Consider the following 453,362-nt stretch of genomic DNA (forward strand, 5'->3'; position numbering starts at 1 on the left):
GTGTTTTGTGCGCAAGCTCGACATCCTCGCTTTGGGCGACCAAGCTGCATTCCATGTAGGCATCAACGTCGCACGCCTGCGCATGTTGGCGATCGCACTATCGACATTGCTTACAGCCGCAGCAGTCTCCTTCGCTGGGTTGATCGGGTTCGTAGGACTCGTCGTCCCACATATCGTGCGCACTGCGGTCGGCCCGTCCAATACGGTGCTTGTCCCGGCTTCTGCACTCGGTGGCGCGCTTTTGATCGGTGCTGGCGATATCCTCTCCCGCACAATCATTCCATTCGCTGACCTGCCAATCGGTATTTTCACAGCGCTGATTGGCGGGCCGACCTTCTTCTTCCTGCTGCGGCAGATGATGCGAAAGGGCCATGCACAATGACAGTTACCGCTTCACATGTCACAGTCCATAGACAGGGGCGCGAAATACTCCACGATGTCAGCATGTCCGCGCAGAGTGGAGAGGTCACCGGCCTCATCGGCCCCAACGGAGCTGGCAAGTCTACATTGCTCGCTGCGCTCTCCGGCGATACATCCCTCTCGAGCGGAAGCGTCCAGCTTGTAGGTCAGGATGTATCTGGGTGCACCGCTCATCAACTCGCTCGGACGCGTGCCGTCATGCTTCAGGATGTCAGTGTCGCCTTTTCGTTCTTGGTGCGCGACGTCGTCGAGATGGGGCGCCATCCGTGGGGCACTCAGCCTGACGACGCCACCATCGTCAACCAAGCGCTCGCCGCGACGGGCATCACGCACCTCCAGGAACGAGAGATGTTCACGCTTTCCGGTGGTGAGCGCGCCCGTGTGGCCTTTGCCAGAGTCTTGGCACAGCGAACACCTGTGGTGTTTCTCGACGAACCAACTGCCGCGATGGACGTGCGCTTCCAAGAGCAGACGATGGGCGTCGCCCGCACCTTGGCACGTGATGGCGCGACCGTGATCGTCGTGCTCCACGATCTTCAGCTTGCTGCGCGGTACTGCGACCACGTGGTGTGCTTGAAGCAGGGGGCTGTTGCGGCAGCGGGGCCGGTGGCCGAGGTGTACCAGGACCACATTCTGAGCGAGATCTACGACTGGCCTATTACGGTCCTGCACGACGGAAATCGTGTTTTCATCGCGCCTCATGAGGCAAACTGCTCCCCTATGACAGGTGCGACCTAGCCCCATTACCCCCGGCCGTTGACCAAACCCCAACCAATATTTAAGGTTAGCCTAACCTCACCATTCGGTGTGGTTGCGATTACTCATGAAAGGACGTACATGTCTCGCTCCACCACTCTGGCAACCCTCACCGCTGCCTTCCTTGCTTCTACTGCCCTCGTCGCGCCGAGCGCATTCGCGGAAGCCCCAACGCTCGAGTCCGGGCACGCAAACTGGAACATCAAGGGATCATTCCTGAGCTACATCCAGAAGCCGTTTGCCGCAGCAACCATCACGGCGTCCGATGGGGCAGAAAAGGTACTTGACGCGAGCAAGCTGGTTGACTTCGCCTTGCCAGTAAATGCAAAGGAGTCCAAGCTCACGGCAACTGGCGAAGGGGTCATAGACCTCGACGGCGCTATCAGTATCAACGCACACCACGGTGCGATGGATATCCAGCTGTCTGATTTCAAGGTCGTCATCGAAGGGGCTAAAGGGTTCCTCCAGGCAGACTATGTCCGCAAGGGCGCTATGCCCGGTGCAGAGACCACCACGTTGACCGGCGACGATAAGCGCATCGTCGAGTTCGACGTCCAACAGCCGCTGAAGGCTAACAAGAACAACCAATTCGCTGCGACCTTCACCCCGACCAAACTGACAGAGGACGGCTCCGCGATCTTCGATAAGCAGTACAAGGCCGGTGAGCCTTTCGCGGATTCCAAGGTAGCCCTTGCACTGAAATTCAAGGATGCTCCCGCACAGACGACGCCCACTCCCACGCCGGAAGGATCAAGCCTTGGAACCGGCGCGATCGTCGGAATCGTGCTTGCCGCAATCGCGGCCCTCGGTGGCCTTGCATTTGCAGCGAGCCAGCCAGGTTTCCAGGCGATGCTCGGGAAGCTCGTATGAGCGCCGTCGATAACGTCGGCGGACACATCACCACGGTGATCACTTCACTCATGGCGATCGCTGGCGTCGTAATGACCGTCGCCGCACTCGCCCAGGGCGCAGGGACGATTCTCGGGATCCAGCTACCAACGATTCCTTGATATACAGAGATATACAGACCGCAAAACAAGAAACCCAGCCACCTCATGGTATGGCTGGGTTTCTCCATTTGGGCAACACACCAAACTAGGAGTTCTTCTTGCCCTTCTTCTTTTTCTTGCTGCTCACCTTGGAGAGTTCCAGCTTTGCAGCAGCATCGGGCACGTAACGGAACTCGTCGCGCGGAGGTCGCTCGTAGTCAATAATCTCTGGGCGTTCAGGGATCTCTGGCAGATCAGGGTCAATGTGCTCGTAGGGGATCGTCGACAAGAGGTGAGAAATCACATTGATGCGCGAGCGCTTCTTATCCTCCGACTCAACCGTGTACCACGGCGCCGCAGGAATATCCGTGTGGATAAACATCTCATCCTTGGCTCGGGAGTAGTCCTCCCACTTTGTAATGGACTCGAGGTCCATTGGCGAGAGCTTCCACTGGCGCAGCGGGTCTTCCCGGCGGGATTGGAATCGCTTGTACTGCTCTTCATCCGATACAGAGAACCAGTACTTACGCAGCATGATGCCGTCCTCAACGAGGAGGCGTTCAAAGATCGGTGTCTGGTGTAGGAACCGACGGTATTCCTCCGTGGTGCAGAACCCCATCACGCGCTCAACGCCGGCGCGGTTGTACCAGGACCTGTCGAAGATGACGATCTCGCCTGCGGCGGGGAGCTTTTCGACGTAGCGCTGGAAGTACCACTGCGTCTGCTCGCGCTCAGTTGGCTTCGGCAGCGCCTCAATACGGCAGGTGCGCGGGTTCAGGTACTGGGTGATGCGCTTAATTGCGGAGCCTTTGCCTGCCGCGTCGCGCCCCTCCATCACGATGACAACACGCGCTCCGGTCTTGACGACCCACTGCTGCATTGCCACCAACTCAGCTTGAAGGCGTACGAGTTCTTTCTCGTACGCCTTCTTGGAAAGTTTCGGGGGCTTGGTGGAATTCTTCTCTTCACTCATAGGTACTAACCGTACCCATAAAGCGGGGAGAAATTAAGCCGATTCGGCTAGTCCACCTTGAATTCAGCCATGGTATCCCACTCGGTCTTACCCTCGATCAGGGTATTGATGATGGTCGGGGTTTCCTTCAGAATCTTCGGGAACAGCTCCTGGGCGGCGCGGAAATGATCGGAGTTCACGTGCGCTTCCGCGGCATCGTCGTGGAATGCCTCGATGAGCAGGTATTCGTTCTTATCCTCTTCACTGCGGTACCAGTCAAAGAAGATGCAGCCCGGCTCTGCGCGGGTTGCGTTGGTGAATTCCTCTACCTCTTGACGAAATGTCTCGACGTATTCTGGCAGTGGCTTGTAACGAACGTTGATCAAAATCATGCCACCACCCTACGCATATCTCGCATTGTTGTCAGCCGACGCTTTTGGCTACGAAGCTGCTCAGTTAATTGTTCAACAATAGATGCGTTATACTCGTAACAGTTGTCGGCCGATGGTTCTATTTACCATTGCTGACTAGCTTAAATAAATAGTTCTACACTTACGGATGCCATGCTTGCTCAAAACGTTGCCTCTGAGGTCCGCCGCGCGATTTCGCGTGGTGAGTTCTCCCCAGGCCAGAAGCTCAACGAGGTTGCCCTCGCTGAGCGTTTCGAGGTATCCAGAAATACCCTCCGCGAAGCATTTGCAATGCTTACGTCAGAAGGTCTTTGTGAGCGCATTCCGAACCGTGGCGTATTCCTCGCCACTCCTTCCCCGGACTTCGTCACTGACACCTACCGTGCGCGCGCCGCAATCGAGCCTGCGGCTCTCCTTTGGGGCGAAGAGCTCGATGTTGACCGTCTCGAAAAACTCAACACTGAAGCCCGCGAGGCAATCGCTCAGGACGACGATGACCTGCTGACGGCCGTGAACCAGGCTTTCCACCACGTGGTGCTCTCCGCAATGGGCTCGAAGACCCTCGGCGACACCATGGACCAGCTTGACGCGTTCATGCGCTTGGCAACGCTTCCGATTATTCAGCAGCAGCCGTCGTTTAACCGCCAGTTCATCTCCGTCAACGAGCACATTGTGGAGCTGCTGCGCAAAGAAAAGCGCCACGAGGCTTCCGACTACCTGCAGGAAGCACTCCTCGAGCAGGGTCGTATTGTGAACGACCTGATCGAGAAGATCAATAACGGGTACCCGATTTAGTGCTCGAGCTGCTCCCCAAGCTCAAGCCACTCCATCTCTAGCTCATCGCGGCCATCGTTGGTGCGCTGCAATTCCTGCGTCTTCGCGCCGATCGCTTCGAAATCCGGCGCGTCTTCACCCGACATGTCGGCAATCTGCGCTTCCAACTCCTTGGCACGTGTTTCCGCCGTCGCGATCTTGCGCTCAAGCGCTTTCATCCGCTTCCGGATCTCACGTTCTTCCTGCGATGACAGCCGCGGTTCCTCCACGGGGGCAGCTTTTTCGGAGTTTTCGGTCTTCTCCCCCAAATCGAGTGGACCCGTTTGGGTGTCCATGGCAGCTCGCTGCTCGAGGTACTGCGTGATCCCTCCGGGTAGGTTGCTCAGCGTGCCGTCGCCGAACAGTGCGTAGGTAGAGTCCGCGATGCGTTCAATCAGATAGCGGTCGTGCGAAATCACGACGAGCGTTCCTGGCCAGCCATCGAGTAAGTCTTCGAGTTCCTGCAGCGTATCGATGTCGAGGTCGTTGGTGGGCTCGTCGAGAAGCAATACGTTGGGCTCACTCATCAGCACACGCGTCAGTTGGAGCCGACGACGCTCACCGCCGGAGAGGTCCCCAACAGGTGTGCGCTGGCGCTTCGGGCTGAACCCGAGGCGCTCCGCGAGCTGTGAGGCCGAAACCTCTTTCTTGCCCAACGTGATGTAGTGCGCGACATCCTCCACAGAGTCGAGCACCGTCCTCGTTGGGTCGAGGTCGTCGAGTTCCTGTCGCAGCCACCCAATCCGTGTGGTCAGGCCTTCGATGCGCTTGCCGGCAGCAAGCGGGTAGTCACCGGCAAGCGTCCGCAGCAACGTCGTCTTTCCGGAACCGTTGACACCAACAAGGCCGATGCGCTCGCCCGGCGCGAGCCGCCACGTGAGGTGGTCGACGAGCGTGCGCCCGTCAGGAGCGTCGATACGGGCGTCCTCAAACTCGATGACGACGTTGCCCTGGCGTTGCTTGGAAAACGCCATCAGCTCGACCTTGTCGCGTGGTGGCGGGACATTCGCGATGAGAGCTTCGGCTGCTTCGATGCGGTAGCGCGGTTTTGACGTGCGTGCGGGGGCGCCTCGGCGCAGCCACGCGAGCTCTTTGCGCGCCAAGTTCTGACGACGCTGCTCGATGGCGTCGGCCTGGCGGGCACGCTCGGCGCGGGCGAACGTCCAGTCATTGTAGCCACCCTCGTAGACGTCGACGGTGCCGTCGTGGACCTCCCAGGTCAGCGTAGCGACGGTATCGAGGAACCAGCGGTCGTGCGTAACCACCACGACTGCGAGTTTGCGCTGCATGAGGTGGGATGCCAGCCACTGCACACCCTCGACATCAAGGTGGTTCGTCGGCTCGTCAAGCACGACGAGATCTAAGTCCTGCACAAGGGCCGCGGCGAGGCTCACGCGGCGCCGCTCACCACCAGAAAGCTCCCCGACCGGGGTGTCCAGCCCGAGGGCAGCCACGCCTGTTCCTTGGAGAACCTCTCGCACCTTGCTATTCGACGCCCACTCGTACGTCTCGAGACCCAAGGGTTTGACGACGACGTCGCCGACGGTGGCGTCGTCGTGAATTTCGAAGCGTTGTGTCACCACCGCCATGCGTAGGTCAGAGTTGTGCGACACGCGCCCGCTGTCCGGGGCTTCGATGCCGGTGAGCACCTCAAGCAACGTTGTTTTCCCGCCGCCGTTGACGCCCACGATGCCGATGCGATCGCCGGTCTGGATTCCGAGGGAGACACCGTCGAGCAGTGTTTTTAAGCCCCAGGTTTTGGATACGTTTTCGAGGTTGATCAGGTTCGCCATAGCAAACCCATCGTAGCCTACGCCTCGAGTTGCGCCCCCGCAGACGGGCCGGAAGTACAGAACACCTCGACGCCCTCGACGCTGTCACGCAGCACCGTTTCGAGGGTCCGCGCGGCTTCTTCGTCGAAGCACAGTGCGGCGATCGTCGGCCCGGACCCGGAAACGATCGCTCGGGCTACAAGTTCAGTTTCGGATTCGATGCGTGTGATCAGGGCTGCGATGCGTGGGCGCATCGCCACCGCTGCAGCTTCCAAATCGTTGTGCAGGTGCTTCGCTAGCTCGCGCGGGTCGCCCGTCACGAGTGCCTGCGACAGCGCGGCCGTGTCCAAATGCGGTACGAGCGCCGGGTTGTCGTGGCGCAGATCATCGAGCGTTTCGAAGGCCTTGCCCGTCGAAATCCCAATCTTCGGGTTGCAAAACACCCACCAGTACGTGCCACGTCCGAGGACCTCAACGAGGGCGTCGCCACGCCCGGTGCCAAGCGCTGTGTGGCCGTGGAGTGCGAACGGCACGTCCGCTCCCAGCCCGGCTGCAAGGTCGTAGAGATCTTCTTCGCTGAGCCGCTCACCGCAGTACCGCTCCACGTAGGCGTTCGCCGCGACGAGCCCAGCCGCGGCATCTGCGGAACCGCCCGCCATCCCGCCTGCCACAAACACATGCTTGTCGACGACCAGCTTCGCCTTCGGCAACGACAATCCTTGCACGCCACTGCGGGCCCGGACGGCGTCGACGACGGCATCAACCGCACGCCACGTCAGGTTTCGAGGCGTATCGATATCCTCGTCTGGTACGTCCACGTGGAAGTGCGTCTGCATCCCAACGACCACGGAGCCAGATTCGACGCATGCCGACTCATCCTCGACGACGATGCGAACTCGCTCGCGGCGCTCGACGGCCTGGAAAACCGTTACCAACTCGTGGTAGCCGTCGGCACGCGCGTTGCCGACGCCGAGGTGTAGGTTCACTTTGCCGGGCGCTGATGCAACAAACTCCCGCGTGTTGCCGCTCATCGGGCCTCCCCTAGCCTGACAAAGTCCTCCACTCCAAGCTTCTCGCCACGCAGTCCAGGATCGATGCCGACCTCACGCAGGGCTGCCTCGGCCTCCACGGGGGAACCGTACACCGATGCGAGCGTTGAACGCAGCGTCTTGCGGCGTTGGGCGAAGGCGGCGTCGATAAGTGGGAAAACCTTGTCGCGCACGCTGCGGTCGCGCCCCGGATCGACGTCGATGCGAACAAGCCCGGACTCGATATTCGGAGCCGGCCAGAAGACGTGCTTGCCGATGGTCCCTGCCTGCGAGACCTCGCCATAGAACGCTGCTTTTACGCTAGGAACGCCGTAAATCTTCGTGCCTGGCTTCGCTGCGAGACGATCTGCCACCTCCTTCTGCACCATCACGAGCACGCGGCGAATGGAGGGGAACTCCGCAAGCAGGTGCAACAACACCGGCACAGAAACGTTGTACGGCAGGTTCGCAACGAGGGCCGTTGGCTCCCCGGGAACATCACGCTGCGTAGTCTTCAGTGCATCCATGTGCACGATATCCAGCTTGCTCGCGGCCGAAGGTGCGCGAAGCTCCACGGTTTTACCCAGCTGCTGTGCCAGCCTGTCATCGATCTCAAGCGCTGTCACGTGCGCTGCCTCATCGAGCAGGCCAAGCGTCAGTGACCCGAGACCAGGACCGACCTCGACCACGCGGTCGTCTGGGGAAAGCTCCGCTGCGGCAACGATACGCCGCACGGTATTCGGGTCGTGCACGAAGTTCTGCCCCAGCCGTTTCGTTGGGGTGACACCTAGTGCAGCCGCAAGCTCACGGATTTCTACCGGGCCAAGCAGTTGGGTTTCGCTCATACCTGACGAGGTTAGCGCAACCCCATCCGTGCGGTACATGCAGGCCACGCACCCCACCCCTGGGATGCCTGCGTTTTCTGGGCGATTGCGATCTGCTGCTCGCGGGTCGCCTGGTCAGCGGTCGGCGCGTACTGGGTGCCGCCGTACGCTGCCCACGTCGACGCAGAAAATTGCAAGCCGCCGTGGTAGCCATTACCCGTGTTGATGGACCAGTTGCCGCCAGACTCACACTGCGCCAACGTGTCCCATACCGAACCAGCTGCTACTGCGGGAGCATTCGCCGACTCCTTGGTACCGCGTCGCACCTTCGCCGCCTTCGGCGCACGAACCTCGCGCTCACCTGCAATGCCCTCGGATTCAACCTTGCCATTGACCAGAACGGTCTCGTGGAGAATTTCCTTCTCCCCGTCCTTGCCTTCCTCCAGCACCTCTTCGTTGCCGGTTTCCAGCTCTTCATCATCGACGTACTCAACCGGTGCCTCGATTGGCAGGACCTCAGCACGCTTCACCACGTTGACGCGGTCGAGCACGATCTCCATGTTCGGGTACACCGCGGCATCAAGCGGGTGGTTCAAACGATCATCGGAGTCGAAGGTGATGCCACGGTCCGCGAGGAGCTCGCCTACGGTTTTCTTCGCAACCGACGCGTAGGTCACGTTCCCGCCGTCATTGATCGCGATGATCTTCGGGGTGGTCACGTCGACATTGAGGCCGTCGACAAGCTTGGTGTCCTTGTCCAGGTCCGACGAGGAAGCCGGGGACACACCCACCTCGTCCATGACTTCCCCAACAGTCAGCGCTGTCGAGGTGATTTCCTTTGCCACCCCGTCGACGACGACGGCGACTGGCTTCGCAGTACGAACGGTCACGGTATCGCCGTTCGACAGCTTCTCAGCAGGCGCCGGGTACACAACGTCACTGTCCTTGACCTCAACGCCCGCAGCCTGCAACGCACCCGCGACGTCACCCGAGAAGGTCTTCAGCGAGGTCGCCTCACCGTTGACGTCCACTGTGACGTCCTTCTGCGCGGCGAGCGCCGTGGTGGTACCGGCTGCAATGACAACACCTGCGAGTGCCCCGACGGCGATTCGCTTCGTTGCGGTGTTGTTGTGCTGGATACGCGAGCCCATAAAGCGTCATTCCCCTTCGTCACGAAATAATACTTCGATAACAATACGGTAACTTCTACCGTTTTACCAGCACATGTTTGCACACCATGGTGGACACGTTCACTCGCGCCACGCGATTCACACCACTCACAGCCGACCTGGGACAACGCTTACTTGCGCCCAGTGTGTTCCCGGACACGTGCACAGCATCATCCCAGACCATAGACGCGATCGAAGGTAGCGGATACCTCGCTCGCCAGCGTCTCGACGTCCACTCCCCGAGCTTGCGCAACCACGTGTGCCGTATGCCCAATCAGCGATGGCTCATTGCGCGAACCTCGAAACGGCTCCGGGGTCATATACGGCGCATCGGTTTCGATGAGCAGCTGGCCCACCGGCGCCAGAGCCGCCGCCTCCCGCAGCTCCTCATTGCGTTTAAACGTAACGTTGCCGGCAAAGGAGAGCACATAGCCACGCTCAATCGCCTCCCGCGCCACGTCAAGGGGCGAGGAGAAGCAGTGCAAAATCACATGCTCCGGTTTCGGCGTATCCGCGAGAATCCGCATCATGTCCGCATCCCCCTCACGGTTATGGATCATCAATGCCTTGCCGGAGTCCACGGCGAGCTGAATGTGCCAACGAAACGCCTCTTCTTGCGTGGCAAGGTCAGCGGTGTTCTCGGCGTCGTGGCGGATCCAATACGTATCGATGCCTGTCTCCCCCACCGCAACACACCGAGCGTCCGAGGCCATCTGCGTGAGCCGTTCCCGCGTCGCGTCGTCGAGCTCGGCGGCTCGCGTCGGATGGATCGCGCACGCTGCGAACACGCCCTCATGCATGTGCGCGGCAGCAAGCGCCTGCTCTGCTTCCGCGAGCCCATCGCCCACGGTGCATACCCGCTCCACACCGGCGCTCAACGCACGCTCCATAATCGCATCGATATCCGCCTGCGTGGTGGCTCCGGTAGAGGCCAGGTGGGTGTGGGCGTCGATAAGCCCTGGTATAGGGGCTGCTGGTACTGGTGTCGGGCGAGGTTTCTTTTTGCTCATACGATAGAGCCTATGACATTCCACGCGATTGACGCACAGACCCAAACCAGCATCGACAACGCACTCGCCGAGGCAGCGGCGCAGGGGCTCAATGGCCCTGCACGAGTAATCATCGAGCGGTTCGAAGGGTTACTCGAGGATTTCCTTGCACTTCCCCGCGACGCACAACGCAGCTACCCGCGCGGCGACACAGCCCGTATCGTCGGCACCGCCCTCGGCGACGCATTCGTCCGCGACTACGGATTTACCTGGAAACTCCTGAAAGATGACTACGGCACGGACCTCGTCGTCGTCCGCGATGCCGACACCAACTCCCCCAAATACACCGCCCCCATCATGGTTGTCGACGCCCGCTTCGACGACGACGCAACCGGCAAACTCACCACGTTCCTGGAGCAGTTCCTCAGCGGCTTGCAACACTAAGCTCGTCGTCAATAACGACGTGACGCGCCGCCACGATGCCAACAGCCCCCATGACCAACGCCATGATGACTAACGCGATCAGGATCGGCTGGAACTCCCCGATCCGCCCATAGGCCACGCCAATGAGCAGCGGCCCCGTTGCCGCGAGCACGTACCCGACCGGCTGCACAAAACCCGACAGCCGTGCAGTGACTAGCGGGTCGCGTGTGCGCGCCGGGATCAGTGCGATTGCTAGCGGGAAGCAGCACCCGCCGAAGCCCAGGAGGAAGCTCCAGCCCAGCGGTGATGCTGCCGGTGCGAAGTACAAACCGAGATACCCAGTGGCCGTCGAGAGCGCAAACAGCACCACCAGCGGCGTCAGCGTCCGCGCGCGAGAGATGACCGTCGGCAGCACAAGCCCACCAACCATGCCTACCGCGCCAAGCAGCCCCAGTCCCGTGGCTGCGGTGGAAGGGGCAACCCCGGCGTCAATGAAAATGGCGGGCAACCACCCCATCTGGATATACGCGCTGGTTGACTGCAACCCGAAGAAGAGCATCAAGGCCACCGCAGTGAGCGACTTCCACACCGGCGCTTCTGGCGTAGCAACCGCGCCGTCCTGCGGGGTCGAAGCCTTGCTCCCGGGGATGTCCCTCCCGAATTTGAAGAGCACAAATACCCAAACCGCCAGCTGCACGACAGCCGTCACCGCCCACAGGCCGAGTGCCGACTGCCACGAGGGTGTCACCAACGCGCTGAGCGGGCCAGCCGCCGACGATAAGCCCAGGGTTACGGAGTACACCGTAGTCAGGGCGACGATGTAGCGCCCACCGTGCTGCTTGATCCACGCAGGCAGCAACACGTTCATAAGTGCGATGGCGCCGGCCGCGCCCACCGTCGCGAGTAAGAACATCGCGATATCGGGTGCGAAGGGGCGCAAGCCCAAGCCCGCGGTCAGCAACCCCGCAGCGCCCAGAATGACGGGGGTGAGGCCAAACCGCCGCGCAATCGGTACCGCACAGATACCGACCAGGAAGAAGAGCGTGCCGGGGATCGCCGTGATGACGCCACCGACCCATGCCGGGGCGTCATAGTATGCGATGACCTGGTCAAGTACAGACCCGACGGAGGCAATGCCCGCACGCAAATTCAGTGAGGCACTAATGACAGCGACGAAAAGTACAAGAGCAAACACTCGAAGCACTCTAGCGCTGCCGCAGCGTTACTGCACAGGCGCCCACTCCGGGCCGGTCTCCCCGAGCTCCGGATCGAGCTTCGCCACCAGTGGCTTCGGCTTCGACAGTGCCACGCCGGGCTCCATTGGCACGCGCTTCCATGTCGCCTGCTGCTCGGAGTAGTCGCCGGTGATGGTGAGGTAGGTCTGGCCGCGCTCCGGCAGGCCGACGCCGACGAGATCGTAGTCAGCGTCATCGCGAACCTCAACGATGGACGGCTCTGCCGCCCACACACCAGTCCGGCCGAGGGTCTCGTGTACCTTCTGCGCCGTGTGCGGCAGGAACGGGGTCAGCATCGCATTGCAGTCGCTGACCACCTGCAGTGCGGTCCACAGGACCGTCGCCAGACGAGTGCGCTGTTCCGGATCCTTCGCGAGCTTCCACGGCTCCTGGTCCGCGATGTACGCGTTGGTCTCCCCGACCACGTGCATGATCTTGGTGATCGCGCTCTTAAAGTGAGCCTCGGCCAAGTCCTTGCCTGCGGAAACAAACGTGGATTCCGCCAATTCAAGGATTTTCTCGTCCACTTCGGCGAGCTCTCCTGGTTCTGGAACCTCGCCGAAGTTCTTGTGCGCCATCGACACAGTGCGGTTGACCAGGTTGCCCCAGCCATTCGCCAGCTCGTTGTTCACGCGACGCACGAACTCGTCCCAGGTGAAGTCCGTGTCGTTGTTCTCCGGTCCGGCCACCGCAATGAAGTAGCGCAACGGGTCCGCACCGAACTCTTTCAGGAAGTCCTTGACATAGATGACTACGCCCTTCGAAGACGAGAACTTCGAACCGGACATGGTCAGGAACTCCGAGGACACAACCTCAGTCGGAAGATTCAGGGTGCCCAGCTCGTGTTCTTGCCCACCATGCGAGCCCTTGCCCGCGTAGCCGAGCAGCTCCGCTGGCCAGATCTGTGAGTGGAACGTGATGTTGTCCTTGCCCATGAAGTAGTAGCTCGCCGTTTCTGGGTCCTGCCAGAACGTCTTCCACGCATCCGGGTTGCCGCTTCGCTCCGCCCACTCAATCGAGGCAGACAAGTAGCCGACCACCGCGTCAAACCAAACATAGAGCTTCTTCGACGGGTTGTCCTGCCAGTCCTCGACCGGGATAGGGATGCCCCAGTCGATGTCACGCGTCATTGCGCGCGGACGCATGTCCTCCAAGAGGTTCAACGAGAACTTCAGCACGTTCGGGCGCCACTTCTCACGGGTGCTCAGCCACGTCTTCAACGCGTCGTGCAGCGCCGGGAGATCCAGCATGAAGTGCTCGGTCTCAACAAACTTCGGCGTCTCGCCGTTGATCTTGGAGACAGGGTTGATCAGGTCTGCTGGGTCGAGCTGGTTACCGCAGGTATCGCACTGGTCACCACGAGCGTCAGTCGCGCCGCAGATTGGGCAGGTGCCCTCAATGTAGCGGTCCGGCAGCGTACGGCCATTCGAAGGAGAGATCGCGCCCTGCGTCGTCTCCTTGATCATGTAACCGTTGGCGTACAGTCCCTTAAACAGCTGCTGCACCACGGCATAGTGGTTACGAGTCGACGTGCGAGTAAACAGGTCGTAGGACAGACCCAAACCGGCCAAGTCGTGCACGATCTGTTCGTTGTAGCGGTCTGCGAGCTCCTTGACGCTCACGCCTTCCTTGTCCGCCTGCACCAACAGCGGGGTCCCGTGTTCGTCGGTGCCGGAGACCATCAGGACGTTGTTGCCAGCCATACGCTGATAGCGCGCAAACACGTCAGAAGGTACCCCGAAACCAGCTACGTGGCCGATGTGGCGGGGGCCGTTCGCATATGGCCACGCAACGCACACAAGGATATTTTTTTGAGTCTTCGCAGAAGTCATGCCCTTAAGCATAAGTTATGGCCCCGACACAACCCATGTTTCGGGTCATATCGGGGCCATGAGCGGTATTCACCGCAGGATGTCAGAGCTTAGTTACGCGGACGCAACATGCGCTTGACCTGCTCCTTCTTCCTATCAAGCTCGAGCTGGTCGCGGTGCATACGGCGTTCAATAGCCAACTGGCGGTTGAAGCGATCCTGTTCCTTCTTGTCCAGGTAAATAGTGTCGTTGGACACGTCCTTCACAATCGCGAACATCAGCAAGATCAGGATGAGCAAGAACGGGGTTGCCGCAACAATCGTCACAGACTGCAGCGCGCCCAGTGCGTCAGAGCCGCCAGCGATCAGCAGCGTCAGGCCAACGAACGCGGTGCCAAGGCCCCAGACAGCTGCGATCCATGGGTTCGCATCCGATTTACCGTTCTGCGACATAGACGCCATCACGGTCGAAGCCGAGTCAGCCGAGGTGATGAAGAACGTACCCAGCAGGATCACCGCGAAAATACCAATGTAGAAGCCACCAGGCAGCTGGTGCAGCAGGTTGAAGAGCTGCTCTTCCGAGGTACCCTCGCCGTAAATGGAACGACCGTCCTGCTCGAACTTGATCGCAGTGCCGCCAAAGATGGCGAACCAGACGGTGGACAGGCCTGCTGGAATCAGCATGACGCCAAGGCAGAACTCGCGAATCGTGCGGCCACGGGAAATTCGTGCCAGGAAGGTGCCAACGAATGGTGACCAGGAGATCCACCATGCCCAGTAGAAGATGGTCCAACCGGACAGGAAGTCTCCTGCTTCACCGTTCTGGTTCTCAGCGGTACGGCCAGCCATCTCAAAAAACTGGGACAGGTATGCGCCGACGCCCGTCGGCAAGAAGTTCAGGGTGCTGACGGTTGGGCCGAAGACGAACACGAAAATAGCCAGCAACGCAGCAATCGCCATATTGAAGTTCGACAGCCACTGGATTCCCTTGCCGACGCCCGACATCGCGGACAGCAGGAATGCAAGAGTCAGGACGGACACGATGCCGACCGTCAGCTTCGTCGACGGCGAATCCACAAAGCCGGAAGCGTTCAGGCCCGAGCTAATCTGCATCGCGCCCAAGCCCAGCGAACATGCGGTACCGAAAATCGTTGCAAAAATTGCAAAACCATCAATGAGCTTGCCCCAGAAACCGTTCACGCCCTTTTCACCAATCAGCGGGATGAAGGCGCTAGAGAGCAGTTGCTTGCGGCCGAGGCGGAACGTCGAGTACGCGATCGCAAGGCCCAAGATCGCGTAAATCGCCCATGGGTGCAGGCTCCAGTGGAACATTGTCTGCGCGAGCGCAGTGCCCACTTCGTGTGGCTGGTGGCCAGGGACACCATCGCGGTACATCGCCAGCGGCTCAGACGCACCGTAGAACATCAGACCAATGCCCATGCCTGCCGCGAACATCATCGCAATCCATGACGACGTTCTAAACTCCGGTTGTTCGTCCGACTTGCCCAGGCGGATCGTACCGAAGTTCGAAAACGCGATTACCAAGACAAAGAACACAAAAATCGTGCCGAAGAGCACGAACGCCCAGCCAAGGTTGTTAATCACCCAGCTGAAGGACGTATCAGCAAAGCTCGAGAAACTATCTGTTGCTAACAGGCCCCAAGCGACGACGGCCGCCACCACGACGAGAAGCGGAACAACGATGCTCCAGTCAATCTTCGCGTTCTCGTCCTCCGCAGCAAGCTCAACCTGCTCCTCTGCGTCGACCGATTCTTTACGCTCCCCGCGCCGCTCTGCAACGATGAGCTCGGCAAGCTCGCTCGTCGCAGACGGTGCGGCAATTTCGGTTTCATCGGAATTTATCTGTTCAGTACTCCGAGTTTCTGCATCAGGATCATGCGGATCCTGGGTCAGGTCTCCCTGAGACATGAAAAATTCTCCTCAATTCCATAGAAAATAAGAAAGCTTTAGCAGGTTAACTGAATTCGGCTGCTATATCTAATCCAATTCGTCCACGTAGTGCCCATTTTCAGCCAAAAAGTCTGACTATTCCGCGCTGCGAGCTTCCTGAGCGAGGTCATATAATTCGCCCGATTTCACCCCGTGCTGCTTCGCGATAGTCTTCACTGCATCCTTCATCCGCATACCCCCGCTTACCAGCTCTAAGACGAGTTCCACAAGGTCTTCGGGCTCCGCTGTTGCGGCGTCACCGCCCTCGATGACAACGGTGACTTCTCCCCTCACTCCGTCCTTGGCCCACTCGGCGAGTTCACCAAGTGTCGCGCGCTTTACTTCTTCGTACGTTTTTGTCAGTTCGCGGCACACCGCTGCACGTCGATCGCGGCCGAGGACCGAAGCGGCGTCGGCAAGCGTCTGTGCCAGTCGGTGCGGTGATTCGAAGAAGCACACGGCGCGCGGTTGGTGCACAAGCTCCTTGAGCCAGGCTTCCCGCGCGCCTGCCTTGCGTGGAGCAAAGCCATCGAAGATGAAGTGCCCTACATGCAGGCCCGAGAGCGCAAGCGCCGTCGTGACAGCAGAGGGACCAGGCAGGCAAGTCACAGGGACTCCGGCGTCGTGTGCCGCTGCAACGAGTGAGAGGCCGGGGTCGGACACGATCGGCATGCCGGCGTCCGTCACCACGAGCACAACGCCATTGCGGGCAGCCGCGAGCAACTCGTCCCGCCGCTGCTCTTCGTTGTGGTCGAAGTTTGAGATGATCTTCCCACGCGGTTCCACCCCCAAGGCTGCCGCTAGCGCGCGGGTGCGCCGCGTATCCTCCGCCGCAATCACGTCTGCGTTCGCGAGTGCGTGCTGAAGCCGCTGCGAGGCGTCATCAATATTGCCGAGCGGCGTAGCGGCCAGCACTACCCCACGTGTTGGAAACTGGTGTTGCAACGTCGCTTGAGTGTCTGCACTATCCATGCGATAGATACTAGGTGCAGCTACAGATAATGCGGCGAACACAGTAGTATCCATTCACGTGAATACCAATGCGCCCATCAATACCGTCCAGAGTGAAGCGTCGCCAACGCCCGCGTTGATGAAGCCTGGCAGGCCCCAGCCGGGAGCACCAGTCAGTGTGCCATGGCATCGCAGGGACACCGTGACGCTGGCGGTACTGACGGTCCTCGCGCTGTTCACGCGCTTCCTCGGGCTGGTGCAGCCGACGTCTTCTGGCACCCCGGTCTTCGACGAGAAGCACTACGTGCCGCAGGGCTGGGACATGGTGCGCAGCTCCTTTAACCCAGTGCTGGGCGGCATCGAGTCCAACCCCGGCTATGGGCTGGTGGTGCACCCGCCGTTGGGCAAGCAGCTCCTCGCGCTTGGTGAAACCATCTTCGGCTACACCCCGATGGGTTGGCGCATCATGACGGCGCTCTTTGGTACCGCAGTCATCGTGTTCACGTTCCTGCTCGCTCGCCGCGTGAGCCAGTCGACGTCGATCGCAGCCATCGCAGGCGTCATCGCGCTTTTCGACGGCGTGCTGCTGGTCGCAGCCAAATTTGGCATGCTAGACATCTTCCAGGTGCTGTTCATCGTCGCCGCCGCGTGGACGCTCGCAGGTGACATGCGTCAGGTGCACCAGCGTTGGCACGACGCCTGGCTGTCAGGTGCTGTGCAGTCCTCGGGTCCGTACGGGCCGCGCCTCGGGTTCCGCTGGTGGCGTTTCGCAACCGGTGTGTTGCTCGGACTGGCACTCGGTGTGAAGTGGTCGGGGCTGTACTACATCGCGTTCTACGGCCTAATGTCTGCGTTTTGGGATCTGTGGCTGCGAAAGCGTTATGGCGTCGAGAAGCCACTGGCTGGCGCACTGGTGCGCGACGTGCCCTCTGCACTCGCCTCGATCGTGCTGTTGCCCGCACTCCTCTATATCTGGTCGTGGCGCGCATGGTTCGCCTCTGAGACTTCTGTGTACCGCCACTCCCTGGCGGACGGCACGATCGCAGGATCCGACTGGCCATGGCTGGCCAACCTGCCGGATGCCGCTGCTGGATGGCTGTACTACCACTTCTCCGTGCTTGAGTTCCACGGCTCCCTCACGAGCTCTAGCGGGCACTCGCACCCATGGGACTCCAAGCCGTGGGCGTGGCTCGTCGCAGCACGCCCGATCCTCTACTACTCCTCCACCGACATCGAGTGCGGCGACGGCAACACCTGCCGCGAAATGATTTCGCTGTTCGGCACCCCGGCGATCTGGTGGCTCACCATCCCCGCGTTGCTGTGGGCAGCGTGGGTCTGGATTACCCGACGCGACTTCCGCGTCATCGTGCCAGTCATCGGCTTCGCCGCAGGCTTCCTGCCGTGGCTTGCGGCGTTCGACCGTCAGATGTACTTCTTCTACGCCACCGCGCTCATTCCGTTTACCGCAGTGCTGCTCGCGCTGGCGCTCGGAAACATCGCGAAGAAAGGCACGCTACGGGAACCTAAGTGGCTGGTGAAGCTGACCGGCGCCCCGATTCGCACCGGCCAAATCACCGTGATTGTCTACCTCGCCGTTGTGGCGGCAAGCTTCGTCTACTGGGGTCCGATCCTGTACGGCCTTCGAGTCACCGACGGCTACTACGAGTCCCTCATGTGGTTCCCGAGCTGGAAATAGTTCGCTAGAGGCCGGTCGGGTCTGCGTTGAGCAAGTGCCACGCGCGGCGCATGGCCACGCCTTTGTCCGCGATCCACGTCCAGGCGAGCGCCAACAACGCGATTCCCGGAGCGATGACCGTCATCGGTGCCACTGCTCCGATACGCTGCACAGCATCAAGCACCGCAAACCCAAGGGTAAACGTGAACATCGTCCCCACGATCAACACGATGCCGGGAATCTGGGCCGGTTTCCAGGACGCGAGCCCCAACGACAAACCCACGCCGAAGCGGACCGCAACCCCCATCAGCGTGGCTGCGGCGACTTCGGGAGTCTGCGCCAACACCTCGCCCACACCGACGACCCCAACGATGGCCCACACAATCCAGCACACGGCAATCGCACACAGCGCGGCCCTGCCAATCATCACGTTGACTTGGCGGCGCTGCATCATCGCGTGCCACGGGTCGTTGACCCCGGCGAGGATCGCATCAGCGAGGTCGCTCGGAGGAGCCACATTGCCGTCAACCTCTGCAAAGCGCACCGTCTGCGACAAGGAAAGCGCCTGCTCCCAAAACGCGGCGCACTCCTCGCACTGCGCCAGGTGGGCATCCACGATGGCGTCGTCAAGCGATGGTTGCTCCCCGTCGAGCCGCGCGGACAGGCAGGCCTGAATCTCGTCATGGCTAATCACGTGTGAGCACCCCGTCCAAGCTTGCGCGCCCCGGCCCGAACACGATGACCACGAACAACGCCGCGGCGAGCACCATCGTGTACTCAATACCGCCATCGGCAACGAAGAAACCGTTGCTCAAATGCACGAAGTAGGTTGCCGCCAGCGCCAACAATGCAAGCACCGACGCGACGATCGTCGTCAGCAAGCCAATGACGAGGAACGCTCCCCCAACCAGCTCAACGAATCCCGCGAGGTACGCCGACAGCGTCGGCTGAGGCACCCCAATCGCCGCAAAGTCCTCCGCAGTGCGCCGCATTCCCAGCTCAAACCAGCGCTGGTACCCACGCGCAACAAACACGATCCCGAGCACCGCGCGGATGACTAAGAGCGCAAAATCTCGAACTGCTGGCCTGTTCATGCACACTAGAGTACTCAAGGAACCGAACCAGACAGAAAAACGTCAAACTACGTATGGATAAAGAAACGAAGCAACAATTCCCAATCATCGGCGACGACGGACTCAGCCGCCCACCCTGGGCCGCACACGATTCGCTCCTGCGCCACTACTACGACACCGAATGGGGCATGCCCATCCGCGACGAAGCCGGAATGTTCGAGCGCCTCTGCCTCGAGGGGTTCCAAGTCGGATTGTCGTGGAAGCTCATTCTGCAAAAGCGCGACGCCCTACGCGAAGCCTTCCACGGGTTCGACCCCGACGTCCTCGCACGGATGGACTCAATCGAGCACCTTCTTGACGACGCCTCCCTGATTCGCAATCGGCGCAAACTCCAGGCGGTGCTCACCAACGCGGCCGCCACCCGCGAGTTGCGGGAATCCGGCACGGATCTTGCAACCTCTATCTGGTCCTACCAGCCAGAAACCACACCTACACCCCGCACGATGGAGGAGGTTCCAACCCAGTCTGAGGAGTCACGCCGCCTCGCGCGCGACCTGAAGAAGCGTGGCTTCACCTTCGTCGGCCCCGTCACGATGTACGCGCTCATGGAATCGACCGGCATCATCGACACGAATCTGATCGGCACGCACCGGCGAGGAGCCTCCGGGGTGTGGAGCTAGTCGTCATCCATCTCTGCGAAGGCTTCCTCCACCGAGTCGTACTCCTCGCGGGACGCCTCCCAGACTTCCTTCGCAGCTGAGAAGTTCACCGCTGCGATGATGGCGCCAACGATGATGTCGAACCAGGCAGTGGACCACACGAACGTCAGCAACCCGGCCGCAATGATGAGCAGGTTCGCCAGTGCGTCGTTGCGCGCCGCCAGCCACGCCCCCGTCGCCAACGACGACCCCTGGTCCCGCAGCCTCAGCAGAATCACCGCGCACACGACATTCACCACGAGCGCACCAACCGCGACCCCCGTAAGGCCCTCCGGCGATGGCGGCTCCGGGTCCAGCACCTTCGCAACAACGGTCACCACCGCCGCGACCGCAGGAATCAGAATCAACGCCGCCAACACACTGCCCGCCGTACGACGCCGCGATGCCGGCCAAGCGACCGCGAAGAACACCAGGAAGTTAATCGCTGTATCCTCCAGGAAGTCCGCCGAGTCCGCAAACAACGACGCCGACCCAATCGAGACAGCCGCCACAAACTCAACGAAGAAGTACGCCAAGTTCAGCAGCGCAACCACCAGTACTGCTCGGCGGATCCGTTCTGTAGCCACGAGGTTCTCCTTTTCTTCGGCTGTCTTGCGTGTAGCACTCCTGTAGCACTCTAGCGACGTTGGTTGCTCTGTTCTAAACGTTCCTGAACGTTGGCTGGGCACCGCAATCCACTAGCCCAATCATGCGACCTGGGCTTTTGCCAGCCCGCTTGCCGAAAAACCGGGTTAAGCGACAAAATGTGTGCTTTTTTGGATATGGATTCCAGGTCCTGCCTGGGCCTACGGCGGGACAGTGCTCGTTGAATCGGGATTCCCTGCCGTAGACCGGAAGGTCCACCACTTCAGGCGTTGGATGTGCTATGACAGCAGACTGTTAAACCAGCTGCATGCCAACTCAACACAGAAAGAGAAAACACAACAGGCCCCTATGCACGGCATGCGAGCACACCGCCACAAAAATGGGCACCACATCCAGCGGAAAACAGCGATGGCGCTGCACAGACTGCGGGCACACCTTCACCAACCCCAACACAGCCAAGACCAGCGCATATCGGTTTGCCATCTTCATTGACTGGATCACCAACCAGCATCCGCTCGACGCTGTCGCTGCTGCGCACAACGTCTCCAGACGCACACTCATCCGCTGGTTCACCTACTTTTGGTTCATCATCGTCCCGTGCAAACCGGACCCGTACCGCGTCTACGACCAGCTCTTTATTGACGGCACCTACTTCCACAAAAAATGCCTGCTTGTCGCTGCAACCAGCGAGCACGTCGTCGCCTGGCACTGGTGCACACGAGAAACCGCCTACGACTACGCCAAACTCTTCGACATGATCGCCGAACCCCTCGTCGTGACCACAGACGGCTCCGGTGGCGCTCACAAAGCCATCAAACAATGCTGGCCAAACGCCTCCATTCAACGCTGCCTCGTCCACGTACGCCGCGACACCATCAAAGACACCACACGCCAACCCACAATCACCGCACACAAAGCACTCCTTCGCCTCGGCAACCAGCTGACCCACATCACCACCCGTGACCAGGCAATCACCTGGGTACTTCGCCTCAACCGCTTCCAGGACCTCTACGGTGACTGGCTCAAACAACGCACCTACCGCAACCAAGTCGCCCCAGAAGAGATCCCAAAACGTATCCGCGACAACCAGCAATGGTGGTACACCCATCCCAGAGCCCGCAGAGCCTACCGCCGATTCGAGCGTCTCTACCAACAAGGCCACCTCTTCGTCTGGCTCAACCCACCACACCGCACCACGACCACGCTGAAGACCACCACAAACAGCCTGGAAGGCGGCATAAACGCACAACTAAAACACCTCGCCCGAGCCCACCGCGGCACATTTGACGAACACCAGCGAATCATCATGGACTGGTGGCTCTACCTACACACCCAACACCACGATGACCCGCTGGCGCTAGCAATCGAGCAAGACTTCGGCCACGCAGGCTACGCACACGCCCGCCAGGCACACATGCGTGAACGCGACCAAGCCAACTCACCCGACGGCCGACCGAAAGTCTACGACACCGGCATCGACACCGACTTCAACCCCTCCTGGGCCATCCGACACGGCTGGGCAGGACGCTCATAACCCCAGCACAACACCCCACAACCCACCCATCCCAACCCCTGAAAAGCACACATTTTGTCACTTAAGTCGACACGCCGAGAAAAGCACACATTTTGTCGCTTAACCCGAAAAACCCGGAATTTGGAGCCAGCACAAACACAACAAAACCCCAGGCCACCAACGACCTGGGGTTTTACGGAACTGTGGAGCTAAGGGGAATCGAACCCCTGACCTTCGCATTGCGAACGCGACGCTCTACCAACTGAGCTATAGCCCCTCGCTGGAGAAGACGTTACTCCTCTTCTCCGCTGATGCTAAATCGTCCGGTTACCCAGGCGATTTAGCTCGCCCGTGGGGCACGGTTGTCATCCTCGCCGTATGGGTAGTGGGGGGAATCCGTGTGGTCCTCGAAGATTGCGGAGGATGCTTCGGGGAGGTCGGTGAAGTCGGGGTGGGCGTCGTCAAGGTCGAGGGCTACGGATTCTCCGTATCGACGCGGCCACTCCTGCCTGGGGTGCGTCGAATCTGCAGTGGCGACGCCGAGGCGCGCGCGACGCAGCTGGCGCATGCGTCGGCGATGCAGCGCGCGCTCCTGACGGACGACGCTGCGCAGCACAACCATGAACCAGGCGGTCAGGGCGACGGAGGCCGCAGGCAGGATCCATGTCCAGCCGCCTGCCACGAACGCGATCACAAACGTAACCACGCAGGCGATGATGAGGCCCAGGAAGGTGCGCTGGCGGCGCATGAAGCGGTCTTCGCGTGCACGGCGTGCACGGTCTGGGTCCCAGCCGCCACGGCCACGGCGGGCCTCGGCGAACGCGAGATCTTCGTCGGTGACGGCGACCTCTTCATCTGAAACGTCCTGGTCGTCCTCGGTTTCCTCAGCAGTGAGCTCTTCGGCGTCCATCTCTGCCGTCACGCCAGTGTCGTATCCGAAGTCCGCTGCAGAGTAGTACGAGTCTGGAATGCTTTCGACCTCTGCTGTCGAGGCCTCCGAATTCTCCGCAGCCTCGAGCTCTACCGCATCGGCGTCGTCTGAAGCGTCGTCCACTACATCGACGGACTCAGTCTCAGCCTCAGCGGGCTCCGCTTCAACCGCCTCGTCCTCGACTGGCTCCGCTTCGATGACCTCTCCCTCAATAACGTTTGAGTCGGTATCTTCTTCGGAGACAGCGTCTTCTTGGTTCTTCGAGAAGAAGTTTCGGATAACCGCGCTGTCGTCGATGAGCACTTCGCTGGCAGCTGGCTCGTGTTCGACGGCTTCGACGAGTTCCACGTCCGCAGCGTCTTCGTCGTGCAGGTGCACGTCCGCGGCGGTCACGCGTGGGCGGCGACGAACCTCCATGGGTTCCGTACCACCGGTATGCAGGACCCTCGTCTCGTCGTACCCTTCGCCGGAGCGGCGAATTGGTTTGTTGTTGCCAAATACGAGTGGTGCCAGCACGATGACCCACACGACGATCATCAAGATAATGATCAAGCTCGGGCTACCCATACAGCGAAGCCACCTTCCTAAAACTACCCTCGAAACTGACCTTTAACGGTAGCGAGCAATCCGCTCTTCCGGCCCGAGCCACGCCGGGGCCGCGTCATCGAATTCGGCCGGAACGCCGCAGCCTGTCTACGGCCGTGGTCGGGTAGTCATCTTCGGTCATTGCGACGAAGTAGTGGTCGCGCCAGCGGCCGTCGATATGAATGTTTCCCCGCATGAATCCTTCTTCGCGGAAACCCACGGTCTGCAGGACGTGGCCGCTGGCCGGGTTGTCTGGAAGGTACGTCGCAGTCACGCGGTGCAGGCCCACCCGCGCAAAGGCGTGGTCAACGCCCAAGGCGCACGCGGCCGTCGCGACGCCGCGCCCTTGATACTGTCTGTGCACCCAGTAGCCGATCCAGCACTCGTCGACGGTTCCGCGCTGAATGCCGCCGAGGGTCAGTTGGCCGGCAAAGTGGCCGTCGACCTCTATCACCATCGGTACGACGGTGCCATCTGCAGCCATTTCTTTGAGCATCGTCCACTGCCCCGCCCAAGCGCTCTTGGTGTGAGCAGCTTCCCATGTGGAATGGATCGTTGGTTCTACCGGCTGCAACCACTGCTGGTCGAGCAGGCGGGTACGGCACCATTCCCCGCCATCCTGCAAGCGCAGGGGCCGCAACGTGACGGTTTCTCCACTCGGAAGTCTGACGAACGGGGTGCGTTCGGGCCAACCAGGTGTGGGTCCGTGCAGCCAAGTTCCAATCCTTCGCAGCAGGCCCAACGTCTATCCCCGCTGCTGGAGGAATTCGACGTCCACCACGTCGCCTGGGCGGATCTCCGCGGTGGACTCCGGCAGGCGAATCATGGCGTTGGCTTCCGCGAAGCCTGCGAAGAGGTGGGAGGTTTCGCCACCGGCACCGCCGAGGCCTTCGACTAAGTAGTCGCCGGTCTCCGTGTCCCGCATGAGGCGCGCGCGAATGTAACCACGCCGCCCCGGCTGCGAGGTAATTGCCCGCATCGAGCGTGCGCGAACCACCGGGCGCTGCCAAGACTGCTTGCCCAGCGCTTGGCGGATTGCCGGTCGCACGATGGTTTCGGCGATCACGAGCGCGGCCGTCGGATTGGACGGCAGCAAGAAGACCGGCACATGTTCCTCACCCAGCGTGCCGAAACCCTGGACGGACCCGGGGTGCATGGCCACTCGAGTGGTGTCGATTTCCCCGAGGTCATGCAGCACTTCTTGGAGTGTCTGCGCGCCTGAACCACCAACAGCGCCGGTGATCACGATCATCTCGCTGCGCCCAATGTAGCCAGCCAGGGTTTCCCGCATCTTCCGCGGCTCAGCGTTCATGATGCCGACACGGTGTACATCTGCACCCGCTTCCTCGGCGGCAGCGGAAACGACGTAGGAGGCGACGTCGATAACTTGGCCCAAGCCTGGCTCTCGTTCGATGTCAACGAGTTCCATGCCGAAACTCAGCACGGTGACCCTCGGCCGGGGATACACCAGTACTTTTGTGCGCCCAGCAGCGGCTAGCAGCCCAATTTGTGCAGGTCCGAGGACCGTGCGGGGGCGCACTGCGATGTCGCCTGGCTGGATATCAGCCCCCGGCTTGCGTACGAACTCGCCACTTGCAACTGGGCGTTGCGGCGTAACCCGCTTGGTGCCCCGGTCGCTCCATTCCAGTGGCAACACGGCGTCGGCAAGTGTAGGAAGCGGGGCACCTGTTGCAACCCGCACCGCTTGGCGTGGCTGCAGGCGCAACGGCTTCTGGGAACCGGCGGGAACCTCCCCCACCACAGGTAGAGCACGATCGGCGTTGGTGCGTGGGCGCGAATCGCGCTCCGGCTCGCCGTCTTCTTCCGCCTGGCGCGGCTTCACCCGCAGGCCTGCGGATCCCCCGACGTCGACCGCGCGGACGGCGTAGCCGTCGATGGCTGCTTGCGAAAAGCCGGGCAACGCGCGTGTCGCTACGACTTCCTCGGCGCACATCAGCCCCAGCGCGTCGTCGATCCCCACTCGGATCGGCTCGGGGGTCCGGATTGCGTCGCCAATTATGGCAAGCTGCTCATCAACACCGCGCATCAGCCACGCCTCTTTCTACGCCTTCGTTAGCGTTGTTCATCACCCGTGAGTTCGGGGTGTTCGGCCTCAAAGTCGTTCATGATCTGCTTGAGTGCCGTGTACAGTGCAGGTCCGTACTTCGGGTCGTGCAAACCAAAGTCCACATTAGCGGGAATGTAGCCGCCCGGGTTGCCCAAATCGTGGCGCTTGCCGTGGTGCACCACGATGTGCACTGGATGACCTTCCTGGATCATCAGCTCGATCGCATCGGTCAGTTGCAGCTCCCCGCCCTTGCCCGGCGTGATGCGACGCAGCGCATCAAAAATTGCCCGGTCAAGCAGGTAGCGTCCGGTGGCCACGAGCGTCGACGGCGCGTCTTCCACGGCCGGCTTTTCCACCATGCCCTTCACGCGCTTGACCTCGACGCCCTCAATAGTCTCGTCGACGTCTTCGACATCAAACACGCCGTAGTTAAAGACTTCCTCCGGCGTCACGTTGAACGCACACAGCACGGAGCCGCCGAGCTTCTCGCGGGTGCGCACCATTTTCTCCATCACGCCGGTGGGAAGCACAAGGTCATCTGGCAGCATGACGGCGACAACGTCCTCGTTTTCGTCGAGGGCAGATTCCGCGCAGCTCACCGCGTGGCCAAGGCCCAACGGCTTCTCCTGCGTCACGGCGACTGCATTAATAAGGTCCGCGGCGCGGGCGACCTTCTTCACCTGGTCGTCTTTCCCGCGCGCCGCGAGGGTCTCGCGCAGCAGCTCGAACTCGCCGAAGTGGCGCATGATTTCTTCTTTTGCCGGAGCTGTCACGATCACCAATCGGCGAGCGCCGAGCTCTGCCGCTTCCTCGGCAATCAGCTCGATACCGGGTGTATCCACCACGGGCAGGAGTTCCTTAGGAACAGTCTTCGTAGCTGGCAAAAACCGTGTACCCATGCCAGCTGCCGGCACCACGACGGTCTTCACGCCACGCGACGCAGGCTGCTGGGAGGTTTCTTCATTAGACTTCCGCATAAAGATCTACTTTACCTCTGTATGGCCCGACTATCGTTTCCGACTCGTGAGGAGGCTCCCCCACTTGCACACCAAGCAAACTATCCGCGAAGCACACACTACTTTTCGACGCCACCTCGCCAGCAAACCAGACGAAAAGCGTCAACGCGACGCCAGCATCCTCCAGCACACGCTCAAGGCTCTCGATCACTTCGGCGCCGTGGGCAGTGAAATCAGCGCCTACCACCCGCTGCGCACGGAACCCGCTGCCGCTGACTACCCGCTGCAGCTCGCCCAACACGCAAGAACGGTGTGGCTGCCGATTTCGCTTCCTGGCGGTGTGCTGCAATGGGCCGCGTGCACCGAAGAACAGCAGCCGGGCGCGCTTGGCATCGCGGAGCCAGTCGGTTCCCGGTTCTCCAGCGAGGTGCTCAAAGGTTGCGCTGCGCTGGTGATCCCGGCGCTCGCTGTGGACCGAAGCGGGCAACGTTTGGGTAAGGGCGCCGGCTATTACGACCGGGCGCTTGAGCAGGTCCGCGACCACCGCATCCCTATTGTTGCGGTGGTGTTTGACGAAGAGGTCGTCGACACGCTGCCAGCGCAACCTCACGATGTGCCCGTCGATGCAATCGTGACAGACCGCGGATTTTTCCCACTCTAGGGAACCTTCCGGGCCACACCCGCGTCTAAAGACGCATGAAGCCCGCCTCATTCCTTCGCGACCTCCGCATGCCCGGCTACCACCGCACCGTCACAGTGCGCCGCACGATCGCCGTCGTGTTACTGCTGGTAGCAGGCGCAAGCATACTTTTCGACGCCCGCTCCGCCGACCCACCCGCTGTTGTCTTCGCCCGCGACGTTGAGGCCGGCACAGTGCTCACCACGGCGGACGTGGAGCTTCGCAGGCTGCCGCCCTCTGTTGTTCCCGCGAACGCCTTGGGCAGTACAGACCTCGCCGTCGGACAGGTCCTCGCGGCTGGTGCATCCGCGAACGAAGTAGTTACCAACACCCGTCTTGTCGGACCGGACCTTAAAGCTTCGCTGATCGAAAGCGATGACGACCCGCACGACTTCACCATGGTTCCGGTCACGCTCGCGGAACCGGAACTCATCCCGATGCTGCATCACGGCGCCGGCGTAGACGTGGTCGCGCCAGGCCCGCGAGTTATTGCGCGTGGCGGAAGGGTGGTCACGACGAACGAGGAGGGGTCAATCCTGGTACTGCTGCGCAGTGTCGATGCAGCCAACGTTGCGGCCGCATCACTGACGGACCCGTTAACAGTTGTATTGACCACACGATAGTTTGTTGCCTATAGTTTTTAGGTCCAAATCCAAACCTTACAAAGGAGACCCTAATGCTTGAGGGCTTTAAGAACTTTATTCTGCGCGGCAACGTTATTGACCTCGCAGTCGGTGTTGTTATTGGTGCTGCGTTCACCGCAGTTGTTACCGCTTTCTCCGACAACATCATCAACCCGCTGATCGCTTCCGTCGGTGGCGCTGATTACTCCGGCCTTGGCTTCCACATCATTTCCGGCAACGACGCAACTTTCCTCGACTTCGGCGCGCTGATCACTGCAGCGATTAACTTCCTGCTGATCGCGGCAGTCGTCTACTTCGTGATCGTCGCTCCGATGAACAAGCTCGACGAGATGCAGAAGCATAAGCGCGGCATCCAGCCAGACGCCCCGGCTCCGACCGAGACCGAGCTGCTCACCGAAATCCGCGACCTGCTCTCCGAGAAGCCCGCGCAGCAGTAGTACTGCTATTCTCCGTAATGGGGTGGTCGCTCGTACTCATAAAAGGCTTTGCCTGTGAGTTCTGGCTCGCCGTCGCCGTCGATATCGACGCTGCGCCCGGCATCATAGCCCGTCCGCCCAGAAGCCGCGTCACCAAATAGTTGCGTGCGTTCAGGACTACGGTCGTACTCTGCTTCCGACCGTCGCTCCACGCGCCTCCGCTGGTGGCGCGGCTTTTTCATGCTCGCCATCGTTCCTGATTACGCCTGTACGGAGTAGGTATTCAGCTCGCCGATCAGGTGCTGGACTAGTGGTGCGATCGTCGATACGCCGTCGCGTATCGCTTGGCGGCTTGCGGCGAGGTTTACCACGACGGTCGAACCAGAGACGCCACACACACCGCGCGACGTGCAGGCATCCACCGCTCCACACGCCTGGCCCGACGAACGAACCGCCTGCGCTACACCGGGCACGTTCTTGTCGATCACGGCCTTCGTCGCCTCTGGCGCCGTATCACGTGGCCCGACGCCAGTGCCACCGACGGTCAGCACCAGGTCAACCCCACCAACGACACCGGTTTCGATCGCTTTGCGGATCTCCGCCTCGCTCGAATTGACGTGCACCACCGCGTCAACGGTAAACCCGAACTCGCTGAGCAACTCGACGAGCATGTCACCCGTGGTATCCCCTTCTGAGCTGTATCGGCGGTCCCCAACCAGCACTGCGATGGCCGCAGGAGGCGTCGGAGTCTGCTCGGCGAGCTCTGCGGCCTTCAGCGATGCTTCGTCGGGCTCCCCAACCGTGTCAAGCAATACTTCTGTCGTTGGCATGCCAGGTCTCCTGTCGTGTCGTTGCGAAATCGCACAGTTTCATTTTCATTGTTTGCTTCAAAACTTACCCGTTGCTCAGGGTTACATCTACGGAATGAGGAGCTTCTTCTCCCTCCCGCAAGACTTCAAGCTGAACGACCTGCCCGAAGTCCTTCGACCGCGTCGCCGCAATCAACGCATCCGCTGAGTCAATCAGCCGACCGTCCAGCTTGGTAATCACATCACCTTCTCGGATACCGGCCTTTTCTGCTGGACTACCAGGCTCAACTCCGGCGACCACGGCGCCGTCGATACGAGTGCCGCGAATCGAAACGCGGACGCCCAACATCGGCTGCGACGCCTTGCCGGTTTCAATGAGCTGCTGCGCGACACGCTTGGCAAAATTCGACGGAATCGCGAACCCGAGACCAATCGAGCCCGACGACTGCTCGCCACCAAAGCCGCCCGCCGAGAGCGAAGCAATAGCCGAGTTCATCCCGATCAGGTGCCCCTGCATATCCACGAGCGGACCACCCGAGTTACCAGGGTTAATCGCAGCGTCTGTCTGCAGCCCGTCCATCAACGAGCTCTCCCCACCGCCCTGGGCCGCACGCACCGGGCGGTTCTTCGCCGAGATGATGCCACTGGTTACCGTCGCCGAGAGCCCAAGTGGAGAACCAACTGCGACAACCTGCTGGCCAACCTTCAGCTCGTCCGAGTTGCCGAAGTCAAGCACAGGGAGATTTTCGACGCCATCAACCTTCAGCACGCCAATATCAGTGTTGACGTCCGACGCTACAAACGTAGCCGAGTGCTTCGAGCCGTCGTTGAACACCACCTGAATCTCGGACCGTTCGGTCGCCGCAGCGCCGATCACGTGGTGGTTCGTCAAAATGTAGCCGTCGGAGGAAATAATCGACCCCGACCCTTCCGCGATACCATTCGGCGTCGCCACAGTGATGGATACAACCGAAGGCAGCACTGCGGCCGCAACCTGCTCAACGGAGCCATCAGGCGCAGTCTCTGGCGATGCGAGGCTCGGGTTCTCAAGTGCGTTGTAGTGCTGCTGTTCGCCGTTATCGTTCGCAGCGACGACTGCGTACCCGGCGCCGGCGCCGGCCAACAGCGAAAGCACTACGGAGCACGCCACTGTAGCCGCCCCCAGCCCACGCCGCTGCTTTTGCTGCGGTGCAGACTGCACGAATGCGGTTTCCGGGAAGGCCTCCTGTGGATAGGAGGCCTCGTACGGGTTTTGTTGTGGCGTATTTGATTGTGGTGAATACGGGTTCGTCATGTGCAGTAGTATGCACGACGCCACTGTGGTAGCACTAAAAAGTAAACTCGTTCTCTCGCAATGTTTCCTGAATGTTCACTGTGTTAGCTGAGCTGGGATTTGTTCGGCAATCGCGGAATTTCGATGCTTTCTTCTTCCAGATAAAAATCCTCATCAGCATCCGGAGCCTTCCCCGGGAAGACCACACGGAAGCGCGCCCCGTGGTCATCCGACTCCTCCACGAAGATCCGGGCACCATGCCGGTCCATCACCTGCTTGACGATCGCAAGCCCCAAGCCCGAACCCGGCATCGAACGCGACTCTGCCGAACGGTAGAAGCGCTCAAAAACCCGCTCGCGCTCCTCCGGAGCAATGCCCGGGCCGGAATCGTCGACAACCAACACTGCGTACTTCTTCGCTGCCTTCAACGAAATCCTTACCGTTCCGCCTTCTGGCGACCACTTGGCCGCGTTGTCGATCAGGTTTAGCGGAGCGCGGCCCATCGCGAACCGATCACCCATAATCAGCCACGGGTCAGCGTTGAACTGGAACGTAACGTCAGGCCGACGACGCTCAACACGGCGCACGGCCTCCTCCAGGATCACATCCAGGCGGATCTCCTCAAACTCAACGTTCGAGGAATCCTCCCGCGCGAGATCCACCAGGTCTCCGATAAGCGTCGACATTTCTGTCATCTGCGCCAGCACATCCCGCTCAAGATCGGCGCGGTCCTCCGCACTAATCTGATCCTGTCGATCAGCGGAGTACATCATCATGAGCAGCTCAATGTTGGTGCGCATGGAAGTCAGCGGCGTTTTCAGCTCGTGGCCGGCGTCGGCAACAAGCTGTGCCTGCCTGGTGCGCGAATCCTGCAGCGAAGCCATCATGTCATTAAACGCGTTCGTAATACGCGCCATCTCATCATGGCCCTGCACCGGAAGCGGCTTCAGCTCCTTCGTCCTGGTCACTTCCTTCAGCGCAAGGTGCAATTTACGCAGCGGGCGCATACCGGAACTCGAAACCAGGAACGCCACCAGCGTCGACACTATCCAGCCCAAGCTGAGCAGCACCAACAGCGCCGCGGCAATACTGCGCTGCAGCTGACGCGTCGGGTCGACCGCCTTCGACAGGGCCACGACTGTTCCATCATCCAGCCTTGTAACCAGCACACGGTTACCGTGCAGGGTGCGTGCGGAGACGTCCGCTCCGTAGTTCATTCGAGCAAAGTCCCCACCCACGGGAATTTCATCTCCCACGAACCGGTTCGACTCCGCGCGTGAAGCCGTGGCGAGGATGTGAGGGTTGCGGCGTCGAAAAGTCTCGACCTCAGCCGCCAGCTCCTCATCGCTGGACATTTCCTGCGAGTCGTACGCGAGCATCGCGCCCTGCGTGCGCAGATCGTTGTCCATCATGCCGATAATCGACGTCGACGACGCCCAGTAGCTCACCGATGCCGTGACCAAAATCGTAAGGGCCACGAGCACGCCTGTCAGCACCGCAAGCTGCTGGCGAAGCGTCATCTCCGACCCGAGGTACGCACCACGAATATAGGTATCGAACAGGATCGTCGGCAGGTTCGGACGCGGGGGTTCCAGATCCTGCTCGGCTGCCGACACTTGGCGATCCACCCCCTCAAGGGACATGCCCGTAGTGCGCTCAAAGTGATCCGCCGACTGGCGCAAAATCACAGTGCAGTCTCCCGAAGCACGTAGCCAACCCCACGGACCGTATGGATCAGGCGAGGCTCCCCGCCCGCCTCAGTTTTCTTACGGAGGTACCCGATGTAGACCTCCAAGGCGTTGCCGGACGTCGGGAAGTCGTATCCCCACACCTCTTCAAGAATCTGCTGGCGCGACAGCACCTTGCGCGGGTTCTCAATCAAAACGAGAAGGAGCGCGAACTCGGTACGGGTCAAGGAAATAGCGCGGTCGCCGCGGAAGACGTCGCGGGTATCGGTCTCTACAGACAAGTCCTCAAACTCGTACTTTGTTTTCGGAGCAGACTGCGACTGGATGGCGTCTGCCTGAGCGCGGCGCAGCAGCGAGCGTACGCGTGCCAACAGCTCCTCAAGCGCGAAAGGCTTCGGCAGATAGTCATCAGCGCCGGCATCCAAGCCCGCTACACGGTCCGCGACTCCATCTCGCGCTGTCAGCATCAACACAGGACGGTCGTATCCCGAGGAGCGCAATGTGCGGCACACGTCGAGCCCATCGATCTTCGGCATCATCACGTCCAGAATCGTCAGATCGGGCTGTTCGTCACGGATGACATCGAGCGCCTCCTCGCCGTCGGAAGCAAGCAGTACATCATACCCGTTGAAGCGAAGGGAACGCCGCAGGGATTCACGAACGGCTTGCTCATCATCGGCAACAAGAATCTTCATACGCCTATTATTGCCTATCTGAGAGACTTTTAACACCGGACTGTCAGATACATGAAAAAGCCGGGCCTGCTGGGCCCGGCGAACGCTTATAGTAAGGCGCTTTTAGAACTGCTCGACGTCAATCAAGCCAGCCTGTGCAGCCTTGAGCAGACGACGTGGGATACGTACTTCCTGGCCGTCAACCTTCGCGGTGATCAGCGGCGCATTGTCAGCCTTCCACTGCGAACGACGCATACGGGTGTTCGCGCGGGACTTCTTAAACTTAGGGGTTGCCATTGTTGTTTCTCCTTACGCCCTATTTTGCGGTCTTCTTCTTGCGGCGAGCCATACCGCCGAAGCGCTGGTTGAACTTCTCAACGCGGCCAGCGGTGTCCATGAGACGCTGTGCGCCGGTCCAGAACGGGTGGGACTCAGCGGTCACATCAACGACGATGAGCGGGTACTCGTTGCCGTCTTCCCAGGTATCGGTGCGGTCGGAGGTCTTGGTGGAGCGCGTCAGGAACTTGTGGCCCGTGTTCGCGTCCTGGAAGATTACCGGGTGGTAATCCGGATGGATATCCTTCTTCATATGTGAGTTCGTCTCCCTCAGGATTGATACTTCAGGTCGGTTCCCCACTTGGGGATCGTGCCTGAGTTGGGTGCGAATGATTCATGTCCGCCCAGCTGTTCACTGGACAACTTTGCACATATTACAGGGTGAATCCGGTTTTACATAATCAAGTTCCGCCAACGCCACCGACAAACAACCGGTAGGTGTGCGAAATAGAATTATGCATTTCCTTGCTGGACGTGTATTGTTGACTCTCGCTGTTGTCGAAGTACACGTATACGCCTACGTCAACCGATTACTCAGATACTTTGTCGCGGACCCTCACTCCGCATTCCGTATCTAACTTTTCAGTGATCAGTGCGTGGGCGGCAGAAGAGAAAGAAGTCAACCCATGTCGGCACATTGCCAGGTCACGGGACGGAAGCCACAGTTCGGCAAGACCGTCTCCCACTCGCACCGCCGCCACTCGCGTCGTTGGAACCCCAACGTACAGAAGCGCCGGTTCTACCTGCCCTCCGAGGGCCGTACCATCACTCTGACCGTTTCCACGAAGGGTCTGAAGGTCATCGACCGCGACGGAATTGAGTCCGTCGTCGCTAAGATCCGTGCACGAGGTGAGAAGATCTAATGGCACGCAACGATATTCGCCCGATCATCAAGCTGAAGAGCACTGCGGGCACAGGTTTCACCTATGTAACCCGTAAGAACAAGCGCAACAACCCAGATCGCATCTCCCTAAAGAAGTACGATCCGGTTGTTCGCAAGCACGTCGAATTCCGCGAGGAGCGATAAGTTATGGCTAAAAAGTCCAAGATCGCCAAGAACGAAAAGCGCAAGGAGATCGTCGCTCGCTACGCTGAGCGTCGTAACGAGCTGAAGGCAATCATCCGCAACCCGGAGACCTCTGACGAGGACCGTCTGGACGCTCAGTTTGAGCTGAACCGCCAGCCTCGCGACGCCTCCCCTGTTCGCGTGCGCAACCGCGACTCCCGCGATGGTCGCCCACGTGGTTACCTCCGTAAGTTCGGTATTTCCCGTGTCCGTATGCGCGAGATGGCTCACCGCGGTGAGCTGCCTGGCGTCCGTAAGTCTTCGTGGTAAGGAGGATGACCAATGAAGCGCAATAATAACCATCGCAAGGCGCGCATGGAGCAGTCCCGCCGCCCGAAGAAGAACCCGTTGAAGGCCAAGGGCATCGAGAAGGTCGACTACAAGGACCTCGACACCCTTCGTCTGTTCATCTCTGATCGTCACAAGATCCGTTCCCGCCGTGTTACCGGTCTTTCCCCACAGCAGCAGCGTGAAGTTGCTACTGCGGTGAAGAACGCACGCGAGATGGCTCTTCTGCCGTTCACCAGCCGCTAAAGTTCGGTTGACGATAACAGCGTAGAGTCTTTCGACGAACTCCCGCCCCCTGGTTTCCAGGCGCGGGAGTTTTTTCATGCCCTGTTGAAGCTGACGCACGGCACGACAAAAGGCCCCCACGACCGTGGGGGCCTTCGGTATGTCTCGGGTTAGGCGATACTAGTGCGCAAAGTGGCGCGTACCGGTCACGTACATTGCGACGCCAGCGTCTTCTGCGGCCTTAATGACTTCCTCGTCGCGGATGGAACCACCAGGCTGCACGACGGCACGCACTCCGGCGTCCGCGAGGATCTGGAATCCATCTGCGAAAGGGAAGAACGCGTCGGAGGCGGCGACGGCACCGTTGGTACGGTTGCGGCCTTCGTCGAGCGAGTTAGCGCGGTCGACGGCCAGCTTCGCCGAATCGACGCGGTTGACCTGCCCCATGCCGATGCCGACGGTAGCGCCGTCGTGCGCAACGAGGATTGCGTTCGACTTCACGCAGCGTACTGCACGCCACGCGAACACGAGGTCCGACATGGTTGCGTCGTCGACGGCTTCGCCTGCCACTAGCTTCCAGTTTTCTGGGTTATCGCCCTCGGCCTGGAACGCGTCGCGCTCCTGGAGAAGGAAGCCGCCGGAGATCTGCTTGATCTCTTCGGTGTCTTGGCCTGGCTCCACTTCGAGGATGCGAAGGTTCTTCTTAGTCTGCAGCAGCTCGAGCGCATCCGGCGCGTAGGAAGGCGCGATGATGACCTCGGTAAAGATTGGCTTGACCTGCTCGGCAAGCTCGAGCGTGACCTCGCGGTTCGTCGCAATGACGCCGCCGTACGCAGATACAGGGTCGCAGGCGTGCGCCTTTCGGTGCGCGTCAGCGATGGACACCCCAGATACTGCGACGCCACACGGGTTGGCGTGCTTGATGATTGCGACGCACGGTTCTTCGTGGTCCCAGGCTGCGCGCCACGCGGCGTCGGCATCCTGGTAGTTGTTGTAGCTCATTTCCTTGCCGCCGTACTGAGTGGCGTCGGCAAGGCCCCAGCCCTCGTTGATGACGCTTGCCGCCTGGTGCGGGTTCTCACCGTAGCGCAGCGCACCGTCCTCGTCGTCGCCGAGCTGCTCCGCAAACCAGTCTGCAACGGCGGCGTCGTACTCTGCGGTGTGCGCGAACGCCGCAGCCGCCAGTTCGCGGCGCTGCTCGAGGGTGAATCCACCCTGCTCAACTGCTTCTTGCGCCAGCTGGTACTGGTCCGGGGAGGTCAGGATCGCCACTGATGGGTGGTTCTTCGCTGCTGCGCGGACCATGGAAGGACCGCCGATGTCGATCTGCTCGACGCATTCATCGAACTCCGCGCCGGACGCAACCGTTTCCTCGAATGGGTACAGGTTGACCACAACGAGCTCGAACGGTGCAACTCCGAGTTCCTCGAGCTGTTGCTTGTGGCTGTCCTTGCGGAGGTCTGCCAGGATACCTGCGTGCACGTGTGGATGCAGCGTCTTCACGCGGCCTTCAAGTACCTCTGGAAATCCGGTGACTTCCGATACTTCGGTGACGGGCACACCGCTTGCGGCGATCTTTTTAGCAGTCGAACCAGTAGAGACAATTTCCACACCGGCCGAGTGGAGCGCCTTGGCAAGCGGCTCAAGATCGGTCTTGTCGTACACGCTCACGAGCGCTCGACGAATAGGTGTGCGTTCGTTGTTCATTCGAAAGTGACCTTTCCTTCATGTATCGAAGCAGTAGCTAGTAGCTCAGTAACCTGACGGCGCTCTTCTTGCTTAATCCGTTCGTGCAGCGAGGACTCCGTATCCCCTGGCTGCACCAGCACGGGGCGCTGCGCAATGATGCGGCCTGTGTCCATCCCGTCGTCGACAAAGTGGACGGTGCAGCCGGTGACCTTGACGCCGTAAGCGAGGGCGTCGCGCACCGCGTGCGCTCCTGGGAAAGCAGGCAAGAGCGAAGGGTGAGTGTTAATTGTTTTACCTTCGTAGACATCCAAGAATGGGCGCCCCAAAATGCGCATAAACCCTGCGGAAACAACAAGGTCCGGGCTGCAACTAGAGACGGTTTCCGCAAGGTGGGCATTCCACGCGTCACGGTCCTTTTCCATTTCCACGATTGCAGTCGGGATGCCTGCGTTCTTCGCCCTCTCGACTGCCGGACACACTTGGTCCGCAACAACTAGGTCAACACGGTATGCACAAGGGTGGGCGTCCTGGTAGTCCATAATCGCCCGCAAGAGCGTTCCAGTACCAGAAACAAGGACGGCCACAGATAAAGCTTTATCAGCACTCACGGTTCATCAGTGTAGTCATTCTTCTTCCGCGTGTGAGCGGTTCAAGAAAGTTCGCACAAAGCGCACAAGCCACACCAATCCGCCCACGCCGACGGTCCATATAAAGAGGAAAAGCACTGCGGAAGCTAGGTCAGCGCCAACGACGCCGTACGCCCCCGCGTGCCCACGCGCGAGTAGGAGGCAGACGGCGAACATCGCTGCACTCCACGAGCCAATGGCGGCGACTTCTACCATCGTTGACGTCCGCCGCACGAAGAACGCGCACAGGATGGTCACGGGCACGGCGAGGAGGACGGCTGCCCACGGCGCGACTGTCGCAGGGATTGCCGCGAAGAGTGGGAACGGGGGTAAGGGGACGGAGAGGACGTCAAAAAGCGACACTTCCCCTCTGCCGACGTGGAAGGAACCGCCGAGAAGCACTGCGAGCGTGCCCACGACAGCATTCGGAAGGTACAAGATGCTCAGGAGGAGCAGCATGATGGCGCTCCCCCACCCGGAGTTGGGGTATGCCGCGTAGGCTTCGCCAATGCTCTGGTAGCGCGCGGCGAGCACGAGGAGCAGCACAAGTCCGCTCCCCGCGCATAGAAAGAGGAGAAGCAGGCTCGCAGCGCGGGCCGTATCGACGGCCACCACCGGCACACGGACCGTGGTGGCGAGGGCCTGCCAAAGCACATGCCGAATACCAAAGAGGAAGCCGATGAGATGGATGCAAGGCGGTAGCACTAGCGCTTGCCATGCGGGTGGTGGTTCTATCGCGAAGACTGCGGAGGCGTCAGTCACCATGAACAGCGCCATCGCGCTTGCAAGCAGCGGCAGCACAATCACCAGGCCAGCGATCACCGCGAGATCCAAGATGCTGACCTGCTTCGCGGTTGCGGCACGTACTCGCCACGCCATGAGGGCGGCGATCCCAATGGCTGGAAGCAGCGGCACCTGAGACAAGTACACGCCGTCGATCGTGAGGGATACTCCGTGAAGGGCAAACCATGTTTGCCCGATTGCGGCGGGCAGGTACGCAGTCTTCCATCCACCAATCAGGAGCGTCGCGGCGCAGACTGCAACGATGCCAAGGATGACATCGAGCGTCGGGATACCTATATAAGGGAGGTACGTCCGAATACGCGTCTTCCAGGTGCGCTCCTCCGGCGGAACGGTGTCGGCATCAGGCTTTCTTTTCGACGCCCACTTCGCACCGCGCCGTGCATTACTCAGGAAACCGCGACCGCTGCCCCGCGAGGAGCGGTCCACCGGTGATGATTGAGGTCTTGTTTTCTTCGACATTGCGCCTTATATTGCCATTGGTTGACCGTTTTCTGCCGTTCGACACTACCGCATTCCACTCACTGCCTGGCGTTTTAGGCGATGTAACGTAATACGCAAAGAAAACGATTAAGAAATACTCAGGTTATAGCTTGCCTTAGCGCATTCGATTCATTACAGTTACCTCTCGTAGATAACAGGAAGGTTACAAACGTTACAGTTCTGTAACCAACGGGAAGTCTAAAGAGGGTCCATGCTCCACTCAACGAAATCAGCTGGCAAGCACGGCAAGCAGTCCCCTAACAAGGGTCGCGTCGCAATGGTTGCCGTTGCCACTGGCGCCGTCTCCACCGCCGGACTCTCTGGCGCTGCCGCAGCTGCGCTTCAGGGCGATGGCACCCAGCAAGCTGACAGCTACACCCTCGCCGCAGACACCGACCAGCTCACGGCACTGACCGATGAGGCTGCGCCACAGATCCTCGCTATCGCGGAATACAAGCCGGTTGAGAACCTTGCGGATCAGCTCGTGAAGGCAGTCGCACATTCCGAGGAGGTCGCACGCGCCGATGAAGCCGCTCGCGCACCGCTGGTTGTGAAGCCAGCTGAGGGCGTGTTCACCTCCGGATTTGGCCCTCGCTGGGGTTCCTTCCACTCTGGCGTCGACATCGCCAACGTGAATGGCACCCCAATCCTGGCCGTCATGGACGGCACCGTCATCGACTCCGGCCCGGCACAGGGCTACGGCAACTGGATCCGCATCCGACACGAGGATGGCTCTGTCTCCGTATATGGCCACATGGATTCCCTCTACGCTTCCGTCGGTCAGGTTGTGCACGCCGGAGAACTCATCGCAGGTATGGGTAGCCAGGGCTTCTCCACCGGCTCACACCTGCACTTCGAGATCCACCCAGATGGCAACACTCCTGTTGACCCGGCGACGTGGCTCGCAGAGCGTGGCATTCAGCTCTAAATCCAAAACTTCAGACCGCTGTGGCTCATATATGAGTCACAGCGGTTTTTTCTTTTTCGACACGGCGAGTGGGGGGACCGAACACTACCCCCACCCTCAATCACATTGGCAACATTGTTCCCATTAATCACATCTATCACAGGCGCGCAGCCTGCTGATTTCCAGAACCGCCGAACCCGTTCGAACATACTTTTCCCTCTCTACCTGCAGTTACGCGTTGCCAAGCCTCCGGCCGGTGACTAAGTTTTGTCGCTGTATGTGGCTACAACGTGGCCGCCCGGATATTTGTAGAAAAGGTTGCTTCTCCGTATGAATCGCACAGTACTTTCGGCACTTGCCGTCGCGACTGCGTCCATGCTCACTCTCACCGCTTCCCCTGCGAACGCTGTAGGTCTCACGCTGAACGGCGCTCCGATTGACCACAATCAGGCCGTGAAGGCTGTTGCGCAAGCAGCAGACACGATTCTGGATAGCGGTGCAACCCTGCGCGTCGGAGAGTACTCACTCGTGTACGACCCGCGCGTCATTCAGGAAAACCTCGGTCTCTCCTTCCAGCAGGAAGGCGCGAACGGTGGCGTCCGCTACCAGCGTGGCCGCACCGCCGATGGCCGCACGGTCGTCACCCCGGCAACGGGGACGTTTACGTCCGGGTTCGGCCCACGCTGGGGCACAGTCCACCAGGGAATCGACATCGCGAACAACCTCGGCTCCCCGATCTACGCCGTGATGGATGGCACCGTCATCAACGCCGGCCCGGCCCAGGGCTTCGGCAACTGGGTCGTGATCAAGCACGACGGCGGCGAGGTCTCCGTTTACGGCCACATGGCGGTCTACAACGTCAGCGTCGGCCAACGCGTGACGGCCGGCCAGCAGATCGCGCAGATCGGCAACGAAGGCTTCTCCACCGGGCCGCACCTCCACTTCGAGATCCACCCAGATGGCGTGACACCAGTAGACCCTGTGCCGTGGTTCGCGCAGGCAGGTATCCGCATCCAGTAGTTAGAGCTTCTCCATCGGGACGCCGCCGATCAGCATCAGGCGGACTGTCCCGGAGGAACCAAAGTCAATCGTCACGGTTTCTCGCACTCCCGCACCATCAACGGCCAGTACGGTACCCAGCCCGTATTTTGCATGGTTGACCCGGTCCCCGACCGCCAGCTGCAGGTCCTTGTTCACCTTGGTCCTGCTGCTACCGCCGCGCGACTGCGACCGCCCAAACCCGTTGCTGCGGCTCCGGCCACCAGTTGACCACGGTGAATGCGAAGAGCCCGAAGAATACGTGGGCTCCTCACGCTTCCAATCGATGAGTTCCTGCGGAATCTCCCCAAGGAATCGGCTCGCCGGGTTTGTCACCGGGCTCCCCCATGAGGACCGCACCATCGCGCGCGTCAGGTAAAGGCGCTTGCGCGCACGGGTGATGCCGACATACGCCAGGCGACGCTCTTCGGCGAGCTCCGCCGGATCCCCCAAGGCGCGCAGGTGCGGGAACTGCCCGTCTTCCCACCCAGTCACAAACACGACGGGGAACTCAAGACCCTTTGCGGTGTGCAGCGTCATCAACGTGACTACGCCCTGATCATTCTCAGGAAGCTGATCGGCGTCAGCGACGAGCGCCACCTTCTCCAGGAAGGCTTGTAGGGTTCCTGGCAGCGGTTCACCCTCGTCGAAGATCTCCGAAATTTCCTCGTCGCTGAGGTACGCCAGCTGCAGTGCAGACTCCGAGGAATACTCGCGCGCGACGGACACCAACTCGTTTAGGTTGTCCAAGCGCGTCGCGTCCTGTGGGTCGTTCGACTGCTCCAACTGCGCTTTGTACCCGGTGACGTCCAGAATCGTGGAGACCAGCTCCCCGAGGTCAGCGTTACTCGCCCCTTCCTGCTGGTCCGCTGTCATTTCCTCGCGCAATTCATCCATCATGGTGACAAAACCATTGATGGCGTTCTTCGCGCGCGTACCCAGTGCGTCAATGCCGCCATCTGCCGCAACCCGCAGCGCTTGGCCGAAGCTCACCGAGTAGGTCTGCGCGTACAGCGCCACCGTGGACTGCGCCTTATCCCCGATGGCACGCTTTGGCTCGTTAATAATCCTGCGCAGGCTGACCGTGTCGTCCGGGTTTTCTAGCGCCTTGAGGTAGGCCACGATATCGCGAACCTCTTTGCGCTCATAGAAGCGCGTGCCGCCTACCACCTTGTACGGGATCCCGGTGCGAATGAAGATGTCTTCCAACGCACGCGATGCATTGTTGGTGCGGTACATGATCGCGATGTCGGAGTAGGGCACTCCACTGTCTGTGAGCCGGTCGATCTCGCCAGCGATAAACCGAGCCTCGTCGTGCTCGTTGTCCGCGACGTAGCCGACGATCTGGTCGCCGGTGCCGTGGTCCGTCCACAGCTTCTTCGGGCGCCGACCGGTGTTCTGGGAAATCACCGCGTTGGCAGCGTCCAAGATGGTTTGCGTCGAGCGGTAGTTCTGCTCCAGCACGATGGTGGTTGCGTCGGGGTAGTCGCGCTCAAACTCCTCGATGTTGCGGATCGTCGCGCCACGGAACGCGTAAATCGACTGGTCGGAGTCGCCAACTACGGCAAGCTCAGAAGCCTCAGGCCCCTTGCCCACCAGGGTGTGGATGAGTTCGTACTGCGCATGGTTCGTGTCCTGGTACTCGTCCACGAGTACGTGGCGGAAGCGGCGTCGATAATAATCCGCAACCTGCGGGTGCTCCTTAAAAATCCGCACGACCTCCCCGATGAGGTCGTCGAAGTCGACAGCGTTCGCGGCGCGCAGGCGGCGCTGATACTCAACAAACACCTTGGCCACAGTGGAATCGAATGGGTTGTGGGTGCGCTGCGCGTCGTCGGCCGCCTGCTGTTCGTCGATGAGCTCGTTCTTGAGGTTCGAGATCGCATTCGCGAGCACCCGGGGTGAAAACTTCTTCAGGTCGAGATTGTTCTCTTTGGCAATCATCGAGAGCAGTCGGCGAGAATCGTCGGCGTCATAGATACTGAAGTTCGTGTTCAGGCCAGGAACGAGCTGGGCCTGCTGGCGAAGGATCCGCACGCAGATCGAGTGAAAGGTTGCCACCCACATCCGCTCGGTCTGCGGCCCGATCAGCGCCGCGACGCGCTCCTTCATCTCCGCGGCGGCCTTGTTGGTAAATGTGATCGCCAGGACCTGCCAGGGCGCGACGCCTCGTTCCTGCAGTAGGAATGCGATACGCCTGGTCAGCACTGCGGTTTTGCCGGACCCAGCGCCCGCGACAATCAGAAGAGGCGAGCCGCTGTGGCGCACGGCGGCTTCCTGTTGGGGGTTGAGTCCTAGCGTCAGATCATTCATGTCACACACCCTAACTCACACCCCGGACACAACCGCTGGAGCAGTGGCATAATGAGCAACCATGAGTGACTTCGAAATCCGCATGCCGTCCGGGACGGACGATCCGCTCTCCGATGCGGAGATCCAGCAGTACCGCAAAGAGATTGACCGCCTCGACCGTGTGATTTTGGACGCGATTAAGCGTCGCACCAAGGTGTCGAAGGCGATCGGCAAGACGCGGATGGGGTCGGGCGGCACAAAGCTTGTGCACACCCGCGAGGTCGCGATCATTAACCAATTCCGCGATGAGCTTGGGGAGGAAGGCCCGGCGCTGGCAAATATCTTGCTGCGCCTGGGACGCGGAAAGCTGGGCTAGCCCCAACAACGCACTCCCCAACTTTCGTAGTACCATATCAAGGCAGACAACCATCCGTTTCAAGGAGGAACTATGTCCGATATCACCGCCACGCCAGCCTGGTCTAACTTGGAGAAGCTCCACGCCTCCAAGGCTGATACGACCCTGCGCGAGCTCTTCGACCGCGACGCAGACCGCGCGAAGAAGCTCACCTTCGACGCAGCAGGGCTGCACGTTGACCTTTCCAAGCAGCTTATCGACGCCGACGTCGTCGATGCGCTCGTCTCCCTCGCAGAAACCGCACAGCTTCGCACCAAGATCGACGCGATGTTCGCGGGCGAGCACATCAACGACACCGAGGACCGCGCGGTGCTGCACACGGCGCTGCGCCTTCCGGTAGAGGCCAACCTTGAGGTCGACGGCCAAGACGTGGCGGCGGACGTGCATGAGGTGCTGGGCCGGATGCGTGACTTCGCATCGGCGCTTCGCTCCGGCGAATGGCTGGGCCACACCGGACACACCATTAAGAAGATCGTCAACATTGGTATTGGTGGTTCGGACCTGGGACCTGCGATGGCAACCAAGGCACTGCGCGCCTACGCAACCGCGGGCATTACCGCAGAGTTCGTCTCCAACGTCGACCCGGCGGACATCGCCGCAGTCCTCGACCGTTGCAACCCTGAAGAGACGCTGTTCGTCATCGCATCGAAGACGTTCACCACCCAGGAGACCCTGACCAACGCACACGTGGCGAAGCGCTGGCTCATCGAACAGTTCAACGGCGACGCCTCCGCTGTGGCGAAGCACTTCGTCGCAGTGTCTACGAACGCGGAAAAGGTCGCCGAGTTCGGCATCGATACCGCGAACATGTTCCCGTTCTGGAACTGGGTCGGTGGCCGCTACTCCATGGACTCCGCGATTGGCCTGAGCCTGATGGCCGTCATCGGACCGATGGACTTCATGCGCATGCTCGAGGGCTTCCACGCCATGGATGAGCACTTCCGCACCACCGAGTTCTCCCAGAACGTGCCGGTGCTGATGGGCCTGCTCAACGTCTGGTACCGCAACTTCTACAACGCCGAGACGCACGCCGTCCTGCCGTACTCCGAGGACCTTTCTCGCTTCCCTGCCTACCTGCAGCAGCTGACCATGGAGTCCAACGGCAAGTCCGTGCGCCACGACGGCACCGCAGTGACCTACAACACCGGCGAGATTTTCTGGGGCGAGCCAGGCACGAACGGCCAGCACGCATTCTTCCAGCTGCTGCACCAGGGCACCTCGCTCGTGCCGGCGGACTTCATCGGCTTCGCCACCCCGAAGGAAGACTTCCCGACCATGACCGGCGAAGGCTCCATGCACGACCTGCTGATGGGCAACTTCTTCGCACAGACGAAGGTGCTCGCGTTCGGCAAGGACCAGGCCGCCATCGAGGCCGAGGGTGTCGACGCCACGCTGGCCCCGCACAAGGTCATGCCAGGCAACCGTCCGACCACGACCATCCTGGCCGAGGAGCTGACCCCGTTCACGCTCGGTGCACTCATCGCGCTCTACGAGCACATCGTGTTCACCGAAGGTGTGATTTGGGACATCAACTCGTTTGACCAGTGGGGCGTCGAGCTCGGCAAGCAGCAGGCAAACGACCTGGCCAAGGCAGTCGCGGGCGAAGAAACTCCAGCAACCGGCGATGCTTCCACCGACGCACTGATTGGCTGGTACCGCGAAAACCGTCGCTAGCGCTTGGTGCATCACTCCTTAGTAGGGCAAGATAGGCAGTTGTTTTACCTACAACTAAGGAGTGAACGTGCAAGCCATCATCGACTGGATCGTCAACCTGATGGAGCTTCTCGGCGCCCCCGGCGTCGGGATAGCGATTTTCTTGGAGAACGTCTTCCCACCGATCCCCTCCGAGGTAGTGCTGCCGCTGGCCGGCTTCACGGTCGCGCAGGGCTCGCTGAGCTACCTGGCGGTGTTCATCTGGTCGGTGATGGGGTCCGTCGCGGGCGCGTTTTTCCTTTACGGCCTCGGTGCCTGGCTGGGCGCCGAACGCCTGCGCGCGATCGCTGACTGGATGTGGTTGGTGAAGGCGTCGGACGTCGATAAGTCCCTCGAGTGGTTTGATAAGCACGGCCGATCCTCAGTCTTCTTCGGCCGCCTGATTCCGGGGGTGCGCTCCCTCATCTCGATTCCTGCAGGCCTGGACCGCATGAACCTCGCGATGTTCGCCCTGTGGACCGGGCTCGGCTCCGCAATCTGGAACGCAATCCTGATCACGCTCGGCATGTACCTCGGCGAAAGCTGGGAGACGGTCTCCCATTACGTGGATACGTACTCGACCGTGGTCTACGTCCTGCTGATCCTGATCATGCTCGGCTTCCTGGCGTACTTCATTCGCCGCTCCATGAAGGAGAAGGCGGCTGGCACTGAGGGCACCACCAAATAACTCGTTCTAAGTCGCCCGCTCCCCCGAGGAATCCTTTCTCGATGAGCGTGCCACACCGCCGACACGGCTTGTTGTTCCTTCCAAATACGTAGCTGGTCTCCCCGGCGCGTTTGATCCCCGTGGTCACTCGCACCGGGGAGTCTTTGTTTGCCCACATGAGGCGCCGCGCGATCGCCACATGCTTTTCGACGTCCACCTCCCCCACCTTGCGTGCCGGATGCGTACCAGCGATGAAGTGAATTTCTGCGCGGTACTCATTGCCGATGCCCGCGACGAAACGCTGGTTGAGCAGCGCGCGCCCCATTTCGAGGTGCGGGTGCTCACTGATCCTGCGCACGACCTCTTCCTGGTCGAAGTCGCGTGCCAGCATGTCCGGGCCCAGGTAGCCCATCCGCTGCGGGTACTCGCGCGCGGGGAACACATCGACGAGGCCCAGCGAGTGTCCGACGAGCTCGATATCAGGCTTCGGCGCGTCCGCGAGGCGCAGCACCACCCGGGCGGTGTGGCCGGGCTTGCGCCAGCGGGTGCCCGCACGATGGATCGCCCATGTGCCTTCCATCTTGAGGTGCGTGTGTAGCACTTGTGATTCGTGGCCTTCGCGGGAAAACTCCATGAAGAGGTGCTTGCCGTAGGGCCAGACGCGCTCGCAGGTCATGCCGGTGAAATCGACGGTGGCGAAGCGCGGCACGCGAACACTCGTGGCAGTGACTTCACGGTGTTGCATCCACTGCAGGCGCTTCGACAGCTGATAGACGGAATCCCCTTCAGGCATAGTGGTATCCATGTTCCGCTTCTTACAAAACCTTTTCAACTACGGCCCCACGCCGGAGGAGTCGCTCGTCGGGTTCTTCCCCGACATGGATGCCGCCACCGAGTGGGCGCGGGGTGTGCTGGCAGAGACCGGCACCGACCCCGAAGCCGAGTTTGTTCGCGCCGTGAAAGACGTGCGCGTGGCGAACCCGCGCATCGGCCTGGCCGCGGCAGCACACCTGGTCAAGCAACTGCTTTAGAATCTTTGTTCGAATCTCATTTTTTCAAGTCCGACACGTCTGTATAGTCGCCCTTAGCTACTTGAAGGAGGGGACATGAACGACGTGACCAAGCTCGTTGACCAGGTCATTAACGGCCTGACGCAGCTACGCATGCTTTTCGACGACCCCTCCTCCCTCCGCCTTTCCGCCATCGCCGAAGACATCGCACGCCTCGAACACGCGATGGACAAGAAGGCCTACATCGATGCCGCCTTCGCGCAGGTCTGCGCTATCGCCGACGCCGGCAAACTCGTCGGCGCCAACTACCCGGATACCTACCTCATGGAGAAGTTGGGCATCTCCAAGGGTGAGGCATATAACCGGCTCGCGCGCGCCAAGGCGATGTTCGCTCCGGTGACGGAGCCGGACCGTGGCGGCCTGCTCGATGTGGAGGAGGCGGAGCGGCGTCGTAAAGACCAGGTCCAAGCTCGCCGCCACGCCGACGCGGTTCCCGCGGCCAAGCAGGACATCATCCGGCGCGAGACCGACAGGCTGCTCAAGGCCGCCGAGGGCGAGCACATGAGCATTTACGCCCACGCCATGGAGGAAGCGAAGACCCGAGACGAGCAGGACCTGCGCCTCACGGTCAAGCGCCTCGTGGATAAGGCGAACCGGCCACACGCGAAGAAGAACCCCAACGCGGGCTTTGAGAAGCGCGAGGCCACCCTGGGCAAGGAGAACTCCGACGGCACCTACCACGTGCGCCTGGACATGACAGCAGGCGACTACGCCCTCTACAAAGCGCTGACCGACAAGGGGCTTGCGCCAAACTCCAATATCCCGCCCGATCGCCAGCAGGACCGCGATCCTCGCACCCGTGGCCAGCGCCGCTACGACCAGTTCATGGCCATCATGCGCCAATACGAGCACGGCGAGCAGGCCACTCACGGTGGCGCCGCCTCCGTGGTGGTCTCAGTGACTCTCGACGACCTCGCCGACGCCGACGCCACCACACTGTTCCAAACCAACGTCGGCGTGGAGCTGGACGCCTTCGAACTCGTGCGCCTCGGCATGGATGGCACGTCTGACTTCCTGCTCACCGTCGACGGAATCACCGGCGTGCCGCTGCACCTAGGCAGGTCCAAGCGGCTCGCCTCTGTTGGGCAACGCATCGCCATGTTTGCTATCCAGGGCGTGTGCTCCTGGGCCGGCTGCACCACCGCAATGAGCGAGTGCGAAGCCCACCACATCATTTCCTGGCTGCGCCACGGCGGCACCGACATCACCAACCTCACCGGCCTGTGCCCCACCCACCACCGGTGCAACAACGACCACCGGGACGGCTCCTTCAACAAGGGCTACATGGACTACGACTCCACCACCGGCACCGCGTTGTTGGTCAAGGCCGACGGCACCCGCCACACCAACACCTCGGACCCCGCCATGCACTCGGCGGTGAATCGGATCCGGAACAAACGGGCGATGCGGGCAGGGCCACCGGGGACTACTCACCGGCCGGTGCCTCGCGTGATACTGCGACCCTAAACCCAGCCGAAACACTAATCGTCGAAGGAGAGCCCGTCCAGATCCCCTAGGGCCTCCGTCATGCTGCGCCCGCGCCGCTTCGGAGGCGCGGCCTGCTTGCCTCCGATTCTTACGCCCTTGTGCGTCACCGCCACGCCAAGATCGCGGAGCCGGAACGCGGGCTCGCCGTTGACGGTTTCGACGTTGAGCGGGCGCATCCTCCCGGCGGCGACGGCATCCGATAGTGCGTCGATGACAAGTGGTAGCGGATCTTCGATGCCTTCCGGGAAGGTCTCGAAGAAGGTGGTGAGCTTCTTGCCGCCACGGGTGATGTGGGCCGCCAACAGCCCGTCCACGAGCACCACCATCGCGCCTGCCGATCTGGTCGGGCCGGTCACGGGCCACGGCAGCGCGGCCCCGTAGGGGTTGGCCGGGTCGGTGGCGGCGAGCACGTACACCTTTGGCTCACGCGCACCCGATGGCCAACCGGCGACGTCGTCGCTGTCCTGCTGGCCACGCAGCCGATCAATCGTCGCAGGGGTGGAGAACTGCGCTGCGCCAAGCCCCTCGATGAGGTAGCCGCGCAGCGCCTTGCCGGAGTCCTCGAACCCGGAGAGCACCTTGTACGCCAACGCGAAGCCGCCGATGACATTCTCTGCGACGACGGCGCCCTTGGTCACCACCCCGTAGCGGTCCAGCCATGCCTCCCCAAGCGCGAGCGAGCGCCGGGTCGGGTCGGTGTCGGGCTGCGGGGTTGCCGCCCACCTCCCCACCATGTCGGGCGGGGCGGTTTGCGTAAACGAGGTCCTCCCGGAACGGATGCGGGAGCGGGACGGTCTACGCTTCGCGCGGTGCGCGGCCTTACCGCCGGCGAGGCGTGCGCGCAGCGGCGCGAAGGAATCCGGTGAAACGTGGCCGGCCTCGACGAGGTCCCACATGGATTCGCGTAGCTCCTCAGAAGTCGTCACTGGCGTGAGCAGGTCGCTGAACAGGTAGCCGCCACCTGCTGCGAGCGTATCCATGATGTGCTGCTGCGTGAGCGACAGCAACGGCGGGTCGACTTGCGGCAAGAGCTGCGCGGCGTAGTCACTCGGCAGCAGCATGATCCACGGATCGTTCGCCCCCGCCGACCCGGCGCCCACAATGATAACCTCGCCGGAGGCAGTCAGCTCGTCCAGCATGATCGGCGAGTAGTCCCCCACCCGCGACGGCAAGATGTGGGACTCCCACGCAGAGGCCGGCAGCCGCACGCCCGCGAGCTGCTCGATGACGGAGTACACCCCGTCGGCGCCGCGTAAGGGAGGCACCGTTCCCGCCGCGGCGACGTTCAACCACGCCGGCAGGAAACGCCCGTACGCCGACGCCGATACCGGCCGGGCCTGCGCCCGCGCGACCGCCAAGGAGCGGGAGCGGATCACGCGCAGGACCTCGTGCGCGACGTATTCCTGGTCGTCAACGCCTTGGCGGAAGCGCCCCTCGATGACGGAGTTGGCGTCGACAAGCGGTTGGAGCACCGCGTAGGCAGCGCCGAGCGCGAGCCCGAAGGCGTCGGCAAGCGCGCGCAGCGTGAAAGGGCCGCGGGTGCGCACCCAGCGGCGCACGAGCTGCGCGAGCGCATCGGGGATGGTGGCCACCTGTGCTGCCACCCCAGGCGGAACCGGCACGCCAAGGCCGTCGCGCAGCAGCGGTGCGTCGAGCACCTGCGCAACGTGTTCCCTGCCGCCGATGCGCACCCGCATCACGCGTGGCCCGAGCGACGCCTCCACCCCCGCGAGCGGCACCGAGGTGTACACCGCGAGCTCGTCCACAGGCACCGGGCCGATCAGGCGCAGGGTGTCGGCGAACTGCTCCGGTGTCTCGGCGCGGCCGACCCGGCGCAGCGACGCGTCCACCTCGGCGATCACCTCCGCGTCCAACAGCTCGCGCAGCTCCACGGTGCCCAACAGTTTGGCTAGCAGTGACGGGTCCAGCGCGAGTGCCGCCGCCCGCTTCTCCGCGAGCGGAGTGTCGCCCTCGTACATGAACGCGCCCGTGTAGTTGAACAGCAGCGAGGAGGCGAACGGGCTCGGCTGCTGCGTGGTCACCTCCGCGATGCGGACCCGGCGCGTCTGCAGGTCACGGATGACTTCTTGCAGGGCGGGCAGGTCGTAGACGTCCTGGAGGCACTCGCGCACCGTTTCCAGGATGATCGGAAACGACGGGTAATTCCGGGCCACATCCAACAACTGCTCGGCGCGCTGGCGCTGCTGCCACAGGGGCGCGCGCTTGCCGGGGTTGCGGCGCGGCAGCAGCAGGGCGCGGGCGGCGCACTCGCGGAACCGGGAGGCGAACAGAGCGGAGTTTCCCACCTGCTCGGTGACGATGTCGGTGATCTCGTCGGCGTCGAATTGGAACAGGGCCCCGGAGGGTTCGTGGTCGCCTTGGGGCAGGCGCAGAACGATGCCGTCGTCGCCGGCCACGGCCTGGGCGTCCATCCCGGTCTCCTGCGCGATCCGCCACCCGGCGGCCAGCGCCCACGCGGCGTTCACACCCTTGCCGAACGGCGTGTGCAGCACCACGCGCCAGTCCCCGAGCTCGTCGGTGAAGCGCTCGAGCACCAGCGTCGTCTCGTCCGGCAGCACGCCGGTGGCTTCCTCTTGCTCCTCAAGGTAGGCCCGCAGATTATCGCGTGCGTACGCATCGAGCGAGTTATCGACGCCCGCTCCGCCTCGCACCTCCCTCCTGAACGCGCCGAGCGCCTTGCCGAGTTCGTACGGGCGCCCGACGCCCTCCCCCGACCAGAACGGCAGCCTGCCGGTATGTCCTGGCGCGGGCGAGACCTGCACTTGGTCGCGCGTGATGTTTTCGATGCGCCAGCTCGTCGCCCCGAGCGTGAACACGTCGCCGACGCGGGACTCGTAAACCATTTCCTCGTCGAGCTCACCGACGCGGCGCGGCGCCCCGCCTTCGGCCTCGGAGCCGACGAGGAACACGCCGAACATGCCACGGTCCGGGATGGTGCCGGCGTTGGTGACCGCGACGCGCTGCGCGCCCTGCAACGCCTTGAGCACGGTGCCGTCGAGCCAGGCACGCGGCTTGAGCTCCGCGAAGTCCGTTGATGGGTACACCCCGGTGACCAGGTCGATGACGGCGTTAAAGACATCCCGGTCGAGTGACCGGTAGGGCCAGGCGCGGGTGACGGTCTCATACCAGTCATCGAGCTCGAGGTCCTCGACTGCCACCGCGGCCACCGTCTGCTGGGCGAGCACGTCCAGCGGGGAACGTGGCGTGCGCAGCTCCTCGATGAGCCCGTCGCGCATCCGCGGCACGGTCACGGCCGTTTGCACCAGGTCGGAGCGGTGCTTCGGATAGAACGAGCCGTGCGAGATCGCGCCCACCGTGTGCCCGGCGCGCCCGACGCGCTGCAGCCCGGAGGCGACCGACGGCGGCGACTCCACCTGGATCACCAGCTCCACCGCACCCATATCGATGCCGAGTTCCAGCGAGGACGTCGACACGACCGCTTTGAGCGTGCCCTCTTTCAGCATCGTTTCCGTCGTGGCCCGCTCGTCTTTGGACACGCTGCCGTGGTGCGCCCGCGCGATCACGGGCGCCGCCTCCCCCGCGAGGTCGACCCCTTTGCCCAGCTGTGCAGGGGGGCGTCGAGTAGCGGGGCTGAGCGCTTCGGGGTCGTGCTCCTTGGCCCACAGCTCGTTGAGCTGGCTGGTGAGCCGCTCCGCCGTGCGTCGCGAGTTCACGAACACGATCGTCGAGCGGTGCGCCATGACCTCCTGGTACACCGATTCCGCGATGTGCGGCCAAATCGACTTCGGCGCCGGCGGCATCAGCGCCGCGGTCTCCCCGTCGAGGTCCAGCGCGTCGTCGACGATGGCGTCCCCAATTGTCGACGCCTCCTCCGGCACCGGCAGGTCACTCATGTCAGCCACCGGCACCCGCACCGCGAGGTCCCAGCGCTTCTCCCCCGGTGGCTGGATGATCGTCGTGCGCGGACCGAGGAAGTCCGCCACGGCCTCCAGCGGGCGCACCGTCGCAGACAACCCGATGCGTTGAAAGTCCCCAGCGATGCGCCCGAGCCGCTCCAGCGACAGCGCCAGGTGCACGCCCCGCTTCGTGCCCGCGAGCGCGTGAATCTCGTCCACGATCACGGTGTCTACGGTCCGCAGGATGCCCGAGGCCTTCGAGGTCAGCATCAAATACAGCGACTCAGGCGTGGTGATCAGGATGTCCGGCGGCTTGCGCACCTGGCGAGACCGCTCCGCTTGCGAGGTATCACCCGAGCGCACCGCCACCGAAACATCCGGTATGTCCAGCCCCATGCGCTGCGCCACGCGCCCAATCCCGCCGAGCGGGGCCCGCAAATTGTTTTCGACGTCCACACCAAGGGCCTTCAGCGGCGAGATATATAAGGTGCGCACCCCGCCGTGGCTGCTGGCGTTCGCCCCATCGATTGGCAGGGCCTGTTGCCCGTCGCGCTCCACGAGCGAATTCAACGACCACAAAAAGGCCGCTAACGTCTTACCGGAACCGGTAGGCGCTACCACCAGGGCGTTGCCGCCGTCGGAAATCGTGGCCCACGCCTGCTCCTGCACTGGCGTTGGCGCCTCGAATACTTCTTCAAACCAGGTCGCCACCTGCGGTTTGAAGCGTTCGAGGATTCCTTTGGCCATGCCCGCCAGAATACAGATAGTGCAGGCAGGCGAAAAGAAATGGTTCCTTTGGCTGGTTTCGCGCTAAAGTCGAAGCCATGACTGCTCAGTATTCAGACTCTCGGCTGACAAACTTAATCGCGCAAGGCACCGGCGAGATCCTCAAGGGTATTCGCGGTGTTGGCCTTCTCCGTGGACGTGAACTTGGAGAAGCCGGCGACGACCTGGCACAGAACTGGATCGCGCGCGTGCTTGAGCAGCACCGCCCGGGCGATGCATTTTTGTCCGAAGAGGCAGCCGATGACCACTCTCGACTCAGCAACAACCGCGTCTGGATCGTTGACCCACTCGACGGCACGAAGGAGTTCGCAACCGGCCGCCAGGACTGGGCCGTGCACATCGCGCTCGTCGAAGACGGCGTCCCTACTCACGCGGCAGTGGGGCTGCCGGACCTCGGCGTCGTATTCAAGTCTTCCGACGTGCGCCACGTCTCGGGGCCGTTCGCGAAGAAGATCGCTATGTCACGCAACCGCCCGCCGGCGATCGCTCCGTTCGTTGCCGATGCCCTCGGCTTCGAAACCAGCCCGGTCGGCTCCGCAGGCGCGAAGGCAATGCACGTCCTGCTCGGTGACTTCGACGCCTACGTACACGCCGGCGGCCAGTACGAGTGGGACCAGGCAGCACCAGTTGGTGTGTCCATGGCTGCGGGCCTGCACTGCTCGCGCCTCGACGGCTCGCCGCTGAAGTACAACAACAAGGACACCTACATCCCAGACCTGCTCATCTGCCGTCCGGAGCTTGCCGACGACATCCTGGAAGCCTGCGCGAAGTACTACGACGAGCACGGCTCCTTCGAAGGGGTCGTCGCGAAGTGAGCCTGGTGACTCCGTACGAAGACCTCCTGCGCGACGTCCTGGAAAACGGCACCGATAAGGGCGACCGCACCGGCACCGGCACGCGAAGCGTCTTCGGCCGCCAGCTGCGCTACGACCTTTCCGAGTCCTTCCCCCTGCTGACCACCAAGAAGGTGTACTTCAAGGGCGTCGTGGGCGAGCTGCTGTGGTTCCTCCGCGGCGACTCCAACGTGACCTGGCTGCAGGAACACGGCGTGCGCATCTGGAACGAGTGGGCCGACGAAAATGGCGAGCTCGGCCCTGTCTACGGCGTGCAGTGGCGTTCCTGGCCCACCCCCGATGGGCAGCACGTCGACCAGATTTCACGGGCGCTCGAGCTTTTGAAGGACGACCCCAATTCGCGCCGCAACCTGGTGTCCGCGTGGAACGTCTCCGAGCTCGAGCACATGGCGCTGCTGCCGTGTCACCTGCTGTTCCAGCTGTATGTAGCTGACGGCAAGCTGAGCCTGCAGGTGTACCAGCGCTCCGCCGACATGTTCCTGGGCGTGCCGTTTAACATCGCCTCCTACGCGCTGCTCGCGCACATGTTTGCACAGCAGGCAGGTCTCGAGGTCGGCGAACTCATCTGGACCGGCGGCGACTGCCACATTTACAACAATCACTTCGACCAGGTGCGCGAGCAGCTCTCCCGCGAGCCTCGCCCCTACCCGCAGCTCAAGCTGCGGAAGGCAGAGTCGCTCTTTGACTACGACTTCTCCGACATCGAAGTCGTCGGCTACGACCCGCACCCGACGATCAAAGCGCAGGTGTCCGTCTAATGCTGGGCGCGATCTGGGCCGAAAGCATCGACGGCATCATCGGCGACGGCGTGGGCATGCCCTGGCACCTGCCTGAGGACCTGCGCCACTTCAAGGAGATCACGCTGGGCCACCCGATCATCATGGGGCGCAAGACTTGGGACCACCTCCCCATCAAGCCGCTGCCGGGCAGGACAAACCATGTGTTGTCCTCGCGCGAGCCCGGCGAGTGGTCCGACGGCGCCTTCGTGTCCCGCGACATCCCAGATTTGAAGACGTCCGCCTGGATCATCGGCGGTGGCCAGATTTACGAAGCAACCATCGACGAAGTAGACGTCATTGAACGCACGATCGTCGATGTCCACGTCGCAGACAAGCTCGGAGCGTCCGCCGTCCGCGCACCCCGCGTCACCGATGACTTCGCTATTGTTTCTGATGGACCGTGGCAAACCTCCGCCAATGGCACCCGTTTCAAGTACCAACGCCTCGAAAGGTTAGGCCCGAAATCATGACCACTCCCGAAACCTCTTCCCACGTCACCATCTTCGCAACCGATTGGTGCCCGTTCTGCAAGAAGCTTCGCGAGCGCCTCGACCGTACCGAAACCCCCTACGACGTCGTTGACGTCGAAGCCGAAGGCGCCGAGGACGCCGCCGCATGGGTCGAGTCCGTCAACGACGGCAACCGCGTCGTCCCCACCGTCCTCTACTCTGACGGCACGCACGCGACCAACCCTGCCGCGTCCGCAGTCCGCGCGAAGCTGCGCGAACTGACGGGCGAAGAGGCCTAACACCCGGGCAAATAGCGATGCCGTCGCGGGCGCCCGCGACTTTGGCATCACTTCTGTCCTGCGGTACTGTTAGTCGAGTTGCCCCAGTAGCTCAGGGGATAGAGCACGGCTCTCCTAAAGCCGGTGTCGGAGGTTCGAATCCTCTCTGGGGCGCAAAACACCCCCGCGGCCTGCGCAAATAGGCTGCGGGGGTTTCGCATTTCTGCAAAGAACGCGAATGCACTAACTTATCTGCCCTCTTTGCGCAAGATTTGGCCGGCCCAGGAACTCCTTGACCACGGTCATCATGTCCGACTTCTTCATGTCCGGCAGGTAACAGTGAATGACTGCCAGCGAGATATTGGCGAGTGACATTTCGTCTTCGTACAGCAGGTACCAGCCTTGGTGCGTCGGGTGGAATTTGTGCTTCGAGGCAGCGAGTGAGCGGAAGCCGTAGAGTGGCTCGATCGTCGCACCGGCCTTATCCAGGATGATTTCTACGAGTGATTCCGGCGCATCCGTTCGAGCCAGCGGCGCTCCGGAGAGGGAGACCCATCCAAGTCCTTGCTCGGCAGCGATGCGGGTGCTTTCCGCGAGAAGGAATTCGATGGCTGGCCGGAACCCGTTCGCGTCGCGGCGCATGAAGTCAAGGGTGTAGCCGACGAGGGCGCCGCCCTCGTAGACGGGCAGCCAGCTTGTTACTGCGTGCAGGCTGCCGTCGTCGCCCACTGCGAGGAGGAGTTTGGTGTCCGGGTCGCGGAGCTCGTCGAGCCCTCCCAGGGTGAAGCCCATTTCTGGAAGCGCTTTATCCGCGACCCATTGTTCTGAGAGCGCGACGATGCGCTCACGCATTTCCACTGGGCTTTCGGCCCAGCTCGTCCACACGGCGCGCACGCCTTCTTTCGCCGCACGGTTGCGCGCGGTTCGGATGTTCTGGAACTTCTTGCCTTTGAACTCGATGTTGTCCGTCAACAACATGGATTCTTCGGCGACGTGGATGCGTCGGAAGTCGGGGCGAGCAAAGGTGCCAGGCACTGAGTACCACGCGACTCTCCAGCCTTGACGTGCGGCAAACTCTTCAAACGCAGTGGCAACGGCTTCTTCCGTCATCGTGCCGCAGTGCACGGGACTTCCGACCGTGACAGCGACGTTGTAGGAGACGCGGTACGCGACGACGCCTTCTCCGTCGCCGGAGTCCGTCCCGCAGAAAAAGTAGCGGTTTCTTTCCCACAGCCCCATCCACGCGAGGTGGTCACCGGACCCATGGACCAGAATCTCCCGGGCTCGCTGGCGGTCCTGCGCGTGTGCTTCGGACGGCGGCGCGGACAGTACCTCAAACAGTGCAATCAGCGCGGTAATCCAGAATATGATTCCCACCCATTCGTAGAAGATCCACGCCACGGAGCTGATGGGGAACGCATGCGTTGGAGCCAGCACAGCTACCACGGGTGGGAGGTACCTGTTCGGCAGCTCAGCAAGCAGCGCGCTTATCGACGCTCCTCCGAGGATGCCGTCTCGCACAACCCAGGCTCCGCAGGTCCACAGTGCTGCGGTTGCTAACCACGTCCCTCCTATGATCGCCGCGCCACGGTACCAGTTGGACGGAACCGTGAACCGGCGGCGAGTGGCAATGAGGACTGCAATGGTGACCAGCCACGGGAGAACTACCAGTATTGTGTTCACAGCGGTAGAGCCGTCTGCTCCCCCACCGATTGTTTGCCAGCAGATCACCGCAATGGATCCAACGCTGACGAGGATGGCTGCCCACCATGCCAGTTTCCTGCCATGCACGAGCCCCAGCGCAAGGATGGCTGACAAAACGATAGGCAGGGCATTCATCAGCAAGGGACCGAGGCCATGTTGACTGTTTACCGCCATCGCTTCCGCGCAGGCGACGGATGTAGCGTCAGCGCACCGCTGGGCTACTAAATGCCCTGCGACTGTCGGCTCCCACATCAGCTTGCTCGCTCCTGCGAAAGGCCCCTGTGCAGCGGGGTTGATCGCCGTGATAACTGGCCCGATTGCAACACTGAGAAACAGGGCAGCCACCAGGACCCGTGATTCACGCAGCGACATTCTGCGTGGGGTACCAGTGTCCGTGACAAGGACGCCCGCGACGGCCCCTGCGACAATGGCGACAAGTGCAACGACGCCTGAGAGTGAGCCGTCGTAGAGCACAAGGGTCGCCATCATCGCAAGCATCACGAGGCGGAGGCGGCGTCGCCACAGCACGCCCATGAAGGCAGTGGCGAATGCGGCGGGCCCGAAGATCCACGCGACCGGAGACACAAAGGTCTCGTTGGCAAGGTCTGGGCCCCACAGGTTAAAGCCTGCTCGCTCGATGGCACTACCGATGATGAAGCCGAAAGGAAGCGCTACAAACTCGGAAGCCGTCGCCACAACCGCGAAGCGAGCAGAGCCAAGTCGCACCTCGGCTGGAACTGCGAATAGCAGCGCTGCGACAGTGGCCAGGATGAGCCCGACGAGGTTACCTGCGGTCAGCCCTGCGGTGGCCCAGTGCCAAAGGTCGGGATCAACGGGAAGGCGCAATCCGAAAGCCTCCCGCGGGGCCGCACCCGACAATACGCAGGCTAAATACGCAGCCCAAGCGATACTCAAGAGGCCGAGCGTGACTGGAACTTTCCTCAAACAGGTGCTGATCAAGTGTTTCATTGAATTCCTCCGCGTTGAGCAACGAAGTCAATGTCTTGGCGCAACGCCACTCGCCACACTTCGAAGCTGTGCCCACCTGGCAGCGAGCGAAATGTGGTGCTCATTCCGGCTTTCTTCGCGAGCTCGTTTTGGTGCGGAAGCGCTGCCATAGCCTCTTGGTCACGCTTGCCGGCGGCAAACCTGCCAGCGATTCCCTTGTAGGTCACAGTCCCGATTGCCTCCTGAAGGAGCGTTTCCGGGTTCACGGATTGGAACGCGGCCTCGTCGCCGCCGAACAGCACGTCGACGGTCCGTTGGTGCCCGCCTAGGTTCGGTTCGGCCTCACCCGAATAGTCGAGGAACGTCCCGTAGGCCGTGGGATCGTTGGTAATCACTTGGAGTGCGCACGTGCCGCCGTAGCTTAACCCACCGATTGCCCACGTGCGTTGGTCTTCTTTCACACGGAAATTGTCCTTGACCAGCTGTGGAATTTGCTGGGCCAGGTAGGTTTGGATTTGCAGATCCGGGCCGTCCACGCACCCGGGATTCCCCGTGGTTGTTCCTGTGCCGTCCGCGCTGACGACAATGGGGGCTACGCCGTCGTGTGCAACTTGGTAGTCGTCGAGCGTCTGTTGCGCCCCGCCTTCGTCAAACCACCGGATTGGGCTGCCGGGGCTTCCCGCGAGCAGCACGAGGACCGGTAGGTGCTCGCCATGCCAGTAGGCGGGCGGAACGTACACAATTGCATCGCGCAGCGGTGGGGCAGGCAGGGTCACTAGGGCGCCCACTTCCCTGCCGTCGAGGGTCGGGGCGGTCGTCGTTTCGCGGAACTGATCCAAATTCATGGACACGGTGACCGGGACCGGGCGGAAGGACCCGAGGGTCGGGTACTGCTCATAAACAAGGTTGACCGCGAGGTACGCCAGCATCAAAGGAATCACTGCGAGCGGGGCGAGGCGCCACCGCCACCGCGGCGCCAAGAAGATGGTCGCCACCACGAACACGGCAGCTGCACAGCTGGCGTAGATGTGCCACGGAATTGCATCCGGGAACGGCTTCGGCCACACCGTGAGCAACAGGTACGCCGCTGCGAGCAGCGCTGCCGCGATTGCGAGTGCAATGCGCCGGTGCTGACGGCCGTACCACAACGCGACAACCACGGAAGCAGCTAAAGAGAGGTAGATCGCCCAGGTCGCGCCTGTGCTGACCACGGATAACGAACGGATTGCATCCACGGCGAGTAGTTTAAGACGCTATGGCGTTGCTTTCCTACGTGCCACGGATACTTCCATCCCCTTCAACAGCGAACTCCCAGACAACAGGCCGCATCGTTGTGGCCCTCCATGGCACTGGCTCCTCCCCTTTTGTCTTCCGCCGCCTTGCACACGCACTGGAAAAACATGGGATTGGGTTGATTGCGCCTGGCTACGGCCATCGGGCAACGGCAGGTATCGACGCCTCGTCCCAAGAGATTGCGGCGTTCCTCGACAGCCTGGCTGCGCAGCAGGTCGATGTTGTGGGGCACTCGTATGGCGCGCTGATCGGGCTGAGGGCTGTTCAGCTGAGCGCAATCGCCGCGCGCTGCGGCACGATCGTGGGCCTCGGAGCCTCGTGGCGTGGCACGCACGGCATTGCGCGTCTGTTTCCGCCTGGACTTGTTCGGGCAGTGGTTGGCGACGCGTTCGTCGAATTGGAGCATTTCCGGGAGGAGCCAGTGGCCCCTTCCGGTACCGAAATCGTCTCCATCGTTTCGGATGCTGACCGCATTGTTCCAGCGTGGTCGTCACGGTGGGGAGACGTGATCGAGGTGTCTGGTGTATCGCATGCGGCGCTGGCGTTGCGGACGAATGAGATCCTGGCGGCGCTCGGGGTATGCCCTTCCGGCACCGACTGAACAGCAACAACCCTACATTGTTGATACGTCACCAATAATCACCTACACTCGCACCTGCAATCATTTTTGATGACACGTCAACGACAGTAGGAATCATGTCTCAGCTCACCGGTACATACAAGCTCGACCCGGCACACTCCTCCATCGGCTTCACCGTCCGCCACGCGATGGTGACGAAGGTCCGCGGCGAGTTTACCGACCACGACGCCACCATCACGCTCACCGACGATCTGGCAGCAAGCACGGCACAGGGCACGGTCCGGACCGCGAGCGTCGATACCCGAAACGAGGACCGCGACGCACACGTGCGCGGCGAGGACTTCTTCGATGTGGAGAAGCACCCGGAAATGACGTTTACCTCCACGGCATTCAACGTAGATAATGCCGGCAACGGCACCGTCACGGGTGATCTGACCATCAAGGGCACCACGAAGCCAGTCACGTTCGAGGTTGAGACCTTCGGCGTCGAGGGGGACCCGTTCGGTAACACGCGCATCGGGTTCGAGGCCAGCACGTCAATTAACCGCACCGATTTCGGCATCGATTTCCAGGCCCCGCTCAACTCGGGCGGCATGCTCGTGAGTGAGAAGGTCGCCATTGAAATTGAGGGCTCCGCGATCAAGCAGAGCGCCTAGTCTCTGCCGTACCATCGAGGCATGAGTGCTTCGAAGATCCCAACCATGTCGGTCCCCGTACAGGACTCCCGCGGGCCGTACGTCCTCGGCATCGACGTCGGCTCTACCGCGAGCCGCGGCGGCCTTTACGACGCCACCGGCCGCCCCGTCAAGGGCGCGAAGCAGCGCGTTGCGCACGCGTTTACTACCACCGCTGACGGCGCGAGCACCATCGACGCCGACCAGGTCGTCGCCGAGGTCCGCAAGGTTATCGACGACACCGTCGCGTTCGCCGCAGCGCATGACCTGCGCATTGAGGCCGTCTGCATGGACTCGTTCGCCTCGAGCCTCCTCCTTGTCGACGCCCACGGCGACGCCCTGACCCCGCTGTACACCTACGCCGATTCGCAATCCCGCGACTACGTCGAGCAGCTCCGCAACACAATCGACGAGGCCGAGTACCACCAGCGCACCGGCGTGCGCCTCCACACGAGTTACCACCCGGCGCGCCTCGCCTGGGCAAAGGAGCAGCTGCCCGAGTTTGCGCGCGCAGCCACGATCATGACGATCGGCGAGTACGTGTACCACAAGCTCGCGGGCATCCATGGCCTGGCCGTCTCTACCGCGGCGTGGTCGGGCGTCGCCAATGCGCACACGGGGAAGCTCGACACCGAGATTCTCGACGCCATCGACATCCCGCACGACATGATCCAGCCGCTGCGCTTCCCCGACGAACCCGACTACCCGGATGACACCGCGTGGCCCGCGCTCAATGGGGTTGCGTGGTTCCACTGCATCCCAGACGGCTGGCCGTCCAATGTCGGCCCCGGCGCGACCGGCCCCGACACTATCGCGGTAGCCGCGGCGACCTCCGGCGCGATGCGCGTCATACTCCCGGAGGTGCCAGCTCGCATCCCAGAGGGACTGTGGTGCTACCGCATCGCACGAGACAAGGCCATCTTGGGCGGCGCGCTCAACGACGTCGGGCGTGCCGTCACCTGGCTCGAGGAAACCATCCAGCCGGTGGCCCCGGATGAGATCGCCGCGGTGCTGTCTGCCGGCCCAGAGCGCGCCCCGCTAGTGCTGCCGTTCTTTACCGGCGAGCGCTCCACCGGCTGGGCCGCGAGCGCGCAAGCGCAGCTCTTGGGCGTCACCGCGGCAACTACACCGGCTGATTTGTGGCGGGGCGTGTTTGAAGGCATCGCGATGTCGTATCTTCGCGTCTACGAGCAGCTCAAGGAGGCAGGCGCACTCCCCGAGCGCGTGGTCGCCTCCGGGCGCGTCACGGCCGACCACCCGGCGTGGCTGTCGGTGCTCGCCGATGCGCTTGGTTGCGACGTCGTCCCCCTGGAGATGAAGCGCGCCACCCTGCGCGGTACCGTGCTCATCGCGCTGGAAGACATCGCCCCTGAAGTAAAGAGAGCGACCCCGCCGTTCGGCCAAGGACACCGCAACGTGGATGCACACGCCGAGTACTTCAGGGAGCTCCGCGACCGCTTCGAGGCTGCGTACCGCACGTTAGTTGTACAGTAGCTCTACAATCAGTCTGATTGTCTCAGTACTGTTCTCACAAGGGAGCTTCGTTGGCACGCCACGCAACCCAGTCATCGCCATCCCCGCTGCGCACGGCACGCGGCGCGCTCGTAGCGTTCCTCGCGATTGCGGGCATCGCCACGGTAGTGGGCCTCGCCCTACTGTGGCCGGGCGGCAAGCAGCCAGAGGTCCTGCCCGGGTTTGAGCAGACCCAGACGTCAACGGCGGAAACCGTCAAGGCAACCGTCATTGAGCACTCGGTGGCTCCCTGTGGTGGCGTCGCAACGCCGAACCACCCTGAGTGCGACTTCCTGCGCGTCGAGCTCAAGTCCGGAGGCACCACCACGATCGAGACAGCGCAGCAGCCGGGCACCCCGGAGCTTTCGGTCGGCGACCGCGTGGTGCTCTCGGTGCACCACAGCCCCGAGACTTCGTACTCCTTCCTTGACATGGATCGCTCGATACCGCTTGGGCTGTGGCTCGCACTCACGCTGCTGGTCGTCGTCGTGGTTGGGGCATGGCGCGGGGTGCGCGCGATTTTCGGCCTACTGTGCACCTTGCTCGTCATCTTCGGCTTCCTGGTCCCCGGGCTGCTGCTCGGCTACAGCCCCGTAGGGCTTTCCCTGGTGACAGGGGCGGCGGTGCTCTTCCCTGTCATCTTTGTTGTGCACGGCAGGAATTGGAAGTCCGCGTCAGCCCTGGCTGGCACCCTGACCGCGCTGGGGCTCGCGGCACTCGCCGCGCACCTCGCCATCGATACGACGCAGCTGCGCGGCCTTGCCGACGAAAACAACCTCCTCATCCACATGTACCTCCCCCAGGTGCAAGTGCCAGGCATCATGCTCGCCGGATTCATCATCGGCGCCCTCGGCGTGCTCACCGACGTCACCATTGCGCAGGCTTCAACGGTGCAGGAGCTGTATGAGACTTCGCCCGACGCCCGGCCCCGCACCGTGTTCACCTCCGCGATGAAGGTCGGCCACGACCACATTGCGTCGATGGTCTACACCCTGGTCCTGGCGTATATGGGCGCTGCCCTCCCCCTGTCGATGCTGCTCCAGGTCGCCGACCGGCCGCTGACCCAGGTGCTCACCTCCGACGTGGTGGCCACCGAGATCATGCGTTCGAGTATCGGCGCGATCGCGTTGGTCCTGGCAGTGCCGATCACCACGGCGATTGCCGCGTGGACAATCCGCGCTCCCCAACCCCAACAGTAATGTTGCTAGAGTTACGGGTGTGACTACTTTTAATCGACGCCGCTTCCTTCAAACCACCGCACTCGCTCTCGCGGGCGCAACCCTTGGCTCCACCGCGCAAGCCCACGCCCAGGGCCGCATCCTCGGCACCGTGATCGACTACGCGGGCGGGGTTCCGTCCGGTCGCGCAGTAAAGGCCGCCGGGCACCTCGGCGCTGTCCGCTACGTGTCGGAGCGCCGCCCCGGCGCGAACTGGATGCTGGGCAAGCCCGTCACGCTGGGCGAAACACAGGACTTCGCCGCGAACGACCTCGCCACGGCGTCCGTCTACCAGTTCGGCCGTGCCGAGACCGCCGACTGGCTCGGCGGCGCCGCTGCTGCCGCCCGCCACGCACCGGAGGCGATGCGCCTCCACGCCTCCGCCGGCGGCCCAACCGGCCGCCCGATCTACATCTCGATCGACGACAACCCCTCGCGTTCCCAGTACCTGAACCAGATCCGCCCCTACCTCCGGGCGTTCTCCGCGGCGCTGACGCTTGGCGGCTACCAGACCGGTGTATACGGAAACATCAACGTGATCCAGTGGTGCATCGAGGACGGCATCGGCTCGTTCTTCTGGCAGCACGACTGGGGCTCCGGCGGCAAACTGCACCCGCGCGCAAACATCCACCAGAAAGCAAAGTGGACCGGAGTGATCGACGGCGTCACGGTGGACATCAACAACGTCTACAGCGCCGATTGGGGCCAGTGGACCCCTGGGCGACGTGGCCCCGGCTTCACCCTTGGCGACCTGGGCAGCTCCCAGCTTTCATCACGCTTTGATTGGCGCGCGCTGCTGCCGAAGTAGCGTCACGCAAAGTAGCGTCACCAGGACATGGCAAAACCCCGGTGCACAGAGCGTAAAGGCTCGCCGCACCGGGGTCCTTGCGTTTGTGCTAGCTAGGGTCTCCCGGGAACTCGCGCGGGTCATTCGACATCCGCTCGCCGCTCAACGCGTCGAGCGCTGCGATATCTTCCTGCGAAAGCTCGACCTCGACCGCCCCGAGATTCTCCTCGAGGCGAACTGGATTCGCCGTCTTCGGCACAACCGAGCATCCCAGGCTCATCACGTACGCGAGCGCAATCTGCGCCGGGGTCCGGCCATGCTTCTCGGCGAGGCGAGTAAACACCGGATCGTCAAGGTTCGCGCCTCGCGCGAGCGGCGCCCACGCCTCGGTGACAATCCCCTTTTCCTGGTGGTAGGCGCGCAGCTCCTGCTGAGTAAACCCTGCGTGCAGCTCCACCTGGTTGAGCACTGGCGCGACGCCGGTGTGCGCGATGATCTCATCGAGCACCTCTTCATAGAAGTTCGCCACGCCTACCGACTGCAACCGGCCCATGCCCTGCAGCTGCACCAAAGATTCGTACGCTTGCACGAAGGTCCCGTGCTGCGGCCACGGCCAGTGCACGAGGAAGAGATCGATAAACTCGAGCCCCATCCGCTGCAGCGACTCCTCGTAGGCTTCCGCTGCACGAGTCTGGTCATCGTTCCATAGCTTCGAGGTGATGAATAGCTCTTCGCGAGTCACATCACCGGCCGCAATCGCGTCGGCGACCGCGCGCCCAACCTGCTCCTCATTGCCGTAAAAGGAGGCAGTGTCGATGTGGCGGTAGCCCAACTCAATAGCTCGCCGCACGATGTTGACGCAGTCTTCACCTTGCAGCTTGTAAGTGCCCAGACCTAGCAGCGGAAAATCATAACCGTCGTTGAGTGTTGTCACTGGAATGCGCATATCGAATCCTTAGCGCGCGTCAAGCAGGTCGATAATGAACACCAGCGTCAGGCCGGAGAGCGGGTGGCCGCCACCAGCAGGGCCGTACGCCTTCTCCGGCGGAATCGTCAGCTTGCGGCGACCGCCAACCTTCATCCCCGGGATGCCCTCTTGCCAACCCGCGATGAGGCCAGCCAACGGGAACTCCGCGGCCTCGCCGCGGTCCCACGAAGAGTCGAACTCTTCACCGGTTGCATAGTCAACACCCAGGTAGTGCACCTGCACATAACCGCCTGCTACAGCTTCGGCTCCGTCGCCGACTACGAGATCCTCGATGACAAGGTCCGTTGGGGCAGGTGCTTCAGGTACCTCAATCGTGGGCTTTTCCATACGTGAATACTCCTTGCGTCGTTCATTCATGGCGAAACCGCCGGGTACATATCCCCAAAGTATAAAGGAAGATACGTACCCGGCGGTGAACGCTAGAGATTATCGCTGGTCACGCGGCACAAAGTCGCGCTTCGTGTAGCCGGTGTAGATCTGGCGTGGACGGTTGATCTTGGAGTTCATCGCCAGCTGCTCGCGGTACTGTGCGATCCAGCCCGGGAGACGGCCGATGGCGAAGAGCACGGTGAAGAAGTCCGTCGGGAAGCCCATCGCGCGGTAGATCAGACCGGTGTAGAAGTCTACGTTCGGGTAGAGCTTGCGCGAGATGAAGTAGTCGTCCTTCAGCGCGATCTCCTCGAGCTTCATCGCCAGGTCCAGGAGCTCGTCGCCACCGAGGTGCTCCAGCACCTCGTGTGCGGTCTCCTTGACGATCGCTGCGCGTGGGTCGTAGTTCTTGTACACGCGGTGGCCGAAGCCCATCAGGCGGACGCCCTTTTCCTTGTTCTTCACGCGGTTCATGAAGTCGGTGGCGTCGCCGCCGTGGTTGTCCTTAATGTCCTCGAGCATCTCGAGCACAGCCTGGTTTGCACCACCGTGCAGCGGGCCTGCCAGCGCGTTGATGCCGCCTGCAATGGAGACGAACATGTTCGCCTGCGCGGAAGCAATCATGCGGACCGTGGAGGTGGAGCAGTTCTGCTCGTGGTCTGCGTGCAGAATCAGCAGCTTGTCCAGAGCCTTCACCAGGATCGGGTCGACCTCGTACGGCTCGGTTGGGTAGCCGAACATCATGCGGAGGAAGTTCTCGCGTGCGTTCAGCGAGTTGTCTGGGTACATGTACGGCTTACCGCGGGATGCACGGTATGCGTACGCCGCCAGCATCGGCACCTTCGCCATCAGGCGAACGGTTGCCTTGTCCAGCTGCTCCTCGTCGAGCGGATCCAGCTGGTCCTGGTAGTAAGCAGAAAGAATGTTCACGGACGACGCCAGCACCGCCATTGGGTGTGCGTTGCGCGGGAAGACGTTGAACGCGGCCTTGAAGTCTTCGTCGAGAAGCGTGTGGTGACGAATCTCGGAGTTGAACTTCTTGTACTCATCCGTCGTTGGAAGCTCGCCATTGATGAGGAGGTACGACACCTCGTTGAACGTTGCATTCTGCGCCAGTTCAGCGATGTCGTAGCCGCGGTAACGCAGAATGCCGTTGGCGCCATCGATGTAGGTGATCTTCGACTCGGTCGAGCCAGTGGACACGTAGCCCGGATCGAAGGTGACAAGCCCAGTCTCCCCGAGGAGGTTGCCTAGCACCACTCCGTCGTTGCCCTCGGTGGCGGACTTGATGTCCATTTCGAATTCGCCACCTGGGTAGTGAAGTACAGCTTTGTCTTGACCTTCAGAAGCCATAGCAAACCTTTCTCAGAAGTTTCGGAAACCCTATTCCTTGCGGGATGCAAGGAGGTTGCAATTTACTCCCGCAATGCTAGCAAAAAATGTGACTCGCCCGACACAACTCAATAAATCTATTGACCACCACACCCCCATTTGTTCGATTTTCAAGCATCCGGAAAAGAGCTGGCGAAAGGCGCCCCGGGCGCGTCGTTGGGTAATAAGATGCAGTGAGACGCGAGTGGCGTCGTCAAGTTTCTCTACCCCCTGTTACAGGAAAGGCTGTCATGCAAACATTTCCGGTTCTTCCCCCAGCTCTGCTTCCTAGCGATGGGCGTTTTGGCTGCGGCCCTTCAAAGGTTCGCCCGGAGCAGCTAGAGGCTATCGCGAAGGGCGCGGACATCATTGGTACCTCTCACCGCCAGCCAGCTGTGAAGAATCTTGTGGGTGAGGTCCGCCAAGGTTTGCACGACTTCTTCAGCCTTCCGGAAGGCTACGAAATCGTGTTTTCGCTCGGAGGCGCGACCGCCTTTTGGGACGCCGCTACCTTCGGCCTCATCGAGACGAAGTCTGCACACCTGACGTTCGGTGAGTTTTCTGGAAAGTTTGCGAAGGCCTCGGCCGCCGCACCATGGCTGGCTGATCCGCAGATCGTGGACTCCGCACCCGGCACCGCACCTTCGCCGCACGAGCTCGACGGCGCTGACGCCGACGTCGTTGCGTGGGCACACAACGAGACTTCCACCGGCGCGATGGTCCCAGTTCGCCGCCCGGACACCGATGCACTCGTAGTTATCGACGCTACCTCCGGCGCCGGCGGCCTCCCCGTCAATGTGCACGAGGCGGACGTCTACTACTTCTCGCCACAGAAGTGCTTCGCTTCTGACGGCGGCATGTGGTTCGCCGTGATGAGCCCAGCCGCCCTGGAGCGCATTGAAAAGATCCAGGCGTCTGGCCGCTTCATCCCCGCGTTCCTGAACTTGCAGACGGCCGTCGATAACTCACGGAAGAACCAGACGTACAACACCCCGGCAATCAGCCCTCTGTTGATGCTGGCGGAGCAGGTTCGTTGGATGAACGAGCTCGGCGGGTTGGATGCGATGGTTGCTCGCACGACGGCTTCGTCCTCCCTGCTGTACAAGTGGGCTGACAACCACGAGTTTGCAACACCGTTCGTCGAGGACCCTGCTGCCCGTTCCAAGGTCGTCGGTACGATCGATTTCGACGAGCGCATCGACGCAGCTGAGCTGGCTAAGGCGCTTCGCCAGAATGGTTACCTGGATACGGAGCCGTACCGCAAGCTTGGCCGCAACCAGTTGCGCATCGGTCTGTTCCCTGCAATCAAGTCCGAGGACGTCAAGCATCTGACCAAGTCTATTGACTATCTGATCGAACAGGGCGTGGGCCAGAAGTAGTCCAGAACAAATGGGCTAAGCTGGTGGAGGTATTTGTCAGCGGAAAGGAGCCACATGCGCGAGTTGTACCTCATGGATGAGGAGTCCACGGAGACGTTCTTCGTCCTCCGAGATGACGAGGGCATCCGTTACCAGCTCGCGCGTTCCGAGATGCAGGCCGTGGCTGAGGAGGAATCCATCAAGCCTGAGCTTGAGGTTGCACCGGACGCGCAGGAACCATCCGCTGACGCTGACAATGCACTCGGTGACGAGCACTCCGAGGACGCAGCGGAGACAGCCTCCGAGGAGAAGCCCCGCAGCCTGCCGGAACCGGACCCGCTGTACTCCACCCCGCTTTCGATGCGCCCGAACCAGATCCAGGCGCGCATCCGCTCCGGCACCCAGCCGTCCGAGTTGGCTGAGGAGATGGGGGTGGCTGAAAGCCGGATCGACCCGTACGCCCACCCGGTGCTCCTGGAGCGCTCGCAGGTTGCCGAGGCCGCAAAGCAGTCGCACCCGATGCGCGAGGACGGCCCAGCGAAGCTGACGCTGTTCGAAATCCTCGCCACCGCATTCGCTGCCCGCGGGCATTCGCTTAGCGACGCCACCTGGGACGCAACCCGTGAGCCCGGCGATGACTGGGTGGTGCATGTCCGGTGGCAGGCAGGCTTAAGCGAAAACGAGGCCTTGTGGTCCTTCCACCGCCAGATGGGTTCCGCACCGACGACGGAGGCGCGAAACTCCATCGCTGCAGACCTCACAGACCCGGATTTTGTGCAGCCAGTTCGTTCACTCACGGCTATCGATCAAGACGTCGATGAGGGCGAAGACGCCACCGATGCCCCCGCTGCTTCGGACGAGGATGCAATCGCGACCGGTGACTTCTTGCAGCACCCGGATGAGGCACCGCAGCCGCAGAAGAGGCGTCGAAAAGCTGTAACTCCGCACTGGGAAGATGTCCTGTTGGGGGTCCGAACAAACACGAAGCGGCCGCGAAAGTAGGGCCCCGCTATGTCTCATAACGCCGTGGTTACCTGCTGGTTTGTCAACGTCGCACACCCGGAGGACGTGCTCGAGGGCGAGCCGAAGGCGGACCGTGGGTTCGGCCGAAAGCTGCTCGCACAGGTTAACCCGGCGTGGCCTATTACCCCGATTGGCCAGTTCCCGCTGAATCGTTCCTCGGTTCCTGGTGTGGACGAGTATTACATCGCGGGGTACCCGGGAGTTGCGGTTGTCCGTTTCTTTGTCACGGACGCCGAGCGCATCAGCGAAACCGCCAAGGCGCTGCGCACCGCACTGCCTAGCGCTGACACCTACGTCTACGCGGAAGGCACCGATTCGGACTACGCGGCGATCGCCCACTACCAGGGTGAGACGTTGCGCCGCGCGTTCTCTGCCACCCGCGACCACGTCTTCGAGGACGTCGGCTTGCCGGACCCGTTCGAGGCCCCGTACTGGGCCGGGGAAACCGCACCCCAGCTCGGCGGCATTTCGCTACCGTTCGAGCCGCCAGCGCTGATGCGCGAGGCTGAGCGCGCGTGGTTGGGTATCGAGGTCGGCGAGGACGGTCCGGATGTGCACATCATCGGCTACGCGGTGGATGGCCGCCCGGAGCCGAAAGTCGAGGCTCCTGCCCCACGCACCAAGACTGTCAACGAGGTGGCGGCGAAGTTCGCCGAGCAGACCAACACGTACGACGACTACGAGCAGCACGACGAAGAGGCAGAGCGTGACGAGTTTTCCGAGCTTGCCGACGCCTCCGTCGCAGCAGCAAAGCGCGTTGGCCGCGGGCTACGTCGCCGCGCCCGCGACCTAAAGGCTACGATTGCGGAGAAAATCCGCCACGCAGACCGCGGCTGATGAGGTCACGCTGGCGCTCGTAGAACGCAATCGCCGCAGCCGTGGCCACGTTGAGTGAATCCGTTCCGGGCGCCATGGGGATTTTCGCGCGCACATCGGTCGCGCGCATTGCGTGCTGCGTGAGCCCAGGGCCTTCCCCACCGACGAGAAATGCCACCTTCTCGTGATCGTTAAATGCCTCTGAGAGGTACACGGCATCGTCCGCAGGGGTCAGTGACACCAGCCACCAGCCCTGTTCCTGCAGCTGTGCGAGCTCGCGCTGCCACGTGGTTGGGGTGCCGCCAAAGTGCGCAAACGGGGTGCGAAGCACATGGCCCATCGATACGCGGACGCTGCGCCGGTAGAGCGGGTCGGCGGTGGCGGCACCGAACAGCACGCCATCAACGCCCATGCCGGCGGCGTTGCGGAAGATGGAACCGATGTTCTCGTGGTCCCCTACTCCCTCAAGAATTACCAGGGTGCGGGCATCTGCCACGACGTCTTCGACGCTCAGCGGTTCGGGTTTATCCGCGGAGACTAACAGCCCACGGTGCATGTCGTAGCCGGCGACCTCCCCCATCACTGCGCGGCTGATCTCGTAGACCGGTATTCCTTCCGCTTCGAGGCGCTCGCCGTACTGCTCCAAAAAAGATTGGAGGCGGCCACCGAAGCCGAACACCGCGCGGACAGGAAAGCGGGACTCCACAAGGCGTCCCGCAACAAGAGGCCCCTCCGCAAACACCAGGCCTTTCTCGCGGTCTGAGTGCTTCAGGTCGCGGATATCGTCAAGCCGGGGGTCGGAGGGGTCGTCGATAACTATGCTCACGCTTTACGAGATTAGCGACATCAACGGTCCTTGTGCGAAATAGATCAGGAACAGCGCAGAAATCAGCCACATGATCCAGTGAATGTCCTTGCGCTTGCCAGCGAAGAGCGCCATCACGGTAAACGCGATGAAGCCGACGCCGATGCCGTTGGCAATCGAGTAGGTCAGCGGCATCATGATGATGGTTAAGAAGGCCGGGAAGGCAACGTCGAAACGGGTCCAGTCGATGTTGCTGACCTGCATCATCATCAGCGCGCCAACCACGACGAGGACCGGTGCGGCGGCCTCGATTGGGACGATTTCGTACAGCGGGGTGAGGAACATCGCCAGCAGGAACAGGATGCCGGTGACCACGTTTGCGAGGCCGGTGCGGGCGCCGTCAGCAATGCCGGCGGACGAGTCCACGAACACCGTGTTCGAGGAACCAGAGAACGCGCCACCGACTACTGCGCCGAAGCCTTCAACAACGAGGGCTTTCTTCATGCCTGGCAGGTTGTCGTTCTCGTCGGTCAGGCCGGCCTGGCGGCCGAGCGCCGTCATGGTGCCCATTGCGTCGAAGAAGTTCGCCAACACGAGGGTGAAGACCAGGAGGCTGGCGGCGACGACACCGACCTCAACGAAGGCACCAACCATGTCGATTTTGCCCACGAGGGACAGATCCGGGATGCCACCCAAGGAATCCGGAAGCGCAGGGACCGCGAGCGACCAGCCGTGGTCATTCTCAGCGGACGAGCCTGCACCGACGAAGGACTCCACAATCATCGAGATGATCGTCGTCGCGACGATGCCGATGAACAGCCCACCCGGAATGTTCCGGATCACCATGAAGCCACAGATGAGCAGGCCGATGACAAACACAGCCGTCGGCCACGAGGCGATCGAACCACCGAAGCCCAGCTGCACCGGGACAGTGGTGTGTGCCTCGTCAGGGATGCGGCGCACGAACCCGGCGTCCACCAGGCCGATCATCGCGATGAACATGCCGATGCCGACACTCATTGCCACCTTCATCGAGTTCGGGATGGCCTCAAAGACGGCGGTACGGAACCCGGAAATCGCAAGAATGCAGATGATAATACCGTCAATCACGATGAGGCCCATGGCCTCTGGCCAGGTCAGGCCCTGTTGCCCAACGAGTGTCACTGCAACGAGTGTGTTCAGGCCAAGGCCCGCAGCGATACCAAACGGGTATTTAGCAATAACGCCGAACAAGATACACATCACACCGGCGGCAAGGGCCGTCACCGCAGCTACCTGCGGGATACCAAGCACGACACCTTCGCGGTCGGGGCTCGTGCCCAGGATCAGAGGATTCAGGAGCACGATGTACGCCATCGCAAAGAAGGTCACGATACCGGCGCGGATTTCGCGGCCGACGCTCGAGCCTCGCTCACTGATATGGAAGAATTTATCAAGCCCGCTAGCGGGCTGCTTCGTTGAAGATTCGCTTGGAATACTCACTGCGAAGATCCCCTTTAGTTCGTTGAGGAAGTTATGAAAGAGAGCAAAGTTGTTGCATGCATCGGCTGAAATCTATCTGCCAAAAGCCTGCAATAGACTTTTACCTTAGTGCACACACTTCCTAATAATCTCGACTTGGAGCCCAAAGTGGATGTATTCAGCTTTGTCATTTCGCAAGGCATGGTTGCAGATGCGGATCTGCTCACTTCGAAGCTTCGCGGCTGCGGCATCTCGCACTCGGAGTTTGAACGCCTCCGCGTTACGGTCAGCCAGGTTATGGGCCCTCGCAAAGCAGTCGTCCACGTCAGGGGAGACCATGTGTCCTTGACGCTTCGCCCGGCGCCTGCGCCCTCCACGGAGATCACCATGTTCGCGGAGCCAATCCGGGATCAGCGCGCGCAGCCGAACAGGCACGGGCCGGACCTCGGGTGGCAGTTGCACGCATCGGCAACGCTGGGCACCAACGACGGATTGCTTGCCGACGCCAGCGGCCGCATCATCTCCGCACTCCTCCAACCACTGATCACATTTCCAAGCGCCACGCAGGCGGTCTTCTCCGGGCACCCTGCTACCGCGGGGTCATACGCGCTGGAGGGGGTTGTGCGTGTGTTGGAGGAGGCGGGCGTCGAAACGCATGAGGCGCACGACGGCTTCTCACGCTTCGATCTGATGCACCAGGAGACGTGGGCCGTCGATGCTGTGCAGGGTGCCCGGCTTGTCGAGCAATGGCAGGAGTATGGCACACCCAAGCCTGGCCCCCGAATGATTTCGCGCGGTTTACTGCCGACGCACCGCGAGATCAATGAAACCCGGCGGCTGCGGGCATCACTGCTCTAGCGGGTTACTTCCCGTCGTGGCGCGGCGCCTTGGTATCTGCGTGGGCACCGCAGCCGTAGGATGCAGCGACGATGCGGCCATCAGCTGAGTATTCGTTGGTGCACACTCCGAAGTTCTCCCCCACTGGGTGCTCCATTGGAATGTAGAACGCGCAGGTCCGGCAGTGCAGCGTTGCCTGCTCGGCGAACGCAGAATTAGGGCCAAACTTGCCCTTCCGCCACCGCGTCTTCGCCGCATTGAGGCCTTCTTGCGTGAGGTAGTGGTCAGTTTCCCTGCCTGGGAACGTCACTGCATCCTTTGCAAAGGAGTCTGTGGTCAGGCGCTCGTCGTCAGGCGCTGGCTCCATGATGTCGCCGGGGCCGAGGTCGCCGGGGCGAAGACGCTCGGAGTACGGCACCCAGTCCGGCGCCTGCAGCGCGTCGCGAGCCGGCATGAGCGCGACCTCGTTGACGGTCACCCATGTTGAGCCCGTGGCACACGCGACGACCGCGTTCCATTCCCACCCGTTGTAGCCAGGCACGCTCGCTTCGAAGCGGTGCGTGGCCACGTTGCTCGAGAGCCCAGCGACACCGATGTGCGCGCCGACCTCGCCTTCCGCGATCTCGAGGATGGCCTCTCGCGCGACCTCAATTGCTTTGTCGCTCAGCAGTGGTGAAGAGTTCTTGTTCTGAGACACGCTCTCCATTATGGCCCATTTCTGGGGAAATGCTGCATGATGGACGTATGCGTGTTCACTCCCGACGGTTTTGGTCCATCCTGATGTGTCCTTTGGTGCTGCTCACCGTGAGTGGTTGCGATGAAGCTGCCACCGAGGTGGAGCAGCTGAAACCCGAAATCGTACAACGCTACGACTACGACCCTGCCCTGTTCACCCAGGGCCTCGAAGTCGATGAGGACGGCACGCTCCTCGTCAGTACCGGCCAATATGGAGCGTCCGGCATGTATCGGCTCACGACAGAAGGCGACGTGTTGGGCGAGGTTGCCTTGCCGGACGTGTTCTTCGGCGAAGGCATGACCCGCGTCGGAGATTCGGTTTGGCAGCTGACGTGGCAGGAGGGCACCGCGTTTCGCCGCGATGCAGCGTCCCTAGCAACTGTCGATACCGCCCACTACGACGGCGAAGGGTGGGGGCTGTGCGCCACCGATGATGCACTTATTTTCTCCGACGGTTCCGCCGAGCTGCGCCGCATGGACCCGGACACGCTCGCCGAGCTTGCGCGGTTCGAAGTCACCGACCAAGGCAAACCCGTCGAGGGTCTCAACGAGTTGGAGTGCGTCGGCGACGACGTCTACGCAAACATCTTCACAACCACCGACATCGTGCGTATCGACGCCACCTCCGGCCACGTCACGGCCAGGATCGATGCGTCGTCTCTTCCCAACAACGCCGACGAAGACATAAACAATGTGCTCAACGGGATCGCGCATATCCCTGGCACCGACGAGTTTTACCTCACCGGCAAGCGTTGGCCTGACCTCTACCGCGTCCGGCTGGTCCCGTCCCAGTAGAATTTCGCTCATGACTGCTTCCCGCCGTGCTTCCTCTCGCCTTGCACTCCAACTCGGTGCGACGGTTCTCGCCGTCGCTATCCTGCTCGCTGGGGTGTACGCGTTCATGAACTGGCAGCGCTCGCAGCCAGGTCTTCCCGTAGAAGACCTTCGGATTCACGTCACTGCATCCGACGGCGAGCACGAGATCGCCCCTTACACGCTCTGCCCCCTCGATGAGCAATGTGACGGCGGTGAGCCACCGGCACTCACACGTGATGGCTCCGACGAACTCACATTCCGCATCGACCCAGATATCGCTGCGGGCAGCTGGCGCCTCCTCCTCATTTACGACGACCCCTCCGCCAACGAAGAGCGCCTCCACCAGGCTGGCGAGACCACCGAAGAGACCGCTCCTGCCGTCAAAGAAGGCGGGGCAAAACTCCTCGTTGCTGAAGTCTCGACGCTGGCCGTAAAAAATGACGACCACGGGGAAGAAATCCCGGTGGTCGCCACATGGTCGGTCGCGTTTGAATAACGCTTAGGCGTCAAGCTCCTTCGCCACTGCGCGCAGGATGCCCGCAACCTGTCGAGCCTCTTTGCGTTCAGGGTAGCGCCCAGCCGTCAACGCCGGTTGCACGTCGGACTCGATGAGCGTCATCACATCGGCAAGCATGCTTCCGAGTTCTTCTGGCTTCCTACGGTGCACGGGGCGACGCTTCGGCGTCTCCAAGATGGCGACGCGCAGCGCCTGCGGGCCCTTTCGGCCTGCGGCAAAGTCGAACTCGATGCGCTGTCCAGGCACAAGCTCATCCACACCATCCGGGAGCACCGACTTAGAAATAAATACGTCGTCGTCTCCAGGGTTGGATGCGAAGCCGAAGCCCTTGTCGGCGTCGAACCACTTCACCTTTCCAATTGGCATTAGTCTTCGTTCCTTCTCTGTTCTCTATGCAGACTCAGCAGTGGCTATCCATCATAGTCGTATCGCCCGTTCGAGCCCCAACACGAAAGAAAGTGCCACAAATCACACTCGCGCCAATTTTGCTCATGAACAGGCCAAACGGCCCTACCAGTCTCCCCGCGTCCGCGACACCGACCCCAAAAAGTGCCCGGAGCGTGACTAAATCGTTATAAAGCGTTAGGCTGTCCCGCAGCAAGAAAACGAGGCACGCTGAGTTCTGTTCGCCTCGCACAATTACACAAACAACAGAAGCGGAGGACCCAACCTTCGGAAACTCCCTCCCGGAGATTCCTTGGGGTGAAGTTGCTACTGCAACCGGGCACCTCAGCCCGAACCCGACAGCTTACTTCGCAAGCGACAACAAGAGAGGACATCGTATTTTCATGGGACGCCATTCCAAGCAGACCACTTCCCTGACCAAGAAGGCACTCGCCGGCGCAGCTGCAACCGCGGCGTTCGCTGGACTGATGGCCCCAGAAGCCACGGCAGCGCCTGACTCCGACTGGGACCGTCTCGCACAGTGCGAGTCCGGCGGCAACTGGGCAATCAACACCGGCAACGGCTACCACGGCGGCCTGCAGTTCTCCGCGTCCACCTGGCAGGCATTCGGTGGCGGCCAGTTCGCTCCAACCGCGAACCTGGCAACCCGTGAGCAGCAGATCATCGTTGCAGAGCGCACCCTGGCACAGCAGGGTTGGGGCGCATGGCCTGCATGCTCCGCTCGCCTTGGACTGAACTCCGCTGCGACAAATCGCGACGCACAGGCTGTCTCACCGGCACCTGCTCCTGCACGCGCTGCCGTTGCATCCCCGGACGCAGCCCAGCGCCAGGCAGAGAACCCAGTTGACGCCCTGTACCGTCAGCTCGGCAGCTCCCTGAGCAACTATGGTTTCGCAATTCCGGCGCACATCCAGCAGTCCTACGCTGCGAACCGCGCGAACTACGATGCGTTCTACAGCCAGAACGCTGCACTGATCAACGCTGTTCGCTCGGGCGATCTCGCCGCTATCGGCGCAGCACTGCTGAACCGCTAAGCACTCAATAGAACGTGCCCGCCACAGAAAGCTTGTGGCGGGCACGTTTGTTTTGCTTTATGAAAGGGGCATAGGGACTGGCCAGCCCACTCTTTCAGGGCTGGCCGAAAGGTTGAACACTTAGCGGTTGATTCGCGTCGTTGGGTGGACGTACCCGATTTCTTCCGCTGGGAGTGGGAGCACGAGCTCGTCCCCAAACGGGCTAGATGCACCGGTAAGCTGCGAGGACAGCTCGGTGACAGGCGAACCATTACCAGGGGTGTTGGTGGGCCACGCCGGGTTCGCGCGACCGATCTTCTCTACGTCTTTAGCCATGCGTACTATTCTTTCACGCCTGGACAAAAATCGCACGTACACTAGCCAACGCTATGACTACGTTCCAGGAAGTGCTCCGCACGATGCGCCCCGAACAACTCCGGGAGCTCATTTATCTCAGGCCAGACGCCTTTTACCCCACCCCGCCATCCTGGGGTTCGCTGGGGACGCGGCTGTCGCTGGCTGGGTCTGCAGCACGAGCGTTACGCCGTCTCAACGCTGCCGAGTTGCGGCTTCTGGAAGCGCTCGGGGACGTCGGCGCCGAGCTCTCTCCCGTCGACACCAACAGTGTCCCAGCAGCGCGTGTTCCCGGGGCCGCCGAGCGTCTCCGTGCGATGGCGCTCATCTATGGCCCGGACGCCGCCATACAGGTCGCACCAGGGGCACTTTCCGCGCTGCCGTCGGGCTGGCGCCTCGGGGACCAGGCCCCACCGAACCTCGACGGGCTGCTGGAAGGACTCAGCGCCCGCGAGCGCTCAGTGCTGGATACGCTAGCGGCGTCAGGTTCCGTCGGCACGACGAGGGCCGCCACGGCGGACGCGGATCCCACGACGCCAGTTGCAACACTCATTGCGAAAGGGCTGCTCATCCGCGTCGACGCCACAACGGTCCGCCTACCGCGCCCCGTCCGCGACGTCCTACGTGGCCTGCCACCGCGCGAGTTCCCCGAGCACGCCCCTGCCGTCAACGATCCAGATCAGCCGACGATCGACCGCAACGCGACTGGCGCGGGCCTCGACGCGGTGCGCAAGCTCCGCCAGCTGCTGCTCCTGTTACTTGAGTCCCCGGTCGCACTGAACAAGGACGGCTCCCTGGGAGTCCGCGCACATGCGGGGTTAACGCAGGCCCTCGGTTTCGACCCTGCGCTCCTCATTACCACGGGCGAATCCGCCGGCCTTCTCGGCCGCGGAAGCACCGACGAGGCCGACGTACTCGCGGCCACCCACGACGCTCTTTCCTGGTTGGACGCCACGCTCGCCGACCAGTGGGCTATCCTCCTCGCCGGCTGGCTCGCCTCGCCCTGGCGCACCGACAAGACGCCGGAGCACCGCCTCCTTTCGGAGCCCACCCACAACCCCGACGTCAGGCACGCCCGGAGGCGCATCGTCGAGTACGCGGGCCCCGACCAAGAGGCCCGATTACTGTTCCACGTACCGCTCATGGCAGCGAATTTCTCGCCCCAACTTATCGAAACCACCATCGCCGAAGCCGCATTCATCGGCGCGATTGGCGGCGTGGGGAGCTCGCCGTCGACACCGCTGCTGGCACTCCTCAACGACGGCGACGTCGTCGAGGCCACGAAGCAGCTCGTCCCCGCGGAGGTCTCGCAGCTCATCGCGCAGGGCGACATGACACTGCTCGCCCCGGGGCCGCTCGATGCGGCGACCGCCGCCGTCGTCGAAGATATCGCCGACCTTGAATCGCCGGGCCTTGCCAGCATGTGGCGCATCAGCGACGCCTCCCTGAAGCGCGCCCTCGACCGTGGGCACGACGCCGACTCACTGCACACATGGTTGAAACAGCACATCATGGGCGAGGTTCCGCAGGCCATCACCTTCCTTATCGATGATCTCTCCCGCACCCACGGCGCAATCCGCGCCGGCAGCGCGCTGAGCTACATCCGCTGCGCCGACCCTGCCCTCCTCGCCGTGGCGGCCGAGCACGCCGATCTACGGATCCTGGCGCCGACCGTCGCCTTCAGCCCGCTTCCGCTGCCACGCTTGCTCCACGAGTTGCAAGCCGCGGGCCTGCAGCCAACCGCCGAAGACGACCACGGCGCCTCCATCACGCTTGCGGAGGAACCAACACTGGTGCGAGCAACACCGTCCTCGCTTCCCCGAACCGCCTCTCTGAGCGAAGGGGACGTCGATAAGATTGTTGCGGCCCTCAACTCAGATACAAGCCAACCTTCCGGGGTCAGCGAAACGTCAACGACTGATATGCTTCGTGCAGCAGCCCGCGCCCGTCGCCGCGTCAAGGTTGAGTACGCGGACTCGCAGGGCGCGCAGCACACCCTAACGGTCATCCCGTTGACGGTGAGTGTCGGCGTCATTGATGCGCAGGACACGGCCACGCAGCGCGTGATCCGCATACCACTGCGGCGCGTCACCACTGTGACGCTGGTGTAGAAAGAAAGGTCCAACAATGACGTTTGGGGACGGCCCACTGATCGTGCAGTCCGATAAAACCGTACTGCTTGAAATCGCGCACCCGGACGCGGCGAAAGCTCGCGCAGCGCTTTCCCCATTCGCTGAACTCGAGCGCGCCCCCGAGCACGTCCATACCTACCGCATCACCCCACTTGCCCTGTGGAATGCCCGCGCCACCGGCTTCGACGCCGAGACCGCAATCGATGTCCTCGAGCGCTATTCCCGGTTCCCCGTCCCCCAGTCGCTCCTCATCGACATTGCGGAGACGATGGCGCGCTACGGGCGCGTCAGCCTACTCAACGATCCACAACGCGGGCTCATCCTCACCACGGAAGAGCCCCCAATCCTGGATGAGATTACGCGCAACAAGAACATCATCCCGTTTCTTGGCCAGCGCTTCGACGCGCACACGGTAGGCGTACACCCGTCCGCGCGCGGGCGCATCAAACAAGAACTGATCAAGACGGGCTGGCCGGTGGCGGACCACGCCGGATACGTCGACGGCGAATCCCACCCAATCGCGCTCGACTTTGACGGTTGGGAACTTCGCGACTACCAACAGTACGCCACCCAAGCATTCTGGGAGGGCGGCTCAGGCGTGGTGGTCCTGCCGTGCGGTGCGGGCAAAACCATCGTCGGCGCCGCCGCGATGGCGCAGGCAGAGACGACCACGCTCATCCTCGTAACCAACACGGTCGCTGGCCGGCAGTGGCGCGATGAGCTGCTGCGCCGCACCACGCTCACCCCGGAAGAAATCGGCGAGTACTCCGGCGAAAAGAAGGAGATACGCCCGGTCACCATCGCGACCTACCAGGTCGTCACCCGGAAGACAAAAGGCGAATACCGCGCCCTCGAGCTTTTCGACACCACCGACTGGGGCCTCATCATCTACGACGAAGTCCACCTCCTCCCCGCCCCCGTCTTCCGCATGGCAGCCGACCTCCAGTCCCGCCGCCGTCTCGGCCTGACCGCAACGCTCATCCGCGAGGACGGCCGCGAAGACGACGTCTTCTCCCTCATCGGCCCCAAGCGTTACGACGCCCCCTGGAAAGAACTCGAAATGGCAGGCTTCATCGCCACCGCCGAATGCATCGAGGTCCGCACCACGCTCACGGAAAAAGAGCGCCTCAGCTATGCGACGGCCTCCGCACGCGAGCGCTACCGCCTGGCCGCCACCGCATCAGCCAAACTCTCGACGGTCAAGGACATTCTCGCCCACCACGAGGGCGAACCGACGCTCATCATCGGGGCTTACGTGGACCACCTGCGCACCATTGCGCAGCAGATCGACGCCCCTCTCATCGACGGCCGCACCAGCACCAAAGCCCGCGAAGAAGCCTTCGAGCGCTTCCGCCAGGGCGAGCTCCGCACCCTCGTCGTATCGAAGGTGGCGAACTTCTCCATCGACCTACCCCAGGCAGCCGTGGGAATCCAGGTCTCAGGCACGTTCGGTTCCCGCCAAGAAGAGGCCCAGCGCCTCGGCCGACTCCTTCGACCCAAGCCCGATAGCAGCGAAGTTCTGTTCTACACCGTGGTCACCCGAGACACCCTCGACGCCGAGTATGCCATGCACCGCCAACGCTTCCTCGCCGAACAGGGCTACGCTTATCGCATCATGGATGCCTCAGACCTCAAACGCGGCCTATAGACTGTGGCCTATGACTGAACAACCATTCCGCTTCAACGTCGACGAAGAATACGCCAAAGAACACAACGAACTTATTCGAAATACCAAGAACCTCGTTACCTCAAGCATCGCTCTGTTCGTCGCCTGCCTCATCGCGGGCGTCATAGTCTGGTTCCTCGTCGACCCGACTTCCCCCTGGCGCCTACTCGGATCCCTCTCTCTTATCTTTTTCGGCACCATCATGCTGATCGTCGGTCTTGCTATTCCTCGAGCGGTTCCACGTACCCAAGCAATTTACGACGCCAACCCCCTCTCTCCCGCTGTCATCACCGATGACAAGGGCACCACAGTTACCCTCACCGCGTTAGTAAACACAGCCGTTGACCAGCAGTCCCCTGCCGAGTGGGCGCTCACCTCAACTGTGGTGCAACGGATCCCCGGCGTCACTCCTAAGGTTGGCGCTGCAGTTCCGTGCGTCGCTGTGGGAGGCCAGCGCACATCCCGCGACAAGGCACACTGGGCAACGATTACTCCGATGCCAATCGCGTGGGGCACCCCTTCAGAGGAAGTTATCAAACAAGCCACGGACTATATCCCCGACGATCAGTGGCGCGCCCTCAAGCAAGCTATCCGCGACGAGGATCTAGTCAAGCAGTCTAGAAACGAGCTCATAGCTCTTTAGGCCGACATCCTCGCCTCAGCGTACGCCCCAGGGAATGCTCAAGCCCTGGGGCGTATTGCTTGCACCATGCCTCAGCCATTGAGGCCAGGTAGCCTGAGAGGCCTAACACTTTGAACGGAGATTCCAAGATGAACGATGCTTTTCCCCTTCGCACCCCTCGCCTTATCCTCACTCCTCCCACGGACCAAGATATAGACGCCATTTTTAGGATCCACGCCGACGCCCGCACCTATCAACACCGTCCCGACCTCGCGATGAAAAACCGCAAAGAGGCAGAGGAGTTGGCAAGCACATGGCAAGAAAACTGGGATGAACAGGGTCTTGGCTACTACGTAGTGTCCACGCTTGACGGAACAACCATCGGGTTTACTGGAGTACGCCACAGTGAGGAAGCCGGTGAACAGGTACTCAACCTATATTACCGATTCGCCCCTGAATCTCAGGGCCAGGGATACGCAAAGGAGGCTGCATCTGCGGCGATTGCCAATGCACAGGAACGTTTCCCGCAGCTTCCAGTCATCGCTATCATCGACCCCACTAATGAGGCATCGATCGGTTTAGCATTGAGGCTCGGATTCCAGCACGTCCATGGTGCGGGTGTACCGAACGATTACGAGGTCTACCGCCTCTCCTGAATTCTGGGCTCAACGCGGCGGGGTTCTCGATACGAGCTTCTCTGTATACGCCCTGTTTGTTTGTTTGTTGTGGGTGCACAAAAAAGAGTGTGGTGGGTACCACCACCCCCCACAACGGGAACAGTGACACCCACCACACACAGGAAAATGAAGTTATAGGCCGGCGGTAACCTACTCTCCCACACCCTCCCAGGTGCAGTACCATCAGCGCGGGCGGGCTTAGCTAACCGGGTTCGGAAAGGGACCGGGCGTTTCCCCGCCGCCATCAACCACCGACACGACCAAAATCGTGCCAACACAATACTGTTGATAACAACGACAATATTCACATATCAGCACAGGCATGTCATGCCAGACACTGCACAGTGGACGCAAACACTTAACTCTTCTTCGCGGAAGAACACTCATTAATTTGACCATAAACAACACCAACATGTGTGTGCTTTGTTTTAGTCTCGGTGTAATTAGTACCAGTCACCTTACACACCTCACAGTGCTACCAGATCCGGCCTATCAACCCCATCATCTCTAGGGAACCTCAAACGAAACCTCATCTCAAAACAGGCTTCCCGCTTAGATGCTTTCAGCGGTTATCCCTCCCGTACGTAGCCAACCAGCCCTGCTCCTGGCGGAACAACTGGCACACCAGAGGTACGTCCGTCCCGGTCCTCTCGTACTAGGGACAGCCTTCTTCAAGTTTCAACGCGCGCGGCGGATAGAGACCGAACTGTCTCACGACGTTCTGAACCCAGCTCGCGTGCCGCTTTAATGGGCGAACAGCCCAACCCTTGGGACCTACTCCAGCCCCAGGATGCGACGAGCCGACATCGAGGTGCCAAACCATCCCGTCGATATGGACTCTTGGGGAAGATCAGCCTGTTATCCCCGGGGTACCTTTTATCCGTTGAGCGACACCACATCCACAAGTAGGTGCCGGATCACTAGTCCCGACTTTCGTCCCTGCTCGACTTGTAAGTCTCACAGTCAAGCTCCCTTGTGCACTTACACTCACCACCTGATTGCCAACCAGGCTGAGGGAACCTTTGGGCGCCTCCGTTACATTTTGGGAGGCAACCGCCCCAGTTAAACTACCCACCAGGCACTGTCCCCAACCCAGATCATGGGCCAAGGTTAGACATCCACTACGGTCAGAGTGGTATTTCAACAACGACTCCACAATCACTAGCGTGACCACTTCACAGTCTCCCACCTATCCTACACAAACCGCACCGAATACCAATACCAAGCTATAGTGAAGGTCCCGGGGTCTTTTCGTCCTGCCGCGCGAAACGAGCATCTTTACTCGTACTGCAATTTCACCGGGCCTGTGGTTGAGACAGCAGGGGAGTCGTTACGCCATTCGTGCAGGTCGGAACTTACCCGACAAGGAATTTCGCTACCTTAGGATGGTTATAGTTACCACCGCCGTTTACTGGGGCTTAAATTCTCCGCTTCGGACTTACGTCCTAACAGGTCCTCTTAACCTTCCAGCACCGGGCAGGCGTCAGTCCGTATACATCAACTTAACCGTCTTCGCACGGACCTGTGTTTTTGATAAACAGTCGCTCCCCTCTATTCTCTGCGACCCCCACCAGCAACACACCGAAAAAGGCATGCAACCAGCAAGGGCCCCCCTTCTCCCGAAGTTACGGGGGCAATTTGCCGAATTCCTTAACCACAGTTCACCCGACCGCTTTAGTATTCTCTACCTGACCACCTGTGTCGGTTTCGGGTACGGGCCATACACACACATCGCTAGAGGCTTTTCTCGACAGCAAAGGATCACCACCATCACCCAACAATTGGGCTACGCATCACGCCTCACACAAAATATCGACCGCATTTCACAAGTCGACGTGCCACACGCTTACACCAAGATATCCAACACTTGGCGCGGCTACCTGACTGCGTCACCCCATCACTGAACTACCACGGATCAGGCCCCACGCATCACCAACAACCACACACCCAAAAGGATGCGCATGTTGCCAGTTCAGGGTGGTTAGTATCACCGCTTCACTCTTTGTCGCATGCATACGGGTACGGGAATATCAACCCGTTGACCATCGACTACGCCTGTCGGCCTCGCCTTAGGACCCGACTCACCCTGGGAAGACGAACTTGACCCAGGAACCCTTAGTCATCCAGCGGATACGATTCTCACGTATCTCTCGTTACTCATGCCTGCATTCTCACTCGCACACAGTCCACCACCCCTTACAGTATGGCTTCACCCCATGCACGACGCTCCCCTACCCATAGTAAAAACTATGCCGCGGCTTCGGCGGTGTACTTGAGCCCCACTACATTGTCGGCGCAGAACCACTCGACCAGTGAGCTATTACGCACTCTTTCAAGGATGGCTGCTTCTAAGCCAACCTCCTGGCTGTCTTCGCGATCCCACATCCTTTTCCACTTAGTACACCCTTAGGGGCCTTAACCGGCGATCTGGGCTGTTTCCCTCTCGACTATGAAGCTTATCCCCCACAGTCTCACTGCTATAGAACACTTAACCGGCATTCGGAGTTTGGCTGATGTTGCTAAGATGATAGTCCCGCTCAACCAACCAGTAGCTCTACCTCCGGCAAACTACTATAACGCTGCACCTAAATGCATTTCGGGGAGAACCAGCTATCACGGAGTTTGATTGGCCTTTCACCCCTACCCACAACTCATCCCCTCAGTTTTCAACCTAAGTGGGTTCGCGCCTCCACAACCTCTTACAGCTGCTTCACACTGGCCATGGGTAGATCACCCCGCTTCGGGTCCAGGACATGCCACTAAACAACACCCAATTAGGATTCGCTTTCGCTACGACTACCCCACACGGGTTAACCTCGCGACATGCCGCTGACTCGCAGGCTCATTCTTCAAAAGGCACGCCATCACACACACGCGGTGCTCTGACGGATTGTAAGCGCACGGTTTCAGGAACTCTTTCACTCCCCTCCCGGGGTACTTTTCACCATTCCCTCACGGTACTATCCACTATCGGTCACACTTAGTATTTAGGCTTACCGGGTGGTCCCGGCAGATTCACAGCAGATTCCACGAGCCCACTGCTACTCGGGCAAACAATCACCACAACACGACACGCCTTCACGTACAGGGGCTCTCACCCTCTCCGGCACACCATCCCAGGTGACTTCCGCTAACACGCCGCATCATGAGGGTACATGGCAGCATACCCACAATCATCGCCCACAACACCACACGCGCAACCCCTGCCAGGTATCACACACGCATGGTTTAGCCTCATCCACGTTCGCTCGCCACTACTAGCAGAATCACAATTGTTTTCTTCTCCTACGGGTACTGAGATGTTTCACTTCCCCGCGTAACCCCCACACAGACTATACATTCATCTGCAGGTAACACTCCATAACAAGTGCCAGGTTTCCCCATTCGGACATCCTCGGATCAACGCTTTGTTGGCAACTCCCCGAGGCATAACGCAGCCTCACACGTCCTTCATCGGCTAAGCATGCCAAGGCATCCACCGTACGCCCTTGTAACAAAACAAAAACACACAACAAACAAACAACAAACAACCACCACACACAAACAGCATGACAATCACTTGTTGTTAGGCAAACTTACAATCAAAAAATTCTTCCACAAGAATAAAGATGCTCGCGTCCACTATACAGTTCTCACACAACACACCCCACACACCAACCACCAACCAAACCAGTCAGTGATCAACACGCGGAATCATTCAAGACAACACAACTGCTGCCTCAGACACCCAACAGTGCACCAACACACAATAATTAACACTTCTTTTTGACTACAAAAACCCGGCCACACTGCAACCACAACCACAACCACCACACGAATGCATGACAGTCCGTGACTGGTGTGTCTCCACCCGGAAACAACAAATTGGCAGCCACACCCACGGTGACTCAACCAACAAAAAAGCCCACAACTGTGAGCCAACAAAATAAAACTCCTTAGAAAGGAGGTGATCCAGCCGCACCTTCCGGTACGGCTACCTTGTTACGACTTCGTCCCAATCGCCGATCCCACCTTCGACAGCTCCCATGACAGGCCACTGGCTTCGGGTGTTACCAACTTTCATGACGTGACGGGCGGTGTGTACAAGGCCCGGGAACGTATTCACCGCAGCGTTGCTGATCTGCGATTACTAGCGACTCCGACTTCATGGGGTCGAGTTGCAGACCCCAATCCGAACTAAGGCCGGCTTTGTGCGATTAGCATCCCCTCACAAGGTAGCAAACGCGCTGTACCGACCATTGTAGCATGTGTGAAGCCCTGGACATAAGGGGCATGATGATTTGACGTCATCCCCACCTTCCTCCGAGTTAACCCCGGCAGTCTCTCATGAGTCCCCACCATTACGTGCTGGCAACATAAGACAAGGGTTGCGCTCGTTGCGGGACTTAACCCAACATCTCACGACACGAGCTGACGACAACCATGCACCACCTGTATAGCGACCACAAGGGAAACCACATCTCTGCGGCGATCCGCTACATGTCAAGCCCAGGTAAGGTTCTTCGCGTTGCATCGAATTAATCCACATGCTCCGCCGCTTGTGCGGGCCCCCGTCAATTCCTTTGAGTTTTAGCCTTGCGGCCGTACTCCCCAGGCGGGGCGCTTAATGCGTTAGCTACGGCACAAATCCCGTGGAAGGGACTCACACCTAGCGCCCACCGTTTACGGCATGGACTACCAGGGTATCTAATCCTGTTCGCTACCCATGCTTTCGCTCCTCAGCGTCAGTTACTGCCCAGAGACCTGCCTTCGCCATCGGTGTTCCTCCTGATATCTGCGCATTTCACCGCTACACCAGGAATTCCAGTCTCCCCTACAGCACTCAAGTTATGCCCGTATCGCCTGCAGTCCCACAGTTAAGCTGTGGACTTACACAAACGACGCGACAAACCACCTACGAGCTCTTTACGCCCAGTAATTCCGGACAACGCTCGCACCCTACGTATTACCGCGGCTGCTGGCACGTAGTTAGCCGGTGCTTCTTCTCCAGGTACCGTCACAAAAAAGCTTCGTCCCTAGCGAAAGGAGTTTACAACCCGAAGGCCTTCATCCCCCACGCGGCGTCGCTGCATCAGGCTTGCGCCCATTGTGCAATATTCCCCACTGCTGCCTCCCGTAGGAGTCTGGGCCGTATCTCAGTCCCAATGTGGCCGTACACCCTCTCAGGCCGGCTACCCGTCGACGCCTTGGTAGGCCATTACCCCACCAACAAGCTGATAGGCCGCGAGCTCATCCCATACCGCAAAAGCTTTCCACAACAATATCCAAAAAGTTGTCCTATCCGGTATTAGACCCAGTTTCCCAAGCTTATCCCGAAGTACAGGGCAGATCACCCACGTGTTACTCACCCGTTCGCCACTCGAGTACCAGTGCAAGCACTGGCCTTTCCGTTCGACTTGCATGTGTTAAGCACGCCGCCAGCGTTCATCCTGAGCCAGGATCAAACTCTCCACAAAAACTATTTCAGAAAGAAACAAGGCCGTGAAAAGCCCAAAACCTAACCAAAAACAAACCAACCACCAACAACAACCACAACAGTCATCGCCAGTGTCTGGCAAAATCCTAAAATTACAAAAACTGTAAAGTACAAACAAAACTGGTCCCAACCCGACGGGGTAAAACAGGACCAGTCACAACCACATCAACCAATACAGTCAACGCGACCATGCATCTGCACCACACCAGTGACACTCAATCATAGGTTCAAGCATCACCGCCGGCACACACCAAAACATGGCACACAGCACGCAACCAAAAGTCAATGCAATCAAAAAAATAAAAAGTACATTGGCACACTATCGAGTTCTCAAACAACAACCGCACACCCAACAACCAACCCCAACCAGAGCCAGCGTCAAGCAGCTGAAACAAAGTTACACACCCGTAAACACAAAGTCAAATCCAACCAAACCAGCCAGACCCGAAACCGCCCACAAGCAGCAACTTTATTCACTTTGATCATTCCCTCCAAGCGGCCAGGCCGCTCGTCGGCAACGAGGGATAACTTAACCACGAACCAACAAACAACACAAATCGCCTGCGTAACGAGCATTTTAGTGATATGTAGCGAGTGGCCCATCCGGGCCCTCAATTACATGCACGGGCGTGTTGAAGATTTGCGTGAGCAACTCGTCGTTCATGATTTCGCGCGGAGTCCCAAACGCGGCGATCTGACCATCCTTGGTGGCGCAGATGTAGTCGGCGTACTTCGCTGCGAAGTTGATGTCGTGCAGCACGATGATGATGGTCCGCCCGAAGTCCCTCGCGGCGGAGTACAGGTGCTTCATCATTTCCACCGAGTGTGCAATGTCGAGATTGTTTAGTGGTTCGTCGAGAAGAACATAGTCAGTTTCCTGGCAGAGCACCATCGCAACGTAAGCGCGCTGACGCTGCCCTCCTGAGAGCTGATCCAGGTAACGGTTTTCGAGTTCGTGGAGACCAAGGAAGTCGATGTACTTCGAGATGATCTGCTCGTCCTCGGGAGTGAGACGTCCATGGCTGTACGGGAAGCGCCCGAAGCCGACGAGCTGGCGCACCGTCAGGCGCGTCACAAAGTGGTTCTCCTGACGCAAGATCGAGATGATCTTTGCGAGATCTTTTGATTTAGCGCTGGTGACGTCCATACGGCCGATTTCGACGGTGCCGGAGTCGATAGCTAAGAGACGCCCAATCATCGTGAGGAGCGTCGACTTGCCCGCACCGTTCGGTCCAACGAGCGCGGTGATGCCACCAGCGGGAATCTCGATATTGACGGGTCCGATTTTGACGTCGTCGCCGTAGTCTTTGCGGACTTCTTTCAGCGTGATCATAAGCGTCCCTTCTTCAAGATGACTGCCAAAAAGGTGATGCCACCGACGAGCTCAATGATGATTGACACGACGCCCTGCGCATAAAACACGTGGTTCATGATGAAGTAGGCACCACTGAGTACGCAGAATCCCAGCAGTACTGCCATTGGGAAGATGTAACGGTGGTCGTAGGTATCGCAGAATTGGTACGCGAGCGTCGCTACGAGGAACCCCAGGAACGTCATCGGCCCGACGAGCGCGGTCGAGACCGCCATCAAGATGGAGACCAGCACCAATGTGAAGATCGAGTGGAATCGGTGGCTAACGCCGAGGTTCACGGTGACATCTCTGCCGAGTGCGAGGACGTTGAGGCGGCGTGAATTGAAGACCAGTAGTGCTGTGGCGCCGACCGCGAGTGGGATAGCGACCGGATAGTACTCAGGATCCGCGTTGTTGACGGAGCCGAACAGCCGCGCGGTGAGGACGTCGAACTCGCTTGGTGTGAGGAGGCGCTGCATGAACGTCGACACGCTGCCGAGTCCGCCACCGATCACGATGCCGACCAGCAGCATCGCGTGCATATTTGCGTGCTTTCCGGACAACAGCCACGCGTACAGCACAAGGCTCAGGCCAACCATGAGCACTAGCTGCAGCACGAACATCTGGAGCGTATATCCATTGTTCAGGCCAGCGGCACCGAGGAAGAACACGGTCGAGGTGTGAATCGACACGTAGAGGGCTTCAAAACCCATGATGGACGGCGTAATGATGCGGTTGTTCGTCACCGTTTGGAACGAAACGGTCGCCACCGCCTGGCACAGCGCCACAATCGCCATCGCGATAACCGAGTTCAAACGGCGCTTCGCAATCAGCCAGTATCCGGTGGTGCCGAAGTCCATGGGGTTGCCGTAGGCCAGCAAACCCGCGGTAAAGCAGACCGCGGCGATGATAAGGCACGCAAGAATTACCCAGTAGCGGGTTTTGCTCCTGCTGGATTGGAAGGCGCCGACGAAGCGGGCGTCGATAGGTTGTTTAGGCACGGCGACTCTGCCTCACGATCAAGAAGACGAAAACCACCGCTCCGATGATGCCCAAGATGACGGACACCGGGATCTCGAACGGGGCGATGATCGTGCGGGCCAGCAAGTCGCACACGGTGACGATGCCGACGCCAAGGAGGCAGACCCACGGAAGGTTGGAGCGGAGGTCGTCGCCACGCATCATGGAAACAATGTTGGGAACAATGAGCCCAAGAAAAGGAAGATTGCCGACGACCACCGTCACGACGCCCGCTGCGACCGCAACGAGGCTCGTTCCGACCAAGATGATGCGGCCGTAGTTAAGGCCAATGTTCGTGGCGACGTCCTCCCCCAGGCCGGCGGCCGTAAGGCGGTCGGCGTAGAAGAACACGGCAATCACGACCGCGACGACGATCCAGAGTACCTCGTACTGCCCGGAAATCACTGAGGTAAACGAGCCAGCGAACCAAATCCCGAGCGACTGAAGCAGGTCAGTTTGAAGCGCCCAAAACGTGGAGAATGCGCTGACAACGGCGCCGAGCATGATGCCGACGATCGGGACGATCAGGCTCGAGCGCAGCGTCACCCTCCGAAGGAACGCAAAGAAGACCATCGTCCCGATGAATGCGAAGGTGACGGAAATGATCATGCGCTGCAGGATCGTGCCGTCGGGTAAGAATACGTACGATGCCAGCAGGCCCAGGCCAGCCCACTCGGTGGTACCCGTCGTGGTGGGCTCGACGAAGCGGTTCTGGGTGAGCATCTGCATGGTGAGGCCGCTCATCGCCATCGCAGCGCCAGCAAGCACCAGCGCGATAGTGCGCGGAACGCGAGTGGTTTTGAACATGTCCCAGCCGTCGCTTGATCGAAAAACGTCGTACTGGCCAACCAATAAGGACAAGGCCAGCAGCACGATCACAATGACGAGACCCACCCCAAGCTTCCAATTAAGAAGTTTGGGGTGGGTGCGCGTACCCGGTTGCGCCATTACTTGGCGGCCTCCAGCTGGTCAGCAATGCCGTTCAGGATTTCGGTGTAGGTCAGGATGGACTCGTTGATGTAGGTGTCCTGCGGAGCCACATAGATGTGGTTCTCCTTGACTGCGGTGACATTCTGCAGTGCGGCAGAGTCGCTCAGCACGCTCAGAGCAGCCGGGGACTCCCCTTCCTTCTTAATGGCCGCGTCGCGGTCAAGGGCGAAGATCCAATCTGGGTTGGAGTCGGCGATAGCCTCAACAGAAATATCGTCACCCTTGTGGTCGCTCGAGGCGTTTTCTACCTTCAGCGCCGGAGTGAAACCGATGAGGTCAAAGAGGGGGCCAAAGGTGCGGCCGATGCCCGGCGCAACATATCCGATTTCCCCACCAGAAACGTTGACAGCCATCACGGTCTGCGCTGGGTCGTATGCGTCGCGAGCACGCTGTACCGCCTTGGTGAAGTCTTCGACGGTTTTCTCCGCTTCGGCCTGCTTACCGAAGATTTCGCCGAGCTCGAGGGTCTGACGGATCAACTCACGGTCGAAGGGTTCATCGTCACGTGGTTCGAAGTCGACGAGTACTGCGTTTGGAACAAGTTTCTGAATCTCGTCGTCGTACTTTTCAAAACGCTGGCCCGAGATGATTACGTCCGGGTCAGCTGCAACGATGATCTCCAGATTCGGCTCCTTGTGATTGCCGATGTCCGCAATATCGTCATTGTCTCGCAGGCCCGGAACATCTTTCGAAACCAACTTCTTTGGCGCCGCAACCGGCTTCACACCCCAGGAGTCCAGGAGCTCGAAGGTGCGGTTGTCGAGCGCAACGACGCGCTTCGGCGGAGTCGGCACAGTCTTTTCGCCATAGTTGTCGGTCACGGTCACGGTGCCGTTTTCCGCGGCAGTCGTCGTAGCGGAGGCGCTAGCCTGGGTCTCCGAAGTGGACGCGTTGTTCGACTCTGCTTCAGAGCAGGCGGTCAGCGTCATCGCTGCGGCGGCTGCAACAGCCACGATGGTCTTACGTGAAAAACGAATCATGTTGAAAAGTATCCTTGCTACTCATATCCAAGGGTAGGGTTACCTCACTCAGCCTAAATCACCCATGAGAGTTAGGCAAGGCTTAGAGAAGAAAGTAATTATCGACGTCCCCCTCCCCTTACCCCCGTGTCATGCATCTACGCAGCTTAGATCGCATCGAATCAGCCATTGACCGCAGGCCCATCTGGCGCAAGCACCCCTTAGCTGTGACAGAATACTCAGAGCACTGGATCTCACCGCGTCAGTACGACAGGAGGACCTCAAATGTCCACAATCGCAGTCTTGGCATTCTTTCTCGCCTACATCGTTGCCCCTAGCAGTCCCATCGTATGGATCCTGCTTGCGGTCGCGGTTGTCGCCCTCACCTGGGACACAGTCGCGCTCGTGCGAAAGGATGCTTCCCGATGAACTCACCACTCAACAACTCAGCCATCTACATCCTCGGTACTGCCCTTGCATATCTGGCGACCGGCTGGGCCTGGACGATTGCCATAGGCGCTGCCGCAGCTCTTTCAGCATTCTCCCGCCACCTGTACACAGACAAGGCGTAACGTCACTGAGGGGAACGGAAGAGATTCTACCGATCGTCAATAAACGTGAGATCCCCTCCAAGCCAAAAGCCGCCACTCACAGTGACGGCTACAACTAGCTATGTGCTTTACTCTTCGGTGAACGAGTCCCACGGAGCACCAACCATATCGGCAAGTTCAATATCCGCTTCATCTTCCGAAACCAGCTTCATATTCTAGGGCCAATACTCACCACGTATTCGAGCAAATCTTCACCCGTGTTCAACTGGCTCGCTCATCACGCTTTACCTTTCACTTGGGGCTCTGGCCTCTAGATGTCTTTGACGCTGCCTTCGCCGTCAATGAACTCCAGCGGCGACGCTGGGAGGATCTCGCGACCGACCACCTCGGTGACAACGTCCGCAACAAGCTCCCGGGAGGTCGTCATGCTGCTGGCACGCTCTGCATCATTGTCCAGCACAGTAATGCCCCCAGCAGGCTCTTCGGTGAGCGCCGCTGGGCCGAGGATGAGGTAGTTGAGGTCCGTCGAATTCAGCTTCTTATCGACGGCCTTCTTCGACTCGACATACGCATACCACGACTCATCCGACGGGTCAGTCGTGTTCTCAGTGGCGCCGACATAGGAGATCATCACGTAAGCCGGTGCTCGCTTCCCCTCCGCAGCCAGTTTCTCTAGCCCAGCGATGGAGGCCAGGGCGGCGTCGCGGTCGACTGCCCACGTCACTTCGGCACCAGCGCGTCCACCGTTGCCGGCGCCCCACACGGCGACGTCATACTGGGCAAGGAGCTCAGCCCAGTCCTCAACGGAGATCTCGGTTAGGTCCCGCAAGACAGGGGTAGCTCCGAGCGCTTCAATATCGGCAGCCTGGTCGGGGTTGCGTATGAGGGAATGGACAGTATGGCCAGCGGCGACGAGCTTTGGCGCTGCCAACAGCCCCACCTTGCCATGGCCACCGATGTACAGAACGTTCTTGCGTGCAGTCGTCGTTTCAGTCATGGGCGCCACTGTACGCGTCATCTGCTTTCTCTAACGGTTGGCCGAAATTTGGGTCATACCCAGACCCTCAACTTGTAGTTACTCTCCTTCACAATCGCCCACAATCGAAAACCAAGTCCATGCAACGTATCCGACATATGCGAGCGGAAGAACCAGCGGTAAGAAAATGCCAGCAACCGCGCACATCGTAAGTGCGCCGATGGCCACCCGTGCGAATGACGGTTCAGAACCTGAAGCAACGAGCCTTACCGTCACTACGGCGGTAACGAAGCAGAGGACAACAGTCAGCTCCCACGGGATCCCGCTTCTGGTGGCCAAGATCACCGTCGCAATACCAACACAAATCCACAGGACCTTTGGAAGACTCACACTAGAACCCGATCCATTCCTTAGGGACAGTCACACTGAGGGTTAAGCGACAAAATGTGTGCTTTTTTGGATATGGATTCCAGGTCCTGCCTGGGCCTACGGCGGGACAGTGCTCGTTGAATCGGGATTCCCTGCCGTAGACCGGAAGGTCCACCACTTCAGGCGTTGGATGTGCTATGACAGCAGACTGTTAAACCAGCTGCATGCCAACTCAACACAGAAAGAGAAAACACAACAGGCCCCTATGCACGGCATGCGAGCACACCGCCACAAAAATGGGCACCACATCCAGCGGAAAACAGCGATGGCGCTGCACAGACTGCGGGCACACCTTCACCAACCCCAACACAGCCAAGACCAGCGCATATCGGTTTGCCATCTTCATTGACTGGATCACCAACCAGCATCCGCTCGACGCTGTCGCTGCTGCGCACAACGTCTCCAGACGCACACTCATCCGCTGGTTCACCTACTTTTGGTTCATCATCGTCCCGTGCAAACCGGACCCGTACCGCGTCTACGACCAGCTCTTTATTGACGGCACCTACTTCCACAAAAAATGCCTGCTTGTCGCTGCAACCAGCGAGCACGTCGTCGCCTGGCACTGGTGCACACGAGAAACCGCCTACGACTACGCCAAACTCTTCGACATGATCGCCGAACCCCTCGTCGTGACCACAGACGGCTCCGGTGGCGCTCACAAAGCCATCAAACAATGCTGGCCAAACGCCTCCATTCAACGCTGCCTCGTCCACGTACGCCGCGACACCATCAAAGACACCACACGCCAACCCACAATCACCGCACACAAAGCACTCCTTCGCCTCGGCAACCAGCTGACCCACATCACCACCCGTGACCAGGCAATCACCTGGGTACTTCGCCTCAACCGCTTCCAGGACCTCTACGGTGACTGGCTCAAACAACGCACCTACCGCAACCAAGTCGCCCCAGAAGAGATCCCAAAACGTATCCGCGACAACCAGCAATGGTGGTACACCCATCCCAGAGCCCGCAGAGCCTACCGCCGATTCGAGCGTCTCTACCAACAAGGCCACCTCTTCGTCTGGCTCAACCCACCACACCGCACCACGACCACGCTGAAGACCACCACAAACAGCCTGGAAGGCGGCATAAACGCACAACTAAAACACCTCGCCCGAGCCCACCGCGGCACATTTGACGAACACCAGCGAATCATCATGGACTGGTGGCTCTACCTACACACCCAACACCACGATGACCCGCTGGCGCTAGCAATCGAGCAAGACTTCGGCCACGCAGGCTACGCACACGCCCGCCAGGCACACATGCGTGAACGCGACCAAGCCAACTCACCCGACGGCCGACCGAAAGTCTACGACACCGGCATCGACACCGACTTCAACCCCTCCTGGGCCATCCGACACGGCTGGGCAGGACGCTCATAACCCCAGCACAACACCCCACAACCCACCCATCCCAACCCCTGAAAAGCACACATTTTGTCACTTAAGTCGACACGCCGAGAAAAGCACACATTTTGTCGCTTAACCCCACACTGAAGCGTAACAAGCTCGGTCTACCGAGCACCAGGTATGCAACCTGAAGCCGATGGAATAGCCTCGGCAAGATATGAAGAAAATGACCCTCTACCTGCTTAAACAAGTAGAGGGTCAGTGGAGCCGCCGGGAATTGAACCCGGGTCCTTCACCACCGCGCCAGGGCTTCTCCGTGCGCAGTTCGCGCACTGCCTCTGCTCGGCCCTCCGGATCAGGCAAACGTGTCCGGATGACGGGCCCAGTCAGTGAAAAATGTCCCTTCCGAGGCCCCACTGACAGGGCCGGAAGGCAAGCCCCCTAAGTCGACGCCAGGTACCGGGTCGGGGGCATCCCCGGCCTGACGGACACGCAGGTCGCTGAACCTTTCTAATTAGGCAGCGAGGGCGTAGTCACGCTGAGAGTTCTTCTCTGCGTTTATTGGTTGCTACGACGCTTACGGTGGTCTCTAGCCTGCACCGGCACGCTTCCCCTGGCTTAGTCGATGAAGTCGAAACCAGAATCGACCCCTCGTACTACGGGAACCGTAGAAGCACCACCCTAGCCGACGAATACGCTCCCGCGCAAGGGCCTCTATTTACGGGGTTGGGGTGATGCGCAGGAATTCGACGACGGCATCCGGGCCGGCGTCGACGGCGAGGCGTGCGGCCTTCGCCACGGATTGTGGCGTCATCTTCGGCCCGTTGGTGTCGCCGTGGAGCATGTCGGTGTCGGTGCGCCCCGGGTGCAGGGAGGTCACGCGCACGGCTCCGGCTTCCTCCAAGCGGAGGGAATCGGTGAAGCCGCGCAGGCCGAATTTGGAGGCACAGTAGGCGGAGTTGCCGTCGATACCAAAGAAGCCGGCGCCGGAATTGATGGTCAGAATGAGGCCGTTACTGCGTCGCAGCGCGGGCAAGAGCGCTTTCGTCAGCAGCATTGGTGCGATCACGTTGACTTCCATGGTGCGGCGCAGGTCGGCTTCGGAAAGGTCGGTGAGGCGGGCGGGCGTCATGACGCCTGCGGCGAGCACGAGCACGTCGAGCTCTTCAATGTTCGACGCAGCCTCCGCCACAGCGGCGCTGTCCGTCAGGTCAACCTCGAAGGGCTCCGCGCTGGGCAGTGCGCTGACAACCTCGGAGGCGTCGCGGGAGGCGCCGACGTAGATGTGGTGGTCGCGGCCGAGTTCCTCGGCGATCGCGCGGCCGATCCCGCGGGATGCCCCGGTGACGAGTGCGTGCTTCATCGTGAATCCTCCTTAGGCTTTGATGCCTTTGAACTTCCGGCCGAGGTCGCGGGCGATTTCGCGGTCCTCAGTGCGGCGTTTGATGGCTTGGCGCTTGTCGTAGTCCTGCCTACCTTGCCCCAGGCCGAGCTCCACTTTCGCGCGGCCGTCCTTGAGGTAGAGCGAGAGCGGGATGAGGGTGCGGTTGCCGTCGCGAAGCTTGCCCTGCAGGGAGTCGATTTCGCGGCGGTGCATGAGCAGCTTGCGGGTCCGGCGCGGAGGGTGGTTCGTCCAGTGCCCTTTGGAGTACTCCGGGATGTGCATGTTGCGCAGCCAGACCTCACCGTTATCGATGGTGGCGAACGCCTCGACCAGGGATACCTTGCCTTCGCGCAGCGACTTGATCTCGGTGCCGACGAGCACGATGCCGGTCTCCCAGGTGTCCAGGATGTTGTAGTCGTGGCGCGCTTTCCGGTTGGTCGCGAGGACCCCGGTGTTGCTCAGCTTTTGTTTCTTCTTCTTGCCCATAGGCGTTCCACCCTACTACTTCCGTACGTAGCTGCGCAGTGCCACCTGAGCTGCGAGGGCGCCGATGACGACGGCCCCGAGACCGACGAGCGGCATCACTGTCACGACGGCGGAGTCCGAAATGCGGGCGACAAGTTGGGAGGCGTAGAGGTCGCCGAGGATCGGGTCGACGAGCGAGCGCTTCCCTACCCACGCCAGCACGGTGGCAAGCACCGCACCGATCAGCACGGAGAGCACCGCTTCCAGCACGAATGGTGCCTGGGTGAACCAGCGGGATGCACCAACCATGCGCATAATGGCGATCTGCTCGCGGCGGTTGTACGCGGCGAGCTGGACCATGTTCACGATCAGGAACAGCGATGCCAGTGTCTGCGCCGCGGCGACGACGAAGGTCACGTTGCGGAAGGTGTCCATAGTTCCGGCGGCTTCGCGTACGGTGTCGGCCTGGTCGCTGACCATGGCAACTTGCGGCATGTCACGGATGGCGTCGATAGGTGCGATGTCGGACGGGTCCTTGAGGCGCACGTGCAGCGCGGCGGGCAGCGCGTCCGGGGAGGTTTCGCGCACGAGGTCCGGCTCGGAGTCCTGGAAGAGCTCTACGAAGCGTTCGTAGGACTGCTCGCGGGAACGGAAGGTCACCTGTTCGACGCGGTCGTCGGCTTGCAGGGTGTCGCGGACCTCGCGGCAGGCCTCGGAGGAGCAGTCGTTGTCCTCGGCGGAGATGGTCTCGTCGAGCTCCACCATGACTTCGACACGGTCGAGGTAGAGGTCCTTCGTCGCGCTCGTCGCCTGCGAGATGAGGATGCCGGCACCAACCAACACGAGCGAAAGCGCGGTGGTGATGATGAGCGCGATAGTCATGGTGAAATTGCGCCCGAGGCCGCGGAGGCCTTCGCGGAAAATGAAGTTCCAGTTCATGCTTATCCCCTCACGGTTCCGTAGACGCCGTTGGCGTCGTCGCGAACAAGTTTGCCCAGGTGCAGTTCCATGACGCGCTGGCGCATCTCGTTGACGGCGCGTGCGTTGTGGGTGGACATCACAACGGTAGTGCCAAGGCGGTTGATGCGCGCGAGTAGCGCCATGATCTCGTCGGAGGTTCCCGGGTCGAGGTTGCCCGTGGGCTCGTCGGCGAGGACGAGTGGGGGCTTATCGACGAACGCTCGCGCGATCGCGACGCGCTGCTGCTCGCCGCCTGACAGTTCGTGTGGCATACGGTTCGCCTTCGCATCCAGGCCGACCAGCTCGAGTGCTTCCGGCACGAGTTTTGCGATGCGCTGCTTCTTCTTACCAATCACCTCGAGCGCGAACGCCACGTTGTCGTAGACGTTTAGCTTGGGTAGCAGCCTGAAGTCCTGGAAGACGTAGCCGATGGACTGACGCAGCAGGTTTACGTTGCTGCCCTTTAATGCGTTGACGTGGAAGTCGTCGAAGTAGATATCCCCCGAGGTCAGGTTTTCCTCACGGATCATCAGCTGAAGCAACGTCGACTTGCCGGACCCGGACGGGCCGATGAGGAAGACGAAGTCGCCGTCGGCAATTTCGAATGAGACATCGTCGAGTGCTGGGCGTGTGGACGTCGGGTAGACCTTCGTCACGTTGGAAAAAGTGATCACCCGCTACACACTACTACTTCTTCTGTTACTCCTGTGACTGGAGTTGTCCCATGCGCCAGCGGATACCGGCCTCCAAGAAACCGTCGATGTCGCCGTCGAGCACCTTCTGCGGGTCGCCTACCTCGTAGTTCGTGCGCAGGTCCTTCACCATCTGGTACGGGTGCAGCACATAGGAGCGCATCTGGTTGCCCCAGCTGGCGTTGCCACCGGCACCGAGGGCGTCCATCTCGGCCTTTTCTTCCATGCGTTTCTTCTCCAGGAGCTTGGACTGCAGCACGTTGAGCGCGGACGCCTTGTTCTGGATCTGGGACTTCTCGTTCTGGCAGGTCACCACGATGCCGGTCGGGATGTGCGTGATGCGCACCGCCGAGTCCGTGGTGTTCACCGACTGCCCGCCGGGGCCGGAGGAGCGGTAGACGTCCACACGGATATCGGAATCCGGGATGTCGATGTGGTCGGTGTGCTCGACCACCGGCAACACCTCCACCTCAGCGAACGAGGTCTGGCGCCGCGCCTGGTTGTCGAACGGCGAGATACGCACCAGCCGGTGCGCGCCCTGCTCGACGGAGAGCTGGCCGTACATGTATTCGCCGTGCACCACGAAGGTCGCCGACTTAATCCCGGCCTCTTCCGCATACGAAATGTCGTACACATCCACCTTGTGACCGTGCTTTTCCGCCCAGCGGATGTACATACGCATGAGCATCTCGGCCCAGTCGGCAGCATCAACACCACCGGCGCCGGAACGGATGTTGACCACGGCTTCGCGTTCGTCGTACTCGCCCGACAGCATCGTCTGCACTTCCAGGGAATCGACGTCTGCTTCGACGGCGTCGAGCTCATCGTCGGCGAGCGAAGGATCGCCTTCCTCCTCGGCGAGTTCGTACATGACGGGGAGGTCGTCGATACGCGAGCGCAAGCTCGTGACTTTCTTCAGGCGTGCCTGGACGCTGGAGAGCTCCGAGGTGACCTGCTGCGCGTGGGCGGGGTCGTCCCAGAGGCTCGGGTCGCCGGCTTGCTGCTCGAGTTCTTTGATGCGCAGGGCCATTTCGTCGAGGTCCATGACTTTTTCGATGGTGGTCAACGTGGCGTCAATACGTTTGATTCGAGCGAGCGTCTCCGGTTGCATACCGTCGAAGTCTAGACGACGCTCCACAAATCGCGCGCACAGCCCCATAATGGGTACATGACTTCTTTCATTGAGCAACATCGCGACTCTGATGACGCAACACTGGCCGCCGCGCTAGTTGAGCATGCTGGCTCGCTTGCGCTGCGAATGCGGGAGGAAGGCCTTTCGACGGATTATAAGACCTCAATTTCTGACGTGGTGACGGAGGCGGACCGTGCCGCCGAACGCTTCGTCGCGGAAACGCTCGCCGAGCTGCGCCCACACGACGGCGTCCTCGGCGAAGAGGGTGCTTCCAAACATGGCGATTCCTCACGGACGTGGGTAATTGACCCGGTTGATGGCACCTTTAACTTCACGCAGGGCTCCGACTACTTCTGCTCGGCGCTCGCGCTGGTAGAGGGCGACCCCTCGGACCCTGCGCGGATCCTGATTGGCGCGGTGCACCGCCCGGCGATGAATACGACGTGGCTTGCCCACGATGGCGTCGCGACGCGCAACGGCGAGCCATTGCCCGACCTCGAGGCGGCGTCGCTGGCCTCGCAGGGCCTGGTGACGTACCTGCACCCGACGTTCATGCGCGATGACGCCATCCGGAACGCGTGGTTGCGCGCGGTGCGCGACGCGGCGACGATCCGCATGTGGGGCGCTGGCTCCGTCGACCTGTCCAATATCGCTAGTGGCCAGCTGGGTGGGTGGCTGCAGCACTCCGTCGCCGATTGGGACTGGCTGCCGGGCAAGGCGCTCATTGAGGCAGTTGGGGGCGTGGCAAAGAAGGTGCCTGCGGGCGGGGTGACCTGGTGCGTTGCCGGAAACCCACAAATTGTGTCGGACATTGAAGCTAGGCTTACTGAGCATGACGAATCTTTATGACGATGACCTCGCCCTTGCCCTCGAACTCGCAGATGCTGCCGACGCGATCACGCTCGACCGCTTCGAAGCGTCCGACCTGAAGGTGAAATCAAAGCCGGATATGACCCCGGTTTCCGACGCCGATGTTGCTGTCGAGGAGGTGTTGCGTGAGCGCCTCGCCGAGGCGCGTCCAGGCGACTCGATCGTTGGCGAAGAGTTCGGCGGAGAGACCGTCTTCGAAGGCCGCCAGTGGGTCATCGACCCGATCGACGGCACGAAGAACTTCGTTCGCGGTGTACCCGTGTGGGCGACGTTGATTTCACTGCTTGTCGACGGCCAACCAGTCTTAGGCGTCGTCTCTGCCCCAGCGCTTGCGCGCCGCTGGTACGCGGCGAAAGGCTCCGGCGCGTGGCGGACGTTTAACAAGGGCAGCCTGAAGCGCCTCGAGGTCTCCCACGTCGCCGAGCTTGCGGACGCCTCCCTGGCAATGTCTTCGCTTGAGGGCTGGAAGGCCCGTGGCCTGCAGGAGAACTTCATCGCACTCACTGAGCGCACCTGGCGCCTGCGCGGCTACGGGGACTTCTTCGGCTACTGCCTGGTGGCCGAGGGCGCCGTCGACATCGCAGCAGAACCGGAGGTATCTGTGTGGGACCTCGCAGCCCTGTCTGTCCTGGTCACGGAGGCCGGCGGCGCGTTTAGCTCACTCAACGGTGAGCCTGGACCGCACGGCGGCGACGCGATCGCCACGAACGGGCTGCTGCACGACGCCGCCCGGAAGGTAATCGGCGTCTAAGAAACTTCAAGCGCTTGAGGCCTTAGGGCAGGCGGAAGCCGTTGTCCAGCGTGGACAGCACCGCGTCCATCCGGACGGCGCCCGTCGGCGCGTGAATCACGCCCTGCAGCGGGCTGTGGCACGAGACATCGAACGGCGATGGGAGCACCCCGCCGTTCAGGATGCCGACGAGGCGGTCGCCCACCACTACGGGTGCGCCCGAATCACCCTGCATGGCGCAGGTGTGGGAGATGTTCATAGACTCCCAGTCGTGCAGCGTCACGCCGCACGTCCTGCCGGAGGCTACGCCCTGCTTACACACCACGTTGCCGGGTTTGATCGGCTTGCTACCGAGATGGTTAATGTGGACGCCGTTGTAGGAGCGTGTGACCTCCGCGTTCGAGCCCAGCTCGATCAGTGCGTAGTCGAGGTCCCGGTTGACCTCCACGATGGTGCCGGAAGGCCCGACTTGCCAGGAGTCGGCGGAGGTGACGGCGTCGCCAACTTCGCCGCAGTGCCCGGCGGTCAGCGCGTATTTGTGCCCTTTATCGTCGTAGCCCGCCACGGCGACGGTGCACATTGATTCGGTGCCGTTCGTGCGCTTCACGTAAATCGGGGTGCTGGGCCCGTAGAGGGAATTTCCCCGAGTGAGCGCTTGGTTCGAGGCCTCCGGAATCCGCGGGGCGTCGTGGAAGGAACCGGGCACGCGGTGCAGCACGTAGTCGGTCCAAGGTTTTCCGGCGAGTAGCTTCGAAGCGGCGTCGCTACGCCAGACATAGTTTGGGTCGACGTTGCCCTCGTACTCCGAGCGCACCTGCGCTGTTGCCGGTGGCGCGAACCCCACCCCTGCGACCGCGATTCCAACCCCAGCAACGAGCGCACACACTCGGCGAAGCAACATAGGCACCCTTCCACTCCGACCACAGACGTTTCTTGAGTACACAATGCCACCTTTTGCCCTAATTTGCCCCATCGGCACGGCAACCAGCACAAAAGGTGTGGGTGCGGAACTATGCTCAAGCCATGCGCCTAGAAGAAAAGTTCACGCCGTTCCTACAAAGCCTGGAAGCTCACCGCGGTGAGCTAGAGAATTTGTACAAGTGGTTCCACCAGAACCCCGAACTATCCATGCAGGAGTTTGCTACCTCCGCTCGCATTCAGGAGGAGCTGGAGGCGCTCGGCGTCGAGGTGGTGCCCGTCGGCACAACGGGGCTCGTGGGCGTCGTGCGAAACGGCGACGGCCCAACTGTCGGTTTCCGCGCCGACTTTGACGCCCTCCCAATCAAGGAAGAAACGGGGCTTGAGTACTCGGCTTCGCCGGAGCTGGGCATCATGCACGCCTGCGGCCACGACATGCACACGACCGCACTGTTGGGTGCGGTTCGCTTGCTGCAGGAAAATACCGACGCGTGGAACGGCACCTTCCTTGCCATCTTCCAGCCTGGCGAGGAGACTGGCGCCGGCGCCCAGGACATGGCCGACGCGGGGCTAGCCACGAAGGTACCTACCCCCGAGGTAGTGCTTGGCCAGCACGTGGGACCGATGCTGCCGAACTACGGCCTCGGCGCACTACCAGGGCCGGTGTTCGCTGCGTCCGAACAGACGAAGGTCACCATTTTCGGGCAGGGTGCCCACGGCTCGCAACCGCACAACGGCATCGACCCGGTGGTGATCGCGGCCAGCATTATCACTCGGCTGCAAACGATCGTTGCACGCGAAGTGGACCCGCAGGACATGGCCGTAGTCACGGTTGGCGCGGTCCACGCAGGCAACTCCGCGAACACGATCGCCGCGACGGCCGAGATTTCCGTATCCACGCGCGCGTTTACCTCCGAGCTTTCGGAGAAGCTCAATGCCTCCATCAAGCGGATCGTTCGTGCAGAGTGCGAGGCCGCTGGCACGCCAAAGCCGCCCGCGTTCGAGCGCATCGGTGGTGCACCGGAGTTCCACAACGACGAGGCGACGGCCGACACTGTCATGACCGCGTTCCGGAAGAACTTCGACGAGGTGGGCGACTTCGGCAGGCTTTCCGGCTCCGAGGACTTCCCCACGATTGGCAATGCGTTCGGCGCCCCGTACTTCTACTGGTTCTTGGGCAGTGTCAAAGATATCGACGGCGCCCCTTCGAACCACTCGCCGTACTTCGCCCCTGACCTGCAGCCGGTGCTTGACCGCAGTATCCAGGCCATCTTGGTCTCTACCTCTCCGTGGTTGATGCGAGGGTAGGCCTGCCGTACGCTTTCGTTGCATGCGTACCGTAGAGCAACAGCAACGTACACGGCTCGTCGTCCCGGATATCGCACGGGGTTTGGCGCTGCTCGGCATCGCCGTAGCCAACGCGATTTCGTACTGGCTCACTCCTTTAAGCACAACCGTGACAGGCGAGCAACCAGGCACGGCGGCTGACCAAGCCGCGACGGTCTTCGCGGCGATGTTCGTGCACGTCCGTGGCCTGCCGATGTTCTCAACGCTCCTCGGCTTCGGCTTCGGTCTGGTCGCGGCGAGTCTGGCACGCAAAGGGTACCCGGCAGGTGCTGCCCGGCGCGTGCTGGCGAAGCGCTACGGGATGCTCGCGCTCTTTGGCCTGGCACACATGTGGCTGCTGTTTAGCGGCGACATCATGTTGACCTACGGGCTTATTGGTGTGCTGATGGCGCTGTTCCTGCGGGTGCGCTCGGGGGTGCTCTACGTCATTGCTGGCATCATTCTGGGGCTGTCGTGCATTGTGTACGCGCTGGTTGCGGTGTTTTTCTATGGAACACCCCTAGACCTTGCTACGCCGGCGCCGGATGCTAGCTCCTTTGCCACGTACTTTGCTGGGAACCAAGAGTTCGCGATCTACATGTTTTTCTCGCAGCCCCTCGTGGTGATCCAGCTGGGCGCGCTTTCCCTGATTGGTTTTGCGTGGGCGCGTGACGGCGTGCTCACTGACGTGAATGAGCACGCGCGGACGCTGTGGATTTGGGTAGCGGTGGCCGTCGCTGTCATTGTTGCGATCGGCATCCCACTTGGGCTTGCACAGCTGGGTATCCTGCCTGCGTCGACAGCGGCATTTTGGTCAATTTTGAACCAGAGCTTCGGGATGCTCACCGGACCGGGCATCTTGGCTGCGTTCGCGCTGGCAACGCAGCACTGGAACCAGCAGCCACCGCGCTGGACGATGCCGTTGATCGCCCTGGGCAAGCGCTCCATGTCCGGCTACCTTCTGCAGACGTTCGTGTTGCTTCCGACCGCAGTGCTGATCGGCTACTCGTGGCTGCCGGGCCTCGGGGAGCTCCGTCCGATATTGCTCGGGACCGCGGTGTGGCTGCTGTCGGTGGCGCTCGCCGCCCTGCTTGAGCGCATGGGCAAGCAGGGCCCGTTCGAGTCGCTGCACCGCCGCCTCTCGTACGGCCCGACGCGCCGCATCGAACCATACTCAGATCCTGCGAGCGGAAAGGCCCTCCCGCAATGAGCACGCACCGAATCCAAGTAGCACCGCTTTCGGAGCTCACCTCGCTCGAGGCGTTCGAACTATTCAAGCTCCGCGTCGACGTCTTCGTCGCCGAGCAGCACTGCCCTTATCGGGAACTCGACGAGCAGGACGCGCACCCTGACACGCTGCACCTGCTCGCGTGGAACGGTGCGGTGTTGGAGGGCTGCGCCCGCGTCTTTCCCACCGCAACGGGTTCCCAGTTTGGCCGTTTCGTCGTCGCCCCGGCCGCTCGCGGCACAGGCCTGGGCGCGCAGATCGCGCGAACGGGCATCCAGCTCACCGAGCGCTGGCCGGGCGACCTGATCGTCGAGGCACAGTCTGGCCTGGTCCCCTACTACGAGCAGTTCGGCCTTGTCGCCGAGGGCGAGGAGTTCCTTGACACTGGAGTTCCGCATCGTGTGATGCGTCTTCGTCGCTCATAAATATTTTTCTAGCTTTTCCTAAGGTTTCGCGCTAGTCTCATTCTGTCAGATCATTGATTATTTGAAAGGAAGCTCCATGCGCGCGATCTCTGCAGCTCTTGGTTCTGTTCTCGTCGCAGGGCTGGCTCTGACCGGCTGCTGCTCCACGGATGAGCAAACCCCACAGGCACAGTCCGACTCCGCCATCACCATAGATAACTGTGGCACCGAGGTCACCGTTCAGGGACCGGTCCAGCGTGCGACCACGCTCGAGCAGGGCGCAACGGACACCCTGCTTCTGCTTGGCGCTAAGGACCAGATCGCTGGCTACGGTCACCAGAAGGACCTGCCACCAGCAGGCTTCTCCCTCGACGGCCTGAAGGAAATCAGCCCGTCGGTCCCGAACTCTGAGCAGCTGCGTGACGCTGACACGGACTTCATCTTCTCCCCGTTCGAGCTGAACTGGCGCGCTGACGCCGCAGGTACCCGCGAGGAGTGGGCTCGCCTGGGCGTCGCTACCTTCAACCCGAACAGTGAGTGCCCGTCCTACGGCGACAACAAGGGCAAGGATTCCTTCCAGCTGATCGCGAAGGACCTCGAGGACCTGGGCAAGCTCTTCGGCCGCGAAGAAGAGGCGAAGAAGCTCATCGAGAAGCAGAACTCCGAGCTGGAGAACGCGAAGCAGGCGCCTGAGGGCACCACGTTCATGCTGCTCTACTCCTCTGTTGGCGGTTCCCCGTACGTCGCCGGCGGCCCGTCGATCGTGACCACCATGGGCGAGCGCACCGGCATGACGAACGTATTCGCCAACCTGAATGAGGAGTGGCCACAGGTGTCGTGGGAGGCCGTCGCTGAGGCTGACCCGGACGTGATCATCCTGGCGGACCTGCCTGGCCGCGGCGAGCCTGGCGATAAGTGGGAGGAGAAGGTCGCTGACCTCGAAGCCACCCCTGGCACCAAGGAGATGAAGGCAGTCAAGAACAACATGTACATTGTGGTTCCTGGCGTCGCTACCTCGGCTTCCGCTCGTTCCTACGAAGTTGTGCAGAACATCTCGAAGGCGATTGACGACGGCCTCTTCGACGGAGCAACCAAGTAACTGTGAAGAGGACTGTCACTGTTTCAGCCATCGCGTTAGTACTGCTGGTACTCGCGATGGTTTGTTCTATTCCGATTGGCTCAAGCTCTCTGAGCTTTGCTGAGCTGCGTGGCATTTTCGATCCGGCGTTGCCCGCCCCTTCCCCACTGCGCATGTCCATCCTGACGGAACTTCGTATCCCGCGCATCCTGATGGCTGCGATGGTGGGCGGCATCCTCGCGGTCTCCGGTGTGGCGATGCAGGCCATCACGCATAATGACCTCGCCGAGCCGTACCTGCTGGGTATTTCCTCGGGCGCGTCAACAGGTGCCGTGGTGGCGATCCTGTTCTCCACCTGGCAGTACGGCATCATCGCCGGTGCCGCGGTAGGTGCGCTCGTGTCCTTCGGCATGTTGATGCTGCTGCTGCGCAATAGCGCCGCCGACGCCGCACGTGTGGTGCTGACCGGTGTGCTGATTGGGTTCCTCTTCCAGTCGCTGACTTCGCTGATCGTCACTGCGTCCGGGAACGCCGAGTCGACTCGTGGCATCATGTTCTGGCTGCTCGGCGTGCTCAGCGCCGCCCGCTGGTACACCGTGATCGCGGTGTTCATCGTCGGCACGATCGGCACGGTGGCGCTGTGGATGATGTCGCGTTACCTGGACGCGCTTTCCCTCGGTGACGCGACGGCGTCCACGATGGGTATCCCGGTTGTGGCGCTGCGCTACGCGGTGCTGGTCGCGGTGTCGCTGATGACAGCGGCTACGGTTGCATCCGTCGGCGCAATTGGATTTGTGGGCCTGATTGTTCCGCACGCGGTGCGCATGATTTCGGGCCCGCGGCACGCGAGCCTGATCCCGATTTCCGCGGTGGTCGGCGCGATTACGCTTGTGGTGGCCGACGCCATCGCCCGCGCCCTGTTCGCCCCGCAGGAACTGCCTGTCGGCGTGATCACCGCGCTCATCGGCGTCCCTGCGTTCTTCTTGATCCTGCGGAGGAAGCACTGATGTTAGAAGTCAAGAACCTCGAAACGGGCTTCCCCGGCACGACCATCCTGAGCGGCATCTCGTTTGAGCTCGACGCCCCGTCGGTCATTGGGCTCGTGGGCCCGAACGGCTGCGGCAAGTCGACGTTGCTCAAATCCATCGCCGGGGTGCACCCATTCACTGGCGATGTGCTCTTCGACGGCAAACCGCTCCGCGACTACCCTCGCACCGAGCGCGTCCACGTACTGTCCTACGTTGCGCAGCACTCTGGCGACAAGATCCCGCTGACCGTGCGCGAGGTGATCCAGCTGGGCCGCAGCGCCGGCCGCGGACCGTTCGCGCAAGCCCAGCCGGAGGACGAGGAGATTATCCTTCACGCCCTGCGTCACGCGGACCTCGAGGGCATCGTGGACCAGAAGATGTCGGAGCTCTCCGGCGGCCAGATCCAACGCGCCATGGTTGCGCGCGCGATGGCGCAGCGTTCAAAGGTGATGCTGCTGGACGAGCCGACAAACCACCTCGACCTGCATCACCAGTACAAGCTGATGAACATGCTTCGCCACCTGTCCCGTGAGCACAACACGGTGATCGTGCTGGCGATTCATGACCTGGCGCTCGCCGCTCGCTACTGTGACCGCCTCCTACTGCTGCACGATAAGCAGCTCAAGGGCAACGGTGCGCCAGACGATGTGCTTACTCCGGCGGTCCTTGAGAATGTTTTCGGAGTGAGCGGTAACCTAGACCGAGATAGCCAGGACATCCCGGTGCTGCATATTTCCCATCCGGTGTAGTGAATTTTAGGATTCCAGAAAGGTTTCAGTAGTGGCCCAGTCAGTAGATTTCCCCCATTGGACCGGGATTTTCAAGATCCTTGGGGACCAGACCCGGTTGACGCTGCTTGCTGCGATTCACCACGCCGGCCAGCACAAGCTGACCGTGACCGAGCTCGCGGAGGTCACCGAGCTTCGTATCGCAACCGCGTCCGCCGCGCTGCGCGCGATGGAGAACAACGGCACTGTGTCCTCGAAACGAGACGGCCGCAGCATCTATTACGCCATCGCGGACAATGACATCCACGAGCTGTTGCACTGGATAGGTGCGGGCCATGCCCACGAACATGGACATGGCCCGGATTCGGCCGATAGCAAGTAACTAGTACTGGCGCAGGTCGATCGGCGCCTGGCCGCGCGTCTCGGCGCGAACGACGTTCGCCGCAGCCTTGATGATGCGCATCAGGTCCTCCGTCCAGTCAGCAACACCGCGAAGCACAAAGCCAGGAACTTCGGTCTCTGTGACCGAAGCGCTCGCAGTGCCCTTGCCCTCCAGGGAGTTGCGCACTGCATCCCGGACCTTCTCCAGCAGCTCCGGCGTCATGTTCGGGTCGATGCAGATCGCCGTTGCGAAGTGGGTGTGCTGCCCCAGGAAGGACTCCTTCACGTCGTTGAAGAGTTCCTTCGTCGGCTCGATGCGCACGTTGTCCACGACGGCCAGCTTGCCGTCGACACGAACGACGTTACGCAGGTGCGCCTGCTCGTACAGGAACTGGCGACCATCCGGCGACCAGCCCGGCGTGACGATGTCCGACATGAACAGCTGCGACTCCGCGTCCATGTTGACGGTAATTTGCTGGCGGAAGTCCGCCTCCCGGTACAGGATCAGCTGATCCGGGATGTACTCCATCACGGCGTTGCCGTGCAGGGTGAACTCCACGTTCTGTACAACGTAGTCGTCCGGGGTGCGGTACACCTTCGCCGCGGACTGGTCAGTCAAAAGCACGGACGCGTCCGGCTCTACTTCGACTTCCATCCGGTACACGTCCCCACCAACGTATCCCCCACCGGGGTTCGCGATGGTGTAGTAGACCTGCCCGGAATCATCCAGGTAGTGCGGGCGGATGATCTTGAACGCACCCTCGTGGTACTGCCGTTTCGCTACGGACTTAGTACCGCCAATGCCGATACCAAGCTCCAGTACACCAGTTTCCTCATGCGGCGGTTCGTGAGTGAAGACCGCGCTTGACTCGCCCCACATCAAGCTACGCCTTGGTGTCGAGATCTTGCATAAGCACATCTCGACGAATCCACTCGATGACCTGGTCAAGGCCCTCGTCGGTCTTGAGGTTGGTCAGCACGAACGGCTTGTCACCGCGGAACTTCTTCGAGTCGTCGGCCATGACCTGCAGGTCCGCGCCAACGTACGGAGCGAGGTCCGTCTTGTTAATCACGAACAGGTCGGACTTGATCATGCCCTGGCCTGCCTTGCGCGGAATCTTCTCGCCCTGCGCAACGTCGATGATGTAAATCGAGAAGTCGACGAGCTCCGGGGAGAATGTCGCGGACAGGTTGTCGCCGCCGGACTCCATGAACACCAGCTCCAGGTCCGGGTGGCGGTTCAGAAGCTCCTCGTAGGCGGCCTCGTTCATCGAGGTGTCTTCGCGAATAGCGGTGTGCGGGCAGCCACCGGTCTCAACACCAATGATGCGGTCCTCCGGCAGCACGCCGTCGCGAGCCAGGATGCGGGCATCCTCGGTGGTGTAAATGTCGTTGGTAATCGCGGCCATGGAGATCTCTCCCTCCAGGGCGCGCGTAATACGCTCAATGAGCTGCGTCTTGCCGGAGCCGACAGGGCCACCGACGCCAATCTTGATTACTGACATACTTCTATCTTCCTTCCAAGTTTTAAGACATAAACATTCGCGAGTGCAGGAACTCGTGTTCCATCTGCGCAATTTCCATATCCGGCGCCGCCACACCCAAGTCGTGGATCGTGTGCTCCATGGTCACCGCGGCGTAACGCGACACCCAGTCATACACGCCAACCAGCAGACGCTGGCCCGCGTCCTGGCCGAGCGGGATCGCGCGGATCGCGTTCTGCACCATCGAAGTCGCAAGCTGCATGAGGTACGCCTCGACAGCGGTGTACTCCTCCACGCCAGCCGCGCCGAGCACCAGCCCGAACGCAATGCCGGGGTTGCCCTTGTACTCACGGACCGCAAGCCCGCGGTCGTACTCGGTGACGAGCGCATCGTTGGCGTCGACAATCTTGGCAACCTTCGACATGCGCCGACCCATCGACTGCATCGCGGCGCGCAGCTCCTTCGGCGTCTGCGTCGCATGCACCAGGGCATCGAGCTCAGCGAGCTTTTCGACGCGCTCCGCCTCCGACAGGCCAGACTGCTGCAGCTCGATGGCGAACCTGGCCGCCAGGGCGTCATTAAACGTGGCCTGGTACAGGTAGCCGCGCAGCCACGTCGCGAACGTGTCGGCGTCGCGGATGACGTCACGCTGCAGGTACGTTTCCATGCCCGCGGAGTGCGCAAAGCCACCAGTTGGCAGGGCGGAGTCGGTGAGGTGCCAGACGACGAGCTGGCTGCGATTAGTGGGTGTGCTCTGCATGACGGAACGCCTTTGGCATCACGTATTCACCGCGGTGGTAGGACACACCGGTGTGCTGGATATGGTGCTCGACGGTGTGGTCGTACCGCACAACCATAACGTCCTTGTCGAATGCATTCTCGCCTGCGGCGAAGAACTGTGCCTGGAGGTGGCGGTTACCGAGCGCGTGCGCAACCTCGAGCGCCTCGCGGATCGTTGCAGGTTCGATCACCAGGACATCGGAAGCCGCGATTTTCGCGACGATCAGCTTGTCCCCCTCGCGGGCAAGAATGTCACCGTCGACGAACTCGCGGAAGTCGTTGTCGAGACGGATGCCGAGCTCGGTGCCTTGCTCGGTGGTCAGGCGCTGAATGCGCTTGACGCGGGATTCGTTGTCGAACACGACGTAGTCGCAGTTCGACGCATCAATACCCTCGGTTGTATTCACGTTGCCGAGAATCTCAGTAACGATCATTTTACGATAAGTACCTTTCAATAGTTTTTGTCGCAGAAAGAGAAAAAGCGAGCGTAGGCAGCGTCTGCTGCCCCCGCTCGCTTCTGCTACACGTCCACCTTAGAACAGGAAGTAGCGCTGTGCCATAGCCAGTTCTTCAGCTGGCTCGGAGTGGATTTCCTCACCGTTGACGGTCAGCACGTAGGTCTCCGGATCGACCTTGATGTCAGGCGTCTCGGAGTTGTACTTCATGTCTGCCTTGGAGAGGTTGCGGATGCCCTTCGCCTCAACAAACCTGCGGTTCGTGTTCAGCTGATCCGGCACGCCGGCCTCGAATGCGGCCGTCGGCAGGAAGGTGACGCTGGTGCGACGAACTGCATCGCCGTATGCCGCGTAGGAGTAACGCATCGTACGTGGCTGTGGCGTCGGAATGGATGCGTTGGAGTCACCCATCTCTGCGCGTGCAACGTAGCCGGACTTGAGCACGAGCAGCGGCTTGACGCCGAAGTGTGCCGGCTCCCAGACCACCAGGTCAGCAAGCTTGCCCTCTTCAACGGAACCGACTGCGTGCGCGATACCGTGAGCGATCGCTGGGTTGATGGTGTACTTGGACACGTAACGCTTGATGCGCTCGTTGTCGTTGCCCTCGGAGTCACCCTCGAGCGGACCACGCTGCTGCTTCATACGGTCAGCGACCTGCCAGGTGCGCAGCACGACCTCGCCGACGCGGCCCATTGCCTGGGAGTCGGAGGAGGTGATGGAGAGGATGCCCATGTCGTGCAGGACGTCCTCCGCCGCGATGGTCTCCTTGCGGATACGGGAGTCTGCGAACGCCACGTCCTCCGGAAGATCCGGGTTCAGGTGGTGGCAGACCATGATCATGTCAAGGTGCTCTTCCAGCGTGTTGTGGGTGTACGGCAGCGTCGGGTTGGTCGACGCTGGCAGCACGTTGGAGTGGCCAGCCAGCTCAATGATGTCCGGCGCGTGACCGCCGCCAGCACCCTCGGTGTGGAAGGTGTGGATGACGCGGCCGTCAATTGCCTTGATGGTGTTGTCCACGAAGCCACCCTCGTTGAGGGTGTCGGTGTGGATCGCGATCTGGACGTCCATCTCGTCCGCGACCTTGAGCGCGTTGTCGATGGTGTTCGCGGTTGCGCCCCAGTCCTCGTGAATCTTCAGGCCGATAGCGCCGGCCTTGATCTGCTCACGCAGCGGGTTGAGCGCGGACGCGTGGCCCTTGCCCAGGAATCCAACGTTGACCGGGAAGTCAACCGAAGCCTCGATCATGTGCTTGATGTTGGTCGCACCAGCGGAGACGGTGGTTGCGTTGGTGGAATCAACCGGGCCAACGCCGCCACCGATGAGCGTGGTGGTGCCGTTGTCCAGCGCAGCCAGGACCTGCTCTGGGGAAATGAAGTGAATGTGGGTATCCACTGCACCAGCGGTGACGATCTTGCCCTCGCCGCCGATGACCTCGGTTGCGACGCCGACAACGATGTCGATGCCGTCCTGGATATCTGGGTTACCTGCACGGCCGATCTTGAGGATCTTGCCGTCCTTGATGCCGATGTCAGCAACGTAGATACCGGTGTAGTCAATAATGATCGGGCCGGTAATGACGAGGTCCGGAATCAGTTCTTCACCAGTAACACGGGAGTTCTGACCCATGCCGTCGCGGATAACCTTGCCGCCACCGAAGTTGACTTCTTCGCCTGGCTTCAGCAGGTTCTTCTCAACGCGTGCGATCAGCGAGGTGTCCGCGAGGCGGACGCCGTCACCGGTGTGTGGGCCGTAAAGCTCGGCGTACTGACGCCTATCCATCTCAAATGCCATTTTGTTCCCTTCCTTAAAGGTTTCGTAATCCGTTTACTTGACTGGGCCGTTGACCTGGCCGTTGAAGCCGTGAACTTCGCGCTTGCCGCCGAAGTCGATCAGCTCAACAGTGCGGGAATCGCCTGGCTCGAGACGGGCTGCGGTGCCCGACGGGATGTCGAGGCGCTTGCCCATCCCAGCTTCACGGTCGAACTCGAGGGCGCTGTTTGCCTCTGCGAAGTGGAAGTGGGAACCGACCTGGATCGGGCGGTCGCCGGTGTTCTTCACCTCAAGCGTGATTGGCTCGCTGCCTTCGTTCAGGATGACCTTGCCTTCAGTGATGAAGTACTCGCCTGGAATCATGGATAGTCTCCTTTTATCGGATTGGGTTGTGGACAGTGACAAGCTTGGTGCCGTCAGGGAAGGTTGCCTCAACCTGAACGTCAGAGATCATCTCTGGAACGCCTTCCATGACATCGTCACGGGTAAGCACCTGGATGCCCTCGGACATCAGCTGCGCTACCGTCTTGCCATCGCGGGCGCCTTCCATGAGGTAATCCGTGATGAGGGCTACCGACTCTGGGTAGTTCAGCTTCACGCCGCGTTCCTTGCGGCGACGTGCCACATCAGCAGCAACCACGATGAGCAGCTTTTCCTGTTCGCGTTGGGTCAGCTTCATTTCTTCTCCTTGCTCGTTGACGATTGATATTCGATTATTTGCCGACGCCCCGTCTGTGCCTTTCGGAACAGACGGGGTTCAGTTTTCACTCATTGTGTGAAATTTTTTCGGTTCGCCCCGAACCTACTCCGAATTAGTGGTGATGGTGATGCTTCTTCGGGTTATCCGAGGCTTCTTCCGGTGAGTGTCCGGGCGCTAATCCCTCTCTGACGAGTTGTTCATCGAGCGAATGGTCGGGATTCTCGTGGTCCGGTTTCATCTTCGATTTTGAAAACATTGTGAACATCCCATTTTGATATGCCACTGTACCCAAAATCAGGAAGATACCGATGATCTGCAGTACCGATGGGATCTCGCCGAACAGCGGGGCCGCAATGATAACGGAGGTCACCGGCGAAAGCAGCAGGATACCTGCGGACAGGGTTGGGTCGAGCCAGACCGTGCCGTACTGGACGAAGGTCCACGCCAACGCCTGGCCGAGGATAACCAAGCAGATCAGGTTGAACCAGTTCCATGCAGTCAGTGGGTCGCCGACTGTGGTCTCCGGGTCAACCAATGGGAGCTGACCGTCGATCAAGACGCCATTGACGAAGTCGAAGCCGCCACGCGGGGAGATGAAGAGCGCAACAATGGTAGGCGCAACAGCCTGCGCTGCCATCGTGTACATCATCGGCTGGACGTAGAGGTCCTTACGTGCGGAGGTACCAGCCTTGCGGGAGAGGTAGAGGTAGAACGAGTAGCACACGCCGGAGGTCAAACCGAAGATGGTGCCCAGCGTCGCGGTCTTGATGCCGTAAATGCTCTCCGGGCCGCCGGATGCTTCCGCCGCCTCAAATACGCCACCGGTCAACAGCACACCGACGGCCATGATCGGAACAAGAATCAGGAACACTGGCGGAATCTTGTACTTATCAAAGATTGCCGTAAGCATCGGCACGATAATGACCTGCAGATTCAGCAGAATCGCGGCAACACCAGCGCCTACGTAGAAAATGGAGTAGTTCCAGCATGTGAAGTCCACGCCCAAGAAGAGACCCGAGGCAATGGAGAGCATGATGCCCTTCTTGCTCAGGGATTCTTTCTTGCGGATTTCCATAACACCGAACGGGATCAACACGAGGCAACCGAGCACAACGCGCAGGAAGGCCTGCGTGGCGGGATCCATGTTTGTGGCCTTTACCCACAACGGGGTACCGGCAAGGAATGCTGTACCAAGGGCAAGGAACAACACTGCCTTGCCGTGGCTCACTGGTTTGATTGGCGGACCCTTGATGTCCGCTGCCGTAGTGGCGCTAGAAGTATTTGACATGCCAAACACAATACATTCCGAAACACATTTCAGAATTCCCTAAGGCACTATTTGCATAACTTTCAAACTATTGCATATATAATCCCCCTCCGAGCGACTTTATAAAAGCCCCTTTCATATTTTTATACATTTCGACTACCCCCGCATTGGGGTGTGTTTAAACAGTACAAATGTACTGTCAGCTGCAGATTTCCCAAAAATGTCCCGAAAATTGGGCCAAAAATAGAAACCCTCTACCCCTTTATTGAATATCCGAGATTCGATGGTTCGATTGAATTACATACTGTTGTTTTTTCATTATTTTATAAATCAACATTCAAAAGTTTCCTGGGAGCTTTTAAGGTCCAACTTTCAACCTTTCCCGGTTCGCCTGGTCCCATACCCCTCCCCGACCGCACTGTTAACATATTGCAGGTCAGATATAGGGAGGCGGAAAGCAGACATGCCTTTGTCCGAAATCAATGCTGAACGTAAACGAGAACAGCGGCTCCTCGAACGGTTTATGTGGCTCTCCATCACAGCGTCCGTCATCACCATTGCTTTGAAGATGGCAGCGGCCGGCATTACGGGATCAGTCGGTTTCCTCTCCGACGCCATCGAGTCCGTGATCAACCTGGTTGCTGCCCTCGTCGGCCTGTGGGCACTGAAGCTTTCCGCCAAGCCCGCAGACGAAAACCACAACTTTGGCCACGCGAAGGCCGAGTACTTCTCCGCGCAGGTGGAGGGCTCGCTGATTCTGGTGGCGTCCGTGGCCATTATCTATACGTCCGTGCAGCGCATTATTCACCCGCAGCCGGTTGAGCAGATCGGTATCGGCCTGGCGTTTTCTGTTGCCGCCACGGTACTAAACCTCGCGGTGGGCGTCGCGCTGGTGAAAGCTGGGAAGAAGTACCGCTCCTCAACACTGGACGCCGACGGCCACCACCTCCTCACTGACGTGTGGACCACGGTCGGAGTGATCGTCGGCATCGCGGCGGTCTGGATTACGGACTGGCAGCTGCTCGACCCGATCATCGCGCTGTGCGTCGGCTTCAACGTCCTGTTCACCGGCTACCGCCTGCTCAAAGGCGCCATTCTTGGGCTGCTCTCGGAAGCGCTGCCGCAAGATGAGCTGGAGAAGCTGCACGGCTTCCTTAATAGCTACGCTGCCGAGCACGACGTCGAGTTCACGTCGGTGCGCACGGCTGCGTTTGGCCGCGATCGGCTTATCAGCCTCGTCGTGCAGGTCCCCGGCGGGTGGACTGTGGCGTACTCCCACGAGCACGCCGACGCCATCGAGGATGGCATCACTGCGGTCATCGGTGAGTCGGAAACGATCGTGCATGTGGAGCCTGCCGGGTACCACACCCGCACCGGACCGCTCTGGGCTTAAGAACCGTTTTCAGTCACTGACGCATACTGTTCGCTGAGCTTGTCAGCCTCGGTGACGTAAAACATTGCGCGCTTCCCCATCGACTCGTCGCGCTTGTCGGTGCGGGCCTGTAAATCTTCGATCTCGGACTCGGGCACGCCGATGCCCCGCATCTCGTCTGTCTTTGACCAGATGGTAATGATGGCGTCTTCGAAGGCGGGCTCGTCCATCACGCCTGGATCGGCATCGGGCGCGGTCTCTGCTTCCTGCGAAGCCGGTGCGGCGGGTGTTTGCTCGAATGGGAGGGGCTGGGTGGTGCACGAAGTGGCCGTCGATACGCAGGCGGCGGCGAGTGCTGCGACGAAAAGCTTTGAGTGTTTCATTCTGCTTATTCTAACCACCGAAATTCGCTGGTCATACGATTAAGATACAGAGGTATGGCTGTACAGCATGGAACGATTCCACCACCGGCGCTCCAGCAGCGCGCCCCCTCCCTTTCGAAAAAGCAGTGGGCGGGCCTCATTCTTGGCGCCGTGCTCTTCGCGCTCCCCTTCTTTTTCAACATCCCTGGCCTCGAGGCTCCCGGCCAGCGGATGCTTTCTATTTTCCTGTTAGCGATTGTCTTCTGGATCCTCGAGCCGATCCCGCTGACCGCGACCGCGGTGCTAGTGATCTTCTTCGAGGTCATCCTGCTTTCAAAGGGCGCCATCGTTGACCCGACGGGTGGCGCCGAGGCGCTGAAGGAGACGGTGCTGCCGGCGTCCGACTACTTTGCGGCGCTGGCGAACCCGGTGATCATCCTGTTCTTGGGCGGGTTCATGATTGCGCATGGCGCGGAGAAGTTCGGGCTGGACAAGAACCTGGCCGCGATTATGCTGCGGCCGTTCCCGGACAAGGCGCGGCTGACGGTGCTGGGGCTCATGCTGATTACCGCGCTGCTGAGCATGTTTATGTCGAATACGGCGACGACGGCCACGATGTTCGCGGTGGTCATCCCGATTCTGCGCACGCTGCCGCCGGGTAAGGTGCGCGCGGGTGTGGCGCTGTCGATTCCGCTGGCGGCGAATGTGGGCGGCATCGGTACGCCGGTGGGCACGCCGCCGAACGCGATCGCGATTGGTGCGCTGGCGGAGTACGGCATCAAGGTGTCCTTCGCGCAGTGGATGCTGCTTGCCGTCCCGTTCATGCTGGTTGTGCTGGTGTTTGCGTGGCTGTTCCTGTGCATTGCGTTCATCCCCTCGGAGACGCGGATCTCGATTGCAATGGATGCGTCCTGGGATACGTCGTCGAACGCGAAGCTGTTTTACGCGGTGGCGGGGCTGACGATTGCGCTGTGGATGAGCGAGCCGCTGCACGGGATTTCCTCGAATATTGTCGGTTTCTTCCCCGTCGTTGCGCTGCTGAGCCTGAAAGTGATGAAGGGCAAGGACGTCCAGGCGCTGGACTGGCCGGTGTTGTGGCTGGTCTCCGGCGGTATTGCGCTGGGCACGGGCGTCGGTGCGACGGGCCTCGACGATTGGCTGGTCGGCTCCGTGAACTGGAAGGTGCTCGGCCCGATGATGATCCTGGCGCTGCTGGGCCTGATCGGGTTTGCCATGGCGAACGTCATTTCCCACTCGGCGGCGGCGAACCTGCTGGTGCCGCTGGCGGTCTCGCTGGCGATCACGCTGTCCGAGCCGAGCCCGATGCTCATCGCGGTGATTGTGGCGATCGCCTGCTCGCTGGGTATGGCGCTGCCGATCTCCACCCCGCCGAACGCGATTGCGTACGCCACGAAGGAGATCACCATCCCACAGATGGCGCAGGTCGGCCTGGTGGTGGGCACGGTGGCAACGCTGCTGTTGATCTTCGTGATGCCGTCAGTATGGACGCTGCTGGGGTTGCTGTAGATGATTCCACACTCAACAATCGCGGTCATCGGTGCGTCGGAGGCGTCGCGCACCGTCCAGAGCATCGTGCGCGACGCGTTCGGCGGCACGCATACGGTGCTCACCTACCCGTCGCTGACGGACTTGCCTCGCACGGACGACCTCGCGCTCGTCACCGTCACGGTGCACGAGCACGGGCTCACCGCCGATCACCCGCTGGTCAAATTTCTTGACGACGCCCACTACGAACACACCCGCATCATCGTCCTGACCACGGCACCGACGGTGTCGGGCCTGGACCGGCTCAGCGAGCTGGGCAGGCTGGACATGCTGGTGTACACGCCGGAGATCCACGACGAGGCCCTGGCACGGAACCTGCAGCAGCAGCTCACCCGCTATTGGGCGTCGCGCTACCACGACAACCCCGAGCTGGCGTCGAAGTACGACCAGCCGGCCGCGCCGGCCCTGGATGTGGAACTGACAAACGAGGAGATTGTCGGGCGCATTATTGATGCAGCCGACCGCCACCTTGGGCGCCAGCCACGCCTGGTGTTTCCTCCCGGGGTGAACCTGACCACGGAGGGCAAGGAGGTCGAGGAGGTCATCTTGACTATCTCGGGCGAGGTGGTGCTGCAGCGCAACACGGACGCAGGCGACATCACGATGCACCGCGGCTCGACGGGCCTGGTCATCGGCCTGTTGGCGCTGGCGGGCACGCGCATCGGGTTCTTTACCGCCCGCACCACGACGGAGGTCACCGCGGTGCAGCTGCCGATGGACCAACTCAACTACCTGCTCGACATCGCCCCTGGCCTGGACCGCATGCTCGCTGTGTTGCTGGTGCGCTCCTACGACCGGCGCCTGCGCCGCTCCGAGGACAGCCAGGTGCACCAGCATGAGATGACCGTGGAGCTTGAGCAGGAGCGGGCGCGGCTGAGCACCGCCCTGCGCAATTTGGAGGAGGCCCGCCGCGAGTTGATGAGCCAGGCCCGGTTCGCCTCGCTCGGCGAGCTGGCGGCGGGGGTTGCCCACGAGTTGAACAACCCGATGGCCGCGATTGAGCGAACGGCGGCGCATCTCGGAGAGGACGTCGATACGCTGCTGGCTTCGAGCCCGAACCGGAAGTGGCGCGAGGGCGTACTGAAGGCGTTTGACCAGGCGAAACTAGCTCCCTCGGTGAGTACGAAGGAGGCACGCAGGTTGCGGCGTGAGCTCACGGAGATCATCGGTGACCGCGCGCTCGCGCAACGCTGGGTGCTCGCCGGGCTTCACGACGACGCCTTTGCCAAGCAGGTGGCCCGCTCCCGCAGGCTCGACTTCGACACCATCGAGCGCGCCGCGGCGATCGGCACTGGGGTGCGCAACCTCTCCACCGCGGCGACCCGCATCACGGAACTCGTCGCTTCGCTGCGCTCGTACGCGCGCCCAGACGGCGACCCCGTCACCGACGTCAATGTCCACGAGGGTATTGACGACACGCTGCGCCTCATCTCGCACCGACTCGATAACGTCGAGGTCATCCGCGATTACGCGGAGCTGCCTAACATCACGTGCATGCCGGGCCAGCTGGCCCAGGTGTGGACGAACCTGCTGACCAACGCCGCCGAGGCAATGCAAGACACGGGCGTTGGCAGCACAGTCACGATCAGAACCAGCGCGCCAGAGCCGGGCTGGATCGAAGTCGACATTATTGATGACGGCCCCGGCATCCCCGGCGAGCGCCTCGAGCGACTCTTCGAACCCCGATTCACCACGAAGAACGGCCAGGTGCGCTTCGGGATGGGGATCGGCCTGAGTGTGTGCCGAAGCATCATCAATAAGCACCACGGAACCATCACGCTGGAGTCCTCCCCGCGGGGCACCCAAGCCAGCGTTCGCCTACGTATCAACGGACCAAGGAGACACCATGAACCTCACCATTCTGATTCTTGAAGATGAAGCCGAAGTGCGCGCCGCCCTTGAGCGCGACCTCCTCTCGTTTGCGGACACCGTCCGCCTGGAGGTTGCCTCCAGCGCCGACGAGGCATGGGAGGTTATCGACGAGCTCAGCGACGACGGCGACCTCCTCGCGCTCGCGCTGTGTGATCACCGCATGCCCGGGACCACCGGCGTGGAGTTCCTAGTACAGATGATGCAGGACCCACGCACCGCGGCGACCCGGAAGGTGCTGGTCACCGGGCAGGCGCAGCTCAAGGACACTGTGCACGCGGTGAACGAGGCGAACCTGGACTACTACATCGCCAAGCCGTGGGACGTCGAGGAGCTCCACCAGGTGGTGCGCAATATGCTCACGGACTACGTGGAGGCGCTCGACATAGACCCGCTGCCCTACTTCGATGTGCTTGACCAGCAGCGGGCGCTGACACTTACCCGCCACCGGGACTAGCGGGCCTAGTGGATCGAAGTCGGGGTGTGCTCAGGCGGAATCTTCGGGTGGTCGAGGAGGTCGAACCCGAAGAGGATCCGGTCCTTGACCCCGGCCAGGATCGCTTCGACGGAGTAGACGTCGCGGAACGTCTGCTTCGTAAACACTTCGGCGGGTGAGCCTTCGGCGTAGATCTGGCCCTCGTGCAGCACGATGATGTGGTCGGCGAAGCGCTCAATCAGGTCGATCTGGTGTAGGGTCACCACCGTCGTGATGTTGCGCTGGACGGTGAGGTCCTTGATCTGGTGCAGGATGCGGTACTGGTTTTCGATGTCGAGGGCGGAGGTGGGCTCGTCGAAAAGGAGAATCTCGGGGCGCTTCACCATCGCCTGCCCGATGAACACTTTCTGGCGCTGCCCGCCGGAGAGGTTGCGGATCGCGACGTCGCGGAGAGGCTGCAGCTCCAGCATGTCCAGCACTTCGTTGACGTCGTCGATGTCTTCCTGCGTGGTGCGGATGCCCAGCTTGGATACTTTGCCGATCATCACCGTTTCGAAGACCGTGAACGGCAGGTCACCCTCCGTGTGCTGGTTCAGGTAGGAAATGGTGCCAGTGGTTTCGATGTCGCCGGAGATCTTCTTGCCGCGCCGCTGGTTGTGTGAGCGGACAATCGACGTCATCAGCGTGGTCTTGCCCGCGCCGTTGCGTCCCATCAACACGGTGACCTCGCCGGGTTTGGCTTGGAAGCTGATGTCCTTGATGATCTGGCGCTCGCCGTAGTCGAACGAGAAGTTCTTGACGCGAATCATGCCGCTACACCGCCCTTTGACGGCGCTGGCTTGTCAGCGCATAGACCAAGAACGGGATACCGATAATCGAGCTGATGATGCCGATTGGGACCACAACGCCCGGGACGATCAGCTTCGAGAGGATCGAGGACACCAGCAGGATCATCGCACCAAGAATGGCGGAGCTGGTCAGGTAGAACCGTTGGTCCTCGGAGACCAGTCGGCGCGCCAGGTGCGGCGCGGCCAGGCCGATGAAGCCGATCTTGCCGCAGAAACTCACCGCCAGCGCAGTCAGGATCGAGGCCAAGACGAGGGAGAGGATCTTCACACGCCCGACTTTGACGCCGAGCGCTTCGGCTCGGGCTTCGCCGAACTTCAGCGCGGTCAGGTTCCACGCGTTGCGCAGCAGCACCGCGAAGACTACGACGAACATGGAGAGCAGAATCCACGCTTGCGGGTAGGAGGCGCGGGTCAGCCCGCCCATCGTCCAGAAGACGATGTACGACAGGCTCTCCTCGGATGCGCGGTACTGGATCAGAGACAGGAAGGCATCGAAAAGAAAATTCAGCGCGATACCCGCGAGCACCAGTGAGGAGTTACTCATCTCGATATATTTGCCCACCGCGAAGATCACCAGCACAGAGAGCAGTGCGAGCACCAGCGCACCGCCGGTAACAAATACCATCGGCAGCGCCATCACGAACACGATGGCAGCACCAAGGCTTGCCGCCGAGGACACGCCAAGCGTGAACGGGCTGGCAAGCGGGTTATTCAGGATCGTCTGCATCACGGCACCCGCCAACCCCAGACTCATCCCCACCCCAACTGCCATGAGGGCAGCCGGCATGCGCATGCGGAAAAACGCAATGTGCTCAACCGAATCAGGATCTAGCACGGCAGAGAAGTTCGAGAGCTTGATGTTGGCGGGGCCGACGCAAAGATCCACCACGAAAAGGACTACGACCGCCAAAATGGCAAATGCGACCAGCAGTCCTTTCGGGAGGCTTTTTGTTCTTGCCTTACTCATACTTGATGAACCAGGTTCCCTCGTATGGGATCGGCATGTACTTGTCGAAGTACTCCTTGATCAGCGCTTCCGGATCCAGGTCCGCGAACTCCTCCGGGTGGAAAAGCTTGGCAAGCTGCGCGTAGGAGTAGAAGTCAAGCATTTCGCGGGTCATAGGGTGACCAATCGCGTACAGCTCGTTGTTCTGGATTGCCTTAAGCTTGTCCCAGCCCTCGCGCTGGCGGAACGGCTCCATCGAGGCCAGCGCCTCCTCATTGGAGACGGAGAAGCCCATCTTGACCGAGTCCGGCTGGTTCGCCCACAGGGAACCCGAGAGCACGATTTTGTCCGGGTTGCTGACCAAGACCTGTTCGGCGGAGAGCGCCTCGGCGTCGTCCGCAGCCATAAAGTGCGTCGCGATGTTGTCCGCGCCAACGGCGTCCAGGATGGCACCCCACATGATGCCGGCGCCGTAGGTGTTGCCGAATTCGGTTGGGCCGTTCGAGGTCGTCTCAAAGTAGACGGACGTGGTGCGGTCCAGCTTCGAAGCGCGCTCCTCGATATCGCCGACGACGTCCTCGTAGAACTTCGTGATCTCGTCGACATTCTTCGTCAGCCCGGTGGCTTCAGCGATGATCTTGGTGGACTCAATATGGTTTTCCAGCTTTTGGCTGTGGTAATCGATGTAGATTACCGGGATGCCAGTCTGTTCAGCGATGACATCCATCTTTGCTTTCTGGCGAACCGGAGCAATGACTCCGTCGACACCCATCGTCAAAAGTTGTTCGGCGGAGATCTGATCCTTCGTCGCATCACCAATCTTCGGGATATCAGCAAGCTCCGGGTTCGCCTTAAGCAAAAGGTCCCACAGGTCCTGTCGGTTGGACTCAAGGCCCTTGTCCATCGCAGCGATCTTGGACGTGTAGTTGTCCCGGTCGAGGGCCGCCATCGTCAAAAGCGGCCCGCCTGAACCAGAAAGCTGGATGGCTGCGTGCTCGAGTGGCTTCTCCAGCTGAATCGTGTTCCCGGTGATGTCCATGATGGTCACTGCATGCGAGGCATCTGCGGCGGTCTGGCTCGTTTCCGAGGCAGTCTCGTTGTCCGCAGGGCTACTGCACCCAGTCACTGTCCACATCATCGCGGCACAGAGCACTACAGCTGGGAGGGATTTCTTCGCGGAGAAGGCCATATGTATCGACTTTCACTGTGGTTTGGTTGCACCGATTCCGAGCAAGGAATGTGAAGGCGCAAGGGTGGATGGCTCCACCCAACTAGCAAATGTTCAATTAATAAATTGAACAACCAAATTACAGCACATGTGAAAGCGATACGTCAAGCCTGTCAATTTATTGTGAGACCTCTTCTGAAGCCTCCGCAATCGCGGCCGCGAGGCGCTGAGCCGCCTGCGCGATCTCCTCGTCGCTGATCACCAGCGGCGGCGTCAGGCGGATCACGTCATCCGCCGGCGCGTTGAGGATCACGCCGTGCTCAAGGCCAAGCTTGACGACGCGCTTCGCCACCGGCCGCTCCAGCACCACGCCGAGCATGAGCCCACGCCCACGAACTGCCTTGACACCCGGGATCTTCGAGGCGGCGTCGTAAAGCACCTGACCTTTGCGACGCACCTCCTCGAGGAAAGCGTCGTCGATGGTGGCCAGCACTGCCGTGGCCGCCGCGCACGAGACGGGGTTGCCGCCGAACGTGGTGCCGTGACTGCCCGGAGTGAAGAGCTTCGCCGCCTCGCCGCGGGCGATCGTCGCGCCGATGGGCAGGCCGCCGCCGAGCCCCTTGGCCATAGTGATCACGTCCGGGAGCACGCCCTCGTGTTGGAAGGCGAAGAAGTCGCCGGTGCGGCCGACGCCGGTCTGCACTTCGTCGGCGATGAAGAGGATGCCGTGCTTGTCGCACAGCTCGCGGACCTGGGTGAGGAAGCCTTCCGGGGCGGGGATGACGCCGGTCTCGCCCTGGATGGGCTCCAGGATGATGGCCGCGGTATCCGAAGGGTTCTGTTCCACGAGTGCGGTGAGCGCCTCAATGTCGCCGTAGGGGTAGAACTCCACGCCGGCGGGCAGGGGCTCGAACGGCTTTTGCTTGTCGGGCTGGCCGGTCATGGCGAGCGCGCCCATGGTGCGGCCGTGGAAGCCGTGCTGCGCTGCGAGGATGCGGCGGCGGCCGGTCAGGCGCGCGAGTTTGAACGCGGCCTCGTTGGCCTCGGTGCCGGAGTTGCCGAAGTAGACGCGGGCGGTGTTGTCGCCGACGTGCTCGCGGAGTGCCTCGGCGACCTTGACCACGGGTGCGGAGCCGAACAGGTTCGAGACGTGGCCGAGCGTCGATAGCTGGTTGGTGACCGCCTCGACCACTGCCGGATGCGCATGGCCGAGCGCGTTGACCGCGATGCCGGCCAGCATGTCGATGTACTGCTTGCCATCCGCGTCGGTCACGGTGGAACCGGAACCTTCGACGAGCTCGATTGGCGGAACCGGGTAGTTATCTAAAAGCGCGCCCGCCCAACGCTGCGTGAAGTCCTTCATGCGTCATCCTTTCTAAAAATGGTGCCGTCCGGGTACTGGGAACGGTCGTAATCATCTGGCAGAACCATGGTGCCCACCCCGCCCATCGTGAGCAGCTCAAGCAGGACGGAGTGCGCGACGCGCCCGTCGATGACGTGGGCGGCTTTCACCCCGCCCTGCACTGCAGTCAGGCACGCCTCCATCTTGGGGATCATGCCCGAGTCCAGCGCTGGCAGCATCTGCTCGAGGTCCCCGGCCTCGATCTTAGACAGCAGCGAGTCCCTATTCGGCCAGTCTGTATAGAGGCCCTCCACGTTGGTGAGCACCACGAGGCGCTCCGCGCCGATCGCCGCGGCGAGTGCGCCAGCTGCCTCGTCGGCGTTGATGTTGTACACCTCGCCGTTCTCGCCCGGCGCGATGCCGGAGACCACCGGGATGCGCCCGGCCTCGATGATGTCCATGACGGCGGCGGGGTTCACGTCGGTGATCGTGCCGACGAGCCCGATGTCGCGGGTTTCGCCGTCGACGTCGACGGTGCGGCGCTTCGCGGTGAACAGGCCGGCGTCCTCGCCGGAGGTGCCCACCGCGTAGGGCCCGTGGGAGTTGATCTTGCCCAGCAGGTCACGCCCGACCTGGCCGAAGAGCACCATGCGCACCACGTCCAGGATCTCCGGGGTGGTGACGCGGAAGCCGCCGACGAACTCGCCGCCGTCGAGGCCGAGCCGGGAGAGCATCGCGCTGATCTGCGGGCCGCCGCCGTGGACGACGACGGGCTTCGCGCCGACGGTGCGCAGGAAGACCATGTCTGCGGCGAACGCGGCCTTGAGGTCTTCGTCGATCATGGCGTTGCCGCCGTACTTGACCACGACGATTTTGTCGCGGTAGTGCTGCAGCCACGGCAGTGCTTCTGCCAGGACGGTTGCCCGCTGCTCGCTGCTGAGATTCGGTAACACGACTGCCTCCTAGCTGCTGTATGCGGAGTTGATTTCGACGTAGGCGTGCGACAGGTCGGTGGTGCGCACGGTGGCGCTGCCCTGCCCGCCGGTGCCGAGGTTGACGACGACCTCGATGTCCGCCCCGCTCAAGTCCACATCGCGTGCGCCCGGCGCGCCCGCGGACTGCGCGCACACGGTGTGCCCGTTGAAGGTGACGGAGATGTTCTCGGCGTCCATCTCGGCCTCGGCCATGCCGACGGCGGCGAGCACGCGGCCCCAGTTCGGGTCGGAGCCGAACATTGCGGTCTTGACTAGGTTGTCGCGCCCGATTGTCCGGGCTGCGTTGAGCGCCTGGGCGTCGTCGGCTGCGCCTTCGACGGTGATGGCCACGCGCTTGGTCACGCCTTCGGCGTCGGACTGCATCATGGCTGCGAGCTGCGAGCAGGCGTCCTGCATCGCGGCGTCGAGTTCCTCTTGCGTCGGGGTGACGCCGCTTGCGCCGCTGGCCATGGCGATGACGGTGTCGTTGGTGGAGGTGGAGCCGTCGATATCGAGGGTGTTGAAGGTGGTGGCGACGGCGCGCTCGAGCGCGGCCTGCAGCGCTTGGCTCTCGACGTCTGCGTCCGTGGTGATGCACACGAGCATCGTGGCCAGCGACGGCGCCATCATGCCGGCGCCCTTGCCCATCCCGCCGAGCGTCCACCCGTCACCATTGACGACGACCTCTTTCGCCACAGTATCCGTGGTTTTGATGGCGACGGCGGCGTCCGCGCCATGGTCGCCGAGTTGCTTCACAACGACCCCGATGCCGTGCTCAACCTTGTCCATCGGCAGCACGTCGCCGATGATGCCGGTGGAGCACACCGCGATGTGCGAGGCGTCCGCCCCGATGCCTGCGGCGGTCAGCTGCTGCATTGCCTTGGCGTCTTCCACACCCTGCGCGCCGGTGCAGGCGTTGGCGTTGCCGGAGTTAAACACGACGGCTTGGAGCGCGCCGCCTTTGATTACCTCGCGGCTGACCTTGACCGGGGCTGCGAACACCTTGTTGCGGGTAAATACGGCTGCGGCCGCTTGCTTGGGCCCTTCGTTGACCACGACGGCCATGTCCGGCTTGCCGGATGTCTTGATGCCGGCCGAGGTTGCGGCGGCGCTGAATCCTTTGGGGGCGGTAACACCAGTAGTGCTCATGATGAAATGTCCTTTACGGTCCTGTACGAGAAGAAGTGGAGGTGGAATAGGGCTGGCGGTTACGGGGCCACCCCGGCTCGCGAGAGTCCCGCGGTCTCCTCGAGCCCGAGTGCGAGGTTCATGCACTGCACGGCACCGCCGCCGGTGCCTTTGGTGAGGTTATCGATGGCGCTGGTGACTACCAGCTTCTTGGCCGCCTCATCCACTTCCACTTGCACGTGGCACATGTTTGAGCCAACCACGTGCTGCGTCTGCGGCTGCTGCCCTGCCGGGAGCAGGGTGATGAACGCTTCGCCCGCGTAGGCGGCTTCGTAGGCCGCGCGGGCAGTCGCAGCGTCCACGCCCTGGGCAAGGGGTGCGACCACGGTGGTGAGGATGCCGCGTGGCAGCGGTGCAAGCACTGGCGTGAAGCTGATGCCGACCGGAGCCTGCGCTACTTCCTGCAAGTTCTGCTGGATCTCCGGGGTGTGCCGGTGAGCACCGCCCGCACTGTAGGCCTTCAGCGAGCCCATCGTTTCCGCACCCAGCATGGCAACGCTTGCCTTCTTGCCGGCACCGGACACCCCGGTGACGGAGACGATAGTCAGGTCCGGTGCAACCAGGCCGGATGCCACCGCGGGCCATGCCGCGAGGGTCGCGCCCGTAGGGAAGCATCCTGGCACCGCGATCCGCGTGGCAGCCGCAATCTGCTCGCGGTGGCCGGGCAGCTCCGGCAGGCCGTACGGCCAGGAACCGGCGTGCTCGGAACCGTAGTAGTGCTGCCAAGCATCGGCGCTGCGTAGGCGGAAGTCGGCGGCGCAGTCGATAACGGTGACCTCTGGCGGCAGCGCCGCGCCGATCTTCGCGGAGTGCCCGTGCGGCAGGCCGAGGAAGACGACGTCGTGGCCCGCGAGCACCTCTACGGTGGTGGGTTCGATGACGCGGTCGGCGAGCTCGGGCAGGTGCGGCATGAGCTCCGCTACCGAGGCTCCCGCGTTGGAGGCTCCGGTGAGCGCACCGATCTCGAGCTCGCCCGCGAGGTATGCCGGGTGGCCGAGCAGCAGGCGGAGGATCTCGCCGCCGGCGTACCCGGTAGCGCCCGCGACTGCTACGTTCAACACTTTTTGCCCTGACATACACGGCAGCGTAACAGATATACGGCGCACTGTATGTTATTCAGGAAAATTTCTTTCCTCCTACCCCCGGAAACACGTCTGCCCACTACCGAAACGAAATCGGCAGTGGGCAGTGAACGCGTATTTTATGCCATTAGGGCATAATCATGCAGGTTAGATAACACCCTGCGCCAGCATCGCGTCAGCGACCTTTTTGAAGCCCGCGATGTTCGCGCCGGCAACGTAGTCGCCCTCCATGTCGTACTCCTTCGCGGTGCGATCAACCGTCTTGAAGATGTTCGACATGATTTCGTGCAGGCGCTGGTCGGTGTACTCGAAGGACCAGGAGTCGCGCGAGGCGTTCTGCTGCATCTCCAGCGCGGAGGTGGCCACGCCACCTGCGTTGGCGGCCTTGCCCGGCGCGAACGCGATCCCCTTCTGCTGGAAGTAGTGGGCAGCCGCTGGGGTGCACGGCATGTTGGCACCCTCGGCGACGTAGCGGACACCGTTGTCCACGAGGAGTTTGGCGTCGTCACCGTTGAGCTCATTCTGGGTGGCACACGGCAGGGCAACATCCGCCTGGACCTCCCACACGTTGCCATCCCGGTGAAATTCGACGCCCTCGCCGGCCTCAGCCGCGTAGGTGGAGATGCGCCCGCGGCGCACTTCCTTAACATCCTTGAGCAGTTCGATGTCCACGCCGTTCGGGGTGGTGACGTAGCCGGAGGAGTCCGACATGGCCACAACCACGCCGCCGAGCTGCTGCACCTTCTCCGCAGCGTAGATAGCCACGTTGCCAGAGCCGGACACGATAACCTTGGAGCCTTCGAAGGACTCGCCGTGCGTCTGCATCATCTCGGAGGTGAGGTAGACCAGGCCATAGCCGGTTGCCTCGGTGCGCACGAGGGAGCCGCCCCACTTCAGGCCTTTGCCGGTGATCACGCCGGACTCGTGGCTGTTTTCCAGGCGGCGGTACTGGCCAAAGAGGTAGCCGATCTCGCGGGCGCCAACGCCGATGTCACCGGCTGGCACGTCGCGGTATTCGCCGATGTGGGTGTGCAGCTCCGTCATGAAGGACTGGCAGAACCGCATGATCTCGGCGTCGGACTTGCCCTTCGGGTCGAAGTCGGAGCCACCCTTCGCGCCGCCGATTGGCAGGCCGGTCAGGGAGTTCTTGAAGATCTGCTCGAAGCCCAGGAATTTGATGATGCCCAGGTTGACGCTCGGGTGGAACCGCAGCCCGCCCTTGTATGGGCCGAGCGCGGAGTTGAACTGCACGCGGAAGCCGCGGTTGACCTGGATTTGCCCATTGTCATCGACCCACGGGACGCGGAACACAAGTTGACGCTCTGGCTCGCAAAGACGCTCGATGAGTCCGTAGTCAGCGTAGTGAGGATCCTTGTTGAGGACGATCTTGAGGGAGTCAAGCACTTCCGCGAGCGCCTGGTGGAACTCCGGTTCCCCCGCGTTCCTCTTTTGCAATTTGCCGTAATAGTCAGAGATCTGTTGATCGATAGACATGTGAATCCTTTCTTCGTGGCGCCCCTTCCGTGGCGAGCACTTCATTGGCTGGACCCCTGTTAGTTTTCCCTCATTGCACGAGCAGCGCAGCAGAAAACAACGCAAACTTTTGGGACATAAGTCACATTTTTCGCGCCCATACCCCTCGCTGCTTTTCGACACCCCTCCGCCCACCCCGCACACCCCACTCGAACACGCCTTCGCCAATATGGACGCTGTATCCCGACCTCTACCTGCTAAAACGAGCCAACAGCACGACCGATACAGCGCTGCCCGCGTGCTTGCCCACCGAAATGTCGGGTCCGTTCGCTACATTGCAGCAACACCAACGACCCCGAAGGAGACCAATCATGACAACAACGCCCACAGTGCGGTTCCATGGCTACCCGAAACGCCCTGTCCCCGACATTTACGGTGGCTCCGACTGGGATCTGCCAATGACCGATCGCGATAGCACCTCGATCTTCTTCCTCGTGGAGTACTTGAAAATCACCGATCCGGACAACGCGAACGAGCCAACGGCCTACACAATGCTCCGCGAGCTTAGCGACGAACACCGCGCAATGGAAGTAAACGTATTCAATTATCTGCGCGAGACACCAGGGATCCAGGAGGAGAAAGACCAGGCGTTTTACCGGGTGATGTTCCAGTTCCGCCAATACCAAGCTGGTCAACTCGCGGCTAAAGCCCTGGAGGTCGCCGACGGGAATCCGTACAAGGTGGTCGGGATGATGCGCTACCACTACCCATCTATAGAATGCGCCTGGGTTGTCGACGCCGTCATGAAAACCACCGTCGAGGAAGCATTGAAAACGCTCGGGAGGGACCACAGCCCGCAGGCCGTCGAGGAGCTGTGGTTGGAACTCAACCAGGAGGCGGACCTGATCGCGCAGGCGAAGAGGGTGTTGCGTCTCGCCGGGTGGGCGAAGGACGTCGCCGACATCCCGCGCAGCAGAGAAGCGATGGTACAGATCTTCCTGCAAGACCAGAACGATGCCGCCTGGACCGTGATTGACCAGCACCTGACGGAGCCGATCAACGCCCTCATGGACGAGCAAGAAGAGGAAGACCCCTGGGCGGTGGACTGGGACAGTTAGACCTGGTGCCCTGCTTGCCCGCTGTTCATCTCTGCGCAATTAGCGAAGAGCGGCTCCTGGCACTGCCGCTCGTTCGCAAGTTTGCGAAGCGAAACAAACGGCTACATACTCCGCTACCGGATATTCACTCAGGTGTTACCGGATACTCACCGGATACTCACCACGCCGCTACCATTTCAGTCTTCTAAACACCCACCCTAACGAACAGTGAGTTAAAGGCGATGGATGTAATGCTCGAACTGTTCACTTGGGGCGTACCGAGTAATACAGAGGGTAGAAAGCGTGTTTGACGGTGCGGTAAAATTAAGCATCAAACCTGTCTCGACTGATAGTCAGCCCATTACGAAAAGCGAAGGAGAAATACTTGCCCCGCAAATATGACCTCAGCAAACCAGGTGACCTTCGTAGGTGGACTCAAAGCATCCAAAAGGATATCCAGAAAGAGTTTGACCGGGAAGCGAAACGAAATCCAATACGGATGCCACTCCAGGTAGAACCCACGCGCCCTCCTCACCAATGGGAAAATTCTCACCCGACCGTAGTGAACTATACCTATAACGGGCCAGTGGTAAATGGAGATGGCTCAAGAGTCCAGTTCGCTACAAATATTCAAGGCAACGTCAATCAAAAGCAATCAGAGCAGGTGAAAAACGGCTACGAAGAAATTGCACAACTGGTAGACCGTGTTTTGCAAATCGCGACTAGCTTCGAGCTAAATGAGACGGAACGGAAGTATGCCGAGGAAGAAGCTGAATCAGTCCTTGCAGAGGTTACAAGAGAATCACCAGACAATTCGGTAATTAGTAGGGGGTTGGCAGCTATGCGGGGATTCCTCTCGCCTTTGGCTATGGGACTAAACGAGGCTGTGACGGATGAATCCAAGGAAGTAGCTGCCAGCCTAATCCGTGAAATCGGGGAAGCAATCCAGGCGTTATCGTAAAATAACGTCCCGGAACCTCCTGTCCAGCGTGCAATCTTCCTTTTCTGTTCAAGCAACTTCCCCGGGACGCAAACCTCCAGATTAAATCTAGTTGTTGGTGAGTTTCGCGTAGTTGGCGAACAAGAGTTCCTGGCGCTGACGCTCGGTAGTCAGCTTGCGCAACGCACCAAAAGCTTTATCCACTTCCCGGTTGAGCGCGTCGTGCGCCTTAACGAGCTTGGGTTCCATGATGCTGGCAGAGTAAAGCTGGGCTAACGAACGATCGGGAAATTCGGAACGTGCGGTAAGGACTTTTTTACCGGCATCCGCAATTCGATTCTTCTCTGTTTCATCTAAGCCTGGGAGCGGAAAATTGTTCCATGTGATGGTGCTCGAAAAGCTGATGTCAGACTTGAGCCTTCCGCCGACTGTTTTCATCCATGTGATGAACATGCTCGATGAAGCGATCGCAAAGATGAATCCAGAAGGGTCTACAGCTCCGTAGACTTTATTGGAGATAATGGTTCCTGGAGCCATCATTGCGACAGGTAGATACCGTCGATTTTGCGAGCTAACTTCAGGGATAGCCACGAATGGAACGTCCGACTCAAAGCCAAGCTGCCGGAATAAGTGATGATGTGGATACTCTCGCGTCGTTTTCGCTTTAGACTTTGCACGTTCTGCCGCGACGGCATCGACTCTTCTTTGGAGCTCAGGGGACTTCTCGAAGTCAAGGGGATCTAACTGCGTTAGCCACAGGCACCATCGCGGGTGATTGTTAATTAGCTCTTTTGCGCCAACATAAGGGCGAAGATACTTTACGGCGTGAGTATCGGCAGTGACTTGCTCGTAATCATCCTCCGTCACGACAAAATTTCCACCATCAGTGGCCATCGAGCCTTTGACTACTTCTGGAAGTACTGGAGACAAAGGCTGGCTGCGTTTGCCGACGAGAACATTCGAGCCGTCTACAAGGTAGGCATTGATTGCTCGCGTGACGGGGACAGCGATGGGATCGCCTTTTTCTCTCTCATAGTCCCAGAGTCGTGGCCGTGGCGATTCTTCTCGGTCAAAGCCGATAATGACGCAGTGGACAGCGGCCTTGCCGGGGGCTTCCGAGTCCCAAGTGAAAGTGCGATGAGCGAACCGGATACGCCAGTGGGCATCGAAAAACGGCTGGAATAGACGTGCGGGTTGGTCGCCTTGAGTAATGGAGTTCGTTGTAACGAAGGCAAATGAGCCTGGGCGTTTTTCTAGCAGATCGAGAGTTTTCGCGTGCCACGCTGTTACGAAATCTAGGCGTGATGTTTTAATCCCGCCCCAGGCATTTCGTAGGTCTTCAAGTTGTTCTTTGTCTCTGGTGTGATCCCCGAGAAACGGTGGGTTTCCGAACACATACGTATGTGATGCGTCGCTGGGAAGAAGTGCTTTCCAATCGAGGCGGAGGGCGTTGCCGTGGGTGATATGGGCGGTAATCGTGATGGGTAGGCGCTCTGGTGCGAGGCCTACCCGGTCCGCGAGTTCACGGTTGGCTTGGTGGTCGACCAAGAACATTGCGGTTTCGGCGATGCGGGCTGGCCACCAGTTCAGCTCAATGCCGTAGAACTGGCCGATGGAAAGCTTCTGCTCCCACGTGATATCCAGTGACATGGCGGTATTGCCTTCGCGTTCGCGGATCGCAACGATCACGTCGGTCTCGATCTTGCGCAGCTCGCGGTACGCGACGATAAGGAAGTTTCCGGAGCCACAGGCGGGGTCCATGAATACGTGTGTGGCGAGGCTGTCGCGGAACTCGCGAAGCTTTTTCACGCTGGTTGATTTTGAGTTGATGAGGCGGTCGGCTTCTTCACGGAGCTCGTCGAGAAACAGTGGGCCGAGCGTCTTCAGGATGTTCTTTTCGGACGTGTAGTGTTCGCCGTCGTCGCGACGCGCCTCCTTCGACTTCACGAGCTGGAAAAGTGAGCCGAAGATTGCTGGTGAAATGTTGGTCCACTGGAACCGGCAGGCAACCAGGATCGCGTCGCGCATCTCCGGGGTGAAGAACTGCGTCGGCATCATGGTTTCAAACAGCGCGCCGTTCACGTACGGGAACGCGGCCATCGAATCGGGGACGCGGCGGCGACGCTCCTCCGGTGTGTTGAGAACCTCGAACAGACCGGCAAGCTGCGTGCCCAGGTTCTCACTGTTGGTGTGCTCAAGAATGAAACGATAAAACAGGTCCTGTTCCCACAGCCCTGCATCATCACCGAACAGCAGGAACAGCAGGCGCGTGAGGAACATGGACGTTTCCTGCACCGCGAGCTCCTCGTCCTGCATGTTCGTAGGGGCTGCGTCGCCGACTGCTTCATCGACGTCGTCGCCGACCATGGCGGTAAACAGGTTCGCCATGATCTTTGATGCGGCGATCGAAGCCTGGGTCTGCTCAACGTGCGTGAGCTTGTCCTCGTAGCCCGCGAGGAACTTGAGTTCGTCGACGTGGTCCGTGATCTCCTCGAGCGGGAACTCGATGTTGAATCGAGTCTCTGGGTCGCCGAGGCGCATGAGTCGGATGCGGTAGAAGTCGGTGGCGATGATATAGCGGGGTTGTTCGGCGTCGTTCACGGTGCCGCCAAGCAGGTAATCGCGGGCTTGGTCGATTGCTACTTGCAGGTCGACGCCTGGTTTCTTCGCCTCACCGATGACGACTCCGGGCCAAAAGAGGTCGATGTAGCCGCGTTGTCCGCTTGAGGCACGCTTCGCGTCCTGCTCAAACAAGTCCATGCGCGAGGCCGTAATACCGAAGCATGCGAGGAGCTCTGCCCAATACGACTGCGCGTACTTGCGTTCCAGTGCGCCCTCGTCGAGCGAGCGCCACCCGTCGAGGCGTTCATTCCAGCGAAGTTTGAAAGCATCAAGGTTACGGCGCATCGTAGCGCGGTCAAGGCGCGGAGCAGTTGTCACAGAACTCATACGGGTAGCTTAACGGAGGCACCCGACATGCGAGCGGGCGAACGTCGATAAGCCTGGGGCCTCCACCGAAGATGACGTCACGTTTTGGAGAGTCGACACCTTCTGGCACAACGAGTTCGCTCAACGCCAGCGGTTTCAAATACCTCGTGCAACGATGATGGCCTCGCGGTTTTACTTAATGGCGAAATTCTCTAAGCACCAAGATAGCGGGCTGATTTGACCACCCTATTCCCGCTCTTCGCTGAAGTAGTACCCAATGATGCGCCAAAGGACGCTGATGATGACTGCGGTAATTAAGTACGCGCTGAACGCATAGCTAAAGTTCCCGCTGACTGCATAGTTGGACATGACGTTACACATCGCATCATTTCGCACGTCGTATACGAGATAAACGGGTGCTATTAAAACCATCACCACTAAGAAACGGTATGGAGAAAGTACTTTTCGCTTCACCGAAAAGGGGTCTAAGAAGAATTGGATTAGGAACCCAATTATCACGATGCATAAGGCGCTGAACAGCGCGACCGCAGCACCGAGCACCACAAGGATCATGTTTCTCTCCTAATTCTTCTTTTAGGGGTGACGCCACGGCTTTCATTGTGCCCGATCGTCGGTTCCCTGTGTCACCTGAACGGGATCTGGCTGCCTATCGGTCGTGGTGTCGCTTGAGGGGTCTCCCGATCACGTCGGGTTGCAAACGTCCCCTACGACACGTTGCCACGCGAAAACACTGATGAGGAAACTCGAGCAAACACCAGCCCGTTCCGGTCGAGGTACTTAAGGAGTGCGATGCTGGTCGTCGAAAATCAGCCGGGCTGGACGAAAATGCGCGACCTGCATCGCACTCCTTTAACACCTCGACACGAGCAAAACTCTGCAGATCAATCGAGCTACAACGCCTTTTAGCCGCAAATCTAGGTGCTAGTTTCCTCCGAACGTGACCCCTCTTCCGCAAGTCGTCGTTCGACTTTCACGCTGGACGTATAGAGGGCCTCCACAAAAGCGAGATCCCCGCCTTCCATAATCTCTCGTGCAGACTCGGCGACATTGAGCATCGAGCCGTTCTCCGTCCGGACCCCGAGGCCAAACGAGAGGTAGAGGGCTGGCTTGTCCACAATCATGGGAACGAAATCCCAAACACCATCAACCTGATCCATATACCAGCACCCCAACAGGTAAGTGATTGCTTTCTGACGTTCCTCTTCGCCGAGGTCCGAATCGCGGATCCTCTCCACTGAGCTCCGCGGGAAAGCGGCCCCACGAAGATTCGTGACATCCATATCCGGTGAGACGAGAGGCGGCTGCAAAGCCTGGTATTCGGCGAGCAGGGCGCGCGACTCTTCATCAATCTTCTGCAAGCGCGACCCGTAGGAATCAGCAAGGAAATAGCTGGCGTGCACGTCGGTGCTCATGAGGCTGCTCCTTGTAGGTTTCATGCCGGTACTGGTACCACTTTAATCACGCACCCATATTCGATTCAGCCCATACGCAAAACCCAGCAAATCGCTCCACGTTGTGGGAACGAAACGTTTCGTATCAACTCTCATCCAAGTGATACGATCCGGATCCTCAAAACTGAGTGTTTGAAGAAACAAATCGCCAGCAATTTCGTACGCCCACAAATCATGGACATTCTCATACTCGACCGAATATTTTTGAAACGTTCCCTCGGGCTGAAAGAGGGTTTCAAACCCCACGAAGGTTTTCCCATTCGACGTTTCTACTTCCAAAATGAGATATAGAAATGTATCAATCCAAGCGGCAGCCCCATGAAACTTCGGCAAGGAAACGGCACCTTCAACCCTAGAGTTCCTTTCGCTCAACGCATCCTTATTGAGGATCTCCGCCAAATAGTTTGCAGCGGCCTTTAAATCGAATTGATGCTCTGGGGCTATTGCCATTTCCGTAAATCCAAAGTGGGAACTTCTGTAGGGTCTACGCCCGCGCGTCACCAGATGCTAACACGCGCCTTACCGACTACGCGTCACCCAGCAAGGAAACGTGGTCCAGGTCGGCGTGTTCGCGAGGCGAAGGTCTGACTGCAGACGTCTCCCTACGGCACGTTGCCACGCGATACACACTGACGAGGAAACTCGAGCAAACTACAGCTCATTCCGGTCGAGGTACTTAAAGCGTGCGATGCTGGTCGTCGAAAATCAGCCGGGCTGGCCGAAAATGCGCGACCTGCATCGCACTCCTTAAACACCTCGACACGAGCAAAGCCTTGCAGATCAATCACGCTACAGCGCCTTTTGACCACAAGCCCGAATCGGAACGACCAGTGAAATATCGCTGCCAACCGATATGTACAAGATGTACATTTACGATATGGAAATAAAATCAGTGGCATCCAGCGAGTTCCGCAATTCGCAGAGCCAGCTATTAGAGGAAGCGCAGCGCACACCTGTCGTTATCACCAGCCGGGGCAGCCGCGCTCGCGCAGTTGTCGTCTCTCCTACATTCTTTGCCCGCGCTGTCGAAGCTCTCGAGGACCTGGAAGACATCCGCGCCGCCGAAATTGCTCGGCAAGAGAGCGAGGAAATCTCGTTTGAGGACCTCAAAAAGGAACTCGGCTTCGCGTAAAGCTCGGTTATGTCAAACGCCACTTATCGCATCACCTTCAAATCTTCTGCTGCGAAGGAACTAGGCAAACTCGACAAGCAGACCCAGAAGCGTATCCGCGTCGAGCATCACCGCGTTGTATACGAGATCGCAGACGCTAGATGCTCGGCCTCAGCGCAACCCAGCCCGTTCGGCCAGCACCTGCGCCGTCACCGAGCGCGAATCCGGATCTGTCCCCTGCTGGGCGACTGCCGCCGGCGTCCCGGTGGCCAAGATCTGGCCGCCCTCGTCCCCGGCGCCTGGGCCGACGTCGATAATGTGGTCGGCCTGCGCGACCACCCGCAGGTCGTGCTCGACGACGACCACTGTGGCGCCGTCGTCGACAAGGCGGCGCAGCTGGGCGAGCAACAGATCAACATCCGCCGGGTGTAGGCCTGTCGTTGGCTCGTCCAGGAGGTACAGGCTGTGCTTGCGGCTAGAACCGCGCTGCATTTCGGAGGCCAGCTTGATGCGCTGCGCCTCCCCGCCCGAAAGCTCCGGGGACCCCTGCCCCAGCCGCAGATAGCCCAGGCCGAGCGCGTGCAAGAATTCGACAGAGCGCAGCACCTTCGGCTCCTCGGCGAAGACCTCCAGTGCCTCGTCCACGGTCAGCGCCAAAATGTCCGCGATGCTGCGGCCGTTCCACTGCACCTCAAGGATCTCCGGCTTGTAGCGCTTGCCGTGGCAGGCCGGGCAGGTGGTGTACGTGCCCGGCAGGAACACCAGCTCGACCTCGATGCTGCCCGCACCATCGCACTCCGGGCAGCGGCCCTTCGTCGTGTTATAGGAAAAGTCCGACACCGACATGCCTCGCTGCTTAGCCTCGGGGGTCGCGGCGAAGAGCCTGCGGACGTGATCGAAAAGCCCCGTGTAGGTCGCCACGGTGGAACGCACCGTGCGCCCAATCGGCTTCTGAGTGATGTGCACCAACCGGCGGATCTTATCGACGCCCTCTACGTTGTCCACCCTGAAATCCTCAGAGGGATCGGATCCTGCCGTGAGCTCAGCATCCGCATCCCCGTCCGATGCCTCCTCGGCGCCGACCACCTGCTTTGCAGAGCGGGACACCACGTCCGCCAGCACCCCGATGACCAGGGTGGATTTGCCGGAACCGGATACTCCCGTGACTGCGGTGAGTGCTCCCAGCGGGAAGTCCACGTCGGCGCCGTCGAAGGCGCGTGCGTGCACACCGCGCAGGCTGATGGATGCACCGGTGTCGGCCGGAGTGTCCGTCAACTCGGGGAAGTCCGCATTCAGGGCGATCGCCGTGGGCGAGCCCAGCTCATCGGCGTTCGCGCGGAACTGGCTAGTCGGGCCGGAGAACACCAGCTCCCCGCCGCGCTCCCCTGCGCGGGGGCCGATGTCCACAATCCAATCGCACCCGGCCACTAGGGACATGTCGTGCTCCACCAGCAGCACCGAATTACCGGCGTCGATGAAGCGCTGCAGCAACTCAGAGACAGCCTTGCGCTCCACCACGTGCAAGCCCGCCGAGGGCTCATCCAGCACATAGGTCGTGCCGAATAAGCTCGAGTTCAACTGGGATGCTAACCGCAGGCGCTGGTGCTCGCCGGCAGACAAGCTCCGTGCCGGACGAGAGAGGCTTAAGTGGCCCAGCCCCAGCTCATTCGCCGCGCGCACCGTGGGCAGCACCTGATCCAGCAGCAGCTCTTCGGCCTCGTCGTGCTCGTTCCACTCCTGCTCCGCGATGCCCTCCAGGCGCTCCAGGCGATCCTCCAGGACAGCCAGCACGTCCTTCAACGCCAAGGCGTTGAACTCATCGATGGCGTAACCGGCGTAGGTGACCTGCAAGGTATCCGGCTGGAACCCGCGGCCCTGGCACGTCGGGCACGTCGATGAATGCATGAAAGAAAGCACCCGACGACGGTTCTTATCCGACTCCGTCTCCGCCAGGGTGTCCGTGAGGTACGTGGCAACCGAACGCCACTTACCTTTATAGGAACCATGCACAGCGTTCTCATCCCGCACCGGGTGGACGGTGACCACCGGCTGCTCGTCCGTAAACAGGATCCAGTCGCGGTCCTCCTGCGGAATATCCCGCCACGGGACGTCCAGCGGGTAGCCGAGGGTGCCCAGGATGTCCCGGAAGTTCTTCCCCAACCACGCCCCCGGCCACGCGGCAATCGCGCCGTCCCAGATAGACAGGCTGGGATCCGGCACCATCGACGCTTCCGTCGGCCGGTGCACGGTACCGGTGCCCTGGCACTCAGGGCACATGCCCGCGGTGGTGTTGGGCGAGAAAGCGTCAGAGTCGAGCCTGCCGTATTCCAGCCGCTCACGCATGCCATCCGGGTAGCTGCCAGAGCGGGAAAAGAGCAGCCGAATACTATTCGACATATTCGAGATCGTGCCCACGGAGGAACGCGCTCCACCCAGGGTGGTGGACTGCTGCAGCGCCACTGTCGGCGGCAGACCCGCGACCGAGCCGACGCGCGGGTTGACCGCACCACCGATCAGACGCCGCGCAAACGGCGACACAGACTCCAGGTAGCGGCGCTGCGCCTCCCCATGGATGGTGCCGAACGCCAGACTGGACTTGCCCGAACCCGACACACCGGTGACCGCCACGAGGGTATCCCGGGGCAGGTCGACGTCGATGTGTTTCAGGTTGTGCAGGTGCGCATCACGCACCCGAATCATTGGATCGTGACCCGCACGCGCCGAAACGTGCGCAGCCGGGGACTCGGACGTGGAGTGAATCATGGTGGCCACCCTACCGTGTGGGCTGCTCCCCTATCTGGCGAGGTAGCTGATCGCTTTGGACGCGGCCCGGGACGATCTTCCAGGTATAACAGCCTCTTCGGAAAACCTCCGCCGAAGCAATCACTGGCCATATAAAGAAAAGTCGCAAATCTTTGCGATAGAAAACACGCTGAGATACCCCTCTGACCAGCGCTGACTCAAACACAGAATGCCAATATGCCGTCCCGTCAGCATAACTCCATGCCGTCATGTCGGCATGCCTGCATAGCATTACCCAAAAAGTAGAAGGGAGTAACGATGACCACACCACAGATTCAATTTCACGGTTACCCGAAGCGACCAGTACCAGACATCCTGGGAGGATCGGATTGGGACGTTCCGATGGTCGATCGCGACAGCGACTCGATCTTTCTGCTCGTGGAGTACCTGAAGATAACCGATCCGGAGAACGCGAACGAGCCGACCGCGTACAAGATGGTGTCCCAACTCAACCAGGAGCACACAGAATTGGAGCGCAAAGCGATCGACGTACTGCGCTCGACACCGGGCATTCAACAGGACAAGGATCAATCCCTGTACCGAATAATGTTCCAGTTTTTGCAGTACCAAGTAGGACAGCTCGTGATTAAAGCCTTGGAAGCGACGGGAGGGAACGCAACGAGGCTGGTAGGAATGATGCGCTGGCACAATCCAGGGATCGCACCAGCAGAAACGAACGACGCAGTGATGAAGACTACCGTGGAGGAAGCACTGAAAACGTTGGGCAAAGACCACAGCCCGCAGGCTGTCGAGGAACTTTGGCGGCAGCTGAACCAACAGGTCGATCTGTTGTCGCAGACTCGGAGAGCGCAGCGATTAGCGGGATGGGCGGAGGACATCCAGAGCCTTCCGGACAGCAGCGACGAGATGAAACGAATCTTCCTGCAGGATCAGAACGAAGCCGCCTGGACGGTAATCGACCAACATCTGACGGAGCCGATCAACGCGCTGATGGAGCAGCAGGAAGAAGAGGATCCCTGGGCGGTGGACTGGGACAGTTAAGCGGGGTTGTCGATACCGCAACTCGTTCTGGCACACCGGTTCGGTTTGACCGGTCAAGCTTGGAACGGGTTGCGTCCTCGCCGCGAGCGCGCGTCGAAGCCAACATTGAGGCAATACGTCCCGCGCAGCACGGAATACACGGTGCGCTCAATATCGTGTGCGCTCATGACTGCCCTGCTTCAAATTGCTCGAACGCGTGTTTTGCCTCAATAAGATGGATACGACGAACCGCCTCCTCAACGACTTCGCCTACAACGCTCCTAACATCGCCCGTGCCCAGGAGAGCGTTGACAGCATCAATCTGTTCATCCGTCACTTCGTCGTCGACACCCGCAGGAACCTGGTAATACTTGGCCAACAAGTACCTAGAAAGGTCTTCTGTCAACGCGTTCAATCGCTGAAACTGCGCTCCAAGGGTTTCCGGCCCCAAAAGCCGCACTGCTTGGTCAATGCCAAAGACCTGCCACCCGCTTGCATCCGCCTTGCTGTCATCTCCTCCCCATGTTGCCGCGCACTCGGCGATATGTGATACGAGCAATTCTTTGGTTCGGTGCTTAATCAGGCTCCATGCCCGTGGCGACACACCGTTAAAAGCCCTGCTCATTGACACAATGTGTTCATTAATCGTGGTTGTTTTCATCATGGCAATACTCCATCTGCGAATGCTTGTCTATATTTAGACGCTGGAGACCGCGTCTCGGTTCCCAACGCTATTGCTCGAAGATCGAGTGTGGGCGTAAGCGACATTTTGTGTGTATATGTCTATCTGGTTTCCCGGGATGGCCTCGGCCAACAACCAGATATGGTTTTCAAAACAGTTCCATTTGCCCGTTTTGAAAAATCAACACCGAATGACGTCTGGTGTGTGGTATGGAGTCTGCGGGCAGCACAGGAACCCCAGCGAGATCAAGGACTCTAAGGAACTAGAACCAGCCGCCTGTGCGTTGGGCGGTCGCATATAGCCAGGGGGACGAGCAAAGCCCTTGACGTGCACAATTCTGGTCGCATAGAGGTATCGGGGGTTCCGGTCGACCTCATTGCATCGACCAACCCAGGTCAGCGGTGATTTGGATGATTTTGGGGCTATTTTGCCGATTTTGCGCTGACCTGCGTTGGTAAACCGGAGTAGGTCGACGGGAAGAGGTCGACGGGCCGAAAGAATTCGATACCGGCATTGATCATCAGTGGAACCCCAGCTTAGGCGTGAGAAAAGGGTGGGCTGGACGCAGCTAAACACACACAAAATGTCCCTTATCGCGACACACCGTAAAAACACACAAAATGTCCCTTAAGCCCCTAACAGGATGTCGCCAGGGTCAGTGTCCAGCGACAGCGCTAAAACCGCTCTAATTCAGCGAAAATCGAAGAATTAGAGCGGTGTTTTTTGAAGCGTCCTGGGTTCAGATTCAGGTAACTCAAGGATGAGTGTGAATCCGGGGTTTGTGTCTTTGAGAAGGCCCTTTAGAAGCCTTCAAGTACTTCGTAGAGGGCGGTGGCTAGGGTTAGTCGCCGTCGCTAGCTGTGCTTGGCTGTTAATGTCATGTCGACCAACTGCAGGAAGCGTATAACGTAGTCTTTGACAAAGCCTGCGGTGCCTTCATTGAGATGGCCGGAGTCTTCGAAGAGGGTGGGGGATTGGCCAAGGAATACCTCGGGCTGACCAGGAAGCGGCATATCGAAGTAGGACAGGGCGAGCCGGAGGTTCTTCTGTGAACTGTAGCCGCCCATGCGGCCTACAGAGTGACTGATGATACCTGCGGGAAGGTTCTTCCAAGCCACATCCGAGTTGGGCTTGGAACCGATGTCCACTGCATTCTTGAGACAGGCAGGGATAGTACGGTTATTTTCCGGGGTAACAAAGAGGACGCCGCTCGAGTTCTTGATGGTGTCGCGGAAAGTGGTGTACTCAGCTGGAATGGGCTTGTCCGTGACCGAGGGGTCATCGTAGTCGAAGTCATAGAGCGGCAAGTCACGGATTTCAACGATGTCTGCCTGGTAGTTTTCAGGGATCATTGTGAGCACTTCGTGTGCAATCTTGCGCGCAAATGAGCCGCGGCGCAGGCTGCCGACGATAACACTAATGCGTGGGGTGGTCATAGGAAGTCCTTTCTTCTTAGTTGGGCGTAGGTACGTGCGATCAAGGGAGAAAAGGCTTGCAGCCAAAGGCAGGCGGTGGCCCGGCGGCGTGGGCGGCAGTAAGAAAGTTATCCACTTTGTCTTCTTCATGGCGGAAGTACAGTTCGATGAGTCCTAACAGTCCCCCGAGGACGGCCTCCCGTGCGGCGGACGTATCCAAAAGCCGCATGGCTGCTGGTTGGTTTCCTTCGCGGATGGCTTCAAACAGCGCGATGGTCTCAAGCCAGCTTCCTTGGTCTGGTCGTGGAAACGGTTTAGAAATCCCAGTCATCATCACTCGTTTCTTCAGCGGTGCCAATGACATAGGAGGAACCGGAGCCGGAGAAGAAGTCATGGTTTTCATCTGCTCCAGGTGCTAGGGCAGCGAGGATTTCCGGGTTCACTTCCGTTTCTTCAGGTGGGAAGTAGTCCGGGTAGCCCAAATTCATGAGCGCCTTATTGGCGTTATAGCGAACGAATACAGCTACATCATCCATGAGCCCCAACGGCTCATATAGCTCGCCGGAATAATCCAGCTCTAGGGCATAAAGCTCTTCGAGCAAGGAAATAGTGAAATCATGCATCTCCTGTTGCCGTTGTGGAGCAGACGTTTCCAGTCCGCGCTGGTACTTGTAGCCTGAGTAGTAACCGTGCACTGCCTTGTCACGCAGAATGAGGCGAATCATGTCTGCCGTATTTGTCAGGGTGGCGTGGACGGAAAAATGCAGGGGAAGATAGAAACCCGCGTAGAGAAGCAGCGAGGAAAGCAGCGTCGATGACACTTTGCGCTTGAGTGGATCGGGCCCAAAATAATGAGTGAGCACTTTTTTGGCGCGTGCCTGGAGAAGGTCATTATTCACCGCCCAGCGGTATGCCTCATCAATTTCTTTCGTACTGCTCAAAGTAGAAAACACTGAAGAGTAAGAACGGGCATGGACTGATTGCATGAAGGCGATGTTGGTATACACGGCCTCCTCGTGCTCGGTGCGGGCATCTTGGATCTGACAGATTTCGCCCACAGTGGCCTGGACGGTGTCCAGGGTGGTGAGTCCCGTGAACACCCGCATGGTGAGGTTGCGTTCCTCCGGTGTCATCCTCTGCCACGCCGGGAGATCGTTTGAAAGTGGAACCTTTTCTGGCAACCAAAAGTTGGCGGTGAGGCGGTTCCACACTTCAAGATCCTTCTCATCGCTCACCCGATTCCAATTGATGGCGCGGATGCGGGCTGAAGGGTCATGCCGGTAACTTGGCGGCGTAACTGAGATGCTGGTTAGCTCAGCAGTGTTTGATGTTGAAGACATAGCTTCTTTCTTTCTTGATGGATGGTTGTGAATGAAGGAAGGACCGTGTTCCTACAGAGCACAGGAAACGCAGCCTTCGACCTCGGTTCCCTGGAGTGCAGGTTGGCGTAAACGGATGTAGTACAAGGTCTTGATTCCGGCTTTCCAGGCATAGATTTGTGCCTTGTTGATGTCCCGCGTAGTGGTGTCAGCGGTGAAGAACAAAGTCAGGGAAAGCCCTTGGTCCACGTGTTGGGTGGCCATAGCGTAGGTGTCGATGATTTTTTTGTACCCCACGGTGTAGGAGTCATCGAAATACTCCAAGTTGTCGTTGGTCATTTCCGGTGCGGGGTAGTACACGCGCCCCAAGCGGCCTTCCTTGCGTATTTCAATCTTGGAGGCAATCGGGTGTATGGACGCGGTGGAGTCATTGATGTAGGAAATTGATCCAGTGGGTGGAACTGCCTGCAAGTAGGCGTTGTAGATGCCGTCTTGCATCACTTGGTTCTTGAGCCGTAGCCAATCCTCGCGTTGAGGAATCTGCACGCCAGCCTCATGGAATAGCTGTTTTACGTGGTCAGTGGCCGGCGCCCAGTCTTGGTCGATGTACTTGTCGAAGTAGACGCCAGTGGCATAGGTGGATTCTTCAAAGCCAGTGAATCGTTGACCTTTCTCAACCGCTAGCGCATGGGATGCACGGAGCGCATGATAGGTCACGGTCAGGAAATAGATATTTGTAAAGTCCAGTGCTTCGGCGCAGCCATAAGGAATACGCTTGGAAGCCAGGAAACCGTGGAGATTCATTTGGCCCAACCCGATGGCATGCATGGATGCATTACCGTGAGCGATGGAAGGAACAGCTTCGATATTTGTTAGGTCTGAGACCTTCGTGAGAGCGCGCACCGCGGTTTCAACAGTTTCCCCAAAGTCCGGTGATTCAAAAGCTTTAGCGATGTTGAGCGACCCTAGATTGCAGGAAATGTCCTGGCCAACGGTGGTGTAGTTACCTGAGGCGCCGTAGGTGGATGGCGTGTTGACCTGGAGGATCTCACTACACAGATTGGACATATTGATATGTCCTTTGAGGGGATTAGCGCGGTTGACCGTATCCTCAAAGAGTATGTAGGGGTATCCAGATTCAAACTGAAGCTCAGCCAGCGTGGTGAAAAACTCGCGGGCCTTGATAGTCGTATGAGAAATTCGCGGATTGGAAACCAGCTCGTCGTAATACTCGGTGATAGACATGTCAGACATGGCTACGCCGTACTCGCGAGCGATGTCATACGGGCTAAAAAGATGCATATCCTTGTTCTCTTTGGCCAGCTGGAAGGTTATATCTGGAATAACAACTCCCAGCGAAAGAGTCTTAATGCGGACTTTCTCATCGGCATTTTCCCGCTTGGTATCCAGGAAACGAAGAATATCTGGATGGTGCGCATGTAGGTAGACGGCTCCAGCGCCCTGTCGAGCGCCCAATTGGTTGGCATAGCTGAAGCTATCTTCCAGAATTTTCATAACTGGGACTACGCCGGAAGCTTGGTTCTCAATCCTTTTGATTGGGGCTCCGGATTCGCGCAGATTGCTCAGTAACAAGGCCACACCACCGCCGCGTTTTGAAAGCTGCAGTGCAGAGTTCACGCTGCGGCCAATGCTTTCCAAATTGTCTTCGATGCGAAGGAGGAAGCAGGAGACCATTTCGCCACGCTGGGCTTTTCCTGCGTTGAGAAAAGTAGGGGTGGCGGGCTGGAAGCGTCCGGTCATGATGTCATCCACCAGCTTCTCCGCAAGCTCTTCATCGCCCTGTGCAAGGTACAAAGCTGTGGTGGCGACGCGTTCTTCGTAGCCTTCCAGAAATCGCGAGCCATCAAAGGTTTTCAGTGCGTATGAAGTAAAGAACTTAAATGCGCCGAGGAAAGTGCGGAACTGATGCTTGGCTCGGTGGGCTCTGTCGTACATAGTGCACAGAAAATCGTCATCATAAAGCTCAAGGAATTCCCGCTCGTAGTATTCGTTATCAACCAACCACTCCAAGCGCTGCTTGGTGGATTCAAACTGATGCATGCGGGGAGTGACATGGTGCGCTAAAAAGTCTTGTGTTGCCTCAATGTCCTTGTCGAACTGGATTCTTCCCGAATCGTCGAATAGGTTCAGCTGCGCGTTGAGTGCATGGTAGCTCTTGCGCTTACCGACACCGCCGGCATCGTCTGCTGAAGCGGTGCGGGGCGTAGGGCCAATGGGCTGTGTGGGGGTGGCCTTAAGTGGCGGCATTGTGGTTTCCAATCTGTGTGTTGCGGATGTGGTCTTCATTTTGTGGGAAATCAATGGGGTGTAATTGTTAGTTGCTTTGCTGCTCCCAAAACTTGTGAAGGCCCTGCTTTACAGCGGCAACGTCCTTCTGCGTGCCGAGTAGCTCGAAGTGATACAGCTCTGGAACGTGGCACTTAGCGGAAATGATGCGGCCGGCGACGCAGTAAGCGCTTCCGAAGTTGGTATTGCCTGAGGTAATCACGCCCCGGATAAAGGAACGGTTGATTGGGTCATTGAGGAAGTCGATGACCTGTTTGGGGACTGCGCGTTTGAGCGAGCCACCGCCGTAGGTTGGAACGATGAGTACGTACGGGTGTGAAACCTGGATCATTCCGGTTTTCTTGGGCCGCAGTGGAATGCGCACTGCGGGTCTATCTAAGCGTTCGACGAATCTTTTTGTGTTTTCAGAAACGCTAGAAAAGTACACCAAATCTGGTGAGTCTGACATGACAATCCTGCTCATCCTGGCCTTAGCCATAAGTGGGATAGGTGATGATCGAAAAGATTAACTACGTACTACCGTAGTTGCAAACTACGCCGCACCGTAGTTTTTAAAAGGGCAGGTAGGGACAGGATTAATGAGAAAGGGAAAGACTACAGGCTGTGGTGTGCTACAAACACTGCGTCCGTAGCTGGGCGCCCAAGTACTACCCACTGAGTACTGTCGGCTACCTGTACTTCGAGCGATTCTGAAAAGGGCGTTCCTTCGCGCGTGGTAAGAACAGCCCCAATGACGATGCCTTGCTCTTTGAGGAAGGCCAGCAGTTGTGGGTCGGAATCAGAAATGCGTTCCACGGTCACCTGCGGTTGTGCGCCGCTGTCGGTGAGACGGTGCGCACTGGGGATAGTGACCTGTCCATCAACCGTAGGGATAGGGTCGCCGTGTGGATCCCTAGTGGGGTAATTGAGGAACTTATCCACGCGCTCTATGAGCATGTCAGACACCGCGTGTTCAAGATTTTCGGCTTCATCATGGACCTCGTCCCACGTATAATCCAATGCTTGAACCAAAAAAGACTCAAGCAATCGGTGGCGGCGCACCATGACCAATGCGTACTGCCTGCCAAGTTCGGTTAACTCCACAGAGCCATAGGGCGTGTGTGACACGAGCCCTTGCTTCGACATTTTGCGCACTGCATCGGAGACCGAGGAGAGCTTGAGTCCCAGCTGTTTCGCTATAAGTGTGGCGGTAACGGGCTCGGATGACCATTCCTTTAGCCCCCAGATAGCTTTCAAATAGTTCTGGGTACTGGTGGACAGCTCAGAAACAGACATGAGTAAATGTTAACCCAGCTTCCGTATGCGCCTTAGGCGCTGTGCCCCAACGCTCATAGCGAACAGAGGCCAAGTTTGAGAGGAATGCCGGTAAGGTGGGGCCAGTTAAAGCATTCTTCACTTGAAGGAGAACCACTAATGTCTGAGAAGATTTCAATGAACTTGAAGTGCGCCAGCGTAGTGCGTAATGGAATGGCTAGTACACAGTGCAGTAAAACAGCGCATGTAATGGCTCATGTAATGCACTGTGTAGAGACAGAGCGTCTGGAGCAGGAGTATCAGCGCTCCCGTACTGGACGGCGACGGCGTTATGCGTGGTCTGTGCTGAAAAAATAACCCCGCAGGTTTCCCTGCGGGGTGTTGTTGCAACTAGAACGGCACTTCTTCAGAGTCATTAGCAGCAGCGTTATCTGCGCTGTTCTCGCGGCGTGCTGCTCGTGCCTCAGACTCCTTCTTGGAGTCGATCAGCTGCACAGTGTCGATGCGCGCTACCAGCGGATAGTGCTTGTTGCCGTCCTTATCGGTGTAGTTGTCAGTCTTCAGCGAGTAGCTCACTGCAACGCGATCACCAGCGCCGATGCATCCGAAGACGCCGAGGTTCTTGGCGTCAGCCACGTAGCCAGTGAGTTCGACAATCTCTGATTCCACCTTGCCTGTGGACTTGTTCTTGAACGTATTACGTGCGTAGACGTTGAGCTTCACCGTCGCACCGCCGTTTGCGTGCTCAAAGATCTTCGGCTCGCGTGCTGCGTTGCCAACGATGGTGCCATTGTTAAACGGGTTGGACATTGTGATTTCTCCTTATATGAGTGAGTGTGTGATTGTCTTTCAATTGTGTGTTTGAGCAGCGGCTTTGCTGCTGCTGTAAGTGCTGTTACAGCACTGCCCAGGGCAGATGTGCCCCTGCTGCTTCCAGGTCGCGTAGCTCTTGTGCGGCACCCGGATCGGCGTCTTCGCCATCCATGCCGTCAGACATGAGGTAGAGCAGCTCTAGGTCTTCGTGGGTGTAGTGGTACATGGCGTGCCTCCGTGTCGTGGATTGATTCTCAATCCGTTCTTTGAGACAGCTCTGCTGTCTAGAGACCTCTCCCCTGCTCGGTGGAGATTTCCTTCTTCCCTGGTCACGGCGTGGGTAGAAAAGAAAAACCCCGCTACAGCAACTGCTGCAACGGGGTGTGAAGTACTAGTTTTCGAACAACTGCACGCGAGCCTGAGCACCGCCCTCGTGAACCACTTCTGCGAGACGACTGCCCTCGCCAATGTCGATTAACTTCGCCACCAGCGACGGGAACGTCTCTTTGCTGCTGATCTCGGTGGCCCTGTGTGCGGCAACGCCAGCCAGACCCGTCTGGCCGGTTGCCTGGGCCAGCACGGCGACAGTGGCCGTAAGCTGTGCCCTCATCCCAGGCCAGTGAGCCGGTACAGCGCGCATCACCTGCTCAGCGAACTTGAGACCTGCTTGTGGCTCCTCAAGCAGCGCAGCAAGCAATGGATCACGCAAGCGCGGTGTCGTGAAGCACTTCAGCGCAGATCGGATAGCACGCGCACTCGGCTGCGTCATCCCCGCCGCTGCCTGCTCGTACTCACGCTGCAGTACGTCTCGGAAGATGGGTGGAACATACGCCAGCGCGTCTTCGATGATGTCTTCATGCTCTGCGGCGTCGATGTCGTGCTCGGTGCTGTTCAGCCTGTTCTCAATCTCTTCACGCGAGAGCGCTGGGAGATCGCCGGTCTGCTCAAGCAACTGCTGTAGCGCTGCTGAGGCGTGGATGTTGCTGATTCTGCCCGCCTGTGGCTCACATGAGTTTGGGTGCAAGTACATCGCACACCAGGCAGTACCAGCGGTGATTTCTGACGTTTGAATGACCGCCAGTACCTCACTGCGCAGCGGGGAATCCTCGCTACAGAGGAAGTGCGCCGCTGCATCTGCTTCAACCATGTCGTCGGTGATGACGTACGCCGCAACAGCGTCGAGATCCAGCGTCTCAGTCCATGCTGCGAACTTCTCACGATCCTCGGTGAGCTGTTGGATCGCTCCGTCGAGATCAAGCCGGGCAAGTGGCCCGAGGCTCAGGCTGTGCGTGTCGCTGTCTTGTTTGAAAAACGCGAACACCAGCGAGTCCTGCGGGTAGAAGCCCAGGATGCCGGGGATGTTTGCGAGAATCTCGCCGTGAGAGGTAAGTGTCTGCGAATAGTTGGACATGAAACACTCCTTGCCAAATACGGGATGTGTAAGGTCAGTCCCGTATTTGGTCCCGGCTCTGCCGGGCGGTGTTACCACCGCCCGGCAGCACCCCAGCGTGCTCAGTGCGTCGCTAGTGCTCACCTGGTGCTTGCTTGCAGGACACAAGCACTAGCGGCGCAGCCTGTGCTTAAGCGTCTGCTTCGATACGCTCAATAGCGCGGTAAATCGTTGGCCTGGACACGTTGAACGTCCTCGCCACTGCACTCACGGACTTACCACCATCGATGAGTTCTTTTGCGACTTGTGCCTGTTCGTCGCTGAGCTTGGGCTTCGGCCCGGCTACCCTGCCCTGCGCACGGGCGTGAGCCACGCCTTCACGGGTGCGCTGAACAAGCAGGTCACGCTCCCACTCAGCCAAGCTGGCCATGACGTTGATAACCACTTTGTCGGTGGGCTTCGACGTGTCCAGCGCTGGCTCCAACACCTTGACGTTGATTTTGCGTGCAGCCAGGTCGGCGATGGTGTTCACGGTATCTGCGAGGCTGCGGCCGAGCCTGTCGAGGCGCGTAACAACGAGCGTGTCGTCGGGGCGCATGTATGCGAGAGCATCGTCGAGGCCAGGTCGCTGCCAGTTGGTGCCGGAGATGGTGTCTGAGTAGATGTGGTCCGGGTCGCAGCCAGCGTCGATGAGCGCCTCGCGCTGGGTATCAAGTGACTGCCCCTGCTTGGACGTTGAGACACGGGCGTAGCCGATGAGCATGGTTAATCACCGACTTTAAGCGTTGCCCTTGGCACGGTTGTGCGACTTGCAGAGCAGCTCACAGTTGCTCTCCTCGGTCGATCCACCCTTGGACCACGCAGTGACGTGATCAGCGTCCATTTCTTTAAGCGCCCAGATCTTTGCTTTCTTCTCATCGTGACCGATAGCGCAATACGAGCAGTTGGAGACACCCTTCTGTTTTGCAGCATCAGTCTGGCGCTTGTAGACGCGCTTCTTCACCGCTTCAGTGAAGACACGTACGTTAAGTAGTTTGGTGTCTGTCTTGCCGCCAAGCAGGTACTCGTAGATACCCTTCTTGGACTGAATTTGCGGGTCAGACAGCAGCTCCTTTGCAGCAGCCGTCATCTCAGTCGCGTTGTAGCCCTGGCCGCCGTACTGCTCATACAGAGTGTTCCATTCGATGCCTCGCATGGACGTGTCTGTCATTTTGAACACACTTGCTGCCCAGTCGATAACTGCAGTGAAGTAAGTCTGTAGTTCGTTGCAGTTATCGTCTTCACGGTGCTTTGCCATGTAGCTGTCGATGGTGGTGCCTTCACGCTGAGCGATCCAGTCAAGGGCTACCTCAAGCACCTCCTGGCGAGCAGGGTCGCCTTTTACGAAGTTCGACCATTTCGACATGACCGCAGAGCCGGAGTTGGAAAAGACCTTCTTAGCAGCATCAACGAATGGGCCAGAGTACACGGCGTTACGCAGCTCTTGGGCTGTCAGCGGCACACCAACGATGTTAATGGTCTTGAACCACTCCTTGATCTCAGACTCAGTGCCATTGCAGTCGTAGATAAGCAGCTCAGTCTCAAGGATCTGCTCTTGCTGGTGCTCACTCAGCGACGAGAAGTACTGTTCGTTGCCGTCGGTATCTTTGACGACGAACAAGTCCTTGAAGAAACGGCCGATAGAGGTAATACGCTGCTGGCCGTCAAGGATCTCGAACTTGTCTTCGTCCTGCTTGGGCTGGTTGAAGTAAATCAGCCCCAGCGGATAGCCCTTGAGCAGCGAGTCAATGACGGCAACATCTTTCTTACCGTCGTTGTAGATGTAGTTGCGCTGGTACTCAGGCTGGATGGTGAGGTTGCCAGCCAAACCGTACAGACCTTTGCCTTCGAGTTCGTTGTAGTGGAATCCGTCAACGATGTCACGGGTCTTGCGGGGGTTGAGTTTTGCTTCCATGGCTTAAGACTCCTTGACATTGGGGTTGCGGTGGCGGATAAGAACTCTGCAATACGGTTTAGTAAAGAATTGTCCGTCGACCTCGTAGTACGTCACGTCTTGAGGCTCTGTGTCATGCGGTATGGCGGCACCGTCATTAAGCTTGCCCACCCGAGATCTAACGCCGTTCTTGCTGACCTGAATCTGGGTTGGATAGTTCTTGAGCTTCAACCCCGAATGATCGTCCCATGCCTGCGTGATCCCAAGGATTTCAAACTGGTCTGGGCTGTACTTATCGAGGAACGAGATGGGAACACCCATCATGTCGTTGTAATCGTTGGGGATTGCTTTGGTCTCCGGTACTTCTATCGCGTCGTAATTGTCGTACTTTGGATACCTCACGTTTCGGACCGTCTTTGAACCGTAGATCAGGTTGTCCTCCATCGACATGAGCACGAGCTGTTCATGTCGGCGTCCATGCTCAATGTTGGTAAACCATCTAACACCCTTTACACGGACGAATTTATTCCCCTGTTCATCCACACGCTGACCTGCAGCGGTAAGCGGGTAACTTTCGGGTACACGAAATTCGCGATCACCACTTGAGATTGAGGGGCCGTACCAAACCTTGTTGTCTTTGAAAAGCGGGAATACCTCTTTATAGGTAACTGCGTTCATGTTCCCGATAACGGAGAACTGGACGTCGCCATCAATCAGCCACGCAAGGAACTCGCGGAATAGGGAGAACGGTGGGTTGGTGATAACGATGTCGGCTTCATCGCGGAGTTTCGTGACCTCTTCAGAACGGAAATCGCCGTCGCCTTCAAGATAATCCCACTGGAGGTCTTCTTTGTTAAGGCGCCCGTCATCGTTAAGGTCCTTGCCCTGTTCCATGACGTAAATGCGTCCCCGGAGCCAAGTGTCGTCTTCGTTGAACTTCTCGTCCTGGTCCTCACCAAGTGCGAAGTCCAGCAGCATCTGCCCCTTCTCAGTCACGGCTGGGTTTGATGCTGGCACATAAGACGTAGAGACCAGCTTCTTCAAGCCGAACTTCTCAAAGTTCAGTGCAAAGTACTTGGTGAAGTTACTTGCCCCGGGTCGTCACACGGCAGCAGAACTGTCTTACCTCTGAATACGTCGGGGTCGTATTCGAGATAGGCTTGCATCTCGTTTTCAATGTCATTCCACTGCGTGTAGAACTCGTCCTTCTTGGCAGTCTTGGCTGTGCCTAAGTTAGTATTGCCGCCCATTGCCTACATCACCTTGTAGATTGATTCAGTCTTCATCCGGCAGTGAAGAATGAGAGAACCCGGGTGAAGCAAGGTTCTCAGATAGCGGAAGACCCCGGGGAGCAGGGGGGATTGCTCGACCCAGGGCCTTCGGACGCCTGCGGAGCAGGAACCCACCCCAGCGTCATCACGAAACTATCATTTGTACAAGCAGCGTGCAGGTCTTACGCGTTAGGGATGACTACTACGTCAGTCAATTTGTCGATTTTGCTGATGAGCTCTTCCTCAATTTTGTAAATCTGGCGGTATCTTTTTGCGAGAGCCTTTTGGCGGTCCAGGAGGTGTGCCCAATTGGATTACAAGTACCTACACACTTGATCGGTGCTGCACGTTTCAGGGTCCGGGTGTGCGGCGTCCTGTCTGAGGTCCGCGATAGTGTCGCGCAGCACGGAGAGCTGCGCGATCTGCTGCTCGATCTCAGCGAGGCGCACGTCAAGCAGGTCGCGCACGTGCTCGCAGGGCGCCTGGCCGCCGTCGCGGATGTCGAGGATCTGGCGGATCTGGGCGAGGGTCAGCCCGGCGGCCTGGCCCCGGTGGATGAACCCGACCCGACCCACGGCATCCTCGGCGTAGTCCCGATAGCCGGAGGCCAATCGCTCGGCCGGAGGGAGCAGCCCCGACTCCTCGTAGAACCGCAGGGTCTTGGTCGTGGTTCCGGTTGCTTCCGCAAGCTGTCCGATCCTCATGTTCGCCGATTCCCTTCCAATGGCCACCACACTTGACTTGACCTTCCATTGTACTGGAAGGTTCACAATGGTTCCATAGGAGCTTTTGAACCACAGGGAAGAGACATCTGGAATGACAAACGAAAAGTTCGATCTGGCGATTATTGGTTCCGGCGGCGGAGCGTTTGCGGCCGCGATCCGGGCCACCGAGCTGGGCAAGCACGTCGTGATGGTGGAGCGCGGCACCGTGGGCGGGACATGCGTGAACACGGGCTGCGTCCCGTCGAAGGCGCTCCTGGCTGCCGCGGAGGCCCGCCATGTGGCGTTGGATTCGGCCCGCTTCCCTGGGGTGGCGGCCTCGGCGGGCCCGGTGGACATGCCGGCCCTGATTCAGGGCAAGGCCGCGCTGGTTGAAAGCATGCGCACGGAGAAGTACGTCGATCTGGCCGCGGACTACGGGTGGACGATGATCTCGGGGGACGCGTCGTTCACCGGAACCCAGGACGCACCGCTGCTCCGGGTGATCTCCCCGGATGGTGCAGTGAGAACGATCGAGGCCGGGCACTACCTCGTGGCCACTGGCTCCGCACCCTACGTGCCCCCCGTTCCCGGACTGGCCGAGGCCGGGTACCTGACCTCGACGACGGCGATGGAACTGGACGAGGTGCCCGAATCAATGCTGATCCTGGGCGGAGGCTATGTTGCCCTGGAGATGGCACAGCTTTTCTCCCGGCTGGGCTCCCGGGTGACCATGCTGGTCCGTTCCCGGTTGGCCTCGCAGGAGGAACCGGAGGCGTCCAAGGCGTTAGCGGGGGTGTTCGCCGACGAGGGGATCCGGGTGGTCCGGCGGGCCATGGCCGACTCCGTGGCCTCCGGCCCGGACGGGGTCTCGGTGACGGCAAACGTGGCCGGGGGCGAGGAGGTGTTCCGCGCTTCCCACATCCTCGTGGCACTGGGCCGCCGCCCGGTGACCGAGGGACTGGACCTTGACGCCGTCGGGGTGAAGACCGGCGCATCCGGCGAGATCGTGGTCGATTCCCGCCTGGCCACGTCCAACCCGCGGGTTTGGGCCGCCGGGGACGCGACCGGCCATCGGGAGTTCGTTTACGTCGCAGCGGCCCACGGCGCCCTGGCCGTGGACAATGCGTTCACCGATGCCCTGGCCGAGGTCGACTACCGGCACCTGCCCCGGGTCACCTTCACCAGTCCCGCCATCGGGGCGGTCGGGATGACGGAAAAGGAAGCTGTCGCCGCCGGGATCAGCTGCGAGTGCCGGGTCCTCCCCCTGGAGTACGTGCCGCGAGCCGTGGTCAACCGCGACACCCGCGGCTTCATCAAGGTTGTCGCGGACCGCGACACCGGACGGATCCTGGGCCTCTCCGCGGTGGCCAAGGACGCCGGGGAAATCGCCGCCGCCGGCGTCTACATCCTCGAAGCGGGCATGACCACCGCGCAGGTCGCCGCCGCCTGGAGCCCCTACCTGACGATGGCCGAGGGCATCAGGATCGCCGCCAAGGCCTTCAACACCGACGTCTCCAAGCTCTCCTGCTGCGCCTGAGCTGCAGCCCCCACTACCGAAGCAAAGGAATGCCATGACCGCCACCGACCAGGCCCTCACCTATCTGTTGTCCCCCGCGCGCTCCGGAATAGACCCGGAATTGTTCGTGCCGCTGCTGCGGCTCCTGGCCGAGGGCGAGCCCGTCACGGTCGCCGAACTGGCCACCGCCAGTGGCCGGAGCGAAGACACGGTCCGGCAGGGACTGGCCGCCGTCCCGGACACCGAGTACGACGACGAGGGCCGCATCATCGGCCTGGCCCTGACGATGCGGCCCACCCCGCATCGCTTCACCCTGGCCGGGGAACAGCTCTACACCTGGTGCGCCCTGGACACTCTCTTCTTCCCGGCCCTGATCGGGAAGGCCGCAACCATTGAGTCGACCTCCCCGGGTAGCGGGACCCTCATCCGGGTGATGACGGGCGCGGACGGCACGGTGACCTCCGTACAGCCGGCCACCGCCGTCGTGTCCATCATCAGCCACCCGGGCACGGGGCCGGTGCGGTCATCGTTCTGCAACCAGGTCCACTACTTCGCCTCCCGCGAGGACGCCCAGCCGTGGTTGGATTCCCATCCCGACGGCGAAGTCCTGGACATCGAGGCGGCACACCGGGCCGGTGCCGCCATGGCCGCCGCCCTCCTCGCCGCGGCCGCCACGCGGGCCCCCGCGGCGCAGGACTCCTGCTGCTGAGCTTTAAAAGGACATGACATGACCCAACACCCAGAACAGCCAGACACCGGCCATCAACCCGTCCGGCAGACCGGTCGCCCCGGGCGATACCACACACTGGCCGCAGGAATCGGCATAGCAGCGGCCATGATCCTGTGCTGCGCAGGACCCATCCTCATCGCCGCCGGAGCCCTCGGCGCGATCGCCGGATTCTTCTCAAATCCCCTCGTGTTACTCGCGGCCGCCACGGTGCTCCTGGCCGGGATCATCGCCGTCACCAGGCAGCGAAAACGCCGCAGGACCGACGACTGCTGCCCTCCCGCATCCCCCGAGCACCACCGCACCGACCACGGCACCGCCTGAGTCCCCATCCCCATTCCTGGAAGGAACCACCAGACACCATGACATACCCGAGATCCCGCCGTTCTCTGTCCATTCCCCGGCCCAGGCACCTCGCCTCCGCCCTGTTTCTGGCAGCGGTCATGGCACTGACAACCGCCTGCGCCAGCTCACCGAGCGGCCCGTCGGCCGCGCCAGGCGGTTCGTCGCCCGACGCGGCCGGTGCCGTTGCTGTTACGGTCTCCGACATTGACGGCACTACCCGGACCATCCCGGACGGTAAGCCCGCAGCACTGTTCTTCTTCTCTGTCGGATGCGGTGAGTGTGTGGAAGGGGCCGATTCCCTGAACAAGGCCTCCACGGCCCTGGGAAGCTCGGCCGACTACCTCCTGGTGGACGTGGACCCCCGAGAACCGAAGGAGACCATCAACGGATTCCGCGATTACATCAAGGCCCCTGAGCTCCCTGCCGTCATCGACACCGGGGCCACACTGACCACCCGGTACAACGTCACCTCCATAAGCACCCTGGTGGTGGTCGACGCGAAGGGCGACGTTACCTTCCGGGCCACCGACCCGTCTGCGGAAAAGATCCAAGAAGAACTCACCAAGGCCAGTGCCCAATGACAGCCCTGCTTGCCCTGGCCTTCGCCGCTGGAATGATTGCCCCGGTCAATCCCTGCGGTTTCGCCCTCCTGCCCGCCTGGATAGCCCAGACCATCGGGGACGCCCGGACGCGCCCGCTCGCGCTGCGTCTGGCCCACGGGCTCCGGGCCGGGCTCGCGCTCAGCCTCGGCTTCGCCGGGACCCTGGCAGCCTTCGGGCTGATCGTCAGCGCGGGCGCCAGGACCCTGATCAGCGCAGCGCCCTGGCTGGGAATGGCCACCGGGGTGATCCTTCTCCTGCTGGGCCTGGCCATGCTCACCGGACTCACACCACGGCTCCGTCTGCCGGCCTGGGCCACGAAACCCCGCACACAAGAAGCCGCAGGGGCAGGTCGCAAAACCGGGCGCATGGTGGCCTTCGGGATCGGATACGCCGCAGCATCCCTCGGCTGCACCCTCGGGGTGCTCCTGGCCGTGATCGCCCAAGCCCAGGCCGTCGCCAGCTACGCCGGGCTGCTCGCGGTCTTCGCCGCCTACGCCGCAGGCTCGGCCACTGTCCTGATGCTCGTTTCGGCAGGCACGGCCATCGCCGGGGCCGCCCTCGGGCGAAGAATCACCGGCCTGGCCAAGCACAGCAACCGCATCGCCGCCTTCATCCTCACCATAACCGGCGCCTACCTCAGCTGGTATTGGTATCCCGCCGCCACCGGCGGAACCGCACAGGCCAACAGCCTCGCCGTATGGTCAGCCGCCGCCAGCGCCTGGATCAGCGACAACAGCACCCTGATCGCAGCCCTCGCCGCAGCCGTGGTGCTCGCATCGGCATTGGCCGCCCTCAACCGGCGCAGGAGACTGCGCATTAGACAGGGAACGCCGCCCACAGGCGAGGGCCCCGGGCAAAGCGGGGAACCCGACTGCTGCACACCAACTCCGGACAACAACTCGACCGAGGACCGGCCAGGCACGATCCCGTAGCTGGCCGAGGACTCCCAAAAAGCAAGGGGGAGAGGGAACCTTGCCCATCTTCTGGCAAACGAGGCGCCAGCCTATCAGGACAGGTTGGTACAGCGGCATCAGGCCGGAAGTCAATTCGTGCAGAGGACTTCGGGCAATCCGTCAGGAGCCCTCTGTACCGCCCCCGCAATGACGGGAACGTCAGTGTGGTGGACTTCGGAAAGCCACAGTGACACCCACTAGTTGTACTCGACCGTGACGTTGGTGGCACTTTCGGTCTTGTGAAATAGCTAGGCCTCCTGGCTTAGTGGAGCTGTCTAGTTCTTCACTGCCAGGAGGCCTCTATGCCCAACGGTAACGCCCGCTTGACCACGCATGCGAGAGCGTTGCTGGTGGCCAGGCAAGCTCATCCATATCGATGTGAAGAAACTCAGCCGCATCCCCGACAGCGGCGGTTGGCGAGTCCACGACCGATCCGCGACCGGAAGACCCGATCGGGTTCGACCACGTCCATGCCGCTGTCGATGACCACACCCGACTCGCTTATATGGCCCACTAGCGGTCGCGGAGCGTCCTGAAAACCTAAAGTTTTATGAGACACCCGGCAGGAACTGGAATGTGAGACCGTTTCATGGGGCAATTGGCCTCCTCCCCGTCTCACTAAAGCGTCTCGCCCTAAGTTGTCGCAGGGTGGTGCTCGGTAGGGGTTTGTGAGGCATAATCGAGACATGCGGCTTTTGGGGTACACCTCAAAAGAACAGTTTTAGAATTACTGTCAGAGTCAGAAGGCGTTGGCACAGATGGCCCCGGTGACCAGGGTTGTGACGACGGCTTCGGAACACCATCCGGTCAGTACTCGTGCCTAAGGGTGTGGATCCACAGCTGTTGCGCGAGGTTGACCGCGTGATCATCCTGGGAGGTGATGCCCAGCTGGAACTTCCCGACGACGCCCACGGAACGTGCGAACGGTGGGTGACAGACGAGCCGTCCAGGAGGGGGATAGAGGCGATCGAGCGCATGCGTCTGGTCCGTGACGACATCGACACGCGTGTACGCCGGCTCGTTGCCGAGTTGCTCGAGAACTGACCACCCCACCTCACACCATCAACGACCCCGCGCGAACTCGCGCGGGGTCGTTGATGCCTGAACTGATCATCAGCGTCGTCGGCCTGAAACCGGACATGCTGGTAGATACCAGGAGCGTGGCAGGTTAGGACTGAGCCTGCGGATGCTCCTCCTCCTGGTTACTGGTGGTGTCGGTGTCGTCGTCGGCGACGATCTCGACACTGCAGCAATCGGAGTTCGTATTCTTCTTGTGAAACAGGTCTTTGAAGCCCATGAGGGTCTCCTTTCGTTAGAGGTACGTGGTTTAGAGGATGATCGTCATCGCGTAGCCGGCCAGCATGGCCGCCAGCAGAATGGTGATCACGAAGGTGGCCAACAGTTTCGGCTTGAACACTGCCGCCAACATCGAGATTTCCGGTGGCGAGGCCCCGGACCCGCCGATCATCATCGCGAAGATCGGGCCGATGGCCACCCCGGCACCCGATAAAGCCAGGGCGACCGGCAGCATCGTCTCCAGTCGGACATACAGCGGGATACCGATCGCCGCAGCCAGTGGAATCAGCCACCAGACGTTTTCACCGGCCATAAATCTCAGGCCGTCTTCGGGCACGACCCCGTAGATGAATGCACCGATGGCCACGCCGATGATCATCGGAAGGAGCATGGGGCGAAGATCGTCCCATGCCTGACGGATCGCTGCCGGGGTTTCTTGTTTGATTCCACGCCACGGGGTCCCGTCCAGCTGGCGCCCGCCCTTGACCTTGACCTTGCGCAGCTGGTCTTCCATGCCCAGCGCGGTCCAGACCCAGGGTGCTCCCAGCGACAGCAGCACCATGATCACCGCGTAGCTGATCGCGACCTGCCAGGAAAGGGTCAGCCAGATCCCGCCGACGATAACCGGGTTGAGCAGCGGCGAAGCGATCAGGTAGGTCACGGTGGTACGAAAGGCCACCCCGGCTTTGAGCATGCTGACAAACATCGGGATCGTCGAACAGGAACAAAACGGAGTGATCGCCCCCAACGCCAGTCCCTTGACCTGACCGGGAACCGCTCCACCAGCCATTCAGCTCTGCAACCGCTCCGGGCCGAAGCGCCGGTTGATCAACGCGACCGCATAGGAGATCACCAGAAACAGCAGGAGCAGTTCGACCAGGAGGGTAGTGAACGTGCCGAGCGCGTTAATCAGCATCGACGACCTCGCTTTTCAGGGAGGTGTCCGTGCAGCAGGCGCGTTGTCCCTCCGGGGTCAACGTCGCCAGGTGCGCCAGCCAGCGCACCGGATCAGCCAGCTGAGTACAACACACCGAATTCAGCGTGGCACGACCCGTCGGCTCCGAGTCCACCAGTCCGGCCTTGCGTAGGGCAGCCAGATGATGGCTGACCAACGCCTGACTCATCCCGGTGGCCTCATGGAGCTGGCGGTTGGTCATCGACTTCTCCGCCAAGGCGAGCAGGATCGTCAACCGGTTTTCATCCGACAGCGCGGACAGGGTGGGTACGAGTAACTGGGCCCGCTCGGCGGGACTGAGATCCGACGCGGGGATGGATAAGGAAATCTCTGTAAGCACACCCCGATATTAACAAGCGACTACTTGTATTTCAAGCAATGGTTTGAACGTCGAGAAAGAGGCCCCTTCCGGCCTTTCCCGAGCGCCTCACTTTCAAGGAAGTGGGACACCATCAATGGCAATGGATTGAAAATACATATCCCCAGGAGGAGCATGTCTCACAAGTCACACCCAAGCGCCACAATCTGCACCGTTCGCCATGGATTGCCCCAGCTTTTTGCTGTAGTTTTTACTGCTTCTACAGAAAGCAAGCACGCTTTGAGCTCGTTCGAGTTACTGGAGCTTGAACTCTACGATGTCGACTTTGTCATCGGCAGCTAATCCGGGATAGTGAGTATCTAGCGCTTCCTGAAGCTCGGAAAGGGAGCCAAAACCGTCATTTCTAGCTTGCTTTTCCGACAATTCACTTCGCTGGGCAGAGGCAACGGACGTAACCTGTGCCTGGATAGTGACGACCTCTCCGGATTCTTTCTCGAAGACAATTTGGGCACTTCCTTCATGGAAAGGATCATCTACCCGGATGGTTTGTTGCTTTTCTCCGCTACGAATTGATTCCTCGTAGCCTTCCCACATGTAGATGCGCTGCTCTTGTTCCATATCTCGCCAGTTGAATGCGAATGGCAAGAGTTCTTCTACGGTAGGTGCTTCAAGTCCATTGCTTCCGCGCACGATGCACCGGATGGACGGATCAACATCAAAAAGCACCTGGCGGCATTTACCGCAGGGAGGAATAATTTGACCAGTAGGTCCGTATACGGCGACTACTGCTTGGATTGGGTCCTCTGGATAACTAGCAGCATGGTTGGCTAAAGCCGAGATCTCCCCGCAAGGACCACCGAGGAAATGGTGCGCGTTCAAACCGAGTACGTGTTTTCCTGATTTGGTAAGGAGCGCTGCGGCTACAGTGTGGTCTTCTCCGTCCTGAAAACGCTGTGCATGGGTGGTTGCTTTGGCCAGTAAATTTCGAAGTTCGTTGGTAATCACTCTTTAAGGGTAATAATTGCCAACGCGCTTTATCTATGTGAAGACAGAGATCGTGAACACCGGGGTTTCTGAGATGTACCAATCGCTTACAAAGCAAGACAGGACCATACGAGGACGTTGAGTGGATAGAGCGTCGAGTTTTAAGTTCAATGTTAGCTAAGGGCCTTATTAAAAGCGTTTGGCAACACGCGCTCCTATTTACCTTCGTATCTCGCGAGACGCTGACGTGGATGGCCTCACCATCGACCGGCAGCGTCAGGACTGTGAAGCCATTGCAAAGCAGCGTGGCTTGGACGTTGGACATAGGACATAACTACGTCGATCAGTCCATTTCCGCGTCAAAGAAGAATGTGGCTCGCCCCGACTACGACGCCATGGTGGCATCCTTTGAACGCGGCGAAATCGACGCGATCATCTGCTGGGACCTCGAACTACCCGCCCCACGTCGGTGGGTAGTCCGATCAGTCGGACAAAACTACTCCCGCACCACAGCGTAATAAGGGGTGCACCTTAAAAACATCCGGAGGTGGGGGTAACTCCCCCTCGTTGCCCAGAGACAAAATACGCCAGTGGCGTCTGTACGACGAGCCGAAGGTAGGACAAATTCCAATCCAGAGAGGTCTTGCACTGTTGCGGTGCGGTTGTCTTCTTTCTCACCGTATTGGACCCTGCGAAATTAATTGGATACGATAGGCCCATGTTGATTTCAGGTTCCGTTTTCATGCGGCCGCCCACCAGCCGCTAAGGCGGTTTTCTCCCTCCCGCAGGTTAGAAACCGCTCCGGTCCTTTAGCCGGGCGGCCATTTGCCATGCCCGGCTCCGTTTCAACTCCACGGAGCACACCTGATGTCTACATACGGATACGGCCGTCACGAACATGGCCAAAATTTTCTCACAGACCACAAGATCATCAACTCCATCGTCGATCTTGTAAAACAAACCTCCGGCCCCATCATTGAGATCGGGCCAGGAAGCGGTGCCCTCACTCACCCGATATCCCACTTGGGGAGGGCAATAACGGCAGTTGAGGTAGACGCAAAACTAGCTGCCAAACTCACAAAAAAGACCGCCTCGGCGTCGGTCGAAGTGGTCCATGATGATTTCCTCAACTTCCCGTTACCCGCCACTCCCTGCGTCATTGTGGGAAACATTCCCTTTCACCTCACCACTGCCATTCTTCGAAAGCTGTTGCATGCGCCGGCATGGACTGACGCTGTACTCCTCATGCAGTGGGAAGTCGCTCGCCGCCGGGCCGGGGTAGGTGCAAGCACGATGATGACAGCTCAGTGGTCCCCATGGTTCACGTTTCACCTTGGTTCCCGAGTACCAAGGTTTGCTTTCCGGCCACAGCCAAACGTTGACGGGGGGATCTTAGTGATCCGCCGGGTGGGTGACCCGAAGATCCCGATAGAGCAACGCAAAGCCTTTCAGGCGATGGTGCACACCGTTTTCACCGCCCGGGGACGCGGGATAGGGGAAATTCTCCGAAGGGCAGGGTTGTTTTCATCACGTTCAGAGACACAATCATGGTTGCGCTCGCGAGGAATCGACCCCGCAACCCTACCTCCCAGATTGCACACCAGCGACTGGATCGATCTCTTCCAGGTGACTGGTTCCTCTTCACCGCGCCATCGGCCCATTTCACAATCGGGAAGTAGTCAACGCCCTCCTCAACGGAAAAATCGAGGCCGGCGGCGGTAATCCCCCCACCACCAAAACCGAAATCCACCAGTAGTAGTGAACGACCCATGTTCGTCTACCGTGAGCCGCGTTATGGCAGTGACGTGTTCTCGTCGGGCACAGTCATAGTTCCCGGCGTTGCCAGCGACAGGGTTCTACACCCAGCAGCGGGACCGATCAAAATCACCCGCACGGGGAACGACCCTGCTGGTGGTTTAGATTTTGATGAAAGCGAGGAGACATAGCCCCTCGCCAACTCCCCGTAGCTGGCGAACAGTAGCTCCTGGCGCTGGCGCTCGTTGGTGAGTTTGCGTGCCACATCGAAAGCCTTATCGACTTCCCGGTCCAAGTTGTTGTGAGCCTTGAGCAGAATTGGGTCCATCGATAACGGGTTGTAGTGCTCCGCGAGTGACCGCTGGGGGTGCCGCTCGCGTGCCCGCAGCACCAACTGTCCAGCGTCGATGATTCGCTGCTGCGCCTTCTCATCTAGTTCACACAGAGCTGGTCCGCAGTTGTAGCTCCCGATGTACTCCGAAAAACGGAAAAAATAAATAGTGGGGATACATCAACCTTCCACTTTCCATTCTTCCGGCTCAGAGTATTGAGGGGTCTGGGACCGGGTCCGTAAACCCTTTATGTTTTTCGCGCACAGCGGTTTTTAGCGACGCACCCTATAGGTTTTCCGCAGAACTTATATGTGTTTCTGTGCACCCCATATGTTGTCTGTTTTAGCGGTATTTCGTTGTTAATTCCGCACGCGCGCATCAAATGGTTATTTATCGACGACACTCCGTGCCGCACCCCTATATTTAAGGATGTGGAATCGCCTACCCCTCCGGGTTAGAGCCCGCTAGATCCACTTCGCAATCGGGTACACCCCAAGCGAACAATTTGTGAATGACAAAACTTCCTGTTCGCTAGGGTTAGTTCCAAGACTAACGGAACAGAACCGTCACTGCCTCTGGAGATCACTGAACAGTTGGGGGCGATCTCAGGACAAAAGGTGGGCTATGCCCGGGTGAGTTCGAAAGATCAGAACCTTGATCGTCAGATTGAACAACTCAAGGCAGAGAAGGTCTTCACCTATTACACGGATAAGGCCAGTGGTGGATCGCGTGAGCGCCCTGGACTTGATGAAGCAATGCGATATGTCCGTGCAGGAGATCAGCTTGTCGTCACGTCGATGGATCGGTGCGCGCGTTCACTGACGGATCTGTACGCCATTGTTGACGAGCTAGTCAGCAAAGGAGTGTCGGTGAAGTTCCTCAAGGAGGGACAGACCTACTCAAAAGACTCCACCCCGATCGCCAAGCTGATGCTAGGGCTGTTGGGTTTTGTTCAGTTGGGTAAGGCCGTGAAAGAGCTGGATCAACACCGTGAAATAGTTGAAAAAAATAACCCCGCAGGTTTCCCTGCGGGGTGTCGTTGTTAGAACGGTGCTTCGTCGTTGTCGGCGTCAGCGCCAGCCAGGGCGGCGTTCGCTGCCTCGCCTCCGCGACGGGCTGCGCGCGCAGCGGACTCCTTCTTGGAATCGATCAGCTGCACCGTGTCGATGCGTGCGACCAGCGGGTACTGCTTCTGGCCGTCCTTGTCGGTGTAGACGTCGGTTTTCAGCGAGTAGCTCACCGCGACACGATCGCCGGAGCCGATGCAGCCGAATACGCCGGGGTTCTTAGCGTCCTGGACGTAGCCGGTCAGCTCCACGATCTCGCTTTCCACCTTGCCGGTGGCCTTGTTCTTGAAGGTGTTGCGCGCATAGACGCTGAGCTTCACCGTCGCACCACCGTTTGCGTGCTCGAACAGCTTCGGTGCGCGAGCTGCGTTGCCGACGATGGTGCCGTTGTTGAAGGGGTTGGACATGATGGTTCTCCTTACGTGAGTGGGTGTGAATTGCTGTGCAATTTGGGTGTTGAAGCAGCGGCTTTGCTGCTGCGGGGGTTGCGCTGCCGTTACAGCACTGCCCAGGGCAGCGGTGTGCCTGCCGCCTCTAGGTCGCGCAGTTCTTGTGCTGCGCCCGGATCGGCGTCCTCGCCGTCGATGCCGTCGGCGAGCTGGTAGAGCAGTTCCAGGTCGGTGTGGATGAAGTCGCGCATCACGTGCCTCCTTGTTCGGATTGGTGGTCAATCCGTCTGTTGGAGACAGCTCTGCTGTCTAGGGGTCGCTCCCCTACCTCGTTGAGGTGTCTGTCGTCGCAAGCCACGGCCGACGAGAAAAAAGAAACCCCGTTGCATCGCTGCAACGGGGTATGCGGTGTTACTCGGCAAACAAGATCGTGCGGGTCTTCTCGGCGCCCTCACGGACAAGCTCGACCATCCGCTCGCCTTGGCCGATATCGGTTAGCTTCGCGACCAGCGACGGGAAGTTCTCGTCCGGCCCGATCTCGGTGGCTCGCTGCGCAGCCACGCCAGCTAGCCCCGGCTGGCCTGTGGCGTGGGCGAGCACGGCAACAGTGGCGGTGAGCTGCGCCCGCATCCCTGGCCAGCTGGTCGGGACAGCGCGCATAACCTTCTCTATGAACGCAAGGCCCGCCTGCGGGTCATCGAGCAGTGCGGCAAGCAGCGTGTCCCGCAAGCGCGGCGTGGTGAAGCATTTCAGCGCCGATCGAACAGCACGAGCGCTCGGCTGGGTGATCCCTGCCGCCGCCTGCTCGTATTCACGCTGCAGCATGTCTGAGAACATCGGCGGGATATACGCCAGCGCGTCTTCGATGATGTCGGCGTGCTCGGCAGCGTCGATGCCGTGATCGGTGCTGTTCAACCGTGCCTCGATGTCGTCTTTGCTCGGCTCCGGCAGCTCGCCGGTGTGCTCTAGCATTTGCCGCAGCGCCGCTGATGCGGCGACCTCACCGATAACGCCGTGGCGAGGCTCGTCGATGAGCGGATGCTGGTACACAGACCATCAGGCAGCCCCGGTGACGATCTCGGGTACCTGCACCACCCCGAGCAGCGGCGGTAGGTGCACGGCCCCGCTCGTGAGATACGTGGCTGTCTCGTCGAAGACCGGCTGCGCAATGTCATCGCTGATCATGTACGCGATAACAGCGTCGAGTTCCAGGTGGTGGACCCACGCTGCGAACCGCTCGCGGCTCTCGGTGAGCTTCTCCACGGCCTCGTCCAGGTCGAACCGCGCGACCGGGCCGAGGCGGATGGTGTCGACACCCTCGTCGTCGACGAAGAACGCGAGGATCAGCGAGTTGTTCGGGTAGAAGCCGAGGATGCCGGGGAGGTTCGCGAGGATCTCACCGTGGGATGCAAGCGTGTGGGAATGAGTGGACATGGCAGTGCTCCTTTGCACGAATACGGGGTGTATATGGTCAATCCCGAATTCGGCCCGGCTCTGCCGGTCGCAGGCGTATCCCAGCAGTGCAGTGCCTATGTGCCCGGGCGTCGCTAGCGCAGCCTGATGTTGGGCTTACCGGGTGCGGGCGCTAGCGACGCAGCCTGTGCTTACACGTCGGCTTCGATGCGCTTGAGAGCGCGATAGATCGTCGGCCGTGAGACGTTGAAGGTGCGCGCTACAGCGCTGACGGACTTGCCGCTCTCAATAAGCTCCTTGGCGATCTGCGCCTGCTCGTTGCTGAGCTTCGGCTTGGGGCCGGCGACTCTGCCCTGGGCGCGGGCGTGCGCCACGCCCTCACGGGTGCGTTGGACAAGCAGGTCACGTTCCCACTCGGCCAAACTTGCCATAACGTTGATAACCACCTTGTCGGTGGGCTTCGACGTGTCCAGCGCTGGCTCTAGCACCTTGACGTTGATGTCGCGCTCCGCCAGGTCAGCGATGGTGTTCACGGTGTCTGCGAGGCTGCGGCCGAGCCTGTCGAGGCGTGTCACAACGAGCGTGTCGTCGGGGCGCATGTACGCCAGCGCGTCATCGAGGCCGGGCCGCTGCCAGTTGGTGCCGGAGATGGTGTCTGAGTAGATGTGGTTCGGGTCGCAGCCAGAGCCTGAACGCTCAGATGACTTCGAGCCTGACTTCTAGCCTGGAACCGCTGGTAGAAGTAGCTGTATCTGAGGCAATGTCGAAAGAGCCTAAGAGCCTGCACGAGGCAGCAGAAGCCTCTAAGAAGGCTCGCAGCGCTCTGCTCCAGGAGAAGGAGTCCAACGAAAAGCTGCTGGAGGAGATACGCGCAGAACGCAAGCAGTATAACGACGATATGGAAAAGTCGAACACGAACTTTATTAAGGCCTGCATGTCTGCCTCGTGGATTGCAGCCAGTGTTCTCTTCGTTGCTATTGCACTCGTTGCTGTCGGAGCCTTGGGGAACGGGCTGCTAAGTATGCTCGGCATACCCGACGGCGTGTCTGCCTTGTGGGGTCACGTCCAGGAGGCCAACGGCATCGGCCCAACACTGGGCTGGTTGGCGTTAACACTTATCGTCATAGGGGTTCTTATAGCGCTTATGACCTGGATGTTGTCCCAGGCTGCGCCGGGTATTGCTCACTTAGTCGAGGAATACCGTCGCAATCACCCGAGGAAAGAAACGAACCACTAACTAGAACACGTGCACCGTAAAAAGTAAAAATCCCCACAACACAGCGTAGCGGTTAACCGCTACGCTTCTTTTATGCTCTTCCTATGCCCCAACTTTGCAACAGCACCAATAAACTGGCGCCCCGGTTATAAGTTGGGGCGCCAAGTCGATGTGCTCGAGTCGGGGGATGTTAGTGGCCGGTGCCAAGCCGGCCAGACAGGCGGTTCAGCCGGTCCTGACTGGGACCGTCGAGCCCGATAATGGACACGGTTTTGCCTCTGTCCTGGAACTTCTGCGTAATCGCGTCAAAGGTCGCGACCGTGGAGGCATCCCAGATCTCCGCCTCAGTGAGATCAATAGTGATATGACGGGCAGAATCGGTGTAATCAAAGCGATAAACCAGGTCATTGCTTGATGCCCAAAACAACTGGCCATGCACCCGGTAGGTACGAGTATCAATCTCGCCATCGCCGTCGCCGTCGATCTCGGAGACCTTTTCAATGGAAGCGATATGTGCCATCCGACGGGCGAACATGATCATCGCGGTGACCACACCCAACACCACACCAATGGCCAGGTTGCTGGTGGCTAGGGTGGCAATAATCGTCACGGCCATAACAATGGTCTCAGAGACCGGCATGAGTTTAAGGGTGCGTGGATGCACCGAGTGCCAGTCGATGGTGCCGACCGAGACCATGATCATGATTGCCACCAGCGCAGCCATCGGGATCATGCCAACGATGTCGCCCAGTGCCAGGACCAGGACCAGCAGGAACACACCGGCTAACAGGGTGGATAGGCGGGTACGTGCCCCGGATTCGCGGACGTTGATCATGGTTTGACCGATCATCGCGCAGCCACCCATGCCGCCGAAGAAACCGGAGGCAATATTAGCCACCCCCTGTCCCCAGGATTCACGAGTTTTATCGGAATGAGTGTCGGTGATGTCATCGACGAGCTTGGCGGTCATCAACGATTCCATGAGACCGACCACGGCCATGGCCAGGGCATAAGGCGCGATGATCTGCAGGGTCTCCAACGTCCACGGCACGTTCGGAATAAACAGGGACGGTAAGGTCTCCGGCATCTTGCCCATGTCCGAGACCGTCGGGACAGTCAAACCGGCGGCAATGACCAAACCGGTGAGCACGATAATCGTGACCAGCGGGGCGGGGATCACACTGGTGAGCTTGGGGAAGAAAATCATGATCACCACACCCAAGCCGACGAGTGGGTAGACTATCCAAGGCACATCAATGAGGTGTTCGAGTTGGGCGGTGAAAATCATAATGCCCAGTGCATTGACGAAACCCAGCATCACCGATCGGGGGATAAAACGCTGAAGTTTCGCCACACCGAGGGCGCCGAGCACGATTTGTAGGACACCGCCCAACAGGACGGTGGCGATGAAATAATCCATCCCGTAACCACGCGCCACAGGAGCAATGACTAGGGCAATAGCCCCGGTGGCGCCGGTGATCATTGCCGGGCGGCCACCGGTAAAGGCGATCGCAATGGCCATGACTACCGAGGAAAACAGACCCATGGCTGGGTCAACACCGGCAAGGATGGAAAAGGCAATGGCCTCAGGGATCAGCGCCAGGGATACCGCCAGTCCGGCCAGAATCTCTATACGGATACGGGCGGGGGAAGAAAATGCGTAACGGAAGGATGCGATGATCCCGGTAGGGGCATCAGCGCCGTCTGGACTCAGGAGGGGGCGGGGGGCCGCCGTGCTAGTTTCAGTCATAGATGTCCAATCTTTGAGGGGATAGGTAACTGGGCGAACGCCCGAAAGGAATCCAACCCTCTAGTAACTTTAGGTTTGGTGATGGTGGTCATGGTAGCGGGAGTTTTACTCAACCGCCAACCCAGGCACAGGAACCCGTGGGCAACATCACCGTGAAGGAGAACAGGCAATGCAAAACAGTAATTTCAAGATCGGCGAGGTCGTTGACCAGACGGGGTTGTCGATTCCCACCTTGCGTTATTATGACAACGTCGGCCTGATTACCCCATCGGGGCGTAGCCCTGGTGGGTTCAGGCTTTATAGTGAGGCTGATGTACGTCGTGTTTTGCTGGTGCGACGGATGAAACCGCTGGGGTTTACTCTGGATCAGATGCGGGAATTCCTGGAAGCTGCGGAGATTCTTCATAGTTCAGATGGCGGGCAGGAAAGTGATACCGCACAGCAGGCACGGAGTAATGCCAAGGCCACCCTTGCCGACATTCGTGAGGAGACGCGCACCCGCTACGAAAAGCTACGCAAGCAAATTGCCTACGCTGAGGAATTCCTCGATCTGGTCAACACCCTGGCACCCTAAACTGCCCCCATCCTTCGCAGGGAGAAAAAGACCATCGTATTGAATGCGCTCTGTCGAATCGCGTTCCAGATGAAGTGGACGAACGCCCGCGGCCTCTCCGGAGTGGATGGCGATAGTACAGAGGACTTCTGAAATCCGTGCAGACGACTCCTCAAAACGACACAGTCATCCAAGGTCACAACATCGAAAATTGTCACTTAACCCCATCACTTCCAAACCGGCTTAAGTGACAAAATGCCATCGCTAAAGTCCCGATTTGAGTCCCAGGACGTGCGCCTTAAGAGAAATAACTAAAGCCCCTACCAGTGTTTCTCCTGGTAGGGGCTTGGAAGTTGGTAGCGGGGGCAGGATTCGAACCTACGACCTCTGGGTTATGAGCCCAGCGAGCTACCGAGCTGCTCCACCCCGCGTCGGGTGATATTTGATTTTCACCTGCTGCCTTAACGGGCAACGAGTGATAACTATACGCATACCTCTTTCAAACACCAAATCCCCTGCGCACCTCGCGGATTCGCAGGGGATTCAGGCTGTCACACGGGAAGGGTTACATGCTCTGGTATTCCTTCACGGCGCGGTCCAGCTCGTCGAGCGCCTTGCCGTACTCCTCGAAGGAGCCGTTGCGTGCGCCTTCCAGGTTGCGCAGCGCGTCGTTGATGTTGTTCAGCGCCTCGTCCTTGTTACCGGCAGCTGCTGGTGCTGGGGTCTCGGCCTTCTCGCCGTCGGCTGGTGCTTCCTCGGCTGGCTTCGTGTTGCCCTTGTCGTCGACGATGTCGATGTCCTGGGCGGCCTCAGAGTGAATGCCAACCTGCTTCAGCGCCTGGGAGATCGTCGGCGCATAGCCGACCTGGCCGCGGTAGAACACGAGCACGCGCAGCAGCTTCGGGAAGGCCGATGCCTGGTCCTTGCGCTGCGAGTAAATCGGCTCCACGTAGAGGATCTCTCCCCCGCCAACCGGCAGGGTGAGCAGGTTGCCGTTCTTCAGGTCGTTGGTGCCCTGCCACAGGGTGCGGTCGCGCGCCACCTGGTCGGAGGACATCAGGGCGTCCTGCGCCTGCTTCGGGCCCTGGGTCTGCGTGTTGGTTGGCAGCACGCGGACGGTGATCTGGCCGTAGTTCTCCGGGTCGGAGGACACGGACATGTGCGCGGAAAGGAACTCACGGTTCAGGCCACGGAACGGCGTAATCAGCTGGAAGGAAGGCTGGTTAGTTTCCGGGTCACCGGCGACGACGTAGTACGGAGGCTGGTTGAGCTCCTTGCGGCCTTCCGGCGCGGTCGGGTCGTTCGGCACGGACCAGAAGGCGTCGTTGTTGAAGAACACGCCTGGGTCGTTCACGTGGTAGCGAGCCAGCAGTTCACGCTGAACCTTGAACAGGTCCTCCGGGTAACGCAGGTGGTCGCGCAGCGAATCGGAGATGTCGCTTGCCGGGCGCACGGTGTCTGGGAACGCGCCCATCCATGCCTTGAGCACAGGGTCGTTCTCGTCGAATGCGTAGAGGTCCACCGTGCCGTCGTAGGCGTCAACGGTCGCCTTGACGGAGTTGCGGATGTAGCCGACGTTGTTGTTCAGCAGGCGCTGCGTAGTCCCGTCTGGGTTCAGCGCGTCCTGCGTCGTATCGGTCAGCGATTCGCGCGTTGCGTACGGCAGCTGGGACAGCGTGGTGTAGCCGTCCACAATCCACTTGATCTTGCCGTCGATCACGGCCGGGTAGGTCTTGGAGTCGGTGGTCAGCCACGGCGCGACCTTCTCAACGCGCTCGCGTGGGTCACGGTCGTAGAGAATCTTCGACTCGGAGCCAACACGGTCAGACAGCAGGAACTTCAGCTCCTGGTACTTCGCGGAGTACGCGATGCGGTTGACCCAATTGCCGATGTTGACGCCACCTTCGCCCTGGTAGGTGTAGGTAGAGCTGTCCGTGTCGTACTCGACGGGGCCCTGGCCGTTATCGCCGACGATGGCGTAGTCCAGGCCGTCGTTCGCAGAGGCGATCACCGGGCCGTAGTAGACGCGGGGCTCGTCGACCTGGATCCCCAGCTCGTCCGCCTGGTCCTTCTCAGCAGCGATCGCGTTGGACTGCAAGTCCGAGACAGTAAAGATTGGCAGGCCACCACGGGTGGAGCCTGCGTCCTGCGCGGCCTCGTCAACGCGGTTCGCCTGCGCTGCAATGAAGCCGTTGCCGTGGGTGTACACGGTGTGGCGGTTGATCCAGTCGCGCTGGTTTTCGCGCAGCGCGTTCGGGTCCATCTCGCGGGCCGCAACGACGAAGTCGCGCATCTTGCCGTCAACCTCGTAACGGTCCATCGCCAGCTGGTCCGGGAAGCCGTAGAAGTTACGCAGCTGCTGGTTCTGGGTAAACGTCGGGGAAATGATCTCCGGGTCCAGCAGGCGAATGTTGCTGATCGTGGCGGCGTCGTCCGCGACCTTGTCGTTGGAGACCTTTTCCGCGCCCCAGTTGTCCTGGTACTTCACCTGCTCGTCGGTCAAGCCGAACGCGTAGCGGGTGGCCTCAATGTTGCGGGCGATGTACTCGGCTTCCTTCGTCTGGCGGTTCGGCTTGACCGAGAACTGCTCCAGCAGCGCCGGCCACACACCGCCGACCACGAGCGAGGACACAAGCATCAGCACCGCGGCCAGCACAGGAACGCGGAAGTCCTTATACACAACGGACGCGAAGAACGCCGCTGCGACGAGCACCGCGATGACCGTCAGGATCACCTTGGCCGGCAGCGACGCGTTGACCGTGGTGTAGGACGCACCCGTGAAGATGTCGTTCTGGGAGTACAGCAGGGTGTAGCGCTCTAGCCAGTAGCTAACTGCCTTGAGCACCATCCACAGGCCCGCGGTCACGGCGAGCTGCACGCGAGCGGACGTCGAAATGTGGCCCGGCACCCCGCTTACCTTGTTGCCGATGCGGATGCCGCCCAGCAAGTAGTGGCCCACCGCGCCAACGATGAAGGCGACGAGCAGCAGGAGCGAGAGGCCGTCGATAATCGCGGTGATACCCGGCAGTGCGAAGGCGTAGAACCCGAGGTCCTTGCCAAACTGCGGATCATTCACGCCGAAGGATTCCCCGTTGAACCACAGCATGAACGTGCGCCACAGGCGCTGCCCTGCCAGGCCGGAGAAGACCGCGATCACCACCGGAACCCACACCAAGAGCGTGCGAACGCCCTGCTGCAAGTTGACCTGGGTCCGCGTGTCGCCGACAACGGCTTCAAAGCTCAAGGCTTCTTTTGTGCGGCCGCGCCACGCAAACCACGCGGCGAGGTAGGTGATCAGCGCGCCAACGGCGGCAAAAATAACAAACAACACCACTCGCGCCACGATGACGCGGTTGAAGACCCCACGGAAATCAAGCTCCCCGAACCAAAGAAAATCGGTGTAGAGACCGATCAGGATCGGGATGCAAAACAGCAATACACCGAGGACACCAATGGTGATGGCAAGTCCGGAGTTCTGTTTCTTCGCGTGGGGCTGTGGTTGGCTGAGGCGGGTGGCCAAATCCTGCTCCTTCGAAATAGTCTTAGTACGCGTATTAAGGTTCTACCTTAAAAAGTGTAACGCCTGAACTGACAGAAGGGTTCCCGTGCTCAACCAACAAGCATTAAATAAGGCCATGTCCGAAGCCGTCGAGTTCGTGCATGCGGAAGGCTGGGACCAAGGCCCGACCCTCTTCGCACTCGTGCCCTCCTCCCTGCTTGTGGACGAGCTCGAGCAGCTCGAGGTTGACGACGCCACTTCGCCCCTAACCCTCGTCGTGCAGGACAACCTGCCGGACAACATCCGCCCCGGCTCCGAGGAGCTCGCGGAGTACGTGGCACGTATCGCCTGGCCGCACGCGGTGGAGGGTGCCGTGCTGGCGCAGGAGATCATGTTCCGGGACACCAGCAGCGACGACCCCTCGCCGCGCCCGGCGCGCCTCTTCTCCGGTGTGCTGCGCGAAGAAGGCATCGAGCAGACGCTGCTGCAGATGCGCCTAACCGAGGAGGAGCTTGAGGAGCGCGGCCTGTTCGCCCAGGATGATATTGAGCTTCGCGGTGGGCCTAACGTGGCCCCGAATGTTATTGCTGCGTTACGCTACGGTTTGGAACAAGACCCTGATGAGCTGTCCTAAGAGGTTAAAGGAGCACAACGTGGCTACATTTTCGAACGTTTGGCGTCGGCGCGTCGGTACGCCAGCGGTGCTGGCGATGGTGCTGGTGGTAGCCACCGCGTGCGGTGGCAAGGACGAGCCGACGGAGCATCCGACCACGACGGAGGCACCAGCCTCCTCCACCGTTGAAACCACGGAGTCGCCGTCGGAGTCTGAGTCTGAGTCCGCGGAGGCTACGACGGAGGGGACGTCGACAAGCACCACGAGCACCGCGAAGAAAGACGATAACGGCGTTGCTGAGGTCGCCAAGCAGTTCTCGACGCTCGCTCCGCCCGAGTTCTTCGAGAAGCTGGACAGCTGCACCCCGACCGGCCTGCCAGACGCATTCGACTGCAGCAGCTCCGAGATGGGCCAGTTCCAGTTCATGGAGTCCGAATCCGTCGCCACCACGAGTACGCAGGTGCTCACCGAGCTGCGCTCGAGCGAAGTCGTGGAAGACACCGGCCGTTTCGTGGTCGGCTGGTCCACCGTTGGGTCCTCCGCCGTGGTGACCGTCATTGATAATGACAAAGGCCAGATTATGAAGCAGCTGCTCACCATGGACCGCGAAGGCCCGCGCGAGCACATCTACAAGCTCGGGCTGGCGAAGCGCCCGGAGGGCGCCACCACCCCTGCGGAGGCAACCACCTCCACCGAGTCTGAGTCCTAGCTGCAGCTGCGCACCGGCTGGCCGTGGGCGAACGCGTCCATGGCTTTGACGGCGTCATCAAGCGTTTTGACTGCCGCGACCTGCATCTCCCCACTGTCCGTGCGCATCACTTCCGCGCAGTTACCCTCGGGCGCGAGGAAAAGCTCCGCGCCTGCGTCGCGGGCGCCTGCGATCTTGTGGGAGATGCCGCCGATCGGGCCGACCTCCCCTGACTCATCGATCGTGCCGGTGCCGGCCACGAACTTCCCGCCGTTGAGCAGACCCGGCGACAGCTTATCGATCACCGCCAGCGAGAACATCATCCCGGCACTCGGCCCGCCCACATCGTTGAGGTTGTAGGTCACCTGCACGCCGTCGGCCGGAGCGGACGTCATCAAGATCCCCAACATGGGCACCTTCTTATCCTCCGGATTCGCGCCGAGGGTGATCTCCTCCGTGTGCGGCGTGCCGTCACGCAGCACGTCGACGCTGAGCCGGTCGCCGGGGGCGTGCTCGCGCACGATGCGCTGCACCTCCCGCGGCTGCGACACATCCTTGCCGCCGACGCTCGTGATGATGTCCTCCGCCTGCAGCGCACCGTTCGCGGCGCTGCCCTCCATCACCTCGTGGACCACCACCGTGGTCGGCCGGCCAAGGTAGTTCATCGCGGCGATCGTCGCCGCCGACTCCGAAGCAACGAATGCCTCCTGGTTGCGCTGCTTCATCTCCTCCCGGTTCGTATTCGGAGGCATGATCTGCTCCAGCGGCACAATCGTGTCATCCGTCGTGATCCAGCGGGTCAGTGCCTGCACCAGCGTCATGTTGGTGCGCACCGACACCGTGGTCATGTTGAGGTTGCCCTCCGTTTCGTCGGAGTCCGCGCCCTCGATCTCTACGACGGGCACGCCCTCAACATCGCCGAGCGTGTTAAACGTCGGCCCCGGGCCCTGCGCCGCGTACGGCACGGCCAGGGAGATATCGGTGCCGGGAATATGGTCGAGGCTCAGCGCCGCGGCCAGCACCGCAAGGGGGATGGCGCCCCACACAATCGTGGCGAGGCGGCGGCTGCGCGGCTGTGCCTGTGCTTGTTCTTGCTCGGCGTTCATCACGCCCACAAATCTTAGATGTTCGCCCACAGCGTTGCGATTTTCCCGCATGCACCCAACACAACCTGCGCACACGACTGTAGGGTGGTGCCTATGAGCAATGGATTCGGATTTACCTTCCCCAACAACGACAACGACGGTGACAACGGTGACGACGAGCGTCGCAACCAGCAGAACAACCCGTTCGCCGCGTTCGGGTTCGGGGGCAACGTTGGCGGTGGCCAAGGTGGCTTGGGCGATATTTTGAACCAGTTCGGGCAGATGCTCTCCGGCATGGGCTCGACGATGAACGCCCGCACAGAGGGCGAATCCGTGAACTTCGAAATGGCGCTGCGCATGGCACGCCAGCACGTCGGCGACAAGGCTGCGGTCTCCGCGGGGGATCGCACCGCGGTTGAGGAGTCTGTACGCCTCGCCGACCTTTGGCTTGACGACGCCACTACGCTTCCTTCCGCGAACGCCCAGCCGCGCACGTGGAATGCGGACGACTGGCTGGTTGAGACCATGCCGATGTGGAAGCGCCTGGTCAACCCCGTTGCGGAGCAGATGAACCGCGCACAGCGAGACACCATGCCCGCCGAGGCCCGCGAGATGATGGGCCCGATGATCGGCATGATGGAACAGATGAACGCCATGAACTTCGGCGTCAAGCTCGGCCACGCCCTCGGTGATCTTGCCGAGCAAGCCCTGACCGGCTCCGACTTCGGCCTGCCCGTCGCCCCCGCAGGCGTGACAGCCATCTTGCCGAAGAACGTCACCGCCGCCGCCAAGGGTCTCGAGATCCCCGGCCAGGAGGTCCTGGTCTACATCGTGGCCCGCGAAGCAGCCCGCCAGCGCCTGTTCAAGCACGTGCCGTGGCTCGTCGAGCGCCTCGTCTCCTCCGTTGAGGAGTACGCGGCAGGCCTGGAGATCGATACCTCTCAGCTCGAGGAGATGGCCCGCGGCCTGAACCTGGAAAGCGGCGACCCGCAGGCCATCCAGGAGGCGCTGCAGCAGCTTGAGGGCGCGGACCTCTCCCCGCGTGTGACCTCCCGCAACGCGTCCGCAACCGCCCGCCTGGAGACGCTGCTCGCGCTCGTCGAGGGCTGGGTCGACGTCGTCACCGACGCTTCCCTGGCAGACCGTATCCCGTCGACGCCGCAGCTCGCCGAGGCGTGGAACCGTCGCCGCGCAACGGGTGGCTCCGCCGAGCGCGCGTTCGCGAACGTCGTCGGCATCGAGCTGGGCGCCCCGAAGGTCCGCGAGGCCGCTGAGCTGTGGCGCCGCGTCGAAACCGCCGTGGGTCAGGTCCGCCGCGACCAGATTTGGGACCACCCGGACTTCCTGCCGGCCCCTGAGCACCTGGCCAACCCGGCGGCGTTCATCGACACCCTGCTGGACGATTCCTCCGACGACAACTTCGACGAAGAGCTCGCGCGCCTGGAAGAGGAGCTGCGCAAGAACGACGAGGACTAGCCTTCCCCGCCGAACCGCTGGTAGGCCTCAAGGTAGCCCTTCGCGCGTTCCGCGAGGGGCGCTTTGTCTGCCCACTCCCAGAACTTCGGGCCGTGCCCCGGGATGAAGGTGTGCGTCAGCTCGTGCACGATCACCGCGTCGAGGACGTAGCCCGGCACGTGCTGCAGCCTGTCACTGATCCGAATCGTGCCCGTTGACGGGGTGCAGCTTCCCCACCGCTTCGTCTGGTTCGACACCCACCGTATCGAGCCCACTTTCGCCCGCCCCTCAAGCACCTGTGCGTTGAGCACCTCCGCGCGGGCTTGAAGGTCGGCGTCGCTGACGTGCTGGTGGCGAGTCTTCTTCCGGATCTTTCGCAGCATCTCGGCCACCGCCTCGCGCTCCTCGCGCTCGCTGAACCGGGCTGGGATGCGTACTTCCACGACGCCGTCGATAAGCCGGGCCTGCACTGTGCGCGTGCGCCGCGGCGAGCGAATCACCCGATACTCAAACTCCGACTCTTGCATGCCGAAGATTGTATGCTGTACAACCGACACAGCTTACGGGGCATGAGGGGGAAGCATGTGTAACCAGTCGGATACTGTCATTGCGCTGGCCATGGGGGTCCAGGTACTCAGCAGGGGCCCGCACGCGCTGCAATTCGGCCTCGACGCCACACGCAGCGGCATCATCGAAGTCGGCGACGCCCGCGCAGTCGCCGCGGTGCTCGACTCGCTGTCCACACCGCGGCCACTGCCCGAGGTGGTTCGGCGGCTGGCGGTCTCCATGGACGCGGATGCGGCGCGCAGCCTCATCCAGGACCTCATCGCCTACCGCGTCCTCGTCGAAGTCTCCCGCCCGGAGGTACTGCTGATCGGCACCTCAACGCTTGCGAACACGCTGGTAGAAACACTGCGTGCCAGCGGCATCCACGTGCGCTCCCCCGAGCCCACCCAGCCACTGTCCCGCTTTCTTTTCGACGCCCCCTCGCCCCTCCCGCTCATCATCGTCGACCAGGCACACCGCACCCGGGCACTCGCCGCGTACACCAGGCACCGCACAGGCCCTGTGATTCCGGTGCTGCAAATCGACTCCCGCGTTCTCGTCGGCCCCTACGCAATCGGTGTGGAGGGCCCGTGCCTGATCTGTCGCGAACACTACCTGCTTGAGCGCGACCCACAGTGGGCAGCGATCGCCGCCGCGGCCCCAGCCGGGGTGCGCAACCCGGACCCGGTCGTGGTCCAGGCAGGCGTGGCCGCCGCAGCAACCATGACCAGGCGGATCTGCCAGCTGCCGGACCCGCCGGGCGTATCCGCCCCGGACCCCCGCACCGGCGACACCCTGCTTGTGGACCCCTTCAACCGCACCCCACTCAAGACGCTTCGCCTGCAGCCACACCCCGACTGCCCGCTGTGCTTCTAGGTGGTTTGTCGCGGCTAGCGGAACTCCGCCAACGTTTCCAGAACCTCGGCGCCGTAGCGCTCCACCTTCACCGGACCCACCCCCGACACGGCGAGCAGCCCCTGCTCGTCCTCCGGCATAGTCTCCGCGATGGCGAGCAGGGTGGCGTCGGAAAACACCATGTAGGCGGGCTGCTTCGCCGCGCGCGACGTTTTGAGCCGCCAGCGCTTCAGCGCCTGGTAGACGTCCTCGTCGATGTCGGCGTCGCAATCCTGGTGCCGGCCGAGCGCCTTGTCCGCCGGCGCGAAGAGCACGTTGCCGCACACCCGGCACCGGCGGGTCTGCTTCAGCCGCTGCGGGGTTTCCTCCGCCTCAAGCTCGGGCACCAGCCCGTCCAGGAAACGCGAGCGCGACCGCGACTTCCTGCCGCCCTCCTGCCTGGCCAGCGCCCACGATAACTGCAGGTGCTCCCGGGCGCGCGTCACGCCGACGTAGAAGAGCCTGCGCTCCTCCTCGATGTTCTCGTCGCCCGCCTTGATCGCGTGCGAGATCGGCAGCGTATTTTCCACCAGGCCCACGAGGAAGACCGCGTCCCACTCCAGGCCCTTCGCCGCGTGCAAGCTGGCGAGCGTGACCCCATCAATCGCCGGTGGTTGCTTCGCCTCCGCGCGCTGACGCAGCGAACGCAGCACATCCTCCAGGCTCGAGGCCTCCTTGGTATGCACGATCTCCTCGATGAGGTCCACAAGTGCGCGCAGCCCCTGCCAACGCTCCCGTGCCTGGGCGCCCTCTGGCTCCGTCGGCGTCAACCCGAGCGGCGCGAACGCCGCCTTGGCCACCACCACCGGGTCATCCGGCAAGTCGTGGCGCCTGGTTGCCGCGACGAGCGCCTGCAGCGCCTCGCGGATCTCGCCGCGTTGGAAGAAACCTTCCCCACCGCGCACCTGGTAGACGATGCCCGCATCCGCGAGCGCAGCTTCAAACGCCGCCGACTGCGCATTAATCCGGTACAGCACCGCGATCTCCTTGGCAGGTACCCCGGAATCAATCAGGCGCTGTACCGCCGCGGCGACCTCGCGGGCCTCCGTCGGCTCGTCGTCGTAGGCGTGGAACGTCGGCTGCGGTCCGGACTCCCGCATACCGATCAGCTCAAGCCTGGTGCCCGCAGCCCTACCCGTCGCGCGCGAGATGACCGCGTTGGCCAGCTCCGTGATTTCGGGCGTCGAGCGGTAGTCGCGCTGCAGTTTCACCACCGTGCCGTGCTCGTAGGTACGTGAAAAGTTCAGCAGGTAATCCGGGGTCGCGCCGGTAAAGGAGTAAATCGTCTGGTTCGCGTCCCCCACCACCGTCAGGTCATCGCGCTGCCCAAGCCAGCCCTCCAGCACCCGCTGCTGCAGCGGGGTCACGTCCTGGTACTCGTCCACCACGAAGGACTGGTACTGGGAGCGGAACTCCTCCGCCACCGCGGGTGCGTTCTCCAGGGCACCCGCGACGTGCAGGAGTAGGTCGTCGAAGTCGATGAGCATTCCTTCCGGGCTCGTCTTCGCTTCCTCGTACAGCCGGTAGACCTCCGCGACCTTCTTCGGGTCCGTCGGCGGGGTGCGGTTGGTATCCGCGATGCGGTCCACGTAGTCCTCCGCGCCGATCACGCTGGCCTTCGCCCACTCAATCTCGCTCAGCAGATCGCGGACCATCTCCTTATCCGACTCCAGCCCGGCTGCGCGAGCCGCCCGCCCCACCAGCGGGAACTTGTTGTCCAGCAGCCGCCACGGCAGATCCCCCGCAATCTGCGGCCAGAAGTAGCGCAGCTGCCGCATCGCCGCCGAGTGGAACGTGCGCGCCTGCACGCCGCCAATGCCCATCGTGCGCAGACGGTCGCGCATCTCCCCTGCCGCACGCTGCGTAAACGTCACCGCCAGCACACGATTCGGGCTCACCGTGCCCTGGTCAATCATGTGCGCGATGCGGTACGTAATCGTGCGCGTCTTACCCGTCCCGGCGCCGGCCAGGATGCACACCGGGCCACGAGGAGCGGTCGCTGCAATCCGCTGATCCTCATCCAGCAAGCTCAGATCTACAGCCACTTACGTTCCTCTCCGTTCCTCGTTGAACTCTCCACGAGCCCATTGGTCAATCATCCGCCGCGCAATCGTCCCCGGCACCGCCAGCGTGACAGTGCCCAGCTCGTCGCGTCGCAGCCAGCGCAGCTGCGTCAGCTCCCCATCCAAGGGGCCCACAGCATCAACATCACTTGTCGACGCCACCATCCCCAACATCAGCGCACCCGACAGCGCCCACGGCTGCGACCCAACATAGCGCACCACCCCGACACGACGCCCCGTTTCCTCCCACACCTCACGCGCGAAGGCGTCCTCGATGGTCTCGCCGACATCGATGTATCCCGCAATCAGCGTGAAGTAGCCCGGGCGGCGCGCATTCTCCCCCAGCAAAATCCGCTCCCCATCCGTCGACTGCACCACCCCGATCACCGACGGGTCAATGCGAGGAAACAGCGGTTTCCCGCTCGCACCACGCGCAACGATGCCCGCCTCGCCCCAGGTGACTTCGCTGCCGTCGCGAGGGTCAAAACGCAGCTGGCGCTGGTTGCGTAGCAGTCCGAACCCGCGTGCAACACGGTAGTCGCTTGCGTGGCTGCGGCAAGTGCCGAAGCGCTCGCCCATTGCTTCAAGCTGCGCCTCGCTGACCAGCACCGCCCACACATCGTCGCCGACGTGCACCGTGTTCTCGGCGTGGGGTTGGGCGGGGTGGGCGTCGAAAAGCGTGGGCGTGCCATCGGCTCCAAGCACAAACCTGCCGGCGGCATCGAAGGCAATGAACCGCTTCATAGGCCGCCTACTCCGTCGGGCGCGTGCGCTCAGTCAGCGGGGTCGGCTGCGTCATCTGCACGAACAGAAGGCGGTCGCCGGGCTCAACCGTCTCGGCCTCCGGGGCGTCAATGCGGTAGAGCTCACCGGAGCGCACCACACCCAGCACAATGTCGGCGAGGTGACGCGGGTTCGCTCCGACCTCGTCGTCCGCGATCGGACGCTCCGCAACCGCGAAGCCCTCGTCCGGGCTGAGCAGGTCCTCCATCATCTCCACCACAGGTGGCGTGACCGTCGCAATGCCCAGCAGGCGGCCCGCCGTTTCAGAGGAGACCACCACCGAGTCCGCGCCCGACTGCATCAGCAAGTGCTGGTTCTCACTCTCACGGACGCTGGCAACGATCATGGCGCTCGGTGCCAACTCACGGACAGACAGCGTGACCAACACCGCGGTATCGTCCGAGGACGGCGCCACCACAACTGAGCGCGCACGCGCCACACCCGCGACCTTCAGCACGCTCGAGCGAGTGCCGTTGCCGTGGACGGTGACCAGGCCGCGCTTCTCGGCGTTCGACAGCACCACGGCGTCATCATCAACAACAACGATGTTGCCCGGGGCGGTACCGCCCGCGAGCAGCGCATCCACCGCGGACCTGCCCTTCGTGCCGTAGCCGATAACGATGGTGTGATTGCGCACTGTTCTCCTCCATTGCTGAATCTGTAGCGTCTTGCGGGAATCCTCCGTCAACACCGACAACGTCGTACCGACCAAGAGCATCAGGAATGCCACACGGCACGGCGTGATGACCAAGATATTCATCAGGCGCGCGCTTTGCGTCACCGGCGTGATATCGCCGTAGCCGGTCGTTGAGAGCGAAACCGCCGAATAGTACAGGGCGTCGATAAAGGTCAGTGGCTCGGTGTACCCCTCTTTGTCGAAGTAGACCACCGTCGCCACGGCCAACACCAACATGGCCGCGTAGCCGAAGCGCCTTGCCATCAACGCCCATGGAGTGGTGCGTTCCGCCGACGGAATCCGAACGACATCCAGCAGGGTGTGCACCGGTATTTCCGACGGATCCGCATCCGCACGGAACCGGTCACTCCATGACAACGCAAACGGCAGTTTCACTCCGCTATCCTTCCTCGCTACTACGGCGTGAAACTGTACCGGAAGTTGCGCCGTTTGCTGCATCTTCCAACAACTTCGTCAGCTGCTGCGCATCCGGAAGCTCCGTCGCGGTGAAGTCCTTTCCGTCGCGGACATAGAAGAACACGGCCTTCACTGGGCGGCCATCGTTGGCGATTCGCTTCCACGCCTCCGTGTACACGGCAAGCTGCAGTTTCGCTGCCTCCATCGCCGCACCCACCGGGCGGTTGCCGGTCTTCCAGTCCACCACGACCCAGCCGTCGCCGTCCGCAAAGACCGCGTCCATGCGGCCGCGCACCACCGCCTTGCCGAGCGCCAGCTCAAACGGGCACTCCACGTGCGTCGGCGTCTTCGACGCCCAGTGACTGTTCTCGAAGTTGGCTTTCAGCTTCTGCAGCATCGACGGGTCCACCTCAAACTCGCCCATGCCCGGCAGCTCGTCCTCAGTGAGCAGCGGGTGCGCACCGTAGAAATCCTCGATCCACTCGTGGAATGCGGTGCCGCGCTTCGCGTACTGGTTCGGCTTGAACGGCACCGGGCGACGTGCCCGGCGCGCGAACTGTTCCACGTCCGCCTGCATGGCCACCACGTCTGAGGCGGTCAGCTCACCAGGCAGCATGACGGGCACGTCCGGCGACTGCGCCGCCTTGTGTTCCTCGATGAGCGCGGTGGCGTCGCGCTCCCACAGCTCGTAGAGCTCGCCGGCCGCGGGCGCGATTTCGGTCTCGAGCGCGTCCCTGACCAGCTCACTCGGGCGAGTGGCCTGACTACTGGCGGCGTGCGCGGCTTCGTAGGACTGCACAGGCCACGTGCCGACGGCCATCTCCGGCTGCTGTACCGTTTTCTCCGCATCCTCGTCCTCGACCTGCTCCGGCAGCTCGAGGCCCTCGAACGCCGCGAAGTGCTCGTACGGCCCGTTCGTATTCTTTTTGCCGCCCAGAGAGATGTTCGACCCGGTAAGCAACAGCCTGTTTTCCGTACGTGTGATAGCCACGTAGAACAGGCGCGCCTGCTCCTCAGCGAGATCCTCGCCGATGTGCTTGCGCCACGCATTGGCAGCGTTCTTAAACTGCGTGCGGTGCTCTACCTCTGCGAACTCCTCGTAGATGTCCGGGTCACCGAACGTCTCAGGCTGCAGGAATGGGATCTGGGCAAGGAAGGTCTCAATCTTTGAGCTGTAGGTGTCCTTATCCGCGTGCAACACAGCGACGGTATCCCACTCCAGGCCCTTCGCCTTGTGCACCGTCAGGATCTGCACGCGGTCCCCGCGCACGGTGACGTTACCCGGCGCAAGCCCGTCCTCCTGCTGCTTCGCCAACTCGAAGTAGTCCAGCAGCGCTTCCACGCTCGTGCCCGGGTACTCCTCGACGTAGTGCAGCAGCTGGTCCAAGTGCACCGTGCCTGCCGACGAGCGCCGCGCCAGCACCTCAACGCGAATACCGAAGACCTCGATGATGTCCGCGAACAAGTCACTGAGCCGCTTGCCCAGCGAATTGCGCCGCAGCTGTCGCAGCCGCGACGCCAGCAGCTGCAGGCGCTTGTAGCCTTCCTCGCTGTAGCGCTCTGGCTCGCCCAGGTCCGCCACCGCGTCCGCCAGGCCCGCGGGCTTCGCCGACTGCATCTTCAGCGCCTCCGCCTCGAGTGCAAGCTGCGTCAGCTCCTCGATAAGGCGCTCCTCTGGGTCCGCGGGCACCGGCCTGGCTGCTTCCTCCTCCGCGGCCGGACCGTCCGCGCGGGCTTGCAGGTTCTTGGCACGCGCGGCGAGCGCCTCCATATCCGCCAGCCCGAGCCCGACCGACGGCCCACCCAGCACGCGCAGTGCCGCCTCAGAATCCTCGGGGCGGACCAACATCGTGGCCACAGCCAACGTGTCCTGTACCTCCGGGGTATCCAGCAGGCCGCCGAGCCCCACGATCTCATACGGCACACCGCGGGCCTCAAGCGCCTGGGCGATCGGCTGCGCATGCCTGTTCTTCCTGGTCAGCACCGCGGCCGAGAGCTTACCGCCCTGCTCAAACTGCTGCTGCAGCGCGTCGGCAACGAACTCAATTTCTTCCTCCTCCCGCTGGAAGAACTGCATCTCCACGTCGCCTGCCGCAGCGTCCTTGCGTGGCTCCAGAGGCGCGACGGCCCGATCTTCCCCGCTGCCAAGGATCGCGGTGGAGACCTGGTTCGCCATCTCAAGCACCTTGCTCGGGTTACGCCAGGAGATGGTGAGCTGCTTCTTCTGCGCCGGTACACCGCCCGCGGCAGGGAAATCCTCCACGAATGCCGCGAGGTTTTCCGACGTCGCCCCGCGCCAGCCGTAGATTGCCTGCATCGGGTCGCCCACCGCAGTCACCGTCAACGTGGGGTCCTGGCCCTCGCCAAACAGGCTGCGCAGCAACACTCGTTGCGAATGCGAGGTGTCCTGGTACTCGTCGAGCATGACCACGCGGTACTTCTGCCGCTGCGCAGCACCGACGGACGCGTGCTGCTCCGCGAGCGTGGCCGCAATGTTCATTTGCTCGTTGAACGTGACCACACCACGCTCACGCAGCGCCGCGTTAAGCTCCTCAACCAGCGGCAACATCAACTGGCGCTGGCGCTGCTTGTTGCGCCACCCCGTCATGGTCTTGCAGAATTCGGTTTTGCTCCGCGGCGACTTCGGTAGCGATTCCGTCTCTTTCAGGAAGATCTCCGCGGCCTCGTAAATATCGTTTGGATCTGCCAGTGCGTTGCCCATCGCCGTGGTGAGCTTCAGTAGGTCCTCCACCACTGTGCTCATCGCGGGGGCAGGGGCACCTTCCGCGATGAGTGGTTTGTTGTAATTGCTCACGACTTCGACGGCGATCGCGTGCAGCTCAGCCTGCGTAATCAGGCGCGCGTCCGGCTCCACCGGGACGAGCAGCCCGTAGTCGCGAACGAGCTCGCCCGCGTACGAGTCGTACGTAGCAACAGTCGGCGCGATAACCTCCAGGCTTTCCGCCAGCGCGCCCGAAGGATCAAGCTCCCGTACGAGCTCCCGGTGACGAGCCAACGCCTGCAGCCGGTTCCGGATCCGCTGCCCCAGCTCGCGGGCCGCCTTGCGGGTAAACGTCAAGCCGAGGACTTCCTCCGGCCGCACATACCCGTTGGCGACGAGCCATACCACGCGGTCCGCCATCGTCTTTGTCTTGCCCGCACCAGCGCCGGCCACGACCAGCATCGGCCCCGGCTCGGCACCAATCACGTCCGCCTGCTGGTCGCTAGGGGGAAATGCGTCCCCGAGCGCCTGGAAGAGTTCCTGGGGTGTGAAATCAGCCATTGTAAATCATCGTCCCTTCGATCTGGACCGGGCACAGCGCGCGCACAGCGCAGTAATCGCAGTGCTTGCCCGCCTGCGCTTCGAGTTGCGGCCCTGTTGTCTTGCCGGGCAGCGGTGCAATGAGTTCGGTGAAGTACTCGAGTTCTTCCTCTTCTTTGCGCGGTTGCTCGCGCGTGGTTGCGGCGTTCGTTCCGTGCTTCGAGTACACGAGCGCCGCCCCACCAACGTCCAGACCCTCTTGCCCATCGGTGGACGTCACAACGCGAAGATCGTCGCCCTCACCGATGAGCTGCCCATGGCTCAGCGCAAGCTGGTACGCCATGAGCTGCTCGCACTCCTTCGCGCTATCTACGGAGAGCATCGTCGAGCCAGTCTTCAGGTCAACGATGTGCACGCTGCCGCTTTCTTCCTTATCCAGCCGGTCGGCTCGCCCGCGGATATGGACGTCTTCTGCGACCTGGACGGAGATCGGCACCTCCATGCCCACAACCTCGAACTTCTTCGCGCGGTTTTCCCACCACTTGTTGGTTCGCTCCAGCATCGCCTCGAAGTCGCGGACTTGGGCCTCGGCCTGCCACGCGGGGGCGTCAACAATCGCGCGGTACGTAGCCAGCGTGTGCATCCGCGCCTGCTCTTCCGGCACGCCTCGGCCGAGAGCCTCGAAGTAGGCGTGCACGATCGATCCGATCACCATCGGCATCGAGCTATCAAAACCGAGAGTGCGCTCGAGCACCGAGCTCATCGGGCACTTCAACAGCGCCTCAATCCTCGACGGCGACAGCGAACGTTGCCCTTCAACGGGCTCATCCGTCGAAGGCTCCGTGGTGGTCCACCACTGCTCCGGGTCCGCGAGCGGCACCCCGGCCTCCACCAGCCGCGCAATCTGGCGCGCGGCCTGGCGTCGGTCTGCCTCCGTACTGTGTTCCTCGTCCGCGAGTGTGCGGCGTAGCTCCCCCAGGAAATCATCGCGGGACAGTACGCGCACAACCGTGGCCTCCGCACCGTCATCCCCAGCCGCGGCGTCCTCCGCGGACAGCGTCACCAGCTGCGGGGATATGCCGGTTTCCTCGCAGAGCTCCTCAATGAACCGGGACGGCACGATGACCTCCTCGCCGTCAGTCTGGTCGACTGCCGTGACCAGGACGCGCTCCGTCGCGCGGGTCAACGCCACGTGGAACAGGCGACGCTCCTCCTCGAGGCGCTCGCGCAAGTGCGACACCGGGGTGGCGGGATCCACGTCGTGGTCAACCAGGTCCACCAGATCCTGCTGGCCGAAAATCGAGCCGGTCTCGCCCAGGCTCGGCCACTCGAGATCCTGCACACCGGCAACGACAACACGGCTAAACTGCCTGCCCACCGCACCGTGCGCGGTCAACAGCGCCACTGCGTCCGGCGTGGCCGCTCGGCGATCGCGCACACCGGTGGGCAGTTCCTGCTCCAACATGCTGTTCACGAACAGCTCGAGCCCACCCTGGGTTTTACGCTCGGTGAAGTCACCGGCGGCGTCGAACAACGCCATGACCGCATCCAGATCCCGGTCAGCCTGCGAGCCCGTCGTGCCGCCCCGAAGCGCAACCGCAGTGAGGTGATCTGCCAAACCCGTGGCGTTCCACAGCGCCCACAACATCTCCTCGACGCTGCCGTCAGCGTCGTAGACCTCCCTGGCGGCATCCAACACCTGGCGGATGCGGTGCAGCATCTGCAGCTCACGGTCAGTGAGTACCTCGCCGAAATCCGGCAGCTCTGCCTTGGAAACAACAAGGTCACGCAGCGTTTCCTCCGCACGCGCCTCTGGTTTCCAACGCCGCAGGCCGCGCAACAGGCGGCGCAGCGTCACCGGGTCCGTACCACCGATGGGCCCAAGCAGCAGGTCGCGCCACTGCTCAACCGTCAGCGGTGTGTACAGCGACTGCAACCCAAGCAGCAGCGACGCAACAATGCGTTGCTCGCTGAGCACCACATCCGTCGGATTCAGGGCGACCGGCACGCCCGCGTGCAACAGCGCACGGCGGAAGGGCTCAATCATCCCTGACGAACGCACAATGACCGACATATCCCGAAACGCGACCTCCTCCTCGAGGTGCGCGCGACGAAGTGCGTCCGCCACCGCCGCGAGCTGCGCCGTCGGCGTCTGCGCTAGCGCCACCGAGACCTCAGGTTCGCGCTTGGTCTGCCCTAAGTCAATCACCGTGTGCTCAAGGTCCCCCAGCGTGGCAAAGAACTCCGGGCTTGCCCCGCGGAACTGGTAGACGGACTGATCCAAGTCACCACCCACAACCCCGAGTGTGGCCTCCTGCAGCAGGCGCTGCACGAACTTTGCCGCCGCGGGCGAGAGATGCTGGGCGTCGTCCACAATCACGGTGTGCCACGTCCGCCCCAGCGGCACGTCGAGTGCCCTGGCAATCAGCTCGGATGCCGAGTAACGCACCGTCCCGGTCAGCGCCATGACCTGCTGGTATTCCTCCAAAAAGTCACCGGCCGCGCCCCAAATCCCCTGCCCGTAGCGGGCTCCGAGCACCTTGAGCTGCTCTGCGTCCAGCCCGCGCTCAATCGCGCGCAGCAAAAAGTCACGCAGCTGGCGCGCAAAGCCCACCATCGGCAATGCCGGGCGCAGCTCCGCGGGCCAGCTCCCCCGGCCATCCTCAACATGTCCCTGCAGCAATTGACGGATGACCGCATCCTGCTCCGCGCCAGAAATCAGGCGCAGCTGCTCTTGCTGCTCCCGCAGCACGGCAAACGCCAGGGAGTGCACAGAGCGCACCATCGGGCCGTCGGCAACAAAGTCAGTATCAGCGAGCCGCTCCGAAATCTCCGCCCTGATCCGCGCGGCGGACTCCTTCGAATCCGTCAAGAACAAGACGCCCTCCGCGTCCGACTGCCGCTTCGCCGACGCCACAAACGTATCGATGAGAAAGCTGGTCACCCCCGAACCCGCCTGGCCGGTTACCTTCCATAACCCCTCGGTGGGAAGTGGCTGCGACCACGTTCTATCGTGCGCTTGGTGTTCGCGCGGGACTAAAAACGCGCGGGGTGTGGTGGACTGCTGGTCATTCATGCCCACCATTGTGGCATGTTAGCGGGACATAAGGAGCTCGGAAACCTCCGAAAATTTCGAACGCGCGTTCGCATTCTGGAACGTTCCGTCGTGCTGCGCCATCCGCATCCGGAAATCCAACGCGCGCCCCGCCAGGAACACAAGGTCCGGAATGTGGGACCAGCGCTCGACGATTCGCGGATCGACAGCCCCGGCGAGCAGGGCGTCGACAATCACGACGGCAGCCGAGTACCCCCTCGGGCGAAGCCGCGCCGAAGGTACAAGATCCGTCAGCACGGGCGCGGCGTAGCCCGAAAACAGCGTGTGGGAGAGCACATCCACGTGCGCCACGCACAGCCCCTCAGCACTGGCATCCTCGTGCCCCTTCCACGCGCCGCGATCCGCCTCTGCGATCACGTCAGAGCTATCGCGTTCGGGCAGCTCCTGCGCCACCTCGGCCTGCTGCAGCGCGCGCTCCAGCGCAAGCGCCGCCGCCACGGCCTCATCCACGCGGGCCGCCGGCGCACCCGGCGAGAACTCGTTGGCCACGAAGCCAGCCACCACGAAGCGCCCGTCCGTCGCACGCACCGGACGCGCAACGTGCACCCCCTCAAGGTGGTCAGCGATGCGCTCACGCACCTTGCCCGACCACGCCGCCGTCGGCGCAGCCTGCGAAATCACAATGCGCCCAAATTTCTTCGCCTCACCCCAGGCAACATCAGGTGCCGACACCGACTCCCCATCAACCTGAAACGCCGACAACACATGCTCGGGAATAGTCACAGCGCAGCTCGCCTTCCTCTCGTCTGTCTCTACCTACAGCACTTACAACACTGCCGGGCGCGGGTACGGCCACGGGTTCGACCTGCAGGTGTCCTGGTTATCCGGGTACACCTCTTCCTTATCAAAGGAGTACAGCTGCGCATTGTTCAAGCTCAGCGTCTGCTGCATCATCACCGGCGCCAGCACGCCATTTTCCGGGCACGGCTCGTGGTGCGCGAAGCCGAGCGCATGGCCAACCTCATGATTGATCAGGTACTGGCGGTAGCGGCCCAGATCCCCCTCATACGGCGCAGCGCCCCGGACCCAGCGAGCCTCGTTCAAAATGACCGTGTCCTCGCCGGTCACGCGAGTGCGGCAGCTGGTCTCCATTTCAAGGTGCACGCCACACAACTCTCGCGTTGTCGCCGCGGACGCGAGCCGAATCTTCAGCGATGGCTCATCGGCCGCCGTGACGTGTTCAAACCGGAAGCGCGGGTCGTTGGTCCAGCCACGGGGGTCGCTCAAGGTGGCGTCGACAAGCGCGGCGACAGCCTCATTGCCCCCGTACAGTGCCGTGTCGAGCCCATGCTCCACCTCAACAACGAAGCGAACCGTGAGCTCATCCCCCTTGCCAGCCTGCATCCCAGGGTGGCCAACCTCGTAAAAGGTGCCCTCCCCAGTCTCCGTAAACGGGCCACCCGGCGGCAACTGCAGTACGTCCTGCTGGCCCTCCGGCAGCACACTCACCGTGCGCGAGGCCTCGTCACTGTCAGGCTGCTCGACCGCGCTGTCACCAGCGCTTCCCGCAAACACCTCCCCGTCGGGGTTTTGCAGCATGTTCACAATCACGAACACCGTCAGCACAGCCAACACCGGAATCGCGTAGGCGCGCCACCCGTACTCGCGGGCGAAGCGCACAAGCCGACCCTCCGCTTCCGGGTCTACCGCGGTGAACTCACCGTCGTCCTCAAAGTCCCAATCCTCGAAAACGTCGGTGTCGTGATTGTTCTTCATGGTCGTAAATGTAGCGGGTTTTAACGCATGAACCCAACGGAACGAGCCTGCGCAGAGCCAAGCTCAACGTACGCAATCTTCTCGGTGCGCACCAAGTACTTCTTTCCCTTGTCATCCTCCAGCGTCACCGTCGGAGTTTGGTCCTCAATCGCCTGCTTCACCGTATTGAGCACATTCTCATGCCCCTCAGCAATCGCGATGGAGAGCTCACGTGCGGTGTCTGCAAGACCGATCTTGATATCCATATGTTCGTTTCCGTCCTTATCGTTGTTCATCTTTGTTCATCTTCACGGATGTCAATCCATTGTAACGGCCTACAGCTAAGATGAGGGCGTGTCCAAATCAGCTGCTAGAGAACAGTCACCCGATTTTCATGAGCTAGGGGTCGCCGCCGAACTCATCGATGCCCTCGAGGAGCTCGATATCCATCGCACATTTTCCATCCAGGAACTTGCGATCCCCCTCGCGCTCGACGGCCGCGACATCATCGGCCAAGCCCGCACGGGAATGGGCAAAACCTACGGCTTCGGCATCCCGTTGCTCGACCGAGTATTTGACGACGCCACCATCGCCGAACTCGACGGCACACCCCGCGCCCTCGTGGTCGTCCCCACCCGCGAGCTCGCCGTGCAGGTCGGCGACGACCTGGAGCGGGCAGCGAAGTACACCCCGGTGCGCGTCGCCACCATCTACGGCGGGCGGCCCTACCAGGAGCAGATCGACGCACTACACAAGGGCGTCGACGTCGTCGTGGGCACGCCCGGCCGCCTCATCGACCTCTACCACCAGGGCGAACTCCAACTCGGCCACGTCGCGATCCTCGTCCTCGACGAAGCCGACGAGATGCTCGACATGGGCTTTTTGCCCGACATCGAAACGCTGTGGTCCGCCCTACCTGACCAACTGCAAACGATGCTGTTCTCCGCGACCATGCCCGGCCAGATCCTGCAGCTGGCGCGCTCCAAGATGAACACGCCGATCCACATCCGCGCCGAGCAAGGCGAGGAAGCCGCCTCCACCCACGAAAGCACCAAACAGGTCGTGTTCTACGCCCACCACATGGACAAACCCGAGGTGCTCGCGCGCGTCCTGCAGGCCAACGGCCGCGGCAAAACCATCATCTTTACCCGCACGAAGCGCTCCGCCGCGCGCGTCGCCGACGACCTCGGCCAGCGCGGCTTCTCCGTCGGCGCCGTCCACGGCGACCTTGGGCAGGGTGCGCGCGAGGCCTCCCTGAACGCCTTCCGCGAAGGGGACGTCGAAATCCTTGTCGCCACCGATGTTGCAGCACGCGGCATCGACGTCGACGACGTCACCCACGTGATCAACTACCAAGTCCCCGACGACCCAATGACCTACGTCCACCGCATCGGCCGCACCGGGCGCGCAGGCCACTCCGGCACCGCCGTGACCATGGCCGACCTCGACGAAACAGCGAAATGGGAAGCGATCAACGAGGAGCTTTCCCTCGACAAGCCCCAGCCCCCAACGTGGTTTTCCACCTCCGAAGAGCTCTTCGAGGCCCTGGACATTCCGGACTCGGCTTTATCCACGGTGGGCAAACCGCGTAAAGTGCTCGGAGCACGCCCGCAACGCTCGGGCGAGAGAACACCCTCCACGAGACGTGGAACGAACCGCTCAGGAAGGAAACGGCGTTGAGTCAGCCCCTACGTCGCACCCGCAACGACTTGATCGCGACCGCAGTCATCACCGCGATCGCGATCATCCTCCTTGCCATCGCGTTTTTCACCGCACCGATCCGCAGCTCTCACCTGGAGCCGGCGGCGGAGGAATATGAGAACGCGGGACGCCTCGCCGTCGTCCCCTCGAAGGTCGAGGAAGCCTTCCGCCTTCCGGACACCTCCCCCGGCGTCCAACCCGTGATCGCTGCAGGCATGATCATCACCTACAACGACGGCACCATCACCGCCACCACGCCGACCGGCGACACCGCCTGGACCTACAAACGCCCAAACGAGCTATGCCTGCTCGGCCATGCGTGGGACAAGGTCGTCGCCGCATACCGCGACAATGCTGGCTGTGGGGACGTCGTCACGATTAACGCGCTCACCGGCGAGTACGCGGGCACACGCTCCGCCATCGCACCCGAGGTAATTACGCGAGTGCAGTCCAACGACCGCGTCGGCTACGTCAGCTCCCACCGCGTCGAGCTGTGGCGCTCCGACATGGTCAAGACCGTCGAATACGGCTACAACGAGGCCCCGCAGGAGCCGGACATGCAGCCCGAATCCTGCACCATCAACTCCGCGCTGACCCGCACCGACATTATGGCGACCACGGAGTACTGCGACGACGGCCCCAAGCTCAAGTTCCAGAACACCACTCCCGAGGACTCCCGTGAGCCCGAGATGTACGAAAGCGTCGACATCTCCGAGAACGCCTACCTCGTCGCGGTGTCCCAGGACGCGGCCGCGATCTACGACCCAGACAGCCACAAAGTCCGCACCTACGACAAGGACGGCAACGACCTCGCCGCCTCCGAAATCCCGCCACTGGACGACCCGCAGAAGATCGACCAAATTGTCGACGTCCTCCCCGTCGCCGACCTGCCCCACCACATGACGTACCACGAAGGCGACACCTTGCTGCTCATGGAGCCCTCCCGCCTGAGCGTTACCGGCGTGTTCCAGGGCGCGCTTGGCACCGGCTTCCCAGCCGGCGAGCGCCTGCTCTACGCCTCCGACACCGGCATCGCCGTCGCCAACTGGGACGACAACAAGGTGGAGAAGATCATCCCCGTCGATCGTGGCGGATATACCGGCCCCGTTTACATCGACTCCGCCGGCACCACGATCGTAGAAAAGCGCGGCGAGGAGATCGTCGTTCTCAACACGAACCTCTCCTAACGTCGCGCAGCACCCCGATCCCCCCGCGCCCGTCGCCTGGTAGCTTTGTTAGCTTCGCTAGCGGCGGGCCTTTTTCAGTTCGTACATCGCCTCTTGGTAGGCCGCTGACGCCGGGTGGAACACCGTAATCAACACGAGCACCGCCGAAAGCGCCGTCGCCGCACTGAGTAGGTGTGCGCCCCCGAGGAACATATAAAACGCCACACCGAGCAGGATCGCCTCGATGAGCACGATCGCGCCCGAGCCCCTTGGCCGCCCCCGCAGCGTTGAGATAGCCACAAACGCGACAAAACCGAAGACGATGGCAAGGAACACCGCCGTGCCCAACGCCACGTAATGGCTTGCTTCCGCGCTCGATTCAATGCTGCTATCGCTAATGCCTTCAATCTGGGCGTAGATCAGCATGATGATGTAGCCGAGCATCGCCAAGCACTGCAGCAACACGACGACCGCTCCGAACCGCAGCATGCCCGGAACGCCAGGGTGGTCCAATGAGTTTTCTTTGCTGTTCACACAACGGAGTCTAATGATCAGGGCCAGATTCCGACACCAGTTGCGGTGCAGACGATTGCCGATTTGACCTTAGCGAACACATATGTCAGCTAATTCTTTTCTTATATATGCAGCTCAAGAGCGTACAGCTCATTGGTTCCACGTTTTTGCCGTGCGTTATGAGCGGTAACCATGAATACAATTCTTATGATTCCAGTCACATTATTGGCCAGAACCCTAGCGGAACGGCGAAATACATGCCATCATTTTCGAGTAGCAAAAATTACGGGCTGGTGTCACAGCCCTTAACCCTAAGTCACCACAGGGTTAACGCCAGGTCTGGAAGTGGAGTCCCGCACGATGCGGAGCACTCGCCCGGGCAATGGAATCAAACTTAGTTTGCAACACGCCCCAAAAGGGTTGTGAATGTGGTGCGCAAAAATACATAGTCACGAAACATTTTGATCTTGAAGGAGTACTTATTATGGATTGGCGCCACGAAGCCGTTTGCCGCGACGAAGACCCAGAACTCTTCTTCCCTGTCGGCAACTCCGGCCCTGCACTCGCTCAGATCGCTGAAGCGAAGCTTGTTTGCAACCGCTGCCCAGTCACTTCCCACTGCATGAAGTGGGCACTGGAGACCGGCCAGGACGCCGGCGTCTGGGGCGGCCTTTCTGAGGAAGAGCGTCGCGCACTGAAGCGCCGCAACAAGGCCCGCGCACGCAACCGCGCACGCCTGTCGGCCTAAGCTCTACGGCTATTGCCGGTGCCTCTCGCAGAATTTCCTCGGGGGATTTCACCGCACTGCGGCAACAACGATAAACTGAATACTTCGTAACTAGGTTTGCACCTAATTCATCGCTATTTAAAGGAGGCACCATGAGCAAGCGTGGCCGTAAGCGTAAGGACCGTCGCAAGAAGAGCGCGAACCGCGGTAAGCGTCCAAACGCATAAGAACGCGAACACTCCCCATCGGCAAGGACCATGAGTCCAAGTCGGTGGGGAGTTTTTTCGTGCGCTGAGCTGGCGCTGCGGGATGTTTTGGTTGCCTGTGCGTTGGCTGGGCACCACATTCCCACCGCATGCAGACACGACCAGCAAGTTCTCGTCGCGACGGGCAGCAAAACCCGGATTTTGGTGCGCCACCTGCTGATACCACTCGAAAATAGTTCTCACGCCCGGGAACCATTTCAGCCTTCCGGCCCGCTCCCGTCGACCAACGAATTCGTTTCCCCCAGGTCGGGATGCATGTCCACGAAGATCCTTCCCCGCTGAACCTGATGATGAGCATCGGGGAACAATCCCAACACCCAGTGCGCACCGCACCCTCACCATCACTTCACCGCGATGAGACAGCACCGTAGCTCTCTACTCGCGCGTTAGCTGCGCCCCAAGTCCCTTTTCTAAACTGTCGATCGTTCCCAAACCTGAAGCAGGTTCAGCGCGGTGAGGATCGCAATGATAGTTGCTACTACCGATACTGAAATGGTTTGATCCTGCATCAGCCATCTGAAGAGAAAGAAGGTTGCGACCCCCACGATCGCTACGGTCGATAGCGCCGTAACACGCGTTTTGTGGGAGGCGTGCCTCCACCAGGCCACTGATCCTCCCTCTGGGCCATCCACTCCAATAGGTCTCCTGGCCGTTGAACCGTCTTTCTTCAAAGCGCACTTTCTCCTGTGTGTTGGCTGGGCACCACATTACCATCGCATGCAGACGCGACCAGCAAGTTCTCGTCACGACGGGCGGCAAAACCCGGATTCTGGTGCACCCCCTCATGCCACTCGAAAATAGTTCGTGCTGCCGGGGAACAATCCCACACCCCAGCCCGACACACAATAGAAAAACGGGGCCCTCGGCACCGGGAACACTCCCGGCACCACAGGCCCCACAGAACAACTAGCTAGAAGTGCAGACCACCAGACATCGCCGCGGCAACACCACCACCAATTAACAGCAGCAGCACCACAATCGGAGCAACAATCGCCGCAATATTCGTCTCACCCTCCGCCTGGATACGATCCTTGCTTGCCGCATCCTGACGATCATCCTGCACACTCGCCGCTGGGCGCTGCGCCGTCGTCAACTGCTGCGAAGACTCATGCTTACCAGCCTTCGCCGTCGTCGGGGCAGTCTGTGTATTCTGCTGCGGTTTACGAGGCGCACCAGCCATCGCATCACCATCAACATCCGCATCCATGACCGCGGCAACATCAAACCGGCCAGCAAAGGCTTGGGAGCCATCCTCATTGACCACACGCACATCCAACGGCAACGACGACGTCTTAACCACACCAACCGTCACAGGCAGCGCAACCGTTGCCTCGCCTTGGCCTGCAACCGTCACAACCTGCTCGGCCTTCCCCGACGGGTAGACAACCTCAACACGCATCCGGGCCGCATCCAACCCAGGATTTGCAACCTTCAAGCTCACCGTATTCTCACCACGGTGAAGCTCAGGGTCACCTACAACAGCAACCTTCGCACTGCCCTGCGCGGCCTCAGCTTGCTGCATCGCCTCTTGCTGCGCGGCAAGCGCTTTACCATCAACCTTCACATCAGCGGCACCGATCGTGGAGTTGTAATCCTTACCAATCTTGCCGGTGTTAATCATCAAGTTGTCCCAGTCGGCTGGCACACGGTAGTCACCTTTGTAGCAGTCCATACCCGGCTGGTTGCATACCTCTGGCAGTGGCCCACCAGAGACAGATTCTTCATCCGAGTAGTTAAAGTGCGTGAACTGGTAGAGGTAGTTCATCACCGAGTAGTAGTTCGGCAGGTAATCCGACTGCGGCACCTCGTTAGCGAACTTCATCGAACCATTATGGTTGAGCCCCAACGTGTGGCCCAGCTCGTGCATGATCGTGTTACGCAGCTGATCATCGCTGCGCATACGCTCATGCTTGGCAACATAAAACGAGTTATCCGCAACCAAAGCCAAACCGGTACCCCAGTGGCCACGCTGCATCTGGTCCCCAATGACACCAACCCGGAAGACTGCCGCACGCGCACCCAAAATGGTATCGATGTTATCGACCAGTTTCATGCCCGGGATGGTGCCCTCGAAGTAGTACGGGGCGTACGGCTCAGTCTGTCCACCATGACGCGTCGGGTAGTTTGCAATGTTGGTGTAGGTATCACCGGCATCGATGTGCAGGTTGACCCCGTACTGGTCGAAGCGGTCCACCAGCTGCTGCAAAATATCGCGGTGTGGGCGGTAGCTTGCCACCGACATCTGCGCACACATGGCAGCATCCGCACCAGGTGTGTCGCAGCCAGCCTGCTGCCACTGCGAGTTCATCCAATTAAGCTGCAGGAACAAATCCGGGCGCTCAGGATCAGCACCCCACTGATCAAGCGGCATGACCGTACCATCGCTTAAGGTGACGCCTTCGCGCTCCCAGACATCCGGCAGACCGTCACCATCAGAATCAACAGCACTGTCCTGGGTTGTGACCTCCATGTGCATGGCAGCAGTCAACGTGTTGCCTGCATCAATGCGCTCAAACCAACGCCCACGCTGGAAGCTGGCCCCTGCTGGATCCACAAACCCAACCTCACCGGCAGCCGTGGTGCGCTGGAACGCATCGGCTGCACCAGACGAGGTTGCATTATCGAACGACACCGCAGTCTCATAGCCAAGCTGGGCCGGGGCAACAACAAACTTCCCATCATCATAGGAGCCGGAAAGCCCGACCTGGGAGTTAATCTGGTTCGTCAGATCCGCCTGCACAAACGCTGAAGCATCCTTGTTGTTGGTCACCCGCACAATGACATCGACGCGGTTGCCATCAAAGCGGTATTCACGCTCGACCGACACACCAGCGTCCTGGTCTTCACCGCGGTAGATGACCACCTGGGTGTTACCATCACGGTGCGTATCCACGTTAAGGTCAGACTCTAAATCCACTAGCGCACCATCGGCACGCAGGTCCACATACAGTGAGGACTCCTGGCTGCCAGCAATGGAGCGGGCATCCGTAAACTTCAACGTCGAAATACGACCCGGCTGTGTTACCGAGTTGTGAAAGACCGCACCCGGCCCGTCAGCGGTCACTGTGACCGACGAGTCAGCAACAGCCAGCTCCGCGTGAGCAACCTGTGCACCATTAGCCGCAACGGCCAACACACACGCTGCTACGCATACCTTCCGTGCAATGCTGTTCATCATCGTTGTCACAATCCTTATACCTTCCATCACGCACCACCCAACCGGTGGAACATGAAACCCTTCGTTGTTCTGACCCCAAGTTTATGCACCCGAACTATACATGGCTAATCAACCCAAAACACGACAACAAAACAGGCAAAAACACGCCCACAAAACCCGGATTTTTCAACACATCTAGCCCCACAACCTGCACACATAGCTTAAAAAACACTCAGAAACCATCGCAGCAAACCCAACATGTTCAACAAACCCACCGACACCTGTCGATGGGTGTTCAACAATCAACCCACCCGTATATTATGCGCTCTAGTGCAACAGTAGGTAAGAGAATACTTAACAAATCGGGATTACCAGGCACGACATGTGTCATTCGACACGTGTCGCCGATACTATTAATGCACAACCTTTTTATACTAAAAACCTTTCGTGGTCTGGTGTAGCCAAACTCAGGCCCTATGAATGCGTTAGGCAGACCTTTTCGCGATCGTTGAACAGTTGGTACCCCCGTGTTTTACCCCCGTTGGGTTGGGTCGAAAGTATGAAAGGCCCGAACCAGCATGATGCTTGTACTGGTTCGGGCCCGGCAAACAACGCCAACACGCGGCAGTTAACGCCGTTGAATACGCACCTCTGTGTAAGAAATTGAGGTGATAATCCGCTCCCTCAATACCCGTGGCGCGTGGGCCTGCCCGCAGCAGTCGCGCACAAGGCCGCGGATCGCTTCCTCCGATTCAAGCTGGCGGAGGCAGTCAGGGCAGCTCGCTAATTCTTTTCGGATGGCGGCCACGCGCTCAGGTGGCGTGTCCGGCTGGAACAGCTCGCACAGCAGCTGGTGCATGCCGCGGCAGTCAGCTTCACTTGCGTGGTTATGTTCTGTTGCCATTACTTCTCCTCCACCTTCTGCTGCTTCAACTCCGCCATATCCGCATGGTCGAGCCCGATGCCCTGTTCATGTGCCACGTCTTTCAACATCTCGCGCAGTTGTTTTCTTCCACGGTGCAGTCGGCTCATGACGGTCCCCAGCGGAATGTCCATCACTTCGGCGATTTCCTTGTACGCCATGCCTTCGACGTCCGCGTAGTAGACCACCATGCGGTAGTCCTCATTCAGCGCGTTGAGCGCTTCGCTGATCCGCGAGTTCGGCATCGCCTTGAGCGCCTCAACCTCCGCTGATTCGAGGCCGGTCGAATCGTGCGAGCTTGTGGTGTACAGCTGGTGGTCGGTCACGTCCTCGGCGGAGGTTTCCAGTGGTCGGCGCTTCTTCTTTCTATAGGAGTTGATGTACGTGTTCGTCATGATTCGGTACATCCACGCCTTCAGGTTGGTGCCTGGTTTGAAGCTGTCGAATGCGTTGTACGCCTTTAAGAAGGTCTCTTGCACGAGGTCTTCGGCGTCTTGGGGGTTGCGGGTCATCCGCAGCGCGCCGCCGTAGAGCTGGTCTAGCAGCGGCATCGCTTCCTCAGTAAAGCGTGTTTTGAGGTCTGTTTCGGCCATAGGGGCCATTGTAGCCAGCCGGGCGCGCGACGTAGCATCGTCTGTATGCAACGAACTCGTGCTTTGAAAGTTGTGGCGAAGACTCCTCATAAGGTGTTGGAGTACGCCGCGAGCCAGGATAATTTCGGTGAGCATTCGGCCCATGAGCTGGGACTTGATCCTGCGACGGTGCTCAAGACGCTGGTGGTGTCGAATGTGCAGGACCCGAAGAAGCTCGCTCTGTGCTGCGTGCCGGTCTCTGGGCACCTGAGTTTGAAGGCCGCAGCGAAGGCGCTGGGGTGGAAGAAGGCTGCGATGGCGGAGCTCGCACAGGCTGAGCACGCCACGGGCTATGTCGTGGGTGGCATCTCGCCGCTGGGCACGCTCAAGAGGCTCCCAGTGCTTCTCGACGCCACCATCGAATCCCTCGACGCCATCACCGTCTCCGCCGGTCAGCGGGGGCTATCCGTGCAACTGACCCCGGGTGACCTGGCGAAACTGACGTCCGGGAAGTTCGCGCCGATCGGCGCCTAGATCGGTTGGATGAGCTCGGGCGAATCGTTTCGGACGTTGCCCACCTCGCGCCCAACCGCATGCCACTGCAGCTGCGGTGCCACGCGCGAGGGAGAGATGAGCTCTTGAGCCTCTTCTGCTGTGCCTTGTGTCCACTGCTCGATTTCCTCAGGCAAGAGGAACAGCGGGAGCCGGTGGTGTAACCACGCGATACGTTCGGCGGCGTCGGTGGTGACCATGGTCGTCGAAAGCCGGTTAGCGCCGGTGTCCCACAGTGCGGCGGCGACGAGCATCCCGGACTCCGGGGTGACGTAGTAGGGCTGTTTTTCGTGCCATTCGTAGTAGCCGTCGAGAAGCATGATGCCGCGCTGCGAGCGCATTGCGTTACGGAACGACGGTTTTACCGCGACGGTCTCCCCGCGCGCGTTGAACAGTGGCGGGCCGGAGTCGTCGCGCTTCCAGCTCGGGAGAAGGCCCCAGCGCGCGGCTTGGACGAGCGCCTCGTGTTCGTGGAAGCGCACGATGGGTACTTGGTGCGTCGGCGCGACGTTGTAGCGGGCGGGTGGCGTGCCGTCGGGCGCTACAACTTCGCGCACGCCTGGGAGAGAGCCGACGAATCCGAGGAGTTGCTCGCCGGTGCTAAACAAAACGAAACGGCCACACATTCCTCCATTATGATGTACGTCATGACTGACTTGTGGCCAGCCCCCTCCATTGCCGACCCCGTCCGCGCCACACTCGCGCTGCCGGGGTCGAAATCGATGACGAACCGCGCCTATGTTCTCGCGGCGCTGGCCTCTGGCCCGTCGACGCTGGTCGGGGCGCTGCGCTCCCGCGACACCGACCTCATGGAGGCGGCCCTGGCTGCCCTCGGTGTACAGTTCACCCACGACGGCGACACCGTCCACGTCCAGCCAGCACCGCTGCGCGGCGGCGACATCAACTGCGGCCTGGCAGGCACCGTGATGCGCTTCGTGCCACCAGTGGCGGCGTTCGCGCACGGCACCACCCGCTTCGACGGCGACCCGCACGCTCGCACCCGGCCGATGGGCACCATCCTGGATGCGCTGCGCCAGCTCGGCGCCGATATCGACGGGGAGCGCCTCCCCTTCACTGTCCACGGCACCGGCACTGTCGCAGGCGGGGACGTCAGCATTGACGCCTCCGGGTCTTCCCAGTTCGTCTCCGGACTGCTGCTTGCCGCGGCGCGCTTCGAGCAAGGCGTCACCATCACCCACACGGGCGACTCGCTGCCATCCATGCCGCATATTGATATGACGGTGGCAATGCTGCGCGAAGCGGGCGTCGAGACGCAGTGCGAGGACGCGACCTGGCACGTCGCCCCGCAGGAGATCCGCGGGAGGCGCTGGGAGATTGAGCCGGACCTGTCGAACGCGACGCCGTTTTTGGCCGCCGCTGCCATCACCGGCGGCGAGGTGCGCATCGAGCACTGGCCAACGCAGACGACGCAGGCTGGCGACGTAATCCGCGACATCCTGGCGCAAATGGGCTGCGAGGTCGAACTTTCCGGCAACTCACTGCGCGTGCAGGGCCCGACCCCGGGCGCCCTGCAAGGCATCAGACTAGACATGGGAGACATCGGCGAGCTCACCCCGACCGTCGCGGCGCTGGCCACGCAGGCGGCGACCCCATCGGAGCTGACCGGCATCGCGCACCTGCGCGGGCATGAAACGGACCGGCTGGCGGCGCTCACCACCGAAATCAACAGGCTTGGCGGCGCTTGCGAAGAGCTTGGCGACGGCCTCCGTATCCACCCACAGCCCCTCCACGGTGGCACGTGGCACTCTTACGACGACCACCGCATGGCCACCGCCGGCGCCATCATCGGCCTGACCACCCCGGGTGTGCAGGTGGAAAACATCGCAACGACGGCAAAGACCCTGCCCGACTTCCCCACGATGTGGCACACCGCACTCCAGCACGAAGAAGCATAGAAAGAACCCCATGGCACGCCGCAAGTTCAGCGATTACGACGAATCCGACGTCCGCGTCCGGCCCGGCCGCGGCTCGCGCCCCCGCACCAAGGACCGCCCCTCCTACGAGGACGCGCTCACCGGGATGGTGGTCACGAAGGATAGGGGGCGCTGGGGTGTCATGCTGGATAACGGCACGCTGGTTGCCTGCATGCGGGCACGCCATCTGAAGCGCACCAGCATCGAGGTCGGCGATCGAGTCAGCGTCGTGGGTGATACCAGCGGGCGCAAGGACACGCTCGCCCGCATCGTGCTGCGCGCCGACCGCACCTCGGTCCTGCGCCGCACCGCGGACGACACCGACCCCTTCGAGCGTGTCGTCGTCGCCAACGCGGAGCTGTTGCTCATCGTGGTCGCCGCCGCCGACCCGCCGCCACGCACCGGGCTTGTAGAGCGCGCGCTCATCGCCGCATTCGTCGGCGGGGTGCGCCCCATTGTCTGCATGACAAAAACGGACCTCGCGCGCCCCGACGAGTTCATCGCAGAAATCGAGGACCTCAACGTCGAAGTCCTCACCGTAGGTATCGACGACCCCCTCGACCAACTCACACAACGCCTCAACGACCACGTATCGGCCTGCGTCGGCCACTCCGGCGTGGGCAAGTCGACGCTGGTCAACCGCCTCGTCCCGGACGCGCAACGCGAAACCGGCGACGTCTCCGGCGTGGGCAAAGGCCGCCACACCTCAACGCAGTCCGTGGCGCTCGAGCTTCCGGGCGGCGGCTGGATCATCGACACACCGGGCATCCGCTCGTTCGGCCTGGCGCACGTCTCCCCCGACCAAGTAATCGACGTCTTCCCCGAGCTCGCCGAGGCAGCCCAGGATTGCCCGCGCGGCTGCACGCACGCCGGCCCGCCCACGGACCCGGAGTGCGCCTGGGACGCCTTCGAGGGAGGGGCGCTGTCGCGCCGCGTCGCCGCCGTGCGACGCCTACTCAGCGCGCTGCGCTCCAACAACGAGTGGGATCTAAAGCAGCTCGACGAGGAACGGTAGCTCGCTGACGTCGTAAAACGCCAGGTAATTGTCCTGCGCGTCCCCGACAGCCAGCTCCGCGTCCTCGTCCCCGAGGTCTGCGGCGTCGATGTGTTCGATGGCCTTCGCCGTCGCCGCTTCCGCCTCCGCCAGGTCGATATGGATCGCCGCAACGTCCTCCAGCGCCACCGGCCCAGACACCCGCACGACGGAGTCCCCCATGTCATCGGCTTCCTCGGCGTCCACGTCCGCGGAGATCACCACACGGCGGTGCGGGAACCGATCCTGGTCACCAATCGCCAGCAGACGGATGGAGGCCAGCGCGGCGTCGTCAAACGCTACTGCCTCGATCTCCTCCTCATCGCCGGAGGTGAAGAACTCGCGCAGCGCCGTCGTCGCGGCGAAGCCCCACCCGTTGCGCGGGTGCAGCACCTTGTCTGCGGCGAGTCCCTCCACCATGGAGAACGTCGCGGGGATGTAGACGCGCATTAAAACTCCCCCTCGATATTGAACAGCGTCTGGATCTCCACCGCGGTGCGGTCAAACGCCGTGTGCAAAATCGCGATCATGCCGCACTCGACGGCCGAGCGGACGTTCATGATGTCGTCATCGATCATGACGCAGTCATTGAGCGGAATATCCAGCGCATCCGCCGCGGCCTGGAATGCTGCCGGGGACGGCTTCTCCGCACCAATGTCGCCGGAGAGCACCACCGCATCCACGACACCGCGGAACTCCCAGTCCCGCGCCGCGTCCGCCATTTGGCCCTCGGATTCCTCGTTGGACAAAATGCCTACGGCCTTGTCTTTCTCCTTCACAGCCTCAATCAGCTGCTGCCAGCGGCGCTGGTCCTCCGGGTCCTGGTCCAACACACCTGCGTAGTCAATAATGAGTCCCTGCATTTGGACGCCTCAATTCCTGTACTTCGTTTTCGGTTCTTCTGCAGTGCACACCAAAGTGCGCAAATTCTCCTAGCGCCCTCACGGCGCGAACGTGCACAATACTACCTACCAGCACCCCGCACCGTGCACAACGATACGAAAGGACCCCGCCGTGACCTACTACCCCGCCCCTGGCCACCAGCACGTTCAACTGCTCGTTCCCTCCCCGAAGCGCTCCGGACGCGCAGCGGAAACGCGCCGCCGCCAAGCACGGTACTCACCCAGCGACCCTCGCCGCACCGGATCCAACGTCGCCCCGCTCGTGCGCACAGCGCTCGCAGCAAGCTTCGGAGCCACAAACCTCCGTGCACTGCGCGCCGACCGCTTCTCGACGGCCGCCCGCACCAATGTCCGCGCCTACCGGCGCTTCCAGCAGCAACACGCGGGCCCGCCGCGCATCGTGACCTGCCACGCCCGCGACGGCGGCGAGTTCTTCGGCACCGTCGCCACAGGCCAAAAACGGTTCGGGTTCGTGGCAAAAATGGACAACGGCCGGCTGGTGTCCTTCAAAGTTTTGTAAGTGACACCACCCGGCCAGGGCCTACCTGTCGAACTTAGGCCTGCGCAGTCTCCTCCTGCGCGGACTCGAACTGCTTACGCATCATGAAGAGCTGGCGCACCGTCTCTTCCTGGATCGCCTCGTTCATAGCGTTGAACATGTCGCCGCCCTCCTTCTGGTACTCGACCAGCGGGTCGCGCTGCGCCATCGCACGCAGGCCGATGCCCTCCTTGAGGTAATCCATCTCGTAGAGGTGCTCGCGCCACTTCGTATCGATGATCGGCAGGATCACCATACGCTCCACGTTGCGCATCTGCTCCTCGCCGCCGATCTCAGCAACGTTCGCCTCGAGCTGATCGTACTGCGCCTGGGCGTCGTCGATGAGTGCCTCGCGAAGCTGCTCAGCGGTGAGCTCGCCCGGCTTGCCGTACTCGTCGCCGTCGATAAGCTCCTGGGCCGTCTTCGACGGGCCGTACAGGGACTCGAGTGCGTGCCAGAGTTCCTGCAGGTCCCAGTCCTCGACGTAGCCCTCCACCGTCGCGCCATCCACGTACGCGCCGACAGTCGAACTGATCATGCGGCGGACCTGATCCTTGATGTCCTTCGACGCCAAGATCTCCTGGCGCTCACCGTAGACCACCTTGCGCTGCTCGTTGAGCACCTCGTCGTACTTCAGGACGTTCTTACGCATCTCGAAGTTCTGGTTCTCAACCTGCGACTGCGCGCCCTTAATCGCATTCGACACCATCTTCGCCTCAATCGGAACATCGTCCGGAACGTTGAGGCGGTTCATCATGTTTTCCATCGACTGGCCAACGAAGCGAACCATGAGCTCGTCGCGCATCGACAGGTAGAAACGGGTCTCACCCGGGTCACCCTGACGGCCAGAACGGCCACGCAGCTGGTTATCAATACGACGAGACTCGTGGCGCTCCGTACCGATCACGTACAGGCCACCAGCCTCACGTACTTCGTCGCCGAGCTGCTTCGAGCGCTCCTTCGCCTTCGGCAGCTGCTCGTTCCACGCCTCCTGGTAGCGCTCCTCATCCTCGAACGGGTCGAGGCCCTGCTCCTGCAGCTTCGCATCCAACAGAATTTCCGGGTTGCCACCCAGCACGATATCCGTACCGCGACCAGCCATGTTCGTAGAGACCGTCACCTTCGCCGGCAGACCAGCCTCCGCGATAATGCGGCCTTCTTCCTCGTGGTGCTTCGCGTTGAGCACATTGTGCTTAATGCCCTTGCGCGTCAGCAGCTGCGAGAGGTACTCCGAGCGCTCCACCGAGGTGGTACCGACCAGCACCGGCTGGCCCTTCTCGACGTGCTCCGCAATATCCTCCGCAACAGCGGCGAACTTCGCTTCCTGCGTCTTGTAGATCAGGTCGTCGCGGTCCACGCGCTGGTTCGGGCGGTTCGGTGGAATCTGTACAACGTCCATCTTGTAGATCTGGTGCAGCTCCGCCGCCTCAGTCTCAGCGGTACCGGTCATGCCAGCCAGCTTGTCGTAGAGACGGAAGTAGTTCTGCAGCGTCACCGTCGCCAGCGTCTGGTTCTCGTTCTTGATCTCGACGTTTTCCTTCGCCTCGATCGCCTGGTGCATACCCTCGTTGTAGCGACGGCCCGCCAGCACGCGACCCGTGAAGCTATCGACGATCATGACCTCACCCTGGCGGATGATGTAGTCCTTATCGCGCTCGAAGAGTTCCTTCGCCTTAATAGCGTTATTCAGGTAGCTCACCAGCTGCGAGTGCTCAGGCGCGTACAGGTTGTCAATGCCCAGCTGGTCCTCGACGAACTCCACGCCTTCCTCGGAGATACCAATGGTGCGCTTGCGGTGGTCCACTTCGTAGTGGATGCCCTCGCGCATACGCGGTGCGAGCTGCGCGAACACGGTGTAGAACTGGCTGGAGCCATCAACCGGGCCGGAAATAATCAGCGGGGTACGGGCTTCGTCGATAAGAATCGAGTCAACCTCGTCCACGATGGCGAAGTTGTGGCCGCGCTGCACCATGTCGTTGACCGAACGGGTCATGTTGTCACGCAGGTAGTCGAAGCCGAGTTCGTTGTTGGTGCCGTACGTAATCGCCGCGTCGTACGCCTTCTTGCGCTCCTGCGGGCGCATGTCGGACAGGATCACACCAACGTCGAGCCCCAGGAAGTGGTGGACACGACCCATCATCTCGGCGTCACGCTTTGCCAAGTAGTCGTTGACGGTAACAATGTGCACGCCCTTGCCGCTCAAACCATTGAGGTAGGCAGGCAGCACCGAGGTCAGGGTCTTACCTTCACCAGTTTTCATCTCGGCGACGGAACCGAAGTGCAGCGCGGCACCGCCCATGATCTGCACCTTGTAGTGCTTCTGCCCCAGCACGCGCCAGGATGCCTCGCGGGCTGTCGCGAACGCATCGAGCAAAATGTCGTCGAGCGAAGCGCCGTCGGCAATCTTTTGCTTAAACTCTTCCGTTTTGGCCTTCAACTCGTCATCTGTGAGTGCCGCGTACTCCTCATCGAGATCCATGACTTGATCAGCGATCTTCGAGAGGCGTTTTACCATACGCCCTTCACCCGCACGCAGCAGTTTCGACAGTCCAAACACGTTTCTAGAATCCTTCAAAAGTTAGAAAAACAAAGCGATCACGCCAGCTCTACGCGCTGCTTTTATGTACCAATCGGCCATTGTACGCACGCGTCAACGAAAACAGGCAATCACAACTGGTGGAATCAATAAGAAAAGAATGTGAAAACGCCGCCCGCCCGTACAAGCTTTTTGCTTACACAAGCAGGCGACGAATCATATAGTGGCGACGCTACTTCTCGTCGTTTGCCTTGACTTCATCTTCTGGAGCCAGGGTGATCAGACCGTAGTCGTATGCGTGGCGGCGGTAGACCACTGCTGGACGCTTCGACTCTTCATCGATGAAGAGGTAGAAGTCGTGGCCAACCAGCTCCATCTCGGAGAGCGCCTCATCGACGCTGATCGGGGTATCCGGGTGCAGCTTGCGACGCACAACCTGGCCGAGCGGCGCATCCTCAAAGGTGCCCGCGTACGGGTCAGTGTCATACTGGCCCTCCGCCTGCTTTGCGCGAGCATCCTCTGCCTCGTGCGCAAGCTCAGCTGCGATTTCGCCGGTGGACTTCGGTGCACGGTGGCCGGAACGAGCAATCTCGCGGCGGACCTTCACCTTACGCAAGGAACGCTCCAGCTTACCCAGCGCGGATTCAAGCGCTGCGTAGAAGCTGTCTTCCTTGGCTTCCGCACGTGCCAGGTGGCCCTTGCCGGTCGCAGTAATCTGCACGCGCTGTGCCTGTGCCTCACGACGAGGGTTCGGCTCGTGCTGCAGCTCAACATGGAAGAACGTCAACGTTGGATCAAGCTTCTCAATCTTGGCGAGCTTGGCGTTGACGCGCTCTTGGAAATGCTCTGGGACCTCGACGTTACGGCCAGTAATCGTAACCTGGGCTGCTGGTGCGAATCCGTCGGTGTGCTCTGCAGAAGTCATCTGCTTCCTCCCTAGCGTTGTTGGAACTGGGTCTATCACCACTATACAACTGGTAATAACCAATGGCTACGTATCTGTGTAAAACTCCCTGCCAGTTTGCTACCAGCGAACACCATGCGTGCTGCGCGGCTAGGCGGCGCACACGGCAATGCAGCTGACCACGTCAAACCCGTGCGCGAGCAGCACTTCCACGCTGGTCTGAAGCGTGGCGCCGGTGGTCACGACATCGTCAACAACAATGACGGGGCCAGCGCCCGTGCCCGTGTGCAGCGCCTCCCACCCGCGGCGCATCCGCACCGCGCCGGCCAAGTTGGACCGGCGGTGCGCCGCGTCCAACTCCGACTGGTCAGTCGTTGATTCCGCGAGCTCCAACACGTCCACCACCTTGCGCCCCGAACGCTTACAGATCACGCTCACCGGGTCCCCGCCGCGCTCCCTTGCCGAGACCGCGCGCGTCGGCGCAGGGACCAGCAGCGCGTCCGGGTGAATCTCACCGCGAACCTCAAGAAAGGTCAGCGCCGCGTCCAGCACCGCCCCGACATGCTTGCGCACAGCCAAATTCCTACGCTCCTTCATCGCGAGCACTACCCCACGGTGCGCGCCGCCGTACGGCCCGAGCGCGAACACCGGCACGTGCGGCAAGTGCTGCGGCGACACCCGGCGCGGCAGTGCCGACAGTTCAGTGCGGCAGGCTGGGCACAACACGGAGCCTGGGGTCCCGCACCCAGCGCAGTGGCGCGGTAGGAAGAGTTCACCAACCTCTGCGAGCGCCACGCCGCCTACCTCGCGATGATCGGCAGTGAGCGCACACCCTGGAGGCCAGGCACCTCGCGCCAGATCGGGGTGTCAGCACCACTGACGGGCATTTGCAAAATGGCGTTTGCGTCGGTCGCGTACAGCATGTTTGGCGACGCCGCCACGGCCACCACCGGCGCGGAGATGTTCCCGAGCGACAGCGCGGTGGTCGAAGATCCGTCCTGCTCCACACGCATCACGGGCGACGCCGGGTTCGAGGTGCCAACGATGAGCGAGCCGTCGGGGTGCCAGTCCGCGGAGACCACACTGCCACCGAGCTCGTAGCTGTACTCGAGAACGTTGACGATGGTGCCGGCGCCTGCGGCGCGCTGCTCGATGATGCCGGTGTACAGGCGGCCGTCAATCACCATGACGACGCGCGAGCCCGATCGGGAAAGACGCAGCACGGAAATGTTGCCGTCGACATCTTCGGGAAGATCAACGTGCACTTCCTCGGTGGTGACCTCCCCTGTCGCCGAGGATTGCGTGGAGCGCAGGATGTGCTTGCCGTCCGAAACGGTCCACACCGCCTTGCTGTTTGGCTCGAACGATGGGCGCGAGAAGGTCTCCGCCTTCACCACGTCCACGCTACCGCCGGTGAGCTGCCCGAGGCGCAGCTCGGCGCCTTCGGGGCCGTCGCCGACGTTGAACACCGCGGCCCACTGCCCCTCACCGGAAATGTCGGCGGTGACCACGCTGTGCGTGTTGCCCAGCACATCGGCAACAGGCTGCGGGCCGCCGCCGGTGATTTGGGAGACGTGGCCGTCGGCAAGCGAGTACAGGGTGCTCTCCCCGACTTGCTCGACGACGGGGCTGACGTCGATGAAGTCGTCGGTGGTCAGTTCGCGGGCGCCGGTGATGAGCGGCTCGCCGTCGGCGAGGAGCGAAAACGGGCCGGTCACGCCTGCGGAGGCGAGCGTCCACACCACCTGTGCGGCGAAACGGCTGCGCGCGGCCTCGTCCATATTGCCGAGGCCCGCAAAGTGGTAGACACCGCCCTCGAAACCGGTGTAGCGCGCCGTCGATGGCAGCGTCCCCATGATCGCGGGGCGCAAGCGGCTAGCCGGCCCTTCGAGCAGCAGCGAGATCAGCGTACTGGGTAGGAAATCGCGCGGCGCGTAGACCCAGCGCCGGTCGGTGACCAGCTCCTTGCCGGTCGGATCAAAGAAGTACAGGTTGTAAGGCTGGTATTGGTTGCGCAGCTCGGTGCGCTCCATGACCACGCCGGGCGGCAACGAGGAAATGCGCCACTGGCCGTCGACCTGCTCGAGCTCCAGCGTGGCCTCGTAGGTACCGCGCTCCGGAGTGAACACGCCACCACTGCCGAGCGCGCCGACCACGTTGCCATGCACCGCAAAACTGCGCTTGCTCCCCGAGCTGCCGGACACCGTATTCAACCCGATCCGGTCGACGATGAGCGTCTGCTCGTTGGCGCTCCACGTGGGCTTCGCGGCCTCAGTGAGGAAGGCGCGCGCCGCTTCGTAGTCGCCGGTTGGGATCGCGGAGGCCGCGTAGAAGTCACGCAGCAAAAGGTCCGGCTCGCGGTCCTTGATCGGGCCGATAATCTCCGACTCCGGCGCTTCCTCCTGGTAGGGCCGGAGCACATGCGGGTCAGTATTCGACGGCAGCGTCGCGCACCCGCCCAAGAGCAGCGTCGTGCTCATCGCTATAGCAAGGTACCTACGCTTCATGCACTTCATCTGGCTGCCTTTCCTCGTCCTGCGTTTCGACGTCCACTTCGACGCTGTCCGCGTCCGCCCCGGGTTCCAGCTCGAGGGGCAGAGGGGACGTCGAAAAGCCTGCCTCCGGATCCAGCGGCAGGACCAGACGGAACAGCGCACCGACGCCCTCTTCCCCGACGGCTTCCAGCGTGCCGTGATGCAGCTGCGCGTCCTCGCGGGCAATGGCCAGGCCAAGACCGGTGCCACCAGAGTGGCGCTTGCGGGACTTGTCGGCGCGCCAGAAACGGTTGAACACCAGTTCCTCCTGCCCAGGCTTGAGCCCGATGCCGTGGTCCCTGACCGTCACCGCGACGGCACTCTCGTTGGCGCGCAGTGTCACGGTAACCGGCCTGCCCTCCGAGTGGTCAATCGCGTTCGCAATGAGGTTACGCACGATGCGCTCGATCCGGCGGGACTCGCCCAGCATCATCACTGGTTCCTCCGGCATATCGAAGGAAACTTCCACGCCGAGCTCGTCCGCGAGGTGCTGCGTCTGCTGCCACGCCGACATGATCGGCGACTTCATATCCATCTGGGTGACGGACAAGTCGGCGACACCGGCGTCGTGGCGGGAAATCTCCAACAGGTCATTGAGCAGGGCCTCGAAGCGGTCCAGCTCGCGAGTCATCAGCTGGGAAGCGCGGCGGGTACCAGGCTCCAGGGAGTCCTCGTCGGCGGCGATCATATCCGCCGCCATCCGCACCGTGGTCAGCGGCGTACGCAGCTCGTGGGACACGTCGGACGTGAACTGACGCTGCAGGTCGCCGTAGCGCTCAAGGTGATCAATCTGCTGCGACAGCTTGTCCGCCATGTTGTTGAAGGACAGCGCCAGCACCGCCATCTCGTCCTCGCCGTCGACAGGCATGCGCTCACGCAAGTGGCCTTCAGCAAACCGGCGCGCAGTACGCGACGCCGAGCGCACCGGTGCAACAATCTGTTGCGACGCCAGCCACGCAATGCCCACCAGCAGGACGCTGACGATCACCGTGGCCGTCGCTAAGATGCCCCGCATCAGCGCAAGCGTCGAGGCCTCATTGTCCATGTTCATCACAAGGTAGAGCTGCAGGTGCGGCACATCCGAAGTCGTCGGGGTGCCAATAATCAGGGCATTGTACGACGAGTGGTCGCCGCGCTGCACCGAGGAAAACTGGTAGGCGATATTGCCCTCAGCGACGTATTCCTCCAGCTTGTCAGGGATCTGGTACGACTCCGGCGAGGACGTAACAACCCCGTTCGGGTTCTTTACCACCAGCACAGGCTCATACACAGCAGACGCCTCCGAGTTTTGCTGCGCACGCTGCGTCAGCCCGGCGCGCGCCGAATTCAAGCGGCTCTGCAGTGAGGTCGCGGACCCCGAGTTATTAATCTGCTCCTCGACGGTCACACGCGCACGGTCTATCTCCGCGCTCGCCGCCTCAATCTTGGATGCAGCGATACGTTGGCTCACTACCGACGCCAGCGCAAACCCCAGCACCATCATCACCACGGCGGAGACGATCAGCACTGTGCCGACGAAGCGCACCTGCAGCGAAGTGCGCCACGCCTCTACGATCCGGTCCCTGCTACGTTTCAGTACGGCGAACAGGAGCGCCACCTCCCACTCTTACTTCACGGACTTGTAGCCCACACCACGCACGGTCTGGATGATCTCCGGGTGTTCCGGGTCGTGCTCAATCTTGGAGCGCAGGCGCTGCACATGCACGTTGACCAGGAGGGTATCGGAGTTGTTGCGGTAGCCCCACACCGATTCCAGTAGCTCGTCGCGGGAGTGCACCTGGTTCGGCTTCTTCGCCATCTCCAACAGGAGATCGAACTCGAGCGGGGTCAGCGCGATCTCTTCCCCGTTGCGGGTCACCATGTGCTGGGGGACGTCGATTACTAAATCGGCGATCTCGATGACGTCACCCGGCTCCTCATCCGTCCGGCGCAGACGCGCCCGAATGCGGGCGACGAGCTCCTTCGGTTTGAAGGGCTTCGTGATGTAGTCGTCCGCGCCGGACTCGAGGCCGAGCACCACGTCGACGGTGTCCGTCTTCGCGGTGAGCATGACGATCGGTACGGAGGATTCGCGGCGAATCGCCTTGCAAATGTCGATGCCGTTCATTCCCGGAAGCATAAGATCCAGCAGGATCAGGTCGGGCTCGTACTCATGGAAGGCCTGGACGGCTTCGGCGCCATCGGTGACGGGGCGGGAGTCAAAGCCTTCGGCCTCCAGCACGATGGTGAGCATCTCGTTGATAGCTGGGTCGTCGTCAACGACCAGGATTTTCGACATGGACATTGGCAGCTCCTCTTAACGCGCGTTTTGTATTGCTTGGATAATAGCCGTGGCATCCGACGTGGAAATCCACCGACTCGCCCAGTCAGTCTCCGCGAGGCGGTTGTACTGGGCAAACGTCGCGTCCTGCAGCCCGCCGTCGCGCTCGTAGTGGTCGCGGGTGCGCGTCGCGTCCTGAGCTTCTCTGCGCTGCGCGCGCTCCCGCGCAACGCTCGGGGAGGTAGCGACGAGCACCTGCAGGTCGGGCTTCGGCAGCCCAAGCTTTCCGAACTCGAGCTCAGCAACCCACTCCGCCGCGGCATCATCCCCGGTGCGCGCCGCCGTGTAGGCGGCGTTGGAGGCAACGTAGCGGTCAAGCAACAAGATCCGATCTTGTGTGTCCTGGTACTGCTCAAGCTGCGCCTTGGCACCAAAACGGTCGAGCGCGAACATCGTCGCCATCCCGTAAGCGGAATCCACCAGGTCACCCATCTTGCCGTACAAGGCGTCCTGCGCCAGCTGCGCGTGCAGCGAGTCCTCGTAGCGTGGGAAGGACAGCGTGTCCGCGCCGTATTCCTCCACAATGCGCTTCACGATGGTGTTCTTCCCCGCCCCATCAATGCCTTCGATGGCGATGATCATGCCACAGACCTCCCAACGGCCCTCTTACGCGAGCGCTTCCAAGAACTGTTCGACGTCCTCGTCCTCTTCATCGCCAACAGCCTCAAGAAGCTCGGCTGCGCTCTCGATGAGCTGCTCGTCGAGCTCACCGCTGTTGCCGCGGATGAAGGGGAAACGCTCCGCGATCTCACCGGCGGAAAACGGCGCGCCGGCCCAGATCGCGGTGATGGTCGCCGCAGCGAGCCCGTTGGTGCGTTCTTCATCTGAGGCGCTGTCCTGGTCAGCGGCTAGCAAGACGGCGTCACGGACAGCTTCCAGAATGTCTTCTTCGTCCAAATCCGCGATTTCGTCGAGAAAATCAATGTTGTCGTCGTTGGAGAAAATCTTCTGGTCCCAGCTGCTCATCAGTGTTTCCTTTCAGGTGGGGGCTGTATATACCCTGCAATCTACACGGCACGGCACGCATTGCGAACTTCCCTGCTTCCCACCTGATAACCGCGTGGACACACTCTTTTCAATGTCCGACTTCCGTGCTATAAACATTTCAAGCAACGAAATTGTTATCGTTTTGTAATTCTGGAAATTCTGCGGCGAAGGGCAACGTATGAATCAGACGCAAAGGAGAGTCGCCACGTTCATGGCGCTCGGCATCTGCGTTGCCATCGCAGTGGGAGTCGTGGTCTGGAACGCGTCCTCGCCGGGGCGCTCGAACGCCACCACACAAGCAGGCTTCATTGAGACAACCTCCACCACAACAACTTCTTCCTTATCGACGACCCCTCCGAGCTCTGCACGCTCTTCCCGGGGCGACTCCGCAGCGCTTCACACCGCCGATGCGTACATTGCCACGACTGCGCCGTCTGCCTACAACCTATCCGCGGACCCGCTGGCCCCTGCGCACGCGTTTTCCGGTGCGCCAGCCGTAACGGAGCCGACGAAGCAGTACCGCCCGTCGAACGTGGCCCCGGCCGCGCCTGCGTCGCGCCCAGCTGGTCCCGCCCCAACAGCAGAGCCGCAGCGCCCGAAGCAGCGCTCCCCTCGCCCCGACACGCCGGACGCACCGAACGTTCCAAGTACCACGTCGAGCACCTCGCGGCCACGGGCGACGCAGCAGGCGCCAACCACCATTTCGACGCCAACCACCATTGGCTCGACGCAGCCGGCATCCCCGACGGTGCTGCCATCTGAGCCGACGCAGAAGCTTCCCACCCCCACGACGTCAGCGCTACACCCCGGCGCCGCAGCGACGACATCGCTGCCAGTTAACACACCAACACCAACGAGCGAAGAGTCGGCTCAAGCCTCACAGGAAGACGCATCAACTACTTCCGAAGAGCCAGCCTCCCCAGAAGACGCAGTACCCCCCGCCGCAACTGACGGGCAGGGGCCTGCCTAGACCCGCGCGTAGAAGCACTGCGCGGAGGTACCCTCCGCAACCTCGAAGGTCACAGCCGGGTCGGCGGCTGGGATCCACGCGGCCTGACCAGGCTTCATTACGAAGTCACCCGCGCGCACCGTTCCCTCGGTACACAGGACGATGGCGGGGCCATCGGTGTCCACGAGCAGCGGATGCTCGGCGTCGATACGGTGGGCACTCATAATGAAGTCATCCACCGGCAGATGGAAACTCACTTCGTTGTCGCGCTCGGTGGTGTTCGCGAACGGGTCCTCCAACGTGGAGAAGTCCAGCACCTTGACCAGCTCAGGCACGTCCACGTGCTTCGACGTCAGTCCACCTCGAAGCACGTTGTCCGAGTTCGCCATGATCTCCACGCCGAGCCCGGACAGGTACGCGTGCAACTGCCCGGCTTGCAGGAAGAGCGCCTCCCCCGGACGCATCTGTACATAGTTCAGCAGGAGTGCTGCGAGGACGCCGACGTCGTTCGGGTACTTGTCGTGGACCCGCAGGAACATCGCAGCCAGCGGACCAGCCGCGCCAGCTCCGACGTCATCCGCGACGCGCTCGGCGGCCGGAACGATCGCGTCAATCAGAGTCTTACGCACGTCCTCGGGCAGGGAGATGAACGTCGTGAATACCGCACGGAGTCCGGCTTCCTCCGAAGTGGCGTCGAGAAGCGAGGCGTAGTGGTCAAGCTCCTCGCAGTTGAGCGCGGCGAAGAACTCGCGAGTCTGCGCAAGCGGGCGGAAACCGGCGAGGGCCTCGAACGGGGTGAGCGCCACGATGAGCTCGGGCTTCGGGTTCGGGTCCTTGTAGTTGCGCGTCGGATCGTCCAGGCGGATGCCTTCTTCTTCCTCGCGCGCGAACCCCGCCTTCGCCTGCGAGCGCGACGGGTGCGCCTGGATACTCAGCGGCTCATCAGCGGCGAGCAGCTTCAGCAGGAACGGCAAATGCGAGCCATAACGGTCCGCGACGCGCTTGCCCAGCGTGCCTTCGGGGTCCGCGGCAATCACGGCGTCGAGGCCCCGGCCTGCGACTTGGGAAGGTGCGGCACTATGGGCGCCGAACCAGAGCTCAGCCTCCGGCGCCTCGCTGGGCACCTGGGTGCCACGCAGCTGCGCAAGCAACGTGTGCGACCCCCACGGGTAGTTCCGCAGAGCCCCCTGTAGGTGCTCCATAAGTGTCTCCTTCGCAAGTTCCGTCAGTTCCGTCGGCATTGAAACGGTTGAAACAACAGCGTTCCAGGATACCAGCGAGGCGCCGTTTCACGGAACAGCGACGAAGACCACCTGCACTATTGGCGAATCACAGCCAAAACTTCCCGCACAATCTCGTCGACCTTTGGCTTCGTTGGGGCCTCGACGTTGAGTCGCAGCAGTGGCTCCGTGTTCGACGCACGCAGGTTCAGCCAGACCGGCCCGGGGGCACTGTCTTCGTCGCGAAGTGTGACCGTAACCCCGTCAAGACGGTCAATGTCCGCGACGCGGTCACCGAGTGCCTCAAGAACGCGCTCGGTGGCAGCCTCTTGGTCATCGACGGTGGAGTTGATTTCCCCGGACGCCTCGTAGCGTTCGTACTGGGCCATCATCTCACTCAACGGCTTGTCCTGCTCCGCCAATGCCGCGAGCACATGCAGCGCCGCGACCAGGCCAGAGTCCGCGTTGAAGAATTCCGTGAAGTAGTAGTGCGCGGAGTGCTCCCCACCGAACATGGCACCTGTCCGCGCCATCTCAGCCTTGATGTACGAGTGCCCCACTCGGGTGCGCACGGGGTTTCCGCCCTGCTCACGGATAATTTCCGGCACTGCACGCGAGGTGATCAGGTTGTGGATAATGGTCGCGCCCGGGTGCGTCGCGAGCGTACGAGTAGCCACCAGTGCCGTAATCGCCGATGGAGATACCGCCTCCCCGCGCTCGTCCACGACGAAGCAGCGGTCCGCGTCACCGTCGAATGCCAGGCCAATGTCCGCCTTCTCTTCGACAACGAATCGCTGTAGATCCACAAGGTTCTTCGGGTCGAGCGGGTTAGCCTCGTGGTTCGGGAACGTGCCATCGAGCTCGAAGTAGAGCGGCCGAATATCCAGGTCTCCGAGCACCGCCGGGACAGTCAGCCCGGCCATGCCGTTCGCAGCATCGACCGCGACCTTTAACGCCTTGCCCTGCGGCAGCGGCACAAGCTGCCGGAGGAAACGCGCATAGGAGTCGAGCACATCCCGCTTCTCGACGCTCCCAGCTTCGCCCTCAAACGCCGGAACCCCCTCGATGAGCATGCGGCTGATCTCGGACAGGCCCGTATCAGTACTGACCGGCGTAGCACCCGCGCGGCACAGCTTGATTCCGTTGTACTGGGCAGGGTTATGGGAGGCGGTAAACATCGCGCCGGCACACTCGAAGGTGCCTGCTGCGTAGTAGAGCTCGTCGGTCGAGGTCAGTCCGAGGTCAAGAACGTGCAGCCCCTGCGAGGTCGCACCCTCTGCGAACGCAGCGGAAAGCTCCGGCGAGGATGGCCGCATGTCGTGTCCGACGGCGATAGTTCGCTCGCCCTCGCTGTAAAGAATGTGGGCGAATGCTGCGCCTACTGTGCGGACTGTGTCTGCATCAATGGTGGAGCCAACAACGCAGCGAATGTCATACGCCTTAATAAGGTCCTTCAAGGACTCATAGGTGTGCTCAATAGCCATACAGGCAATCTTAGTTGCTGTGCTCCTCGCCGGTATCTTCGGCGTCTTCAGTGGCTTCGGCTGGGTCAGGGACCACGTGGAGGTGGGAACGCCGCGCATCTTTCTCCGCGGCGAGGTGCTCCTCGATCCGCTTCGTGCGGTGCACCGGGTGGTTCGAAGTCGACGGGTCGTTAAAGTCCTTGGTGGCCTCGTACTCGATTGGATCTCCGCCGTTGTCCACCAGCCCGGTGGTCACCCGGCCCGCCTCCCGGACGGCCTGCGCCAGCGCCGTGAGCTCCTCGTCCTCGAGGGCGTGGGCTTCGTCGTCAAAGATGTCGACGGCCTCTACTCGCACTAGCTCCCAGCCAACGGGGGCCGTGATGTGCGCCGAGTGGCGCTCACAAAGGTCCCACGCATGGGGTTCGGGGTTCGGCGAGAGCGGGCTGATTACTGCTGTCGATTCCGAGTAGGCATAAATCAGCGTGGCCACAGCAGGCCGGCCACAACCAGGACGACAACACCGACGGAAAGTACTCACGCCGTCTAAGCCTAAACCCCAACTTGAGATTTTGGTAGTACGGCCCCGGCGCGCCATGCCCGGTGCAGCGGCAACATCTCTAGAATCTGGGTGCATGAACGCGCCAACTCACCACCTTCGGACCGCGCGGGACCGCCACGGTCGTGGGGCCCGCGGCCCGCTGCTGCCCGTTGGCGTTCCGCGTTATCGAACCCGCTCCGCGCAGTTCGATCAGCTAGTACTGGACACGTACGCACCGCTGCACAACGCGTACTTTGAGCAGCTGGCAACGGTGGACTTGGCCGTCGATACGATCCCCCGGATGCGCCTGAGCCCCGACGTCGCGCGCTTCAGCGATGAGATTGTTGCCGACGGTCCCGTCCCACTCGGCCGAATCTTGCAGGCGGGCGTGGACCGTTACGGGGTGCCCACCCGGGCGCGCTTTGTGCTGTTTCGCCGCCCGATTGAGCAGCGCACTGAGACAGCAGAAGAGCGGTCAGCCCTCATTCATTGGGTACTGACCGCCCTTGTTGCTTCGTATATCAACCTGGACCCGCGGGATATCGATTCAGACTTTCCCTGGTAGTGCAGGCGTTTAGCCGATCTGCTTCTTCAAGCGGCGGCGCTCACGGTCCGAGAGGCCACCCCAGATGCCAAAGCGCTCGTCGTGCTCGAGCGCAAACTCGAGGCACTCATCGCGCACGGCGCACGCTTTGCAAATTCGCTTTGCCTCGCGAGTCGAGCCACCCTTTTCCGGAAAGAACGCCTCGGGATCGGTTTGAGCACACAGCGCTTGATCTTGCCATTCCTGCTCGACGGCACCGAACAGCTCATCGAAGCTCATGCCGACCGCGGCTACGCCACGGATGTCAGCACCATTCGCCATGTCTTCCACGCCGTCCCCTTTCTCCGTCGTTCTTCGTTTCGGTCAGCTGCGTCGTCTACCCGCTTGAGGGGTGCGACGAGTGACCCTTGCACTCATGCGAGTACACACCGAACCACTAAATAGGTGCAAGCTATCGGGGTGAAACCTTGACCTTTTCCGCAAGAATTGCACGCCATCAGTCACACGAGTCACAACAGCCACAGGGGGCTAGAAACGGGGGTACAGTACGGGGGTACTACATGTGGTAGGCGAATTGGCTACCCCTTACTAACCGGCCAGAATTTCCACCCATACGGCGTGTCGCTTACGCATCTGGGGAAAAGCGCACTCCCGAATCCGGAATCGTCACACCAGGCCACACTCGCATGCCGCCTTGCAGCTCGCAGCGCGCCCCAATCTGTGCGCCCTCTCCGATCACGCAGCCGTCGATACGCGAGTTCGCGCCAATCGTGGCGCCCGAGGCGATGATGGAATCGCGGATCACGGCACCGGGCTCAATGGTGACCCCATCGAAGATGACGCTGTCATCCACGCGACACCCAGCGCCGATCTCCGTGCCGCGTCCAACCGCGGTGCCGCCCATCAAGATGACACCACCCGCGACGCCAGCGGATTCGTCGATAAGCGCCTCACCGGTCTGGCCCTCCAGCAGCGGCGAGTACGTAATACCGCGCACCACGTCCGAGGAGCCCTGCACGAAATCCGACGGCCTACCCATGTCCCTCCAGTAAGAGGTATCCACGTAGCCGACCATCTTCGCACCCGACTCAAGCAAACCAGGGAACGTCTCGCGCTCGACAGAGACCACGCGACCAGCCGGGATCTGCTCGATGACTTCGCGGCGGAACACGTAGCACCCAGCGTTAATCTGATCTGTCGGCGGATCCTCCGTCTTCTCCAAGAACGCAAGCACATTGCCGTCCTCGTCGGTTGGGACGGAACCGAACGCGCGAGGATCGGGTACGCGGACCAGGTGCAAGGTCGCGTCGGCGTCCTTCTCAGCGTGGTAGTTCAAAATCTTGCTCAGGTCAGCACCGGACAGCACGTCCCCGTTGAACACCATCGCGTTGTCGAAGCGCAGCTTGTCGGCAACGTTTCGGATCGCGCCCCCGGTACCCAGCGCCTCCTCTTCGACAACGTACTCAATCTCAAGACCGAAGTCGGACCCGTCGCCGAAGTACTCCTCGAACACCTCAGCGCGGTACGACGTCCCCAGCACCACGTGGCGCATCCCCGCCTGGCGGATCCGCGCAAGCAGGTGCGAGAGGAACGGGTGCCCTGCGGTCGGCAACATCGGCTTCGGGGTACTCACCGTCAACGGACGCAGGCGCGTGCCGCGACCACCAACCAAAATGACCGCGTCGGTATTCTCCGGGGTCACGGTGCGGGATGCATTCACGTGGAATCCTTTCAAAGCGTTCTTCTTATTTACTGCGCGAAACAAACAGTGCCGCCCGCACTTTCAAACCGACCCACAGCAGCGCGCGCAGCGGGGCCTGCCACCAGTGCGGGTGACGGTCAGACTGGAAACGATATGCGGAAGTGTGGTGCGCCGGCACCGTGACTCGCTGGAACTTGCTAGCAACATGGCCCTGGTCATGCACGATGACCGAGGAAGGGCAGTACACGTTCTCCCATCCGGCGCGGCGCAAGCGGTCTCCGAAGTCAACGTCCTCGAGGTACATGAAGTAGCGCTCGTCGAACCCGCCAATGACGTCGAAGGCGTCCCACCGCACGAGCAGGCACGCCCCGGAGAGCCAGCCCGCACTGCGCTGGTGATCCATGTGTTGCTCCGCCTTGTACGAGGCAGAAAATGGGTTGGACGGCCACACCTCATATAATAAGGCGTGCCCCACGCCGGTAATGATGCCCGGCACCTCTCGCGCACTCGGGTACAGGTTGCCCTCGCAGTCCTCAATGCGCGGCCCTACGGCGCCCGCCTCCGGTAGTGCGTCCATGCAGGCGCGCAGCGTGTCCACGCTTCCCGGCTGGAACACCACGTCCGGGTTGGAGATCAAGAAGTAGTCACCGTTGATCTCTCCCCGCTCGCGACGTGGCCGCAACTCCCGGACCGCGGCGTTGATCGCAGCGCCGTACCCGATGTTGCCGCCGGTGCGCAGCAGTTCGACGTTGTCGTGTTCACGTGCGGCAGCCTCCGGGGCACCGTCGGTAGAGCCGTTATCTGCACAGATAAGCAGTGTTTGACCCTCGGTGGCGTCGTCAAGCGAAGCGATGAGCTGCGCCAAGTGCTTGCCTGGCGAGTACGTCACCGCCACCACGGCGAGTGGAGCTGTCATAGCTGCCTGCCCCTCCTATCGGTCCTCTCGGCCAGCCTTCATGTACACAATGCGAATCAGCTTACCCATCCAAAAGTGTGAGAAGCATCTTGAACTCGCCCACGCACGTGTCTTTTGTTGTTTTCGCACCCTGTATAATTGCGCCCTGTGACTGACTCCTTGAGGCCTGCGCGCGACATCCAGCCCGCCCCATCGCAGATGCGTGACATCTCGCAGTTGGGGCACCCGGTTGTGAAGACAACCCTTGCGGTGCTGTCTGCCGTTGCGTTGACGGTGTCGGCCGTCGGCTACTTCACTGTCGGCCGGGTCAGCAATCAGCTCAGCGCCTCTGAGCTGCGGATTAACGCGGGACGTGGGCAGAGCGACAAGGACCAGATCGACGGCGCGATGGACATCCTGCTGGTCGGCTCCGACTCCCGCACCGACGCCCAAGGCAACCCTTTGAGCGAGTCCGAGTTGGCGCACCTCAACGCGGGTGTCGCCGACGGTGAGATCAACACGGACACCATCATGATTATCCGTGTGCCCGACGACGGTTCGCGGGCCACGGCAGTTTCCATCCCGCGCGATACGTACGTACACACCGACGACTACGGAAACATGAAGATCAATGGTGTCTACGGTGCGCACGCCGCCGCCAAACGCGAGGAGCTCATCGCCGCGGGCAAGCCGGAGGGCCCGGCACTCGAGCAAGAGGTTGCACGCGCAGGCCAGCTCGGGCTTATCGACGCCATCAATGACCTCACCGGCGTGGAAGTAGACCACTACGCGCAGGTTGGCCTGCTCGGCTTCGTCCTGCTTACGGACGCGGTTGGCGGGGTGGACGTCTGCCTCAACGCCGCGGTCGACGAGCCACTCTCCGGCGCGCACTTCCCTGCCGGGCAGCAAACGCTCGACGGCGCTCAGGCGCTGTCCTTCGTGCGGCAGCGCCACGACCTGCCGCGCGGCGACCTCGACCGCATCGTGCGCCAGCAGGCGTACATGGCGTCGTTGGTGCAGAAGGTGCTCTCCGCAGGCACGCTGACAAGCCCAGCGAAACTGCGCGACTTGGCAACCGCGGCGGAGCGCTCGGTCACTCTTGACCAGAGCCTCGACGTGATGCGTTTTGCCCAGCAGATGTCCGGCCTGGCCGGCGGCAACGTCACCTTCACCACCATCCCTGTGACCTCGGTCAACGGTGTCGGCGACTTCGGCGAATCCATCGTGACCGTGGACATCAACGAGGTCCACAGCTTTATGGAGTCCGCAGCCAAGGAACAGGTCCCCGAGGACAGCCAACCGGAGCAAGCTCCCCAGCAGGCCGAAGACTTTGCAGGTGCGCAGGTCTCCGTCCTCAACGCGGGCTCCGTTCCAGGCCAAGCCCGCGCCACCGGCGAGTGGTTGGCCGACGCAGGCATTACGGTCTCCGATGTATCCAACGCAATGGACGGAATCTACTGGGAATCCCAGGTGGTCGCCGCCGACCCCGAAGACCCACGCGCACGCAAGCTCGCCGAGATGCTTGGCGGCGTCCCAGTCACGGCGAACAATGCTCTCGAACCGGGCAGCATCATCGCGGTTGTCGCGGAAGACTACAACGGGCCTGCGAAGGTCGATCCGGAAGATGCCCAGCAGCATGTGCCCGTCGGCACACCTGGCGACGATATCAGCGGCATGAGTCTGGGCCCGGAGATCGACGCTGGCGGCCAGGGGCCTCGCTGCGTGAACTAGCTTGGCCACCTATGCTTGGCTGCCATGAGTATGCTGGCACGCTTATTGCAGGAAGACCCCGCCACACCACGCCTGACCGTCTACGACGAGTCACAGGGCAGCCGCGTGGAATTTTCTGCGCTGACTCTGGACAACTGGCTAAGCAAAGTGGGCAACTTGCTGGACGAGGAGTTCGAGCTCGAGGGCTCTGACCCCATTGTGATCGACCTTCCGGTGTCCTGGCAGGCTGCGGTGATCGCGCTTGGCGCCTACAACATTGGGCGTCGCCCGATCTTCGCGAGCACAGGCGACGATGTCCCGCTCGTGTTTACCGTGGCGGAGCGCGTCGACACCTGGGCTGATGCGGACGAGTGCGTCGTTGTCTCAAGGGACCCCTTCGGACGCGGCGTCGTCGAATCAGGCGGCACGTTGCCGCTTGGAACCGTGGACTTCAGTCCGACGGTGCGCAGCTACGGCGACCAGTACTTTGGACAGACTGCAGACATCGCGCAGTGGTCTCAAGCGGCTGAGCAGCCCGCCTGCCCCGAACGGGTGCTGATTGCCGGTTGGAACAGCGCCGACGAATTCGAACAGCGCGTGCTTGCCCCGCTGGCTGGGGGCGGTTCGGTCGTCGTGGTGACAGGCGGAACGGAAACACCTGGTAAAGACAGGATCGCAGCCATCGCCCAGGCGGAACACGTAAACCACATACAACCGGACATTTAACCCCGTTTTCTCCCCCGTTCGTAGGTAATTCGGCAGATTTCTGCGCGCCCGGGTCCAGTTTTTCACTAGATTGAAGACACCGAATTCACACGAGTCACACATGACCCAACGAAAGGCGGATGAATGAAACTCCGTACGACTGGTGCAACCCTCTGTGCAATTGCGCTCGCTGGCGCAGCTCTGACCGGTTGCTCTTCTGACAACGAGGCAGCGGACACCAACAAGGACTCCGGCACCTCCGCTTCCGAGGGCGGCGCGGAGCGCGGCCCGATCACGTTCGCCATGGGCCGCAATGACACGGACAAGCTCAAGCCGATCATCGAGAAGTGGAACGAGGCTCACCCAGATGAGCAGGTCACCCTCTCTGAGCTCGCCGGCGAGGCCGACGACCAGCGCGATACGCTCGTGCAGTCCCTCCAGGCGGGTAACGCCGACTACGACGTGATGGCCCTCGACGTTGTGTGGACGGCCGACTTCGCAGCGAACCAGTGGCTCGAGCCACTCGAGGGCGATTACGCCATCGACACCTCCGGCTTGCTGCAGTCCACCGTCGACTCCGCGACCTACGGCGGCAAGCTCTACGCCCTGCCGCAGAACACGAACGGCCAGCTGTTGTTCCGCAACGTCGACAAGGTCCCAAGCGCGCCTGACACCTTCGAAGACGTCATCGCCGCCTGCAAGGAGGTCGAGGGAGACTGCCTGACCACCCAGCTCAAGCAGTACGAGGGCCTGACCGTAAACACGCTCGGCTTCATCAACGGCTGGGGCGGCAGCGTCCTTGACGACGCCGGCGAGCCAACCGTCGAGTCCGACGCCGCAAAGGCCGGACTGCAAGCACTCGTTGACGCATACAACGACGGCGTCATCGCCAAGAGCTCCACGGCAGCAACCGAGGAGGAAACCAACCTCGCGTTCACCGAGGGCAACACCGCTCTGGCGATCAACTGGCCGTACATGTACACCAACGCCCAGGAAGCTGGCGTGAACTTTGAGGTCCAGCCGCTGGTTGGCAAGGACGGCGTGGGTGTTTCCACCCTCGGTGGCTACAACAACGGCATCAACGTCAACTCCAAGCACAAGCAGACCGCGAAGGACTTCATCGAGTTCATCATCAACGAAGAGAACCAGCTCTCGTTCGCTGAAGCATCCTTCCCACCAGTGCTCGCATCGATCTACGACGACGCCGAGCTGGTTGCAAAGCACCCATACCTGCCAGCACTGAAGGTTTCGCTGGAGAACGCGCAGCCTCGCCCGGTTTCCCCGTTCTACCCTGCGATCTCGAAGGCTATCCAGGACAACGCCTACGCAGCACTGACCGCCGGTAAGAGCGTCGATGACGCCACCGCCGACATGGCAGCTGCTATCAAGCAGGCTTCCTAATACGATACGTCGTATGAGCAGAACGCCCGCCCGGACTGTGTTCGGGCGGGCGTTATAGTTCGTATATCTCCATCTTCCCGTCTACTTTGCAAAGGCCCGCGATGAGCACATCTCCATCCAAGCCTCGCGATACCACGAAGGCGGCAGCGCTCGTCGCGCCCGCCTTGCTGGTGTTGGCGGTGGTGATCGGCTACCCGATCGTCCGCGCAATATGGCTTTCATTCCAGTCCAACCGGCACCTCGACGCCTCTACCGGAGTGTTCGTCGATGGTGGCTTTGCTGGCGTCGATAATTACTTGTACTGGCTGTCGAACCGCTGTATGACGCCGTCGGGCGTGGTGGGTGCCTGCCCTCCTGGCGTGCTTGCGACCGACTTCTGGCCAGCAGTGTCGGTGACCCTCTTCTTCACCGTGGTCACCGTCGCCTTGGAGACAGTGCTCGGTATCGGGATGGCCATCATCATGAACCGGCCGTCGCGCGCCCGCGGTCTGATCCGCGCGGCCGTGCTCATCCCTTGGGCGATCCCAACCGCGGTGACCGCGAAGTTGTGGCAGTTCATGTTCGCACCGAGCGGTATCGTGAACTCGCTGCTGGGCGCGAGCGTGGCGTGGACAACTGACCCGTGGGCGGCACGCTTTGCGGTGATCATCGCCGACGTGTGGAAGACCACGCCGTTTATGGCGCTGCTCATCCTCGCAGGCCTACAGATGATTCCGAAGGACGTCTACGAGGCCGCGCGTGTCGACGGCGCCTCCGCATGGCAGACCTTCACCAGCATCACCCTGCCGTTGGTGCGGCCAGCGCTCATGGTGGCGGTGCTCTTCCGTACGCTCGACGCGCTGCGCATGTACGACCTGCCGGTCATCATGATTTCGGGCTCCTCAAACTCCCCTACCGCGACAATTTCGCAACTGGTGGTTGAGGACATGCGTCAGGGCAACTTCAACTCGGCCTCGGCGCTGTCCACTCTCATCTTCCTGCTAATCTTCGCGGTTGCGTTCGTCATGGTGCGGTTCCTCGGAGCGAACGTTGGTGGCGCGAACGAACGGCGTGAAGCCCGGCGCGCGAAGCGCAAGCAGGAGAAGCAAGAGTCGAAGAAGGAGGCGACAGCGCGATGAAACGACTCGGCCACTACGCAGGCATCATCTTCATCATGTTCTGGGGGCTCGCCCCGTTTTATTGGATGGTGATCACGGCGCTGCGGGACAAACGCTTCACGTTCGATACCACGCCGTGGCCCACGCACGTCACCCTCGAGAACTACCGGGACGCACTGGCCACGGACGCCGGCAATGACTTCCTCGGGGCGATTTTCAACTCGCTGATTATTTCGCTGGCGACAACGGCGTTGGCGGTCGCCGTGGGCGTGTTCACCGCCTACGCGCTTGCTCGCCTGGACTTCCGCGGCAAGGGATTCATCACGGGCATCATTTTGGCGGCCTCGATGTTCCCTGGCATTGCGCTTGTCACTCCCCTGTTCCAGCTGTTCGGTGACCTCGGGTGGATCGGCACATACCGTGCCATGATCATCCCGAGCATCTCATTCGCCCTCCCCCTGACTATCTACACGCTGGTGTCGTTCTTCCAGCAACTTCCTTGGGAGCTCGAGGAAGCAGCGCGTGTCGACGGCGCCTCCCGTGGCCAGGCATTTCGCCTCATCTTGCTGCCGTTGGCGGCACCGGCCATCTTCACGACGGCCATCCTGGCGTTTATCACCACCTGGAATGAATTTATGTTGGCGCGCCAGCTGTCGTCCACGGCGACTGAACCTGTCACCGTCGCAATTGCACGATTCTCGGGGCCGAGCGCCTTCGAGTACCCGTACGCTGCGATTATGGCGGCGGGCTCGCTGGTGACGATTCCGCTGATCATCATGGTGCTGGTATTCCAGCGCCGTATTGTGTCTGGTCTCACAGCCGGCGGCGTGAAGGGCTGACTTAACTTTTTCTTATGTCTAGATTAAGCTGTATTCACTTTATTACTTCCCGCCCCTAGAAAGAGCAGCTATGCACCACACCACACTCCGAATCGCGACGGCAACCGCACTCGCATCCTCCCTGGTACTGAGCGGCATGACTGGCACGGCACACGCCGAAACCACCGCAACGGTGCACACCAACGCCGATAACAACGGCACGACAGTGACCACCAACGTCACCACCAACACCACCGCAAACGGTGGTGTGACCAAGGAAGAAGCAAACGCGCTTGAGGTCGCCGGAGTTGTGGTTGGGCTCTTGGCAGTACTCGGGGCCCTGATGGCCGGGTGGCTATACTTCGCTGCCCCGCACATGGGCCTGAACTTCGGCCCCCGCCTCTAACGAGTGCAACGGCCCTCACAGCGCCAGGATCTGCTCTGGCAAACAATCATTGGGTTCGTAGGGTTCTTCACCCTGCTCGCCTTCGTACAGGCCGCCATCAACATCACAAAGCCCGAGCCATCAATCTGGCCGGGCCTCGTTCTTGCCGCCTTCGTCGCAGCACTGTGGCGGCTGATTCGCCGGTGGCGCCAGTGGCGCGCAGGCGAAGACTAAATCACTCCTCGCCGAGCAGACGCTCACGCAGCGCGGCGTCCTTACGCTCAACTTCAGCCGCCATGTCGGACTGGTACTTCGCCGGCGATTAATGCGTCTACGAGTATCATGCCACCCACAATAAACACCCACACGCTGCACAAACAAGCGATTGTGAGAAGCATTCCACTTTCAGCTCAAAAGAGAACCGGCAGCCCAATCCATACGCCTAATATAGGTCTGGTTTTTGCCGCTGCGATCGTGCGCAGGGCAGGATTCGCGCTGTGCTAGTGTCACCAATGTGACACGGGGTGCACCCCGAAGTGGTGCTGAGATCAGACCCGTCGAACCTGCTCTAGCTCAACCTAGCGAAGGGATGTCCCACATGAATGCACCTGCCCTGCCCCGCATCCTCACGATTGCCGGCACCGACCCGACCGGAGGCGCAGGCGTCCAAGCCGATATCAAATCCATCCAGGCCGCCGGCGGCTTTTCCTACAGCGTAGTGACCTCGCTGGTCGCCCAGAACACCACCGGTGTGCAGGAGATTTTCACCCCGCCGATCGACTTTCTGCGCACACAGCTGCGCTCCGTCACCGATGATGTGGCGATCGACGCGATCAAGATCGGCATGCTCGGCACCACCGAAATCATCGAGGTCGTGCGCGAATTCCTCACCACACACGCACGAGAGGCCGCGGTGGTGTTGGATCCGGTGATGGTGGCGTCGTCAAGCGATAGGCTCCTGACGCCCGAGGCGGAAGTCGCGCTGCGCGAGCTCGCCTCGCTTGCCGACATCATCACGCCCAACCTCCCCGAACTCGCCGTCCTCACCGGCGAAGACCCGGCCACCGACTTCGACACCGCGATCGCGCAGGCGCAGGGGCTGGCGAAAAAGCTGGACACAACCGTGATTATCAAGGGCGGGCACCTCACCGGCCCGCGCGCAGACAACGCCGTGGTGACCGCCGAGCGCGTCCACCACGTGTCGGTAAGCCGCGTGAACACGAAGAACACGCACGGCACGGGCTGCTCTTTTTCCTCGGCGCTGGCGACGCGCCTGGGCGCCGGCTTCGATACGCCGGCGGCGACCGAGTGGGCGTCGCGCTGGCTGTACGAGGCGATTGCGCACGCCGACGCGCTCGCCGTTGGACACGGCCGCGGCCCCGTCGACCACGGGCACGTCGGCCGCCGCATGCAGCGCGCCGCCGACTGCAACCCCGAGCGCTTCCTGCGCATCGACGCCCCACCAACCGCGCCACTCGCCACGCCTGCTGGCCCGTACACCCAGGCGCTGTGGGACGCCTCGGCGCCGTACCTCACCGCGATTATGGAGCTGCCGTTCATCCGCACGCTTGCCGACGGCACCCTCGACCACGCCGACTTCATGTTCTACCTCGAGCAGGACGCCTACTACCTGACCAAGTACGCGCGCTCGCTGCACGCGCTTGGCGGCGCGTGGGCAAAGGATGCGGACGCCGCGATCACCGACGAGCAAGAGATGCAACGCACCTGGCTCGCCGATCTTGGCCGCGAGACGCTGCCGTCGCCGGTCACACGCGCCTACACCGATTTCCTGCTCGCCTCCGCCCTCGGCGAGTCGGCGGCGATCGGGCAGGCGGCGGTGCTGCCCTGCTACTGGCTCTACTACGAGGTCGGCGCGCGCCTCGCGGAGCACAACCACGCCTCGCATCCCTACCACGACTGGCTGGCCACCTACTCGGGCAACGGTTTCTACGAGGCGGTGCGCGGCGCGATCGACCGCTGCGAGGCCACCCTTGAGGCGAACCCCGACGCCCTGGACGCGGCGGTGCGCGCGTGTGCGGTCGCCTCGCGCTACGAGCGCGATTTCTTCGACCAGGCCGACCGCGCGTGGGTGGTGCGCGATGCCTAAGTCGCTCGACCTACGCTGCTATTTCGTCACGGGCCAGCCTACCGCCGATGTCGCGCGCGTCGCCGCCGAAGCCGCGGCCGGCGGGGCGGGCGTGATCCAGGTGCGCAGCAAGCCGATCGCCAAAGCCGACCTCGAGCGTCTCGCGTGCGAGGTCGCCGATGCGGTCGCCGCGGCGAACCCGCGCACGCGCGTGCTTATCGACGACAACGTTCCCCTCGCCGCCCGCCTCATGCGCACCCACCACATCCACGGCGCGCACATCGGCCAGGACGACATGGACCCGCGCGCCGCGCGCGAACTGCTCGGGCCGGACGCGATCCTCGGACTGACCACCGGCACGCTCGCACTGGTGGAGGCGGCGAACGCGTACGCCGACGTGATCGATTACGTCGGCGCGGGCCCCTTCCGCCCGACCCCGACGAAGGACTCCGGCCGCGCCCCACTTGGCCTCGACGGCTACCCGGCGCTGGTCGAGGCCTCGCAGGTACCGGTCGTGGCGATCGGCGACGTACACGCCACGGATGCCGCCGCGCTTGCCGCCACGGGCGTGGCCGGCGTGGCGATCGTCCGCGGTTTCATGCACGCTGAGGACCCGCGCGCGATGGCGGCGGGTATCGTCAAGGATTTCGAGGAAGCGTCGTGAGTAGTTTCGAGCACGTCATCGTCGGCGCCGGCATCATCGGCCTGACCACCGCGTTCGAGCTCACACGCCGCGGGGTGGATCCCCGCAGGATCGCGCTGGTGGACCCGGCCCCGGCAAGCGGCGCGACCAACGTGGCCGGCGGCATGCTCGCCCCGGCCGCGGAAGTGCAGTACCGCCAGGAGCCGCTCTATCCGCTGATGTTGGAGTCGGCGGCGCTCTATCCTTCGCTGATCGCAGACCTGCCGGGCATCGAGGTTGGGTACCGCACCGAGTCGACCTTCGTGGTCGCCGCCGACCGCGCCGACGCTACCCACCTGCGCGAGCTCACCGAGCACCAGCACGCCCATGGCATGGACGTCGACCGCCTCACGCTGCGCCAGGCGCGGGCGCAGGAGCCGGGCCTAAGCCCCCAGCTGGCCAGCGTGGTGGAGATCCCCGGCGACCACCAGGTCAACCCGCGCATGTTCGCCGCCGCTCTGCTGCGCGAGCTTGCATCGCGCGGCGTGACGCTGGTTCGCGAGCAGGCCACAGCACTGCGCTGGGAGGGCGAAACCTGCGTGGGCGTCGAAACCAGCACCGGCAGCCTGCGCGGCGACACCATCTACGCGTGCAACGGTCTCGGTGCCAGCGCGCTCGGTCTGCCGCTGAACCTGCGACCGGTGCGCGGCGACATGCTGCGTCTTACCGGCCGCATGCCGGTCGGCCGGGTCGTGCGCGCCTTCGTCGAGGACCGCCCCGTCTACATCATCCCGCGCACCGACGGCACCATCGCCGTGGGCGCAACCAGCCGCGAAGACGCGCGCGTGCGGCCCGCCGTCGATGGCGTGTATACGCTGCTTCGCGACGCCATCCGCGTCGTCCCCGCCATCGAGGACTGCGAGCTGGTTGAGGCGCTCGTCGGCAATCGCCCAGGCACGCCCGACGACCTGCCCTACCTGGGGCTGCGCGGCGAGAACCTGGTGGTCTCCACCGGTTATTTCCGCCACGGCATCCTGCTGGCAGCGCTCGGCGCGCGCGTCGGCGCCGACCTCGGGCTGGACCGCGAAACCACCGTCGATATTTCCGACTGCGACCCCGGCCGCCACGAACTGTAAAGGAGCATCATGCGCATCATCATCAACGAGAAGCCCCATACCTTCGACACCGCGCCGACTGTGCGGTCGCTGGTCGAGGAGGTCGTCGGCCACGCAGAAGGCGTCGCCGTCGCTGTCAATGGCAAGGTTGTGCCCGCAAGTCGCTGGGACAGCTCGCTTGCCGACGCCGACACCGTCGACATCCTCACCGCCGTCCAAGGAGGCTAGACGTGCTGAACATCGCCGACAAGAAATTCGACTCCCACCTGATCATGGGCACCGGCGGGGCGACCAGCCAGCAGTTGCTCGAGGACGCGCTGGTGGCCAGCGGCACGCAGCTGACCACCGTGGCGATGCGTCGGCATGCCGCCCGCACCAATGGCGGCGAGAGCGTCTTCGAGATGCTCACCCGGCTCGGCATCGATCCCCTGCCGAATACTGCGGGCTGCCGCACCGCCCGCGACGCGGTGCTCACCGCGCAACTGGCGCGCGAGGCGCTCGGCACGAACTGGGTCAAGGTGGAGGTCATCGCGGACGAGCACACGCTGCTGCCGGACGTCGTCGAGCTTGTCGACGCCTGCGAGCTCCTCGTCGCCGAAGGCTTCGTCGTGCTTGCCTACACCTCCGACGACCCGGTCGTCGCCGCCCGCCTGGAGCAGGTTGGGGTGCATGCGGTGATGCCGCTCGGCTCTCCGATCGGCACCGGCCTTGGCATTTTGAACCCGCACAACATCGAGCTGATCTGCGCGCGTGCGCAGGTGCCCGTGCTTCTCGACGCCGGCGTCGGCACCGCTTCCGACGCCACCTTGGCCATGGAACTCGGCTGCGACGGCGTGCTGCTCGCCAGCGCGGTCAACCGTTGCCAGGACCCGGTCGCGATGGCGCGTGCGATGCGACACGCGGTCGAGGCTGGCCGGCTCGCGCGGGATGCGGGTCGGATTCCGCGGCGGACGCATGCGGAAGGGGCGTTGGCGTCGTCAAGCTTTGATGGCCTAGCGAGCTGGGCGGATGAGGTCCTATGAGCCTGTCTCACGCTGAGCTGCGGCGCACCGCGCGCCAAACGCTGCTGCCCGGCTTCGGGCTAGCGGGCCAAGAGGCGCTGAACCGCGCGCGGGTGCTTGTCATCGGCGCGGGCGGGCTCGGCTGCCCGGTGATGCAGGCGCTGGCGGCCACAGGTGTCGGCACGATCACGGTGATTGATGATGACGTGGTGGATGACACCAACACCCACCGCCAGATTCTGTTTAGCGCCTCCGACGTGGGCCGGCCCAAGGTGGAGGTGGCAGCCGAGCAGCTGCGCCGACACCGCGCAGACGCCACGATCGTGCCGCTGCGCAAGCGCCTCGACACCTCCAACGCACCTGGGCTGTTCCGCGAGCACGACCTGGTCATCGACGGCTCCGATACCTTCACCACGAAGTTCCTCTCCGCCGACGCCGCCGAAATTACTGGCACGCCCCTGGTGTGGGGCTCGGTGCTGCGCTTCCACGGCGAGCTCGCGCTGTGGTACTCCGGACCGGATGCACGCGGGGTCGGGCTACGCGACCTCTACCCCACCCACCCGGCACCCGAGGACACTCCGGACTGCGCCACCGCCGGCGTGCTCGGGGTGACGACCTCGGTCGTCGGCGGGCTGATGGCCACGGAGGCCGTGAAATACCTCGCGGGCATGGACGCCGAGGTCGGTGTGCTCCATGTCTACGAGGCGCTCGCCGGGACGCTCCGGCGCTTCGAGGTCGCTGCCGACCCGCAGCGCGAGCTGGTCACCGAACTCGTCGCCGAAGCTGCCCCGTGTATGCTGCCGCCAGACGGCGAGAAAACGCGCCTACTCGTGCAGGTCGCGGATGGTCACGCCACAGCGCTGGACGTGCGCGAACTCGGTGAAAAAGCGATCAAGGACCTGCCGCACGCGTCCTTCCACCTGCCGGCCTCGGTGTGGCGCGAAGACCCGGACGCCGCGCTCGCACTGCTCGATACGCTGCGCGGCGCGGGCGAGGTCGTGGTCTACTGCGCCTCCGGTAAGCGCTCGGCCGATTTCGTTGCGCGCTTCGGCGAGGCTGCCGCCGCGCGCGGCCTCACTCTGCACAGTTTGCCGGGCGGGGTCTAGCGACCCCTAACGACGCTGCGCCGCTGCGATCTCGGAAGTGTTCTGCGCCGTCTTGATCGCCGAGACCATGAATTCGAGGGTGACGCGCGCGCTGATCAATGAGAACAGCGCGAAAAGCGTACCGAAGAGAAGGAAGCCGATCAGCATGAGCAGGCCGGTGCCAAAACCAACACTAAACGTAGCCAGCGACACCAAAAGGCCGAAGACCCCAGCACAGTCCGATGAAGACTGCGGAGATCAGGTAGATCACGCGGGCGAACTTCAGGGTGATGTACTGGGAGAAGGAGAAGTCGAAAAGCGCGGAGAAGAAGCCGTCGGCGGTCTGCTTGCTTTGCGCGGCGTTGAAGTTGGCGATCATGGGTGTTCCCTTTCAGTCGTATTACAGGTGCACTACGAACTTATACCCGGGTTAACGCGCTCCCGCTTCGTTTATCCAGGTTGGTTACTCAGTCAGCAGGCTTTCGCCTCTGGCTTCCAGGAGTTGTTCCATCTCGTGCATCTCAGCGGTTTGCACGTCGACCATTTGTTGAGCCAGTTCCACGAGAGGCTGGTAGCCGCCGTTGTCGATTTGGTCTTGGGTCATGGCAACGGCACCCGCGTGATGGAAATGCATGAGCTGGAGGAACCGGGTGTCTGCTTCCTCGCCCGAAAGTGATTTCAGCTGGTCCATCTGTTCTGGAGTGATCATGCCATTGGCAATGTGTGGGGCGTGATGTGCCATCAAGTCACCCTGGTCCCATTGTTCAGCCCAGTCGACCATGGTGTCGATTTCTTCTTGTTGCCCGATTTTAATCCGTTCGGCCAAGTCCGCGGTGGCTTCGCTGATGCCATCGGCGGCCAGGATGATCTCGCTCATGTCCACGGCTTGCTGGTGATGCGGTGTCATCATCGCGAGAAAATGCAAATCGACCCCATTGACTTCTGCGGGTTGGTTGGCCCCGGCAGTCACTGCGGCACCGTCCTTGTCGGTCTGGGGCGCGTCTGTGGCGTCTTGGCCATCTCCGGCGCATGAAGCCACGCTGGCCCCCAGTACTGCAACGGTGATCAAGCCGGTGATGCGGCGATGTAAGTGTGTCATGAATGGAGCCTTCCTAGGACTGAAGCACATGGCACCAAAAGTAGCACCATCGGATGTACTCTAGCGCATTTTGTGCATAAGGCGTCGCCACACAACCCGCGCCGCGGAGTGCGGCAACGCAACGAGCTCGCGCGCGTAGTTCTTCGGCCGGGAGCGGCGCGGGGTGCGCGCAGGCACCATCTCCACTGGAATCCCCAGGTGCCAGGCCCACACGCGCGTGCGGCGCACGTGGAAGTTGCTGGTCACCACGATCAGCCGCGGCGCGTGCGGGAACAACGCGCGGGTACGCTCGAGGTTTTCGTTCGTCGACGACGCATGGGGCTCCTGAATGATCAGTTCACGGGGCACGCCGCGCTCGACAAGCCAGCGAGCCATCACGGCCGCCTCCCCGCGGCCGGTGACCACGATGGCGCGCCGCACGCCAGCGTGCGCGTCCGTCCGCCAGCGGAGCAGTGCGCTGCAGAGCCGGGCGTGCAGCATGCGCGACGGGTGGCCGTCGACAATTCGCGCACCCAGCACCACGATGGGACTGCTACTCACCCAGCAACCGGCTGCGCAGCGCGGCATCCTTACGCTCAACTTCGGCCGCCATGTCGGCCTGGTACTTCGCCATCTTGTCCACTAGTTCCGGATCCCCGGCACCGAGCATCCGAACAGCAAGCAGGCCCGCGTTCTTCGCGCCGCCGATAGACACCGTCGCGACTGGAACACCCCCTGGCATCTGCACGATGGAAAGCAGAGAATCCAGCCCGTCAAGGTCCTTCAATGCGCGAGGGATACCGATGACTGGCAGTGGCGTTGCCGCGGCAACCATCCCCGGCAGGTGGGCTGCCCCACCGGCGCACGCAATGATGACCTGGATGCCACGTTCATGTGCTTGCTTCGCATAGGCAAGCATCTTCTCAGGGGTGCGGTGCGCGGAGACCACCCCGACCTCAAACGGCACCCCGAACTCCGCAAGTACCTCTGCGGCAGGCGCAACCGTGTCCCAGTCCGAATCCGAGCCCATGATGAGGCCAACGCGTGCGTTCATGAAGAAACTCTCCTCCTGTTAGTACCAGTTCGCGTGAACAATAAAGTGCGCGGCGTGCTGCGCAATTGCCAAGGTGGACGTGGCGTCGTAGCCGGTGACGTTGACGTGTCCCATCTTGCGCCCAGGGCGCCAGCTCTTGCCGTACAGGTGCACCTTGGCCTCCGGGTAGCGGCGCATCACCTCGATGACGCGCTGCTCCATCGGCATCTGCGGATCCTCCTCCGCACCGAGAGTGTTCACCATCACCGTGACCGGCTCGAGCGTGTCCACGGACCCGAGCGGCCAGTTCAGGACCGCGCGCAGGTGCTGCTCAAACTGGGAGGTCACGCAGCCGTCCTGCGTCCAGTGCCCCGTGTTGTGCGGGCGCATCGCAAGCTCGTTGACCAGAATTTTCGACGCCCCGTCCTCCCCGATGCACTCGAAGAGCTCAACGGCGAGCACGCCCGTAACGTCAAGCTTGGTCGCAATATTGGTGGCAAGATCACGGCACTGTTTCGCCACATCAGCCGGCAGTTCTGGCGCTGGAGCAATCGCGATATGGCAGACGCCGTCCGCCTGCCGTGACTCGACGACGGGCCACGCCTTGACCTCGCCGTCCCGGTTGCGCGCCACCATCGCGGAAAGTTCGCGGGCGAAGTTCACCTTTTCTTCCGCGTAGAGCACAACGCCCTTCTCAAGCAGATCGGTGACCAGCTGCTCGCACTCTTGCAGGGTCTCTGGGAACCAGACGCCGTGCCCGTCGTAGCCTCCGCGCGTCGCCTTGACGCACACGCGGCCGTCGACAAGCTTCCAGAACTCGCGGGCGTCCTCCACGGAGTCAAACTTCGCAAACGGCGGCACCGGTGCCCCCAGCTCCTTGAGCTTGGTGCGCTGCTCAAGCTTGTCCTGGGCGTAAATCAGCGCCTGGGGGCGCGGCTCCACGTTGTAACCTTCGTCCAGCAGGCGCTGCAGGAACTCGTTTGGGACGTGTTCGTGGTCGAACGTGATCGCCGAGGCACCCTGGATGGTTGCGTGCAGGTCGTCGAAGTTGGTGTAGTCACCAAGCTGGACGTCACCAAACACCTGGGCGGCCGAGGCGTCCGGGGCGCCTGCGAGCACCCTGGGCTGCATTCCAAGTTCGATGGCTTCCGTGTGCATCATTCTGGCAAGCTGACCGTCACCGATAACGGCAACTCTGGGCATTCCTTGAGCGTCTCTCACAACGAACTACCTTAGCCTTATGGGCGCTACGATGTGGGCATGACTGAAACGAATCCCGCGATTGTTCGCCATACCATCTTCCAAAACTCGTTGATGACCGCGCTTCTCGACGGCATCTACGAAGGCGAACTGACCATCGGAGACATCCTCGGCAAAGGAAACTTCGGCCTTGGCACCTTCGACGGGCTCGACGGAGAGATGATTATTCTCGACGGCGTGTGCTACCAGCTCACCAGCGACGGCAAGGCGCGCGTCGCAAGCCTTGACCAGCGCACACCGTTTACCGTGGTCACCAACTTTGTGCCGCGCATCCGCGTCGACGCGCCGAAAGGGATGCGGCGCGCGGAACTGGCCGAGTTCATCGACGCGCTCGAGCCGAGCCACAACTTCTTCTACGCCGTCAGAATCACCGGCACCTTCGACGAGGTGGTCACCCGCACCGTGACCAAGCAGGAGAAACCGTACCGCCCCATGACGGAGGCCATCGGCGATGACGCCGAGCACCACTTCACCGACGTACACGGCATCATCGGCGGCTTCCGCACGCCCGCCTACGCCAAAGGCATCGGGGTGCCCGGCTGCCACGTCCACTTCATTGACGACGCCCGCACCGCCGGCGGCCACGTGCTCGACTACACCATCAACGACGCCGTCATCGAGCTGTGCCCCGCCACCGACATGGATCTGCACCTGCCGATCACGGCAGACTTCCAGGCAGGCAGCCTCAGCCCGAGCGACCTGGACAGCCAGCTGCACACAACGGAAATTAAGGAGTAGTTAGCGGCGGCGCAGGCTCTCGTCCAGCGCACGCTCCACCGCACGCGCCTTCCCCACCTGCGGGAAGAACACCGGCTGGTCGAACCCCCACAGGGCGATGGACAGCCCGCCGCGCTGGCGTCGAAAAGAATGAATCTGGCGCAGCGGGATGGAGTCGACCGCACCGCGCGCCGAGCGGGCGAGGATGCGGCGGTCGGTGAGCAGGAAGCGCTGGCGGCGGTGGCGAACCACCGGCAACACAAAGCGCCACACTGACAGCAGCGCCCACACCGCAACCACGATGTTGTGCGCCTGGGGGTTCACAAACGGGGTGACGTCCATCCAACCGATGGCAATCCAGGCGATCCCGGTGATCACGATGAGCTCGAGCAACGGGAAAATAAGGCTCGTTAACGGCGGGTTCGTGTCGGCGAGGACGGCCTCGCCCTCTGCCAGCTGAAACTTCACCCGCGACTGTTGCACGGCACAGATCCTACTGTTTCGGCCGGAGGTGGTGCACATCTCCGACGCTGTACGCCGTGCCGTCGATGATCACTTCGCCCTCATCGTTGACCCCGTCGACAGTGCCGATCGCTTCACCATCATGCAGCTCAATGCGCACGTGCTGCCCGATCGTGCTGCACACTTTGCGGTAGTCGGCCAGCAGCTGCGGGTCGCGCTGCTGCCACTGCGCGAAACGCTCACCCATCGCGCACAGCACCTGCGTGGTGAAGTCCACGAAGTCGACGTCGATCCCCTCGAGATTCAGCGCCGTTGCGGTGGGGATGGGCAGCTGCTCGGGCTCGAAGTTGAGGTTGATGCCGATGCCGACCACTACGCGCCCGTCCGCCAGTCCGGAGAGAATCCCGGCGAGCTTCTTCCCGCCGATCTGCACGTCGTTCGGCCATTTGAGCTGGGCCTGCGGCACGACGTCGGTCACCGCGACGCCGGGCGCGATCGACAGCAGCCCGAACGGTGGCGGGTTGTCGTCGATGCGCAGCACCATGCTCATCGCCAGCTGCGCACCCTTCGGGCTGACCCACTTGCGGCCAAGTCGCCCGCGCGACGCCGTCTGCTCCCCCGCGATGAGCACGGTGCCGGGTTCGCCTTTGTTGAGGAGATCGTCGTTCGTCGACCCGGTGGTTTCCACCCAGCGCACCACCGGCCAATACTTTTCGACGCCCCGCTGGAGCCTGCTCAGTTCTTCAGCATTCATGTTGACCTAATCTAGCGCTACTGTTAGACACATGACGATTCAACGTTTCCTCCGCAAGGCACTCATCCCGACGTTCGGGGTGGCCGGCATCCTGCACTTCATCAAACCAGAACCTTTCGATTCGATCGTTCCCGAGTCCCTCCCAGGTGAGGCCCGGACGTATACCTACGCGTCCGGCGCCGCGGAGTTGGCAGCTGCTGTGCTGCTGGCCGCGCCCAAGCTTGGCCCGGCGTCACATGCGGGACACCAGAAACGTGCGCCGAAGCTGCGCAAACTCGGTGGTGGCTTCGCAGCAGCGCTCTTGCTGGCCGTGTGGCCTGCGAACTTCGAGATGGCCCGCCAGTGGCGCAACAAGCCGTGGCAAAAGCAGGTGATCAGCATCGGTCGACTTCCGCTGCAGCTGCCGCTGATCTCAGCTGCGTGGAGCATTTTCAAGGACCCGAGCATGCGCTAAGCGCGTTGCCCGTGCCGTGTTGGCGTCCTGGCACCTGAAACATAAGGGCCCCGCCGCGCGATTTATAATGTGGTTTTCTTTCCGTGCTAGTTAGACTGAGGCGATATGGGCGATAAATCTTCTTCCAAACCTGACATGTCGACGACTGCAGGCCGTATCCAAGATCTGCGCAACCGGCTTGACGAGGCCCAGGCGCCGCTTGGCCAGGACGCGATCGACGCGGTCCACGAGGCCGGGGACCTGACTGCGCGTGAGCGTGTCGAGCGTTTGCTGGACGCGGGCTCCTTCGTGGAGGTCGACGCGCTGGCACGCCACCGCGTCGAGGCATACAAGATGGACCGCACCAAGCCGTCGACGGACGGTGTCGTGGCAGGTTACGGCCTTATCGACGGCCGCCGCGTGTGCGTATTCTCCCAGGACGCCACCATTTTCGACGGCGGCATCGGCGAGGTGTACGCCGAGAAGATCCTCAAAGTCTACGAGCTGGCCGCAAAGACTGGCGTGCCGGTAATCGGGTTCTACGACTCGCTCGGCCCGCGCTGGCAGGAGGGCGTCGTCACGGCTCACATGCAGGCGAAGATCCTGCGTGCTGCGACGCAGGCTTCTGGCCTGTTGCCGCAAATCGCCGTGGTTGCCGGCGAGGTTGCCACGCTTGCTGCCACCACTGTCCCGCTGGCTGACATGCGCATCATGGTCGACGGCGCGAGCCTTCACCTGGCCGCAACCGACGTCGCCTCCAAGGTCGCTGGTAGCGAGGTGACCGCGGAGCAGCTCGGCGGCGCGGACGTCCACGCGGCCACCACTGGTGTTGCAAACATTCGCGTCAGCACCGACGAGCAGGCTGTCGACGAGGTGCGCAAGCTCATGAGCTACCTGCCGCTGAACAACCGCGCGGCTGCTCCCGTGGCTGACGCCGCCGAGGGCGCTGACGCCAGCGTGCTTGACTCCCTGGTTCCCGACGAGGACGCCCAGCCATACGACATCACCACCGTCATCGAGACGATCACCGACGGCGACTTCTACGAGCTCGGCGGCGCCCACGCCGGCAACGTCGTCACCGGGTTTGCGCACATTGACGGTCGGGCGCTCGGCATCGTAGCCACGCAGCCAAGTGTGCTCGCTGGCTGCCTGAGCGCCGACGCTGCCCGAAAGGCCGCGCGCTTCATCCGCACCTGCGACGCGTTCAACCTGCCGCTGCTGCACATCGTGGACTGCCCAGGCTTCGTCCCGACCGTCGAGGAGGAGCAGGCAGGCGCCCTGTCCGCTGCGTCCACGCTGGCGTACGCCTTCGCTGAGGCCCAGGTGGGCACCATTACTGTGATCACGCGCAAGGCGCTCGGCACCGCCTACTCGGTGCTCGGCTCGAAGGGCCTGGGCGCTGACCTTGTCTTCGCGTGGCCGACCGCGCAGATCGCGCTGGCTGACGCACCGACGGCTGCTGAGGCGTTGGGCGTCGATACGCAGGCGTACGAGGAAGAAAACCTCAACCCCTACGTCGCTACCGAGCGCGGCCTTGTCGACGCCGTCATCGCACCTAGCGACACCCGCGCCCAGGTCGTGGAGGGCCTGCGCCTGCTGGAGCGCAAGGTTGTCTATCCGCCGCAGAAGAAGCACGGCAACCTGCCGCTGTAACCACGAAAGGAACGTATGTCTTCCCTCCCCTTCGACGTTGTGAAAGGCAACCCCTCCCCCGAGGAGGTCGAGGCGCTGCGCCTCGTGCTGGAGCAACTGCAGCAGCAGGCGCAGGCGGCGAAGCGCGGGCAGCGCAACCTGTGGGGCGTAGCGCCATCGCCGGTGCATGCGCCGACTCTGTTTAACCCGCTCGCGTTCTCCCCTTCGACGTACTCCTAAGCCATGCGGATTGTTCTCGCCTCACAGTCGCCGTCGCGCCGAATGTTGCTCGAGCAGGGCGGCATCAAGCCGGTGCTTCGGCCCGCCAACATCGACGAGGATGCGGTGATCGCCTCGCTTGTCGACGCCCCACCAGCGCACACCGTCGCCGCCCTCGCCCGCGCTAAGGCTGAGACCGTCGCCGGCGAGTTCCCTAACGACGTCGTGGTCGGCTGCGATTCCATGCTGCTTCTGGACGGCCAGCTGCTGGGCAAGCCGCACACCGTTGAGGCCACGATCGAGCGCTGGCGTGCGCAACGCGGCAAGGCCGCAGAGCTGCTCACCGGCCACGCCGTCGCCTACAACGGCGAGTGGGTCACGGACACTGTGCGCACCACCATCCGCTTCGGTGAGGCAAGCGACGCCGACATCGTCGCCTACGCCAATTCCGGCCAGCCGCTGCAGTGCGCGGGCGCGTTTACGCTCGAGGCGCTCGGCTCCTGGTTTATTGACTCCATTGACGGCGACCCAACCAGCGTCATCGGCTTGTCGATGCCGCTGCTGCGGCGCTGCCTCTATCACTTCGGACTGGACACGTCGGAGTTCTGGGTATCCTAGTCGGCATGAAGTTCAACGACATGCTTGCCCCTGACCCGATCCACCTCCCAGAAGACCCAGCCACCGGCTGCGATCTGCTCGCCGACGCCACCGCCGTCGCACACCCTGACTCCCCCGCCGTGTGGGCCGCCCGCGCCGAGCGCGAGCTGGCAGACGGCGACACGATCGTCGCCTACGCGTACGCCCGCACCGGCTACCACCGCTCGCTCGACCGGTTGCGCGCCAACGGCTGGAAGGGCTGGGGCCCGGTTCCGACCTCACACGAGGCGAACGTGCCGGTGCTCAAGGCTATCGCGATGCTCGCCCTGGCCTCCAAGGCCATTGGCGACGACGCCGAGTACGACCGCTGCCGCCAGATGCTTTCCGATGCCGACCCGGACAGCGTAACTACGCTGCTCTAAACCCCGGGCGGCGCCATGGCTCGTATGGCTAAACGCGACTAGGCGAACTTCGCCTCAACGCGCTTGATTGCCTCCTGCGCAACGAGCTCCTGGATGCCCATGTCGAGCTCGGAGGTAAAGCCAACGCAGGAGCAGTTGATCTCGCCGAGCACGTAGGTGTCCTCGCCGTTCTCGCCGTCGGCCAGCATGAAGTCCGCGGTCCAGATGAGCGGGATGTTGTCGCCGCCGAGGTTCTCGGCGATGACCGGGCGGGCCTCAGCGAACATGTCGATGAGCTCCTGCCATGCCTCTGGCTTGTCGTAGGTGTACGTTGCGCCGGAGAACAGGGTTGCAGAGAAGTTGTCGCCGCCCTCTGCCGGCTTCTTGTGCACAACGAACACCGGGTGCGGGCCGACGAGCAGAATGCGGATCTCGCCCTCGACGATGCGTGGCATGAAGCGCATGTCCACCAGCATGCCGTTGTCGCCAACGATGTACTGGTTGCAGAAGGTCATGAACTCGCCGAGCTCGCGCGTCTCGGTGTGGTTGTCGACGGCCTCGGTGCAGCGGATCTTGGTGTCCAGTGGCAGCGCGGTGCCCGGCTCGACGGAGGCCGCGAGGTCCTCGTCAGCGATGCGGACGCGCCAGATGCCCTCGCCGGTTGAGCCACGGTTCTGCTTCAGCACGCGCTCGCCGTAGGACAGGGACGTCGGGAAGGTCTCATGGAAGGTATCGACGTCGTAGTAGGCGGCGGTGTCGGACGGGACGAGGTCGGTGTCCTTCAGCTTCACCAGGGCGTCCTTCGCGCCGTAGGCCATCATCTCGCCCGGCGTGGACATGCCGACCAGGCCCGCAACCGAAAGGCTGGTGAGCAGGTCGAAGTAGCCCTTCTCACCGCCAGGGATGTTGCCTGGGTTTACGCGGGAAATGTAGCCGTCAAAGTTCTCGGAGACGTAGGTGTAGATCGCGTCTTTCCACTCGGGGCGGTAGAAGACAACTTCGGCGTGCCATCCCATAGCCTTGATCGCGTTGACGATCGGCATGGTGTCTTTCCGGTGTCCGTCGAAATACTTATCCGAGCCGCCCTCGACCTCGAATACGACGATAGCTTTATGCATGGGGCACCTTTCTAGTCATTGTCCCACCTTGTGGGTGGAAACGGGTGTCTATATGTTCCAATTAGTAACTTTATTTGGCAGGATGAATTTTTCCGCACTCGCCTGGGAAAACGTGCCCAAATTCACACCGCGTATAACCCCCGTGAATACACCCTGCGCACGCGAGTGACACCGAGCACACTGGACCCGTTTTTGCGGAATTTTGCGTCACCTATTTTCCTTGACATGTAGGGTGAGGGGCAGTAAATAACTTCGCTCTGTGTTATTGGCCATTGCTATTGGAGGTTAACTCACCGTGGGCATCGAACTCGACGATCACTCGCAGTTTGCGAACTACGCACATCCGGAACGATTCGTGTCAGCCGCGTGGCTTTCTGCACGCTTGGGCATGCCGGGTCTGCGGGTGGTCGAAAGCGACGAGGACGCCTTCCTCTACGACATTGGGCACATCCCAGGCGCCGTCCGGATCGATTGGCACAACGACCTCAATGATCCTGTGCAGCGCGACTTTATCGACGGCGAGGCCTTCGCAGAACTCATGAGCGCGCGCGGCATCTCCCGCGACGATACCGTGGTGATCTACGGCGACCGCTCCAACTGGTGGGCCGCCTACACGGCGTGGGTCTTCGAGCTGTTCGGTCACCCGGATGTGCGCATCCTCGACGGCGGCCGCGACGCCTGGATGGGTGAAGAGCGCGATACCTCCTTCGCGGTGCCGGAGTACCCACGCACTGAGTACCCGGTAGTCGAGCGCCAGGACGCCCCGCTTCGCACCTTCGCATCTGAGCTGCTGCAGGAAACCCCCGCCCAGCTTATCGACGCCCGCTCGCCCGAGCATTACGCAGGAGCAGAGGCGGCCGCAAAGGATGGTGGCGTCGATACTCTGCGCCACGGGCACATCCCCGGCGCAGTGAACGTGCCGTGGGGCAACTCCGTGTTCCCGAACGCGCGCCTCAAGGGCAGGGACGACATTGCGCACGTCTATAAAGACTTCGACCCTGCTACACCGACTGTGGTCTATTGCCAGCTCGGCGAAAGCGCGGCCCACACCTGGTTCGTGCTGAAGCACGTGCTCGGCTTCGAGCAGGTTTCGCTCTACGACGGCTCGTGGGCGGAGTGGGGAAACATGGTGCGCGTGCCAGTGGAGCGCGGCGAACGCTAAGCCAGAACAGGTTGGCGGCCAGTCGCACCGGACTTCTAAGCACATATCAGGCAGGTGGCGGTGGCGTAGTCGCCGTCGTGGCTGAGCGAGAGTGATACGACCGGTCACGTCAAGCTTTGCGAGGACAGGGCGGACCACTTCCCAGCCCATCCCGTTTGTGGGGCTCAAATTTGCGTTGGGCGACGGACCTTTGCGTATCAAAAGAGCCAGAAGTCGTCGCCATCGGTGTCGCTGCCATCGATGCGCTTGATGACGCGCCCTTCCTAGGAAATAATGAGAATGACCTCGTCGATTCATTAATCAAGCAAATAACCAGGAGTTGGGACTCCGAGAGCAGGTGACATAAATGGAAAAGCGCCGTACCCCTAATCAAGAGTTTTACGTCCCAAAGACCAACGTTCCTCCGAACGCGGGCCAGATCGCCGCGGCCAAGCTCATCATGAAGCGCCACCGCGAGGGCAAAGGCCGTGTGGAGATCACACCGAAGATCCGTTACCTCGCGAACTACGGAGACTAATTCTGAGTCTCTCCTGCTCTCCAACCCATTGCCAGGTTGGCTGCCAGGAATCACTTTCCCCGTGTCTGCACCCCGCGGCTACGCATAGGATCGCGGCGTTGAGTGCGCACACAAGCTCGGCGGTCACCGGCTGCCGGTCGTGTTTCGCACGCAGCGCAATTCGTGCAGCGTCCTGCAGGTCTTGGAGCAGCTGCAAGTCAGCCCGCGAGGCGATTCCGGCAGTGCTGCCATTTGCCAAGAACTCCTCAGTCGCAAGCCGTCTGGTACGGAGGTTGTCGAAAACCTTGCCCGCCGAATAGATCACTGAGGCAAAGTCGTCCATCCGTAGCATGCCTCGTAGTGTAACGCTGGGGTGCCACGTGGCGTCGGCAAGCAGGCACTTGGACGAGTGCCCTGTGTGTTCCGGCGCCAAGCACGAACCCCCTGGCACGCAGTAAGCGCTGGCTCGTCGACAAGCACAAACTGATAGTCTGTCGCCAAATGCTTTCCGACGCCGACCCAGGCAGCGTCACCACACCCCTCTCATCTAACCCCAGGACGAAACCATGACACGCATGCTTTTCAACCGCGCATCAGCTGCCACTCTCGCGGTATTGGCACCACTGACCTTCACCGCGTGCAGCTCCGAAACAGACACACCACCCGTCATCACCATTACACAGACCACCGTGGTGGAAGAGCCCTCGTCCTCAGACACCCCTGACACCGCCTCATCGCCTGCCAAGCAGCCAGCGCAGCAGAATAATGCGGATGCGTGTGTCCAGCTACCCAATGATCCACGCGAGGCATACCCCTCCAACTCGACGCCCGGGCGCATGCCCGCTGATGATGGCAGCGACTTCAACTACTGGATCGAGGACATCGACAATCACTACGACCCGTGTCAGCGTCTGAGCTGGATCATCTTCCGCGGCTCACTCGGGGACAAGGACCGCCCAGCTGGCACCGGCGCCTCCATTACCGACGGAGTAGCGTTCTACGTCGACGGCAAACCGATCAAAGAGATGAAGGCTTTCGGTCGCATCGACAACATCGAGCCGCTCGGGGATGGCGCTGCTGTCTTCGAATGGTCGGAGCGCGGCAATTACACCGCCGAAGGCTTCGTCAACCACTACTCTGCTGAGCTTCGCGCCACCGACGGAGGCATCGCAGCGGCCTCGGGGGACGTCGAGAAGTTCCACGAAAGCTGGGACTCCTCCATCAGCTACCTGCTGGGCACGTATGATTAAGCGCGCCCCCGCGACGCGTTTCATGCACTCCTCGCTATGAGAATCGCTGGGACCTACCGGCAAGTAGTAACATAGGGTGGCAAAATCCGATATATTTCGGCAAAGCTCAGACTCTTTGAGAAAGACGGGATTTTTTGTGCCTATTCACAATCAGCAAGTGACCAAGGTGTTGGTTGCAAACCGCGGCGAGATCGCGGTGCGCATCATTCGTGCTGCCCAGGATGAAGGCATCGCGTCCGTTGTGGTGTACGCAGACAGCGACGCGGCCGCACCATATGTTTCCCTTGCCGATGAAGCGTTCGCCCTCGGCGGGGAAACCGCCGCAGAGACCTATCTGGACATGGCGAAGCTGCTCAAAGTGGCGGCGGATTCGGGCGCGGACGCCGTTCACCCCGGCTACGGTTTCCTCGCGGAAAACGCTGAATTCGCACAGAAAGTTATCGACGCCGGTTTGACCTGGATCGGCCCCTCCCCCGAGGCTATCGCCACGCTGGGTGACAAGGTGGCGGCCCGCGCCATCGCCGAAGCTGTCGACGCCCCGATGGCCCCCGGCACGAAACATCCGGTCGCAGACGAACAGGAAGTCCTTGCGTTCGCAGATGAGCACGGCCTCCCGATCGCGATTAAGGCCGCCTACGGCGGTGGCGGACGCGGTATGAAGGTCGCACATACGCGGGAAGAAATCCCGGAGCTGTTCGAGTCCGCGACCCGTGAGGCCGTTGCCGCTTTCGGCCGCGGCGAGTGCTTCGTGGAGCGCTACCTGGATAAGGCTCGCCACGTTGAGGCGCAGGTGCTCGCGGACCAGCACGGCAATGTCGTGGTCGTGGGTACCCGCGACTGCTCGCTGCAGCGCCGCTTCCAGAAGCTTATCGAGGAAGCCCCTGCACCGTTCCTCACCGATGAGCAGCGCGAGCGCATTGAGCGCTCCGCCGAGGCGATCTGTAAGGAAGCCGGCTACTCGGGCGCAGGCACCGTAGAGTACCTGGTTGGCGCTGACGGCCTGGTGTCTTTCTTGGAAGTCAACACGCGCCTCCAGGTAGAGCACCCGGTCACTGAGCTGACCACCGACCTGGACTTGGTACGCGAGCAGTTCCGTATCGCCCGTGGCGAGCAGCTCAGCATCACGGAGACCCCAACGCCGCGCGGGCACGCATTTGAGTTCCGCATCAACGGCGAGGACCCAACCATCAACTTCATGCCTTCTCCTGGCCCGATCAACGTCTATCGCGAGCCAGCCGGGCCCGGCGTGCGCGTGGACTCCGGCGTGCGCGAAGGTTCGGCGATTAACGGTCAGTTTGACTCGATGCTGGCCAAGCTGATCGTGTACGGCGCAACGCGCGAGGAAGCGCTGAATCGTGCCCGCCGCGCGCTTGCGGAATACGTCGTCGAGGGCATCCCGACCGTGATCCCCTTCCACCGCGCAATGGTCGAGCACGACGCCTTTATCGGCGACGGCACCTCGTTCGACGTCTACACTCGTTGGATCGAAGAGGCCTGGGACGGCGAGATGCCAGCCGTCACCGCAGCTGATGATCAAGGTGTGGAGGGCGAAGCAGGCGTCGATAAGCAGGTGTTTGCCGTGGAGGTTGACGGCCGCCGCATCGAGGTAGCCCTGCCTTCCGCACTCGTGCCCGGTGCGGGCCCTGCCCGCAAGCCGAAGAAGCGCCGCGCATCGGCCGCGAAGACCGCCGCATCCGGCGACGCCGTGACGGCGCCGATACAGGGAACTTTGATCAAGGTCAACGTGGCAGAGGGCGACACCGTCGCTGAGGGCGACGTCCTCGTCGTGCTCGAGGCGATGAAGATGGAAAACCCGGTCAAGGCGCACAAGGATGGCGTCGTGACGGGCCTGGCAGCCGAGCAGGGCGCTCAAGCGGCCAAGGGCGCAACGCTCATGGAGTTGAAGTAGCCCATGGACTTTAGTTTCCGTCGGGCCACCGAGTCCGACCGCACGTACCTCGAGCGTATTTACTTCCTCGCCGAGGCGCACGGTGATGAATCGAGCGAACTGTTCAGTGACTACCCCACCTACGCCGCAGGCTACATCGGCGACTGGGATCCGGAGCGCGACGGCGGCGTCATCGTCTACGACGCCCTCGGCGTACCGGCCGGGGCGATCTGGCTGCGGTTCTGGGAGGATACCTCCGCCGTGGGGTGGGCAAACCTTGGGCCGGATATCCCCGAGTTCGCCATCGCGATTGAGGCCCGCGCGCAGGGCAAGGGCCTGTCACGCACGCTGATTGAGCAGGCTTGCGAGCTCGCGCGCGACAAGGGTGCGCGACAGCTCGCTTTATCTGTCGACGCCGACAACCCCAAAGCGCGCCACGTCTACGAGAAATTCGGCTTCCGGGATGTTGCCGATGCCCCACACCCGGGCACGATGGTTATTGACCTCTAGCCGCTGCGATTGAGCGCCACGATTCGACGATAGAGACGATGTCGGGTGCCGCGGCGACGAGTACGCCCAACACGATTGCCAGCACGACTGGCAACACACCGCGCACTGCGGAGTCATCCTCGGAGGACAGCGAGTCCAGGCGCTTGCCCAACTGCGCCCCTGCGTTCGCAGCCGTTTCTACTGGGCGCTTGGCGGTGTGCACCACGGGGCCGTCGATATGGAACCAGCGCTTGAGCACCTCGATTTCGTCATCGCTGCCGTAGTCGCGGCCGTCTTCCGGGTGAACCGCGCGGGAAAGCCCGCGCACGCCCGACGATGAGGAGATGTTGCTCACGCCCGAGTACGGCCCGATCATTCCTTTGCCTTCGACCCACACGGGTGCACCGGAGTCGCCTGCCTGGCCATCTGGGAGCGTGCTGAACACCGTGTTGCCGAGGCGCGCAGCGAACGAGCCGCAGCGCTTCGCCTTCGTCACCCCGCCGTAGGTACACACGCGATCCTTCGAGGTCAGCGTCGTGCCTGGGGAAATAAGGGTGTCTCCGCTGAGCCAGTTCGGGCCGAGGGCCACGCCGTCGTCCCAGACCACCATGGCCCAGTCGTTCGCGGTGTAATCCTCCTCATCGCGGTACAACGGCGAGGGGATAAACGTTCCGGTGAGGCCTTCGGCCCCCTGGACGGTGACACGATCCCCGTTGCTGCCACAGTGGGCGCTGGTGTAGCTCACGCCCTGGTTTTTGTCATTCATCGCGACGGTGCATTTCACGTTGCTACCAACAACAATCAGACCCCCCTGCTGCACCACCGGCGCCGCGACCGCAGCCCCGTGTGAGATACCAAGGGCCAACGCCACAGTGACGGCCCCGATGCCGCGTGCAGTTCCTCCTCGCATAGGCCACAGGGTACCGCACGGCCCTGGCTGCGCCTATCCGTAGTAGTCGCGTTACAGTGGCACCATGACACAAAACAAGTCGTTTACTCTACGCCAAGCCACCGAATCAGACCGCATGTACCTGCAGCGCCTGAACTTTCTTGCGGACGTATTCGGCGATGAAACCGCGCCCGTCGGGCACGAGGAGCGCCTCGGGGTGACCGACTACGTGGACCACTGGGACCCGGAGCGCGACGGCGGCATTATCGCCTGCGATGAGTTCCGCACCCCCGCCGGTGGCGTGTGGCTGCGCTACTGGGATGACCCGGATGCAGGCCACGCAAACCTCGGCCCCGACGTGCCGGAGCTCGCCATCGCGGTGGAACGCCGCTTCGCAGGCCACCGGCTCGGCTCGAAACTGCTACGCGCAGTCATTGAGCTTGCAGCGCAACAAGGCGCGCCCCGCGTCGCTCTCTGGGTTGACCCAGACAACGAGCGTGCGCGCCACCGTTACGAGCAGTTCGGCTTCACCACGGTTGCCGACGTTGCCAATGTCATGGTGTTTGACTGCAACGTCGGCTAACTGCGGCGAGAAACCCTTTAGGAGATCACGACGACCAGGTCGCCGCCCTCCACCTTGGTTGCCTGCGTGAAGGCGACTCGCTCGATGGTGCCGTCCTTCGTCGCCGAGATCGCGGCCTCCATCTTCATCGCTTCGATAGAAGCAACCTGGTCGCCGGCCTTGACTTCGTCGCCAGGCTTGACGGTCACGTTCACCACACCAGCGAACGGTGCCGCAACGTGGCCTTCCTGCGACGGATCAGCCTTCTCCACCTCGGCGACTGTGGACTCGGCGTTCTCGTCCCTGACCTGCATCGGACGGATCTGGCCGTTGACCGTCAGGATGACCTGGCGCATGCCCTTCTCATCGGGCTCGCCCACGGCGTCAAGGTTGACCACGAGCGGCGGCAGGTGATCCTCGAGCTCGCCGTACCAGATCATCGTCTCCTCACCCTCAACAAGGCCGTAGAAGAAGGTGCGGTCCGACAGGTGGTCCGTGATGCCGTAGGTGCGGCGGTGTTCCAGGAACTCCTTGTACTGCTTCGGGAACAGCAGCTGGTCCAGCGCAGCACGGCGCGTCACGTGGTCCTCGGAATCAAGGTCACCAGCGAGCTCTTCCGGCACGTCCACCGTGTGGTCGACTTCCTGGCGGTCCTCGAGCGCCTTGTCGCGCAGCAGCGGCCAGCCACCCGGAGGCGTACCCAGTTCACCCTGCAGGAAGCCGATGACGGACTCAGGGATGTCGTACTTGCGCGGGTTCTCCGCGAAGTCCTTCGGGTCCACGCCCGCACCCACCAGGTGCAGCGCAAGGTCACCCACAACCTTCGACGACGGCGTGACCTTCGTCGGGCGGCCGAGGATCTCGTTCACCGCGGCATAGTAGTCCTCGATGAGCTCGAAGCGGTTGCCCAGGCCCAGCGCCTTCGCCTGCGTACGCAGGTTGGAAAGCTGACCGCCCGGGATTTCGTGCTTGTACACACGACCGGTCGGGCCAGGAATACCAGATTCAAACGGAGCGTAAACCTGGCGCACGGCCTCCCAGTACGGCTCGAGGTCGCTGACAGCCTGCAGGTCAATGCCGGTGTCACGCTCGGTGTTCGCGAAGGCAGCAACGAGTGCGGACAGCGACGGCTGCGAGGTGGTACCCGCCAGCGGTGCCGACGCCACATCCACAATGTCCGCGCCAGCATTTGCGGCCGCCAGGTAGGTCGCTAGCTGGCCGCCAGCCGTGTCGTGAGTGTGCACGTGAACAGGCAGGTCGAAGCGCTCGCGCAGCGCCTTGACCAGTTTCGCGGCAGCGCCCGGACGCATCAGGCCGGCCATATCCTTGATCGCCAGGACGTGCGCGCCGGCGTCGACAATCTCTTCGGCCAGACGCAGGTAGTAGTCCAGCGTGTAGATGTCCTCGGCGGGGTCGAGCAGGTTGCCCGAGTACGCCATCGCAACCTCGGCGACGGTGGTGTTGGTCTCCAGAACAGCCTCGATAGCGGGGCGCATCTGGGAAACGTCGTTGAGGGCGTCGAAGATGCGGAAGATATCAATGCCTGACGACGCCGCCTCGTTCACGAACGCCTTCGTCACCGAGTCCGGGTACGGCGTGTAGCCCACGGTGTTGCGGCCGCGCAGCAGCATCTGGATATTCACGTTCGGGATGGCTTCACGCAGGGCGTCGAGACGCATCCACGGAGACTCGTGCAGGAAGCGCATGCCCACGTCGTAGGTGGCGCCGCCCCACGCCTCTACAGAGGCGAGCTGTGGCGTCATGTGGCCGACGTGCTTCGCCGCAGCGACCAGCGTGTTCGTACGGATGCGGGTTGCCAGCAGCGACTGGTGCGCATCGCGGAACGTCGTCTCGGTCACCCCGAGAGCCGTCTGGTTGCGGATCTTTTCCGCCCACTTCGTCGGGCCGAGCTCCAGCAGGTCGTCGCGGGAGCCACGTGGCAGGTCGCCGTAATCGAACTCCGGCAGTTTCTTCGAAGGACGAATCGAGGTCGGGCGTGGGCCGTTTGGCTTATTGACGGTCACGTTCGCCAGGTAGTCGAGGATCTTGCCGGCATCGTCAGCCGCGGCAGGAGCCTCAAGCAAGAACGGGTGATCGTTGATAAAGCCGGTGTTGATGCGCTTGAAGCGGAAGTCCTCGTCGGACAGCAGCGCGCGCAGGAAGCCAATATTGGTGGAGACACCGGTGACGGTGAACTCGTTAAGCGCGCGCAGTGCGCGGTCGACGGCAACCTGGAAGTTACGGCCACGGCACGTCATCTTCACAAGCAGGGAGTCGAAGTTCGGGGTGATCTCGGTACCGACGTTTGCGGAGCCGTCGAGACGCACACCCGCGCCACCCGGGGAGCTGTAGCCGGTGATCACGCCGGAGTCCGGACGGAACCCGTTGTTCGGGTCCTCCGTGGTGATGCGGCACTGCAGCGCCGCACCGTTCATCTCGATGAGGTCCTGGGTCAGGTGCACGTCCTCGAGCTTCGCGCCCGCAGCGATGTACATCTGGTTCTTCACGATGTCCACGCCGGTGATTTCCTCGGTGACGGTATGCTCCACCTGGACACGCGGGTTCATCTCAATGAAGACGTGGTTGCCCTGCTCGTCAACGAGGAACTCGACGGTACCGGCGCCCTCGTAGTTGATCTCCTTACAGAAGTTCACCGCGTCCTGGCAGATGCGCTCACGCTGTTCCTGCGTGATGTGCTGTGCCGGAGCGATTTCGACGACCTTCTGGTGACGGCGCTGCAGCGAGCAGTCGCGCTCAAACAGGTGCACCACGTTGCCGTAGGAGTCCGCCATGATCTGCACCTCAATGTGCTGCGGGCGGATGACCGCTCGCTCGAGGTACACGTGGCCGTCGCCAAACGCTGCCTCCGCCTCGCGGGATGCCTCTGCCGCGAGGCGCTCGACATCTTCGATCTTCTCGATGAAGCGCATACCGCGCCCACCACCACCGGCGACTGCCTTGACGAAGACCGGGAAGGTGAATTCCTTCGCAATCTCGGCGAGCTCCGCCGGGTCAGTTGACGGCTCGGAGTCCTTCAACGTCGGCAGCCCGGCGCGCTCAGCAGCGTGCACAGCGGCCGCCTTGTCACCAGTCAGCTCAAGCGCCTCTGGGCTTGGGCCGATGAACTTAATGCCGTTGTCGCGGCAAGCGCGCGCAAGGTCTGCGCGCTCCGAGAGGAACCCATAGCCCGGGTAAATTGCATCGGCGCCGGTCTCTTTCGCCGCACGGATAATTTCGTCGATGTCCAGGTACGCCTTGACCGGCTGGCCCTCAACACCAATTCGTACGGCTTCGTCGGCGAACGGTCGGTGGTAGGACTTTCGGTCCTCGCGCGGGTACACCGCGACAGTTTTTGCGCCAGTCTCAAATGCTGCGCGGAAGGCACGAACCGCGATTTCGCCACGGTTTGCTACCAAGATCTTTTTGAATGCCGGGAGGTCATTCAGGGGGAGCTGCTCCATCGATGCAATCCTTCCATACTGTGACATACGTGACAGTTTGAATGTTATTTGGTTGGCCTGACAATCCTAACGCAGGTTGGCGCCACACCACGGGAAAATGCACAATTGCATCTGTTCCCATAGCGATTACCCCCCAAGTTGGGGTCAGCGGTCAACGCCTCTCATATAAAAACAAACAAAACGGATGGTCCGCCCCAAAGGCAGACCACCCGTCGTTCTGGCTTACTGCGGCTGGTAGGTGCCGTCCAGGTGACGCTCCTCCGGGCCGTTGTACGCGGACAGTGGGCGGATCAGCGAGTTGTTCTCGTACTGCTCAATGATGTGCGCGGTCCAGCCGGTGATGCGGCTCATCACGAACAGCGGCGTGAAGAACTCGATGTCAAAGCCCAGGATGTAGTAGGACGGGCCGGACGGGAAGTCCAGGTTCGGGCGGATGTTGATGGACGTGTTCTCGTACATCGTCTTCGCCATGATGTCGTAGATTTCCACCCACTTCTCGGCGCCCTGGTCCTTGTGCTCCGCGGCGAGCTTCTTGAACGCGGCTTCCATGGTCGGCACGCGCGAGTCGCCCTTCTTGTACACGCGGTGGCCGAAGCCCATGACGAGCTCCTTGTTCTTCAGCTTGTTCAGGCACCACTGCTCCGCGTTTGCTGGGTCGTCGATTTCCTTCATGTGGTGCATGACGAACTCGTTCGCGCCACCGTGCAGCGGGCCCTTCAGTGCGCCGATAGCCGCGGTGATCGCGGACCAGGCGTCGGACTGCGTCGAGGTCACCGTGCGGGCGGTGAACGTGGAGGCGTTGAAGGAGTGCTCCGCGTAGAGAATCATGGTCTTCTCGAATGCCTCAATATCCGACGGGATGGTTGCCGGGGAGCCTTCCTCGTCGCCGAAGACCATCCAGAGGAAGTTCTCCGAGAAGCCCTTGTCCTTGCTCGGGGCGATGTAGCCCTTGCCCTGGCGGCGGCGAATGTCGGTGGCCACGATGGTCGGCAGCTTCGCCAGCAGCTCGGTACCGATCTTGCGGATGTGGTCAGCATCCGGGGTGAACTTGTACTCGTCGCGGGTGCCCAGGAAGGACACTGCGGTGCGCAGCACGTCCATCGGGTGGCAGTCCTTCGGCAGGTAGTTAATGACCTGGATGAGTTCCTCATCGATGTCGCGGTTGTTCATGCATCCGAGGCGGAACTCCTCTGCGCCCGACTTGTCTGGCAGCTCGCCGTGCCAAAGCAGGTACGCAACCTCTTCGAAGGTGCAGTGCTCTGCCAGCTCGTGGACCGGGTAACCGTAGTACAGCAGGGAGTTGGTCTCAGGGTTGACCTTGGAGATTGCGGTGTAGTCCGCAACGACGCCAGCGAGGCCCTTCTTGATTTCTTGAGTGGTCATGGGATGAAGTCCTTTCAGGATAGGGATTGGGTTAGGGATGCGGGATAGGGATTACTCGAATGTGGACGAGTAGGTGTCCTTGGAATATGTGAAGACGGACTGGTCGAACTGGTTGAAGTCTTCGTACTTGACCAGCTCGTATAGGCGGGACCTGTGCTGCATGCGGTCCAACCACGGCTCCTGCGTGCCGGTTTCCGCGATGTCGCGGAGCATGGCCTCGGTCTGCCCCATTGCGAGGCGGAACGTGGTCACCGGCCAGATCACCGCGTTATAGCCGAGGTCCTGCAAGGTTCCGGCGGAGAGCAGCTTGGTCTTACCGAACTCCGTCATGTTCGCCAGCAGCAGGATATCGACGGCCTTGCGGAAGGTCTCGAAGTCCTTCTCGGTATAGAGTGCCTCCGTAAAGATAAGGTCCGCGCCGGCATCTGCGTAAGCCTTGGCCCGCTCGATTGCGGAGTCGATGCCCTCGATGCCAGCCGCGTCGGTACGCGCACAGATGACGAATGCATCGTCGTGGCGCTCCTTTACTGCGGCGCTGATGCGTCGCACCATCAGGTCACGCGGCACTACTTCCTTGCCGTCGAGGTGCCCGCAGCGCTTCGGGTTCACCTGGTCCTCCAGGTGCAGCGAGGCAAGCCCCGCGGCCTCGAACTCAGCCACGGTGCGTGCTGCGGACATCGGTTCGCCGAAGCCGGTGTCGGCGTCGATAAGCACTGGAAGGTTCGTAGCGCGAGCGATGTGCCCGCCGCGCTGCGCGACCTCCGTCAGTGTGGTCAGCCCAATATCCGGCAGGCCTAGGTCGTTGGCGAGTACCGCGCCGGAGACGTAGACACCTTCGAAGCCACCGATGTCCTCGATGAGTCGAGCCGTCAGCGGATTGAACGCGCCGGGCAGTTTTGTAATTTCGGTGGACTCGAGTGAGGCCCGCAGCGCCAGTCGGCGCTCATTTGGCGTTGTATCAGGAACAAACATCTTAGAAAATCCCTCCTGGGATCTGAGGAGCATTGGCTTGCGCGTCCGCGTTCACCTTGATGTTGAGCTTGCTCAAGTCGGTGAGCTGCTCGAGGTTCTGCACGTCTTCAAGGAAACGGTCCTGCTCTTCCTTATCGACGATCCCTTCCGCCAGCGTGCGGAACTTCTGGATGTACTGCTCACGGGCAAACGGGCGTGCCCCCAGTGGGTGAGCGTCCGCCACGGCCATCTCATCCTCGATGACGGTGCCGTCGTTGAAGGTGATGACGGCCTTTGCGCCGAACGCCTTCTCGGCCGGGTCCTGCGAGTGGTAGCGGCGCGTCCACTCCGGGTCCTCGACGGTGGAGATCTTGTGCCACAGCGTGACCGTCTCTGGGCGGTTCGCGCGTTCCGGGGCGTAGGAGTCGACGTGGTGCCACGTGCCGTCCTCGAGTGCTACGGCGAAGATGTACATAATCGAGTGGTCGAGGGTCTCGCGGGATGCCTTCGGGTCCATCTTCTGAGGGTCGTTGGCGCCGGTGCCGATGACGTAGTGCGTGTGGTGCGAGGTGTGCAGCACGATGGACTCGATATCGGCGGTGGACTTACCGGCATCCGCGATGGTCTGCTTCATGCGGCGCGCCAGGTCGATTGGGGCCTGCGACTGGTACTCAGCCGAATGCTCCTTGGTGTAGGTATCCAGGATTGCGCGCTTTGCCTCACCGTCTGCAGGCAGTGGCACCACGTAGGTGCGTTCTGGGGAATGCAGCATCCAGGCGATGAAGCCGTCCTCGCCCTCCCAAATCGGAGCGGGTGCACCCTCGCCGCGCATCGCGCGGTCGACGGCCTCGATGCCCATCTTGCCGGCGAATGCCGGGGCGGACGCCTTCCAAGAAGAGATGAGGCCCTTGCGGGACTGGCGCGTCGCCGTCGTAGTGTGCAGCGCCTGGCCAACCGCCTGGTAGATGGTGTCAATGTCCAGGTTCAGCATGGTGCCCAGACCCGCCGCAACAGATGGGCCGAGGTGCGCCACGTGGTCAATCTTCCACTCGTGCAGGCAAATACCCTTGACCAGGTTGACCTGGATCTCGTAGCCGGTCGCGATACCACGGATCAGCGCCTTACCGTCGAGGCCCTTGTGCTGTGCTACTGCAAGGATCGGCGGAATGTTGTCGCCCGGGTGGGAGTACTCCGCCGCGAGGAAGGTGTCGTGGAAGTCCAGCTCGCGGACCGCTGTACCGTTGGCGAATGCGGCCCACTCTGCGGAGTAGGAGCCGTCGACACCAAAAATCTGCGCACCGCCTTCGGATACTGGATGTGCCTCCGCCATCACGCGAGCGGTCGCGACTGGGCGGCGACCGTAGGAAGCGACGGCGACCGACGCATTGTCGATAATGCGGTTGATGATCATCTCAGTCGTATCAGCTGGAACCTCTACCGGGTCTGCTGCAACCTTGGCGATCTTGTATGCGAGGTGCTCTTCAATCGGGAAATCTTCTGCCGAACGGTGCGTGCGCACGTTGTGTTCGATCATCTTGGCTCCTTCGTCTTCGTTGTAGTTCCGCTACCGCGAAACCTCGTTGATGTTGCAGCTCATACTAGGGAGCCAAATGTGATGCGGGCCATGATTTTCGCATGTAAACTTCTGCGTACAAATTCTGCTACTTGTGCAAATTCTGTTAACTACGCAGTACACGCATACAAAATGGGAGAAAGGTACGATGGCAAAGCTGTACGCGGGGGCAAAGATACAGACGCTCCGCCATGAACTCGAACTCACACAAGGCGAAATGGCCCGCCGCATAGACATCTCAACGAGCTACCTCAACCAGCTCGAAAACGACCAGCGTCCACTCACCGTCAGCGTGCTCCTCCAACTCACCCACGCGTTTCAGCTCTCCACCACTTTCTTCTCCCCCGATGAAGACCAACGCGTGGTCAACGAGCTTTCCGAGCTACTCCCCGACGTCCCACAGCCGAAACTGCACGAGTTCGCACAGCGCTTCCCCGACATCGCCAACTCTCTCAGGGTGCTGCCTTCACCCGAGGCCACCGACTCCGAACACCCCCACGCACTCGTGCGTGAATTCTTCCAGAACCACAAGAACTACTTCCACGAGCTCGACGTTGCTGCCGAGCAGCTCGCAGCGCACGCCGCGAACCGGCAACTGCGACTGACACGCCTCGCGGCAACCTTCGACAGGGAATACGGCATCCAAGTGCGCTTCAACCAATACGCCCACGGCCCCCGCTCGACCCTGCAGCACGACCAGCGCGAGATCCGCCTACGCACCGGACTCACCGAGTCCCAGCAGTGCTTTGAACTCGCCTACCACTACGGCCGCACCGCCTTCGCAGAGCTCATCGACGAGTACGTCCGCGACACTTTCGACGAATCGACACAGCCCGAGCCCGTCCAGCTCGCGCGCCACGGGCTGGCGCAGTACTTCGCCGCCGCTGTCACCATGCCCTACGCGGAGCTCCTCCAAGCTGCCGAAGAAACCCGCTACGACATCGACGTCATCTCCGCGCGCTTCGGCACTGGTTTCGAGTCAACCTGCCAGCGCCTCGCGACGTTGCAGCGCCCCGGCGCAGAGGCGATTCCGTTCGTCTTCGTGCGCACCGACCGGGCAGGCAACATATCGAAGCGGCAGTCATCGACAGCCTTCCACTTCTCGCGCCACGGTGGGGGCTGCCCGTTGTGGGTCGTGCACCGCGCGTTTGAAACTTCGAATAGAGTGACGCGTCAGGTCGCCGTCATGCCGGACGGCCGGACCTACCTATGGATTGCGCGGATGGTGCAGGGCCCCGTCGTAGGATTCGACTCCCCGCGCCGGGAGCACGCGGTGGTGCTGGGCTGCGATATCGCGTTCGCCCAACGCATGATCTACGCCGACGGACTGAACATCTCCCCCGAATCGGCAACAAAAATCGGCCCCGGCTGCGCTACCTGCCCACGAACATCCTGTCCGCAGCGAGCGTTTCCGGGGCCGCCTAGTTCTAGCCCGACCGCTAGTCCAGATCGGACTTAGCAATCAGCCTGCGTGCCGCCTCTGTAATCGAACCGGACAGGGACGGGTACACCGCCATCGAGTTCGCCAGCTGACGCACAGTCAGGTCGTTGGCTACCGCGATGGTCAGCGACAGAATCAGTTCGGAGGCAGTCGGTGCGACAATCACGCCACCGAGTACCTGGCCGGAGCCCTTGCGGGCGAAGATCTTCACAAAACCGTGCTGGAGGGAACGCATCTTTGCGCGAGGGTTCGTGGACAGGTCCAGTTTGTAGATGTCCGCGTCAACCTCGCCGTCGGTGATCTGCTGCTGCGTCACACCAACCGCGGCGATCTCCGGGCGGGTAAAGACCGCGTTGCCCACCGTCTTCAGGCGTACCGGTGACACGCCCTCGCCCAGCGCGTGGTCGACCGCAATGCGTCCCTGCTGCGCCGCGACCGATGCCAGCGGCATCAGGTCGCTGCAGTCACCCGCAGCGTAAATACCTGCAACGTTGGTACGCGACACGCGGTCAACAATGATGTGGCCCGACGGGGCGACTTCCACACCGGCCGCCTCCAGGTTGAGGTCCGCCGTGTTCGGAATCGAACCAATGGACATCATCACGTGCGAACCGGCGATCTCGCGCCCGTCCGTCGTGCGCACAACCACGCCGTCGCCAGTGTTCGTCACCGACTCCACGCGAGCGTGCTTCTCCAAGTGGACGCCACGGCCCGCGAGCACCTCCTCGAGCACGTCAGCGGCATCGGCGTCATCGTGCGGCAGGATGCGGTCACGCGAAGCAACCATGGTCACCTCGACGCCCAGCTCAGCGAACGCAGAAACAAACTCAGCACCGGTCACACCGGAACCGACCACGATCAGGTGCGTCGGCATCTCCTGCAGGCTGTACATCTGACGCCAGTTCAGGATGCGCTCGCCGTCCGGCTCAGCGCCCGGCAGCACGCGCGGGTTCGCGCCGGTGCACACCAGCACCATGTCGCAATCAATAATCTCGGTGTCTTTGCCCTCGCAGTGCACCTCCACGCGGTGCGTGGTGTGACCGTGCTGTTGGTCCGTAAAACGAGCGCGCCCCTGGATAAGGCGCACGCCACGCTGCTCCAACTGCTTAGCGATGTCACTGGACTGCTTATCAGCCAGCGCGATCACGCGCGCGTTCAGGGCGGTCAGCGAAAGCTGGGCTTCCCCAAGCCCGTGGTTGAGCCCCATGTCGTCTGCACGGCGAAGGTCCGTCTTAATGTTGGCGCCGGCGATAAAGCTCTTCGAAGGAACAACGTCCTTGCGGATAGCGGAGCCGCCCAAACCATTGTCTTCCACAATGGTGATATCGGCCCCGTACTTTGATGCAACCAGCGCAGCCTCGTAACCAGCTGGCCCTCCGCCAATGATGACGATCTTCTTCGACACCTACATACTCCTCAACGGTCTTCGTCGTTCGCACAAATACCTGGCTAGTCTACACGGCCGCCCACGGCTTCGTTACCAACCAAAAGTTGCACTAGCTGAGGTTTTCGGCGTACTTTTCGACGACCCCTCCGAACAAACGCACCCCAACTTCAAGTGCTCGCTCATCAATATCAAGGTTGCCTTGGTGCAGGTCCTGCATCTCTCCCTCACCGCTCCAGGCACCGAGCCGGAACATCGACCCGGGGACGTGCTCCAGGTACCAAGAGAAGTCCTCCCCGCCCGAGGACTGCGGCGCGGTCACCACCGCGTGTGGGTCGATCCTGCGCCCTGCCTGTACCCCGATCGCCGTCGCGGCGTCATCGTTGAGCACCGGTGGCACGCCCCGCATGTAGTCGAGGTGGTACGTGCACCCGGTCGGTGCGACGACGAGGTCAATCAGGTCAGTAACCAGATCTTCGAGGATCCGCCACGTCCCGATATCCGCTGTCCGCAACGTGCCCAGTAGCTCGCCTGTCTTCGGGATCGCGTTCGCCGCGTCGCCCGACTCGACGTGCCCGAACACCAACACCGTGCCCGTACGTGGGTCGACCCGGCGCGACAGCAGCGCCGGCAACTGCGTAATCAGCGCCCCGAGCGCGTAGACCACGTCCGCCGAAAGCTGCGGACGAGAGGTGTGGCCGCCAGGCCCGTTAACCGTAATGCGCAGCACGTCCGACGCCGAGGTAATAGCGCCCGTGCGCACACCGATCTGGCCTACGCGCAGTTTCGGTTCAGCATGGAGGGCGTAAATGCTCGCGACATCCTGCAGCGCGCCCCACTCGATCACGTCGAGCGCACCGCCGTTCATCACTTCTTCCGCCGGCTGGAAGATGATGCGTACGCCGAGCGGCAGCTGGACCGTCGATAAGGCGCACGCCAGCGCGAGCGCCACCGTCGTATGCACGTCGTGGCCGCACGAGTGGGAAACGCCCGGGTGCTGGGATGCGAACGGCAAACCGGTTTGCTCAGGCACTTTCAGGGCGTCGATGTCGCCGCGGAACGCGAGCCGCTTGCCGTCCTTTGGGCCCAGGTCGACGTAGAGTCCCGTGCCGGGAAAGAGGACGGGCTCAAGGCCGTGCTCACGCAGCACCTTCGCAATGAACTCGGTGGTGGCGAACTCTTGGTTGGAAAGCTCCGGGTAGGAGTGGAAGTGACGGCGCCACTCCACCATTGTCGAGTGATGTTCCTTCACCCATTGGTCTACCGCGCGCGCAATTCCTCCGGCCGTCATCGTGTATGTTCACCCTTCACCCAGCATTTGTGCGCGTGGCTCCCACTGCGCCTTATTGTGGCAATGATTCTACGCTCATCTCCGCCGAATCTTGTGACTGGTCGTGTTCGTCCACCTGCTCCTCGTCCGCTGGAAGCAGCTGCAGCGGCGAAACATCGAGCGCGGCAGCGATCCGGTAGATCGTCGAAAGCGTGGGGTCAGCAGCCCTATTCCTGTTGTAGCTATTGCGCTCCAGGTTAGAGAGCAGCGAACGAGAGATCCCCGCCCGCTCCGCCAGGTACGCCTGCGATAGCCCCTGCATTGTTCGCAGCGCGCGGATCTTCTCCCCTAACGCAAACGCGTAGCTGGCCCAGTACTGGTCCGAATCCACATCCGAAAAACGTGCGCCAAGACTCCCTTGAAAGAACACGTATACCCCCTCGTGTACGTAACAAACTTCCGGTGATTATATCCGACGCACGTTACTTTGACTAGAGGTCAATATTGCGTGGCCCGTACAACCTATCTCCGGCGTCGCCGAGGCCCGGCACGATGTACGCGTCCTCGTTGAGTCCTGGGTCAATGACGGCGGTGATCAGTCGCACCGATCCGCCGTGCTGCTTCAGCTTGTCGACGCCCGGCTGCGCACTGACCATGCACACACAAGTAATGTCGTCTGCCCCACGGCCTTCCAACAGTTCAATCGCGTGGATGAGGGAACCTCCCGTGGCCAGCATCGGGTCAACCAAGAACACCGGCTGTCCCGACAGGTCGTCGGGCAGCGCCTCGAGGTATGGAACCGGCTCGTGCGTCTGCTCGTCGCGCGCCATGCCGATGAAGCCGACCTGCGCGTCCGGGATCATGGACAACGCCGGGTCAATCATTCCGAGGCCGGCACGGATGATCGGAACAATAATTGGGGGCTTTTCCAAGCGAACGCCGGTGGCTGTTGCAACCGGCGTTTTGGTTTCAAAGGTTTCGGTTTTCAGGTCACGCGACGCCTCATATATCAGCATCGCGCCCAGGTCAGCGAGTGCGGCACGAAACGCGGTGTTGTCGCTTCGCTCATCGCGCATCAGTGTCAGACGGGAGGCTGCTAGGGGGTGGTCAACAACGGTAATTTCCATGATTCACATGGTAATTGAAATTCGGAGGGAACCGTTTACTGACTCTGTGCGTCCAACCTCTTATGACTACTTTCGCTTTTGACCAATCAACGATCCATTCGCACGCTGACTCGCTACGCGACGACGCCGCTGCGCTCCAACCACTGCCAAACGTTCCGGTTCCCAATGTGTGGCCGCTCGCGGAGTTCAGCCAGGCGCTCTCGCAGGCCGTGGAGCAGGAAAACGCGAGAAGCGAGGCTTTGAGTGAGGAAGCAAGCCGCGTCGCTTTCGCGATGCTCCTGGCTGTAAAAGCGGCCATCAGCGTTGATGAGCGATTCAGCAACCTTCTTCAGGCGGTGTTGTGATGGCTGCACTGGCTGCGGGCATTGACCCGATCGCGGCAGCGCAGCTCATTCTGCGACACGTCCCTGCCCCACTTCCCCAACTCCCATTCCTGTCCACTCCAGATTTTTCCGCCATCGAGCCCCTTGCCGCGTTCGTAGGGGCGCACCCTGCGGGCCAGACGCTGCGCAATGCTGCGAACCTGCTGGGGAAAGATCGCGACACCATTGTGAAGATGTTCGGTCAGGCGAGCAGCCTCGTGTTCTTTGCCGCCAAAGACCTGAGCAATATCGTGGTTGACCTCATCCGAGACACCCAACCGCTCCTACCACTGCTACTCAACCCTGCAACTGCGATCGGAGCGGGGATCAAGATCGCCGCCCAGGTCGCGTGGGCGGTCACCCAGGCTGGGCTCACTCTCAACGGGCTGGCGAACGACCTCGCACCACTGGCCAAGCAGCTCTCAGAGATCGTGGCATACGCAGCGAGCCAACCCGCTATTGCCGCATCCTCGCAAGCAAAAGCCGCCATGTACGAGCTCGAGCGCCTCATCACAGCCCGCGAACTCCCTCACGCTAAGAACGAGGTCACCCCGCTCGCCGCCGTCCAGCAGGCGGGACATCCTCCCTCCCGGGGCGGCTCGGCAACTGGTGAGGCTGCGGTCGCGGCGGCGAAACAACAGCTCGGCACACGGTACGCGTGGGGTGGATCTGCGCCCGGCGGGTTCGACTGCTCCGGGCTGACAAGCTGGGCGTATCGGCAGGCCGGTGTGGAGCTGCCACGCCTAGCCCAAGAGCAAAATATCGGGCAACAGGTCCGCTACGAGGACCTGCAACCGGGCGACCTCGCGGTGTGGGATGGACACGTTGCCATGTACGCCGGTGACGGGATGCTCATCGAAGCTGGCGACCCAGTTCAGATGAACCCGGTGCGAACAGAAAACATGGGAATGGCCTTCAAAGGTTTCTGGCGTCCAACAGCGTGATAGATTTGCTGCATGATTACCCGTGCTATTTTGCCCGTCAAGCTTTCACTGACCGACGGCGATTTCTACACCCTGTGGGCGCCAACCTGGAAGGAGCACGGCTCCGAGTGGCAGGCCTTTTTCGGCGATGAAAACTCGGTGCTCGTCTTCGAATCCCCCGAGGCGCTGCTCGCATACATCAACAACACGCCGAAGCATGACCTGGCGGACCACCCCAAGTGGGAGCAGTTTTCCAACCAGGGCGACGACCGTGTGGTGCCGAATGACAAGCAGTACTTCGACATCATTGGTGCACCGGAGTTGCTGGCTGGCCGCCCAAGCCACGAGAACGTCTCGCACCTGTCCCGCGTGCTGCAGATTTCGCGCTCCCTCGCGGAGGTAGCGGCGGCAGAGCCAGCACTGATCTTCTTCGCCTCCCACTCGATTTTGGGCAACGTCAACCGCGGCTCTGATCACTACCAGGGTGAGAACGGCCTGGACGAGTGGTCTGGTGTCGGCCGCGTCGTGCTGGCGAACTGGGAAGAGGTAGTCAAATCCCTCGACGAATCGGTCCGCGTGGTGAAGACGGACTCCATCGACGCGGCAGCGGTCAGCGCCGCTGCCGCAGCTATCGAGGCCGCACAAAAGGCCCGCGAAGAGGCGAAGCAGCAAGCCAGCGAGGCCGAGCGTGCTGAGCAGGAGGCGCAAGACCCATACGACAACTCCGCGTGGGCACGTGCCGGAATCGACCCAGTGAAGGTTTCCATCCAGGGCAAGAGCGTCTACACGTTGCGCACCTACTTGGGCTCCAACCCGGTATTCCTGGGCAAGTACGGTGAAATCTTCACGTTCCCGTCCACCAAACACCTTGGACGCTGGATTATCGAGAACGATGACCATGACCTCGCCGCAGTAGCAACCTGGCCTGACCTGGTTACCCTGGCAAACGCTGGTGAGCTCGAGGTCACCGTCCACCCGGACAACTCCTACTCCTTCAACGGCATCGCGCAGGACATCAAGCAGGGCGTCGATAGCGTCGATACCAAGCAGATGGCGAAGGCCTACGAGCTGCTTGCCGACGCCGCCGACTGGGCCAAGGACGACTCGCTCAATTCATTCCTCCTGGCAAACCCACGCATGCAGGACTACCTGGCGTACATGCTGGGCTCCACCGAAGCCGCAGGCTACGTCCCATCTGCGCCGTTTACGGATAAGGCTGAGGCGTGGAACGAGATGGAGCTGCAGCTCATCAAGCGCTTCTCCAAGTTCTAGTCGCAGCCTAAATTCCTGAGGCCGTCGAAGACGCCGGATTCTGGCACACGTAAAATGTGCCACCATGGACCAGGTCGATCCGTTAATCTCCGCTATTTATCGTTGGTTCGATGTATCCGGTGTCTTACTGATGGGCATCATCGGTGGCACAATCGCACGCCACCGTGGCTACGACATCATCGGGTTTTTCTTCATCGCGATGCTCTCCGCACTCGGCGGAGGCATGCTTCGCGACGTCCTCATCAACGAAGGCACCGTGGCGGCAATGAGCCAGCCGGAGTACCTCATCCTGGCTTTTACCGGCGCGGTGATCGCGCGCTTTACATACTTCAAAGGGCGCGCGTGGAGCGTGCTTGAAAGCCATGGCGACGCCTTCGTCTCAGCGCTGTGGGCGGCCACCGGGGCGTCGAAAGCCCTGACGTACGGGCTGCCGGTCCTGCCTGCGATCATGATGGGCGTGTTCACCGCGACGGGCGGCGGCATGATCCGCGACGTCGTCACCGGCCGCGAGCCGAGTGTCTTCGGCAACAACCAACCAACGGTCATTCCAGCCGTGGCATGCTCTGTCATCGTGCTGCTTGGGCACGCCACGGGCCACATGGCGATCGGGATGGTGATTGGCCCGATGGTGAGCTTCGGACTCTTCCTGCTCGGCTACTACGGAAACTGGCGAATCTCCACGAACTCCGAGTTCGCGCCGGTAAACCAGACCGCGGCACACCTCGCTGAACTGGCTCGGAAAGCGGAGCGTCGCTCACGCAACATCGCGCGTGAACTCGAGCCGACCCGCGTGCGCTCCTGGCGCCACCGCCAGATGGAAAAGGCGCTCCAGCGCAGGATCGAATCGGAAGTCAAGCGCGGCAAAGGCCGTTCGGAAGCAGTCCACGAGGCGGATGCGTTCCTCCAGGAGTTCACATCCCAGTTCGAGGCGATCAACGTGGAGGAAGGCCAGGATGTGGCGGAGGGGGCGTCGACAAGCGAGTCGCTGCTCGACGGCATCGGGGTGGATCTCTCCGGCGATTCCTACGACGAGGACCGCAACCTTGATCAGACCGCCAGCAAGATGCTGGACATGATTCTGCAGGACGACAAACTCACCGACGAGCTCATCGAGCGGCTGGTCAAGCAGTACGAGGCACGAAACTCTTAGAGCGCCGCGGTGCCGAAGGCCCAGCCAGCGCCGAAGGTGATGGCAAGTCCAAGCCCACCGCCGATGACCAAGCGCAACACGGCGCGCGTCACGCTCGCGCCACCAGTGCGAGCAGAGATCGCGCCAGTTGCCGCCAGCGCCACGAGAGTCACAATGAACGTCGACGCCACACGCCACGAGTCTGGCGGAAGTAGCACCGCAGCAAGCGGCAGCAACGCACCGAGGAAGAAGGAAATGAACGACGCAATGGCCGCGGACCATGGGTTCGCAAGGTCGTCCTCGTCGATGCCGTAGTGCATTTCCAAGTGGGCCTTGATGGGGTCCTCGGCGGTGCGCTCCTTCGCCACCTTCAGCGCCGTCTTCGAGCTCAAACCAGACGCGACGTAGCCTGCGACCAGGTGCTCGAACTCCTCGTGCGGGTCCTCCTTGTGCAGCTCAAGCTCGCGCTCAATGAAGGCGCTTTCCATATCCCGCTGGGAGGACACGGACACGTACTCGCCGAGCGCCATCGACACTGCGCCACCGATCAGCGCGGCGATGCCGGCCGTAGCGATCGCGGGAACGTTCGGGGTAGCACCCGCGACGCCGACGACCACCGCGGCCGTCGAAACGATGCCATCATTCGCGCCGAGCACTGCCGCGCGCAGCTTGTTCAGCCGCTCATTCATGCCTTCAACCGCAACCATGCGCTACATCGTGGCTGAAACTACACACCCGCGCAACAAAGCGCAGCCTCACCAATATCGTGGGTGACCTGGCGTACGATAGCCTGCGATGAACACTGCAATACGCATCGCAAGCGCCGTGTGCGCGCCCCTGTGCCTGACTCTCGCCCCTGCCCCGCTTGCGCAGGCGGAGGATACGACGGTCACGACCACGGTCACACCCCGCCCCGGGTTTTACGACGACTACGGCAACTGGGTCCCCCCTGTCCGCCTCCATGCGCCGGACACGAACAATTGCGAGCGCTCCCTGTGGCCACCCGAGCCAGTATCGACGTCCGAGGCCCGCGAAACCGAGACGCTCCAACCACTCCCCGTAACCTACGAGGGCTCCTGCGGCATCGAGGCGCCCGAGGGATTCCATGTCGATGAGGGGGTGCTCGCGTCCGCGTGGCTGGTCGCCAACCTCGATACCGGCGACGTGATTGCGATGAAGGATCCGCACGGCAGGTACAGGCCGGCCTCGATTATTAAGGTGCTGCTCGCACTCGTGGCGATTGACGAGCTGCCCCGCGAGCAGCGCGTTGTGGTCAGCGAGGAATCCGCTGGCCAGGAGGGCTCCGCCGTCGGCATCGGGGCCGGCGGCGAGTACACCGTCAACGACCTGCTACACGGCCTGCTGATGGCCTCGGGCAACGACGCCGCCCATGCGCTCGCGCAGGCGCTCGGCGGTGACGACGCCACCCTGACGAAGATCAACGCGAAAGCCCGCGAGCTCGGCATGCTCGACACCCGCGCAACCTCCTACTCCGGGCTGGATCGGGCTGGGATGTCCACTTCGGCATGGGATATGGCGCTCGCCTACCGGGCCGCGTTTTCCAACCCGGCGTTCGCCGAAATCGCAGACACCGCCTCCTACCCCTTCCCCGGCTATGGTGACATCCCGGGCTACGAGCTGTGGAACGACAACAAGCTCTACCTCAACGACCCAGACGGCATCGGCGGCAAGACCGGCTACACGGATGACGCGAACCACACGTTTGTAGGCGCAGTCGACCACGACGGCGTGCGTCTGGTGGCGGTAGTGCTGGACACCACGGTGGATAAAATGCGCGCGTGGCAGCAGGCGCAGACGCTTCTCCACGAGTCCTACGCCTACGCCTCCGAGGGCCACACCCACGTGGCGTCGCTGAACCCTGTCGAGGGAACGCCGACGACAACATCGCAGCCGACCGATACCGCTGATGAGCAGCCTGGAACAGCAAAAAGCCAGGGTGGCATTCCCTGGCTTTCCATCGCGCTCGTCGGCGGCGTGCTGGTGGTTACCGCACTCGCCGTCGCGCTTAGTTTCGCGTCAGCAAAGAAACGATCCCGACGCCAATAGCACCAATCGCGGCCCCAATGCCTAGCGCCTTGCCCGATGCCGAGGCGCTGCTAGCAGGGTCCTGGTACGCGCCCGCGCGCACATTAATGATCGCGGACTCCGGGACCTCAACCGGCTCGAGCTCCAACGACTCCTCTGTAGTTGCGGTCCAGGCAGAAACGTAGAGCACAACGCGCCAGATGAGATAGAGCACCACCATCAGCACAATCACTGGGCCGAAGATCGCGCCGGCTGGGTTGCCCGTCGCCGAGCTGACGATCACGGTTGCGAACTGCTTCACCAGCTCGAACGCGACCGCGCCGAGCAGCGCGCCCTTCAGGCCGGACTTCATCGGCACCTTCGTGCGCGGCATGTACGTGACCATCCACCACATAACCAGGAAGTTCGCCAGCACACCGACCAACAGGCCGACGGCCCACACCACGAGGCGGGCCCCCGGGAAGTCACCGAGACCGAAGTGCTCCATCGCCTGCGAGGTCCAGGAGGATGCACCTACAGCGGTCACACCGAACGCCACGATGAAGAGCAGAATCAAACCGATCAAGCCCAACAGGTCCGTCAGCTTCTTCACGACGAAGTTTCCACCATCATTCGCGTCAAGGTTCCACATCGCCGAAACGCCGACTCGCAGGTTGTTCATCCATCCCAAGCCGGACCAGAGGGTTGTGAGCAAACCGACACCTGCGACGGCTCCACGCTGGTCGATCGCTGCCTGTAGCAACTCGTTGACGGTCTCGCCGAGTCCCCCTTCGAGGTTCTCAGTGATTTGGCCCTGCACCTGCTGCATGATGTCCGGGCGCCCGTTCAAAAACATACCGAGGGCAGCGAACAGCAACATCGCCAGCGGGAAGAGTGACAGTACCGAGAAGTACGTAATACCTGCAGAAAGCTGGTTACCGCCCTGCGCGGAGAAACGCTCGTTCATCCGCATCAGGTGCCCGACCGCCGGAGCCTTCTTCGCAATCTCGTCCGCAGCGCCCTCTGTTTGCTGCTTCGTGGCGCGCTCAATGCCCTGCCGATCGGTGTACTCCGTCTGTGGCGACGTCGAAGTGGCCATCACAGTCCCTTCCCTACTTCTGGTTTGTTACGTTAAGCACACCATCGTAGCGGAAAGGTCCACCATCTAGCCACCGAATTGCTAGGCTCCCGCGAGAAAACCAACCTTCTCATACACGTCTTTTACCAACGGCGCCGCGATCTCGCGTGCGCGCTGCGCTCCGTCCGCAAGGATGCGTTCCAGCTGTCCACGGTCGTTCATGAGTTCGTCGTAGCGGGCGCGAAGTGGCGTCGTAAAGGCCTCAAGTGCATCGGCCGTGTCAACCTTCAGTGCGCCGTAGCCCTTGCCCTCGTAGCTGGCCACCAGCGAGTCGATCGGGGTGCCGGTCAGCGCAGACTGGATCACTAAGAGGTTGGAAACACCTGGCTTGTTTTCCTTGTCATAGGCGACGACGCCATCATCATCCGTCACCGCGGAACGGATCCGCTTCGCGGACACCTTCGGATCATCCAGCAGGTTAATCAGACCCTTGGGGTTCTGCCCAGACTTGCTCATCTTCGACGTCGGGTCCTGCAAGTCGTAAATCTTTGCCGAGCCTTCCGGAATCAGCCCCTCCGGCACAACGAACGTGGAGCCGTAGCGGGAGTTGAAACGCTCGGCGAGCGTGCGGGTCAGCTCAAGGTGCTGACGCTGATCTTCACCAACGGGCACAACCTGTGGCGAGTACAGCAAAATATCGGCGGCCATCAACACCGGGTAGGTGAACAGACCGACCGAGGTGCGATCCTGGCCCTGCTTCTGGCTCTTGTCCTTAAACTGCGTCATGCGGCTTGCCTCGCCGAAGCCGGTGAGGCACTGCAGCACCCAGGTCAGCTCCGTGTGCTCAGGCACATGCGACTGCACGAACAGAGTGGACTTCTCTGGGTCGATGCCGAGCGCGATCAGCTGCGCGCAGCCCGCGATGGTGCGCTCGCGCAGCTCCTTCGGATCCTGGTCGACCGTGATGGCGTGCAGGTCCGGGATGAAATAAAACGCGTCGTACCCGTCTTGCAGGTCAATCCACTGCTTCAATGCCCCAAGGTAGTTGCCGAGGTGGTAGGAATCTGCCGTGGGTTGAATGCCGGAAAGTACGCGCTGTTTTTTAGTCATGCCTACCTACTGTAGACCGGAACGTGCGCGTGCGGTACCTGCCCTATTCTTTTTCCTCTTTGTCGGTCTTATTGTTTGGCCGCGGGTCGGTTCGGCGCATGCGCTTGATGCCGCGGTAGACCTGGCGCGCCCCCGGCACCATCCGCGCTCGCCGGTAGAAGTAAGAGGTCAGCGCGTACTTCGGGTCGATCTCGGCGACGCGCTCGTCGTCGTACACATAGACCGGCAGTGACCAGCCACGCTTCAGGGAAACCAGGCGGATACCCAGCACGAGCAGCACGGTAACAATGACGTTGACCCACTCCGGGACCCTCGCCATCATCATGAGCCACCACGCCACGGTGCCAATCACCGCCGCCGACGCATACAGCTCTTTCCGGAACACCAGCGGCACACGATCGGAGAGGACGTCGCGAATGATACCGCCGGACACACCGGTGGTGATGGCGGCCACGCAGGCAATGATGAACCCGTGGCCGTTCTCAATCGCGATTCGAATACCAACAACAACGAACGCGGCGAGCCCGATGGCGTCGGCAACTAAGAAGCCGCGACGCAGCTGGTGCATCAGCCAACTAATGCGGACAGTCAGTACGGAAGCAACTACGACGAGCAGCAGATACTCGGGTTTTTCCACCCACACCATCGGGTAAATCCCCAGCAGCAGGTTGCGCACCGTGCCGCCGCCGAGCGCGGTCAACGCGCCGAGGGTGATGACCCCGAAGAGGTCCATGCGCATGCGGCCCGCGGAGACAGCCGCGGTCATGGCCTCTGCGACGATACCGATGATGAACAGCGCGGTGATGAGCTGATCGGTGCTGACTGCGTCCATATTAAATGTCGTACTCCACGATGAGTGGGGAGTGATCCGACCAGCGCTGCTCAACCGTAGGCGCCTTCTCCACCCAGCTGCGCTGCGCGCGCTCGAGCATGGACTCCGTTGCGGCCTGGTAGTCGATGCGCCAGCCGGCGTCGTTGTTAAACGCCTGGCCACGGTAGGTCCACCATGTGTACGGCGCGTCCTCGGGCTGCAAGCGGCGTGCGACGTCGAACCACTGCGGGTTGTCATTCGCTTGTCGACGCCCCTCCGACTCATACTCCACCGCCCCAGCCCACCGGCTTGCCTCCTTGTCTTCGAGGTCCTGCGCGGCGTCATCCGGGAACGCACCGAAGACGGAGTCCATGAACGCGCGCTCGTCGGGCAGGAAGCCGGACTTCTTCCGGTTCGTCTTCCAGTTCTTGAGGTCTTCGCGGCGGTGACAGATGTTCCAGTCGCCTGCGATCACCATGTCGGGGTACTTCGCGGGCAGCTCCTCGAGCACCGGACCGAACTGGTCGAAGAAGCGGTACTTCTCGTCCTGTTTCGCCGTCTCCGCGGCGCCCGACGGCAGGTAGAGCGACGCCACCCGCACGCCACTTTCGAGGGTCGCCGCGATGAAACGCCCCGCATCCTCGAAGCCCGGGATGCCAACGCTTACCTCAGATAGGGGGGTTCTTGAGAGAATTCCCACACCCGCGCGGCCTTTCGCGCCCGGAGTTTCCGCCGGGGCGACAGCGAGATACCACCCTTGCTCAAGCGCAGGCGCCAGCGCGAGCTCGGTTTGTTGCTGCGTTGCCCGCACCTCTTGCATCAGCACGACGTCGACAGACGAGGCGTCGAGCCATGCGTGCATCCCGTGATTGAGCTCGTTGCGAACCTTCGTTGCCGCGCGGATTCCGTTGACGTTGACCGAAGCAATGCTTAAAACCATGCCCATGACCCTACCTTTCCCCGCTAATACAAGACACGCGGTATGTAAAAGCTGTACGCTGTGGGTTTAGGCAACACATTTGACGCGATACTTAAGGAGAACCATGGCTCAAATCATTTGGACACGCACCGATGAAGCGCCACTGCTGGCAACCTATTCCCTCAAGCCAATCGTTGAGGCATTCGCCGCTCAGGCGGGGCTCGATGTCACCACCGCTGACATCTCGCTTGCAGGCCGCATCATTGCGCAGTTCCCGGAGCGTCTCACCGACGAGCAGAAGATGGACGACGCACTTGCGCAGCTCGGCCAGCTTGCTACTACCCCCGAAGCGAACATCATCAAGCTTCCGAACATCTCGGCTTCCCTGGTCCAGCTGAAGAAGGCCATCGCAGAGCTGCAGGCCGCTGGCTTCGACCTGCCGGAGTACCCGGACAATCCTTCCACCGACGAAGAGCGCGAAGTCCAGAAGCGTTACGATGCCGTGAAGGGCTCCGCCGTGAACCCCGTCCTGCGCGAGGGCAACTCTGATCGCCGCGCGCCGGAGGCCGTCAAGAACTTCACCAAGAAGCACCCGCACTCGATGGGCGCGTGGTCGAAGGACTCCAAGACCAACGTTGCGACCATGGATGCTGGAGACTTCCGCCACAACGAGAAGTCCGTCATCATGCCGGCGGCCGATTCCCTGACCATCAAGCTGGTCGCCAATGATGGCACCGAGACCGTCCTCAAGGACTCCCTGGCTGTCGAAGCTGGCGAAGTCGTGGACGGCACCTTCATGTCCGCCAAGGCGCTCGACGCGTTCCTTCTCGACGCGGTCAAGCGCGCCAAGGAAGAGGGCGTGCTCTTCTCCGCTCACCTGAAGGCAACGATGATGAAGGTCTCCGACCCAATCATCTTCGGCCACGTCGTCCGCGCGTACTTCAAGGACGTCTACGACAAGTACGGCGAGACCCTTTTCGCTGCTGGCCTGAACGGCGAGAACGGCCTGGGCGCGATCCTCGATGGCCTTGCTGGCGTCGATAATGGTGAGGAGATCCGCGCGGCCTTCGAGCAGGCACTGAAGGACGGCCCGGCGTTGGCGATGGTCAACTCCCACAAGGGCATCACCAACCTGCACGTACCATCCGACGTGATTATCGACGCCTCGATGCCTGCGATGATCCGCACTTCGGGCCACATGTGGAACGCTGCCGACCAGGAGCAGGACACCCTGGCGACCATCCCGGATTCCTCCTACGCGGGCGTCTACCAGGCGGTTATCGACGACTGCCGCGCCAACGGCGCCTACGACCCAACCACCATGGGCACCGTGCCAAACGTCGGCCTGATGGCGAAGAAGGCTGAGGAGTACGGCTCCCACGACAAGACCTTCAAGATCCCTGCCGACGGCAAGGTCCAGGTTGTAAACAAGGCCGGCGACGTACTCATTGAGCACGACGTCGAGGCCGGCGACATCTGGCGCGCATGCCAGACCAAGGACGCCCCGATCCAGGACTGGGTCAAACTCGCGGTCAACCGCGCACGCCTGTCCGGCATGAAGGCCATCTTCTGGCTCGACGAGGAGCGCGCACACGACCGCAACCTCATCTCCCTTGTTGAGAAATATCTGCAGGACCACGACACGGACGGCCTGGACATCTCCATCTTGAACCCAGTTGAGGCAACGAAGGTCTCCGTCGAGCGCATCCGCCGCGGCGAGGACACCATCTCCGTGACCGGTAACGTCCTGCGCGACTACAACACCGACCTGTTCCCGATTCTGGAGCTGGGCACCTCCGCGAAGATGCTCTCCGTCGTTCCACTGATGGCTGGCGGCGGCCTCTTCGAAACCGGTGCTGGCGGCTCCGCACCGAAGCACGTGCAGCAGGTCCAGGAGGAGAACCACCTGCGCTGGGACTCCCTCGGCGAGTACCTCGCACTTGCAGAGTCCTTCCGCCACGAGAAGAACACCAAGGGCAACGAGAAGGCAGGCGTCCTCGGTGACGCGCTGGACCGCGCAACGGAGAAGCTGCTCAACGAAGGCAAGTCGCCATCGCGCAAGGTCGGCGAGATCGACGACCGCGGCTCCCACTTCTGGCTGGCACGCTACTGGGCCGAAGAGCTCGCCGCGCAGTCTGAGGACGCGGACCTGGCGGCCACGTTCGCCCCGGTTGCTGCAGCGCTGGCAGAGAACGCCGAGACCATCGACGCAGAGCTGCTCGCGGTGCAGGGCTCCCCTGCCGACTTGGGTGGCTACTACTGGCCTGAGGAGGCCAAGGTCACTGCCGTCATGCGTCCGTCGGCAACGTTTAACAAGGTGATTGACGGTTTGAAGTAAACCCTCGGTTTGATCGGCCCCGGTTGCTGCGTTTTCGCGGCGGCCGGGGTTTCGTTTACGGTTCTTGACCTGGCGCCCAGGATGGTACCTCTACGTGGTAACCAGAGGATGGTAATCAGCCGAGTAACTGGGCCGACGGCGATCACCTCTACTCGGCTGATTACCGTCCTCTGGTTACCATCCTCGGCAAAGAGCGGGCTGCGGGTGTGGTGGCGTCGAGAAGCAGGTACTCACCCGAGGGCTGCCCGGCGGCCAGCGATGGTGTCGCGGACCTCGCGGATGAACTGATCGGGGTACCGACGCAAGAAAGACGGCGGGTAACGCAGGAAGACGTAGCCCCTGTTAGCGATCATCTTCTGTCGCTCGAACTCTTCCTGCCGCGCGCGTTCGGCGTTGGGTCCCTGGTATTTCACGTTGCCGTCGATCTCGATGAGCAGCCAGCCGTCGACGCAGAGGTCCGCGTAGCGTCCAGCCACTTCGTACTGCGTAAACAAAGGGCCGATCCCCGCCCGGATCAGCAGAGCGCGTGCGAAAGATTCGTAGGGCGAACCGGAATCCGCGACACAGTGCCGGATGCACTCCCGGACCACGGCAACGCCCTTTAGCCTGCCAAGTTGGGATGCCTCCCGTTCAAGAAGTTCAAACGTAAACCCACTACACCGAAGGTAGTCGGCAGCGACGAGCCCTTCGACGAAGCCGTAATGGCGGGCGATGTCAGCAAACGTTCGGAAACCGTTAGTAACCCGGTGGCCGTCGCGCAACGAGATTTCGTTGCTACGCAGCACCATGCGCCGAAACATTATCCCCTCCCGGTTTCGGCGAGATGGCGGGCTCCCCCTCGAAAGCAGACACAGTTCGACGGGTTCTTCCGTCGTACTAATCACCCAAATGCCGTGCATGCGCGCGGCCGATCTTCCGACCAACACCGCTTCCCTGCTCATCATCGCAGCAGCTTCGACGCGCAGCCACTGACGTTCGTGGAACCTCAGCGCTTTCCATCCCGTCTCTGCATACACAATGCTCGTGTCGAGCACCCGATATGGCCCTCGGAGTTTGTCGAGTTCCTTGTGGGAAAGAACCCGCTTGTCCACAATCCCCCGCCGTAGCTCTTCCTTCCGTTCCTCCCACCGTTGCCGTTGTGCCTTATGTGCTCTGTCAATCCCCATGTCTGTTCTGACGGCGAAAACCCGGCACCGGTTCCCTCCCGTCGCCGAAGGCCTACCCCGCGTTGCGCGACGCGAAGGTTCACGAACGTACATCACCGTCACTATTGTCAACATGGTTGAACCAGCAAGTTGGCATGACTACCGCCCGGGGTGAGCGTGACGCTGGACGCTCTTCACTATTCTATTTATATTCACATATATCGCCTGGTTAAACAGTATTGCTAGACAGCTTGGTTCACACGAAACCTACCAAGCGTTACATTGTTCCCCATGACTCAATACGACAACAGCAATACGAAAGATTGGTCCTTCAACACCCGCACCATCCACGCCGGACAGGCAGTGGACAGCGACTACGGGGCCCGCAACCAACCCATCTACATGACCACCTCCTACGTGTTCGACAACGCTCAGCACGCAGCAGACCGCTTCAACCTCTCCAACCCAGGCCCGATCTACACTCGCCTGACCAACCCGACCCAGCAAGCGCTCGAAGACCGCATCGCGGACCTCGAGGGTGGCGTCGCAGCTACCGCATTCGCCTCTGGCATGGCTGCAGAGACCGCCGCCATCACGAACCTGGCGTCGGCAGGTGACCACATCGTCACCTCGCCTCGCATCTACGGCGGCACCGAGACCCTGTTCCAGGTGACGCTGCCACGCCTCGGCATCGACGTCACGTTCGTGGACAACCCTGACGATCCAGAGAGCTGGCAGGCGGCTGTCCAGCCGAACACGAAGGCGTTCTACGGCGAGACCTTCGGCAACCCGATCGCCGACGTCCTCGACATCCCGACCGTCGCGGAGGTCGCGCACCGCAACCAGGTGCCACTGATTATTGACAACACCATGGCCACCGCCGCCTTGGTCCGCCCACTGGAGCTCGGTGCAGACATTGTCGTCGCTTCCACTACGAAGTTCTACACGGGCAACGGCGCAGCTATCGGCGGCGTCCTCGTCGACGGCGGCAAGTTCGACTGGACCGTCGAGCGCGACGGCAAACCGGTCTTCCCGTACTTCGTCACCCCGGATCCGGCGTACCACGGCCTGAAGTACGCGGACCTCGGTGCACCGGCCTTCGCGCTGAAGGCCCGCGCCGGCATCCTGCGCGACACCGGCGCTGCAATCTCCCCGTTCAACGCGTGGGTTGCGCTGCAGGGACTGGACACGCTCAGCCTGCGCGTGGAGCGCCACAACGAGAACGCACTGAAGGTGGCAAAGTTCCTCAGCGAGCACGACAAGGTAGCCAAGGTGAACTTCGCCGGCATCGAGTCCTCCCCGTACTACGCGGTCAAGGAGAAGCTCGGCCTGCGCTACACCGGCTCGGTCCTCTCGTTCGAAATCGCAGGCGACAAGGACGACCACACCAACGCCTGGAAGTTTATCGACGCCCTCAAGCTGCACTCGAACCTGGCGAACATCGGCGACGTCCGCTCCCTGGTGGTTCACCCGGCCACGACGACGCACTCCCAGTCGGACGCGGAGGGCCTGGCACGCGCCGGCATCTCCCAGGCAACCATCCGCCTGAGCGTCGGTATCGAAGACGCCGACGACATCATTGCGGACCTCGAGCGCGGATTCGCAGCGATCTAACATGCCCAACCTGGCGCCTGAAGGCGAGCTGCAGATAGTCCCGATTGGCGACTTCACCACAGAGGCCGGAGCCACTATCCAGGACGCCCACATCGCGTACCAGCGGTGGGGGCAGTTCCGGGGTGACCCGAAGGGCGACAACAACATCCTTGTTGTTGAGCACGCCTTAACCGGGGACTCCAACGCCGCTGAGTGGTGGGGCGGGGCGATCGGCCCCGGCAAAGCACTCGACACCGACACTTGGTGCGTGATCTGCACCAACGTGATCGGGTCCTGCTACGGCTCGACTGGCCCTGCGAGCACGCATCCCGACGGCGCCGCATGGGGGTCGCGCTTCCCCGCACTTTCAGTCCGCGACCAGGTCCGCGCCGAACGCACCTTGTTCACCCAGCTCGGTATCCACCGTGTGCATGCCATCATGGGAGGCTCCATGGGCGGGGCGCGCACCCTGGAGTGGACGCTGCTTTACCCCGAATCTGTCGGCTACGCCTGCGTCATGGCGGTCTCCGCGCGCGCAAGCGCCTGGCAGATCGGCATCCAGGAGGCTCAGATTTACGCCATCGTGCGCGACCCCAACTGGCACGGCGGCGACTACTACTCCACCGGCACCTCCCCCGATGAGGGACTGGCTGCCGCCCGGCGCATCGCACACCTCACCTACCGCGGTGAGCTCGAAATCGACGAGCGCTTCGGCACCAGCGCCCAAGAAGGCGAAAACCCACTCGGCCCCTACCGCGAGCACGACCAGCGCTTCGCTGTGCAAAGCTACCTGGACTACCAGGGGCAGAAGCTCGTCAAGCGTTTCGACGCCGGCGCCTACGTCACACTCACTGAAGCCATGAACCGCCACGACATCGGTCGCGGTCGCGGAGGCCTGAACAAGGCGCTGCACTCGTCGACGGTGCCGACGATGATTGTGGGCGTCGATACGGATATTTTGTACCCCTACCACCAGCAGGAACACATGTCCCGCAACCTGGGGAACCTGCTGGGGATGCACAAGCTGTCATCCCCGGTTGGCCACGACGCGTTTCTCGTCGAGGCCCGCCAGATGGACAACATCTTGCGCAACTTCATCGCGCTGACCAGCGCGTAAGATCCCTTTAGGAGCCCAGCGCGTCCACCGACCAGGCTAGCCACACCATCGCGGCGCCCAGGCCGGTGGAAAACGCGATATCGAAACGCTTGGAGCGCACTGCCAGCAGACCAATGACTTGCGAGTCGCACGTCAGGCGCAGCAGTGCGCACCACAGCATGGTCGCCCCGAGTGTGAACGTGGCACGCCGCCAATGATCCGTCAGCGACCACACCCCCGCGGCGACAAAACCCAGGATGAACACGCCGACCATCGCCACCTGCACGTTCCGAGGCAGAGGCGAGGGCGGGTTCCCAATGTCATGAGGGTTGTCCAGCGACAACCCTTCTGCCGAGTTAGGCAAGCTGCTCAGCCCGCTCCACGATATTGCGGACCAGGAACGTGCGAGTCATCGGGCCAACGCCACCAGGGTTCGGCGAGACCCAGCCCGCCTTCTCCCACACATCCGGGTGCAGGTCGCCGACTGTTTTGCCGTCGACACGAGAGACGCCCACGTCCAGCAGCGCGGCGCCTTCCTTAATCATGTCCGCCGTAATCATGTGTGGTTTGCCAGCCGCCGCGATGACCACGTCCGCCCGGCGCGTCTCCGCGGCCAGATCCTTGGTGCCGGTGTGGCACAGCACCGTCGTGGCGTTGACGTTACGCGAGGTCAACATCAGCGAGATTGGGCGGCCCACGGTTACTCCGCGGCCGATGACGCACACGATCGCGCCGTTAAGATCCACGCCGAAGCGCTCCAGCAGCTTGATGGAACCGTTCGGGGTGCACGGCAGCGGCGCGGGCTCGTTAAGCACCAGTTTGCCCAGGTTGACCGGGTGCAGGCCGTCGGCGTCCTTGTCCGGGTCGATCAGTTCCAGGATGCGGTTCTCATCCAGGTGCTTCGGCAGGGGCAGCTGCACGATGTAGCCGGTGACGGCGTCGTCGTTGTTGAGCTCCTCGATGACTTCCTCGAGTGCTTCCTGCGTGATGTCCCCCGGCAGCTCCTTCATGATGGAGGCAATGCCGAGCTCCTCACAGTCGCGGTGCTTCATGCGCACGTAGTTCTGGCTCGCGGGATCATCGCCGACTAGCACGGTGGCCAGCCCCGGCGTGATTCCACGCTCTCGCAAGGCGGCGACTCGTGTTTTGAGATCTGCAAAGATCTCCTCGCGGTACAGTTTTCCGTCTAATTTAATCGCAGTCACGGTGACCATCCTAGACTGTAACCATGTGCGCTTTTCACGTTATCTTTGACAATCCCGTCATCCCAGGCAACACCGGCAACGCAATCCGGCTGTGCGCAAACACCGGCGCCGTACTGCACCTGGTGGAGCCACTCGGGTTCAACTTCGAAGACAAGCACCTGAAGCGCGCAGGGCTGGACTACCACGACCTAGCGGACGTCCAGATCCACCCAACTATCGACGCCTGCTTCGCCGCCATCCCGGATGCCCGCATCTTCGCGTTCACCACCCAGGCGACCGACTACTACCAGGACGTCGAGTACCGCGACGGTGACGCCCTCCTCTTCGGCACCGAGCCGACCGGTCTCCCCGAAGCACACCGCAGCCACCCGCGCGTGACCAAGCAGCTCCGCATCCCGATGCTGCCGAGCCGCAGGTCAATGAACCTTTCCAACTCCGCGTCCGTCGCCGTCTTCGAGGCCTGGCGGCAGTTGGGATTCGTCGGCGGAGTCTAAGCGGAAGGGTTGCTACAGCTGTTAAGATCTGTGCCTGTTACCCTGCCCCTTAATTGAAACGAGTCCGCCATGCTCTCTACGACTGCATCCCGTGCCCGTTTGACCGCTGTACTCGCCGCTTCTGCATTGTTGGCGAGTTGTTCGGGTTCCTCCGATGAAGAGCTCGACGCGTGGCGCGCCGAGCAAGACGCCGCAGTCTCGGACATAGCCTCAATGCTTAACGAGAACTCTCCGACACCAGCTACTACTACCTCCGCCCGTCAGTCACCGTACCGGCCAGAACCGGACTACCGCGAACGCCCAAGCGCCCCCAGCCAGCGCGTCGAGCCACCGATTCAACGCAACGTCATCGATCCGAGAAACGACTCATCTGGGCAACGGGGCCGCGACGACAACCGTGGCGTGTACTACCACAACTCCGTCGACTGGAAGTGGCTGGAGCAGCCTGGCGGGATCGTACCTGGCGGCAGGATCATCAACGAGACACAAAGCTCGGGCTGTTCGACGGGCTTCCTTGCATCCAAAGGCGAGCGGATCTTCATCATCACTGCGGGCCACTGTGGCGATCGCGGCGATCAGTTCTACGTGCAGGACGCCCAAGGCAACTGGTCGTATGTCGGAGAGATGGTGGAGTCCTATCTGGAGAAGGACGCATACGGCGGTATCGTCGGCGCCGATATCGGGCTGATCGAAATCACCGGCGATGCGCGATATTCCTCAACACTCCCGTTGGATCTTCCGCTCCGCGGCTGGATCACCCCGCAAGAAGCACAGGCACGCGGCATGGCCATCTGCCGTCTCGGCGCCACCACCGGTTACTCATGTGGAGAGTTCGAAAGCATCGGAAACAACGGCCTCTTCTACTTCCGCAGCATCACCGATCGCGGAGACTCAGGCGGCGCGGTCTTCGCCGCCGACAACTCTGGAGTGTGGGCCGTAGGCGTCAACTCCAACGTGTCCGATGCGAATAAGACCCGCGTAGGCGCCATGGAGATCGGCAGCGCCATCCAATACTGGGGCCTGACCATCCACAACTAAGTCTCCTCGACGAGCGCTACCGCATCGTCCATGCCAGGCAGCGTGCGGGTGCGCAGCGTATCGACGAGCCAACGCCCCTCCCCCGCGCGCATATCCCGCGCCACCATTTTGACGGCTCCAGGGACCAGATCAAAGCGCACGTGCGCGAGGCCAAGCCTGCGCTGCAACGGCCCTTGTTTGAAGGAAAGCTCCTGGATATGCACGTTTTCCACCATCTGGTACCGCTGGGACAGGCGACCGAACGTGACCACTGTGACCTCTGGGTACAGCGTGACCGTCTGCCGCCGCCAATCAACCGGTGAAACCCACCGCGCAGAGCGCGGGGAGCGCAGCTGTGCACGCGACATGTCACGCATCGCCTCACCGGACAACGGCGCAATCGCGTCGATGACCTGCATGGCCTGCTCCAAGGTCCCGACCGGCAGCAGCTTGGACGTGCCAGTTGCCTTGTTGCGCTCGGACCCGTACCCGGCCACAGTCACCGAGACGGTCCACCACCCAAACATGCGCCACAGCAGTGGCTGGCGAAGCTGTACCGCGTGGATGCGGTGCAGCGGGACCGCTTGGTGCCTGCGGTTCGCAAGCCCGTACGTCATGTTGATGACGGCCCCGTTGCTGCCGGAGGTGGCGTCGTCAAGCACTGAATTGAAGCGCCACGAGTGGTCGATGGTGCGCCAGATCTGTGGCACGAACCCGACGAGGATCGGTACTGCCGCGGTGATCGAGAGATCGGTGAAGAGCGGGACGGCGCTCGAGACAACAGTAATGATGGTTGAGAGTTGGAACGCCGCAGCAAGCAGCGAACGACCAATCGGGATTGGTGGCACCAGCGTATTAGCCGGGTCGGCGTCTTGCTCGGTGGGCGTCAACGCGGACGCAGCTGCGCCGGGGCGGGCAGCAATGGCCTGCAGGATCTCGGCGCGTAGTTCGTCCGCTTCCGCGCGGGGCAGGTAGGCGATCTCGATGGCCGAATTGTTGCCTCCGGCCGCCTCGACGCGCACCGCCGCAAGCCCGAACAGGCGCGGCGCGAACGGTTCGATGACGTCGACTGCCTGGATCCGGTCGTAGCGAGCGGTGCGCACCTTAGTGGTGAGCACCCCTCGCGTCAGCTCGATGTCTTCTTCGCCAACGCGGAATCCGATCTTGGCCCACCACAGCTGCGAAATAATGAACACTACGAGCAGGCCAACGACGAACACGCCAACGGCCACGCCCACATCCATGATGCCGATGCCTTCGTCCTGCAGCCAGTTGACTAGGGGCATCGTGAAGTTGAAGACAGCGATCGTGAGCAGCGCAAGCAGCGTCGCCCACACGCGCAGCAACGGGGTCAGTCGGTGGACCCGCCGGTACTCAGAGGCCGCCGTCATAGGCCACTCATCTGTTCGCGTGCTTTGACTACAAGCCGGTCACGCAGCGCGTCGGCGTCGTGGGCGGGAAGTCCAGGCAGCGTGGTCACCGAACTGACCGATGCCGTGTTCACCACCAACTTCTTGAGCCCAAGTATCCGCATCACCGGTCCCGTGTTGACGTCCACGAACTGGATGCGCCCGTAAGGGATAACGGTGAGCGTGTGCCACATCTTCCCCTGGCTCAGGATGAGCTCGTTGTTCGTTTCCAGCCACGCCAGGTTGCGTACCTGGAACGGGATAAGGAAGTACTTCCAGATGAAGAACACTCCGCAGACGGCCGCTCCCCACATCCACCAGCCGCCGTACTTCCACTGCGCCCACAGCAGGCTGCCGATGACAATCAGCGCCCACACCGTGTTGGTCACCAGCATGGGCACCATGTACTTCGGTGATACGCGGTGCATCTGCTCAACCGAGGCCGGTAGCGGTGGTCTCGCGAGTGCGTCAGTCTGCTGTTCCATGGGCCCTACCCTAGCGACTTCACCGAAAATCACGTGAACCACGCGAGAGCCACTGGCCGACATCGATTTGCTCCAGACGGTCCGCCACGACGCTGACCGCACCTGACGCATTTTGGACAATCCCGCGCACCACCAGCGCGTGCGCTGTGCGCGCCACTACGCGCTGTCGCTTCCACAGCCCCGGCGACACCATGATGTTCAGCAGCCCGGTTTCGTCCTCCATCCCCAGAAACGTCAGGCCTGATGCCGTCTGCGGCCGCTGCCTGTGCGTGACCACGCCTGCGACGCGGACGCGGGTACCGTCTTCCACGCTACGAAGGTCGACCGCTCGGAGAATCCCCTCCCGTTGCAAGTGTTCGCGCAGCAGCTGCATCGGCTGCGTGTCGGGGGTAACGCCCGTGGCGGCAACATCGGCCGCGAGCAGCTCGAACGCGGTCATCCCGGGCAGCGCTGGGGCGTCGATACCTGAAAGCCCAGGCAGCATGCCGTCGCGCTCTGTTGCTGCGATGCCCGCAGCCCACACTGCTTGTCGACGCTCCCCTCCGAAGCAGTCCAGCGCACCCGCCTTGGCGAGCGCCTCGACGTGCTCCACGGTCAGCTCCGCCCGACGCGCCAGGTCCGCGATGTCCGTGAACGGCGCGGCCTTCTCGATCCTGGCCGCAGCCTTCTCCCCGACCCCCTTCACCAAATTCAGCCCGATCCGAATTGTGTCATTATCTATACAGCGCGCCTGTACGCCGGATCCGTTCACGCTCACCGGCAACACCGTGATGCCGTGGCGGCGGGCGTCTTGAATCAGGGACTGGGGCGAGTAGAAGCCCATCGGCTGTGCCCGCAGCAGGCCGACGCAGAACTGGGCCGGGTAGTAGTACTTCATCCACGCGGAGAAGTACACAAGCGACGCAAACGATTGCGAGTGCGACTCCGGAAATCCGTAGGCGGCAAACGCGACGATCTTGTTCCAGAGCTTTTCCGCGACGTCCGCCCCGATCCCGTTCGTGGTGTTGCAGCCCTCGAAGAACCGGGCTTTGAGCGCCGCCATTTTTGCTGGAGAACGCTTCGAACCCATCGCGCGGCGCAGCGCGTCGGCCTCCCGGCCGCTGAATCCTGCGGCGTCGACGGCGATCTGCATGAGCTGCTCCTGGAACAACGGAATACCCAGCGTCTTCCCGAGGGACTTTTCCAGCACCGGGTGGTCGTAGATAACGGGCTCGAGGCCATCGCGGCGCCGTAGATATGGGTGAACGGATCCGCCTTGAATTGGGCCTGGGCGAATGAGGGCCACCTCTACCACGAGGTCAAAGAAGCGCTGTGGTTTCAGCCGTGGCAGCGTGGAAAGTTGCGCGCGCGACTCCACCTGGAATACCCCGACGGCGTCCGCGCGGCACAGCATGTCGTAGACGTTGGTGTCGGCGAGGTCGAGCTCCCACAGGTGCACCTCGGTGCCCGTTGTATCGCGTACGAGGTCCACCATGTGATGCAGGGCCTCCAGCATGCCGAGCCCGAGCAGGTCAAACTTCACCAACCCCGCCGAAGCGCAATCGTCTTTGTCCCACTGCACCACAGAGCGCTGTTCCTTGCGCGCCCACTCGATGGGAACGACGTCCGCGATCGGCCGGTCGCAGATCACCATCCCGCCCGAGTGGATCCCGAGGTGGCGTGGCTGGCCAATGAACTCCTCCGCCAACGTACATACCTGCTCCGGCGGGTCGCTGAGTCCTTTTGACCAGGCATCCGCAGCACCTTGTGGGTACCCGAGCGCCCGGGAAGCGTCACGAACAGCACCCTTCCTCCGGTACGTAATCACGTTCGCCACCTGCGCGGCACGCTCGCGGCCGTAGCGCCGGTAAACGTACTGGATTACTTCTTCGCGCCTGCCGGACTCAATATCAATATCGATATCCGGTGGGCCATCGCGGTCCGGCGACAGGAAACGCTCAAAAAGAAGGCCAGCGCTGATCGGCTCGGCGTTCGCGATCCCGAGAGCAAAGCAGACCGCTGAGTTCGCCGCCGACCCACGGCCTTGGCACAGGATATTGCTGCGCCGACAAAAGTCGACCAGGTCGTACACGATTAAGAAGTAGCCGGGGAATTGGAGCTCCTCAATCACGCTGAGTTCGTAAGCAATCTGCTTCATCGCCTGCTCACGGATGTTTTCCGGGCGCGTCGCGTACCGCACCTGCGCACTCGCGTAGGTCAACTCCTTCAGATAGCTCATCTCATTGTGGCCAGCAGGAGTGTCGTAGTCCGGTAGGTTTGGCGCGACAAGGTCGAGCGTAAACGCGCACTGTTCGGCAAGCTCCACGGTGGTGGCCAGCATCGGCTCACATCCCGGCAGCAGCCGGGCGAGCTGCTGCCCGCTGCGCAGCCAGTGCGCCCCCATGGGGTGCAGGTCAGCAACGTCTTGCCGCAGCGCGCGGCGCTGGCCAAGCGCATGTTTCGCTGCAGCGAGGCGCGCGTGTCGGCGCGTCGCAGCGGCAGGCCGGGTACTCACTATGGCGGGAAGATGAACGAAGCGGTCTAATTGTTGGTGATGATCGGCGTCATCCGGCATGAGTGAGACCACGTACTCCCTCACCACATTTTCCACCCCGAAGCTCTCGCTCAATTTATCGAATAGCGGGGTCCACTCCCACCCGCCAAGCGCTAAGCAGGAGCCATCAAGCCACTCCCCGATTTCCCACATCGGCGGGTACGGGAGCTCGCCTTTTTGCCTACCCTCCATGTGTGCGCGCGACATCAGATGCGATAACCTCCGGTACCCTTCCGCACCACGGGCCAGGACGGGCAGCACCCCCTCTTTCAGCGTCAGCTCTGCACCAAACACCGTGGGCATCCCGGCCGCAGCAGCAGCTTCCGCAAACTTCACTGCACCGTAGAAACCGTCACGATCACACAGGCCAAGCGCCGAAAGACCGAGCGACCGAGCGCGCGCGACCAGCTGTTCAGGCTCGCTCGCCCCGCCAAGGAAGCTATAGGACGACACCGCGTGCAACTCGGCGAATGGCACCCCACCGCGCCGCCCACCGACCCCCTCACCCTCCGCTTCACCAGCAAAGGTGAGGTGATCTACCGGAACGACAGGACCGACGTCGTTCCCAGACAGTATCCGCTCCAGCTTTGACCATGTCAGTGGAGCACCCCCATTGAATCGCATGTTCGATAGTGTAAACATGTTCGAATGCTCGCGCAAGTGGATTTATATTCAACGTTTGCAGCCAGGGATAGACTAAGCGGTCCAATAGATGCTAAGTTTTCAAACCATCAATGATTCCCCAACGAAAGACATAAAGGAGACATCATGCGCCTCAACCGTGTGATTGCAACCATCGCAGCTTCAGCCCTCGCCGCTACCAGCCTGGTAGCTTGCTCCAACGACTCTGCCGAGAAGACCACCGACGCTGCCGGTGGCGGCGAGGACACCGTCGTCAAGATTGGTACCACCGACGCTGACCAGAAGGCATGGTCCGTCTTCGAGGACCTCGCGGCAGACAACGGCATCACCCTCGACATCGTGCAGTTCTCTGACTACGCACCAGTCAACGAGGCGCTTGCCCAGGGCGAGATTGACCTGAACAAGTTCCAGCACATCCTCTACCTCGCCACCTACAACGAGGCTTCCGGCAACGACCTGAAGGTGCTGTCCACCACGGAGATCTACCCGCTGGCACTGTTCTGGAAGGATCACGATTCCCTCGACGGCATCGAAGGCACCGAGGTTGCTATCCCGAACGATGACTCGAACCAGGGCCGTGCAATCAACGTCCTCGTCCAGGCTGACTTGATCACGCTGAAGGACGGCGCTGATGAACTGGCACCGTCCCCAGCAGATATCGACGAGGCAGCGTCGAAGGTGAAGGTCGTTCCGGTCGACGCTTCCCAGACGACCTCCGCATACAAGGAGGGTCGCCCGGCCATCATCAACAACTCCTGGCTGGAGCGCGCTGGCATTGAGCCAAAGCAGGCTATCTTCCAGGATGACCCGGCTTCCGAGCAGGGCGAGCCATACATCAACGTCTTCGCTGCACGCGCTGAGGACCTGGACAACCCGACCTACAACCGCCTCGCAGAGCTGTGGAACTCCCCAGAGGTCGCAGCTGCCGTCCAGGAGGATTCCCGCGGCACCGCGGTCGCTGTTGAGCGCTCCCGTGATGACGCAAACGCTATCCTCGCACGCCTTCAGGAGAAGTAATCCGTGACGAAAACCGGCACCCGGGTTGAGTTCCGGGACGTATCGAAAGTCTTTACAACGGGTGGGCGCGAGGTTGTGGCCGTCGACAATGTGTCGCTGACGGTCGAGCCTGGTGAGATCCTTGGAGTGATCGGCTACTCCGGCGCTGGCAAGTCCACGCTGGTGCGGCTGATCAACGGGCTCGACATGCCTACCAGCGGCGAACTCCTCCTCGACGGCACCAATATCGTCGGCAAGAGCGAGAAGCGTCTGCGGGAAGTGCGCCGAAACGTTGGGATGATTTTCCAGCAGTTCAACCTGTTCTCTTCCCGAACTGCGGCGGGCAACATTGAGTACCCGCTGCAGCTTGCCGGTTTGGGCAAGCAGGAGCGCCGGGCGCGCGTCGAGGAGCTCCTCGAGTTCGTCGGCCTGTCGGATCGCGGCAAGAACTACCCCGAGCAACTTTCGGGTGGTCAGAAGCAGCGCGTGGGCATCGCTCGTGCGCTCGCCACGAATCCCTCGCTCTTGCTTGCCGACGAAGCCACCTCCGCCCTCGACCCCGAGACCACCCACGAGGTGCTCGAGCTACTGCGCCGCGTCAACGCGGAGCTCGGCATCACGATCGTGGTGATTACCCACGAGATGGACGTGATCCGCGCGATTGCGGACAAGGTCGCCGTAATGGAGGCCGGCAAGGTCGTCGAGTATGGCTCCGTCTACGAGGTGTTCTCGGACCCGAAAACGAAGGTCGCGCAGCGCTTCGTATCGACGTCGCTTCGCAACACCCCAGACAAGCACGAGGAGCTCGAGTTGCTGAACGCGGCGCCTGGGCGCCTCTTCACCGTCGACCTGACCGAACACTCGGGATTCTTCGGTGCGGCGGAGAAGGCGCGCCAACGCGGCGTGTCGATTCAGCCGGTGCACGCGGGTATTACGACCCTGCAGGAGCACTCCTTCGGCAAGATGACGGTCCGCCTCAACGGCGACGATGCAGCGATTAACGAGTTCCTGCACACGCTGCAGGGCACCACGGATATTCAGGAGATACGTCGATGAACAGTGCTGTCAACGAATTCATTCTGGCGCAGCCGAACTGGGACCGGCTCGGCCCCACGTTCGTAGACGCCATCGGCGATACCCTTTGGATGGTGGGCATCACCCTGCTGGTCGGCGGTATCTGCGGCCTGATCCTTGGCGTGTTCTTGTACACCACCCGCCCGGGTGGCATCCTGCAGAACAGTGTCGTGTACTGGGTGATTAACTTCGCCGTGAACTTCTTCCGGCCGATCCCGTTCATCATCATGATCGCGATGCTCTACCCCATCACCCTGTCGGTGGTGGGCACCACGATTGGCCGGGGCGCAGCTACGTTTGTGATGTGTTTCTCCGCGACCTTTACCGTGGCCCGTATTGTCGAGCAGAACCTGGTATCCATCGACCCCGGCATGATTGAGGCCGCGCGTTCGATGGGCGCAGGCCCGTGGACGATCATCCGCACCGTCATCCTCCCCGAGGCGCTCGGCCCGCTGATTCTCGGCTACACGTTCATCTTCATCGCGGTGATCGATATGTCCGCGATGGCCGGCTACATCGGCGGTGGCGGCCTTGGTGACTTCGCCATCGTGTATGGCTACCGCCAGTTCGAGCCGCAGGTGACGTGGGCGGCTGTGATCGTCATCGTCATCATCGTGCAGCTGGCGCAGTTCTTGGGCAACTGGCTGTCCAAGAAGGTGATGCGCCGCTAAGGTGTGACCAGTTGGTTAGGATGGGTGCCATGAAAATCGCAGCGTTTGATTTTGATGGCACCCTTCATCATCCCACGGACACTGACACGGGCGAGCACGGCTTCGACCCGGCCGACATGGCCGCGATCCAGGCCTGGCGCGACGCCGGGCACATCGCCATTTCTGCCACCGGACGCTCGCGCACCGCGCTCGAGTTCGGAATGCGCCACTGCCCCATCCGCTTCGACTACCAGGTGCTCTCGAACGGTGGCTCCGCAACCACCGGCGACAACGAGCGCCTGCTCTACTCACACCTTGTAGACCCGGAGATCGTCGAACAGGTGGTCACGCACTTCGCTGACACGGATGGGGTGGCGGTGTTCGGCACCACGATCGGCCACGTCGATGGTGAGTTCAGCAACAACACCCAGGCTCGCAGTAGCTTTACCGTCAACTTCGACAGGATGACCACGGCCGACATTCCCCACCACGAGTTCGCCGTCGTCCCCTTGTGGATCCCGAACGACGAAGACCTGCGCGCGGAAGTCTACGAGTGGACGCGCGCGCTGCCGCATGTGTCAGTGGCCCAGAACCAGGACTTCATCGACATCATGGCGCCGGGCCGCACGAAGGGTGCGGGCATCCAGGACCTGTTGCAGCTACTCGACGTCCCACGCGAAGACATCGAGCTGTACACCTTCGGCGACTCGTGGAATGACCTGTCCATGCACGAAATCGCAGATCACTCACATAGCTTCCGCCACTCGCCCGCCGAGGTGCAGCAGCGCACCGACCACGTGATCAACAGGGTCGCTGACGTGCTGCCCAGCTACATCTAGGAGCGACTAGCGACGACCCAGCTCTTGCCGGGCTTCGGGTCCTTCCCGCATGATGCCATCACGGCATCAACGTCGCGCTGCTCCAACATCACCTCGTAGGCGGTGTCGGTCGCGGTGTCGGTCACGGTGACGTGGGCGGAGGGGCCGTCGATACGCTCGGCGGTGACTTCGAGCTGGCCGTAGCGCACCTTGTCCCCTCGGGTGGCGAGCTGCGTTGCGACGTCCACTTCCGCCACCTGGCCTACCGGGCTGAAGGTGCCGCGGCCGCGGTTGCCCGGCACGAAGTACTCGCCGCGCATCGCAGCTTCAAGCATGGCCTCAGTAGCCTCGAGGTTCATCCGGCCAAAACTGTACGCCCACGGCATGAGCAGCATCGTGGCGGCGAAACGGTGCCCCTTGATGTGCGAGGTTTCCCACACCACGTCGTTGCCATGCCCAAACGGGTACTTCTCTACGAGCTCGTTGACGATGGGGCGGCCCTTGATGGCGCAGCACATGTCGCGCTTCGCGTGGGTACAGACCAGGACGAGTGGCTTCGTACGCGACTTGGCGCTGTTTTGCCCTGGGCCTGACAGGTCGAGATCCAGGATCGCCTCAGGCCCATCGACATGCAGCACCTCGGTTGCTGCCTGGTCGGCGAAGACCAGGTAGACGTGGTGGTCTTCAATCTGGCGGCCTTCCCTCGTTGGGTGGCGGATAAGCAGCAAGGTGGCGTTGTAGCGCTGCATGTGCGCTTTCAACTTTTCGGTCAGTTCGTCCCCGAAGGTGTCGCCGTCGAGTACGTCGTGGCTCCACTTGTGTGGCCACTCAAACAAAACGTAGGTCGAGCCGGGTTTCGCGGTACCCGGCAGCGGCTCACTGTCCGTATCGGAGCAGAGTGTGCGTGCATGGGCTGTAGTCATGTCACCTACTGTAGCGAAAATTTCCCGATTGATTAGGTATACCTAAACCGGGCCGAGTCGGGCAGTTAACATTTTGATAACCTTTTTGATTTTTCGCCGTTCTGCTTTGCTCTTCGAGATTCGTTCTAGCTACGGTATTTTGCGTGTTTCCCTTACCGAAGTTCGCCGTTGCGGCGCTGACGCCCTGTATTGCTGGCGCCGTGCTCGCTGGGTGCGTGTCCTCTCCTGCTCAGGACCAGGCCGCGACCCGCGTCGGCTCGATGCTTGCTGCGCCATCAACGACGCAGCTTCGCCCGCTCGGTACCGCGAACGCGAGCCCGAAGACTCAGCGGCCTTCCGCGCCTACTCAGCTCGCCGTGGCTGGCGTGCGTGTGGGCACCCACGAGGGGTTCGACCGCGTTGTCGTGAACCTCGTCGGCGAGGGCAAGCCGGGCTGGTTCGTGGATTACACCTCCACCCCGATGCAGGAGATCACCGGCAAACCACTGAAGGTGACCGGCAACGCGTTCCTCAATATCAACATCGACGGCACCGTCTACCCCTACGAACTTGGCCTGGACGCGGACCAGATCAAGGTGGATACCCCGGCAGAGACCGGCAACATTATCGACGTCGTCAACGCCGGCACCTACGAGGGTCGCAGCCGCGTGGTCGTAGGGTTGCGCTCCGACTTGCCGTATTCGGTGCAGATTCTGGAACACCCGCTGCGCCTGGTCGTCGACATCGTGCAGTCCTAACACCTAGTGATAGAGCGCCTCGACGCTCCATCGCTGCCGGTGCCACACCAACAACCACCCGCGCTGCCCTGTTCCTACCGCCTGGTCGTGGCCCAGCACCTGGAGGCGCGCAAGCCGGGTCGGATGCGCACCCCACCACTCTTCGTCAACGGGCCAAGGCCCTGCCCACGCGGTGATGTCATAGCAGCGCTTGCCCCACACTAGCGTTGTCGGCTGGCCGCTGAGCAGGACTTCGACGTTGAGCAGTATCGGCTGGTCGGCGCTGTCCAGCAGCTGCACCCGCGATGACGGGTGTTCGATCCCACCGCCGAGCCGGGCTGGAAGTGGTGACGGAACGGCGCCGACGAACGCCCCGCGGCCCTGCGGCGGCACCTCCCCATAGGGCACCAGCTGAATACGCTCGGCCACGCCGCGACCTCCAACCGCGACCGGCTGCAGCACCGCCTCCATTCCGAGCTGGGACTGCACCCGCTCGATCACGCGCCGCGCCCCCTCGTCCGACGCCCCGTCAGACCACAGCTCCCCCACCATGTCGGGTTGCGCAAGCTCAAGTGGTTCCAGCATGAGCGAGGCGATCGGCCCTGCGCCCCCGTTGGTGAGCCAGCCGTCGAGCTGCCAGCGCACCCGGTCGGCGGTGCCAGCCTCCGTCAGTGCTTCCCGGGTGCGCCACACGCGCTCAACCCGGGTGGCATCGACAAGCTCGGCGGAGATTTTCAGCCGGAGGCAGTGCACCCCGGCCCCCTTGAGGCGCTGGTGCAGCGTAGCCGCGAGCGCCCGGGCGGCGAACGCGGCGGCGTCGACGCGCTCAATCGGTTCCTCCGGTGCCATCTCGACGGCGAAGTCCTCCACGGGTAGCTCCGGGGCGACACGCCGGTCCGGGGCCGCACTGGCGATCCGGTGGAGGTGGATGCCTGCGACCCCGAAGCGAGTCATCACGGCAGAGGACGGCAGTTGCGCGAGCTGCCCCAGCGTCTGGATGCCCAGCTGGCCCAGGGTACGGACCGTTTCCGGGTCCGCGCCGAGTGCTGTCTCGGCGGTGAGCACCCGAAGCGGCTGTACTGCAAGGAACTGCGCCGACTCCCCCGCTGCAACCACGTGCGAGATCCGGGTGGCGATCACCGCGGTGGCGATCTCGTCCGCCGCCCCTGCCATGACGTCAATGCCGTGGCGTGCGGCGGCGTCGAGAAGCATCTCAAGCGCCGTATCTTCATCGCCGTGGAACTTCCCCGCCGCGGCGAGGTCCGCAACCACCAGGCCAGGGCGCAGCACCTCCACGGAGGCGGCCACGTCATCCAGGGAGCCTGCGAGTGCGCTGAACGTGCGGCCGTCGCGCTCCGGGTTGTCCTCCACCACCGTCAGCTCAGGCGCGACGGCCTGCGCGTTCCGCACCCGCATCCCGCGGCGGACCCCGGCGCGCCGCGCCTCCTGCGAACAGACCTTGATGCGGTGCTGCACCGCGATCGCGATTGGTTCTTCCAACGTGTCCTCGGCTTCGAGCTTGGCTGCTTGTACGGGCCAGTCCGGGAACCAAAGTGCAGCAACCCTCATGAGGGCACCGCCTTCAGGTGCGTGACACCGCCCGTCGCAACTCCAAGCGTCAGTAGTGCCGGTGGCCGCTTCCAGCCTTTCGCGTGCGCGGACACTTCAAGGTCAATACCTGCGATACGCCCACGGCCACGCCCGATGCCGTGGAAGCTAGCGATGTCCGCGCTCATGCGCAGCGCGGGCGAAGGCACCGTCACGTTCACGCAGAGCATCGCCGCTTCCCCGGCACGCACACGTGCGAGGAGCGGGCGGGCCTGGGCAGGCGTGAACTGGATTTCGCTTCGGGTGTGCAACACCACCACATCCAGCCCTTCGGCGAGTACACCGGCGGCGTGCACTGCATCTAGCCCCGGCTCCGGAACTGCGACTGTCCTGCGTAGCGCTTGCGCTGAAAGCTCCGCGTAGGACAGCTCCGGCCACCCCACCACGGCCGCGTATCCGCCGGCCTCCGTGACCTGCCGGAGGATCTCTACGATAAGCGACGGCGTATCGCTCACCTGCGTGACCTGCCGCCGTGGCAAACCTCCGTTCGGAAGCACATTCGCCAACTCACCACCCAACGGAATCACACCCTCGCCCCCGATCTGCTCCTGCACGGCACCACCGCCGAGCTCGGCTAATTGCGCTCGGAGTTGCGCAATCTGCTCAGCTTTGCTGAGCTGTCCGCCACCGTCCGAGGCAAACTCACGCAAGCGAATAGGTGTTCCATTCATGCATGTAAGTATGCAACGCGCCCCCGACACGGGCAACAGTAAAGGTCGAACAGGGTTTCGAATCCCTGTGCCACAAAAAGCGAGACACCATGCTGTACGCTCTGCCCTATGTATTACGCAGACTTCCGCAACCGCGTCACCCCAATTCCCACGCCACCCATTGTGCGGGCTGTGGCGGCGGGGTGCGTAGCGGCGTCGATAAGCGTGATGGCGGCACCGCTACCCGCAGCCGTGAAAGTCGGCATTGCTCTCGCCGCGGTGCTCGTCGCCCGTGCAACTACCCGAGCGCACCCGTACCGCAAGGCTATGGCCGAGTTTGCGCGCAGCCGCAACGTCTCGCAGGTGCCGTCGCTCAGCATGGTGGTGCCGCTGATGCTGTGGTGGCTCGCAATCATGCTGAGCCCGCTGATCGCGCCGCTGCCCGGCTGGGGGCTGGCGCTGCTTGCGGGTGGGCTGTTTGTGGTGGCGTGGGTGCTCATGCCGCACGTCGACGGCACGCGGCGCCTCGCATACGCGCCTACAGCGCCCATCCAGAAGCGCTAGCGGTAGCGCTTCGGTACGTCAGCCGCACCGAGACTGAGCATGAGGCGGTTGGCCCAGTTGAAGAACGCCGCCGAGTTGATCAGGTCAAGGATCTCGAGCTCGCCGCAGCCGGCCTCGCGGAGGGCTTCGACGTGCTGTTGCGAGAACGCGATCGGGGTGTGCGTGAGCGCCACGGCCGCATCGCGCAGCGCGTTCCACAGCGGGGTGCCCAGGTCCGCGGTCACGCCTTCGTCGAGGAGCCGGGAGATCGCCTCGGCGTCGCCGCCTTCCTGCTTCGCGCGCCCCTGGTGCACGGAAGCACAGTACTCGCACCCGTTGAGACGGGAGACCACGGTCGCGGCGAGTTCGCGCTCGGCGCGCCCCAGGCCGCCGTCGGTGTTGTAGAAAATGTCCAGGTCAGTCAGGGTGCGTGCCTTGAGCACCGCAGGGTCACGCGCGAGCAGCCGGAAGTACTCCATATCGATTCGTTCGGGCTTGAGCAGCGCGTCGCGGTGCTCGTCGGTGAATTCGAACTTGTCCAGGCTGGGCACCCACGCGCGCCAGCCCAGGGAGTGCTCCACGAACTTCGTCGGCGCCACAACTTCGGGCAGCAGGGTGCGCGGCCCGGGCTCCCAGCCGGGGTCAGCCACGCCGTGCGCGCGCCCGCTAATCGACGCCCGCTGCGCTCCACCAGCGTCAACCCCGCCGAGCACCCGCACGCCGTGCACGACGCGCAACTGGAACGCCACGAACGCGATGAGCTGCCCCAACGTGACGATGCCGTTGTCGCTCCACCCGGAGGTCTGCAGGTGACCGATCGCTGCGGCGGTGGAATCCTTCGGGTGGAAGACCAGCAGGTGTGCGAAGTCCAGGGCAGCGGCGAACTGCTCGGACGCCTCCCCAATGACGTCACCGAACAGGACGAAGTCGCCGTGCCAGTACGGCCCCTCGGATGCACCGCGCGCGATAGCGGCGTCGACGGCCTCGGCGAGGCCGGGGGCTTGGTCTTCGAGGTCCTCGAGCAACTCCCGGTAGAACGCGCTCGCAGTTGTCAGTCCGGTGAGCCCGGCCACGAACGCGGCGACACCATAGCGCCAGGCCAGTGGCACGTCGCCCTCGTCGTCAGGCTCGAAGAGGGCCGTAAACGTGAGCTCTGCGTTCTCGACTGCTTCCGGGCGGCGCCTGCGAAGGCGCGCGAGTTCCGGAGAGGCGTCGGCAAGCGTATCGATGATGTTAGACACTAAATTCTCCTAACTGCCGGGCGCGAAAGCGCGCGCCCGGGATTGCATGGATCAAGTTCTTTGTCACTTCGTGGCGCGGCCACTGGAAGACGTCGTCCGTCGGGCCATACTCCACCTGGGTACCACGGCTGAGCACGCTGACCGTGTCCGAAACCTGGCGCACCACCGCCAAATCATGGGAAATAAAGATATAGGTCAGGCCCAGCTCTTGCTGCAGGTCTTCCAGCAGCCGGAGGATCTGCGCCTGCACCGTCACGTCGAGCGCGGAAACCGCCTCATCGAACACGACGAGCTCCGGCTCCACCACGAGCGCACGCGCAATGGCGACACGCTGGCGCTGCCCGCCGGAAAGCTGCGACGGGGTGCGCCGCGCGAACTGCTGCGGGTCCAGCGCCACGCGCGCCAGCACCTCGTGCGCCTTCGCGCGCGCCTCGCGTTTCGACGCCCCCGTCAGGTTCCGAACCGGCTCGGCCACGATGGCCTCCACCGTCATTTTAGGGTTCAGGGAAGAAAACGGGTTCTGGTGCACCAGCTGCACCGTGGAGCGCAGCTTCCGGCGGGTGGCGTCGTCGACGCCGGTCACGACGTTGCCGCCGATGGTGACGCTGCCGCTCGTCGGATCCCGGAACAGGGAGATCGCCCGCCCAGTCGTGGTCTTCCCGGAGCCGGATTCGCCCACAATCGCGTGCGTGGACCCTCGCTTCACTTCGAAGGAGACGTCATTGACGGCCACGAAGTCCCCATACTCCTGGCGCAGGTGATCCACGCGCACCAGCACGTCGCCGTCCGGCGCTGGCCGGTGGTAGGCGTTCGCGACGGCGAGCGAAGGGGCGTCGGCAAGCAGGCGCTGTGAATACTCCTCTTGCGGGTCGGCGAGCACCTCCGCGGCGGGGCCTTCCTCCACGACGACGCCGCGCTGCATAATCACCACGTCGTCGGCACGGTCACCCGCCACCGCCAAGTCGTGCGTGATCAGCACGATGCCGAGGTTGAGGCGCTCACGCATCTCGTCGAGCACGTCCAGCGCCTTTTCCTGCACGGTCACATCCAGGGCGGACGTCGGCTCGTCGGCGATCAGTACCTGCGGCTCGGGCGCGATGGCTGCTGCGATGAGCACGCGCTGCTTCATCCCGCCCGAGAGCTCGTGCGGGTACTGGCCGTGGCGGCGCTGCGGGTCGTCGATGCCGACGGCCTCCATGAGCTCCAGCGCGCGTGCGCGACGGGAGGCGGCTGTGCCAATACCGTGGACCGCCATCGCCTCCTCGATCGAGGCCCCGACGGGCTTGAGCGGGTTGAGCGAATTGTTCGGGTCCTGCGGCACCAAGCCAATCTTCGCACCGCGCAGCTGACGCCACTGCCGCGGAGACAACTGCGTGATGTCCTTGCCTTGGAAATAGACTGCGCCGTCCAGCACCCGCGCGGACCCGCCGAGGAGTCCCAGAGTCGCCATCACCGAGGTCGTCTTGCCAGAGCCGGACTCCCCCACGATCGCGGTGAGTTTGCCAGGCGCGACGGAAAAGGACACGTCTTGCGCCGATGGCGGCTGATTGCCGTACGCGACGGTCAGGCCACGTACTTCAAGTAAAGGTTGCAGGGGTTGCATGGGTTAGGCCTCCGTACGAATGAGTTGGGACAGGTGGTTCGCGCTCATGACGGTGGCGATGATCGCCACGCCGGGCAAGACGATGATCCACCAGGCGGTGGCCATGAAGTCGCGGCCTTCGGCGATGATGAGGCCCCACTCCGGGATCGGCGGCGGGGCACCGTAGCCGAGGAACCCGAGGATGGACAGCTGCAGGATCGCCGTGCCGAACTGCAGGGCCGCCAGCGCGATGACCGGGGTGAGCGAGTTCGGCAGGATGTGGCGCACCAGCACCTGGGACTTCGTCGCACCTGAACCGTAGGCGGCCTCTACGAAGTCGGCACCGGCAACCTGCATCACCTGCGAGCGGGCGAGGCGGGCGAACGTCGCCACCGTGGTCATACCGACGGCGAACGCGGCCTGCAGCGAGCCGAAGCCCAGCACGATGATGATGGACAGAGACAGCAGGATGCCTGGGATAGCGAGCAGGACGTCCACGATCCGCATCAGTACGGTGTCGACTTTGCCTCGCAGCGCGCCCGCCACCAGGCCAATCAGCGTGCCGAACACCAGCCCGACCGCCACCGCGATCACCGCGCCGAGCAGCGACTGGCGCGCGCCGTAGACCACGCGCGAGTACACGTCGCGCCCCACGGCGTCGGTGCCGAAGAAGTGCTCCGCGCTCGGCGCTGCAAGGGCCACGTCGACGCCCTTGTATGGGTCGTGCGTGGCAAATATGCCCGGCAGCAGGGCCCACGCGCACGCAAGCAGCAGCACGAGCAGTGCGAGAACCGTGCCTGGTTGTTTCCAATGCTGTTTCCAATTCGTCGTTCGCATGGTTGCTACTCCCGTCCCGTTTCGATTGCCCGCACGTCGATGGCGTCGGCGGACTGGCTGGCGTACTGCTTCGGTGTTGCGGCAAACGGTCCGCCGGCGGTGCGCAGCCGCACGTCAAGCACCGGGTAGAGCAGGTCAATGATGAGGTTGATGGTCACGTACGCCACCGCCGCGATGAGGACTACGCCCAGCAGCACCGGCGTGTCGCGGTTCGACACGGCGGTGACCACCATGGAGCCCAACCCCGTACGCCCGAAGACGGTTTCCGTCACCACAGCACCACCGACGAGCTCGCCGAAGAGCAAACCAGCCATGGTCAGCGCTGGGAGCAGCGCGTTTCGCAGCACGTCGGACCAGAAGATGCGGGTCTCGCTCGCGCCGCGCGCACGCGCCACCTGCACGAATGGGCTGCGCTGCACCTCGTCGATGGAGCGGATCAGCACCTGCGCGAGCGGGGCCGCCATCGGGACGGACAGCGTGAGCGTCGGCAGCACGAGCCCCTCGAGCGGGCCCGGCGCAATCACGTTGATCCAGCCGAGCTCGAAGGACACGAGCTGCAGCAGCACGATCGCGATCCAGAACCCTGGCAGCGACACCATCAGGGAGGGCACCGCGCGAAACAGCGCGCCGATGCGCCCGGCGCCGGGCAGCGTCGCGACGAATGCGGTGATGAGTGCCACGATGATCGTGAGCCCGACCGAGGTCGCGGCCAACGCCAGCGTATGCGGCAGGGCGTCGGCGATGAGCTGGCCCACCGGCGTACCAGTGCGCACGGAGTAGCCGAGGCTACCGGTGAATAGACCCGTCAGCGTCGCCACGTACTGCGTAAGCAACGGCTTATCGACGCCCATCTCCGAACGGATCGCCTCAATCTCAGCCTGGCTGAGTCCCAGTGCCGGGTCAGCGTAGCGGGCCATGACACCGTCGGATGGCAGAGCCGAAAGCAGAAAGAATGCGAGAGTGTAGGTCAGCAGCAGCACGATCAGTGCTTGGCCTACCCGCTTTACGATGTACGGCATGGCGTATCCCCTTCCTGGAGGTAGGCGCTATAGAGCGCAGGGCGTGCAACGGCTTCCACGCCGAACCCGCACAGACGTGGGCTGACGGCGTATACCTGTGGTTCTTCGAACAGCGGCAGCGTGTAGGCCTGCTCAGTGACGTAATCTTGGACGGCTTCCACTGCGCGGGCCCGGCCGGCGTCGTCGGGTGTGGAGACCACGGTCTGCAGCAGGTCTTCGAGGTGCTGGTCGATCACGTTGTCGTTTTCATCCTGGTTAATGAAGGAGTCTCGGCGCCCGACCGCGTAGTGCGACTCGATGGCGTCGTAGTCCGCCCGGCCGACCATCGTGTGGTAGAGCTGCACCTTGTTCGGGTCCTTCGACGCCACGTTTTGCGTCGAACGGTCGCCGGAGAGCACGGAGAGCTCAATGCCGATGTCGCGCAGGTTGGACTGCACCATCGTCATCACTTCGCGGGCGCGCGGCTGGGTCTGCGCGTAGTTGACGGTCAGGTGCAGGCGTTCCCCGTCCTTGACGCGGATGCCGTCGTTGCCCACGACCCACCCGGCCTCATCGAGGAGCTGCCGGGCAAGCTCCGGGTCGTATGTGTAGGCGTCGCCCTGGTTCTTGTAGCCCAAGCCGGTGGCGGCCACGCTCGAGGTCGCCAGCGGGTAGGAGTCAGAGAACAGGATGCGCAGCAGCTCTTCGCGGTCCACGCTGTGCGTGATCGCGCGGCGCACCCGGATGTCCTGCAGGTACGGGTGCTGCGGGCGCATCGCGATCTGGTTGTTCATCGCGTTCGTGCCGCGGGAGACGATCTGCACGCCGCGGTCTTGGAGGTGACGCTCAGCCGATGCAGTCACGTCGCGCACGATGTCCGCCTGCCCGGATAGGACCGCTCCGGTGCGCATCGCTTCTTCGGCGGCGAGCCGGTACGTCACGCTGTCCAGCCGGGCGCGGCCCTGGTGCTCGAGGATGGGCGGTGCCCAGTCGTAGTCCTCGCGCGCCCGCAGCTCGATGGAGGTGCCCAGCTCCTCACCGGCGATGACGAACGGGCCGGAGCCGATGATGTTGTGGGCGCTGCCCGGCCCGAAGGACTCGTTGTCGAGCGCTAGGGTGGCGTCGGAAAGCAGCCCGGCGTTGTACACGGAGACCGCTTGCTCGAACCCCGGCGAGGGTGCGGTGAAGTGGAAGCGCACCGTGTCTTCGTCGATGACTTCGCCGTAGTCATAGTTCGAGATCTGCTCGGATGCGTTGAGCAGCCGCTCCTTGTCGCCTTTGCCGTAGAGGTCGAAGTTGGCCACGACGTTCTCCGCGGTCAGCGGCGAGCCGTCGGAGTAGGTGACGTCGGTGCGGATGTCGAACGTGTATACCGTCGCGTCCTCGCTGATCTCCGGTAGCTTCGTGGCGATCCACGGGTGCAGCTCGAGCGTCTCCGGGTCCTGATAGAGCAGTCTGTCTGTTATTTGATTCACGACGCCACCATTCGGGTAGAACCCGGCCGCAGGCGGATACAGCGAGGTAAACCAGTTCGGCTCCAGGTACGTGATTGCCTGCATGTCCCCGCTTTGCTCTGTTTGTCCTGCACATGCGGTGCATAACCCGAGTAGCGTGGTAGCCGCAAGCAGCGCTCCGGCCTGCGTTCGACGTGTGCGCTTCACTGTTCTCCCTTCGATGAGCGATAACGCTAACACAGATTAGACGGAGCGGTCTCATGTGTCTAGACTAAGCAGTCTAAACGGTCACTGTCGCAACAGGAAGGAACACACAGTGCAGCCAGCAATCGCCATCGTCGGCGCAGGTCCACGCGGCATTTCCATCATCGAACGCGTCGCCGCCACGCTCAACGAATCTAATTCCAACCAGCCGCTGACAATCCACCTCATCGACGACGCCCAGCACGGCGCCGGGCGCGTCTGGGACACCGCACAAACCCACACGCTGTGCATGAACACGCTGGCCGGCGCCGTCACCCTCTTCACCGAACCCGGCGCGACCGTCACCGCCCCCATACTCGAGGGCCCCACCATGTACGAGTGGATCCAGCTCCTGCGCGGCGAGCGCGACACCATCTCCGCCACCAAGCAATCACTTTTCGACGCCCACCCAACCCCCAACCACGTCACCGCCGATTTCGGCGCGGAGCTGGCTGCCACCCGCCCGGAGTCCAACCCATCCCGCGCGCTGTACGGCGAGTACCTCCACTGGGTCCTCACGGTCGCGCTGGCGCAGCTCCCCGAGCACGTGACCGTCACCAACCACCGCTCCCGCGCGCAGCGCATCACCGCCGAGAACGGCCGCGACGCCATCACGCTTGAGGACGGCACCACCGTCCACGCCGACGCCACCGTGCTCGCCACCGGCTGGGTCGTCCCCGAGCACCCGGTGGCCTTCCGCGGGCACTGGATTCAGCCGGGCAACCCGGTGGAACAGGACGTCGATACGCTGGTTGCTGGCGAAACCGCAATCGTGCGCGGCCTTGGCATGGGCTTTTTCGACCTCATGGCGCTGAGCACCATCAACCGCGGCGGCCGCTTCGTGCCCGCCGACACCCGCTCCGGGCTGCGCTACGAACCCAGCGGCGCCGAGCCTCACCTCGTGGTCACCTCGGGTCGCGGCTACCCCTACCTGCCGAAATCCGAGTACCACTCGCTGCCGCCCAAGGCCGACCTCTCGCGACTGCGCGCCGCGATCGAGCAGCACAGCGACGCCACAACACTCAGCTTCGGCGAGCAGCTTTGGCCTGCCCTCATCCGCGACTCCTACGCCGCCTACTACACCACGCTTGCGCGCGTACGCCCCGACGCCCTGCGCATCCCGCTTGCGGACATCATCTCGCGCATCGACGCCGCACCACTCGCCGGCGCCGCCACTCGCACCAGCCTCCTGCCCTGCGCCCGCGCGCTCAACGACGCCCTTGCCGACGCCACCACCGAGCCCTTCGACATCTCCTACTGGATCGACCCCCTGGCCGGGTGTGACGGCCTCGACGCCGAGAGCCTGAACTGCGTCATCGCCGACGCCCTGGCCCGCGACATCGCCGAGGCCGTCGCCGCCCACGACTCCCCCATCAAGTCCGCCCTGTGGGTGATCTCCGCAGGCCGCAAACCGACCGCCATCGCCGTCGAGAACGGCCGCGGCACCCCGGAGGACCAGCGCGGCGCGCTCTCCGACTACATGGCATTCGGCCAGATGGTCGGCTCCGGTCCTCCGATGTTCCGCTCCCGCGAACTCCTCGCACTTATCGACGCCGGCCTGGTCACCCTGCTCGGCCCAACCCCAACCGTCACGCAATCGGGCACACACTTCACGGCCACCAGCGCCGAGCGCACCGTCACCGCGGACACCCTCGCGGACGCCTTCCTGCCGTCCCCCAATATCACCCGCGCAGCCGACCCCCTCACCGCGTCGCTGCTGGAAAGCGAGCGCATCCGCCCCTTCGCGCCCTTCGGCACGCCCACCGGCTCCCCCGAAACCGACGCGGACACCCGCCGCACCGTCCACCCCGACGGCACCCTGGACCCGCGCCTGCACATCGCAGGCATCCCCACCGGCAAGCAGTGGGCAGACACCACCATCTCCCCAATGCCCGGCACCGACCCGCGCATGCTGCAGGAAACAGACAAAACCGCACAGTCGCTGCTGCGGCAGGTAGGTGTACGCTAGCCCAGGTCGCGCGCAACCGCCCACCGGGTCAACTGGTGGCGGTTCGAGGTCTGCGTCTTACGCAAAATACTCGACGCATGCGTCTCCACCGTCTTCACGGAAATGAACAGGCGCTGCGCGATCTCCTTGTACGTGTAGCCCCGCGCCAGCAGGCGCAGCACCTCGAGTTCGCGCCGGGTCAGCGAGTCCACCGCCGGGTCGTCCTCCTCGACGACAGGCCTGCTCGCAAACGCATCAAGCACGAACCCCGCCAGGCGCGGCGAGAAGTACGCGTCCCCGCCGCGTACCCGCTCGATGGCCTCCGCGAGCTCCGCGCCCGCGATGTTCTTGGTCACGTACCCGCGGGCGCCCGCGCGGATTAGGGCAATGACGTCTTCGGCGGCGTCGGACACGCTGAGCACCAAGTACGCCGGGCCGGGTGCACGCTTCAGCACTGCGAGGCCGCCGCCGTCGGGCATGTGGACGTCGAGAAGCACGACGTCGGGCTGTGTCTGCTCGATCCCTCGCACCGCCTCGGCGACCGTGCCAGCCTCACCGACGATGTCCAGCTGGCCGTCGCCTGCGGCAGCCAGTTCGGCCTTCACTCCGGCCCGAAACACCGAGTGGTCGTCTACGAGAAACACGCGCGTCATAGGTCTAACGCTAGTTCGATCTCGGAGCCATTGCCTATCGACGACACCACGTGCGCCTCTCCCCCAACCCGCTCAACCCGCCCCACGATGGAATCGCGCAGCCCGTGCCGGTCCGCCGGCACCGCCTCCGGGTCGAAGCCGGCACCCCGGTCGCGCACGAACACCTCGAGCCTGCCCGCGAGGTGCTCCGCGTAGACGTCGATCGTGTCCACCCCCGCATGCTTTGCGGCGTTGACCATCGCCTCCCGGGCGGCGAGCACGACCGCTTCGGTGCGCTTGTCGAAAGGAAAGTCGTCTCCCACCGTGACCGGTTGAATCACGACCCCATAGGCGTCCTCCACCTCGCCAGCAGCCTTGCGCAACGCGGCGAAGGTGGTGGTGTGGTTGGACACGGTATCGTCGAACAGCCAGGCGCGAAGCTCACGCTCCTGGCCACGGGCAAGCCGAACCACCTCGTCCGGGTCACCCGCCTGGCGCTGAATCAGCGCCAAGGTCTGCAGCACCGAGTCATGCAAGCGGGAGGCGATCTCCGCGCGCTGGTCCGCCACCGCCTTCTGTTCACGCTCCGCGACGAGCGAGTTCGCCAACTTCGTAATCAACGGCACCACCAGCACCGCCACCCCCAGCACCGTCACCAGCACAGAGACAACCACACCGGCGACCCCGCTGCTTTCCCCCATCAGCGCTACCGCCAGCACCCCACCCATCACGAGCAGCGCTCCCAAGGACAGCGCCGCGAGGTTCTTCCATGAGGCCGTACCGCGGTCGTAGGCCTGCAACGCGATAATCGCACCCACTATGAGTACGCCAACCACGAACAGCACAGCCGATCCAACACCCGAGGAGCCCTGCAAGGACAGCAGCGCGCCCACAAACCCCACCAACACGAGGAAAACATCCAGCGCTCCAGGACGCTGCCGAGGCTCGGTGCTCTCGGCAACCGGGGTGAACATCCACAAGCCCGAGTACAGTAACGCCCCCAGCCCACCGGCGAAACTGGCGACAACAAAAAACAGCCGCACCCACCGCACATCCACCCCAAGGTGTCCCGCCACGCCAGAAGCCACACCCGCAATGACGCGGCGGGACGGGTCCCGGGTCAGCCGGGGATACAAAGCAGACATGCACTCATCTTTACACGCACAGTTCCTTGGGCACATCGGGGTAAACCCTGAAATCAAAAATCAGGGTCATTCCCGATACCGCCCGCGGGCCCACCACGGGACAATAAAGACATGGAAACCAACACACTGAAGCGCATGTGGGAGACCCGCCCACCCCGCATCCCAAAGGACCAGGGCGGCAAGGCTGCCATCGGCGGCGTCTGCGAAGGCATCGGCGCCCGCTACCAAATCGACCCGACACTGATCCGCGTTATCTTCGTAGCACTTGCACTCATATTCGGTGGTGGCCTCTTCCTCTACCTGCTGTGCTGGATCAACATGCCACGCTTCGGCATGACCCGCAGCCCGTGGAACGCAATTATCACGCCGAAAGAACAACTCACCGAACCGGAGAAGAAGGACCGCAGCACCGGTTGGTGGCTGCTGCTTGGCCTAGTGGTCTTCTTCCCATCTGTCTCAGCCGCAGGCGATCTCAACGGGGTGCTCGTTACGTTCGTGTTGTTCTCGCTCGGCTGGTACCTCGCTCACCAGCGCCGACCCGAGCCCCCGGCAGGACTGCTGGCAATGAACCCCGAGGAGGCGCCGACAAGCGAAGGCCCCACCGTGGACACCTCGCACCTCACCGTGTCCGAAGGCTACGAGCATCCTGGCACGCCACCCGCGTGGGACCCGCTCGGCGCGGCACCCGGGCTGTGGCACCTACCCGAACCAACCGAGCCAGCGCCGGAGCGTGCGCGACCAAAGAAGCGCTACTGGCTGTGGATCCCCGTCACGCTGGTGCTGACAACGGCAACAGTGTTTGCGCTGGGGGCCACCAGCGAAGTGCGACTTGGCAATTACAGCCGCTTCGGCAGCGCGTACATCACCGTGTACGACGTCGACGAGCTACCAGACCCAATGGGCACCCCCGACTTCATCGGCGAGTCCTACATCGACTTCACCGATCTCGAACCGCTGAGTGAGCCGAAAACGGTCAACATTGCGAACAACATCGGCAGCACCGATATCATCCTGCCGGAAAACGTCCCCGTCGACATCAACTGCAAGGTGAACATCGGCGAGGCCGCATGCCCCGAAGAACGACAAAACGCGAACACAGACAGCGCACTACTCACGATTAACGTGTCGCAGCGCGTCGGATCCGTGTCCGCGTACTACGCCCGCGAGGACGCGGGCGAAAGAAACTGACTTACTCCCACTCGATGGTGGCCGGCGGCTTGGAGGTCACGTCCAGCACCACGCGGTTGACATCCGCCACCTCGTTGGTGATGCGGGTCGAGATGACCTCCAGCGTCTCGTACGGGATGCGTACCCAGTCCGCGGTCATCGCGTCCTCAGATGCGACAGGGCGCAGCACAATTGGGTGGCCGTAGGTGCGGCCATCGCCCTGCACACCAACCGAACGCACATCGGCCAGCAGCACAACCGGGCACTGCCAAATCTGGTCATCCAGTCCAGCCTTGGTCAGCTCCTCGCGAGCAATCGCGTCAGCAGCGCGCAGGGTTTCCAGGCGCTCCTCGGTGACCTCACCGATGATCCGGATGCCCAGGCCCGGGCCCGGGAACGGCTGACGGTTCACGATCACCTCAGGCAGGCCCAGCTCGCGGCCGACCGCGCGGACCTCGTCCTTAAACAGCAGACGAAGCGGCTCGACCAGCTCGAACTCGACGTCGTCCGGCAGGCCGCCCACGTTGTGGTGGCTCTTAATGTTCGCGGTGCCGGTGCCGCCGCCAGACTCCACGACGTCTGGGTACAGCGTGCCCTGCACCAGGTAATCAACCTTGTGGTCCGACAACACATCAGCCACAGCGCGCTCGAAGGAACGGATGAACTCCGCACCGATCGCCTTGCGCTTGGCCTCCGGCTCGGTCACACCAGACAACTTGTCCAGGAAGGCCTTGCGCTCGTCCACGGTGACCAGCTTCGCGCCGGTCGCGGCGACGAAGTCCTTCTCCACCTGCTCGCGCTCACCCTGACGCAGCAGGCCGTGGTCCACGAACACACAGGTCAGGCGGTCCCCGATCGCACGCTGCACCAGCGCCGCAGCAACAGCCGAGTCCACACCACCGGACAGACCACAGATGGCGTAGCCGTCGCCAACCTGGGTGCGAACCTGCTCAATGAGCTGCTCCGCAATATTGGATGCCGTCCAGTTCTGCTCCAGACCAGCAATCTCGGTGAGGAAGCGCGTCAGCACCTCCTGGCCGTGCGGCGAGTGCATCACCTCCGGGTGGTACTGCACACCGGCGAACTTGCGCTCCACGTTCTCGAACGCGGCGACCGGCGCACCCTTCGAAGACGCGGTGACCTCGAAGCCCTCCGGAGCCTGCGTCACCGAATCGCCGTGGCTCATCCACACCTTGTGCTCCTCCGGCAAGCCGGCGTGCAGCACGCCGCCCTTGACGTCCATCGACGTGCGACCGTACTCACGGGCGCCGGTCTGCTCAACCTTTCCGCCGAGCGCCCGCGTCATCACCTGGAAGCCGTAGCAGATGCCGAAGATCGGAATCCCCAACTCGAAAACCTCAGGGTCCAACTGCGGAGCGCCATCCTCATACACGGACGACGGGCCACCGGATAGGACAAGCGCCAGCGGCTGCTTCTCCTTCACCTCCGCAGCGGAGATCGTGGACGGAACGACTTCGGAGAACACGTGCGCCTCACGCACACGACGCGCAATGAGCTGCGCGTACTGCGCACCGAAATCAACAACAAGAACAGGGCGAGTTTGAGCTGTAGTCACGCACCAAATCTTAACCTACGCAGCACCTAATGTGTACGTGAGCCCGATGACAGTGTCCTGCGCACCACATTCCCGCGCGCACAATTCGGGACCTGGGGAAACGCCAATGCACCCGGCCGAAATACTGGAATCTGGTGCGGGAATCCCTTCGAAACAACAAAACACCACCCGCTTGGCGGGTGGTGTCTTCAGCGTTGCGACGTTACAACAGACTACTTCAGCAGCGCACGCAGGTTCTCCAGCGCATCGTGCACCCCGTCAATCGCCGGGTCGGAGCCCAGCTTCTGCGAGGAAGCGTGCAGGCGCTCGATAGAGTTATCAGCAGCCTGGATAGCGCGGTGCACCTGAGCAACAAGCGGCTCGATGTTCTCGCCGAACGGCTCCTGCGCCGTCGTCTGGGACCAACGGCGAATCATCTCGAGCGGCATCTTTGTCAGCTCGGAAATCGAGTTCACCTTCAGGTCTACGCGGTTCGCCAAGGAGGAGTGCAGGAAGACCGCGTCATCCATCTGCTTCACGTCTACTTCGAGAGCGTCGAACAGCATGGACAACACCTCACCACGGTTTTCCTCAAGAGAGAAGATCGCGGTCTGCGCCGTATGCAAACGAGCCAGCGCAATCGCCATGCGCGCGGTCGCCGCCTTCTTTGCCAACTCGCCAGCGACCTCGTTGAGCGACTGCGCGTTTTCGTCGATAATGCCACGCATCGTCGCCCACACCTGCAGCGGCGCAAGCAGCAGCGTACGAGCAGCGCCCTCCGCCATCACGTTTTCCATCTCGCCCTTCACGCTGTTGGTCACAGCGTTTTCTTCCACCAGAGTCTGGCTGGCCTTTGCCAGTTCTTCGGCGGCTTCCTTAATGGACGACTGGATTTCCATAAAGCGGTCCAGTTCGCGGTAGAGGCGCTTGGTGGCCTCGTACACCTCACCGGTGCCTTCTGGCAGGTCGAAGCCTGCTTCCTCACGCGCCAACACCTCGGCCGGCAGCGCTTCAGCAACGAAGGCGTCGTAATCAGGCACAAGCTCCTGCAGCTTGGCCAAGCCGAGCTCTGCGCGGCGACGACGACCAACGCCCTCGTGGCGCGCCTTCCACTCAACGTCGTTCACCGCCTGGTACACGTCGCCAACGACCTGGAACAACTCGGTCATCGGACGGGTACGCACAGAGAGGTAATCGCCGTTTGGCAGAGGCGTCACCGTAGCAAACACGTCGTACGCGGAACCACTCTTTGCGCGGTTGCGAACATAGCCTGCGAACGGTCGGCCATCTTCAATGACATCCCACATCAGCTTGAACGCGCCACCAGGCATCTCAATATGGCGAATGAGATTGTGTGGCTTCCCGATCATCTCGACTTCGGGATACTGCGCGTAGTGAATAAAGACCTCATTGACATGGGTCATAATGCCCTTGCTGTCCGTCACCGAGAAGAAGATGTGGTTGACATCAACCTCGTGGTGTGGGCCGTCAGGGGCATCTCGTTTAATAACTACTTCGTAGGCCATATTCGATATATTAGGTCAATCTGTTTACGGGCGGACGGTCACGTCGACCTTTTGGAACGACTTGAGATCAGTGTACCCACATTTCGCCATAATACGGCGCAAACCGCCCACTAAGTTCGTGGCAGCGCCCGAATCGCTCGATGGACCGAACAAAATCTCAGACAGCGGAAGACGATCGCCGAACTCCCAGTTGGCAACCTCGCCGCGCGGGAAGCGCGGGTGCGCAGCCGCCGGTTCCCAATACGCGCCGCCAGCAGCGGCCTCGTTCGCCTTCGCAAACAGACTGCCTACCATGACGGCGTCGGCGCCCATGGCGAGTGCCAACGCGATGTCCCCGGCGTTCGACGGTGCCGAATCAGCGATGACGTGGACATAACGGCCACCGGTCTCGTCCAAGTAGTCGCGGCGAGCTGCAGCCACGTCAGCAATCGCAGTTGCAAGGGGAACGTCCAGCGCCAGGCCGGAAGAGGAACGACCCGAACCAACAATCACGCCGGCAGCGCCAGCACGCATCAGGTGCGTGGCCGTCGTGTAGTCGAAGACACCACCTGCGATGACCGGAACGTCGAGGGAGCCGATGAACTCCTTCAAGTTCAGCGGTTCCCCACCGGGCTGCACGTGCTCGGCGGAAATCAACGTACCCTGCACGAACAGGATCTCTGCACCGGCCTTGATCACTGCAGGGGCAAGCTCGCGCACGTTCTGCGGGCTCACGCGCACAGCGACGGTCGCGCCCGACGCGCGGACCTGCGCAATGCGCTCACTCAACACGTCCAAATTAATTGGCGCCTGATGGAGTTTCTGCAGCGTCGCCGTAGCCTTGGCAATCTTGCTAGGAATCTCGTGGTAGTTCTCCTGCTCGAGGTCCTTGGGATTTGGCGCCTGTCCGCAGACCTCGTTGATCGCCTCTTCGAAGTTCGCGTGGCGGCCCAGGATGCCCTCGGCGTTGAGCACCGCAAGTCCACCCTGCTTACCCATCTCGATGGCGAACTCGGGGCTCGCCAGGGCATCGGTCGGGTGGGATACGAGCGGCATGTCAAAGGAGTAGGCGTCGATGTGCCACTCCGTGTTGACGTCCTTCGACGAGCGGGTGCGCCGCGTCGGAACCAGGGTCAGATCGTCAAGGTCGTAGGCCTTGCGGGCTTCGCGTCCGATGCCAATTTCTACATATTCACGCATGTCAGGTTCTCTCCTTCAGGAGCCAGTCAGAAAGGATTAGTTGTGGTAGTTCGGCGCTGCAACCGTTTGCGTGATGTCATGCGGGTGCGATTCGCGCAAGCCAGCCGTGGTGATTTGGACGAACTGCTTCGTCTGCAGTTCTGCGATCGAGGCGGAGCCGGTGTAGCCCATCGCGGCGCGCAGACCACCGACGATCTGGTGGGTGATGGCGTCGATATCTCCGCGGAACGGAACGCGGCCCTCGACGCCCTCCGGCACCAGCTTGTCTTCGCTGGTGACGTCTGCCTGGAAGTAGCGGTCCTTGGAGAAGGAGCGCTTTTCGCCGGTCAGGCCACGGCCCTGCATCGCGCCCATCGAGCCCATGCCGCGGTAGCGCTTGTACTGCTTACCCCCAACAACCACGACGTCACCGGGTGCCTCAGTGGTGCCTGCGAGCATGGAGCCGAGCATGACGGTCGATGCGCCAGCGGCGAGGGCCTTAGCAACGTCCCCGGAGAACTGCATGCCACCGTCTGCGATGATCGGTACTCCGGCCTTGTGAGCAGGTACGGAAGCCTCCAGGATGGACGTGATCTGTGGTGCTCCGACGCCCGCAACAACGCGGGTGGTGCAAATGGAGCCAGGACCGATGCCGACCTTGATCGCGTCCGCACCGGCATCGATCATGGCCTGCGCGGCTTCGCGCGTTGCCAGGTTGCCGCCGACGACGTCAACGCGGTCGCCGAAGTCCTTCTTCACACGGGACACCATCTCCAGCACGCGGTTGTTATGTGCGTGCGCAGAGTCGACGACGAGGGCGTCGACACCCGCCTCAACGAGCAGCGCGGCACGCTCGTAGGACTCTTCACCAGTGCCGATACCAGCGGCAACAAGCAGACGGCCGTTCGAGTCCTTCGACGCGTTCGGGTACTGCTCGCTCTTCACGAAGTCCTTCACCGTGATCAGGCCAACCAGCTTGCCTGCCTTGTCCACGATCGGCAGCTTCTCCACCTTGTTCGCCGACAGCAGCGCGAGTGCCTCCTGCTTATCGACGCCCTCATCCGCCACAACCAGCGGCATCGGTGTCATCACCTCTGCGACCTTGCGGTCGTAGTCCGGCTCGAAGCGCATATCGCGGTTGGTGATGATGCCCACCAGGCGCTCGTCGGCGTCGATCACCGGCAGGCCCGAGATGTGGAAACGGCCGCACAGCGCGTCGACGTCACGAATCGTCATGTCTGGTGTGGCGGTCACCGGGTTGGTGACCATGCCGGACTCAGAACGCTTTACGATGTCAACCTGCTCCGCCTGGTCCTGAGCGCTCAGGTTACGGTGGAGCACGCCAATGCCACCCTGGCGCGCCATCGCGATCGCCATCCGCGACTCCGTGACCGTATCCATCGCAGCCGATGCGATCGGGATACCCAGCTTGATGTTGCGGCTGAACTGCGAGCTCGTGCTCACTTCGGCCGGCACAATGTGAGACTCGGCTGGCAGCAGCAGCACATCATCAAAGGTCAAGCCCCGCAGTGCAACCTTGTGCGGGTCATCCCCACCTGTAAGAACTCGCTCGTTTGCCATTGACAACTTCTCCTTCCGCGCGCGGTGTACCCGACATTGGTTTTCAGCCATGATATAACGTCGCGCGACACGACACACAGCGGCGTCGAAAAATCCCAACGCACATGGCTAATTGGCCTTGCTACTCCCCACACAATAGGCTGATCGGTGTGAATTACGACGACATGATGCCACTCGACCCGTTCGCAAACGACCCGAACGACCCGGCATCGTTCATCGAGGACGACGAACAGCCGGAGCCCTTAAGCAGCGAGGAGCGGCAGGCGATCATTCACGACCTCGCCCACGTCCGCGACGCACAACGTATCCTGCGCCCCCGCGGCATCCTCGGGATCTTCTTCATGTGTGAAGACTGCGAGCAGACGCACTACTACGACTGGGACATCATGGAGCAAAACATGATCTCCACGCTCAACAACGCGCTGCCGCCCGTCCACGAACCAAGCGCTAACCCGGACGTCAACGCCTATGTCACGTGGGATTACGCGCTGGGGTACATGGATGGCATCGAGTCCGCCGGGCGCTAGTGCTGCGGCGAGGCTGACGCCGGGGGCTCAACCGGCTTGGGGGAGGTCGTCGCCACTGGCGATTCCGGCGCGGCGTCCTTGCCTGTAGTAGCCGGCACGTGCGCACCGCTCGGTTCCGCACTCGCTGTCGGCTGCGCGGAGGAATGCTGCTCGACGGCAGGCTGCTCCGTGACCACCTGCGTCACCGTCACCGGTTCGCGCGGCTCAGGTGTCACCGTCACAGTCACGGTGCGCGTCACCGTCACCTCGGGGATTGTCGACGCCACCGTGGGCTCAGACCCTTGCGTCTTCTTCACATCCATGGAGTCAAGCAATGCCTTGGCCTGTAACACCAGGGCACGCACAGCGTCGCCGTTACCCTCATCGCTGGCTACTTCCATCTCGTCGAGCGTGCTCGCAAGCTCCATGACCGACGCACGCTCTCCGAACACGGTTGAGGCTACTGGCCACAGAGGGGAATCAGGAGTCGCGTTGTACAACACTGCCCCACTTCCAACAACGATTGCGGTGGCTGCTGCCGCGCCCACAAGCCCACTGAGCCACGGGTTCATCTGCTTGCGCGCAGGCGCCGCCACGGGCGCTATGTATGGCGGCTCCGGCATCGGACGCTCGACGTCCTCGCGCAGCGCACCCATCAGGCCCAAAAGCGGATCGGTGCCGTCGCTAGGGTCCTCTCCACGTGACGCTTTGGTCAACAGGGCGTCATCCGCCAACAGCTCATCAAACTGCGGGATACGGTGAGCATCACGTGTCATTTCGCAGACTCCTCTTCTTCAAGGGCCTCACGCAGGCGAGCCAGGGCACGGTGCTGTGCGACACGAACCGACCCAGCTGTCCCGCCAACAATCTCTGCTGTTTCTTCCGCCGAAAGGCCAACAAATACGCGAAGAATAATGATATTTCGCGCCTTCTCATTGAGTACATCGAGCAGCTCGCGCATTTTGTTACTCGCGTCGACATCCAGCGCATATCCCTCTGGATCCGCCTCTTGCGATACCCCATCGGGGATATCTTCGGTAGGCAGCATTCGGTCTCGCGCATAGCTGCGGTGCGCATCCGTCACCTTATTAAATGCAATCCCGTACACGAATGCCATGAACGGCTTGCCCTGGTCCTTATAGGTACTGAGCGCCTTGACTACTGCAAAGCACACGTCCTGCGTAACGTCTTCCGGGGTCGGGGTGCGCCCACCGCCAATGCGGGCGCGGGCGTAGCGCAGCACAAATGGATAAATGAGCGCAACGACGCGCTGCGTCGCCCGATCATCACCGGACTGTGCAGCAGGCAGCAGTTGCGCAAGCTGCGCATTCACGTCATCAGTATCTATACCGCTCATACGCGACGCCCGACTCCTTTCCAGTATCGCCTAAGGGTACAGCGCCGAGCATGCCATTCCCAAAGCCTGACCCATCAGGCACGCAAAAGCCCGAACGGCATGTATCCGTCCGGGCTCCCCTCGTCACAAACACTAATTAGTGCGCGTGACCGTGTGCGTGTTCCTCAGCTTCTTCCGGCTTGTTCACCACAGAAACCTCCGTGGTCAGCACCATGCGGGCTACCGAGCAAGCGTTGACAACCGCGGAGTGCGTCACCTTCACAGGGTCAATGATGCCCTGCTCAACCAGGTTGCCGTACTCCATCGTTGCGGCGTTGAAGCCTTCGTCGTTCGCCATGTCTGCGATCTTCGACACGACAACTGAGCCGTCCAGCCCAGCGTTGTCCGCAATCCAGAACGCCGGCTTCACCAGCGCGCGGGCAACCGCCAACACGCCGGTCTTCTGCTCGCCCTCGAAGGACTCCGCGTACTCCTCCAGGTCGCGTGCGATCTGGACCAGTGCGGAACCGCCACCGGCGATAATGCCCTCTTCGACTGCCGCGCGGGCAGCGTTGATGGCGTCCTCGACGCGCAGCTTGCGCTCGTTGACCTCGGTCTCAGTCGCGGCACCGACGCGGATGACGGCGACGCCACCCGACAGCTTCGCCAGGCGCTCCTCCATCTTCTCCTTGTCCCAGGTGGAGTCCGTCGCCTCGATGTCGCGGCGGATCTGGTTGCGACGCTCCTCGACGTTCTCAGCGGAACCGGCCCCGTCGACAAGCACGGTGTCGTCCTTGGTCACGGTGACGCGGCGCACCGAGCCGAGGTCATCCAGCGTGGCGTCCTTGAGCGCCATGCCAACCTCAGGGTCGATGACCGTCGCATTGGTCACTACAGCCAAGTCATCCATAAAGGCCTTGCGGCGCTCGCCGAAGTACGGCGACTTCACGGCGACAACCTTCAGGGACTTGCGCAGCGTGTTCACCACGAGCGTCTGCAGCGGCTCACCGTCGACGTCCTCGGCGATGATCAGCAGCGGGACGGATGCCTCCGCAACCTTTTCCAGCAGCGGAAGGAAGTCCGGCAGCGAGGAAATCTTGTTACGGACCAGCAGCACGCGGGCGTTTTCCAGCACCGCCTGGCCGGCGTCAGGGTCCGTCATAAAGTACGGCGACAGGAAGCCCTTGTCGAAGGAGACACCCTCGGTGACGTCGACAAAGGAGTCGATCGTCTGGGACTCCTCGACGGTGACGACGCCGTCCTTGCCGACCTTGTCCATCGCACCGGCAACCATCTCGCCGACCTCAGGGTCGCGGGAGGAAACGGTGGCAACGTTGGCGATCTCGGCGGACGAAGAAACCTCCGTCGCACGCGACTTCAGCTCTTCGATGACCTTCTCAGCCGCAGCCTGGATGCCCTTGTTGAGCTGGATCGGGTTCGCACCAGCAGCGACGTTGCGCAGCCCCTCGGTGACCAGCGCCTGCGCGAGCAGCGTCGCGGTCGTGGTGCCGTCACCGGCGATGTCGTTCGTCTTCACTGCGACGGATTTCACCAGCTGCGCACCGAGGTTCTCAAACGGCTCCTCGAGGTCGATGTCGCGGGCGATCGTCACACCGTCGTTGGTAACGGTCGGGCCACCCCACGACTTCGAAAGCACAACGTTTCGGCCACGCGGGCCAAGAGTGACCTTGACGGTATCCGCCAAAGTGTCAACGCCCTTCTTGATGCCTTCGCGGGCCTCCTGATGAAATGCAATAAGTTTTGCCATTGGTGGCTACGCCCCCTTCAATTACTTTTCGACGACGGCCAGCAGGTCGCGAGCGGAAAGCAGCAAGTACTCTTCACCGTTGTACTTCAGCTCGGTGCCGCCGTACTTGGAGAAGATCACGGTGTCGCCCTCGTTGACGTCGACAGCAATGCGCTTGCCCTGCTCATCCAAGCGGCCAGGGCCGACAGCGATAACAACTGCCTCCTGTGGCTTCTCAGCAGCGGAATCAGGGATAACCAGGCCGGATGCCGTCGTGGTCTCCGCCTCAGCGATCTGTACCAGAACCTTGTCTTCCAGTGGCTTGATGTTGACGTTTGCCATGATCTGAACGCCTTCCTTCAATGTTGTATCTATCAGTTCAGTAGTTTTGCGGTTATTTGAAGGCCCAGCCGTCGTCGCGGGTGTACAACTGCGCTCTCCACAACCTTGTTAGCACTCTACCCCTGCGAGTGCTAACACTCAACATTGTGACGACACTCACCAATCTTTACTGGTGAACGAGCGGGATCTCCACTTCCAACGACGTATCCGTCGCCACGGACAGCTCCGAAGGCTTGGCCCCCTCATGGATGAGCTGGCCCGCCAACGCCGCGATCATCACGCCGTTATCGGTGCACAGCCCGAAGCGCGGTACACGCAGCTCCACGCCAGCCTTCTCGCAACGTTCTTGGGCAAGTCCTCGCAGGCGACTGTTCGCCGCCACCCCGCCGCCGAGCAACAGCGTCTTCGCACCGGTCTCCTCCAGTGCCAGCAGCGCCTTGCGCACGAGCACGTCACACACCGCCTCCTGGAACGACGCGCACACGTCCTCCACGTTGACCACCCAGCCTTCGCGCTCCGCCTTTTCCACGTAGCGCGCCACGGCAGTCTTCAAGCCGGAGAACGAGAAGTCGAAGCGGTGCTCGCCCCGCAGATCGTCAGCCTTACTGAGCGCGCGCGGGAACGGAATCGCATCCGGGTTACCCTTCGCCGCCAAGCGGTCGATGACCGGGCCGCCCGGGTAGCCAAGCCCAAGCAGGCGCGAGACCTTGTCGTAGGCCTCGCCGGCGGCGTCATCAAGGGTGGAGCCAAGCTCGCGCATCGGCTTGCCAACGGCCTCAACCTCCAACAACTGCGTATGCCCACCAGAGACCAGCAGTGCCACCGAGTGCGGAAGCCGCTCCTGCCCCTCCAGGTTCGCCACCGCCACGTGCCCACCCAAGTGGTTCACGGCGTAAAACGGCACACCCCACGCCGCCGCGTAGGCCTTCGCAGCGGACGCGCCGACCAGCAGCGCGCCGGCAAGACCAGGCCCGATCGTCGCCGCAACCACGTCCGGGGCATCGATACCGGCCTCTTCCAGTGCCGCGGCCATCACTTGCGGCATCGCCTCAAGGTGGGCACGCGACGCGATCTCGGGCACCACGCCACCAAAGCGTGCGTGCTGCTCCATCGAAGACGCCACCTGGTTCGCAAGGATCTCCATGGTGCCGTCGGAGTGGACGTCGACAATGCCAACGGCCGTCTCGTCGCATGAGGACTCAATCCCGGCAACAATCATGCCTGCTCCCTTTCGATCTTCCGCGGACGCATCATGGAAAACGCGTCCGCGCCAGAAGGTTGATAGTAATTCTTTCGGGTGCCAACCACGGAAAAGCCGTAGCGCTCGTACATGCCAAGCGCCGCGGAGTTGTCGGTGCGCACCTCGAGGAACATCGGGCCGTCGAGAAGGTCGGCGGTGTGGACGAGCTGGTCCATCAGCTCCCTGCCCACCCCGCGGCGCTGCACCTCGGGCGCGACGCCGATGGTGTGAATTTCGAACTCCGGGTCGTTGCGCGGCCCCAGCATCGCAAGGCCCGCATACCCCAGAAGTGCGCCCTCGTCGTCGAAAGCACCGATGTAAAACGTGTACGGCTGCGCGAACTGCGTCAGCAGCACCTCCCGCGACCACGGGGTCTCGCCAGCGAACAGCACCGCCTCCAGCGCCGCGACTGCGTCTGCGTCGCTGGGTGTGAGCTCCCGGATATTCACAGTTTGATGTCCGGCAGCGCAGCAGAGCGCGGGCGCGGCTTCGGCGGCACGGCGTCCGGGCGGCGCAGGTACAGCGGTGTGAGTGGCTCCGGCGTATCTGATGGATCGCACGCGGCGAGCAAGCCGCGAACACCCGGCGCGAGATCGCGTACCTCACCAGCCGCGACAGTCACAGTCTCACGCAGCGCGTCCGGGACGACGAGCATGTCAACGGCGTCACCCTCAACGTCGATCGCGCTGGCTGCGCTGACGTGTGGGCCGTCGACGCGCTGTCCGTCACGGTAGAGGCTCCAGTACACCTCGCGGCGGCGCGCATCAGTGACCACTAGCACGCTTTTCCCGGTGGTGTCCCCGGCTTCCGCGGCGATGGCGTCGTGGGTGCAGACCCCGTACACCGGCACACCCAGCGCCTGCCCGAAGGCGGACGCGGTGGCCATGCCTACGCGAAGCCCCGTAAACGGGCCAGGCCCCACGCCAACAACGACGGCTTCGAGCGCACCGTAGGTGCAGCCCGCTTCCGCCAGTAGTTCGTTGACAGTGGGGACCAAAAGTTCGTTATGCGAGCGGGTTCTGATTACCCGCTGTGCATCCACGCGGCGCGACTGTTGCTCGCCCACGCCGACAACGAGGTCGTGCGTGGCTGTATCGAGCGCCAGCGTCAGCATTAAGCCGCTACTCCCATGACCCAGCCGTTACCGTCCTTGTGGAACGGCAGCGGCGTATTCATTGGGAACATCTCCGACTGCGGGATGGAGCAGATGTTCACCTTGGAAAGCTCCACCTTGTCCAGGTCGATCTCCGCGTTCTGGTCCTCGTCGAACAGCAGCATGTAACCCCAGTCGCCGGAGAAATCGAAGCGGTCCTGGTCAAGGTTCAGCGCCTGCAGCTTGCTCAGCAGCAGCTGGTCCGGCTCGTTCGGGCACAGCGTGGTGAACCCGATGTAGTCCTTGTCGTAGACGCGAGTCAGGTCGATGAGCTGGCCCGCAACGGCTTCGCCACCAGGCTTGACCTCTTCAAGGGAGCGGGAAAGAGAATTCGTTGGCGTCGCAGCCGCCATTGGGGACGGCTTGGTCAGTGGGATGAAAATTAGAGCAACGAGCACAATCACCCACAGTGCACACGCAATAGCGACCCAACCACGGCTAGTATTGTTCAGCTTCAGCATGGCCTACAGCCTACATCTTCCTATTCTGTGTGCACCCACCGCCATGTGATGATGCGGCCCTCACTGTCTTCGTCTTGCTCCACGAGCGTGGTGCGGTCAATGGTGACCAAAAGGTATTCACTGGCGATGTGAGCTGCGAGATCACCACCCCACTCGGCCACCACGACGCTGCGGTCGAGCTCCGACTCAAGGTCGAGAGCATCGAGCTCACCCAGCGGGTCGCCAGAGCTGCCCTCCCCCAACAGGCGGTAGGCATCGACATGAATTAACGACGCCCCCTCCGCCTCCTTCGCGCGGTGTTCCCTGGCGATGGTGAAGGTTGGGCTCGTCACACGCCCCTTGACCTGCATCCCTTCGGCAATGCCCTGCGTCAGCGTGGTTTTCCCGGCGCCGAGCGGGCCGTCGAGAATCACCACGTCCCCGGCGCGCAAAGTCTCCCCCAGCTCACGCCCCAACGCTTGCGTTTCCTCGCGCGTCTCGCAGACACGCCTGCCGCCGTACTCCCGCACTGTCCGTCCTTTCGGTGCACACAGCACCTCGTAGTGAATGGTGTTCGCCCGCAGCGCGAACTCGTCCGCACTCACGCCGCCGGCGCCAAAAAGTACCGCTTCATCGCCCGGCGCGACACCGGCTTCGTTTGCGCCCAGCCACACCACAATCTGATCCATGCACACCCGACCCACCTGGGGGTAGCGGGCTCCGTCAATGGTGACGTCCATCCGGTCCTGCCAGATGCGCATCACGCCGTCCGCGTAGCCGGCGGGCACCACGGCGGTAAACCCGTCCTCGGGCGCAGTCCATGTCCCTGAGTAGCTCACCGGATCCCCCGCGCGGATCGGTTTGACCGCGGTCACTGTTGCGACCCAGCTCATCGCGGGCCGCAGCCCGTTGTCGGTGCCGTCGATTGCTTCCAACCCGTACAGGCCAATCCCGGGACGGATCTGTTCAAAGCGGGCGTCGTCCCTCGTCCACGTCGCCGGCGAGTTCGCCACGTGGTTCACCAGGTCCTCTAGCCCCGCCTCGTGCGCCTGGTTGAGCGCTTCACGGAACGTCGCCAGCTGCCGGTCCGTGTACGGGTCCGCTGGGTTATCCGCGCACGCAAAATGGCTCATCAGCCCGGCCACACGGATCTGACCGGCCTGTTGCGCCTCGGCGGCCATCGCGAACAGCTCCGGCCACTGTTCCTCATCTACGCCCGAGCGGTTCATCCCCGTGTCGATCATCAGATGCACGGTGGGGACGAAGGGGGCGTCAATAAGCGCGCGCAGGTGCGCAAGACTCGGCACACCCATCTCAATGCCCTCCACCAGCTCCTCCCCCGGAGCCCACAGCCACGCCATCACGGGTTTCGACGTCAGCTTCGCCACACTAGCCGCCTCCGCGATCGTCGCGCAGCCGAACGCATCCGCACCGTTCGCCTCCATGATGGGGACGCACTTCGCCGCGCCGTGGTTATAGGCATCCGCCTTCACCACGCACATCAAGCGCGCGCCACCAGCCTGACGGCGCATCTGCCTCGTGTTGTGGGCAATCGCCGCCAGGTCAATGCGAAGTTTTAAAGCGTTCATGGGCATCTATTGAACAACGATCACAGCAAATGCGCCACGCCGACTACACCTAGCAGCAGCGATACCACCCACGTCGCGGTCAAACCAACCGTATCCGGGTGTGAGCGCGCCCACGCGAAACCTCGTCCAGCAACCGAGTCCGGCTTCGCCCGCACCCAACCGACCAGCAGGGCGCACAGCGTGGGTAGGGACAGCGCGACCGTCGCGTAGAGCACCAGGAAGCTGTACTTCGTCGCGGTATCAAGACCCGTCGCAGACAGCACCGCAAGCCCGCCGAAGAACGGCATCGACGTCGCCGATTGGACGATCCCCAGCACAAACCCCGTCAGCACCGTCAGCGCGTTGGGTGCTCGCAGCGGGCGCATCACCCGTTCAATCAACGCGTGGTTGTCTCCCCCGCGAAGCGCGAGCACCGCGGTCAGGAGACCAGTGGCGATGAGGAGCCACCCGAAAATGGGGCCTTCGACAAACGTTTGCACCACCGGACCGAGGCCATCGAATACGAACAACATCACCGCCGCGAGACTCGCCACCCCAAGCCAGTCGCCAGCAATGAGCAGCGCCGTAATCTTCGCGTACTGCCGCTGCGCCTGGGAGGCGACCACGCCGACTGCCACGATGACCCCGATCAACAACACGTTGATGGAATCAATAAACGCAAAGGACAACGCTCCAAGCATGTCTTGCTCCTTCCGCGCGGCTCCATCAGGCTGAATCTCGGCCCTGTCTCGATCTGGCCCCTAACCCTAAACCACAAAAACGCTGAAGCGCTATTTCAGTACTGCAGAATTCAAGTAGGGTAGGTTGCGTGTCTGCGAAATTGAAGAAGTTAGCTGAACTGTCCAAACGAGGCCCACACAAGGTGCTAGAGGGCGATCTCGGGTACACCGGGTTGCCGGGCAAGGTGTACACGCCTGCAGAGGGCAAGAACCTCCCTGCCGTCGCCTTCGGCCACGACTGGCGCCAGAGTGTCGACGACTACCACGGTACACTTCGCCACCTGGCCAGTTGGGGCATTGCGGTCGCTGCGCCAGATACAGAAAAGGGGTGGCGCCCCGACCACGCTGGCTTCGCCGCCGATTTAGAAACCGCCCTGCAAATCCTGACTGGGGTGCGCCTCGGGAACGGCAAGATTAGCATCCACCCACAGCGCCTCGGCGTCGTTGGCCACGGCATGGGCGGCGGCGCTGCCGTACTCACCGCGGTAGAAAACCCGAAGGTGCAGGCAGTCGCCGCAATTTACCCGGCGAATGTGGCGCCCTCCGCAGTAGAGGCGGCTCGCCGCGCGCTTCGCCCAGGGCTCATCATCGGCCCCGGCGAGGACGGCGACTCACTCTTCGATCCAGGCAACCCCGCCAAGCTCGCATACAACTGGGCAGGCGAGGTGGCCTACCGCAGCGTCAAGAAAGGCGAGCAACAGAGCTTCTCGGAGGACACGCTAACCAAGCGTCTGCTCGGCCTGGGCAAGTCGAGCGCCTCCCTGCAGACCACAGTGCGCGGCCTACTCACCGGGTTCCTCCTGCACCAGCTAGCCGGGGAGAAGAAGTACTCCTCCTACTCCGAGCCGGACGCCGAAGGAAAGAACGTCACGTCCTATACCGGTGAGGACCTCGCTGAGCTGGCGGGCCTCACCAAGGACGACAGCCTCTTCTCATTCTTCTAACGTGCCGGGCTGACCAGCACGCTTCATCTCCCCCTGTGCCTCCGGGGCGTTGGGGCGTGCCTCGGTACGGATCGACGCGATTCCGCCCTGCGGCGGGCGGCGAAATGGGAACAACCGCTCGCCGCCCTGTGGAATGACAACAGGTTGGCGTTTGTAGCCAAGCGCGGCGGCCCTTCGCTGCTCGGTAAGCATCATCTCCATTTGGCGATGGTGCTCAGCGATCATCTTTTCAAAGTTCTCCATCCGCATCGCCGTGCGCTGACGGTACTCTGCTGCAAACCTTGAAAAATCCATTTACCATTCCCCCAATTTCTTGACGCCCCAAGCATCAGCCGGGTCTGTATCGACTGGCTGCTGCTCAGCGTGTTGTTCTGATGACGTCTCTGCTGCCGCCGGTGCCGTCATCGCTTGCTTTTCGGCCGGCACTGGTGGCTGCTCCACCTCGCCGAGTTGCTCAGGTGGCACGAACACACCGTTTTCGTCGACTGCCGGTGCAGGCTCCGGCGCAGGAGCGGGCTCGGGTGCCGGCGGTGCCGGTGGTGTTGGTTCCGCGACGTCACACGGCACCTCCACAGCCTCCGTCGCGCACTGCCAGGCCGCGTCGATATTTGCTGCAAAGACGTTGATGCTTTCAATGACGACGGCCGCGCCCGTTTGTGCAAACGCGCCCGTGAACGCCTGCGCAGCGTCGCACTGCTCCTGTACCGGTGCGAACAACGCCGCTGCGTCGCGTGTCACGGCCTCGATGGGCGCGTTAACATGCACATCGACGTCGAAGTTAAAGGCCACGTTGATCCCTGCCGCACCTGCCAGTGCCGCTGACGCGGACTGCGTGCCGACGCTCTCCAGAGAAACAAGGCGCTCGCACGGCTGCGGCGGTGCCGGCGGCACAGGAGCAGGGGCAGGCACTGGTGCTGGTGCTGGGGCGGAAGGTGGTGCGGCAACACTCGCGCTGGCAGTCGAGGTGCTTCCGGCTGCGTGCGCAGCCGTCGCTGGCGCCGCAGCAGGCGCACTTCCAGCTGGCTTTCCGCCGGGCGCCTGACTGCAAGGCTGTTGTGCTTCCTCCACGCACACCGCGATCGCATCGAGGCACTCAGCGACAGCCACGTTGCATTCTTTCGCTGTCTGGCTCGCCTGCCGCATCGCATCAATTACGACCTGCACCAATGGGCGAATCAGAGTGGCGATTCCAAGCTTCGCAAGTATCTCAAGGTGCGAGTGCGCAAGGACCACGAACTGTTCCACCGCCAGGTTGGACGTCTTCTTGACGTCATCTATAGCGCTGCAGCACGAGGTAATCGAGCTTCCCAGCTCATTTAGGCGTGTAAAGTGCTGCGTCTCCGAATCTGCCGAGCATCGCTCCCGCGACCCCACGCCGATCTGCTCAAACCACTCTTTACTGCCCGGCGTATCCTGGCAAGGCGCCTTCAACGAAAACCTGTAGCCCACGGCGTCACAATTGAACTGTGACAGCGAGACACCGACCTGGTGGAAGCCGCGTAGGTCCTGGCAGCGGGTGGCCTGCAGCTCCCGAATGACTTCCTTCGCTAGTGCCTGCAATTGGTCGCGCTCAGGCCCCTCCAGGGCTGGGGCCGTCGCAACGGACTGGGAGAAGCGCTGCACCCCTTGTTCGACAACGTCGCTGGTTACCATGCGGAACCCACCCCCGAAATGCCATCGGTGGCGTGCTCGTCAGCGTCACGGACCTCCTGGGCAAGGCTGCGAATCCCCTCCCACTGCTGCGTTCGCTCCTGCAGCAACCGGAGCGAGTCCGCATAGACCGCCTGCACCGCCGCCGTGATGCGCTGGCCCTGCAAGGCAAAACCGGCACCGAAATCGTCCGCACCCAGGTCTGGTTGCTGGCGGGCGAAGTCCGTGGCGGTGTCTTCGTAGGCGGAGATGGCGTCGGCAAAATATGACCGCACCGCGTCAACGTTGAGGCTGACGCCCTTGTTGTGCACAGTGTTTACCGTGTTCACCATGTTCAAAATTTCCCCCAAAATCCACGTCGGCTCACCACCGACAGTTCTAACTACTTCTCTTAGTTAGACTCCCCCAACGGCCCCGCGGTTCCCCGCGAGGCCAAATTTCTTACCAACGGACTCTACACTGCCGCAACGACTGCTGCGAGGCGACCCGCCACCTTTCGGGCTTGTTCTTCCTCAGCGGCCTCCACCATGACGCGGAACAGCTCCTCAGTACCGGAAGGACGAAGCAGCACGCGACCCGAGTGCCCGAGCTCTTCCTCGGCCTCATCGATCGCAGCCAGCACCTCCTGCGAGCTCATAATCTTGGACTTCTCTGACACCGGCACGTTGATGAGTACCTGTGGCAACACCTGCATCACCTGTGCGAGTTCCTTGAGGCTCTTGCCGGTTTCCGCCATCTGTTCCATCAGCAGCAGCGCGGACAGCGTGCCGTCGCCAGTCGTGGCGTGCTCCGGGACCACGATGTGGCCGGACTGCTCGCCACCAAGCGAGAAGTCCCCACGGTTGAGCTCCTCGAGAACGTAACGGTCGCCCACCGCGGTCTGCTTCAGTGCAATGCCTTCGCGCTCCATGGCGAGGGTAAGTCCCAGATTGCTCATGACCGTGGCTACGAGCGTGTTGTCGCGCAGGTTGTTCTCGGCCTTCATGCCGCAGGCCAAGATCGCCATAATCTGGTCACCGTCGATGATGTTGCCTTCGGCGTCGACGGCGAGGCAGCGGTCCGCATCGCCGTCGTGTGCCACGCCAAGATCAGCACCGTATTCGACGACGGCCGCCTGGATCTTGTCCATATGAGTGGAACCGGAGCCATCGTTAATGTTGAAAGCGTTCGGCTCGTTGTAGATCGCCACAACCTCGGCACCGGCGGCCTCGTACGCCTTCGGGGCAACCTCGGACGCCGCACCGTTCGCACAGTCTACAACGACCTTGATGCCCTTCAGGCTGGTGCTCATCGCCTCTTTGAGGTGCGCCAGGTAACGATCCTGCGCGTCCGGCGCCTCCTCGATCACGCGGCCGATACGGGTGCCGGTTGGCCCGCCTTCTTCAAGCGTGTCGAGAGCCCGCTCAATTTCGTCCTCGACCTCATCAGGCAGTTTGTGGCCACCCGCGGAGAAAAACTTGATGCCGTTATCCGGCATGGGGTTGTGGGACGCGGAGATCATCACACCGATGTCCGCACCGTAGTCATCAGTGAGGTACGCCAAGCCGGGAGTAGGGATCACGCCGACACGCAGGACATCCACGCCTTTCGACGCCATACCCGCAGCCATCGCTGCCGCAAGCATTTCGCCGGACACGCGTGGGTCGCGGCCAATCAGCGCCGTCGGGCGGCGCTTCGAGGACTCACGGTCCTTCGTTAGTACGGTCGCGGCGGCGGCACCGAGCTTCAGTGCCAACGACGCCGTCAGTCGCTCATTGGCGAGACCTCGGACACCATCAGTTCCAAACAATCGAGTCATGCTGTTTATTATGCACTACCGACAGCTATACAAAAACAACAACCGCCCACCCAGCCAGTGCCAGGGGGCGGTTGATGATACAACCAGCGTAGTGATTAACGCTTGGAGTACTGCGGTGCACGACGGGCCTTGTGCAGACCAGCCTTCTTACGCTCGACCGCACGAGCGTCACGGGTAAGCAGACCAGCCTTCTTCAGGGTTGGGCGCTCAGCCGGGTTGTAGATGTTCAGTGCACGGGCAATCGCCAGACGCAGCGCACCGGACTGACCGGTTGGGCCGCCGCCCTTGATGTTTGCCTTGATGTCGAACTGGCCCTCGCGCTCGAGCAGGGTCAGCGGCAGCAGGATGTCCTGCTGGTGCAGCTTGTTCGGGAAGTAGTCCTCGAACTCGCGGCCGTTGACCGTGATCTTGCCTTCGCCCTCAACGACGGTCACGCGAGCGATTGCGCGCTTACGACGACCAACGGTCTGGATTGGACCCTCGTGCAGCGGTGCAACCTCAACGGTGTCCTGGGTCTCCTCGACCTCTGGAGCAATAGCGTCACCGATGGTGTAGTTGAACTCTTCCGTCGCCGCGGTTGCCGCGTCGATGTCGGTCTCAGCTGCAATGTTGTTCTGATCAGCCATTACTGTGCCACCTGCTTAAACTCGTAGGTTTCCGGCTTCTGAGCCTCGTATGGGTGCTCGGAGCCGACGAAGACGTGAAGCTTCTTGATGGACTCGCGGGAAAGCTTGTTGTGCGGCATCATGCCCTTGACAGCTTCCTCGATAACGCGGTCCGGACGCTCATCGAGCGCACGACCAAGCGTCATAGCAGTCAGACCACCCGGGTAGCCGGAGTGGCGGTAGCGCATCTCGCGATCGCGCTTGTTCGAGGAGATGTGGACCTTCTCGGCGTTGATCACGATGATGTGATCGCCGGTGTCAACGTTCGGTGCGAACTGTGGCTTATGCTTGCCGCGCAGGATATCCGCTGCAGTCGACGCAAGCTTGCCCAAGACCACGTCCGTGGCGTCGATGACGTACCACTTACGGGTAATGTCACCGCTCTTTGGGTGGTAAGTAGACATGCATGACTCCTTCAAGTCTGTCTAGTTGGCTGCCGGCCATAACGTATAAAACTGTGCGCTGTATCCCGCTCAGACGGCGGCCGGTGGAGACCCGACAAGCAGCACGGCACACAAGCTGCAAACTTTACAGCACAAAGCACTGAACAGCAAGACGCTCCCCCTGGCGCCTTGCTGTTCAGCAAGCTTCTGTGTAGTTATCCCCAGCTGTTTGCCGCAGCGTTGTTTACCGCGAGCATGGTGGAGTTGCCGTCTTCAACGGTGCTGGCGATCTGGTTCAAAATGGTGTTCAGATCCTCTGCGGCCTGGTCCCACTTCGCCTGGTGCGCCTGGTACGCGGACGCTGCGGTGCCCTCCCAGGTCTGCGCCCTCGGCTGGATGATCTGCTTCAGCTCATTGAGTTGGCTGGTGATGCGGGTCGCCGACGAGCGCATGTCTTCAGCTGCGTTGGCGATCTGGGCGAAGTCGTACTTGATTTGCATGATGAGTATGTCCCTTTACATTCGGAAGATGGTCGTTGTGTCTGCTGAGAACCGCTGAGAGCGTTTTAGAGAGCCAAGCCCGCGGAACCGGACAGCGAACGGAAGTTGTCGGTGTTCGTAGCGTCGGTGTTCTCGTAGTTCTTGGCGTTGTCGCGGATGTTGTTCGCGATGTCACGCAGCGCTTCGGAGAGGCGTCGCTGCGCGTCGTCGTAGCGGACCATCAGGTCATCGAAGCTGCGCTGCGCATTGCCCACCCAGTAGCTGCGCGTGGACTCCGCGACCTGCTGCACGCGGTCGATTTCTTGGTTGACGTTGGCGTTGGTGTCATCTGCCCGGTCGGCAGTTGCGCGCATGACGTCGGCTTCTGTTCTGAACTGTTCCATGTTCAATCCCCCTACTAGGTACTGTGTCTTGGTTGTAACGACAGCCTTCCAAGCTGTTCATATAGTTGGACGCACGTTTTGGCGCTCCGGTTCCCTCAATGTTGAAGAAACTTTTCTTCCCACCCTCCCACCACGTTTATGCTGCGAGTTTGCCTCACCCCTCCCCTGCTGGTGGCGTGAATTCGGCGGTGTCGAAGGCCATCTGACACGTCGCCTGCTGCACTCTGCTGGGCGCCTGCCGCGTCTGGCACGCTACGAAAAGCTGGTAAGAATCCTGCGCCCAGGTTCGCCACAGAGTTTCGGTGCCTCCGGGGGCGGTCTCGCGGTACGTCACGGCGTGGAGGTTGTGATCCACGAGCGTGAGCTCGGGGTCGCGCTCGATACCCCCGAGCAGCTGCGCTACGAACTGCTCGGGCGGCAGCGTGTAGCGGTTCTCTGCGGAGATCAGTACGCGCATGTCGGGGTCGGCGCCTGTTGCCATCCAGCCCTGCTCGTGCTGCGCGAGTTGGAACCCGGGAGGCAGCTCAATCGCAAGTCCGTCCTGCGCGATTCGCACGGCGGTGGGCTCGCTCGCAACAGAAGGAGAGGGGCTTGTTGACGCCCGCGAGGCCGTCGGTTGACTGTGCAGCACAGTGGTCGATGTCGCCCCTTCTGAAGCCTGGGCGGACGTGGGCGAAGAGGGCGTCGATAAGAAACGAAAGAGCACGAACCCGCAGATTGCTGCGACCACAACCACTGCGGCGCCAAGCGCGGCGAACGGCCACCACGCGCGGCGTGGCGAAAGGTCTTCGGCGGTGATGGCGGGCTGCTCCTCAGTCGGTGGATCGACTTCCACTTCGAGGGGCTCGCCGGTGATGGTGACGTCGTAGCCGCTCATGGCCTGCTCAAACTGATCGAGGTCCTCGGGGCTCGCGGCGATCTGAATCACGGCGCCGCCCGGATCTGGCCCGAACAGGCCACGCACGTACTGCGCGACTTCCCGTGGGCCGGGGCCGTCAAAACGGTGGACGTTGGCGGCGCCGGTGAACACGGTGTTCGTGGGCGTCATGGTGATGCGGAGATCGGGTTTCATAGGGTGGCTCCTTCGGAGTAGGGTGCAGCGACTTGGACCAGGCCTCGGGCCTCGCCGGATTGGACGAGCAGGCCTCGGCCGGGCGGCTGCGGGGCTGGGCGCACTCCGAAGAGCGCGCCTTCGTCCCTGGTTCCGTCGAGGATGACGACGTCGGGCAACAGGTCCTTCAGCGAGGACAGGAAGCTGCCGAACATGGCGCGCGATACTCCGCCGAACTTGCGGGCGGCCACCACGTGCAGGCCAATGTCGCGGGCGTGCGGGAACAGCGTGGCCAGCTCGCGCAGGGTGTCCTCCGGGACGAGCTCGAGGTCGTCGATGACGAGATAGAGCTCCGGGCCTTCCCACCAGGAACGCTGCGCGAGCTGCTGCGGGGTCACATCCGACCCGGGTAGCCTGCCGCGCAGCGTGGTGATCAGCGCACTGACCGCCTCGTCGACGGCGCTGGTAGAGGCTGCGTAGGCCGCCACCATGTCCGGGTTCGCCCGCCCGAGGTGCGCGCGGCGCACGTCCAGAATCACCATGCGGGCCTGCTCACGGCCCATCGCCTCAATCGCGGTGATGGCCGAGGCAATCGCTGTGGACTTGCCAGCACCGCTCGCACCGATGACCAGCAGGTGACCAGACTCGCTCCACAGCGGTGCAAGTCGGGGTCCACCGACGCCGAGTGGCAGACGTTGGCCTCCCGAGGTGAGCAGGTCCGCAACCTCCACGTGGTTCGGCAGCACTCGCAGGCGTGGCACCGGAGGCTGACCCTGCGTCGCTGCACGGACGTGTGCCACGTCCTGCGCGGAGGTGTGCGCGACCAGCATGAACGCCCCTTCTTCGGTAATGCCGCGGCCCGGCAGCGCGGGAAGTTTCGCCTGCACCTTCCTATCAATCACCGAGTCCATCGGTTCAGTAAGATGCAGCTCAATCCTCGTGCCAATCACGTCGCGGACGTTCGCGCGGATCGCGTTCCAACGCTGCGTAGTCGCAACCAGGTGAATGCCCACAGCCGGGCCTTCCGCAGCAAGACGAGTCAGCGGTTCACGCAAGTCTTCCGTCTTCGCATCCGGTGCGAGCAACGTGTGCCAGCCGTCCACAATCAACACGGTGTGGCGCTTCGTGCGCCGCTGCGGGTCGTCGAGCATCTCGACCAGCTCGTCGACGACGCGGCGCACGCGCTCCTCGTCCGTGCGCTGCGCAACACCCGCCACATGCGGTAGTTCGGCGAGATCGCTGAAGTCGCCGGAGCCGGCGTCGATAATGTAGAAGCACAGCTCATCCGTGGTGTGCCGCAACGCGAGCGACGCCACCATCGTGCGCACCGCCATCGACTTGCCTGTCTGCGGCCCGCCCGCGAGCGCCACGTGACCACCCGCGACCGACAAGTCCAGCACGAGCGGAACCTGGCGCTGCTTGATCGGTTCGTCAATCACCCCGATGATCGCCTGCAGCTTCGGCAGCGTCTCGCTGCCACCGTAGACCTGCGAAAGCTCAATCTGTGCAGGCAGCGGCGGCAGCCACACCTGGTGCGCCCGCATGCTCAGTGCATCCGCCACCTCCCTCGACTTCTCGACGACCGCCGCCAGCAACGTCGTGGTTACATCAGTATCGACGCCGGCACTCTCCTTCGCGTCCTCCACCGGCGGGGGCTCCCACCCGTGGAACAGGCGAACCTCCGCGGCCGCCTCGCGCCTGGTCACGCCGCGGGCGCGCTCCAGCGGCCCCGACACGTACGCCGCGCGGAAACGCTCCAAGTCGCCTGAGCCCGTGGACAAGAAGCCTGCGCCGGGCTCGCTGGGTAGCTCGTAGGCGTCCGGCACGCCGAGCACCTGACGCGACTCAGCCGCGGAGAAAGTCTTGAGGCCAATACGGTAGGAAAGGTGCGAGTCCAGCCCGCGCAGCTTGCCCTCCTCCAGCCGCTGCGAGGCGAGCAGCAGGTGCACGCCCAACGAGCGGCCCAGGCGGCCAACCGCGACGAAGAGGTCAGCGAAATGCGGGTGCTGGGCCAGCAGCTCCGAGAACTCGTCGAGGATGATCACTAGCGCCGGCAGCGGGGCGAGGTCCTCGCCCGCGAGCCTGGCCGCGGTGTAGTCGGTGATATTGGCGTAGTTCCCCGCCTTGCGCAGTAGCTCCTGACGTCGGTTCATCTCACCGGAGATGGCGTCGTACATGCGCTCAACCAGGATGGATTCGTCCTCCAGGTTGGTAATGACCGCCGAGGTGTGAGGCAAGGACTCGCAGCCGAGGAAGGTTGCGCCGCCTTTGAAGTCCACGAGCACGAGGTTGAGTTCCTCCGGCGAGTGCGTCGCGGCGAGCGCCACAACGAGTGTTTTTAGGAGTTCCGATTTTCCGGACCCCGTCGCACCGATGCACAACCCGTGTGGGCCCATCCCGCCCTGGGCGGACTCCTTCAGGTCCAGGTAGAGCGCCTGGCCCTGGGCCGTTGATCCGATCGGGACCATGAGGCGCTGGCGGGTGCCTTCGCGTCCGGTCCACATGGTGTGCTCGTTGAGCTCGGCGATGTCGTTGATGCCGAGCATCGGGAGCAGCTTGCCTCCGTGGGAGGCGCTTTCGGCGCTGAGCAGCTCGGGGCGGCGATAGAACGCCAGTTGGCGCGCGATCAGCTCCGCCTCTGCGACACTAATCCTGTCGGGCCTGCCCAGAAACTCTAGGCCCATCCCGGTCAGCGCGTGGAGTTCGTCGTCGCAGACAAGGTGGAACGCCTCCTCATCCACCAACCAGTCCGGGTCCGGGTGGATAACCAGCACGCACGCGTTCTCGCTGCTGGCGGCGCTAGTGCTGAAGGAGATCACGGAGGGGTGGGTGGTGGCGTCGAGAAGTATGACTTGGAACTCGGCCGCCTCCGGCGTGGCGGAGTGCGGCAGCCACTTCACCCACTCGAATTCGCTCGGTGCCTGGGCGGCGTCGATGCCGACGAGCTCCGGGCCGTGGAAAAACGCCAGCTGGGCAACGATCGAGCGCGCGACCTCCGCCGCACGCGGCCCCACCATCGTGATCACGGGAAACGCATTGAGCGCCACCACGATCGGCATCTCTTGGATCGTGTTCACCGCGGCGACCGTCCTGCGCAGGCTCACTGCGCACACCGGGTCGAGGTCCTCGGGCGAGCCAGGGTCGTCGACCTCGATTGGGGTATGCAGTGCCACCGCGCCAACACCAATGCGCACCTGCAGCGCGTACGGCGAGGCGGCGTACTGTTCCCAGACACGCTCCGCAGGCACCGCCGTGAGCAGAGCGTTCGGCGCCGGGTGAAGGTATTCGGCGTGCTCGCGCTGGACCTCAGCGTTGCTGCGCGCCCGAAGCGCCAGCGCATCCAGGTGCCGCAGGTAGACCCGGCGCGTCTCGTCGATGTCGCCTTGGCGTTCCTGTGGCGAAAACATGGTGACCATGCCGAAGAGCATCATGACCGGGAAGATGAGCATCATTGGGCTCACGGTGCGCCCGGACATCACCATCAGCGCCATCACAGCACCAATGGCAACCACCATGACCACCGGCAGCAGCACTTTCAGCAGCGGCATCGGCTGGTCCTTGTGCGCCTGCGGTACCGCTTCGGCGCGGAGTTGGCCGGTCGGCAGTGGTGGTGGCGGCGCGAGTGTGTGCGCCGTCGATGGTGTCACGACTGGTTCGTGGTCAAGACCTAGCATGCATTCCCCCTCATGCATTTCCCCGGTTGCGCATTCCCCCTCGCGCAACGTCTGCATGCATTCTAGGCGATGGTGCGCTACATTGTTCAAGTTAAGCGCCAAGTCGCGCATTTGTTTGTTTTCCGGGGGGATTCATCGTGGCAGTTTCTGCAACGCATCACATCGTGCACGTCACCATTCGTATCGACGTCGCTTCGCTTCATCGCGATATCGATCTCAGTTTGCCGACGTCCTCGTCGCTCTACGAACTGATACCCGAGATCGCGCGCTTCGTGGAACTGCCGCAGCTGCACCGCCCTTGGGAGTTCACCAACGTAGCTGGCATCCCGCTCGATGGGCATGCGCCGTTGTACCAGCTCAAGATGCGAAACGGCGCGACGGCGGTGATGCGCCCACAGGAGCAGGCGGCACCGCCCGTGATCCGCGACGCGGCCCATTCCCTGAGTGCGGCCGCGGCCTCTGCCCGCGACGTGCGTGGCCTGCACATAGGCGCAACAATGTTGGGGCTGCTGTGCATTGCAGCGGTGGCTGGCACGGTCGGCGGAGTGGCGTTCGGCGCGGGCCTGGCGGCTGCAGCGGCGCTGGTGCTGTCGCTCGCGGCGCGAAGCAGCGCGGTTTACGTGGCGTTTCTGTGCACGGCCCCATTCGCAGTCGGCACCTGGGTGGCTGGGCCTCCGGCTACATGGGACGGGTCGAGCGATACGGCAATCGGGATGCTAGCCGCCGCGATCACCGCCGTGTCCTGCGTAGTCATCGGCGCGATGCTCAGACTGTGCGGTGCGGCCGTCGCGACCTTCGCGGCGGTGTGCGCGCTGCTCCTTGCCGCGGCCTCGCTCGGTGCGTGGTTGCCACAGCACCACGCGGGGGCGGCGGTGGTCGTGCTGCTCGGGTTGCTGCTGGTCATGCTCACGCCCCATATCGCCACGGCCGCCGCGGGCTTGAAGGTGCCACGCATCCCCACCGCTGGCGAGGAATTTGATCGCTCGGATGTGTACCAGCATGACGTCGATACACGCAGCCTCACCGCGCTGACCGTATCTGCCGCGATTGCATGTGCCGTGACCACCTGCTGCTTACCAGCGCTCTACGGCATTGCCACGATGGACGCCGCACTGGGCTGGCGCGTCGCACTCGCCGGTTGCATGGCTGGCGCGCTACTCATCCACGCGGTGCGCCACCACTACCCCACCCCGCGAATAGCACTGACGGCGCTGGCCCTCGGCGCGCTCGGTGCTGTGGTGCTCGCCACCGTATACGAGCCAAGCCCGCACCCAGCGTTCCTCGTGGCCGCAGGCTGCATCGCCATTGTGTGCGCTACCGCCGTCATCTGGTCGCGCCGCGTGCCTGACCTCGAGCCAACCACGGTGGTGTGGTTCGAGCGCGCCGAAGCCGCCGCCATCATCGCAGTCATCCCGCTCGCGGTGCACCTCACCGGGCTGTTCGACCTCATCCGGGGGCTCTAAGCCCATGCGCACCACTGCTTCTCGACGCCTCTTCGTCACCCTCTGCGTCCCGCTCGCCGTTGGAACGACGCTGCCAATCTCGATCCCGGCCCCACCGGCGCAGGCCCAGGACTACGCCTGTGCCCGCCCTGCGCACCTGCAACTAGACCGAAACACGCCACCGGAGCTTGACCCATCCGTCGCCGCGTCCCGCAGCCACGCGAGTGGACGCGGGGTGCGCGTCGCCGTCATCGACACCGGCATCGCGCGGCACCCGCAACTGCCGCCGGTCACACCCGGCCGGGACTTCGTCACACCCGACGACCCCGATCCATTCTTCGACTGCGACAGCCACGGCACCGTCGTCGCCGGTATCATCGCCAGCCGCGACCTCGGCATCGCGCCCGCAGCGCACCTCATCTCAATCCGGCAAACCTCCGCGCACTACCGCGAAGAGCAGACCGCGGGATCACTCGCCACCCTCACTGACGCCATCAACAACGCCGTCGACGAACGCGCACGCGTCATCAACATCTCAATCGTCTCCTGCATGCCGCCTTACCTCGCCGCAAGCCTGGACACCCGCGAGCTGGAGGCCGCGCTCCACCGCGCCGAAACCTCCGGTGCCGTCGTCGTGGCCGCCGCCGGCAACGCCACCAACGAATGCGCCCACGGCTTCGCCGTCTTCCCCGCGCACATGCCCACGGTCCTTGCCGTCGGCGCACGCGAGGACGCCCACACTGTCGCCGACTACTCCATCGCATCCCCAAAGCCGCCGCTCTCCGCCCGCGGCACCACACCCGTGGTCCTCGCGTCCGACGGCGCAGGGTTCGCCACCGGCATCACCGGCGAGCTCCAACCCGACGGCACACCAACCGTGCAGCCCTACGTGGGCACCAGCTTCGCCGCACCCGTCGTCAGTGGCGCCATCGCCCTCCTCCTCGAGCGCTATCCACACCTCTCACCGCAACAAGTGCGTGAGATCGTCTACGCCGCCGCGGAACCCAACGGCGGGGCGCTGCGCCCAGAAGACATCGTCACGCAACTCCCACCCACGCCACCGCGCGAGGCAACCGTCACCACCATCGACGCACCGTTGCCCACCGCATCCCTTGCGGTCCGGCGCGCCGGACTGGCGCTCGGTGGGCTCTTGGCATGCATCGCGCTGACGATCGTGGCGCGCTCCCTCCGTGGGGGCCGCGGACGCCGCGGGCTCTAAGACGCCACCGGTTTCAGCGCCACCGACCGCTCGAGCGGAGCTCCACTCGGCAGCAGCGCAACGATCTGCCACGGCGCTTCCTCGGTGTGGCGCACGCCGATCAGCTCCAGCGTGTCCCGCCCGGCGACCTCGTGGCGGGAGCCCTCCGGCGACACCACGAGCAGGCCTTGCCCTGTATCCACGCCGACGGCACCCTCGCGCAGTCCCGCGAAGTGGGTCGCGGTGCCCGTCCCCGCCAGCGCAATCGCTCCTTCGAGCACGCCACCGGCGTCCTTCGGCCAGGTGGCTGCGCCACGTTTGTCGTTCACGCACACCGTATCCTGTGTGGGTTGCACCCAGCGCGGAGCCTCGTGCGGGATGCGCAGGTCCAGTGGCGGCTGCGCGTCCGGGTAATGCGCGATGTCTGCGCGGTTGACGTCGCGGGAGGCGGCGCCGGCGTCGAGAAGCACTTGGGCGGCCGTGTCAGAGACTTGCTGCACACCGCCGTGCTCCGTGAGCACCCAGGTAGTCTCCGGGGTGCGCAGTACCTCTGGGAGGCGCGGCGGCAGCGTGAACGCTGGTCCCTCGCGCAGGGCGCCGAGCATCGCGTTCGGCGGCGACCAGCGCGGCGTCGTGCCGTCGATGCCTAGGGCGCGACGCATGATGCGCCCCTCCGGCGTGGTGGATGGCGGCAGCTGCCTACGGCCGTGCGCGTCGACGACCCACTCACGGTGATCCGCCACCGCCAGCACCGCCGTACCCCTCGGTAGCGGCGCAGGCGCCTGACCCGCGACCACCGTGACCTTGCCCTCGGTGTGGCACGCGGACCAGGCATGCGCCTCCGTGGCCTCAGGGGCAAACATCCCAGGAGCCGCGACGATGCCCACTGGCAGGCCGCGCGGCACCGTGGCCAAGTAGTCCCCACCGGCGCGGGCAGGCTCGGCGGCCTCCCCGGCGATGAGGCGAGCGGAAGTCAAGTTCGTCACAGGGTGCAAGGTGCCGTCGACACGCACGAACAGGCCGCCGTCAGTAGCTCGCACGATCGGGGCTTCGCCGGGGTGCGGGTTCGGGCTCATCCAGGCGAATAGCCCCATCACCGCGGCGATCAGCACCACCCCGACCGCCCCGAAGATCCCCGCGCGGCGCCGCGCCGCCAGCGGGTCATGGATCATCCGGATGTCGCCGTAGATCAGGCCGTGCTCCACACGGCGCTGCATGAACCTGTGCCCCGACACCTGCGGTCGCGTTGTTGGCAACAATCGCTGCGACATGTATACCCCCGATGTTGTATCCCCCGATAACCAATAACGCTGCCTTACACTACCAAAGCTCCAGCGGTTCCGAGCCGTGCTTGACGGCGTCGTGCTGCATCTCCGCGAGCTCGGCGCGCGTAAACGCCTCGTTCACCGCGAAGATCACCGTGTCGCCCTTCACGTACACGGGGGTCAGCGAGCTATTGGCCGTGGCATTGTTCAAATTCACGCGCGGCGGCTGCTGCGCCCAGAACGACGGCGGCGATGCGATGTAAAACTTGATGTTCAGCCGTTCAACGGCCCGGTCCACGGCGTTCTTCGCCGTCGCGTCGCCGAGCACGCCACGCCCGAGCATCTCTACGTCGAACAGCGCAGTTGCGGTGTCGTCGCCTCGTGTCTTCGCCGGCCACAGGTAGTGCCGTGAGAGCGTCGGCACGCCGTTGTAGGCGTAGATCCACGAATGCCCGTCCGCGGGCTCGCCATAGGTCACGCCTTCCCACGCCGCAGGCTGCGTCGCGAGCCAGTCGAACGCAGCCAGGTCGTCATCGTTGACCATTCGACCGCCAACGCGCGGAGCGGTGTAAATGCCCTCCGCCGATTGAGCTGCATTCGCGTGCACGGCGGTCGCAGTACTCGCAGCCACCACGAGGGACACGAGCACCGCCCCAATTGTCGACGCCCCCTTCGCCACCGCCGTACCCTCACGCGCGGCAACCGGCGCCAACGTCAGCATCCGAATCATCACCGAGGCCCCTATGGCCGCAGCGACGATGACGCACATCACCACCGGCAACACCAGGCGGTGCGCCGTGTTGTAGTGCAGCCCCGAAACCAGCGAAGGCACCACGTCCAGCACCGGCGGAAGCGGTGCGGTTGCCTGCACCACCGTCGCAAGTGACAGGACGTAGAACGCCACCGGCCACACCTGGCGACGCCACGCCACAAGCGCCACCGCCCCCACGAGCGCGAGCCACAGCAGCACAGTCGGGTTGTAGTTCGGGAAGTACTCAGTGACGTGGCGCGTATCCATCGTGATCGCGAGCGCCCACGGATTTGGCGCCGTGCCATCCTCCGGAGTAGACCACCCCGCGACCTCCTGCGCCTGCTCGGAACCAGCAAACATCTGTGGCAGGAACAGCACCGCACCGGCAAGCGCCGGGGCCGCTAACCAGACAGTGTCCACGAGGCGTGAACGGACGGGACGAAGAAGCGTCGAAAAGCACCAAGCGAAGGCCACCGCCAGCGCAATCGTGGTCACCGGCGACGGGTGCACCGCCACCACCCCGAAGAACCCGATGGCCGCCGCAAACGCCGAGTTGTGATGCCGTGGCACCTCCAGGAACTGCCAAATCACAATGCCCGTGAGCGCAACTGCCATCATGTACGGCCACATGCCAACAAAATCCGACACCCACATCAGCTGCGGCGCACCGTACACCAGCAGCGGCGCGAACCCCGCCGCGATCTGCGCCGTCAGCCCCCGCGACCGCAGAAACGCAAACACCAGGCACGCCACGGACACGCAAGCCGCCACCGATGGCACGATCGCCTGCGCCACATTCAGCGCGGGGATCGGCGCCATCCCAGCGGTCTTGGCAAACAACGCAACCCCCGCGTGGTACCCCGAGGGATACAACAGCGAACTGTGCGTCTCCTGGTACATCAGCTCCCCCATGCGCGTTGGCGACGCAATCCCCTCATCCATGATGAAGCGCACAGTATTGGCGTGCCACTGGGAATCCCAACCCTGCACGATATTGGCCAAACCCAGCGGAGTTCCCTGCAGCCACCGCAGCTTGTCACTGATCAGCATCGCCGACCCCGCAATCACACCAAGCAGCGGCAGCACCCAGACGGGGTCAACCACGCTTCCTTCGCGCCGCTCCTGCGGAGTCCCCGGCAGCAGCGCCCGACGCCACGACAGTTGCCCAGTGCCAGTCCAGCGCTCGCGGGCTCGGCGCGCAAACACGTAGCGCCACCCCGCAGCACACAACATCACAAACACCACGCTCACAGAGAACGTCCACGGCGAAAATCTCGCCGACGTCAGGCCCCAAGACCAGGCGCTGAAGCCAATAATGCCGAAGCTCACGGGTATCGACGCCACCACCGACGCCGGCACACGCATGCCGGAGATGACGTTGACCAGGAATCCTGGCAGCACAAACACAAGTACCGCTGCTATGAACATCCCGGCAGTGACCACGCGTACTCCTTCGAGACCTAAGACGTTGAGACTGGTGAAATCTTATCGCTTTGCGCTCTCAGAGCGAACGCCGATCACGAGTTGTGTTGGCTCGTGCCTCCCACTCCTGCTCTGGTGGGTACACAACATGGTCGAATGTCAGTCCCTTCGCGGGGGCTAACGGTACGTCGGCGCGCCGCTCAGTGGCGTCGAGCAGTCCAGTGGCCCACGCCAGGTCGCGCTTGCCCTGCCCGACCGTGAGGCACGTCGCGGTCAGTGCGCGCACCATGTTCCAACAGAACGCGTCGGCACTGATGTGTGCCTCGTAGAGCTGCGGCTCCGCCTCCGTGGAAGCGTCCACCCAGCGAAAGCTGTGCACGTCGCGGATCGTCGTCGCGTGCGGTCGCGGCTTGCAGAACGCCGCGAAGTCGTGCAGCCCGAGAAGCACGTCGGCGGCCTGCTGCATTAGCTGCACGTCGACCGGGCGAGCCCACACTGCAGTGTCACGCGTCCGTGTCGGCAGCGCCCCCGCTGGGTTGGTAGTAACGCGGTAGATGTAGTGACGCGCCATCGCCGAGAAGCGAGCGTCGAACTCAGGGGCAACCTCCCGGACTTGTTGCACTCGGATGTCGTCCGGTAGCAGTTTGGCAAGGCGACGCACCAGGCGCGCAGGATCACCGTCAAGAGAGCGCTGCTGCAACGCGGCCGGGTCGATGTCTGCGTGCGCAACCTGGCCACGGGCGTGGACCCCCGCATCCGTACGGCCCGCGACTGTCAGGGCGACGGGGTGGCGCAGCACAAGCGCGAGCGCGTCCTCCACGGTTCCTTGGACGGTCCGCAGGTCTCCCTTCTGCCGGGCCCAGCCGTGGAAGTCGGTGCCGTCATAGGCGATGTCGAAACGCAGCCGCATCGTGTTCATTCGTTACAGGCTAGCAAACTGGTCGCGTGCTCTTAGAATGCGAAAACCCCGCGACACCGTGAAGGTGGACGCGGGGTCTCATGTGGTTGAGCTAGAAAAGCTCACTCAGCGGAGGATTAGTCCTCCTTGGAAGCCTTCGCCTCAGCTGGCTCCAGAACCAGGGAAATCTGGGTCATTGGAGCGTTGTCGCCGGAGCGAGGTGCAACCTTGATCAGGCGGGTGTAGCCGCCGTTGCGGTTTTCGAACTTCGGTGCAAGCTCGTTGAACAGGTATGCAACGATCTGCTTGTTCGGAAGCTTCGCAGCAACAGCGCGGCGTTCCTGCAGGGAACCGCCCTTCGCCTTGGTGATCAGCTTCTCAGCGTATGGGCGAAGTGCTTTCGCCTTTGCATCGGTCGTCGTGATGGCGCCGTGCTCGAACAGGGACTGCGCCAGGTTAGACAGAATGTGCTTCTGGTGGGCGGCGGACCCTCCGAGACGGGCACCCTTCTTCGGGGTAGGCATTTTCGTACTCCTCGTATGGGATTGTGAGCGCGTGCTCTTGGTTTACTCGGTTTCTTCCGCGGTGTCGTCGACGTAGTCACCAGTCTCGGCGTCGTAGCCTTCGATCTGGGTCGGGTCGAAATCTTCCGGAGCGTCCTTCAGCGTCAGGCTCATGGAGGCGAGCTTGATCTTGACCTCATTGATGGACTTCTCGCCAAAGTTGCGGATATCCATCAGGTCGGTTTCAGAGCACTCAGCCAGCTGGCCGACGGTGTTGATGCCCTCGCGCTTCAAGCAGTTGTAGGACCGGACAGAGAAGTTGAGATCCTCAATCGGCAGGTTGTAAGCCGCGATGTACTCCGTCTCCTGTGGGGACGGGCCGATCTCGATGCCTTCTGCTGCCGTGTTCAGCTCACGTGCCAGGCCGAACAGCTCCACCAGGGTGGAACCGGCCGAAGCCAACGCGTCGCGAGCGGACATGGAGTTCTTCGTCTCCACGTCGATGATCAGCTTGTCGAAGTCGGTGCGCTGCTCAACACGGGTTGCCTCAACCTTGTAGGCAACACGGGTCACTGGCGAGTAGATCTGGTCGACCGGAATGCGGCCGGCTTCCCCACCAGAGTTCGGCATCGCTGGGACGTAGCCACGGCCACGCTCCACGACAAGCTCCATCTCAAGGCGTGCCTGCTCATTGAGCGAAGCGATGTGCAGATCCGGGTTGTGGATCTGAACATCAGCTGGCGTCTCAATGTCGCCGGCGGTAACGACTCCCGGGCCTTCAACGGACAGGTACATCACGACTGGCTCGTCGGACTCCGACGACAGCACGATGTCCTTGATGTTGAGGATGATCTCGGAAACGTTTTCCTTCACACCGTTGATGGTGGTGAACTCATGGAGCACACCATCAATCTTGATCGAGGTAACCGCTGCGCCCGGAATGGACGACAGCAGCGTACGGCGCAGGGAGTTACCCAGCGTGTAACCAAAACCTGGCTCGAGTGGCTCGATGATGAACTTCGAGCGGTTGGTATCGATGTACTCCTCGGTCAGCTGCGGACGCTGTGAGATGAGCATGAACTTCTCCTTTTCCGGCTACCACTATATGAAGCCGCGAGAATATGGACTTTCGGAAAGATATCGCACCGCTTGTATACGTACGTATCGACGCAGTGCGGGGTGAAGTAAGCGGGCTTACTTCGAGTAGAGCTCGACGATGAGCTGCTCCTGCAGCGGCACCTCGATCTGAGCGCGCTCCGGCAACTGGTGCACGAGAATGCGCAGGGTGTCCGGAACGACCTGGAGCCATGCCGGAACAACGGCGTCCAGCAGGTTGTCCTGGGCCTCTTCGAACCAAAGCATCTTGCGGGACTTGTCACGAACATCGATGATGTCGTACTGCGTGACCTTGTAAGAAGGAACGTCGATACGCTTGCCGTTCACGGTGAAGTGACCGTGGGAAACAAGCTGACGTGCCTGGCGGCGCGTGCGCGCCAGACCTGCACGGTATACAACGTTGTCCAGACGGGACTCAAGCAGGATCAGCAGGTTGTCGCCGGTCTTACCTGGGAGGCGGTTGGCCTCCTCGTAGTAGCGACGGAACTGCTTCTCCATCACTCCGTAGGTGAAGCGAGCCTTCTGCTTCTCCTGGAGCTGGAGCAGGTACTCAGATTCCTTGATGCGAGCGCGGCCAGCCTGCCCTGGAGGGTACGGGCGACGCTCGAAGGACATGTCACCGCCGACGAGATCGACGCGGAGGCGACGGGACTTACGGGTAGCAGGGCCGGTATAACGAGCCATGATGTATTACCTCTTTTCCTTTCTGCCTTAAACGCGACGACGCTTCGCCGGACGGCAGCCGTTGAACGGCTGTGGGGTCACGTCAGAGATCGAGGACACCTCCAGGCCAGCAGCCTGGAGCGAACGGATTGCGGTCTCACGGCCGGAGCCTGGACCCTTGACGAAAACGTCAACCTTCTTCATACCGTGGTCCATCGCCTTACGAGCAGCGTTCTCAGCTGCCATCTGAGCAGCGAACGGCGTGGACTTGCGGGATCCCTTGAAGCCAACGTGGCCGGAGGAAGCCCAGGAAATAACAGCACCGGTCTGATCCGTGATCGAGACGATGGTGTTGTTAAAGGTCGACTTGATGTATGCGTGGCCAGCAGCCACGTTCTTCTTTACGATGCGACGGCCACCACGGCGCGCACCGGAACGAGTCTTAGGAGGCATGGATTACTTCTTCTTTCCTGCGATGGTCTTCTTCGGGCCCTTACGAGTGCGAGCGTTCGTCTTGGTGCGCTGCCCGCGAACAGGCAGGCCACGACGGTGACGAAGGCCCTGGTAGGAGCCGATTTCAATCTTGCGGCGGATGTCTGCCTGCACCTCACGACGCAGGTCGCCCTCTACGGTGTAGGAGGACTCGATTGCGTCACGCAGTGCGGACAGCTGATCGTCGCTCAGGTTGTCCGTACGCAGGTCTGGAGAAATGCCCGTCTTCTCGAGCAGCTCCGTGGCGCGGGTTGCGCCGATGCCATAAATGTAAGTAAGTGCGATCTCCATGCGCTTATTGCGCGGAAGATCAACACCAGCTAGACGTGCCATGTGGAACGTACCTTTCGGGTTGTTACGGCGGTTTTCTCCCTATCCGCCCACGCCAACCAACTCTTTATCCGGACCGTACCGGAGGATGGGCCGTGATACACGTGGCTTTGGCCACCGTAGCCAAAGGTAAGCGACGCGCAGCAACGCCACGCGTCTGGGTAAGGAGGCTTCAAACGAAATTACTTGTAGCGGTACGTAATACGCCCACGGTCCAGGTCGTATGGAGACAGCTCCACAATGACCCGGTCTTCAGGAAGGATGCGGATGTAGTGCTGGCGCATCTTGCCACTGATGTGAGCAAGGACCTCATGCCCGTTGTCGAGCTCGACACGGAACATAGCATTCTTCAAAGGTTCGACGATGCGACCCTCTACCTCAATGGCGCCTTCTTTTGCCATACACTCCACTTCCTATAGCTCACGGAACACAGCGATCCTCATTGATGCGCAGTGTTTCCGCTGGTAGCTGACGTAAAACATACTTGTACTACGTGGTGCATAAACACCAGTGGTCAACTATATCCCTTCACCAGCACAAACACAAGCCCACCTGCGAAGCTAAGTCCGCAGGTGGGCGTCGAAAAGAATGGAGCAGCTAGAAGACGAAGACCTTGTCCCCGATAGCCAGATCCTGGAAGTAACGTTGGGCATCCGCGCGGTACATGCGAACGCAGCCGTGCGAGAGAATCGACGGATCCCCCTGGTGGAACGCGATACCGTTGTTGGTGAAGTACGTCGCGTACGGCATCGGCGCATTGCCAAACTCCCACGAGATCTCATCCTTCACCTTGCGGTTGACGTAGAACGTACCCTTCGGCGTATCAAGTCCAGGCCTGCCCGGACCGATCAGGTCAGCCGTGTAGTACATCTGGCCGTTATTCTGCAGCCAGGAACGGCGTCCGCCGGTGTCCACACACACCTTCGCATCCTTCGGACATGGGCCGTAATCGAACGCGGGTTGTGCAGGTGGCGCCGGGCGTGCAGCTGGTTTCGGCGCTGGCTTCGGAGTCTTCTCGGCGATCAAGCCTGGGTAGAAGCGTTCGACAGTAGCATCGATGCTTGCCTTCGCCTGGGCTGGCAGGTCCTTGTTGATTGCCGCCAATCCGTCGGCCTGCGCGCGCAGCGAGTTGCGGGTCTGCCATGCTCGCTCACGTGCGTCGGGCGTACTGGAGCCGATGCTGGAAAGCTGAGACTGCGTCTGCTCAAGCAGGGCACCCAGTCCACCATTCGAAGACATCGCTGGCATCTGCTGCGCCTCCGCCATCGCTGGCTGGGCAAGCAGGGAGGCGGCGACGCCAATTCCAACACTCAAACCGGCAAGCTTGCGGCTCAGTTGGGATGGCTTCGCATGTCGAGGTTGATAACGCATGTGGGCAGTATAGCTTACTTCGCTTCGCGGACAGTGAGGATGCGCGGCCCGTCAGCCGTGGCGGCGACCGTGTGCTCCCAGTGCGATGCCGGGGCGCCGTCGATGGAAACGACCGTCCAGTCGTCACCGAGCACCTCCGTGTCGATCTCCCCGCCGAGGATCAGCATCGGCTCAATCGCCAACACCGACCCCTCCTGGATCACAGGGCCGCGTCCGGGTTTTCCCTCGTTGGCAAGGTATGGATCCTCGTGCATCGTGCGTCCGATCCCGTGGCCGCCGTACCCGTCCACAATGCCGAGCTCCACTCCGAACTTCTCCTCTGCTGCATACGTCGCGCGTTCGAGTGCATGCGACACGTCGGTCAACCGGTTGCCCGGCACCATCGCTTTCAGCCCCTCGTACAGCACCCATTCTGTTGCCTGGTTTAGCTTTTCGACGTCCGCTTCGAGCTCACCCACACCGAACGTCCACGCGGAATCCCCTACCCAACCATGCAAGGTCGCGCCACAGTCGATAGAGACCAGGTCTCCCTCGTGCAGCACAGTCTCTTTGTTCGGGATTCCGTGCACGACTACCTCGTTGACTGACGCACAGATCGACCCCGGAAAGCCCTGGTACCCCAAAAACGTGGGCGTGGCCCCGTGATCACGGATAACAGTCTCGGCGACCTTGTCTAAGTCGAGCGTCGACTTGCCGGGGGCGGCCGCCGCCCGCACCTCCTGCAGCGCCAGGCCGACGATTCGGCCTGCCTTCTCCATCGCGTCGAGCTGCTCAGGTGTCTTTGCGACAATCTTGCGTTTCCGGAACCCCATCATTCGCTTCCTTCCTAGAGTTACTGCGTAAAAGGGCCGGTAGGCACTCGTCGAGTCCCTACCGGCCCTTGCGCCTACATAGACGCTGTATGTTACTTCTTCAGCTGCGCCATCGCGCGCTCGTTGATTTCATCAACGTCACCAACAGCGTCGATGGAGATGATCTCGTCGCCGTAGTGATCAATCAGCGGCGCGGTTTCGTCGCGGTAGACCTTGAGGCGGGTGCGGATCGTTTCCTCATTGTCGTCCGCGCGGCCACGGGCGAGCATGCGCTCGACCACCACGTCTTCGTCGACAACAAAGTTGAGCACGCCGTCCAGCTTCAGGCCCTGCTTGCTCAGCAGCTCCTTCAGGATCTCTGCTTGCTCAACGGTGCGCGGGAAACCGTCGAGGAGGAAGCCGTTCGCAGCATCTTCCTGGCTGAGTCGGTCTTCCACCATGCGCGCGGTGACGTCGGTCGGGACCAGCTTGCCAGCGTCGATGTAGCTTTTCGCTTCGACGCCAAGCGGGGTGCCCTGGCCGATGTTCGCACGGAACAGGTCACCGGTGGAGATGTGCGGAACGCCGAGCTTCTCGGAGAGAATGGCTGCCTGAGTGCCTTTGCCAGCGCCGGGAGGGCCAAGTAGTACAAGTCGCATTATCGCAACAGTCCTTCGTAGTTGGATTGGAGAAGTTGGGATTCAATTTGCTTGACCGTAGTCAATGCTACGGACACCATAATCAGGATAGCCGTACCGCCGAACGCGCTCATGCCACCGCGGCCAGCGCCGCCAATGCCGGCGTCGAGCGCCAGGTTCGGCAGGATCGCGATGAGTGCAAGGTAGAGCGCGCCAACGAACAAGAGGCGGTTCATCACGAACGCGAGGTACTCGGCGGTTGGGCGACCCGGACGAATGCCTGGGATGAAGCCACCGTACTTCTTCATGTTCTCTGCCTGGTCGACCGGGTCGTACTGGATGGAGACGTAGAAGTAGGAGAAGAAGATGATCATGGCGAAGTACGCCAGGATGTACTGCCAGGAGCCTGGGTTCTGCAGCCACGCCATGACGTTGTTCATCCACCAGTTGTCCGGCGGGGTCGTGTTGTTCATGGTCACAATCTGCGTGATCAAGACAGGAACGTACATCAGCGAGGAAGCGAAAATCACAGGAATAACGCCAGCCTGGTTCACCTTCAGCGGCAGGTACGTGGAGGAACCACCGTACTGACGGCGCCCAACCATGCGCTTGGCGTACTGCACCGGGATACGACGCTGGCCCTGCTCGATGAAGATGATGCCAACGACCAACGCAATGATCGCCGCAACGACCATGGCGAAGGTACCCGCGCCGGAGTTCTTCAGGATGTAGGCACCCTCGGACGGAAGCTTCGTCGCAATACCAGCGAAGATCAGCAGGGACATACCATTGCCAACGCCCTTTTCAGTGATGATCTCGCCGAGCCACATAATCAGTACCGCACCCGACGTCATGACGATGATCATCATGATGAGCGTCCAGATGTTGCGGTCCTCAATAAGCACCGGAATCCCCTGGCCGAGCAGCTGCTCACGGTCGGCCAGCGCCACAATACCTGCGGACTGCAGCAGCGCCAGCGCAACCGTGAGGTAACGCGTGTACTGCGTCATCTTGGTTTGGCCCGACTGCCCTTCCTTCTTCAACTCCTCGAACTTCGGAATCACCACGGTCAGCAGCTGCACGATAATCGACGCCGTAATGTACGGCATGATGCCAATCGCGAAGATGGACAACTGCAGCAACGCACCACCAGAGAACAGCCCGATGATGGAGAACATCGTGGCGTTGTCACCCTGAGCGACTTCCTCCAGACGGGAGTTAATCAACGCGTAGTCGACACCAGGCGTCGGAATCTGGGCACCAATGCGGTACAGAATCATCAACGCAAGGGTAATCAGAATCTTCTTCCGAAGATCCGGGTCCTTGAACGCTTGCAATATAGCGGACACAAAGCCTCCTGGCTCCTGCAGCACTCACGCAGGAGATAGTGGACAGTACGGTTGCCAAAAGTGCACGTCACAACCACCGTAGCGGGCAGACGGGACACTCCAGACAGGATTGACCCCACTACTCTACCAGTTAGCAGGCCAAACCCCCGATTCGGCCAGCACCCCCGCGAGGGTTTCCAACTTTCGATTGAAAATCACTACACTCAAAAATAGGTAATTGATATTACATTTATTCACGACTTTTCTGTAGAAAATCCTCGCATTCGAAGGGACAGCGATGAGCACAGCACCTACACCAACGCCGACTCCCGTGAGTCGGCGTAAATTTCTCCAATGGTCAGGCCTCGTAGGAGGCGCAGCCGTAGCGACGACGGCCGTCTCTGGCACGCTCCTGCGCGGCACCCCAGGTGTCGGCGTCGCCGAAGCCGCAGAAGGCACAAGCACCGACCCGAAGTTCGTCTGGTCCGCCTGCACCGTCAACTGCGGCTCCCGCTGCCCACTGCGCCTCCAAGTTGAGGACGGGCGCGTCACCCGCGTCCTTCCCGACGATGGCGGCGACAACTCCATCGGCTCGCAGCAGATCCGCGCATGTGTGCGTGGACGCTCGATCCGCCACCGGATCTACAACCCGGACCGCTTGAAGACCCCGCTGAAGCGCAAGCCGGGCACGAAGCGCGGCGACGGCGAGTGGATCGAAATCTCCTGGGAGCAGGCGCTCGACGAAATCGCCGACCAGATGAAGGGCATCCTGGACAAATACGGCAACGAGTCCATCTACCTCGCGTACGGCACGGGCACCATCGGCGGCACCGTCGCGCGCTCCTGGCCGCCTGTCGAGACTCCTTTCGCACGGTTTATGAACCTCATCGGCGGCTACCTGAACCACTACGCCGACTACTCCACCGCGCAGATCACGGCAGCCTACCCGTACCACTACGGTTCCTGGGTCACGTCGAACTCCTTCGACGACGTGAAGAACTCCAAGCTGCAGGTCATGTTCGGCAACAACCCGCTTGAGACCCGCATGTCCGGTGGTGGCGAGACGTTCGTCACCCAGCAGACGAAACGCAAGTACGGCGTGAAGACCATCGTGATCGACCCGCGCTACTCCGAGACCGCAGTCGGCCTTGGCGACGAATGGGTTCCGATCCGCCCGGGCACCGACGCAGCGCTCGTGGCAGGTATCGCGCACGTACTGCTCTCCGAGAACCTGCACGACCAAGCGTTCCTGGACAAGTATTGTGTCGGCTTTGACGAGGACCACATGCCGAAGGGCGCGCCGAAGAACGGCTCGTACCGCTCCTACATTGAGGGCAAGGGGCCAGATGGCGTCGAAAAGACTCCTGAGTGGGCCGCCCGCGTCTGCGGTGTACCCGCGCAGAAGATCCGCCAGCTTGCCCGCGAGATGGGCACCGCAAAACCAACCGCAATTACCCAGGGCTGGGGTCCGCAGCGCCACGCGAACGGCGAGAACCAGTCGCGCGCGGTGTTTACGCTGGCAGCGCTGCTCGGGCAGATCGGTATCCCTGGTGGAGGCACCGGCGCTCGCGAGGGCTCGGCAAGCTTGCCGATGACGTACCCGTTCAACACACAGTACGAGAACCCGGTGGAGACCTCGATCTCGGTTGCAATGTGGCCACAGGCCGTCGACCACGGCCCAGCAATGACCAAGACGAAGGACGGCGTGCGTGGCAAAGACAAACTCGACGTCCCGATCAAGATGATCTGGCAATACGCCGGCAACACCAACACGAACCAGCACGGCGATCTCAATCGCACGGTCGAGCTGCTTCGCGACGACTCCAAGGCCGAACTCATCGTCGTCAGCGACATCCAGATGACGGTGTCCGCGCGCTACGCGGACTACGTTCTGCCGGACTGCTCCACCGCTGAGCAAACCGACATCATCCAGCAGGGCTCGGCGGGCAACCTGGAGTACACCATCCTGGCCTCCAGCGCGATCAAGCCACTGTACGACTGCCGGCCGATTTACGACGTCATCGCCGACCTCGCTGAACGCTTCGGTGTGCGCGACAAATTCACCGAAGGCCGCACCCAGGAAGAGTGGCTGCGCTACACCCTCGACGAATCCCGCAAGGAGATTCCGGAGCTGCCATCCTTTGAGGAGCTCAAGAAGATGGGTGTGTGGCGTCGAGAAGGCGAAACCACGGTCGCACTGAAAGACTTCCGTGAGGACCCAGTGGCCAACCCCCTGGAGACCCCGAGCGGCAAGATCGAGATCTTCTCCTCCGAGCTCTACGAAATGTCGAAGGAGTGGGAGTTTGACCCGAACATCGCAGGCGACAAGCTGACACCGCTGCCGGAGCAGGTCGCAACTTGGGAAGGCGCCGAGGAAGCCGCAGAGAACAAGGAGTACCCGCTGCAGGTCATCGGCCACCACACCAAGGGCCGCACCCACTCCTCCTACGGCAACGTCGATTGGCTGCGCGACGACGCCCACCCGCAGGTCCTCTGGATCAACCCCATCGACGCCAAGGAACGCGGCATCAAGAACGACGACCCCGTCTACGCCTACAACAAGCGTGGCCGGATCCGCTCCATTGCCCGCGTCACCCCGCGAATCGCACCGGGTGTCATCTCGGTGCCGCAGGGTTCCTGGTTCAACCCGAAGGACGGCGGCGTGGACGTAGGGGCATCCGTCAATACGCTGACCAGCTGGCATCCCTCCCCTCTTGCCAAGGGCAACGCGCAGCACACGGCGCTGTGCCAGGTTGAAAAAGCGAAATAACAACACCAAGGAGTGAAACAACAACATGGCTAACAACAACGACAAGCCGAGCAAGCGCCTTGGTTTCTTCTTCGACCAGACCTTGTGCAACGGCTGCAAAGCCTGCCAGATCGCCTGCAAGGACAAGCACAACACACCGATCGGCGTGAACTGGCGCCGCGTGGTCGAGTACTCGGGCGGCGACTGGAACCGCAACGCCGACGGCGAGCTGACCACCAACACGTTCACCTACTACACATCGGTGTCCTGCAACCACTGTGACAACCCGATCTGCACCAAGGTCTGTCCGACCACCGCGATGCACATCGGCGAGGACGGCGTCGTCTCCGTCGACCCGCACAAGTGCGTGGGCTGCCGCTACTGCGAGTGGGCGTGCCCCTACTCCGCGCCACAGTTCAACCCTGAAAAGGGCGTCATGACGAAGTGCGACCTGTGCGCCGACTACCGCGCAGAGGGCAAGGACCCGGCGTGCGTGGCCGCGTGCCCGTCGCGCGCGCTCGACTGGGGCCCTATCGACGAGCTGCGCAAGGAACACGGCGACGTCGCCGGCATCGCGCCGCTGCCGGACCCAACGTTTACCGAACCACGCCTGACCATCAAGCCGCACAAGGACGCAAAGCGCTGGGACGCGTTGGATGCTGGCGAGATCATGAACCCGGAAGAGGTCTAACTCATGAATATGCACGAATGGCCCCTCACGTTTTTCACCACGTTCGGGCAGATGGCGGTCGGCGCGTTCTTCGTCCTCGGCGTCATCACAATGGTGGGACGCACCCGCTACTCCGCGAACGCGATTAACCGCATTTGTGTGCCGGCGCTCTACGCAATCGGCCCAATCATGATCGCAGGCTTCTGCCTCGCGTTCTTCCACCTCGGCAACCCGATCAACGCGCTGAACGTGATGCGCCACATCAGTTCCTCCGGGCTCACCCAGGAGCTCGTGGGCGGCTGCATCTTCGCGGCGCTCGGCTTCCTGTTCGCTGCCTGCCAGTTCTTCGACTGGGGCTCCGTGGGCACCCGCACAACCATCGCGGTCATCACCGCGATTGCCGGCATCGGGTTCATCGCCACCATGGCGCGCCTCTACATGCTGCCCACGATCCCATCGTGGAACCACTGGACCACCCCGGCAGCGTTCTACCTCTCCGCCGCGGTCACAGGTCTGCTCGCGATTGCGGTCGCGCTCACGGCGTACAACTGGCTCGAAGACTCCGAGCTGATCAAGAAGCTCATCCCGTCCGCGCGCAACGAAGACCAGACCGACGCCCAGAAGGAAGAGGTCTGGGACCTCATCCACGCCTCGCTGCGCTGGATCGGCATCGCGCTGACCGTCGTCGTGCCGCTCATTTTCATCGTGATGGTGTTCAACTACGGCCGCCCCGCGGGCCCGAACCCGGCGCAGTTTGAGTTCAACATGACCGCATTCGTCATCCGCATTGGGCTCCTGCTGGTCGGTGCGTTCATCGTGGGCCTCATCCTGGCGTTCGGCGGCCGCACCCGCCGCCCCACCTCGAGCGCGATGCTGTGGATCACCGTCGCGTACATCCTGGTGGTCATCGCGGAGCTGCTCGGCCGCTTCATGTTCTACGGTGCAGTCGACCGGATCGGAATCTGATGCACACTGAGTTAGTTGAACGCTGCCACATCGCGGCAGACATCGTGGGGCAGATCTTTCTCGACGAGCCGCAAGGCCCGCTTCTCGACGCCCTCTCCGACCCTTCCTTCCTGCAGTCATGGCCGCTCGAGGACGACGCCTCGCAGCAAGCCATCAACGCCCTGCTGGAAGCGGAGCGCGACACCGCCGAAGCGTTGCAGCGAGACCACCTCTACCTGTTCATTGGCGTAAGCTCCCCGCTTGCCCAGCCGTACGAGTCCCCGTACTTTTCCAAGGACGGACTCGTCATGGATGAGGACGCCGCGGCCGTCGCCGCCGTTTACCACCAGGTCGGCTTTGACCCCGGCGCCGATAACCTCCCGCCGGACCACATCGGGCTGGAGTTCCGCTGTATCAGCCACATGTGCGCCCTGGCACTCAGCGCGTCCTCCGAGGCCGATCAAGCCGCCGCGTTGGCCGTGCTGCGCTCCTTCACCGCCGAGCACCCCGCCCGCTTCGCTGAGCAGGTGCTTGGGGGCGTCGAAAAGCATGCGAACACCGCGATCTACCGGGCGCTGCCTGGGCTTACGCGGGGTGTGCTGGCCGCCGTCGAAACCCTCTAATACGAAAGCTCCCCACGTCGTCGTTGACGAGTGGGGAGCTTTTCTCTGCGCTGTGGCGCGAAGATGAAGGCTTATGCCTGGGTGGTGGACCCGCCGGCTGCCTCGATCTTCTCAACCGCAGACTTGGAGAACTTGGTAGCGGTGACGTCCAACTTGACGTTGATGTCGCCGTTGCCCAGCACCTTGACTGGGTGGTTCTTGCGAACCAGGCCAGCTGCGACGATGTCGTCGATGGTGATGGTGCCGCCGTTCGGGAACGCTTCTGCGAGCGCCTGAACGTTGACTACCTGGTACTCCACGCGGTTCGGGTTCTTGAAGCCCTTGAGCTTCGGCAGGCGCATGTGAAGTGGCATCTGGCCACCCTCGAATGCTGCGGAGACCTGCTTGCGAGCCTTGGTGCCCTTGGTACCACGGCCAGCGGTCTTGCCGCCCTTGCCTGCTTCACCGCGACCTACGCGGAACTTTGGTTTGTTAGCGCCCTTTGCTGGGCGCAGATCATGGAGCTTGATAATTTCAGCCATGTTGTTCTACTCCCCTGCAACTTCTTCGACGGTAACGAGGTGGCGAACCTTCAGGATCTGTCCACGGGTTGCGGCGTTGTCCTTCTTAATGACGGACTGGCCGATCTTGCGCAGACCGAGAGCCTCGAGGTTCTTACGGGTCAGTGGCTTCTCGCCAACCTTGCCGTGGTGCAATGTGATCTTCAAAGCCATTGTTCTTACGCCTCCTGTCCTGCGCGTGCGCGCAGCATGCGAGCAGGTGCGACGTCCTCGAGGTCCTTGCCACGCTTCGCAGCAACTTCCTCAGGGCGTACGAGCTGCTTGAGACCTGCAACCGTTGCCTGAACAACGTTCAGAGCGTTGTCAGAACCGATCGACTTAGCAAGGATGTCCTGGACGCCAGCGCACTCGAGCACTGGGCGAACTGCGCCACCGGCGATAACACCGGTACCTGGTGCAGCCGGGCGCAGCATAACGATGCCTGCTGCCTCTTCTGCCTGGACTGGGTGAGGAATGGTGCCACCGATCATCGGGACGCGGAAGAAGTTCTTACGTGCTTCTTCTGCACCCTTCTGGATAGCGGCAGGAACTTCCTTTGCCTTGCCGTAGCCAACGCCGACCATGCCCTTGCCGTCGCCAACGACGACGAGAGCGGTGAAGGACATGTTGCGTCCGCCCTTCACGGTCTTTGCGACACGGTTGATGGTGATGACGCGCTCGATGTACTTGTCGCGGTCATCATTCTGGTTGCGACGATCATCGCGACGGCCACGGCCACCGCGGTTGTTGCGCTCATTCTTCTTGTTCTGGTTGTCGGCGGAGCGTCCGCCGTCACGCCGTTCACGTTCGGCCATTACGCGATCCTTCCGTTGATGGTGATGATTGCGGTGGTCATTAGAACTTCAGACCACCTTCACGAGCGGCGTCGGCAAGAGCTGCGACGCGACCGTGGTACTTGTAACCTGCGCGGTCGAAGACGATAGCTTCGATGCCTGCAGCCTTGGCGCGCTCAGCGATCAGCTGGCCAACCTTGGCTGCCTTTGCCTTCTTGTCACCTTCCATTGCGCGCACGTCAGCCTCGATGGAGGATGCCGCTGCGAGTGTGTGGCCAGCGAGATCGTCGATCAGCTGGACGTGGATGTGACGCGAAGAGCGGTGCACAACGAGACGTGGGGTCTCCGGGGTGCCGCGCAGCGTCTTGCGGATACGGAAGTGGCGACGTGCACGAGCCTCGCGGCGGCGGGAGGAAATATCCTTGCCGACCGGGGTGCGCTTGGTGTTCTCTGCAGAATTGCTCATGATTACTTACCCGTCTTTCCGACCTTGCGGCGAATCTGCTCACCTTCGTAGCGGATGCCCTTACCCTTGTATGGGTCATCCTTACGGAGGCGGCGGATGTTAGCCGCGATCTGGCCAACCTGCTGCTTGTCAATGCCCTCGATGGAGAACTTGGTGTTGCCATCGACTGCGAAGCTGATCCCTTCCGGAGCCTCAATGAGGATCGGGTGGGAGTAGCCGAGCGAGAACTCGAGGTTCTTGCCCTTGGCCTGGACACGGTAGCCGACACCGAAGATCTCCATGTTGATCTTGTAGCCCTCGGTCACGCCAACAACGAGGTTGTTGACCATGGAACGGGACAGACCGTGCAGCGCACGGTGCTTGCGGTGATCGTCCGGACGGGAGACGACAATCTCGTTGTCCTCAACCGCAGCGGTGATTGGCTCAGGCAGCTCGAAGTTGAGGGAACCCTTAGGGCCCTTGACCTCTACGACCTGACCGTTAATTTTAACTTCGGCACCATTCGGGATGGCGATGGGTGCATTACCTACACGCGACATAGTCTTTTCAACCTCCCTTTACCAGACGTAGGCGAGAACTTCTCCGCCTACACCCTTCTCCTGGGCCTGACGGTCAGTGAGGAGACCCTGGGACGTGGAGATGATCGCCACACCCAGACCACCCAGCACCTGCGGCAGGTCGTTGGACTTTGCGTACACGCGCAGACCAGGCTTGGACACGCGACGCAGGCCAGCGATGGCAGCCTCACGGGTCGGGCCGTACTTGAGGTCCAGGGTCAGCTGCTTGCCAACCTTGGCGTCCTCAACCTTGTAATCAGCAATGTAGCCTTCCTGCTTCAGGATCTCGGCGATGTTTGCCTTGATCTTGGAGGAAGGCATTGTCACGCTCTCGTGCTGTGCGTGCGACGCGTTGCGCACGCGAGACAGCATGTCTGCGATTGGATCAGTCATCGTCATAAGATGTGACCGTTTACCTTTCTCGTTGCGGTTCCCTACCCACCTGACCAGCAAGACTATGTCGTGCCAGGTCGCGTTTTCCGCATGATCTGTCGGGGGCTACTTCACGCTCCCCACGCTCAATAACGCGGGGCGCTCGCCGCCTCCCTTGCACGCGGTCCGCTTCTCGGCGGGGGCCTGCAACAAAGTTGGATGTACAATGTTCTCTCGGATTTTGCGCGCAGACAACCATCTGTGCACAAGTCCGTTTGGCCACATTACACTCCCTCTATCCAAGAAACAAGTCACGTTGGCCCGATCGCTGCGTCGTATAGTCGGTGCTATGAAGCACCTCGACGAACTTTTCGACGCCCTCTCCGCCACCCGCACGCACCGCGAGGAGCTCTACCGCTGGTTCCACCAACACGCTGAACTCTCGATGCAGGAAACCCAGACCTCACAGCGCATCGTTCAGGAACTCGAGGCAGCCGGTATCCCATATTCGGTATTGGGCGAAACGGGCGTCGTCGCCACCATCGAAAACGGCCCCGGGCCCGTCGTCGCCCTGCGCGGCGATACTGACGGCCTCCCAGTCAAGGAGGATTCCGGCAAGGGCTACGCCTGCACGCAGACCCAAGTCGATGCTGCGACTGGGCAGGAGGTGCCGGTGTCCCACGCGTGTGGGCACGACTTCCATATTTGCTCGGTGCTCGCGGCTGTCGTCGCGTTCAACACTTGCCGCGACGCTTGGTCCGGCACGCTGGTGGGCGTATTCCAGCCCGGCGAGGAAACAGCCTCCGGCGCACGTTCGATGGTTGAGCACGGTATCGCCGACGCGATCCCCCACCCCGACGTGTACTTGGGCCAACACGTGCTCGGCACGCTGCCGTTGGGCCATGTGGGGACCCGGCCGGGCCCGGTGCTCTCCCAGGCGTTCTCGGTGAAGGTCACAGTACACGGAGTGGGTTCGCACGGATCCATGCCTGAGATGGGCGTCGATGCGGTCTTGTTGGCGTCGACAATTGTGACGAGGCTGCACACCGTAGTCTCCCGAGAGATTGCTGCTTCCGAAACCGCGGTGCTGACGGTCGGCGCGATCCATTCGGGAGCGAAATCCAACGTCATCCCGGATAGCGCGGAGCTGCTGATCAATACCCGCGCCTATTCGGAGGCGACGAGCGCGCACCTCAAGGAGGCCATCGAACGCATCGTGCGCGCTGAGTGCGAGGCAGCGCGTAGCCCGCAGCTGCCCGAGTTCGAGTACTACGACGCCTACCCGCTCACCAGCAACGATGCCGCAGTAACGCAGCGGGTACGCAACGCCTTCGAGGCGCGATTCGGTGATGAAGCGCAGACGTTGGCGCAGGTCCCTGCCAGCGAGGACTTCTCGATCATCCCGGACGCGCTCGGCGTGCCGTATACGTTCTGGGGCCTCGGCGGCTTCGCCAGCTACCCGCATGCGCCGGGCAATCACAGCGCAGCGTTCGCGCCCGACCTCCAGCCGACACTCGACCGCGGCGCCGAAGCGATGGTAACGGCTGCGAGCGCGTGGCTCATCAACAAGAACGGCGACTAAGGTGGCAAACATGGCTAACAACGAAGGTTTGCAATCAACACACGAGTGGCTCGAAGAGGTCTCCCGTACGCTCGGCGTTTCCCCGGATCTCACGCGCTCGCTGGTCGGCGACATTCTGAAGATGACAGCGGACGTCGCGCACAACGGCCCGTCGCGCCCGGCGGCTCCAACGACGGCGTTCGTCGTAGGCGTCGCAACCGGTGCGGCGCTCCAGGGCGATACTGATGCGGACTCAGCAACGACGCGCGCGGCGCTTGCCAAGGTAGCGAAGCTCCTGGAAACGTATGAGCAGGATTAATCGACGCTTCGCCGTCACGAAAGTCACCCGCACCGACAGCGGTTTCGCGCGCGATACTCGCGCCGATACCGTCACCGTGGAAGAGCCGCTGGCGATCCGCGCCACCGGCGACACGTTGACCACCACGATGCGGACCCCCGGCCACGACATCGAGCTGGCACACGGCTGGATGTTCGCGGAGGGACTGATCAGCAGCGCAGAGGACGTTCGTTCCGCGCGCTACTGCGCGGGTGCGGTCGGGCCGAACGGCGAAAACACGTACAACACGCTCGACATCGGCCTCGGGCCCGCGGCCTCCCCCGCTGCACCGCAGTTCATTCGCCTGACCACTACCACGAGCGCATGCGGCGTGTGCGGCACGCAGTCGATCGACGACATCATGGGCAAGGTGCCCGCGCCAATCACTCCCGTCCGCTTGGACCCGGACCTGGTGATGCGATTACCCGGCGCCCTTGCAACCGGCCAAAAGCAGTTCCGTAAGACAGGCGGCATCCACGCGGCCGGCGCGTTTACCTTTGACGGCGAACCTGTAGTAATCCGCGAGGACATCGGTCGACACAACGCGACCGACAAAGTCATTGGCCACCTACTACTCGAAGGTCTCCTGCCAGCCAGCGACCTGATCCTGGTTGTCAGCTCCCGCGCGTCATTCGAGCTTGTGCAAAAGGCCGCGATGGCGGGCTTCCCGGCAATGGTTGCGGTCTCTGCGGCATCCTCCCTTGCCGTCGAACTGGCCCGCGAAACAAAAATGGCGCTCGCCGGCTTTGTGCGCGGCGAGCGCTTCAATCTGTACTCCGGGGAGCTCAGCGACTAGTCCTTGTACACCGTCTTCGTCTTGTTCAACCAAGCGTAGACACCGCCGATGCACAGGCCACCGCCGATGAAGTTGCCGATCCACACAGCAACCCAGTTGCTCAGGATTGCAGCGGCGGTGAATCCCTCAGGTGGCGTGCTGGACAGGAACGCCAGGGAGAACAGCGAGAAGTTCGCAATAACGTGCTCGAGGCCCAGGCCAACGAAGATAGCGATCAGTGGCAGGATCACGACGAACTTGGAGATGAACTCCTTCGCCAGCAGCGCACCAACAATCGCCATGTTGACAATGAAGTTCGCGAAGATCGCCTCAAGCAGCGCGCCGAAGAACGGCTTCGCCAACTTGCCCTCAACCAGAGTGACAATCAGGTGGCTATTATCCATCGAGCCGAACTTGGCCGACTGGCTCATCACAGCCGCGAAAATGATCGCACCGATCAGGTTCGCCACCGTCACCACAACGACGAGCCAAATACCCTTGCCCCAGCTGAACACCTTGTCTGTCGCCGCCCAGGACGCAAACATCATGTCGCCCGTTGCAAGCTCCGCGTTCAGGATGACGATCGCGAACAGGCCAAGCCCGAACAGCAAGGCGAACACAACCGAGCCGAGCCCCGGCGCATATTCATTGACCGCATTTCCCGCCACCGCGGCGAACGCCGTACCGGCGGTCAGGTAAATGCCGGCGAGAATCGCGCGGACGAAAAACCGTGGCATCTCATTATCGAGAAGCTGCTCTTTCTTTTTGGCCCCAGCGTGGACCATTTCTTGCAAAGCCATCGTGGCCTCCTCAAATTCACCTGAGAGATTGTTGCAAGGAGTCAGTCTATCGAACGTTTCCCAAAAACAGTACATGCGTACTATTCGGGTGTGCTCTGCAGGTTCCCCCAAAAGACGTACACCCCCGCAACCCGGTTGGGTCGCAGGGGTGTTCGTCGAAAAGCAGTGACGCGTTATGCGCGCTGCATCTTGCCATCCTTGTCAGCGAACGGGAAGCCGAGGTGGCGCAGGAGTGCGCGGCCCTCGTCGTCGTTCGTTGCGGTGGTGACGACAGTGATGTCCATACCGCGGACGCGATCGATCTTGTCGATGTCGATTTCGTAGAACATCGTCTGTTCGGTCAGGCCGAAGGTGTAGTTGCCTGCACCGTCGAACTGCTTGTCGCTGAGGCCACGGAAGTCACGAATACGTGGCAGAGCAACCGTCAGCAGGCGGTCCAGGAACTCCCACATGCGGTCGCCGCGGAGGGTGACCTTCGCGCCGATCGGCATGCCTTCACGGAGCTTGAAGTTAGCGATGGACTTCTTCGCGCGGCGAAGCTGTGGCTTCTGGCCGGTGATCGCGGCGAGGTCCTCGAGTGCGCCGTTGATGACCTTGGAGTCACGTGCAGCGTCGCCGACACCCATGTTGACAACAATCTTGGTCAGACCTGGGATCTGCATGACGTTGTCGTACTTGAACTCATCGTTGAGCTTGGTACGGATGTCCTCTTTGTACTGGGTCTTCAGACGAGGGGTGTAGTTCTCAGCCATGCTTAGATGTCCTTCCCGTTCGACTTTGCAACGCGGACCTTCTTGCCGTTTTCGTCGAAACGGTAGCCCACGCGCGTCGGCTTGCCGTCGGAATCCAGGACCATCACGTTGGAGACGTGGATCGGAGCTTCCTGGGTGACAATGCCGCCGGACTCTGCGCCGCGCTCGTTGTAGGAGTTCGCGACGTGCTTCTTCATGCGGTTCACGCCTTCAACGAGAACGCGCTGACGCTTCGGGTATGCCTCAATAACCTTGCCCTGCGCGCCCTTATCCTTGCCAGAGATGACCTGGACCATATCGCCCTTTTTGATTTTCATCCCTAGATCACCTCCGGTGCGAGAGAAACGATCTTCATGAACTTCTTGTCGCGCAGCTCGCGAGCAACTGGGCCGAAGATACGGGTGCCGCGTGGCTCGGTGTCGTTCTTGATCAGCACTGCAGCGTTCTCGTCGAACGCGATGTAGGAGCCGTCCGGACGACGGGTCTCCTTCTTCGCGCGAACGATGACAGCCTTAACGACTTCGCCTTCCTTAACGTTGCCGCCTGGGGCAGCTTCCTTCACAGTGGCGACGATCGTATCGCCGATGCCGGCGAAGCGCCGAACGGATCCGCCGAGGACACGGATGCACAGGATTTCACGTGCACCGGTGTTGTCGGCGACCTTCAGGCGCGATTCCTTCTGAATCACTATTGGTCTCCTGACCTGGGTCAATGTGCGTTAGATTTCCGTCCTATACGCACGTGGTCAATGTCTTCGATGTCTTTTCGCTTGTCGACGGCACCTTCGGTACCGCAGGCGTACATGCTCAGCTCGGAAACGCGCAGAACAAACACGCAGCAAAGGACAACTGGAACATTAAAGCACGGAACATGCGCGCCCGCAAACCATGACTTTTGGTTGTGTGGATTCGTGCCCGGTTCTGACCTTTGGTATGGTCATACCTATGAACTTCGATGGCACACTTGCGGATTCAATCGGCTTCAAGTCGTACCTCTACACCTACGAACTCCCCAAGTTCGCGGTACGCTCCATGCTCGCCGGCATGTTTTTGACGATCATGACGGCATTCGCCACCGTCGCCTCCACCCAAGTAGAAAGCAGCGCCCCCGGCTACGGCCGCTTCGTGTTCGCAGCTATCTTCTGCCTCTCGCTGTACGTCATCGTTGTCCTGGGTGCGGAGCTCGCCACCGGCAACATGATGTTCATGACCTACGGCAGCGCCTCGGGACGCCTCCCCTGGCTCAAGGGCTTCCTGATGGTCTCCACCTGCACCATCTTCAACCTGCTCGGCGTCCTCATCACCGCGGTATTCCTGGTCCACGCCACGGCGTTCCAGCCGATCGGGATGGACAGCTTCCTCGCCGCGACCGTTGAGACCAAGCTCGCGAAGCCGGACAGCTTGCTGTTCATGGAAGGCATTTTCGCCAACATCGTGGTCAACATCGGCGTGCTGCTCGCCATCCAGGCTGGCAAGGACTTCACCGCGAAGTTCCTCGCCATCATGCTGATCGTTCCTGCATTCGCCGCAATGGGGTACGAGCACTCCATCGCCAGCTTCGTCGTCTTCTCCCTGGCGGGCTACGGCATCGGCGCCGAGCACTTCGCCGGGTTCACACTGACGAATGGCCTGATGAACTGGCTCATCGTGTGGGTCGGCAACTACATCGGTGGTGGCCTCATCATGGGCGGCGTCTATGCTTGGCTAAACAAGGGCGGCACCCCGGCAACCCCGCTGGCGACACGCCGCTAACCCCCAAGCAGAAAGAAAACGCCCCGTTCCCGCGAAGGGAAGGGGGCGTTCGTTATTGCTCGGTGAGCACTTAGCTCGAAGCAGCGATGCCCACGCCGGTTGCCGCAGCAACGATCGACAGGATGACCACAACGGCCATGTTGACGACACCGATGGACGAAAGCACAGCCGGAACCAGCAGCAGGTTCGGACCCTGCGGGCCAGCGAAGTTGCGCAGCTCGTTCATGACGTTGTTCAGCGGCTCTGGGTACTGTGCAGCACTTGCATCGGTAGCAACAACGCCAGACAGGACAACAACAGAAGCGGCAACTGCAATTGCGTTACGAAGTTTCATTCTTACGTTCTCTCTCTATGGTCTCGGGTGAATGGGTGGGATTTAGACGCGCTGCGAAGACGTCGCGATGTTCGTCAGGAAGCCCAAAGAGGACAGCAGTGCAGGCACGAGGATCAGGTTCTGTGCCTGGTAGCCACCGAGGCGCTTAAGCTCGTGCAGGACACCTGCCAGCGGTTCTGGCGCTGGCTGTGCTGCCTGTGCGACCGGTGCGCCCACTGCAAGAGCGGAAGCCACGAGGCCTGCGGCGAGAATGCGACGAAGTTTCATAGTTTTCCTCCTGTGATGTCCGCTAGACCTGCTATGTCCATAGGGTTTTTGGACACGGAGTCCGGTGTCTTTTTGGACACGGAATCCATGGTGTTCTTGGGCACTTCTAGCGGCTTACGGTTGCAGCCTGCGTTTCGGCCGGGGCTTGGATAATTTCGGGTTCATCCGCGGTGGTTGGCGATGTTTCATTCCTTCGACGAGGTTAATGTTGATCTGACCACCTGGCGGCCTGTGGCTCAACGTGATCGGAAGGGGCACGCTGAAGAGGAATTCACCATCATGGGCCGTGTAGAACTCCGCAACATTATCGACTGCGACTGTCGAGTAGAGCCGACGGTTTTTAAACCTCAGACCAATGTAGAGCCCGAAACCGCATACGCGTACAACGCCGTCTTTGCTCACGCAGAGCTGGTCTGGGATGCCCCAATGGTTTGTTGATTGTGGCGTCGGCGCCGTTAGTGTGGAGGTGTCGGTGGGAGGTATGCCTTGCTGAGCTGCCATGTCATCGGTGTTGGCCTCGTGTGAAGTTGCCGCTTCCACGGGGCCGTTTGGCATTTTGGATATAGCTTGAGGATTGTGTGCTTGGTTATAGGCAACTACGCGGGCCCAGATTTGATCAGGATCGAGTGGATGCGTAGGCGACGGTGCCTTGGGGAAGGTATCGAAAGCCTGGCGTGGTGTGATATGCATCTTGCCGACCAGCAGTGATTGGTGCCGTCGTTGTTCGTTGTATACCTGGCGATATTCGGCCAGATAGGTGTTGACCTCAGCAAGGCTTGCTGGGTGGCGTGCATCGAGGAACTGGGTCAACGTACGGTGAGATCGCTCGTCTTTTCCCTGGGTTGTCGGTGCGAAACCAGCAATAGCAAGTACGCCTTGGCTGGCGAGCCAAGTTTCAGTAGCAGAGAGAAAACCCCGGTGGTAGGTGGCGAACGCATCGCCATTGTCAGAAAGGATTTCTTGGGGTTTGCCGTAGGCGGCGAACGCTGCGGCCAGCGTAGCGCGCGCATCAGTACCGTTTTCCGGTAGAGCGAATGCTGTGGTTCCGACATCAAATCTGCTGGCATCATCGATGATCTGGTAAATCGTGACATGCGTGTGGGCATGGTCGAAGAGGCGATAGACCAGTCCATCGATTTGCCAGAGTTCACCGACGAAATCACGGGCGAAGCGCTTATAGGAACTCCGCGGCCGTTTGCGGGCATTGGCATCAACAAATCCCAGCTCATACAGCCACGAGGCGATTGTGGACCGCGATGGGGTGCGATCTGCACCGACAGAGTCGAACAAGAAGTAGTAGATCGACCAAGGGCCATAATCCAAGCCTTGTTCCATCAACTGTTGCCTGGCGTGAATGACTGCGATTTTGTCGGCCTCGTCAAATTTCTTCATCGGATTCTTCGGGGCAGTCGAATCCGGCACGATACCTGCTCGGCCTTTCTGCGCTATCCGGTTTTTGATGTTGTGGTACGTCTGTCGCGAGATCCCCAATTCTTTGCAAAACTGTGTGACCGTCTTGCCGTCACGAACGGGATCGAAATCTGCGACCTTTCTACGTTTATGCAATGGAATAGCCATCCGGCTATTCCACCGCCGTAACCGTCCAAAAAGCCACTAGACATCCCGTCCAAAAACATCCTGGACTCCGTGTCCAAAAAGTCCCTAGACATCACAGATGTCCGCTAGACCCTTGTGAGCTAGCGCGCTGAACAAGACACCAACAGATTAACAGACCAATTTAAGGTTGTTGCCAGTTTTCTAAAAAACTTTTATTTTGCTTCTTCAGCTATCTTTTTCGGCTCGACGAAGAAGAGGGCATCGCCAAACTTCGTGTCTGCAGGAAGGCTTCTCGACGCCCCAATCTCCCCTACCCGCTTCGTATTCGAGACAACGACCGGAGTCGTCACTTCGTATCCTGCGTCGCGGATGGCATCGATATCGAACGTCGCTAGGAGCTGGCCTGCTTCTACGACGTCACCTTTCTTCACGTGCGCGGTGAAGTGCTCGCCCTTGAGGTTCACGGTGTCGAAGCCGATGTGCATGAGAATGTCCACGTTCTTGCCATCGGTCCCCTTGGCGCGGATTGCGTAGGCGTGGCCGGACGGGAACGTGACCGCAACCGTACCGGCGACGGGTGCGCGCAGCTCCCCAACCGTCGGCACGATTGCCACGCCGTTCCCCAGCTTGCCCTGGGCAAACATCGGGTCACTGACCGTCGCAAGCGGCACGGCGTTGCCCTCGAGAGGCGCCACGACGTGGAGCGCCTCGTCGGACGCCTCGAGCAGCGCTTGCTCGGCAGCGGCATCGGCGGCTGGATCCTCGGTTGCGTCCGGATCGATGCTGCCATGCTTGCCCACCAGGTAGCGCCCGTACCCGTAGGCCGCCACGAAGGCGATCACGAACGTAATGACGCCGAGGATCAGGAAGGTCACCATGTCATTCGCGCGGATGGAGACCACGCCGATAAAGCCCGCCGCACCAAGCGCAACTGCCTTGACATCAAAGATCGCAATCAGCATTGCACCAATACCGGCCGCGCCGAGGCCGATAAAGAAGGGCCAGCGGAGGCGCAGGTTGACGCCGAAGATGGCGGGTTCCGTGATACCAAATACGGCCGAGATGCCCGAGGAACCAGCTAGACCTTTGAGCTTTGCGTTGCGCGCCAGGAAGTACACGGCAAGGGCCACTGCGCCTTGCGCGATGTTCGCCATGGAGGCCGTCGGGAAGATGAAGGAGCCGCCCTGATTAAACAGCTCGAGCTCGATTGGCGGGAAGGACTGGTGCAGGCCAGTGATCACGATCGGCGAGTACACCAGACCGAAGAGCAGGCCACCGATTGGGCCACCGAAGTCGTACAGGCTGGAGAGGCCGACAATCAGCAGGTCACCGAGCCAGCGGACAAACGGGCCGACGGCGATGAAGGTAATGAAGCCCGTAGTCAGCAGGGTTGCCAGCGGAGTAATCAGGAAGTCCGCCGTACCCTTCAGACGCTTGTGGAACCACTTCTCGATCGTTGCCAAGATCCACGCGACCGCCAGCACCGGCAGCACCGCACCCTGGTAACCCGCCTGCGCGACTGGCAAGCCGAACAGGTCCCAGAACGGCATCGTTCCGTCGGCAACGGAGTTCGCCACGTCGTAGCCGTTGACCAACGCCGGGTGAACCATCGCCATGCCCATGCCGGCGCCGAGGTATTCGTTGCCACCGAAGCGCTTCGTCGCGGAGTACCCCACCAGCACCGGCAGGAACGCGAACGGTGCGGAGGCCAGCACATTGATGATCTCCGTCAGACCCTGGATCTGCGGGAACATCCCCACCAGGGAGTTCTCCCCGAACAACCCCTCGGCGGTCAGGACGTTGTTGAGCGCCATGAGCAGACCGCCGCCAACCAGGATTGGGATCAGCGGCACGAAGATGTCAGAAAAGACCTTAATGAAGCGCGTAAACCAGTTGCCCTGGTTCGCCGCTACTTCCTTCAGGTCTTCCGTGGAGACAGCAATGCTCTTGCTGGTCATGCTGTTGAGCTGATCAAAGACAATATCTACGTCGCCGGGGCCGACGATGATCTGGAACATGCCGCCGGTTGCGAACGTGCCCTTCAAATCAGGGTCGTTCTCCAGCGTATCCTGCGCAACCTTGTCGACGTCCTTAAGCACGAAACGCAGTCGCGTCGCGCAGTGGGCGACGCCAACGATGTTTTCCTCGCCCCCTACCCCGGCGAGGACCCGCCGGGCTACTTCTTTGTGGTCCATGTGGGAATCCTTTCTCTTCCCACACAGTCAAACATCTATACGGGCATAAATCAGCTTACTTGCGTCCGATTACCCCCGGTTGTGGCCGATTTCACGTACTTCCACAGCGACCCATGGGGCTCCCTCAGTACCGAAGACCGCCGAGGAGAACGCCACTTCCCCGTCTCCGGCAACAACTTCGAGCGCCGCCCCGTCAGCGCACACCACGAGTTCGCCCTGCGCGCATTGGGCGCGGCGCTCGTCACCGCCGACCGTCACGCTCACTGTTCCACGCCCGGCTTCGCCAGGCCGCCACGCCACGTGAGCACCAACGCCACCGGCATCGTCGACCAGGTCGGCCTCCCACGGCTGTCCCCTGAGAACTTCGCGGTGCACGACCATCCCCGCGGGATCGGTTGGGAGAAGGAGTTCGGTGCGAAGCTGGCCGTCGACAAGTTGGAGCCTGCGAGGCAACGTCAGCTGGTGCACCCAGCCCTCCGCTTCGAGCGTGGGCGTGTCGTCGCGGGCGGGCAGGCCCATCCAGCCGAGCAACAGCGCATCGCCATCGCCCTCGGCGACCATCTGCGGCGCGTAAAACTGATGCCCAAAGTCCAACGGGCGGAACTGCGACTCCACGCGGAACCACAGCCCATCCAGCGTGCCCACGACGTAGCCGCACTCGTCCGAGCCCGGGTACTGCGGGCACAGCACCAGCACCTCGCGCCACTGCCCCGTCGCGTGGTCACGCATCCGCAGCAGGTTCGGGCACTCCCACATGTAGGCGGCCTCAACGCGCGGGTCCAGCCCCTCGAACTGCAGCGCGCCAGCAAACGACCAGTTCACCAGGTCCGGTGACTCGTAGAGCACCACCGCGCCGCGCTCCTCCTCACGCTGCGCACCGAGCACCATGCGCCAGGAGCCGTCCTCATTCTGAGTGACGTGCGGGTCCCGGTAGTGGGCGGTAAAGCCGAGGGCTGGGCCGTCAATGAGCGGATTCTCCGGCGCACGGTGGTACACACCGCCCATCGGGCCCTCCAAGTCCTCAACGCGGACCAGGTTCTGCGTGGTCAGGCGGCGCCCATCCTCCTTCACGTTGCCGGTGTAAAACAGCATGACCTCACCGTCGTGGACCACGGAGGACCCGGAGTAGCACCCGTGCGTGTCGTACGGGAAGTCCGGATACAGCGCGTCCGGAAGGTGGCGCCACTGGCCCAGGCCCTCCTCACCCCCAATTGTGGTGACGGCGTGGCCCCAACCGGTGCGCTTCGCAGCGTGCGGAAAGCACGGATCATGCTGGTAAAACACGTGGAGTTGGTCGCCGATGAACGTGACGCCGTTCGGGTCGTTGAGGCGCCCTTGCGGCGGGGACAGGTGAAATGTTGGCCGGTACGTCATGCGACTTAGTCTACGGTGGAACCATGATCACTGTGTACGGCGAAGCCCTCGTTGACCTTGTCCCCCAGGACCGTTCCCCGCTCGCGCCGCTGGTGCCCGCGCTCGGTGGCGGCCCGTTCAATGTGGCCCGAGCTCTGGGCCGACTCGGCGCAGACGTCTCCTTCCAGTCACGGTTGTCTCGTGACAACTTCGGGGAGGCACTCGCCCAATCGCTTCTCGACGCCCACGTGGACCTCACCAACTGCGGCCGCGGCGACGAGCCCACCACCCTTGCTGTCACCGCCCTGGCTGAGAACGGCTCGGCAACGTACACGTTCTACGTCGACGGCACCGCCGACCGCTTCGCACAGCCGGTCCCGGTGCAGGAGGGCTACGCGGTGTTTGGGACCCTGTCCCTGGCGCTAGAGCCCGCGTCGCTGCGCTACGCGGAGGCCGCCTCTGAGTCGGCAAAGCACGGCGCAATCGTCTGCCTGGACCCGAATATCCGCCCGGCGTTCGCCTCCGCGAAACACCGCCTGTTCCTGCGGGGGCTGCTCGATTCCGTAACGGTGCTCAAACTCTCCGACGAGGAAGTCGAGTTCCTCGGTGACACCTCCCACGTGCCAGTCGTGGTGACCACGCTCGGCGCCGACGGCCTGCGGGTACGCGCGCCGTTCGGCACGGTCACGGTCCCGTCACCGAAGGTCACGGTCGCGGACACGATTGGGGCCGGCGACACAGTGATGGCGGCGCTGGTCCACCAGTTCGACGCCCGCGGCCTGGACCGCGACGGCCTGCTCGCCCTGGACGAGGAGGAGTGGCGCGAGATCCTCACGTTCGCCACCCGCGCGGCCGCGATCACGGTGTCGCGCACCGGCGCAGACACCCCCTTCGCCCACGAGCTGGATTAGGAAGCCGCGTACGCTGGCTCCCACCCAAGCGCCGGCGCGACGTGCTCGGCGAACCCGCGCAGGATCTGCATGCACACGTCCACCCCGGCCTGGTTCGGAACGGTGAGCATCAGCGTGTCCGAGGCCTGGATTGCTGGGTCATTACCGAGCTCCTCGATAAGCTGGTCGGCCTCTGCGGCGTACGTCTTGCCAAACGTGGTGTACACACCACGCTCAATCTGTCCGATCTGTTCCTCGGTATCCAGCAGTCCGAAGAGCCGCTCGGTGTCCTCGTCCACGATCGGAAAGATAGAACGAGAAACAGAAACGCGCGGCTCCCAGTCGTGGCCCGCGGCCGCCCACGCCTTCCGGTAGTGCTGAATCTGTTCCGCCTGCAGCTCGCCGAGGCTGCGGCCGTCGGCTTCCGAAATCAGCGTGGAGCTCATCAGGTTCACGCCGTCGCGGGCAGCCTGCTCGGCGCTGGCGAAGGTACCTGCGCCCCACCACACCCGGCGCGCCGCCCCCTCGGAGTGTGGCAACACCGCAAGCGGGCTGGCAGGCGGGTACATCTGCGGGTACTGCTCCTCAAGGGATGCGGCGAGCGCCATCGGGTCCCCGCGCAGCGCGGAAATGAAACGCTGGAAATGTGCACGCGCCAGGTCAGAACCGTTCGCGGCCTCTGACTCGTAGCCGAAAGCGCGCCACCCTCTATCGGCAGGCTCCGGTGACCCGCGGGAGACGCCGAAGGCGAGGCGGCCGTCGCTTAGCAAATCGAGCGCGGCGACGTCCTCCGCGAGCTGCAGCGGGTTGGCGTAGCGCATATCGACGACGCCGGTGCCCACCTCAATGTGCTTCGTCGCCGACGCCATCGCGCCAAGCAGGGCAATCGGAGACGCGAACTGCGGCGCGAAGTGGTGCACTCGCACGTAGGCGCCGTTGACACCAATCGCGTCCGCCTGGCGCGCGAGCTCCACGGTGTCCTGTAGCGCCTCGCGCGCGGTCATCCCCTGGCGCCCGGGTGGTGCGTGGTGGCCGAATGAAAGGAACCCAAACTTCTTCATGCGGCCACTCTAGCGCGCTACTCCACCGTGACGGACTTCGCCAGGTTGCGTGGCTGGTCCACGTTCAAGCCACGTGCTTGCGCAACGGTGCAGGCGAAGATCTGCAGCGGGATCGTCGACAAGAGGGGCTGCATGAGGCCGGCCGACTGCGGGATGCGGATCACGTGGTTGGCGAAGCGGTTCACGTCTTCGTCGCCCTCCTCCGCGATCACGATGGTGACGGCACCACGCGCGCGGACTTCCTGGATGTTGGAGACAACCTTGGCGTGCAGGTTGTGGCGCGAACGCTTCGACGGCACGATGACGAACACCGGCTGCCCTTCCTCAACCAGCGCGATCGGGCCGTGCTTGAGCTCGCCTGCGGCGAAGCCCTCGGAGTGCAGGTAGGCGACCTCCTTGAGCTTCAGTGCACCCTCGAGCGCGACTGGGAAGCCGACGTGGCGGCCGAGGAAGAGCACCGACTTCGCGTCGGCGAGCTCGCGGCCAAGTTCCTGGATTTCTGCCTCGTTGTCCAGGATCCACTGGATCTTCTCCGGCATCTCCTCCAGCTCAGCAATGATGGTCTGGATTTCGTCGGTGAACTTGTTGCCGCGAACCTGCGCCAGGTACAGCGCCAACAGGTAGGACGCCACGATCTGGGAGATGAACGCCTTCGTCGACGCCACTGCGATCTCTGGGCCGGCGTAGGTGTACAGGGAGGCGTCGGCCTCACGCGGGATGGAGGAGCCGACCGTGTTGCAGATCGCGATGACCTTCGCGCCCTGCTCGCGCGCGTGGCGTACAGCCATGAGGGTGTCCATGGTCTCGCCGGACTGCGAAATTGCTACGACCAGGGTGTTCGGGGTGACGATCGGGTCGCGGTAGCGGAACTCGTGCGCCAGCTCGACCTCCGTCGGGATGCGGCACCAGTGCTCAATCGCGTACTTCGCCACGTGCCCCGCGTACGCAGCGGTACCGCAGGCCACGATGATGATCTTGTCGACGCTGCGCAGCACGGACTCGTCGATACGTAGTTCGTCGAGCGTGAGCTTGCCCTCGGCGTCGAAGCGGCCGTACAGCGTGTCGCGAACGGCAGCCGGTTGGTCGTGGATCTCCTTCGCCATGAAGGAATCAAACCCACCCTTTTCTGCGGCGGTGACGTCCCACTCGACGCGGAACGGGCTGCCCTCGGCGTGGTTGCCTTCGAAGTCAATGATGTCGTAGTTGTCAGCGGTCAGGGTGACGATCTGCCCGTTGTCCATCTCCACCGCGTCGCGGGTGAACTCGATGAAGCCGGAGACGTCAGAGCTGAGGAAGTTCTCACCCTCGCCCAGGCCGATCACCAGCGGTGAGTTCCAGCGCGCCGCAACGATACGGTCCGGGAATTCCTGCTCGATGGCCAGCAGCGTGAACGCGCCCTCGAGTCGCAGGGCGGTCAGGCGCATTGCCTCGGTGAGGTCCTTGTTCGCCTCAGTATTGAAGATGTCCAGCAGCAGCGTGGCTGCCACCTCGGTGTCAGTTTCGGAGCGGAACGTGTAGCCCTTCTCGCTCAGCTCAGCACGAAGTGCCGCGAAGTTCTCGATGATGCCGTTGTGCACCACGGCCAGTGCGCCGTCGCCGACGACGTGGGGGTGGGCGTTGGCGTCGGTAGGCCCGCCGTGGGTTGCCCACCGGGTGTGCCCGATGCCCAGGTTGGAAGGCGCAAGCGGCGCCTCTGCGATGGCCTGCTCTAGGTCCGCGACCTTGCCTGCCTTCTTCCTGCACGCGATGGTGTCGCCCTGCATGACTGCTACCCCGGCCGAGTCATAACCGCGGTATTCGAGCCTGCGAAGCCCATCAATAATGACGGTGAGGGCGTCGTGCTCGCGTGCACGCTCGCCACCTATGTATCCAACGATTCCACACATGGGGCGAATTTTACACGCGGCGTAGTTCCTGAAAAAGTGACGCCGCCGAACCCTATCCCAGCGAGCCCGTGAGCTTGCCGTGAAACTCCGTGGTACTCGGGTTCATGCCGATGAAGCGCACGTGCTTGCCGCGCTCCTCGTATTTTTGTTCAATGCTGTCGAGCGCCGCGACCGTCGACGCGTCCCACACGTGCGCGCGGTGCAGGTCCACGACCACTTCGTCGGGGTCCTCCGAGTACATGAACAGAGTGGTCAGGTCGTTGGAGGAGGCAAACAGCAGCTGGCCGGACACCACGTAGTGAGCCACGCCGTCGACAACTTCGCGGGTCACTTCCACCAGGTGGGCGACGTTTCGCACAAAGATTACCGACGCCACAAGCACACCCACCACGACGCCGATAGCCAGGTTGTTCGTCGCCAGCACCACTGCAACCGTGATCAGCATCGTGACGGTTTCCGAAGCCGGCAGCTTGCGCAGCGTGCTCGGCATCACCGAGTGCCAGTCGAACGTGCCCACCGACACCATCACCATCACGGCAACCAGCGCAGCCATCGGGATCATGGCGACGTACTCGCCGAACGCGAGCATCAAAATCAGCAGGAACGCGCCCGCCAGGAAGGTGGAAATACGGGTGCGAGCCCCCGAGACCTTCACGTTGATCATGGACTGGCCGATCATGGCGCAGCCACCCATCCCGCCGAACAGGCCGGTGACAATGTTCGCGACGCCCTGCCCCCAGCTCTCGCGAGTCTTGTTGGAGTGCGTGTCCGTGACTTCGTCGATCAGCTTCGCGGTCATCAGCGACTCCATCAGCCCGACAAGCGCCACGCCGAGCGAGTACGGTGCGATGATCCGAAGCGTCTCCCAGGTCAGCGGCACGTGCGGGATGAAGAATTCGGGCAGGCTGCTCGGCAGCTCGCCGCGGTCCCCGACCGTCGGGACCGGCGCATTCGTTGCGACCGCGATGAGCGTCACCACGAGGATCGCCACAAGCGGCGCCGGGATCGCCTGCGTGAACTTCGGCATCACCACCATGATCACGATGGCCAGCGCCAGCAGCGGGTACACCGCCCAGTGAATGCCGATGATTTCGGGCAGCTGCGCCACAAAGATGAGAATCGCCAGCGCGTTGACGAAGCCAATCATCACGCTTCGCGGCAAGAACCGCATCAGCGTTGCGACGCCAGCAACCGCCAACAGAATCTGAAACACCCCGGCGAGCATGATGGCCGCCACCATGTAGTCGTAGCCGTAGTCCCGCACCAGCGGCGCGATGACCAGCGCGACCGCACCCGTGGCGGCCGCAATCATGGCGGGTCGCCCGCCCGTAATCGCGATCACCATCGCCATGATGAAGGAGGAGTACAGCCCGATCTTCGGGTCCACCCCGGCGATGATGGAGAAGCTGATCGCCTCCGGGATCAGCGCCAGCGCCACAACTAGCCCGGCGAGGACCTCTTTCGTCAGGATGCGCGGTGTCTTCAGCGCTGTCGCCACTGATGGCTCGGGCTTGTACCGGCGCGTGTTTTCCGTGGTCAGCACGGTGGCTGCCATATGTGTCACTCCAAACGTTGTTGCTATTCGTAGCGCAGGGCTTCGATCGGGTTCATTCTCGATGCGCGGTTTGCCGGGTAGTAGCCGAAGAACAGGCCAATCAGCAGCGCGAATACCAGTGAGAGTAGCACTGCCGTGATCGGTGGCAGCACGAAGGCGTTGAGCAGGAGCGCACCGAGCATGCCGAAGCCCGCGCCCACGACCACGCCGAACACGCCGCCGATCAGGCAGACGATCATCGCCTCAGTGACGAACTGCATGCGGATCATCCGCCTCGTCGCCCCGAGCGCCATACGCACGCCGATCTCGCGGGTGCGTTCCGTCACGGTGATTAGCATGATGTTCATCACGCCGATGCCGCCCACCAGCAGCGAGATCCCGCCGATTGCGGAGACCACCACGCTCATCATGGTCAACGTCTGGTTGAGCTGATCGATGTCACGCTTCATGTCGGCCACTTTCCCCTTGTAATCGGGGTCGTCCTCATAGGCACGGTCCGCCCACGCCTGGACGTCCTTGGCCACTTGATCGGTGTCGGCGCCATCGGCGACGCGCACACTCACGTTGTCTACGCCAGGCACCGGTGTGCGCATCATGTCCGGCTGCACCGTGTACGGCACCGCCATCATCGACTGCGAAAAGTCCCCGACCAGCACGCCTTGCTTCTCAAAGTGCCCGTACGCGCCGACCACCTGCACCGAAGCGTACTGCCCGCCGATGTCCAGCTCGACTTCCTGCCCGATCGCCGAATCAGGGTCGTTATTGAACAGCTGCTCCACAACCTCCGGCGAGACCACCGCCACGGCGCGGTTCGCCTCAATGTCGTCTTGGGTCAGAAATCGCCCGGCGGTCAGCGGCAGGTTCTGCATCTCCAGCTGGTCAGCGTTGACAAAACTCACCATCGTGGTGCCGTGCGCCAGCCCGCGTGTCGCCTGAGCTGTCGAGCTATCCAACTCAAACGCGATACCCTTCGCCTGCGCCCCGAGGTCGGCGCGCAGGTCCTCGATCATGTCGGGGGTGAGCTTCGAGGCGTCGTCAATTTCTTGGAACATGTAGCGGGCGGCCTCGCTGTCATCCTCCTGGCGGGGCTTGACTTCGAGGTGGACGTCGTGAATGCCGAACTGCTCCAGGCTGTCCAGCGTCTGCTTCTGCATCGCCTTACCCAGCGTCATAATCGCAATCACCGAGGCGATGCCAATGATCACCCCGAGCAGCGTCAGCGCCGAGCGCATCTTGTTCGCCCGCAGGCTCACCGTAGCGAGTCTGACAGATTCGCGCGGGTTCACTCCTGCTCCTCAACCAAGGTCACAGTGGCACCGACGCGTTCGCGGTACTCGGCAGGCTTGTTCAGCACCCGCGTCCCCTTTTCGACGCCCTCTACGACCACATCCGAGTCCGACACCAGCCCAACCTTGACCGGCGTCTTCACTACCTCGAACTTGTCCCCGTCATCCTTCGGGCGAAGCGCGTACACCGAGTAGCTACCGTTCTCATCGACGACGGCCTCCCGCGGCACAGCGAGCGCGTCCTTCGCGGACTCCGTGGTGATCTGCGCCTTGGCCGTGCCGCCGATCTTCAGACCCTCGGTATCACCCAGAACCTCGATCTCCACGGGGAACTCCGGGCGCGCCGCCTGCGCCGACGCCCCATCCGCCGCGGGCTGCGTTTCCGCAACCGATGAAACATCCAGCACACGGCCCTTAAACTTCTTCGCGCCGGTGCCAGGCGTGGTGAACGAGACGGCGTCGCCCGGCTGCATCTTCGCCGAGTCCAACTCCTTCACGTTCGCACGCAGCACCAGCCGGTTCGGGTCCGCCACAGAGAGCAGATAACCCGTCGGCGTCTGCCCCTGCTTCACCGCAACCTCCGCGACCACACCCGCGATCGGGGCACGCACCTGACCCGACGCCACATCGACCTCAAGCTGCGCGATTGACTGGCCCGCCGCGGCCTGCGCCGCCTGCACACCACGCTGCGCCTGCTGCACCGCTGCCGCCTGGGAGTCGAGCTGCTGCTGGGCCGCAAGCTTCGCCACCTCGAGCCCGACCGCTGCCTCCGCCTTCGCATCAAATGCCTGGGCAACCGCGCGCTGCTTCGCCGCAAGATCCGCGTCGGTGTCGTTGAGGGCGGCGTCGTACGCCTTTTGCGCCGCAGAAAGGTTGTGCTTCGCGCCGCGGAAACGCTCGTCAGCCTCCAGTTTGCTCAGCAACGGCTGCACAGCATCGTCTTGCGCCATCCCAGATTGGAAGATGCTGTGGTTGCCGCGCACAGACTCCAGGGCCGCCGTCAGCGCGTCACGACGCGCCGAGTCCACGCCCTGCGCCTGCGTGAGCAGCGTGCTGTCCAGGCCCGCCGCAACTGCCTTCTTGCGTTGCTCAAAGACCGCGGTAGCCTCCTGCAGCTGGCCATCAGCCTGGCGAAGCGCCGCTTCCGCCTGCGTCACCTGTGGGTTCAGGCCACGCTGCATCGCGTCGCTCGACTGCTGGTAGGCCTGCTGGGCCTGCTCAAGCTGGTTCTGCGCCGCGACATCCGCCGAAATCTGCTGTGCCCGCTGCGTATCAATCTCACGCTGGACCCCCGACGTATCCAGGACCGCAACGACCTGGCCGGCCTCAACGCGCTGCCCCACCTTCACGTTCAGGGCTGTGACCGGGCCGGTCAGGTGCGTCGTCAACGCGGTCACCGTGGCAGCCTCCACCGTCGCGGTGACCGGCACTTTGGCAGCAACATCACGAGGAGCGAGCTCTGTCGTATCAGCTGCCATGACCGGCTGACCGCCCCCAAACCCGCACGCAGCGGTAGAGGCAAGAATACAAAGCCCGAGCCCCACGGTGGCAAGGGTCCGGGAAACGACATGGTTCGTTCGGCGCAGTCCTTTATTCACAGCGCTAAGGATAGCCGAAGTTTCACATCAATCAGAAGTTTTACGGATATAAAACTCCGGGTGATCCGCGCGCAGCAACGTGTTGCCAGTCAGGCCGCACCAGGCACGAATATCGATATCGATCGCCTCGTTCGTGGACCGCAAGTGCAGCACTTCCCCGTCCTTGATCTGGTCGCGGAACAAGAGGAAGAGGCGCACCAGGACATCACCGCACGCGATGTCCTGGGCGTCCCAGTAATGATCCTCATGCATTGCGGCGTGCCATCACGTTGTCGCGGGCCTGCACAATGAGCGCGAGCTGCTGCTCAGCCAAGTTCGCGGCCACGATTGGGTTATCCGCAAACGTTGCAAAACCGCAGTCCGTCGAGAAGACCACTCGGTCAGCTCCGAACGTGTCCAGGGCGCGCTCGATGCGCTCCTCCACTGCTTCGACCGGCTCCAGCTCCTGGAGCTTTTGGTTCAGCACGCCAACGCAGATGCGCTGGTCGTCGCGGATTCCCTCGAGGGCTCGGATATCGCCGGCACGTGGCGTCGCCAACTCCATGGACAACATACCCACGTTCAGCGAGGCGAACAGCTCAACGAACGGAGCGTAATCGCCCGTCAACGCCGCGGACTCATCCGTGGTCCAGTTGCCGCGGCACACGTGCAACGCCAACCGCTCCTTCGGCAGCCCCTCAGTGAGCTCATCGAGCAACGACTTCGCGAACTCCAGCTCCTCATCCACCGTGCCCTCCAGGCCGTCGAGCGCGCCACACATAAACGTGCGGCCGCCCCCGCCTGCCTGCCCGTACACGACTTCAGTAAGCACCGGCTCATCGATCTGCACCAGCGACGTTCCCTTCGCCAGCAATTCGTGGAGCTCCTCGCGTAGCACGCGAACGATGTCTTTCGACATCTCCTCGCGGTTCTCGTACGCGCGGTCGGAGACACACTCCATCCACATCGTGCGCGTGAGCAGGTACGGCCCTGGCAGGCACACCTTCACCGGGCGGTCGGTAAGCTGCTGCACAAACTCAACCTCGTGCGCAACCAGTGGCTTATCGCGACCAAGCGGGCCAAAGACCGCCGGGTGGCGCACCTCGCCCGCCGGGACGTCCAACGCGCGAAGCTCGCGCTCGAACTCCTCAGGGTCATCCACGTACGGCAGCAGGTCTGTAATCGGGATCAGCTGGCAGTTCTGCAGACGCCCCGCGACGAAGCTCGAGTAGTTGTCGCGTCGCATTTCACCATCCGTGACGACGTCCACTCCGGCCCGCTCCTGCGCCGCAAGCACAAGGCGCACTGCGTCGTCGGCTGTGGCCTGGAACGTGCCTTCATCCATCCGCTCTTCGAGGTGGCGGTGCAGCGCATCCAACAACCACGGAGACCGTGGCCAAGAGCCCATCGTCAGCACAGATCCCGCCGGAATCTCCGGCGCGGGAGCTGGCTCAGGCAGTTCCTTGGCGATCGTCGGCTCCACGACCTCCTGCGTCACCGGCATCTGCGGGCGCTTGCGCGGCCCCTTCTTCTTTTTCGGGCGCACAGCCTCGGGAGCGGCCGGGATATCAGCAACCTCCACGGGCTTCGTGAACGCCCCCTTCGACACAAGGAAGCGCCACCGCTTGTGCTCTGGCTCCTCAACCACGTTGACCAGGTCGTTGCCAGTCAAGTTACACCAGGAAGGCAGGTCCACCTTGACTGTGGGGTCGTAGGAGATGATCTCCAGCAGCTGGCCAGACTCGAGCGGATCGATGTTCTTTCGGATCAATAACAGCAACCCGTTACCGCAGTCCAGATCGCCACCGTCGAAGCTGGCGTCTGGGGCGTACGGGTGCAGATTCTCGGACTGAGACATCGTTGCCTTAGTAGGAAACGCTTGGGGTGCCGTCTGCCAGGAACTCAACCAGCTTTGCGCCGCCGACGATGGTGGCGCCGTCGATAAGATCCTCTTCCCCGAAGCCGCGCTTCTTCGCACAAGGCGCACACACGTACAGCTTGCCCTCTGCCGCGACAAAGTTCTCGATGAGTTCCTTGATCGGCGCGAATCCCTCCTCATGAATGTCGTCTGCGTAGCCCTTCACAGCCAGACGAGCGCCCTCGGAGGACAGGAACACCATCGTGTCCTGCGCGGAACCAACAGCAGCATTGGCGACGACGAAGCCGAGCGTCGCCAGGTCCTCATTATCCTTCGCGTGTGCAACGGTGACGCAAAACTTACCAGTACCCATCATGGACTCCTTCAAATTGGTTGTATCGAACACCAGAAAGTGTACCGAAACGCAAAAAAGCACCACCCCCTCGCAGCGAAACTTGGGGGTGGTGCTCTGTTGTCCTTGAGTCGGACGCCTCTACCGGATGGGTTTAGCGTGCCTTCTCAATGATCTCCACGAGACGGAAGTGCTTGTCCTTGGACAGCGGACGCGTCTCCTGGATGCGGACGAGGTCGCCAACACCGGCGGTGTTCTCCTCGTCGTGTGCCTTCACACGCTTGGTGGTACGGACGATCTTGCCGTACAGCGCGTGGGACTTGCGGTCCTCGACCTCGACAACGATGGTCTTGTCCATCTTGTCGGAGACGACGTAGCCGCGGCGGTTCTTCTGAACACGCTTCTCGTTGGTCTGTTCGTTCACGTTTGCCTCACTCATGATTAAGCCTCAGCTCCCGGAACAACGGACAGGCCGAGCTCGCGCTCGCGCAGCACGGTGTAGATACGTGCAATGTCGCGCTTCACGGTGGAGATGCGGCGGTTGTTGGTCAGCTGGCCGGTAGCAAGCTGGAAGCGCAGGTTAAACAGCTCTTCCTTTGCCTCGGACAGACGAGCGCGCAGCTCTTCGTCGTTGAGCTCGCGGAACTCGGATGCGGGGGTACCGTTTGCCATTAGAACTGGTCCTCCTTCTTGATGATGCGAACCTTGCAAGGCAGCTTCGCGCCTGCGCGGCGCAGTGCCTCGATAGCGGTTGCGTCGTTCGGGTAGGACATCTCAAAGAGAATACGTCCCGGCTTTACGTTAGCGACCCACTTCTCGACAGGGCCCTTACCGGAACCCATACGAACACCGAGAGGCTTCTGCGTCAACGGACGGTCCGGGAAGATGTTGATCCAGACCTTGCCACCACGCTTGACGTGGCGGTTGATCGCAATACGAGCCGCCTCAATCTGACGGTTGGTGATGTACGCCGGCTCGAGAGCCTGCAGAGCGTAGTCACCGAAGTTGATCGTGTTGCCACCCTTGGACACGCCAGAACGAGTCGGGCGGTGCTGGCGGCGGTACTTCACACGCTTAGGAATAAGCATTGATTAGCCCTCCTGCTTCTGCTCTGCACGCTGGCGGCGCTGGCCACCACGGCGTGGGCGGCGATCGCCACGGCCACGACGCTCGTTCGACGGAGCGTTGAGCTCGGACTCGCGCACGCCACCGACGACGTCGCCCTTGTAGATCCAAACCTTGACGCCGATGACGCCGAAGGTCGTGTGTGCTTCTGCGATGCCGTAGTCGATCTCAGCACGAAGGGTGTGCAGTGGCACACGGCCTTCGTGGTAGCGCTCGACGCGGGACATTTCAGCGCCGCCGAGACGACCCGAGGTCATGACCTTGATGCCCTTGACCTGTGGGTTGCGCATAGCGGACTGGATTGCCTTGCGCATCGCACGACGGAACGCAACGCGGTTGACCAGCTGTTCAGCGATGGACTGAGCAACGAGCGTCGCGTCGGCGTCGACGTTCTTGACCTCGAGGATGTTCAGCGCAACCATCTTGCCGGTGAGCTTCTCGAGCTCACGGCGGATGCGGTCAGCCTCAGCGCCACGACGGCCAATCACGATGCCCGGGCGGGCAGTGTGAATGTCGACGCGGACGCGGTCACGGGTGCGCTCGATGACAACGTCGGAGATACCGGCGCGCTCGAGGCCCTTGGACAGGAACTCGCGGATCTTGATGTCTTCTGCGACGTAATCAGCGTAGTTCTTGTCGGCGTACCAGTGGGACTTCCAGTCGGACGTGATACCCAGGCGCAGGCCGTGTGGGTGAATCTTCTGGCCCATTACTTCGCCCCTTCCTTGGACTCGACAACTACGGTGATGTGCGAGGTGCGCTTCCGGATCTGGAATGCGCGACCCTGAGCGCGTGGCTGGAAGCGACGCATGGTCGGACCTTCGTTTGCCCAGCACTCGGAGACGACCAGCGTACGCGGGTCCAAACCGAAGTTGTTTTCAGCGTTGGCGGCTGCAGATGCAACAACCTTGGCAACGTCCTTCGCAGCACCCTGTGGTGCGTACTTCAGGACTGCGAGAGCCTCGGAGACGGACTTCCCACGGACGAGGGCGAGCACGCGGCGCGCCTTCATCGGGGAAACACGAACGAACTTGGCCGTCGCGGATGCAGTGGTGATGGTGTCAGCCATTGCTTATCGACGTCCCTTCTGTTCCTTGACGTGACCCTTAAAGGTCTTGGTTGGTGCAAACTCGCCGAGCTTGTGGCCGACCATGGACTCGTCGACAAACACCGGGACGTGCTTGCGGCCGTCGTGGACGGCGAAAGTGTGTCCGATGAAATCTGGGAGAATGGTCGAACGGCGAGACCAGGTCTTGATTACCTGCTTGGTGCCTGCATCGTTCTGAGCGTCCACCTTGTTGAGGAGGTGCTCATCGACGAACGGGCCTTTCTTTAGGCTACGTGGCATGTCTTACTACCTCCTCTTAACGCTTCTTGTTCTTCGAGCGACGGCGTCGCACGATCATGTTGTTTGAGTAACGGTTTGGGTTGCGGGTGCGAACTTCCTTCTTGCCCCATGGGGACACTGGGTGACGACCACCGGAAGTCTTACCTTCACCACCACCGTGTGGGTGATCCACAGGGTTCATGACAACACCGCGGACCGTTGGGCGCCAGCCCTTCCAGCGCATACGGCCAGCCTTGCCCCAGCGGATGTTGATCTGGTCAGCGTTGCCGACCTCACCAACGGTTGCGCGGCAGCGGATGTCCACGCGGCGAATTTCGGAGGACGGCATACGCAGCACTGCGTAGGAACCTTCCTTACCGAGCAGCTGGATAGAAGCGCCTGCGGAACGAGCAAGCTTGGCACCTGCACCAGGCTTGAGCTCAACAGCGTGGATCGTCGTACCGGTCGGGATGTTACGCAGTGGGAGGTTGTTACCAACCTTGATGTCGGCGTTAGGACCAGCCTCAACGACGGCACCCTGCTTCAGGCCCTTCGGAGCGATGATGTAGCGCTTCTCACCGTCGTAGTAGTGGAGCAAAGCAATGTTAGCGGTGCGGTTCGGGTCGTACTCGATGTGAGCAACCTTTGCCAGCACGCCGTCTTTGTCCGAACGGCGGAAGTCAATCACGCGGTAACGACGCTTGTGGCCGCCACCACGGTGACGAGTGGTGATGTGGCCGTGCGTGTTGCGGCCACCCTTCTTCGGGAGCGGGCGCAGCAGCGACTTTTCCGGAGTGGAGCGGGTAAGCTCCTCGAACTCCGAAACAGAGCTGGCACGGCGACCCGGGGTTGTCGGCTTGTACTTACGAATAGCCATATTTTGTCCTTTTCTATCGAGTCACTTAGACGGCTGCGCCGCCGAAGATGTCGATGGGATCGCTGCCCTCGCGGAGAGTAACGTAGGCGCGCTTGGTGTCCTTGCGCTTACCGAAACCAGTGCGGGAACGCTTGCGCTTGCCCTCACGGTTCACGGTGTTCACCGAAGCGACGTCGACGCCGAAAATCTCTTCCACGGCAATCTTGATCTGGGTCTTGTTAGCAGACTTCGCTACAAAAAACGTGTAGGTGTTCTGCTCCATCAGCGCGTAGGTCTTCTCAGAGAGGACCGGCGCGATGATGATGTCGCGGGAATTCACGATCTTAGCCATTTACTTCTCCTCCTCCGCAGCTTCAGCCTTGCCACGGTTGATGAAGGTGTGCAGCGCCTCAACCGAGAACACAACGTCATCGGCGTTCAGCACGTCGTAGGTGTTCAGCTGCGCCGGCTCAAGAATGGTGACGCCCGGCAGGTTCCTTGCGGACAGACGGGAGTTAACATCCTCACGGCCGATCACGAGCAGCACCGACTTACGGTCAGTCAGACGCTCAATGAACGCACGAGCAGACTTGGTCGAAGGCTTCTGGCCCGGAACAAGCTCCTCAATGAGGTGGATGCGCTCGTTGCGAACACGATCAGTGAGTGCACCAGCAAGTGCAGCCTTGATCATCTTCTTTGGGGTGCGCTGCGCGTAAGAACGCGGCTGCGGACCGTGGACAATGCCACCGCCGGTGAAGTGTGGCGCGCGGATCGAGCCCTGACGAGCGCGACCGGTGCCCTTCTGGCGGAATGGCTTCTTACCACCACCGCGGACCATGCCGCGGGTCTTGGTGGCGTGAGTGCCCTGACGAGCGGCTGCCAGCTGAGCTGTCACAACCTGGTGCATCAGGGGAATGGAAGCTTCACGGTCAAAAAGTTCTGCCGGAAGCTCAACGGAACCGTTGGTCTTTCCGTCTGCGGTGTGGACGTTCAACGTCAGGTTCGTCATGCGTGAGCACCGCCCTTCACTGCGGTCTTGACGGTAACAACAGAACCCTTCGCACCAGGGATAGCACCCTTGATGAGGAGGAGGTTGTTGTCGCCGTCGATGCGTTGAATCTTCAGGTTCTGGGTAGTAACGCGGTTACCGCCCATACGGCCAGCCATGCGCTTGCCCTTGAACACGCGACCCGGCGTAGACGCGCCACCAATGCCACCAACGCGACGGTGAGCAGCCTGGTTACCGTGTGCTGCACCCTGGCCCGCGAAGCCGTGACGCTTCATTGCGCCAGCGAAGCCGTGGCCCTTGGTGGTGCCAGCAACGTCGACGAAGACGTCGCCGTCAAACAGATTGACGGTGATCTCTTGGCCGAGTTCGTACGCAGAGGTGTCATCCATGCGGATTTCAGCTACGTAGCGACGTGGGGTGACGCCAGCCTTCTTGAAGTGGCCAGCCTCTGGCTTGTTCGTCTTACGGGGATCGATGTCGCCGTAAGCAATCTGGATGGCGGAGTAGCCATCAGTCTCTGGTGTACGGATCTGGGTGACCACGCACGGCCCAGCCTCAACGACGGTAACCGGGATAACACGGTTCTCGTCGTCGAAGATCTGGGTCATGCCGAGCTTGGTGCCCAGAATGCCCTTGATCTGGTTATCAGACATGTATTAGTTCTCCACTACTTACAGGTTGTCGGATCTCTAGTGATTACTGGATGTTCACGTCAACGCTTGCAGGAAGGTCGATACGCATGAGCGCGTCAACCGTCTTCGGCGTCGGATCGAGAATGTCGATGAGACGCTTGTGCGTGCGCATCTCAAAGTGCTCGCGAGAGTCCTTGTACTTGTGGGGAGAACGAATAACGGCGTACACGTTCTTCTCTGTGGGCAACGGCACCGGTCCAACGACGCGGGCACCCGTGCGGGTGACCGTCTCAACGATCTTCTTCGCAGATGCGTCGATCGCTTCGTGGTCGTAGGCCTTCAGCCTGATGCGGATCTTCTGTCCCGCCACGCTTACCTCTTCCTCGCATCCCCACATTCTGAACGAAGCGGTGGGGTTGTAGCTTCTAGTTTCTCTATAACGTTGTCCGGGCTGGGCCCATGGCTCAACGCCAGTGTCGTTTTCATTGACTGTTTGACACTTCCGGAAGGTGAGTAACGCGACAATAAACTGCGCGCTTACTTCAGTGCTTCCGCCTCGGTGCACACGTGCATCGGGGTGTCAGACTCGGAAGGGTGCGTGACCCTTGCGTACTGCCGCTGTTTATTTGCCATGTCCCTTCTCCGGTTTCTCACCTAGTTAACCTAGATAAAAACCTTCTTTGGAAGGTGTCATGTTTACCCCACCATCACAACCTTGCGGCCGCCATGTCGAGGCAACCCGAGTATTAAAACACGTTCTTGCAAGAAGCGCAACCCCTCCTCTGAACATTTCAGTTTGATTGCAGAGTGATATCCATTCGGAAATTTTTGCATCGATTCAGGCAAGCTAGCTGGTTGCTGTGTACCCTGGGTGTTTACACGGGCGTCTGTCCGTCGTACTTTTCTTTACCCAATATATAGACGAAGGGATTTTCCATGGCCGACCACAATGCAACCGAGAACACTCCTGCCACCACCGAGGCAAAGGAGACAGAGCAGGTTCGCACCCGCAACTCCAACCTTGAGACTGAGCACGGCACCACGATGATCGACGACAACGTCGTCGGCAAGATCGCCGGCATCGCCGCCCGCGAAGTTTCCGGAGTTTACAACCTGGGCGGTGGCGCTGCACGCATGTGGGGCGCTGTTCGCGAGTCGCTGACCTCCTCCACCAATGTTCAGCAGGGCGTCGATGTCGTTGTCGAGGACGGCCACGCTTCCGTCGCTGTTGCAATTATTGCGGAGTACGGCGTCGCCATCCACGAGCTCGCAAACGCCATCCGCGAGAACATCACTGTTGCTGTGACCCGCATGACCGGCCTTATCGTTGACCGCGTCGACGTCACTGTTCACGACGTCCACCTGCCGGAGCAGGACAACGAGGAGTCCAACGAGGCCGCCTACAACGCTAACCAGGCGCTGGCTCAGTAATTATGGCGTACACCTCCGTTAGCCGCGAGGTGGCCGAAGCCGCCCGGGACGCCATTTTGGCTGTCCCCGGCGTTGCGGGTATGCACGGCGGGTTCTTCGGTGAAGTTGCCCTCCTGCTACCCGGCGAGCGGATCGAAGGGCTCAAACCCGCGACGCGATCCTCAGACCCCAACCTCCGCGGCCTTGAAGTCAACTTTATTTACGACGTTTCGAGCGAACGGGACATTCACTCCGTCGCCGACGACGTACGCACCGCTACCCTGCGCGCCACCGATGTCGATTTCGTCGACGTTGTTGTCGCCGACGCCGAATAGGAACGCCCGTTAGGGCGTCCGCGTTGCGTACCCACAACTACAAGTAAGTGGTGAACAATGAATCTTTTATCTAACAAAGCGTTAACCGGTGTCATTATCGGCATTATCGTTGCTTTCTTCGTCACCTTTGGCGGCGGACTCGGGCTACTGTGGCTCGTTCTCTTCTCCGTCATTGGTGGTGTCGTCGGCGCCCAGCTTGATGGCAAGCTGGACCTCGCAGAAATCCTGAGCACCAGCTCGGGCAAGGGTCGTAGCTAATGGCGTCGAACCAATTCCATCTCAGTGAGCGCGTCATCGCGCAGATTGCTGAGGTGGCGGCTTCGTCAGTGCCCGGCACGATCGAAATGGACGCAAAGCTTGCAGGTTTGGCAGGCCGCAGCTTTCCCCAAATCGATGTCCGCCTGGACCGAGTTTCAGGCACCGCGGCCGTCGAAGCCGAGATCGCTACTACTTACCCTGCCCCCATTGCTGCCATCACGGACGCCGTGCGTTCAACGATCATCTCGCACATCCGGACATTGACTGGGCTGGACGTCTCCAGCGTCAATATCGAGGTGGCAAACGTCACCGCGAACGCCGGTGAACCCGTCTCGTGGGACGACGTTGCAAACCACCAGTCGTTCATCATCCCGACTCCGCTGAAGGTCAAGCCTTTGGACGTGGAGTCCCCGACGACGAAGGAGCCGGAACCGTTGCACGATATCGTCGCTCGCTCGCTTGTCGACGACCTGACGGACACCCACGCTCCAGAGCCAGTCTCTGTGAAATCCATTGCCGCTCCGACTCCGTACCCCGTGCGTACCAAGGGCTTCGAAGCACAGCCCACGCGGGTTTTCCGTCCACAAACGCCGGAGCCTGCCCGACTGCTTGGCGTGCAAACACACAAACAGCGCGTATATAGCCCGAGCGTTCCGCAACCTGCGCCGCTCAAGCCCATTCGCGTGAAGCGCACTGCGGCACCGACGACGGTATCGGCACCGCAACCTCAGCCGCTTCGTGAAATTACGATCAAACCGGCGGTGAAGTACTATGACCGAACCTAATACGCCCGTCGCCCCAGTAGGCCCGCACCCGGCTGCCGCACCGAAAGCTAGCCCAGTTGCTCGCTGGATCACCGTGCTCGCCGGCCTGGCGTTCCTCGGGGGCGCCGTTGTTACCGGGCACGACGCTTGGGTGCGACTCCAGGAAACTAGCGACCAACCGGAGTGGCTCCCCGAGCTCTACGACCAGTTGACGTTGAATCTCATTGACATCACGTGGGTGGGCGTCTCAGTTGGCATCATTGTGATGCTCGTAGGGCTCGCGCTTGTGGTTGCATCGTTCAAACCTCGCCAGAAAACTCATCTACGCGTGCAGTCACCGGTTTCGATCTGGACGCGACCGGTGGATATTGCGCGAAAGTCAACGTTCCTCGCAACGTCTCAGTTCGGCGCAAACCATGCGCGTACCAAAGCGGACCGGAAGAAGGTCACACTCACAATGCAGACCGACACGCAACGCCCCGAGGTAGAGCAGCAAGCGCACGAAACTCTCGTTGGTGAGTTCCAGCGTCTGGAGCAGGTACCCGCCATCACCATCAAGACCGAAGCGCCAGCACCAGTTGCTGAACAGGAGGCGAAGTAAATGACCAAGACACTTGCGTTCTTTGACCGCATACTCGTCTTCATCCTCGGAGTTTTGTTGCTCTGCATCGGGTTCGTTCCACTCGCATACTTCTGGGACATCCCCTACGTCAGCCAATGGATCCAGCAAGTGGATCCAGTGGTGATCGGCAACCTGCCCTACCGTTCCTGGTACAACACCGCGTTGATCGTCGGTGCGGTTGTGCTGGTAATTATCGGGCTGTGGGCCATTATCGCAAATATTCGCAGCCGCGGGTTCTCCACCCGCGCCATCACCGCAGCCGACGCCGAGCATGGCACAACCGAAATCAACGTCAAACGCGTCGCCGAAGCCGCATGCCACCACTTGGCTATGGACCCCATCATCAACTCTGCCGACGCCAAAGTTGCGATGGTCGAGACCAGGCCGACCGTTGAATTCGTTGCGATTGCCAACCCAGCATTCTCGCTGGACGAAGTCGTTGACGTTCTCGAGCGCGCCGATCAGGACTTCCGAATGGCAAACCACACAATGAACGTGGATACCCTGTGGAAGCTGCACTTCGACCAGGTTAGCGCCTAAAAGGACTCACGCGAATGCTCCCCACCAACAGGTGGGGAGCTTTTCGTGTCCAGACGGTGCGGCTTAAGGGACATTTTGTGTGTATAAATCTATTCGGTTTCCCGGACTCCCGATATGGTGTTCAAAACAGTTCCATTCGCCAGTCTTGAGAATTGAACGCCGGATGACGTCTGACGTGTGGGATGTATCGAGTCTGCGGGTAGCGCAGCGAGATTGGTGGCTCTAGGGAACAAGAACCGGTCTCCCTACGCGTTGGGCAATCGCATACTGCCAGGGACACGAGCAATGCCCTGGGCGCGCACGATACTGGCCAGGGCACGAACAGGACCGGGAAGCAAGGCGTTGGGGTATGCCATTAAGCGAGCTGCCATACAGCCTGCGGGGCGAGAGACGATCTTGCACACCGCGGTGCGCTGAATGGGCGACTGAAAGAATTCAATACTGGCAATGAACGTCAGTGGAACCCCGGTCTAGCCGTGAGAAAGGGGTGGGCTGGACGCGGCTAGTTACACACAAAATGTCCCTTAAGTCGGCGGTGCCCAATGCACTGAAGTAACAGCACGGTGACCAGTTGCAGGACATAGTGGTCCTAGAACCATTGCCTTCCCAACGCACTGTAGGCATGAAAAAAGGTCACTCCCCGATGGGGAGTGACCTTTACGTCACGTTATCGGACTGAATTAGCCGAGGATCTTGGTGACGCGGCCAGCGCCGACGGTACGGGAGCCCTCGCGGATAGCGAAGCGCAGGCCCTCGTCCATAGCGACTGGGTGGATCAGCTCGACGGACATGTCGACGTTGTCGCCAGGCATGACCATCTCGGTGCCCTCAGGCAGGTGCACAACACCGGTAACGTCGGTGGTGCGGAAGTAGAACTGAGGACGGTAGTTGTCGAAGAATGGCGTGTGACGGCCACCCTCGTCCTTGGACAGGACGTAGACGGAGCCCTCGAACTTGGAGTGAGGGGTGTAAGCGCCCGGCTTGATGACAACCTGACCACGCTCAACGTCCTCACGCTTCAGGCCACGGAGCAGCAGAGCTGCGTTGTCGCCAGCCTCAGCGGTGTCGAGAAGCTTGTTGAACATCTCGATGGAGGTGACGGTGGTCTTCGTGGACTTCTCGCGGATACCGATGATCTCAACTTCGTCGTTGAGGTTCAGGACGCCACGCTCAACACGGCCGGTAACAACGGTACCGCGGCCGGAAATGGTGAAGATGTCCTCGATCGGCATCAGGAAGTCACGGTCGGTCTCGCGAACTGGGTCCGGAATGGAGTTGTCGCAAGCTTCCATGAGCTCAACGATGGAGTCAACCCACTTCTCCTCGCCCTCAAGAGCCTTCAGAGCGGAGATGTGAACGATTGGAGCCTCTTCGTCGTAATCCTGCTCTGCGAGAAGCTCACGAACTTCCATCTCGACGAGCTCGATGATTTCCTCATCGTCGACCATGTCGCACTTGTTCAGGGCAACGAGGATGTAAGGAACGCCAACCTGGCGAGCAAGCAGAACGTGCTCGCGGGTCTGAGGCATCGGGCCGTCGGTAGCAGCAACCACGAGGATTGCGCCGTCCATCTGAGCAGCACCGGTGATCATGTTCTTGATGTAGTCAGCGTGGCCTGGAGCATCCACGTGTGCGTAGTGACGCTTAGGAGTGTTGTACTCGACGTGGGAAATGTTAATGGTAATGCCGCGCTCGCGCTCTTCCGGCGCCTTGTCAATCGCGTCGTACGCGAAGGACTTGTTCTCCTCCGGGTACTTGTCAGCGAGCACCTTGGTGATAGCAGCCGTGGTGGTCGTCTTACCGTGGTCGACGTGACCAATGGTACCGATGTTGACGTGCGGCTTTGTACGTTCGAACTTTGCCTTTGCCACTGTATGTCCTCCTAGGACTTCATGGTGGCTACGACCTTCGCAGCCACGTGGTTTACATTTGCCTTTGCCTTCGAAAAGGCGTCGGCTCATTCACAATGTGCCAGTTACCTGATCCTAGAGATTCCCAGTCTGATTTTCAAACCGTCAGACCGAAAGTTCCGGGATCATTCGTCGCGAGTAACGGCCGGCTCAAACCACCACTTCAATCTTGTGGCGATTCCAGCGCGACCGCTACTAGCGGCCATCCCCGCTTCCTTCTACCGGTCACGCTCACTGGCACGTGAGCAGGCCGTCGAGAAGCAGGGAGCAGCGATTAGTTGCCGTTGCGGGCGTCGATGATTTCCTGAGCGACGTTGGACGGAACTTCACCGTAGGAGTCAAACACCATGGTGTAGTTCGCGCGACCCTGCGTCTTGGAGCGCAGGTCACCAACGTAGCCGAACATCTGCGACAGCGGAACAACAGCCTTGACAACCTTGGCGCCAGAGCGGTCGTCCATCGAGTTGACCTGGCCACGACGGGAGTTCAGGTCACCGATGACGTCACCCATGTACTCCTCAGGCGTGACAACCTCAACAGCCATCAGCGGCTCGAGCAGCACTGGCTTCGCCTTAGCGACGGCCTCCTTGAGCACCTGCGAACCGGCCATCTTGAAGGCCATTTCGGAGGAGTCAACCTCGTGGTAAGCGCCGTCTTCGAGGGTTGCCTTGATGTTGACCAGCGGGTAGCCAGCGAGGTAGCCGTACTGCATCGCGTCCTGGATACCGGCATCCACGGAAGGGATGTACTCCTTCGGCACGCGACCACCGGTAACCTCGTTGACGAACAGGTAGGTTGCGCTCTCGCCCTCTTCCAGGGTCTCTGGATCCGGGTTGTAAGGCTCGATGGAAACGATAACCTTTGCGAACTGACCGGAACCACCAGTCTGCTTCTTGTGGGTGTAGTCCAGGGACTGCACCTTCTTGCGGATGGTCTCGCGGTACGCAACCTGTGGAGAACCAATGTTCGCCTCGACCTTGAACTCGCGCTTCATGCGGTCAACGAGGACGTCGAGGTGGAGCTCGCCCATGCCGCCGATAACGGTCTGGCCGGTCTCCTCATCCAGGTGAACGGTGAAGGTTGGGTCCTCTTCAGCAAGCTTCTGAATAGCGGTGCCCAGCTTCTCCTGGTCAGCCTTGGTCTTCGGCTCAATAGCAACCTGAATAACCGGATCCGGGAAGTCCATGGACTCGAGGATGATCGGGTGATCAGGGTTGCACAGGGTGTCACCAGTAGTGGTGTGCTTCAAGCCAATGAACGCGTAGATGTTGCCGGCGTCAGCGTGCTCAACCGGGTTCTCCTTGTTCGCGTGCATCTGGAAGAGCTTGCCCACGCGCTCACGCTGCTGCTTGGTGGAGTTCATCATGTTCTCGCCCGGGATAGCCTGGCCCGAGTACACGCGCACGTAAGTCAGCTTGCCGAAGAACGGGTGCACAGCAATCTTGAACGCCAGTGCAGAGAACGGCTCATCAACGGAAGGCTTACGCGTGAGGTCTTCCTCACCGTCGACGGAGGTGCCGTGAACCTCGCCGATATCCAGCGGAGAAGGCAGGTAATCGACGATGGCGTCCAGCACAGGCTCGACACCCTTGTTGCGGTACGCAGTACCACAGAACACTGGGTAAACTTCCGAATTAACGGTCAGCTTACGGATGCCAGCCTTGAGCTCCTCGATCGTGAGCTCTTCGCCGCCGAAGTACTTCTCCATGAGTTCTTCGTCGGACTCAGCAACGGTCTCGACGAGCTTCTCACGGTACTCCTCAGCCTTTTCCTTCAGATCGTCCGGGATCTCGGTGATCTGCGCAGGGGTGCCGGTCTCGACCTTGCCCGGCCACAGCATTGCCTTCATCTCAAGAAGGTCAACGACGCCGTCAAAGTCATCCTCAGCACCGATCGGAAGCTGCATTACCAACGGCTTCGCGCCGAGACGATCGACGATCGTGCCAACGGTGTAGTAGAAGTCAGCGCCCAGCTTGTCCATCTTGTTGACGAAGCAGATACGCGGAACGTCGTACTTTGCAGCCTGACGCCAGACCTGCTCGGACTGCGGCTCAACGCCTTCCTTGCCGTCGAACACAGCAACTGCGCCATCGAGCACGCGCAGGGAACGCTCAACCTCAACGGTGAAGTCCACGTGACCCGGCGTATCGATGATGTTGATCTGGTTGTTATTCCAGAAGCAGGTCACTGCTGCGGACGTAATGGTGATGCCGCGCTCTTTCTCCTGCTCCATCCAGTCGGTGGTTGCGCCACCGTCGTGGGTCTCGCCGACCTTGCGGTTAATACCGGTGTAGAACAGAATGCGCTCTGTCGTGGTGGTCTTACCAGCATCGATGTGCGCCATGATGCCGATGTTGCGGACCTTGTGCAGATCCTTAAGCACTTCTTGTGCCACGTTATTTACCCCAACTTAAAAGTCGTCGACGTGCTGCACACGTCTTGGCGAATATTTACCTAGTTCATTGTGCCACTGTTTGCCCAAGATGGGCAGAGCCAGCCTGTAAGTCACTTCAAAACAAAAACCCGGACGCCGCACGTGCACCCACATTGGTGGGTAACCACGTATGCAATTGTGCACACGTTGTCCGTGTCAGCATGGTCCGGGCGCTTTGTTTCATATATGACCTACCGGCGACTACCAGCGGTAGTGAGCAAACGCGCGGTTTGCCTCGGCCATCTTGTGGACGTCCTCGCGACGCTTCACGGATGCACCCAAGCCGTTGGACGCGTCCAGGATCTCGTTAGCGAGACGCTCGATCATCGAGTTCTCACGACGCTGGCGCGTGAAGGTGACCATCCAGCGCAGAGCCAGAGTGGTTGCACGAACTGGCTTCACCTCGACTGGAACCTGGTAGGTAGCGCCACCGACACGACGGGAGCGAACCTCAAGGTCAGGACGGATGTTGCCGAGTGCCTTTTCCAAGGTGCCAACCGGATCGGTGCCGGTCTTTTCACGGCAGATCTCGAGTGCACCGTAGACGATGCGCTCAGCGGTGGACTTCTTGCCGTCGAGAAGCACCTTGTTGACCAGCTGGGTCACGAGTTCAGAGTTGTATACCGGGTCCTTAACGATGGGACGCTTCGGAGCTTGCTGCTTACGCATTTCTGATTACTGTCCCTTCTTTGCGCCGTAGCGGGAACGAGCCTGCTTACGATCCTTGACACCCTGGGTATCCAAGGAACCACGAATAATCTTGTAGCGAACACCCGGGAGGTCCTTCACACGACCACCACGGACAAGCACCATGGAGTGCTCCTGGAGGTTGTGGCCCTCACCTGGGATGTATGCGGAGACCTCAATACCGGAGGTCAGACGAACACGAGCAACCTTACGAAGCGCCGAGTTCGGCTTCTTCGGCGTGGTGGTGTACACGCGGGTGCACACGCCACGACGCTGCGGGGAACCCTTCAGCGCTGCAGTTGCTACCTTGCCACGCTTGTCGTGGCGGCCCTTGCGGACCAGCTGCTGGATAGTTGGCATAGATTTTCCTTCTAATTTTTACGCTGAGGCGGACAATCGCCTGAACATGCAAAAATGAGGGCTCTTTCCCGGGGCCCTGCCGCACGTCCAGAACGCTCCGCCACGTTTATGCGAAAACGATCAGACACTTCACCTTGAGGTGGTGAACCGTCCGACAGAGTATCACGAACCACCCCAGCTTTGCAAGACCGAAACTTCCTCCACGGCACATACCCCTATTCGAGGGTGTACTGAAGATGCATAGCAACGCTACTACACCTACCCCTATCGTCCGACGTCCACCAAGGGCACACACCCCCATGGCTACCACATGTTGTACCTCAGTGATTCTTTGTGTCCATATCTACTAAATACGACCAATGGAATTACAGCTACGTTAGTTACGAACCGAGAGAAAGGAAGCAGCATGGCCGCCAACAACGTCGACCCCCAAGCCACCATCAACGAATACCTCCACCGCGCTGACTGGCGCATCAACGCAAACGCCAACCAGGACTACTCGCTCGGCGGAATGATTCTCAACTCCGCCGGCAAAATCACCGCCAACTACTGGCTGGACGAAGTGTTTTCCGACGTCGCCGGCAATGCCCACCGCAACGGCGACCTCCACATCCACGACCTCGACATGCTCTCCGGGTACTGCGCAGGGTGGTCATTGAGGCAGCTCCTTGAAGAAGGGTTCGGAGGGGTACCTGGCACGATATCTTCTCTGCCACCAAAACATTTCTCCTCCGCGTGCGGACAAGTAGTGAACTTCCTCGGCACACTGCAGAACGAATGGGCTGGCGCGCAGGCATTCTCCAGCTTCGATACCTACATGGCACCATTCGTACGGCTGGACTCGCTCACCTACGAGGACGTCTTGCAACACATGCAGGAGTTCGTCTTCAACCTCAACGTTCCCTCGCGTTGGGGGACGCAGACTCCGTTCACAAACCTTACATTTGACTGGACGTGCCCTCAGGACCTCGCTGAGCAGACTCCGTTCATCGGTGGAGACCCTGTCGACTTCACTTACGGCGAGCTCCAAGAAGAGATGGACATGATCAACCGCGCGTTCATTGAGGTTATGTCCCAAGGCGACGCCGACGGCCGACCATTTACCTTCCCCATCCCGACGTACAACATCACCAAGGACTTCGACTGGGGCTCGCCAAACGCGAAAGCCCTGTTCGACATGACTGGCAAGTACGGCCTCCCCTACTTCCAAAATTTCCTCAACTCGGATTTGGACCCAGGCATGATCCGCTCGATGTGCTGCCGCCTCCAACTCGACCTGCGTGAACTACTCAAGCGCGGAAACGGCCTGTTCGGTTCCGCGGAGCTCACTGGCTCCATTGGCGTAGTCACCCTGAACTGCGCACGCCTCGGGTACCTCTTCCCCAACAATGAGGCTGCACTACTGCGCAGGGTTGACGAGTTGATCGAGGTGGCTGTCGATACGCTGGAGCGGCGTCGCGCGTTTGTGCAAGATTGCTTCGATAAGGGGCTATACCCGTACACGAAACGGTGGTTACCGGGGTTTGACAACCACTTCACCACCATCGGGGTCAATGGCTGCAACGAAATGGTACGCAACTTCACGCACGACGCCTACGACATCACCGACCCCCAAGGCCACGCACTTGTGGCGCGCCTGCTCGACCACATCAATGCCCGTATCACGGAAGCTCAGGAACGTACAGGGCACCTCTACAACCTAGAAGCGTCCCCCGCGGAAGGCGCAACGTACCGCTTCGCACGCGAGGACCGTGCCCGCTATCCCGGCATCATCCAGGCAGGTACCGAGGAGCAGCCGTACTACACCAACTCCTCCCAGCTGCCTGTTGCGCACACTCCAGATCCGTTCGCGGCGCTCGCCGCCCAGGAGGACCTGCAAACGAAGTACACCGGCGGCACGGTGCTTCACCTGTACATGGGCGCAGCAATGTCCAGTGGCGAAGCAACCGCCAAGCTCGTACGACGCAGCCTAGAAACCTTCCGCCTGCCGTACATCACTATCACGCCGACGTTCTCCATCTGCGCAAACCACGGCTACATCTCCGGCGAGCACCCCGAATGCCCGCACTGCGGAAGCGCCACCGAAATGTGGACGCGCGTAATGGGCTACTTCCGGCCCGTGCAAAGCTTCAACACTGGGAAGAAGGGTGAGTTCGCTGAGCGTCACTACTTCGCAGAAGCCTTCGCCTAACCTGCCGGTGGCGGGGATCATTCCGTTCTCCGCCACCGACTGGCCCGGCCGTCTCACGGTCACGGCATTCACACAAGGCTGCCCACTGCGCTGCAGCTACTGCCACAACCCTAACTTGCAGGAATTTACTCCTGCTCCCCACGATTTCTCGGAAGTGCTCGACTTACTGCGGGCTCGACACGGACTGATTGACGCCCTCGTCATTTCCGGCGGCGAACCACTCGCATGCGCAGGACTCGGCGAAGCGATTGCCGCGGCCCATGAGATCGGGTTTCCCGTCGGGCTACACACGAGTGGCTATGTCCCCGCGAGGCTGGGTTCCATTCTCGCTGAGTCGACTACCCGCCCCGACTGGATCGGGTTCGACGTCAAGGCGCTTCCCGAGCACTTACCCTCGGTCGCTGGTGTCACCAGCGTGGTGGCTGCACGGATGTGGGAAAGCCTCGACATCGTGTGCACCGCGGCCCGCGAACATGGCATGGGACTGCAGCTGCGTACTACGTTGTGGCCGGGGTCCGTCATCGAGCAAAACATCGACCAGCTGCAGGACGCCGCCGCACAGCGGGGCCACGCGCTGGTATTGCAGTGGGCTCGCGGAGTTGACGCCGACGGCGTGTACAGCGCCTAAGGCAAAGCGCCCCGCCTCCCTGGGTTCAGGGGGCGGGGCGCCGGTGCTGGGGTAGCAGACCTAGCTATAAGTGCTATGTCCATAGGGTTTTTGGACACGGAGTCCGGTGTCTTTTTGGACACGGAATCCATGGTGTTCTTGGGCACTTCTAGCGGCTTACGGTTGCAGCCTGCGTTTCGGCCGGGGCTTGGATAATTTCGGGTTCATCCGCGGTGGTTGGCGATGTTTCATTCCTTCGACGAGGTTAATGTTGATCTGACCACCTGGCGGCCTGTGGCTCAACGTGATCGGAAGGGGCACGCTGAAGAGGAATTCACCATCATGGGCCGTGTAGAACTCCGCAACATTATCGACTGCGACTGTCGAGTAGAGCCGACGGTTTTTAAACCTCAGACCAATGTAGAGCCCGAAACCGCATACGCGTACAACGCCGTCTTTGCTCACGCAGAGCTGGTCTGGGATGCCCCAATGGTTTGTTGATTGTGGCGTCGGCGCCGTTAGTGTGGAGGTGTCGGTGGGAGGTATGCCTTGCTGAGCTGCCATGTCATCGGTGTTGGCCTCGTGTGAAGTTGCCGCTTCCACGGGGCCGTTTGGCATTTTGGATATAGCTTGAGGATTGTGTGCTTGGTTATAGGCAACTACGCGGGCCCAGATTTGATCAGGATCGAGTGGATGCGTAGGCGACGGTGCCTTGGGGAAGGTATCGAAAGCCTGGCGTGGTGTGATATGCATCTTGCCGACCAGCAGTGATTGGTGCCGTCGTTGTTCGTTGTATACCTGGCGATATTCGGCCAGATAGGTGTTGACCTCAGCAAGGCTTGCTGGGTGGCGTGCATCGAGGAACTGGGTCAACGTACGGTGAGATCGCTCGTCTTTTCCCTGGGTTGTCGGTGCGAAACCAGCAATAGCAAGTACGCCTTGGCTGGCGAGCCAAGTTTCAGTAGCAGAGAGAAAACCCCGGTGGTAGGTGGCGAACGCATCGCCATTGTCAGAAAGGATTTCTTGGGGTTTGCCGTAGGCGGCGAACGCTGCGGCCAGCGTAGCGCGCGCATCAGTACCGTTTTCCGGTAGAGCGAATGCTGTGGTTCCGACATCAAATCTGCTGGCATCATCGATGATCTGGTAAATCGTGACATGCGTGTGGGCATGGTCGAAGAGGCGATAGACCAGTCCATCGATTTGCCAGAGTTCACCGACGAAATCACGGGCGAAGCGCTTATAGGAACTCCGCGGCCGTTTGCGGGCATTGGCATCAACAAATCCCAGCTCATACAGCCACGAGGCGATTGTGGACCGCGATGGGGTGCGATCTGCACCGACAGAGTCGAACAAGAAGTAGTAGATCGACCAAGGGCCATAATCCAAGCCTTGTTCCATCAACTGTTGCCTGGCGTGAATGACTGCGATTTTGTCGGCCTCGTCAAATTTCTTCATCGGATTCTTCGGGGCAGTCGAATCCGGCACGATACCTGCTCGGCCTTTCTGCGCTATCCGGTTTTTGATGTTGTGGTACGTCTGTCGCGAGATCCCCAATTCTTTGCAAAACTGTGTGACCGTCTTGCCGTCACGAACGGGATCGAAATCTGCGACCTTTCTACGTTTATGCAATGGAATAGCCATCCGGCTATTCCACCGCCGTAACCGTCCAAAAAGCCACTAGACATCCCGTCCAAAAACATCCTGGACTCCGTGTCCAAAAAGTCCCTAGACATCACAAGACCTAGCTATAAGCCAGAGTCACTAGATCTGGTCGTACCCGTATTCCTCCAGTGGGACGGAGGCGCCGGTGTAGTCGCCGTATGCCTCGTCGCCGTAGATGCCGTCGCCGAAGGACGGGATCGAGTAGGCGGCGGAGCGGGCGGCTTCCGTCGGCTTGACCGTGATGTTGCGGTAGCGCGAGATACCGGTACCAGCCGGGATCAACTTACCGATGATCACGTTCTCCTTCAGACCGATCAGCTGGTCAGAACGCTTGTTGATAGCAGCGTCCGTGAGCACACGCGTGGTCTCCTGGAACGAGGCGGCGGACAGCCAGGACTCGGTTGCCAGGGAGGCCTTGGTGATACCCATGATCTCGGAGCGCATCTCTGCTGGCTCGCCACCATCTGCAACAGCTGCAGCGTTGACCTGGCGTGCCTCCGACAGATCCACAAGCGTACCCGGCAGGAACTCGGTGGTACCCGAGTCGATGACGGTGCCGCGTCGCAGCATCTGGCGGATGATGATCTCGATGTGCTTGTCGTGGATGGACACACCCTGGGTGCGGTACACGGCCTGCACTTCGTCGATGAGGTGCTTCTCCACACCACGGCGGCCGAGAACCTCGAGCACGTCGTGCGGGTCAGCAGCGCCGCGCAGGAGGCGGTCGCCCACGTTGACGTGGTCGCCTTCACGTAGGGAGCGCTCGATCATCGCGTTCGGGTTGGACTCCATCGGGCGGCGGACCTGTGCGAGGCCCTGGCGCTTCGACAGCTTCTCGTAGACCACAACGTCGGAGCCGTCATCCGGGTGGATGGTGAGCGTCCAGAAGTTGCCTTCGTCTTCGAGGGTGACGGTGCCGGCCACGGATGCGATCGGGGCGCAGTTCTTCGGCACGCGGGCCTCGAACAGCTCCTGAACACGTGGCAGACCACCGGTAATGTCGCCACCGACACCACCCTGGTGGAAGGTACGCATGGTCAGCTGGGTACCAGGCTCACCAATCGACTGTGCAGCCACGATACCGACGGCTTCACCGATGTCGACAAGCTTGCCGGATGCCATGGACTTGCCGTAGCACTTCGCGCAGACGCCGGTTGGGGTCTGGCAGGTCAGGACGGAGCGGACCTTGACTTCCTCGACACCGGCGGCGACGAGGGCGTCGATACGCTCTTCCGAAAGCTCAGCGTCGGCTTCGAGCACAACGTTGCCCTCGGCGTCCTTCGCGTCGGATGCCAGTACTCGGCCAGCGACGGAGGTCTCGACGAACTCGTCGCGGACGAACTTCTCACCGGCAAGCTGCGCAACTGGAACCTTGACTCCCTGGCGGGTGCCGCAGTCGTGCTCGCGGACGATGACGTCCTGGGCGACGTCGACAAGACGGCGGGTCAGGTAGCCGGAGTCTGCGGTACGCAGTGCCGTATCCGCCAGGCCCTTTCGGGAACCGTGGGAGTTGTTGAAGTACTCCATCACTGTCAGGCCTTCGCGGAAGGAGGTCTTGATCGGGCGGGTGATGTACTCACCGCGCGAGTTCACGACCATGCCCTTCATGCCGGCCAGGGTCCAGATCTGACGCATGTTACCGGCAGCGCCAGACTTCACGATCATCGGAATCGGGTTGTCATCCGGGTACAGCGCCTCAACTGCTTCACCGACCTGGTTCGTGGCGTCCTGCCACAGCTCCACGAGACGGTCGTAGCGGTTCTCCTCGGTCAGGGCACCCTTCTCCCAGTACTTGCGCTCGATCTCTTCGGCGCGCTGCTCGTACTGCTCAAGGATTTCCGTCTTGTTCGGAAGCACCAACACGTCGGACATGGAGATGGTCACGCCGGAACGGGTCGCCCAGTAGAAACCGGCGTCCTTCAGCTTGTCCAGCGTCTGGGCAACGGTAATCATTGGGTACTTCTCCACCATCGACTGGATGATGTCGCCCAACAGCACCTTGCCAGCGCCGCCGCCCTTACGGACCATCGCGCCTTCCTGGTACGGGAAGTTGAACGGAAGCAGCTCGTTGAACATGATGCGACCAAGGGTGGTCTCCATCATCCAAGCCTGGCCCTTCGACCAGCCGTCTGGGAACTGCTCAGCCTCAATCTCAATCGTCGGACGCAGGTGGTCGATGCGCACCTTGATCGGTGCCTGCAGGCCAAGTACGCCCAGGTCGTAGGCCATGATGGCCTCACGGTAGGAGGAGTACACGCCCTTGGCTGGGCCGTTCTCGTCGGATGGGGTGAAACGACCCTCGCCGCCGATCTCGTCCTCGCCCTTTTCCATGGTCAGGAAGTACAGGCCGGTCACCATGTCCAGGCGAGGCATCGCCAGTGGCTTGCCGGATGCCGGGGACAGGATGTTGTTCGAGGACAGCATCAGGATGCGAGCCTCTGCCTGCGCCTCCGCGGACAGTGGCAGGTGGACTGCCATCTGGTCACCGTCGAAGTCAGCGTTGAACGCCTCACAGGCCAGCGGGTGCAGCTGGATTGCTTTACCCTCGACCAGCTTCGGCTCGAACGCCTGAATGCCAAGACGGTGCAGGGTTGGCGCACGGTTCAGCAGCACCGGGTGCTCGGAAATCGCCTCTTCGAGGACGTCCCACACCTCAGGGCGCTGGCGCTCCACCATGCGCTTCGCCGACTTAATGTTCTGCGCGTACTCATTGTCCACGAGGCGCTTCATCACGAACGGCTTGAACAGCTCGAGCGCCATCAGCTTCGGCAGACCACACTCGTGCATCTTCAGCTGCGGACCAACAATAATGACCGAACGGCCAGAGTAGTCCACACGCTTACCCAGCAGGTTCTGGCGGAAGCGACCCTGCTTACCCTTCAGCAGGTCAGACAGGGACTTCAGCGGACGGTTGCCTGGGCCCGTGACAGGGCGACCACGACGGCCGTTGTCGAAGAGGGCGTCGACAGACTCTTGCAGCATGCGCTTCTCGTTGTTCACGATGATCTCTGGGGCTCCCAGGTCAATCATGCGCTTCAAACGGTTGTTGCGGTTAATTACGCGACGGTACAGGTCATTCAGGTCCGAGGTGGCGAAACGGCCACCGTCGAGCTGCACCATTGGACGCAGCTCTGGTGGGATCACCGGGATCGCGTCCAGGATCATGCCGGCAGGATCGTTGCCGGAACGCTGGAACGCAGCCACAACCTTCAGGCGCTTCAGTGCGCGGACCTTCTTCTGGCCCTTGCCCTCAGCGATGATGGTGCGCAGTTCCTCCGCCTCAGCTTCGAGGTCGAAGTTGCGGATCAGCGTCTGGATCGCCTCAGCGCCCATGCCGCCGGTGAAATAGTCCTCGTAGCGGTCCACGAGCTCTTCGTAGAGGAACTCGTCGATAATCATCTGCTTCGGAGCAAGCTTCTGGAAGGTGGACCAAATTTCGTCGAGGCGCTCGACCTCGCGCTCGCCGGCCTCGCGGATGTGCTGCATCTCCTTGTCAGCAGCGTTCTGCACCTTCTTGCGGGCAGCAGCAGTCGCACCGGCAGCCTCGAGCTCAGCGAGGTCCTCCTCCAGCTTCTGCGCACGCTCCGCAATCTCGGCATTCGCGTCCTGCTCGACTTCCTTCTTCTCGAGCAGCATCTCCGCCTCGAGCGTCGACATGTCGTTGTGACGCGCCTCCTCATCAACACTGGTGATGATGTTTGCGGCGAAGTAAATGATGCGCTCCAGATCCTTCGGAGCAAGATCCAGCAGGTAGCCGAGGCGCGACGGGACGCCCTTGAAGTACCAAATGTGGGTCACCGGCGCGGCCAGCTCAATGTGGCCCATGCGCTCACGGCGAACCTTCGACTTAGTGACCTCGACGCCACAACGCTCACAAATGATGCCCTTGTAGCGGACACGCTTGTACTTGCCACACGCACACTCCCAGTCACGGGTAGGACCGAAGATGCGCTCGCAGAACAGGCCGTCCTTTTCCGGCTTCAACGTGCGGTAGTTAATCGTTTCGGGCTTCTTGACCTCACCATGCGACCAACGACGGATGTCGTCAGCAGTAGCCAGGCCGATGCGAAGCTCGTCGAAGAGGTTTACGTCAAACACGTAAATTCCCTTTCACCTCCCCAACGAAGGGGAGGATTGCAGTTGGATAGATTCTTTCGTTCGTTCCTGGCTTAGGCGGTATCCGCCGCGGAGCCCTCGTCACGTGACAGGTTGATGCCAAGGGAGGAACCGGCCTGATCAAAGTCGTCATCATCGCCGTCGAGCTCCATCGGGGTGCCGTCCGTCGAAAGGACTTCAACGTTCAGGCACAGCGACTGCAGCTCCTTGAGCAACACCTTGAACGACTCCGGAATACCCGGGTCAGGGATGTTCTCGCCCTTCACAATGGCCTCGTACACCTTCACGCGGCCAACCACGTCATCCGACTTAATCGTCAACAGTTCCTGCAGCGTGTAGGCGGCGCCGTATGCCTGCATCGCCCACACCTCCATCTCACCGAAGCGCTGGCCACCGAACTGGGCCTTACCGCCGAGCGGCTGCTGGGTAATCATGGAGTACGGACCAGTGGAGCGAGCGTGAATCTTCTCGTCAACCAGGTGGTGCAGCTTGAGCATGTACATGTAGCCGACGGAAATCGGGTACTTGAACGGCTCGCCGGAGCGGCCGTCGAACAGCGTGGTCTTGCCGTTCTCATCGACCATGACGTCACCGTCGCGGTTCGGCTTGGAATTCGCCAGCAGACCAGCGATCTCCTCGTTCGTCGCGCCGTCAAACACTGGGGTCGCGGTGAGCGACTCCGGCGGGACGTCGTACAGATGCTCAGGCAGCGTCTCGAGCAACTTGGCGTTCGCAGGATCGTCCGGGTTGACCGTCCAACCAGCCTTCGCCAACCAACCGAGGTGTACCTCAAGGACCTGGCCAATGTTCATACGACGCGGCACACCGTGGGTGTTCAGAATGATGTCCACCGGGGTGCCATCCTCCATGAACGGCATGTCTTCCTGCGGCAGAATCTTGCCCACGACACCCTTGTTGCCGTGGCGGCCAGCCATCTTGTCGCCGTCCTGGATCTTGCGCTTCTGCGCAACATAGACGCGAATCATCTCGTTGACGCCTGGGGACAGATCGTCGTCGTCCTCGCGGGAGAAGCGACGAACCGCGATGACCTTACCGGTCTCACCGTGCGGCACCTTCAGGGAGGTGTCGCGGACCTCGCGGGCCTTCTCGCCGAAGATGGCGCGCAGCAGACGCTCCTCCGGAGTCAGCTCGGTCTCACCCTTCGGGGTGACCTTACCGACCAGGATGTCGCCGTCGCGCACGTCCGCACCGATGCGGATGATGCCGCGCTCGTCGAGGTCCTTCAGCACGTCCTCGGACACGTTCGGAATCTCGCGGGTGATTTCCTCGGCACCGAGCTTGGTGTCGCGGGCATCAATCTCGTGCTCCTCGATGTGCACGGAGGTCAGGATGTCATCCTCAACCACGCGCTGGTTCAGGATGATCGCGTCCTCATAGTTGTGGCCTTCCCACGGCATGAACGCAACCAGCAAGTTGCGGCCGAGCGCCATCTCGCCGTTCTTGGTGCCCGGACCGTCAGCCAGCACCTGACCAGCCTCAACGCGCTGACCGTGGTCAACGATCGGGACCTGGTTGTAGCAGGTTCCCTGGTTCGTACGCTCGAAAGTGCGCAGCATGTACGTGTCCTGGATGCCCTCGTCGTCCATGACGGTGATGAAGTCACCGGTCACGTTCGTGACGACGCCAGCCTTCGCCGAAATAATCGTGTCACCCGCATCGTACGCGGCGCGCTGCTCCATGCCCGTGGCCACGTACGCAGCCTCAGAGCGCAGCAGCGGCACAGCCTGCTTCTGCATGTTCGCACCCATGAGGGCACGGTTCGCGTCGTCGTGCTCGAGGAACGGAATCATTGCCGTTGCCACGGACACCATCTGGCGCGGGGAAATGTCGAGGTAATCGACGCCCTTCGGGCCGACGACGCCGATGTCGCCGTCCTTCAGACGGACCTCGATACGCTCACCGGTGAGGTTGCGGTCCTTATCCATTGGGGTCGCCGCCTGCGCGATTGCGTAACGGTCCTCTTCATCCGCGGTCAAGTAGTGGACCGTATCGGTCAGCTTGCCGTCTTCGACCTTCTGGTACGGCGTCTCAATAAAGCCGAACGCGTTCACGCGTGCGTAGGAGGAGAGCGCACCGATCAGACCAATGTTCGGGCCTTCCGGCGTCTCAATCGGGCACATGCGGCCGTAGTGCGACGGGTGCACGTCTCGGACTTCAATGCCGGCGCGCTCACGCGACAGACCACCAGGGCCCAGCGCCGACAGACGACGCTTGTGCGTCAGACCAGACAGAGAGTTGTTCTGGTCCATGAACTGCGACAGCTGCGAGGTGCCGAAGAACTCGCGGATCGCCGCGGAAACCGGGCGGACGTTAATCAGCGAGGTCGGCGTGATGGACTCCGCGTCCTGCGTCGTCATGCGCTCGCGCACAACGCGCTCCATGCGGGACAGACCAACGCGGACCTGGTTCTGGATCAGCTCGCCTACCGTGCGCAGACGACGGTTACCAAAGTGGTCAATGTCGTCCGTGTTGATCGAAATGACCTCGCCCTCTGGGGAAGTCATCTCGTGCTCACCTGCATGCAGGCGCACCAGGTACTCGAGGGTCGTCGCGATGTCTTCCTCGGTCAGCGTCATCAGGCCGTCGTGGTCGCCGCCAAGACCGAGCTTGCGGTTGATCTTGTAACGGCCAACTCGTGCCAGGTCGTAGCGCTTCGCCTTGAAGAACGAGTTCTCCAGCAGGGACTGCGCGAGGTCGCGCGTCGGCTGCTCGCCCGGGCGCTGCTTGCGGTAAATCTCCAGCAGCGCCTCGTCGGTGTTCGCCACACCGTCATTCTCGAGGGTGGACATCATGATCTCGGAGAAGCCGAAGCGCTCCGTGATCTGCTCCGTCGTCCAACCAAGCGCCTTCAGCAGCACCGTCACTGGCTGACGACGCTTACGGTCAATACGCACACCAACCGTGTCACGCTTATCGACGTCAAACTCCAACCACGCACCGCGCGAAGGGATCACCTTCACCGCGTGCAGCGGCCGCTCCGTCGACTTATCAATCGTCTCGTCGAAGTACACGCCCGGCGAACGCACCAACTGCGAAACAACAACACGCTCAGTGCCGTTGACGATGAAGGTGCCCTTGTCCGTCATCAGCGGGAAATCACCAATGAACACCGTCTGAGACTTAATCTCCTGGGTTTCATTGTTGATGAACTCCGCCGTCACATACAACGGCGCGGAGTAGTTAATATCTTTTTCTTTACACTCGTCGATCGTGTCCTTGACATCTTCGAAGCGCGGCTCGGACAGCGTCAGGCTCATGTTGCCCGAGTAGTCCTGGATTGGAGAAATCTCTTCGAGAATGTCCTCCAAGCCACTCGTGATACGCGCGTCGGCGCCGCGAGCTTCCTGCTCACGCTCACGCCACTCCTGCGTACCAACAAGCCACGCGAAAGATTCAAGCTGTACATCAAGAAGACCCGGGACAGCGATCGGCTCTGCGATCTTCGCGAACGAATAACGTTCGGGAGCCCCGGGAATTTCAGCCATTGACATGGTCTGGTTTGAGACTGCCAAGTTGGGTCCTTCCAGCACCTAAGGCGGACGCCGATCTCTACTCTGGCTCTGTAAAAATCGGCGTTTCCGCTGGGTAGATTAGCATTCGGTCTGCTTCGGAATACCCGCCCCCAGAGACAGCAAAATCACCTTGTCAAGTCAGCGCTTCGAAAATTCTCGACGCCAACAAAGCAAGGTTGACATAGCGGACTGGAGACGGCTTCCAGTGCACCGAATGAGTTTACACAATGCACCCAATGTTGTAAAGGGCAGCAACAATCCCCCGATTCAATGCCGTCGCGGGGAAGCTTAGCACTAAACGCAGGCGCGACGCTAACGCCGACGCGGCCACAACGCGCCAACCAGACCAATCAAGGTCAGCGCACCACCCAAACCGAGCACGCCCCACGTGAAGGCCTGCTGCACGGAAGGTCCGTAGGCGCCGTCGAGAAGCGAGATGAGCTCGGCCGTCTGCTGCTCGTCCATCGCGGCGTCGTAGGAAACAATGCCCTGGACCTCATTGCCGTCCACGTCAGCATAATAGTCGTTGACACGCTCCTGCATCCCCACGACCACGCCGGTGATCTGATCAACCAACAACTCGCGCTGCGCGCTATGCGTATAGAACGTGCGGACCGGCTCACCGTCTTCCCCTTCGACGGTCAACGTGTTTCGCATATCCGCGTACCGCTGCGCCACGTTCGTTGGCGCAATGACCTGCCGGAACCGCAGCACCGCGCGCCCAGCAACCGATTCCTCTGCGACGAACTCCGCGGGAGCAGCCCCACGCAACACCGGGTCGAACACCTGGTACGTCTCCTGCTTCACCGGCGACGGCAACTTCAGCCACGACCCCTCCATCGGGACATCGACGGCCGGCATCGCCATCACAAGCTGGACCTTTGCCGGTCCCTGCGCCTCACCGGTTTCACGGTCCAACGTATACGTCCACGTGCTCGCGCCGACAAGGTTTTCAAAGTCCGTACCCGCGTCCCCCGCACGCAACGTGTCCCCCACGCGCACGCTGGCAGAGTCCTTGCCCGCCGGATTCTGCACCTCCATGTGCAGCTGGTGCACCACCGGGGCCGGCTCACCCTCGCGGGTGCCGTCGGGATCGGCCATCGTCAGCGTTACCGCCCCAAGGTCCAGCGGTAGCTTCGCGCCCGAGTTCAGCACACGCGGGGCCAGCAGACCACCAACCAACAACGCAATGCCGAGGCCCGCCAACAACGAAGCAATGATCCTGGATTTGGGCAGCATGGTGCGAAATCTTAGCACACAACGCGAAACACCCCGCCAGCCACAGTACGTGGCAACGGGGTGTTCGTCGAAAAGCTATGCAGCCTGCGAGATTACTTGAGGGTAACCTTTGCGCCAGCCTCTTCCAGCTTGGCCTTTGCAGCCTCTGCATCGTCCTTGTTTGCGCCCTCGAGGATAGCCTTTGGAGCACCCTCGACCATTTCCTTGGCGTCCTTCAGGCCCAGGCCCGGAACGAGCTCGCGGACAACCTTGATGACACCGATCTTCTTGGCGCCAGCGTCCTCGAGAACAACGTCGAACTCGTCCTTCTCCTCTGCAGCAGCAGCGTCGCCGCCAGCAGCGCCCGGAGCAGCAGCAACAGCAACTGGTGCAGCAGCGGTAACGTCGAAGACCTCCTCGAATTCCTTCAGGAACTCGGAAAGCTCGATGAGGGTCATTTCCTTGAACTGCTCAATGAGCTCGTCCTTAGACAGCTTAGCCATGGTGGCTTCCTTTCTATTGGTGGGCGGTTAGCCCAAGTTTGTAAGTGTGTTATGCGGCGTCGTTCTGCTTGTCCTGCAGCGCAGCGACAAGGCGAGCCGTCTTGGATGCCGGAGCCTCGAACAGCCCAGCAGCCTTTGCCAAAGAACCCTGGAATGCGCCAGCGAGCTTTGCAAGCGTGGTCTCGCGGTTGTCCATCTCAGCGATGGCGTCAACCTGAGCGGCGTCGATGGCAGCGCCATCCATGTAGCCACCCTTGATCACAAACGCGTCGTGATCCTTGGAGAACTTCTTCATGACCTTAGCAGCGTCGACAGCCTCGCCCTTAATGAAAGCGATAGCGGTCGGGCCGGTCAGAAGCTCGTCGAGACCCTCGATGCCGTGCTCGTTCGCAGCGATCTTGATGAGGGTGTTCTTGGCGACGTGGTATTCGACATCGAAGCCGAGATCGCCACGAAGAGTCTGCAGCTGACCAACGGTCAGGCCACGGTACTCCGTCAGCACGATGGAGCTAGCAGCGTCAAACTTCTCCTTCAACACAGCAAGCTCGCGCTCATTCTTCGGATTTGCCATTACACACGCCTCCTTCCAATAACTTCATGTCCTTCAATCCGCCCGGGACACAAAAAGTGCCCCGTGCAGAAGCACGAGGCACCATTAGAAAGGTAGGCCACGTTCCTCCTGCGTGGGTCGACCCCTGGAGAGGGGTACCTTCGGCCCCGAAGGGCGACCGACGGTCTTCGGTGAAACTTGAGCTCGGGTATTACCCGTTCAAACTTCGTTGTGGAACCCTACACGTCTTCTTGCGTACGCGCAACTCCGCGCAACATCCGCGCCGCCACCACGAACAACGCAATGCCTCCCAGCAGCGCCATCAAGCCAACACCGAGGATGAGCCCGCCCCAGAAACCGCTGGCAGTCACGCCCGTTGCGGGTTCCTCCTGCGCTGCTCCCTGGTCGAAAGATGAGACGATGCCACCGCCACCAGCCTGTATCGGAGCGTCCGGGATCGCTCTTCTTGTCGACGTCGGCTTCGCCCCCGTCGCCGTTGCCGCCTTCTGCTTCGGTGCCGATGTTGTTGTGGACTTCTGCGCCGGTTTCTGCGCCGTCGTCTGCTTTGGTGGCGCCTGCTTGGTCGCGGCCTTCGTTTCCGTCGCACGCACAGTACTTATTACAGTGCGCGGTGGCACTGGCTTTGACGGCGCAGTCGTTGCGGCTGGCCGTAGCTTCTGGCCGAACTTGCTCAACTCCTCGTCGATTGAGCGGATCCCCTTCGCTAATGCGCCCATCCATGTGTCGCTGGTCGCTGCATTGGAGCCGCACGAATCCAGCTCACGATATCCGCTCGCGTGCTGTTCGTGGGCCGTCGCGATGGCGGCGTCGCCGACCGCGAAGACCGCAACGAGCTCCGCAGAGTCAAACGCGAAAGTCACGGCGTAAAGTCCAGGCTCGGTGAAACCGAATGCCTGGTGGTCATGGGCGTTCGCCGGGTAGCTCAGCGTGCGGGACTTGTCGCCCGAGTCCAGCTCGAGCTTCGCGCCCTGCAGACCCTCGTGCCAGGTGTACATACGGCCGGGTCCGGCGACAGCATTAATGCGGACGGTGGCGGGGGCTGGGTGGTGGGTTGTCGAGAACCCGAGCCACGGCAGGTCCGCCTTCTGCGACTGCGGCAACACCCACATGTGCTCGGGGCGGGTGGGGAACGTGTCGCGCAGCGTCGCAGGGATGTCCTGGCGCGCGCGGTCGGGAACCTCGAAGAGGAAGGTGCCGCTGGTGTGCCGCGCGGGGTTGTTGGGGTCGCGGTCGTCGATGAGCACGGCCTCCCCCGTATCGACGGGCCCCATGTCCATATGCCCGTTCGCGATGAACGCCTCCGGGCGGGTACGCAGCGCGTCGCAGTGCTTCGCCGCGGGTGCGGGTGCCGCGGTTGTCGCTGGTGTTGTTGGTGTTGGTGTTGGCGGTTGCGTCGGTGATGGAGTGGGCGTCGATAGTGCGGGGGTGCGAAGTCCCGTCGTGGTGCCCTCCGGCAAACCGACGTCCGCGTCGGTGCCAACCAGCCAGTACTGGTCGGTCCAGCCGGTGTACTCGGTTTCACCGTTGGTCAGCTCGGCGCGACCTCGCCAACGCAGCTTATAAACGCCGGGCTTCGTAAAGGTCCAGTTGAAATGGCCGTGCGCGCCAACCTTATACTCGACGGTGCGCATCTGTTCGTCAGCGCTATTGAAGAGGCGCTCGACCGGCGAGGCGTCGTTCTTAAAGAAAATCTGCACATCACCCGGACCATCGATGCCCAGCAGGTCGAAGTACATCATGTCTTCTTTGAAGTTGCTCGGCACAGCACCCGGCAGCTCGTGCTCCGGGTCAAATGCACCGATGCCGGACCAGATGGGGCGCCAGTCATCGGTGAAATCCGCGTACTGGGGCGCGAGCCACACCTGACTGCCCGGAGCGCCCAGAAAATCGAGGGAACCATCGTCCGGGATGGTGAGGCGGGAGACGTCCTTGCCGTGGGCGTCAGCGTCGAGAGGCAGACGGAAGCAGACGTCACGCTGGTCGGTGACCTGCTGACCGTCAACCGCACCAATGGACAGCTTGCCGTAGAACCGGGTGCCGTACAGCGCGTCATTGTGGGAGTGGTAGAGCAACTTACGCCCGGCACAGGGGTGGTCAAGGTCCTCCGGGAGGACGACGCCATGCCCCGGGTCACCGGGCTGATGCCCGGCAGGCGTGGCCGCGTGCGCCGGGGCGACAGTAAACGCGATCAGCGCAACCACTAGGATGAGTCTGCGGATCATGCCCGCACCCCTTTCCTAGCGAAGAGCCAACTCGCACCGAAGATGGCAGTCACACACAGTACAATCGTTGCGCCGGTCGGCGAATCAAACGACCACGCCAGCCATACACCAACCACGCTGCCTACCACGCCAATCAGCGCGGCGAGGATCATCATGGTCTCCAGGTTGTCTGTAAACAGTCGCGCGGCGGACGCCGGGGTGACCAACAGTGCCAACACCAGAATGTTGCCGATCGTCTGCACCGAAACCACCACCGCGGCCGTCACACACAGGTACAACACCAAGTCCAGGAGCGCGACGCGCACGTTCATCGCGCGCGCCGTCTCTCGGTCGAGCGCCACCGCGGTCAGCCACGGCCGTAACACCACCACCAGCGACACAATGACAGCACACGTCGCAGCACTGACTATAAGGTCGCGCTCACTCACACCTGTCAGCGAACCAAACAAGAACGAACTCAGCGACGCTGTGTAGCCCTCAACACGCGAAATAATCACCAGGCCAAGCGCGAACGCGGCCGCAAACACAATGCCAATCACCGCGTCCTCTTTCAGCGCACGCCGTTGCGACAGCACTGCAATCAACACCGCCACGATCAACCCGGCAATGGCCCCACCGAGCAGCACCGACACCTGCAGCGCGAACGCCAACGCAACACCCGGAAACACGGCGTGTGCCACCGCATCCCCGATAAACGCCATACCGCGCAGCACCACAAAACACCCAACGACCGCGCACAACACGGACGCCAACACTGCCGCCGTCAACGCGCGCGGCAAGAACGCCAGGTGCGGGTTGGCCACGTCAGCCAAGAATTGCAGAAACCCGATCTCAAGCACGGGATACCTCTTTCACATGTGTTTGCAGCGCCGCCAGCCATGGCGAATCCGGGCCGACGCCGAACGTGTCCATCCAGGGGCGGGCGTCGTCAAGATCAGTGGGAGCCCCGTCCGCGACGATGCCACCGCGGAACAGCAGGAGGCGATCACAAGAGTCAACAGCCTCCACGATGTTGTGCGTGGACATCACGATCGCGATTCCGCGGGAAGCCAGCTGACGAAACAGCGCTAGCAGCTGCTCAGTAGACGGGATATCGAGGCCGGTGAACGGCTCGTCGAGGAACAGCGCGCCTGGACGACGCACCAGGGCGCGCGCCACCAATACGCGTTGGCGCTGCCCTCCGGAGAGCGCCGCGATCGGCCGGTGTGCCAGGTCTTGGAGGTTCACAGCTTCGAGTGCTTCCGCCACAGCTTCGTGGTGCTCCGCCTTAGGCCGCGCGTACCACGGGCGCAGGTCAAGCGTGGCGTTCATGACAGCGGACGCGACATCGATCGGGAAATCCCAGGCGACGTCGTGACGCTGCGGGACGTACCCCACCACTTTGCGCACCGCGTGGCCCGTACACTCCCCTACCCGCACCGTTCCGGCTGCGCCGGGAATCAGGCCGAGCGTTGCACGCATCAGCGTGGTCTTCCCCGCCCCGTTCGGACCGAGCAGCGCGACGAACTGCCCGGCAGGCACAAGAAGATCAACGCCCTCAAACACCGGGCGACCCGGGTACCCGGCGCGCAAGCCTCGCACCTCTATAAGCGGTTGCGTGCTCACGCGCGACGCTCCTTCCGAGAACGCGCCACTAGAAGCGCCACCAGCGCGAGCACCAACACGCCGATCACCCCACCAGCGATCAGCCCCGCATTCAGCGTGCTCTGGCTATCTGCCTGTTCTTCCGACGCAGCACCCTCGCGCCACGGCCCGTTGAACTGCGCGGACTGCGCCGCCGCTACGTCCGTCCCGTCGCCTACAGCCACGCGCACCAACTGCTCGTCCGTGTGAACGGTGCCAGCGTCATCCTTCACCACTGCTCGCACCCCGACCAGGTGCACTCCCGGCTCGGTGAAGACCCAATTGGCGTGGGTATGCGTGTTCGGCTCCACCCACATTGGCTGCACACCCGGCTCAGTAGTCGTCCACAGCAACTGTGGTGCGTGGAACCCGCCCGGTTGCAGGAACAGGGAGAACTCGCCTGGCCCTTCGTGTCCGCCGAACTCCAGGCTCACGCCGTTTCCGGAGTGTTCGAGCAGGCTCGCGGCCTGCGTGTTCCACCCCAGCCACGGCACCCCGGCAACCTCAGTCTGTGGGATCACCCAGACGTCTGCACCTGGCTTTGCGCCGGTGAAGGCGAAGTCGTCGCCGTCGGGGAGGGTTTGCTTCGCGGCATCGGTCACGCGGAACACCACGTCGTCGAGGTGACGCCATACGGGCGGTTGCTGTGTGTCGTCGCGAGCGAGAAATTCAAGGGTATCCCCGTTGAATGTCGCGCCTAGATCGACGTGACCGGCGTCAATAACTGTGTGCTCACCGGCTGGCGCAATCGCCTCATCTGCGCTGACCACCTGTTGTAACGCAGGATCGTTGTTGGCGGCCTGCGCATTCGCGATCGCAGGAGTTGCCACGATCGTCGCAGCAACCATCAGTGGGATAATTCGAAGTTTCATTGTTCGCTCATTTCTCATTTCGTCCGAGGCACCTGCGTATCGACGCAGCATTCGCCTCCACAAGGTGTATATAGGTATCGGCTGGCCCAGACCCCGGAGGATCCAATGTGTCGCCCCAGATTGGGCATACATCTATGCCAAGCTGGGCGGCGGTTTCTGTCAGCACTGTGCTGCGCCCCGCCAACTGTGGTTCCAGGAAGACCGCGGGCACGTGCAGATTCTCCAGTGTGCGGGTGAACGCGATGACATCACGCGGGCTCGGCTCCACGCTGGGGTTTGGCGTGACAAAACCTGCAACTCGCATTCCATATGCCCGCGCGAGGTAGGCGTATCCATGGTGCGTAGTCACCAGGTTGCGTTGTTCCTCCGGAACCGCGGAGACAGACTCGTGCATCATTTCATCCGCTGCGTCCAGTTTTTGCAGGTAGTCGCGGGCGTTTGCCTGGTAGATTTCCGCGTGGTGCGGATCCACCGCAGCCAACTCGTCACGGATTACCTGAACGATCGCTTTCATCGCCCGAACGTCGTGCCACACATGCGGGTCCAGCTCACCATGCACGTGATTGCCCAGCACCGCCTGCGGGAGCAGGTAGGTTTCCTCCCCCGGTGTACCGAGGAATCGGAAGGGGCGCTCCGGAGGGATCGGCTGCAGGGTTGTATTCGGCACTGTGACGGCTACGTTCACTGGATCCATGCGGCCGTCGTCATCCGAGTTGAGCACGAGGTGAGCCGCGCCTTGCCCATCAAGCTCTGTTGTAATGTCGACGTGCCCCTTCTCCACCGCGTGCAACCCCGGCGTTACCCGCGCGGGATCCTGCCCCACAACGACCGTCACCGTCGACTCCGCACTTGCGTGCTCAGGTGCACCGACGGCATCGCGAATATGCGATTCAAACGTCAGCTTGTACACGCCTGGCTTGGAAAATGCCCAGCTCAAGTGAGTATGCGCGTCAACCGGCAGGGTCTTTACGTCACGGCTATCCAGCCCGTCGTGAGAGTTGAACACCACCTCCGGGGTGCCGAAGGTTCCCAGGATGAACGCGAAAGTGGCACCGGGGCCGTCAACATCTACAAGGTGTAAGTCCGCGACTCCCGTCGTCGGGAGCTGTTGGCCCGTATCCACCCGCAACCCGAGCCACACCGCATCTAGGCTCGCGTCCTCCACAAGCGGAATCGGCGCAAACCCGTACCGTTGCGCCTCCTGCGCAAGTGCCACGACCGGAGTCGTGTCACGCACGGTCGCCGCAATCGTATTCGTTAAAGACTGTGGCTCCAACAACAGTCCGTTGGTAAAAATGGCATCCGCATACGCGATGTCGCGTGTGGCATGCAAGCTCGGTTCGTAGCTGTGCGGATCAACCCCACGCGCCATCAGCGTGTGCACATCAGCCACATCACCTGCAACGTTTTGAACCGCATCCGCCAAAATAGGTGTCGACGCCACCACCGACGCCTTCCCCTCTCCCACCGACTGCCCTTCCGGTGCGCTACACGCCCCGAGCAGCGCCACGCACATCAGCACAGCGGCTCGTTGAAAAAACTGGATCACCGGTGGCCACCGAAACCCCACGCTGCGGCGACACGACGGCGCAACGACGCATCCAAACACAACCAACCCGCACCAAAGACAAACACGCCCAAGCCGAGCACAGCCACCGGCAGCGTCATCACTGTCGTACCCGTTTCTGCAAGGGCCCCACCGCGTTGCGCGGGAGCAACATCCTGCTGCTGGTGATCTTGTGATTGCAACTGAGTCTCTCCCTGATCAGGCGCTGGATTCGCGTTGCTCGCCACCACTGGCTGCGCGCACTCGCCCTCCTCGTCAAAGACGGAGCCAAAGTCGAAGTGACCATCGTTCGCGTTACCGGCGCCGCCAATGTCAAAGGTGAGCGTCGCCTCCCCGCTCACCGGCTCGCCATTACTCGTCGTCGCGCTTTGACGAACTGTCACCGTGTAAGTCCCCGGAGCACTGAACATCCAGTTTGGATGCACATGTGAATTCGCAGGAATGGTATGGCTGCCCTGCGCCTGCCCATCCACGCCACGGAACCACTCCTCGCCCACGACCTGACCGAGCCCACCCTGAGTGAACACAAACATGGCACCAGGCCCATCAAATTTTGTAATCTCCCAGGCCACATCCCCAGAAGTGTGCTCAAGCAGCGACGGATGCTGCGTATTCGCTCCAAGCCATGGCACACCGGCTTGCTGAGTTGCACCGATCATCCACGCGGTACCGGCCGGAATTGGCCCAACTGGATTGGAGAGCTGCTGCTTTGCTGCATCACCCAGCCCAAAAACGAGCTCTGCGGGATCGCGCCACTCGGCCGGAACAGTGCGGTCGTCTTTCACCATCGGGTGCAGTGTCGGGTGGCATTCCGCCGCGAAAGCAGGCGTCGACATGGAAAGGAGCAGTAATGTCGCGGCGAGCGCTCGCAGAATCTTGATGACAGAAAATTTCACCTAATGAACATTATTTTCATTAGCGTTCGCATGCAAGTCATACGTTATCCACAGGGCACTTCAGAAAACGCCACACAAGAAGAAGTTATCCACAGGTAGCGTGAAAAGCCTTTCCCAGGCGTTCTGCAACCACATATGTTCAGGTTATGAACTTCAAGACATTCCTAGAATCCATGTCCACGCAGGCACTCGACGTACTGGACGGCTTCGATTACGAAGCCGCCATCGAAGCAGGCGTCGATCCAACACGAGCCCGCGCCTGGCGCCAGCTCCACGACATCTACTTCGGGCCCACAAAATCCCGACAAAAACAGCGACTCGCTACCGAAAAGGCTCGACGCTACGGCTTCTCACTCGACCAACTCGCTATGATCGAACGGCGCTTACGCCCCATCAAGTCCGCGCGAACACGCACCAAACTGCGCCTCGTACTCCTCGATACCAAGGGCACATACAAAAAGCTCAGCGAACGCGCAAAAGCACTTCTTCCGAACAACACCAAGCACCAAAACGACCGCCTCACATTTTCGCCTTCCCGCAATGGGCGCCGCACCATGACGCTCACCACCAACGAGCGCGACCTCGCCGACCTTGAACACGCCCTCACCCAAGACATGGACCCCAAGACGCCACCCACGAAACACATGCTGCGCAGATTCCTCGACATCATACGTGGCGACGGCCGTTCCGTCCCCCACGCAGTCCCCCGACCTCTCTTGCTCATTCCACTCCCCCAGTGGATCCAAATACAGCGCGGCCACGGCGACGAGACCACCCTCACCCTGACCGATGGCACCACCATGACAGGCGCCGAATACCTAAACAGCCACGTCGCCACCACCGAGAACGAGCTCGAAGCCGCCGTCTTCCACCCACAGCACGGGGCAGTCAACCTCTACCGGACACAACGCCTCGCAAATGACAAGCAGCGCGCTCTGGCCCGCGCCGTTACCCCCGGCTGCCCAGTGCCTGGATGCCGCCATGCAGCCGACGCCTGCGAAATCCACCACATCACTGCATGGCAACACGGCGGGGAAACGAACATCAACAACCTGTCGCCATTGTGCCGCTACCACAATCGCGTCAACGACGACGACCCCCAACGAGCACGCCGAGGTCGCATCGAAATTGTGGACGCACAACCGCTCTGGCACTCACCACGCGGCTACTCCGCCCCAAACCCAGTCCACCGACCTGGTGCGATGAAAATGTTGTACACATAGCAAAACGCCCACCACGACGGGGCCGAAGTGGGCGTCGAAAAGCTGCTGACTAGAACTGACGCTTCATCCAGTTCACGATGACCTCATTGAACTCATCAGCCTTCTCAACCTGCGACCAGTGGCCACACTGTGCGAAAAGGTGAGCGTCAGCGGACGGAATTGTGTTCACCAGGTCCCACGTGCGCTGCGGCGTAATCACGACGTCTTGCATGCCGTGCACTAGCAGAACCGGGATCTCGACCTTCGACAGCACGTCGAAGTCGAGTGGAAGCTCGGTACGGTCACGGTCACGCGCCTGCACAACCTCCTGTAGGCGATCAGACGCCGTATCGTTCAGCGCGGACTGGTAGCGCAGCGACACGAGCTCATCGGTGATCAGCGACTTATCCACCACGAACTGCTCGAGCGTGTTGCGGATACCTTCTTCGGTCAGCTTCGGGTTCGAATGACCCTTCAGCGCGCCGGTCAACTTCGCCCCACCGGTGCCCATGGAGATGATGCCCTTCACACGCTCCGGGTGGTCGATGATCATCTGGAAGCCAACCCAGCCACCGAGCGAGTTACCAACAATCCAGGTCTTTTCAATTCCCAGGGCATCCAGCACACGGATTGCGTGCTCAACCCACTCGCGGATACCGTACTTGGTGCCCTCAGCTACGACAGTCTGGCCGTAACCAATGGAGTCAATCGCGATGCATCGTGCGTTCTCGGAGATGGTCGGAAGGTTCAGCCACCAGTTCGCGGCTGCAGTCACGCCCGTGCCGGAGCCGTGGAGGAACAGTACTGGTTCACCCTCGCCGAGATCGTGGTAGTGAGTGAGCTCGCCGGGTGCCGTCTCCAGCCACTTGTCCTCGAGCCCGAAGAATTCGTCAGTCTTGTAATCAGGAATGGAAATTTCAGTCATACAGCCAACATAGCGACGAACCCACACACACGCCGGAGTGTTCCAGTCCGTGGCACACGATAGACACTATCCGGTTACACTGATCCTATGGTTCAAGACGCAAAACCAAACTCCATCGACAAGGCGTTCGGCATTCTGAAAGCGTTCAAGAGCGAGGACGTCAACGGGGTTGGCGTTTCAGAGTTAGCCCGGCGCGTCGATCTTCCAAAGTCGACGACGCACCGCCTTCTTAACAAGCTGGTGGAAAATGATGCCGTCCTCAAAGCGAACGAGCTCTATCGGCTCAACCCGGCGCTCGGAATGGCGTCAACACCGGAGGTGTATTCCGAGCAAACCGCTCAGGTATCAGAGTTGCTCACACCATTTTTGGCAGCGCTTTTTGAGCGCACTCGACACACCGTCCACCTTGGACATGTTGAAGGGACGAACGTTCGTTACGCGAACAAGCTCTTTTCCGTCCGTGGTGTGACAGCGCCGTCACGCATTGGCGGCCTAATTCCCGCTTACGCGACTGGCATTGGCAAAGCAATTATGGCGTACGACGAAACGCTTACCGAGCGCATCATCCGTGAGGGGCTCGCGCCATGGACCCCGCACACGATCTCAGACCCGGATGAGCTGCGTGAAACGTTGAAAAAGATCCGCGATGAAGGTATCGCCTACGACCTTGAGGAAATTTCGGAAGGTCTATGCTGTGTCGCCTGCCCGATTTTCGGCACCGAGGGCGTACCGATTGCCGCGATGAGCGTTTCCTTTCCTGCAGAAGACTTTCAGCCCAAAACAGTAATCCCGGTCCTCAAAAAGATTTGTGGATCCGGGACTCGTGCGTGGAGAGCGAAGCACGCGGGATAAACCCGCATACGCGCTCTACTTCGCTACTTCTGCTTTGCCAGGTCGATTGCGACGTCGATAATCATGTCTTCCTGACCACCGACGTAACCACGGCGACCGACTTCTTCCAGGATGGTCGCTGCAGGCACACCATAGCGTTCCGCGGCGCGCTGCGCGTGGAGCAAGAAGGAGTTGTAAACGCCAAACTCACCCTGGACGATGGAGCCGCGGTCCATCATTGGGAGACGCTCGACCATTGGCTTCAGGACGTCTTCAGCGGCGTCACGAAGCTTGGCTTGATCAACATTGCCGATGTCAATGCCGGTGCGGTTGAACACCGTGGCTAACACCTCGATCGGTGCGTTACCGGCGCCAGCACCAAGCCCATACAGGGTGCCGTCAATTTGGCGAGCACCATTGACTACAGCGAGCAACGAGTTTGCAACCCCGAAACCGAGGTTCTGGTGTCCGTGGAAGCCGACCTGTGCGTCGTCGCCAATCTCTTCAACGACTGCCTTGACGCGGTCCGCGGCCTGGTTCATCACCAGGTAGCCGGCGGAGTCGACCACGAAGACGCACTGACAGCCGGCATCGACCATGATGCGGGCCTGCTTCGCAAGCTCTGCTGGTGGGATGCGGTGTGAAAGCATCAGGAAGCCACCGGTCTCAAAACCAAGCTCCCGTGCTGCCTGGAAGTGCTGGATCGAAATATCTGCCTCGGTGCAGTGAGTGGCAACGCGCACGATGGATGCGCCCGCACTCTTTGCTTCTTTGAGGTCCTTTACGGTACCCAGGCCTGGAAGCATCAGTGCGGCAATCTTCGCATTCTTGACTTCTTCGACTGCGGCTTCGATGAGTTCGATGTCGCGGGTGTGGGAGAAGCCGTAGTTGAAGGAAGACCCGCCAAGCCCGTCGCCGTGAGTGACCTCGATCATTTCGACGCCGGCGTCGTCAAGCGCGCGGGCGATCTTTTTCACCTGGTCTTTGGTGTACTGGTGGCGTACGGCGTGGGATCCGTCACGCAGGGTCGTGTCGTTGAGGCGGATTTTGTGTGTCGGGATGCCATCGATGACATCGCTCGCAACCGTGTTCATACTATGCTCCTTGCTTCTGCGCCGACACGAGCTCGGCGTACTTGTTTGCGGTGGCAATTGCTGCCGATGTGATGATGTCGAGGTTGCCGGCGTAGTCCGGCAAGAAGTCGCCTGCCCCTTCTACTTCGATGAGGACGGAAACACGACCGAGTCCGTTCCAGTCGTCGCGGGCTTCTTCGAACTGTGGATCTGCGGTGAGGCGGTAGCCCGGTACGTACTGCTGCACCTTCGCTGCCATTTCTTTGATGGACGCGGCGATCTGGTCTTGCAGTTCGCCAGGAGCCGCGGCTTCTGGAGGAAGGGCACAGTAGACGGTGTTGCGCATCATCATTGGTGGCTCGACGGGGTTGAGGATGATGATGGCTTTTGCGTGTTTCGCGCCAGCGAGTTGTTCGAGGGCGGCGGCAGTGGTTTCGAGGAACTCGTCGACGTTAGCGCGGGTGCCGGGACCCGCAGACTTCGAGGAGATCGACGCAACGATCTCCGCGTATTCGACGTCTACGATGCGGGATACTGCCGCGACAATCGGGGTGGTGGCCTGACCGCCACAGGTAATCATGTTCACATTGTCGACGGTTTCGAGCTCATCCAGGTTGACCGATGGGCAGAAGAATGGGCCGACGGCCGCCGGGGTGAGGTCGATGGCGCGGATGCCTGCTTCGCGGTAGCGCGGTGCGTTTGCTGCGTGTGCGCCCGCCGAGGTTGCTTCAAAGACGAGGTCTGGAAGCGGATCCTGTTGCAGGAGCCAGTCGACGCCTTCGTGGGAGGCCGCGATGCCGTTTTCGCGCGCACGCTTGAGGCCTTCCGATTCTGGATCGACGCCGACCATGTAGCGCAGATCAATGTTGGATTCGTTGTTCAAAAGCTTCATCATCAGGTCGGAGCCGATGTTGCCCGATCCGACGATGGCTGCTGTCATTTTCTTTTGCATTGTGGTGCTCCAAACCTATTTAAACCGGACGTCGATGGCCCCGTATGGGCCGTAGGATACTGCGAGGTGTTGGCCTGCTTTGAAAGCGACTGCGCCGCAGAAGCTACCGGTAAGCACGATGTCACCGGCGCGCAGGGCGGTGCCTTGCTCGTCGAGAATGCCTGCGAGCCACGGCAGCGGGAGCAGCGGGTCGCCCATCACATCCTTGCCGACGCCCTCTCCGACAACTTCGCCGTCGAGCGTCATCGTCGCGTGGACTGTTGCAGCTTCCTCCAGGTCGAGATCGAGCGGGGTCGGGTCCCACACGATGGCGCCGAACGAAGCGTTGTCGGCGATGGTGTCGACAAGGCGGATGTCCCAGTCACGGACTCGTGAGTCGATGATTTCGACTGCAAGGTGCGCGGACTTGACAGCCTTGCGGGCCTCTTCGAGTGTCGCGCCCGGTTCAAGGTCCTTCCCGAGCACGAACGCGAGTTCCGGTTCGACCTTCGGGGAGATGAAGCGGTCGACTGCAATGTCGGTGCCGACTTCGTAGAGGTCGGCGTCGGTAAAGAACCCGAAGTCTGGGCTATCGACCCCCAGCTGCTGCTGCATTGCGAGTGAGGTCAGACCAACCTTGCGCCCGATAACTTTGTGTCCGCGGGCAACGAAGTCTTTTTCCTGGATCTGTTGGATTGCGTAGGCGTCGGCGATGTCAAGGTCGGCGACGACGGTGCGCGGTGGCGCGATCGGCTCGCAGGACGGGTACGCGGCGAGCAGGTCGTTTGCGATGGTACGCAGGGAGTCCTCACGGCTACTCATCTGTCTGTCTCTCCTATGATGCGATGACCAGGCCGAAGCCTGCGACGAACTCTGGGATTGGGCGGTAGAACGTGAACTCGGCGTTGACTCCACCGTTGGCGGCGGTCAGCGCGGAAAACGCCGCAACCCAGGTGCGCACCTCGTGCGAGGAGTGACCGGCTTCGTCGTCCATGGTGTCGGCGTCGTAGGCGTCGAATCGTGTCGATTCGCCGGAGATGCAGTCCGCCATGAACTTTTCGTCCCACTCTGGGTTGATGTCGATGATTCCTGCATTTGCGGCACCTTCTTTGCCGGCAGCAATGACGCGAGCTTCACGAGCGTCGCGGTCGGCCTGGTCCGGGTGGCCGTGGAGCATGAAGTGCTTCTGCGCGTCGGTTGCGGATGCCCAGCGTGGAAGCGGCGGGTCGTGGGACAGGCCACCGGAGGCAACCATCAGCACCTTCTTATCCTGGGCCTTCGCCCACTTGCCGACGGCCTCCCCCATCACACGGATGCGCTGCATCGCGGTGAACGGTCGGGCGACTCCGTTGACGAAGATCGGGATGACTGGCTTGGCGGTCAGGGAGCCGAAGAGCAGCTCGACAGGCTGTGCGCCGCCGTGGTCGAGAACCATCTGGCGGGAGATTGCCATGTCGACGTCCTGGTCGATAACGAATTGCGCGAGCTCTTCTGCGGCTGACTCGGGCACGTCGAATGGGCCAGGCGTAGTGAGGTAGTCACCCATCGATTCTGCTTGTAGGCCTACACAGAACGGGGGCATCAGGGTGTAGAAGAACCCGTTGAAGTGGTCCGGCGTGAAGACGATGACCAGATCTGGGTCATATTCTTCCGCGGCTTTGCGGGCTTTTGCGAATGCGTCTTGCAGCGCCTCGTTCACCTCTGGTTTTGGCTCGTTGATGCCGAGCAGCGGGCTGTGGGACAGCGCAATAAGTTTTACGCTCATGGTGACCTCCTCCGGGGCTGGGTTTATCAGCTGTCACATCTGACTGTAGAAGTAGCGCATCACACTCCGCACCCTCGTTCCGGGTTTTGGAACACTAAACCACATACTCAAAAGCAAGAATGCCTGGACTACCCTCGTTCCCTACCCCCGTTCCACAGATTCTGTTCTATTCACTGGAACACATACGCGAACATAACTGCCCCCATGTAGCTTAAGAATTGTGTGAAGCAAAGAACGCTTCAGAAGTAATTGTGCTTTCTATCACTAGGTGCGAAGGAGTTACCTATGGCAACGCCACCAAAGTCCGGCTTACAGCGGCCGGCAGAATTGGATCAGTGCATCGACGTCAGTGGCATGGTCGACCCTGAAGGTGGCCTGGTAGATCGTCGAGTCTTTACGGACGAGGCCGTCTATAAGCAGGAAATGTCGCGCATTTTTGCCTGTTCCTGGCTGTTTATCGCCCACGAGTCGCAGTTCCAGAAACCGGGCGATTTCTTCCAGACGTACATGGGCGAAGACCCGGTCATCGCGACGATGAACAAGAAGCGCGAAATCCGCGTGCTGCTCAACAGCTGCCGTCACCGCGGTGCCCGCGTGTGCCGCGCCGACCAGGGCCGCACGAAGATGTTTACCTGTACGTACCACGGCTGGGCGTACGACCTCGACGGTAACCTCGTCAACCTTCCTGGCAAGGAGCAGTACGACGAGAACTTCTCCCAGGACGACTGGCCGCTGGTCACGGTGCCACGCGTGGAGTCCTACAAGGGCCTCATCTTCGCGAACTGGGACGAGAACGCCGAGCCGCTCGAGGATGCGCTTGGTGATATGCGCTGGTACATCGACGCATTCATGGACCGAGACCCTGAAGGCACCTACGTCGTTGGTGGCGTCACTAAGTGGGTGCTCGACGGCAACTGGAAGTTGGCAGCGGAGCAGTTCGCTACTGATTGGTACCACGTCAACATGTCGCATGCCTCTGCGCTGATGGTGATGTCCCCGTCGGGCAAGGGCCCGAAGAAGGAGATCGCGGAGCGCACCGGTGTGCAGTACCACGACGACCACGGCAACGGCGCGGGCTTCCCAGTACACCCGAAGAACCGTTTCGACGCCCAGCCGGTCCACGAGTACTACGACTACGACTTCTTGCGCGAGCGGCTCTCCCCTGAGCAGGTGATGGGCCCGATGACGAACGGCCACGCAACCGTGTTCCCGAACTTCTCCTACCTTCCGGTCAATGGCTCGATCCGCGTCTGGCACCCGAAGGGCCCGAACAAGATGGAAGTTTGGGCATGGACTGTCCTGGACCGTTCGATGCCGGAGGATGTGGCTCGCGCGCAGCGCCTGTACAACCTGCGCACTTTTGGCCCGTCGGGCATCTTCGAGCAGGACGACGGCGAGAACTGGTCTGAGTGCCAGTCCATCGCGCATGGCTTCATGGTTGGCAACACCCCGCTGAACTACCAGATGGGTATGGCCACGGTCGGCGAACGTGAAGGATTCCCCGGCACTACATCCGAACTGTATTCAGACGCTGCTGGTCGCGCGCTATACCGCCGTTGGCGCGAGCTGATGTCGACCCCAGCTTGGCACGAGAAGTAAACCAAACACACCCTCGAAAGGAACCGAATTACCATGGCTGAACCAGTAAAAGTTGCTGACCTGGACGATCTCGAGCAGGAGGAAGGCTTCCTGGTCACGGAGGAAATGTCGGGATACGACAAGCCGATTGCACTCTTCCGCACCGAAGACGATGAAGTGTACGCCCTCGACGATATTTGTACCCACGAAATCGCTCACCTGTCTGACGGCTGGGTCGACGGCACAATGGTTGAGTGCCCGGTGCACTCCAGCCAGTTCTGCATGAAGACTGGCGCGGTGCAGTGCATGCCAGCGACCGAAGACACCAACACGCACAAGGTTGAGCTGCGTGGCGAAGAAGTCTGGCTCTACCCAGGCGTGCCTGCTGAAGGAGCCGACAAGTGAGCAGCACGACGATCGTAGGCGGCGGAATCGGCGGCTTTACCGTCGCTGATGAGCTGCGCAGGAACGGCTACACCGGTGAGATCACGATCATTGATCCGCTTGGTGTTCCGTACGACCGCCCACCGCTGTCCAAGGACTACCTGACCAACGAGAAGACGCGCGCTGAGATTGAGTTCCGCCCGGCGGAATGGCTCGAGGAAAACAACATTGTGCTGAAGCAAGCCACCGTTGAGCGCGTTGAGGCGCAATCGAAGAAGCTGGTGCTGGAGGGCGGTGAGGAGGTTGCGTACGACAACCTCGTGATCGCCACTGGTGGTACTGCTCGCCGCGGCAGTGCGCCGGGCTTCGATAGCGACAACGTCGTGGTGCTGCGCACTACTGAGGACGCGGATAAGCTGCGTTCGCTGATCGGCCCAGGCAAGAAACTCGGCATCATTGGCGCTGGCCTTGTTGGTGCAGAGGTCGCGTCCTCTGCACGCAAGCTGGGCGCGGACGTGGTACTCATCGACCCCGCGCCGGTATCCCTGGTCCCTGCTGTCGGCCCTGAGCTGGCGCAGCGCCTCCACGACATGCACGCGGAAAACGGCGTGGATTTCATCAACGCGATGACCTCTAGCATCGAGGAGTCTGACGGTAAGTTCCACATCGGCCTCGACGGCCACGACGCCGTCACGGTTGACGCTGTGTTGCTGTGCATCGGCATCATCCCGGAGACGGTCCTCGCCGAATCCGCTGGCCTGGAGACCGATAACGGCATCCTGGTGGATGAGCAGCAGCGCACGTCGAACTCCTCCATCTGGGCTGTGGGCGACTGCGCCCGCACCCGCCTCGAGGATGGCACGCTACTTCGCCGCCACGAGCACTGGGACTCCGCAATCCAGGAAGCAAAGACAGCCGCCGCCTCAATTATCGACGGCCCATCTCCGAAACTTTCCGCGTCCTGGTTCTGGTCCGACCGCTACGGCGTCCACGTTGAGGGTACCGGCGACATGACTATCCCTGGCGAAACCATCATCCGCAATGACGCGGAGGGCCGCCCGGCCGTCGCGTTGCGCCTCGACGAGAACGGCGCCCTGGTTGGCGCGGCAGCAATCGAAGATTCGATGGCTGTTCGTGCGGCACGTCGCATCATCGACCGCGGTATTGCCGTCGATAAGGACAAGCTGGCTGACGCATCGATTCCTCTGAAGAAACTTGCTCGATAGCTACAAGAAAGGAATGGACTCGTGACTGACTTTCTACGTCGCGACGACGTGACCCCCGGGGAGCGAGTGGACCAAACCACCTACTTCGATCTCCAAAACATGTACTACGACGAAGCCGCCCTCCTCGATGAGGGACGCTACGTCGACTGGCTGACCCACTTCGACGAAGACCTCTTCTACTGGGCACCAACCCGCACGAACCGCCTCCGCCGCGAGCAGGCCCTCTCCATTTCGGACGAGGACGGCCCGGCCTTCTACGACGAAACCTACGACTCGCTAGCGTGGCGCATCCGCCGCTTCGACTCCGGCATGGCGTGGGCTGAAGACCCGCCGTCACGTACGCGCCACCTGATCACGAACCTGATCGCACGGCACGTCACCGTCGGTGAAGGCGCCGACGCCGTCGAGGCGCTCGAGGTCCGCACCAACTTCTACGTCTGGCGCACTCGCCTCGAGCGCGAGCAGGACCAGTTTGTGGGCACCCGCACCGACCTGCTTCGCCCCGCGAAGGACGGTGAGGACGGCCCGAAGTGGAAGGTCTTTGACCGCCGCATCCTGCTCGACATCAACGTTCTGAACTCCAAGAACATCTCTACCTTCTTCTAAGGGCCGACATGCTACAAGGACAACACGTACTTATTACTGGTGGTGGCTCCGGACTTGGGGCAGCGCTGGCGAAGCGCTTCGTTGAAGAAGGTGCGCGCGTAGCAGTTGTGGACATCTCGCTCGAGCGATGCGAAAGCGTCGCCGACGAGATCGGCCGCAAGCACGTCCTGCCGCTCGAGGCGGACGTGACCGACACACACTCGCTGCACAAAGCCGTCGACGCTGCCGTGGCGGAGTTCGGATCCCTGGACACCGTCATCGCGAACGCTGGCATCTGGGACTACAACCGTTCCATCACCCGTCTCAACGGCGAAGAGATGAGCGCCATTTTTGACGACGTCATGAACGTCAACCTCAAGGGCTACCTGCTCACCGCGGAAGCTACGTGGCGTCACTTGCTAGCGTCGAACGGTTCGCTGATCTTCACGCTGTCCAACGCATCGACCTACGCGGCCGGCGGCGGGCCGGTCTACACCGCAAGCAAGCACGGTGCCGAAGGCATGATGCTTGAGCTGGCGTACGAGCTCGCCCCGAAGATCCGTGTCAACGGTGTCGGCGTTGGCGGCATGCGCACGAACCTATCCGGCCCCGCGTCCGCTGGCCTGGATGACCGGAAGTTCTCCGACATCATGGACAAGCGCGGCGACGGCGGCAACCCATACCTACCGCTCCACGACATTTCTACTGACCCCTATGCATTCACCGGGCCGTACGTGCTGTTGGCGTCCAGGAAAGACGGCGCGAACATCACCGGCGAAGTGATCAAGATTGATGGCGGAATCGCGGCTCGCGGTTTCGCTAAGACTGCCGGAGGCGACAACCTATGTTAATTCGCGGTGTTGAGCACGACGCAAACACTCTCGACGTCAGCCCTTGCTTCCAAGTACAGCGCCACGCTGACTGGCAGCCAGAACGCTTGGCGATGGCCTACGAAGGCCAAGAAATCAATTACGGTGAGTTCCGTGACACCGTAGTCCGCTGGGCGGCCCAGCTGAAGGAAGCTGGCGTGAATCCGGGCGATCGCGTCGCTTACTTCGGTATGAACTCCAGCTCCTTCATGTATGGCATGTTCGCGTCCTGGTGGATCGGCGCAGTGTTCATGCCTGTGAACTTCCGCCTGGCTGCGGGCGAAGTCTCGCAGCTGCTGGCGATGGGCAGCCCGAACAGCATCATCGTGGAGGGCACGTTCCTCGACGAGGCAAAGCGCATCTACGGCGTGGAGCGCCACCATGTCCTCGTTGTCGATGACGACGAGGCCGCCCCACCAGAGAGCGACATCCCGCTGTACTGGTCGCGGACCTCGCAAAGCTCCGAGTACGAAACCGTGGCGGTGGAAAAGCCGACGCCACGCACCATGTCTGACTTGGCGCTGCTGCTGTTCACATCCGGCACGACTGGCCTGCCGAAGGGCGCCCAGATCACGTTCGGCAACCTGTGGTGGAACCAGATCAACGTGGACACAGCGATCGACAGCCGCATCGGCGACGCGACGCTCGCGTCCGCCCCGCTGTTCCACGTCGGCGCGCTGAACTCCTTCGCGGTGCGCGCCTTCGGCCGCGGCAACTCGGTTGTGGTGCACCGTACCTTCGACCCAGCCCGCATCTTCAAGGACGTCGCCCAGTACAAGATCGGTTCGGCGTTCCTCGTGCCGGCACAGCTCGAGGCAATGGCACAGCACGACGAGTTCGCTGACTCCGACCTTTCTAGCCTCCGCGTCATCATCTGCGCAGGCGCCCCGGTGCCACCGCGGCTGATCCGCACGTACTGGGAGCAGAAGGACTCCGTCGTCCAGCAGGCGTGGGGCCTCACCGAGACCTCCCCATTTGCCACCTACCTCCCACCGGCCAGGACCATGGAAAAGCTCGGCTCCTGCGGCATCCCCATGGCGCACACCGAAGTCAAACTGATGGACACCGAAACCGGGCAGCACATCAAGGAACCAGGCGTTCCCGGCGAGATGTGGGTGAAGGGCCCAAACGTGGCCGTCGGCTACTGGAACAACCCTGAAGCAACCCAGAAGGCGTACACCGGTGGCTGGTTCCACTCCGGTGACATTGGCTACTTCGACGAGGACGGATACTTCTTCATCGTCGACCGCCTCAAGGACCTGATCATTTCCGGCGGAGAGAACGTCTACCCCGCCGAGGTGGAGCGCGTCCTCGCCGAACACGACGACATCCTGGCTAACTCCGTCATCGGTATCCCCGACGAGCGCTGGGGTGAAGCTGTCGTCGCCGTTTTGCAGGTCAAGGACGGCAAGGAACTCACCTTGGAAGAAGTCCGCGACCACTGTGCGAACTACCTGGCACGTTACAAGCTGCCAACCCGCGTTGTGCACGTGGATGAAATCCCACGCAACCCGGCAGGCAAGATCAACAAGATCCAGCTACGCCAGGAAGTGCGCGCGATGTTCGGCGAGAATCCCGAGACTGCCAGCCAGTCCGTCGTATCATCGCAAAATCAGCCCGACGCGCAGAAGTAAGGAGGCGGAAACGATGCTCGACTACCGCAACATCACCAAATCGCCGCTGAAGCACACGTACCCGTACGGCACCACGGACACCGTGGTGGACCTTGGGACTACCGCGGAAATCAAGGAGACCGTGGCTGAGGTGTTCAAACAGCAGCCCGAATGTCGGCGCGTCATTGTGCCTGTGCCTGTCGGCGACACCGACGGCGTCATCGCTGCGGAGGAGGCCGGGCTGCGGTACGTCTTGGACGTCACCCAGCGTGATGGCCAAGAGTTCTCTCTCCTGGTTGCTGAACCCGACTGGGTCACCAACCAATCCATGGATATCGACGGACTGGAGTTGAAATAAATGGCCGAACTTAACGAGTTCCAGAAGCGCTGGGCGCACTTCTACCGCGAGGACGGCGGCGTCCAAGACGTGGCACAAACCTTGCGCGTTTACGCCATCGACGGCAACAAGGACCAGGTCAAGCTCGGTATGCCGCTGCACAAGGCGATCGCCCAGCCGGCCGGCATGTTCTCTGCCCCGGCGCTGTTCGGCCAAGCCGACTTGTGCGGCACCTGGCTGGCGATGCAGCAGGTACCAGAAGGCGTGTTCCCGCTCGCTGTCTCGGTAGCTGGCAACGTGGTGTCCAACACCAAGGAGGGTGACGCCATCGCTACCGCCTCCATCGTGAGGGCGGGTCGCACCATCATCGTTGCGGACGTGGAGACACACTCGGAGGTCACAGGCGCCATTCTGTCGAAGTTCACCTTCACCTACTCGGTGCCGCGACCCAAACAGTAACCAAGACGCGAAAGTAGAAAACACCCCAGTCGACGAATCGACTGGGGTGTTTTGCGTAGTAAAACGCCGAAGCTTACGCCTTCTTAGCGAAGTTCTTCACAACGTTGGTGTCCACTGGGACGCCAGGGCCCTGCGTTGCGGAGACGGTGATCTTCTTGATGTAGATACCCTTCGCGGATGCCGGCTTGAGGCGCAGCACCTCGTCGAGCAGAGCGCCGTAGTTCTCGGCGAGCTGCTCAGCGGTGAAGGAAGCCTTACCGATCAGCGCGTGCAGGTTCGAAGCCTTGTCCACGCGGAACGCGATCTTGCCGCCCTTGGTCTCCTCGATCGCCTTCGCGACGTCGGTGGTGACGGTGCCGGTCTTCGGGTTCGGCATGAGGCCACGTGGGCCCAGGACGCGAGCGACGCGGCCAACCTTCGCCATCTGGTCCGGGGTCGCGATTGCGACGTCGAAGTCGATGTTGCCGGCGTTGATCTGCTCGATCAGCGCGTCGGTTCCGACGATGTCAGCGCCTGCAGCCTCAGCCTTGGTTGCGTTCTCGCCCTCTGCGAACACAGCGACGCGGACGGTCTTACCGGTGCCGTGTGGCAGGTTGACAGTGCCGCGGACCAGCTGGTCAGCCTTGCGAGGGTCGACGGACAGACGCATTGCGACGTCGATGGTGGCGTCGTAGTTCTTGGAGGAGGTCTCCTGTGCCAGCTTGACGGCGTCGAGCGGGTGGTAGAACGCGTCGCGGTCGACCTTTGCCAGCGTCTCGTTGTAGCGCTTGGACTTCTTAGCCATGTTGATTTCCTTTCAGAAAATTGTGTTGTCAGGAAATGTGGTACGCGCCTGGCCGGCGCTCCCACAGACGGTGAGAATTACTTCTCGACCGTGATGCCCATCGAGCGGGCGGTACCAGCGATGATCGCGGCGCCAGCCTCGATGTCGCGGGCGTTGAGATCCTTCTTCTTGGTCTCGGCGATTTCCTTGCACTGATCCCAGGTGACAGAGCCAACCTTCTGGGTGTGCGGGACGCCGGAGCCCTTCTTCAGACCAGCTGCCTTCAACAGCAGGGATGCAGCCGGTGGGGACTTCAGGATGAAGTCAAAGGAGCGGTCTTCATACACGGTGATTTCAACCGGGATGATGTTGCCGCGCATGGACTCGGTTGCAGCGTTGTATGCCTTGGTGAACTCAACGATGTTCACGCCGTGTGCACCCAGCGCAGGACCAACCGGCGGAGCCGGGTTTGCCATGCCAGCCTCGATCTGCAGTTTGATCAGGCCAGTGACCTTCTTCTTAGCCATCGAATTACCTCAATTCCTTGGTACAGTGCCGCCTGCCACGATGACGGCAGGAACACTTCCGGATGCCCCGCTTGACGGAGCCACCGGGGAGAACGAAAAAACGTCGCGGGCCTTACGGCACACGCGACGTTCAACCTTACGCCCCTACTAGGCTCAAACGCAAACGGTTACATGATGCGTTCGATCTGGTCAGCGGTGAGCTCGACTGGTGTTTCGCGGCCGAAGATGGACACGAGCGCCTGGATCTTGCCGGTCTCCTCGTCGATCTCTGAAATGGTGGCGGACACGGACGCCAGGGCACCGGACAGGATGGTGACGGCTTCGCCGACCTTGTAGTCGTGGTCGATCTTCTTCGGCGCTGCTTCCTCCGGCATCGCGACGACGGTCTCTCCCTCTGCGTTCGGCTTGGTGTCCTCGCCGGTAGCTGGCTCAGCCTTCGGCATCAGGAACTTCGCCACGTCGCGGTGCTTGACCGGGGTAGCGTTGCCCTCGTTGCCCACGAAGCTGGTCACGCCTGGGGTCTCGCGCACGACGGACCACGCGGCGTCGTTCATGTCCATGCGGACCAGGACGTAGCCCGGCAACAGCTTGCGCTTGACGAGCTTCTTCTTGCCGTCCTTGTTCTCGATAGCCTGCTCGATCGGCACGACCACGTCGTAAATGGAGTCCTCCACCTCGAGCGTCTGGATACGCATGTCGAGGTTGGTCTTCACCTTGTTTTCGTAGCCGGAGTAGGACTGGATGATGTACCACTCGCCCGGCAGCTTCTTCAGCTCGCGGACGTACTTGCGCAGGCGCGCGCGGTACTCGGAGTCATCGTCAGCCTCCGAAGCACCCGAAGCCTCCGAAGCCTCAGTGCCTTCAGCGCCCTCAGCGAGCGGTGACTCGGCCGCGGTGAGGTCGCCCTCCTGCACCGGCTCCTCGACAGCCTCAACGGCCTCGTCTGCCTCTGCAGCGGCCTCTTCTATCTCCGGATCGGTGGCCTCGGTGACGGCGCCGCCTTCGGCGACCATTTCCTCTTCGGCTTGCAGTTCGGTTTCCTGCTCAGTTGCTTCGATGTCGGCGTTTTCCAGGTTTTCCAGGTTTTCCGGCTCGGTGGTCATGGTGTTTCTCCTTGGTGTGGCAAAAACTAATCCCGCCTTACCTCGAGGTTGAGGTGGCGGGACAATCACTTGTTGTTCATGTTAGCGGATGAATACCCATTGCATCAACATGGTGCCGAGGCGGTCAGTCCCCCACACGAGTGCGGTGAGCACGATGAGGAACGCGAATACCACGAGGGTGTAGTTGAGCATCTGGTTTCCGGTTGGCCAGATGACTTTGCGCATTTCCTGGACGACTTCGCCCGGGAACGCGCCTGGGCCGTCGCCGAGGGACTCTTCGCGGTCCTCTTCAGGTTTTGCGGGGGTGTGCTTCGCTTCGTAGGAAGCGGATGAAACAGAGGAGACCCCGCGCAGCTGGCGCTTGCCAGTGGGCTGTGCTGGGTTGTGTTCTTGCGGATTAGTCAAAAGAACTCCTCTAACTACAAGTTTTGGCAGGGGCGACAGGACTCGAACCTGCAACCTACGGTTTTGGAGACCGTTGCGCTACCAATTGCGCCACGCCCCTAGGACACTGTGAACAGTGCTCCTAACCCTACCACGGGAAACGCGTTTCCCGTTTTGAGGTGAGTAGCGATGGCGAGAATTGAACTCGCGACACAGCGATTATGAGTCGCTTGCTCTACCACTGAGCTACACCGCCATGTGCTTGCCGCCACAAGGACTGTACAAACAACAGAGCCCCCTGTCAGAATCGAACTGACGACCTTTTCCTTACCATGGAAACGCTCTGCCGACTGAGCTAAGGGGGCACAGCCTCTATGTTGTGAACTCACCGTTTTGGTGTGTCCGCTCCGTTGAAGCCTTTGAAAGACTAACCCGGTTCTATCATTGAACGCAAATCGCCAGGTAGCAATAGCTTTTCGACGCCTTCTTCGTAGGGTTAAGCGACAAAATGTGTGCTTTTTTGGATATGGATTCCAGGTCCTGCCTGGGCCTACGGCGGGACAGTGCTCGTTGAATCGGGATTCCCTGCCGTAGACCGGAAGGTCCACCACTTCAGGCGTTGGATGTGCTATGACAGCAGACTGTTAAACCAGCTGCATGCCAACTCAACACAGAAAGAGAAAACACAACAGGCCCCTATGCACGGCATGCGAGCACACCGCCACAAAAATGGGCACCACATCCAGCGGAAAACAGCGATGGCGCTGCACAGACTGCGGGCACACCTTCACCAACCCCAACACAGCCAAGACCAGCGCATATCGGTTTGCCATCTTCATTGACTGGATCACCAACCAGCNTCCGCTCGACGCTGTCGCTGCTGCGCACAACGTCTCCAGACGCACACTCATCCGCTGGTTCACCTACTTTTGGTTCATCATCGTCCCGTGCAAACCGGACCCGTACCGCGTCTACGACCAGCTCTTTATTGACGGCACCTACTTCCACAAAAAATGCCTGCTTGTCGCTGCAACNAGCGAGCACGTCGTCGCCTGGCACTGGTGCACACGAGAAACCGCCTACGACTACGCCAAACTCTTCGACATGATCGCCGAACCCCTCGTCGTGACCACAGACGGCTCCGGTGGCGCTCACAAAGCCATCAAACAATGCTGGCCAAACGCCTCCATTCAACGCTGCCTCGTCCACGTACGCCGCGACACCATCAAAGACACCACACGCCAACCCACAATCACCGCACACAAAGCACTCCTTCGCCTCGGCAACCAGCTGACCCACATCACCACCCGTGACCAGGCAATCACCTGGGTACTTCGCCTCAACCGCTTCCAGGACCTCTACGGTGACTGGCTCAAACAACGCACCTACCGCAACCAAGTCGCCCCAGAAGAGATCCCAAAACGTATCCGCGACAACCAGCAATGGTGGTACACCCATCCCAGAGCCCGCAGAGCCTACCGCCGATTCGAGCGTCTCTACCAACAAGGCCACCTCTTCGTCTGGCTCAACCCACCACACCGCACCACGACCACGCTGAAGACCACCACAAACAGCCTGGAAGGCGGCATAAACGCACAACTAAAACACCTCGCCCGAGCCCACCGCGGCACATTTGACGAACACCAGCGAATCATCATGGACTGGTGGCTCTACCTACACACCCAACACCACGATGACCCGCTGGCGCTAGCAATCGAGCAAGACTTCGGCCACGCAGGCTACGCACACGCCCGCCAGGCACACATGCGTGAACGCGACCAAGCCAACTCACCCGACGGCCGACCGAAAGTCTACGACACCGGCATCGACACCGACTTCAACCCCTCCTGGGCCATCCGACACGGCTGGGCAGGACGCTCATAACCCCAGCACAACACCCCACAACCCACCCATCCCAACCCCTGAAAAGCACACATTTTGTCACTTAAGTCGACACGCCGAGAAAAGCACACATTTTGTCGCTTAACCCTCTTCGTACACGTTATAACGCAGGACCACAACATGAAAAATGCCCGCCCCTCACGTTCTGTGAGAGACGGGCTTGCGGTGCCAGGTAGAAGATTCGAACTTCTGAAGGCGTACGCCGGCGGATTTACAGTCCGCTTCCTTTGGCCACTCGGACAACCTGGCATGCACCGTAAGTGCGTGGACTACTTTACATCAACGCACCCGCGATAAGGCAAATCGCGTGCACAGAGGGCATATCCCACCGCTATCCGACGCGTTCGATAGCGTACACGGAGACCTGCCGCAGTGCTTGGTTTGCGGGGCCGTCGGGAAGGAAGTCGAGTTCGCGCTCGACGATGTCGAGGTACTCGCGCACGGTGGCGAGGGAGCGCTGACGCCCTTGGGTCTGGCCGAGCAGAGTGATGGCCCGTTCGACGTCGGCGTCGTTTTCGAGTGGGCCAGTGAGGAGGCTACGAAGCTCCTCTGCCGCGGGCGAGTCCTCTTCGAGCGCGTACAGCACGGGCAGGGTAAACACGCCTTCGCGGAGGTCGGTGCCTGGAGTTTTCCCGGACTGGGCACTGTCGGAGTAGATGTCGATGATGTCGTCGACGATCTGGAAGATCATGCCGATGGCACTGCCCATTCGGGAGCAGCTCTCGACGATGTCGCGCGACGCCCCGGAGTGCAGCGAGCCGAGGTAAGCCGCGGACGCGATGAGGACGGCGGTTTTGCCGTCGATAACTTTGAGGTAGTGCTCGACTGGGTCCTCCCCCTGGGCGCCGACGGTCTCGCGCATTTGGCCGGTGACCAGGCCCTGGAAGGTGTCGGCGAAGTGGGCGACGGTGTCGGTATCGATTTCGCTCATGAGGCGGGAGGCGTGTGCGAACAGAATGTCGCCGGCAAGGATGGCGACGGTGTTGTTCCACCGCATGTTGGCGGAGTCGACGCCGCGGCGCTTCTCGGCTTCGTCCATGACGTCGTCGTGGTAGAGGGTGGCCAGGTGCACCATCTCGGTGGTGGTGGCGCCTTTGATGACGTTGGTGGCGCCCGGGTTGGGGCCGAACTCGCTGCAGAGCAGCGCCACGAGTGGACGGAAGCGTTTGCCGCCAGCGACTGCTAGGTGCATCACTTTGTCGGTAATGAACGCTTCACCTTGTTGGAGGCGTTCCCTGAGCAGCGTTTCAACGTCGCCCATGCCCTTCGTAACACGCTCGGTGAGGGCGTCGTCGCCTAGGTCCATGCGAAATCCATGGCGTGGTGACGGTGTTATGCCGTTGGTCATCGATGATGTCCTTGCAGGTTAAAGTACTCATTGCGCCATGCCCGGGGCATGTGCTGCGCGCGGTTAACATCACTAACCGTAGTCCACACCCTCCATTTTTTGCAGTAATGGGGTGTGTCTGCGCTATCTGGCACAATGTGGACTCGTGACTGAGTTTGTTGATTGCGTAGTTGTGGGCGCGGGCCCGTCGGGGGCCACGGCGGCCATTGCCGCCCAGAGAGCTGGGTTTTCTACTCTGCTTCTCGACGCCGCTTCGCCTGGCCGCGACAAAACCTGCGGCGACGGCCTGACCCCACGCGCGGTACATACGCTGCGCCGCCTGGGCCTGGACCACGTGCTGCCCGCCTACCGCAACAAGGGCCTTCGACTGCACGGGTACGGGGGTGACGTGACGGCTCCGTGGCCGGACGGCGTCTACGGCACGGAGGGCTCCGCGAGCCCGCGCGCAACCTTCGATGCCGCGCTGGTCGCGGAGGCCGAGGCCGCGGGTGCCACTGTGTGGCAGGACTGCCCAGCAACGGACGTGGCGTTCGGAGCGGACGGCCTGATCGAGTCCGTGCACACCGCGCGCGGCGAGGTGCGCACCCGCTGGGTGATCGTGGCGGATGGGGTTCGTTCGACGTTCGGCAAGCTGTTGGGCCGTACGTGGCACAAGGGCGAGGTCTTCGGTATCGCGGCGCGTTCCTACTGCACCTCCCCCCTGTCCGGGGAGCCGTGGATGCACTCGCACGTGGAGCTTCGCGACGACACCGGCACCATCCAGCCCGGCTACGGCTGGATCTTTCCGCTCGGCGACGGCACGGTGAACCTCGGCTGCGGCGCCCTGTCCACGGATGCCCGCCCGGCGCGCGTGAACACGAAGAAGCTGCTCCACCAGTACGCGGACCAGCAGCGTGACACCTGGGCCTTGGGCGAGCCGCAGCAGGTCACCAGCGCCCTGCTCCCGATGGGCGGGGCAGTCTCGAACGTGGCGGGTCCGAACTGGGTGCTCATCGGGGATGCGGCGGCGTGCGTGAACCCGCTCAATGGCGAGGGCATCGACTACGGCATGGAGACCGCCGTCATGGCGGTGGAACTGCTGCAGGAGGGCAAGGACTGCACGCTGGCGTGGCCGCTCATCCTGCGGGAGGCGTATGGCCGGGCGTTCACGTTGGCGCGCACGGCGGCCCGCCTGCTTACCTACCCGCAGTTCTTGCCGGTGGCGGGCCCGCTGGCGCTGCGCGGGGTGGCAGGACGCCACCTGATGCCGGCGGCGGCACGCCTGATGGGCAACCTGGTCACCGAAGAAGACACGGACCTGATTTCGCGTGCGTGGCGCGCGGCCGGACGCGCGGTGCCGGTGAACGCGCCGCTGTGGGACGCTACGTTGTAGGTTTCACGGCGCTGTGCAGCGCCACAATGCCGAGCGAGAGGTCCTGCCAGCCGGCGCCTGCCCACCCGTTGTGGTTGATGGCGGCGGCCAGCTCTTCTTGGTGCGGCCACGCCCGGATGGACTCGGCGAGGTACTCGTAGGCTTCTGCGTTGGAGGAGAACACCTTCGCCAGCAGCGGCAGCGCCACCGGCAGGTACTGCTTGTACAGGGTGCGGAAGCCGGGGACGATGGGCGTCGAAAATTCGTTGACCAGAAGGCGCCCGCCGGGCTTGGTCACGCGCGCCATTTCGCGCAGGCCCGCCTCGAAGTCGTAGACGTTGCGCAGGCCGTAGGAGATGGTCACGGCGTCGAAGGTGTTGTCGGCGAACGGCAGGTGCATCGCGTCGCCGACGACCTTGGGCACGTCGCGGTCGCGGCCGGCGGCCAGCATTCCCTGGGAGAAGTCGCAGGCGACGACCCACGCGCCGGACTTCGCCAACTCCACGGTGGACACGGCGGTGCCGGCGGCGAGGTCGAGCACCTTCTCCCCCGGCTTCAGGTTGAGGCGCTCGCGGGCGCGCCTGCGCCAGTACTTGTCCAGCCCGAAGGACAACACGGTGTTGGTGATGTCGTACTTCTCGCCGACGCCGTCAAACATGCCCGCTACGTCGAAGGGCTTCTTCTCCAGATCTGCCTTGGCCATAACGCTCTACTGTAGCGCGCGCTGTGCCTGTTCGTAATACTCGACGAGTTGTCGGCACAGCGCCTCCCACGTTTTGCCGGAGACCGACCCGCGCGCCGCGACCCGCAGGTCCGGCCACCGGGCCTCGTCGAGGCACCACGCGACGGCGTGGGAGAGTTCGGTGGTGAAGGTGGGGACGTCGAGAAGGAGGCCGTTGGTGCCGTCGGTGATGAGGTCGATGGGGCCGCCGGCGCGGGGCGCGATGGTGGGCACCCCACTGGCCTGGGCTTCTTGGATGGTCTGGCAGAAGGTTTCGAACTCGCCGGGGTGCACGAAGACGTCGAAGCTGGCGTAGGCGCGGGCGAGCTCCTCGCCGGTGAGCGGGCCGCAGAACACCGCGCCCGGCAGCGCGGATCGAAGCTCGTCGCCCTCCGGGCCGCCTCCGACGATCACCACCTGCAGGTCCTCGCAGCCGCAGAGCGGGGCGAGGCGGTGCACGCTCTTTTCCGCGGCAAGGCGGCCGACGAACCCGACGATGCGTTTGCACCCGCTCGGGTCCCAAGTGCGGCGCAGCTCCTCGCTGCGGCGGCGGGGGTGGTAGAGGGTGGCGTCGACACCTCGGCCCCACGTGTGGACGCGCTCGATGCCGTGCCTGCGCAGCTGCTCCACCGCTGCCGACGACGGCGCGAGCGTGAGCTGGCAAGCGTTGTGGAGGCGCCGTGTCCAGTCCCACGAAAGCTTCGCCAGCGCCGGAAGGTGGTACTTCGTGGCGAACCCAGCCACATCGGTTTGGTAAAGCGCTACCGCGGGCACCTTCAGCTGGCGCGCGGCGAACGCGCCGGCCGCCCCGAGCACGAACGGGCTGGCCAGGTGCACCACATCCGGCTGAAAGGAAGTGAGCGCGGCACGCACGGCACTGGTGGGAACCCCGATGGGCAGCGAGTTGACCATCGGCACGCGCACGGTAGGCACGCGCACCACGCGGAAGCCCCGGTAGTCGGGGATTTCCTCCTGGTGTTCGCGCGCCCCGGGGGCGATCACGAGGGCGTCGTGGCCGTACTCGCGAAGGTGGTCGAGCACGCGCAACACGGAATTGGTCACCCCGTTGACGTTCGGCAGGAAGGACTCGGCAACGATGGCCACGCGCATCCGCTACGCCACCCCCTCGCTGTCCTCGCGCACGAAGCGCCCCACGCCCTTCCAGGCCGCGGCAGCCACAAGCGTTGCCACCACGGCGACGGACAGCGCAGGGATCAGCGACAGCGTCCAACCGCGGCCCTCAACCTTGACCAGGTCGGGGTCGGTGCGCGAGTACGTCACCCACACCTGCTGACCCTCGCTGAGCCCAGTCGGGTACAGCAGACCGGTCGCCGGCGAGTGGGTGCGCCCGCGGTCATCCTGATACTCCACGGCGGTGCGGATCTTGCTCACGCCAGTCACGGTGGCGAGGCCGCGGCCGGGGTCGCGGGCGATGCGCCAGTCGTTGATGGCTGGCCCTGCGACCATCGCGAGGCAGCCGAGCATCGCACACGTATACAGCGCCAGCACGAGCTGCTGGGCTCGACGCTTCCAGCGGATCACTTTTGCAGCCGCTGCGCGAGCGCTCGCCGGGTGGCCCGTGTGGTGCGCGCTTCCACGACGGTGATCGGGTTGGGTTGTGACTCCAGCTCAAGCAGCACCTCGTGCAGCTCGGCAAGGGTTTCGGCACGGCGGTAGTCGGCTCCGTAGGCCTCCGCCAGCTTTTCGACGTCCACCCCGTGCCTCGTACCGAACGCCCTCTCAAAGTCGTCCCGGACGGACTGCGCCCCGACCTCGAGCGTCTCGAAGATGCCTCCGCCGTCGTCGTTGGCCACCACGATGGTGAGGTTGCCGGGGTGGTGTTCGTCGGGCCCGATGAGCAGCCCGCCGGCATCGTGAAGGAAGGTGAGGTCCCCCATGAGCGCGACGGTGCGCGGGGCGCGGATTTCGTCCGGGTGCAGGCGCTGCGTCGCAAGGGCTATGCCGATTGCCTGGGACACCGTGCCGTCGATGCCTGCGGCGCCGCGCGGGGAAAAGGTCGGCACACCATCAAACGGCATGCCGACGAAGGAGGCGTCGCGAACTGGGTTGGAGGCCCCCAGCACCAGCGTGTCCCCGACCCCGAGGGTGTCGCACACGGCGGCGGCAACGTGCATGCCGGTAAACCCGTAGTCGGCGTCGGCGAGGGCGTCGCGTACCGTGTTCGCGCCGACGCCGCCCGCGGCCTCGCAGATGGTGATCCACTGCTGGCGCGGCTGGCCGGTCGCGTTGACTCGCGAACCGCGCAGCTGCGGGTTGCCCGTGAACGTTTCCGTGCGCGAAATGCCGATCACGGTGATGTCCGGGTCGGCGAGCAACGCCATCACGTCGCGGTGCAGGGTCGGGTGTCCCACCACGATGACCTGCTCCGGCTTCGTCGACGCCGCAAAATCTCCGCCGTCGTGGCTAATCGAGACCTCGCTCTGCGCGAAGAAGCGCGCGGCCAGCGGGTGCACCTGGTGGAACGGTGTCGGCGCGGTGGGCTCCGCGATGGTGGGCACGTGCTCCAGCCCGGGAACGTCCCAGGCCTCGTCGCCGGCGATAACCAGCGTGTCCTTCGTCAGGTCGATGTCCACGGCGCCGTGGTCGCACCACGCGGGCTTCGTGGCCAGGCGGCCCGGCCCAACCCGGCGCGGCTGCCCCACCGGCTCCGGCAGGGCGTCGGGCACCAGCGGGGTGTCCAGGGCCACGTTGACGTGCACCTGGGCTGCGCCGAAGTCCAGCGCGCGGGCCTCCTCCACACTGGTGACCTGCTGCGTCTTGGCGTAGTGGCCGAAGATGCCCTGCTGCCAAATCGTCTGGGAGGCCCCAGTGCCGACCATCCACTCGGGCCGGTCAGCGCTGATAACGGCCAACGGCACGTGCGCCATGTGCGCCTCCACCATGGCCGGAAGCGTGTTGGCAACCGCGGTGCCGGACGTCATCACTACGCCAACGTGGCGGCGCTGCACGCGCGCCAGGCCGAGGGCGGTGAAGGAGGCGGAGCGTTCGTCGATACGCATGTGGACGGTGATGTCCCTGCGTGCGAGCAGCGCGTACGCCAGCGGCGAGTTGCGCGAACCTGGGCACATCACCACGTCCGTGACGTGCTGCGAGAGCGACTCGGCGACCTGGCGGGCAATATCCATCGAGTTCATGGCCACCTACCTTACTGTCCTTGCAGGGCGCTCTCTGCACCGGAGACGATGTCGTCGAAAAGGCCGCGCAGCTCGGTCGGCACCTCGACGGCTGGCTCGGTCGGTGCCACGGTCTCCCCGCTCTCCCCGCGCCCCCGGTCCGGCAGCAACTTCGGCCGCTTCGTCGTGGTCTCCGTGACCGTCTCCGTGGACACGGCAGTCTCGGTCACCGTGGAGGTCACCGGCGGCTTGTCCGCCTCGGCTGCGGCGCTGCGCCACAGGAAGAACAGCACCGTGCCAGCGCACAGTGCGATAGCAAGGGCAATCCCCAGCCCAATTGCGAGCCCGTTGGAGCGCTGCGGCTCCAGCTCGTAATAGGACTGGGGTTCGTAATAGGCTTCCGGCTCGTAGTACTGCGTTTGATGCTCCGGGTCCGGGAAGTACTGCTTTGGACGTTGCTGGTTATCCATGCTGCTAGCGTACCGCTAGAGCACCAAACCAAACACCGGCACCGCCAGGAAGTAGGTCACCACGGTGATCAGGCCGAGGGAGATGATGTTCAGCCACAGGCCGCCCTTGAGCATCTCGCCCATGGTGACGTAGCCCGAGGAGTACGCGATCGCGTTCGGCGGCGTTGCCACCGGGAGCATGAACGCACAGGTTGCGGACAGCGCCACCGGGATGGCCAGCAGCAGGATATTCATCTCGGTCGCCTCGGTCAGGCCGATACCAACCGCGACACCGCCCATGATCGGGAGGAAGGTGGCGGCGGTCGCCGTGTTCGAGGTCAGCTCGGTCAGGCCCAGCACCAGTGCAGCGACAGCCATGATGAGCAGGATCGTCGGCAGCACGGCGAGGCCCTTTGCGGCTTCACCGATCCAGAGGGACAGGCCGGTGGAGGTGAACATCGCGGACAGGGACAGGCCACCACCGAACAGCAGCAGGACGTCCCACGGCATCTCGTTCGCGGTCTCCCAGTCCATCAGGCGCTTGCCCTGCTTCGTGCCCGGCACGATGAACATCAGCAGGCCGGCAATGATGCCGACGATGGCGTCGTTGTACGGGAACTCCCAACCGAACTGCTTGATGCCAAGCGGAATGAAGATCCAGGCGAGTGCTGCGACCAGGAAGATGATGCCGACGGCCACCTGCGGGAAGGTCCATGCGCCCAGCTTGCGGTACTCGGCATCGATAAGCTCCTTGCCACCAGGGATCCGGTCGATCTCAGGCTTGAACACGTTAATCAGGACAAACCAGGCGATCACGGTCAGCAGGATCGCCATCGGCATACCGACGAGCATCCACTGACCGAACCCGATCGTGATGTCGTGTGCTTCCTTCATGTAGCCGGCCAGCAGCGCGTTCGGTGGTGTACCAATCAGGGTGCCGAGCGAACCGGTGGAGGCGGAGTACGCGATTGCCAGCATGAGCGAGGTAGCGAACTTCTTCTGGTTCTGCATGCCACCCACGGAGTCAGCGGTCAGGGTCAGCACAGAAACACCAATCGGGAGCATGACCACCGCGGTCGCGGTGTTGGACACCCACATGGGCATGAAGCCAGTGGCCAGCATGAAGCCCAAGATGATGCGCTTCGGGCTGGTACCCACAATGCGCACGACCACCAGCGCGAGCCTGCGGTGCAGATTCCAACGCTGCAACCCGAGGGCCATCAGGAAGCCACCCATGAAGAGGAAAATCGTGGACGACGCGTACGGCCCGGAGACCGCGCTGAACTTTGCCACGCCCATCACCGGGAAGATCGCTATCGGTAGCAAGGCGGTTGCCGCCAGCGGGATCGCCTCCGTCATCCACCACGCCGCCATGAGCACCGTGGTCGCGGCGACGACGCGCATTACGTCGGCATCGTAGGTCGTTTCAGGGTCGGCGCCCGAGGACTGTTGCACTGTTTCGGCAGCGCTGCCCGGGAAGATGTAGTACACCAGCAGCGCAAGCAGCACACCTGCGATCAGGCCGATGAGTTGGCGGCGCCACTCACCCGGTTCGGGCGACTTGGCAAGCTCGCCGTCGGAGAGCGCGGACGATTCGTGCATCACGGGAGTCGACATTTTCGATCCTTTCGAACAGGATTCACACAACAGCTAAAAAGGTGATCTTTCACACCCTCGCGTGGGAGACGTTACGCCCTCACACATCAAATGTCGCAAGAATGCACAGATTAATCAAACATTTCCACCCCCGCCCGGGCACGTTTTTACCCCCGCATGGTGTCCATGCAGTCCCGAACGCGCTGAAACCACCAGTCGCGACGTTCCGCGGGAGCCCGCAACTCGTGCAGACGCGCCGGATCGGGGGTAACAGGGGTGGCTTCAAGGCAGCCATCGATAAGTGGGCGGGGTTTCGCGACGTCCTCTACGAACAGCCGCTGCGTAGCCAATCCCGCCGCGCGCGAGTCCGCGCACCGCGCCGCCACCAGCCCCGCGTACATCCCCACCGCGGTGTCCAGGGCGCTCGCCACCGTCACATCCATCCCCAAGTTCTGCTTCAGCGCCAGCAGGCGGCGCACTCCCCCGAGCGGCGCAACCTTCAACACGGCAACATCCGCCGCACCCAGCTCGGCGACACGCAGCGGGTCAGCGGCCCGGCGTATCGATTCGTCCGCCGCGATCGGCGTACGCACCCTCGCCCGCACCTCCGCGAGCTCCTCCGCGCTCCCGCAGGGCTGCTCGATGTACTCCAGCTCCCCCAGCGCCTCGGCGGCGCGCACCGCCTCTTCGACGCTCCACCCCCGGTTCGCGTCCACGCGCAGGGTGGCGTCGGGGCGCAGCTCGCGCACCCGCTCGACGCGCGCAACATCGTCGGCGAGCGTTTGACCAGCCTCGGCCACCTTAATCTTGAACGTCCCGATCCCCGGGAAACGCTCCAACACCTCCTCCACCTGGGCGGCGTCCACCGCGGGCACCGTGCCGTTCACCGGCACCGGGCCGGAAGCCTCGGGCAGACCCTCGAACGCAGCCTCCAAACCGGAGCGCAGCCACTGCGCGGACTCCTCAGGGCCGTACTCCACAAAGGGAGAAAACTCGCCCCAGCCGGAGGGGCCGTCGATAAGCAGGGCCTCACGGGTGGTGATCCCGCGGAACTTCACTGCCATAGGCAGGGCTACAACGTGGGAGCGCTCAAGGATCTCGTCAACGGAAGGCAATAAAGAAGGCATAGGGCCAGGCTAGCGCCGGCCGAGCACCAACGCGACAGGGCCCGACGTGCACGCCCCGCGCGAGGGGCAGCCACCGCAGCCGCCCGCGCAGGAGTCGTTGAGGGCGCGGCGCTGCACTTCGCCGGTGGCCTCGAGGTGGGCCATGACGGCGTCAATAGTCATGGGCGAAAGGTTGGTGTGGCGCGCGATTTCCTCGCGACTCACGCAGCCCTCCCGCAGTGCGCCGAGCACCGCCGACATCGGCCCGGCGCTCATTAGAAGAACACCTTCAACAGCTGGAACGCGACGACGGCCAGGCCCCACGCCATCGTCATCTGCAGCGCGACGCCGAACATCGTCCACTTCAGGCCGATCTCCCGGCGCTGCGCGGCAAGTGTAGCCACGCACGGGGTGTATGCCAGCAGGAAGAGCATGTACGCCCACACTGCAGGTATCGCGTGCCCGCCGGAGGCCTGGTTGAAGTCTTCGCGGATTGCCTGGCTCAGCGGCGAGTTGCCGTCGCCCTCCTCGGGCTCCTCCAGCGCGTAGGTCTGGGCCCAGCTCGAGATGACGGCCTCCTTGGCCACGAAGCCGGTAATCAGCGGACCAGCGAGGGACCAGGAGTCGAAACCGGCGGGCGCGAAGACGGGGGCGATCGCGTCAGAGACAGTGCCGTACACCGACTCCTGCGGGGCCACCTCGCCGAACTGCGCTTCGGAGGTCACCGGGGTGGACTGCAGCGCCCACACCACGACGACAGTCGCGACGATGATCTTGCCGGCGGTCTCCAGGAAGCCGCGCAGGCGAGCCCACATCACCGACAGCGCCAGACGCGCGCCCGGCAGCTGGTACACCGGCAGGTCAATGACCAGGGGCTCAGTGCCCATCGTGGACCACAGCGCCTTACGCAGCGCCAGGCCGGTCAGCACGACAAGCAGAATAGAAATGACGTACATCGCGAAGACGACGGTGCCCGCGTGGTCCGGGAAGAACGTCGCACCCAGCATGACGTACACCGTCAAACGCGCACTGCAGGACGTGAACGGCACCAAGAGGGCCGTCATCAGGCGGTGGCGCGGATCCCCCATCACGCGCGTCGCCGAAATCGCCGGCACGTTACAACCGAAACCAACAATGAGCGGGATGAACGCCTTACCCGGCAAGCCCATCGCGCGCATCACACGGTCCGCGACGACGGCAGCGCGCGCCATATAGCCAGAGTCCTCCAGCACGGCGAGGCACAGGAACATCAGCGCCATCAGCGGAGCGAACGTGAGCACCATGCCCACGCCGTTAATCAGACCATCGACGACCAGGCCGCGTAGCCAGCCAATATCCGGCAGCACCGCGAGCGCCGCGTCAGAAACTGGGCCGCCAAAAAAGCCCTCCAGGCCATCCTGCAACGGCTTCGCCACAGTCGTGGTGATCTCGAAAACCATCCACATCGCCACCAGGAACATCAGCGGGCCGATCACCGGGTGCAGCGCGAAACGGTCCAGGCGCTCAGTGAAGGTCTGCTGGTGGCCAGTGTCGGTCGCGGCACGTTCGACGGCGGCGTCGACCCAGGCGAAGCGGGCGTCGGCAAGCTCGAAGTCGTCAGTGGTAGCCACTGGGCGCAGGGTGACCGCTGGTTCGACGAGCTGGGCGTCGATAACTTCGCGCAGACCGCGCACATCCCTCTTACGCGGATCGACCGCGACCACGGGCAACCCAAGCGCGTTCTGCAGCGCCGCCGCATCCACCGCAATGCCCTCCGCGCGGGCCACATCCATCTTGGTCAACGCAACCACGATGCGGTACGGCGTCTCCGCGAGCTGCGCCACCATATACAAGCCACGCGCAAGGTTCGCCGCATCAACGACGACCACCACCGCATCCGGACGCTCCGCCGGGCAACGCTCCAGCAGCAGCTCGCGAGTGAGCTCCTCGTCAGGGCTCTGCGGATCCAGCGAGTAGGCGCCAGGAAAATCAATCACGTTATAGGAACCCGCCCACACGCCGCGAGAAATCTCCACGGAGGTGCCAGGCCAGTTGCCCATCTTCACGTTCGCGCCAGTCAGCGCATTAAACAAGGTGGACTTGCCAGCGTTCGGAGCTCCGATCAGCGCGATGGTGGGCTCGCCCTTGACGGCGGTATCTGCGTGCGGCCCGCAACACGACGGAACCTGGGTGAAATCGGCCATGGCTATGCCACGCTCACCTTGATGCCACGCAGCGCGTCAGCGCTGAGGGCGTAGCGGGAGGTCGCTACCTTGATCACGCGGCCACCACCAGCCGTGGACTGCATAATGCTGACACGCTGGCCTGGGCGAAGACCAAGCTCCTGCAGGCGGCGCGCGACGGTAGGGGTAGTGTCAAGCGCCGCGATAACGGCGCTGTCGCCGACGGGGATGCGGGCAAGGGTGCCCTCGGCAGTTTTCGTTATCAGACTCATACGTTTGATTTAACTCCGAGCCCATTAGGTAAGCAATGCCTTACACAGCGGTTGCCTCCCTGTGGGGGTGCCCCGAGCTGCCGTCGGCACCGTAGACTACAAAGCCATGAGCTATTCCACTGCGCAACCATTCGACCCAACCCAATGGCGCGAGGTCGAAGGTTTTGACTTCACCGACATCACCTATCACCGACACGTAGGGACCACGCGCGCCGACGGCATCGTCCGCATCGCCTTCGACCGCCCCGAAGTACGCAACGCGTTCCGCCCCCACACCGTCGACGAACTCTACCGGGCACTCGACCACGCCAGGCGCGACCCTTCTGTGGGCGTGGTGTTGCTGACCGGCAACGGGCCTTCTGAGAAGGACGGCGGCTGGGCGTTCTGCTCCGGCGGCGACCAGCGCATCCGTGGCCGCTCCGGCTACCAGTACGCGGGCGGCGACACCGCCGACACCGTCGATACCGCACGTGTGAAAGCCGAGGGCGGACGCCTGCACATCCTTGAGGTCCAGCGCCTCATCCGCACCATGCCCAAGGTGGTCATCGCGGTGGTGAGCGGCTGGGCAGCCGGCGGCGGCCACTCACTCCACGTCGTGTGCGACATGACCATCGCCTCCCGCGAGGAGGCCAGGTTCAAACAAACCGACGCCGACGTCGGCTCCTTCGACGCCGGCTACGGCTCCGCCTACCTGGCCAAGATGGTGGGTCAAAAGTTCGCCCGCGAGATCTTCTTCCTCGGCCGCACCTACTCTGCCGAGGAGATGCAGCGCATGGGCGCCGTCAACATCGTCGCCCCGCACGCTTCCTTGGAAGAGGAGGCCATCCAGGTCGCCCGCGAAATCAACGGCAAATCCCCCACCGCACAGCGCATGCTCAAATTCGCCTTCAACCTTGTCGACGACGGCCTCATGGGCCAACAAGTCTTCGCCGGTGAAGCCACCCGCCTCGCCTACATGACGGACGAGGCCGTCGAGGGCCGCGACTCCTTCCTGGAAAAACGCGAGCCCCGCTGGGACGAGTTCCCGTTCTACTACTAGGTGGCTGCCGCCTGGCGGCCAGGTGGACTGGCGGCCAGGTGGCCCCTCGCACCCTTCGCGCCCTTATGAAATAGTCCCGCGCCCGGGAACTATTTTCCGTTCGGGGCCGGTTCCGGTCGACCAACGGTTGCGTTTCCCCAGGTGAAGACGGATGTCTACGAAAAAAGTTCCGACGATCACGAATAGGCCGGGAACTTTCTTCTGGTTTCTAGTTTTCTGTAGCGTGGTGCCATGAAGCGCTATCTGCCTCTCATCACCGCCACTCTCCTGCTGGCTTCCTGCGGCACGGCGACTGTGCCGGAAGCGCCCGTGCCGGAAACAACACTGAGCACGCCCGCGACCGAAGCACCGGCGCCCTCCACCCGTGATCTGTACGCCGACGCCATCGCGGACCCGGCGCGATTCTTCGCAGATTTCGACGGCTTGGACGGCACGTTCACCTACGACGTCTTAGATATCAACGGCGATCTTGAGCCGGAACTGCTGCTGCGCGCTGGTGCTGACGGCCCTTCTCCAATTCGCGTGTTGCGGGCCCAGGACGGCACGCTGAGCTGGACGAAGGACTACCTCATCGACTCGGACGACCCGTACCCGACTGTGTTCACCAACGGCACGCAGCCGGGCTTGGACCAGTACGAAGCCGAAAGCCCTCTCTTGCACGTGACGCACTTCGAGCTGCGGGGTCAGCGTTTGGAGAAGGTGTGGGGTCCGGAGGAGACGGTCGTCGGCAATCCGCTCAACGAGTTCACCCGTATCACCTGGCACCCGACGACGGACGCGGCGGCGCTGGGCACAATCAAACCTCCAGAACTCAAAGGTCCAATGGAGGGCACGATGGGTCAGGTATCCGAAGTCGAGCACCTACAGGGGCAGCAGTTCCGTGTCTGGTTCGCGCCAACCGCGGACGGTATCGCGGTGACCTACCCTGAGCTCGGCTGTGCAGGGCAGCTCACGAGAACCGAGGATGGCTTCCGGGAGACGATCACCGAGGGCACCTGCGATAACGGCGGCACGTGGCACTTACTTATCGACGACAACCACGCCCACGCCTTCTACAACTCCCCCGATGGTCGCTACACGGCGGACGGACGCCTCACCCCGGCGGGTTAGCGTCGTACTGGGCGCATCCCGCGCAGCGTCCGCATCAGCAGCATTACAACCACCGCCAGCAGCACCAGCCCCACCGCAGCCGCAACCCACACTCGTGCACCGGTGGCCGTAGCTGGCCATGCGGGGACGGCGAGGATCCATAACGCAGATTGCGCGAGGACATCCCCGCCGATCGTGGCGGAGACGATTGTGACCAGGATCGTCGTGGCCAGCGTCCACGCCACGCCGAAGCGGACGGTGATGGCAAGTGCGGTGAGCGTCAATACGCTGCCTGCGAGAAACGCGAGGAGTCCGAAGCGTGCGTCGCCAACCACGGCCGCTCCGAACGCGCACACGAGGGCGACGACTCCAACGCACCACGTGGCCAATGCGGCGCGGACGTGTGGGTGTTCGACCTGCATGAGCGCCCAGGCGGGACGCAGTTTCGGCCACACCAGTGTGGGAAGCACGCCCGCCCCTATCGGCAGGATGATGTAGGTGAACATCGCCTCACGCACATCCACCGGATATGCCAGCGAGAACAGCAGCACCAGGGCGGTGAGCAGGAGCAAGACGCGTATCGACGACACCCTCGCCGCCATCGCAACCCCCTTCACCGCAGCCACGTATCCGGTGGCTTCGGTGCGTGGCGTCGCCGGAGAAGTGGCCAGCGGTGCGGTGACGTGGTGGACTCGGCGGCGGCGCAATATAGGTCGGGTGCGCGGTGGTACGAGGGCGGCCATTACAAAGCCAATTGCTGCGAGCACCAGCGTGAGGATGAGGGCAAGCACAGGAGACTCCCCCGCCATCGGATCCGTGGCGTCGAGGGGCAGCAGGTTGAAGTGCAGGCCCATGGTCGGCAGCACCAACCGAATTGGCCAGGCGCCGGGGTTGGCCCACCACCAGTCGCGTTCGGCGAAGTAGCCAAGCTCGATGGTGAAGAAAAAGCCGAGGATGATGGTCGGCAGCATCCCGATGCGTCGCGTAGACGCGGCGGCGAGGCCTGCCGGACCGAGCATGCCCAGCCACACAAACAAGCCGACGAGTACGATCGCGGCTGTGTTGTCTAGGTTGAACATGAGGCCGGCGGCAACCGGTACGACAAAGTCAAGGGCAACGAACACGGCCAGCGCCAGCCACACCACGGCGATGCGGGCGGCTCGCGTTCGCACCCGTGAGACCGGCCGCCACCAAGTGCCACCGCCTCGGGCGTCACGCTCGCGGGTCTCGGCCAAGCCTGCGAACAGTGCGGCGGCAGGCGCAGCCATGCCGGTGACCAACAGGCCTTGCGGGTAGAGCAGGTTCGTGGCGGTTTCCACATTTCCGGCCAGGGCGAACAACGTCAGCAGCACACCGACCAGCAAACCTGCCCCAGCGAGCCACCACAGTATGGAGCCGCGAGCACGGATCCATTCGGCGTGTAGGAGGTTCATCGTTCACCACCGGAGGTGAGCCGAAAGAACGACTCTTCTAGGTTTGGACCCAGTTCCGCGAGCTCGCCTGCGAAGCGGACGCTGCCGCCTGCGATGACTGTGGCGTCGTCGGCCATGTGCAGCACTTCGCCGAGTTGGTGGGAACTGACCAGGACGGTGCGCCCGGCACGTGCGTATTCGCGGAGGTAGTCGCGCAGGTGGGCAATGCCTTCGGGGTCGAGACCGTTTTGTGGTTCGTCGAGAATAAGCACCTCCGGCTCACCGAGCAGTGCCTGAGCGAGTGCGAGGCGTCCCTTCATGCCGGTGGAAAACGTTCCGGCTTTCTTCTTGCCCGCGGTTTGGAGGCCGACCAGTTCGAGGACTCGGTCGGCTTCGCTGTCCGGCAGGCCCAGGAGCGTGGTGTGGACACGGAGGTTGTTGCGGGCGCTGAGGTGGCTGAAAAAGGCGGGGTCGTTGATGGAGGCGCCAACGTGGCGCAGCGCCGAACGGTCAAACGGCTGGCCCATCAAGGTCACCCCGCCGGCATCGGGTTCGATCAGGCCAAGCAGCACCGACATCAACGTCGACTTACCCGCACCGTTGGGGCCCAACAGTGCATGGACTCGGCCCGGGGTGGTGGTCAACGACACGTCGCGAAGCACTTGGTGGTCCCCGAAGGAAACGGCCACGTTGTGGCAAGCAAGTTGCGTATCAGTCATGGCATTCATGGTCGTCACCCAGCAAAGCCACCACATCGGTCGGTGGGACCAAACTGCCTCCTCCTCTAGGAGGAGATCCCGGCGCGTTGGGCGATCAAGGCGAGCGCCACCCTGTCGCGCGCACCAAGTTTGGCAAGCAGGTTAGAGACGTGCGTTTTCACCGTGGTCTCTGCAATAAACAGTGTGGCGGCGATTTCAGCGTTCGTGGCGCCGCGGCCAATTTCTGCGAGCACGTCGCGTTCGCGTTGCGTCAGCGCCTCCAGCGCGGCGGCGGATTCTTGGGTGCCCGCACCGTCGCGGACCCATTCCATCACGCGGCCTGTGACCCCGGGGGCCAGAACCGATTCGCCGCGGGCGACAGCGCGCACGGCGTTGGCCAGGACGTCGGGTTCGGCGTCTTTGAGAAGAAAGCCGTGCACGCCGGCGTCGATAGCCGCATGGATCAAGGTGTCGTCGTCGAAGGTGGTCAGCATGATCACGCGTGGGCCCATTTCCATGATCGTGCGGGCGGCGATGATGCCGTCGAGTACTGGCATGCGGATGTCCAGCACCGCCACGTCGATGCGGTGGGCGCGGGTTTGCTCCACGGCCTCGGCGCCGTCGGCGGCGGTGGCGACGACGGTGATGTCGTCCTGGGCGTCCAAGATGGTGCGGAGGGCGCTGAGGAGGAGCGGTTGGTCGTCGGCAAGGAGCAGGCGGATCATGCTGCCAACTCCGCCCGCACGGTAAATGTCTCCCCTGACTGCCATGTCTTCAGCGTGCCACCGGCGCTTGCCGCGCGTTCGCGCAGCCCCTCCAGCCCAACGCCGGCGCCTGGTTGGGGTCGAATCTGGCCTGTAGAAACGACTTCTACCACTACGGTCTCGCCCGGTGCGATCCGAACCATCACAGCGGGATCGACTTGGTGGCGCGCCGCGTTTGCCAACGCCTCCGCTACGATGCGATAAGTAGCAAGCGAGGTCACCGGGGAGACATCCACTGCTGGTGCTTCCAGCGACACTTCCAGACCGGCATCGCGGTAGCGCTGCACCAACGACGGCAGGTCAGGGATCCCCGCCGCCGGCGAAAACGCATGATCGCTCTCACGCAGGCCGCGCACAAGCAGGCGAATCTCCGACAACGACTGCCCGGCGGCCTCGTTGATCTGCTGCAGCGCCTCCCGCTCCTGTCCGGCCGCCAACCCTGCATTGGCCTGCGCTTTGATCAGGGTCAGCGAGTGGCCGAGAAGGTCGTGAATATCGCGGGCAATGGCGCGGCGTTCCTCCTCGCGCGCCGCTGCGAGACGTTGCTCTTTCGCGTGTGCTTCTCGACGACGCACCTCATCCTCAGCTGCCACATTCGCCCCAAGGAGATACCCCACCGCACTCGCACCCCAGTGCAGCGCAAGCGTGATCCCGAGATCGACCCCGTGCCGGTAGAACAACACAAAGTTGTCGTCCCACGTCCACATGAACGGCGACAGCAGTGCCCACCCGCACGCGGCAGCGAGAACAACTAGCGCGAAGCGCTTCCCTGTAAACAGCCCGGCAATAAAGGTCGCCACCGGGACCGCCAACACCCACGGCGAAAAGCCAAGGTTGACCGGCGCGGCCAGCCACATCACAGACCAGGCAACATTCAGCGCGATAAGCGCAATCGAGGAGAACTTGGGTTTGCTCGTGAGCACCACGCACACCGCGACGAAGCCCCACGACAGCACGGCCTGGCCCCAACTGGCCGCATGCGTGGGTTGGGTAAACGCACTCGCGGTGTACACCGCCGCCAAGATGGCAACAGCGACCGCGAGCACAAGGTCACCCGGTTTGTAGCGCATGGCCGTAAGCCTATCGGCAACACCGAACACGCGCCTCCTCCCAGGGGAGGAGATCTACTTGTTCAGCCCGGGAATCTTCGGAAGCTCCGGCACATTGATGCCGGCGTTCTTGAGCAGCGCGAACAACCCGCCCAGCGCTGCCAGTACCGCAGCGATGATGCCGATGATCTGGCCGAGCTTGGCGTCAAAGTTCTGCGGCTGCTCCGGCTTCGGCGTGGGCTGCTCCGGGGTTGGCGTTTCCGGCGCGGAGGGATCCGCTGGTTGGCCCGGCAGGGTGTTCTTCAGTACCGGCGGTGCTGGCAGGTCCGCGTTTTGGGTGCTGAAGATAAGCGGTGGGTTGTCGCTGCACTGTTGCGCCTGCTTAAGCAAGTAGTAGTAGCGGGACTCGAGCGAGTCGGTGGCCTTGGCAAAGTAAGTGTCGGACATGTTCGAGGCAAACGCGGCGCGCTTCCAGTCCTGGACGTGGTTCAGGAACCGAGCAGTGTTGTCGCCGGTACGGCCAAACACGTAGTTCGCCCCGAGGCTGGTCACCTCCGGCACGGAGCCGTCGATACCGATGTACCAGCGCGCCGATCCCTGCAGCGCCTTGCCCGCTGGCGAAAGCGGGATCTGGGCGCCCTGCTTCATGTCGAGGTAGAAGTCGGCGTCGGTGGAAACCAGGCCCAGCTTGGCCAGTTTTTCCTTAGTGGCGGCGCGGGCGGCGTCGTAGTCGGGACGCTCGCCGGGCTCCTGCCCTTCCAGGCGGAGTTGCTGGTAGGAGATGATGGCTGGTTGGTCGAGGTGGGCGTCGCCAAGTGGTTTGAGCCCCTCGAAGGTTGCCTCGAATGCTTCGGCGACGGCGGTGGCGTACATGCCGTGCGTGAGCGTTTTTGCGATGCGTTCGGCCTGCCAGGCGGGGCCGCGCTCAGCGTCGTTGAGGACGACGCGGCACTGGCCACTTTCGGTGCGGTCAAGGTGGGCGGCGTGGGACGGGGTCGTAGCGAGGGCAGTGAAGGCGGTCGCCGCAGCGACGGCCGATGCGATGATCTTCTTCATGCCCCTGTAATCGGCACAGACGGTGCCGGGCGTTACGCGGCGACCGCAACTCCCCCTCCGGTTCCATCGAACATCCGACCGACTCCGTCCCTGGTGTGTCGGGGGAGTGTCATATATTTGTTGACGCCCCCAACACGGATGAACAAAGGAGCAGGAATGGGCCGGAATGGGTTTGCGGTCATCGATTTGGAGACGACAGGGCTGAGCAACCAGGACCGCATTGTGGAGATCGGCGTGGTGCTGCTGCGCCCCGATTTCACGGTGGAGCGCACGTGGGAGACACTGATCCAGCCGGAACGCGACATTCCGAATAGTTACATCCATAAGATCACGGCGACCGATGTGGTGGATGCACCATTATTTCGCGACGTCGCTCCGTACCTGGGCTCACTGCTCAATGGTCGTACGCTGGTGGCACACAATGCGTCGTTTGAGCACCGCTTCCTGACCAACGAGTTCGCGCGCGCCGGCGCGGAGGACGGCTTGTGCGAGTGGCTGGACACGATGCGGTTGACGAAGCAGTACATGGGCGTGGGCAAGTTAAGTGAAGCGCTGGATATCGCGAGGATTCGGAACCGGTTTGCACACTCGGCGCTCGCGGACGCCGAGGCGACCGCCGAGCTCCTCCGTTACTTGTGCGTGGGCAACGGAGTGGACGTCGAGAAGTATCCGACGGCGACGTTCACCGCCCCCGCAGCCGAGGCCCCGTGCCTCCCCCGCGGCGGCGAGCCCTCCTGGGCGGGGCAGCTTTCGCGCACCTTGCCGACGGCCACCACCAAGAACGAAGCCGACTACCGCGCCGAGCTGACCTGCGCACTTGTGGACCGCGCCATCTCCCGCACCGAGATGCGCCGCCTCGAATCCACCGCCATCGCCGCGGGCCTCAGCGCCGACGACGTCGACGCCATCAACGAGGAGTTCACGCGCCAGCTCGCCGTCGAAGCCTGGGCCGACGGCGTCATCACCGACGAGGAACGCGCCACGCTGCTCGACATTGCCGAGGCGCTCAACGTCGATGCGCAGCTCGTGCGCTCGCTTCTCGACGAGCCCACCTCCGGCCCCACCCCCGCCACCTTCGCCCTGCGCCCGGGCGACCGCGTCGCGTTCACCGGAGCCCTCGACATCCCTCGCGATGTCTGGACCGACCGCGCCACCGCCGCAGGCCTCGACGTCGGTGGCGTGACCCGCACGTGCGCCGTCCTTGTTGCGGCGAATCCGGACTCGATGAGCGGGAAGGCGAAGCAAGCACGCGAGAACAACGTGCCGATCATCAGCGAGACCCACTTCGCCCAGTTACTGAAGGCCATGGAGGATTCGACCGAGGACGCACCGGTTGCTGCCCCTGATGCCGCTGCGCCTGTTTCAGCCCCGGAGCAGTTCTCTTGGCTGACCACCGAGCAGTCGCACGCTGTTGGCTCGTCGAGTGCGCGCATCGCCGCCGCATGGATCGAGCAGCACCCGGACCGCCCGCTGCACGAGATCGCCGACAACCTCAAACCCCACCACGTCCCCGAGGCGACCGGGCGCGGCATCGACCGCTACCTCGCCATGTGGAGCCTCGAGCACCCGGAGATGCTCAACGCCAGCGCCTACGACCTACTTGACCTGCACGGGGTCGGCCCGAAGCGGTGCAGCCAGCTCGTGGAGATGGTGGTGGACCTCGCCGTCGACGGCGTCGAGGAGACGGCTGAGGTGGAGGCGGCGGTTGTTGAGGATGTCGCTCCGGAGATTGTTGCGGAGGCGCAGCCTGCTCCAGCGCCACGCCCTGCAGCCACAAAGCCCCGACCTGCCACCAATGAACTGACACCTGAGGAGCTGCTTGCCGCAGCGTATGCCCCGCTGCACGCACCGGTCCCCGCCCAATCGACACCGTACGATCCCGCGCTAGTCACGCCTGCTGCTGCCCCGAAGCAACGCTCCAAGTCCGGGAAGGTATTCAAGCGGTCGGTGATCATCACCGTGGTGTCGTTTGTGCTCTTCGGTCTGTGCCTGGAAACGTTCGACCCGGAGGCCGAGTCCTTCATCGCCGGGATGCTCGCTCTGGCAACATTGGTTGGAATGCTGACGGCGGGGGTCTCGGGTGTGATGGCGCTAATCAGCAAGTTGCGGGGGTAGAGCCCCAGGCCTTGTGCGTGTCTGATATTCAGTTAGACTTGTCCGGCTGGTGACCGAAATCAGCATTAGGCATTCACCTCACCCCCTTCCTTACGGTCGAGACCAACCGCTTCCACAAAGAAGCGCGTCCGCACCGCCACTCACAGTCCGCGAATTGCAAAAACGGGTGCAAAACCGTTGCAAAAGCGGGTACGAAATCGTTGCAGGAACGGGTACGGCCCCCGCGAGCTGCACGTTTACCGCAGCTCTAGGAACGCGCTCGCCACCATGCCGCGCGCCCGAAAACAGCGGCGCAGACCTCCGAAGTTCCAAAGTGTAGTAGGTGGATTGTAGTAATCCTCGAAAATTTGAGCGAAACGGGGATTACTACAATCCTATTGCTCACTTTTAGGCGCTTGGCCAACCCGCAGCCGCCAGCCAACCCACAGCAGCCAACCACCCCACACCCCAACCCCACCTCACCCAACGCAGCGCAAACTCGAACCAGACCACCCCGACCACACAACACCCTAACAAACTAGACCGACCAGTCTTGCAATAACAAACCGAGTGGTTTATTCTTCGGTACAGCTTGAAAAAACTTGAAAGGAAACATCGTGCTGAAGAAACTCACTGCCATCACCGCGGCTGCCGCGTTAACGCTTGGCCTTACCGCCTGCTCCGGTGATTCCACCGACGCCACCGCTACCCCGGACGGCGACTTGCAGACGATCCGTGTCGCTACTTCGCCTGGCCCGTACTCGGAGCTGTTCACGGACGCGGTCGGCCCCATCCTGGAGGGGCAGGGTTACGAAGTGGAGTACCAGTCGTTTACTGACCTGACCCAGGCAGATACTGCGCTCAACGAGGGGTCCGCGGACTTGAACGTTGACCAGCACACTGCCTGGCTGAACGTCTTTAATGAGGAGAAGGGCGGCAACCTCGCTTCCATTACTGAGGTGCCGACGGTGCCGGCTGGGTTGTACTCCGATAAGTACACGCAGCTCACCGAGGTTGCCGACGGCCACAAGGTTGGTATCCCGCTGGATGGGTCGAATAAGTCCCGCGCGCTGCACCTGTTGGTGGATGCTGGCTGGATTACCTTGAATGATCCGGATGCGACGCTGGTCGCGGAGTCGGATATTAAGGACAACCCCCACAACCTGGAGATTATCTCCATTGATTCGGGCAACCTGTCGCGCACGCTGCCGGACTTTGACTGGGCGGTGATCCCGGGCTCCATGTCGTATTCCGCCGGGTTGGACCCGAAGTTGCAGGTGTTCCAGGAGACGCTGCGTCCGGAGCTGATTCTTGTCGCGGTGACCACCGAGGACAAGAAGGATCAGCCGTGGGCGAAGGCGGTCGCGGACGCGTACCGCTCGGAGGAGTTCAAGCAGTACTTCGACGAACACAACGAGAACAACTACTGGTTCCTTCCGGATTCCCTGAAGTAGACAAAGCGCTAGAAAGGCTCGCATGACCATCGCAACCGGTAGCGGTAGCGCCGTCGTCTTTGACGGTGTGACCAAGGTGTTCGGCACCGGGGACACCACCTTTACTGCGCTCGAGGACATCTCGTTTGCTGTGCCAGCAGGAGGTATCTCCGGCGTGGTGGGGACGTCTGGTGCTGGCAAGTCCACGCTGATTCGTACCGTCAATGGGTTGGAGGTGCCAACGTCGGGCTCGGTGTCGGTGCTCGGCGAGGAACCCGCGAAGCTGAACGCGAAGCAGCTGCGTGACCTGCGACGCAAGGTGTCGATGGTGTTCCAGAACTACAACCTTCTGGAGACCAAGACGGTTGCGGAGAATGTCGCCACGCCCCTACTGCTATCGAAGACGCCGAAGGCGGAGATGCAGCGCCGTGTCGCGGAGGCCCTCGAAATGGTGGGGCTCACCGATCGCGCAAGTCACAAGCCACGCCAGCTTTCGGGCGGTCAGCGGCAGCGCGTCGGCATCGCTCGTGCGCTCGTGACCAATCCGAGTATTTTGCTTTGCGACGAGCCCACGTCCGCCTTGGATCCGCTCACCACAACACAAATCCTGGAGCTACTCCGCAAGATCAATTCGGAGCTGGGCGTGACGATCCTCCTGATCACGCACCAGATGGACGTGGTGGCGCAGCTCGCGGACGAGGTCGCGGTACTGTCCGAGGGCCACCTGGTGGAGTCGGGCCCCGTCGCCGAGGTGTTCGCCGACCCGCAGCACCCGTTGACGCAGCGGTTCGTGGAGACGGTCATCCAGCGCGAGGTCCCTGAGCACGTGCGCGAGACCATCCGCGAAGGAAGGTTTGACCGCGCGGTGCAGCTCGTCCACACGGGAGGGGCTGCGCAAGAGGTGTTCACGCAGCTCGTTGGCAGGTTTGGTGTGGATGCGCGGCTGCTGGCGTCGTCAAGTACTGAGCTTGCGGAGACCACCGTGGGCACCACCATCGTCGGCTTGCGTGGCGGCGAGGCGGACGGCGCGGTGGCGTGGCTGTCGAGCCTGGAAGGTGTGACTGTGAATGAGGTGGAGGCGTAAATGGAACCGCTGAACTCCTGGTGGCGCGACCTCACGGGCTCGCGCGTGACTCCGTCGATGTACCTCGACTCCTTCGGGGAGACCGTGTACATGGTGGGGGTCGCCCTGTTCATTGGTGCGCTGGTTGGTATCCCGCTGGCGCTGGCGCTGGTGATTACCCGCCCGGGCGGCTTGCGCCCGAACCGGCTGGTGTACGGGGTGCTCAACGTGGTGGTCAACATCATCCGTTCCCTGCCGTTCATCATTCTGCTGGTCGCGATTTCGCCGTTTACCCGCTCTATTG

The 453,362-nt window shown here is 61.8% G+C and carries 447 protein-coding genes, 7 tRNA genes, 3 rRNA genes, 1 other RNA gene, 9 pseudogenes and 2 riboswitches (2 of these 469 running past the window's edge); of the genes and pseudogenes, 175 read left to right on the plus strand and 292 right to left on the minus strand.

The window, feature by feature from the left end; translation table 11 throughout:
• The 4 genes from BJP05_RS07035 to BJP05_RS11305 all read left to right on the plus strand — a co-directional run.
• A protein-coding gene (locus BJP05_RS07035) for an iron ABC transporter permease (RefSeq protein ID WP_070362800.1) crosses the window boundary here: on the plus strand, positions 1–382 show its 3' end. Its footprint begins 662 nt before the window's first position; the window shows 382 of its 1,044 coding nt (coding positions 663–1,044); the start codon falls outside the window, past its left edge; its stop codon occupies positions 380–382.
• Positions 379–1,158, plus strand: a complete 780-nt coding sequence (locus tag BJP05_RS07040) for a heme ABC transporter ATP-binding protein (protein WP_070362801.1) — start codon at positions 379–381, stop codon at positions 1,156–1,158. The genes BJP05_RS07035 and BJP05_RS07040 overlap by 4 nt, the downstream gene beginning before the upstream one ends.
• Before the next feature lie 99 nt (positions 1,159–1,257).
• The gene (locus BJP05_RS07045) at positions 1,258–2,046 is read left to right on the plus strand and encodes an HtaA domain-containing protein (protein WP_070362802.1); all 789 of its coding nucleotides are present in this window, start codon (positions 1,258–1,260) and stop codon (positions 2,044–2,046) included.
• The gene (locus tag BJP05_RS11305) at positions 2,043–2,186 is read left to right on the plus strand and encodes a hypothetical protein (RefSeq protein ID WP_168156192.1); all 144 of its coding nucleotides are present in this window, start codon (positions 2,043–2,045) and stop codon (positions 2,184–2,186) included. The genes BJP05_RS07045 and BJP05_RS11305 overlap by 4 nt, the downstream gene beginning before the upstream one ends.
• Positions 2,187–2,271: 85 nt before the next feature.
• On the opposite strand, the gene ppk2 is transcribed toward BJP05_RS11305, so the two are convergent.
• Both ppk2 and BJP05_RS07055 read right to left on the minus strand, forming a co-directional pair.
• Positions 2,272–3,138 (minus strand): polyphosphate kinase 2, encoded by an 867-nt coding sequence (gene ppk2, locus BJP05_RS07050; protein WP_070362803.1) that lies wholly within the window; start codon positions 3,136–3,138, stop codon positions 2,272–2,274.
• A gap of 47 nt (positions 3,139–3,185) precedes the next feature.
• On the minus strand, positions 3,186–3,509 hold the full coding sequence (locus tag BJP05_RS07055) for a putative quinol monooxygenase (RefSeq protein ID WP_070362804.1): 324 nt from the start codon (positions 3,507–3,509) through the stop codon (positions 3,186–3,188).
• A 171-nt stretch (positions 3,510–3,680) separates the two neighbouring features.
• Here BJP05_RS07055 and BJP05_RS07060 point away from each other — a divergent pair, with 171 nt between their 5' ends.
• Positions 3,681–4,322 (plus strand): GntR family transcriptional regulator, encoded by a 642-nt coding sequence (locus BJP05_RS07060; RefSeq protein ID WP_070362805.1) that lies wholly within the window; start codon positions 3,681–3,683, stop codon positions 4,320–4,322.
• On the opposite strand, the gene BJP05_RS07065 is transcribed toward BJP05_RS07060, so the two are convergent.
• The 5 genes from BJP05_RS07065 to BJP05_RS07085 all read right to left on the minus strand — a co-directional run bounded on the left by BJP05_RS07065 (position 4,319) and on the right by BJP05_RS07085 (position 10,143).
• Positions 4,319–6,133: an ABC-F family ATP-binding cassette domain-containing protein gene (locus BJP05_RS07065; protein ID WP_070362806.1), complete on the minus strand. Its 1,815-nt coding sequence runs from the start codon at positions 6,131–6,133 to the stop codon at positions 4,319–4,321. The genes BJP05_RS07060 and BJP05_RS07065 overlap by 4 nt on opposite strands.
• Positions 6,134–6,150: 17 nt before the next feature.
• The gene (locus BJP05_RS07070) at positions 6,151–7,143 is read right to left on the minus strand and encodes a 4-(cytidine 5'-diphospho)-2-C-methyl-D-erythritol kinase (protein WP_070362807.1); all 993 of its coding nucleotides are present in this window, start codon (positions 7,141–7,143) and stop codon (positions 6,151–6,153) included.
• Entirely contained in the window at positions 7,140–7,985 is an 846-nt protein-coding gene (rsmA, locus tag BJP05_RS07075; protein WP_070363551.1) for a 16S rRNA (adenine(1518)-N(6)/adenine(1519)-N(6))-dimethyltransferase RsmA, read from the minus strand. Before rsmA ends, BJP05_RS07070 begins: the two co-directional genes overlap by 4 nt.
• 11 nt (positions 7,986–7,996) lie before the next feature.
• Positions 7,997–9,115 (minus strand): resuscitation-promoting factor, encoded by a 1,119-nt coding sequence (locus tag BJP05_RS07080; protein WP_070362808.1) that lies wholly within the window; start codon positions 9,113–9,115, stop codon positions 7,997–7,999.
• Positions 9,116–9,303: 188 nt separating this feature from the next.
• Complete coding sequence (locus BJP05_RS07085; protein ID WP_070362809.1) at positions 9,304–10,143, minus strand: TatD family hydrolase; 840 nt, start codon at positions 10,141–10,143, stop codon at positions 9,304–9,306.
• Positions 10,144–10,155: 12 nt separating this feature from the next.
• Here BJP05_RS07085 and BJP05_RS07090 point away from each other — a divergent pair, with 12 nt between their 5' ends.
• A complete protein-coding gene (locus tag BJP05_RS07090) occupies positions 10,156–10,566 on the plus strand; it encodes a DUF3806 domain-containing protein (protein WP_070362810.1) in 411 nt (136 codons plus the stop codon).
• Here BJP05_RS07090 and BJP05_RS07095 read toward each other — a convergent pair.
• The 4 genes from BJP05_RS07095 to rsmI all read right to left on the minus strand — a co-directional run bounded on the left by BJP05_RS07095 (position 10,547) and on the right by rsmI (position 16,512).
• Complete coding sequence (locus BJP05_RS07095) at positions 10,547–11,740, minus strand: MFS transporter (RefSeq protein ID WP_141742267.1); 1,194 nt, start codon at positions 11,738–11,740, stop codon at positions 10,547–10,549. The two genes, BJP05_RS07090 and BJP05_RS07095, sit on opposite strands and share 20 nt — an antisense overlap.
• 27 nt (positions 11,741–11,767) lie before the next feature.
• Positions 11,768–13,612 (minus strand): methionine--tRNA ligase, encoded by a 1,845-nt coding sequence (gene metG / locus BJP05_RS07100; protein WP_070363552.1) that lies wholly within the window; start codon positions 13,610–13,612, stop codon positions 11,768–11,770.
• An 89-nt stretch (positions 13,613–13,701) separates the two neighbouring features.
• Complete coding sequence (locus tag BJP05_RS07105; protein ID WP_084028600.1) at positions 13,702–15,519, minus strand: BCCT family transporter; 1,818 nt, start codon at positions 15,517–15,519, stop codon at positions 13,702–13,704.
• 117 nt (positions 15,520–15,636) lie between these two features.
• Entirely contained in the window at positions 15,637–16,512 is an 876-nt protein-coding gene (gene rsmI, locus BJP05_RS07110) for a 16S rRNA (cytidine(1402)-2'-O)-methyltransferase (protein ID WP_070362812.1), read from the minus strand.
• Positions 16,513–16,630: 118 nt separating this feature from the next.
• Here rsmI and BJP05_RS07115 point away from each other — a divergent pair, with 118 nt between their 5' ends.
• Positions 16,631–18,187 (plus strand): dolichyl-phosphate-mannose--protein mannosyltransferase, encoded by a 1,557-nt coding sequence (locus tag BJP05_RS07115; protein WP_070363554.1) that lies wholly within the window; start codon positions 16,631–16,633, stop codon positions 18,185–18,187.
• 4 nt (positions 18,188–18,191) lie between these two features.
• Here the strand turns inward: BJP05_RS07115 and BJP05_RS07120 are convergent, their stop codons facing one another.
• Together BJP05_RS07120 and BJP05_RS07125 are read right to left on the minus strand one after the other, a co-directional pair.
• Positions 18,192–18,860: a zf-HC2 domain-containing protein gene (locus tag BJP05_RS07120; protein ID WP_070362813.1), complete on the minus strand. Its 669-nt coding sequence runs from the start codon at positions 18,858–18,860 to the stop codon at positions 18,192–18,194.
• The gene (locus BJP05_RS07125) at positions 18,853–19,260 is read right to left on the minus strand and encodes a DoxX family protein (RefSeq protein ID WP_070362814.1); all 408 of its coding nucleotides are present in this window, start codon (positions 19,258–19,260) and stop codon (positions 18,853–18,855) included. The genes BJP05_RS07120 and BJP05_RS07125 overlap by 8 nt, the downstream gene beginning before the upstream one ends.
• Before the next feature lie 53 nt (positions 19,261–19,313).
• Here BJP05_RS07125 and BJP05_RS07130 point away from each other — a divergent pair, with 53 nt between their 5' ends.
• Positions 19,314–19,919 (plus strand): DNA-3-methyladenine glycosylase I, encoded by a 606-nt coding sequence (locus BJP05_RS07130; protein WP_070362815.1) that lies wholly within the window; start codon positions 19,314–19,316, stop codon positions 19,917–19,919.
• On the opposite strand, the gene BJP05_RS07135 is transcribed toward BJP05_RS07130, so the two are convergent.
• On the minus strand, positions 19,916–20,524 hold the full coding sequence (locus BJP05_RS07135) for a cation transporter (protein WP_070362816.1): 609 nt from the start codon (positions 20,522–20,524) through the stop codon (positions 19,916–19,918). The two genes, BJP05_RS07130 and BJP05_RS07135, sit on opposite strands and share 4 nt — an antisense overlap.
• 326 nt (positions 20,525–20,850) lie before the next feature.
• Between BJP05_RS07135 and BJP05_RS07140 the strand changes: the two genes are divergently transcribed.
• Positions 20,851–22,077, plus strand: coding sequence for an IS1249 family transposase (locus tag BJP05_RS07140; RefSeq protein ID WP_084028535.1), 1,227 nt, complete (start codon positions 20,851–20,853; stop codon positions 22,075–22,077).
• A gap of 183 nt (positions 22,078–22,260) precedes the next feature.
• Here BJP05_RS07140 and BJP05_RS07145 read toward each other — a convergent pair.
• From BJP05_RS07145 to BJP05_RS07165, 5 genes are all read right to left on the minus strand, one after another.
• Positions 22,261–22,333 (minus strand) — tRNA-Ala (locus BJP05_RS07145).
• Positions 22,334–22,396: 63 nt separating this feature from the next.
• On the minus strand, positions 22,397–23,554 hold the full coding sequence (gene glpR, locus BJP05_RS07150) for a gephyrin-like molybdotransferase receptor GlpR (RefSeq protein WP_070362817.1): 1,158 nt from the start codon (positions 23,552–23,554) through the stop codon (positions 22,397–22,399).
• 94 nt (positions 23,555–23,648) lie between these two features.
• The gene (locus BJP05_RS07155) at positions 23,649–24,314 is read right to left on the minus strand and encodes a GNAT family N-acetyltransferase (protein WP_371440778.1); all 666 of its coding nucleotides are present in this window, start codon (positions 24,312–24,314) and stop codon (positions 23,649–23,651) included.
• Between the two features lie 3 nt (positions 24,315–24,317).
• Complete coding sequence (glp, locus tag BJP05_RS07160) at positions 24,318–25,619, minus strand: gephyrin-like molybdotransferase Glp (protein ID WP_070362818.1); 1,302 nt, start codon at positions 25,617–25,619, stop codon at positions 24,318–24,320.
• Between the two features lie 26 nt (positions 25,620–25,645).
• Positions 25,646–26,617, minus strand: coding sequence for a UTP--glucose-1-phosphate uridylyltransferase (locus tag BJP05_RS07165; RefSeq protein WP_070362819.1), 972 nt, complete (start codon positions 26,615–26,617; stop codon positions 25,646–25,648).
• A gap of 64 nt (positions 26,618–26,681) precedes the next feature.
• Here BJP05_RS07165 and BJP05_RS07170 point away from each other — a divergent pair, with 64 nt between their 5' ends.
• Genes BJP05_RS07170 through mscL form a run of 3 tightly spaced genes read left to right on the plus strand, consistent with a single transcriptional unit; the run spans position 26,682 to position 28,356 of the window.
• The gene (locus tag BJP05_RS07170; protein ID WP_070362820.1) at positions 26,682–27,257 is read left to right on the plus strand and encodes a 5-formyltetrahydrofolate cyclo-ligase; all 576 of its coding nucleotides are present in this window, start codon (positions 26,682–26,684) and stop codon (positions 27,255–27,257) included.
• A gap of 35 nt (positions 27,258–27,292) precedes the next feature.
• A complete protein-coding gene (locus BJP05_RS07175) occupies positions 27,293–27,898 on the plus strand; it encodes an SAF domain-containing protein (protein WP_070362821.1) in 606 nt (201 codons plus the stop codon).
• A gap of 53 nt (positions 27,899–27,951) precedes the next feature.
• On the plus strand, positions 27,952–28,356 hold the full coding sequence (mscL, locus tag BJP05_RS07180; RefSeq protein ID WP_070362822.1) for a large-conductance mechanosensitive channel protein MscL: 405 nt from the start codon (positions 27,952–27,954) through the stop codon (positions 28,354–28,356).
• 5 nt (positions 28,357–28,361) lie between these two features.
• On the opposite strand, the gene BJP05_RS11150 is transcribed toward mscL, so the two are convergent.
• From BJP05_RS11150 to BJP05_RS07210, 7 genes are all read right to left on the minus strand, one after another.
• On the minus strand, positions 28,362–28,547 hold the full coding sequence (locus tag BJP05_RS11150) for a hypothetical protein (protein ID WP_141742264.1): 186 nt from the start codon (positions 28,545–28,547) through the stop codon (positions 28,362–28,364).
• A 48-nt stretch (positions 28,548–28,595) separates the two neighbouring features.
• Positions 28,596–29,165, minus strand: coding sequence for a molybdenum cofactor biosynthesis protein B (locus BJP05_RS07185; protein ID WP_070362823.1), 570 nt, complete (start codon positions 29,163–29,165; stop codon positions 28,596–28,598).
• Between the two features lie 64 nt (positions 29,166–29,229).
• The gene (locus tag BJP05_RS07190) at positions 29,230–30,438 is read right to left on the minus strand and encodes a S1C family serine protease (protein WP_084028602.1); all 1,209 of its coding nucleotides are present in this window, start codon (positions 30,436–30,438) and stop codon (positions 29,230–29,232) included.
• An 83-nt stretch (positions 30,439–30,521) separates the two neighbouring features.
• Positions 30,522–32,105, minus strand: a complete 1,584-nt coding sequence (locus BJP05_RS07195) for a HAMP domain-containing sensor histidine kinase (protein ID WP_070362824.1) — start codon at positions 32,103–32,105, stop codon at positions 30,522–30,524.
• Positions 32,102–32,800, minus strand: coding sequence for a response regulator transcription factor (locus BJP05_RS07200; RefSeq protein ID WP_070362825.1), 699 nt, complete (start codon positions 32,798–32,800; stop codon positions 32,102–32,104). Before BJP05_RS07200 ends, BJP05_RS07195 begins: the two co-directional genes overlap by 4 nt.
• Positions 32,801–32,902: 102 nt before the next feature.
• Entirely contained in the window at positions 32,903–33,076 is a 174-nt protein-coding gene (gene rpmF / locus BJP05_RS07205) for a 50S ribosomal protein L32 (protein WP_070362826.1), read from the minus strand.
• 19 nt (positions 33,077–33,095) lie between these two features.
• Complete coding sequence (locus BJP05_RS07210; RefSeq protein ID WP_038589209.1) at positions 33,096–33,368, minus strand: type B 50S ribosomal protein L31; 273 nt, start codon at positions 33,366–33,368, stop codon at positions 33,096–33,098.
• Between the two features lie 373 nt (positions 33,369–33,741).
• Here BJP05_RS07210 and rpmB point away from each other — a divergent pair, with 373 nt between their 5' ends.
• From rpmB to rpsR, 4 genes are read left to right on the plus strand one after another with little or no spacing between them, the layout of a single operon-like run.
• The gene (gene rpmB, locus BJP05_RS07215) at positions 33,742–33,978 is read left to right on the plus strand and encodes a 50S ribosomal protein L28 (RefSeq protein ID WP_070362827.1); all 237 of its coding nucleotides are present in this window, start codon (positions 33,742–33,744) and stop codon (positions 33,976–33,978) included.
• Positions 33,978–34,142: a 50S ribosomal protein L33 gene (gene rpmG / locus BJP05_RS07220; RefSeq protein ID WP_070362828.1), complete on the plus strand. Its 165-nt coding sequence runs from the start codon at positions 33,978–33,980 to the stop codon at positions 34,140–34,142. The genes rpmB and rpmG overlap by 1 nt, the downstream gene beginning before the upstream one ends.
• 3 nt (positions 34,143–34,145) lie before the next feature.
• Complete coding sequence (rpsN, locus tag BJP05_RS07225) at positions 34,146–34,451, plus strand: 30S ribosomal protein S14 (RefSeq protein WP_070362829.1); 306 nt, start codon at positions 34,146–34,148, stop codon at positions 34,449–34,451.
• A 12-nt stretch (positions 34,452–34,463) separates the two neighbouring features.
• Entirely contained in the window at positions 34,464–34,715 is a 252-nt protein-coding gene (gene rpsR, locus BJP05_RS07230) for a 30S ribosomal protein S18 (protein ID WP_070362830.1), read from the plus strand.
• Between the two features lie 159 nt (positions 34,716–34,874).
• On the opposite strand, the gene purH is transcribed toward rpsR, so the two are convergent.
• From purH to BJP05_RS07245, 3 genes are read right to left on the minus strand one after another with little or no spacing between them, the layout of a single operon-like run.
• Positions 34,875–36,401: a bifunctional phosphoribosylaminoimidazolecarboxamide formyltransferase/IMP cyclohydrolase gene (purH, locus tag BJP05_RS07235; RefSeq protein ID WP_070362831.1), complete on the minus strand. Its 1,527-nt coding sequence runs from the start codon at positions 36,399–36,401 to the stop codon at positions 34,875–34,877.
• Positions 36,398–36,991 (minus strand): phosphoribosylglycinamide formyltransferase, encoded by a 594-nt coding sequence (gene purN, locus BJP05_RS07240; protein ID WP_070362832.1) that lies wholly within the window; start codon positions 36,989–36,991, stop codon positions 36,398–36,400. Before purN ends, purH begins: the two co-directional genes overlap by 4 nt.
• A gap of 15 nt (positions 36,992–37,006) precedes the next feature.
• On the minus strand, positions 37,007–38,272 hold the full coding sequence (locus BJP05_RS07245) for a DUF6350 family protein (protein ID WP_145945258.1): 1,266 nt from the start codon (positions 38,270–38,272) through the stop codon (positions 37,007–37,009).
• 232 nt (positions 38,273–38,504) lie between these two features.
• Between BJP05_RS07245 and BJP05_RS07250 the strand changes: the two genes are divergently transcribed.
• Together BJP05_RS07250 and BJP05_RS07255 are read left to right on the plus strand one after the other, a co-directional pair.
• The gene (locus tag BJP05_RS07250; RefSeq protein WP_070362834.1) at positions 38,505–39,221 is read left to right on the plus strand and encodes a M23 family metallopeptidase; all 717 of its coding nucleotides are present in this window, start codon (positions 38,505–38,507) and stop codon (positions 39,219–39,221) included.
• Between the two features lie 309 nt (positions 39,222–39,530).
• Complete coding sequence (locus tag BJP05_RS07255; RefSeq protein ID WP_070362835.1) at positions 39,531–40,220, plus strand: M23 family metallopeptidase; 690 nt, start codon at positions 39,531–39,533, stop codon at positions 40,218–40,220.
• Here BJP05_RS07255 and pcrA read toward each other — a convergent pair whose 3' ends face one another.
• Positions 40,221–42,551, minus strand: coding sequence for a DNA helicase PcrA (gene pcrA / locus BJP05_RS07260; RefSeq protein ID WP_070362836.1), 2,331 nt, complete (start codon positions 42,549–42,551; stop codon positions 40,221–40,223).
• Between the two features lie 61 nt (positions 42,552–42,612).
• Between pcrA and BJP05_RS07265 the strand changes: the two genes are divergently transcribed.
• From BJP05_RS07265 to BJP05_RS07275, 3 genes are all read left to right on the plus strand, one after another.
• Positions 42,613–42,906, plus strand: coding sequence for a chorismate mutase (locus tag BJP05_RS07265; RefSeq protein WP_070362837.1), 294 nt, complete (start codon positions 42,613–42,615; stop codon positions 42,904–42,906).
• Positions 42,907–42,978: 72 nt separating this feature from the next.
• Positions 42,979–44,619, plus strand: a complete 1,641-nt coding sequence (pgi, locus tag BJP05_RS07270; protein ID WP_070362838.1) for a glucose-6-phosphate isomerase — start codon at positions 42,979–42,981, stop codon at positions 44,617–44,619.
• A 67-nt stretch (positions 44,620–44,686) separates the two neighbouring features.
• The gene (locus BJP05_RS07275) at positions 44,687–45,325 is read left to right on the plus strand and encodes a DedA family protein (protein WP_143000848.1); all 639 of its coding nucleotides are present in this window, start codon (positions 44,687–44,689) and stop codon (positions 45,323–45,325) included.
• On the opposite strand, the gene BJP05_RS07280 is transcribed toward BJP05_RS07275, so the two are convergent.
• Positions 45,270–46,097, minus strand: coding sequence for a DNA-formamidopyrimidine glycosylase family protein (locus BJP05_RS07280; RefSeq protein ID WP_070363557.1), 828 nt, complete (start codon positions 46,095–46,097; stop codon positions 45,270–45,272). The genes BJP05_RS07275 and BJP05_RS07280 overlap by 56 nt on opposite strands.
• Before the next feature lie 10 nt (positions 46,098–46,107).
• Between BJP05_RS07280 and BJP05_RS07285 the strand changes: the two genes are divergently transcribed.
• The gene (locus BJP05_RS07285) at positions 46,108–46,335 is read left to right on the plus strand and encodes a hypothetical protein (RefSeq protein WP_070362839.1); all 228 of its coding nucleotides are present in this window, start codon (positions 46,108–46,110) and stop codon (positions 46,333–46,335) included.
• A gap of 75 nt (positions 46,336–46,410) precedes the next feature.
• Positions 46,411–47,841: an HNH endonuclease signature motif containing protein gene (locus BJP05_RS07290; protein WP_070362840.1), complete on the plus strand. Its 1,431-nt coding sequence runs from the start codon at positions 46,411–46,413 to the stop codon at positions 47,839–47,841.
• Between the two features lie 14 nt (positions 47,842–47,855).
• Here BJP05_RS07290 and BJP05_RS07295 read toward each other — a convergent pair whose 3' ends face one another.
• Positions 47,856–52,487 carry an ATP-dependent helicase gene (locus BJP05_RS07295; RefSeq protein ID WP_070362841.1) on the minus strand — a complete coding sequence of 1,544 codons (4,632 nt, stop codon included), beginning with the start codon at positions 52,485–52,487 and terminating at the stop codon, positions 47,856–47,858.
• Between the two features lie 77 nt (positions 52,488–52,564).
• Between BJP05_RS07295 and BJP05_RS07300 the strand changes: the two genes are divergently transcribed.
• The 5 genes from BJP05_RS07300 (at position 52,565) to BJP05_RS07320 (ending at position 55,060) form a co-directional block, all read left to right on the plus strand.
• The gene (locus tag BJP05_RS07300) at positions 52,565–53,341 is read left to right on the plus strand and encodes a 3'(2'),5'-bisphosphate nucleotidase CysQ (protein ID WP_070362842.1); all 777 of its coding nucleotides are present in this window, start codon (positions 52,565–52,567) and stop codon (positions 53,339–53,341) included.
• Complete coding sequence (locus BJP05_RS07305) at positions 53,338–54,138, plus strand: thymidylate synthase (RefSeq protein ID WP_070362843.1); 801 nt, start codon at positions 53,338–53,340, stop codon at positions 54,136–54,138. Before BJP05_RS07300 ends, BJP05_RS07305 begins: the two co-directional genes overlap by 4 nt.
• Positions 54,138–54,629, plus strand: a complete 492-nt coding sequence (locus BJP05_RS07310) for a dihydrofolate reductase (protein ID WP_070362844.1) — start codon at positions 54,138–54,140, stop codon at positions 54,627–54,629. Before BJP05_RS07305 ends, BJP05_RS07310 begins: the two co-directional genes overlap by 1 nt.
• A complete protein-coding gene (locus BJP05_RS07315) occupies positions 54,626–54,907 on the plus strand; it encodes a mycoredoxin (protein ID WP_070362845.1) in 282 nt (93 codons plus the stop codon). The genes BJP05_RS07310 and BJP05_RS07315 overlap by 4 nt, the downstream gene beginning before the upstream one ends.
• Before the next feature lie 80 nt (positions 54,908–54,987).
• Positions 54,988–55,060, plus strand: a tRNA-Arg gene (locus tag BJP05_RS07320).
• Between the two features lie 69 nt (positions 55,061–55,129).
• On the opposite strand, the gene BJP05_RS07325 is transcribed toward BJP05_RS07320, so the two are convergent.
• Both BJP05_RS07325 and BJP05_RS07330 read right to left on the minus strand, forming a co-directional pair.
• Positions 55,130–57,505: a bifunctional lysylphosphatidylglycerol flippase/synthetase MprF gene (locus tag BJP05_RS07325; RefSeq protein ID WP_168156193.1), complete on the minus strand. Its 2,376-nt coding sequence runs from the start codon at positions 57,503–57,505 to the stop codon at positions 55,130–55,132.
• A gap of 50 nt (positions 57,506–57,555) precedes the next feature.
• Positions 57,556–58,773 carry an alpha/beta hydrolase family protein gene (locus BJP05_RS07330; protein ID WP_070362847.1) on the minus strand — a complete coding sequence of 406 codons (1,218 nt, stop codon included), beginning with the start codon at positions 58,771–58,773 and terminating at the stop codon, positions 57,556–57,558.
• 20 nt (positions 58,774–58,793) lie between these two features.
• Between BJP05_RS07330 and BJP05_RS07335 the strand changes: the two genes are divergently transcribed.
• The 5 genes from BJP05_RS07335 (at position 58,794) to BJP05_RS07355 (ending at position 63,622) form a co-directional block, all read left to right on the plus strand.
• Positions 58,794–59,432: a triacylglycerol lipase gene (locus tag BJP05_RS07335; RefSeq protein WP_070362848.1), complete on the plus strand. Its 639-nt coding sequence runs from the start codon at positions 58,794–58,796 to the stop codon at positions 59,430–59,432.
• A gap of 95 nt (positions 59,433–59,527) precedes the next feature.
• Entirely contained in the window at positions 59,528–60,067 is a 540-nt protein-coding gene (locus tag BJP05_RS07340; protein ID WP_070362849.1) for a YceI family protein, read from the plus strand.
• 21 nt (positions 60,068–60,088) lie between these two features.
• Positions 60,089–61,579, plus strand: a complete 1,491-nt coding sequence (locus BJP05_RS07345; protein WP_070362850.1) for a gluconokinase — start codon at positions 60,089–60,091, stop codon at positions 61,577–61,579.
• 50 nt (positions 61,580–61,629) lie between these two features.
• Positions 61,630–62,796 (plus strand): YibE/F family protein, encoded by a 1,167-nt coding sequence (locus BJP05_RS07350; RefSeq protein ID WP_070362851.1) that lies wholly within the window; start codon positions 61,630–61,632, stop codon positions 62,794–62,796.
• A 19-nt stretch (positions 62,797–62,815) separates the two neighbouring features.
• Positions 62,816–63,622 (plus strand): DUF1906 domain-containing protein, encoded by an 807-nt coding sequence (locus BJP05_RS07355; RefSeq protein WP_070362852.1) that lies wholly within the window; start codon positions 62,816–62,818, stop codon positions 63,620–63,622.
• Positions 63,623–63,710: 88 nt separating this feature from the next.
• Here BJP05_RS07355 and BJP05_RS07360 read toward each other — a convergent pair whose 3' ends face one another.
• From BJP05_RS07360 to BJP05_RS07370, 3 genes are all read right to left on the minus strand, one after another.
• Positions 63,711–64,547, minus strand: coding sequence for an aldo/keto reductase (locus tag BJP05_RS07360; protein WP_070362853.1), 837 nt, complete (start codon positions 64,545–64,547; stop codon positions 63,711–63,713).
• 9 nt (positions 64,548–64,556) lie between these two features.
• Entirely contained in the window at positions 64,557–64,916 is a 360-nt protein-coding gene (locus BJP05_RS07365; RefSeq protein WP_070362854.1) for an FKBP-type peptidyl-prolyl cis-trans isomerase, read from the minus strand.
• Positions 64,917–65,015: 99 nt separating this feature from the next.
• The gene (locus BJP05_RS07370) at positions 65,016–66,311 is read right to left on the minus strand and encodes a citrate synthase (protein WP_070362855.1); all 1,296 of its coding nucleotides are present in this window, start codon (positions 66,309–66,311) and stop codon (positions 65,016–65,018) included.
• 269 nt (positions 66,312–66,580) lie between these two features.
• Between BJP05_RS07370 and serC the strand changes: the two genes are divergently transcribed.
• From serC to BJP05_RS07385, 3 genes are read left to right on the plus strand one after another with little or no spacing between them, the layout of a single operon-like run.
• Positions 66,581–67,708 (plus strand): phosphoserine transaminase, encoded by a 1,128-nt coding sequence (gene serC / locus BJP05_RS07375; RefSeq protein WP_070362856.1) that lies wholly within the window; start codon positions 66,581–66,583, stop codon positions 67,706–67,708.
• A gap of 54 nt (positions 67,709–67,762) precedes the next feature.
• Positions 67,763–68,689 carry a septation protein SepH gene (gene sepH / locus BJP05_RS07380; RefSeq protein WP_070362857.1) on the plus strand — a complete coding sequence of 309 codons (927 nt, stop codon included), beginning with the start codon at positions 67,763–67,765 and terminating at the stop codon, positions 68,687–68,689.
• Between the two features lie 9 nt (positions 68,690–68,698).
• Positions 68,699–69,547: a hypothetical protein gene (locus BJP05_RS07385; RefSeq protein WP_070362858.1), complete on the plus strand. Its 849-nt coding sequence runs from the start codon at positions 68,699–68,701 to the stop codon at positions 69,545–69,547.
• On the opposite strand, the gene BJP05_RS07390 is transcribed toward BJP05_RS07385, so the two are convergent.
• Together BJP05_RS07390 and BJP05_RS07395 are read right to left on the minus strand one after the other, a co-directional pair.
• Positions 69,507–70,346: an RNA methyltransferase gene (locus tag BJP05_RS07390; RefSeq protein WP_070363559.1), complete on the minus strand. Its 840-nt coding sequence runs from the start codon at positions 70,344–70,346 to the stop codon at positions 69,507–69,509. The genes BJP05_RS07385 and BJP05_RS07390 overlap by 41 nt on opposite strands.
• 9 nt (positions 70,347–70,355) lie before the next feature.
• Positions 70,356–71,813, minus strand: a complete 1,458-nt coding sequence (locus BJP05_RS07395; protein WP_240492729.1) for an NCS2 family permease — start codon at positions 71,811–71,813, stop codon at positions 70,356–70,358.
• A 135-nt stretch (positions 71,814–71,948) separates the two neighbouring features.
• Here BJP05_RS07395 and BJP05_RS07400 point away from each other — a divergent pair, with 135 nt between their 5' ends.
• Entirely contained in the window at positions 71,949–72,650 is a 702-nt protein-coding gene (locus tag BJP05_RS07400) for a hypothetical protein (protein ID WP_168156194.1), read from the plus strand.
• A gap of 4 nt (positions 72,651–72,654) precedes the next feature.
• Here the strand turns inward: BJP05_RS07400 and BJP05_RS07405 are convergent, their stop codons facing one another.
• On the minus strand, positions 72,655–73,326 hold the full coding sequence (locus BJP05_RS07405) for a DUF3027 domain-containing protein (protein WP_369822037.1): 672 nt from the start codon (positions 73,324–73,326) through the stop codon (positions 72,655–72,657).
• Positions 73,327–73,373: 47 nt separating this feature from the next.
• Here BJP05_RS07405 and BJP05_RS07410 point away from each other — a divergent pair, with 47 nt between their 5' ends.
• Together BJP05_RS07410 and BJP05_RS07415 are read left to right on the plus strand one after the other, a co-directional pair.
• Positions 73,374–74,159: a glutaminyl-peptide cyclotransferase gene (locus tag BJP05_RS07410; RefSeq protein ID WP_070363560.1), complete on the plus strand. Its 786-nt coding sequence runs from the start codon at positions 73,374–73,376 to the stop codon at positions 74,157–74,159.
• Positions 74,160–74,169: 10 nt separating this feature from the next.
• Positions 74,170–74,676, plus strand: a complete 507-nt coding sequence (locus tag BJP05_RS07415; RefSeq protein WP_070362862.1) for a DUF2771 domain-containing protein — start codon at positions 74,170–74,172, stop codon at positions 74,674–74,676.
• A 3-nt stretch (positions 74,677–74,679) separates the two neighbouring features.
• Here BJP05_RS07415 and BJP05_RS07420 read toward each other — a convergent pair whose 3' ends face one another.
• Positions 74,680–75,063 carry a cold-shock protein gene (locus tag BJP05_RS07420; RefSeq protein WP_070362863.1) on the minus strand — a complete coding sequence of 128 codons (384 nt, stop codon included), beginning with the start codon at positions 75,061–75,063 and terminating at the stop codon, positions 74,680–74,682.
• Between the two features lie 237 nt (positions 75,064–75,300).
• A riboswitch (cyclic di-AMP (ydaO/yuaA leader) is annotated at positions 75,301–75,476 on the plus strand.
• 9 nt (positions 75,477–75,485) lie between these two features.
• Between BJP05_RS07420 and BJP05_RS07430 the strand changes: the two genes are divergently transcribed.
• Positions 75,486–76,136, plus strand: a complete 651-nt coding sequence (locus tag BJP05_RS07430) for a resuscitation-promoting factor Rpf1 domain-containing protein (RefSeq protein WP_070362865.1) — start codon at positions 75,486–75,488, stop codon at positions 76,134–76,136.
• A gap of 120 nt (positions 76,137–76,256) precedes the next feature.
• Here the strand turns inward: BJP05_RS07430 and BJP05_RS07435 are convergent, their stop codons facing one another.
• Entirely contained in the window at positions 76,257–76,451 is a 195-nt protein-coding gene (locus BJP05_RS07435) for a hypothetical protein (protein ID WP_070362866.1), read from the minus strand.
• Positions 76,452–76,504: 53 nt separating this feature from the next.
• Here BJP05_RS07435 and BJP05_RS07440 point away from each other — a divergent pair, with 53 nt between their 5' ends.
• The 4 genes from BJP05_RS07440 (at position 76,505) to BJP05_RS07455 (ending at position 81,545) form a co-directional block, all read left to right on the plus strand.
• Positions 76,505–78,580 (plus strand): helicase-associated domain-containing protein, encoded by a 2,076-nt coding sequence (locus tag BJP05_RS07440; protein ID WP_070362867.1) that lies wholly within the window; start codon positions 76,505–76,507, stop codon positions 78,578–78,580.
• A 16-nt stretch (positions 78,581–78,596) separates the two neighbouring features.
• On the plus strand, positions 78,597–80,249 hold the full coding sequence (locus BJP05_RS07445; protein ID WP_070362868.1) for a DNA repair helicase XPB: 1,653 nt from the start codon (positions 78,597–78,599) through the stop codon (positions 80,247–80,249).
• A 10-nt stretch (positions 80,250–80,259) separates the two neighbouring features.
• A complete protein-coding gene (locus BJP05_RS07450) occupies positions 80,260–80,910 on the plus strand; it encodes a DUF3239 domain-containing protein (protein WP_070362869.1) in 651 nt (216 codons plus the stop codon).
• A gap of 128 nt (positions 80,911–81,038) precedes the next feature.
• Complete coding sequence (locus tag BJP05_RS07455; RefSeq protein WP_070362870.1) at positions 81,039–81,545, plus strand: GNAT family N-acetyltransferase; 507 nt, start codon at positions 81,039–81,041, stop codon at positions 81,543–81,545.
• A 158-nt stretch (positions 81,546–81,703) separates the two neighbouring features.
• Here the strand turns inward: BJP05_RS07455 and rrf are convergent.
• From rrf to BJP05_RS07490, 7 genes are all read right to left on the minus strand, one after another.
• Positions 81,704–81,822: ribosomal RNA gene (gene rrf / locus BJP05_RS07460) — 5S ribosomal RNA — on the minus strand.
• A gap of 165 nt (positions 81,823–81,987) precedes the next feature.
• A 23S ribosomal RNA gene (locus BJP05_RS07465) occupies positions 81,988–85,068 on the minus strand.
• Between the two features lie 437 nt (positions 85,069–85,505).
• Positions 85,506–87,022, minus strand: a 16S ribosomal RNA gene (locus BJP05_RS07470).
• The 16S, 23S and 5S rRNA genes sit together here, the layout of an rRNA operon.
• Before the next feature lie 597 nt (positions 87,023–87,619).
• Positions 87,620–88,375, minus strand: coding sequence for an ABC transporter ATP-binding protein (locus BJP05_RS07475; RefSeq protein ID WP_070362871.1), 756 nt, complete (start codon positions 88,373–88,375; stop codon positions 87,620–87,622).
• Positions 88,372–89,394, minus strand: a complete 1,023-nt coding sequence (locus tag BJP05_RS07480; RefSeq protein WP_070362872.1) for an iron chelate uptake ABC transporter family permease subunit — start codon at positions 89,392–89,394, stop codon at positions 88,372–88,374. Before BJP05_RS07480 ends, BJP05_RS07475 begins: the two co-directional genes overlap by 4 nt.
• Complete coding sequence (locus BJP05_RS07485; RefSeq protein WP_070362873.1) at positions 89,387–90,361, minus strand: ABC transporter permease; 975 nt, start codon at positions 90,359–90,361, stop codon at positions 89,387–89,389. Before BJP05_RS07485 ends, BJP05_RS07480 begins: the two co-directional genes overlap by 8 nt.
• A complete protein-coding gene (locus BJP05_RS07490) occupies positions 90,361–91,383 on the minus strand; it encodes a siderophore ABC transporter substrate-binding protein (RefSeq protein ID WP_070362874.1) in 1,023 nt (340 codons plus the stop codon). Before BJP05_RS07490 ends, BJP05_RS07485 begins: the two co-directional genes overlap by 1 nt.
• 264 nt (positions 91,384–91,647) lie before the next feature.
• On the opposite strand from BJP05_RS07490, the gene BJP05_RS11310 reads away from it, so the two are divergent.
• A complete protein-coding gene (locus tag BJP05_RS11310; RefSeq protein ID WP_168156195.1) occupies positions 91,648–91,791 on the plus strand; it encodes a hypothetical protein in 144 nt (47 codons plus the stop codon).
• Complete coding sequence (locus BJP05_RS11315; RefSeq protein ID WP_168156196.1) at positions 91,788–91,934, plus strand: hypothetical protein; 147 nt, start codon at positions 91,788–91,790, stop codon at positions 91,932–91,934. Before BJP05_RS11310 ends, BJP05_RS11315 begins: the two co-directional genes overlap by 4 nt.
• A 289-nt stretch (positions 91,935–92,223) precedes the next feature.
• Here BJP05_RS11315 and BJP05_RS07495 read toward each other — a convergent pair whose 3' ends face one another.
• Positions 92,224–92,910: an NAD(P)H-binding protein gene (locus tag BJP05_RS07495; protein WP_070362875.1), complete on the minus strand. Its 687-nt coding sequence runs from the start codon at positions 92,908–92,910 to the stop codon at positions 92,224–92,226.
• 572 nt (positions 92,911–93,482) lie between these two features.
• Between BJP05_RS07495 and BJP05_RS07500 the strand changes: the two genes are divergently transcribed.
• Positions 93,483–94,709: an IS1249 family transposase gene (locus BJP05_RS07500; protein ID WP_084028535.1), complete on the plus strand. Its 1,227-nt coding sequence runs from the start codon at positions 93,483–93,485 to the stop codon at positions 94,707–94,709.
• A 226-nt stretch (positions 94,710–94,935) separates the two neighbouring features.
• Here BJP05_RS07500 and ssrA read toward each other — a convergent pair.
• From ssrA to prfB, 6 genes are all read right to left on the minus strand, one after another.
• Positions 94,936–95,327, minus strand: a transfer-messenger RNA (tmRNA) gene (gene ssrA / locus BJP05_RS07505).
• Positions 95,328–95,394: 67 nt separating this feature from the next.
• On the minus strand, positions 95,395–96,039 hold the full coding sequence (locus BJP05_RS07510; RefSeq protein ID WP_070362876.1) for an SDR family oxidoreductase: 645 nt from the start codon (positions 96,037–96,039) through the stop codon (positions 95,395–95,397).
• Between the two features lie 12 nt (positions 96,040–96,051).
• Positions 96,052–96,546 carry an SsrA-binding protein SmpB gene (gene smpB, locus BJP05_RS07515; protein WP_070362877.1) on the minus strand — a complete coding sequence of 165 codons (495 nt, stop codon included), beginning with the start codon at positions 96,544–96,546 and terminating at the stop codon, positions 96,052–96,054.
• A 15-nt stretch (positions 96,547–96,561) separates the two neighbouring features.
• Positions 96,562–97,464 (minus strand): permease-like cell division protein FtsX, encoded by a 903-nt coding sequence (gene ftsX / locus BJP05_RS07520; RefSeq protein ID WP_070362878.1) that lies wholly within the window; start codon positions 97,462–97,464, stop codon positions 96,562–96,564.
• Positions 97,465–97,466: 2 nt separating this feature from the next.
• A complete protein-coding gene (ftsE, locus tag BJP05_RS07525) occupies positions 97,467–98,159 on the minus strand; it encodes a cell division ATP-binding protein FtsE (protein ID WP_070362879.1) in 693 nt (230 codons plus the stop codon).
• A gap of 25 nt (positions 98,160–98,184) precedes the next feature.
• Positions 98,185–99,288: a peptide chain release factor 2 gene (prfB, locus tag BJP05_RS07530; protein ID WP_070363561.1), complete on the minus strand. Its 1,104-nt coding sequence runs from the start codon at positions 99,286–99,288 to the stop codon at positions 98,185–98,187.
• 147 nt (positions 99,289–99,435) lie between these two features.
• Between prfB and BJP05_RS07535 the strand changes: the two are divergent.
• The 3 genes and pseudogenes from BJP05_RS07535 to hisN all read left to right on the plus strand — a co-directional run.
• Positions 99,436–100,011: pseudogene (locus tag BJP05_RS07535) on the plus strand (inositol monophosphatase); the annotation flags it as partial.
• Between the two features lie 59 nt (positions 100,012–100,070).
• Positions 100,071–100,124, plus strand: a pseudogene (locus tag BJP05_RS11590) (hypothetical protein); the annotation flags it as partial.
• Positions 100,125–100,141: 17 nt separating this feature from the next.
• Entirely contained in the window at positions 100,142–100,930 is a 789-nt protein-coding gene (hisN, locus tag BJP05_RS07540; RefSeq protein ID WP_070362881.1) for a histidinol-phosphatase, read from the plus strand.
• Between the two features lie 22 nt (positions 100,931–100,952).
• On the opposite strand, the gene BJP05_RS07545 is transcribed toward hisN, so the two are convergent.
• On the minus strand, positions 100,953–101,810 hold the full coding sequence (locus BJP05_RS07545) for a S1 family peptidase (protein ID WP_240492730.1): 858 nt from the start codon (positions 101,808–101,810) through the stop codon (positions 100,953–100,955).
• 122 nt (positions 101,811–101,932) lie between these two features.
• On the opposite strand from BJP05_RS07545, the gene BJP05_RS07550 reads away from it, so the two are divergent.
• From BJP05_RS07550 to BJP05_RS07580, 7 genes are all read left to right on the plus strand, one after another.
• The gene (locus BJP05_RS07550) at positions 101,933–103,135 is read left to right on the plus strand and encodes an amidohydrolase (protein ID WP_070362882.1); all 1,203 of its coding nucleotides are present in this window, start codon (positions 101,933–101,935) and stop codon (positions 103,133–103,135) included.
• 22 nt (positions 103,136–103,157) lie between these two features.
• On the plus strand, positions 103,158–104,363 hold the full coding sequence (locus tag BJP05_RS07555) for a DUF418 domain-containing protein (RefSeq protein ID WP_070362883.1): 1,206 nt from the start codon (positions 103,158–103,160) through the stop codon (positions 104,361–104,363).
• Positions 104,360–104,806, plus strand: a complete 447-nt coding sequence (locus tag BJP05_RS07560) for a GNAT family N-acetyltransferase (protein WP_070362884.1) — start codon at positions 104,360–104,362, stop codon at positions 104,804–104,806. Before BJP05_RS07555 ends, BJP05_RS07560 begins: the two co-directional genes overlap by 4 nt.
• A 76-nt stretch (positions 104,807–104,882) precedes the next feature.
• Positions 104,883–105,884 (plus strand): ABC transporter substrate-binding protein, encoded by a 1,002-nt coding sequence (locus BJP05_RS07565; protein WP_070362885.1) that lies wholly within the window; start codon positions 104,883–104,885, stop codon positions 105,882–105,884.
• A gap of 2 nt (positions 105,885–105,886) precedes the next feature.
• A complete protein-coding gene (locus BJP05_RS07570; protein ID WP_070362886.1) occupies positions 105,887–106,870 on the plus strand; it encodes an iron ABC transporter permease in 984 nt (327 codons plus the stop codon).
• Positions 106,870–107,640, plus strand: coding sequence for an ABC transporter ATP-binding protein (locus BJP05_RS07575; protein ID WP_070362887.1), 771 nt, complete (start codon positions 106,870–106,872; stop codon positions 107,638–107,640). The genes BJP05_RS07570 and BJP05_RS07575 overlap by 1 nt, the downstream gene beginning before the upstream one ends.
• Before the next feature lie 31 nt (positions 107,641–107,671).
• Positions 107,672–108,001, plus strand: coding sequence for a helix-turn-helix transcriptional regulator (locus BJP05_RS07580; RefSeq protein ID WP_070362888.1), 330 nt, complete (start codon positions 107,672–107,674; stop codon positions 107,999–108,001).
• Here the strand turns inward: BJP05_RS07580 and BJP05_RS07585 are convergent, their stop codons facing one another.
• The 8 genes from BJP05_RS07585 to BJP05_RS07620 all read right to left on the minus strand — a co-directional run bounded on the left by BJP05_RS07585 (position 108,002) and on the right by BJP05_RS07620 (position 114,477).
• On the minus strand, positions 108,002–108,880 hold the full coding sequence (locus BJP05_RS07585) for an urease accessory protein UreD (RefSeq protein WP_070362889.1): 879 nt from the start codon (positions 108,878–108,880) through the stop codon (positions 108,002–108,004).
• A gap of 4 nt (positions 108,881–108,884) precedes the next feature.
• Positions 108,885–109,505, minus strand: coding sequence for an urease accessory protein UreG (gene ureG / locus BJP05_RS07590; protein ID WP_070362890.1), 621 nt, complete (start codon positions 109,503–109,505; stop codon positions 108,885–108,887).
• Positions 109,506–109,527: 22 nt separating this feature from the next.
• A complete protein-coding gene (locus BJP05_RS07595) occupies positions 109,528–110,244 on the minus strand; it encodes an urease accessory protein UreF (protein WP_070362891.1) in 717 nt (238 codons plus the stop codon).
• Positions 110,225–110,698 (minus strand): urease accessory protein UreE, encoded by a 474-nt coding sequence (locus BJP05_RS07600; protein ID WP_070362892.1) that lies wholly within the window; start codon positions 110,696–110,698, stop codon positions 110,225–110,227. The genes BJP05_RS07595 and BJP05_RS07600 overlap by 20 nt, the downstream gene beginning before the upstream one ends.
• Positions 110,699–110,797: 99 nt before the next feature.
• Positions 110,798–112,510: an urease subunit alpha gene (ureC, locus tag BJP05_RS07605; protein ID WP_070362893.1), complete on the minus strand. Its 1,713-nt coding sequence runs from the start codon at positions 112,508–112,510 to the stop codon at positions 110,798–110,800.
• Positions 112,511–112,543: 33 nt separating this feature from the next.
• Positions 112,544–112,852, minus strand: coding sequence for an urease subunit beta (locus BJP05_RS07610; protein WP_070362894.1), 309 nt, complete (start codon positions 112,850–112,852; stop codon positions 112,544–112,546).
• 13 nt (positions 112,853–112,865) lie between these two features.
• The gene (locus BJP05_RS07615; protein ID WP_070362895.1) at positions 112,866–113,168 is read right to left on the minus strand and encodes an urease subunit gamma; all 303 of its coding nucleotides are present in this window, start codon (positions 113,166–113,168) and stop codon (positions 112,866–112,868) included.
• A 133-nt stretch (positions 113,169–113,301) separates the two neighbouring features.
• Positions 113,302–114,477, minus strand: coding sequence for a DMT family transporter (locus BJP05_RS07620; RefSeq protein ID WP_070362896.1), 1,176 nt, complete (start codon positions 114,475–114,477; stop codon positions 113,302–113,304).
• Between the two features lie 442 nt (positions 114,478–114,919).
• Here BJP05_RS07620 and BJP05_RS07625 point away from each other — a divergent pair, with 442 nt between their 5' ends.
• On the plus strand, positions 114,920–115,849 hold the full coding sequence (locus BJP05_RS07625; protein ID WP_070362897.1) for a cation diffusion facilitator family transporter: 930 nt from the start codon (positions 114,920–114,922) through the stop codon (positions 115,847–115,849).
• Here the strand turns inward: BJP05_RS07625 and BJP05_RS07630 are convergent.
• Complete coding sequence (locus BJP05_RS07630) at positions 115,846–116,211, minus strand: hypothetical protein (RefSeq protein WP_070362898.1); 366 nt, start codon at positions 116,209–116,211, stop codon at positions 115,846–115,848. The two genes, BJP05_RS07625 and BJP05_RS07630, sit on opposite strands and share 4 nt — an antisense overlap.
• Before the next feature lie 54 nt (positions 116,212–116,265).
• On the opposite strand from BJP05_RS07630, the gene BJP05_RS07635 reads away from it, so the two are divergent.
• Genes BJP05_RS07635 through BJP05_RS07645 form a run of 3 tightly spaced genes read left to right on the plus strand, consistent with a single transcriptional unit; the run spans position 116,266 to position 120,082 of the window.
• Entirely contained in the window at positions 116,266–117,717 is a 1,452-nt protein-coding gene (locus BJP05_RS07635) for a DASS family sodium-coupled anion symporter (RefSeq protein ID WP_070362899.1), read from the plus strand.
• Entirely contained in the window at positions 117,718–119,628 is a 1,911-nt protein-coding gene (locus BJP05_RS07640; protein WP_084028604.1) for a sensor histidine kinase, read from the plus strand. It begins immediately after the preceding gene.
• Positions 119,603–120,082, plus strand: coding sequence for a response regulator (locus tag BJP05_RS07645; RefSeq protein ID WP_070362900.1), 480 nt, complete (start codon positions 119,603–119,605; stop codon positions 120,080–120,082). The genes BJP05_RS07640 and BJP05_RS07645 overlap by 26 nt, the downstream gene beginning before the upstream one ends.
• 5 nt (positions 120,083–120,087) lie before the next feature.
• Here the strand turns inward: BJP05_RS07645 and BJP05_RS07650 are convergent, their stop codons facing one another.
• The 8 genes from BJP05_RS07650 to gdhA form a co-directional block, all read right to left on the minus strand.
• Positions 120,088–120,870 carry an ABC transporter ATP-binding protein gene (locus BJP05_RS07650; protein WP_070362901.1) on the minus strand — a complete coding sequence of 261 codons (783 nt, stop codon included), beginning with the start codon at positions 120,868–120,870 and terminating at the stop codon, positions 120,088–120,090.
• A 4-nt stretch (positions 120,871–120,874) separates the two neighbouring features.
• Positions 120,875–121,819, minus strand: coding sequence for an iron ABC transporter permease (locus BJP05_RS07655; protein WP_168156197.1), 945 nt, complete (start codon positions 121,817–121,819; stop codon positions 120,875–120,877).
• 49 nt (positions 121,820–121,868) lie between these two features.
• Positions 121,869–123,044, minus strand: a complete 1,176-nt coding sequence (locus BJP05_RS07660; RefSeq protein ID WP_070362903.1) for an ABC transporter substrate-binding protein — start codon at positions 123,042–123,044, stop codon at positions 121,869–121,871.
• Positions 123,045–123,201: 157 nt separating this feature from the next.
• The gene (locus BJP05_RS07665) at positions 123,202–124,386 is read right to left on the minus strand and encodes an acetylornithine transaminase (RefSeq protein WP_070362904.1); all 1,185 of its coding nucleotides are present in this window, start codon (positions 124,384–124,386) and stop codon (positions 123,202–123,204) included.
• The gene (argB, locus tag BJP05_RS07670) at positions 124,383–125,318 is read right to left on the minus strand and encodes an acetylglutamate kinase (protein ID WP_070362905.1); all 936 of its coding nucleotides are present in this window, start codon (positions 125,316–125,318) and stop codon (positions 124,383–124,385) included. Before argB ends, BJP05_RS07665 begins: the two co-directional genes overlap by 4 nt.
• Positions 125,319–125,327: 9 nt before the next feature.
• Positions 125,328–126,488: a bifunctional glutamate N-acetyltransferase/amino-acid acetyltransferase ArgJ gene (gene argJ / locus BJP05_RS07675; protein ID WP_070362906.1), complete on the minus strand. Its 1,161-nt coding sequence runs from the start codon at positions 126,486–126,488 to the stop codon at positions 125,328–125,330.
• A 59-nt stretch (positions 126,489–126,547) separates the two neighbouring features.
• Positions 126,548–127,603 carry an N-acetyl-gamma-glutamyl-phosphate reductase gene (argC, locus tag BJP05_RS07680; protein ID WP_070362907.1) on the minus strand — a complete coding sequence of 352 codons (1,056 nt, stop codon included), beginning with the start codon at positions 127,601–127,603 and terminating at the stop codon, positions 126,548–126,550.
• A gap of 153 nt (positions 127,604–127,756) precedes the next feature.
• A complete protein-coding gene (gdhA, locus tag BJP05_RS07685) occupies positions 127,757–129,103 on the minus strand; it encodes an NADP-specific glutamate dehydrogenase (protein ID WP_070362908.1) in 1,347 nt (448 codons plus the stop codon).
• A 350-nt stretch (positions 129,104–129,453) separates the two neighbouring features.
• Here gdhA and BJP05_RS07690 point away from each other — a divergent pair, with 350 nt between their 5' ends.
• Together BJP05_RS07690 and BJP05_RS07695 are read left to right on the plus strand one after the other, a co-directional pair.
• Complete coding sequence (locus BJP05_RS07690) at positions 129,454–130,200, plus strand: hypothetical protein (protein ID WP_070362909.1); 747 nt, start codon at positions 129,454–129,456, stop codon at positions 130,198–130,200.
• A 364-nt stretch (positions 130,201–130,564) separates the two neighbouring features.
• A complete protein-coding gene (locus BJP05_RS07695; protein ID WP_145945260.1) occupies positions 130,565–131,140 on the plus strand; it encodes a hypothetical protein in 576 nt (191 codons plus the stop codon).
• Positions 131,141–131,227: 87 nt separating this feature from the next.
• On the opposite strand, the gene BJP05_RS07700 is transcribed toward BJP05_RS07695, so the two are convergent.
• From BJP05_RS07700 to BJP05_RS11595, 5 genes and pseudogenes are all read right to left on the minus strand, one after another.
• Positions 131,228–134,068, minus strand: coding sequence for a DNA methyltransferase (locus tag BJP05_RS07700; protein ID WP_070362911.1), 2,841 nt, complete (start codon positions 134,066–134,068; stop codon positions 131,228–131,230).
• Between the two features lie 225 nt (positions 134,069–134,293).
• Entirely contained in the window at positions 134,294–134,620 is a 327-nt protein-coding gene (locus tag BJP05_RS07705) for a hypothetical protein (RefSeq protein ID WP_070362912.1), read from the minus strand.
• Between the two features lie 362 nt (positions 134,621–134,982).
• Positions 134,983–135,480, minus strand: a complete 498-nt coding sequence (locus BJP05_RS07710) for a hypothetical protein (RefSeq protein WP_070362913.1) — start codon at positions 135,478–135,480, stop codon at positions 134,983–134,985.
• Positions 135,481–135,522: 42 nt separating this feature from the next.
• Positions 135,523–135,969 carry a hypothetical protein gene (locus BJP05_RS07715; RefSeq protein WP_070362914.1) on the minus strand — a complete coding sequence of 149 codons (447 nt, stop codon included), beginning with the start codon at positions 135,967–135,969 and terminating at the stop codon, positions 135,523–135,525.
• A gap of 69 nt (positions 135,970–136,038) precedes the next feature.
• Positions 136,039–136,158 (minus strand): annotated as a pseudogene (locus BJP05_RS11595) (hypothetical protein); the annotation flags it as partial.
• Positions 136,159–136,396: 238 nt separating this feature from the next.
• Here BJP05_RS11595 and BJP05_RS07720 point away from each other — a divergent pair.
• A complete protein-coding gene (locus BJP05_RS07720) occupies positions 136,397–136,651 on the plus strand; it encodes a type II toxin-antitoxin system prevent-host-death family antitoxin (RefSeq protein WP_070363564.1) in 255 nt (84 codons plus the stop codon).
• A gap of 150 nt (positions 136,652–136,801) precedes the next feature.
• On the opposite strand, the gene BJP05_RS07725 is transcribed toward BJP05_RS07720, so the two are convergent.
• Positions 136,802–139,393: an excinuclease ABC subunit UvrA gene (locus BJP05_RS07725; RefSeq protein ID WP_084028660.1), complete on the minus strand. Its 2,592-nt coding sequence runs from the start codon at positions 139,391–139,393 to the stop codon at positions 136,802–136,804.
• A 297-nt stretch (positions 139,394–139,690) separates the two neighbouring features.
• Here BJP05_RS07725 and BJP05_RS07730 point away from each other — a divergent pair, with 297 nt between their 5' ends.
• Entirely contained in the window at positions 139,691–140,434 is a 744-nt protein-coding gene (locus tag BJP05_RS07730) for a hypothetical protein (protein ID WP_145945261.1), read from the plus strand.
• A gap of 163 nt (positions 140,435–140,597) precedes the next feature.
• Here the strand turns inward: BJP05_RS07730 and BJP05_RS07735 are convergent, their stop codons facing one another.
• The 14 genes and pseudogenes from BJP05_RS07735 to BJP05_RS07795 form a co-directional block, all read right to left on the minus strand.
• Positions 140,598–141,077, minus strand: a complete 480-nt coding sequence (locus tag BJP05_RS07735; protein ID WP_071572895.1) for a hypothetical protein — start codon at positions 141,075–141,077, stop codon at positions 140,598–140,600.
• A gap of 872 nt (positions 141,078–141,949) precedes the next feature.
• On the minus strand, positions 141,950–142,531 hold the full coding sequence (locus BJP05_RS07740) for an NADPH-dependent FMN reductase (RefSeq protein ID WP_022862715.1): 582 nt from the start codon (positions 142,529–142,531) through the stop codon (positions 141,950–141,952).
• 40 nt (positions 142,532–142,571) lie between these two features.
• The gene (locus BJP05_RS07745; RefSeq protein ID WP_133065267.1) at positions 142,572–142,844 is read right to left on the minus strand and encodes a hypothetical protein; all 273 of its coding nucleotides are present in this window, start codon (positions 142,842–142,844) and stop codon (positions 142,572–142,574) included.
• Entirely contained in the window at positions 142,825–143,850 is a 1,026-nt protein-coding gene (nrdF, locus tag BJP05_RS07750) for a class 1b ribonucleoside-diphosphate reductase subunit beta (RefSeq protein WP_034666259.1), read from the minus strand. The genes BJP05_RS07745 and nrdF overlap by 20 nt, the downstream gene beginning before the upstream one ends.
• Positions 143,851–143,901: 51 nt before the next feature.
• The gene (nrdE, locus tag BJP05_RS07755) at positions 143,902–146,097 is read right to left on the minus strand and encodes a class 1b ribonucleoside-diphosphate reductase subunit alpha (RefSeq protein WP_070362917.1); all 2,196 of its coding nucleotides are present in this window, start codon (positions 146,095–146,097) and stop codon (positions 143,902–143,904) included.
• A gap of 67 nt (positions 146,098–146,164) precedes the next feature.
• On the minus strand, positions 146,165–146,614 hold the full coding sequence (gene nrdI / locus BJP05_RS07760; RefSeq protein ID WP_052093126.1) for a class Ib ribonucleoside-diphosphate reductase assembly flavoprotein NrdI: 450 nt from the start codon (positions 146,612–146,614) through the stop codon (positions 146,165–146,167).
• Positions 146,615–146,730: 116 nt separating this feature from the next.
• Positions 146,731–147,411, minus strand: a complete 681-nt coding sequence (locus tag BJP05_RS11545) for a metal-dependent transcriptional regulator (protein ID WP_022862719.1) — start codon at positions 147,409–147,411, stop codon at positions 146,731–146,733.
• Positions 147,412–147,780: 369 nt separating this feature from the next.
• Positions 147,781–148,200 (minus strand): single-stranded DNA-binding protein, encoded by a 420-nt coding sequence (locus BJP05_RS07770; protein ID WP_070362918.1) that lies wholly within the window; start codon positions 148,198–148,200, stop codon positions 147,781–147,783.
• An 85-nt stretch (positions 148,201–148,285) separates the two neighbouring features.
• The gene (locus BJP05_RS11320) at positions 148,286–148,429 is read right to left on the minus strand and encodes a hypothetical protein (protein ID WP_165482993.1); all 144 of its coding nucleotides are present in this window, start codon (positions 148,427–148,429) and stop codon (positions 148,286–148,288) included.
• A gap of 165 nt (positions 148,430–148,594) precedes the next feature.
• Positions 148,595–149,614 (minus strand): DUF4192 family protein, encoded by a 1,020-nt coding sequence (locus tag BJP05_RS07775; protein WP_070362919.1) that lies wholly within the window; start codon positions 149,612–149,614, stop codon positions 148,595–148,597.
• A gap of 169 nt (positions 149,615–149,783) precedes the next feature.
• Positions 149,784–150,356, minus strand: a complete 573-nt coding sequence (locus tag BJP05_RS07780; RefSeq protein ID WP_070362920.1) for a recombinase family protein — start codon at positions 150,354–150,356, stop codon at positions 149,784–149,786.
• 15 nt (positions 150,357–150,371) lie between these two features.
• Entirely contained in the window at positions 150,372–151,547 is a 1,176-nt protein-coding gene (locus BJP05_RS07785) for a DUF262 domain-containing protein (protein ID WP_070362921.1), read from the minus strand.
• A 3-nt stretch (positions 151,548–151,550) separates the two neighbouring features.
• A pseudogene (locus tag BJP05_RS07790) lies at positions 151,551–152,776 on the minus strand (adenine-specific methyltransferase EcoRI family protein).
• A gap of 335 nt (positions 152,777–153,111) precedes the next feature.
• Complete coding sequence (locus BJP05_RS07795) at positions 153,112–153,501, minus strand: heavy metal-responsive transcriptional regulator (RefSeq protein ID WP_004601215.1); 390 nt, start codon at positions 153,499–153,501, stop codon at positions 153,112–153,114.
• A gap of 112 nt (positions 153,502–153,613) precedes the next feature.
• On the opposite strand from BJP05_RS07795, the gene merA reads away from it, so the two are divergent.
• From merA to BJP05_RS11475, 7 genes and pseudogenes are all read left to right on the plus strand, one after another.
• Positions 153,614–155,038 carry a mercury(II) reductase gene (merA, locus tag BJP05_RS07800; protein ID WP_070362922.1) on the plus strand — a complete coding sequence of 475 codons (1,425 nt, stop codon included), beginning with the start codon at positions 153,614–153,616 and terminating at the stop codon, positions 155,036–155,038.
• 34 nt (positions 155,039–155,072) lie between these two features.
• The gene (gene merB / locus BJP05_RS07805) at positions 155,073–155,726 is read left to right on the plus strand and encodes an organomercurial lyase MerB (protein ID WP_070362923.1); all 654 of its coding nucleotides are present in this window, start codon (positions 155,073–155,075) and stop codon (positions 155,724–155,726) included.
• An 18-nt stretch (positions 155,727–155,744) separates the two neighbouring features.
• Positions 155,745–156,068, plus strand: coding sequence for a hypothetical protein (locus BJP05_RS07810; protein WP_228496498.1), 324 nt, complete (start codon positions 155,745–155,747; stop codon positions 156,066–156,068).
• Positions 156,069–156,187: 119 nt separating this feature from the next.
• On the plus strand, positions 156,188–156,670 hold the full coding sequence (locus tag BJP05_RS11465; RefSeq protein WP_240492732.1) for a thioredoxin-like domain-containing protein: 483 nt from the start codon (positions 156,188–156,190) through the stop codon (positions 156,668–156,670).
• Positions 156,667–157,623, plus strand: coding sequence for a cytochrome c biogenesis CcdA family protein (locus BJP05_RS07820; protein ID WP_049172301.1), 957 nt, complete (start codon positions 156,667–156,669; stop codon positions 157,621–157,623). Before BJP05_RS11465 ends, BJP05_RS07820 begins: the two co-directional genes overlap by 4 nt.
• A gap of 375 nt (positions 157,624–157,998) precedes the next feature.
• Positions 157,999–158,149, plus strand: a pseudogene (locus tag BJP05_RS11470) (IS481 family transposase); the annotation flags it as partial.
• 314 nt (positions 158,150–158,463) lie between these two features.
• Positions 158,464–158,688 (plus strand): annotated as a pseudogene (locus BJP05_RS11475) (low molecular weight phosphatase family protein); the annotation flags it as partial.
• Positions 158,689–158,812: 124 nt separating this feature from the next.
• Here BJP05_RS11475 and BJP05_RS11530 read toward each other — a convergent pair.
• The 5 genes from BJP05_RS11530 to BJP05_RS07840 all read right to left on the minus strand — a co-directional run bounded on the left by BJP05_RS11530 (position 158,813) and on the right by BJP05_RS07840 (position 161,219).
• Positions 158,813–158,941 carry a hypothetical protein gene (locus BJP05_RS11530; RefSeq protein WP_005285980.1) on the minus strand — a complete coding sequence of 43 codons (129 nt, stop codon included), beginning with the start codon at positions 158,939–158,941 and terminating at the stop codon, positions 158,813–158,815.
• A gap of 30 nt (positions 158,942–158,971) precedes the next feature.
• Complete coding sequence (locus BJP05_RS07830) at positions 158,972–159,688, minus strand: permease (protein WP_240492733.1); 717 nt, start codon at positions 159,686–159,688, stop codon at positions 158,972–158,974.
• 42 nt (positions 159,689–159,730) lie between these two features.
• Positions 159,731–159,856: a hypothetical protein gene (locus tag BJP05_RS11535; RefSeq protein WP_256008562.1), complete on the minus strand. Its 126-nt coding sequence runs from the start codon at positions 159,854–159,856 to the stop codon at positions 159,731–159,733.
• On the minus strand, positions 159,846–160,235 hold the full coding sequence (locus tag BJP05_RS07835; protein ID WP_070362924.1) for a helix-turn-helix transcriptional regulator: 390 nt from the start codon (positions 160,233–160,235) through the stop codon (positions 159,846–159,848). Before BJP05_RS07835 ends, BJP05_RS11535 begins: the two co-directional genes overlap by 11 nt.
• Before the next feature lie 273 nt (positions 160,236–160,508).
• Positions 160,509–161,219, minus strand: a complete 711-nt coding sequence (locus tag BJP05_RS07840) for an ASCH domain-containing protein (protein WP_049172294.1) — start codon at positions 161,217–161,219, stop codon at positions 160,509–160,511.
• 263 nt (positions 161,220–161,482) lie between these two features.
• Between BJP05_RS07840 and BJP05_RS07845 the strand changes: the two genes are divergently transcribed.
• Together BJP05_RS07845 and erm are read left to right on the plus strand one after the other, a co-directional pair.
• Positions 161,483–161,716 (plus strand): recombinase family protein, encoded by a 234-nt coding sequence (locus BJP05_RS07845; RefSeq protein ID WP_224784272.1) that lies wholly within the window; start codon positions 161,483–161,485, stop codon positions 161,714–161,716.
• A 349-nt stretch (positions 161,717–162,065) separates the two neighbouring features.
• Positions 162,066–162,920: a 23S ribosomal RNA methyltransferase Erm gene (gene erm / locus BJP05_RS07850; protein ID WP_049172293.1), complete on the plus strand. Its 855-nt coding sequence runs from the start codon at positions 162,066–162,068 to the stop codon at positions 162,918–162,920.
• A gap of 70 nt (positions 162,921–162,990) precedes the next feature.
• On the opposite strand, the gene BJP05_RS07855 is transcribed toward erm, so the two are convergent.
• Positions 162,991–163,344, minus strand: a complete 354-nt coding sequence (locus BJP05_RS07855; RefSeq protein WP_016423158.1) for a type IIL restriction-modification enzyme MmeI — start codon at positions 163,342–163,344, stop codon at positions 162,991–162,993.
• A gap of 558 nt (positions 163,345–163,902) precedes the next feature.
• Between BJP05_RS07855 and BJP05_RS07860 the strand changes: the two genes are divergently transcribed.
• Entirely contained in the window at positions 163,903–164,331 is a 429-nt protein-coding gene (locus BJP05_RS07860) for a recombinase family protein (protein WP_256008564.1), read from the plus strand.
• Here BJP05_RS07860 and BJP05_RS07865 read toward each other — a convergent pair.
• From BJP05_RS07865 to BJP05_RS07875, 4 genes and pseudogenes are all read right to left on the minus strand, one after another.
• Positions 164,328–164,759, minus strand: a complete 432-nt coding sequence (locus tag BJP05_RS07865; RefSeq protein ID WP_042406442.1) for a single-stranded DNA-binding protein — start codon at positions 164,757–164,759, stop codon at positions 164,328–164,330. The genes BJP05_RS07860 and BJP05_RS07865 overlap by 4 nt on opposite strands.
• A gap of 89 nt (positions 164,760–164,848) precedes the next feature.
• The gene (locus BJP05_RS11330) at positions 164,849–164,992 is read right to left on the minus strand and encodes a hypothetical protein (RefSeq protein ID WP_005291046.1); all 144 of its coding nucleotides are present in this window, start codon (positions 164,990–164,992) and stop codon (positions 164,849–164,851) included.
• Between the two features lie 160 nt (positions 164,993–165,152).
• Positions 165,153–166,175 (minus strand): annotated as a pseudogene (locus BJP05_RS07870) (DUF4192 domain-containing protein).
• Between the two features lie 170 nt (positions 166,176–166,345).
• Positions 166,346–166,819 carry a recombinase family protein gene (locus BJP05_RS07875; RefSeq protein ID WP_080971500.1) on the minus strand — a complete coding sequence of 158 codons (474 nt, stop codon included), beginning with the start codon at positions 166,817–166,819 and terminating at the stop codon, positions 166,346–166,348.
• A gap of 95 nt (positions 166,820–166,914) precedes the next feature.
• On the opposite strand from BJP05_RS07875, the gene BJP05_RS07880 reads away from it, so the two are divergent.
• Positions 166,915–167,391, plus strand: a complete 477-nt coding sequence (locus tag BJP05_RS07880; RefSeq protein ID WP_034664648.1) for a hypothetical protein — start codon at positions 166,915–166,917, stop codon at positions 167,389–167,391.
• A 169-nt stretch (positions 167,392–167,560) separates the two neighbouring features.
• Here the strand turns inward: BJP05_RS07880 and BJP05_RS07885 are convergent, their stop codons facing one another.
• The gene (locus tag BJP05_RS07885) at positions 167,561–169,120 is read right to left on the minus strand and encodes a SulP family inorganic anion transporter (RefSeq protein WP_034664651.1); all 1,560 of its coding nucleotides are present in this window, start codon (positions 169,118–169,120) and stop codon (positions 167,561–167,563) included.
• Positions 169,121–169,289: 169 nt separating this feature from the next.
• On the opposite strand from BJP05_RS07885, the gene BJP05_RS07890 reads away from it, so the two are divergent.
• Positions 169,290–169,694: a MerR family transcriptional regulator gene (locus BJP05_RS07890; RefSeq protein ID WP_034664654.1), complete on the plus strand. Its 405-nt coding sequence runs from the start codon at positions 169,290–169,292 to the stop codon at positions 169,692–169,694.
• 333 nt (positions 169,695–170,027) lie between these two features.
• On the opposite strand, the gene BJP05_RS07895 is transcribed toward BJP05_RS07890, so the two are convergent.
• Both BJP05_RS07895 and BJP05_RS07900 read right to left on the minus strand, forming a co-directional pair.
• Positions 170,028–170,104 (minus strand) — tRNA-Met (locus BJP05_RS07895).
• Positions 170,105–170,238: 134 nt separating this feature from the next.
• Positions 170,239–173,133 (minus strand): UPF0182 family protein, encoded by a 2,895-nt coding sequence (locus BJP05_RS07900; RefSeq protein WP_070363566.1) that lies wholly within the window; start codon positions 173,131–173,133, stop codon positions 170,239–170,241.
• A 175-nt stretch (positions 173,134–173,308) separates the two neighbouring features.
• Between BJP05_RS07900 and BJP05_RS07905 the strand changes: the two genes are divergently transcribed.
• On the plus strand, positions 173,309–173,806 hold the full coding sequence (locus BJP05_RS07905) for a PPA1309 family protein (RefSeq protein ID WP_070362925.1): 498 nt from the start codon (positions 173,309–173,311) through the stop codon (positions 173,804–173,806).
• 19 nt (positions 173,807–173,825) lie between these two features.
• The gene (locus BJP05_RS07910; protein ID WP_084028606.1) at positions 173,826–174,494 is read left to right on the plus strand and encodes a hypothetical protein; all 669 of its coding nucleotides are present in this window, start codon (positions 173,826–173,828) and stop codon (positions 174,492–174,494) included.
• On the opposite strand, the gene BJP05_RS07915 is transcribed toward BJP05_RS07910, so the two are convergent.
• The gene (locus BJP05_RS07915; protein WP_070363568.1) at positions 174,491–175,579 is read right to left on the minus strand and encodes a PDZ domain-containing protein; all 1,089 of its coding nucleotides are present in this window, start codon (positions 175,577–175,579) and stop codon (positions 174,491–174,493) included. The two genes, BJP05_RS07910 and BJP05_RS07915, sit on opposite strands and share 4 nt — an antisense overlap.
• A gap of 93 nt (positions 175,580–175,672) precedes the next feature.
• Between BJP05_RS07915 and BJP05_RS07920 the strand changes: the two genes are divergently transcribed.
• The gene (locus BJP05_RS07920; protein WP_070362926.1) at positions 175,673–177,034 is read left to right on the plus strand and encodes a zinc-dependent metalloprotease; all 1,362 of its coding nucleotides are present in this window, start codon (positions 175,673–175,675) and stop codon (positions 177,032–177,034) included.
• Here the strand turns inward: BJP05_RS07920 and BJP05_RS07925 are convergent.
• A complete protein-coding gene (locus BJP05_RS07925) occupies positions 177,031–177,540 on the minus strand; it encodes a M48 family metallopeptidase (protein WP_070363569.1) in 510 nt (169 codons plus the stop codon). The genes BJP05_RS07920 and BJP05_RS07925 overlap by 4 nt on opposite strands.
• A gap of 55 nt (positions 177,541–177,595) precedes the next feature.
• Between BJP05_RS07925 and BJP05_RS07930 the strand changes: the two genes are divergently transcribed.
• The gene (locus BJP05_RS07930) at positions 177,596–178,435 is read left to right on the plus strand and encodes a hypothetical protein (RefSeq protein ID WP_070362927.1); all 840 of its coding nucleotides are present in this window, start codon (positions 177,596–177,598) and stop codon (positions 178,433–178,435) included.
• A 14-nt stretch (positions 178,436–178,449) separates the two neighbouring features.
• Here BJP05_RS07930 and BJP05_RS07935 read toward each other — a convergent pair whose 3' ends face one another.
• From BJP05_RS07935 to BJP05_RS07970, 8 genes are read right to left on the minus strand one after another with little or no spacing between them, the layout of a single operon-like run.
• Positions 178,450–180,498 carry an ATP-dependent DNA helicase UvrD2 gene (locus BJP05_RS07935; RefSeq protein ID WP_070362928.1) on the minus strand — a complete coding sequence of 683 codons (2,049 nt, stop codon included), beginning with the start codon at positions 180,496–180,498 and terminating at the stop codon, positions 178,450–178,452.
• The gene (locus BJP05_RS07940) at positions 180,499–181,260 is read right to left on the minus strand and encodes an NAD(+) diphosphatase (RefSeq protein ID WP_070362929.1); all 762 of its coding nucleotides are present in this window, start codon (positions 181,258–181,260) and stop codon (positions 180,499–180,501) included.
• Positions 181,261–181,267: 7 nt separating this feature from the next.
• Positions 181,268–182,365 (minus strand): TrkA family potassium uptake protein, encoded by a 1,098-nt coding sequence (locus BJP05_RS07945; RefSeq protein ID WP_176754828.1) that lies wholly within the window; start codon positions 182,363–182,365, stop codon positions 181,268–181,270.
• A 10-nt stretch (positions 182,366–182,375) separates the two neighbouring features.
• Entirely contained in the window at positions 182,376–185,675 is a 3,300-nt protein-coding gene (locus tag BJP05_RS07950) for an ATP-dependent helicase (RefSeq protein WP_070362931.1), read from the minus strand.
• Entirely contained in the window at positions 185,668–188,730 is a 3,063-nt protein-coding gene (locus tag BJP05_RS07955; protein ID WP_084028661.1) for an ATP-dependent DNA helicase, read from the minus strand. Before BJP05_RS07955 ends, BJP05_RS07950 begins: the two co-directional genes overlap by 8 nt.
• Positions 188,731–188,748: 18 nt before the next feature.
• Complete coding sequence (locus BJP05_RS07960) at positions 188,749–189,492, minus strand: hypothetical protein (protein WP_070362933.1); 744 nt, start codon at positions 189,490–189,492, stop codon at positions 188,749–188,751.
• A gap of 42 nt (positions 189,493–189,534) precedes the next feature.
• Positions 189,535–190,485, minus strand: a complete 951-nt coding sequence (locus BJP05_RS07965) for a DUF3152 domain-containing protein (RefSeq protein ID WP_084028608.1) — start codon at positions 190,483–190,485, stop codon at positions 189,535–189,537.
• Positions 190,486–190,505: 20 nt separating this feature from the next.
• A complete protein-coding gene (locus BJP05_RS07970) occupies positions 190,506–190,760 on the minus strand; it encodes a DUF3107 domain-containing protein (RefSeq protein ID WP_240492734.1) in 255 nt (84 codons plus the stop codon).
• 58 nt (positions 190,761–190,818) lie between these two features.
• On the opposite strand from BJP05_RS07970, the gene BJP05_RS07975 reads away from it, so the two are divergent.
• Positions 190,819–192,144: a DEAD/DEAH box helicase gene (locus tag BJP05_RS07975; RefSeq protein ID WP_070362934.1), complete on the plus strand. Its 1,326-nt coding sequence runs from the start codon at positions 190,819–190,821 to the stop codon at positions 192,142–192,144.
• Positions 192,141–193,352, plus strand: coding sequence for a hypothetical protein (locus BJP05_RS07980; RefSeq protein WP_070362935.1), 1,212 nt, complete (start codon positions 192,141–192,143; stop codon positions 193,350–193,352). Before BJP05_RS07975 ends, BJP05_RS07980 begins: the two co-directional genes overlap by 4 nt.
• A gap of 57 nt (positions 193,353–193,409) precedes the next feature.
• On the opposite strand, the gene BJP05_RS07985 is transcribed toward BJP05_RS07980, so the two are convergent.
• Positions 193,410–193,865, minus strand: coding sequence for a hypothetical protein (locus BJP05_RS07985; RefSeq protein ID WP_240492735.1), 456 nt, complete (start codon positions 193,863–193,865; stop codon positions 193,410–193,412).
• Between the two features lie 463 nt (positions 193,866–194,328).
• On the opposite strand from BJP05_RS07985, the gene BJP05_RS07990 reads away from it, so the two are divergent.
• The 3 genes from BJP05_RS07990 to BJP05_RS11605 all read left to right on the plus strand — a co-directional run bounded on the left by BJP05_RS07990 (position 194,329) and on the right by BJP05_RS11605 (position 197,748).
• A complete protein-coding gene (locus tag BJP05_RS07990) occupies positions 194,329–194,592 on the plus strand; it encodes a WhiB family transcriptional regulator (protein WP_070362936.1) in 264 nt (87 codons plus the stop codon).
• A gap of 131 nt (positions 194,593–194,723) precedes the next feature.
• Entirely contained in the window at positions 194,724–194,798 is a 75-nt protein-coding gene (locus BJP05_RS11600) for a 50S ribosomal protein bL37 (protein WP_100227335.1), read from the plus strand.
• Between the two features lie 2,836 nt (positions 194,799–197,634).
• Positions 197,635–197,748, plus strand: a complete 114-nt coding sequence (locus BJP05_RS11605) for a hypothetical protein (protein ID WP_371440800.1) — start codon at positions 197,635–197,637, stop codon at positions 197,746–197,748.
• Between the two features lie 874 nt (positions 197,749–198,622).
• Here BJP05_RS11605 and BJP05_RS08000 read toward each other — a convergent pair.
• A complete protein-coding gene (locus BJP05_RS08000) occupies positions 198,623–198,898 on the minus strand; it encodes a hypothetical protein (RefSeq protein WP_070362937.1) in 276 nt (91 codons plus the stop codon).
• A complete protein-coding gene (locus BJP05_RS08005; protein WP_176754820.1) occupies positions 198,898–199,509 on the minus strand; it encodes a sigma-70 family RNA polymerase sigma factor in 612 nt (203 codons plus the stop codon). Before BJP05_RS08005 ends, BJP05_RS08000 begins: the two co-directional genes overlap by 1 nt.
• A 45-nt stretch (positions 199,510–199,554) precedes the next feature.
• On the opposite strand from BJP05_RS08005, the gene ybaK reads away from it, so the two are divergent.
• Entirely contained in the window at positions 199,555–200,022 is a 468-nt protein-coding gene (gene ybaK, locus BJP05_RS08010; RefSeq protein ID WP_070362939.1) for a Cys-tRNA(Pro) deacylase, read from the plus strand.
• Here the strand turns inward: ybaK and BJP05_RS08015 are convergent.
• Entirely contained in the window at positions 200,019–200,666 is a 648-nt protein-coding gene (locus BJP05_RS08015) for an SOS response-associated peptidase (RefSeq protein ID WP_070362940.1), read from the minus strand. The genes ybaK and BJP05_RS08015 overlap by 4 nt on opposite strands.
• A gap of 21 nt (positions 200,667–200,687) precedes the next feature.
• On the opposite strand from BJP05_RS08015, the gene aroA reads away from it, so the two are divergent.
• Complete coding sequence (gene aroA / locus BJP05_RS08020; protein WP_070363573.1) at positions 200,688–201,956, plus strand: 3-phosphoshikimate 1-carboxyvinyltransferase; 1,269 nt, start codon at positions 200,688–200,690, stop codon at positions 201,954–201,956.
• Positions 201,957–201,966: 10 nt separating this feature from the next.
• A complete protein-coding gene (gene rsgA / locus BJP05_RS08025) occupies positions 201,967–202,989 on the plus strand; it encodes a ribosome small subunit-dependent GTPase A (RefSeq protein WP_070362941.1) in 1,023 nt (340 codons plus the stop codon).
• Here rsgA and BJP05_RS08030 read toward each other — a convergent pair.
• Both BJP05_RS08030 and BJP05_RS08035 read right to left on the minus strand, forming a co-directional pair.
• Positions 202,963–203,457, minus strand: coding sequence for a hypothetical protein (locus tag BJP05_RS08030; protein ID WP_070362942.1), 495 nt, complete (start codon positions 203,455–203,457; stop codon positions 202,963–202,965). The two genes, rsgA and BJP05_RS08030, sit on opposite strands and share 27 nt — an antisense overlap.
• Positions 203,457–203,870, minus strand: coding sequence for an HAD family hydrolase (locus tag BJP05_RS08035; protein ID WP_070362943.1), 414 nt, complete (start codon positions 203,868–203,870; stop codon positions 203,457–203,459). Before BJP05_RS08035 ends, BJP05_RS08030 begins: the two co-directional genes overlap by 1 nt.
• Before the next feature lie 151 nt (positions 203,871–204,021).
• Here BJP05_RS08035 and BJP05_RS08040 point away from each other — a divergent pair, with 151 nt between their 5' ends.
• Positions 204,022–204,429, plus strand: a complete 408-nt coding sequence (locus tag BJP05_RS08040) for a hypothetical protein (RefSeq protein WP_070362944.1) — start codon at positions 204,022–204,024, stop codon at positions 204,427–204,429.
• A gap of 34 nt (positions 204,430–204,463) precedes the next feature.
• Here BJP05_RS08040 and secA read toward each other — a convergent pair whose 3' ends face one another.
• The 8 genes from secA to BJP05_RS08080 form a co-directional block, all read right to left on the minus strand.
• Complete coding sequence (secA, locus tag BJP05_RS08045) at positions 204,464–207,004, minus strand: preprotein translocase subunit SecA (RefSeq protein WP_070362945.1); 2,541 nt, start codon at positions 207,002–207,004, stop codon at positions 204,464–204,466.
• 211 nt (positions 207,005–207,215) lie between these two features.
• Positions 207,216–207,908, minus strand: a complete 693-nt coding sequence (gene hpf / locus BJP05_RS08050; RefSeq protein WP_070362946.1) for a ribosome hibernation-promoting factor, HPF/YfiA family — start codon at positions 207,906–207,908, stop codon at positions 207,216–207,218.
• A 129-nt stretch (positions 207,909–208,037) separates the two neighbouring features.
• Positions 208,038–208,682, minus strand: coding sequence for a ComF family protein (locus tag BJP05_RS08055; protein ID WP_070362947.1), 645 nt, complete (start codon positions 208,680–208,682; stop codon positions 208,038–208,040).
• A 5-nt stretch (positions 208,683–208,687) separates the two neighbouring features.
• The gene (lpqB, locus tag BJP05_RS08060; RefSeq protein ID WP_240492736.1) at positions 208,688–210,394 is read right to left on the minus strand and encodes an MtrAB system accessory lipoprotein LpqB; all 1,707 of its coding nucleotides are present in this window, start codon (positions 210,392–210,394) and stop codon (positions 208,688–208,690) included.
• Positions 210,384–212,018, minus strand: a complete 1,635-nt coding sequence (mtrB, locus tag BJP05_RS08065) for an MtrAB system histidine kinase MtrB (RefSeq protein ID WP_270049410.1) — start codon at positions 212,016–212,018, stop codon at positions 210,384–210,386. The genes lpqB and mtrB overlap by 11 nt, the downstream gene beginning before the upstream one ends.
• A gap of 9 nt (positions 212,019–212,027) precedes the next feature.
• Positions 212,028–212,699, minus strand: coding sequence for an MtrAB system response regulator MtrA (gene mtrA / locus BJP05_RS08070; protein WP_070363575.1), 672 nt, complete (start codon positions 212,697–212,699; stop codon positions 212,028–212,030).
• An 18-nt stretch (positions 212,700–212,717) separates the two neighbouring features.
• A complete protein-coding gene (locus BJP05_RS08075) occupies positions 212,718–213,323 on the minus strand; it encodes a dTMP kinase (protein WP_070362949.1) in 606 nt (201 codons plus the stop codon).
• Between the two features lie 24 nt (positions 213,324–213,347).
• A complete protein-coding gene (locus BJP05_RS08080; RefSeq protein ID WP_070362950.1) occupies positions 213,348–213,707 on the minus strand; it encodes a DUF4259 domain-containing protein in 360 nt (119 codons plus the stop codon).
• A 199-nt stretch (positions 213,708–213,906) separates the two neighbouring features.
• Between BJP05_RS08080 and BJP05_RS08085 the strand changes: the two genes are divergently transcribed.
• Positions 213,907–214,698, plus strand: a complete 792-nt coding sequence (locus BJP05_RS08085; protein WP_143000832.1) for a hypothetical protein — start codon at positions 213,907–213,909, stop codon at positions 214,696–214,698.
• On the opposite strand, the gene manA is transcribed toward BJP05_RS08085, so the two are convergent.
• From manA to BJP05_RS08100, 3 genes are all read right to left on the minus strand, one after another.
• Positions 214,695–215,879, minus strand: coding sequence for a mannose-6-phosphate isomerase, class I (gene manA / locus BJP05_RS08090; protein WP_070363576.1), 1,185 nt, complete (start codon positions 215,877–215,879; stop codon positions 214,695–214,697). The two genes, BJP05_RS08085 and manA, sit on opposite strands and share 4 nt — an antisense overlap.
• Positions 215,880–215,995: 116 nt before the next feature.
• Positions 215,996–217,381 (minus strand): phosphomannomutase/phosphoglucomutase, encoded by a 1,386-nt coding sequence (locus BJP05_RS08095; protein ID WP_070362952.1) that lies wholly within the window; start codon positions 217,379–217,381, stop codon positions 215,996–215,998.
• Between the two features lie 10 nt (positions 217,382–217,391).
• On the minus strand, positions 217,392–217,898 hold the full coding sequence (locus tag BJP05_RS08100) for a DUF3499 domain-containing protein (RefSeq protein ID WP_240492737.1): 507 nt from the start codon (positions 217,896–217,898) through the stop codon (positions 217,392–217,394).
• A 94-nt stretch (positions 217,899–217,992) separates the two neighbouring features.
• Between BJP05_RS08100 and BJP05_RS08105 the strand changes: the two genes are divergently transcribed.
• The gene (locus BJP05_RS08105) at positions 217,993–218,463 is read left to right on the plus strand and encodes a metallopeptidase family protein (RefSeq protein WP_070362954.1); all 471 of its coding nucleotides are present in this window, start codon (positions 217,993–217,995) and stop codon (positions 218,461–218,463) included.
• Positions 218,464–218,472: 9 nt separating this feature from the next.
• Here BJP05_RS08105 and BJP05_RS08110 read toward each other — a convergent pair whose 3' ends face one another.
• The 3 genes from BJP05_RS08110 to BJP05_RS08120 all read right to left on the minus strand — a co-directional run bounded on the left by BJP05_RS08110 (position 218,473) and on the right by BJP05_RS08120 (position 221,060).
• The gene (locus BJP05_RS08110; RefSeq protein WP_305083192.1) at positions 218,473–218,763 is read right to left on the minus strand and encodes a WhiB family transcriptional regulator; all 291 of its coding nucleotides are present in this window, start codon (positions 218,761–218,763) and stop codon (positions 218,473–218,475) included.
• A 304-nt stretch (positions 218,764–219,067) separates the two neighbouring features.
• The gene (locus BJP05_RS08115; protein WP_240492738.1) at positions 219,068–220,162 is read right to left on the minus strand and encodes a sugar phosphate nucleotidyltransferase; all 1,095 of its coding nucleotides are present in this window, start codon (positions 220,160–220,162) and stop codon (positions 219,068–219,070) included.
• 25 nt (positions 220,163–220,187) lie between these two features.
• Positions 220,188–221,060 (minus strand): glycosyltransferase family 2 protein, encoded by an 873-nt coding sequence (locus tag BJP05_RS08120; RefSeq protein WP_070362956.1) that lies wholly within the window; start codon positions 221,058–221,060, stop codon positions 220,188–220,190.
• A gap of 147 nt (positions 221,061–221,207) precedes the next feature.
• Between BJP05_RS08120 and BJP05_RS08125 the strand changes: the two genes are divergently transcribed.
• From BJP05_RS08125 to BJP05_RS08185, 13 genes are all read left to right on the plus strand, one after another.
• The gene (locus tag BJP05_RS08125; RefSeq protein WP_083329463.1) at positions 221,208–222,770 is read left to right on the plus strand and encodes an LCP family protein; all 1,563 of its coding nucleotides are present in this window, start codon (positions 221,208–221,210) and stop codon (positions 222,768–222,770) included.
• 24 nt (positions 222,771–222,794) lie between these two features.
• Positions 222,795–223,475, plus strand: coding sequence for a TIGR03089 family protein (locus tag BJP05_RS08130; RefSeq protein ID WP_070362957.1), 681 nt, complete (start codon positions 222,795–222,797; stop codon positions 223,473–223,475).
• Between the two features lie 123 nt (positions 223,476–223,598).
• Entirely contained in the window at positions 223,599–224,855 is a 1,257-nt protein-coding gene (locus tag BJP05_RS08135; RefSeq protein ID WP_070362958.1) for an ABC transporter substrate-binding protein, read from the plus strand.
• Positions 224,856–224,956: 101 nt separating this feature from the next.
• Entirely contained in the window at positions 224,957–225,973 is a 1,017-nt protein-coding gene (locus BJP05_RS08140) for a carbohydrate ABC transporter permease (RefSeq protein ID WP_070362959.1), read from the plus strand.
• Entirely contained in the window at positions 225,970–226,791 is an 822-nt protein-coding gene (locus BJP05_RS08145; RefSeq protein WP_070362960.1) for a carbohydrate ABC transporter permease, read from the plus strand. Before BJP05_RS08140 ends, BJP05_RS08145 begins: the two co-directional genes overlap by 4 nt.
• Positions 226,792–226,861: 70 nt before the next feature.
• A complete protein-coding gene (locus BJP05_RS08150; RefSeq protein WP_070362961.1) occupies positions 226,862–227,176 on the plus strand; it encodes a hypothetical protein in 315 nt (104 codons plus the stop codon).
• Positions 227,177–227,179: 3 nt separating this feature from the next.
• Positions 227,180–227,389, plus strand: coding sequence for a hypothetical protein (locus BJP05_RS08155; protein WP_070362962.1), 210 nt, complete (start codon positions 227,180–227,182; stop codon positions 227,387–227,389).
• A 276-nt stretch (positions 227,390–227,665) separates the two neighbouring features.
• Positions 227,666–227,762: riboswitch (TPP riboswitch) on the plus strand.
• On the plus strand, positions 227,754–229,262 hold the full coding sequence (locus BJP05_RS08160; protein ID WP_070362963.1) for a bifunctional hydroxymethylpyrimidine kinase/phosphomethylpyrimidine kinase: 1,509 nt from the start codon (positions 227,754–227,756) through the stop codon (positions 229,260–229,262). (Overlaps the previous riboswitch by 9 nt.)
• The gene (locus tag BJP05_RS08165) at positions 229,255–229,905 is read left to right on the plus strand and encodes a thiamine phosphate synthase (protein WP_070362964.1); all 651 of its coding nucleotides are present in this window, start codon (positions 229,255–229,257) and stop codon (positions 229,903–229,905) included. Before BJP05_RS08160 ends, BJP05_RS08165 begins: the two co-directional genes overlap by 8 nt.
• Complete coding sequence (thiO, locus tag BJP05_RS08170) at positions 229,902–230,999, plus strand: glycine oxidase ThiO (protein ID WP_070362965.1); 1,098 nt, start codon at positions 229,902–229,904, stop codon at positions 230,997–230,999. Before BJP05_RS08165 ends, thiO begins: the two co-directional genes overlap by 4 nt.
• A 9-nt stretch (positions 231,000–231,008) precedes the next feature.
• On the plus strand, positions 231,009–231,206 hold the full coding sequence (gene thiS, locus BJP05_RS08175) for a sulfur carrier protein ThiS (RefSeq protein WP_070362966.1): 198 nt from the start codon (positions 231,009–231,011) through the stop codon (positions 231,204–231,206).
• A gap of 2 nt (positions 231,207–231,208) precedes the next feature.
• Positions 231,209–232,000 (plus strand): thiazole synthase, encoded by a 792-nt coding sequence (locus BJP05_RS08180; protein ID WP_070362967.1) that lies wholly within the window; start codon positions 231,209–231,211, stop codon positions 231,998–232,000.
• Positions 231,997–233,085 carry a ThiF family adenylyltransferase gene (locus BJP05_RS08185; RefSeq protein WP_070362968.1) on the plus strand — a complete coding sequence of 363 codons (1,089 nt, stop codon included), beginning with the start codon at positions 231,997–231,999 and terminating at the stop codon, positions 233,083–233,085. The genes BJP05_RS08180 and BJP05_RS08185 overlap by 4 nt, the downstream gene beginning before the upstream one ends.
• Before the next feature lie 6 nt (positions 233,086–233,091).
• Here BJP05_RS08185 and BJP05_RS11005 read toward each other — a convergent pair whose 3' ends face one another.
• The 6 genes from BJP05_RS11005 to BJP05_RS08210 all read right to left on the minus strand — a co-directional run bounded on the left by BJP05_RS11005 (position 233,092) and on the right by BJP05_RS08210 (position 236,378).
• Complete coding sequence (locus tag BJP05_RS11005) at positions 233,092–233,277, minus strand: DUF4282 domain-containing protein (protein ID WP_240492828.1); 186 nt, start codon at positions 233,275–233,277, stop codon at positions 233,092–233,094.
• Positions 233,258–233,443 carry a DUF4282 domain-containing protein gene (locus tag BJP05_RS08190; RefSeq protein ID WP_070362969.1) on the minus strand — a complete coding sequence of 62 codons (186 nt, stop codon included), beginning with the start codon at positions 233,441–233,443 and terminating at the stop codon, positions 233,258–233,260. The genes BJP05_RS11005 and BJP05_RS08190 overlap by 20 nt, the downstream gene beginning before the upstream one ends.
• Before the next feature lie 84 nt (positions 233,444–233,527).
• Complete coding sequence (locus tag BJP05_RS08195) at positions 233,528–234,163, minus strand: DUF305 domain-containing protein (RefSeq protein WP_070362970.1); 636 nt, start codon at positions 234,161–234,163, stop codon at positions 233,528–233,530.
• Positions 234,164–234,223: 60 nt separating this feature from the next.
• A complete protein-coding gene (locus BJP05_RS08200) occupies positions 234,224–234,703 on the minus strand; it encodes a YdcF family protein (protein WP_071572702.1) in 480 nt (159 codons plus the stop codon).
• Complete coding sequence (purE, locus tag BJP05_RS08205) at positions 234,696–235,196, minus strand: 5-(carboxyamino)imidazole ribonucleotide mutase (RefSeq protein WP_070362972.1); 501 nt, start codon at positions 235,194–235,196, stop codon at positions 234,696–234,698. The genes BJP05_RS08200 and purE overlap by 8 nt, the downstream gene beginning before the upstream one ends.
• Before the next feature lie 18 nt (positions 235,197–235,214).
• Positions 235,215–236,378: a 5-(carboxyamino)imidazole ribonucleotide synthase gene (locus tag BJP05_RS08210; RefSeq protein ID WP_070362973.1), complete on the minus strand. Its 1,164-nt coding sequence runs from the start codon at positions 236,376–236,378 to the stop codon at positions 235,215–235,217.
• Positions 236,379–236,435: 57 nt separating this feature from the next.
• On the opposite strand from BJP05_RS08210, the gene budA reads away from it, so the two are divergent.
• Positions 236,436–237,173 (plus strand): acetolactate decarboxylase, encoded by a 738-nt coding sequence (budA, locus tag BJP05_RS08215; RefSeq protein WP_070362974.1) that lies wholly within the window; start codon positions 236,436–236,438, stop codon positions 237,171–237,173.
• On the opposite strand, the gene BJP05_RS08220 is transcribed toward budA, so the two are convergent.
• Together BJP05_RS08220 and BJP05_RS08225 are read right to left on the minus strand one after the other, a co-directional pair.
• The gene (locus tag BJP05_RS08220) at positions 237,174–237,635 is read right to left on the minus strand and encodes a hypothetical protein (RefSeq protein WP_240492739.1); all 462 of its coding nucleotides are present in this window, start codon (positions 237,633–237,635) and stop codon (positions 237,174–237,176) included.
• 10 nt (positions 237,636–237,645) lie between these two features.
• Complete coding sequence (locus BJP05_RS08225) at positions 237,646–238,368, minus strand: biotin--[acetyl-CoA-carboxylase] ligase (protein ID WP_070362976.1); 723 nt, start codon at positions 238,366–238,368, stop codon at positions 237,646–237,648.
• A 31-nt stretch (positions 238,369–238,399) separates the two neighbouring features.
• Here BJP05_RS08225 and BJP05_RS08230 point away from each other — a divergent pair, with 31 nt between their 5' ends.
• The 5 genes from BJP05_RS08230 to BJP05_RS08250 all read left to right on the plus strand — a co-directional run bounded on the left by BJP05_RS08230 (position 238,400) and on the right by BJP05_RS08250 (position 241,671).
• Positions 238,400–238,822, plus strand: a complete 423-nt coding sequence (locus BJP05_RS08230; RefSeq protein ID WP_070362977.1) for a hypothetical protein — start codon at positions 238,400–238,402, stop codon at positions 238,820–238,822.
• A gap of 105 nt (positions 238,823–238,927) precedes the next feature.
• Positions 238,928–240,454, plus strand: coding sequence for an acyl-CoA carboxylase subunit beta (locus BJP05_RS08235; RefSeq protein ID WP_070362978.1), 1,527 nt, complete (start codon positions 238,928–238,930; stop codon positions 240,452–240,454).
• 15 nt (positions 240,455–240,469) lie between these two features.
• A complete protein-coding gene (locus BJP05_RS08240) occupies positions 240,470–240,673 on the plus strand; it encodes an acyl-CoA carboxylase subunit epsilon (RefSeq protein WP_070362979.1) in 204 nt (67 codons plus the stop codon).
• A 3-nt stretch (positions 240,674–240,676) separates the two neighbouring features.
• Positions 240,677–241,270: a nucleoside triphosphate pyrophosphatase gene (locus tag BJP05_RS08245; protein ID WP_070362980.1), complete on the plus strand. Its 594-nt coding sequence runs from the start codon at positions 240,677–240,679 to the stop codon at positions 241,268–241,270.
• A gap of 5 nt (positions 241,271–241,275) precedes the next feature.
• Positions 241,276–241,671, plus strand: coding sequence for a DUF3151 domain-containing protein (locus tag BJP05_RS08250; RefSeq protein WP_070362981.1), 396 nt, complete (start codon positions 241,276–241,278; stop codon positions 241,669–241,671).
• A 38-nt stretch (positions 241,672–241,709) separates the two neighbouring features.
• Here BJP05_RS08250 and BJP05_RS08255 read toward each other — a convergent pair whose 3' ends face one another.
• Complete coding sequence (locus BJP05_RS08255) at positions 241,710–242,768, minus strand: Cj0069 family protein (protein ID WP_070362982.1); 1,059 nt, start codon at positions 242,766–242,768, stop codon at positions 241,710–241,712.
• Between the two features lie 295 nt (positions 242,769–243,063).
• Between BJP05_RS08255 and BJP05_RS08260 the strand changes: the two genes are divergently transcribed.
• The 5 genes from BJP05_RS08260 to BJP05_RS08275 all read left to right on the plus strand — a co-directional run bounded on the left by BJP05_RS08260 (position 243,064) and on the right by BJP05_RS08275 (position 248,074).
• On the plus strand, positions 243,064–243,930 hold the full coding sequence (locus BJP05_RS08260) for a sulfurtransferase (protein WP_070362983.1): 867 nt from the start codon (positions 243,064–243,066) through the stop codon (positions 243,928–243,930).
• A 346-nt stretch (positions 243,931–244,276) separates the two neighbouring features.
• A complete protein-coding gene (locus BJP05_RS11335) occupies positions 244,277–244,447 on the plus strand; it encodes a hypothetical protein (RefSeq protein ID WP_168156198.1) in 171 nt (56 codons plus the stop codon).
• Between the two features lie 545 nt (positions 244,448–244,992).
• Complete coding sequence (locus BJP05_RS08265; RefSeq protein ID WP_070362984.1) at positions 244,993–245,676, plus strand: hypothetical protein; 684 nt, start codon at positions 244,993–244,995, stop codon at positions 245,674–245,676.
• 136 nt (positions 245,677–245,812) lie between these two features.
• Positions 245,813–247,585 carry a biotin carboxylase N-terminal domain-containing protein gene (locus BJP05_RS08270; protein WP_070362985.1) on the plus strand — a complete coding sequence of 591 codons (1,773 nt, stop codon included), beginning with the start codon at positions 245,813–245,815 and terminating at the stop codon, positions 247,583–247,585.
• Between the two features lie 3 nt (positions 247,586–247,588).
• Positions 247,589–248,074 (plus strand): GNAT family N-acetyltransferase, encoded by a 486-nt coding sequence (locus BJP05_RS08275; RefSeq protein WP_070362986.1) that lies wholly within the window; start codon positions 247,589–247,591, stop codon positions 248,072–248,074.
• Here BJP05_RS08275 and BJP05_RS08280 read toward each other — a convergent pair.
• Positions 248,061–248,963, minus strand: a complete 903-nt coding sequence (locus BJP05_RS08280) for a hypothetical protein (RefSeq protein WP_070362987.1) — start codon at positions 248,961–248,963, stop codon at positions 248,061–248,063. The genes BJP05_RS08275 and BJP05_RS08280 overlap by 14 nt on opposite strands.
• A 64-nt stretch (positions 248,964–249,027) precedes the next feature.
• Between BJP05_RS08280 and BJP05_RS08285 the strand changes: the two genes are divergently transcribed.
• Positions 249,028–249,525, plus strand: coding sequence for a GNAT family N-acetyltransferase (locus tag BJP05_RS08285; RefSeq protein ID WP_070362988.1), 498 nt, complete (start codon positions 249,028–249,030; stop codon positions 249,523–249,525).
• Positions 249,526–249,542: 17 nt separating this feature from the next.
• Here BJP05_RS08285 and BJP05_RS08290 read toward each other — a convergent pair whose 3' ends face one another.
• The 4 genes from BJP05_RS08290 to prpD all read right to left on the minus strand — a co-directional run bounded on the left by BJP05_RS08290 (position 249,543) and on the right by prpD (position 256,833).
• Complete coding sequence (locus BJP05_RS08290) at positions 249,543–252,992, minus strand: pyruvate carboxylase (protein WP_240492740.1); 3,450 nt, start codon at positions 252,990–252,992, stop codon at positions 249,543–249,545.
• 195 nt (positions 252,993–253,187) lie between these two features.
• On the minus strand, positions 253,188–254,348 hold the full coding sequence (locus BJP05_RS08295; RefSeq protein ID WP_070362990.1) for a bifunctional 2-methylcitrate synthase/citrate synthase: 1,161 nt from the start codon (positions 254,346–254,348) through the stop codon (positions 253,188–253,190).
• A 51-nt stretch (positions 254,349–254,399) separates the two neighbouring features.
• Entirely contained in the window at positions 254,400–255,320 is a 921-nt protein-coding gene (gene prpB / locus BJP05_RS08300; RefSeq protein WP_070362991.1) for a methylisocitrate lyase, read from the minus strand.
• 1 nt (position 255,321) lies between these two features.
• On the minus strand, positions 255,322–256,833 hold the full coding sequence (prpD, locus tag BJP05_RS08305; protein WP_070362992.1) for a 2-methylcitrate dehydratase PrpD: 1,512 nt from the start codon (positions 256,831–256,833) through the stop codon (positions 255,322–255,324).
• Positions 256,834–257,020: 187 nt separating this feature from the next.
• On the opposite strand from prpD, the gene BJP05_RS08310 reads away from it, so the two are divergent.
• The gene (locus tag BJP05_RS08310; RefSeq protein ID WP_070362993.1) at positions 257,021–258,331 is read left to right on the plus strand and encodes a short-chain fatty acyl-CoA regulator family protein; all 1,311 of its coding nucleotides are present in this window, start codon (positions 257,021–257,023) and stop codon (positions 258,329–258,331) included.
• Here BJP05_RS08310 and BJP05_RS08315 read toward each other — a convergent pair.
• The 4 genes from BJP05_RS08315 to upp all read right to left on the minus strand — a co-directional run bounded on the left by BJP05_RS08315 (position 258,312) and on the right by upp (position 262,094).
• A complete protein-coding gene (locus BJP05_RS08315; protein WP_070362994.1) occupies positions 258,312–259,718 on the minus strand; it encodes an NAD(P)H-quinone dehydrogenase in 1,407 nt (468 codons plus the stop codon). The genes BJP05_RS08310 and BJP05_RS08315 overlap by 20 nt on opposite strands.
• Before the next feature lie 91 nt (positions 259,719–259,809).
• Positions 259,810–260,988: an amidohydrolase gene (locus BJP05_RS08320; RefSeq protein ID WP_070362995.1), complete on the minus strand. Its 1,179-nt coding sequence runs from the start codon at positions 260,986–260,988 to the stop codon at positions 259,810–259,812.
• A gap of 52 nt (positions 260,989–261,040) precedes the next feature.
• Entirely contained in the window at positions 261,041–261,397 is a 357-nt protein-coding gene (locus tag BJP05_RS08325; RefSeq protein ID WP_240492741.1) for a helix-turn-helix domain-containing protein, read from the minus strand.
• 61 nt (positions 261,398–261,458) lie between these two features.
• Entirely contained in the window at positions 261,459–262,094 is a 636-nt protein-coding gene (gene upp, locus BJP05_RS08330) for a uracil phosphoribosyltransferase (protein WP_070362997.1), read from the minus strand.
• Between the two features lie 62 nt (positions 262,095–262,156).
• Here upp and BJP05_RS08335 point away from each other — a divergent pair, with 62 nt between their 5' ends.
• The 4 genes from BJP05_RS08335 to BJP05_RS08350 all read left to right on the plus strand — a co-directional run bounded on the left by BJP05_RS08335 (position 262,157) and on the right by BJP05_RS08350 (position 265,801).
• On the plus strand, positions 262,157–262,438 hold the full coding sequence (locus BJP05_RS08335; protein WP_070362998.1) for a hypothetical protein: 282 nt from the start codon (positions 262,157–262,159) through the stop codon (positions 262,436–262,438).
• Complete coding sequence (locus BJP05_RS08340) at positions 262,438–263,400, plus strand: C40 family peptidase (protein WP_084028610.1); 963 nt, start codon at positions 262,438–262,440, stop codon at positions 263,398–263,400. Before BJP05_RS08335 ends, BJP05_RS08340 begins: the two co-directional genes overlap by 1 nt.
• Before the next feature lie 12 nt (positions 263,401–263,412).
• Entirely contained in the window at positions 263,413–264,651 is a 1,239-nt protein-coding gene (locus tag BJP05_RS08345; protein ID WP_070362999.1) for a hypothetical protein, read from the plus strand.
• A 64-nt stretch (positions 264,652–264,715) separates the two neighbouring features.
• Positions 264,716–265,801, plus strand: a complete 1,086-nt coding sequence (locus tag BJP05_RS08350) for a trimeric intracellular cation channel family protein (RefSeq protein WP_070363000.1) — start codon at positions 264,716–264,718, stop codon at positions 265,799–265,801.
• Here BJP05_RS08350 and BJP05_RS08355 read toward each other — a convergent pair.
• The gene (locus BJP05_RS08355) at positions 265,798–266,487 is read right to left on the minus strand and encodes a VIT family protein (RefSeq protein WP_070363001.1); all 690 of its coding nucleotides are present in this window, start codon (positions 266,485–266,487) and stop codon (positions 265,798–265,800) included. The two genes, BJP05_RS08350 and BJP05_RS08355, sit on opposite strands and share 4 nt — an antisense overlap.
• A gap of 88 nt (positions 266,488–266,575) precedes the next feature.
• On the opposite strand from BJP05_RS08355, the gene BJP05_RS08360 reads away from it, so the two are divergent.
• Positions 266,576–267,847, plus strand: a complete 1,272-nt coding sequence (locus tag BJP05_RS08360) for a D-alanyl-D-alanine carboxypeptidase family protein (protein WP_070363002.1) — start codon at positions 266,576–266,578, stop codon at positions 267,845–267,847.
• On the opposite strand, the gene BJP05_RS08365 is transcribed toward BJP05_RS08360, so the two are convergent.
• The 4 genes from BJP05_RS08365 to BJP05_RS08380 form a co-directional block, all read right to left on the minus strand.
• Positions 267,807–268,904 carry a YhjD/YihY/BrkB family envelope integrity protein gene (locus tag BJP05_RS08365; RefSeq protein ID WP_070363003.1) on the minus strand — a complete coding sequence of 366 codons (1,098 nt, stop codon included), beginning with the start codon at positions 268,902–268,904 and terminating at the stop codon, positions 267,807–267,809. The genes BJP05_RS08360 and BJP05_RS08365 overlap by 41 nt on opposite strands.
• Before the next feature lie 81 nt (positions 268,905–268,985).
• Positions 268,986–269,993 (minus strand): tryptophan--tRNA ligase, encoded by a 1,008-nt coding sequence (gene trpS / locus BJP05_RS08370; protein WP_070363004.1) that lies wholly within the window; start codon positions 269,991–269,993, stop codon positions 268,986–268,988.
• Between the two features lie 43 nt (positions 269,994–270,036).
• Complete coding sequence (locus tag BJP05_RS08375; protein ID WP_070363005.1) at positions 270,037–270,825, minus strand: trimeric intracellular cation channel family protein; 789 nt, start codon at positions 270,823–270,825, stop codon at positions 270,037–270,039.
• Position 270,826: 1 nt separating this feature from the next.
• Positions 270,827–271,744, minus strand: coding sequence for an exodeoxyribonuclease III (locus BJP05_RS08380; protein ID WP_070363580.1), 918 nt, complete (start codon positions 271,742–271,744; stop codon positions 270,827–270,829).
• A 103-nt stretch (positions 271,745–271,847) separates the two neighbouring features.
• Between BJP05_RS08380 and BJP05_RS08385 the strand changes: the two genes are divergently transcribed.
• The gene (locus BJP05_RS08385) at positions 271,848–274,061 is read left to right on the plus strand and encodes an NADP-dependent isocitrate dehydrogenase (RefSeq protein ID WP_070363006.1); all 2,214 of its coding nucleotides are present in this window, start codon (positions 271,848–271,850) and stop codon (positions 274,059–274,061) included.
• 230 nt (positions 274,062–274,291) lie between these two features.
• Here BJP05_RS08385 and BJP05_RS08390 read toward each other — a convergent pair whose 3' ends face one another.
• The gene (locus tag BJP05_RS08390; protein ID WP_145945263.1) at positions 274,292–275,152 is read right to left on the minus strand and encodes a hypothetical protein; all 861 of its coding nucleotides are present in this window, start codon (positions 275,150–275,152) and stop codon (positions 274,292–274,294) included.
• A 345-nt stretch (positions 275,153–275,497) separates the two neighbouring features.
• Between BJP05_RS08390 and BJP05_RS08395 the strand changes: the two genes are divergently transcribed.
• On the plus strand, positions 275,498–276,820 hold the full coding sequence (locus BJP05_RS08395) for an O-acetylhomoserine/O-acetylserine sulfhydrylase (protein ID WP_070363008.1): 1,323 nt from the start codon (positions 275,498–275,500) through the stop codon (positions 276,818–276,820).
• A gap of 1 nt (position 276,821) precedes the next feature.
• The gene (locus tag BJP05_RS08400) at positions 276,822–277,916 is read left to right on the plus strand and encodes a homoserine O-acetyltransferase (protein ID WP_070363009.1); all 1,095 of its coding nucleotides are present in this window, start codon (positions 276,822–276,824) and stop codon (positions 277,914–277,916) included.
• 7 nt (positions 277,917–277,923) lie between these two features.
• Here the strand turns inward: BJP05_RS08400 and BJP05_RS08405 are convergent, their stop codons facing one another.
• Both BJP05_RS08405 and BJP05_RS08410 read right to left on the minus strand, forming a co-directional pair.
• Positions 277,924–278,259 (minus strand): DUF3017 domain-containing protein, encoded by a 336-nt coding sequence (locus BJP05_RS08405; protein WP_240492742.1) that lies wholly within the window; start codon positions 278,257–278,259, stop codon positions 277,924–277,926.
• Positions 278,252–279,100: a bifunctional methylenetetrahydrofolate dehydrogenase/methenyltetrahydrofolate cyclohydrolase gene (locus BJP05_RS08410; RefSeq protein ID WP_205634833.1), complete on the minus strand. Its 849-nt coding sequence runs from the start codon at positions 279,098–279,100 to the stop codon at positions 278,252–278,254. Before BJP05_RS08410 ends, BJP05_RS08405 begins: the two co-directional genes overlap by 8 nt.
• 23 nt (positions 279,101–279,123) lie before the next feature.
• Here BJP05_RS08410 and BJP05_RS08415 point away from each other — a divergent pair, with 23 nt between their 5' ends.
• Together BJP05_RS08415 and BJP05_RS08420 are read left to right on the plus strand one after the other, a co-directional pair.
• Complete coding sequence (locus BJP05_RS08415; protein WP_070363012.1) at positions 279,124–279,594, plus strand: tRNA (cytidine(34)-2'-O)-methyltransferase; 471 nt, start codon at positions 279,124–279,126, stop codon at positions 279,592–279,594.
• Between the two features lie 69 nt (positions 279,595–279,663).
• Complete coding sequence (locus BJP05_RS08420; RefSeq protein WP_070363013.1) at positions 279,664–280,632, plus strand: S1 family peptidase; 969 nt, start codon at positions 279,664–279,666, stop codon at positions 280,630–280,632.
• Here the strand turns inward: BJP05_RS08420 and BJP05_RS08425 are convergent.
• The 3 genes from BJP05_RS08425 to BJP05_RS08435 are packed head-to-tail and all read right to left on the minus strand — an operon-like array spanning position 280,629 to position 285,662.
• Positions 280,629–282,002: a PH domain-containing protein gene (locus BJP05_RS08425; protein WP_070363014.1), complete on the minus strand. Its 1,374-nt coding sequence runs from the start codon at positions 282,000–282,002 to the stop codon at positions 280,629–280,631. The genes BJP05_RS08420 and BJP05_RS08425 overlap by 4 nt on opposite strands.
• A complete protein-coding gene (locus BJP05_RS08430; RefSeq protein WP_240492743.1) occupies positions 281,999–282,505 on the minus strand; it encodes a PH domain-containing protein in 507 nt (168 codons plus the stop codon). Before BJP05_RS08430 ends, BJP05_RS08425 begins: the two co-directional genes overlap by 4 nt.
• Positions 282,506–282,524: 19 nt before the next feature.
• Entirely contained in the window at positions 282,525–285,662 is a 3,138-nt protein-coding gene (locus BJP05_RS08435) for an error-prone DNA polymerase (RefSeq protein ID WP_084028611.1), read from the minus strand.
• A gap of 144 nt (positions 285,663–285,806) precedes the next feature.
• Here BJP05_RS08435 and BJP05_RS08440 point away from each other — a divergent pair, with 144 nt between their 5' ends.
• From BJP05_RS08440 to BJP05_RS08455, 4 genes are read left to right on the plus strand one after another with little or no spacing between them, the layout of a single operon-like run.
• Entirely contained in the window at positions 285,807–286,697 is an 891-nt protein-coding gene (locus BJP05_RS08440; RefSeq protein ID WP_070363016.1) for a MetQ/NlpA family ABC transporter substrate-binding protein, read from the plus strand.
• Between the two features lie 3 nt (positions 286,698–286,700).
• Positions 286,701–287,732, plus strand: a complete 1,032-nt coding sequence (locus BJP05_RS08445; protein WP_070363017.1) for a methionine ABC transporter ATP-binding protein — start codon at positions 286,701–286,703, stop codon at positions 287,730–287,732.
• Positions 287,729–288,421, plus strand: coding sequence for a methionine ABC transporter permease (locus tag BJP05_RS08450; RefSeq protein WP_070363018.1), 693 nt, complete (start codon positions 287,729–287,731; stop codon positions 288,419–288,421). The genes BJP05_RS08445 and BJP05_RS08450 overlap by 4 nt, the downstream gene beginning before the upstream one ends.
• Positions 288,422–288,450: 29 nt before the next feature.
• Positions 288,451–289,239: an HAD family hydrolase gene (locus tag BJP05_RS08455; RefSeq protein WP_084028662.1), complete on the plus strand. Its 789-nt coding sequence runs from the start codon at positions 288,451–288,453 to the stop codon at positions 289,237–289,239.
• Here BJP05_RS08455 and BJP05_RS08460 read toward each other — a convergent pair.
• Positions 289,236–290,141 carry a sucrase ferredoxin gene (locus BJP05_RS08460; protein ID WP_070363020.1) on the minus strand — a complete coding sequence of 302 codons (906 nt, stop codon included), beginning with the start codon at positions 290,139–290,141 and terminating at the stop codon, positions 289,236–289,238. The two genes, BJP05_RS08455 and BJP05_RS08460, sit on opposite strands and share 4 nt — an antisense overlap.
• A gap of 143 nt (positions 290,142–290,284) precedes the next feature.
• Here BJP05_RS08460 and BJP05_RS08465 point away from each other — a divergent pair, with 143 nt between their 5' ends.
• Positions 290,285–290,878, plus strand: coding sequence for a hypothetical protein (locus BJP05_RS08465; protein WP_070363021.1), 594 nt, complete (start codon positions 290,285–290,287; stop codon positions 290,876–290,878).
• 3 nt (positions 290,879–290,881) lie between these two features.
• Here the strand turns inward: BJP05_RS08465 and BJP05_RS08470 are convergent, their stop codons facing one another.
• Positions 290,882–292,426 (minus strand): DNA polymerase Y family protein, encoded by a 1,545-nt coding sequence (locus tag BJP05_RS08470; protein ID WP_070363022.1) that lies wholly within the window; start codon positions 292,424–292,426, stop codon positions 290,882–290,884.
• Entirely contained in the window at positions 292,423–293,136 is a 714-nt protein-coding gene (locus tag BJP05_RS08475) for a hypothetical protein (protein ID WP_145945264.1), read from the minus strand. Before BJP05_RS08475 ends, BJP05_RS08470 begins: the two co-directional genes overlap by 4 nt.
• Before the next feature lie 108 nt (positions 293,137–293,244).
• Here BJP05_RS08475 and BJP05_RS08480 point away from each other — a divergent pair, with 108 nt between their 5' ends.
• A complete protein-coding gene (locus BJP05_RS08480; RefSeq protein WP_070363023.1) occupies positions 293,245–293,679 on the plus strand; it encodes a hypothetical protein in 435 nt (144 codons plus the stop codon).
• Here BJP05_RS08480 and BJP05_RS08485 read toward each other — a convergent pair.
• From BJP05_RS08485 to BJP05_RS08505, 5 genes are read right to left on the minus strand one after another with little or no spacing between them, the layout of a single operon-like run.
• On the minus strand, positions 293,676–294,899 hold the full coding sequence (locus tag BJP05_RS08485; protein WP_070363024.1) for an alkylhydroperoxidase domain protein: 1,224 nt from the start codon (positions 294,897–294,899) through the stop codon (positions 293,676–293,678). The genes BJP05_RS08480 and BJP05_RS08485 overlap by 4 nt on opposite strands.
• Positions 294,892–296,502, minus strand: a complete 1,611-nt coding sequence (locus BJP05_RS08490) for an ABC transporter ATP-binding protein (RefSeq protein WP_070363025.1) — start codon at positions 296,500–296,502, stop codon at positions 294,892–294,894. Before BJP05_RS08490 ends, BJP05_RS08485 begins: the two co-directional genes overlap by 8 nt.
• Before the next feature lie 3 nt (positions 296,503–296,505).
• The gene (locus BJP05_RS08495) at positions 296,506–297,318 is read right to left on the minus strand and encodes an ABC transporter permease (RefSeq protein WP_070363026.1); all 813 of its coding nucleotides are present in this window, start codon (positions 297,316–297,318) and stop codon (positions 296,506–296,508) included.
• 5 nt (positions 297,319–297,323) lie between these two features.
• Positions 297,324–298,337: an ABC transporter permease gene (locus BJP05_RS08500; RefSeq protein WP_084028612.1), complete on the minus strand. Its 1,014-nt coding sequence runs from the start codon at positions 298,335–298,337 to the stop codon at positions 297,324–297,326.
• Positions 298,322–299,977 carry a TIGR04028 family ABC transporter substrate-binding protein gene (locus tag BJP05_RS08505; protein ID WP_084028613.1) on the minus strand — a complete coding sequence of 552 codons (1,656 nt, stop codon included), beginning with the start codon at positions 299,975–299,977 and terminating at the stop codon, positions 298,322–298,324. Before BJP05_RS08505 ends, BJP05_RS08500 begins: the two co-directional genes overlap by 16 nt.
• 109 nt (positions 299,978–300,086) lie before the next feature.
• Here BJP05_RS08505 and BJP05_RS08510 point away from each other — a divergent pair, with 109 nt between their 5' ends.
• Positions 300,087–301,982 carry an FAD/NAD(P)-binding domain-containing protein gene (locus BJP05_RS08510; protein WP_070363028.1) on the plus strand — a complete coding sequence of 632 codons (1,896 nt, stop codon included), beginning with the start codon at positions 300,087–300,089 and terminating at the stop codon, positions 301,980–301,982.
• Here BJP05_RS08510 and BJP05_RS08515 read toward each other — a convergent pair.
• Both BJP05_RS08515 and BJP05_RS08520 read right to left on the minus strand, forming a co-directional pair.
• On the minus strand, positions 301,979–302,614 hold the full coding sequence (locus tag BJP05_RS08515) for a response regulator transcription factor (protein WP_070363029.1): 636 nt from the start codon (positions 302,612–302,614) through the stop codon (positions 301,979–301,981). The genes BJP05_RS08510 and BJP05_RS08515 overlap by 4 nt on opposite strands.
• A complete protein-coding gene (locus BJP05_RS08520) occupies positions 302,611–303,738 on the minus strand; it encodes an ATP-binding protein (RefSeq protein ID WP_070363030.1) in 1,128 nt (375 codons plus the stop codon). Before BJP05_RS08520 ends, BJP05_RS08515 begins: the two co-directional genes overlap by 4 nt.
• A 111-nt stretch (positions 303,739–303,849) precedes the next feature.
• On the opposite strand from BJP05_RS08520, the gene BJP05_RS08525 reads away from it, so the two are divergent.
• Complete coding sequence (locus tag BJP05_RS08525) at positions 303,850–304,926, plus strand: PspC domain-containing protein (protein ID WP_070363031.1); 1,077 nt, start codon at positions 303,850–303,852, stop codon at positions 304,924–304,926.
• 1 nt (position 304,927) lies between these two features.
• Here the strand turns inward: BJP05_RS08525 and guaA are convergent, their stop codons facing one another.
• The 4 genes from guaA to guaB form a co-directional block, all read right to left on the minus strand.
• Positions 304,928–306,481 (minus strand): glutamine-hydrolyzing GMP synthase, encoded by a 1,554-nt coding sequence (guaA, locus tag BJP05_RS08530; RefSeq protein ID WP_084028614.1) that lies wholly within the window; start codon positions 306,479–306,481, stop codon positions 304,928–304,930.
• Between the two features lie 212 nt (positions 306,482–306,693).
• Positions 306,694–307,986 (minus strand): PAS domain-containing protein, encoded by a 1,293-nt coding sequence (locus BJP05_RS08535; protein WP_070363033.1) that lies wholly within the window; start codon positions 307,984–307,986, stop codon positions 306,694–306,696.
• A 24-nt stretch (positions 307,987–308,010) separates the two neighbouring features.
• Positions 308,011–309,165: a GuaB3 family IMP dehydrogenase-related protein gene (locus tag BJP05_RS08540; RefSeq protein ID WP_070363034.1), complete on the minus strand. Its 1,155-nt coding sequence runs from the start codon at positions 309,163–309,165 to the stop codon at positions 308,011–308,013.
• A gap of 36 nt (positions 309,166–309,201) precedes the next feature.
• A complete protein-coding gene (gene guaB, locus BJP05_RS08545) occupies positions 309,202–310,725 on the minus strand; it encodes an IMP dehydrogenase (RefSeq protein ID WP_070363035.1) in 1,524 nt (507 codons plus the stop codon).
• Between the two features lie 104 nt (positions 310,726–310,829).
• On the opposite strand from guaB, the gene BJP05_RS08550 reads away from it, so the two are divergent.
• A complete protein-coding gene (locus BJP05_RS08550) occupies positions 310,830–311,252 on the plus strand; it encodes a DUF5319 domain-containing protein (protein ID WP_070363036.1) in 423 nt (140 codons plus the stop codon).
• Here BJP05_RS08550 and BJP05_RS08555 read toward each other — a convergent pair.
• From BJP05_RS08555 to BJP05_RS08600, 10 genes are all read right to left on the minus strand, one after another.
• Positions 311,249–312,007 (minus strand): hypothetical protein, encoded by a 759-nt coding sequence (locus BJP05_RS08555; RefSeq protein WP_070363037.1) that lies wholly within the window; start codon positions 312,005–312,007, stop codon positions 311,249–311,251. The two genes, BJP05_RS08550 and BJP05_RS08555, sit on opposite strands and share 4 nt — an antisense overlap.
• The gene (locus BJP05_RS08560) at positions 312,004–312,588 is read right to left on the minus strand and encodes a sigma-70 family RNA polymerase sigma factor (RefSeq protein ID WP_070363038.1); all 585 of its coding nucleotides are present in this window, start codon (positions 312,586–312,588) and stop codon (positions 312,004–312,006) included. The genes BJP05_RS08555 and BJP05_RS08560 overlap by 4 nt, the downstream gene beginning before the upstream one ends.
• 136 nt (positions 312,589–312,724) lie before the next feature.
• The gene (groL, locus tag BJP05_RS08565; protein ID WP_070363039.1) at positions 312,725–314,335 is read right to left on the minus strand and encodes a chaperonin GroEL; all 1,611 of its coding nucleotides are present in this window, start codon (positions 314,333–314,335) and stop codon (positions 312,725–312,727) included.
• Positions 314,336–314,356: 21 nt separating this feature from the next.
• Entirely contained in the window at positions 314,357–314,656 is a 300-nt protein-coding gene (gene groES / locus BJP05_RS08570) for a co-chaperone GroES (protein ID WP_070363040.1), read from the minus strand.
• Positions 314,657–314,822: 166 nt separating this feature from the next.
• The gene (gene tsaD, locus BJP05_RS08575; protein WP_070363041.1) at positions 314,823–315,875 is read right to left on the minus strand and encodes a tRNA (adenosine(37)-N6)-threonylcarbamoyltransferase complex transferase subunit TsaD; all 1,053 of its coding nucleotides are present in this window, start codon (positions 315,873–315,875) and stop codon (positions 314,823–314,825) included.
• Positions 315,872–316,345, minus strand: a complete 474-nt coding sequence (gene rimI, locus BJP05_RS08580) for a ribosomal protein S18-alanine N-acetyltransferase (protein ID WP_070363042.1) — start codon at positions 316,343–316,345, stop codon at positions 315,872–315,874. Before rimI ends, tsaD begins: the two co-directional genes overlap by 4 nt.
• A complete protein-coding gene (gene tsaB / locus BJP05_RS08585) occupies positions 316,342–317,010 on the minus strand; it encodes a tRNA (adenosine(37)-N6)-threonylcarbamoyltransferase complex dimerization subunit type 1 TsaB (protein WP_070363043.1) in 669 nt (222 codons plus the stop codon). Before tsaB ends, rimI begins: the two co-directional genes overlap by 4 nt.
• The gene (locus BJP05_RS08590; protein WP_070363044.1) at positions 317,010–317,510 is read right to left on the minus strand and encodes a hypothetical protein; all 501 of its coding nucleotides are present in this window, start codon (positions 317,508–317,510) and stop codon (positions 317,010–317,012) included. The genes tsaB and BJP05_RS08590 overlap by 1 nt, the downstream gene beginning before the upstream one ends.
• Before the next feature lie 20 nt (positions 317,511–317,530).
• Positions 317,531–319,078, minus strand: a complete 1,548-nt coding sequence (gene alr / locus BJP05_RS08595) for an alanine racemase (protein WP_083290813.1) — start codon at positions 319,076–319,078, stop codon at positions 317,531–317,533.
• A 20-nt stretch (positions 319,079–319,098) separates the two neighbouring features.
• Entirely contained in the window at positions 319,099–319,758 is a 660-nt protein-coding gene (locus tag BJP05_RS08600) for a GAP family protein (RefSeq protein ID WP_070363046.1), read from the minus strand.
• 128 nt (positions 319,759–319,886) lie between these two features.
• Here BJP05_RS08600 and BJP05_RS08605 point away from each other — a divergent pair, with 128 nt between their 5' ends.
• Entirely contained in the window at positions 319,887–320,741 is an 855-nt protein-coding gene (locus BJP05_RS08605; RefSeq protein ID WP_070363047.1) for a dienelactone hydrolase family protein, read from the plus strand.
• Here the strand turns inward: BJP05_RS08605 and BJP05_RS08610 are convergent.
• From BJP05_RS08610 to eccCa, 10 genes are all read right to left on the minus strand, one after another.
• Entirely contained in the window at positions 320,730–321,035 is a 306-nt protein-coding gene (locus BJP05_RS08610; RefSeq protein ID WP_070363048.1) for a hypothetical protein, read from the minus strand. The two genes, BJP05_RS08605 and BJP05_RS08610, sit on opposite strands and share 12 nt — an antisense overlap.
• Positions 321,036–322,394, minus strand: coding sequence for a hypothetical protein (locus BJP05_RS11340; protein WP_070363049.1), 1,359 nt, complete (start codon positions 322,392–322,394; stop codon positions 321,036–321,038). It lies immediately after the preceding gene.
• Entirely contained in the window at positions 322,388–322,723 is a 336-nt protein-coding gene (locus tag BJP05_RS08620; protein ID WP_145945266.1) for a hypothetical protein, read from the minus strand. The genes BJP05_RS11340 and BJP05_RS08620 overlap by 7 nt, the downstream gene beginning before the upstream one ends.
• A 122-nt stretch (positions 322,724–322,845) precedes the next feature.
• Positions 322,846–324,189, minus strand: a complete 1,344-nt coding sequence (gene glmM / locus BJP05_RS08625) for a phosphoglucosamine mutase (RefSeq protein ID WP_070363051.1) — start codon at positions 324,187–324,189, stop codon at positions 322,846–322,848.
• 95 nt (positions 324,190–324,284) lie between these two features.
• The gene (rpsI, locus tag BJP05_RS08630) at positions 324,285–324,815 is read right to left on the minus strand and encodes a 30S ribosomal protein S9 (protein WP_070363052.1); all 531 of its coding nucleotides are present in this window, start codon (positions 324,813–324,815) and stop codon (positions 324,285–324,287) included.
• Positions 324,815–325,258 carry a 50S ribosomal protein L13 gene (rplM, locus tag BJP05_RS08635; protein WP_070363053.1) on the minus strand — a complete coding sequence of 148 codons (444 nt, stop codon included), beginning with the start codon at positions 325,256–325,258 and terminating at the stop codon, positions 324,815–324,817. The genes rpsI and rplM overlap by 1 nt, the downstream gene beginning before the upstream one ends.
• Before the next feature lie 194 nt (positions 325,259–325,452).
• A complete protein-coding gene (locus tag BJP05_RS08640) occupies positions 325,453–325,737 on the minus strand; it encodes a WXG100 family type VII secretion target (RefSeq protein WP_070363054.1) in 285 nt (94 codons plus the stop codon).
• A gap of 65 nt (positions 325,738–325,802) precedes the next feature.
• Positions 325,803–326,120 carry a WXG100 family type VII secretion target gene (locus BJP05_RS08645; RefSeq protein WP_070363055.1) on the minus strand — a complete coding sequence of 106 codons (318 nt, stop codon included), beginning with the start codon at positions 326,118–326,120 and terminating at the stop codon, positions 325,803–325,805.
• Positions 326,121–326,274: 154 nt separating this feature from the next.
• Entirely contained in the window at positions 326,275–327,192 is a 918-nt protein-coding gene (locus BJP05_RS08650; RefSeq protein ID WP_070363056.1) for a type VII secretion-associated protein, read from the minus strand.
• Positions 327,189–330,845, minus strand: a complete 3,657-nt coding sequence (gene eccCa / locus BJP05_RS08655) for a type VII secretion protein EccCa (RefSeq protein ID WP_070363057.1) — start codon at positions 330,843–330,845, stop codon at positions 327,189–327,191. The genes BJP05_RS08650 and eccCa overlap by 4 nt, the downstream gene beginning before the upstream one ends.
• Positions 330,846–330,982: 137 nt before the next feature.
• Here eccCa and eccD point away from each other — a divergent pair, with 137 nt between their 5' ends.
• Both eccD and BJP05_RS08665 read left to right on the plus strand, forming a co-directional pair.
• A complete protein-coding gene (eccD, locus tag BJP05_RS08660; protein WP_168156199.1) occupies positions 330,983–332,308 on the plus strand; it encodes a type VII secretion integral membrane protein EccD in 1,326 nt (441 codons plus the stop codon).
• 4 nt (positions 332,309–332,312) lie between these two features.
• Positions 332,313–333,506 carry a S8 family serine peptidase gene (locus tag BJP05_RS08665; protein ID WP_070363059.1) on the plus strand — a complete coding sequence of 398 codons (1,194 nt, stop codon included), beginning with the start codon at positions 332,313–332,315 and terminating at the stop codon, positions 333,504–333,506.
• Here the strand turns inward: BJP05_RS08665 and eccB are convergent.
• From eccB to secY, 13 genes and pseudogenes are all read right to left on the minus strand, one after another.
• Positions 333,503–334,756 carry a type VII secretion protein EccB gene (gene eccB, locus BJP05_RS08670; protein WP_070363060.1) on the minus strand — a complete coding sequence of 418 codons (1,254 nt, stop codon included), beginning with the start codon at positions 334,754–334,756 and terminating at the stop codon, positions 333,503–333,505. The two genes, BJP05_RS08665 and eccB, sit on opposite strands and share 4 nt — an antisense overlap.
• A 49-nt stretch (positions 334,757–334,805) precedes the next feature.
• Positions 334,806–336,944, minus strand: a complete 2,139-nt coding sequence (locus BJP05_RS08675) for a DUF6541 family protein (protein WP_240492745.1) — start codon at positions 336,942–336,944, stop codon at positions 334,806–334,808.
• Positions 336,945–337,002: 58 nt separating this feature from the next.
• Positions 337,003–337,842: a tRNA pseudouridine(38-40) synthase TruA gene (truA, locus tag BJP05_RS08680; RefSeq protein ID WP_070363061.1), complete on the minus strand. Its 840-nt coding sequence runs from the start codon at positions 337,840–337,842 to the stop codon at positions 337,003–337,005.
• A 122-nt stretch (positions 337,843–337,964) separates the two neighbouring features.
• Positions 337,965–338,345: pseudogene (rplQ, locus tag BJP05_RS08685) on the minus strand (50S ribosomal protein L17); the annotation flags it as partial.
• Positions 338,346–338,387: 42 nt separating this feature from the next.
• On the minus strand, positions 338,388–339,401 hold the full coding sequence (locus BJP05_RS08690) for a DNA-directed RNA polymerase subunit alpha (protein WP_070363062.1): 1,014 nt from the start codon (positions 339,399–339,401) through the stop codon (positions 338,388–338,390).
• Positions 339,402–339,518: 117 nt separating this feature from the next.
• The gene (gene rpsD / locus BJP05_RS08695; protein WP_070363063.1) at positions 339,519–340,124 is read right to left on the minus strand and encodes a 30S ribosomal protein S4; all 606 of its coding nucleotides are present in this window, start codon (positions 340,122–340,124) and stop codon (positions 339,519–339,521) included.
• 27 nt (positions 340,125–340,151) lie between these two features.
• Positions 340,152–340,556 (minus strand): 30S ribosomal protein S11, encoded by a 405-nt coding sequence (rpsK, locus tag BJP05_RS08700; RefSeq protein ID WP_070363064.1) that lies wholly within the window; start codon positions 340,554–340,556, stop codon positions 340,152–340,154.
• Between the two features lie 3 nt (positions 340,557–340,559).
• Positions 340,560–340,928 (minus strand): 30S ribosomal protein S13, encoded by a 369-nt coding sequence (rpsM, locus tag BJP05_RS08705; protein WP_070363065.1) that lies wholly within the window; start codon positions 340,926–340,928, stop codon positions 340,560–340,562.
• A 179-nt stretch (positions 340,929–341,107) separates the two neighbouring features.
• A complete protein-coding gene (gene infA / locus BJP05_RS08710) occupies positions 341,108–341,326 on the minus strand; it encodes a translation initiation factor IF-1 (RefSeq protein WP_018017508.1) in 219 nt (72 codons plus the stop codon).
• A 196-nt stretch (positions 341,327–341,522) separates the two neighbouring features.
• The gene (locus BJP05_RS08715; protein ID WP_070363066.1) at positions 341,523–342,296 is read right to left on the minus strand and encodes a L,D-transpeptidase; all 774 of its coding nucleotides are present in this window, start codon (positions 342,294–342,296) and stop codon (positions 341,523–341,525) included.
• A 14-nt stretch (positions 342,297–342,310) separates the two neighbouring features.
• A complete protein-coding gene (gene map, locus BJP05_RS08720) occupies positions 342,311–343,108 on the minus strand; it encodes a type I methionyl aminopeptidase (RefSeq protein WP_070363067.1) in 798 nt (265 codons plus the stop codon).
• Between the two features lie 92 nt (positions 343,109–343,200).
• A complete protein-coding gene (locus BJP05_RS08725; RefSeq protein ID WP_070363068.1) occupies positions 343,201–343,746 on the minus strand; it encodes an adenylate kinase in 546 nt (181 codons plus the stop codon).
• The gene (gene secY, locus BJP05_RS08730; RefSeq protein WP_070363584.1) at positions 343,746–345,074 is read right to left on the minus strand and encodes a preprotein translocase subunit SecY; all 1,329 of its coding nucleotides are present in this window, start codon (positions 345,072–345,074) and stop codon (positions 343,746–343,748) included. The genes BJP05_RS08725 and secY overlap by 1 nt, the downstream gene beginning before the upstream one ends.
• Positions 345,075–345,351: 277 nt before the next feature.
• On the opposite strand from secY, the gene BJP05_RS08735 reads away from it, so the two are divergent.
• From BJP05_RS08735 to BJP05_RS08750, 4 genes are read left to right on the plus strand one after another with little or no spacing between them, the layout of a single operon-like run.
• Entirely contained in the window at positions 345,352–347,823 is a 2,472-nt protein-coding gene (locus BJP05_RS08735; RefSeq protein ID WP_070363069.1) for a DMSO/selenate family reductase complex A subunit, read from the plus strand.
• 25 nt (positions 347,824–347,848) lie between these two features.
• Positions 347,849–348,493, plus strand: a complete 645-nt coding sequence (locus BJP05_RS08740; RefSeq protein WP_070363070.1) for a DMSO/selenate family reductase complex B subunit — start codon at positions 347,849–347,851, stop codon at positions 348,491–348,493.
• A 3-nt stretch (positions 348,494–348,496) separates the two neighbouring features.
• Positions 348,497–349,438, plus strand: coding sequence for a DmsC/YnfH family molybdoenzyme membrane anchor subunit (locus tag BJP05_RS08745; RefSeq protein ID WP_070363071.1), 942 nt, complete (start codon positions 348,497–348,499; stop codon positions 349,436–349,438).
• Positions 349,438–350,040, plus strand: a complete 603-nt coding sequence (locus BJP05_RS08750) for a molecular chaperone (protein WP_070363072.1) — start codon at positions 349,438–349,440, stop codon at positions 350,038–350,040. The genes BJP05_RS08745 and BJP05_RS08750 overlap by 1 nt, the downstream gene beginning before the upstream one ends.
• A 71-nt stretch (positions 350,041–350,111) precedes the next feature.
• Here the strand turns inward: BJP05_RS08750 and rplO are convergent, their stop codons facing one another.
• Genes rplO through rpsH form a run of 6 tightly spaced genes read right to left on the minus strand, consistent with a single transcriptional unit; the run spans position 350,112 to position 352,795 of the window.
• Positions 350,112–350,561, minus strand: a complete 450-nt coding sequence (rplO, locus tag BJP05_RS08755) for a 50S ribosomal protein L15 (RefSeq protein ID WP_070363073.1) — start codon at positions 350,559–350,561, stop codon at positions 350,112–350,114.
• A 6-nt stretch (positions 350,562–350,567) separates the two neighbouring features.
• Positions 350,568–350,753 (minus strand): 50S ribosomal protein L30, encoded by a 186-nt coding sequence (rpmD, locus tag BJP05_RS08760; RefSeq protein ID WP_070363074.1) that lies wholly within the window; start codon positions 350,751–350,753, stop codon positions 350,568–350,570.
• Between the two features lie 5 nt (positions 350,754–350,758).
• A complete protein-coding gene (rpsE, locus tag BJP05_RS08765) occupies positions 350,759–351,394 on the minus strand; it encodes a 30S ribosomal protein S5 (RefSeq protein ID WP_070363075.1) in 636 nt (211 codons plus the stop codon).
• A 40-nt stretch (positions 351,395–351,434) separates the two neighbouring features.
• Positions 351,435–351,839 carry a 50S ribosomal protein L18 gene (rplR, locus tag BJP05_RS08770; protein WP_070363076.1) on the minus strand — a complete coding sequence of 135 codons (405 nt, stop codon included), beginning with the start codon at positions 351,837–351,839 and terminating at the stop codon, positions 351,435–351,437.
• 2 nt (positions 351,840–351,841) lie between these two features.
• A complete protein-coding gene (gene rplF, locus BJP05_RS08775; RefSeq protein ID WP_070363077.1) occupies positions 351,842–352,378 on the minus strand; it encodes a 50S ribosomal protein L6 in 537 nt (178 codons plus the stop codon).
• Between the two features lie 18 nt (positions 352,379–352,396).
• Complete coding sequence (gene rpsH / locus BJP05_RS08780; protein WP_070363078.1) at positions 352,397–352,795, minus strand: 30S ribosomal protein S8; 399 nt, start codon at positions 352,793–352,795, stop codon at positions 352,397–352,399.
• A gap of 322 nt (positions 352,796–353,117) precedes the next feature.
• On the opposite strand from rpsH, the gene BJP05_RS08785 reads away from it, so the two are divergent.
• The 3 genes from BJP05_RS08785 to fdhD are packed head-to-tail and all read left to right on the plus strand — an operon-like array spanning position 353,118 to position 355,462.
• The gene (locus tag BJP05_RS08785; protein WP_070363585.1) at positions 353,118–354,350 is read left to right on the plus strand and encodes an amidohydrolase; all 1,233 of its coding nucleotides are present in this window, start codon (positions 353,118–353,120) and stop codon (positions 354,348–354,350) included.
• A gap of 10 nt (positions 354,351–354,360) precedes the next feature.
• The gene (locus tag BJP05_RS08790; RefSeq protein WP_070363586.1) at positions 354,361–354,648 is read left to right on the plus strand and encodes a DUF6457 domain-containing protein; all 288 of its coding nucleotides are present in this window, start codon (positions 354,361–354,363) and stop codon (positions 354,646–354,648) included.
• Positions 354,635–355,462: a formate dehydrogenase accessory sulfurtransferase FdhD gene (gene fdhD / locus BJP05_RS08795; RefSeq protein ID WP_070363079.1), complete on the plus strand. Its 828-nt coding sequence runs from the start codon at positions 354,635–354,637 to the stop codon at positions 355,460–355,462. Before BJP05_RS08790 ends, fdhD begins: the two co-directional genes overlap by 14 nt.
• Here fdhD and BJP05_RS08800 read toward each other — a convergent pair.
• The 4 genes from BJP05_RS08800 to rplN all read right to left on the minus strand — a co-directional run bounded on the left by BJP05_RS08800 (position 355,459) and on the right by rplN (position 357,681).
• Positions 355,459–356,241 (minus strand): formate/nitrite transporter family protein, encoded by a 783-nt coding sequence (locus BJP05_RS08800; protein ID WP_070363080.1) that lies wholly within the window; start codon positions 356,239–356,241, stop codon positions 355,459–355,461. The genes fdhD and BJP05_RS08800 overlap by 4 nt on opposite strands.
• A 173-nt stretch (positions 356,242–356,414) precedes the next feature.
• Positions 356,415–356,993, minus strand: a complete 579-nt coding sequence (gene rplE / locus BJP05_RS08805) for a 50S ribosomal protein L5 (protein WP_070363081.1) — start codon at positions 356,991–356,993, stop codon at positions 356,415–356,417.
• 2 nt (positions 356,994–356,995) lie between these two features.
• Complete coding sequence (rplX, locus tag BJP05_RS08810; protein WP_070363082.1) at positions 356,996–357,310, minus strand: 50S ribosomal protein L24; 315 nt, start codon at positions 357,308–357,310, stop codon at positions 356,996–356,998.
• Positions 357,311–357,312: 2 nt separating this feature from the next.
• Positions 357,313–357,681, minus strand: coding sequence for a 50S ribosomal protein L14 (rplN, locus tag BJP05_RS08815; protein ID WP_070363083.1), 369 nt, complete (start codon positions 357,679–357,681; stop codon positions 357,313–357,315).
• A gap of 256 nt (positions 357,682–357,937) precedes the next feature.
• Between rplN and BJP05_RS08820 the strand changes: the two genes are divergently transcribed.
• The gene (locus BJP05_RS08820; RefSeq protein WP_070363587.1) at positions 357,938–358,744 is read left to right on the plus strand and encodes a formate/nitrite transporter family protein; all 807 of its coding nucleotides are present in this window, start codon (positions 357,938–357,940) and stop codon (positions 358,742–358,744) included.
• Positions 358,745–358,814: 70 nt separating this feature from the next.
• Here BJP05_RS08820 and BJP05_RS08825 read toward each other — a convergent pair whose 3' ends face one another.
• The 5 genes from BJP05_RS08825 to BJP05_RS08845 form a co-directional block, all read right to left on the minus strand.
• On the minus strand, positions 358,815–359,078 hold the full coding sequence (locus tag BJP05_RS08825) for a hypothetical protein (protein WP_070363084.1): 264 nt from the start codon (positions 359,076–359,078) through the stop codon (positions 358,815–358,817).
• Between the two features lie 42 nt (positions 359,079–359,120).
• Positions 359,121–359,345 (minus strand): hypothetical protein, encoded by a 225-nt coding sequence (locus BJP05_RS08830; protein WP_070363085.1) that lies wholly within the window; start codon positions 359,343–359,345, stop codon positions 359,121–359,123.
• A 114-nt stretch (positions 359,346–359,459) separates the two neighbouring features.
• Entirely contained in the window at positions 359,460–360,923 is a 1,464-nt protein-coding gene (locus BJP05_RS08835; RefSeq protein WP_070361651.1) for an integrase core domain-containing protein, read from the minus strand.
• Between the two features lie 191 nt (positions 360,924–361,114).
• Complete coding sequence (locus BJP05_RS08840; RefSeq protein ID WP_070363086.1) at positions 361,115–363,097, minus strand: sucrose-specific PTS transporter subunit IIBC; 1,983 nt, start codon at positions 363,095–363,097, stop codon at positions 361,115–361,117.
• A 69-nt stretch (positions 363,098–363,166) separates the two neighbouring features.
• Complete coding sequence (locus BJP05_RS08845; protein WP_070363087.1) at positions 363,167–364,471, minus strand: glycoside hydrolase family 32 protein; 1,305 nt, start codon at positions 364,469–364,471, stop codon at positions 363,167–363,169.
• A 23-nt stretch (positions 364,472–364,494) separates the two neighbouring features.
• Between BJP05_RS08845 and BJP05_RS08850 the strand changes: the two genes are divergently transcribed.
• A complete protein-coding gene (locus tag BJP05_RS08850) occupies positions 364,495–365,361 on the plus strand; it encodes a carbohydrate kinase (protein WP_070363088.1) in 867 nt (288 codons plus the stop codon).
• On the opposite strand, the gene BJP05_RS08855 is transcribed toward BJP05_RS08850, so the two are convergent.
• From BJP05_RS08855 to rpsJ, 19 genes are all read right to left on the minus strand, one after another.
• Positions 365,358–366,401, minus strand: a complete 1,044-nt coding sequence (locus BJP05_RS08855; RefSeq protein ID WP_070363089.1) for an LLM class flavin-dependent oxidoreductase — start codon at positions 366,399–366,401, stop codon at positions 365,358–365,360. The two genes, BJP05_RS08850 and BJP05_RS08855, sit on opposite strands and share 4 nt — an antisense overlap.
• Before the next feature lie 17 nt (positions 366,402–366,418).
• A complete protein-coding gene (gene glmS, locus BJP05_RS08860; protein ID WP_070363090.1) occupies positions 366,419–368,287 on the minus strand; it encodes a glutamine--fructose-6-phosphate transaminase (isomerizing) in 1,869 nt (622 codons plus the stop codon).
• A gap of 52 nt (positions 368,288–368,339) precedes the next feature.
• Complete coding sequence (locus BJP05_RS08865) at positions 368,340–369,842, minus strand: SulP family inorganic anion transporter (RefSeq protein ID WP_070363091.1); 1,503 nt, start codon at positions 369,840–369,842, stop codon at positions 368,340–368,342.
• Between the two features lie 23 nt (positions 369,843–369,865).
• Positions 369,866–371,128, minus strand: a complete 1,263-nt coding sequence (locus tag BJP05_RS08870) for an ABC transporter permease (protein ID WP_070363092.1) — start codon at positions 371,126–371,128, stop codon at positions 369,866–369,868.
• Positions 371,125–372,726 carry an HlyD family efflux transporter periplasmic adaptor subunit gene (locus BJP05_RS08875; protein ID WP_143000827.1) on the minus strand — a complete coding sequence of 534 codons (1,602 nt, stop codon included), beginning with the start codon at positions 372,724–372,726 and terminating at the stop codon, positions 371,125–371,127. Before BJP05_RS08875 ends, BJP05_RS08870 begins: the two co-directional genes overlap by 4 nt.
• 27 nt (positions 372,727–372,753) lie before the next feature.
• Complete coding sequence (locus BJP05_RS08880) at positions 372,754–372,978, minus strand: hypothetical protein (RefSeq protein WP_070363094.1); 225 nt, start codon at positions 372,976–372,978, stop codon at positions 372,754–372,756.
• Complete coding sequence (locus BJP05_RS08885) at positions 372,971–374,563, minus strand: sulfurtransferase TusA family protein (protein WP_070363095.1); 1,593 nt, start codon at positions 374,561–374,563, stop codon at positions 372,971–372,973. The genes BJP05_RS08880 and BJP05_RS08885 overlap by 8 nt, the downstream gene beginning before the upstream one ends.
• Positions 374,564–374,570: 7 nt before the next feature.
• On the minus strand, positions 374,571–374,969 hold the full coding sequence (locus BJP05_RS08890) for a DsrE family protein (RefSeq protein ID WP_205634834.1): 399 nt from the start codon (positions 374,967–374,969) through the stop codon (positions 374,571–374,573).
• A 100-nt stretch (positions 374,970–375,069) separates the two neighbouring features.
• A complete protein-coding gene (gene rpsQ, locus BJP05_RS08895) occupies positions 375,070–375,354 on the minus strand; it encodes a 30S ribosomal protein S17 (RefSeq protein ID WP_070363097.1) in 285 nt (94 codons plus the stop codon).
• Positions 375,355–375,356: 2 nt separating this feature from the next.
• A complete protein-coding gene (gene rpmC / locus BJP05_RS08900) occupies positions 375,357–375,587 on the minus strand; it encodes a 50S ribosomal protein L29 (protein WP_070363098.1) in 231 nt (76 codons plus the stop codon).
• Positions 375,587–376,003 (minus strand): 50S ribosomal protein L16, encoded by a 417-nt coding sequence (gene rplP / locus BJP05_RS08905; protein ID WP_070363099.1) that lies wholly within the window; start codon positions 376,001–376,003, stop codon positions 375,587–375,589. The genes rpmC and rplP overlap by 1 nt, the downstream gene beginning before the upstream one ends.
• 3 nt (positions 376,004–376,006) lie before the next feature.
• Positions 376,007–376,750: a 30S ribosomal protein S3 gene (gene rpsC, locus BJP05_RS08910; RefSeq protein ID WP_070363100.1), complete on the minus strand. Its 744-nt coding sequence runs from the start codon at positions 376,748–376,750 to the stop codon at positions 376,007–376,009.
• On the minus strand, positions 376,750–377,109 hold the full coding sequence (rplV, locus tag BJP05_RS08915) for a 50S ribosomal protein L22 (protein ID WP_070363101.1): 360 nt from the start codon (positions 377,107–377,109) through the stop codon (positions 376,750–376,752). The genes rpsC and rplV overlap by 1 nt, the downstream gene beginning before the upstream one ends.
• A gap of 3 nt (positions 377,110–377,112) precedes the next feature.
• Entirely contained in the window at positions 377,113–377,388 is a 276-nt protein-coding gene (gene rpsS, locus BJP05_RS08920) for a 30S ribosomal protein S19 (RefSeq protein WP_070363102.1), read from the minus strand.
• Between the two features lie 16 nt (positions 377,389–377,404).
• Positions 377,405–378,244 carry a 50S ribosomal protein L2 gene (gene rplB / locus BJP05_RS08925; RefSeq protein ID WP_070363103.1) on the minus strand — a complete coding sequence of 280 codons (840 nt, stop codon included), beginning with the start codon at positions 378,242–378,244 and terminating at the stop codon, positions 377,405–377,407.
• Positions 378,245–378,269: 25 nt separating this feature from the next.
• Positions 378,270–378,575 carry a 50S ribosomal protein L23 gene (rplW, locus tag BJP05_RS08930; protein ID WP_070363104.1) on the minus strand — a complete coding sequence of 102 codons (306 nt, stop codon included), beginning with the start codon at positions 378,573–378,575 and terminating at the stop codon, positions 378,270–378,272.
• Positions 378,576–379,232 carry a 50S ribosomal protein L4 gene (rplD, locus tag BJP05_RS08935; RefSeq protein WP_070363105.1) on the minus strand — a complete coding sequence of 219 codons (657 nt, stop codon included), beginning with the start codon at positions 379,230–379,232 and terminating at the stop codon, positions 378,576–378,578.
• Positions 379,229–379,885, minus strand: coding sequence for a 50S ribosomal protein L3 (gene rplC / locus BJP05_RS08940; RefSeq protein WP_070363106.1), 657 nt, complete (start codon positions 379,883–379,885; stop codon positions 379,229–379,231). The genes rplD and rplC overlap by 4 nt, the downstream gene beginning before the upstream one ends.
• A gap of 43 nt (positions 379,886–379,928) precedes the next feature.
• Positions 379,929–380,234, minus strand: coding sequence for a 30S ribosomal protein S10 (gene rpsJ / locus BJP05_RS08945; protein WP_003848085.1), 306 nt, complete (start codon positions 380,232–380,234; stop codon positions 379,929–379,931).
• A 566-nt stretch (positions 380,235–380,800) separates the two neighbouring features.
• Between rpsJ and BJP05_RS08950 the strand changes: the two genes are divergently transcribed.
• From BJP05_RS08950 to BJP05_RS08975, 6 genes are read left to right on the plus strand one after another with little or no spacing between them, the layout of a single operon-like run.
• A complete protein-coding gene (locus BJP05_RS08950) occupies positions 380,801–381,295 on the plus strand; it encodes an Asp23/Gls24 family envelope stress response protein (protein WP_070363107.1) in 495 nt (164 codons plus the stop codon).
• Positions 381,296–381,297: 2 nt separating this feature from the next.
• Positions 381,298–381,609 carry a hypothetical protein gene (locus BJP05_RS08955; RefSeq protein WP_070363108.1) on the plus strand — a complete coding sequence of 104 codons (312 nt, stop codon included), beginning with the start codon at positions 381,298–381,300 and terminating at the stop codon, positions 381,607–381,609.
• Between the two features lie 57 nt (positions 381,610–381,666).
• Positions 381,667–381,867, plus strand: a complete 201-nt coding sequence (locus tag BJP05_RS08960; RefSeq protein ID WP_070363109.1) for a hypothetical protein — start codon at positions 381,667–381,669, stop codon at positions 381,865–381,867.
• Positions 381,867–382,652, plus strand: a complete 786-nt coding sequence (locus tag BJP05_RS08965) for an Asp23/Gls24 family envelope stress response protein (protein ID WP_070363110.1) — start codon at positions 381,867–381,869, stop codon at positions 382,650–382,652. The genes BJP05_RS08960 and BJP05_RS08965 overlap by 1 nt, the downstream gene beginning before the upstream one ends.
• The gene (locus tag BJP05_RS08970; RefSeq protein WP_070363111.1) at positions 382,639–383,232 is read left to right on the plus strand and encodes a hypothetical protein; all 594 of its coding nucleotides are present in this window, start codon (positions 382,639–382,641) and stop codon (positions 383,230–383,232) included. Before BJP05_RS08965 ends, BJP05_RS08970 begins: the two co-directional genes overlap by 14 nt.
• A complete protein-coding gene (locus tag BJP05_RS08975) occupies positions 383,233–383,793 on the plus strand; it encodes a hypothetical protein (RefSeq protein ID WP_070363112.1) in 561 nt (186 codons plus the stop codon). It abuts the gene before it with no gap.
• Positions 383,794–384,473: 680 nt separating this feature from the next.
• Here BJP05_RS08975 and tuf read toward each other — a convergent pair.
• The 4 genes from tuf to rpsL all read right to left on the minus strand — a co-directional run bounded on the left by tuf (position 384,474) and on the right by rpsL (position 389,184).
• Positions 384,474–385,664, minus strand: a complete 1,191-nt coding sequence (gene tuf, locus BJP05_RS08980) for an elongation factor Tu (protein WP_070363113.1) — start codon at positions 385,662–385,664, stop codon at positions 384,474–384,476.
• Between the two features lie 313 nt (positions 385,665–385,977).
• Positions 385,978–388,098 (minus strand): elongation factor G, encoded by a 2,121-nt coding sequence (fusA, locus tag BJP05_RS08985; protein WP_070363114.1) that lies wholly within the window; start codon positions 388,096–388,098, stop codon positions 385,978–385,980.
• A 240-nt stretch (positions 388,099–388,338) separates the two neighbouring features.
• Positions 388,339–388,806 (minus strand): 30S ribosomal protein S7, encoded by a 468-nt coding sequence (gene rpsG / locus BJP05_RS08990; RefSeq protein WP_070363115.1) that lies wholly within the window; start codon positions 388,804–388,806, stop codon positions 388,339–388,341.
• Between the two features lie 6 nt (positions 388,807–388,812).
• Complete coding sequence (gene rpsL, locus BJP05_RS08995) at positions 388,813–389,184, minus strand: 30S ribosomal protein S12 (protein ID WP_070363116.1); 372 nt, start codon at positions 389,182–389,184, stop codon at positions 388,813–388,815.
• A 406-nt stretch (positions 389,185–389,590) separates the two neighbouring features.
• On the opposite strand from rpsL, the gene BJP05_RS09000 reads away from it, so the two are divergent.
• Positions 389,591–391,375: a ribonucleoside triphosphate reductase gene (locus BJP05_RS09000; protein ID WP_070363117.1), complete on the plus strand. Its 1,785-nt coding sequence runs from the start codon at positions 389,591–389,593 to the stop codon at positions 391,373–391,375.
• Complete coding sequence (locus BJP05_RS09005; RefSeq protein WP_070363588.1) at positions 391,341–392,003, plus strand: anaerobic ribonucleoside-triphosphate reductase activating protein; 663 nt, start codon at positions 391,341–391,343, stop codon at positions 392,001–392,003. The genes BJP05_RS09000 and BJP05_RS09005 overlap by 35 nt, the downstream gene beginning before the upstream one ends.
• 156 nt (positions 392,004–392,159) lie before the next feature.
• Here the strand turns inward: BJP05_RS09005 and BJP05_RS09010 are convergent, their stop codons facing one another.
• From BJP05_RS09010 to BJP05_RS09065, 12 genes are all read right to left on the minus strand, one after another.
• On the minus strand, positions 392,160–393,623 hold the full coding sequence (locus BJP05_RS09010; protein WP_070361651.1) for an integrase core domain-containing protein: 1,464 nt from the start codon (positions 393,621–393,623) through the stop codon (positions 392,160–392,162).
• A gap of 120 nt (positions 393,624–393,743) precedes the next feature.
• A complete protein-coding gene (locus BJP05_RS09015) occupies positions 393,744–397,742 on the minus strand; it encodes a DNA-directed RNA polymerase subunit beta' (RefSeq protein ID WP_070363118.1) in 3,999 nt (1,332 codons plus the stop codon).
• A gap of 71 nt (positions 397,743–397,813) precedes the next feature.
• Positions 397,814–401,311 (minus strand): DNA-directed RNA polymerase subunit beta, encoded by a 3,498-nt coding sequence (locus BJP05_RS09020; RefSeq protein WP_070363119.1) that lies wholly within the window; start codon positions 401,309–401,311, stop codon positions 397,814–397,816.
• A gap of 294 nt (positions 401,312–401,605) precedes the next feature.
• Positions 401,606–402,532: a DUF3068 domain-containing protein gene (locus tag BJP05_RS09025; protein ID WP_070363120.1), complete on the minus strand. Its 927-nt coding sequence runs from the start codon at positions 402,530–402,532 to the stop codon at positions 401,606–401,608.
• A gap of 92 nt (positions 402,533–402,624) precedes the next feature.
• A complete protein-coding gene (rplL, locus tag BJP05_RS09030; protein ID WP_070363121.1) occupies positions 402,625–403,014 on the minus strand; it encodes a 50S ribosomal protein L7/L12 in 390 nt (129 codons plus the stop codon).
• 49 nt (positions 403,015–403,063) lie between these two features.
• Positions 403,064–403,585, minus strand: coding sequence for a 50S ribosomal protein L10 (rplJ, locus tag BJP05_RS09035; RefSeq protein WP_070363122.1), 522 nt, complete (start codon positions 403,583–403,585; stop codon positions 403,064–403,066).
• 218 nt (positions 403,586–403,803) lie between these two features.
• Complete coding sequence (locus BJP05_RS09040; RefSeq protein ID WP_070363123.1) at positions 403,804–405,807, minus strand: choice-of-anchor M domain-containing protein; 2,004 nt, start codon at positions 405,805–405,807, stop codon at positions 403,804–403,806.
• Positions 405,804–406,646: an anchored repeat-type ABC transporter permease subunit gene (locus BJP05_RS09045; protein WP_070363124.1), complete on the minus strand. Its 843-nt coding sequence runs from the start codon at positions 406,644–406,646 to the stop codon at positions 405,804–405,806. The genes BJP05_RS09040 and BJP05_RS09045 overlap by 4 nt, the downstream gene beginning before the upstream one ends.
• The gene (locus BJP05_RS09050) at positions 406,639–407,412 is read right to left on the minus strand and encodes an anchored repeat-type ABC transporter ATP-binding subunit (protein WP_070363125.1); all 774 of its coding nucleotides are present in this window, start codon (positions 407,410–407,412) and stop codon (positions 406,639–406,641) included. The genes BJP05_RS09045 and BJP05_RS09050 overlap by 8 nt, the downstream gene beginning before the upstream one ends.
• A complete protein-coding gene (locus tag BJP05_RS09055) occupies positions 407,409–408,287 on the minus strand; it encodes a choice-of-anchor M domain-containing protein (protein WP_371440801.1) in 879 nt (292 codons plus the stop codon). Before BJP05_RS09055 ends, BJP05_RS09050 begins: the two co-directional genes overlap by 4 nt.
• Before the next feature lie 22 nt (positions 408,288–408,309).
• Positions 408,310–409,851: an anchored repeat ABC transporter, substrate-binding protein gene (locus BJP05_RS09060; protein ID WP_240492747.1), complete on the minus strand. Its 1,542-nt coding sequence runs from the start codon at positions 409,849–409,851 to the stop codon at positions 408,310–408,312.
• Positions 409,848–410,765 (minus strand): TIGR03773 family transporter-associated surface protein, encoded by a 918-nt coding sequence (locus BJP05_RS09065; protein ID WP_070363127.1) that lies wholly within the window; start codon positions 410,763–410,765, stop codon positions 409,848–409,850. Before BJP05_RS09065 ends, BJP05_RS09060 begins: the two co-directional genes overlap by 4 nt.
• Before the next feature lie 146 nt (positions 410,766–410,911).
• Between BJP05_RS09065 and BJP05_RS09070 the strand changes: the two genes are divergently transcribed.
• On the plus strand, positions 410,912–411,988 hold the full coding sequence (locus BJP05_RS09070; RefSeq protein WP_070477514.1) for an HNH endonuclease signature motif containing protein: 1,077 nt from the start codon (positions 410,912–410,914) through the stop codon (positions 411,986–411,988).
• A 49-nt stretch (positions 411,989–412,037) separates the two neighbouring features.
• Here the strand turns inward: BJP05_RS09070 and BJP05_RS09075 are convergent, their stop codons facing one another.
• Positions 412,038–412,892, minus strand: coding sequence for an alpha/beta fold hydrolase (locus BJP05_RS09075; RefSeq protein ID WP_070363590.1), 855 nt, complete (start codon positions 412,890–412,892; stop codon positions 412,038–412,040).
• A gap of 87 nt (positions 412,893–412,979) precedes the next feature.
• On the opposite strand from BJP05_RS09075, the gene BJP05_RS09080 reads away from it, so the two are divergent.
• Positions 412,980–413,744: an IclR family transcriptional regulator gene (locus BJP05_RS09080; protein ID WP_070363129.1), complete on the plus strand. Its 765-nt coding sequence runs from the start codon at positions 412,980–412,982 to the stop codon at positions 413,742–413,744.
• A 23-nt stretch (positions 413,745–413,767) separates the two neighbouring features.
• Here the strand turns inward: BJP05_RS09080 and dmpG are convergent, their stop codons facing one another.
• The 4 genes from dmpG to BJP05_RS09100 are packed head-to-tail and all read right to left on the minus strand — an operon-like array spanning position 413,768 to position 417,492.
• Positions 413,768–414,817, minus strand: a complete 1,050-nt coding sequence (gene dmpG, locus BJP05_RS09085) for a 4-hydroxy-2-oxovalerate aldolase (protein ID WP_070363130.1) — start codon at positions 414,815–414,817, stop codon at positions 413,768–413,770.
• 1 nt (position 414,818) lies between these two features.
• The gene (locus tag BJP05_RS09090; RefSeq protein WP_070363131.1) at positions 414,819–415,748 is read right to left on the minus strand and encodes an acetaldehyde dehydrogenase (acetylating); all 930 of its coding nucleotides are present in this window, start codon (positions 415,746–415,748) and stop codon (positions 414,819–414,821) included.
• Positions 415,749–415,763: 15 nt separating this feature from the next.
• Entirely contained in the window at positions 415,764–416,549 is a 786-nt protein-coding gene (locus BJP05_RS09095; RefSeq protein WP_070363132.1) for a 2-keto-4-pentenoate hydratase, read from the minus strand.
• A gap of 13 nt (positions 416,550–416,562) precedes the next feature.
• A complete protein-coding gene (locus BJP05_RS09100; RefSeq protein WP_070363133.1) occupies positions 416,563–417,492 on the minus strand; it encodes a 3-carboxyethylcatechol 2,3-dioxygenase in 930 nt (309 codons plus the stop codon).
• 285 nt (positions 417,493–417,777) lie between these two features.
• On the opposite strand from BJP05_RS09100, the gene BJP05_RS09105 reads away from it, so the two are divergent.
• The 8 genes from BJP05_RS09105 to BJP05_RS09140 are packed head-to-tail and all read left to right on the plus strand — an operon-like array spanning position 417,778 to position 424,543.
• Positions 417,778–419,091: an aromatic ring-hydroxylating dioxygenase subunit alpha gene (locus tag BJP05_RS09105; RefSeq protein WP_070363134.1), complete on the plus strand. Its 1,314-nt coding sequence runs from the start codon at positions 417,778–417,780 to the stop codon at positions 419,089–419,091.
• A gap of 33 nt (positions 419,092–419,124) precedes the next feature.
• Positions 419,125–419,475 (plus strand): non-heme iron oxygenase ferredoxin subunit, encoded by a 351-nt coding sequence (locus BJP05_RS09110; protein ID WP_070363135.1) that lies wholly within the window; start codon positions 419,125–419,127, stop codon positions 419,473–419,475.
• The gene (locus BJP05_RS09115) at positions 419,472–420,680 is read left to right on the plus strand and encodes an NAD(P)/FAD-dependent oxidoreductase (protein ID WP_070363136.1); all 1,209 of its coding nucleotides are present in this window, start codon (positions 419,472–419,474) and stop codon (positions 420,678–420,680) included. The genes BJP05_RS09110 and BJP05_RS09115 overlap by 4 nt, the downstream gene beginning before the upstream one ends.
• Before the next feature lie 21 nt (positions 420,681–420,701).
• Positions 420,702–421,286: a 3-phenylpropionate/cinnamic acid dioxygenase subunit beta gene (locus BJP05_RS09120; RefSeq protein WP_070363137.1), complete on the plus strand. Its 585-nt coding sequence runs from the start codon at positions 420,702–420,704 to the stop codon at positions 421,284–421,286.
• An 8-nt stretch (positions 421,287–421,294) separates the two neighbouring features.
• Positions 421,295–422,116, plus strand: a complete 822-nt coding sequence (locus BJP05_RS09125) for an SDR family NAD(P)-dependent oxidoreductase (protein ID WP_070363138.1) — start codon at positions 421,295–421,297, stop codon at positions 422,114–422,116.
• On the plus strand, positions 422,110–423,768 hold the full coding sequence (locus BJP05_RS09130; protein ID WP_070363139.1) for a long-chain fatty acid--CoA ligase: 1,659 nt from the start codon (positions 422,110–422,112) through the stop codon (positions 423,766–423,768). Before BJP05_RS09125 ends, BJP05_RS09130 begins: the two co-directional genes overlap by 7 nt.
• A 13-nt stretch (positions 423,769–423,781) precedes the next feature.
• On the plus strand, positions 423,782–424,105 hold the full coding sequence (locus BJP05_RS09135; protein ID WP_070363140.1) for a hypothetical protein: 324 nt from the start codon (positions 423,782–423,784) through the stop codon (positions 424,103–424,105).
• The gene (locus tag BJP05_RS09140; protein WP_070363141.1) at positions 424,106–424,543 is read left to right on the plus strand and encodes a PaaI family thioesterase; all 438 of its coding nucleotides are present in this window, start codon (positions 424,106–424,108) and stop codon (positions 424,541–424,543) included.
• A 73-nt stretch (positions 424,544–424,616) separates the two neighbouring features.
• On the opposite strand, the gene rplA is transcribed toward BJP05_RS09140, so the two are convergent.
• The 7 genes from rplA to BJP05_RS09175 form a co-directional block, all read right to left on the minus strand.
• Positions 424,617–425,327, minus strand: coding sequence for a 50S ribosomal protein L1 (gene rplA / locus BJP05_RS09145; RefSeq protein ID WP_070363142.1), 711 nt, complete (start codon positions 425,325–425,327; stop codon positions 424,617–424,619).
• Positions 425,328–425,404: 77 nt separating this feature from the next.
• A complete protein-coding gene (rplK, locus tag BJP05_RS09150) occupies positions 425,405–425,833 on the minus strand; it encodes a 50S ribosomal protein L11 (protein ID WP_070363143.1) in 429 nt (142 codons plus the stop codon).
• A gap of 167 nt (positions 425,834–426,000) precedes the next feature.
• Positions 426,001–426,936 (minus strand): transcription termination/antitermination protein NusG, encoded by a 936-nt coding sequence (gene nusG / locus BJP05_RS09155; protein WP_084028617.1) that lies wholly within the window; start codon positions 426,934–426,936, stop codon positions 426,001–426,003.
• 81 nt (positions 426,937–427,017) lie between these two features.
• Positions 427,018–427,341 (minus strand): preprotein translocase subunit SecE, encoded by a 324-nt coding sequence (secE, locus tag BJP05_RS09160; RefSeq protein WP_070363144.1) that lies wholly within the window; start codon positions 427,339–427,341, stop codon positions 427,018–427,020.
• 24 nt (positions 427,342–427,365) lie between these two features.
• A tRNA-Trp gene (locus BJP05_RS09165) sits at positions 427,366–427,441 on the minus strand.
• Between the two features lie 63 nt (positions 427,442–427,504).
• Positions 427,505–427,576 (minus strand) — tRNA-Met (locus BJP05_RS09170).
• Between the two features lie 36 nt (positions 427,577–427,612).
• A tRNA-Thr gene (locus tag BJP05_RS09175) sits at positions 427,613–427,685 on the minus strand.
• A gap of 292 nt (positions 427,686–427,977) precedes the next feature.
• Between BJP05_RS09175 and BJP05_RS09180 the strand changes: the two genes are divergently transcribed.
• A complete protein-coding gene (locus BJP05_RS09180) occupies positions 427,978–429,204 on the plus strand; it encodes an IS1249 family transposase (protein WP_084028618.1) in 1,227 nt (408 codons plus the stop codon).
• A 184-nt stretch (positions 429,205–429,388) separates the two neighbouring features.
• On the opposite strand, the gene BJP05_RS09185 is transcribed toward BJP05_RS09180, so the two are convergent.
• Both BJP05_RS09185 and BJP05_RS09190 read right to left on the minus strand, forming a co-directional pair.
• Positions 429,389–429,471 (minus strand) — tRNA-Tyr (locus BJP05_RS09185).
• A gap of 82 nt (positions 429,472–429,553) precedes the next feature.
• A complete protein-coding gene (locus BJP05_RS09190) occupies positions 429,554–430,570 on the minus strand; it encodes a polyprenyl synthetase family protein (RefSeq protein WP_070363146.1) in 1,017 nt (338 codons plus the stop codon).
• A gap of 145 nt (positions 430,571–430,715) precedes the next feature.
• Between BJP05_RS09190 and BJP05_RS09195 the strand changes: the two genes are divergently transcribed.
• On the plus strand, positions 430,716–431,942 hold the full coding sequence (locus tag BJP05_RS09195; RefSeq protein ID WP_070363147.1) for a geranylgeranyl reductase family protein: 1,227 nt from the start codon (positions 430,716–430,718) through the stop codon (positions 431,940–431,942).
• On the opposite strand, the gene BJP05_RS09200 is transcribed toward BJP05_RS09195, so the two are convergent.
• The 10 genes and pseudogenes from BJP05_RS09200 to BJP05_RS09245 all read right to left on the minus strand — a co-directional run bounded on the left by BJP05_RS09200 (position 431,932) and on the right by BJP05_RS09245 (position 441,361).
• Positions 431,932–432,624: a demethylmenaquinone methyltransferase gene (locus BJP05_RS09200; RefSeq protein WP_070363148.1), complete on the minus strand. Its 693-nt coding sequence runs from the start codon at positions 432,622–432,624 to the stop codon at positions 431,932–431,934. The two genes, BJP05_RS09195 and BJP05_RS09200, sit on opposite strands and share 11 nt — an antisense overlap.
• A 27-nt stretch (positions 432,625–432,651) precedes the next feature.
• Positions 432,652–433,752: pseudogene (locus BJP05_RS09205) on the minus strand (glycosyltransferase family 4 protein); the annotation flags it as partial.
• 3 nt (positions 433,753–433,755) lie between these two features.
• Positions 433,756–434,181 (minus strand): DUF3592 domain-containing protein, encoded by a 426-nt coding sequence (locus tag BJP05_RS09210; RefSeq protein WP_369822035.1) that lies wholly within the window; start codon positions 434,179–434,181, stop codon positions 433,756–433,758.
• A complete protein-coding gene (menD, locus tag BJP05_RS09215) occupies positions 434,181–435,797 on the minus strand; it encodes a 2-succinyl-5-enolpyruvyl-6-hydroxy-3-cyclohexene-1-carboxylic-acid synthase (protein ID WP_070363151.1) in 1,617 nt (538 codons plus the stop codon). The genes BJP05_RS09210 and menD overlap by 1 nt, the downstream gene beginning before the upstream one ends.
• An 11-nt stretch (positions 435,798–435,808) precedes the next feature.
• Positions 435,809–436,246, minus strand: a complete 438-nt coding sequence (locus BJP05_RS09220) for a hypothetical protein (protein WP_070363152.1) — start codon at positions 436,244–436,246, stop codon at positions 435,809–435,811.
• A gap of 15 nt (positions 436,247–436,261) precedes the next feature.
• Positions 436,262–437,842 (minus strand): DASS family sodium-coupled anion symporter, encoded by a 1,581-nt coding sequence (locus tag BJP05_RS09225; protein ID WP_070363153.1) that lies wholly within the window; start codon positions 437,840–437,842, stop codon positions 436,262–436,264.
• Between the two features lie 146 nt (positions 437,843–437,988).
• Positions 437,989–438,948, minus strand: a complete 960-nt coding sequence (locus BJP05_RS09230; protein ID WP_070363154.1) for an o-succinylbenzoate synthase — start codon at positions 438,946–438,948, stop codon at positions 437,989–437,991.
• Positions 438,949–438,957: 9 nt separating this feature from the next.
• Positions 438,958–439,290 (minus strand): FeoC-like transcriptional regulator, encoded by a 333-nt coding sequence (locus BJP05_RS11480; RefSeq protein WP_145945269.1) that lies wholly within the window; start codon positions 439,288–439,290, stop codon positions 438,958–438,960.
• Positions 439,203–441,110, minus strand: coding sequence for a ferrous iron transport protein B (gene feoB / locus BJP05_RS09240; RefSeq protein ID WP_070363156.1), 1,908 nt, complete (start codon positions 441,108–441,110; stop codon positions 439,203–439,205). The genes BJP05_RS11480 and feoB overlap by 88 nt, the downstream gene beginning before the upstream one ends.
• Positions 441,111–441,112: 2 nt before the next feature.
• Positions 441,113–441,361 carry a FeoA family protein gene (locus BJP05_RS09245; protein ID WP_083290805.1) on the minus strand — a complete coding sequence of 83 codons (249 nt, stop codon included), beginning with the start codon at positions 441,359–441,361 and terminating at the stop codon, positions 441,113–441,115.
• 106 nt (positions 441,362–441,467) lie between these two features.
• On the opposite strand from BJP05_RS09245, the gene BJP05_RS09250 reads away from it, so the two are divergent.
• Entirely contained in the window at positions 441,468–442,400 is a 933-nt protein-coding gene (locus tag BJP05_RS09250; protein WP_070363593.1) for a 1,4-dihydroxy-2-naphthoyl-CoA synthase, read from the plus strand.
• Positions 442,401–442,631: 231 nt separating this feature from the next.
• Positions 442,632–443,510, plus strand: coding sequence for a hypothetical protein (locus tag BJP05_RS09255; protein WP_070363157.1), 879 nt, complete (start codon positions 442,632–442,634; stop codon positions 443,508–443,510).
• Here the strand turns inward: BJP05_RS09255 and BJP05_RS09260 are convergent.
• The 5 genes from BJP05_RS09260 to BJP05_RS11350 form a co-directional block, all read right to left on the minus strand.
• On the minus strand, positions 443,507–444,922 hold the full coding sequence (locus BJP05_RS09260; protein WP_070363158.1) for a hypothetical protein: 1,416 nt from the start codon (positions 444,920–444,922) through the stop codon (positions 443,507–443,509). The genes BJP05_RS09255 and BJP05_RS09260 overlap by 4 nt on opposite strands.
• Positions 444,919–445,620, minus strand: a complete 702-nt coding sequence (locus BJP05_RS09265) for an ATP-binding cassette domain-containing protein (RefSeq protein WP_070363594.1) — start codon at positions 445,618–445,620, stop codon at positions 444,919–444,921. Before BJP05_RS09265 ends, BJP05_RS09260 begins: the two co-directional genes overlap by 4 nt.
• Positions 445,621–445,685: 65 nt before the next feature.
• A complete protein-coding gene (locus BJP05_RS09270) occupies positions 445,686–446,324 on the minus strand; it encodes a response regulator transcription factor (RefSeq protein WP_070363159.1) in 639 nt (212 codons plus the stop codon).
• A complete protein-coding gene (locus BJP05_RS09275) occupies positions 446,321–447,433 on the minus strand; it encodes a sensor histidine kinase (RefSeq protein ID WP_145945270.1) in 1,113 nt (370 codons plus the stop codon). Before BJP05_RS09275 ends, BJP05_RS09270 begins: the two co-directional genes overlap by 4 nt.
• A gap of 54 nt (positions 447,434–447,487) precedes the next feature.
• The gene (locus tag BJP05_RS11350; protein ID WP_070363161.1) at positions 447,488–448,468 is read right to left on the minus strand and encodes a hypothetical protein; all 981 of its coding nucleotides are present in this window, start codon (positions 448,466–448,468) and stop codon (positions 447,488–447,490) included.
• A gap of 156 nt (positions 448,469–448,624) precedes the next feature.
• Here BJP05_RS11350 and BJP05_RS11355 point away from each other — a divergent pair, with 156 nt between their 5' ends.
• From BJP05_RS11355 to BJP05_RS09300, 4 genes are all read left to right on the plus strand, one after another.
• Positions 448,625–450,583: an exonuclease domain-containing protein gene (locus tag BJP05_RS11355; RefSeq protein ID WP_070363162.1), complete on the plus strand. Its 1,959-nt coding sequence runs from the start codon at positions 448,625–448,627 to the stop codon at positions 450,581–450,583.
• A gap of 596 nt (positions 450,584–451,179) precedes the next feature.
• Positions 451,180–452,016, plus strand: a complete 837-nt coding sequence (locus BJP05_RS09290) for a MetQ/NlpA family ABC transporter substrate-binding protein (RefSeq protein ID WP_070363163.1) — start codon at positions 451,180–451,182, stop codon at positions 452,014–452,016.
• A 22-nt stretch (positions 452,017–452,038) separates the two neighbouring features.
• Complete coding sequence (locus BJP05_RS09295) at positions 452,039–453,079, plus strand: methionine ABC transporter ATP-binding protein (RefSeq protein ID WP_070363164.1); 1,041 nt, start codon at positions 452,039–452,041, stop codon at positions 453,077–453,079.
• Positions 453,080–453,362: the 5' end (the start) of a methionine ABC transporter permease gene (locus BJP05_RS09300; RefSeq protein WP_070363165.1), read on the plus strand. 404 nt of this gene lie beyond the right edge of the window; only the first 283 of its 687 coding nucleotides appear in the window; the start codon lies at positions 453,080–453,082; the stop codon falls past the right edge of the window. It begins immediately after the preceding gene.

It is taken from the genome of Corynebacterium sp. NML98-0116 (genome assembly GCF_001767255.1).
GTDB classification, from domain to species: Bacteria; Actinomycetota; Actinomycetes; order Mycobacteriales; family Mycobacteriaceae; genus Corynebacterium; species Corynebacterium pseudogenitalium.

Bases quoted from the DNA above. Each gene is read 5' to 3' on its own strand.
- BJP05_RS07040 (WP_070362801.1), top strand. From the start codon at position 379: ATGACAGTTACCGCTTCACATGTCACAGTCCATAGACAGGGGCGCGAA.
- BJP05_RS07045 (WP_070362802.1), top strand. From the start codon at position 1,258: ATGTCTCGCTCCACCACTCTGGCAACCCTCACCGCTGCCTTCCTTGCT.
- BJP05_RS11305 (WP_168156192.1), top strand. From the start codon at position 2,043: ATGAGCGCCGTCGATAACGTCGGCGGACACATCACCACGGTGATCACT.
- ppk2 (WP_070362803.1), bottom strand. From the start codon at position 3,138: ATGAGTGAAGAGAAGAATTCCACCAAGCCCCCGAAACTTTCCAAGAAG.
- BJP05_RS07055 (WP_070362804.1), bottom strand. From the start codon at position 3,509: ATGATTTTGATCAACGTTCGTTACAAGCCACTGCCAGAATACGTCGAG.
- BJP05_RS07060 (WP_070362805.1), top strand. From the start codon at position 3,681: ATGCTTGCTCAAAACGTTGCCTCTGAGGTCCGCCGCGCGATTTCGCGT.
- BJP05_RS07065 (WP_070362806.1), bottom strand. From the start codon at position 6,133: ATGGCGAACCTGATCAACCTCGAAAACGTATCCAAAACCTGGGGCTTA.
- BJP05_RS07070 (WP_070362807.1), bottom strand. From the start codon at position 7,143: ATGAGCGGCAACACGCGGGAGTTTGTTGCATCAGCGCCCGGCAAAGTG.
- rsmA (WP_070363551.1), bottom strand. From the start codon at position 7,985: ATGAGCGAAACCCAACTGCTTGGCCCGGTAGAAATCCGTGAGCTTGCG.
- BJP05_RS07080 (WP_070362808.1), bottom strand. From the start codon at position 9,115: ATGGGCTCGCGTATCCAGCACAACAACACCGCAACGAAGCGAATCGCC.
- BJP05_RS07085 (WP_070362809.1), bottom strand. From the start codon at position 10,143: ATGAGCAAAAAGAAACCTCGCCCGACACCAGTACCAGCAGCCCCTATA.
- BJP05_RS07090 (WP_070362810.1), top strand. From the start codon at position 10,156: ATGACATTCCACGCGATTGACGCACAGACCCAAACCAGCATCGACAAC.
- metG (WP_070363552.1), bottom strand. From the start codon at position 13,612: ATGACTTCTGCGAAGACTCAAAAAAATATCCTTGTGTGCGTTGCGTGG.
- BJP05_RS07105 (WP_084028600.1), bottom strand. From the start codon at position 15,519: ATGTCTCAGGGAGACCTGACCCAGGATCCGCATGATCCTGATGCAGAA.
- rsmI (WP_070362812.1), bottom strand. From the start codon at position 16,512: ATGGATAGTGCAGACACTCAAGCGACGTTGCAACACCAGTTTCCAACA.
- BJP05_RS07115 (WP_070363554.1), top strand. From the start codon at position 16,631: ATGAAGCCTGGCAGGCCCCAGCCGGGAGCACCAGTCAGTGTGCCATGG.
- BJP05_RS07125 (WP_070362814.1), bottom strand. From the start codon at position 19,260: ATGAACAGGCCAGCAGTTCGAGATTTTGCGCTCTTAGTCATCCGCGCG.
- BJP05_RS07130 (WP_070362815.1), top strand. From the start codon at position 19,314: ATGGATAAAGAAACGAAGCAACAATTCCCAATCATCGGCGACGACGGA.
- BJP05_RS07140 (WP_084028535.1), top strand. From the start codon at position 20,851: ATGCCAACTCAACACAGAAAGAGAAAACACAACAGGCCCCTATGCACG.
- glpR (WP_070362817.1), bottom strand. From the start codon at position 23,554: ATGGGTAGCCCGAGCTTGATCATTATCTTGATGATCGTCGTGTGGGTC.
- glp (WP_070362818.1), bottom strand. From the start codon at position 25,619: ATGCGCGGTGTTGATGAGCAGCTTGCCATAATTGGCGACGCAATCCGG.
- BJP05_RS07165 (WP_070362819.1), bottom strand. From the start codon at position 26,617: ATGCGGAAGTCTAATGAAGAAACCTCCCAGCAGCCTGCGTCGCGTGGC.
- BJP05_RS07175 (WP_070362821.1), top strand. From the start codon at position 27,293: ATGAAGCCCGCCTCATTCCTTCGCGACCTCCGCATGCCCGGCTACCAC.
- mscL (WP_070362822.1), top strand. From the start codon at position 27,952: ATGCTTGAGGGCTTTAAGAACTTTATTCTGCGCGGCAACGTTATTGAC.
- BJP05_RS07185 (WP_070362823.1), bottom strand. From the start codon at position 29,165: ATGCCAACGACAGAAGTATTGCTTGACACGGTTGGGGAGCCCGACGAA.
- BJP05_RS07190 (WP_084028602.1), bottom strand. From the start codon at position 30,438: ATGACGAACCCGTATTCACCACAATCAAATACGCCACAACAAAACCCG.
- BJP05_RS07200 (WP_070362825.1), bottom strand. From the start codon at position 32,800: ATGAAGATTCTTGTTGCCGATGATGAGCAAGCCGTTCGTGAATCCCTG.
- rpmF (WP_070362826.1), bottom strand. From the start codon at position 33,076: ATGGCAACCCCTAAGTTTAAGAAGTCCCGCGCGAACACCCGTATGCGT.
- BJP05_RS07210 (WP_038589209.1), bottom strand. From the start codon at position 33,368: ATGAAGAAGGATATCCATCCGGATTACCACCCGGTAATCTTCCAGGAC.
- rpmB (WP_070362827.1), top strand. From the start codon at position 33,742: ATGTCGGCACATTGCCAGGTCACGGGACGGAAGCCACAGTTCGGCAAG.
- rpmG (WP_070362828.1), top strand. From the start codon at position 33,978: ATGGCACGCAACGATATTCGCCCGATCATCAAGCTGAAGAGCACTGCG.
- rpsN (WP_070362829.1), top strand. From the start codon at position 34,146: ATGGCTAAAAAGTCCAAGATCGCCAAGAACGAAAAGCGCAAGGAGATC.
- rpsR (WP_070362830.1), top strand. From the start codon at position 34,464: ATGAAGCGCAATAATAACCATCGCAAGGCGCGCATGGAGCAGTCCCGC.
- purH (WP_070362831.1), bottom strand. From the start codon at position 36,401: ATGAACAACGAACGCACACCTATTCGTCGAGCGCTCGTGAGCGTGTAC.
- BJP05_RS07245 (WP_145945258.1), bottom strand. From the start codon at position 38,272: ATGTCGAAGAAAACAAGACCTCAATCATCACCGGTGGACCGCTCCTCG.
- BJP05_RS07250 (WP_070362834.1), top strand. From the start codon at position 38,505: ATGCTCCACTCAACGAAATCAGCTGGCAAGCACGGCAAGCAGTCCCCT.
- BJP05_RS07255 (WP_070362835.1), top strand. From the start codon at position 39,531: ATGAATCGCACAGTACTTTCGGCACTTGCCGTCGCGACTGCGTCCATG.
- pcrA (WP_070362836.1), bottom strand. From the start codon at position 42,551: ATGAATGATCTGACGCTAGGACTCAACCCCCAACAGGAAGCCGCCGTG.
- BJP05_RS07265 (WP_070362837.1), top strand. From the start codon at position 42,613: ATGAGTGACTTCGAAATCCGCATGCCGTCCGGGACGGACGATCCGCTC.
- pgi (WP_070362838.1), top strand. From the start codon at position 42,979: ATGTCCGATATCACCGCCACGCCAGCCTGGTCTAACTTGGAGAAGCTC.
- BJP05_RS07280 (WP_070363557.1), bottom strand. From the start codon at position 46,097: ATGCCTGAAGGGGATTCCGTCTATCAGCTGTCGAAGCGCCTGCAGTGG.
- BJP05_RS07285 (WP_070362839.1), top strand. From the start codon at position 46,108: ATGTTCCGCTTCTTACAAAACCTTTTCAACTACGGCCCCACGCCGGAG.
- BJP05_RS07290 (WP_070362840.1), top strand. From the start codon at position 46,411: ATGAACGACGTGACCAAGCTCGTTGACCAGGTCATTAACGGCCTGACG.
- BJP05_RS07295 (WP_070362841.1), bottom strand. From the start codon at position 52,487: ATGGCCAAAGGAATCCTCGAACGCTTCAAACCGCAGGTGGCGACCTGG.
- BJP05_RS07300 (WP_070362842.1), top strand. From the start codon at position 52,565: ATGACTGCTCAGTATTCAGACTCTCGGCTGACAAACTTAATCGCGCAA.
- BJP05_RS07310 (WP_070362844.1), top strand. From the start codon at position 54,138: ATGCTGGGCGCGATCTGGGCCGAAAGCATCGACGGCATCATCGGCGAC.
- BJP05_RS07315 (WP_070362845.1), top strand. From the start codon at position 54,626: ATGACCACTCCCGAAACCTCTTCCCACGTCACCATCTTCGCAACCGAT.
- BJP05_RS07335 (WP_070362848.1), top strand. From the start codon at position 58,794: ATGGCGTTGCTTTCCTACGTGCCACGGATACTTCCATCCCCTTCAACA.
- BJP05_RS07340 (WP_070362849.1), top strand. From the start codon at position 59,528: ATGTCTCAGCTCACCGGTACATACAAGCTCGACCCGGCACACTCCTCC.
- BJP05_RS07345 (WP_070362850.1), top strand. From the start codon at position 60,089: ATGAGTGCTTCGAAGATCCCAACCATGTCGGTCCCCGTACAGGACTCC.
- BJP05_RS07360 (WP_070362853.1), bottom strand. From the start codon at position 64,547: ATGCGCATTCCAGTGACAACACTCAACGACGGTTATGATTTTCCGCTG.
- BJP05_RS07365 (WP_070362854.1), bottom strand. From the start codon at position 64,916: ATGGAAAAGCCCACGATTGAGGTACCTGAAGCACCTGCCCCAACGGAC.
- BJP05_RS07370 (WP_070362855.1), bottom strand. From the start codon at position 66,311: ATGGCTTCTGAAGGTCAAGACAAAGCTGTACTTCACTACCCAGGTGGC.
- serC (WP_070362856.1), top strand. From the start codon at position 66,581: ATGCAAACATTTCCGGTTCTTCCCCCAGCTCTGCTTCCTAGCGATGGG.
- sepH (WP_070362857.1), top strand. From the start codon at position 67,763: ATGCGCGAGTTGTACCTCATGGATGAGGAGTCCACGGAGACGTTCTTC.
- BJP05_RS07385 (WP_070362858.1), top strand. From the start codon at position 68,699: ATGTCTCATAACGCCGTGGTTACCTGCTGGTTTGTCAACGTCGCACAC.
- BJP05_RS07410 (WP_070363560.1), top strand. From the start codon at position 73,374: ATGCGTGTTCACTCCCGACGGTTTTGGTCCATCCTGATGTGTCCTTTG.
- BJP05_RS07415 (WP_070362862.1), top strand. From the start codon at position 74,170: ATGACTGCTTCCCGCCGTGCTTCCTCTCGCCTTGCACTCCAACTCGGT.
- BJP05_RS07420 (WP_070362863.1), bottom strand. From the start codon at position 75,063: ATGCCAATTGGAAAGGTGAAGTGGTTCGACGCCGACAAGGGCTTCGGC.
- BJP05_RS07430 (WP_070362865.1), top strand. From the start codon at position 75,486: ATGGGACGCCATTCCAAGCAGACCACTTCCCTGACCAAGAAGGCACTC.
- BJP05_RS07435 (WP_070362866.1), bottom strand. From the start codon at position 76,451: ATGGCTAAAGACGTAGAGAAGATCGGTCGCGCGAACCCGGCGTGGCCC.
- BJP05_RS07440 (WP_070362867.1), top strand. From the start codon at position 76,505: ATGACTACGTTCCAGGAAGTGCTCCGCACGATGCGCCCCGAACAACTC.
- BJP05_RS07445 (WP_070362868.1), top strand. From the start codon at position 78,597: ATGACGTTTGGGGACGGCCCACTGATCGTGCAGTCCGATAAAACCGTA.
- BJP05_RS07450 (WP_070362869.1), top strand. From the start codon at position 80,260: ATGACTGAACAACCATTCCGCTTCAACGTCGACGAAGAATACGCCAAA.
- BJP05_RS07455 (WP_070362870.1), top strand. From the start codon at position 81,039: ATGAACGATGCTTTTCCCCTTCGCACCCCTCGCCTTATCCTCACTCCT.
- BJP05_RS07475 (WP_070362871.1), bottom strand. From the start codon at position 88,375: ATGATCACGCTGAAAGAAGTCCGCAAAGACTACGGCGACGACGTCAAA.
- BJP05_RS07485 (WP_070362873.1), bottom strand. From the start codon at position 90,361: ATGGCGCAACCGGGTACGCGCACCCACCCCAAACTTCTTAATTGGAAG.
- BJP05_RS07490 (WP_070362874.1), bottom strand. From the start codon at position 91,383: ATGATTCGTTTTTCACGTAAGACCATCGTGGCTGTTGCAGCCGCCGCA.
- BJP05_RS11310 (WP_168156195.1), top strand. From the start codon at position 91,648: ATGTCCACAATCGCAGTCTTGGCATTCTTTCTCGCCTACATCGTTGCC.
- BJP05_RS11315 (WP_168156196.1), top strand. From the start codon at position 91,788: ATGAACTCACCACTCAACAACTCAGCCATCTACATCCTCGGTACTGCC.
- BJP05_RS07495 (WP_070362875.1), bottom strand. From the start codon at position 92,910: ATGACTGAAACGACGACTGCACGCAAGAACGTTCTGTACATCGGTGGC.
- BJP05_RS07500 (WP_084028535.1), top strand. From the start codon at position 93,483: ATGCCAACTCAACACAGAAAGAGAAAACACAACAGGCCCCTATGCACG.
- BJP05_RS07510 (WP_070362876.1), bottom strand. From the start codon at position 96,039: ATGAAGCACGCACTCGTCACCGGGGCATCCCGCGGGATCGGCCGCGCG.
- smpB (WP_070362877.1), bottom strand. From the start codon at position 96,546: ATGGGCAAGAAGAAGAAACAAAAGCTGAGCAACACCGGGGTCCTCGCG.
- ftsX (WP_070362878.1), bottom strand. From the start codon at position 97,464: ATGAACTGGAACTTCATTTTCCGCGAAGGCCTCCGCGGCCTCGGGCGC.
- prfB (WP_070363561.1), bottom strand. From the start codon at position 99,288: ATGCAACCGGAGACGCTCGCTCGAATCAAACGTATTGACGCCACGTTG.
- hisN (WP_070362881.1), top strand. From the start codon at position 100,142: ATGACGAATCTTTATGACGATGACCTCGCCCTTGCCCTCGAACTCGCA.
- BJP05_RS07545 (WP_240492730.1), bottom strand. From the start codon at position 101,810: ATGTTGCTTCGCCGAGTGTGTGCGCTCGTTGCTGGGGTTGGAATCGCG.
- BJP05_RS07550 (WP_070362882.1), top strand. From the start codon at position 101,933: ATGCGCCTAGAAGAAAAGTTCACGCCGTTCCTACAAAGCCTGGAAGCT.
- BJP05_RS07555 (WP_070362883.1), top strand. From the start codon at position 103,158: ATGCGTACCGTAGAGCAACAGCAACGTACACGGCTCGTCGTCCCGGAT.
- BJP05_RS07560 (WP_070362884.1), top strand. From the start codon at position 104,360: ATGAGCACGCACCGAATCCAAGTAGCACCGCTTTCGGAGCTCACCTCG.
- BJP05_RS07565 (WP_070362885.1), top strand. From the start codon at position 104,883: ATGCGCGCGATCTCTGCAGCTCTTGGTTCTGTTCTCGTCGCAGGGCTG.
- BJP05_RS07575 (WP_070362887.1), top strand. From the start codon at position 106,870: ATGTTAGAAGTCAAGAACCTCGAAACGGGCTTCCCCGGCACGACCATC.
- BJP05_RS07585 (WP_070362889.1), bottom strand. From the start codon at position 108,880: ATGTGGGGCGAGTCAAGCGCGGTCTTCACTCACGAACCGCCGCATGAG.
- ureG (WP_070362890.1), bottom strand. From the start codon at position 109,505: ATGTCAGTAATCAAGATTGGCGTCGGTGGCCCTGTCGGCTCCGGCAAG.
- BJP05_RS07595 (WP_070362891.1), bottom strand. From the start codon at position 110,244: ATGCAGAGCACACCCACTAATCGCAGCCAGCTCGTCGTCTGGCACCTC.
- BJP05_RS07600 (WP_070362892.1), bottom strand. From the start codon at position 110,698: ATGATCGTTACTGAGATTCTCGGCAACGTGAATACAACCGAGGGTATT.
- ureC (WP_070362893.1), bottom strand. From the start codon at position 112,510: ATGGCATTTGAGATGGATAGGCGTCAGTACGCCGAGCTTTACGGCCCA.
- BJP05_RS07610 (WP_070362894.1), bottom strand. From the start codon at position 112,852: ATGATTCCAGGCGAGTACTTCATCACTGAAGGCAAGGTCATCCTGAAC.
- BJP05_RS07615 (WP_070362895.1), bottom strand. From the start codon at position 113,168: ATGAAGCTGACCCAACGCGAACAGGAAAAGCTGCTCATCGTGGTTGCT.
- BJP05_RS07620 (WP_070362896.1), bottom strand. From the start codon at position 114,477: ATGTCAAATACTTCTAGCGCCACTACGGCAGCGGACATCAAGGGTCCG.
- BJP05_RS07625 (WP_070362897.1), top strand. From the start codon at position 114,920: ATGCCTTTGTCCGAAATCAATGCTGAACGTAAACGAGAACAGCGGCTC.
- BJP05_RS07630 (WP_070362898.1), bottom strand. From the start codon at position 116,211: ATGAAACACTCAAAGCTTTTCGTCGCAGCACTCGCCGCCGCCTGCGTA.
- BJP05_RS07635 (WP_070362899.1), top strand. From the start codon at position 116,266: ATGGCTGTACAGCATGGAACGATTCCACCACCGGCGCTCCAGCAGCGC.
- BJP05_RS07640 (WP_084028604.1), top strand. From the start codon at position 117,718: ATGATTCCACACTCAACAATCGCGGTCATCGGTGCGTCGGAGGCGTCG.
- BJP05_RS07645 (WP_070362900.1), top strand. From the start codon at position 119,603: ATGAACCTCACCATTCTGATTCTTGAAGATGAAGCCGAAGTGCGCGCC.
- BJP05_RS07650 (WP_070362901.1), bottom strand. From the start codon at position 120,870: ATGATTCGCGTCAAGAACTTCTCGTTCGACTACGGCGAGCGCCAGATC.
- BJP05_RS07660 (WP_070362903.1), bottom strand. From the start codon at position 123,044: ATGGCCTTCTCCGCGAAGAAATCCCTCCCAGCTGTAGTGCTCTGTGCC.
- BJP05_RS07665 (WP_070362904.1), bottom strand. From the start codon at position 124,386: ATGAAGGACTTCACGCAGCGTTGGGCGGGCGCGCTTTTAGATAACTAC.
- argJ (WP_070362906.1), bottom strand. From the start codon at position 126,488: ATGAGCACTACTGGTGTTACCGCCCCCAAAGGATTCAGCGCCGCCGCA.
- argC (WP_070362907.1), bottom strand. From the start codon at position 127,603: ATGTCAGGGCAAAAAGTGTTGAACGTAGCAGTCGCGGGCGCTACCGGG.
- gdhA (WP_070362908.1), bottom strand. From the start codon at position 129,103: ATGTCTATCGATCAACAGATCTCTGACTATTACGGCAAATTGCAAAAG.
- BJP05_RS07690 (WP_070362909.1), top strand. From the start codon at position 129,454: ATGACAACAACGCCCACAGTGCGGTTCCATGGCTACCCGAAACGCCCT.
- BJP05_RS07700 (WP_070362911.1), bottom strand. From the start codon at position 134,068: ATGAGTTCTGTGACAACTGCTCCGCGCCTTGACCGCGCTACGATGCGC.
- BJP05_RS07705 (WP_070362912.1), bottom strand. From the start codon at position 134,620: ATGATCCTTGTGGTGCTCGGTGCTGCGGTCGCGCTGTTCAGCGCCTTA.
- BJP05_RS07710 (WP_070362913.1), bottom strand. From the start codon at position 135,480: ATGAGCACCGACGTGCACGCCAGCTATTTCCTTGCTGATTCCTACGGG.
- BJP05_RS07715 (WP_070362914.1), bottom strand. From the start codon at position 135,969: ATGGCAATAGCCCCAGAGCATCAATTCGATTTAAAGGCCGCTGCAAAC.
- BJP05_RS07720 (WP_070363564.1), top strand. From the start codon at position 136,397: ATGGAAATAAAATCAGTGGCATCCAGCGAGTTCCGCAATTCGCAGAGC.
- BJP05_RS07725 (WP_084028660.1), bottom strand. From the start codon at position 139,393: ATGATTCACTCCACGTCCGAGTCCCCGGCTGCGCACGTTTCGGCGCGT.
- BJP05_RS07730 (WP_145945261.1), top strand. From the start codon at position 139,691: ATGACCACACCACAGATTCAATTTCACGGTTACCCGAAGCGACCAGTA.
- BJP05_RS07735 (WP_071572895.1), bottom strand. From the start codon at position 141,077: ATGATGAAAACAACCACGATTAATGAACACATTGTGTCAATGAGCAGG.
- BJP05_RS07740 (WP_022862715.1), bottom strand. From the start codon at position 142,531: ATGACCACCCCACGCATTAGTGTTATCGTCGGCAGCCTGCGCCGCGGC.
- BJP05_RS07745 (WP_133065267.1), bottom strand. From the start codon at position 142,844: ATGATGACTGGGATTTCTAAACCGTTTCCACGACCAGACCAAGGAAGC.
- nrdF (WP_034666259.1), bottom strand. From the start codon at position 143,850: ATGTCTTCAACATCAAACACTGCTGAGCTAACCAGCATCTCAGTTACG.
- nrdE (WP_070362917.1), bottom strand. From the start codon at position 146,097: ATGCCGCCACTTAAGGCCACCCCCACACAGCCCATTGGCCCTACGCCC.
- nrdI (WP_052093126.1), bottom strand. From the start codon at position 146,614: ATGGCTAAGGCCAGGATGAGCAGGATTGTCATGTCAGACTCACCAGAT.
- BJP05_RS11545 (WP_022862719.1), bottom strand. From the start codon at position 147,411: ATGTCTGTTTCTGAGCTGTCCACCAGTACCCAGAACTATTTGAAAGCT.
- BJP05_RS07770 (WP_070362918.1), bottom strand. From the start codon at position 148,200: ATGTCCAACCCGTTTAACAATGGCACCATCGTTGGCAACGCAGCACGC.
- BJP05_RS11320 (WP_165482993.1), bottom strand. From the start codon at position 148,429: ATGTACCACTACACCCACGAAGACCTAGAGCTGCTCTACCTCATGTCT.
- BJP05_RS07775 (WP_070362919.1), bottom strand. From the start codon at position 149,614: ATGTCCAACTATTCGCAGACACTTACCTCTCACGGCGAGATTCTCGCA.
- BJP05_RS07780 (WP_070362920.1), bottom strand. From the start codon at position 150,356: ATGCTCATCGGCTACGCCCGTGTCTCAACGTCCAAGCAGGGGCAGTCA.
- BJP05_RS07785 (WP_070362921.1), bottom strand. From the start codon at position 151,547: ATGGAAGCAAAACTCAACCCCCGCAAGACCCGTGACATCGTTGACGGA.
- BJP05_RS07795 (WP_004601215.1), bottom strand. From the start codon at position 153,501: ATGAGGATCGGACAGCTTGCGGAAGCAACCGGAACCACGACCAAGACC.
- merA (WP_070362922.1), top strand. From the start codon at position 153,614: ATGACAAACGAAAAGTTCGATCTGGCGATTATTGGTTCCGGCGGCGGA.
- merB (WP_070362923.1), top strand. From the start codon at position 155,073: ATGACCGCCACCGACCAGGCCCTCACCTATCTGTTGTCCCCCGCGCGC.
- BJP05_RS07810 (WP_228496498.1), top strand. From the start codon at position 155,745: ATGACCCAACACCCAGAACAGCCAGACACCGGCCATCAACCCGTCCGG.
- BJP05_RS11465 (WP_240492732.1), top strand. From the start codon at position 156,188: ATGGCACTGACAACCGCCTGCGCCAGCTCACCGAGCGGCCCGTCGGCC.
- BJP05_RS07820 (WP_049172301.1), top strand. From the start codon at position 156,667: ATGACAGCCCTGCTTGCCCTGGCCTTCGCCGCTGGAATGATTGCCCCG.
- BJP05_RS11530 (WP_005285980.1), bottom strand. From the start codon at position 158,941: ATGGGCTTCAAAGACCTGTTTCACAAGAAGAATACGAACTCCGATTGC.
- BJP05_RS11535 (WP_256008562.1), bottom strand. From the start codon at position 159,856: ATGCTGATTAACGCGCTCGGCACGTTCACTACCCTCCTGGTCGAACTG.
- erm (WP_049172293.1), top strand. From the start codon at position 162,066: ATGTCTACATACGGATACGGCCGTCACGAACATGGCCAAAATTTTCTC.
- BJP05_RS07865 (WP_042406442.1), bottom strand. From the start codon at position 164,759: ATGTCCAACCCCTTCAACAACGGCACCATCGTCGGCAACGCAGCTCGC.
- BJP05_RS11330 (WP_005291046.1), bottom strand. From the start codon at position 164,992: ATGCGCGACTTCATCCACACCGACCTGGAACTGCTCTACCAGCTCGCC.
- BJP05_RS07880 (WP_034664648.1), top strand. From the start codon at position 166,915: ATGTCGAAAGAGCCTAAGAGCCTGCACGAGGCAGCAGAAGCCTCTAAG.
- BJP05_RS07885 (WP_034664651.1), bottom strand. From the start codon at position 169,120: ATGACTGAAACTAGCACGGCGGCCCCCCGCCCCCTCCTGAGTCCAGAC.
- BJP05_RS07890 (WP_034664654.1), top strand. From the start codon at position 169,290: ATGCAAAACAGTAATTTCAAGATCGGCGAGGTCGTTGACCAGACGGGG.
- BJP05_RS07905 (WP_070362925.1), top strand. From the start codon at position 173,309: ATGTCCGAAGCCGTCGAGTTCGTGCATGCGGAAGGCTGGGACCAAGGC.
- BJP05_RS07915 (WP_070363568.1), bottom strand. From the start codon at position 175,579: ATGAACGCCGAGCAAGAACAAGCACAGGCACAGCCGCGCAGCCGCCGC.
- BJP05_RS07920 (WP_070362926.1), top strand. From the start codon at position 175,673: ATGAGCAATGGATTCGGATTTACCTTCCCCAACAACGACAACGACGGT.
- BJP05_RS07925 (WP_070363569.1), bottom strand. From the start codon at position 177,540: ATGCAAGAGTCGGAGTTTGAGTATCGGGTGATTCGCTCGCCGCGGCGC.
- BJP05_RS07930 (WP_070362927.1), top strand. From the start codon at position 177,596: ATGTGTAACCAGTCGGATACTGTCATTGCGCTGGCCATGGGGGTCCAG.
- BJP05_RS07940 (WP_070362929.1), bottom strand. From the start codon at position 181,260: ATGAAGCGGTTCATTGCCTTCGATGCCGCCGGCAGGTTTGTGCTTGGA.
- BJP05_RS07950 (WP_070362931.1), bottom strand. From the start codon at position 185,675: ATGGCTGATTTCACACCCCAGGAACTCTTCCAGGCGCTCGGGGACGCA.
- BJP05_RS07955 (WP_084028661.1), bottom strand. From the start codon at position 188,730: ATGAATGACCAGCAGTCCACCACACCCCGCGCGTTTTTAGTCCCGCGC.
- BJP05_RS07965 (WP_084028608.1), bottom strand. From the start codon at position 190,485: ATGAAGAACAATCACGACACCGACGTTTTCGAGGATTGGGACTTTGAG.
- BJP05_RS07970 (WP_240492734.1), bottom strand. From the start codon at position 190,760: ATGAACAACGATAAGGACGGAAACGAACATATGGATATCAAGATCGGT.
- BJP05_RS07990 (WP_070362936.1), top strand. From the start codon at position 194,329: ATGGATTGGCGCCACGAAGCCGTTTGCCGCGACGAAGACCCAGAACTC.
- BJP05_RS08000 (WP_070362937.1), bottom strand. From the start codon at position 198,898: ATGGCAACAGAACATAACCACGCAAGTGAAGCTGACTGCCGCGGCATG.
- BJP05_RS08005 (WP_176754820.1), bottom strand. From the start codon at position 199,509: ATGGCCGAAACAGACCTCAAAACACGCTTTACTGAGGAAGCGATGCCG.
- ybaK (WP_070362939.1), top strand. From the start codon at position 199,555: ATGCAACGAACTCGTGCTTTGAAAGTTGTGGCGAAGACTCCTCATAAG.
- BJP05_RS08015 (WP_070362940.1), bottom strand. From the start codon at position 200,666: ATGTGTGGCCGTTTCGTTTTGTTTAGCACCGGCGAGCAACTCCTCGGA.
- aroA (WP_070363573.1), top strand. From the start codon at position 200,688: ATGACTGACTTGTGGCCAGCCCCCTCCATTGCCGACCCCGTCCGCGCC.
- rsgA (WP_070362941.1), top strand. From the start codon at position 201,967: ATGGCACGCCGCAAGTTCAGCGATTACGACGAATCCGACGTCCGCGTC.
- BJP05_RS08030 (WP_070362942.1), bottom strand. From the start codon at position 203,457: ATGCGCGTCTACATCCCCGCGACGTTCTCCATGGTGGAGGGACTCGCC.
- BJP05_RS08035 (WP_070362943.1), bottom strand. From the start codon at position 203,870: ATGCAGGGACTCATTATTGACTACGCAGGTGTGTTGGACCAGGACCCG.
- hpf (WP_070362946.1), bottom strand. From the start codon at position 207,908: ATGACTTCTGCAGAGCACACCGACGGATTCGCACCAGCAGCCCAGGTT.
- lpqB (WP_240492736.1), bottom strand. From the start codon at position 210,394: ATGAAGCGTAGGTACCTTGCTATAGCGATGAGCACGACGCTGCTCTTG.
- mtrA (WP_070363575.1), bottom strand. From the start codon at position 212,699: ATGTCGAAAATCCTGGTCGTTGACGACGACCCAGCTATCAACGAGATG.
- BJP05_RS08075 (WP_070362949.1), bottom strand. From the start codon at position 213,323: ATGATCATCGCCATCGAAGGCATTGATGGGGCGGGGAAGAACACCATC.
- BJP05_RS08080 (WP_070362950.1), bottom strand. From the start codon at position 213,707: ATGAGCAGCTGGGACCAGAAGATTTTCTCCAACGACGACAACATTGAT.
- BJP05_RS08085 (WP_143000832.1), top strand. From the start codon at position 213,907: ATGAATCAGACGCAAAGGAGAGTCGCCACGTTCATGGCGCTCGGCATC.
- manA (WP_070363576.1), bottom strand. From the start codon at position 215,879: ATGGAGCACCTACAGGGGGCTCTGCGGAACTACCCGTGGGGGTCGCAC.
- BJP05_RS08095 (WP_070362952.1), bottom strand. From the start codon at position 217,381: ATGGCTATTGAGCACACCTATGAGTCCTTGAAGGACCTTATTAAGGCG.
- BJP05_RS08105 (WP_070362954.1), top strand. From the start codon at position 217,993: ATGAACGCGCCAACTCACCACCTTCGGACCGCGCGGGACCGCCACGGT.
- BJP05_RS08110 (WP_305083192.1), bottom strand. From the start codon at position 218,763: ATGGCGAATGGTGCTGACATCCGTGGCGTAGCCGCGGTCGGCATGAGC.
- BJP05_RS08120 (WP_070362956.1), bottom strand. From the start codon at position 221,060: ATGACAGCTCCACTCGCCGTGGTGGCGGTGACGTACTCGCCAGGCAAG.
- BJP05_RS08130 (WP_070362957.1), top strand. From the start codon at position 222,795: ATGAGTATGCTGGCACGCTTATTGCAGGAAGACCCCGCCACACCACGC.
- BJP05_RS08135 (WP_070362958.1), top strand. From the start codon at position 223,599: ATGAAACTCCGTACGACTGGTGCAACCCTCTGTGCAATTGCGCTCGCT.
- BJP05_RS08140 (WP_070362959.1), top strand. From the start codon at position 224,957: ATGAGCACATCTCCATCCAAGCCTCGCGATACCACGAAGGCGGCAGCG.
- BJP05_RS08145 (WP_070362960.1), top strand. From the start codon at position 225,970: ATGAAACGACTCGGCCACTACGCAGGCATCATCTTCATCATGTTCTGG.
- BJP05_RS08150 (WP_070362961.1), top strand. From the start codon at position 226,862: ATGCACCACACCACACTCCGAATCGCGACGGCAACCGCACTCGCATCC.
- BJP05_RS08160 (WP_070362963.1), top strand. From the start codon at position 227,754: ATGAATGCACCTGCCCTGCCCCGCATCCTCACGATTGCCGGCACCGAC.
- BJP05_RS08165 (WP_070362964.1), top strand. From the start codon at position 229,255: ATGCCTAAGTCGCTCGACCTACGCTGCTATTTCGTCACGGGCCAGCCT.
- thiS (WP_070362966.1), top strand. From the start codon at position 231,009: ATGCGCATCATCATCAACGAGAAGCCCCATACCTTCGACACCGCGCCG.
- BJP05_RS08185 (WP_070362968.1), top strand. From the start codon at position 231,997: ATGAGCCTGTCTCACGCTGAGCTGCGGCGCACCGCGCGCCAAACGCTG.
- BJP05_RS08190 (WP_070362969.1), bottom strand. From the start codon at position 233,443: ATGATCGCCAACTTCAACGCCGCGCAAAGCAAGCAGACCGCCGACGGC.
- BJP05_RS08195 (WP_070362970.1), bottom strand. From the start codon at position 234,163: ATGACACACTTACATCGCCGCATCACCGGCTTGATCACCGTTGCAGTA.
- purE (WP_070362972.1), bottom strand. From the start codon at position 235,196: ATGAACGCACGCGTTGGCCTCATCATGGGCTCGGATTCGGACTGGGAC.
- BJP05_RS08210 (WP_070362973.1), bottom strand. From the start codon at position 236,378: ATGCCCAGAGTTGCCGTTATCGGTGACGGTCAGCTTGCCAGAATGATG.
- budA (WP_070362974.1), top strand. From the start codon at position 236,436: ATGACTGAAACGAATCCCGCGATTGTTCGCCATACCATCTTCCAAAAC.
- BJP05_RS08225 (WP_070362976.1), bottom strand. From the start codon at position 238,368: ATGAATGCTGAAGAACTGAGCAGGCTCCAGCGGGGCGTCGAAAAGTAT.
- BJP05_RS08230 (WP_070362977.1), top strand. From the start codon at position 238,400: ATGACGATTCAACGTTTCCTCCGCAAGGCACTCATCCCGACGTTCGGG.
- BJP05_RS08235 (WP_070362978.1), top strand. From the start codon at position 238,928: ATGGGCGATAAATCTTCTTCCAAACCTGACATGTCGACGACTGCAGGC.
- BJP05_RS08240 (WP_070362979.1), top strand. From the start codon at position 240,470: ATGTCTTCCCTCCCCTTCGACGTTGTGAAAGGCAACCCCTCCCCCGAG.
- BJP05_RS08245 (WP_070362980.1), top strand. From the start codon at position 240,677: ATGCGGATTGTTCTCGCCTCACAGTCGCCGTCGCGCCGAATGTTGCTC.
- BJP05_RS08250 (WP_070362981.1), top strand. From the start codon at position 241,276: ATGAAGTTCAACGACATGCTTGCCCCTGACCCGATCCACCTCCCAGAA.
- BJP05_RS08255 (WP_070362982.1), bottom strand. From the start codon at position 242,768: ATGCATAAAGCTATCGTCGTATTCGAGGTCGAGGGCGGCTCGGATAAG.
- BJP05_RS11335 (WP_168156198.1), top strand. From the start codon at position 244,277: ATGGAAAAGCGCCGTACCCCTAATCAAGAGTTTTACGTCCCAAAGACC.
- BJP05_RS08265 (WP_070362984.1), top strand. From the start codon at position 244,993: ATGACACGCATGCTTTTCAACCGCGCATCAGCTGCCACTCTCGCGGTA.
- BJP05_RS08275 (WP_070362986.1), top strand. From the start codon at position 247,589: ATGGACTTTAGTTTCCGTCGGGCCACCGAGTCCGACCGCACGTACCTC.
- BJP05_RS08280 (WP_070362987.1), bottom strand. From the start codon at position 248,963: ATGCGAGGAGGAACTGCACGCGGCATCGGGGCCGTCACTGTGGCGTTG.
- BJP05_RS08285 (WP_070362988.1), top strand. From the start codon at position 249,028: ATGACACAAAACAAGTCGTTTACTCTACGCCAAGCCACCGAATCAGAC.
- BJP05_RS08290 (WP_240492740.1), bottom strand. From the start codon at position 252,992: ATGTCACAGTATGGAAGGATTGCATCGATGGAGCAGCTCCCCCTGAAT.
- BJP05_RS08295 (WP_070362990.1), bottom strand. From the start codon at position 254,348: ATGACCACTCAAGAAATCAAGAAGGGCCTCGCTGGCGTCGTTGCGGAC.
- prpB (WP_070362991.1), bottom strand. From the start codon at position 255,320: ATGTTTGTTCCTGATACAACGCCAAATGAGCGCCGACTGGCGCTGCGG.
- prpD (WP_070362992.1), bottom strand. From the start codon at position 256,833: ATGATCGAACACAACGTGCGCACGCACCGTTCGGCAGAAGATTTCCCG.
- BJP05_RS08310 (WP_070362993.1), top strand. From the start codon at position 257,021: ATGGCAAAGCTGTACGCGGGGGCAAAGATACAGACGCTCCGCCATGAA.
- BJP05_RS08320 (WP_070362995.1), bottom strand. From the start codon at position 260,988: ATGACGGCCGGAGGAATTGCGCGCGCGGTAGACCAATGGGTGAAGGAA.
- upp (WP_070362997.1), bottom strand. From the start codon at position 262,094: ATGGAAATTACCGTTGTTGACCACCCCCTAGCAGCCTCCCGTCTGACA.
- BJP05_RS08335 (WP_070362998.1), top strand. From the start codon at position 262,157: ATGACTACTTTCGCTTTTGACCAATCAACGATCCATTCGCACGCTGAC.
- BJP05_RS08340 (WP_084028610.1), top strand. From the start codon at position 262,438: ATGGCTGCACTGGCTGCGGGCATTGACCCGATCGCGGCAGCGCAGCTC.
- BJP05_RS08345 (WP_070362999.1), top strand. From the start codon at position 263,413: ATGATTACCCGTGCTATTTTGCCCGTCAAGCTTTCACTGACCGACGGC.
- BJP05_RS08350 (WP_070363000.1), top strand. From the start codon at position 264,716: ATGGACCAGGTCGATCCGTTAATCTCCGCTATTTATCGTTGGTTCGAT.
- BJP05_RS08355 (WP_070363001.1), bottom strand. From the start codon at position 266,487: ATGGTTGCGGTTGAAGGCATGAATGAGCGGCTGAACAAGCTGCGCGCG.
- BJP05_RS08360 (WP_070363002.1), top strand. From the start codon at position 266,576: ATGAACACTGCAATACGCATCGCAAGCGCCGTGTGCGCGCCCCTGTGC.
- BJP05_RS08365 (WP_070363003.1), bottom strand. From the start codon at position 268,904: ATGGCCACTTCGACGTCGCCACAGACGGAGTACACCGATCGGCAGGGC.
- trpS (WP_070363004.1), bottom strand. From the start codon at position 269,993: ATGACTAAAAAACAGCGCGTACTTTCCGGCATTCAACCCACGGCAGAT.
- BJP05_RS08375 (WP_070363005.1), bottom strand. From the start codon at position 270,825: ATGGACGCAGTCAGCACCGATCAGCTCATCACCGCGCTGTTCATCATC.
- BJP05_RS08380 (WP_070363580.1), bottom strand. From the start codon at position 271,744: ATGGTTTTAAGCATTGCTTCGGTCAACGTCAACGGAATCCGCGCGGCA.
- BJP05_RS08385 (WP_070363006.1), top strand. From the start codon at position 271,848: ATGGCTCAAATCATTTGGACACGCACCGATGAAGCGCCACTGCTGGCA.
- BJP05_RS08395 (WP_070363008.1), top strand. From the start codon at position 275,498: ATGACTCAATACGACAACAGCAATACGAAAGATTGGTCCTTCAACACC.
- BJP05_RS08400 (WP_070363009.1), top strand. From the start codon at position 276,822: ATGCCCAACCTGGCGCCTGAAGGCGAGCTGCAGATAGTCCCGATTGGC.
- BJP05_RS08415 (WP_070363012.1), top strand. From the start codon at position 279,124: ATGTGCGCTTTTCACGTTATCTTTGACAATCCCGTCATCCCAGGCAAC.
- BJP05_RS08420 (WP_070363013.1), top strand. From the start codon at position 279,664: ATGCTCTCTACGACTGCATCCCGTGCCCGTTTGACCGCTGTACTCGCC.
- BJP05_RS08425 (WP_070363014.1), bottom strand. From the start codon at position 282,002: ATGACGGCGGCCTCTGAGTACCGGCGGGTCCACCGACTGACCCCGTTG.
- BJP05_RS08430 (WP_240492743.1), bottom strand. From the start codon at position 282,505: ATGGAACAGCAGACTGACGCACTCGCGAGACCACCGCTACCGGCCTCG.
- BJP05_RS08435 (WP_084028611.1), bottom strand. From the start codon at position 285,662: ATGCGATTCAATGGGGGTGCTCCACTGACATGGTCAAAGCTGGAGCGG.
- BJP05_RS08440 (WP_070363016.1), top strand. From the start codon at position 285,807: ATGCGCCTCAACCGTGTGATTGCAACCATCGCAGCTTCAGCCCTCGCC.
- BJP05_RS08450 (WP_070363018.1), top strand. From the start codon at position 287,729: ATGAACAGTGCTGTCAACGAATTCATTCTGGCGCAGCCGAACTGGGAC.
- BJP05_RS08455 (WP_084028662.1), top strand. From the start codon at position 288,451: ATGAAAATCGCAGCGTTTGATTTTGATGGCACCCTTCATCATCCCACG.
- BJP05_RS08460 (WP_070363020.1), bottom strand. From the start codon at position 290,141: ATGACTACAGCCCATGCACGCACACTCTGCTCCGATACGGACAGTGAG.
- BJP05_RS08470 (WP_070363022.1), bottom strand. From the start codon at position 292,426: ATGAGGGTTGCTGCACTTTGGTTCCCGGACTGGCCCGTACAAGCAGCC.
- BJP05_RS08475 (WP_145945264.1), bottom strand. From the start codon at position 293,136: ATGAATGGAACACCTATTCGCTTGCGTGAGTTTGCCTCGGACGGTGGC.
- BJP05_RS08480 (WP_070363023.1), top strand. From the start codon at position 293,245: ATGTATTACGCAGACTTCCGCAACCGCGTCACCCCAATTCCCACGCCA.
- BJP05_RS08490 (WP_070363025.1), bottom strand. From the start codon at position 296,502: ATGCAACCCCTGCAACCTTTACTTGAAGTACGTGGCCTGACCGTCGCG.
- BJP05_RS08495 (WP_070363026.1), bottom strand. From the start codon at position 297,318: ATGCGAACGACGAATTGGAAACAGCATTGGAAACAACCAGGCACGGTT.
- BJP05_RS08500 (WP_084028612.1), bottom strand. From the start codon at position 298,337: ATGCCGTACATCGTAAAGCGGGTAGGCCAAGCACTGATCGTGCTGCTG.
- BJP05_RS08515 (WP_070363029.1), bottom strand. From the start codon at position 302,614: ATGACGCGCGTGTTTCTCGTAGACGACCACTCGGTGTTTCGGGCCGGA.
- BJP05_RS08520 (WP_070363030.1), bottom strand. From the start codon at position 303,738: ATGTCTGCTTTGTATCCCCGGCTGACCCGGGACCCGTCCCGCCGCGTC.
- BJP05_RS08525 (WP_070363031.1), top strand. From the start codon at position 303,850: ATGGAAACCAACACACTGAAGCGCATGTGGGAGACCCGCCCACCCCGC.
- BJP05_RS08535 (WP_070363033.1), bottom strand. From the start codon at position 307,986: ATGGCCTACGAAGTAGTTATTAAACGAGATGCCCCTGACGGCCCACAC.
- BJP05_RS08540 (WP_070363034.1), bottom strand. From the start codon at position 309,165: ATGCGTGAATATGTAGAAATTGGCATCGGACGCGAAGCCCGCAAGGCC.
- guaB (WP_070363035.1), bottom strand. From the start codon at position 310,725: ATGGCAAACGAGCGAGTTCTTACAGGTGGGGATGACCCGCACAAGGTT.
- BJP05_RS08550 (WP_070363036.1), top strand. From the start codon at position 310,830: ATGGCTAATTGGCCTTGCTACTCCCCACACAATAGGCTGATCGGTGTG.
- BJP05_RS08555 (WP_070363037.1), bottom strand. From the start codon at position 312,007: ATGACACGTGATGCTCACCGTATCCCGCAGTTTGATGAGCTGTTGGCG.
- BJP05_RS08560 (WP_070363038.1), bottom strand. From the start codon at position 312,588: ATGAGCGGTATAGATACTGATGACGTGAATGCGCAGCTTGCGCAACTG.
- groL (WP_070363039.1), bottom strand. From the start codon at position 314,335: ATGGCAAAACTTATTGCATTTCATCAGGAGGCCCGCGAAGGCATCAAG.
- groES (WP_070363040.1), bottom strand. From the start codon at position 314,656: ATGGCAAACGTCAACATCAAGCCACTGGAAGACAAGGTTCTGGTACAG.
- tsaD (WP_070363041.1), bottom strand. From the start codon at position 315,875: ATGATTGTTGCCGGGATTGAGTCCTCATGCGACGAGACGGCCGTTGGC.
- tsaB (WP_070363043.1), bottom strand. From the start codon at position 317,010: ATGCTGACGCTGGCGCTCGATACAGCCACGCACGACCTCGTTGTCGGC.
- BJP05_RS08590 (WP_070363044.1), bottom strand. From the start codon at position 317,510: ATGCTGAAGCTGAACAATACTAGCCGTGGTTGGGTCGCTATTGCGTGT.
- alr (WP_083290813.1), bottom strand. From the start codon at position 319,078: ATGAACGCTTTAAAACTTCGCATTGACCTGGCGGCGATTGCCCACAAC.
- BJP05_RS08600 (WP_070363046.1), bottom strand. From the start codon at position 319,758: ATGCTTGGAGCGTTGTCCTTTGCGTTTATTGATTCCATCAACGTGTTG.
- BJP05_RS08610 (WP_070363048.1), bottom strand. From the start codon at position 321,035: ATGGATTTTTCAAGGTTTGCAGCAGAGTACCGTCAGCGCACGGCGATG.
- BJP05_RS11340 (WP_070363049.1), bottom strand. From the start codon at position 322,394: ATGGTAACCAGCGACGTTGTCGAACAAGGGGTGCAGCGCTTCTCCCAG.
- BJP05_RS08620 (WP_145945266.1), bottom strand. From the start codon at position 322,723: ATGGTGAACACGGTAAACACTGTGCACAACAAGGGCGTCAGCCTCAAC.
- glmM (WP_070363051.1), bottom strand. From the start codon at position 324,189: ATGACTCGATTGTTTGGAACTGATGGTGTCCGAGGTCTCGCCAATGAG.
- rpsI (WP_070363052.1), bottom strand. From the start codon at position 324,815: ATGGCTGATCAGAACAACATTGCAGCTGAGACCGACATCGACGCGGCA.
- rplM (WP_070363053.1), bottom strand. From the start codon at position 325,258: ATGTCTACTTACCACCCAAAGAGCGGTGACATTACCCGTAAGTGGTAC.
- BJP05_RS08640 (WP_070363054.1), bottom strand. From the start codon at position 325,737: ATGCAAATCAAGTACGACTTCGCCCAGATCGCCAACGCAGCTGAAGAC.
- BJP05_RS08645 (WP_070363055.1), bottom strand. From the start codon at position 326,120: ATGGAACAGTTCAGAACAGAAGCCGACGTCATGCGCGCAACTGCCGAC.
- BJP05_RS08650 (WP_070363056.1), bottom strand. From the start codon at position 327,192: ATGAAACCCGATCTCCGCATCACCATGACGCCCACGAACACCGTGTTC.
- eccCa (WP_070363057.1), bottom strand. From the start codon at position 330,845: ATGCTAGGTCTTGACCACGAACCAGTCGTGACACCATCGACGGCGCAC.
- BJP05_RS08665 (WP_070363059.1), top strand. From the start codon at position 332,313: ATGCGCACCACTGCTTCTCGACGCCTCTTCGTCACCCTCTGCGTCCCG.
- eccB (WP_070363060.1), bottom strand. From the start codon at position 334,756: ATGTCGCAGCGATTGTTGCCAACAACGCGACCGCAGGTGTCGGGGCAC.
- truA (WP_070363061.1), bottom strand. From the start codon at position 337,842: ATGAACACGATGCGGCTGCGTTTCGACATCGCCTATGACGGCACCGAC.
- BJP05_RS08690 (WP_070363062.1), bottom strand. From the start codon at position 339,401: ATGCTCATCTCACAGCGTCCGCAGCTGACCGAGGAGTACATCGATACC.
- rpsD (WP_070363063.1), bottom strand. From the start codon at position 340,124: ATGGCTCGTTATACCGGCCCTGCTACCCGTAAGTCCCGTCGCCTCCGC.
- rpsK (WP_070363064.1), bottom strand. From the start codon at position 340,556: ATGCCTCCTAAGACTCGTTCCGGTGCGCGCCGTGGTGGCCGTCGCATC.
- rpsM (WP_070363065.1), bottom strand. From the start codon at position 340,928: ATGGCACGTCTAGCTGGTGTTGATCTTCCGCGCAATAAGCGCATGGAG.
- infA (WP_018017508.1), bottom strand. From the start codon at position 341,326: ATGGCAAAAGAAGGCGCCATTGAGGTAGAGGGTCGCATCGTCGAACCT.
- BJP05_RS08715 (WP_070363066.1), bottom strand. From the start codon at position 342,296: ATGCGTTATCAACCTCGACATGCGAAGCCATCCCAACTGAGCCGCAAG.
- map (WP_070363067.1), bottom strand. From the start codon at position 343,108: ATGGGGTTCCGGAAACGCAAGATTGTCGCAAAGACACCTGAGCAGCTC.
- BJP05_RS08725 (WP_070363068.1), bottom strand. From the start codon at position 343,746: ATGCGACTTGTACTACTTGGCCCTCCCGGCGCTGGCAAAGGCACTCAG.
- BJP05_RS08735 (WP_070363069.1), top strand. From the start codon at position 345,352: ATGAGCACAGCACCTACACCAACGCCGACTCCCGTGAGTCGGCGTAAA.
- BJP05_RS08740 (WP_070363070.1), top strand. From the start codon at position 347,849: ATGGCTAACAACAACGACAAGCCGAGCAAGCGCCTTGGTTTCTTCTTC.
- BJP05_RS08745 (WP_070363071.1), top strand. From the start codon at position 348,497: ATGAATATGCACGAATGGCCCCTCACGTTTTTCACCACGTTCGGGCAG.
- BJP05_RS08750 (WP_070363072.1), top strand. From the start codon at position 349,438: ATGCACACTGAGTTAGTTGAACGCTGCCACATCGCGGCAGACATCGTG.
- rplO (WP_070363073.1), bottom strand. From the start codon at position 350,561: ATGGCTGAAATTATCAAGCTCCATGATCTGCGCCCAGCAAAGGGCGCT.
- rpmD (WP_070363074.1), bottom strand. From the start codon at position 350,753: ATGGCTTTGAAGATCACATTGCACCACGGCAAGGTTGGCGAGAAGCCA.
- rpsE (WP_070363075.1), bottom strand. From the start codon at position 351,394: ATGGCCGAACGTGAACGGCGTGACGGCGGACGCTCCGCCGACAACCAG.
- rplR (WP_070363076.1), bottom strand. From the start codon at position 351,839: ATGAGCAATTCTGCAGAGAACACCAAGCGCACCCCGGTCGGCAAGGAT.
- rplF (WP_070363077.1), bottom strand. From the start codon at position 352,378: ATGTCGCGTGTAGGTAATGCACCCATCGCCATCCCGAATGGTGCCGAA.
- rpsH (WP_070363078.1), bottom strand. From the start codon at position 352,795: ATGACGATGACTGATCCAATCGCAGACATGCTGTCTCGCGTGCGCAAC.
- BJP05_RS08785 (WP_070363585.1), top strand. From the start codon at position 353,118: ATGAAGCACCTCGACGAACTTTTCGACGCCCTCTCCGCCACCCGCACG.
- BJP05_RS08790 (WP_070363586.1), top strand. From the start codon at position 354,361: ATGGCTAACAACGAAGGTTTGCAATCAACACACGAGTGGCTCGAAGAG.
- fdhD (WP_070363079.1), top strand. From the start codon at position 354,635: ATGAGCAGGATTAATCGACGCTTCGCCGTCACGAAAGTCACCCGCACC.
- BJP05_RS08800 (WP_070363080.1), bottom strand. From the start codon at position 356,241: ATGGCTTTGCAAGAAATGGTCCACGCTGGGGCCAAAAAGAAAGAGCAG.
- rplE (WP_070363081.1), bottom strand. From the start codon at position 356,993: ATGGCTGAGAACTACACCCCTCGTCTGAAGACCCAGTACAAAGAGGAC.
- rplX (WP_070363082.1), bottom strand. From the start codon at position 357,310: ATGAAAATCAAAAAGGGCGATATGGTCCAGGTCATCTCTGGCAAGGAT.
- BJP05_RS08820 (WP_070363587.1), top strand. From the start codon at position 357,938: ATGAACTTCGATGGCACACTTGCGGATTCAATCGGCTTCAAGTCGTAC.
- BJP05_RS08825 (WP_070363084.1), bottom strand. From the start codon at position 359,078: ATGAAACTTCGTAACGCAATTGCAGTTGCCGCTTCTGTTGTTGTCCTG.
- BJP05_RS08830 (WP_070363085.1), bottom strand. From the start codon at position 359,345: ATGAAACTTCGTCGCATTCTCGCCGCAGGCCTCGTGGCTTCCGCTCTT.
- BJP05_RS08835 (WP_070361651.1), bottom strand. From the start codon at position 360,923: ATGGCTATTCCATTGCATAAACGTAGAAAGGTCGCAGATTTCGATCCC.
- BJP05_RS08840 (WP_070363086.1), bottom strand. From the start codon at position 363,097: ATGGACCACAAAGAAGTAGCCCGGCGGGTCCTCGCCGGGGTAGGGGGC.
- BJP05_RS08845 (WP_070363087.1), bottom strand. From the start codon at position 364,471: ATGACGTACCGGCCAACATTTCACCTGTCCCCGCCGCAAGGGCGCCTC.
- BJP05_RS08850 (WP_070363088.1), top strand. From the start codon at position 364,495: ATGATCACTGTGTACGGCGAAGCCCTCGTTGACCTTGTCCCCCAGGAC.
- BJP05_RS08855 (WP_070363089.1), bottom strand. From the start codon at position 366,401: ATGAAGAAGTTTGGGTTCCTTTCATTCGGCCACCACGCACCACCCGGG.
- glmS (WP_070363090.1), bottom strand. From the start codon at position 368,287: ATGTGTGGAATCGTTGGATACATAGGTGGCGAGCGTGCACGCGAGCAC.
- BJP05_RS08865 (WP_070363091.1), bottom strand. From the start codon at position 369,842: ATGGCAGCCACCGTGCTGACCACGGAAAACACGCGCCGGTACAAGCCC.
- BJP05_RS08880 (WP_070363094.1), bottom strand. From the start codon at position 372,978: ATGCATGAGGATCATTACTGGGACGCCCAGGACATCGCGTGCGGTGAT.
- BJP05_RS08885 (WP_070363095.1), bottom strand. From the start codon at position 374,563: ATGTCTCAGTCCGAGAATCTGCACCCGTACGCCCCAGACGCCAGCTTC.
- rpsQ (WP_070363097.1), bottom strand. From the start codon at position 375,354: ATGAGTGAGGCAAACGTGAACGAACAGACCAACGAGAAGCGTGTTCAG.
- rpmC (WP_070363098.1), bottom strand. From the start codon at position 375,587: ATGGCAAACGGTACCCCCGCATCCGAGTTCCGCGAGCTCAACGACGAA.
- rplP (WP_070363099.1), bottom strand. From the start codon at position 376,003: ATGCTTATTCCTAAGCGTGTGAAGTACCGCCGCCAGCACCGCCCGACT.
- rpsC (WP_070363100.1), bottom strand. From the start codon at position 376,750: ATGGGCCAGAAGATTCACCCACACGGCCTGCGCCTGGGTATCACGTCC.
- rplV (WP_070363101.1), bottom strand. From the start codon at position 377,109: ATGGCTGACACCATCACCACTGCATCCGCGACGGCCAAGTTCGTTCGT.
- rpsS (WP_070363102.1), bottom strand. From the start codon at position 377,388: ATGCCACGTAGCCTAAAGAAAGGCCCGTTCGTCGATGAGCACCTCCTC.
- rplB (WP_070363103.1), bottom strand. From the start codon at position 378,244: ATGGCTATTCGTAAGTACAAGCCGACAACCCCGGGTCGCCGTGCCAGC.
- rplW (WP_070363104.1), bottom strand. From the start codon at position 378,575: ATGGCTAAGATCGTGAATTCCCGCGACATCATCATCGCGCCGGTCCTC.
- rplD (WP_070363105.1), bottom strand. From the start codon at position 379,232: ATGACGAACCTGACGTTGAACGTCCACACCGCAGACGGAAAGACCAAC.
- rplC (WP_070363106.1), bottom strand. From the start codon at position 379,885: ATGTCTGATAACCAGATCAAGGGCATTCTGGGCACCAAGCTCGGCATG.
- BJP05_RS08950 (WP_070363107.1), top strand. From the start codon at position 380,801: ATGGCCGACCACAATGCAACCGAGAACACTCCTGCCACCACCGAGGCA.
- BJP05_RS08955 (WP_070363108.1), top strand. From the start codon at position 381,298: ATGGCGTACACCTCCGTTAGCCGCGAGGTGGCCGAAGCCGCCCGGGAC.
- BJP05_RS08960 (WP_070363109.1), top strand. From the start codon at position 381,667: ATGAATCTTTTATCTAACAAAGCGTTAACCGGTGTCATTATCGGCATT.
- BJP05_RS08965 (WP_070363110.1), top strand. From the start codon at position 381,867: ATGGCGTCGAACCAATTCCATCTCAGTGAGCGCGTCATCGCGCAGATT.
- BJP05_RS08970 (WP_070363111.1), top strand. From the start codon at position 382,639: ATGACCGAACCTAATACGCCCGTCGCCCCAGTAGGCCCGCACCCGGCT.
- BJP05_RS08975 (WP_070363112.1), top strand. From the start codon at position 383,233: ATGACCAAGACACTTGCGTTCTTTGACCGCATACTCGTCTTCATCCTC.
- rpsG (WP_070363115.1), bottom strand. From the start codon at position 388,806: ATGCGTAAGCAGCAAGCTCCGAAGCGTCCCATCGTTAAGGACCCGGTA.
- rpsL (WP_070363116.1), bottom strand. From the start codon at position 389,184: ATGCCAACTATCCAGCAGCTGGTCCGCAAGGGCCGCCACGACAAGCGT.
- BJP05_RS09000 (WP_070363117.1), top strand. From the start codon at position 389,591: ATGGCCGCCAACAACGTCGACCCCCAAGCCACCATCAACGAATACCTC.
- BJP05_RS09010 (WP_070361651.1), bottom strand. From the start codon at position 393,623: ATGGCTATTCCATTGCATAAACGTAGAAAGGTCGCAGATTTCGATCCC.
- BJP05_RS09025 (WP_070363120.1), bottom strand. From the start codon at position 402,532: ATGCTGCCCAAATCCAGGATCATTGCTTCGTTGTTGGCGGGCCTCGGC.
- rplL (WP_070363121.1), bottom strand. From the start codon at position 403,014: ATGGCTAAGCTGTCTAAGGACGAGCTCATTGAGCAGTTCAAGGAAATG.
- rplJ (WP_070363122.1), bottom strand. From the start codon at position 403,585: ATGGCAAATCCGAAGAATGAGCGCGAGCTTGCTGTGTTGAAGGAGAAG.
- BJP05_RS09040 (WP_070363123.1), bottom strand. From the start codon at position 405,807: ATGATCCGCAGACTCATCCTAGTGGTTGCGCTGATCGCGTTTACTGTC.
- BJP05_RS09070 (WP_070477514.1), top strand. From the start codon at position 410,912: ATGAACTTCAAGACATTCCTAGAATCCATGTCCACGCAGGCACTCGAC.
- BJP05_RS09075 (WP_070363590.1), bottom strand. From the start codon at position 412,892: ATGACTGAAATTTCCATTCCTGATTACAAGACTGACGAATTCTTCGGG.
- BJP05_RS09080 (WP_070363129.1), top strand. From the start codon at position 412,980: ATGGTTCAAGACGCAAAACCAAACTCCATCGACAAGGCGTTCGGCATT.
- dmpG (WP_070363130.1), bottom strand. From the start codon at position 414,817: ATGAACACGGTTGCGAGCGATGTCATCGATGGCATCCCGACACACAAA.
- BJP05_RS09090 (WP_070363131.1), bottom strand. From the start codon at position 415,748: ATGCAAAAGAAAATGACAGCAGCCATCGTCGGATCGGGCAACATCGGC.
- BJP05_RS09095 (WP_070363132.1), bottom strand. From the start codon at position 416,549: ATGAGTAGCCGTGAGGACTCCCTGCGTACCATCGCAAACGACCTGCTC.
- BJP05_RS09100 (WP_070363133.1), bottom strand. From the start codon at position 417,492: ATGAGCGTAAAACTTATTGCGCTGTCCCACAGCCCGCTGCTCGGCATC.
- BJP05_RS09105 (WP_070363134.1), top strand. From the start codon at position 417,778: ATGGCAACGCCACCAAAGTCCGGCTTACAGCGGCCGGCAGAATTGGAT.
- BJP05_RS09110 (WP_070363135.1), top strand. From the start codon at position 419,125: ATGGCTGAACCAGTAAAAGTTGCTGACCTGGACGATCTCGAGCAGGAG.
- BJP05_RS09125 (WP_070363138.1), top strand. From the start codon at position 421,295: ATGCTACAAGGACAACACGTACTTATTACTGGTGGTGGCTCCGGACTT.
- BJP05_RS09130 (WP_070363139.1), top strand. From the start codon at position 422,110: ATGTTAATTCGCGGTGTTGAGCACGACGCAAACACTCTCGACGTCAGC.
- BJP05_RS09135 (WP_070363140.1), top strand. From the start codon at position 423,782: ATGCTCGACTACCGCAACATCACCAAATCGCCGCTGAAGCACACGTAC.
- BJP05_RS09140 (WP_070363141.1), top strand. From the start codon at position 424,106: ATGGCCGAACTTAACGAGTTCCAGAAGCGCTGGGCGCACTTCTACCGC.
- rplA (WP_070363142.1), bottom strand. From the start codon at position 425,327: ATGGCTAAGAAGTCCAAGCGCTACAACGAGACGCTGGCAAAGGTCGAC.
- rplK (WP_070363143.1), bottom strand. From the start codon at position 425,833: ATGGCTAAGAAGAAGGTCACTGGCCTGATCAAACTGCAGATCGAGGCT.
- nusG (WP_084028617.1), bottom strand. From the start codon at position 426,936: ATGACCACCGAGCCGGAAAACCTGGAAAACCTGGAAAACGCCGACATC.
- BJP05_RS09190 (WP_070363146.1), bottom strand. From the start codon at position 430,570: ATGACCAACGGCATAACACCGTCACCACGCCATGGATTTCGCATGGAC.
- BJP05_RS09200 (WP_070363148.1), bottom strand. From the start codon at position 432,624: ATGGCCAAGGCAGATCTGGAGAAGAAGCCCTTCGACGTAGCGGGCATG.
- menD (WP_070363151.1), bottom strand. From the start codon at position 435,797: ATGAACTCGATGGATATTGCCCGCCAGGTCGCCGAGTCGCTCTCGCAG.
- BJP05_RS09220 (WP_070363152.1), bottom strand. From the start codon at position 436,246: ATGGATAACCAGCAACGTCCAAAGCAGTACTTCCCGGACCCGGAGCAT.
- BJP05_RS09225 (WP_070363153.1), bottom strand. From the start codon at position 437,842: ATGTCGACTCCCGTGATGCACGAATCGTCCGCGCTCTCCGACGGCGAG.
- BJP05_RS09230 (WP_070363154.1), bottom strand. From the start codon at position 438,948: ATGCCTTCTTTATTGCCTTCCGTTGACGAGATCCTTGAGCGCTCCCAC.
- feoB (WP_070363156.1), bottom strand. From the start codon at position 441,110: ATGGCCGATTTCACCCAGGTTCCGTCGTGTTGCGGGCCGCACGCAGAT.
- BJP05_RS09245 (WP_083290805.1), bottom strand. From the start codon at position 441,361: ATGAGTCTGATAACGAAAACTGCCGAGGGCACCCTTGCCCGCATCCCC.
- BJP05_RS09250 (WP_070363593.1), top strand. From the start codon at position 441,468: ATGAGCTATTCCACTGCGCAACCATTCGACCCAACCCAATGGCGCGAG.
- BJP05_RS09255 (WP_070363157.1), top strand. From the start codon at position 442,632: ATGAAGCGCTATCTGCCTCTCATCACCGCCACTCTCCTGCTGGCTTCC.
- BJP05_RS09260 (WP_070363158.1), bottom strand. From the start codon at position 444,922: ATGAACCTCCTACACGCCGAATGGATCCGTGCTCGCGGCTCCATACTG.
- BJP05_RS09265 (WP_070363594.1), bottom strand. From the start codon at position 445,620: ATGACTGATACGCAACTTGCTTGCCACAACGTGGCCGTTTCCTTCGGG.
- BJP05_RS09270 (WP_070363159.1), bottom strand. From the start codon at position 446,324: ATGATCCGCCTGCTCCTTGCCGACGACCAACCGCTCCTCCTCAGCGCC.
- BJP05_RS09275 (WP_145945270.1), bottom strand. From the start codon at position 447,433: ATGCGCTACAAACCGGGTGACCTTGTGCTCGCGGTCGCTGTTGCCATC.
- BJP05_RS11350 (WP_070363161.1), bottom strand. From the start codon at position 448,468: ATGAAGAAGATCATCGCATCGGCCGTCGCTGCGGCGACCGCCTTCACT.
- BJP05_RS11355 (WP_070363162.1), top strand. From the start codon at position 448,625: ATGGGCCGGAATGGGTTTGCGGTCATCGATTTGGAGACGACAGGGCTG.
- BJP05_RS09295 (WP_070363164.1), top strand. From the start codon at position 452,039: ATGACCATCGCAACCGGTAGCGGTAGCGCCGTCGTCTTTGACGGTGTG.